The sequence below is a fragment of the Xanthomonas hydrangeae genome, assembly GCF_032697525.1.
GTDB lineage: Bacteria > Pseudomonadota > Gammaproteobacteria > Xanthomonadales > Xanthomonadaceae > Xanthomonas > Xanthomonas hydrangeae.
In genome coordinates, this window is the sequence record NZ_CP103836.1 from 4658951 (window position 1) to 5120323 (window position 461373).

Consider the following 461373-nt stretch of genomic DNA (forward strand, 5'->3'; position numbering starts at 1 on the left):
GAAGCCACACGCGTATCCAGCACCTTGACCAGCGTATCGGCCTGCGCGGCACCGTTGACCACCGATTGCGGCGCACCGGCCGCTTGCGCGCTGGCAGCGGAGGCATTACGCGTCAGCGTGGCGGTGACGGTGGTGGGGTCGTAGGCGAGTGAGGCGGTCCAGAAGAAATTGTTGGCGTACTGCACGCGATCGAAGGTGCCCTGCAGGTTGCCCGCCTGGACGATCTTTTCGCTGCTGCCGACGGTGTAGCCAGCCGCTTCCGGCAGCAACAACAGATTGCCCTTCAGGCTGGCCTGGCCGGTGACGGTCAGGCCCTTGCCCAATTCGAGTGCGGTGGTGCCGGTGTTGTTGACCAGGCTGTAGTTACCGTTGATCACACCGCCGTGCGATTCGAAGGTGGCCGAGTTGAGCACGATCACATCCGAGCGCAGGCTGCCGGACAGTGCGAGCACGCCGTCGCTGACGCTGGTGCCGCCGGTGTAGGTGTTGTTGCCGGTGAGCGTGAGCTTGCCGGCGCCGTTCTTGGTCAGGTTGCCCGCGCCGGAAATGTCGTTGCTGAAGGTGCTGTCGTAACCGGAGGTCACGTTGGCCGACCAGTTGTTGATGAACTGTGCCGGTCCCTTGATCGCCTTGGCCGCATTGACCAGGCCAAAACCGTACAGCGCATCCACGCCGGGGTCGCCCAGATCGGTAGCGGTGGTCAACAAGGTCTGCTGCAGGTTGGAGGCGCTCATCCACGGATACACGCCCAGCACCTGCGCCGCCACGCCGGTGACGGCAGCGGTGGAGAACGAGGTGCCGGCGATCTGGCCCTGCAACTCGGTGCCTGCCAAGGCCGGGGCGAAGTAGCTGCCCGGCGCCACCAGGCACCACTGCGCAGCGGCGCCGCAATGGTTGGAATAGCTGGTCAGGCCGGCGGCATTACCGGCGCTGTCGATATTGATTGCGCCCACTGCCAGCCAGTTGTTGCGCAGGCTGGCTTCCTGCACCGGGGTGGCCGCCGGGTAGGACGCTTCGGACGCACCTTCGTTGCCGGTCGATGCCACGATCAGCGCATCGGCCTGCACCAGCGGAGCCAGTGCGAACTTCCAGGCCAGCGCGGCGTTCGCGCTGCTGGCAGCATCTGCATACGAGGCACCGATCGAAAGGTTGGCAATCCGCACGCCGGCAGCCGCCAGATCCACCGCGGCGCGGCGAGCCTGCTGGGTGCCGCAGGAATTTTCGGCGCAGATGCGCGCATAGAACAGGTCTGCATCCGGCGCGACACCCCCGGCAAAGCCGTCCTGCGCCGACCCCAGCACCAGCGCCGAGATAACCGTGCCGTGGCCACGCAAGGCATTGGACGAAGATTCGGGCGTGCCGGGGCTGGCGGTGTAATCGTTGAAGCTGTCGACCTTGCCGCTGATCGGCGCGTAGCTGGGCACCAGGTTGTCGTCCAGCACGGCCAACTTCACGCCCTGGCCGCGGGCACCGGCCTGCTGTGCCAGATCCGCATTGGTCGGCACCAGCAGGTTGCTGCCCAGGCCCTGGTAACGGGCCGGTGCCGGAGCGGTCTTGGGCAGCGGGTCGGCCGTGGGGGGTGGCGGGGGCGCAGTTGGCATCGGCGTCGGCGCCGGTGTCGTCGGAGTTGCAGGTGCAGGCGTGGACGGCGTCGGGGTCACAACCGTGGTCTGCGGCGGGTCACTGCGGACGTTGCCGCCACCGCCACCGCCGCCACAGGCGGTCAGGACGAGGCAGGATGCGATGGTCGTTGCGAGTAGCGAGCGATTCATAGTTTGTTTAATCCGGTCATTTGGCGCGCCGCTACTGCTGAATATCTGAATTTGGCGCAAAGGTTTCCCACGTCGGCGGTCGCGCAGACGGAGGCATTTAATTTCACGGGTTATTCACTTTATTCTTCGCTGATCCGTCCCTTCGGATAAACGACGCTTAGAACGCGGGGAATGCAGTGATGCATCCAATCGTGTGCTTGCGAGATTGTTTAACGGCGCTATCCAGAAACTCTAAAACCTGAATGGTCAGTTGCAATTCAGAGAAAAAGCGAGCCGATAGACATCGGCGACTTAATCCATAGCGAGAAAGGATTAGAACGCCGCAAGCAAGCTCTAGTACAGAGGAAAGTCGGAGCGAACGCGACCGTAAAACATCACATTTCTCAGGGGGCGGCAATCCTAAATGCGATTGCTATCGCAGTGAATCAGGGATATACCTCAAGCTGTCGGTGAAGTCCTCACACGCTGTAGCGGATTCGACCGTAAGTTAGCGAATCTAACGGGCTCTGCCGTATGAGCGGCGAATGGTTTTTCCCGCGATATACAAGCAGCAGGATTTTTATCGCCGGTCAATGTTTAAATTAGTATATTCACATGAATTTATACTAAGCAGCCACAACCAATGGAATCGATTGTGCAAAATTCAATGGTTTTGGCATACCAATCGGCCTAGATATCTGTATGGGCAGCTAGCGTGATTGGAGTGGTTGCTCGATAGAAGCCGAGTCTCTTCAGGCACGAAAAACGCCGTTGCTGCTAGCGAACAGGCGCTTTTTTAGTCCAGCGATCAATCGGGCAATAAAAGATTGAAGCCCAGCGTGAACCACGGCGTGTTGTCTGCGCCATGCTGATACCCGGCCAGTAGATCAATGCTTGCACGCTCGCCGAGCAGGCGCCGCAGTCCAGCCTGCTGGGCAAAACCGCCACGGTCGTCGCCAAACGCCTCGGCCAGCACCGTCCAGGCCGGGCCGAGCGTGTACTCCACGCCCACGCTTGCCGTCAGCGCCATCGCCGCGCCTCGGGGTGTGTTTGCGCCCACGTTCAGATGCAGCAAGCTGCGTCGGTCCGCATCCAACGCGATGCTCACCGGCACATTGAGGATCAGCCCATCCAGCCGCTGCCGGCGCATATCCCAGTTCGCCCCCAGCGAGGCACCCATGCCCCAGCGCTGCTGGTCCAGATCGCGAAACAGCCGCTTCACGCCCAGAGCGGCGATACCGGCCCGGGGTTGGTCGCTGAATGTCGACAGCCCAAGGCTGACTTCGTTGCCGGCCCAGGTGCAGGCAGGCACGGCGGTCAATTCGCGCCCCGGGTGCGAGCCACGTAGCCAGGTTTCCACCTGGCAGCGTCCTTCAGGGGTCAGAGCGGCATCGTCGGTGCGGCCTGCGCACGGGACGCAAGCACGGACGCAGCTGCCAGCAGCAGGGCGGGGAACAGCTTCAGGGACATCGGCACTCTCCAGGGTCGGAGCGCCAAAGACCGCGCCTTGGGTCTAGCTGGATTGTGTGGGTAATGCAGGCAATGCGTGGGCGCAAGCGCACGCATTGAGCCCCGCCCTGTGCGGACGGAGCCGACCTTGGGTCAGGATCCGTCGGCGCAGGTGCCGCGACGCAATCGACTATGACTGTCCAAGGAGCAGGCCTCTGGGGTGGGGGACGAAAAACGTGGCGCATGATGCGCTAGAGCCCGCAATGAAATCAATCCGGGCATGTGCACTCCGCACACGCGTGACATAACGCTCAACGGGCTGTTTTCGCGATGAACGCACGCAGATCCTCGGCCAGATGGCGGCGCTGCTTTGGATCCTCGGCGATGCCATGTCCCGCCGGGTAAGCGGCCGATGTCCAGCGCGATCGATCGATCTCGGCATGATCGAGCAGATAGAGTCCCCGGTAGAGCGGCGTGGCCGTGTCGTAATAGCCGCCTGCGGTAAACAGCTGCAGTTTGGGATTGGCGTGCATGGCATCGACGAGCCACTCAGTGGCATCGAGGGAGTCGTCGTGGACTTCCTCGGAGGCGGATGGTGTGCGGAAGTACCAGTTGCCGTTGTTGATGCTCAGATTCAACGGGCGATAAGGTGCTGCCACCCGATATCCCAACGTTGCCAGATACCGCTCCATCAGCGCTGCAGGACGTTTGCCGAGCGTCATCGATGGGTCGTTGTACGGGTCGGCAAGCCCTTCGAATTCCGCGCCGCCCACCACACGGGTATCCAGACTGCCGACCTGGCCGTTTGCATGGGGCAGGACCAGATGCTCACCGAATTGCTTGCGGTCGATGCGTAACCTGGACGCTTCCAGCACATCGGCCGGCACGCCGGTCTGCGCGCTCATTTCGGTGGCAACCGCCTGCAGGCGTTGCTTCGACACGCCATAGCCTTCGAGCAACGCCGGTGCATAGCGATCGCGCGCAAACTGCAGCGCATCTTCATAGGCCTGCTCGGCCGACGAAGCAGCAGCGCGTCGGGCACCGTGCACATAGGCCGTGGTCGCCAGGCTGGGCAACAAGGTCAGCGCGGCGAGATCATCGTCCTGGTGATTGCTCAGGAACAACGACAGCAGCATGACGCCCGACACGTTGAGCCTTGGCTTGGCTGCATCTTCGTGCAATACCGCCAGACTGCGCATGGTTCCGTAACTTTCTCCCAGCAAAAGCTGCGGCGCGTTCTTGCGGTGATGGGCAACCAGCCAGGCGTCGATCACCGCGACGATCGAGCGTGCATCGCCGGGTGTGTTCCAGACGCTGGACGCATCCGTACCAGCAAACGGAAAGCTGGCGCCGGTGCCCAGTGGATCGATGAACACCAGGTCCGTGGCGTCCAGGATGCTGTCGGGGTTGTCGCCAATCGCGCCAGTCGCTGCATCGTAGAGACGCGGGCCGATGCCTTCCATCTGCAGCGACCACGATGCCGCGCCCGGGCCGCCGTTGTAGACGAAGGTCACCGGTCGCTCGGTCCCGGGCCTGGACCGGGCCACATACGCCTGAGTCACGATCGCACCGATGCTGCGTCCGTCCGGGTCGCGCACCGGCCACTCGCTGACGGTGGCGCTGTACCGCAGTCGCTGGCCGCGCAACCGGAGCACGTGCGAGGTGGTCACTGGTAGCGCCAGCGGCCGGGTGCGTGTCGCAGTGGGCGCGAACGCATTGCGTGCGGCATCTGTAGCCGGTACATCTGGAAGTGCTGCCGCACGCGCGTCTGCAACGGCCAACGTCACGAGCATGAAGACGATTTTTGCAAAAGGACGCATCGGCATTTGTCTTTGGAAGGGAATGGACTTTACGCAAACCGCATGCCAGTTCGGTCGCACTGCTAGCGTGTCGTTACGCGCCGCTGGACGAGGGTTTCTAACCATGCACGGCGGGGGCGCGCACCACCTGAGTGGTGAGCTCAGCCTGCCTGGGCGACGGCTTGCGTTGCAAGCCATCAGCGACGGCTGATGTCCGCGCGGACGTCCGCCACGCCGGAGCGGACGTCCGCAGACACTGCAGTTTCTGAAAACTGCTTGCCAGCCTTTCCAGCGATGCTGACTTGATGGGCGACTTGATTACGGATTGAAATCGATCATCGCCAGGGTGCCTTCGGCGATCGTCGACTCCAGATGCAGCCGCCAGCCGAAGCGCTCGCAGATGCGCCGCGTCAGGAACAGCCCCAGACCCGAACCGCCGCCTTGCTTGACCGAGTGTTTCAGCGAGGCTGTGTAGTGCTCGGCCGCCTTGGCGGTGTCGAAGCCTTCGCCGGTATCGCGAATGTAGAGTTTGTTGTTGATCAGCGAGACGCGGATGTCGCCCGCATAGGTATGGTCGGCCGCATTACGCAGCAGGTTGCCCACGGCAATACGCACCATCGATTCGGACGCGTGCAAGATCAGCGGCTCCAGCGCATCGATGTGGTACTGCACCGGCTTTGCCGAGACCAGATACAGATGGTCCTGGACCAGATCGGGAAGCAGTCCGTGCAGGACGGTGATCTCCTCGCGCTCGGCAGGGGTTGGTTCGCGCGAGAGATACAGCAGCGCTTCCATGATCTGCTTGAGGTTGCCCACGGCCTCATCGATGCGATGCAACGGCCGCTGCGCGCGCTCCGGCAGCTGCTGCTTGTGCAGCACATCGGCCGCGCCGGAGATAACCGCCAGCGGCGTGCGGAATTCGTGGCTGGCCTGGTCCAGCAGACTGCGCTCGCGTTCGATCGCGCGCGCTACACGTTCCAGGTGCGCGTTCACCTCACGCGCAATCGTATTGAGCTCGCTCTTGCGGTAGTCGGTGGGCAGCCGTTGCGCGGGTTGCAGCGGGTCCAGCTGCCGCATGCGCCGTGCCAGGTCGGTGACCGGCCGGGTCATACTGATGAAGAGCCACCAGATCACCAACGCGATCATCGCCAGATTCAACAGCATGAACAGCACGCTCACTTGAACGCTTTCGTTCTGCTTGTCTTCGAGCTCGGTCATATCGATGCTCATGACCAATCGCCCTTGCGGCAACGTGGTGATCAACACCGAGTAACTGCGATCGGGCCGTGTCTGGCCCGGGGGTTCAGCGAACGGCCCCCAATGCGGTTGCAGGATGTTGATGAACTTCCTGGTCAGGAACGGGGCTCCCTTGGCGGCTTCAAGATCGCCTTCGCCGTAGTAGCCAGGCGCCAGCGCAGCGAAGAAGGCCGGCATTCCTGCGGGGAGTTCCGCAGGAACTGACACCAGCCAGCCCTGCACCGGGCCATCGGTGGGGAGCGCGCTTTGCAACTCGGCCGCAGGCAGGTGCGCAATGCTTTGCGTGCTCGAGGTGAGCAGCTGTTTCCAGATCGGAGCTTCGATCAACTCCTGGCTCAAGAAACCTTGAACCGCCAACCCCAGGGCAAGCATCGCGCCGGACACGATCAGGCTGCTGCTGATCAACCACTGCAGACTTCCCAAGCGTGCGCCCAATCTCATCGCGTCCCACCACCCAGGCGATACCCGACACCGGTGACGGTGTGCAGCAGCTTGTGTTCGCCGCCCTGGTCCAGGGCACGCCGCAACACATGCATGTGGGAACGCAGCAGATCGCCTTCGGGCAATGCGTCGCCCCATATCAGGCTTTCCAGTCGATCGCGGCGCACGATTCTCGGGGATTCGCGCATCAGCAATTCCAGCACGTTGCGCAAGGTGCTGGAGAGCACCACGCTGCGCGCGCCGCGCGAGACCTTCAGGCTGTCCAGGTCGAAGCGCAAATCGCCGACCTGCAGCAAGTGCCCCGCTGTTGCTGCATTCGCGCTGGCTCTGCCCACCATCACGCGCAGGCGCATTTCCAGCTCCGGCAGCGCGACCGGTTTGACCAGATAATCGTCGGCGCCGTTTTCGAACCCGAGCAGCTTGCCCTCCAGCTGATCCTTGGCAGTGAGCATGATGATCGGCGTGCGGCAGCCATGGTCTTCGCGCAACTTGCGCAGCACGCTCATGCCATCCATGCGCGGCAACATCCAATCCAGAATGATGGCGTCGTAGCGATTGCTGATGGCCAGATTCAGGCCGGAGTTGCCGTCGGGCGCGGCATCGGGTTGATGCCCGCATGCCTCCAGATAATCGAAGATATTAGCCGCCAGTGCGCGGTTGTCTTCGATAATGAGCACCTGCAATACCTGGGCATGCTGGATGGGGCTGGAGGTCATTGAATCGGCGCTTTTCATGGTTGGAAACATCATACGCAGCATCGCGTCCATGCAGTCGACCAGCTCGCGTAACAGGCGGCCGATCGACAACAGCAGGGCAGGGGGATGATCAAACATGCAGCAGCCAACGCCCGACGCCGATCACGCCGGCCAGGCTTGCCAGTGCAATGCCGACCAATAGCAGATTGATTGCCCACTTGATCGCGTTGTAAGTCGGCCGATGACGCGCACGCAGCTGTTTTCCACGTGCCATCAGCGGGCTGATCCAGGTGAACAACGCACTCGCCGGGCCGCGCTTGTCGCGGGTGTCGTTGGGGGTCATTGCGGCGCGCGCGAGCTGTGAGTACAGCAGGTTAAACAGCCGTCCCGGCCAGCGCATCGGCCTGGCAACGTCGCACATCAAAATCAGGCGTGGCGCGTCGGTGTCGTTGCGGACGAAATGCAGATAGGTTTCGTCGAAGATGAAAGCCTCGCCATCGCGCCACGCACGCGTCTGGCCATCGACGTCGATGAAGCATTGCGCGGCATTGGGCGTGGCCAGGCCCAGGTGGTAGCGCAACGAGCAGCCCAATGGGTCGGCATGCGGTGTGAGCCCGGAGTGCGGCGGCAGGATCGCAAACATCGCCGCCTTGACCTGCGGATACTGCGCCAGGATCTGCAGCGTCTTCGGGCAGCTGGAACGTGCCGAAGCATGCGTATAGCCATACCAACGTAGGTAGTAGCGGCTCCAGCCATATTTGTAGAACGTGCGAAATCCCACATCGAACGAGGCGACCGAGCCTTCCCGGCGCGCCTCCTCGAAACTGCCGCCTGCCTGGATGACCAATGCTTCATCGCGCATCACTTCCCAATGCTGCGCAAGCGTTGCCAGCGCTGGATAGGCATCCAACGCAACGAACGGACCACGTGCCGCGCGTTTGGTAAACGCGTAGAGAATCACGTTGGGCAAGGCGAACACCGGCCAGCTCTTGCGCAGATATTGCTTCAGGCTGGCATAGCGCGCTCGACCGCGATACCGGTAGACGTAGGTCATCGCTGCGATCCAGCTCGCCACCAGGCACAGCAAGGTCCAGGCGATCATGCTGCGCTCGCGCGCAGGCATCGCTTACATTGCCGCTGCATGGCGGCGGCATGGCCCGGTGTCATCAAAAGCCCCTGGAAAAACCGATCAACACCGTGCCGACGCCGTCGGTATCGGGTTCGAGCAGCGGGCTGTCGCTGAGCTTGCTGGGCAACACGCTGTATTGCAGGCGCGTCATGAACTGCCAGCGCTTGCCGATCGGTCGCACGTAAGTGACACCCACGGTCGGCACGGTGGCCGAATCCGGCTTGTAATCCACCACACCGCGCGCGACTTCTTCGTCCAGCGTGCCGTAGTAGTAATTGGCCATGTCCTTGGAGAGATGGCTGACGCTGATGCTGGGCGTCAACCGGCCGCGTCCCACAGTGATGGGATAGCCGTAACGTGCGGTCAATTCGTAGCCTTCGCTGGTGCCGGTCACGTCGGCTTTGGCCGTGAACTCGAATTCGCCTGCCGCGCCTTCCCATGTGCCGACCAGACCCAGGTCCAGACTGTCGTCGCGATCTTCCAGCAACGCGCGATCGATGCCGTTGCGCGCCAATTCCTCGCTACCCAGATCGTCTGCCGCCACACCGTCCATGCGTAGCGCGGCAATCGCATCCAGGCTAAAGGTCTCGCCTTTGATGATGTGGTATCCGCCGGTGATACCGCGCAAGAACACCCGCTCGCCCTCGAACAGGATCAATGGCACCGGGTTGATCCGCGTTCCCTCACCGGCGAACGGGCTATCCGAGGCAATCGCGCCCAGGCCCAGGCCCCAGCGATAAGGCGATTGTTCGGCCAGCGACGGGTCCGCTTGCGGTGTGGTCTGCGCTGAAGCGAGGGAGGGCAGTGCCAACAGCGTGGCGAGAACGAAACGGGAATGCGTCATGGGGAGGCTTCAGTGGGAGAGGGCAGCGCCGCCGTTGTGCCGACCCGCGGTCGAGCAGGGAGCGATGGCGCGGCAGCAGCGTGCGTCATGCATGTCGGCCAAATGTCGGCAGTGCAGCAGCGGCGCTTGCGACGTTCCACCGACCTCGGCGTGGCAACGTGCAGCGCAATCGCACTGCGTCCTATGCCGTCTTGCTTGCCACCACGATGCTTCGCCTATGGAGTCGCCATGACCGCTTTCTGTAGTTGCCTGTCGTCTTCATCGCCGATACCGCCATATGCGAGATAAGGCGACGATCCTGACGTTGGCGCTGAAGATTGTTCCTGTTGCCGAAGCGGCCGCCTGGTTTCATCACGACCCGATTCGCGAGCTGGGAGGTGAGACGGCAGCCGAACTCGCCACGCGGGGTCATTCCGCCCAGGTCGTCAGCTTTCTGCAGTCGGTTCTGCGCGGCGAACGCGACTGAAAAGGATGGGGAGCGCGGGTCTTACGCACCGGCCGGGCCAAGCCGGCAGCGCCGGCTGAATATGTGCTACTTGCACTCTTTTTTCGATCGGCCTAAGCTGCCGCCAAATTAAGTGCATATTGCACATATATGGATGGCCATGAACGACGACAAAGACCTCGATGTGCTGATCTGCGGCGCCGGCGCAGCCGGGCTGATCCTGGCGCTGGAACTGGCGCGCCGGGGCATCCAGTTCCGTTTGATCGACAAGATCAGCGAGCCGTTCGGTGGCTCGCGCGGCAAGGGCATCCAACCGAGAACGCTGGAGATCTTTGAAGACCTGGGCATTGCAAACCGCCTGGCAGCCGTGGGCGGCCCGTATCCGCCTGAGCGTAGCTATGCTCAGGACGGCAGCTACACGGACGCCGCACCCGATCGTGCGGAGCCAACCATGACCGAGCCGTTTGCGCAGCCATTGATGGCTCCGCAATTCCTGACCGAGCACGTGTTACGCGAGCGTCTCACCGAGTTCGGGCATGCCCCGCACTATGCGTGCGAACTCGTCGGCCTGGAGCAGGACGCCACCGGCGTGAGCGTGCAGCTGCGCGATGGCGGCGGCGCGCAAATGATCCGCAGCCGCTACCTGGTGGCAACCGATGGCGGCCGCAGCTTTGTGCGGCAGGCACTCGCGATCGATTTCCCCGGAAAGACGCTGGGCGTGCGCGCAATCGTGGCCGACGTGGTCATCCGTGGTCTGGATCGGGCGTATTGGCACCGCTTCAACCAGGCGTCGATGCAAACCCAGATTTCGTTCTGCCCGCTGACCGGGACCGATTGGTTCCAGATCCAGGCACCGGTGCCGCTGGAAGGCGACATCGATCTGTCAGTCGGCGGCCTCAACGCGATGATCGCCGCGCGCATCGGCGACACCGCCATCCGCGTCGAGCAGGTGTTCTGTGGGCATCGGCATATGCGATGAACGCACGCCTGGCCGACCGCTATCGCGTCGGACGCATTCTGCTGGCGGGCGATGCCGCACATATCCATCCACCGACCGGCGGGCAGGGGCTCAACACCAGCGTGCAGGATGCCTACAACCTGGGCTGGAAACTGGCCGCGGTAGTGCGCGGTGCGTCCGAGAGCCCGCTCGACAGCTACGAGCAGGAACGCCGCCCAATCGCTGCCGCAATGCTGGGCCTGTCGGTCAAGCTGCTCGACGCAGCCAAACAGGGCGACTTGCACCGCGGTCGGCAGACGCAGCAGTTGGACCTGCACTACGACGCCTCTGCATTGGTGTGGCCGACCACCTCTACGACCGCGATCGCCTCCGGTTCGCGCGCACCGGATGCACCCTTGCTTGGCGCGGCAGGGCAGGCAACGCGCCTGTTCGAGCTGTTCAAGGGACCGCACTGGACGTTGTTGGCTTACCAGATCGCTGCACACACGCTGCCGCGTTATCCGGGTGTTCGCAGCTATGCGATCGGTAGCGACGGCGATCTGCAGGATCCGGGCCAGCAGATCGAACGTGCCTATGGGGTTCAGCCGACATACGTGTAAAAATGAATCGCAGAATCCAATTTCTTTTGTGAAAACATGAAGTTGCCAGATAAAACGGCGCTTCCATCGCTCATCCACTACCTCGTCCCTTTCGAGGTTCGGCACGCTGCAACTGTCTTGCGGCGACTGTGCGAGGCCAGTGGTCGCAGGGTGGGTAATAGACGGATGCCGCCTGCTTCACAGCAGAGCACGCAAGGACTATTCGGCAGTACACGCTGCCGGGATTGAGGGCCGGCAGGAATCTGCGAAAAAATTCTTTACTAACAGCAAGTTATCCCACTTTTGGCTGTTTTTTGCACGAATCCCTGCCAACCAGTGGTATCCATGGCGACGTCGAATCAGCCTTACGGGTTGATGTGCTGCAGACGTTCCCTGTGAACTGGGTGTAGCACGCTAGCAATGGCATTGCGAGCAGGGTGCCAGCGCCGACCGCTCAGGTGCGGCTTGGCCGTCCCAACGCCCCGCCACAGATAGCTGTTAGCTCTCGCAGCCCATCCGGTGCACTGCGCGTAGTGCGCGAAACCCTTCCCGCAGCAGCGAAGCCCAGATGACCCGGTGCGTAGCTGCAGCGCCAAATCAGAAACTCCCGCATCCCGCTTACCGGCGCATATCGACAATCAGAGCGTCATCCCGCATCGCCCAGAGACGCTATGAACGACTACGGCTCTTATCGCTACCTGCCTGCCGATGGTTGGTACGCCACCTATTCACAAGCTGCCGAGGCCGATGAGCCACGCGTCTTCCAGCGCGTGGCCCTATGGCGGGTGGCCCCGCATGGAACGATCGTTGGGCTGATCTCTTCGCCCGACCATAGCCAGGACGAGAGCGAATCGCAGCTTCTGAGCGCACCGCGCGGTCTAGGCGTCCACTACATCCACATTGATGATCTGACCGCAGAGGAACGCGAGCAGATCCGCCGCAGACGTTTCAGTTGATCGCCTTTGCGAGGTCTAATCCCTGAGGACTCATTTGGAATCTGACGAGATGCGAACTGCGTCAATGTCTTTGCTAAGTCTTCCGCACGCGAAGACGGTCGTCGCCGACGTCGGTGCGCCTATGTCCGTTACCGCTTCCCCCTGTCAGGTGCGCGACAGCGCGGGGGCGTTCGCCGGCCTCAATGCTGCGCCGGTCAAACGCATACGCAAGACGCTGCAGTCGATCGTGGCAAAGGCAGAGCGATCATGTCACGTGCCTCTGCTGCAGATAGATGCCCAAACCTCCGATCTCGCCAGTGCGATTGCACAGGTGGATGGTGTATCGGCACAGTCGTCCAGGCAGGATGAGCAATGGGAGATGCACTGCCGTGTTGTCCTCGAATGCATGCGCGCATGCGCGGGCGAATCCTACACGGCCGATCTGGCGACGGTGGCCGACATCGGCGGGCTCCATCTTGATGCGCCGATGTCCACGCCGCGGTTGAAATTGTGGGAGGGTGCGACGGACGACGCGATCATGGTGGTGCTGGGCTTCTCCGGCACTCGCTTGGATGCGACCAACGATCTGCTGTGCGACATGAGAAGCCAGATCGCCCAGCCGCACGTCAACATATTGGACGAACGCCTTCCCACGTTGGGCAAGGTGGGCGCAGGCTGGCAGGAATGGTGGCACTCCGAAGCTCAGCTGCCGCGCGCCGAAGGAGCCATCATGAAGGACGTGCTGATACGCTACTCGAACTTGGCGCGGGACAGCGGCAAGGCATTATTGATGTCATTGACGGGACATAGCTTGGGCGCGTCAGGGGCCATGGTCGCCGGCTTCGATATCGCGCACTTTCTGCGTGCGGCCGGGGCCAGTGGCAAGGTCAGCGTGTATGCCTTCAACCCGCCACGGCTGGGGCAAGCGGGCATCGTGAGGCGCTACAGGGACAGCCTGACATCGGAGCGCAGCGCATTGCAATTCACGCTGCGCCAGTTCACTCGCACGCTGGATCCGATCCAGTCCATGCCCTTTTTCATGCATCACCCGCACTGGAATCAAGACAGGGCAGCCACTGGCGAGCGTGCCGGCAGCGCCGGCGGCGATCGCTTCGCGCAATTCGTCACCATTACAGACCAGCCGGCGAGCAGGATCAATCTGGCGGAAAACCACGAATTGACGGTGTGGGGCCCTTATTTCCTGTCCAAGATCGAGCCGGCCAAGTTGCAGCGCATCTTCTCTCCCGTGGAGGTGTCAGAAGGGACATCCGGAGACTCGCGTCTTTCCCGCAGGCAACTGTTCGTCTCCTTTAAAAATTCTCTAACAGGGTTGTAAGCCGGAAGACGGTCGGCAGGGATTCGTGTAAAAAGCTACCCAAAAGTTCGTGTTTCTGATCTCGATGCGGACCCGAATTATAGCTTTGAGATAGATAGTTCCACCACGGTCAAGGTAGCAGGATTCAACGGTCTGACTCCTAACCATCAAGGAACACGTCACCTTTACAGCGCTGGAACAAGCCAAGTAAACATGCCAGTGGTCACCGATAATATGACTGCCTGCATTGCGGTCGCATGCGCTGCGGAAAGAATCGATCATTACACAGGCGAACGCATGCCCGGCGCGCAGGTTCGAGTATTTCATCTCCTGCCTCTTAATCACCAAGAACTCATGCCGGAAAATGTTATAGCATCCATTCGTGATTACATACATGATGTCAAGGCCAAGGGCCTGACTATGCGCGTCGCAATGTATGGCGGAGATCGAGTCGGTGATTTCTCAGTGAGCACTGCAGAGACGCTGGGATGTCTTTTTGAAAATGAAGGAATACCCGTAGAATTCAATGAGACATGCGCCAACCGAAATTCAGAAGCGCTGCTCGGGGCCGTCATTCTAAATGACAATTCAACTCAGTTCATAAAGCATCTGGTTGCTGCCTGACATGAAGTAACTGCGTTAAACTATCCTTCTTTCGTTGGTGCAACGAAGTCATAACTGTGACGGCTAACCATTGACACGGGGGATTGCCGGGCCGTCATCAAACGGCTGATCATCTGCCTGCCGGCATTGCACCGGCTGCGATGGCGTTTTCGGGTTCGCCAACGGGGCGCGGTGGCCGCAGTTGCGACAGTAACTGTTCCAGCGTGCTCAGGCGCACCGTAGCCCGCAAGGTGTCCGCCTCGGCGTGTTCCCGGCGCTAGCGCTCTTCGACCAGCTCGGTCCGCGCCGCAGCCAGTTCGGCGCGCACACCTTCCAGCGCCTGGACATCTTGGGTCCAGCGCACCTGCAGGGCTTGGTGCTCGACGGCCGTCAGTCGCAGCGCGTCGCGCTCGCGTTGCTGGGCGTCGGCCTGCTGGCGTGCCTGCGCCAGTTCCCGCTCCAGGCGGGTCTGGCGTTCCAGCCACTGGCCGTTCTCCCGGTTGAGCTGCATCAGGTCGTGGTTCTTGACGGTCAGCGCCTCGTTGGTCTGCCGTAGGGCAACCTGCAGTTCCTGTACCTGATGCTCGTGCCGGCGTTGTTCCTGCTCACGCTGGTCCTTGACCGAGGTGCGGTAGTGCTCCAGGGCTTCCCTGGCGTGTTCGTGCTTGTGCTCCAGCGACTGGGCATGACGTTCGTGCTCCACCAATCGCGCCGTGAGGCCCGCGATCCGCTCCTGCAGTTGGGCCAGTTCGGTAGTGCGGCTGGCCACCTCGCTCCTGGCGGCGTCGCTCGCCTCGCGTTCGGCCTGCAGTGCTATCTCTGTGCGCTGCAGCTGCGTGCTGAGTGAGTCAGCCTCGTGTCGCGCCTGCTCCAGCGCTTGGGTACGCTCCTGGAGCTGCGCCTGGAAGCGCGCCTGGGCTTGCGCCACGACCGTGTCAGCCTCGGCGTGCAACCGCTCGGCGAGGCGGGCGATGAGGTCTTGAAGCGCGTCGCTCACGGCCATCTTCGCGCCAACGCCTTGCCCTTCCTCCTCTTCTAACTCTCTCAGATAACGGTGGATGGTGGTCTTGGACCCCGTATTGCCGAGCGCTACCCGGACCGCGTCGACGGACGGATGCGTGCCCGTGGCGCGCAGGCGATCGCGGGCGCGTTGCACATCGCTTTTGTACAGCCCGGACCGATGTTCGGCAGGGAATCATTACGTGCGGGGCCGAAACCTCTCTAAACTATTGAATCTAAAGGCCGATTTTTCCATTTCGGTGTCGGACTCCCCTGACGACTGGTGACACGACTGTTGGGTTAACCCGAGTAGGACTTACCAGTGGCCAGGCTTATCGATTGACCTGCCGGGCTTCCGGACTCGTTCGGGAAGCTGAGCGCCCGCGAGTTCGGCATTCAAAATATACTGACGTGTCCAGTCAGCTCGGCTCGAAAGCGAGGTGCTTACTCTTCTGTCCGCCACACCATCGACAGGCGGTTTGCGAGGCGTGACCACGCCCAAGACGATCATTGGGAAGTCCTCGCGGATAGCCGCAAGGACCGGCTCGATATCGCTATCGTTGGAGCAGACAACCAGGTGCTGATAGCGCGCAGACGCAGCATCGCGATACATGGCAAGCGCCAGATTCACATCGGTCTGCTTCTCTTCTAGCTTCCAGACCCGGACCCGGCGCGCTCGATCATAAGGTTGGCCGCTGACAAACTCGGGCAGAAGAGTTCCCCCTTTGTCCCAGCTATGCTTGCCCAGCGTCGTGGTGAATCGTTGTGGGTGGGTGTGTGCTAACGCACGCAGGTAAGTTGCTTGCGTTTCCGATGCCTGCTTGTGGGTCGCAAACCTGCCCAGCGCCGGCGCTGTGAAATACCGGACGTGCAGCAGACGGGTTGTTGGATCTTGGTCGTGCAGGAGGCGATCAAACAGAGCAACAACATCGAGCCACTTAAATGCGGTCCCACGGATGCGCCCGTAGTACAAGTTGTAGCCATCGATGTAGACGGCAGTCGCTTTGTCAGTTGTCACGAGGAGATTCCTGCAGACATGAAAAAACCGCCTTGCGGCGGTTTTTTCGTCCCAAGCCGTTACCCAACTGAATGAGGCGACAAGGGAGGAGTGGTGAGGCTAGCCTAACGGATGCGCCCGGGCGATGCAATAGCAATTGCATACCGCCCTGACAAGCAAATGCTCTACCGCCCGGCTACGCAAAAGCCCTATCGCCTGGCAGGCGCGCCACTGCGTGGAATCCGATTTCTTTTGTGAAAAAACATGAGATTGTCAGATCCACGGCCCGTCCCTTTCCGCCTGACGCCTCGTCGGCAGCGGCCTGATCAGGTTTAAGCTGCGCCAGTAGCTGCTCCAGTGTTTACCCATGACGGCGTCGCAGATCATGCGAAATAGCTTCGCCGAGCTGCTGCCCACACTCCTAGACCTGTTTGAATACGAAGGCGGTTACGGCTGGGGATACGGCGGCACCGGCCCGCAGAACCTCGTCTATGCGATCACCGGGAGGATCTTCCTGCTGGACGGACTGGACGACAAAGAATTCAGGCAGCGCGCCCGGTTATCCTGGATAAGATCATTAGTCGGCTGGTCCTCAACACCGGCACCAAACGCGATCTGTCGGTGGACGCCATTAAGCAGCTGTTCGCCTGACCCAAGGCGGCATGTTTGGGCCCGCTTGCCCACCGCGTCTTGACTAGGTGGACGTCACCACCTCATCAAACTGCAGCCGTTGGCCGCCCCCGTGGACAAGCTGCAACCGACAGGCTCACCCATGCCGCACCACATCCCCGACGCCTGGGGATGGGTTGCGAGACGGCCGGCCCAGGTTTTGACTGTTTTTTACACCAATCCCTGCCAACCCTCAATTAGACCATCCTTTTAAGACTCTATTGCCTTACGGATCTTCCTTGCTCTAGACAACTCGATGGAACTGCTATAAGACCGCTCCTCGCGGTTCACTCGAAAACTTTCCATGCGATCTTCAAGTGACTCGCCTTCGCCTAGGCTACTAGATGATATTCCTGGCCGTACACTCTCCAATTCACCTAAAGTGCTGTTTGCATGAGCATGTTTATAAAAACTTGCGGGGAGCAACTCCATCCCATTAAGAATACACAGGTTCTCATATTCCAGGAATATGAGATTTTGAGGTGGAGGGTATTTATTATCAATTGTCCCGGTGTTCTTTAAGTCATTATGCCAATCAGTAAAGGTATCCCTATTATAGTAAGCTCGGAGCGCATAGTTAAGTGAGAAAATAATGCAGTCTACTGTCGATTTTTGAGCTCCGGCCTCAATTACCGCAAAGCTCACTTTGTCTCCCAAGTACGCCTTCAAATTTTTCTGGAGCTCCTTATAACCATTCAAATTTCCTCGAGCTGTCGCCATGGCGGGCTCTAGCGCAATGACGGTAGTATGACCGTCGTCATGGTTTCTGACATCCAAAGCAATGTGATGGAGGTCATCACTTTCACCTATTCGCATTACTCCCCTGAAGCAAATTCCTGGGGTTCTCCAGGAGCTCACCGAGTCAACGAAATCTTTCCGCCCGTCAAATGATCTTAGGTTGAGATATTCATATTTACGATTATACGGAGATATAATTTTTTCTAAATTATTAATGTCAAGGAGTGTTATCTGTTCGGTTGGCTGCTCATTGCAGAGTAATCTGCCAACTACTGCTTTGGCATAAAACTCAAGTGATTCGTTCATGCGCCCACTGTGTTGTTCAATCGAATCCTGCAACTGCTTTGCTTTCCTTCGCGGCTTTGATGGCAAGCAATCAAAAGCGCTCCCAGGATTTAGATTATCCGACGCATAATCTCGGGTTGAAGACCCCGAGGCGGGCATTTGATTGTGGTTTGATGAGTTGCTATGTTGTGATCTTGATGATCTACTGATGGAGCTAAAGAATTTTTTCATTTTTATGGAATATACTTAATATAATTTGACCCGCGTCCGATCCCAGCTTGACACCCACGCCCAAGCTGTCCGAGGGTTGGCAGGAAGCGATTGCCTTTAGCAACCGGCTGCAAAGCACTGAGCCGACGCTGCGCTCGGCTTTGAACTGCATAGACCCATGTCGATCTCCTACAGTGACTGTAGAAGCAAGTTTGCCGGGGGAGCGCTCCGACTCGTTTCGCCTCACCGAAGTCCTGGTTGGGAGGCCGAAGCATTGACACGGGGGGATTCCGGAGCCTTCGACAAGCGGCCGATCATCTGCCTGCCGGCATTGCACCGGCTGCGATGGCGTTTTCGGGTTCGCCAACGGGGCGCGGCAACCGCAGTTGTTCCAGTAACTGTTCCAGCGTGCCCAGACGTACTGTGGTGCGCAAGGTGTCCGCCTCGGCGTGTTCCCGGCGCTGGCGCTCTTCGACCAGCTCGGTCCGCGCCGCAGCCAGTTCGGCGCGCACACCTTCCAGCGCCTGGACATCTTGGGTCCAGCGCACCTGCAGGGCTTGGTGCTCGGCGGCCGTCAGGCGCAGCGCGTCGCGCTCGCGTTGCTGGGCGTCGGCCTGCTGGCGTGCCTGCGCCAGGTCCCGCTCCAGGCGGGTCTGGCGCTCCAGCCACTGGCCATTGTCGCGGTTGAGCTGCATCAGATCGTGGTTCTTGGCGGTCAAGGCCTCGTTGGCCTGCCGCAGGGCAACCTGCAACTCCTGCACTTGGTGCGCGTGCCGAAGCTGTTCCTGCTCACGCTGGTCCTTGACCGAGGTGCGGTAGTGCTCCAGGGCTTCCCTGGCGTGTTCGTGCTTGTGCTCCAGCGAGTGGACATGACGTTCGTGCTCCGCCAGTCGTGCCGTGAGGCCTGCGATCCGCTCCTGCAGTTGGGCCAGTTCGGTGGTGCGGCTGGCCACCTCGCCCCTGGCGGCGTCGCCCGCCTCGCGCTCGGCCTGCAGTGCTGTCTCGCAGCGCTGCAGCTGCGTCGTGAGTGAGTCAGCCTCTTGCCGGGCCTGCTCCAGCGCTTGGATGCGCTCCTGGAGCTGCGCCTGGAAGCGCGCCTGGGCCTGCGCCACGACCGTATCGGCCTCGGCGTGCAACCGCTCGGCGAGGCGGGCGACGAGGTCTTGGAGTGCGTCGCTCACGGCCATCTTCGCGCCAACGCCTTGCCCTTCCTCCTCTTCTAACTCTCTCAGATAACGGTGGATGGTGGTCTTGGACCCCGTGTTGCCCAGCGCCACCCGGACCGCGTCCACGGACGGATGCGTGCCCGTGGCGCGCAGGCGATCGCGGGCACGCTGCACATCGCTTTTGTACAACCCGGACCTTGCCATCCGTCACTCCACGTATTTCGTAACGTATTACATACCATGTATTTACGTACTACTCAACGTGTTAGACGGACCAGCTGCGGGCCGTGATCTCACGCGGAATAATGTTGAATTATCCCGCCTTATCTGGAATCTTCGGCTACAGTCGCCCTGCGGCCGTACGAAACGGTGTTTCGGAGTGAGGCGGTGAGCTCGGTCAAGCAGTATCTGGAAGCGGCAACCCGTGCCAACACCGAGCGCGCGTATGCAGGGGCAACCCGTCACTTCGAGGTCGATTGGGGTGGTCATCTGCCGGCGACCGCGGAGCAGGTGGCGCGCTACTTGGCCGCCTACGCCGGGCGACTCGCGCTCAACACACTCAGGCACCGGCTCGCAGCACTGGCGCAGTGGCACCAGGTGCACGGCTTTGTCGATCCGACCCGGGCACCGGTGGTGCGCCAAGTGCTCAAGGGTATCCAGGCCCTGCACCCGAGCGTCGAAAAACGCGCCACGCCCCTGCAACTGACCCAGCTGGGCCAGGTCACGACATGGCTGGAAGACGCTGCGGCTTTGGCCCACTCTCGGGGCGATCGCACCGCAGAACTGCGGCATCTGCGCGATCGCGCCTTGCTGCTGCTCGGCTTCTGGCGCGGCTTCCGCGGCGATGAACTCACCCGCCTCCAGGTGAACCACCTGCGCCTGGTGCCGGGCGAAGGCATGACCTGCTTCCTGCCGCACAGCAAGAGCGATCGCCAGCACGCCGGCGCCACCTACAAGGTCCCGGCGCTGTCGCGCTGGTGCCCGGTCGCTGCCACCATGGCCTGGGTCGCGGCAGCCGCCCTCCACGAGGGGCCACTGTTTCGCGCGGTCAACCAGTGGGGCGGGATTGCCGCCGCGTCGCTCCACCCCAACAGCCTGGTGCGTCTGCTACGGCGGATCTTCCGCGAGGCGGGGCTGAGCTCTCCCAACGACTACAGCGGCCACTCGCTGTGCCGCGGCTTCGCTGGCTGGGCCAACGCCAACGGCTGGGACGTCAAGGCGCTGATGGAGTACGTCGGCTGGCGAGACGTGCAGTCGGCGATGCGCTACATCGACGGGGCCGATCCGTTCGCCCGCCAGCGCATCGAAGCCAGTCTGCCGGAAGCGCCCGCGCTGCCAAGGCCTGCAACGACCTGAGGGGCTGGATGGCGTCGATCGAACGGACCGCATACCCGCAATTCAAGCGCAACCCGGTCGTGCGCGAACTGGTTGCGGCCTACACGCCAACCGACGCTGAGGTGGCCTTCGTTGCCGAGTACACCCGGCAGCCTGCGCACCGCCTGACGCTGACGATCCTGCTCAAGACCTTCCAACGGCTGGGGTACTTCCCCATGCTGGACGAAGTCCCGCCGGCGGTGGTGCGCCACATCCGCAGCGCGCTGAAACTGCGCGTGCAGGTCAAGCCAGCGAATCTTGCCAACGCCTCGCGCTATCGCTACTACCGCCGGATCCGACAATTCCTGCAGGTCCGGGCCTACAGCGACGGCGGGCTGAAGATTGCGGCACGCGCGGTATACGAAGCCGCTGCGGTGATGGATAACCCGGCGGACCTGATCAATGTAGCCATCGAACAGCTCGTGCGTGATCGCGTCGAGCTGCCGGCGTTCTCCACACTGGATCGCCTGACCAGGCGCATCCGCACGCTGGTCAACGGACGCTATTTCGCCCAGATCGAGGCTCGACTGACCATCGACGAAAAACAGCGCCTGGAAGGCCTCCTGCAGGTCGAACAGGGGCGTCAGAAGAGCCCGCTGCACGCGATCAAGCGCCTGCCCAAGCGCTCTTCGCTGCAGCATTTCCAGGAGTTGATCGACCATATCGCCGAACTGGACGAATTGGTCGGCAGCGAGTTGCACCTGGCAGGCATCCCGGAGGTCAAGCGCAAGCACTTCGCTGCCGAGGCGCGGGCATTGGATGCTTCCGAGCTGCGCAAGTTTCGGCCCGCCAAGCGCTACGCCGTACTGGTGTGCTTGATCCACCGGGCCCGGGTCCAGACGCGCGACGATCTCGCGGAGATGTTCATCAAACGCATGGGGAACATCCACAACCGGGGCCGAGAGGAACTGGAGCGGCTGAGGGCGCGCTATCGCGAGAAGACCGAAGCGATCGTGGCGACGATGTCGGATGTGGTCCGCGTCCTCGACCATCATCGCGGCGACACCGAGGCGGGGCGTGAAATCCGCCGCCTGGTCAACGCCCATGGTGGCGTGCAGACGTTGCAGGCCGACTGCAACGCCATTGCGGCGCATAGTGGCGACAATCACTTGCCGCTGCTGTGGCCGTTCTATAAAAGTCACCGCTCCACCATCGTGCGGATGGTGCGTAGGCTGGACTTGTCCTCGACCACGGAGGACCGCTCGCTGATCGACGCGATCGAGCTGATCCTGACGCAGGAACGAACCCGCAGCGATTGGTTGGACGAAGCGGTCGATCTGGCGTTCACCACCCAGCTTTGGCGCAAGACCATCGTCCATCGCACCGAACGAGGCGAGGAGCGCATCCACCGGCGTCTGTTCGAGGTTTGTGTGTTCTCATCGCTGGCCAACGAACTGAAATCGGGCGACGTGGCTGTGCGCGGATCGGAAACCTACGCCGACTACCGCGAGCAGTTGCTTCCGTGGGACCACTGCGAACCTATGTTGAAGGATTACTGCAAGCAGGTGGGGCTGCCGGCTACGGCCGTGGGCTTCGTCAATGCCTTGCAATCGCGCCTGACGCAGGTCGCCGAGCTGACCGATCAGGGCTATCTTGAGAATGGCCAAGTGGTCATCGGCGAGGATGGCATTCCGGTACTCAAGCGCAGCAAGGCCAAGGAGATGAGCTGCGGGGCCCGTGCCCTGGAAACCGCCGTCCTAGACCGCATGCGCGAACGCAGCGTCATCGAGATCCTGTGCGATGTGGCCCACTGGACGCGCTGGCCCCGGCACTTCGGTCCTCTGTCCGGCTCGGACGCCAAGATCGAGCAGCCGACCGAGCGCTACGTCCTCACCGCCTTCACCTATGGTTGCAACCTCGGACCGGCCCAGGCTGCCCGACACCTGCGTGGCGCCGTCTCGGCGCACATGCTGTCGTTCGTCAACCGTCGGCACGTGGATGCCAACAAACTGGCGGCGGCCTGTCGGGACATCATCAACAGCTACGCCGGCCTGCAGCTCCCCAAATGCTGGGGCGATGGCAAGAGCGCGGCCGCCGATGGCACCAAATACGACCTCTACGACCAGAATCTGCTCGCCTCGTACCACATCCGCTATGGCGGCTACGGCGGCATCGCCTACCACCACGTGTCCGATACGTACGTCGCGCTGTTCAGCCACTTCATTCCATGCGGTGTGTGGGAGGCGGTCTACATCATCGATGGCCTGCTGAAGAACACCTCCGACATCCAGCCTGACACCGTCCACGCCGACACGCAGGGGCAGTCGCTGCCGGTGTTCGGCCTTTCACATCTGCTGGGCATCCAGCTGATGCCGCGCATCCGCAACTGGCGCGAATACAAGTTCTTCCGCCCCGATGAGGACATTCGTTACGAACACATCGACGCGCTGTTCCGGGACACTGTCGACTGGGATCTGATCGAGACCCACTGGAAAGACCTGATGCAAGTCGTGCTCTAGATCAAGACCGGCAAGATCGCGGCCTCGACGCTGATGCGTAAGCTAGGCAACTACAGCCGCAAGAACCGGCTGTACCAGGCCTTCAAGGCGCTCGGCTCGGCCGTGCGCACCTTGTTCCTGCTGCAGTACATCTCCAACCGCGAGTTGCGCGAACAGATCACAGCCTCGACCAATAAGGTGGAGGCCTACAATGGCTTCGCAAAGTATTTCTTCTTCGGCGGGGAAGGGGTGATTGCCGACAATGACCCTGTCGAGCAGGAGAAAGCCGTCAAGTACAACGACCTGGTTTCCAATGCCGTCATCTTCTACAACGTGGTCGAACAGACCCGGATCATGAAGTCTCTGATGCGGCAGGGGTGGAAGATCACGCGCGAGGACGTGGCTTTCCTCAGCCCGTACGTGACCAGCCATGTGAAGCGCTTCGGGGATTACCTGATTGATGTTGAGGAGGTGCCGGAACCGTATGAGACTGAACTGGCATTGGTCGTTTAGTTTTGTTGCGCCAAAATATCCGCTAACTCACTGATGTAATGGATGAAATCCGATCTTGTGAGCTATTTTTACACGTATGTCGGCTGAACCCCCCTATGGGCTAGCAGCAGGCGATCTGGTGCTGGTGCGACCGGATGGCTACGTTGCCCTTACCGGCAGTATCGAGGCAACGCAGCGCATCACCGACTACCTGCACACGGCAGGTGTTGTTGCGGCAGAGCATGCCGAATTCGAGTTGATATGATCATTCGAATCGACAAGTGTGAAGCTCCCGCGCACTGTCCTTCAGGTCGCAGAGATGACTGGGCGTCTTATGGAACGCCGCGTTTGAGATCGTCCGCAAACTTGCGCATCAGCCGCACCAGTGCATCGAGATCGCGCTCTTCCCATTCGGAAAAGATGGCGAACCCGATTTTCTTGCGCGCTTCATCCACCTTGTTGGTCATCGTCTTTCCCTTCCTGGTGATCACCGCCTCGCGCACACGACGGTCGGCAGCGCTCTCGCGCCGGCTGACCAGGCCTTGTTCTTCCAGCTTTGCAATTTGCCGGCTGACGGTGGTGTAGTCGCGACCCACGCGATCGGCAAGTTCGACCACGCCGATCGGTCCGAACCGTTCCACCAATACCAGCAACGGGAATTGCGCGCGCTCCAGGGAGATCCCGGCTTCCAGAATCATCGCTGCATCGCGCTGCGGCTGGTTCATGACGCCAACGATCTCAAGCAGCGCGCCATGCAGCTCACGCAGTCGTGCACCTTCAGGCGTGTCTTCGGTTTTCTTCATCAGGGCCGGGCTTTGCGTCCAATGGGTGCATTTTACCCCCACCGATGATTGGCAGCAGCCTGTCATGAATGACGATCGTGCAGACCACAGGACCTGGGCGTGCATGTCCGATCTGTCGTTGCTCGATCACGTGTCGCTGTTGAACCGATGGCTGTTTTGCTACGCGTTCTTGCTGGGCGCAGGGCTCATCGCCATGACGGCGGCTTCCAGACGGATCAGGTAATCGCTGAATCCGCCGGTGGCGCGGGCGTCGCGGCGGGCGCTGGTGTTGACGACCGGGGTGACCAGGCGCGCGATGTGCATGCCGGCGTTTTCCAGTGCGCAGACCAGGGCGACGTCTTCGCTGGAGGTGCGCGTGGAAAAACCGCCGGCGGCCAGATAGGCGGCTGCGCTCATGCCCAGGTTGGCACCGTGCACATGCGGATGGCCGTCACGGCGGATTTCCGTGTCCATGAAGGCTTTGCGCGTCTCCGGCCGAAAGTCGCGCCAATCGCCAACCTCCACGACGCCGCAGAACACATCGGCCGCACAGCCAAGCTGGGCCGACAACCAGTCCGGTGGCACGCGGGTGTCGGCATCGGTGAAGGCAAGCCAGCGCGCACCGCGGGAGATTGCCGCAGAAGCCGCTGCCGCACGCGCAATGCCGACGCCGCCGCTGGTCTTGAGCGTCATGGCGCCATGCGAACGGGCAATGCTGCCGGTGAGGTCGGTGCAGCGGTCGAGCGCGACATGGATTTCCACGCGCTCGCCATACAACTGCGGATGCCGGGCCGCCACCAAGATGGATTGTAGACACTGCCCAATCAGCGCTGCTTCGTTATGCGCCGGAATGGTCACCGCAATCATCGCAGGCGCTCCTGTTGCGCAATCGACGGTCCGGCCATCCACGCCTGCAAAACGAAATCAGGGTCTTGATACGTGCACAGCGTTTCCAGCGCCAATGCATCGTGCAAGCCTTCATGCACCTGCTTTGCACTGCGCAGCGCGCCCTGGAAGTCGTGACGCCAGTGACAGGCCACAAGGCAACCGCGCTCGCTGAGCGATCGAGCAAACAGTGCAGCGGTTTTTTCGAATGCGGCATCTTCCAGGTAATAACCGACCTCGCTGAACACGATCAGATCGAAGTTGCCATCCGGCCAATCCGCAGGATGCGTCGCCTGTTGCAGGGTCACATGGCGCATCGGTTCGACGCGCGCACTTGCCAAGTCCACCGCCTGCTGAGAGAGATCGGTGGCCAGCAACGCGTCGCAGCGTTGCCCGAGTGCGGCAGTGAGTTCTCCATTGGAACATCCAAATTCCCAGCCTTTTGCAAAGCGCCGATAGGGCAGGGTGCCGAGCAGGATCTCGCGTTTGCGCTGCTCGTACCAACGCGAGCGATAGCCGAACGGGTCGTCGTCGGCATACAGCTGCTCAAAGTGCGCGACGCTCAAGGCCGTCATCGGATGAACACCTCAAAAGAGCGATCGAACCGTTCCAACACGTGCAATGGCAGGATCGGCGCCGCAACAGCCGGCGTGCACTGACCGATCTGCGTTGCGAAACACTGGATGGCCTGCCGCTTTGCTTGCATCACCGTAGGAGACAACTCGAATCGGATCGCATGCTCGTCGGTAAAGACGCCATCGTCGGGTTGCGACCAATGCCAGGCCCAGACCGGGTATTGCAGCAAGCGCGCACCATGGGTGTCGCAGGCAGCCCTGGTGGCGCGCGATGCGGCTTCGTGATCGGGATGGCCGTCGCGCTGCCAGGTCACCAGCACCGTATCGTTTGCATCGAGCAAGCCGCCCACGGCCCCTGCAATGCGCGCCTCGCACGCAGCCAGTGCGCCGTCACCCAATGCAAGATGGATCAACGCCCCTGGCAACAGACCCAGATGTCGAACGGCTGCGTCCAGCTCCAGCCGACGCGCAGGGCCAAGCACATGCGGCGCCCAGCCCGGTTCGTCGGGATACGCCAGCTCGCCATCGGTGAGCGCAATGATCAGCACAGATACACCAGCTGCGCGTGCAGCTGCGATGAGCCCACCGCAGCCAAGCACTTCATCGTCTGGGTGGGGTGCGACCACGACCAGCCGAGGGCTGCCTTGCAGCAATTGCGATAGCGAGCTGCGCGGCATACCGCTCAGACACGCTGCATCGCGCCACACCGACTCGGGTGTGCCTGCACCTTCGATTGGCTGGCCGGTCAAATCTTCCATGAGAGATCCTGTTGATGGCAGAGCTCACCCAAGGCTTGCAGATCGCGCTCACCGTGGTGTTGTCGGATGAAGACCGACAAGTCGGCGCAGCGCTGTGCATGCACGCGGTCGCCGCAAAGCGGACCCGGGCCCAGGGCACGGCCGACCCGATCGAGCGTGTCGCGCGCCACCGCCTCGACAACACTGCGTACCTGCAGCACGCTGCGCGTGTGCGGATCCCGCGGTTGTGCGTCGATCCCTTGCGCAAGCTGATGCAACAACGCGCCAGCAGCGGCCAAGCCTGCGTCGATGGCACCCAGGTGCGCGGCGGCGTGCGGATCGCGGCGTACCCGAGACGCTGTGCGCAGCACATCGGCAACAGCGATGGTTGCGCCAAACCAGCATGCGGCAATGCCGGCGCCACCATGCCAGAACCCTGGCCGTGTCAGATATGCATCGCTCGCTCCAACCTGCTGCGCGGGAACCCTGGTGAAGGTGACATTGGCGGTCTCGATGTCGCGCATGCCGATCGCCTGCCAGCCACTTGCATCGATCTGCACACCGGGTTGATTCAAGGCCACCGCAAACAGACAGCTGGCACCGGCATGCTGCGTGGTCACCAATGCGTGCGTGACCTGGGCCGCGCCAGAGCACCACGCCTTGGTTCCTTCGAGCGTACTGCCGGTAAATCGCATGTCTGAACCCGGTGGCTCCGCCGCCCACACAGCCCAGCGCTGCCCAGGTTCGATGACATCGACAGCCAGATCGGCGCAGATGGCCTGCGCGTCGTAATGCGCTTCCAGAAACTTGGCGACACACAGGTCTTCTGCAGCGATATCGGCGAGCAGCTGCCAGCGTTCGGCAGTTCGGCCGCGCCCTGGTAAAGGGAGCACAGGGTGATCGCGCAACCAACGTTGCAGCATTGATTGGTTGAGTCCGTTCTTTGCGGCGATATCGTCAGGCGAAGAAAAAACTGAATCGTTGGATGTAATGCGTGCGCTCATCGCAAGGAAGCTAAGCAGCAAGTGGTGCAAAGCGTGTGAGGCGCTCAACCGATGACATCGCTGTGAAGCGGGCCGTGCAATTGGGGCCGCGCTGCAGCCGCCCTGTTTCTAGTGACCGTTCTAGTGACCTACGAACGCCTCGATCTGCTGCACCAGACCACGGCGCGTGTAGGGTTTGCTCAGGAAGATAGTGCGCTCGGGCAACCCGTTGGGCGAGCGGCCCAGACCGGAGGTGAGGATGGCTGGCACATTGTTGCCATTGGAGCGCAGGTAGGAGATGAGACCATAGCCGTCCAGCAGGCCCGGCATCTGAAGGTCGGTAAAGAGCAGGTCGATGCCCGGATGGTTGTCGATATGTTCGAGCGCTTCCTGGGCGTCTACAGCAGTCACAACCGCATATCCAATATCCGACAGCAACAGCGCAGCGACCTCAAGGGTGTCAACATCGTCGTCGACCACGAGGATCAGTTTTTCGTTCTTGAATTCCATAAAGCAGGTGTTCTGAGGATGCGCGCACCACACTACGTTTCCTACGCGAAAGGCATGTGATCAATTTGAGCACGATGAACACGACGCAAGATTTCCCCGATCATCGCTGCCGGCAAGTGGTCGAACTCTCGCTGGATTCCATCAAGGAAATTTCGTTGGATGGGCGCGTCAGATTCGTCAATGCGCATGGTCTGGCACGCGTGGCGGCAGAGCATGCCAGGTCCCTCGTGGGCGAGCTTTGGTCTGCAAAACGGCGCCTGGCAAGTCTCCGTTGGCCTGGTAAGTCTTCATTGATCGGTGCGGCGCCCCGAATAGCCCAGGCATGTCAGCTGTCTTCAAGAATGCCCGATGCCGAGAGCTTGCATCTGCCCATCCATTGCCTGGCGTAATGCCTCGCAGCAAGTTGGGTATCGAATCTGACATCCGGCGGTTTATAACCGCGCAGGGTGATGCCATCTTCGAAAGAGACAAGAATTTCCGGAGCGTACAAGGCACCTGCCGGCGCCGTGTGCGCCGTCAATCGGAAGTGACCGATGTTCCGGATCATGGTGAGCTCCATACACACCTCAGTGCCTGCATTGAGCGGCTTGAACCAGTAAGGCTTGCCCAGCAAGAAGTTGTCGATTCCAGATTGGGCGATAACTTTGCAACTTGCAAGCAATCAACGAGATTCATTGCTGCTGTTTGCAATGAAGCTTTAAACACGGCAGATCGCATATTGCACAGGTCGCTCTTGGATAAAAGGATTCATAAAGCAGCGGAACGATTTCATTGCCGGGCTTGTTACGCGATACAGCCAGCGGTGGCGGTTAGAAATTGATCAACTAAATGGCGTTCCGAAAGCAATCCAACCGACACGCAAAGCGTGAGCTGCCATCGACTCACAATACCGCGACGGTCCACAGACGATCATGGCGCGCATGAACAGCAGTAGCCAGATTTCGGTGCGCGCATTTTCCGCTGCACCCAAGAACACCGCGAGCGATGCTAGCAGTCTCATCGAAGTGCATCTGTCCAGCAACCCGGATCCGCGCTGGCGTGCCTGCTTCAACTTTGTCCTGCAAGGCCGGGAGACCGCGTACCTGCAGGACAGGCCGGTGTTCGACCACGCGAGCTTCAAGGCGACCCTGTTGCCCGGATACGCAGATTCCTTCCGGCAGGAACTGCCGGAGCTCATCGCAGCGGCAAGCGCGCTTGCGCGTGCCCAGACCAACAAGGATGCCAGCCGCTAGCATCTACATTGCGCTCCTCATCACACGCCAGCTGGCAGCATCAAGCCACGTCCAGACCTCGCCCCCAATGAGTCCGCCATGAATTCAACTGCGCTTCCCGCCCGGTCCTGGGCAATCCATCCATTCCATGCCGCCGTGCTCGGTGGCGTGTGGCCACTTTTTCTCGGCGCGCTACTGAGCGACTACGCTTACTGGAGCACTTACCAGGTCCAGTGGAGCAACTTTGCCTCCTGGCTGCTGGTCGCGGCGATGGTGCTGACCAGCATTGCGCTGGTGTGCGCGATCGTCGGATTCGCGCGTGGAAGCCGCAACGTCATCTACATCATCGCGCTCGGCGCGGCGTGGATCGTGGGCTTTTTCGATGCCTTGCATCATGCGCGTGACGCCTGGGCAGTGATGCCGGCGGCACTGGTGTTTTCAGCGATCGCAACCGTGTTTGCGTTGGTCGCAACCTGGGCGGGATTGTCCGGCCTGCGCGTAGGAGGTGCACGATGAAGCGTCAAACCGTCACGATCATTGCAGTGTCCGTGCTCGCTGCAGCACTGGCCGCCTGCAACAAGGCGCCCGAGCTCAATCAGCGTGGTGCCAATCCGGAGCTGCCCGAACCGGACCGCGGCCTGATGCCCGACATGACCATCGCCAAGCCCACCGCGTGGGACGACCGGCGTCCGACCGTGCCAGCCGGCTACCGCATCGCTGCGATCGCCACCGACTTGGGCATTCCGCGCCAGACACTGGTGTTGCCCAATGGCGACATTCTGGTGGCCGAAGGTCGCGGCGGCGGTGCGCCCAATCTCAAGCCCAAGGACGTGATTGCCGGCGCGATCAAGGCCAAGGGCAATACATCGGTTAAGAGCGGCAACCGGCTGACTTTGTTGCGCGATGCCAATGGCGACGGCACCTATGAACTGAAGACGGTATTCGCTGAAAACCTCAACGCGCCTTACGGGCTCGCGCTGATCGGCGACGCGCTCTATGTCGCCAACCAGGATGCCCTGGTGCGTTTCGATTATCGCGAAGGGCAGACCAAGGCGAGCGGCGCGCCGGCCAAGGTCACCGACTTGCCCTCGGCCATCAACCATCACTGGACCAAGGCGCTGACCGCCAGTGCCGACGGGCGTTATCTCTACGTGGCGATCGGCTCCAACAGCAACATCACCGAGCGCGGCATGGCGGCGGAGATCGATCGTGCGCAGGTCTGGCAGGTGGATCCGGCAACCGGTGCGCACAAGCCCTATGCGACCGGCATCCGCAACCCCACTGCACTGGCGATCCAGCCGGGCAGTGGCACGTTGTGGGCCGTGGTGAACGAGCGCGATGAAATCGGCCCTAACCTGGTTCCCGATTATCTGACCTCGGTGCGCGAAGGCGGCTTCTACGGCTGGCCTTACAGCTATTGGGGCAAGCATGTGGACACACGGGTGATGCCGCAGGATCCGCAAAAGGTCGCTTCGGCCATCGTTCCCGATTACGCATTGGGCTCGCATGTGGCCGCACTCGGCGTTGCATTTTCATCTGCGGCGATGGGCACGCAGTTTGCCGACGGTGTGTTCGTTGGCGAACACGGCAGTTGGAACCGCGACCCGCCGGTCGGCTACAAGGTGGTGTTCGTCCCCTTCCGCGATGGCCGCCCGGCAGGCGATGCGATCGACTTCGTCTCCGGCTTCCACGGCGACGATGGCCTGACCCGCGGCCGTCCGGTCGGTGTCACCGTCGACCCACGTGGTGCGCTGATCGTTGCTGACGACCTGGCCAATACCATCTGGCGGGTCACGCCAGATGCCGCGCCCAACGCCGTGCCGAATCCCGCACCTGAGGCGGCCCCCGCTTCGGCGCCCGCTTCACCGAACTAAGCGGCGCAGCGACTCACTGCCAATGCCCGGTTCCGCAAGGAGCCGGGCATTGGCGTGTCTGGAACCACAAAAACAGCTGCCGTGTTGCGATCCTCACCCATGTAGCTGAAGACGCTGCACGCGTGCAAGCAGCCGGCTCGCCAGACCAGTCTCTTGCCCCTCAAGCGACGGCCCCACCGCGACCCGCAATGCCGGAGCGCGCAGCCGGCCTGGTGGCAGGCAGATCAACACGCACGGCGTCTTCGCCAATGCGGCATGCAGCGAGGAGCGCCAGACACCGCGACGCACCACCGCATCGTGTTCGACCACCAGTACATCGGCGCGGGCGCGTTTGAGCAAGCTGGCGATTTCGCGCCGTGGGTTGCCCACTGCCACGTGGATGCGCACACGCAGGTCGTCGTCCTGCAGTTGCGCGGCAAGCTCGCTCAGCCAGTGGCTGGCTGCCGATTCGGTCAAGGGTTGGTCGTTGAACAGGCTGTCCATCAGCAAGCCTTCGCTGATGTCTGGCATCACATGCAGCAGATGCAGGTCGGCGCCGCGACGACGGGCCAGCGCCGCCGCATCGCGCAAGGAATCCAGGCTGGTTTCGCGGCCGGTGATCCAGCAGGCGACATGCCCACCCACGGCGCCATCGCGCGGCAGCGCCTCGGCGTAGGGCAGGGTCAGCATGGGCGTGGCCACACGCTGCAGCACCCGCGCACGCAGGGAGACATGCAATGGCCGCGGCAGGCCGGTGCGTTCGGAGGGCGGCATGATCAGCAGCGCATCGTTGCGGCTGCGGCAGAACGAGACGATGCCGGACGCGGCCGGGCCGCTGCTCAGCGCACGTTCGCAGCTGGGGTAATTGGATGCTTCGGCGAAGAACGAGTCCAGCGATTGTTGCGCCTGCGCACGCTTGCCCTTGGCATGCACATGCAGGATGGTCAGGCGTGCGCGCAGGCGGTCGACCAATTGCGCCACCGTCGGGATGGCAGCGTGGCAGGTCTCGGAAAAGTTGGTGGCAAAGATCAGATGGGTAGGCGTGGTCTGCATGGCTGTGTCCCTGGTCAGTAGATGAAACCGTCGATGGCGCGCACCTCGCGCAGCGGCACGCGCTGGCCAAGCATTTCGCGCAAGGTCAATTCGATCCCGCGCGACAACGCAGTCATCGGGGTGTCGTGCACGGTGTTTTCGAACGGGTCCTCGATCGCGCTGCTGGCGCTGTCGATCGCAATCAACGTGAAGCTGATCAGCACCGAGGCGATCGGCATCGCCAGGCCCATGCCGGCGATCAGGCCAAGCGGCACCAGCCAGCAATACAGGTTCACCAAGGCGCGCGGCAGCGACGAAAACTGGCGTGGCAGCGGCGTGTTCTTGATGCGCTCGCAGGCGCCCTGGATGTTGGCAAGCGTGGTCAGGTTGGCATCCAGCGACGACCAGCGCAGGCTGTCGAGCATGCCCATGGCACGGGCCTGCTGCAGCTGCTGCCCCAGGCGCAAGGTCAGGGCATTTGGGATGTTGGCATAGACGCGAAGTGCGTCGGCGCGCTCTGCGCCGAGCAGCCCGGCCAGTTCCGGAAACGGATTCTGCTTGCGCAGATGGCAGCGCAGCGCATGGACGAATGCCACCTGATGCACCACGATGTCGTCGCGCAGCGTCGCCTGATGTGGATCGGCCGGATCCACATCCAGTGCGGTCAGCGCCTGCCGGGCGATCGCACGCGAGGTGTTCACCAGCGACCCCCACAGCTGACGCGCCTCCCACCAACGGCCATACGCGGCATTGGCGCGGAACGCCAGAAAGATCGTCAGCGCCGATCCAAGTTGCGCAAGCGGCAGAGCCTCGATCGACAACCAATGCCAATCGAACAATGTGTAGAGCCCGGCCACCGCGCAATCGAAGGCCAGCAGCACCAGCAAGCGCTTGTAGGTCTTTGGCCAGATACGGCGCAGCGGAAACGTATCGCGAAGAATCATGGGAGGCGGTATCGACGTGGGTGCCGCCATTACACCCAGCCTCCACGGATGTGTCTGCCATCCTTGCGCCAGCGTTGGACGGGCACTGCGCTGTCCAACGATGCCGTCCAGCTATCTTTCGATAGGGTGCAATAAGCGGGCGCCGCCGCAATGCTGTGACATGCGCAACGCTGGTCGATGATTGGGAACGTGGTGAAGCGATGGACAGACTGAGGTTGCCGTTCAAATGGCGCGGGCAAGTGGTCAGGCTCAATCGAGCTCCCACGCTGTGGGCGTCGCTGGCCATGCTGGCGCTGCTGGTGCTGGCCGAGTGGTACTCGCACCTGGGCGTGTCGCTTGGGCTGCTGTACATCCTGCCGGTGGTGCTCGCCGCAACCGTGCTGTCGCGGCGAAACATCGTCATTGCCGCGGTCGCCTGTGCGGCGCTACGCGGTCTGTTCGTCACCGAAGAATCGCTGGTCGAGCAGGCCTTGCGCTTCTTCATGGCGACCATTGCCTACGCCGGCTGCGGCTTGCTGGTGGCCGAGATCAGCCGCACCCGCCGGGTGATCCTCTCGCACTACGTGCAATTGCGTGCCGAACAACGCCTGCGTCGGCGGCTGGAGCGGCAACTGCGCCTGCTTGCCGAGAGCAGCCCCGCCGCGCTGCTCACCGTGGCTGGCGATGGCCGTATCGTGGCGGCAAACCGCGCCGCCCACGAAATTCTCGACATGGCCGAGGAGGGCGGGCTGCAGGGGCGCGCCGTGCGCGACTTCCTGCCCTTGCTCGACGATGCGCTCAGCATGAGCGCCAACCTCGACGGCATGCGCACCTCGGCCAGCACCTGGGGCCGGCGCGACGATGGCAGCACCTTTCCCGCAACCACCTGGTTCTCGGTCTACGAAGACAGCGAGGAGCGCCATCTGGCCGCGATCCTGGTCGACACCAGCGAAGAAGTGCGCGCGCGCGAATCGGCGCACTTCGATGACCTGCTCAAGAACAATCGCTTGCTCGCCGGCGCGGTCTCGCATGAGATCCGCAACCTGTGCTCGGCCGCTGGCGTGGTGACCTCCAATCTTGCACGCCACCCGGCCATCCGCGCCGATCCTGACCTGGCCGCATTGCAAAGCCTAGTCGCCGCATTGATGGAACTGGCCTCGTTCAACCTGCGCCGGCAGACACCGCATGCGGCGCACGAGACCCGCCTGCAGACCCTGTGCAGCGAGTTGGACGTGATCATCCGCTCGGACTGGGACGATATCGATGGCCAGCTGGTCATCCAGATCCCGGCGGACTTCCCGGCGGTGCACGGCGACCGTCATGCGCTGTTGCAGGTGCTGCTCAACCTGGCACGCAACGCGCTGCGTGCGGTGCAGCCGTTGCCGCAGCCGCGGCGCCAGCTGATCGTCAGTGCCCGCATGGAGCAGGGCAGTGCCGTCTTGAGCGTGCGTGACACCGGCCCGGGCATCGCCGAGCCCGGGCGCTTGTTCCAGCCGTTTCGCAGCGATAGCGATGGGTCCGGATTGGGGCTCTACATCTCGCGCGCCTTGATGAGCAATCAGGAGGGTGCGCTGCGCTACGCACCGGGCGGCGAGGGCGCCTGCTTCGAGCTGCACATGCCGCTTGCGCATGCACCACTGGCGGAGACGCTGGATGGATGAGTCGCGGCGTAACCCGGTGCGTCTGTATCTGCTCGATGACCACACGCTGTTTCGCGAAGGCCTGCTGCGCCTGCTCGGCGCCGATGCGCGCTTCGATGTGGTCGGGCAATCCGGCAACCTGGCACAGGCGATCGTGCAGATCGCATCGCTGGCGCCGGACGTGGTCATCCTCGATTACGACATGGGCGAATACAACGCGCTGGACTACATGCGGCGGCAGGCCGACCAGGCCAAGCGCCCGGCAACCCTGGTGGTCACCGCCGGGCTCCCCGAGCGCGATGCGCTGGCATTGATACGCCTGGGCGTGTCGGGCATCTGCCGCAAGGATGTCTCCACCGACGAGCTGATCGACAGCATCCATGCGGTTGCGATGGGCCGTGTGTTGATCGACCAGCGCTACCTGCAATCGCTGGTCGCCCAGGACACACAGGAAAGCCGCCCCAGCTTTACCGAACGCGAGCGCGAAGTGCTGCGTGGTCTGTTGCGCGGCCAATCCAACAAGTTGATCGCCCGCCAACTCGGCAGCTCGGAGAGCGCCATCAAGGCCACGTTCCAGCAGTTGTTCAACAAACTGGACGTGCGCTCGCGCAGTCAACTGGTGATGGTGATCCTGCAGGACTATCGCGATCTGGTTTGAGCCTCGCCACCCCAATGGAAAATGCTCCGTTTGCTAGCATGCAAACACCTGAAACTGCGAAGGCCACAGCATGGCGCCAACCACATTTCCCGAGCCCGACCTGTTCTTGCCAGGGCAGGGCGAGCCATCGCTGCGATGGGGCGTATTGGGTCCGGGGCTGATCGCTGCGGCATTCGTCAGCGCACTACGCAAGCACACCAGGCAGCAGCCGTTCGCGGTCGCCTCACGCAATCGTGCGCGTGCTGACACCTTCGCAAAAACCTGGGCAATGGAGCGTGCGTACGACAGCTACCAGGCGCTGGTCGACGACCCCGAGATCGACATCGTCTACGTCGCCACGCCTCACAGCGAGCATCTGGAGCACGGCTTATTGGCGTTGCGCGCCGGCAAACATGTGTTGATCGAAAAACCCAAGACCACCTGCGCCGACGATGCACGCGTGCTGGTGCAGGAAGCACGCGCACGCGGCCTTTTCCTGATGGAAGCGATGTGGAGCCGGTACCTGCCTCACACCTCGGTGCTGCGTAAGCTGCTGGCTCATGGCGCGATCGGCGAGGTCCGGCATGTCTTTGCGGACCTCAGTCAAATCGGCCCCAACGATCCGATGCATCGGCAACGCCGACCGGAACTCGGCGGCGGGGCGCTGCTGGATCTGGGTGTGTATACCGTGCAGTTCTCGTCCATGATCCTGGCCGCCCCCACCGCCATCGCGGCAACCGGTGCGCTGACCGACACCGGCGTGGATGCGTTTTCGACCGTGGTGCTGTCGCATGCGGCAATCGCGCAATCCACCCTGATCAGCTCCATCGTCGCCCGCAGCAGCTCGCTCGCCTATGTCACAGGCACCGAAGGACGCATCGACCTCGCTGGCGATTTCCATAACCCCACAACACTGCACCTGGTCGGCAACGATTACGACGGCAAACCCGCGCTGTGGGCAGACCCGACCGGCGTCAACGGCTACGACGGGCTGTCCTGGCAAGCCACCGCCGCCGCACGCTACATCGGCGAAGAGCGCAAGGAATCGCCACTGCATCCACTCGACGAAGTGGTCCAGATTATGACCACCCTGGAGGTGGCACGCGCGCAGTTGGGCGTTGGCACCACAGCTTAGGACCTCAAACAGCCGCTCTTAATCCGCATCCCGGCGCACGCGCGTTCGGTACGCAGCCACGTTGTCGCCGTCGATGTGCTTGGCTTGCGTGCCGGTGATCGTATCGATCTTGCGGTCCGAGCCGGTCACCGGCTTGGCATCGACCGTCGTTTCCCGCTCGAAGGCATGCGACTGATCGGTATTGCGATAGTACTGATACAGCACCCAATACAGCGCAGATGCACCGACCGGGCCGGCCAGCAGTAACCACAGTCCGTTGTTGTCGCTCATGCGGTCACCGCCACGATCCAGAGGGCAATTGCTTCGATGACGGTGCCGGCGGTCAGCGCAGCAAGCAAAAGCTTCCACTGCTGCACCGGCACGCTGCCCATGGTTTCGCCGGTACGGCCGTTCACCGCGATGTAGTGCAGCATGCCGCCGCCGCGTCCGGGCTGGTGGTACGAGTACAGCCACACCGGCAGATACATCGACACCCAGCGCGTGCCATGGACATCCAGCCGCTCCACCTCCCAACGCACGCCGCGGTCGTAGCGGCGCACCGAGCTTTCCACTTGTACGCGGGCGATCGACAGCAGCTGGTCTTCCAGACGCGGCCTTAGCTGTTCGACATCGCGGTCGCGCTTTTCCGAGGTGAACCCCGCCAGATACGACGCGTTCCACTTCACTGCATTCTTGGTATCGAACGGCAGGATCGTGTTGATGATGTTGTTGGTGTTGACCCGGCTATCCAGGTTGCCGCGCTCGGCAGACGATTCCAGCGGCAGATCGTCCACCGTGAATTCCACCTGCCTCTGCACCTGGTACACGTCGGCGTCGTAATAGGTGCGCTTGTTCTTTTCGGTGCCTTGCGTGTACTGCCGCGTCTTGATCTCGCCCGTGCCGCTCACGCTGGCGCTCGCGCTGCCGTCCACGATCATGTAAGGCAGGTAGACGCCCACCACGTTCTCGGGCGTGAATTGCTGCTTGAAGGCCTTGAGCGCAAACAGGCGCCGCTTGTCCACGAACTGGCGGATACGCGCCACGGCAGCGTCTTTGTTGATATGGAAGGGCAGCACTGCGTCGGGCACCGCGCCGTTGGCCACCTGCTCGTTGACGCCGAACACATGCCGGCACCAGTGGCACCGCGCCGTCATCGTGCTCTGCGTATTGATGGTCACCTCGGCGCCGCAGCCGGTGCACTTGAAGCTCATCAGGCTGGCGGCATCTGCAGCAATATCCTGCGCGCCCGAAGCGATGACCGTGCCGCGTAATTCGCTGATGCCCTCGCCGAATCCGAAGACTTCTTCCACCCGCGCGCCGTGCCATTCGTGACGACAGAACTGGCAGACCAGCAGATCGGTGCCGAGCTTTGGCCGGATATCGCTGGCGCCGCATTTGGGGCAGCGATTGAGGCCGTCCTTGAGCTCGGCGGCGGCCGTGTCGATGGCCATCGGGTCGGGCGCCTGCAGCTCGTTGCGGATCGGAGCAGGCAGGGTGGCCGGGTCGAGCCTGAAACTACCCGGCAACGGCGGTACGTCCTGCGGCGACCCGGGGCCGATGACAGGCGCTGCGGGCAGCGGCGGCAATGGCGGAGGTGTCGCCGGCAACGGCGGCGGGATGCGAGAGTCGGACATGATGGCGGCGCCCCTCGCCTACAGGCCCAACGCCTTGGCTTTTGCCGCGTTGTAATCGTCCTGCGTGATCAGCCCGAGGTCCAGCATTTCCTTGGCCTTCTTCAATTTGGCGACGGCATCGTCGGCAGCGGGCGCGGCGGGCGCGACCGGCTGTTGCAGACCGCCGACGCCACCCACCATGCCGGTGGCCATGCCCACGCCCACCAAACCTGCAGCGCCGCCATGCTCGCCGGCAGACTGGATGCCTTGCGCCACGCTCGCCTGCAAATTGGAGTTGCCGCGTGCGCCTGCCAGTGCATCGGCGCGCTGTACGGTCTTGAGCAGTTCGCGCGTGTTCGCGTCGTATTCGATCGACACAATGGCCGTCTTGACGATGGCCAGACCGCGCTCGGAGTTCCACTGATAGGCCTGCTCGACCGCATCGGACAGACTCTTGGCAAAGCCCAGCGAATCCTGCTGCAGCCGCGCGATGCGATTGCCTTTGCCCGGATCGTTGGTGTACAGGCTGAAGGCCGGCGCCAGCGCACTCACCACCTCGTTGAACAGCTGGCTGGCAGCAGCGTTGTCCAGGTCAGTGAAATCGAACACCTGGCCCGGCTGCAGGTAGCGCGCCGGCACGACGTTCTTCACGAACAAAATGGGGTCGACAATCTTCAACGTATACGAGCCACGCGTGATCGCGCCGACCTGCGTCCCAAGAAACCCATCGTCCCAATAGATCTCCGACTGCGTGCCGAATCGGTTGTCGGGCAGCTCCTTCAGCGACACGAAGAACGCGGCCTGCTGCGCAGCCGGCTGGCCACCGAACTTGAAGCGCTCCCAGCTCTGCCGGATCAGCGGCGTGACCAGGCCATCGCCAGCGAAGATCGACTGCGCATTGACATCGTCGGAGCGCCATTCGTAACCACCCGGCTCGGCGACAAACCCGGTGATCGCACCGTCCTGCAACAACAGCAGCCCGTAACCCTCGGGCACGACGATCTTCGAGCCGTTGCTGATGATGTTCGAAGACGCGTTGGTGTTGGCACCGCGTCCGGCGTTGCTTCCACTCGGCACCGCAGCGAACAGCGCAGCGGTGGAAGGCAGGCCAGCCGGCACGGTGTAGAAGTCCTTCCACTGGTCGGCAAACACACCGCCGACTGCACCTGCTACCGCCTGCAAAAGACCCATGACAACTCCCTGTAAGTGGTGACGAGATATTGATGATGGGTGTTGCGCCCACCGCGTTCGCCGCACTATATCAGCAGCGCACTGGCGTTATGGCGTCGCCCATCCAGGCATGGCGTGGTGGTGCTGCAACAACGTGCCGCGGTACGAGCTAGCGCACGATGCAACAGACACAAAAAGCCCTGCATGCGCGGGGCCGTGTAGTGGTGTTATCGCCGCCAATCGCACAATGGCGTAGCAGCCGCTGTCAGCCTTATGGCAGATCGCACTTGAGTTTCGCGTCCACGTAATAAGGCTTGGGAACCTCCGGATTCTTGCTGGTCTTTTCGAACACCACCTCGAACGAATCCAGATCCGGCGTGCCCTGACGTCCCGTGCAGGCTTCCTGCAACTTCTTCTTGACTGCCGCGATGCCAGCATCGCGATTGGCGCCGTCGGCGCTGTTGGTCAGATTGGCGACCTCGGCAAATGCCGGCGAACTCATGCCCAACAAGCCAGCAACAACCATAAGAGCGTGCAGCTTTTTCATACAATCTCCTTTGCGATGTCTTCAGATCTTCCGGGGGGCATGGGCGCCAGCGGCGATCGAGGCTTGGCGAAACAGGGCGCCGCTAGCTGTCCAGCCCGGCGCAGCATAGGCCGTTAGAGTTAAGGCATCGTGCATACGGGCGTATGCGCCGTGGCGAATCGCCTCAACGTGTTGACCATCTGCAGATTCGATCTCCTCTCAAACGCAAACGGTCCGGACAAGCCGGGCCGTTTGCGATGCGCAAGATCAGAACTCCTGCCAGTCGCTTGCATCGTGCGAGGCGCCTGCGGCCACCGCGCGCTTGGGTGCAGCCGCCGGGCGTACCGGGCTTTTGGCAGCGGCAGCAGTTCGGCCAGCAATCACACTGAGCTTTGCAGCAACCGGTGTTGCCGAACGCAGGGTGCGCGTGCTGTCGTCGCTGATCTTGAACACGGACACTGCCTGCGTCAGCTGCACAGCCTGTTCTTCCATCGAGCGTGCCGCGGCGGTGGCTTCTTCCACCAGGGCTGCGTTTTGCTGGGTGGTTTCGTCCATCTGCGTCACGGTGGTGTTGACCTGTTCGATACCGGCCGACTGTTCCTGCGATGCCGCAGAAATCTCGCCCATGATGTCGGTCACGCGTTGCACGCTGGCAACGATCTCCGCCATCGTGGAGCCCGCCGTATGCACCAGCGTCGAGCCTTCGGCAACCCGCTCGACCGAATCGTCGATCAGGCTCTTGATTTCCTTCGCCGCAGCAGTGGAGCGCTGGGCGAGGGTGCGCACTTCCGAGGCCACCACCGCAAAGCCGCGGCCTTGTTCGCCGGCACGCGCGGCTTCCACCGCAGCATTCAACGCGAGAATATTGGTCTGGAACGAGATACCGTCGATGACCGAGATGATGTCGGCAATCTTCTTGGACGAGGCCTCGATACCAGACATGGTGCCCACGACCTTGCTCACGATCTCGCCGCCCTGCGACGCGACACTCGCCGCACCGATCGCCAACTGATTGGCCTGACGGGCGTGCTCGGCATTCTGGCGCACCGTGGAGGTGAGCTCTTCCATCGAAGCGGCAGTTTCTTCCAGATTGGCCGCTTGTTGCTCGGTACGCTGCGACAGATCCTGATTGCCGGCGGCGATTTCGCTGGCGGCCGAGTTGATGGAGACGGCAGAGTGCTGGATGCGGCCGACAATCTCTGCAAGTTGTGCAGCAGTGGCATTGGCGTCGTCGCGCATCTGCGCGAACACGCCCTTGAACTCGCCGCTCATGCGCGCGGTCAGGTCGCCTGCGGCGATGGATTGCAGCAGCGACGACAGCGATTGCAGGTTGCCATCGGCCGTGGCCATGAGCTGGTTGAGACTATCGACCATCACATGGAAATCGTATTGGAAACGATCGGCATCGCCGCGTGCGCTGAAGTCGCCATTGGCCGCAGAGTGCGCCAGCTGTTTGATCTCGTGGTTCATTGCAGACAGGTTGGCCTTCACCTCGTCCATGGTCTGCGTCAGCACCGCCTTCTCGCCGGGCAGGCGGTCCATGCTTTCGCTGAGGTCTCCGATGGCGTAGCGGCCCATGATGCGCGCCAGGGTTGTCTGCACGGCCAGATGCGAGGCCACCAGCGTATTGGTGTCCTTGGCCATGCGGCCGTAGTCGCCGGGAAACGCCGTGGCGTCGATACGGAAGCTGATCTGGCCATCATTGTGACGCTTGGCCATGTCGCTCTGTGCAGTGAGCAAGGACTGCAGCTGCGTCTGCATGCCACGCATGGCACGCAGCAGGCGGCCGGTTTCATCCTTGGCGTCGCTTTCCACGTTGTTGTCCAGCTGCCCGTTGGCAATCGCCTCTGCAGCCTTCGTGGCACGTGCGAGCGGCTGGGTCAGGCTGCGGGTGATGAGCCAGGCAAGCAGGCTGCTGATCACCACCACGACAACGCCACCGGAGATGATCAATAGCTTGCCGCGATTCATCGACGCCACTGCGTCGGCATAGGCCTGCTGGCTCTGACCTTCCTGACGCGTCACCAGCTCGCGGATTTTGTCCTGCCATGCAATCGTCGCCGGGCGCGCCTGTTCGCTGAGCAACGCCTGCGCTGGCGCATTGTCGTTTTGAGCAGCGAGCGCCATGACCTGGTCGTTGATTTTTCCCGAGATGGCGCGTCGCGCATCCATCTCTGCACGAATCTTGCGGCCTTCCTCGGAGCTGGGCAATGTGTCCAGCTTGGCCCGCAACTCGTTGTAACGCTGACGTTGCGCCTTGATCGTGGCAACCGCTTCGTTGTTGAGTTCATCGCTGGTAGCCATGGCATAGGTGCCCAGCGCGATCAGGATCGATGAATTGGCATCCAGCATGCCGTTGCCGATCTGGATCTTGGCCATGCGATCGAGCACGATGAAATCGAACTGCTGTCGTGCGTTGGCCATGGTGATCAAGCCGGTCGCCACCAGCAGGCTCGACAATAGAATCAATATTCCAAAGGCCACGCCGAGACGGCGACCGACGTTATAGCGTTGCAAATAGGCAGTCATGCGAATCGTCCTGATGTCCAGTAAGTGGCACCGGCTAGCAGGCCGCGTGATGTTCGCGTGAGTGCCTCGGCAACGTGATAGCGACGCGGCAATCGGAAACTTGAACCGCGCGCTCCAGGCTGCATTTAGCTTGCATTTTCGTTCACGCACGTCAGGAAAAAACCGACTGGCAGCGCAGTGATCATGTGCGTGAGACTGCTGATGCCGGTGGTCAGTTCGCCTCCAGCAGAGGCTTGTACGCAACAAGCGGGGATTCCCACGCCTGTTGCGTCGCACGCGATCAAGCCCGCGCCGTCGCCTCGCGCACGAAGTCTTCATAGGTGCGCAGCGGGCGCCCCAGCATGGCCTGCAATTTTTCCAGCGTGCCGCCGGCTGCCTGCATGCCGAATGTCTGGATACCGGCCATCATCAGGCGCATGTCGTAGGCCAGCCAGGATGGGCCGTAGGCCGCCATCTGCGCTTCGAACGCGGCCACGTCGTCGCCCGCGTAGGCGATCTCGCGCCCAAGCGCCGCACTCCAGACCTTCGCAACGGAGCTGCCCGTGACGGCATGCGGGCCAACCAGTTCGAGCATGACGCGCTTAAACGCGGCAGGCGCACGGTCGCGTCGCAGCAGCTCGACGACCGCGATATCTGCGATATCGCGCGCATCGATCATGGCCACACCTGCAGAGCCGATCGGCATCGGGTAGACACCGTAGTCCTGAATCGTCTGCTGGATCATCGCTTCGTTCTGCATGAAGTACGCAGGACGCAGAATCGTTGCGGGAATATCCAGGCTTTCGATCATGCGCTCCACCGTGTGCTTGCCGGTGAAGTGCGGCACGTTGGTGAACTTGTCGGCATGGATGACCGACAGGTACACGATGCGCTCGATGCCTGCCTCCTTGGCCAGATTCAATGCGATCAACGCCTGCGTCACTTCGTCGGGAGTGACCGCGTTCAACAGGAACAGCGTGCGCGCCGACGATAACGCGGCACGCATCGATGCAACGTCGGTGAGGTCTGCGACAACTTCAGTCACACCCGCAGGGAAAATGCGCTTGCCCGGTTGCCGAACCAATGCCTTGACCTCCGCGCCTGCATCGGCAAGGCCCTGGGTGATGAGAGAACCGATGGTGCCGGTGGCACCGGTGACGAGAATGCTCATGTGAATCTCCTGTTATGGATGGAAGAGTCGTCAGTGCGACATCGCTGCCGCAGCTGACGTTGCGGTCCCCAGACGATAGGCCGTTGCATCACCAATACGAAGACGCCAAGATGTAGATGCCTGGTTTCAAAAATGGAACACCATGGACCTCAATGCATTGATCGATTTCGCGCTGGTTGCAGCGAATCAGGGCCTGGGAAAGGCGAGCCGTGCGAGTGGCCGATCGAAGGCGACCTTGTCGCGTCGCATCGCCGATCTGGAGGAGCAGCTGGGGGTACGACTGGTCGAGCGCAGCGCCCGTGGCCTCAGGCTCACCGAAGCCGGGCAGCTGCTGATGGACCGCACCGAAGTGCCGTTGAGCGAGGTGGCCGAGGCCATGGCTGCCGCACGCGAGGGGCTTTCGATTCCGCGCGGGCGCTTGCGGGTGGCAGCGCCGGTGCTGTTCTCGCAACTGGCGATGGGCCACATCGGCGCGGAGTTCTGCGCGGCCTATCCGGAGATCACGCTCGAGGTGGTGGCAGAGGACCGCACGGTCGATCTGGTGGAAGAGCAGTTCGATGTGGCTATCCGGATCAACCCGAGCCCGGACAGCAGCCTGGTCGGGCGCTGCTTTGCCAAGGATCGACTGGTGGTCGTGGCTGCGCCCGGCATCGCCATGCCCAGCAGCGGCGCGGTCACACCCGTTGCCGCTGTGGTGATGTCGAGCTTCCAGCCCACCACATGGGCGCTCGATGACGGGCGCCTGGTCCTGGAACCCGTTCCAAGGATGCGGTTTTCCTCATTCCTGATGGTCCGCGACGCGGCGATTGCCGGCGGTGGCGTGGCGCTGCTTCCGCAGTCGATCGCATGGAATCAACTCGCGCGCGGCGAATTGGTGCAGTGGGGCACGATCGCGGGCGCGGAGCCGGCGCTGTGGGTGTTGCACACCTCCAGACGTCTGGCCGCACCCAAGGTGCGCGCCTTCGTGGACTTCATGTGCGACAGATATCCGGATGTGTCGCTGGTGCTGAAGGGGTAGGGCGCTGCGTCACGCTTGTGCGGGCCAGGCTGCGTAGCGGCCAGCTTGCATCCAACATCGCCCGGAAAGATCCGCAACCGAGTTCCAGACGGAGCTGCCAAGGCGCTCGATCAATAAACCTGCTCAACTCACGGATGGTAGGCGACGCTGCGCGTCCTAAGACACGCTGGCCTGTGGGACGCACCACGCTGTCATAAGTTCGGTAAAGCCGCCTCGCGCTCTCGAAATGTTTATCGGGGTGCGGCAAATCCTCCACTGCGCAGCCGAGACTACGACATGGGCGAGTACAACGCGCTGGCCTTGATCCGGCTCGGCGTGTCCGGATCACAAGATGTCGGACTCATCTGCACGATGCGTGGACGACGCGCCGGTCATCATGCGCGCCTGGTGAATAAGGGTGTTACATGGCCAAGCCGACGCTGTTCTTCCTGCACGCCCTCGGGTCCAGCAGTAACGAGTGGTCTGGTGTGATCCAGCGATTGGAGGCGCGTTTCGATTGTGTGGCGCTCGATATTCCAGGCTTCGGAGAGGCGCCGCCGCTGCAGCATGTCGACACCACCGCACTGGTTGCCTGGTTTGTCGAAGAGGTGATTCGGCGGCAACCGACGTGCTGGTTTGCGATTGGACACAGCATGGGCGGAAAGATCGCCACCCTGGCAGCGGCGCAGGCGCGCGATGGCATGGCCGGGCTTGCCGGCCTGGCCGGCGTGATCCTGGTCGCGGCGTCGCCGCCGGCGCCAGAGCCGATGGATGAGTCGCGGCGACGCACGATGCTGGCCTGGTTCGAGAAGGGCCGTCCCACGCGAGAAGAAGCGGAGCAGTTCATCGACGATAACTGTGCCATGGCACTGCCAGCGCCAATCAGGAACGCTGCTGTCGACGATGTGCTGCGCACCATTGCGAAAGCATGGATCGCTTGGCTCGCGCACGCCAGTCGTGAGGACTGCAGCGCGCAGGCCGGCTACATGGACGTGCCTGCGTTGATCATCGCCGGCAGAGAAGATGGCGACCTCGGCGAAGCCGCGCAGACAGCGCTGAACGCGCCGCATTATCACGATGCGCGTGTCGACGTCGTGGCCGATGCCGCGCACTTGATTCCCTATGAACAACCGCAACACCTAGCGCAGCTGATCGCAGCGCATGTGGATCGCAGCGTGGACAAGTGCCTGCCCGATGACTTCATCCGCTTGCTCAATGCAGACAGGGCCGCCCCGCGCATGCGCAAGCTGTTGCTCAGCCGGCATGCCGGCCCGCCCGCGACTGCGCAAGGTGTGCTGAGCCAACATCAACTGGAACTACTCACCGCAGTCGTCGCACGTGTATTGGATGGTGCCAGCGATGCGCGCGAGATTGCCCGACGGATGGATATCCAGCTTGCCGAAGGCGCGGGCGATGGTTGGCGCCATGCAGCGTTGCCACCCGATCGGCATGCGGTACCGCTGGGGCTCGACACGCTCGACGCGCTGAGCAATGGCTTCGCTGGATTGCCTGCCGAGATCCAGGACCACTGGCTGCGCGAGGTGGCGCGCGCGACGGCTGGCGATTCCTCGGCGCACGGGCTGGATGCAGCGCAGCTGGCGCACTGGTTCGAGGACCTCCGCGCCGAAGCCGCGCGGACCTGGGTCAGCCTTCCCACCACGATGGCGGCAATGGGATACGACGGCTTCGCGGTTGGCGGTGCCGGTATCGACAGCACGGGCTATCAACAGACCGCAGCCGATCGGCAGGAAGCCTGGCAGCTTCCTGCCAAGGGCCTTCGATGAGCCCGGGCATCGACGAAGCTCCAGTCGATGTGGTGGTGGTAGGGAGCGGGGCAGGCGGCGGCCCATTGGCTGCACGGCTCGCGCAGCGAGGTCTCTCGGTGGTGGTGCTGGAGGCGGGTGCGGCCTTCAGCCCTGCGTCCCATCTACCCGATGAGCTGACGACCGGCATCTACTGGATGGAAGAGCGCCTGAGCGGCGGGCAGACGCCCACCGCATTTGGCCCCAATAATTCCGGTTCGGGCCTGGGCGGTTCGACCCTGCATTGGGGCGCCTTTTGCCCGCGTCCGGACAAGCGCGATCTGAACCTGTCGACGCACACCGGGCAGCGCGGCATGGACTGGCCGATCGCACATGAAGAATTGCTGTCCTATCTCCGCCGCGTCGAGGAGTTCATCGGTGTGTCCGGGCCGGCGCACTATCCCTGGGATCCCGAGCGCAAATACGCTTATCCGCCGGCGCAGCGCAACGCATCGGCCAACGCGATGGAGCGCGGTTGCCGCACGTTGGGCATCACCGCCACCGATGCGCCGGCCGCATTGGTGACCAGGGCGCATCAGCAGCCGCACCACGGCCTGCGCGCTGCCTGCAACAACTGCGGGGCCTGCCATCAAGGTTGCAGCAACGGCGCCAAGGTGAGCGTCGATACCACCTGGCTGCCGCTGGCGCGCGCGCACGGCGCGCAATTGCGACCCGATTGCCGGGTCATCGATATCGAGCGCGACACCCGTGGCATGGTCAGCGCGGTGGTCTATCAGCAGGACGGACGCGAACGGCGCCAGCGTTGCACAAGCGTGTTCCTGTGCGCAGGCGGCGTGGAAACACCGCGCTTGCTGCTCAACCTGGGGCTGGCCAACTCCAGCGGTCAGGTCGGGCGCAATTTCATGGCGCATGTGGCTACCCAGGTGTGGGGGGAGTTCGATGCGGACATGCGCATGAACCGCGGCTACCCCTCGTCGCTGATCACCGAGGACATGCTGCGCCCGGCCAATGCCGATTTCATCGGCGGCTATCTGGTGCAGAGTCTGGGCGTGCAGCCAGTCACCCTGGCCAACACCTTGGCACGTGGTGCAGGCTTGTGGGGGAGGGAGCTCGTATCGACCATGGCGCGCTACAACCGCCTGGCAGGCATCGGCATCAATGGCGAATGCCTGCCGCAGGACGGCAACCGGCTGAGCCTGTCCGAAGAGCGCGATGCCTTCGGCCAGCGCAAGGCGCGTATCGACTTCAGCTACGGGCCCAACGAACGCGCGATCGATGCGCACGCGCGCGCAGCGCTGCACGCGATCTGGGAGGCGGCAGGTGCCCAACACATCTTCGCTGCCGCTCGCTCAGCGCACACGCTGGGCACCTGCCGAATGGGCACGGATCCGGAGCAGGCCGTGGTGGACCCGGACGGCCGCGCATTCGATATCGCCAACCTCTACATCTGCGACAACTCGATTTTTCCAAGTGCACTGGCCGCCAACCCTGCGCTGACGCAGATGGCACTTGGCTTGCGCACGGCGGAGCGATTTCTGGCCCGCTAGTGGCGCGCGTCCCACCACCTCTCTCTACCACCAGGAGTTCAGCATGGATCTCGGAATCAACAATCGGATCGCCCTCATCAGTGGCGGCGACTCGGGAATGGGCAAGGAGACTGCGCGGCAGCTGCTCGAAGCCGGCGTGCGCGTGGCGATCACCGATCTGCCCGACGGCACGCTCGACCAGGCCGTAGCCGAGCTGTCGGGCCTGGGGCAGATCATTGCCATCGAGGGCGACGTCACCCGCGAGCAGGACGTCACCGCCATCTGGACACAGGTGCGCGAACAACTGGGCGACCCCGACATCTACATCAACGCAGCGGGCGTGACCGGCGCAACCGGCGACTTCCTGGAGGTCAGCGACGCCGGCTGGCTCGAAACGCTGGACATCAACCTGATGGGCGCGGTGCGCATGTGCCGCCAGGCCATTCCCGCGATGCGCCGTAATCAATGGGGCCGAATCGTGCTGTTCGCATCGGAAGACGCCGTGCAGCCCTACGTGGACGAACTCGCCTATTGCGCATCGAAGGCAGGAATTCTGAGCCTGGCCAAGGGCTTGTCCAAGGCCTACGGCCCGGACAACGTGCTGGTCAATACGGTGTCGCCCGCCTTCATCGCAACCCCGATGACCGACAAGATGATGCACAAACGCGCAAGCGAAAACGGAACCACGTTCGAGCAGGCGATCGAATCGTTCCTGGACGAAGAACGTCCCGGCATGGTGCTCAAGCGACGCGGCCGCGCGGAAGAAGTGGCCTCGGCCGTTGCCTTCCTGTGCTCCGAGCGCGCCAGCTTCATCAACGGTGCCGGGATCCGGGTGGATTCGGGGTCGGTCTTTACCATCGCCGGTTGAGGCGTTTGCTGGTTGCGTGGATGCAGACAGAACTCGCAAATGCACCAGCGCAAGCGCTTGCTTAATTGCAGATTGCATTCTGCGATCAAGCAACCTGCGAGCAGCTCCTTAGCGGGTCTAGTAACGCCTAGATATAAATCTTGGCCGAAAAAAATTTTAGTTGGCGTTTTTTGAGTTTATCAATTGCGTAGCCAGACGTCGGAATTGTAAGCGTGTACGGGGCGAAAGCGCGGCTAGGGCTGCACGATGATTAGTAGTCGTTATCGGCGGTAAGGGAAGCCGCTTTTCGCCGAGGACAGGCGTGACGCCCACTGCGCTGATATCTTGCCATGGCAATATGAGTTCAATAACTGCCAATTTCGTGAGCTAGGCTGTTATTGGAGCCTTCAGATTCAACGAACTTTGCGGTCTGAATCTAGCGACGTCGCGGGTGGGAGGCAGTCCGAACAAACGCGCATATTCGCGGCTGAACTGGGATGCACTCTCGTAACCCACTTCAAATGCGATGGAGGCAGCGTCGCGGGGTGCGAACAGCAGCAGCCATCGCGCGCGCAGGAGACGCAGCCGCTTCTGATACTGGATAGGGGTCATCGCCGTCACTGCCCGGAAGTGGCGATAGAACGCCGCGACGCTCATGTCAGCCATCGCCGCCAGGGTCTCGACGCGGAGAGGCTCGGCGAAGTTTCCGCGGATCCAATGAATCACGCGCCGGATCTGAGTCAGGTGGCCATCGGAGCGAGCGATTTCACGTAGCAGTCCTCCCATAGACCCCTGCAGCACCCGGAACAGGATCTCCTGCTCGATCAGGGGTGCCAGCATCTCGATCTCGCCAGGCTTGTCGATCAGTCGCATCATGCGTAGCCATGCGTCGATCAACTCAGACGGTGCTTGTGTGGCAGAAAAGCGCTGCCCCGCTGGCTGTCCCGCGGGCCATTTAGTGCCAGCCAGGACGTTGGCAATTAGGCTGGAGTCGAGTGTCAGGCTGGTGGCCAAGTAAGGCTGGCCGGCATCACCCGGCCGTATCTCCCCGGTTGCGGGTACGTCTACCGGCACGATGAAATAGGTCGCTGTAGCGTACTCAAGGATCTGCTCACCCACCGACAGAGTCTTGGAGCCCTGAAGCACTAGGTGCAGCATTGGTTGGTAGACCTGACTGGAGCAGGCCTCGGCCTGCACCATCGCGACGCGCGGAATGCCCGTGTCGGTCCATTTGTCACCCGCACGCATGACGATGGCGCGCAGTTCCTGCATCTGATTGTTCATGTCCCCGATCATGGACCCAGCGACCAAGCAAAAACAGCTGATTGGAAAGATTGGGCAAGGATCGGAGAAGAAGGGGCACGTGTTGGGCCGTCCCTTGGCTCAATACTGACGTTCCAGCAAACAGCACACGGGACAGGGATTCAAGCCCTGGCGCCATGCGCTGACTGGGTCACCTTCCATAATGCAGAGCAAATAACACATGAAACTCAACGGAAAAATTGCCGTGGTCACTGGTGCATCCAAAGGCATCGGTGCGGGTATCGCAAAGGGCCTCGCTGCTGCCGGCGCAAGTGTTGTTGTCAACTATGCTTCCAGCAAGGCGGATGCTGACGCGGTGGTTGCGCAGATCCTTGCTCACGGCGGAACGGCACTGGCCGTCCAGGCCGACATGAGCAAATCGGCGGATGTAGCGCGGCTGTTCGATACGGTGCGGCAGGAATTCGGCGGTCTGGACATCCTGGTCAACAATGCCGGCGTTGCGGTCTTCGAGATGATCGAAGATCTGACCGAAGCTGCGTTCCACAAGCAGTTTGACCTCAATGTGCTGGGCTACCTTCTGGCGGTGCGCGAAGCCGCCAAGCTGTTCAAGGAGAAGGGCAGCATCATCAACATCAGTTCGATCCTGAGCACCGATCCGTACCTGGCATCGAGTGTATACGCGGCGACCAAGGGTGCGGTCGACACCTTAACGTTCGCCCTGGCCCGCGAGCTGGGCGGCTGTGGCATCCGCGTCAATTCCATACTGCCAGGCCACACCAACACACCGGGGACGAACGGCAACTTCGCCGGCGACTTCGGCGAAAAGCTGATCGCAGGCACGCCGCTTGGCCGTTTTGGCGAGCCGGAAGACATTGCGCCACTGGCAGTCTTTCTGGCGTCGGATGATTCGCAGTGGGTCACCGGCGAATCCATCAGGGCTGCCGGCGGTGTACGCGGCGTGGGTTACTGAGTCCATTGGGACTACACCAAGAGGCCGATGGCACGAAGATCCGCCCGTGTTTCGACCTGGGCGCCAAAGTGATGGTGCAGAGCAGGCAGAGTTCGTCGCAGTCCGGCCAGGGCTTGTGCCAAGCTCAAGGCACAATTCTCAGTGCGCGGCTTTCCCTCGCCAGCTGGCGACCATCCGCGCCGCATCCTGGGAAGGGGGTAGGCCAAACGCACGTGTGTACTCCCGGGTGAACTGCGTTGGACTTTCATATCCCACTTCCAGCGCCGCCGTTGTAACGCTTTTCCCCTGCGTTGCCAGAATCTGGCGGGCCTGCAGCAGGCGTAGCTGTTTCTGGTACTGAAGCGGGCTCAGCGCGGTAGCGGATTTGAAATGGCGGTGGAAGCTGGATTCGCTCATCGCCACCTGTTCGGCCAGCGAGGCGATGCGCAGTGGTTTGGAATAGTCGCGGCGGATGCGCTGGATCGCGCTGCTGATGCGCGCCAGCGCCGAATCCGGCGTAGCCAGCTGGCGCAACATGTACCCCTGCGGCCCCTGAAGTACGCGATACAGAATCTCGCGCTCGTAGGCGGGAGCCAGCGCAGGGATCTCGTTGGGGCGCTCCATCAGGCGCAGCATGCGCACCCAGGCGTCCATCAGGTCGGGAGTGACGGCGGCCACGTTGAAGGCCTCCGTCTGCGAGGAGGGCTCGCCGCATCCGTTGGCGGGATCGGTGGTGTCGCACAGCAGCGCGGAGACGACGTTCGCGTCCAGCGTGAGGCTCACTGCGAGGTAGGGCTCGCCGGTGCTGGCCGGGTGCACCGCACCCACTGCGGGCAAGTCCACCGACATGATGAAGTAGGTCGCCGGGTCGTAGTGGAGGGTCTTTCCGCCCACCGTCATTGATTTGCTGCCCTGCAGGATCAGGTTGATCATCGGCTCGTACACCGCAGCCAAGGCATGATCGGGAATCTGCCCCTGCACCATGGCGACGCGCGGAATGCCGGTTTCCGTGCGGCGGTTTTCGGCATTTGCTGCAAGCCGGCGCAGTTCATCCAGTGCCTTGTCCATGGCTCATTCGACACCCGCTAGCTAGGGCTGACAAGGCCGAAAGCAGGAATAGGCAGGAATCGGCGAGGATCCGGGCGGCGCTCCTGGGCAGGCGGCCCTAGCCTGTGTATCACCCCTTACGGCACAGGAGCACTTGCATGAAACACGTACTGATCACGGGTGGCAGCCGCGGCATTGGCGCCAGCGCCGCTCTGCACTGCACTGCGCGCAGCGCGGTATGGGCGTCATCCTCGCCTACAACACCCAGCCGGAAGCGGCCCAGCGCGTAGTGGAGCGTATCCAGGCAGAAGGCGGCACCGCCGTGGCGCTGCAGCTGGATGTGAGCAACAGTGGCGCCTTCGCGGCGTTTGCCGCCCAAGTGGCGCAAGCGCTGCAGGCCACGTGGGGCGTGTCCACGCTCGACGGGCTGGTGAACAATGCCGGCTTTGGGCTGTTCAATCCGATCGAGACGGTCACCGAGGCGCAGTTCGACAGCCTGTTCAACGTGCACCTGAAAGGACCGTTCTTCCTGACCCAGGCGCTGCTGCCGCTGCTGGCCAACGGCGCGAGCATCGTCAACGTCACCAGCGCCACCACGCGCGTGGCCACGCCGGGCGTGGCACCGTACGCCGCCTTCAAGGGCGGGCTGGAAGTGCTCACGCGCTACATGGCCAAGGAGTTCGGCGAGCGCCGCATCCGGGCCAATGCGGTGGCGCCCGGTGCGATCCGCACCGAACTGGGCGGCGGACTCAACGATGAATTCGAAGCCCTGCTGCTTCGCAGACAGCATTGGGCCGGGTAGGCGAGCCGGACGACGTCGGCCGCGTCATTGCCGGGCTGCTCGGCGATGAGCAGGCCTGGGTGAACGCGCAGACCATCGAAGTGGCCGGCGGCTACAACATCTGATTCGCAACGGAGCAAGACATGCTCGACCACATCTTTCTCACCGTAACGGACACCACGCACTCGATCGCGTTCTACACGGCTGCGCTGGCCCCATTGGGCATCGTCGACCGGCTCGACTACGACGGCAGGCAGGGGCCTCCCGACCACCCGGACCTGAAAGGTTTCGGCGCGCAGGGGCGCGTGTTCTATAAAAGCTGGCAGCACGGCCATGAATGACCCCGCCAGGCCGCACCCGCTGCAGGCGACCCTGGACGCCTTCATCCAAGCCGCCAACGACTTCGATATCGAAGCGGCGCTGGCGCTGTTCGCACCATCGGCCGTGATTGACGACCCTTCCACCGGCCACACCTTCACCCATCATGCCGGCGTGCGCGACTATCTGGAGCGCTACTTCGTGGGCTATCGCACGGTGACCCGCTTGCTGTCGGTGGCAGACCTGGGCAAACGCCGCATATGCGTCCGCGTCGACTTCGCTGGCGACTTCGGCCATGAGATCGGATTGCTTGACGTGGTGGCCGACGTCCGGGGCCGCATTTCCCGCATCGATGCCGAGCTCGAGTGAGCCGGCGAGGAACACGCAATGAAAAAGTTCATGATCTACGGTGCGCTCGGCTACACCGGGCGCATGGCCGCCGCACGCGCGAAGGAGACCGGGCTGGCCCTGGTAGTGGGCGGGCGCGATGGAACACCGCTGCAGGCGCTGGCTGCGGCCCTGGGTGTGGAGTACCGCGTGTTCGCTCTGGATGCTGCGGCCGATGTGGAGCGCGCACTGCAAGACATCGCGGTCCTGCTGAACTGCGCAGGGCCGTTCGCACACACCGCACGCCCGCTGATGGAAGCGTGCCTACTGACAGGCACGCACTACCTCGATATTGCCGCCGAGCTGGACAGCTACCAGCTGGCCGAACAGCGCGACCGGGAAGCCGTTGATGCCGGCGTGATGCTGATGCCGGGCAGCGGCGGCAGCGTGGCGATGCTGGGCAGCCTGGCCGCACGTGCCGTGGAGCGGGTCGCGGCCCCGGTTTCGCTCCGCATTGCCCTGCATGTCTCCGGTACGATGTCTCGCGGTTCGGCCATCAGTGCCAGCCAGCACCTCACGGCGCAGTGCCTGAGGCGCGAGGGCGATGTGCTCATCGCACGCGATCCGGGCGAATTGCGCGACTTCGATTTCGGCAACGGCCTGGCCAGCTGCTTCCCCGTGATCCTGCCTGATCTGATCACCATCGCACGCCAGACCGGGATCGGTGACATCGACACCTACGTGCACGTTTCCGGTAGCGCATTCCCCGAAGGCGGCATCGACGCGTTGCCGGACGGACCCACCGCGCAGGAGCGCGCCGACAACCGCTACCAGGCGGCGGTGGAAGTGGCGTGTGCCGACGGCACCATCACCCGCGCCGTGCTGGATACCGTGAACGGCTACACCTTCACCTCGTTGGCCGCGGTCGAGGCCGCGCGCCGTGTGCTGTCAGGCGAAGCGCGCCCTGGATTCCAGACCCCTGTAGGCGTGTTCGGCAGCGGGTTTGCCGAGACCATCGCCGACACCTGCATCACCGCGCCGGCGTTGTGAACGAGTGCGTTGCCATAGCATCTCGAAGTGCTTACCGGCAATGACGTATTCGTGGTGATAGCTGGCACCCAGGATCCCAGAAGGGACGGTTCGGTACGGGCAGAACAGGAACAAAGCAAGGGCTTCACTAGGCAGCCCGGTAGAGTTCAGCTCAGATCCGTGAGGCGTAAAGAAGAACTTCACACGCTCACCGGGGTGACGCTTGCTGGGCGTCGCGCCCGGACCCGATCGTACCTCCAGGGGCCAGTCGCGACGCCCCAGCTGGCCGGGTGTTATCCAGGGCATTCCGCATGCCTGGTGACGAGGCAACGAGATGAGGGAGTGGATCGTGCGGCTTGGCAGGCACCTGGGGCTTTTCATCACCGAGGTACTGACGGACAGCCATCGAGACCAACGCGTTGAGGGAGATCCCAAGGCCTTTGGCTTTGGCTGAGGCCTCGCTCTTGAGCGGCTCGACCAGGCGGACGTTGGGAGCAGTCTTGCGGGCACCAGTGAAGACCTCGACCTTCATGCGTGCCTCCGTTCTGACTTTTGTCCCGTGTTACTACTCGGGCCAACCGGCGGTCGGCCGGCTGCAGCTGCGAAGGTCGTGCGATGATCGAGGACAACGGAGCTCTTATTGACCGGTCCAGCCGGTGAAAAGGTCCCGGATGTGTCGACACCCTGTAGACACCTGGTAGGCACAGGTGCTTTAACGATCCAGTTCGGAGCCTGGCAATGACCGTCAATGACGGCATCAGCCTGGCGGTGCGGAACTGTTCTGCCTGATGCTCGAGCTGCAGTGCAGATAGCCGGCCGCGCCCCCTAAAGGGACACGGCCCATTTCGCATAATGTATATTATGTCAGGACGCTAATTCGCGTGTTGGCTTCGCTTGCTGCTGCGATCACACCGCGGCGGCGACGATGGCCCGCCAGATGGAGATTGGCAGATGCGTGATCGAAAACTGACCGGCCCCTGGGCCGGTTTTTCGTTCGTACGGGGCGAGCTGGTAACGCCTGAGGGAAAGACGTTCACAGCCACCCAGCTCACCTGGCTGGCACTGACATCCAGCCTGGCGCGGGAATGGTCCGCAATGATGGATGAAGCGAAGCTAAGGGGGTGTAACCCTCAGTACAGGCACGTGTACGTGCCCAGGCCGCCGCAACGGTCAACAGCGGCCAACGTGATCTACCTGCGGGACGTAATCCAGCGCAGGCATGAAGAGCGGTCCTCAGTGGTGGCTGACGCGGGGTCCGCCGATAGAGCGCGAGTGGTCCGGCAAACGCGTGGGCCACGAGCTCCACGGCGCGGGTGAGGCGTTATCCGTAGGGGCTATGCCCCTACACCCCTTTGTTTCGTGATGCGTCACGTTTGAGGAAGCGACGATTATGGATAAGAGCCAACACAACGGCGGCGATCACGCAGCCGAAGACGATCAGCGCGATGAGGTCTGCAGCGTCTTTGCTAATCATGAGTAGACCTTTTCGTGATGCGTCATGAAATTATTTATCTGACGAGTCAGATATCGTAGGGGTAGCGGTCCTGAATGTCGCGGGCATAGATGCCAGCGAGCTGGGCATTGCCGCTGGTGATGGCCTGACGCAGACGGTCGAGCAACTGCATATCGGTCAACACTTCACCGCGCTTGTAGTTGTTGACCACTGACTTGCGCCGCTGCCGATATGCCCTGCTGTGGTCGGCGGCGGTCTGCGCTGCAACGCCGTTGGCAGGTGGGCGGCCACGACGCTTGGGCAGTTGCATTTCGATGGTGCCGGGGTCTTTTTCATCACGCATCAGATTAAGCCTTCTTCTTCGCTTCGCGGCGGGCGGCAGCAGACCAGCGGAACAGGGCGAAGGCGACGAGCACTGCGATCTGTATAGCGACGAGAATCTCTTTGGTGTCCATGCCCTGCCCCTTGAGTTGATGGATTTATATTAATCTGACGCGTCATAAAAGTCTAATGGCAATTGGTTATATGACGCGTCAGGAAATTACATTTCTAGGGTGGTAGGCCCGGTGTAGGTGCCGCCCTTGGCCTGGGGCGACTCGGGGAATGTGCCCTGGGTGCGTGTGGCCTTGCCGAACACTGCGCTGGGGTTGGCATGGGTGGTGGCGCGTAGATCGGTCTGGGCGGGCTGCTGCTGCTGTTGCTGGGCAACCTGCCCCCTGCGGCCATACGGGTTGTACGGCGCCCCGTGGCGGGCGACAGTGCGACACTGCGGCTGATCGAGCTCATAGCGCGTGCCCTGCTCGGTGAAGCAGCTGCAGGACGCCTCCTGCAGGTGTCCAGAGGCATCTCGTCCAGCGAGGGAGGACATGCAGTAGAGCTCGGGGTCGGCGGTGACTTCGCGCTGATCGTAGGCAGGTGCGGTCCAGGGCATTGAGCCGAATCGGGGTTCGTGCAACCTCGCATACTCATTGCGCGTTCCGAGGTTGCGTTGCGATCCGACCAATCCACCGCCAGGGCGCGCCGTCGCTGCCGCTCCGTCACTCCCTGGCGTTGCCTTGGCCGCTTCCTTGAGGCGATCCCCGTCAAGCTGATTGTGTATGCGATTTGCCACGAAGACGACACCGCCAATGATCAGGACGAGCAGCACGCCGGCAGCGTAGTAGTACCAGGGGACGCCGCGCTTAGTGGTGTCCAGCTCGGTGGACTGATACATGCCCATGGGGCGCTTCGGAAGCCGCACGCGCTTGAGCATGAGCGGGTGCGCTTTCTCGGGGCGCGACTCGTAGCGGTCGAAGATGCGCAGGTGCACGAAATTCATGCCAAACCGGCGACGCACGTGGGTATGCGTCTCGATCAGGTCATGCACAAAGCTGTCCATCTGCTTTGCAGGCGACTGACACACGAAGATGAAATCCAACCCGCGATGACGATGCTTGGCGAGCTGCTCGACCCAATGCGGCGTCTTTGTGCCTGGGCCACGCTTGGGCAGCATGTCGTGCTCATAGCACTCATCGATGAGGCACACGGCGCCGTCAGGCAAGAACGAAGGCCAGTCCTTGAACTGATCCGGCGTGATGGGCATGAGGCCGCATTTCTGATAGTCAAGCTGCCGGATATTGCCGGCATAGACCACCCTGCCCTCATCCTTGAATTTGAGCGCCAAGTCGAGAGCGTGGAGCGACTTGCCGTGCCCAGGCTGTCCGGTGAATTGGTAGATCATGCGCCCTGCTCCTTGCCGATCATGCCTTCAAGTGCGGCCACGGAGGTAACGAATGTGCGCATGCCAACGCGAGCGACGATGGCGCTGATGATCAGTGTCATGAAGACATCAATTCCTGAGGCAGAGAGGATGGTGAGCACGTTGTCAGGCATGCCGGTGAACTTGTCAGCGATCCACTGTTTCACCGCTGGCATGGAGTAGGTGAAATTGACCCAGGTCAACCCGATGCCAGCCATGATGCGGCCGACAATGCCGGCTGCACCGAGCTTGAGGGCGGTGATCAGCAGGCCGGTGAATTTGCTAAGAATGGCGTCCATTAGAAGATAGATTTCCCGCCGAGGATGGTGAACGCAATAAACGATCCGAGCGCGATAAAGACCACGCGCACAGCAGCGAAGAAGCGACAGATCCAGTCCCACTGATCGAGATCGACGGAGCCGTATTTACCAAGGCTGACAGAGCCGAATTTGGGGCAAGCGCCACCACCACCGAGAAAACCACCGCTGTCAAGCATGCCGACGCCGAGCGCCACGGTGCGATGCGGTTTCTCAGGGTCTTCGCCGGCACCGGCAGTGCCATCGCCAGTGACTTTGGTCCACGCAGGTTGACCAGACTCGCCAGATGCACCGTCCTTGCCTGCCTGCTTTTCGGCAGCGCATGCAGTACGCCATTGCATCAATAACTGGGAGTACTCCATGGCCTTGCAGTCCTTGCCAACACAGACGGGTGCGGAGGAACAGGATCCGCCCTGGATGTTGACATTACGCCGGGTATTGCAATCGATACGCCACTGGATACGCGCTTGGCCGCACATGATGAGACTGCCACTGCAAGACGGCGGGAACTCACAGGAATCACCACCGGAAAATGTCTCTTTTGCGGTGCCGTCCTCTTCTTCGTCATCTGGCTTGCCATCGCCATTTGAGTCGCGCTTACAGGTGCCGTCTTTGCCCTTGGCTTCACCCTGCGCGCACTGACCATCACCGGGCAGGCAAGCGCCCTCAGGAGACTTGACTTCGCCTGCAGGGCACTCATTTTTATCGTTTTCGCAGGTGCCGAACTGAGTAAGGGTCATACCCTTCGGACAGGCCTGTTCCTCGCACTCACCCTTAGCATTGTGCTGCTTGCCTTCGGGACACTCTTCGGTATCGGGTTCACACATCTTGGTGTGGTTGTTGTAGTGCCAACCGTTGGTCAACGCCATGTTCTTGCACTGATCCGGAGTGTTGTCGTCCATGTCGCAAGCTGCATTAAGGCCATACGTGCCGTTCCACGTGTTGTCGGCGTTTGGTGTCCAGACCTGCATACAGCCGGAACTGCACTGAACTGACCCACTCTTGGGAGCACCAGCAGCGCCAGGAAATGGACCGTTGTAATCAGGTTTGGAACCGCACTCATCGACGTTTTTGGGAAAGCTGCGATACCACACGCCACCCGCTCCGCAGCCCCAGCCATTGAAGCTTGCTTGAACACGAATTTCATTCGACGTAGCGTCAGGCCACCGCGCAATTGAACACATGGAATGCTCTTGACCGCCAGTAATGGTGGCGGCCCACTCGTTGTAGGCAGCTGTAGCAGCTGCCTTAGCGGATGCTTCGCTTGGACACGTATCGAACGAAACATCCTTCGAAGGTGAGCATGCAGCGCGTGCATTGCTGACGCCTAGCGCAGAAAACACAAGCGCCACGATGACGTAGGCGACACGTCGAGCAATGGCAGATGCAAACACACGTGCAAGCCAGCGCATCACACGCCCTCGTAGGCGAGCCACACAGCGCCGAGAACGCCAACGATGATGATGTATCCGAGCATGCTATTTCCCCCAAAAAAAAGGGGCAGGATCACCCTGCCCCGTTCAAAACGGACAGGCGCGATTACTTGGCGCGCTTGATCAGGCTGTAGACCACGAAGCCGATGGCGATCAGAACCAGGGTGCCGAGCAGGCCGACGATGATGGTCTGTGCGCCGGTCAACTCGGCCTGAGCGGTGCCGCCGATTTCGCTGGCGACCTGGGCGAACGCAGCAGGCGATGCCAGGGCAGCGACGGAGGCGACCGCAGCGACGGCCTTGGTGCGGGTCTTGGTGGCGAAGGAAACGACGTTGGTGCGGGCATTACGCAGTGCGATGTTCATGGTGACTCTCTCAGGTGAGTGGTTAATACGAGTGAGTGGTTAATACGAGTTGTTGCGGCTTTCCAGCTGTGTTGTCCGAATGATCAGCCGCGCGACCAAGCCGACAGTCCACGTCCCCACGATGGCGAACGCAATTTGCAGGCCATCCGTTGCGCTGAGATACGGAAACAGCGTGGGCGGATGGCTATAGAACGGGGCCGAGCACTGACCAGTAGATGCATCGAAGTCATCGACCTTGCACGTGAGTACTAGGGTCTGTGTGTGCACTACCGGGTCGGTATCGGCCATCTGTTATGCAGTCGCGCGTGCAGGTGTGGAAGCGCGCGGCTTGAGCTTCGCGAACTTGCCCAAGGCGATGTTGCCCTTGTTAACCTGCAGCATGCCGGCGACATCAAGCTCATACTCGCCAGGTGCAAAGGCCTTCTGGCCGTCTTCGAGGCGTGCCTCGTAGGGGTACACGAAGCCGTCGACCTCAAGGCGGCATTTCTGCTTGCGCGTGGTGTAGCTACGCTCCTTGCCCTTCTCATCTTCGAAAGTGCCGCCACGCTCATCGACTTCGCTATTCAACACGGTGACCTTGATTCCGCTCATGGTGTAACCCTTTTTAGGTTTGATTGATCCCGACGATCCGGGTGATTCTTCTGACCACATTTGCTGTTACCCACGTCGGTGGCCATAACGACGTGCAGCGAATTTTTCAGTCAGCGCAATCAGGGAACAGCTCATCCAACTGGTTGGAGATCCGTATCTCTAGATCGAGCTGTTGCAGGTTCTTGAAGCGACCAGGCACACCGTCATGCGTGAGATAGCGATCGAGGACCGACACGGCGTATTCGTGGCTACGGGTGTTGAGCGCATTCCAGAGCACACGCAGAGCGCTACCGGCCTGGGTGTCGATGAAATCGATCATGGCCTTGACGGACGGATTGACCATGCGCTCTTTCAATTCCAGCCTGGTCAACTCACCAATGACCAGGTCAGCGAGGACGGTGTAGGCGCTGGCGAAGTACTTGCCCGGATCGACCAACGCGCCTAGCGGCAGATCGATGCGCTTGGCGTACAGACGCAGCTCGCAACGTGTCCACTCGCTCTCAGGGTCGCCCAGCTGCTTGCCCTTCTCGTAGATGCACAGCTCTTTGTGGCCCTTCTGGCCGATGTAGAACGAACAACCCTTATTGGTGCCTTCGTCGCTGATCGACTTAGCATGCGGAGGCCGGCCGTTCATGGTGAAGGCACCATCGTGGTAGGCGTCGCGGAACTGCTGAACATCGAACCACTTGCCGGTATGGTCATCGATGGCGATATCGACGCGTGTCAGGTGTGCGCCCAGATCCTGTGCGATGCGCTCGGCATACGGCCAGCTGGGGACCTGGCTGCATCCCTGCCCTGTCAGGCTGATACAGACCTCGCCCGTGTCTGCGACACCAATGCGGCCGCAAACGCTGGAAGTCTCGTCGATCAGCATGGCGCTGCGCTGGTAGTTGAAGTTCCAGAGCCGCTCCTGCAGGGGACCCGCGACGATGCTGCCCGACGTGCCGAAGACGTAGGCGACCATCTGCTGCGCGTTCATGCGCTTGAAGAAATTGACCGCCTTATCGGTGTCAAAGACCAAAGTGCAGAAGTCGATGATCGGCTTCGATAGCCCTTCGAGGGTCTGAGACTTTTGGCCCGTGTTACTGCTCGGGCCAACCGGGTGAGCCGGACGATTGCACAGCTGCGCCGGTGAAAAGGGTACGCAGAGAGCGACCAGCAGCGTCACAGGCCTTCACTCACGAAGTAGGCAAGCACCCCGACAGGAGTCACGAACAGAAAAAGGGCACAGATCCAGGACCAGGGAGCAGCAAGGAAGTAGAAGCCCATGATGAAAAGGGATACGAATGCAGCAAATGCCCATGCAGCAAGCACCATTAAGGCGAGATCCTTCATGCGCACCACTCCGCTTCACACATCGTGGCGTCGCTCAGACGTTCCGCACGCAGCTCGGCGACAACGGTGTAGGGATCGAGATAGTCAGCAGCAGCAATGCGGTCTTCTTCGCGCTGGCGAAGAATGCGGGCGTCCCGCTTGGCGTTGGCAACCAGGCTGGCGGCGCGGTAGTCGGAGTCAACGCGGTTGAATCGAGCCTGGCGGCGATAGGCGATCGACGCGAACACGGCGCGCAGGTATGCGCACGCGATCAGGCAAAGCAAGATGGCTAGAATTAAATGATGCGTCACGAAATGTCCCCTGTTGCTGTCGCTTCGAGGCCAGTCGCTAGAGCGGCCGCTACCCTACCCTGACCCTCGGCCCCCGGGGGGTACCGGGGGGGAGGGGTTGTAACCAATCCGGTTACAACGGTAGGCATGTAAACTCAGCTGATACACAACTGTCAATCAGAACGTTACATGACCACGCTAAATAAATTGCTTGACAAAGCGAGAAAGGCATGTCCACGCGATAGCGACTATTCGCTTTCGCAGGAACTTGGCCTAAGCCGCATGGCAGTTTCGCGCTGGCGTAACGGCGCGAGAATCTCGCAGACGGAACTGGCAAAGATCATCGACCTGGCGCAAGCAGATCCGGCGCTAGCTGTGCAGGTGCTGGCAGAGCAAGAAAGCTCGCCTGAGGAACACCGCATGTGGAGTGCAGTCTGGGACAGACTGTCCCCGGTCACTACGGTGATCGGGGCGATGGTCCTGGCCATCGGCATGATGCCGGCGACGGGTCGGACGAAAAGCTTTGATATTCAACAGCTTGCGCAGATTGACCGCGCATATTCTGTATATTATGTCAGGAAATGCCCAGCTGACCTTCTACCTCACAGCCCCGTTGTCCTCCTGCAACTCCCGCTTGAAAGGCACATCCGGCGGCGGTCTGGCTGTTGCCGGCTGTTCGTTGAGATTCGGGTCGCTCAGGCCGCAGCCGCCGCCGAACTGCAACAGCGACACCACGCAGCTGATCTTGGTGGTCGTTCCCGGGATCGGGATCTCGATCTTCTTCAGGCCGCGGCGCACCCATTCCTGCAGCAGCGATTGGTTCGGCATCCAGTACTTGTCGAGCGAGGTCGGCGTGTAGCCGTATGGCGGACGTTTCAGCCAGGTGCCGCCCTGGGCGATCTGGTCGCGGCTCCAGGTATCGGTGTCGCTGCCTGGCGGCCCGCGTCTGCCCGCGCTGTTGCCTGTATCACCGGTTTCGGCGGCAACGCGGACGCTGCCATCGGCGTAGAACATGCCGTCGCGTTGGCCATTGGCGCCGGTCGTTTTCCCCTCACGGTTGCGGTCGGATTTGCTCCAGTCGTCGGCCTTGGTTGCCACATCCCAGCCGCCGCTGCGGTCTGCCGGCTGCGGACCGGCGCTGCTATTGGTTGCAGGTTTGCTGGATGAAGATGCCGCTGCTGCGCTGGTGGATTGTTCGGATCGCGATTGGGTCGCTTGCGATGGTGTGGATGGCGCAGTGGAAGGCGTCGGCTGCGCCGCAGCGTTAGCGGCCGATGTTGTCGGCGACGGTATGGTCGGGGTCGATTGGGCAGGCGCCGTAACTGCCGGCTGAAGCTGCGGCGCCGGATCCGGCACGCTCGGCAACTCCGCCGTTCGAACCGCTATTTCCGGCATGCGAACCGTCGGCGTGAGCTCGCGACTGCGCACGACTGGCGCAACGACCTGAGGTCGATCCGGCACGACGATTTCGCGCTCTCGAACCGCTGGCGCAGTGGCAGGTCGCACCGCAACGTTGGTGGCAGGACGTTGCAACTCACGCAATTGCGGCTGTTCGGTCACCGTCTGAATCTCACGCTGACGCACCTGTATCTGAGGCGCTGCAGCCTCGATCGGGCGCGGAGCCACCGCGATCGTAGGCGGTGGCGGCACGACGAAGTCGTTGGTGGCTACTGGCGTTTCGGTGACTTGCAGAGGCGATTCAATCGTCACCGGCGACACCTGCACCCTCACCTGCGGCACATCCGGCGTCGTTGGCTTGCTGACGGCAGCCACGGGTTCGGGCGCGACCTGCTGCGCCTCGGCAACGCTTGAACTGTCAACGGAACCGGCGGTGGCCTGCGTTGGCTGTGGCGGCGGCGTTGCCGACGCAGTGGGATTACCACTCGCCGCAGGCGCATTCGCCTGCGGCGCTGTAGACGCTTCACCCGGGGCCGCCTGCGCACCCGGCTCCCCTTCACCACCGCCCTGCTCCGCCGCGCCTTCGCCGATAAAGCTCATGCGCACGCGCGATTCGTCGCCTTGTTCGGTTTCATCCGGCGCCCAGCGCACGCTGACCACCCAGATCAGCAAGGCGATGAAACCGAGGTGGATCAGAAAACTGCCGAGCAACGCCCGCCAGTGCAGCGGGCGTTCGTCTTTCCGGCGCGGTTCCCAGTGTTGCCACCACAGGCTGCGAAACGCCTGGAATGGCGACAGCAGCGCCGCAGTCCGCATGCTGTGCGGTAACGCTGGCCGCGCCAGCAGTACATCGGTCACCTGGCCGCGATCGAACGGCGCAACCACGCTGTCGCGGTTGCGCATCCAGGTTGCCCAGCCGTAAGGCAGGCCGGTGCGCCGATCCAGAATGAGCTTGCTCGGCATGCGCGCGCGCAGTGCCTGCAGCAGATCGGCGGCCGTTGTCACCGGTGGTGCGGAATCAGGCCGCGCTGTCGCGCGGGATATACGGCGCGTCGCCGGTGGCGTGGTCGGTCGCGTCGCGCACCGCAATCACGCCGGGCACGCGTCCCATCAAGGTCTTCTCGATGCCCTGCTTCAAGGTCACATCGGCCATGCCGCAACCGTGGCAACCGCCGCCGAAGCGCAGCAGCACCACACCATCAGCCGAGACCTCCTGCACTGCCACGCGGCCGCCGTGCGAGGCCAGTTGCGGGTTGATCTCGTTCTCCACCACCCAGCGCACACGCTCCACCATCGATGCCGAATCAGCCGGCGCTTCGCCCTTGATCTTGGGCGCCTTGATGGTGAGCTGCTGGTTGCCGGTGGACTGGGTGACGTAGTCGATCTCGGCGCCATCCACCCATGGCACGCTGGCGGCGACGATATATAAGGTGAAGCCGTCGCAGTCGATCGCCCATTCGTCGCCGCTGAGATCGGCCGGTTCGGCGAACTCGAGGCGGGCGTCGGCGCGCGGGGTACCCGCATCCACCGCGCTCAGGCGCACGCCCATGCCGGGCACGCCCTCACGTTCGATGAGCTTGCGGAAATAGGTCTGGGCTTTGTCGGATATCTGGATCATGCGGGTTATTCTACCGCTCAATGCGCCCGCGCTCATGGAACACCGTGATCCCGCGGGGCGCGCTGTCCGCCACCCCTGCGAGACCGTTATGACCGATCTGATTCCCCTGGAGCAGGCCCATTGCCTCCCGCGCAAAGGCAGCGACCACAAGCTCAGCGAAGCCCGCCTGGCCGAGCTGTTCCCGCAGGTCCCGGGCTGGGAGCTGGCCGAAGCGGGCACGGCGATCACCCGCACGTTCCGCTTTGCCGACTATTACCGCACCCTCGCCTTCGTGAACGCGCTGGCCTGGATTGCCCACCGCGAGGACCATCACCCCGATCTGGGCGTGCATTACGACCGCGTGGTGGTGCGCTATTCCACCCACGACGTCGGCGGGCTGAGCGAGAACGACTTCATCTGCGCGGCCAAGGCTGCGCAGCTCTACGATCAGGGAGCCACTGCATGACCCGTTACCGCACCGCCCTCGCCTGCCTACTCGTTGCCGTCGGCATCAGCGGGTGTGGCAAGTCGTCCCAGCAGGCGTCCGCGCCAGCGGTTGCACCGACCGAGCTGGCCGCCTTGAAGACGCCGCCGCCGGAATACTCGCCGCAACTCGCCTGCGCCGGTGTCGGCGGAACCTCCGTGCTCAGAGTCGTGATCGGTACCGAAGGCACCCCCACCGACGTGTCGCTGGCGCAAAGCAGCGGTCAACCGGTGCTGGACGAGGCCGCGCAAACGCGCGTGCGCGAATGGAAGTTCAAGCCTGCCACCCGCAACGGGCAGCCGGTGCCGCAGACGATCCAGGTGCCGGTCGCGTTCAAGCCGCCGGTGCCGCGTCCGGACGAATGCTTCGCCATCGAAGAGCGTGCACGTCGCGGCGGCTGAGCGTTGATGGAATCTCGCAGGTAGCGCGTCGCCAGACAGGCGACGATGGGGAAACGGACAGGCGAATGGCGCATGTCCGTTTCCAGCAGCAAACGCATTCATTTGTTTGCCACGTCATCGTTCTGCCCATCGCACCAGGCACCACACGTTCGTCATCCAGGCATGACCATCCTGCAATCGAGGGTGGCCGTGCGCCTATCGCGCAGCAATCGCCACGCTCCCCGCAGAAGTGCGTTCCATTCCACGAGGTCGTCGCGTCACATGCTCGAAGTGTCATCACAGAACGTCTGGACTGCGTTTGCGGTCACCCTGGCCGCCGGGCTTGCCACCGGGCTCGGCAGCCTCATGGTGGTGTTCTCCAAGAAGCCCAACCCGCGCCTGCTGGCATTCGGGCTGGCCTTCGCTGGCGGCGCGATGGTGTACGTGTCGCTATCGGAAATCCTCAACAAGTCGATCGCCTCGTTCTCCAACGCTTACAACGACAAGCTTGGGTTCACCTTCGGCACCTTGGCGTTTTTGGCTGGCATGCTGCTGATCATGGTGATCGACCGCCTGGTGCCCAACCCGCACCAGAGCCTGTCCAGCGACGATCCACTGTTTCGCGACGACAACCGCGCCTACATCCGTCGGGTCGGCTTGATGACTGCCATTGCGATCACCGCGCACAATTTCCCCGAAGGTCTGGCAACGTTTTTTGCGACGCTGGAAAGCCCGGCAGTCGGCATGCCGCTGGCGTTCGCCATCGCCATCCACAACATTCCCGAAGGCATCGCGATCGCAGTGCCGGTGTATTTCGCCACGCGCAACAAGTGCTATGCCTTCGGCGCCAGCCTGCTGAGCGGATTGGCCGAGCCGATCGGTGCCGGCATCGGCTATCTGGCCTTGTCCAATGTGCTGTCCGAGGCGGTGTTCGGCACCGTCTTCGGCTTGATTTCTGGCGTAATGGTGTTTCTGGCGCTGGATGAATTATTGCCCGCTGCCAAGCGCTACGCGAAAGGCCATGAGACCGTCTACGGCCTGGTGGCCGGCATGGGCACCTTGGCGATCAGCCTGGTGCTGTTCCGCTTTGCGACGCCGTGAGGGGGAGCGCGCTCGCCACTCCCCTGAGCCCATTCGCTCACGGGTGCGCGACTAGTCCAACGAGTTCGCAGATCTCCGAACGCCGCACCTTCGATGCGCTCGTCGTTGTCGCGCGCACATCGAAGCACTGACTGCGGCAACATGGCGAACATCACCCGCGCGCCAGCCAGAGCGGTGGGCTGACGTGGCCTGCGGTGACTGCGTTCAGCGACCCAGACGGTCCAGCGCGTCGGCCAGCTCCGGTGCCAGCGGTGCATTCAGTACATACGGCGCCTTGCCGGCATCCAGTGCGAACTCCAGCGACGCCGCGTGCAGAAACAGCCGCTTGAGGCCGAGCTGGTCGCGCAGGCGCTTGTTGACCTCCGCCTCGCCGTACTTGTCGTCGCCGGCCACCGGATGCCCCAGATGCTGGGCATGCACGCGAATCTGGTGGGTGCGGCCGGTTTCGATGCGGACTTCGCAATACGAATGCCCGCCGCGTCGTTCCAGCAGCTTGAAGTGGCTCAATGAGGGCTTGCCGATCGCGTTCACCTGCACATGCCGCTCGCCACCCTGGCGCAGGCCGATATGCAACGGCGCATCCACCGTCATCACCCCGTCCGGCATCCGCCCGACCAACAGGGTCAGGTAGCGCTTGGTGATACCGCGGCCCTGGACGCGGTCGTCCTCGCGCATCAGCGCCTGCATCTCGGTCAGCGCCGAACGCTTCTTGGCCACGATCAGCAAGCCGGAGGTGTCGCGATCGAGCCGGTGCACCAGCTCCAGGGTCTGGTTTGGGCGCAACGCGCGCAAGGTTTCGATGGCGCCGAAGCTGATCCCGCTGCCGCCATGGCTGGCCACGCCCGACGGCTTGTTGAGCGCCAGCAGGCGCGCATCCTCGAAAACGATCGCCGCCTCCAGCCGGGCCATGAACGAAGACGGCGGCGCTGCCTTGTCGCCCTCCTCGCTGACGCGCACCGGCGGGATGCGCACTTCTTCCCCACCCTCGAGCTTGCGCTCGGCCTTGGCGCGGCCGCCGTTCACCCGCACCTGACCGCTGCGCACTAGCTTGTAGATCAGGCTGCGCGGCGCACCCTTTAGCTGGCCGAGCAGGAAATTGTCCAGCCGTTGCCCGGCGCGGTCTTCCGGGACTTTGAGAATGCGCACGCCTACACGGTCGGCTGGCGGCTGGGGGGACTGGGGGTCGGTCATCTGGCTCTTTATTCTGTTACACTCGGCGAGCGAGATAAGGGTTTGATTTCGTTGGAAGTTGATTGGCCAGAAGCCTGACTTCCGATGATTCCGGCACAGTGCGCGACCACCGCCCCCGGGGCGGCCATGTTAGCGGCTCACCGGCCTGCCCGGCCATCGCCGTCGGTTTTTGACCGTCGCGCTGAACATGTCCCGTGCGCTGCCCCGGTTTGTCCGGACGCGGCTGCCGGCCCTGAAACACCTATAAAACTTAAAGACAAGCGCTCCCGCGGCCTGCCGTGGTGTTGCAGCGCTGGAAACCCTGGTCAGGCCTGTCCGCGCGTTGCGCGAAGGGCCGACAAGCTGTTCCAGAGGCGAAACGTCACGGCGTTCCGCGCGGTAGAGCGCGTGAGGAACGCAACAATGAAGCGAATGCTGATCAACGCAACGCAGGCCGAAGAGCTGCGCGTGGCGATTGTGGACGGCCAGACCCTGTACGACATCGACATCGAACAGCCGTCCAAGGAACAAAAGAAGTCCAACATCTACAAGGGCCGTATCACCCGGCTCGAGCCCTCGCTGGAAGCGGCGTTCGTGGACTATGGCGCCGAGCGCCATGGCTTCCTGCCGTTGAAGGAAATCTCCCGCGATTACTTCCAGGCTGGCGTCGACCACAACAAGTCGACCATTCGCGAGCTGTTGCGCGAAGGCCAGGAAATCGTGGTGCAGGTCGACAAGGAAGAGCGCGGCAACAAGGGCGCTGCCCTGACCACGTTCATCTCGCTGGCCGGCCGCTACATGGTGCTGATGCCCAATTCGCCGAGCGCCGGTGGCGTCTCGCGCCGGATCGAAGGCGAAGACCGTGCCGCGCTGAAGGAAGCGCTGGACAAGCTCGATATCCCCGACGACATGGGCGTGATCATCCGCACCGCCGGTGTCGGCCGTGACGCCGAAGAGCTGCAGTGGGATCTGGATTACCTGCTGCAGACCTGGAAGGCGATTGCCGAGGCGGCGCTGAGCAAGCCGGCCGCGTTCCTGATCTACCAGGAATCGCGCCTGATCATCCGCGCCCTGCGCGACTACCTGCGCGCCGACATCGGCGAAATCCTGGTCGATACGCCGGAGCTGTACGCCGACGCCCAGGAATTCATGCAGCAGGTGATGCCGCAGAGCCTGCGCAAGCTCAAGCACTACACCGACGACATTCCGCTGTTCAACCGCTTCCAGATCGAATCGCAGATCGAAGGCGCCTACGAGCGCAACGTGCGGTTGCCCTCGGGCGGCTCGATCGTGGTCGACCAGACCGAAGCGCTGACGGCGGTCGACGTGAACTCCTCGCGCGCCACCAAGGGCAGCGACATCGAAGAGACCGCGTTCCAGACCAATCTGGAAGCGGCCGAAGAAGTGGCCCGCCAGTTGCGCCTGCGCGACCTTGGCGGCCTGGTGGTGATCGACTTCATCGACATGGCTTCGACCAAGCACCAGCGCGAAGTCGAAAACAAGCTGCAGAACGCGCTCAAGTACGACCGTGCGCGCGTGCAGCTGGGCCGTATCTCGCGCTTCGGCCTGATGGAAATGAGCCGCCAGCGCCTGCGTCCGAGCCTGGGCGAATCCAGCCAGATCGTGTGCCCGCGTTGCGACGGTCATGGCCGCATGCGCAGCGTCGAGTCGTTGTCGCTGTCGATCATCCGCGTGGCCGAAGAGCACGCGATGAAGGAGAACACCGGACAGGTGCTGGTGCAGGCCCCGGTGGAGATCGCCAACTACCTGCTCAATGAAAAGCGCAGCGCGCTGCGCGAGATCGAAAATCGCCACGCCTCACCGATCATCATCGTTGCCGACGAGCAGCTGCACACCCCGCATTACGAAGTCACGCGCCTGCGCGAGAACGAGCTGGGCGAAGACAGCGGCAAGCCCAGCTATCAGCGCGGCACCCCGCGCAAGTTGCCGGTGCATGCGCTGACCAAGGCGCAGTTGAACATTCCGGCAGCGCCTGCAGTGACCTCGATCAAGCCGAGCCAGCCGGCTCCGGTGCGTGAGGAGGCCCCTGCCCAGGTCGCTGCAGCACCTGCTCCGGCTCCGGTCGTCGCACTGCCACTTCCTGCGCCGGTCACCGGCGTGGTCGGTTGGCTGAAGCGGATCTTCGGTGGCGTCGAGCCAGTGGCTCCGGTCCCCGAGTCGACCCAGCGTCCGCGCCAGAACGATCCAGCCCGTGGCAACCGCAATGATCGTGGCGATCGTGGTGGTCAGCGCCGCGATGGCCGTGGTGAAGCGCGTAACGGCGGCAATCAGCAGCGTGGCAATGGCGGTAACGGCGGCAATGGCAACGGTGCCAACAAGGAGCGTCGCCAGCCTGCCAATGGCCAGAGCGCACAGAACCCGCAGAATGGTGGTCAGGCGCAGCAGCAGGTGCAGGTCGCCAAGCCGCCGCGCAACGAACCGCAGGCACCCAAGCAACCGCAGCAGGGCCAGCAGCAGCAAAAGCAGAAGCCGCAGAATCAGGCTCCGCGTCCCCCGCGTGCATCTGCACAGCAGGACAGCGCACCGTCCGAGAGGCAGCAGCGCCCCGCCCGTCAGGACGAAGGCACCGCTTCCGCACAGACGCTGACCGCAACTGCCGCAACCGCGACGAGTGCCGGCGTGGTTTCGGCAATCGCCGAAACCACCGCGCCGGCGACGACGCACGTTCCCGCCAATGAAGCCAGCCCGGCACACCCGGTCGATGTGATCGTGACCGAAGCGCATGCCGACCGTGGCACTGACGCCAGTGCAGACGGGCAGGCACCGGATGCAGCAGGCGATGATTCGACCAATGGCGAAGGCGGCAGCCGTCGTCGTCGTGGCCGTCGTGGCGGCCGTCGTCGTCGTCGTGGCGCTGGCGCAAATGGTGAAGGTGGTATCGGCGCCGATGGCCTGGAAACCGACGATCTGGACGGCGATGCCGAAGGCGATCTCGATGGCGACAACGAGAACGAAGGCGACGAAGCCGGCACACAGACGCATGCCTCCGCTGCACCGCGCGCCGGCCAGCCGGAGTTCGACTTCGACGATGAAGCCGCGCCTGCAGCAGCTGTACGCGCCAAGCCGGAGTCCAGCACTCCAGCAGCAGTGAAGCCGCGTCCAGTGCCGAAGGAGCGTTCGGAAAGCCAGGTAGCGGCCGACACCACGTCGACCACTGCGCCGGTTTCCAATGCCACGCCGTCCTTCGAACGGCAGGCTACGGCGGCTCCGTTTGCAGCTCCGACGCCCGTGCAGACGTCGGTTGCTACTCCGGCTCCAGTTGTGGCTCCGGCTTCGGTCGCCGCCTCGACGCCGGCTGCCACCTCGGCCCCGGTTGCAACTCCTGCCGCGGTCGTGACGCCTGCTCCTGCAGCTGCGCCTGTCGAGCGTGCCGCTACGACGACGTCGGCGACTGCGCCGGAGTCGGTTAAGCAGCAGAGGCAGGTGTCGTCGGCATCGACTGATGTTGCAGCACCCGCTGCGGTCAGCCCGGAACCCGCTGCACCAGTCGTGGCCCCGGCACCAGTGCAAGCGGAGTCGGTGAAAGCCGAGACAGCTCCGGCTGCTGCTCCAGTGCACACGCAAGCGGCACCTGCGCCTTCGAGCGTCCCGGCTGCCCAGGCAGAGGTGGTCACCGTCAAGCCATCGCAAGCAGAGCCGTCCAGCGCTGCAAGCCCGGCTGTGGATGTCGCAGTGACTTCCACCACGACGGTGCCGCAGAGCACTCCGGCTGCCGACGCTGCTCCAGTGACTCAGGCACGCAAGCCGTACGCACCGGTGCAGACAACGCTGCTCGACGCATTGGCTCCGGCCGACGCCACAGCATCGGCATCGGCATCGGCATCGGCGCCTGCTGAAACGCCGGCACCGTACAAGGCGCCTGAGCAGCCTGCAGCAGTCGCCCCCGTAGCTCCTGCGAACGTGCAGAAGCAGGCCGACGATGAGCACAAGCCGTCGGTTGTCGTCCCGGAAGCTGTAAAGCCGGTGGCTCCGTCGACTGCGACTGAAGCTCAAGAGCAGGAAGACGACACCAACAAGCCACGTAGCGATCACTGATCGCTGCATCGCCTGTTTCGACCTTGCCTGACCAATCAGGCAAGGTCGGCGTCAAACCAAGCGGCCTTCGGGCCGCTTGGTTTTTGCGTGCAAGTTGCGAATAAGACGGCTGCGAGGATGCACAAGCGCGTTAGCTGCTCAGTGAGTCAATGGGTTCTGAGATCTCGCTTGTCAGGAGCTGCTGCTCATTACATTGTGCTGAAACGATCAGCACCTTGTGTGCATCAACGTTGCATGCATCACGCCTATTACATTCGAGACACCGCACTCGCCGCGCAGATCCGACTCGATCACCATCTCACCATGCAGCAATCTGGCGGGCTGCATCAGCGAGACCAATCACCAGCGCATGACCTACATTGTTTGCGCAGGATCGGTCAGACCGTATTGGTTGGCCAGACGCGCGAGCGCGATGCTGTCCTGGATGCCAACCTTTTCGAACAGGCGCGCCTTGTGGGTATTGATGGTCTTGGCACTGAGGTTCAGGCGCTTGGCGATGTCTTCCTGGCGCAGGCCCTGCGTCAGCAACAAAGCGACCTCCAGCTCGCGTGGCGACAACGTATCGAACGGCGAGCCGCCACCTTCTAGATTGGAGAGCGCAAGGTTCTGCGCGATGGTGTTGCCGAGATAGCGCCGCCCCAGTGCGACTTCACGCACTGCACGCAGCAGTTCCTGCGCATCGCCGCCCTTGCCGACGTAGCCGGATGCACCGGCTTCGAGCAGACGCTTGGGCAGAGGGCCATCTTCCAGTACCGACACGATGACCACGCGGGTGCCGTAATCGCCCTTGACGATGCGCTCGGTGATTTCCAGACCGCTGACGCCGGGCAGATGCAGATCGCACAACACGATCTCGGGCTTGAGCTGGCGGATTTGCGGCAACGCCGACTCCCCGCTCTCGGCCTCTCCCACCACATCGATGTCCACTTCCTTGGACAGGATCATCTTCATGCCTGTACGCACGAGTGCATGATCGTCGATCAGAAAAACTCTGATGGTCATCCTTGTTGTCCTCGCTATGCGGCTGGCTGGTGCAGCCTATCTCCGTGAATAATTCAGGGCAAGCACGATGCGACGTATTACTTTCAAGTCAGAGACCAAAGCCTCTCGCCGCGGTAAGGCATGACGCTCATGCGGGGCAAAGTTGGCTCGTGTTTGTATGATCCGAACACGCGCAGTGCGCGAATATCGGGAAATTCACTCGCGCCCGGTCAGATTTCCCCGGCCTCGGTGCTGCGCTCGGCATCCACCAGTGGGCGCAGTTCGGGATCCAGCGCGACACGCTCGTCGAAGACGAAGCAGCGGCCGTCATAGCCTTCGCCGCCGACCTCTTCGAAGTAGCCCAGGATCCCGCCTTGGAGCTGCAACACGTTGTCCATGCCATCGGCCTGCATCCACAGCGCGGCTTTTTCGCAGCGGATGCCGCCGGTGCAGAAGCTCACCACTGTGGCATCCGCCAGCGCAGCGCGATGTGCTTCCAACGCGCCCGGCAACTCGGTGAACTTGTCGATCGGCAACGTCAACGCACCCTGGAACGTGCCATATGCCACTTCCTGCGCATTACGCGTGTCCAGCAGCACCAGCGGGCGACCGCGATCGTCGTGCCCTTGTCGCATCCATTCGCGCAGCACGCTTGGCGTCACTGCAGGCGCACGTCCTTGCAGCGGCGAGGCATCGTCGCGACGGAAACTGATGATCTCCGGCTTGTACTTGACCTTGAGCCGCGCGAACGGCTGCTGCGCGCTCAGGCTGTACTTGATGCGCATCTGCGCAAAGCGCGAATCGCTCTGCAACCACGCATAGAACGCGCCGACCTGCTCGGCCTCGCCCGCCAGAAACAGATTGATGCCCTCCTCGGCCACCAGCACCGAGCCCTTCAGCGCCTGCTGCTCGGCGTGGCGAAGCACGCTGTCGGCAAGCTGCTGCGGGTCCTGGACGGCGACGAACTGGTAGGCGGCGGTATTGGTGATCATCGGGTCATTTTAAGCCCGATGGCGCCGCAATGGGATCAGCCGCGCAACAGCAGAAACGGCAGCAGCACCAGCGAGGCGACCACCAGCATGCCGATCAGCGTGGCGATCACGAACAGCGGACGCTTGCGCAGCAGCGCAGCGAAGGTTTCGGCGGTGCCCGATGCCAGTGCCTCCTGACGCTGCGCGCGTGCGACTGCCCCGCGTTGGGCCTGATAGGCATCCATCGCCGCCTTGGCGCGCGGGTAGTCGGCATCGTCGCTGAGCCAGATGCCACCGGCGGAAATGCCCCAATTGCTCGGCCGCGTCTCGTAGATCTGCACCAGTTTCTCGCGCATCAGCGCCCGCACCTCGTCGGCTTCGTCATCGGGAACATTGCGCAGATTGAGCAGTAGCTTGGCCATGGGCGCGATGATAGCCGGAGCCAGATGCGATAATGGCGACCTTCCTTCATGGACCATCCCATGCGCCTTCTGTTGACGCTCTGTGCCGCCTTGTTGCTCGCAAGTTGTGCGCCGGCCCTGCCGCCGTCCGGTGGCACGATTGCTACCTTCGAGCGGATCGATCGCACCGTCGGCACCGGCGCAGTGGCAACGCCCGGCGCGATGGTCACCGTGCACTACACCGGCTGGTTGTACGACGAAAAGGCCGCCGACAAGCACGGCAAAAAGTTCGACAGCTCGCTCGATCGCGCAGAACCATTCCAGTTTGTATTGGGCGGCCATCAAGTCATCCGCGGCTGGGACGATGGCGTTGACGGCATGCGCGTGGGTGGCAAGCGCACCTTGATGATTCCGCCCGATTACGGTTATGGCGATAACGGTGCGGGTGGGGTGATTCCGCCTGGCGCCTCGCTGGTGTTCGATGTGGAATTGCTTGGCGTGCAGCCACGCTGAGTGCCTGAGCAATGACGGATGTGAACAAACGGCGGCTGGCAGTGATCGGCGGCGGGCCGGCCGGCTTGATGGCCGCAGAAGTGGCGTGTGCGGCTGGCCTTACGGTGGACCTTTACGAGGCCAAGGGCTCGGTCGGGCGCAAGTTTCTGATTGCCGGCAAGGGCGGTTTGAATCTCACCCATTCGGATCCGATGCCGCTGTTTGCGCAGCGTTATCGCGAGCGTGCGGAACCGGTGGCGGCCTGGTTGCGGGACTTCGATGCGGAGGCGTTGCGCGATTGGGCGCGCGGGTTGGGTGTGGACACCTATGTCGGCAGCTCCGGGCGTGTGTTTCCGATGGATCGCAAGGCGGCTCCGTTGTTGCGTGGCTGGGTGCGCAGACTCAAGGAACAAGGCGTCGCGTTTCATGTGCAGCATCGCTGGCTTGGGTCGAGCGATGACGGTACGTTGCGCTTCGACACACCGACCGGTGACATCGAGCGTGTTGCAGACGCGGTGGTGTTGGCGCTCGGTGGCGGCAGTTGGCCGCAGCTTGGCTCGGATGGCCTGTGGCAAGCGCCACTGCAGCAACGCGGCATCGCGGTTGCGCCCCTGGTGCCGGCCAACTGCGGTTTCGACATCGACTGGAGCGCGCATTTTGTGCAGCGGCATGCCGGTGCGCCGCTCAAGCCGGTGGTGGCGCACTGGCATGATCGTCATGGCGTGCAACACGAACTGCAGGGCGAGTGCGTTGCCACCGCCACCGGAATCGAGGGCAGCCTGATTTATGCGTTGGCTGCAGACTTGCGAGAGCAGATCGATGCGCATGGCGTGGCCGAACTTGGCCTGGATCTGGTGCCGGGACGTTCCCTTGAACGCGTGAGCGCCGAACTGGACAAGCCGCGCAAGGGACGGAGTTTCAGCGAGCATTTACGCCGACAGGTCGGCATCGATGGCGTCAAGGCGGCGCTGCTGTACGAACACCTGGGCAAACAGGCCGGCGACGATCCTGTGCAGGTGGCACGCACGCTCAAGCAGTTACCGTTGCGCTTGCTCAGGCCGCGCCCGCTTGCCGAGGCGATCAGTTCGGCAGGCGGCGTGCGGCTGGAAGCGCTGGACGATGGGCTGATGGCGCTTGCACAACCTGGCGTGTTTTGCGCCGGAGAAATGCTCGATTGGGAAGCGCCGACCGGCGGCTATCTGCTGACCGCCTGCTTCGCCAGCGGATTACGTGCGGCACATGGCGCGGTGCACTGGCTGCAGCAGCAAGACCGGCGCGTTACAGACGATCGTTGACCGCTTCGCGCGGCCAGACCGATTTGACGTCGTAAATCACCGCGCCGGGTTTGCCCAGCGCGGCGATGCGCTGGGCGTCGTAGTCGCGGTACTGCGCATGCGCCACCGCCAGCACGACCGCGTCGTAGGCACCTTCGTCCACAATCTCGCACAGCTGCACGCCGGCATGCTGCAGGGCTTCTGCCGGGTCGGCCCAGGGGTCACAGGTATCGACCTGCACGCCCGCGGCTTGCAGCAGCTGCACCAGTTCCAGTGCACGGCTGTTGCGTAGATCCGGGCAGTTCTCTTTGAAGGTTGCGCCCAGCACCAGCACCCTCGCCTGCGCGAGCACCACGCCGCGCGTGGCGAGCATGCCGCAGACGCGCTCGGCAACGTGCCGGCCGACACGGTTATTGACCTGGCGCGCGGTGTGGATCAGATCCGGGTGATAGCCCACGCTCTCGGACTTGTGCATCAGGTAATACGGATCCACGCCGATGCAGTGGCCGCCGACCAGGCCGGGCCGGAATGGCAGGAAATTCCACTTGGTCCCGGCCGCTTCCAGCACATCCAGCGTGTCGATGCCGAGCTTGTCGAAGATCAATGCCAGCTCGTTGACCAGTGCGATGTTGACGTCGCGCTGGATGTTTTCCACCACCTTGGCGGCCTCGGCCACGCGTATCGACGGCGCGCGCCAGGTCCCTGCGGTGATGATGCTGGTGTACAGCGCGTCGACCGCATCGGCAGCTGCTGCGGTGGAGCCGGAGGTGATCTTGTGGATATCGCGCAGACGCCGCTGGCGGTCGCCCGGATTGACGCGTTCGGGGCTGTAGCCGCAGAAAAAATCCTCGTTAAAACGTAGCCCCGATGCGGCTTCGAGCAAGGGCACGCAGACTTCTTCGGTGGTGCCCGGATACACGGTGGATTCGTAGATCACCAGGTCGCCGGGCTTGAGCACGGCGGCGATCAAGGTGGTGGCGCTGCGCAGCGGCTCCAGGTCGGGTTGCTCGAAGCTGTCGATCGGCGTCGGCACCGTGACGATGAAGATGCTGCACGCGGCCAGGTCGGCCGCGTTCGCGGTGCAGCGCAACCGGGTCGCGGCAGCCAGTTCGGTGTCGTCCAGTTCCAGCGTGGCGTCGTGGCCATCGCGCAACTGCGCTACCCGCTGCGCATCGATGTCGAAGCCCAGCGTGTCGCGCTGCTCGCCAAAGGCAACCGCCAGTGGCAGGCCGACATAGCCCAGCCCGATGACGGCGATACGCGCTTGAAGCGGTGCGAGAAGCGTGGTGCGGGACATGCGGTTCCTTCGATCGTGCGCGGGCGGTTTTTCGCGCGGCTATACAGCGGCAGGATAGCGCAGGCCGCACAGGCGCCGGCAGTGCAGCAAGACATACGCACAGAGATTCACAATCGGCGCGCAATCAGGCACGCTATCGCAATGCCCGGGTGGCGAAACTGGTAGACGCAAGGGACTTAAAATCCCTCAGCTGCAAGGCTATGCGGGTTCGATTCCCGCCCCGGGCACACTCTTCATCCATCTCCATCTGTCGCGCGCTCGCAGCCTTGCTTGGCACGAATACGTTGGCAGATGTCGCTCGGACGGTTAAGCCGGACGAAGTTGAAGGCGTCGATGATGTCCAGCACGCGAGGCGCCCAGCCCGATGACGGCATGCAGTTCGTGCTGTTGAGCAGAAACACGCCTCCGGCGAGCGATCCAGGCATCGATTCGATCGAGGCATTGCAAGCGCGTTGGCAGTACGCCCTGCCCTGCCTGGGCGGCGGCAGTTTGATCGTGCAGATCATGGCATTCGAACTTGCGCAGTTTTCGCTGGAAGCATTTGGTCTCTGCAACATCGCCTGCCCTGACACGATTGCGCGTAGCGTTCGCAAACGCCAGGCCGAGTATTTCTTCGGTCGACTGGCTGCGCAACAAGCCTTGCAGCATCAGGTACTGGTCGCCGCCGGCACATACCCCGACATCGCCACCGGCAGCTCGCGTGAACCGCTGTGGCCAGCGCAGGTGATCGGCAGCATCTCGCACACCAATCGCCTGGCCGCGGCGGCGGTTGCCCCACTTGGCAGATGGCGCGGTATCGGCATCGATCTGGAGCACGTGGTCGGTGCTGACGCACGCGATGCGTTTTTGAGCATTGTCGTGGATAGCTCGGAGCTGGCGTTGCTGCAGTCGATCTGCGCGTCCACCAACGTGCCGCTGGACGTGTTGCTGACCATCGTCTTCTCTGCCAAGGAGAGTCTGTTCAAGGCGAGTTTTTCAGCAGTAGGCCGCTACTTCGATTTTTCCTGTGCGCACCTGGTGGCACTGGATCCCATTGCGGGAGTCGTCCGTTTTCAGCTCAGCGAGCAGCTCTGCCCGGATCTACCAAGCGGGCGTCTGTGCGATATCAGTTTCGGTTTTGTCGATTCGCAAACGGTGATCACCTATCGAATCTGGTGAGTCTGGCCGAAGAACGTCGGGCCACAGGCGCGGGAACGAAGTGCCTGCACAAATCCGACCCAACAAAAAAGGGCCGTAAGGCCCTTTTGAGTGATCAACTGAATCGTCGGATTCAATCGTTCTGATTTGGAGCGGGAAACGAGACTCGAACTCGCGACCTCAACCTTGGCAAGGTTGCGCTCTACCAACTGAGCTATTCCCGCGTGGAGCAAAATTGTACAGCTTGTCACATCATTACGCTAGTCCTTTCACATCACCAGCTCGCTGTTTCCTGCGGTGCCACCCGCTTGCGAACCTGCACTTAGATGCAACTAGAACAGCGTGCGATGTGGAGGCCTGGGCCGGAATTGAACCGGCGTACGCGGATTTGCAGTCCGCTGCATAACCACTCTACCACCAGGCCGAACATCGCATTCCACAACACCTGCTTTGCAACAACAAGGCCCCGCAAACGGGGCCTGTGCGTCTCAAGACAGCAACTGCACGCTAGTTGCATGCGTCCAACCCATTGTGTTGCAACAGGTTTTTCGCCATCCCTGCCCTGGAACGGACGCCATTGTAGCCTTGTTTGGCGTAGACGCCAAGAGCAGTGATCGAGCGCGCCACAGTGCGCTGGCGCCTGCAACCGTCGGACGCGATGTCCAGGCAACGCCCACCTCCGCGAGATCGAGCCTGCCTACTGGATCAGGCGCGCAGGGCTGATCGATGTCTCACACATCTGCTCCTCATCTACAGCCTAGCAGCCCCATGACGGCGCATCTGCAAGGGATCCAATGTCCGGCCTGTCGTTTGGCCGGTCGAGGCGCGCCGCGTCAACAGCGCCTGCTCTATCCGAGACGACCTGCAAGTTTATGCGATGCAATTCACACACCTACATCGATCGGATCCACATGGGGTAAGACGCTTGCCATACAACAAAGCGAATGACGCAACATGGATCACATCGGCTTGGAAAGCATCGGAAGAAGCGATTCGTTAAATTAACTTCATAACCAAAGTAAATAGTGCATTGATAATATTTAGATTATCCAGCTAAACAATAAATCCGCGCGAATGTAATAAATCCTTCTCGAATCGCGCCTATGGTGAGCCGCACACAAGGAGACTCATCCGTCACCCAAGGACGTCCGAACCTCCTCAGTTTTGCGATGGATATCTCGTGTCCAACCTCAGTAGCGCTGTGCTTTGCGGTTTTCAACGTGACTTCTGACTCCGAAGCAGTAGTGATCGGCGCCGCCACGGCTTCATCGCGGCCTGCCATCGAGCAAGGCAACCTGATGCTCCCCCACTCTGACACTTCGCAGGCGCAGTACTCGCCTGAGGAGACTGCAAGTGCGTTTGTCTGGTCACGCTGGCAGGCCCTGCCAAGGTCGGCAGAGGCCGAGCGACTGGAACGTCTGCTCGCCGCAATGGCGATCTATCTGGCGCGGACCTGCGAGCAAGTGCCCTTGCAGATCAGGCTGCGCTATTCAGACCGCACACGCCAGCTGACATTGCATCCACGCGTGCACGACACCTGCAGTGCGATCTGCAAACAGGTGCACGCCGCATTGGAGGAACGTGCACTCCGTACTGCAGGCCAGGAGGATGCGCAATCGAAAAAGGCGCAACGTGGTGACGTTACACATGCATGGCCGACGTTGATCGAGATCGGTGTAACGAACGACAGTGCGGTGATTGTTGGTGCAACCGCGACACCGCAGCTGCAATTGCAGATCTGCCAGTTACGCAAGCGATTTCGTTGCGGATTGCATAGCTCGCATTCGACACGGCGGCAGGCCTTGCGTGTCGGTGCACGTCTGAGATGTCTGCTGACGGCTCTTGAACGCGGCGAGGCACAGTATAGCCCTGCAGGGTTATTGCCGCTCCTGCCAGCGAGCGAACGCCGTCGCTTGTTACAGACATTCAATTGCAGTCAAACGCGGTTTCCGCAACGTGGCATGGCAATGTTGTTTGCCGAGCAGGCCGCGCGCGCGCCGCAGGCGACCGCGCTTGTGTGCGGCGAGACACGTCTGAGTTATGCCGAGCTGGATCTTCAGGCCAATCGTCTTGCGCATCATCTGTGTGCGCTTGGCGTTGGCCCGGACTGTCTGGTTGCGGTCAGTGCGGCACGCGGCCCTGCGTTGGTGATCGGCTTGCTGGCGATCCTCAAGGCCGGAGGTGCGTATCTGCCGCTGGATGCCGATGCGCCTTCACAGCGTTTGAGTGCGTTGCTGGACGATGCGCGTCCATGTGCTGTGCTCGCCGCTGCAGATGCGCTGCGTCGTTTGCCGCTGCCCGATACGTTGCCGGTATGTCGGCTGGATCAGGTCAATCCCGCGTGGAGCGATTTCCCTGGCACCGCACCCGATGTGCCAGCGCTGCAGCCGCATCACCTGGCCTACGTGCTGTACACCTCTGGCTCCACCGGCGTGCCCAAGGGCGTGATGGTCGAGCAACGCAACGTCGTGCGCCTGGTGTGTGCGCCCGACTATGTCGATTGCGATGCTTCGCAGCGTTTCCTGCTTGCCGCGCCGCTGGCCTTCGATGCGTCCACGTTCGAGCTATGGGGGGCGTTGCTCAATGGCGCGCAGTTGGTGCTTGCCCCGCCCGGCGCGCTGGATCTGGATGCGATCTGTGCGCAGGTGCAGCAGCATCGGGTGACCACGTTATGGCTGACCGCAGGCCTGTTCGAGCTGCTTGATCCTGCGCACCTGAGCCAGCTGCACAGCCTGCGCCAGTTACTGGCTGGCGGGGATGTGCTGTCGCGTGCCGCTGTCGAGCGTGTCAACCAAGCCTTGCCGCACTGCCAGTTGATCAACGCGTACGGTCCGACCGAGGCGACCACCTTCAGTAGCTGTCATCGCTTCGACAAGGCAGCGGTGGCTTCGGTACCGATTGGGCGCCCGATCGCCGGTACGCGGATCTATCTATTGGATGACCAGCGCGAGCTTGTGCCGATCGGTGTGCCTGGCGAGATCTACATCGGTGGCCCCGGCGTGGCCCGTGGTTATCTCAATCAGTCGTCATTGACCGCCGAGCGTTTTGGAGAAGATCCGCTTTTGCCAGGTGGCCGGCTGTATCGAAGCGGCGATCTGGCGCGGTGGCGCGAAGATGGCAGCCTGGACTTTCTGGGCCGTGTCGATCAACAGCTGAAGGTGCGTGGTTTCCGTATCGAGCCTGGCGAGATCGAGGCGGCGTTACGCAGGTGCGCCGGAGTGGCCGACGCGGTGGTCGTTGCGCCCCAGGAAGGTGCGGCGGATAAACAATTGGTGGCGTATGTCATCGCTACACCGCAGCCAAGCGACAGCAAGGGCAGTGATATCGACGCACTGACTCCCGCCACCTTGCGCGCTGCGCTGGCCCAAAAACTGCCCGAGCACATGCTGCCGTCGGCATTTGTGCGGCTACAGCGGTTACCGCTGACTGTCAGCGGCAAACTGGATCGACGCGCCTTACCGGCGCCGGATCGTGCTGCAGTCGCGGCAGCCGGCTATGCGCCGCCGCAAGGCGCAAACGAGTGTCTGCTGGCCGCAGTGTGGGCCGAGCTACTCGGGTTGCCGCACGTTGGCCGGCACGATCATTTTTTTGCACTCGGCGGGCATTCGTTGCTGGCCATGCGCGTCTGTGGCCGGCTGCAGACCGCACTGATGCGGCAGGTGCCGATGGCGCTGCTGTTTGCGCATCCGGTGTTATGTGAACTGGCGATCGCGTTACCGGACAGTGCCGGCGATGCGCTAGGCGCAATCCCGCACCTGCCGCGCAACCAGCCGTTGCCACTGTCGTTCGCACAGCAGCGGCTATGGTTCTTGGATCAACTGGAAGGCCCTAGCGCCACTTACATCATGCCGATGGGCCTGCGTCTGCGCGGTGCGCTGGATCGTGGCGCGCTGCGAGCGCCACTGCATGCGCTTGTTGCGCGGCACGAAGCCTTGCGCAGTTGCTTCAGGCAACGCCGCTTGCCGCAAGAAAACGGCGATATCGCAAACGCTCCGCTATCCGCCTGTCTGCTGCCCACGTCGTGTCTGGCCGAGCAGGTCCAAGCAGAGAGAGTGCATGGCGAACAGGTGCATGTCGAACTACTGCCGCCCGAACAAGCCTTGGTGCTGCACGAGCAACTGCTTACAGATCACGCACTCAACAATCACTTCGATCCAGACGCCGAACTACGATGCTGGATCGCGTATGAGGCCAGCACGCCGTTCCAGCTCGATCGCGATGCACCGATCCGTTTCCGTCTGCTGCAATTGTCGGCCGATGAACATGCGCTGCTGATCACCCAGCATCACAGTGCCTCGGACGGCTGGTCGGTGGGTGTGTTGTTGCATGAGCTGTCTGCGCTGTATGCAAGTTGCCTGCGCGGCCAGCCAGACCCGCTGCCGCCGCTGCCGATCCAGTATCCCGACTACGCCGCCTGGCAGCGTCAGTGGCTGGAAGGGCCGCGCCGGCAGCAGCAACTCGATTATTGGCAACGTCAGCTTGCAGGCGCCCCCAGCTTGCTCGATCTGCCGCTGGATCGCCCGCGCCCGCCGCAGCAGGATTTCAGCGGTGCCGAGGTCGCCATCCACTTCGATGCCGATCTCAGCCACACGCTGGAGACCTTGGCGCGCCGCCATGGCTGCACCGTGCTCATGATTGTGCTGGCGGCATGGGGCGCACTGTTGTCACGATTGTGCCGCCAGGACTGCGTGCTGGTCGGCATCCCGGTCGCCGGGCGCACGCGCGCCGAGCTGGAGCCGTTGATCGGTTTCTTCGTCAACACGCTGGCGATCCGTTTCGATGCCCCCGCAAGCGTGAGTACTGCCGCGCTGTTGGCGCAGGTGCGCCAGCAAGTGCTCGATGCGCAGGCACATCAGGATGTGCCGTTCGAGCAGGTTGTGCAGGCCGTACAACCAGTGCGCAGCAGTTCGCATACACCGTTAGTGCAGACGTTGTTGGCCTGGGAGCAGGACGCAGTGGCTGGCGTGGTTCCACACGTCTCTGGTGCAGATGCTGACCACCCCAAAATCGCGGACGATCCATGGGCCGCACTGGATCCGCAACGGCTGCAGATTCCCGCCAATGCCGCCCGCTTCGATCTCACCCTGCAGTTGCGCAGTGGTGATGAGCCAGTGGGACAGCGACGCAGCGGCAATCCCGCCGAATCCTGTGTGCAAGGCACGCTGAGCTATGCCACTGCCGTGTTCGATGCCGCGACTGCCAATCGCATCGTCGGCTATCTGCAGAGCTTGCTGCGCGCCATGGCTGCCGACAGCACCGTGCCACTGGACACCGTGGCGTTACTGGACGCGCACGAACGCCAGCAGTTGTTGGTCGACTTTCAGCCGGCTGCTGTCGTTTATCCCTGCACGCTGTTGCATGAGCTGATCGAGCAGCAAGTCCAGCGCACCCCGTACGCCATCGCGGTGGCCCAGGATCAACTGCAGTTGGACTATGCCGCGCTGGATGCGCAGGCCAATCAGCTGGCCCACCATCTGCGCCAACTCGGGGTTGGCCCTGATGTACGCGTGGCGATTTGCGCGCAGCGCAGCCCGATGTTGGTGGTCGGGCTGCTCGCGATTTTGAAAGCCGGCGGCGCCTACGTGCCGCTGGATCCGGACTATCCGGCCCAGCGTCTGGCCGACATGCTCGCAGACAGCCAACCGCTCGCCCTGCTTGTCGATGCGTCCGCGGGCGAACACCTGCCGCTACTGGCTAGCGACGCGCTGCACCGCCTCTCGCTGCTTGATACCGAGGTAGCGGACAGCGTGCTGCTCTGCAAAGGACTGCCGACAACATTGGCGGTTTATCAGCTGGATCAGCCCAGTAGGCCCTGGGACCACCAGCCCACCACCGCCCCGCACGTGCCAGCGCTAGAACACGACCACCTGGCCTACGTGATCTACACCTCCGGCTCCACCGGCACGCCCAAGGGCGCCATGAATACCCATCGCGGCGTGGTCAATCGGTTGCTGTGGATGCAGGACACCTATGCGCTCACCCCAGACGATGTGGTGCTGCAAAAAACGCCGATCAGCTTCGATGTTTCGGTGTGGGAACTGTTTTGGCCGCTGTTGAGTGGCGCGCGTTTGCAGCTGGCGCGTCCTGGTGGGCACAAGGATCCGGCTTACCTCGGCGCAACCATCGCCGAAGCTGCCGTGACAACGCTGCACTTCGTGCCTTCGATGCTCGACGCCTTTCTGGCAACCGACGCACCGCACCACTGCAGCGGACTCACCCGCGTGATGTGCAGTGGCGAAGCTTTGCCCGGGCAACTGGTACAGCGCTTCCGCACCCAGCTACCCGGCGTGCAACTGCACAATCTTTATGGCCCGACCGAAGCCGCCATCGACGTCAGCTTCTGGGACTGCACTGCCAGCAACGATATCCCCGACAACACGCCGATCGGCACCCCAGTCGCCAACACACAACTCTATGTGCTCGATACGCATCTGCAGCCAGTACCAATCGGCGTGGCAGGAGAGCTGCATATCGGCGGTGTGCAAGTCGCTCGTGGCTATCTCGATCGCCCTGAGCTCACTGCCCAGCGTTTCATTCCCGATCCTTTCCGCTTCGCCCCGAACGCGCAGCTCTACAAGACGGGTGATCTGGCACGTTGGCGCAGCGATGGCGTCCTCGAATACCTCGGCCGCAACGACGATCAGGTCAAGATCCGTGGCCTGCGCATTGAACCTGGTGAGATCGCTGCAAGGCTCGCTACGCACTCCGATGTGCGCGATGCAATCGTGCTTGCACGCAAAGATCAATCCGGACAGCTATGCCTGGTCGCTTACTACCTGGCCGCTAAGCTGCTGCCGATCGAAACACTGCGAAGCCATCTCGCCGCGCAACTCCCCGACTACATGGTGCCAGCCGCTTACGTGCACCTGGACGCGCTGCCGCTGACGCCCAACGGCAAGCTCGATCGCCGCGCCCTGCCCGCGCCAACCGAAGAGGCCTTGACGAAGCAAGACTTCGTGCCCCCACAAGGACCTATCGAATGCACCATCGCAGCGCATTGGTGTGAGTTGCTCGGCGTACATCAGGTCGGTCGCGACGATCAGTTCTTCACCCTCGGCGGGCACTCGTTGCTGGCGATCCATCTGATCGAACGCTTACGCACCGATGGGTTGCACGCCGAAGTGCGCAACCTTTTTGCCAGCCCCACCCTGGCGGGTTTTGCCGCAAGCCTGCACAACACGACAACTGCCAACACCACGCTAGTCATCCCACCCAACCGCATCACACCCGAGCTAACCCAACTCACCCCGCAACACCTGCCGCTGGCCGACCTCACCCAGCAAGACATCGACCGCCTGCTAGCACAGGTTCCCGGCGGCCTCGCCAACGTCCAGGACATCTACGCACTCTCGCCGTTGCAGGACGGCCTGCTGTTCCATCACCTGCTTGCCACCGATGGCGATCCCTACCTGTTACGCCTGCGGCTGCGCTTTAACGATCGCGCCGGGTTGGACGCCTATCTGACCGCACTGCAAACCGTCATCGACCGCCACGACATCCTGCGCAGCGCGGTGCTGTGGGAAGGCCTGAGCGAACCGGTACAAGTGGTCTATTGCCGCGCAACGCTCGCGATCGACGCACTGGATTGCTGCAGCTTCGATCCACAACAGCCGTTAGAAGATCAACTGGCCACGCGCCCACAACTGCGCCAGTTGGATCTGCGCCGCGCACCGCTGCTGCACGCCAGCGTAGTTGCCGATCCTGATGATCAACGTTGGCATCTTCTGATGTTGCAACACCATCTGATCGGCGATCACACCACGCTGGAAACCATCCAGTCCGAGATCCAGGCGCTGCAAGCCGGACGCAGCGCTGAACTCCCGCCGCCGCAACCGTTCCGCAACCTTGTCGCACAAGCGCGCCTGGGATTGCCGCAAGCCGCGCACGAAGCGTTTTTCCGCGAGCGCCTGGGCGATCTGGATACGCCGTGCGCGCCATTCGGCCTGTTGCAGGCGGCCGATACCGCGCCCGGCGAACACACGATGGTGCTGGATGCTGCATTGGTGGCACGACTGCGCCAGGCGGCGCAACGATTGGGCGTCAGTCTTGCAAGCGTGTGCCATCTGGCCTGGGCATTGGTCGTGGCCCGCACCAGCGGCTGCACCGACGCGGTGTTCGGCAGCGTGCTGTTCGGCCGCATGGGGCAGACCGCAGCTGGAGCACTCGGACCGTTTATCAATACCCTGCCGCTACGCATCGCGCTGGCCGAGCCGATCGGCGCCGAAGCGGCCGTGCGCCGCACGCATGCCGATCTGGCCGCGTTACTGCGTCACGAACACGCCTCGCTGGCACTGGCGCAGCGTTGCAGCGCGGTGCCGGCACCGGCGCCGCTGTTCACCGCCTTGTTCAACTACCGGCACAATCGCGACGGCGGCGATGCTGCTCTGCGCGGTGGCGAGGAGCGCACGCACTATCCGATTCATCTGGCCGTGGAAGACGATGGGCATGGCCTGGCGCTGACTGCGCAAGTCTGTGCGGCGCTGACCCCACAGCGGTTGTGCAGCTATCTGGCCACCGCTCTGAGCGGCCTGGTGGATGCATTGGAGCATGCGCCGCAGACGCCGGTGCAGCGAGTGCCGGTGTTGCCCAATGCAGAACAAACGCAGGTACTGGAAAGTTTCAATGCCAGCGTCAACGCGTTTGCCCCCGGCATCTGCCTGCACCAGCTGTTCGAAGCGCAGGTGATGCGCACGCCCGATGCCATCGCGGTGGAACTGGATGCGCGCTCGTTGAGTTACGCCGAACTGGAGGCCCAGGCCAACCAGTTGGCCCATTACCTGCGCAGTCTTGGCGTGGGCCCGGAATGTCGCGTGGCGCTGTGTCTGCAGCGCAGTCCGGAGCTGGTGATCGGCCTGCTCGGCATCCTCAAGGCCGGTGCTGCCTATGTGCCGCTGGATCCGGAGTATCCGAACGAGCGACTGGCCTACATGCTGGCCGACAGCCAACCGCTGGCGGTGCTCTGCGACGGCTATGGCCTGGCAAGAATCCCGCAACTTCCCGAAGTCACTTACTGCCGTCTGGATGCACCAGACCTGCCGTGGAACGCGCAGCCCGCTAGCGCACCGCAGCTGCCCGAATTGCATCCCGGCTGCCTAGCCTACGTGATCTACACCTCCGGCTCCACCGGCCAGCCGAAGGGAGTGATGAACGCACATCGCGGCGTGGTCAACCGGCTGCAGTGGCATCAAACCATGTTCCCGCTGGGGCCGAATGATCGGGCGCTGCAGAAGACGCCGTTCGGTTTCGATATCTCGCTGTGGGAGATCTTCTCGCCGCTGCAGGCCGGCGCACGCCTGGTGCTTGCGCGCCCGCAGGGGCATCAGGATCCGCAGTATCTGGCCACGTTGATCCAACAACGCGGCATCACCCAGGCGCATTTCGTGCCGTCGATGCTGCAGTTGTTTCTGGACCAGGCAGAACCGCCACGTTGCCCCAGCCTTCGTTGGCTGCTGTGCAGTGGCGAGGCGCTGAGCGATGCATTGCAGCGGCGCTGTCTGCAGGCGCTGCCGCATGTTGAATTGCACAACCTCTATGGCCCCACCGAGGCGGCGATCGAAGTCAGTCATTGGCAGTGCGATCCGCAGCTGCACCCCGGGCTGGTGCCGATCGGCCGGCCGATCGCCAATACCCGCTTGTACGTGCTCGATATCCACGGCCAGCCGGTGCCGGTCGGCGTGCCCGGCGAGCTGCATATCGGTGGTGTGCAGGTGGCGCGCGGGTATTGGAATCTGCCTGAGCTCAGTGCCGAGCGCTTCGTCGCCGACGACCATTTCGACGTGCACCACGCGCGCCGCTACAAGACCGGCGACCTGGCGCGCTGGCTGCCCGATGGCAACCTGCAGTACCTGGGACGCAACGATCATCAGGTCAAGATCCGCGGCTTGCGTGTTGAGCTGAGCGAGATCGAATCGCGCCTGCTCGCGGCCCCCGGGGTGCGCGAAGCGGTGGTGCTGGCACGCGAAGACAGCCCGGGCCTGACACGGCTGGTGGCCTATCTCACCGCGCTGCCCGATGCCGATGCCGCGGCTTTACGGCCCGCCACGCTGCGTGCCGCACTCGATCGCGCATTGCCCGAACACATGCTGCCGTCTGCCTGGGTGGTGCTGCCCAAACTGCCGCTGACCGCCAACGGCAAGCTGGATCGCAAGGCCTTGCCGGCGCCGGACGGCCAGGCGTTTGCGCTGCGTGCCTACAGCGCGCCGACCGGCCCGACCGAATGCCTGGTGGCCGCGCACTGGTGCCGGCTGCTGGGGCTGCCGCAGGTGGGCCGCGACGACGACTTCTTCGCGCTGGGCGGGCAATCGCTGTTGGCAGTGCGCTTGCTGGCGCAGTTGAGCGAACAGGCGCAGGTGCGGTTGCCGCTGTCGGCGGTGTTCGAGTTCCCGACCCTGGCCGCCTTCAGCCGCAGGCTCGCGCTGGCACAGCTGCAACGCCTGGCGCCCGATGCCCTGGCGCAACTGAGTGCACTGACGGAGATGGATCATGTCGCACGATAAGTCCACCGCGCTGGACGCCCTGGACACCGACGCACTGGAACGCTTGCTCGCGCTGGCGCAGCAACAGCACCTCGCCCCCGCACCGGTACTGGACACCCTGGTGCCAACCGACCACAGCGGCCTGCTGCCGGCCTCGTTCGCGCAGCAGCGGCTGTGGTTTCTGGAGCAATTGCATGGCTCCGGCACGAGTTACCTGATGTGCGCCGGGCTACGTCTGCAGGGCACGCTGGACCGCACCGCACTGATCGAAGCACTGCAGGCATTGCTGGCACGCCATGGACCACTACGCAGCCGCTTTGTGCCCGATGGCGAGCAGGTACGGATGCAATGGTTGCCGGCCGAGCAGGCACTGCAGCTCGGCGAACACGATCTGTCCACGCTTGATGCTGCGCTGGCCGACGCAGCGCTGCAGCACTGGCTGGACCACGAAGCCAGTACGCCGTTCCAACTCGAGCAAGGCCCACTGATCCGTTTCCGCCTGCTAAAGCTGGCAGACGATGCGCATGTGCTGCTCAGCACGACACATCACAGCGCTTCGGATGCCTGGTCCGAAGCGGTGCTGCAGCGCGAACTGGCTGCGCTTTACGACGCCTTCCACGCACGCCGGCCGAACCCGCTACCGGCGCTTGCGATCGACTACGCCGACTACGCCGCCTGGCAAGGCCAGTGGCTTGGCGCGGGCGAAGGCAAACGCCAGGTCGACTGCTGGCGCGCGCAGCTGGCCGATGCACCGACCCTGATCGACCTGCCAGTAGATCGCCCGCGCCCGCCGCTGGTCAACAGCGATGGCGGCGAACTCAGGTTTGCGTTCGACGCTGAGTTCAGCGATGCGTTGGACGCGCTGTCGCGGCGGCATGGCTGCACGCGCTTCACGACCTTGCTGGCCGGCTGGGGCGCGCTGCTGGCGCGGCTGTGCCGGCAATCCAGCGTATTGATCGGCAGTCCGTTCGCCGGTCGTACGCGTGCGGCACTGGAGCCGCTGGTGGGCTTTTTCGTCAACACCTTGCCGGTGCGCGTGGATGTGGACCTCACCACCGACACCGCCACGCTACTGGCCCAGGTTCGCCGCAATGTGCTGGCCGCGCAGGACCATCAGGAGCTGCCGTTCGAGCAACTGGTCGAACACCTGCAGCCGGTGCGCGACGCCGGCTATACCCCGCTGGTGCAGGTGATGTTTGCCTGGGAAGAATCGCCGGCGGCGCCGGAAAGCGGCGCATGGGCTGCACTACAGCCGCAACCGCTGACGCTGGCCGAACGCAGCGCAAAATTCGATCTGACCCTGACCCTGGCGGCGACCCCGCGAGGGCTGTGCGGACGGCTCAGCTATGCCACCGCCTTGTTCGATGCATCGACGATCGCGCGGCTGGTGGGCTATTTCGAAACGCTGCTGCGCGGCATGCTCAATGACGAAAGGCGCGCACTGGCAACGATCGAACTGCTGTCGCCCGCCGAGCGCCGACAGTTGCTGCACGATCGTAATCAGACCCACATGGCGGTACCGGCCGGCAGTGTGGTGCAGTGGTTCGCGGCACAAGCTGCAGCCACACCGGATGCACTTGCGTTGGTGCAAGGCGAGCAGCAGCTGAGCTACGCGCAGCTGCAAGCGCAGGCAACACGGCTCGCACAGCATCTACGCAGGCTCGGCGCGATGCCGGATGCGCGTGTCGCGGTGTGTTTGCGGCGCAGCCCGCAGCAGGTCGTTGGCCTGCTGGCCAGCCTGCTGGCCGGAGCCGCGTATGTGCCGCTGGACCCGGAAGATCCAGGCGAGCGCCTGGCATTCCTGCTCGCCGATTGCCGGCCCAGCGTGCTGCTGGCAGACACCGCCACGCTGTCGCATTTGATGCCGCCCATCGATCTGCCGATCTGCCGGATGGATGACGCCGCGCCTGCCTGGGCAGAGGCCTCGATGCTGGACGAAGCGCTCGCGCTTGCGCAGCCGCAGCATCTGGCCTACGTGATCTACACCTCCGGCTCCACCGGCACACCGAAGGGGGTGATGGTGGAACATCGCGCGCTTGCGAATCTGGTGCACTGGCATCAGCAGAGCTTCGGCCTGACTGCAGGACAGCACACCGCCGCCACTGCGGCGATCGGCTTCGACGCCAATGCCTGGGAACTGTGGCCGGCCTTGTGCAGCGGCGCCACCTTGCATTTGCCGCCAGCGACCACCGCGCGCGACCCGCAGGCCTTGCTCGACTGGTGGCGGCAGCAGCCATTGCACAGCGGTTTTCTGGTCACGCCCATCGCCGAGCTGGCGCTGGAACAAGGCGCGCTGCCGCCGTCATTGCAGCAACTGTTGATCGGCGGCGACCAGCTGCGGCGGCTACCGCGGTTGCCGGCCGGCCTGCGCCTGAGCAACAACTACGGGCCCACCGAAACAACGGTCGTGGCCACCTCCGGCCTGCTGGCCGATGGCGATCACCCCGCCGACATCGGCCGGCCGATCGCCAATACCCGCGTGTACCTGCTCGACGCCTTCAAGCAGCTGGTGCCGCACGGCTGCGTCGGCGAGCTGTATATCGGCGGTCACGGTGTTGCGCGTGGTTATCTGCATCAGCCGGCGCTGAGCGCAGAACGCTTTGTCGACGATCCGTTCCAGTCGGGCGAACGTTGTTACCGCAGCGGCGATCTGGCGCGCTGGCGGGCCGATGGCCGTCTGGAATTTCGCGGGCGCGCCGACGACCAGGTCAAGATCCGCGGCTTCCGCATCGAGCCCGGCGAGATCGCCGCGCGGCTCGCCGCCTGCCCTGGCGTGGCCGAAGCCGCAGTGATCGCCACCGGCAGCGGCGCGACAGAAAAACGCCTGGTCGCCTACATCACCGCGCAGCCCGATACTGACGCCGACGCGCTCGCACCGGCGGAGCTGCGCGCCGCACTGGCCGCGCAATTGCCCGACTACATGCTGCCGGCCGCGTACGTGCTACTGGACGCGCTGCCACTGACGGCCAACGGCAAGCTCGATCGCCGCGCCCTGCCCGCCCCCACCGACGATGCCCTGGCCGCGCATGCGTTCGTCCCGCCACAGGGACCGACCGAATGCGCCATCGCCGCGCACTGGTGCGCATTGCTCGGTGTGCAGCAGGTAGGCCGCGACGATCAGTTCTTTGCGCTCGGCGGGCACTCGTTGCTGGCGATCCGCCTGGTCGAACGGCTGCGTGCCGATGGGCTGCATGCGCAGGTGCGCCACCTGTTTACCGCACCCACCCTGGCCGGTTTCGCCGCCAGCCTGCACGGCGACCACAGCGCCGCGCTGGTGGTGCCATCCAACCGCATCACCCCTGAGCTGACCCGGCTCACGCCGCAGCAGTTGCCACTTGCCGAACTCACCCAGCAAGACATCGATCGCGTGCTGGAACACGTGCCCGGCGGCTTGCCCAACCTGCAGGATCTGTACGCGCTGTCGCCGCTGCAGGACGGCCTGCTGTTTCATCACCTGCTCGCGCCCGATGGCGATCCGTATCTGCTACGCCTGCGCCTGCGCTTTGCCGATCGCGCCGGGCTGGACGCCTATCTGGCCGCACTGCAGCGCGTGATCGATCGCCACGACATCCTGCGCAGCGCAGTGCTGTGGGAAGGCCTGAGCGAACCGGTGCAGGCGGTCTATCGCCATGCGTCGTTGCCGGTCGAGACGTTGGATTGCTCCAGCTTCGATTCACCGCAATCGTTCGAAGAGCAACTCGCCGCGCACCCGCAGCTGCGCCAGCTGGACCTGCGCCGTGCACCACTGCTGCATGCCAGCGTGGCTGCCGACCCGGATGGCCAACGCTGGCATCTGCTGCTGTTGCAACACCATCTGATCGGCGACCACACCACGCTGGAAACCATCCAGTCCGAAATCCAGTCGCTGCTGACTGGGCGCGGCGATGAACTCCCGCCGCCGCGACCGTTCCGCAATCTGGTCGCACAAGCGCGCTTAGGACTGCCGCAAGCTGCGCACGAAGCGTTTTTCCGCGAACGGCTGGGTGATCTGGACAGCTCGTGCACGCCGTTCGGTCTGCTCGATGCCACCGGTGCGGTGAGCAGCTGCGAACACGCGTTGCCGCCAGCCCTGAGCGCACGCCTGCGTCAACTTGCCAGCCAGCACGGTGTCAGTGTGGCCAGCCTGTGCCATCTCGCCTGGGGGTTGGTGGTGGCACGCAGCAGCGGTTGCGCCGAGCCGGTGTTCGGCACCGTGTTGTTCGGCCGCATGGACCAGGCCGATGCCAGCACCCTGGGTCTGTTCATCAACACCTTGCCGTTGCGTCTGCGGCTGCAGCAACACACTGGCGTGGCGGCGGCGCTGCAGCACACCCATGCCGAACTGAGCGCACTGCTGCGCCACGAACACGCCTCGCTCGCGCTGGCACAGCGCTGCAGTGCGGTGCCGGCTCCTGCGCCGCTGTTCACCGCGTTGCTCAACTATCGCCACAACGCCGGCTCCAACGCGGTGGCCGCGCCTCCGCAAGACGGCGCCTTGCTGAGCGCCGAGGAACGCACGCATTACCCGCTGGCGCTGTCGGTGGGAGACGATGGCCGCATGCTGGAGCTGAGCGCGCAAAGCGTCGCGCCGCTGGCGCCGGAGCGGCTGTGCGCCTTCATGGAGTCGGCATTGCAAGCGCTGGTCGCTGCGCTGGAGCGATCGCCGGACACAGCGCTGACCCAGCTCGCTGTGCTGCCGCCAGACGAACGCCGGCAGGTGCTGCACAGCTTCAACCAGACCGACGCGCCCTGCCCCGACGAAACCGCGCTGGCCGCACTGTTCGAGCGTCAGGCGCAGCGCAGCCCTGCCGCCATCGCGGTGGTCGATGGCGCACGCCAGATCGATTACGCCACGCTGGATGCGCGCGCCACTGCGCTGGCCCGGCAGTTGCGCGCTGCCGGCGTCGGCCCAGGTGAGCTGGTGGCCATGTGGCTACCGCGCAGTGCGGAACTGGTGCTGGCGCAGTTGGCCATTCTGAAAGCCGGTGCCGTCTATGTGCCGCTGGATCCGGACGCGCCGTCGACACGCAGCGCCAGCATTCTCGACGACTGCGCAGCACGACATCTGCTGCATGCGGCCGGACGCGCGCCGCAAGCACTGGCGGCGACGCTGCACTTGCATGCGGTCGATCTTGATACCGATACCGCTGCGGTCACCAGCGTCTCGCCACGTCCGGCAAGCGCCGCAGCACTGGCCTATGTGATGTATACCTCCGGCTCCAGCGGCCGGCCCAAAGGTGTGCAGATCACCCAACGTGCGGTGATCAACCTGGCCAGCAATCCGGCCTGCGGCGATTTTACCGAGCAGGACCGCGTTGCCTGGGTCGGCAATCCCGCCTTCGACATCAGCACGCTGGAAGTGTGGGCACCGCTGCTGCATGGCGCGCGCCTGGTGGTGGTCGATCACGCGCAGACCCTGCAGGCCGACGCACTGGCACAGCTGCTGCGTCGCGAAGCGGTCAGCGTGCTGCATCTCACCGCAGGCCTGTTTCAGCAGCATGCACGTGCGTTGGGCAATGTCATCGGGCAGCTACGCCTGTTGATGGTCGGCGGCGATGCAGTGGATTCGAGCGCCATCGATCACGTGCTGCGCCAGCACCCGCCCAGGCAGTTGCTGCATTGCTATGGCCCCACCGAGGCCACCACCTTCGCCACCACCTGCGTGCTGCGCCAACCGCTGGACGGGCAACGGCCACCGCTGGGACGGCCGATCGGCAATGCCCGCATCTACCTGCTCGATGGCGAACTGCAGCCGGTGCCGATCGGTGTGCCGGGCGAGCTGTGCATCGGTGGCATCGGCGTGGCGCACGGTTACCTCAACAGGCCGCAGCTCACTGCCGAGCGCTTCCTCGCCGACCCGTTCCATCCGGGCGGGCGGATCTACCGTAGCGGCGATCTGGCGCGTTGGCTGGCCGACGGCAGCCTGGAATTTCTCGGCCGTGGCGACCAGCAGGTCAAGATCCGCGGTTTCCGCGTCGAGCCGGGCGAGGTCGAAGCGGCGTTGCGCCAGTGCCGCGGTGTGGCAGAAGCGGCCGTGATCGCACGCGAAGATGGCCCGGCCGGCAACGGCAAGGTGCTGGTGGCTTATGTCAGCGCAACGACGAACGCGAAAGCCAGCGAGCTTGTTCCTGCAACGCTGCGCGCGGCGTTGGCGATGCGGCTGCCCGACTATCTGGTACCCGCCGCGTTCGTGCGTCTGCACAGCCTGCCGTTGACGCGCAACGGCAAGCTGGATCGCAACGCGTTGCCGGCACCGGACAACAATGCGTTCGCCACCCACGCCTATCGCGCGCCCGAAGGCGCCACCGAAGTCAGCCTTGCAGGCCTGTGGGCCGAGCTGCTGGGGCTGCCACGCATTGGCCGCCACGACGACTTCTTCGCACTGGGCGGACACTCGTTGCTGGCGATGCGCTTGAGTGCGCGGGTGCAGGCAAGCTTCGGTCGCCACATGCCGGTAGCGTTGCTGTTCGCGCATCCGGTGCTGCAGGCGCTGGCGCGCGCTCTGGATGCCGGCACCGTGCAGGCGCTGGCACCGATCCAAAGGCACGCACGCAACCAGCGGCTTCCCTTGTCCTTTGCCCAGCAGCGGCTGTGGTTTCTGGATCAGTTACAGGGGCCTGCTGCCACGTATCTGATGCCGATGGGGCTGCGCTTGCGAGGACCGTTGGATCGCTCCGCGCTGATCGCCGCGTTAACGGCGCTGCTGGGCAGACATGAAGCGCTGCGCAGCTGCTTCGTGACCAGCGATGGCGACGCGCACGTCGTGCTACTGGAGCCGGAACACGCGTTGGTGCTGACCGAGCACGCGTTGCACGACCCCGGCGCCGACGCCTCCGAAGCGGCCGTGCAGCAGTGGCTGGAACAGGAAGCCCAGACTCCGTTTCAGCTGGATCGGGAGGCGCCGATCCGCTTCCGTCTGCTGCAATTGAGCGCAACCGAGCATGTACTGCTGATCACCCAGCACCATAGTTGCTCGGACGGCTGGTCGGTGGGCGTGCTGCTGCAGGAACTGTCCACGCTGTATGCCAGCTGCCGCCACGGCCAGCCCGATCCATTGCCGCCGCTGCCGATCCAGTATCCGGACTACGCCGCCTGGCAGCGCGAGTGGTTGCAGGGGCCACGCCGCCAGCAGCAACTCGCCTATTGGCAGGGCCAGCTCGCCGACGCACCGACGCTGCTCGATCTGCCGCTGGATCGTCCGCGCCTGTCGCAGCAGGACGGCATCGGTGCAGAGGTCCGCTTCGAACTGGATGCCGAGCTGACGCGCGACCTTGAAGCGTTGTCGCGCCGCAATGGCTGCACCTTGTTCATGACCTTGCTCGCGGCCTGGGGCGCGTTGTTGTCGCGGCTGTGTCGCCAGGACTGCGTGCTGGTCGGCATCCCGGTGGCCGGGCGCACACGGGTGGAGCTGGAACCGCTGATCGGGTTCTTCGTCAACACGCTGGCGATCCGCTTCGACGCACCTGGCAGCCTCGACGCGACCGCATTGCTGGAACAGGTCCGCCAGGCCGTGCTCGACGCGCAGGCGCATCAGGACCTGCCGTTCGAGCAAGTGGTCGAGGCGCTGCGGCCGCTGCGCAGCAGCGCATATCCACCGCTGGTGCAGACGATTTTTTCTTGGGAAGACACGCCGGCAATGACGCCGTGGGACGGACTCACGGTCGAGCCGATGCCGGTGGCCAATACCACCGCCAAGTTCGAGCTTGGGCTGACCGTGGGGCCAGCAGGCGACGGCTTGGTCGGCCAGCTCAACTACGCCACCGCGTTGTTCGATATGCGGAGTGCGCAACGTTTCGCCACCCATTTTCAAGACGTAGTGCGTGCGATGACCGCGCAGCCGGCTGCCATCGTAGGCCAGGCGCAACTGCTGAAGAGCAATGAGCGCGATCGCTTGCTGCAAGCGTTCAACTGCAGCAACACGCAATTTCCGCAAGGTGGCATGGCAACGTTGTTTGCCGAGCAGGCCGCACGCGCGCCGCAGGCGACTGCGCTGGTGTGCGGCGAGACACAGTTGAGTTACGGCGAGTTGGATCTGCAGGCCAATCGTCTGGCACATCATCTGCGTGCACTGGGCGTTGGCCCCGATTGTCTGGTTGCGATCAGCGCCGTGCGCAGCCCCGGGTTGGTGATCGGCTTGCTCGCCATTCTCAAAGCAGGCGGAGCCTATTTGCCGTTGGATGCTGAGGCACCGCCGCAGCGACTGCGCGCGTTGCTGGACGATGCTCGCCCGGTTGCTGTGCTTGCAGATGCTCAGTCACTGCATCGCTTGCCGCTGCCCGATGCGTTGGCGGTGTGTCAGCTGGATCAGATCGATCCTGCCTGGGCCAGCTTGCCCACCACTGCACCTGCTGTGCCTGAGCTACAGCCGCATCACCTGGCCTACGTGCTCTATACCTCCGGCTCTACCGGCACGCCCAAGGGCGTGATGGTCGAGCAGCGCAATGTGGTGCGATTGGTGTGCGCACCTGACTACGCCGACTGCGATGCGTCGCAATGCTTCCTCCTCGCGGCACCGCTGGCTTTCGATGCTTCAACGTTCGAGCTGTGGGGTGCCTTGCTTAATGGTGCGCGATTGGTGCTCGCACCGCCCGGCGCGCTGAACCTCGATGTGATCTGTGCGCAGGTCCAACAGCATCAGGTCAGCATATTGTGGCTGACCGCTGGCCTGTTCGAACTGCTTGGTCCTGCGCAACTGGCGCAATTGCGTAGTCTGCGGCAGCTGTTGGCCGGCGGCGATGTGCTGTCGCACGCGGCTGTCGAGCGTGTAAACCGAGCCTTGCCACACTGCCAGCTGATCAACGCGTACGGGCCGACCGAGGCAACCACCTTCAGCACCTGTCATCGCTTTGCCAAGGCACCGGTAACTGCAGTGCCGATCGGGCGCCCGATCGCCAGCACGCGGATTTATCTATTGGACGATCAACGCCAATTGGTGCCGATCGGTGTGCCTGGCGAGCTCTACATCGGCGGGCCCGGCGTGGCTCGCGGTTATCTCAATCAGCCGGCCCTCACGGAAGAACGCTTCAGCGAAGATCCGTTCGTGCCCGGGGGGCGGTTGTATCGAAGCGGCGATCTGGCGCGTTGGCGCGAGGACGGCAGCCTGGACTTCCTGGGCCGCTGCGATCAGCAGCTGAAAGTACGCGGCTTCCGCATCGAACCCGGCGAGATTGAAATGGCACTGCGCGGCTGCGCTGGAGTGGCCGACGCGGTGGTGATCGCACGTCAGCAAGGCGCGGCCGACAAGCAGTTGGTGGCGTATGTCGTTGCATCGACGAAGCCAGAGGCGAGCAGTGACAACGGCATCGACGACGCGTTGGATCCGGCAACGCTGCGTGATGCGCTAGCCAAGCACTTGCCCGAGCACATGCTGCCATCGGCGTTCGTGCGCTTGCAGTGCCTGCCACTCACCGCCAGCGGAAAAGTCGACCGTCGCGCGTTGCCTGCGCCGGATCGCGCTGCAGTCGCTGCGGGCGGCTATGCAACGCCGCAAGGCGTCAATGAATGTCTGCTGGCCGCGTTATGGAGTGAGCTACTCGGGCTGCCGCATGTTGGCCGGCATGATCACTTCTTCGAACTCGGCGGCCACTCGTTACTGGCCATGCGCGTGTGCGCCCGCCTGCAGACCGCGCTTGCACGGCACGTACCGGTAGCGCTGTTGTTTTCCCACCCGGTGCTATGCGACCTCGCGCTCGCGCTGCAAGACGCTGAAGAGGATGTCTTTACACCGATCCCACGCCTGCCGCGCGATCAGCCATTGCCGCTGTCCTTCGCCCAGCAGCGGCTGTGGTTTCTGGATCAGTTGGAAGGCCCCAGCGCGACGTACATCATGCCAATGGGTTTGCGTCTGCACGGCGCGTTGGATCGCGGTGCCCTGCGTGCGGCGCTGCACGCGCTGGTCGCACGGCATGAGGCGTTGCGCAGTTGTTTTCGGCAGAGCCGCGTGCCGCACCAAAGCAGCGATATCGCCGATGCCACGCTACCGAGCAGTCTGGTTACGGCGCCGTGTTTGGCCGAGCAAGCGCATGTCGAAAAGGTGCGTGGCGAACAGGTACATGTCGCCTTACTACCGCCCGAACAAGCCTTGGTACTGCACGAGCACCTGCTTACTGATCGCACGCTCACAGATCACTCTGACGCAGACGCCGCGCTGCAGCAGTGGATCGCGCATGAGGCCAACACGCCGTTCCAGCTCGATCGCGATGCCCCGATCCGTTTTCGTCTGCTGCAATTGTCGGCCAATGAACATGCGCTACTGATCACTCAGCATCACAGCGCCTCGGATGGTTGCTCGGTCGGTGTGCTGCTGCACGAACTGGCAGTCCTGTACGTCAGTTGTCTAGGTGGCCTGCCAAACCCTTTACCACCGCTGCCGATCCAGTATCCCGACTACGCCGCCTGGCAGCGCCAGTGGCTGGAAGGAGCGCGCCGTCAGCAGCAAGTCGATTACTGGCAACGCCAGCTCGCCGACGCACCCACCCTGCTTGATCTGCCGCTGGATCGTCCGCGTCCGCCCCGGCAGGATTTCAGCGGCGCTGAAGTTCCTGTTGCCTTCGACGCCGAGCTTAGCCAAGCACTGGAAATGCTGGCGCGCCGCCATGGCTGCACGGTGTTCATGACCGTGCTGGCGGCATGGGGCGCGCTGTTGTCGCGATTGTGCCGGCAGGATTGCGTGTTGGTCGGCATCCCGGTCGCCGGGCGTACGCGCGCCGAGCTGGAGCCGCTGATCGGTTTCTTCGTCAACACGCTGGCGATCCGTTTCGATGCCCCCGCAAGCTTGAGCACTACCGCACTGTTGGCGCATGTAAAACAGCACGTACTCGCTGCGCAGGCGCATCAGGATCTGCCATTCGAGCAGGTAGTCCAGGCCCTACAGCCCGTGCGCAGCAGTGCGCATACGCCGCTGGTGCAGACGCTGATGGCATGGGAGCAAGACGCGATTGCTGGCGTGTGGCCCACTGCTGTCGAGGAGCAGACCAATCATCCGCGAACCATGGAAGAACCTGGTGAGTCGTCAGAGATGACAAACGCCCCTTGGTTCGCGCTGAATCCGCAATCGCTGCAGATCCCGGCCAATGCTGCGCGTTTCGATCTCACCTTGCAATTGCACAGTGGCGGCACTTCAGTCGGGCGGCTCGCTGATGGCAGCCAGGGCGTCAGCATCCACGGCACGCTGAGTTATGCCACCGCAGTCTTCGACGCCGCCACTGCCATCCGCATCGTCGGCTATCTGCACGCTCTTCTGCGCGCCATGGTCGCCGACGGTGACGCGCCACTGGACACCGTCGCATTGCTCGATCCACGCGAGCGCCAACAACTGCTGGTCGAGTTCCAGCCCGCGCCGGTGGTCTACCCCGCCACGCTCTTGCACGAGGTGATCGCACAGCAGGTGCAGCGCACTCCACATGCCATCGCCGTCGCGCAAGACAAGCAGCAACTTGACTACGCTGCGCTCGAAGCACAGGCCAATCAGCTTGCTCATCACCTGCGCCAACTGGGCGTCGGCCCCGATGTCTGCGTGGCGATCTGCGCCCAACGCAGCACGGCATTGGTGGTCGGCTTGCTCGCCATCCTGAAGGCCGGTGGCGCCTACGTCCCGCTGGATCCGGACTATCCCGCTCAGCGCCTGGCCGACATGCTCGCCGACAGCCAACCGCTTGCCCTGCTCGTCGATGCCCATGCGCGCGATCACGTGTCGTTGTTTGCTACCGATGCACTGGGTTGCGTGTCGCTGCTAAACCCCAATGCAGCAGAGCGCCTGCCACCGCTCGATACCAATGCACTGGACAGCATGCAGCGTCTGGCAGGACTGTCCATCTGCGTTCTGGACCACGCCAGCCCACCGTGGGCAACGTTGCCCACCACCGCACCGCACGTCCCCGAATTACAACCGCAGCACCTGGCCTACGTGATCTACACCTCCGGCTCCACCGGCACGCCAAAAGGCGCGATGAATACCCATCGCGGCGTGGTCAATCGGTTGCTGTGGATGCAGGACACCTATGCGCTCTCCCCAGACGATGTGGTGCTGCAAAAAACGCCGATCAGCTTCGATGTTTCGGTGTGGGAACTGTTTTGGCCGCTGTTGAGTGGCGCGCGTTTGCAGCTGGCGCGTCCTGGTGGGCACAAGGATCCCGCTTACCTCGGCGCAACCATCGCCGAGGCTGCCGTGACAACGCTGCACTTCGTGCCTTCGATGCTCGACGCCTTTCTGGCAACCGACGCACCGCACCACTGCAGCGGACTCACCCGCGTGATGTGCAGTGGCGAAGCTTTGCCCGGGCAACTGGTACAGCGCTTCCGCACCCAGCTACCCGGCGTGCAACTGCACAATCTTTATGGCCCGACCGAAGCCGCCATCGACGTCAGCTTCTGGGACTGCACTGCCAGCAACGATATCCCCGACAACACGCCGATCGGCACCCCAGTCGCCAACACACAACTCTATGTGCTCGATACGCATCTGCAGCCAGTACCAATCGGCGTGGCAGGAGAGCTGCATATCGGCGGTGTGCAAGTCGCTCGTGGCTATCTCGATCGCCCTGAGCTCACTGCCCAGCGTTTCATTCCCGATCCTTTCCGCTTCGCCCCAGACGCGCAGCTCTACAAGACGGGTGATCTGGCACGTTGGCGCAGCGATGGCGTCCTCGAATACCTCGGCCGCAACGACGATCAGGTCAAGATCCGTGGCCTGCGCATTGAACCTGGTGAGATCGCTGCAAGGCTCGCTACGCACTCCGATGTGCGCGATGCAATCGTGCTTGCACGCAAAGATCAATCCGGACAGCTGTGCCTGGTCGCTTACTACCTGGCCGCTAAGCTGCTGCCGATCGAAACACTGCGAAGCCATCTCGCCGCGCAACTCCCCGACTACATGGTGCCAGCCGCTTACGTGCACCTGGACGCGCTGCCGCTGACGCCCAACGGCAAGCTCGATCGCCGCGCCCTGCCCGCGCCAACCGAAGAGGCCTTGGCAACACGCGACTTCGTGCCCCCACAAGGACCTATCGAATGGACCATCGCAGCACACTGGTGTGAGTTGCTCGGCGTACATCAGGTCGGTCGCAACGATCAGTTCTTCGCTCTCGGCGGGCACTCGTTGCTGGCGATCCACCTGATCGAACGCTTACGCACCGATGGGTTGCACGCCGAAGTGCGCAACCTCTTTGCCAGCCCCACCCTGGCGGGTTTTGCCGCAAGCCTGCACAACACGACAACTACCAACACCACCCTAGTCATCCCACCCAACCGCATCACCCCCGAGCTAACCCAACTCACCCCGCAACACCTGCCGCTAGCCGACCTCACCCAGCAAGACATCGACCGCCTGCTGGCACAGGTTCCCGACGGCCTCGCCAACGTCCAGGACATCTACGCACTCTCGCCATTCCAGCATGGCTTGCTGTTCCACCATCTGCTCGCCAGCACAGGCGATCCCTACATCCTCAGCGCGCAATGGGCCTTCGCCGATCGCGCAGCAGCGCAGCGTTATCTGGCTGCACTGCAGGCCGTGATCGACCGCCACGACATCCTGCGCAGCGCGGTCTTGTGGGAGGGCCTGAGCGAGCCGGTGCAAGTGGTTCTGCGGCATGCGCCACTGCAGGTGAACGTGTTGGCCCCTGCCGCCCTGGAACCCAACGATCAGACAAGCGCACAGCTGGACGACCTCATCACCCCGCTGCGCCATCGCCTGGACCTGCGTCAGGCACCGCTGATGCACGCCACCTTGGTACACGACGCCCACGCGCAACGCTGGTTACTTGCGCTGCGCTGGCACCACATGATCGGCGACCACGCCACGCTGGATCTGCTGATGGACGAGATCCAGCAGCATCTGGACGAACGCGCGGCGCAGCTGCCGCCGCCCTCGCCGTTTCGCGCGTTGGTAGCGCATACCCGCCAACCCGAAGCGGCCGTGCAGCAGCAACACTTCTTCCGTCGCCTGCTCGGCGATGTGGACACCGCCACCGCACCGTTCGGCCTGGTCGGCCTGCATCCGGATGGCGCGCCGGTTCAAGAACATCACCTGCCGCTGGATCCGGCGCTGAGCGAGCGCCTGCGCACCCAGGCCAAGGCCGCCGGGGCGAGCCTGGCCAGCCTGTGCCATCTGGCCTGGGGCCTGGTGGTGGCGCGCGCCGCCGGCGCCGACGATGCCGTGTTCGGCACCGTCTTGCTGGGGCGCATGGGCCAGGCCGACGCGCAGTTGATGGGCCCATGCATCAACGTGCTGCCAGTGCGCGTGCGCAGCAACAGCGACGGTGCACGCAAAGCACTGCAGCAACTGCACGCACAGCTGGCCGAACTGCTGCTGCACGAACATGCCTCTCTCAGCATGGTGCAACGCTGCAGCGGTGTGCCTGCGCCCGCACCGTTGTTCAACAGCTTGATCAACTACCGCCACCAGTCACCGGCACGTGCACAGCACACGCTCGGTGGCGCGCGACTGCTGCATGCGCGCGAACGCAGTCCGTTGCCGTTGGTGATCTCGGTGGAAGATTTCGGTACTGCATTGGGCCTCACCGCACAGGCCTTGCCCGAGATTGGCGCAGCCCGCGTGTGCCGCTTCATGCAGAGCGCGTTACTGCAGCTGGTACAGACACTGGAACAGGCTCCCGACACCCCATTGCATGACATCGACTTATTGCCTGCAGAAGAAGCCGCGCGGCTTCGCAACCGCGGCAGCACCGCACGGCCAATCGACGAACATGCTCTGCACCGGTGGTTCGAAATCCAGGCGCAACGCATTCCCGAGGCCCTTGCAGTGGAATGCGGCGAGCAGCGGCTGAGCTATGCCGAACTCGATCTGCAGGCCAACCGCCTCGCGCACTATCTGCAAACCGCGGCTGTGGCGCCGGAGCGATTGGTTGCGGTCATCGCCACACCTGGCCCGCAGGCGATGACGGCGATTCTGGCCACACTCAAGGCCGGCGGCGCCTATCTGGCGCTCGACCCACGCCTGCCCACGGCGCGACTGATGCAACTGCTCGCCGACAGTGCACCGCTGCTGGTGCTGGCTGAGCGCGCGGGCGTGCAGCAACTGGGCGCGGCGCATGACCTGAAGGTCTGTGCTCTGGACGATCCCGCGCCAGCCTGGAAGAACCTGGCAACCACAGCGCCAGCGCTACCTGACCTGAGTCCGCACCATCTGGCCTACATCGTCTATACCTCCGGCTCCAGCGGTGCGCCGAAAGCAGTGCTGGTCGAACATCACAGCACCGCCAACTTGGTTGCCGCGCAGCTGGCAGCCTTCGGCGCAGGGCCCGGCGACCGCGTGGCGCAGTTGGCGCCTCACGGCGTGGATGCGCACGTGTTCGAGTGGTTGCTGGCACTTGCCAGCGGCGCCAGCCTGCATGTACCACCGGCCACGCAAGCGCGCAGCGGCGAGTCGCTGCATCAATGGCTCGCGCAATCGCAGATCACCCACGCAGTGCTGCCGCCGGCCGTGCTGCAGTCGCTGCCACACGCACCGCTGCCACGCCTGCAGACCCTGATCGCGGCCGGCGACGTCCTGCCCGCCGCACTGGCACAGCAGTGGGCACCGGGCCGCCGCCTGTTCAACGCCTATGGCCCCAGCGAAGCCACCGTGTGGAGCACGCTGCACGTGTGCGGCGAAGACGAACACACGCAGCCAGCGATCGGCCTGCCCATCGCCAATACCCGCATCTATCTACTCGATGCCGCTGGTCGTCTGGTGCCGGATGGCGCACCCGGCGAGATCTGCATCGCCGGCCGCACTGTCGCACGCGGCTATCTCGGGCACGCGGCATTGAGCGCGGCTGCGTTCGTGGCCGATCCGTTCAATGTCGGCGAACGCATGTACCGCAGCGGCGACCTGGCACGTTGGCGCTGCGATGGAACGCTGGAATTCCTCGGCCGGCGCGACCGGCAACTCAAGCTCCGCGGCTACCGGGTCGAACCCGGCGAAATCGAGGCCGCATTGCGCGAAGCCTGCACCGAGCTGGCCGAGGTCTTGGTCACGCTGCACAACACCGATCAAGCCGAGCCAGTGCTGCTGGCGTATCTGGTCGCACGCCCCGAGGCAGATCGGCAGTCGCTGTCTCCGCCAGCACTGCGCACCAGGCTGGCGGCCCGCCTGCCCGCCCACATGGTGCCAGCGGCTTATGTGCAGTTGGATGCATTGCCGCTGCGCACCAACGGCAAGCATGACCTGCGCGCCTTACCGGCACCACGCGCAAGCGACCGCGCCATCGCCCCCTTCAGCGCTCCACGCGGCGCCATCGAGACCCGGATCGCCACGCTCTGGACCGAGCTGCTGGCGCTGCCGCAGGTTGGCCGCGACGACGCGTTCTTCGCCATCGGCGGCGATTCAATGCGCGCCATTGCATTCCTTCAGCAAGCATCACGACTGGGGCTGGCGCTCACCCTGCGCCAGCTCTACCAGGCCTCCACGCCGGCCGGACTGGCCGCGCTGTTGCAGACCGACACCGACGCAAACGCGACCCACGTCGGCAGCCGAGTCGACCTTCCCCCTGCCCCATCGCAAGACGTCCGGAGTTCCCCATGACCGCCTCGCCACTGCAACACACCGATCCGACCCCGCGCTACCACAGCATCGACCACATCGCGCTCGCCGTGCGGGACCTGGAAGCAGCGGTCGACTTCTTTCAGCACCGCCTGGGCTTCGAGCTGATGGGACGCCGGCAGATCGCCGGCAAGCACACCGGCATGGTCTCGGCAGAGATGCGCCAGGGCGAGATCACCTTCGTGCTGTGCCAGGGCACCGAGCCGGAATCGCAGGTGTCGCGGCTGATCGAGCATCATGGCGTTGGCGTGGCCCACATCGCGCTGCGCGTGGACGATGTACACGCCACCACCGGTCAGCTGCGCGAGCGCGGGCTCGGTTTCGACACCAGCGTGATCGAAGGAAGTGGCTTGAAGCAGGCCTTTTCCAGCCGCGACAGCGTGACCGGCCTGTGCTTCGAACTGATCGAACGTCATGGCGAAAGCGGATTCCAGGACGCCTCGGTCAACGAACTGTTCGCCCAACTCGAACGCAGCGGTGCGTATTGAGCGCCGCGCCTGCGATGCAGCTGCCACCGCCGCCTAGCACCGCAACCGCTGGCGATCGCCTGGAGGTGATGAACTTCCTCAACGAGGTCTCCGCGCGCTATCCGCAGGCGATCTCGTTCGCCTCCGGCCGCCCCAGCGATAGCGGCTTCGACCTGCAGGCCTGGCTGCACACGCTGCCGCGCTTTGCCAGCTATTTTGCGCAGCGCCACGGCCTAGCACCGCACCGTGCACTGGAGCTCATTGCCCAGTACGGGCGCACCCAGGGCATTCTCGACGAACTGATCGCCGCACAGCTGCGGCATGACGAACAGGTCCTAGCCACGCCCGAGCGCATCATCGTCACCGCCGGTTGCCAGGAGGCCTTGTTGTTGTGCGTGACCGAACTGTGCCAAACCAAGGACGATGTGATTCTGGCGCGCAATCCCAGCTACATCGGCATCACCGGCGTGGCCGACACGCACGGTATCGAGATCGTCGCCTTCAATCAGCACGCATGCAGCGACGCACACGCCGATGCCAGCGCGTTGCAGCACACGCTGCTGCAACTGCAGGCGGCCGGCAAGCGCGCACGCGTGCTCTATCTGGTGCCGGATTTCGACAACCCCACCGGCACGCTGCTATCGCGTGAGGCACGCGAGGCCATCGTGCAGGTGTGTGCCGAACACGGCATCGTGATCCTGGAAGACAACCCGTACGGCATGTTCGGATTCGAAGCCGAGCGGGTCGCGCCGATGGCGGCACTGGATCGGCACGGCTGCGTGATCTATCTGGGCACTTATTCCAAGACCTTGTGCCCGGCGTTGCGAGTGGGCTTTGCAGTGCTGCCTGCACAGTTGTTCGGCGATGCCGACGCCGCGACTGCATTGAAAGAGCGGTTGTTGCGGCGCAAGAGTTTCTGCAGCTTGAACACCAGCCAGATCGGCCAGGCCATCGTTGGCGGCGTGCTGCTCGAACATGGCGGCAGCCTGCAACGCCTGATTTCTGCGCCGCGTGCGCTGTATCGGCACAACCGCGATCGCATGCTCGAGTGCCTGCAGCACGAACTCGGCCAGTGCGCACCACAGGTGCGCTGGAATACGCCGGCCGGTGGTTTCTTTCTGGTGGTAACGTTGCCGTTCGCCTTCACTGCCGAGGACGCGGAAATCTGCGCGCGGCAGTACGGCGTGCTGGTGATGCCGCTGTCGTTCTTCGCCATCGATGGTGGTTGCAGCATGCAAGTGCGGTTGGCCTACAGCAATGTCGCAAGCCAGGACATCGCACACGGCATCGCGCAGTTCGCCGCATTCGTTCGCACGCGTCTGGAAGCGGGAGCGGTGACTACAGCAGCAATCGGCGAACGCTGCATATGACGCAGCAGCAACTCAGGGCTAAGAGCGGCTAACGACGCGTAGCGAGCAGCCGCAGGCGGGCGCGGCCGATGCTCGGAATGGGCATGTACCACGCGTACACTCGCTTCCTCCGCGCCATCCACGCCCCCACCTGAGTGTTGCTCGCTACGCTGGTTAGCCACTCCGAGGAAGCAGCACGCTGGCGTCGATATCCGCAATCTGCGGCCTGCCGCACAGCCCCATGCTCAGCTCCAGCTCGCGTTGGATCAGCCACAGCACCTCGGTCACACCGGCCTGGCCCGATGCGGCCAGCCCATACAGCCAGGCACGCCCGATGTAAGCGCCGCGCGCGCCAAGCGCCAGCGCCTTCAGCACGTCCTGGCCGCAGCGGATACCGCTATCCAGATGGATTTCCACATCGCCACCGACCGCAGCGACGATTGCCGGCAGCATGCGGATGCTGGACGCCGCCCCATCGAGTTGGCGCCCGCCGTGATTGCTCACCACCAGCGCGTCCGCGCCTGCAGCGACTGCCTGCCGCGCATCGTCCACATCCAGGATGCCCTTGACGATCAGCGGGCCATGCCAGCGCGCCCGCACCCAGGCCACATCGTCCCAGGTCAACGCGGCCTCGAACTGACTGGCGGTCCATGCTGCCAGCGACGCCAGATCACGCTGGCCACCCACCTGCCCGGCAAGATTGCCGAAGCCGTGCTGACGGCTGCCGAGCATGCGCAGACACCAACGCGGATGCGTCGCGAAATCGCGCAGCGTCGCCAGGCTCAAACGCGGCGGCACGCTCAACCCATTGCGCAGATCGGCATGCCGCTGCCCCATGAACGGCACATCCAGCGTCAGCATCAACGCGCCGCAGCCGGCCGCTTGTGCGCGCGCGATCAACGCGGCAGAGAATCCGCGGTCGCGCATCAGATAGAGCTGAAACCAGCATGGCGTCTGCACGCTGGCGCAGACCTGTTCCAGCGAACAGATGCTCATCGTCGACAGCACAAACGGCACCCCGAATGCCTCGGCCGCGCGTGCGGCCAGCACCTCGCCATCCGGATACAACAGGCCGGCCAAGCCGGCCGGCGCCAATGCCAATGGCATCGCTACCGGCACGCCCAGCAGCGTGCTGGCGGTACTGCGCCGGGCCACATCGATGGCAACGCGCTGGCGCAGCCGCAACGCATCCAGATCGCAGCGATTGGCCTGCCGCGTGGTCTGGCTCCAGCTGCCGGCGGCAACGTAATCGTAGAACATGCGCGGCAAACGGCGCTGCGCCACGGCCTGGACATCGTCGACACATGCAATCGCACTCATCCGCACAGGCTAGCGGCGGCCCGTGACAGTTCGGCAGGTGTCGCGTGTCGCGTTCCGGTCATCGCAGCATCATGAGTCTACGCGAGCATCTGCACTTCACAGTGCCAACGAGCCCGCATCGATGCAGCACGACATCCAGATCGAACGTGCACGCGAGTCGCATGCCGACGGCGTGTGTGCGCTTTACAACGCCCCCGAGGTGGCGCGACAGTTGCTGGAGCTGCCGTATCGCGGGGTCGAGCAATGGCGCCGGCAATTGCTGCACGAAGACGAGCGGCAATTGGCCCTGGTTGCGTTGCACGGCGCGGAAGTCGTCGGTGTCGGCAGCCTCGGCAGCCAGGCACGGGTACGTCGCGCGCATGTCGGCGGCATCGCGCTGGCGGTCCGGCCGGACTGGCATGGCCGTGGTGTCGGTACGCGCCTGCTGAGCGCATTGCTCGACGTCGCCGACCGCTGGATGCAACTGCACCGGCTCGAACTCACCGTCTATGCGGATAACACCGCAGCAGTGGCGCTGTACCAGCGTCATGGCTTCGAGGTGGAAGGCGAACTGCGCGACTACGCCATGCGCGATGGCGGTTTCGTCAGCGCTTACAGCATGGCGCGGCTACGTCAGTCAGGCATCGCGCTCAATGCGCCAGACAGCATTGCCATGGATGCGTGAGACCAGGTCATCCAAGCCCGCCTTATGCGACTGGCGCAAATCGCCGGGCAGACAGCTCGACAGCATCTATAGCGGCGCGTAACCCAAGCGTTCCAGCATTGGATTCGCCCGCCGCCCCAGGCTACGCAGCAGTTCCGGCGGCCACGCATGCCAACTCGGTACACGCGCGCCAGCATCGATCGCAAGCCCGCGCTGCGCGGTCAGGTTGTCGCCCATAAACGGCCGGATGCGTTGTTGCGCCATGCGCGGCAGCACCTGCTCAGACCATGGCTCGCCAAGAAATTCGAACACGCGCGCCCCGACCACTTCTGGCGTACGCGAAAGTTCGTCATAACCCAGTTGCAAGCAGCGATCGCCCGCACGTTCGGCAAAATCCAGCGCCGCTTCGTTGGTGGCGACCCACTCGTCGAGATACTGCATCAGATACAAGCCGGAACGCGGATTGCCCGGCAAACCATCGCGACGTACGAAGCGCTGAAAGCAAGACAGCGCCACATCCAACCCATGACGATGCAGAAACAGAAACTTGCCGCGAAAATCGAACATCGCATCGATCACATCGAGCCGGCTGGACGAAAACAATTCCTTGGCGATCCAGCGCTGCCGCCCGAAGCGCTGCGCGTACTCGTAATGCAACTCATCGATCATGCGCCCCAAGCGCGGATATAACCCGCTCTGCGGCATGCCCAGATGCGGCAGCACCATGCTGCCGAGGCGCAGCAAGCTGTCGCACTTGGCCAGCTCCCCGCACAACATGTTTTCCGGCAGGCTGCAGATCGTCTCGCTGGCATTGACCAGATACGCCAGCAACGTGGTGCCGGAGCGGCGATTGCCGATGATGAAATGCGCGCGATCGCCGAACGGATTATCCGCAAGGCGACTGCTCTTGTGCAGATCTGCCATCAGATCGTAGGCCAACGCAGGCGACGTCCCTTCCTGCACCAACGCAGCCCGTGTCTGCACCAGGCTGCGCTCCAGCAATGCGTCCACCCCATCCAACTGCGGCGCCAGCGCAGGCGCTGCTGCTCGCACGCGCTGCAGTTCGTCCGGCAGACTGGACAAGGTCGAAAGCAACTCGCTCAGGTCGGCTTCGTTCATGGGTCGGTGGTCCCCACAGGCAGGTACCGCGATGGGCAAATGCACCATTGCATGCCCTGCCAAACAAGCATCGGCACGCACCAGCACAAACCGACGCCAGTCGCGCTCGGTTACCGAAATGCTAGGCAACGCGTGCGACCTGTGTGTGACAACAAGGCCGCTGAAAATTGCTGCAGTGGTGGATCAGTCCTGAAACGGATTCTGGATAGAAAGACGGTCATCGATGACAAGGCCGTGGTGCATGTCTTCGGTGTACAGCGTCTGGCAACCCTCAATGGCAGCTGCAGCGACGATGCAGGCATCGTAGAAAGACAACTGGTACCGCTCGGCCAACTGGCGTGCCCGATCGTGCACGTTGACCGTCAGCGGTACGATTTTGCAGAACTCACGCACCAGCGCAAGAAACTGCCCGACTTCATCCCATCCCATCTTGAACTTGCGCACGCACACATGAGTGACCTCATTGAGTACCTGCACACTGATAACGGGACGCAGCTGAAGCAGGCTCTCTGCCGCATCTGCTTTCGCAGCATCTTGCGACAGCAAGTAGAGCACTACGTTGCTGTCGAGAAAGAACTTGGCTTTACCCGCGGCCATTGGCCTGTTCCCGGTCGAACTTGAAGTCTGCCGGCAGCTTCCCGCGGAACGCACGTAATCGCTCCAACAACGCTTCAGAGCCGGGCTTCTTGCGCACCGCGAACAGACGAGGTTCGTCCACAACGATCTCGATGTCGTCGCCTTCCCGCAGTTCCAATGCCTCGACCACGCTCGCGGGAAGGCGCACTGCCAGGCTATTGCCCCATTTGGCGACTTGCATGTCGACACCCCAAAAGATATACATATTTATGTATATCATACACTGGATATGCTGCCACGCAATCCCGGATCGATGCCGCGCGTTAAAGCGTGCGGCATGCATCAATAAAGCGCAAAACGCTGCCAGCCTCAAACGAGTGCGTTAGTCGCGACCATTGCCGCGCCCTCGCACTGTCTCAAAAACCTCTTTGCAGCAAGCGCGGCAAAGACGACAGCAACATTGCCACACCAGAAACCGTGAGCAACCCCAGCACGATCTGCCGGAACCTTGCCTCACTCAGGCCAACATACAGTCGAGCGCCAAGCAGGGTCGGTACGAGCATCGCAGGCGCCACGATGGCGAACAGTGGCAGCATGTCACGCGTGACCATGCCGGTACCCAGGTAAGTGGCCATGGTGACCAGCAGCATCGACAGATTGAAGTTCTGGATCACGCCGCGCTGCCGGTCCTTCTCGTAGCCGCGCAGCGTGCACCATAGCGTAGGCAGAGCGCCGGTGAAGCCGCCTAGGCCGCCCATGACGCCACCGGCCAGCCCCACCACACCATCAGCTACGCGGCCGCCTTTACCAATGCGAGGTAGACGCCTGGCCATCAGCATCGTGGGACACCACAGCATCAGCAGCGTGCCCAGGATTGTCTTGAACATGTCCATATCGATCCGCGGCAGCAAGACCACGCCCAGCGGGATACCCACAAGTCCACCCAGCACGAATGGCAACAGTGCGCGCCAGTCAAAACCGCGCCGCACCGATGCCACGGCCAGCAATTGTCCGGTCAATGCGCCAAACACGGCGAGCGTTGCGGCAACGCGCGGCTCCAACGCCCAGGCCCAAAACGACATCGCGACCAAGCTGAAGGCAAAACCCGACAAACCTTGCACGAAGCCTGCCACCACCGCACCGATCGCCACCACCCAGAACATTTCGTGCATGCATCACCTGGTGTTGTTCGCTGCGCGCTGCGCGCAACGATCATCTTGTCTCGCGACTCCACCTACTCCACCGTTTAAATCACAGATAGCGCAGCGCGGAACGTTCTTCCAAGTGTGCAGCAAGCCAGCGTGTCAACGCAGAGAGATCAAGGTATCGACGTCGACGTCGACAATCGCACGACACCAGCAGTCGGATTTTCAGTCCCGATCGGTGTAATGAAACGCGTCGCTTGAAAGAGAATTTATCTGGCTTAGCGCGATGCGCCACAGGCAAAACCCACTGTGTGATCGAACCGCGATGGACTTCAGCAGAAGTCCAAACATCAAAACCTGGAGCGGGAAACGAGACTCGAACTCGCGACCTCAACCTTGGCAAGGTTGCGCTCTACCAACTGAGCTATTCCCGCTTGGGAGGCGAGATTCTACAGCGAACAGCAGGGCTGTCAACCATTGCCTTCGACTTTTTTTGGCTTGCTGGTGATTGCGGCTTTTTCGTCAGCGCGCAGGCTTGGCCATGCGGCCTGCAGGTACTGAAAACCGGACCACAATGTCAGCAGCGCGGCGATCGCCAGCGTCCAGTAACCGGCGCGGAAGATCAGGTTGCCGAACCAGATTTCGTGCGTGGGCATCTGCCCCGGCGTGACCGAATACAGCAGGCACAACAACGCAACCATCTGCGCGGTAGTCTTGATCTTGCCAATCGCCGCCACGCGCACCTTGGCGCGCTGGCCGATCTCGGCCATCCACTCGCGCAGCGCAGAGACGGCGATTTCGCGGCCCACGATCACCGCCGCCCAGAACGCCATCCACGGTGTCGGGTGGCCTTGCACGATCAGGAACAGCGCCACGGCGACCATCAGCTTGTCGGCCACCGGGTCCAGAAACGCGCCGAAGGCGGAATACTGGTGATACCGCCGTGCGACCCAGCCATCCAGCCAGTCGGTGATGGCCGCCAGCCCGAACACGCCGGCAGACGCAAAATTGGTCCACGTGTACGGCAGGTAGAACACCACGACCAACACCGGGATCATCAAGATCCTCAGCAGTGTCAGCCACGTGGGGATGGTCAACTTCATTACGGACTCGACTCGCCTGCCGCATCGGGGAGCGCCAGCCCATGCAGGTTAGCGTAGATTCGCGCGGCGAGTGCGGCATTGACCCCTTCCACGCGCGCAATCTCGGCCTCGCCGGCGGCCTTGAGCCCGACCAGACCGCCAAAATGCTTGAGCAGACTGGCCCGACGGCGCGGGCCGATTCCGGGGATATCCTCCAGCTTGCTGGTCATGCGCGCCTTCTGGCGGCGGCCGCGGTGACCGGTGATCGCAAAGCGATGCGCTTCGTCGCGCACCTGCTGGATGAACTGCAGCGCCGGCGATGCCGCGCCCGGGCGCAGTTCGCGGCCGTCGGCCATGACCAGTGCTTCATGCCCTGCCCTGCGCTCCTCGCCCTTGGCCACGCCGACCAGCAGCACGTTCTCGATGCCCAGATCGGCCAGCGCGCCCTTTGCCTGCGCCAGCTGACCGGCGCCGCCGTCGATCAGCAACACATCCGGCAGCACACCGTTTTCTTCCACTGCGCGCCGAAAGCGCCGCTCGATGGCCTGGCGCATCGCGGCGTAGTCGTCGCCCGGCGTGATCCCGGAAATGTTGAAGCGCCGGTATTGACCGCGCACCGGGCCGCTGGCATCGAACACCACGCACGAGGCCACCGTCGCCTCGCCCATGGTGTGACTGATATCGAAACACTCCACCCGCTTGACCTGCTCGGCAAGCCCCAGCATTTCGCGCAGTGCTTCGCTGCGTGCGTGCTGCGCGCTCTGGCTGGTGAGTTCGGTGACCAGGGTCAGCTGTGCGTTGCGCGTGGCCAGCAGCAGATAGCCGGCACGCTCGCCGCGCACGTTCCACTTCAGCGTCACCTTGTACTCGGCCGCGCTGCTGAGCGCGGCTTCGATCAACTCGGCATCGGGGATTTCGCGATCGAGCAGGATCTCGCGCGGCGGCGAATGTTCGGCGTAGTACTGCGACACGAACGCACCCAGGATTTCGTCGGCGCTGTCTTCGCCATTGGTCTTGGGAAAGAACGAACGCGTGCCCAGGTTGCGGCCGTCGCGAAAACTCAACAGCAGCACACAGGCCTGGCTGGCTTGCGTGGCGCAGGCCAGCACATCCAGGTCGGCCGCGCGGCCGTCCACGTACTGGCGGTTCTGCATGCTGCGCAGCGAGGACAGCAGATCGCGCAGACGCGCGGCGCGCTCGAACTCCAGCGCTTCGCTGGCCTGCTGCATCGACTGCATGATCTCTTCGCCAAGCTGGTCGCTCTTGCCTTCCAGGAACATCGTGGCGCGGCGTACCGACTCTGCGTAGTCGGGCGCGGCGACCAGGTCCACGCACGGCGCGCTGCAGCGGCCGATCTGATATTGCAGACACGGCCGCGAGCGATTGCGAAAGACGCTGTCTTCGCAGCTGCGCAGCTTGAACAGCTTGTGCATCAGGCTCAAGGTTTCGCGCACGCCAGTCACGCCGGTGTACGGGCCGAAATAGCGCCCCTGCACCGCGCGCGGGCCACGGTGCAGCGCGATGCGCGGCCAGTCTTCGCGCGTCAGCAATACATACGGGTAACTCTTGTCGTCGCGTAGCGAGACGTTGTAGCGCGGCGACAGCGACTTGATCAGCTGGTTTTCCAGCAGCAGCGCCTCGGCTTCGCTGCGGGTCACGGTGACGTCCATGCGCGCCACCTGCGACAGCATCGAAGTCAGCCGCGCATTCTTCGGCGTGCCGTTGAAATAGCTGCCCACGCGCTTGCGCAGCGCGCCGGCCTTGCCCACGTACAGCAGCGTGTCGTCGCCCGCATACATGCGGTAGACGCCGGGCGCGGTGCTCAGTTGGGCAGCAAACGCCTTTCCATCGAAATCAGCTTGGGGCCTTGCGCTCATTCTGCTATCGAAACATCGCTCAGTTCGCCGCTTGCAAGGTCGTAACGCAAGACGGCATGGGCATCGGTCTCGGCAATCCAGACCGCACCTGCGGCAACCGCCAGCCCGGCCGGGCCATGCAGGCGGCGCGGCAGCTCGACCGTGGTCAATTCGCCACCGCCCAGACGCAGGCAACGCAGGCGACCGTTGCCGGTGTCGGCGATCCACAGCAGCGGCGAATCGGCGGCCAGGGCAATCGCTTGCGGAAACTGCAGGCGCGCGGTGCCGCGTGGGCCGTCCTGGTCGCCGAACAGCCATGTGCCCTGCCCGCCGACCAGGGTCTGCACCAGATCGCCGCGCAATTGCATGGTGCGGATCGACGAACCCAACCCGTCGCAGACGTAGGCCACCTGCTGCACCGCGGCCAATCCGGCCGGTTGCGCGAACGCGGCCAGATGGCCGCTGCCATCGCGGATTTCCAGCGAGCCGGTGCCTGCGCGCGCGGTCAACGCGGCGCTGCCCAGGTGATAGCTCCAGATGCGGTTGTCGCCAGCCATGGCGATCAATACCTGGTTGTCGACGATGGCCAGACCTTGCGGATAATTCAGCGCAGATGCGCTGGAGGACGCCAGCGGGCCTTCGACCGGCTCGCCGGAGCGACCGGTGCCGCACAAGGTGTCGACCTGCCCGCTGCGCAGGTTGATGCGGCGCAGGGCGTGATTGCCGGTGTCGGCGACATAGAGCTGGTCGCGCTCCAGCGCCAGGCCTTGCGGACGTCGAAACGCAGCCTCGCCGACGCCACCGTCGATCAGATCGGCATTGCCATGACCGAACTGGCGCAGCACGCGCCCGCCATGCGTGCATTCGAGCACACGGTGATGGCCGGTGTCGGCGATATACAGGCGGTCTTCGGTGGCGGCCAGGCCGGTCGGAAATTGCAGTTCCAGGCGCGGTTCGGCTTCGCGTTCGGCCACGCCATGCAGGTCGATGTCCGACGGCGGTTGCTGGCCTTCGCACAGCGCCACCAATGCCTTGTCCAGATCGCCGGTCACGCCGACCAGGCGCTGGCGCTCGCGGCCGTAAGCATCGAGCAGCACCAGCGTGGGCCAGGATTCGATACCGAAGCGGCGCCAGGTTTCCCAGTCCTTGTCGAGCAGGATCGGCGCACTCACACCATGCCCGCGCAGTTGCTTGAGCGAGCGTTGCGGCAAGCGCTCGCTATCGAAACGCGGCACCTGCACCACGATCACCTGCAGCCGCCCGGGGCTGCGCGCCTGCCAATGGGCCAGCTCGGCCAGGCGCTCGGCGCACCACACGGAGCTGGCATTGACGAACGCCAGCACCAGCGCGCGTCCACGATGCTCCTGCAAGGTGGATGGCCTGGCGTTGAGCCAGGTAGGGAATTCCGGCAGTTCCTGGGTGAGCTGGGCAGTCATCCGCTAATTATGCCCAAGCCCGATTAGCTGCGGGTGAGCCTGGCCACGGTCTGGCTTGCAGCGGTGTCGACCAGCTGCCAGGCACGCTCGAAATCGTCCATGCCGCCAGTGTAGGGGTCGGGGATCTCGTCGCGCTCTGCAACGCCCGCCCACGGCAGCCAGAGTGCGACCTTGTCGCGCAGCGGCGCCGGGGCAAGCCGCTGCAGATCGCGCAGATTGCTGTTGTCGGCACACAGCACCCAATCGAAGTGTTCGAAGTCCGCTGCACGCACCTGACGGGCGCGCAATCCGGAAATATCCACGCCATGACCGCGTGCGCAGCGAATGGCGCGCGGGTCGGGTGGCTCGCCGGCATGCCAGTCGCCGGTGCCGGCCGAATCGACCTCGATCCGCCGCGACAACCGCGCCTGGTCCAGCCGCGCACGCAAGGCGCCCTCGCCCATCGGCGAGCGGCAGATGTTGCCCAGACACACGATCAAGACATTCATACCGACGCCACCCGCGTCTGCGCACGCGCCAGATCGTCCGGCGTATCGATGCCGGGCGGAAACTGTTCCGGCGTCAACGCCACCGCGATGCGGTAGCCGGCTTCCATCACGCGCAATTGTTCCAGCGACTCGATACGCTCCAGCATGCCGGGCGGCATTGCCGCAAAACGCTGCAGAAATCCGGCGCTGTACGCGTAGATACCGATATGGCGCAGCCACTGACCGGCATCGGGCAAGGTCTCGCGCTGATTGGCGAAGCTGTCGCGATGCCAGGGAATCGGCGCGCGGCTGAAGTAAAGCGCATCACCGCGCGCCGTGTGCACCAGCTTGACCACATTCGGATCGAACAGCTCGTGCGCGCCATCCACCTGCGCGGCAAGCGTGGCCATTTCAGCGCCGGAGTGCAGCAGCAGCTCGGCCACCGCACGGATACCGGCAGCAGGCGCAAACGGTTCGTCACCCTGCAGATTGACCACACAGGTCTCGGCATCCCAGCCGGCGATCCGTGCGCATTCGGCAAGCCGGTCGGTCCCGGACATATGCTCGCTGCCGGTCATCGCCACATGCACGCCGGCCAGGCCTTCGATCGCCTCGGCAATCCGCGCATCGTCGGTGGCCACCCAGACCTCGCGCGCACCTGCGAGCAGCGCCCGCTCGGCCACGTGCTGGATCATCGGGCGATCGCCGATCAATTGCAGTGGCTTGCCTGGCAAGCGCGTGGAGGCATAGCGCGCGGGGATGGCGACGACGAAATCTGCAGGCGTTGTGGTGGTCATGCGTGCGCGCTCTGGGATGCAGGAAAAATTGGAGAAACGAGATAACCGAATCGCATGATGCATCTATGCGATTGAGCGAAATAACGGTATTCAGTAGGAGCAGCGATGCGCTACCTCGCTAGGACGCCGCTGCACACACTGCTCGCACATGCACACCGACCATCTCGACTGGTCCTTGCCCGCCCACCGTCGCGGGACCTTACGCGGCATGGATGCCGCGTAAGAGCCTACATGGATGTACTTGCGGCGAGTCCCGCGACGGTGGGCGGGCAAGGACCCCGCAGCCAAGCAGCAGATCACCATTGCCGGAAAAACCACACTCACACACCCTGCCGACTCGCCAACTTGTCCAGACGATCCAGCAGACTCACCCAGAACGCGGCCGGCAGCTCCGCCTTGAGCGGCACGCTGTACAGCCACTCGTCGGCAAACGGCCTGCACTTCACTGCGTCCTTTTCGGTCATCAGCACCGGCAAGCGGCTGCCGAAACTGAAATCCGCAGCGCGATACACGTGATGATCGGGGAAGGCATGCGGCACCACGCCAATGCCGCGCGCGCGCAGCATCGCAAAGAAGCGTTCCGGATGCGCGATCCCGGCCACCGCGTGCACGCGTTGCCCGGCGAGCATGCTCAATGGCTGCACACGCTTGCCATCCATCGGTTGCACGCTGTCGATGCTCAGGCGCATCTGCCACTCGCCAAAACCGGCGTCTTCAGGTGTCTGCGGTGTCGCCGCAGCGCTGCCCTGCCCCAGATTGACCACACGGAAATCGCAATCGCGCGCACGCGCTGCAGGTTCGCGCAGCGGCCCGGCAGGCAGCAGGCGCCCGTTGCCGTAGCGGCGCTGACCATCGACCACTTCGATTTCCACATCGCGCGCAAGCCGGTAGTGCTGCAGCCCATCGTCGCAAACGACGATGTCGCAGCCTGCCTCGACGAGTGCGCGTGCCGCGGCCAGACGATCGCCATCCACGCGCACCCGCGCACCGGTTTTCCAGGAGATCAATACCGGCTCGTCACCGCCGAGCGCTACAGGCGTGTCCGCTTCGACCCAACGCGCCGTGCCCGATTCGTCACGGCCATAGCCACGACTGGCAACACCCGGCGTCCAGCCGGCTTCCTGCAATTTGGTCACCAAGGCGATCGTCAGCGGCGTCTTGCCGGTGCCGCCGGCAGTGACATTGCCCACCACGATCACCGGCACCGGCACGCCGTGGCGCTTGCGCCAGCCGCGGCGATAAAGCGCGCGTCGCAGCGCGATGGCAGCCCCATAGACCGGCGCGAGCATGCGCGCCGATAGCGGAATCGGCGCATTGTCGTACCAATAGCCCGGCGTGCGGGCGCCGCGCTTGCTCATGCCTGCCGTTCGCGGAACTGCATGCCGTGCAGGTGCGAATACAGCCCGCCCTGCGCCAGCAATTCACTGTGCGTACCGCGCTCGACGATGCGGCCTTGATCCATCACCAGTACCTGATCGGCATGTTCGATCGTGGACAGGCGGTGCGCGATCACCAGCGTGGTGCGGTCCGGCATCAGCTTGTGCAAGGCGTCCTGCACCAGCCGTTCGGATTCGTTGTCCAGCGCGGCGGTGGCTTCGTCCAGAATCAGGATCGGCGCGTCCTTGAGCATCGCGCGCGCGATCGCCAGACGCTGGCGCTGCCCGCCGGACAGACGCCCGCCCTTGGTGCCCACGTGCGATTGCAAACCGTCCGGCAACTGCGCGACGAACTCCATCGCATTGGCACCCAGAATCGCGCGCTCCAACTGGCTCGCATCTGCGCTGCGCATTTCGCCATAGGCCACGTTGTCGGCGATGCTGCCGTCGAACAACATCACCTGTTGGCCGACCAGCGCGATCTGCCGGCGCAGATCGGCCAGCGAGTACGCCTGCACTGGATGACCGTCGAGCAGGATCTGCCCGGCCTCGGCCTCGTAGAAGCGCGGAATCAGCTTGATCAGGCTGGATTTACCGCTGCCCGAGCGCCCGACAATCGCCGTCACCGTGCCCGGCTGCGCAACGAAACTCACCCCCGCCAACGCCGGATTCACCTGACCCGGATAGCGCGCAGTGACATCGCGGAATTCGATCAAGCCCTTCGCGCGCTTGAGCGGGATCGCGCCTTGGTCCGGCTCGTCGGGGCTGTCGAGCACCGAGAACAGGCGCTCGGCCGACGCCAGGCCGCGCTGCACCATGTTCTGCACATTGGTGAGCTGCTTGAGGCCAGGAATAATCGTCAGCATCGAGGTCATCAGCACCACGAAGTCGCCTGCGGTCAGCCGCCCCGCCAGTGCCTGCGCACCGGCCACGAACAACAGCGCCGACAGACCGATCGCGCCGATCATCTGCACGGTGGCCGTGGAAATGCCACGCGTGGATTCGACCTTCATCGCCAGCCGCAGATTGCGGTCGGCCAGCGCGCCGTAGCGCTCCATTTCGGTCTGTTGCGCGCCGTAGATCTTGACCTCCTGATGGCTGGACAAGGTCTGGTCGGCCGCCTGCAACAGATGCGCGCCGCTCTCCTGGATGCTGTGGCTGATGCGGCGATAGCGTCGCGCCACCTTGTCCATCACCCAGGCCAGCACCGGTGCCAGCACCAGGATGGTCAGCGTGACCTGCCAGCTATGCCACAGCATCAGCGCCAACGCACCAATCACCTGCAACGACTGCTGGATCATCACCTTGACCGCATCCACCGCCGCCTGCGCCACTTGATCCGAGTCCGAACCCAGGCGTATCAGCATCGACGGCACCGGCTCGGAATCGAACCGCGATCCCGGCAGGCGCAGATACTTGGACATCACCTTGACACGCAGATCGCGCGCGATGCTGCGCGCGGACTTGCCCATCGCCATATCGGTGATGTAACCGGCAATGCCGCGCACCACGAACAACAGGATGATCTGCACCGGCAGCCAGCGACTGACTTCGGCGTTCTTGTAGATGAAGGTTTCGTCGGTGATCGGCTTCATCAACGCCAGAAAGCCGGTGGTGCCCGCCGCTTCGACCAGCGCGGCAATCAGCGCAGCGATCAGCAACAGACGGTACGGCTTGGCGAAGGCCAGCAGGCGACGATACGTGCGCCAGGACGATGCTGGCGCCGGGCGGTCGTTGGAAGGAGTCACTGGCGGGTTCCGTTATTGCGTGTGTTGCCGGCAGCGCCGGTCGCAGCAGAAGTGCCGGCTTGGGGCGCAGTGGCGATCGCGATACGGCGAAAGCCCAGTTGCCCCAACGCATCCTGCGCAGTCACCACCGCTTGATACGGCGTACGCGCATCGGCGCGCATCAGCACCGTCTGCTCACGGTCATCGCCGGCGATCTGCGCGATGGTCTGCTTGAGCGAATCCACATCCGAGCGCAGCACTTCCTGGTCGTTGATGAAGTAACGCCCGTCGGCATTGACCAACACGCTCAACGCACGTGGCGGCGCACTGGTGTGTTGGTCGCTGGCAGTCGGCAGCTGCAATTGCAGCGTTGAGCGTGCGTCGAAAGTCGTGGTCACCACGAAGAAGATGATGAGGACAAGAATGACGTCAATCAATGGCACCAGGTCGATATGCGGCTCGTCCTGGCTTCGGTCACTGCCGATGCGCATCCGTCAGCCCTTTGCCATGACGGGCTTGGTACCCGCCGCAACCGGCGCCGCAGCGACCGGCATCGCACGGCCATCCATCGTATCCAGCAACAACGTGGCTTCCTGCTCCATCTCGATGATGTAGCCGGCGATGCGGCCCTTGAAGAAGCGATGCGCCATCAATGCGGGCACCGCAATGATCATGCCGGTGGCCGTGCACACCAACGCCTTGCCGATGCCGCCAGCCAGTTGGTTCACATCGCCAACGCCGTGATCGAGGATGCCCATGAACATCTGGATCATGCCGACCACAGTCCCCAGCAGACCCAGCAACGGCCCGGCCGAGGCAATCGTGCCCAAGGCATTCAGATAGCGCTCCATGCGGTGCACCACATGTCGGCCGGTGTCTTCGATACGTTCGCGGATCAACTCGCGCGGGCGGCCACGCACGTCCAGCGCGGCGGCGAGCAAGGCGCCCAGCGGCGAATTGCGACGCAGCGACTCGATATGGCCGGGATCCAGCTTGCCACGCGCGGCCCAGTTGCGGACCTCTTCGCCCAGACCTGGCGGAGTCACCTCGTTGCGGCGCAGGCTCCACAGACGCTCCAGCACGATCGCCAGGGCGATCACGCCCAGCAACAGCAACGGCACCATCGGCCAACCGCCCGCCTTGACCAGCTCCAACACGATTCGATTCCTCCGGCAACGCGGCCGCCTATTCGCTGGCCGATAGGATAGCAGCCGACCGCCGCCGTTCTGCAGCATCCCACAGCCGCGCCTGCCAGCGCCGTCGCTCGCGGACCTGCAGGCCGTCGGCGCCCAGCCAGACCCGGATCGCGCCGGCCTGTGCGGTGTCGAGCAGCTCGGCGCCACTGCCCTGCCAGCGTTGCACCACCTCCGCACGCGGGTGGCCGAAGCGGTTGCCGTGCCCGGAGGACACCAGTGCCAGCCGCGCGCCGGTCGCGGCAATGAACCCGGCATGCGAGCCGTCGGCGCTGCCATGGTGCGGAACGATCACCAGATCGGCGCGTAGCTCGGACAGATGCCCATGCATCAATCGACGTTCGACGATCTCGCCGATGTCGCCCGGCATCAGCGCGCTTGCATACCGCGTCTCCACCCGCAGCACGCAGCTGGACTGATTGCGCAGATACGGAAAACCGGCACTCGGATGCAGGAAGCGAAAGCGCACGCCGTCCCATTCCCACTGTTGGCCGGCATGGCAGCGCGTGCTGACGTCCAGCGGTGCATCCGGCGGGGCAGCCGTCATGGCAACAGGCAATCCCGCACGCACTGCTGCATAGCCGCCGGCATGATCGGCATCGGCATGACTGAGCACGATGGCATCCAGGCGGCGCAGGCCGAGCGCACGCAATGCCGGCAGCACCACCCGCTCGCCGGCGTCGAAGCCATCGCGCACTGCAGGGCCGGTATCGAACAACAGCGCATGCCGTTGCGTGCGCACCAGCACCGCCAGGCCCTGCCCCACGTCCAGCACCTGCACATCCGCCTCGCCGGCTGCAGGCAGTTCGCGGTCCGGCCAGAGCAGTGGCAACCACAACAGCAAGGCCAGTGACTTGCCGGGCGTACCGCGCGGCAGTAACAGCCAGAACGCACCGAGCAAGGCCAACACCAGCGCTATCGCATCGGATTCGGGCACCCACCACAACGCCACCGAGGTCTGCCCAAGCCAGACGAAACCCGGCCAGGTCAGCTCGAAACACCAGCCGGCCAATCGCCATGCCCACACGCCCGCGCCTGGACGGAGCGCTTCGAGCGCAGTGCCCAGCAAGGCGAGCGGCACCACCACAAAGGTCCACCATGGGATCGCAACAAGATTCGCGAATGGCCCGACCAACGACGCCTGCCCAAACAGGCTGACCGTCAGCGGCAGCAGGCCGACGGTGGCGACGGTCTGCGCCGACAAAAAGCCGCGCAGGATGGCGCGATCTCCGGACGGCAGGCACCACACCAACCAGGCAACCCCCGCGAAGCTGAGCCAGAAGCCGGCGACCAGGACGCTCAGCGGGTCCCACAGCACGACAGCCAGCAAGGCGAGCGCAAGGATCTGCGCGGTCGTGGCACGGCGGCGCACAACCCGCGCCAGCGCAACCACAGCAATCATCAACACCGTGCGCACGGTGGGCAGCGCCAATCCTGCCAGCACTGCGTACGCAGCGGCGGCGAGTAATGCCGCGATGGCCGCGGCGTGGAGGCGTGGAAGGCGCGTTCCCAGGGCGGGCCACACTCGCCAGAGTCCGGCAACCAGCATCGCGAAGAACGCGGCGACCAATCCGACATGGAATCCGGAGATTGCGATCAGATGGCTGAGCCCGGTCGCACGCAGCGTCGCCCAGGCCGCATCGTCCAGCCCGCGTGTGTCGCCTAGCGCGAGTGCGCGCAGATAAGGCGCTGAAGGCCCGGGCACGTGCTCGGCAATCCGCTGCGACATGCGGTCGCGCCAGGCATCCACGCCACGCGGTGCCGCGATTTGCCTTGCGGCAGCAGGGACGCGCACGTAACCGGTCGCGGCAATGCGCTGCGCCAGTGCCTGACGTTCGGCATCGAACCCACCGGGATTGCGCAGGCCACGCGGCGCCCGCAGCTTGAGGCGCAATTGCCAACCTGCACCCGCGCGCAGTGCTGCGCGTGGACCGATGTGGTCGGCACCGAAGTCGTCGTACCAGGCCAACTGCAACAGCTTGCCGCGCAGCGATGCGGGTTGTGTGTGGTCGTCATCCACCCGCAGCTGAAAGCGCGTGCGTCGCTGCTCGGCCACCGGCAGTCCAACGATCTGGCCGCGCACAGCCAGCTCGCGCGCTTCGTGTTGTGGGAGCAGCTGCGCCTGCAAGGTGCTGGTGACTTGCCAGCCCATCAGACCGAAGCCGCACAGTGCCGTTGCCGTCGCCAGCAACAACGAGCTCCGTTGCGGCCGCAGCCACAGGGTCAAACCGATACCCAGCCCACCTGCACACGCAAAAGTCGCGTAGACCGCACGCGGCAACACCGCAGGCCACCAGGCGCACACCACCACGCCCAGCAGCAACGCCGCTGCAGCGGCGACCGCCGATCCTGCGCTCGGCGCCGACGGCACTGGTGTCGATACATCCATGTTGCAGGCCGCTATCCCGTCTGTGGTCCATCCACCGATTCAAGCTAATTGATCGCACAGCTGGACCACAGCGGCGATCGGCGCATTGACGGGTAGGAAGACGGCTGTGCACGTGACACACGCATCATTCCGCCATGCATTCGCCTCGATTTCATGGCCGCAGCGCTATGTTCAGCGCTGTCTTCGAGGAGCTCCCCCATGCGTAAAGGCATTGCATTGATTGTCGGCGTGACCGGCATTTCCGGTTACAACCTCGCCAACGTGCTGGTCGCCGACGGTTGGACCGTCTACGGCCTGGCGCGGCGCCCGCTTGCCCAGGACGGCGTGATTCCGGTGGCAGCCGATCTGCTGGATGCCGAGAGTACCGCCAACGCGCTGCGCGGCCTGCCGATCACCCACGTGTTCTTCTGCACCTGGACCCGCCGCGACACCGAGCGCGAAAACGTCGAAGCCAACGGCGCGATGATGCGGCATCTGTGCGAGGCGTTGAGCGATGCGCCGCTGCAGCACATGGCGCTGGTCACCGGTACCAAGCACTATCTGGGTGCGTTCGAGAACTACGGCAGCGGCAAGGCCGAAACCCCGTTTCGCGAAAGCGAGCCGCGCCAGCCTGGCGAGAATTTCTACTACACGCTGGAAGATCTGTTGTTCGCGAACGCCGAGCAACACGGCTTCGGCTGGAGTGTGCATCGCTCGCACACCATGATCGGCATGGCTAATGGCAGCAATGCGATGAACATGGGCGTGACGCTGGCGGTGTACGCGTCGCTGTGCAAGCACACCGGTCAGCCGTTCGTGTTCCCCGGCTCGCAGGCGCAGTGGAACAGCCTCACCGACCTCACCGACGCAGGCCTGCTTGGCAGGCAGCTGGCCTGGGCCGGCCTGAGCCCGGCAGCACGCAATCAGGCCTTCAATACCGTCAACGGCGATGTGTTCCGCTGGCGCTGGATGTGGGGCCAGATTGCCGACTTCTTCGGGCTCGAAGCGCTCCCCTGCCCCGAAACGCCGGTGCCGCTGGAAGCACGCTTGAGCGAGACGGCGCCCGCCGTGTGGGCAGAGATCGCCAAGCAGCATGATCTGGTGGAGGCCGACGTCAACCGACTGGCATCGTGGTGGCATACCGATGCCGACCTGGGCCGCGAGATCGAGTGCGTCAACGAGATGACCAAGAGCCGCGAGCTGGGCTTTCTGGACTTCTACGACAGCCGCGCCTCGTTCCTGGAGCTGTTCACGCGATTGCGTGCGCAGCGCATCATTCCCTGATGCGCAAGGTCGCCGTCACATTCGTGGCGGCGACCGCGTGTTGGCAAAGCACCAGTTTGATTCGATAGCGCTTGCGGGCACCACAGCGTGAGCAAGCGTGTTGCCGCACCATCCGGCCGATGCATCGGCAACCGAAATCAGGAATTTCAAACTGAAATCCGGATTTCAACAAGACTCAGCCGCCAGAAATTCCGACGGCTGGGCGTTGCTTACACCGCAGACGGCGCCAACTCGCGCAGCTTGCCCTGATGCAGCTCCAGCACGCGATCCAGACGACGCGCCAGGCTGCGATCATGCGTCACCAGGACCAGACTGGTGCGCTGGGCACGATTGAGTTCCAGCATCAGCTCGAACACGGTCTCCGCAGTGTTGTCGTCCAGGTTGCCGGTGGGCTCATCGCCCAGCACGCAGCCCGGCTTGTTCACCAGCGCACGTGCCACGGCAGCACGCTGACGCTCGCCGCCGGACAACTCGCTGGGCTTGTGCTCGATGCGATGCCCCAGCCCGACCGATTCCAGCAACTGCAATGCCTGCGCCCTGGCCACCGACACCTCTTTGCCTGACAGCAACACCGGCATCATCACGTTTTCCAACGCAGTGAATTCCGGCAGCAGATGATGGAACTGGTACACGAAGCCCAACGCCTGATTGCGCAGCTTGCCGCGCTCGCCATCGGACAGTGCAGACATGCGCCGACCGGCCACATACACCTCGCCCGAGGTCGGAATATCCAACCCACCAAGCAGATGCAGCAGCGTGCTCTTGCCCGCACCGGAGGCTCCGACAATGGCGACGGTTTCGCCGGTCGCCACGGTGAGATCCAATCCGTCGAATACCGGCGTACGCATCTTGCCTTCGGCGTAGGTCTTGGCCAGACCCTCGGCCCGAATCACTGCCTCTGCTTGGTTTGGCTTTTGCACGACCGATTCCCGAATCCCGAATCCCGAATCCCTGATCTCATTCATAACGCAGCGCCTCCGCCGGCTGCGTACGCGAGGCGCGCCATGCCGGATACAAGGTCGCCAGGAAGCTCATCACCAACGCCACTACAGTGATCACCACAACGTCCTGGGTCTGCATATCGGTCGGCAGGCCGGTGATGTAATACACGTCCTCCGGCAACAACTTGACGCTGAAGATCGTCTCGATCACACCGAGGATGCGCTCGAGATTGAGCGTCAGCACGATGCCGCCGATCACCCCCATGATCGTGCCCATGAAGCCGATCAGCGAGCCCTGCACCATGAACACCTGCATCACGCCCGCAGGCGACAGGCCCAGCGTGCGCAGGATCGCGATATCGGCCTGTTTGTCGGTCACCAGCATCACCTGCGAAGACACCAGGTTGAACGCGCCCATCGCCACGATCAGCGACAGCAGGATGCCCATCACGGTCTTTTCCATCTTCAACGAGTGGTAGAGATTGGCGTTTTCCTGGGTCCAGTCGCTAACCCGGTACGGACCATGCAACTTGATCGCAAGATCACGCGCCACCGTCCAGGCCTGATCCATGTCGTGCAGCCGCAGCCGCACGCCGGTGACCCCATCCATGCGTAGCACGCGCGCCAGGTCCTGCATGTTGACCACCGCCAGACCGCGGTCGATCTCGTTGTAGCCGGCCTCGAAAATCCCGCTGACGGTGAAGCGCTTGAGCCGCGGCATCGCCCCCAGCGGCGTGGCCTGGGTATCGCTGAGCAACACCACGATGCTGTCGCCGACATCCACGCCCAGCCAGATCGCCAGCTCCTTGCCGATGACGATGTTGTAGGAGCCCGGGGTCAGACTATCCACCGAGCCCTGCTGCATCTTCTTGGCCAGCACCGAGACCTTGCCTTCTTCGGCAGGAATGATGCCGCGCACGATCGCCGGCTGCTTGCGCGGGCCCTGCAGCAACGATTCGGTCTCGATGTAAGGCGCGGCACCGGCGATACGCGGGTCAGCAGTGGCGACCTCGACCGCATGCTGCCAGTCGCGCATCGGCGCGCCGTCCGCACTGACCGTTGCATGCGCGGCCATCTGCAACAGGCGATCGCGGATTTCCTTCTGGAAACCGCTCATCACGGCCAGCGTGGTGATCAGCACCGTCACCCCCAGGGCGATGCCCAGGATCGATGCCATCGAGATAAACGAGATGAAGCCATTGCGCCGTTTGGCACGCAGATAGCGCAAGCCGATGGCAACCGGGATAGGTTTGAACATGCGGTTCAACCAGGAAAGGGACGCCATGGTGCCACTTGCGGCGGCCCGGACGAAATGGCGTGCGCCTGAGCGGCCAGACGCAGTTCACGTCGTTGCGCTGCCGGCAACGTATCGGGCCAGAAATGCAGGCGCTCGCGGCGTGCATCCAGACGCGTCCACGACACCACCGCAATCGGCCCACGCCATGCGACCTGCAGGCTTTGCACCTGCGCGCCGTCAACGCTGGCGGGCGTTTCGCTCCAGGGCACAACCACTTGCCGCACTGGCGAACGCAACAGCACGCGCAACGATCGCCCACCGGCCAACAGCGCGTAGGCAGACAACACCGCCGCCAGCCACGCGGGCACCCCGCTACGCCAGACCGCCCACAGCGCCAGCGCGTTCAACACGCTCAATGCGCAAACCAGCCCGCGCGAAGGCCGCCATTCAAGCTGGCAAGGCGCGGATATCGGCAATGAGTGCGGCGTTGTCGGCATCGGGGCAGGCCTCGTATCCCATGAACCAGCGCCACAACTTATCGTCTTCGCAATCCAGCAGCTGTAGGAAAACCGCGCGCTCGGACTCGGACGCCTGCGCCCAGCGTTGATCCAGGTAGCGCCCGAACAACTGATCGAGCTCGCGCATACCGCGCCGGCAGCGCCAGCGCAGTTTTTTCAGCAGGGTTTCTTCGTCCATCTCACTCTCCTCGCCTGACGCGGCGCCGAAAACGACAGCGGCACCAGACCAAGGGCCGGTGCCGCTGTGAACCACCTCCCCGCCAAGGCGGGGCCTCATTGCCTTGCGATCAGGCGCGGCGCGCCATCATCAACTTCTTGATTTCGGCAATCGCCAGCGCCGGGTTCAGTCCCTTCGGACAGGTCCGCGCGCAGTTCATGATGGTGTGGCAGCGATACAGCTTGAACGGATCTTCCAGATCGTCCAGACGCGCGCCGGTGTCTTCATCGCGCGAATCGATGATCCAGCGGTACGCCTGCAGCAGGATCGCCGGGCCCAGATAACGCTCGCCATTCCACCAGTAGCTTGGGCAGCTGGTCGAGCAGCAGGCGCACAGGATGCATTCGTACAACCCATCGAGCTTGCGGCGATCTTCCGGCGACTGCAGGCGCTCGCGATCCGGCGGCGGCGGCGTCTGGGTACGGATCCACGGCTTGATCGACGCGTACTGCGCGTAGAAATGCGTCAGATCCGGCACCAGATCCTTGATCACGCTCATGTGCGGCAGCGGATAGATCGGCACTTCGGCCTTGCCGCAGGCATCGATCGCCTTGGTACAGGCCAGCGTGTTGGTGCCGTCGATGTTCATCGCGCATGAACCGCAGATGCCTTCGCGGCAAGAGCGACGAAACGCCAGTGTCGGGTCGATCTCGTTCTTGATCTTGATCAGCGCGTCCAACACCATCGGGCCGCACTTGTCGAGATCGATCTCGTAGCTGTCGGTCCGCGGGTTGGCGTCGCCATCCGGATCCCAGCGGTAGACCTTGAAGGTGCGCGTGTTCTTGGCGCCCTGCGCAGGGTAATGCTTGCCCTTGCCGATCTTTGAATTCTTGGGGAGGGTGAACTCTGCCATAGCTGCTCTCGTTGGCTCAGGCGATGCGCGGTGCGAACGACAGCCGCACCGTGCGCATGAAGGTAAAGACGATGGATCCCGCCACCGAAGCGGCGGTGCAGCGACCGGCGTATTGCCGGCCCTGCCCCTGCGTGATGAAACGCCCCGACCGCTGCAAGCGATTGCCGCTGCGCCAGGACAACCCGGCGACTGGCCTCAATGCAGCGAGAGAGCGTTGCATGCGCATCGATCAGTAGACGCGCGGCTTCGGCGGGACGACATCCACGTCCTGACTCAGCGTGTACATGTGCACCGGGCGATATTCGAACTCGCACTTGCCCTTGTCGTCGACAGTGACCAGCGTGTGCTTCTGCCAGTTGACGTCGTCGCGGTCCGGGAAGTCTTCGTGCGAATGCGCGCCACGGCTTTCCTTGCGCTGCTCGGCCGAATTGATCGTCGCCACCGCATTGAGCAGCAGGTTGTTCAACTCGTAGGTCTCGATCAGATCCGAGTTCCAGACCAGCGAGCGGTCGGAGACCTTGACGTCTTCGAAGGTGGCGAAGATCTCGGCCATCTTGTCCACGCCTTCCTTCAGCGTCTTGCTGGTGCGGAACACCGCAGCATCGGACTGCATGGTGCGCTGCATGTTGTCGCGGATCACCGAGGTCGGCGTGGAGCCGTTGGCGTAGCGCAACTTGTCCAGCAGGCCGAGCGCCTTGTCGCAGGCATCCGACGGCAACGTCTTGTGCGGCTGGTTGGGCTTGACCGTCTCGGCGCAGCGGTTTGCCACCGCACGGCCGAACACCACCAGATCCAGCAGCGAGTTGGAACCCAACCGGTTGGCACCGTGCACCGACACGCAGGCGGCTTCGCCGATCGCGTACAGGCCAGGCACCACCGCATCCGGGTCGTCGCCCTGCTTGCGCACGACTTCGCCGTAAAAATTGGTCGGAATGCCGCCCATGTTGTAGTGCACGGTCGGCAACACCGGAATCGGCTGCTTGGTCACGTCCACACCGGCAAAGATGTGAGCGCTTTCGGCGATGCCGGGCAGCTTTTCGTTGATGACTTCCGGGCCGAGGTGGGTCAGGTCGAGCAGGATGTGATCCTTGTGCTCGCCCACGCCACGGCCTTCGCGGATCTCCACGGTCATCGAGCGCGAAACCACATCGCGCGATGCCAGATCCTTGTAATGCGGTGCGTAGCGCTCCATGAAGCGCTCGCCGTTGCTGTTGCGCAGGATGCCGCCTTCGCCACGCACACCCTCGGTGATCAGGCAGCCCGCACCGTAGATGCCGGTGGGATGGAACTGCACGAACTCCATGTCCTGCACCGGCAGGCCGGCACGCATCACCAGGCCGCCGCCGTCACCGGTACAGGTGTGGGCGGAGGTAGCGCTGAAGTAGGCACGGCCATAGCCGCCGGTGGCAAGCACCACGCCGTGGGCACGGAACAGATGCAAGGTGCCGTCCGCCATGTCCAGCGCAAGCACGCCGCGGCAGACGCCTTCTTCGTCGAAGATCAGATCGAGCGCAAAGTACTCGATCATGAAACGCGCGTTATGCGCCAGCGACTGCTGATACAGCGTGTGCAACATGGCGTGACCGGTACGGTCGGCCGCCGCGCAGGTGCGCTGTGCAGACGGGCCTTCGCCGTACTTGGTGGTCATGCCACCGAACGGGCGCTGATAGATCTTGCCCTCTTCGGTACGAGAGAACGGCACGCCGTAATGTTCGAGTTCGATGATGGCCGGGATCGCCTCGCGACACATGTACTCGATCGCGTCCTGGTCGCCCAGCCAATCGGAGCCCTTGATGGTGTCGTAGAAGTGGTAGCGCCAGTCGTCTTCGCCCATGTTGCCGAGCGCGGCTGAAATACCGCCCTGCGCTGCGACGGTATGCGACCGGGTCGGGAAGACCTTGGTCAGGCAGACCGTCTGCAGGCCCTTCTGGGCCAGGCCGAACGTGGCGCGTAGGCCGGCGCCGCCGGCGCCCACCACGACCATGTCGTACTTGTGTTCCGTAATCTTATAAGCGGACATCTAATCTGGATTCCTGTTCTGGGTGCCCGATGACTCAGGCACCGCCCAGCGCGATGCGCGCCACTGCGAAAATGCTGACGATCGCACCGAGCGCGGCGACGAACTTGACCGTGGTCTGCAACGCCAGCGCCAGCAACGAGTTGTGGATGTAGTCCTCGAGCACGACCTGCAGACCGATCTGCGCATGCCAGAACATCGCCACCAGGAAGCCGACCAGCAAGATCGCGTTCCAGGGTTTGGACACAGCCGCAACGGCGGTCGGGTAGTCCGAACCGAGCAGGCTCAGCACGAAGACCAGGAACCAGATCGACAACACCACCAGCGCGGTGGCGGTCAGTCGCTGCAGAACGAAATGCTCGGTGCCGGTCTTGGCCGCGCCCAGACCACGCACATTTTTCAGCGGGGTGCGGTAACGGTTCATGCGCCAGCTCCAATCAATACATAGGCCCAGATCGCAGCGGTGATCAGCAGGCTGACCAGCACCGAGGCCCAGCCGCTACGCACGAAGGCGGGAATGCTGTAGCCATACCCGAAGTCCTGCACGATATGGCGGATGCCGTTGGACAGATGGTAGGCAAATGCCCATGTCCAGCCGAACAGGAAAAGCTGGCCATACCAGGCGCCAAGCTGCTGCGTGAGGCAGGTCCAGTGGTCCTGGCCGAGCATCAACACCAGCAAAGCGGCGGCAATCACCAACGCGCCTCCTGACAGAATGATGCCGGTCGCTCGATGCAGGATCGAGGTGACCATTTGTATCTGCCAGCGGTACACCTGGAGATGCGGGGAAAGAGGACGTTCTCGGATCGCCATTCGCTGGGCTCATTATCTCGGCTGGGCGGCACTAGGCCGCTGTGGCTAAAAGCTGATCAGAAATCGATGCAGCGTCCATTTTTTTCCCAGTCGCCGTAGCGCGTTGGCTCAGGGCCGTCGCGCCCACCAATCTCCTTGGGCAGTGGCTGCTTCTCGGGAATGTGCTCCTGAGAAGAAGGCTGCGTTTCGGAATCCTGCGCTGGGGTGGGAGTTGGATGGCCTATCATAGTGGTCTCACAACAGTGCGATTTTAGTCCTCCCCTTCCGTGGCTGACAACCTGAATCTTATTCCGCAGGGTTTTGGCTCCCTGCACGACATGCAATACGTCCGCTTGATCGGGACGGATGCAGTGGCGTTCGCGCATGCGCAATTTGCCAACGACGTACAGGCGCTGGCGGTTGGGCAGTGGCAGTGGAATGCGTGGTTGACTGCGAAGGGGCGCGTGATTGCCATCTTCGCACTGTTGCGTGAGGACGACACGCACGTATTGATGCTGTTGCCCGACGGCAACGCGGCCGAGATCGCCTTGCAACTGGGCCGTTTCGTGTTCCGGCGCAAGCTCAAGATCGTTGTTGCAGCGCTATCTGCCTACGGCGGATTCGACGCAGCGCAACGCGCGCAGGGCGCACAGGCCGATATCGGAACGCAGCGTATCGAATTGGATATGGGATCGACTGCCCTGCCCCGCACCTTGCTGTTGCACACCGACCAGGCATTGGCAGCGCCTATCGAATTGCCAGGCGTGGATGCGCAGTGGCGCCGCGCCGATCTGCAACTGGGATTGGTCCGCCTGCCCGATGCACAACGCGAGCAGTGGACACCGCAACAGTTGGCACTGGATCGCCTGCAGGCCTTTAGCGTGAAAAAAGGCTGCTACCCCGGCCAGGAAATCGTCGCGCGCACGCACTTCCTGGGCAAGGCCAAACGCGCCTTGCAGCTCTTGGAAGTCGATGGCGCCATCGAAGCGGGCGATGCGGTCACGCTGGATGGCACGGCCATCGGCACGCTGGTGAGTGTTGCCGGCACTCTTGCGCTGGCGGTGCTGCCGCTGGAGCTGGCATTGGACGCCACCACCGCACTGCAAGCGGGCGCGCACAGCGCACGCCCACTTGCCATGGCACCCGGATTGGAGCGTTAAGCCGGATCCAGCCGCTCGCCGGTGGCCGAGTCGAAGAAGTGCAGCGCCTCGCTACGCAACGCCAGGCGCAGTGGCTGACCGACCGCCGGCAAGGCCTGCGGCGCGACGCGGATGACCAGTGGCTGACCGCCACGATCCAGGTTGAGGAAGATCTCGTTGCCGACCGGCTCGATGACTTCCACCTTCGCCTCGAAGCCCAGCAGCGCATCGCTCGACGGCTGCAGATGCTCCGGGCGCACGCCGACGATCACCTCGCGACCGAACCAGCTGCGATCCACCCGCGCCGCACCCAGCGGCACACGCCAGCCGTCGGCCATGACCAGATGCAGGCCGTCCTGCTCATCCAGCCGTCCCTGCAGCATGTTCATTGCCGGGCTGCCGAGAAAGCCGGCCACGAACAGATTGGCCGGGCGGTCGTACAGCGCCATCGGGCTGTCGATCTGCTGGATCACGCCATCCTTGAGCACCACGATGCGCTGGCCGAGCGTCATCGCCTCGACCTGGTCGTGGGTGACGTAGATCATGGTGGTGCCGAGCTTGCGGTGCAGCTGTGCAATCTCGGTACGCACGCTGTGGCGCAGCTTGGCATCCAGATTGGAGAGCGGCTCGTCGAGCAGGAACACCGACGATTCGCGCACCATCGCCCGGCCCAGCGCCACACGCTGCCGCTGGCCGCCGGACATCGCCTTGGGCAGCTTGTCGAGCATCGGGGTCAGGCCCAGCAGTTCGGCGGCGTTGTTGACGCGTTCGGCGATGACCTGCTTGGGATGGCCGCGCAGCTTGAGTCCGAAGGACAGATTCTCGGCCACGGTCATGTGCGGATACAGCGCATAGCTCTGGAACACCATGGCGATGTCGCGGTCTTTCGGTGCCACATCGTTGACCACGCGCTCGCCGATCTTCAGCGTGCCGGCGCTGATGTCCTCGAGCCCGGCGATCATGCGCAGCAGGGTCGACTTGCCGCAGCCGGATGGCCCCACCAGCACCATCAGCTCGCCATCGGCGACCTCGAAGCTCGCACCCTGCACCGCGACCTGGCCGTTCTCGTAGACCTTGCGGACACCTTCCAACTGCACTTTCGCCATCTTCGGCCTCAACGTAAGTTGTGCGCCCTGCCCTCGGCCCTCCCGACGGCGGTGACGCCACACGCGCCTGCAAGGAAATCTCCTGCAAGCGAATGCATTGGTTTATTCTGACATGTAATCGTTTTCACATGGCAACATCGATCTCGGGAGGGACCATGACGCCAGTTACCCACGCCGCTGTTTCAAGCGGTGCAGCCTACCGTGCGAGGCCAGGCACTTCGCCACGCATGTGCAGGTCTACCGCCGCAGCGCTAACCGCTGACGGCCACTTGCTGCAACAATCGGAGATTGGGCGTGCGCGTCCATCCTCCGCTGCGCGCACGTCAGTGTCGCTCAGGAACAGACGTACCGACCGCCGGCTGTCCGGCGCCTTTCCGACAAGCTGCTGATAACGATGTCTCCAGAATCTGAAATTCGGTCCATGCACAACACCCTGATCCTGTTCGGCGCCACCGGCGATCTTGCCCAGCGCTACCTGTTTCCTTCCCTGTTGCGGTTGTTCGTCGACGGCCTGCTGCCGGAGGATTTCCGTATCCGTGCGCTGGCCTTGTCGCCGCACGACACCGAGGCCTTCCGCGAGGTGCTGCGGCCGCGTCTGACCCAGGCCTTGCCGATCGCCACGCCCGAACAGATCGAAACGCTGCTGCAGCGGGTCGACTACCGCTCGGTGGATCTGCGCGATGCCGAATCGGTGGCCAATGCAGTGCGCGAGCTGTCCAACCGCCAGTGCGTGAGCTACCTGGCGATTCCGCCGGGCCTGTACATCAGCACCTGTCAGGGTCTGGCCCTGGGTGGTGCGCTGGCAGCCCCGCATCGATTGATGCTGGAAAAGCCGATCGGCCACGATTCGGATAGCGCGCTTGAGATTTTGCAGTCGATCGGCGCGCTGATCGACGAAGACCGCGTGTTCCGCCTCGACCATTACCTGGGCAAGGCGGCGGTACAGAACCTGATCGCGCTGCGCTTCGGCAATACGCTGCTGGAGGCGGTGTGGAACCGCACCTACATCGAGTCGGTGCAGATCCTGGTGGCCGAAAGCGAAGGTGTGGACGGGCGCGATGCCTATTACGCACGCTCCGGTGCGCTGCGCGACATGGTGCAGAGCCATATCCTGCAACTGCTGTGTCTGGTGGCGATGGAGCCGCCGGCCTCGCTGGAGGCCGACCGCATCCGCGACGAGAAGGTCAAGGTACTGCGCGCCCTGCGCCCGATGACCGCCGAACACGCCGCCCATGACAGCGTACGCGGCCGCTACACCGCCGGCAGCATCAACGGCCAGCCGGCGCAGGCCTATCACCCGCCGGAAGGCAGCGATGTGGAGACCTTCGTCGCGGTGACCGCGCATATCGACAACTGGCGTTGGGCCGGCGTGCCGTTCCACCTGTGCACCGGCAAGCGCCTGGCTGAGCGCTCCACCCGCATCGTGGTCACGCTCAAGCCGGTGACGCATTGGCTGTTCGAGCGCCCGGACCGGCAGAACGCGGTGCCCAACCGTCTGACCTTCCAGCTGCAGCCGCAGGAAAACATCGAGCTCGGCCTGATGAGCAGCCTGGCCGGCCCGGAATGGGGCGCGATCGAACTGCAGCCGCTGGAACTGGAACTGTCGGTCCCCACCGGCCTGCACCGCCGCATCGCCTACGAGCGCCTGTTCGTGGATGCCTTCAACGGCAACCCGGCGCTGTTCGTGCGCGACGACGAGGTCAAGGCCGCGTGGTCGTGGATCGACAGCGTCAGCGATGCCTGGAAAGACGCGCAGTTGCCGCTGCAGACCTACCCGGCCGGCAGTTGGGGACCCGATAGCGCGGCGCCCTTCCTGCCCCCGGCCACCGACGCACAGGGACACACCGCATGACCGCTCCTTCCAAGCCGGTGCTGGTTGCCGATATCGGCGGAACCAATGCGCGCTTCGCGCTGGCCGACGTCGACGCCTCGGTACCGCTGCTGGATGACACCTCGCGCGAATTTGCGGTGGTCGATTTCGGTTCGCTCGGCGAAGCCGCACGGTACTACCTCGACCAGATCGGCGTGCAGGCCACCCAGGGCGTGTTCGCCGTGGCTGGCCGCGTGGATGGCGACGAGGCGCGCATCACCAACCACCCGTGGGTGATCTCGCGCTCGCGCACTGCGGCCATGCTGGGCTTCAGCACTCTGCACCTGATCAACGATTTTGCCGCGCAGGCCATGGCGATCAGCCTGCTGCGTCCGCAGGACGTGGTGCAGGTGGGCGGCGCCAGCTGGCGGCCGGCGGCGATCGATCAACCGCGCAATTACGGGGTGATCGGCCCCGGCACCGGCCTGGGTGTGGGCGGCCTGATCGTGCGCAACGGGCGCTGTTTTCCGCTGGAAACCGAAGGCGGCCATGTCAGCTTTCCGCCGGGTACGCCGGAGGAGATCCGCATCCTGGAGATCCTTTCCGAGCAGTTCGGACGGGTCTCCAACGAGCGGCTGATCTGCGGGCCAGGCCTGGTCAACATCCATCGTGCGCTCAGCGAGATTGCCGGGGTCGACCCGGGCCCGCTGCAGCCCAAGGACATCACCGCGCGTGCGGCGGCGGGCGACCCGCGCTCGTCGCGCACCATCGACCTGTTCTGCGCCATCTTCGGTGCGATCGCCGGCGACATGGTGTTGATGCAGGGCGCCTGGGACGGCGTGTTCCTCACTGGCGGGCTGGTGCCCAAGGTGCTGGATTCGCTGCAGCATTCCGGCTTCCGCCAGCGCTTCGAACACAAGGGACGCTTCTCCGCGATCATGTCGCGGGTGCCGTCGCTGGCAGTCATGCATCCGCATGCCGGCCTGCTCGGCGCCGCCGCGTATGCGGTGGATGCGCAGCGTCAGCATCCAGGAGAGCAGCGATGAGCCTGCAGGACAATCCGCGCATCACCTTGGTGCGCTACGAAGACCCGGCCGAATGGACCGAGACGGTGGCCAGCGAGATGGCCGACCTGCTGGAACAGGAGATTTCGCGGCGCGGTCAGGCGCGCATGCTGCTGTCCGGCGGCACCACGCCGGCGCCGGTGTACGAATCCCTCGCCCACCGTGCGCTGGACTGGTCGCGGGTGGAAGTGGGCCTGGTCGATGAGCGCTGGCTGTCGCCGCAGGATCAGGACAGCAATGCCTGGCTGGTGAATCACAGCTTCCTGAGCCATGCGCCGGCAGCGACCTTCATCCCGCTGGTGCGCCCGGGCAAGCAGTTGCCCGAGTGCGTGCACACTGCGAACCTGCAGGCCACGCATGCCGAACCCGCCTGCCTGGCGGTGCTGGGCATGGGCGGCGACGGGCATACCGCCTCGCTGTTTCCCGGCGCCACCGATCTGCCCAAGGCGCTGGCCAGCCCGCAGCCGTACGCTTCACTGGATGCCACCGGCTGCCCAGGCTCCAATCAGTGGCCGCTGCGCATCACGCTGACGCCGGCCGGGCTCGCTGCCATCCCGACCCGCCTGCTGTTGCTGCGCGGCAAGCAGAAGCTCGACGTGCTGCAGGCTGCATTGGCGGGTGACGATGTCAGCGAATATCCGATCCGGGTGGCGTTGCAGCAGCCGGGTCCGCGTTTGCGGGTTCACTGGTGTGCTTAGGTGCGAGTCCCTCGCAACTACCCGCACATCCTTGTGCGGGGATTCAAACGTGCGAATCCCTCGCAGAGCCGATTTTGTGCGAATCCCTCGCAAAAGCCCGCACATCCTTGTGCGGGTATCAAAAAAAGAGCGTGATTACTTTCTTCCCCCCGTTTCTCATAGCCGGTAGCCAATGAGCCTGCATCCGAACATCCAAGCTGTCACCGACCGTATCCGCAAGCGCAGCGCGCCCTCGCGCGCGGCGTATCTGGCCGGTCTCGATGCCGCCCTGCGTGAGGGTCCGTTCCGTAGCCGTTTGAGCTGCGGCAATCTTGCGCATGGGTTTGCCGCGTCCGAGCCGACCGACAAATCGCGCCTGCGCGGTGCCGCCACGCCCAACCTCGGCATCATCACCGCCTACAACGACATGTTGTCGGCGCATCAGCCGTTCGAGCATTACCCGCAGCTGATCCGCGAGACCGCGCGTGCGCTCGGCGCCACCGCGCAGGTCGCTGGCGGTGTGCCGGCGATGTGCGACGGCGTGACCCAGGGCCGTGCCGGCATGGAGCTGTCGCTGTTCTCGCGCGACAACATCGCCCAGGCCGCGGCCATCGGCCTCAGCCACGACATGTTCGACAGCGTGGTCTATCTGGGCGTGTGCGACAAGATCGTGCCGGGCCTGCTGATCGGCGCGCTGGCGTTCGGGCATCTGCCGGCGCTGTTCATGCCAGCCGGCCCGATGACGCCGGGCATTCCGAACAAGCAGAAGGCCGAAGTGCGCGAGCGCTATGCCGCTGGCGAAGCCACCCGCGCCGAGTTGCTGGAGGCCGAGTCCTCGTCTTATCACTCGCCCGGCACCTGCACCTTTTACGGCACCGCCAACTCCAACCAGGTGTTGCTCGAAGCGATGGGCGTGCAGTTGCCCGGCGCCTCGTTCGTCAACCCGGAACTGCCGCTGCGCGATGCGCTGACGCGTGAGGGGACCGCGCGTGCGCTGGCGATTTCCGGATTGGGTCAGGACTTCCGCCCGTTCGGCCGCCTGATCGACGAGCGCGCCATCGTCAACGCCGTGGTCGCGCTGATGGCCACCGGCGGTTCGACCAACCACACCATCCACTGGATTGCGGTGGCGCGCGCGGCCGGCATCGTGCTGACCTGGGACGACATGGATCTGATCTCGCAGACCGTGCCGCTGCTGACCCGCGTCTACCCGAACGGCGAAGCCGACGTGAACCGCTTCCAGGCCGCTGGCGGCACGGCATTCGTGTTCCGCGAGCTGATGGACGCCGGCATGATGCACGACGACATCCCCACCGTGGTCGAAGGCGGCATGCGTGCCTACGCCAACGAGCCGCGACTCCAGGACGGCAAGGTCGTGTACGTGCCCGGCACCGCGACCACCGCCGACGACAGCGTGGCGCGTCCGGTCAGCGCCGCATTCGAATCGCAAGGCGGCCTGCGTCTGTTGCGCGGCAATCTCGGCCGCTCGCTGATCAAGCTGTCGGCGGTCAAGCCGCAACACCGCACCATTGAGGCGCCGGCAGTGGTGATCGATACCCCGCAGGTGCTCAACAAACTGCATGCCGCCGGCGTGCTGCCGCACGATTTTGTGGTGGTGCTGCGTTATCAGGGCCCGCGTGCCAACGGCATGCCGGAACTGCATTCGATGGCGCCGCTGCTGGGCCTGCTGCAGAACCAGGGCCGGCGTGTGGCGCTGGTCACCGACGGCCGTTTGTCCGGTGCCTCCGGCAAATTCCCGGCCGCGATCCACATGACCCCGGAAGCCGCACGCGGCGGTCCGATCGGGCGCGTGCGCGAAGGCGACATCGTGCGCCTGGATGGCGAAGCCGGCACGCTAGAAGTGCTGGTCTCGGCCGAAGAATGGGCATCGCGCGAAGTCGCACCGAACACCACGGTGGCCGGCAATGACCTGGGCCGCAACCTGTTCGGCATCAACCGCCAGGTCGTTGGCCCGGCCGACCAGGGCGCGATCTCTATTTCCTGCGGCCCGACCCATCAGGACGGCGCGCTGTGGAGCTACGACGCCGAGTACGAACTCGGTGCCGATGCCGCCGCTGCGGCGGCACCGCACGAGTCCAAGGACGCCTGATCCCCTTCCCTCTCAGCGACCGCCTGGCGGTCGCCGTCTAACGGAGTTGCAATGACGATTGCCCAGACCCAAAACACTGCCGAACAGCTGCTGCGCGATGCCGGCATCCTGCCGGTGGTCACCGTGGACACGCTGGACCAGGCGCGCCGCGTCGCCGATGCGCTGCTCGAAGGCGGCCTGCCTGCGATCGAGCTGACCCTGCGCACTCCGATCGCGATCGAAGCGCTGGCCATGCTGAAGCGCGAACTGCCCAACATCGTGATCGGCGCCGGCACCGTGCTGAGCGAGCTGCAACTGCGTCAGTCGGTGGATGCGGGTGCGGACTTCCTGGTCACCCCCGGCACCCCGGCGCCGCTGGCGCGCCTGCTCGCCGATGCGCCGATTCCCGCAGTGCCTGGCGCGGCCACCCCGACCGAGCTGCTGACCCTGATGGGCCTGGGTTTCCGCGTCTGCAAGCTGTTCCCGGCCACCGCCGTGGGTGGCCTGCAGATGCTCAAGGGCCTGGCCGGTCCGCTGTCCGAGCTCAAGCTCTGCCCCACCGGCGGCATTAGTGAGGCCAACGCGGCCGAGTTCCTGTCGCAGCCGAACGTGGTCTGCATCGGCGGCTCGTGGATGGTGCCCAAGGATTGGCTGGCCCAGGGCCAATGGGACAAGGTCAAGGAAAGCTCGGCCAAGGCGGCGGCGATCGTGCGGCAGGTGCAGGCGCGCTGATTTCTTGGCGCCGCATCCAGCGAGTTGAAAAGCCGGGCTGCGGTGGAAAGCTGATTTGGTGACAAAAAGCTGGTTGGCTGAGGAAAGCCTGGTTGGCTAGCGCTTTCAGGTGATTGAGGAAATCGCAGTTTGTTTACGCTTTAGATTTGGCTGAGGAAAGCCTGATTCGCTGGCGCCTTTATCTTGTGCGTGGAGCGGCCCGCGGGCGCCGGGGCAGGACACGCCGTGAACCCATCCATGAAGTGACCCCCAAAAGCTGGACAGTTGGGCGATCAGGCGACCAGCTTGCTCTGCTCCCGGTATTTTACCGGACTCAGGCCCTTCAATTTGAGCTTGATCCGGTCTTCGTTGTAGTACCTGATGTACTCCACCAGCCCGGCTTCCAGACTTTCGACGCTGTCAAAGCTGTTTAGATAAAAGAATTCGGACTTCAGCGTCCCGAAGAAGCTCTCCATGGCCGCATTGTCCAAGCAGTTGCCGCGTCGGGACATGCTTTGTTTCAGAGAGTGCTTTTCGAGTTGATGCCGGTAGTTCTCGTGCTGGTAGTGCCATCCCTGGTCAGAGTGGATCATCGGCCGAGCGTCGGGCGAAAGTTTTTTGATTGCCTGATCCAGCATCTGGCCCACCAGGTCGAATACCGGTCGGCGTTTCATCTGATAGGCCACGATTTCGCCGTTGTACAGATCCATGATCGGTGAAAGATAGAGCTTCATGCCCTGCACCTTGAACTCGGTGACATCGGTCACCCACTTCTGGTTGGGCATCTGAGCTTCAAACTGGCGGCTCAGTTCGTTGGCTACGATGACATTGGCTGCGCCCTTGAATGCGCGATAGCGCTTGATGCGCACCCGCGATCGCAGCCCCAGTCCGGCCATCAGGCGCTGCACCCGCTTGTGGTTGATCCTCTCACCCTGATTGGCCAGTTCCAGTGCGATGCGGCGGTAGCCATAGCGCCCTTGGTTTTCATCGTAAATCGCGCGGATGCGCTCACACAGGTCGATCTCACCTTCATCGGGACGGGCCAGGGCACGAATCTGGTAATAGAACGTGCTGCGCGATAGCTCGGCCGCCTTGAGCAAAAGCGGCAGTGCGTAGGTCTGCCTCAATCCGTGGACGGCTTGCGCTTTGCGCGCTGCGCCGCCTGCTCTTCCTGGATCAAGGCATCGAGTTTTTTTAAGTAGGCCGTCTCCGCACGCAGGTAGGCCACTTCCTTAAGCAGCTCATCGCGGCTCATGTCCTCGGCGGGCTTGGACGAGCGTTTTTTTTTCATCGGCTTCTGGGGCGGCGATAACGCTTGGGCGGCGCCGTCAGCATACAGCCGTTGCCAATGCGCTACCGCACCGGCGCTGCCTATCTGGAAGTAGGTCGTGGCCTCGCGCGCAGACATCCCCTCTTGGCGCATCTTTTCAAGAACTTCCAGCTTGAACGCAAGATCATAGGAGCGGGCCTTGCGGTGAAACCCGCGCCAACCGTGCAACTGATAGGTCGCTGCCCAACGCCTGACCGTGGAGAACTCCAGACCATGACGGCGAGCCACCGCCTTGACCGAGATGGAGGTCTTGCAGGCCTCCTTGGCGACCTGAAGTTTGAAGCGAGCGTCATATCTGTGCATGAAATCCTCGGAGTTGGACGGAGTGTCCAACTTCCGGGGGTCACTTCACCATGGGGGCTCTTACACGCGCCATGTCGTGTAAGGTCCTGCCCCGGCGCCCGCGGAGCACTCTTCGAATGTTCCTGTGTAGGCGGAACGTAGAGCAGCGATTACTGTCGGGCACGCTCCCCCGCCAAGCTTTGAAAAATTTCCTTACCTGATCAAGATCATGATGGCGACTCACCGAGGCGGCAGCGTGGCTGGGGATTGGCGGAGAGCGGCACAGGGATGTGCCGCGGCGGCGAGTCAGACAGGATGTCTGACCGAGCCGAGGAGCCAGTCCCCGGCCGCGCTGCCGCCCCCTCACCGAAGCCAGTAACCAACAGCCGCGCACTTGGAAGTACCCGGAGAATCGTACCCTCACCCCAACCCCTCTCCCGAGGGGAGAGGGGCTTCAGGCAGCTCATGACGTTCCAGACTCTAGCGCTACGTAGCGGTGGCGTTTTCGGTGTACCACGACACACCAACAGATCCCTGATCTGCTGCTGTCATCGAGAATCGCGCAGGTCATGGAAAACAGGAAGGAGAATTCGCTTGCCTTGACTAAGGCGTTGCAGTGACTCGCCGAGGCGGCAGCGTGGCCGGGGATTGGCGGAGAGCGGCACAGGGATGTACCGCGGCGGCGAGTAAGACAGGATGTCTGACCGAGCCGAGGAGCCAGTCCCCGGCCGCGCTGGCGCCGCTTACCGAAGTCCGCGGCTCGCAGGCAAGGGCCTGATCGTACTCTAGAAAACCGTACCCTCACCCCAACCCCTCTCCCGACGGGAGAGGGGCTTTATGTACCTCGCGTTGTTTCAAGACCCCGGCACACTGGTCGATGACTACGCCATGAAAGACCTCAGCACGATTGACTGCTCATGACTCCAAAGCCGTGCTCGCCTGCGGCGTCTTCGGCACACCGCGCGCACGTCGTACCAGCGCTGCTGCGCCGTTGCTCATGTCATCGAGAATCGCGTAGATCGTCGGCAGGAACAGCAGACTCACCACTGTCGAAAACGCCAGCCCGCCCGCGATCGCGCGGGCCATCGGGAAGTACGGTGGGCCGTCGCTGAACATGGTGGTGCTGGTCAGCGAGATCGGCACCATCGCCAGGATGGCGGTGCCCATGGTCATCATGATCGGCCGCAAGCGCTCGCGTGAGCCTTCGATCAGCGCCTGCGTGCGACCCATGCCGCGGCGGCGCAGATTGTTGATGTGCTCGATCATCACGATGCCGTTGTTCACCACCACTCCCATCAGCACCAGAATGCCGATGAAGGACATGATGCCGAACGAAGTGCCGGTGATCCAGAACAACCAGAACACCCCGAAGATCGAAAACAGCACGCCGCTCATGATCGCCGCCGGAAACAGCAGCGACTCGAACACTGCCGCCATCACCACGTAAATCATCACCAGCGCGATCACCAGATTGAACACCATCTGGCCCATCGCTTCGCCGTCGTTCTGATAATCGCCGCCGTCGAAGGTATAGCTGTAACCGGCCGGGAAGCTCATCGCCTTGAGCGGTTTTTCCATCGCCGCGCGCGCCTCGGGCACGGTCACCTTTTCGGCCAGATTGGCCTTGATGGTCAACGTGGTCTGCCGATTGGTGCGGCCGATCTGCGTCGCCGCCGGGCGAATCTGCACATCCACCAGACTGAGCAACGGCACGCTGCGTCCATCTTTGGTACGCACCGTGAAGCTGGCCAGATCCTCAGGCTTGCTCTGTTCGGCGCCGGCAAAGCGCACCCACACCGGCACCTCGTTGTCGCCGCGGCGGAACTCGCGTAGCGGCGTACCACGCAATGCCAGCCCGACGAAACTCGCCACCTGCTCGGCACTGAAACCGAAGGCCGCTGCACGCTCGCGATCGACGCGGATCGCCAACTCGCTGGTGCGGTCGCCGGTGTCCACGTGCACATCGCGCAATTCCTTGCGCTGTGCCAGCAATGGAATCACGTCTTCAGCCAGCGCCTGCAATGCCTGGGTCGAATCGCCGACCAACTGCACCTGCACACCTTGATTGCCGCTGCCGCCATCGCCCTGATTGCCGATGCTGTAATCGGCGCGCGCCGAACGCGGCAGGGCCTTGCGGATCTGCTCAAGCAATGCGGGCAGGTCTTTGACCTTGCTCGCGTCAAAGGTCACCGTGGTGCTGCTGCCTTCCACCTCGCTGAACCACGAATACACCTGGGTGATGTGGTACTTGTCGCGATTGGCTTCCAGGAAATTTTCGACCCGCCCGATTTCCTCGCCGAGCTGCTCATGCGTGTACGAGCCTTTCCATTGGTACTGGATGAAGGCCTCGTTGCCGCCATCGCCGCCGAACATGTCGACCTTGGTCAACTTCATCGGCACCAGGCTGATCACGCTCACCAACACAATGCCGGCCACGCTCCAGCCGCGATGGGCCAGCGTCCATGCCAGCACCTTGGCGTAACGGCGCTGCAGCCGCGCGATCACCCCATGTTCGGAGGTCACCATCGGCGGTGTCTTCATACGCGCCGACAACATCGGAATCAGGCTGATCGCCACCAGCCACGAGGCCAGCAACGACACCGAAATGGTGATCGCGATCTGCGCCATGAAGATGCTGATGTTGTTGGTCTCGCCGAACAGATTGGGCACGAACACGATGCAGTGACACAAGGTGCCGGCGCTGAGTGCGATCGCCACGCTGCGCGTGCCAAGCAAGGCCGCCAGCTGCGGTTGGCCGGGCATGCGCTCGCGTTCCTGGTAGATGCTTTCCACCACCACCACCGCATTGTCCACCAACATGCCGACCGCCAGCAGCAAGCCCATCATGGTCAGGATGTTGAGCGTGACGCCGACGAAGTACATGAAGCCCAGCGTGATCGCAAAGCAGATCGGAATCGCCAGCGTCACCATCAGCGTCGAGGGCCAATGACGCAGAAAGAAGAACAGCACCGTGATCGACAACAACAAGCCCACCGCACCGGCTTCGGCCAGTTCGGCCAGCGAGGAGGTCACCGCCTTGCCCTGGTTGTCGATCACCTTGACCTGCACATCGCGCATCGCAGGCTCGGCACGGATATCTTCGACTTCCTTCAACGCGGCCTTGGACACATCCACCAGGTTGGCGCTGCGCTCCTTGTAGACATCCAACCCAATCGCCGGGCGCCCGTCCAACCGACGTCCGTAATTCATTCGCGTGGGCTTGAGCCGCACCTGCGCAATATCGCCCAGACGCAAGCCCTTGGCATTGAGTACCAGCTCGCGCAACTCCTGCAGATCGCGCAGTTCGCCGATCGGCTGCACGCGGATGCGCTGGCCGTTGTCATCGATCTGGCCAGCAGATACCGAGAAATTGAGCTTGCTCAGGCGCTCGCTCAAATCGTTGAGGCTGAGGTCGTGCGCGGTCAGCCGATCCGGCGCGATGGCGATCTCGACCTCGTTTGGCGGTGCGCCGGAGATCTCCACCTTGGCCACGCCGGGAATCCGTTCGATACGCCGCTTGAACTCGCGGTCGAGCATGTCGTAGGCGCCGGTCAAGTCGGTCTGGCTGGCCAGACGCACCTTGAGCACCGGTTCGTCGCTGCTGGACCATTTGAAGATATGGAAGCGCTGCAGATCCTCCGGAAAATCATCGCGAATGGCATCCAGCCGCTCGCGCGCATCCGATGCGGCGATGGCGATGTCGCGGTCCCAGTCGGAGAACTCGATGAAGATATTCGCGCCATCGGCGGTGGCAGTGGAGCGCATGCGCTTGATGCCGGTCATTGTCGCCAGCGCTTCCTCGGCCGGCCGCACCAGGTTGCGTTCCACCTCGTCCGGCGTAGAGCCGGTGTACGGCAGTTGCACGAACAGGAACGGTGCGGAAATGTCCGGCAGTGCTTCCAGCGGCAGCCGGAAGGCGGCGATCAACCCCACCACCACCAGCGACACGAAGCACATGATGGTGGTGACCGGACGACGGATGCTGAAGGCGGCAACGCTCATAGCGCCTCCAGTCCGTCGCTGTTATCGCGCGCCGGCGCCTGCTGCCGCGCCATGCGCCGGCCGCGCTCCAGGTAGTACGCGTCCGCGCGGCGATCCAGCAAGTCGTACACCACCGGAATCACCAGCAGGGTCAGCAACGTGGACACCAGCAGGCCGCCGATCACGGTGATCGCCATCGGCGCGCGCACCTCTGCGCCCTCGCCCATGGCCACCGCCAGCGGCAGGAAGCCGAACAGCGTGCACAGCGTGGTCATCACGATCGGCCGCAACCGCGAGCGCGCGCCTTCGATCAAGGCCTCGCGCTTGGGCACGCCTTCTTCGCGCAACTGATTGACCTTGTCGATCAGGATGATGGCGTTCTTGGTCACCAGACCCACCAGCAGGATCAGGCCGATGAACACCACCACCGAGACCGGCTTGTCGGTCATCAACAGCGCCAGCACCGCACCCACCATCGCCAGCGGAATGGTGAACAGGATGACGAACGGATGCAGCAGCGATTCGAACTGCGAGGCCATCACCAGATAGACCAGAAAGATCGCCAGACCGAACGCGAACAACAGCGACTTCACCGATTGCGCCAGTTCCTCGCCCTGCCCGCCGATATGCATGCCCACGCCGGCGGCCAGCGGATCGTTGCGCACCATCGACTCGACCTCGCGCACCGCGCCGCCCAGATCCATGTCATGCAGGCTGGCCGACACGATCGCCACCCGGGTCTGATCGGCGCGATGGATCTCGCTCGGCCCGGTCGTCGCCAAGACCTCGGCCACCGCTGCCAGACGCACCGGTCGGCTGCTGCCCGGGTTGACGATCAGCTGCCGGATCGCCTCCACACTGGCGCGGTCGCTGTGCTGCGCACGCACCAGCACATCGATCTTGCGATCGCGAAAGCTGTAGCGCGTAGCCACATCGCCGCGCACCTTCTTGACGATGACATCGGCGATCTGGCGCGTGGTCAGCCCCAACGCACCGGCGCGCTCCTGATCGAACCGGATCTGGATTTCCGGAAAGCCCTCTTCCACCGTCGATTTGACGTCGGCGTAATGACCATTGGCACGCAGCATCGCCGCCAACTTCTGCCCGGCGCGTTCCAGCTCGCCCAGATCCTGCCCGCGCAGCTCCACTTCCAGCGGCGTGGAGAAGCTGAACAATGCCGGCCGTGCGAAATCCACCTGCGCCCCTGGGTGCCCGACCATGCTGCTGCGCAGCCGCTCGGTGGCCGCCGCCTCCACTGCAGGGCTGCCGCCACCGGCCATCACCACGGTGAGCTTGCCGATGTTCTCGCCGCTCTCGGTGGGGTTGGCGTCCAGCCGCGTGCCGCTGCCGCTGACGCCATACAACGAGGCGATGCCCGGATCCTTGTCATGCGCCAGCTGCAACTCGCGCACCAATGCATCGGTCTGCGCCAGCGGCGTGCCGGAAGGCAGCTTCACCGTCATTTCGAAGCGGTCCTGCGCCAGCTGCGGGATCAGGTCAGCACCCAGCATCGGCACCAGAAACACCGTGCCGATAAACGCAGCCGCCGCCAATCCCAGCACCAGGCCGGGCCGCCGCAAGGCGGCCGGCAACATCGCCAGATAGCCACGCTCGGCGCGCCCATACGGCGCCATCGCCAGGTCGCTGGCCTTGCGCATCACCGGCGAGACCACCCGCGCAACGCCACGCCACAGCTTGACTACCGCCCACGCCGCACCGAAGAACGCGTAACGCACGCTCGCGCCGGCACCATGCCGGCCTGCGGCCACTGGCTTGAGCCAGCGCTGCTCGGGTTGCCACTGCGGATGGCTCGGCTCGTCCGGGAACGCCATCGGCGGCGCGCCCTTGAGCGAACTCAGCATCGGAATCAAGGTCATCGATACCACCAGCGAAATCGCAATCGCAATCGCCACCGTCATCGCCTGATCGCGGAACAGCTGCCCGGCAATCCCTTCGACGAACACCAGCGGCAGAAACACCGCAATCGTGGTCAGCGTGGAGGCCATCACGGCCATGCTCACTTCGCGGGTGCCGGCAATGGCCGCATCCAGCACGCTCAAACCGCGCTCGCGCGCCTTGGCGATGCTTTCCAGTACCACGATCGAATCGTCCACCACCAGGCCTGTGGCCAGTGCCAGCCCACCCAGCGACATCACGTTGAGGCTCAAGCCAAGCTGGCCCATGAAGAAGAACGTGGTGATGATCGACACCGGCAACGACAGGCTGATCACGAAGGTGCTCCAGCCATCGCGCAGGAACAGGAAGATGATCAGGATCGCCAGCACGCCGCCGATCACCGCATCCTTCTTGACGTCGCTGATCGCGTGTTCGATGAAGTGCGACTGGTCCTCGATGGTGGTGATCTCCACATCGCCGGGCACGGTCGCCTTCAACTGCTCCAACCGCTTACGCAACGCAGCCGCCGTGGACACGGTGTTGGCATCGCCTTCCTTGTAGATCGCCAGTTCCACCGTTTCCTTGCCGCCCAGGCGGATGATCGCCTCGCGTTCCTTGTAGCCCTGGCGAACCTGCGCCACATCTTTCAATCGCACCGGCATGCCGCCGGCAATACTGCTGCTGGCCGACGACGAGGTGCTCTGCACTTCGGCCGCTGCCGCCAATGCCGCCTGCGAGCCGGTGGATGCGGCAATCGCATACATCTGCTGCATCGCTGCTTCCGCCGCGCTGCCGCTGCTGCTTTGCGTGGTCACCAGCATGTTGCGAATCTCGTCCAGATCCACGAACTGGTTGACCGTGCGCACCAGATACCGCTGCGAGCCTTCTTCCAGGCGGCCGCCGGAGATGTTGACGTTCTCTTCCTTGAGCCGGGTGATCACGTTGTCGATCGGCAGATTGAGCTGGGCGAGTTTCTGCTGGTCGATATCGACCTGGATCTCGTCTTCCAGCCCGCCGCCGACCTTGACCGCGGCCACGCCAGCCACCGGTTCGAGCTTCTTCTTCAGATCCTCGTCGGCGTAACGACGCAAGCCGGTGAGCTGGCGAATCGCGTCGCTGTCGGAGGCCGGCGCCTGCTTGGGCGACAGCGCAAGCCGCATGATCGGCTCGGTCGAGGGATTGAAGCGCAACAGCACCGGCGGCTTGGTTTCCAGCGGCAGCGACAGGGCTTCCATCTTGTCGCGCACTTCCAGGCCGGCCTGGTCCATGTTGGTGCCCCAGGCGAATTCCAGCACCACATCGCTTTGCCCGGTGCGCGAGATCGACTTGAGCTTGCGCAGGTTCTTGACCACGCCGACCGCTTCTTCCACCGGCTCGGTCACCAGCGTCTCGATTTCCGCCGGCGCCGCACCGGTGTATTCGGTGCGCACGGTCAGCGTGGGATAGCTCAGATCCGGCAGCAGATTGACCTTGAGGCTGCGCAGCGCGATCAGCCCGAACAGCAGCATGGTCACGGTGATCATCGCGATGGTCACCCGCCGCCGCGTGGCGAAGGCCACCAGGCCGCCCCCCCCTCCGGGCAAGGGCGCATGCGGGTCGTGCACGGGTCCGTGCGCGTTGCCGTGATCGCTCATGAGCGCGTCTCATCGCTGCCGGTCTTGTCGCCGGCTGCCGGTGCCGCCGCAGCCACCGGCTTGCGCTCGGGCTGGCCGATGATCTGCACCGCCGTGCCATCGCGCAGCGCCACCTTGCCGGCGGTGACCACCTGGTCGCCCTCTTTCAGGCCTTGCCGCACTTCCAGCCACGGGCCTTCGGCATAGCCGAGTTTCACCGGCACCCGGCTGGCCTTGCCGTTACGCACCACGAATACCGCCGGCTCGCCATCGTCCAGCAGCGCCAGGCGCGGAATCACCAAGGCATCCTTGCGCTGGTCGTAATCGATGCGGATGCGCCCGAACATGCCCGGCTGCAGCGCTTCGGCGCCCTGGCCGAACGCACACACCACACGGAACGTGCCACTGCCCGAATCCACCACCGGCGCGATGCGATCGACCTTGCCGATGAATTGCTGGCCCGGCAATGCGTCGGCGAGCAAGGTCACCGGCTGGCCGGATTTGAGCGTGGCCAGTTCGCGCTCGGGCACGTTGAGCGTGGCTTCCAGCTGCGAGTCGTCGACGATGCGGAAGATCGGCGTATTGATCTGCACGAAGTTGCCGGTCTTGATCGAACGCGAGGCGATCACCCCGGAAATCGGCGCCTGTACCGTGGTGTAGGACAACTCCAGCGATGCGAGCCGGTACTGCGCGCGGCTGTTTTCGACATCGAATTTGAGCTGGTCGACATCGGCGGCACTGACCAATTGCTGGCCGACCAGTTGCGTGGCACGGCGATAGCTGTTTTCCAGCTTGCGCAATTGCGCCTCGCTTTGCGCCACCGCCAGATGCGCGCGGTCCGGGTCCAGCCGTACCAATGCCTGGCCAGCCGACACTTTTTGCCCCTCTTCCACCATCACAGCCAACGCCACGCCGGAAGTCTTGGCCACCACCTGTGCTTCGGCACGCGGCTCCAGCGCAGCGGTGCCGGTATAGCTGGCCGCCACCGCACGGCGCGCGGCCTTGGCGATTTCCACCGGCACCGCGTCGACAGCTTTCTTTTCCTCGGCGGCCTTGGCCTCGCCGTCTCCGGTCTTGCAACCGCCCAGCAGCAGGCTAGTGGTGATCAACAACGCGGCGGCGCAGGTTCCGCTGCGGCCGGGCAAGAAAGAGAGTGGCGACATCGTCGTGTCCTAGTGGATGCGTGAACAGGTGTTGTAGGCAAGTAAACCACCCAGACGATCATGTCGCCAATGCGCCAAAGGTCATGGTCTGTTCAAGTTCGCCTATTCACCCCCGGTTTGCGTCGCGCCAAATCGCAGGCATACTCGGACCGGTTCCGTCACGCCCCCACGTGCGGACGCTCAATCAGTCTTCCGGATACGAAACCATGCGCCCGCAGCCGCTCGCCGCTTGTCTCGCTCTGGTCGTCTTCCTGCCGTTTGGGGGCGCATCAGCGACACCGTCAATCCCGCCTGCAGTTCCGTCCACGCCTGCGCCCGCCGCAGCAGTAGCAGCACCTGCAGCGCCCACCGGTAATCCGTCGAATGGTCGGATGCTGGCTTACACCTGCCAGGGCTGCCATGGCGTGACCGGCTACAAGAACGCCTACCCCAGTTATCGCGTGCCCAAGATCGGCGGCCAGTCCAGCCAGTACCTCACGCAGGCGCTGACCGAATACCGCCAGGGCAAACGCAAACATCCGACCATGCAGGCACAGGCGCAGAGCTTTTCCGAGCAGGATATCGCCGATATCTCCGCCTATCTGTCCACTCTCAAATAAGCGCCCACATGACGAACGCCCTGTACGCTCCGCGTCTAGCCATCGCCCTGGTCGCTGCCCTGATGCTGGCGGCCTGCTCCCAATCCCAGGTGGAATCCACCGATCATTCTGCCGGCGATGCCGGCCACGCCAGCGGCGAACACGGCTCCGGCTCGTCGGCCGGCCTGCCGACCGGCCGCGCCGCCGCCGGCGACAAGTTGGCTCATGCAAAGGGCAAAGCCACCGGCCAGAGCTGCGTGGATTGCCACGGTGCCGATGGCAATGCGCCGATCGACCCCAGCTATCCCAAACTCGGCGGGCAGTACGGCGACTATCTTGCGCATGCCTTGCAGGCCTACCGCAGCGGTGACCGCCAACACGTGTTGATGACCGCGCAGGCCACCGCGTTGAGCGACCAGGACATCGCCGATCTGGCGGCGTATTTCGGTGCACGGCAGACGCAGTTGCGCGATCTGCACGGCGTCAATTGAGTCTTAGCGTGCGTGCCATATCGGGCGCACGCTCCGTCTCATTCCGAATGAAAAACCACTTGCGCGAACCTTAACAGGCCGCTATCATTTCGTTCTCAGTTTCGTGGGGCCATAGCTCAGCTGGGAGAGCGCCTGCATGGCATGCAGGAGGTCGGCGGTTCGATCCCGCCTGGCTCCACCACTCCTGGCATTAGGCCGTCAGGATGACAACTCAGGTTTTGATACGCGTCCCCATCGTCTAGAGGCCTAGGACACCACCCTTTCACGGTGGACACCGGGGTTCGAATCCCCGTGGGGACGCCAATCATCTGAAAGCCTCGGCACTGCCGGGGCTTTTTTTTGCCTGCTTTTTGTTGCGACCACTGCGAGCGAGCAGATGCATTAGGCGATGCACCCAGCGGCAGATGCATCCAGAAAAATTTTTCTACGAATTACTTCCCAAGCGCTCTCTATGTCGCTATGATTGCCGGCTCGCAACACTGCGGGGCCATAGCTCAGCTGGGAGAGCGCCTGCATGGCATGCAGGAGGTCGGCGGTTCGATCCCGCCTGGCTCCACCAAATTCTAGACATAGGCCGTCTGGAATCTACAACCAGGTTTTGATACGCGTCCCCATCGTCTAGAGGCCTAGGACACCACCCTTTCACGGTGGACACCGGGGTTCGAATCCCCGTGGGGACGCCAATCATCCAGAAGCCCCGGCACTGCCGGGGCTTTTTTTGCCTGACGTTTACGTGTGCGCCCCACTCTGCTTCGAACGCGTTGCAAGAACATTCCCGCAGTGCATGCAGCGAGCCAATCACTGATCGAATCTTCTACGCGCGCAAATCGCTGCAGGAGCCACGCAGGCTAATTCGCGCGCACTACTTACCGCGCGCTACTTACTGAGCAACGAACGTCTACGCAAAGAACTGCGTCAGGTCTGCCCGTCATCCAATGCCTTGCGACCTTCGTGAGTGAGATCGATATCGCCGTCTTCGGCCTGTGTCGCGTAGCCGGCGCGCACCGCCCAATTGGCTTCTTCGTCGGCGACCGGCGTGGTGTCGTGGATGTCGCGAAGAATGCGCAGTTGCTGCGTAGAGTCAAAATCCATGGAGGCCACCTGCTTGAAAGAGCCTTCCACGGTACGGACCGGGCGTGATGGTTGCGTGCCTGCATGTCATTCCACGCGCATCGAGATCATCCCGCGTGCATGCGCTCGCGCTGCGCAATGCCATGCCATGCCGATCATGTGCCCGCGCGTGCGAACAGAACGCACTGCGCCACAACACAGACATACCCCACATCGCACGGTTCGACCGGGGGGGCGAAAAAAGCCCCCCGCACGCGACAACCTCAGCGTGCGTCATGAAGCAAATCAGCAGACCCATCACGCCTTTCATCACAAGCAAACCACCAAAGCAAAAAAGCCCCTCCAGATTTCGCCGGAAGGGCTTTCGCTTGTACTGCAGTAACCTGGTGCCGAAGGTGGGACTCGAACCCACACGCTTTTAAGGGCGGCGGATTTTGAATCCGCTGCGTCTACCGATTCCGCCACTTCGGCGTGGCCGCGCAGTATAGCGAGTCGCGAGCGAAACGAACAGTGTCAGGACGTGGCTGACGAATTCAGCTGCAAGCGGGGTCTGCAACCCGTGGGCGAACCGCTGCCGATATACTGGCCGACTTACGTGAAGGAGTGGGCAATGTCGGTGTTGCGTGGAATTCGGGTACTCGTGGTCGAAAACGATGACATGAATGCCATGCTGCTCGAGTTGCAGCTCGTCCAGGCTGGCGCCGCCGTGCTGGGCCCTGTTGGAGAAGTCGCCGAAGCGTTGCAGCTGATCAATGCCGACGCGCCCGATATTGCAGTGCTGGATTACCGTCTCGGCAATGGTCAGACCAGCGAGCCGATCGCCCGGCTGTTGTCGGAGCTCGGAATTCCGTTCGTGCTGGCCACCGGTGTTGCCAGCGGCAGCATCCCGAGCGGCTTTGAACGCGGCGTGATCCTGACCAAGCCCTATTTGTCCGAAGAACTGGTCGGCGCCCTGTCCAGGGCGCGGCAGCTGAGCGACGCAAACAGCTAAAGCAACGAACAGCACCACCACACAGCGCAAAGCGAGCGCGGCCGCCGTTGGAAATCCGCAGGTTTCCACCTATGTCGCAGTTTGTGCGTGCCCGCATCTAATGGTGGACACCTGCTGCGCTTGTCAGCTGGTCCAAAGCAGTCGCTACCACCCTGGTTGCCACTAGAATCGTGGATTGAAGGTTTACAGGCGGGCCGCCGGATGGATAGCGCCGTATTGCCGTTTGCCGGCCTGCTGCCGGAGACGAGCGAAACTGCCGTGTTGTTGCATGCCTCCACGTGCGCTGCCGACACGTTGTTGCGCAACAGTGCGGCATTGCGCACCACCTTGTCGGTGTGTCTGCACGCGCAGGTTCCTATGCTGCTGGTCTGGGGCGAGGCGTCGCACTGCATCTACAACGATGCCTGCATTGCGTTACTGGGTGAGCGGCATCCGGCGGCATTCGGACAACCGCTTGCAACACTGACGCTTGCAACACCGACCAAAGCGCGTGCCTCCAACGGCGTGCGTGTCGAAGCGACGCCTGCACTGAATCTGGCGGCGTGGTCGTGCAGCCCGGTGTTGGATGCCGGCGAACGCGTAGGCTCGTTGTATGTTGCCGGCACACCAGCCGCCAACATCCGCGCTGCCGGCAGCGACCCCGAGCCGCTTGCCGCGTCCACGGCACTCGATCAATCGCCCGCCTTCATGGCGGTGCTGCGCGGACCCGACTACATCATCGAAAGCGTCAATCAACGCTTCCACGAACTGGTTGGCGAGCGTCTGCTGATTGGTCGCCCGTTGGTCGAAGCGATGCCGGAAATCGTCGACCAGGGCTACCTGGGTCTGCTCGATGAAGTGCGTCGCAGTGGCCAGCCCTTCATTGGCGAATCGATGACCGCCTACCTGCAGCGCACGCCCGGCAGTGCGCTGGATGAAACCTTCGTGGATTTTCTCTATCAGCCGATGCGCGATAGCGAAGGCTGTATCGATGCGATTCTGGTACACGGATTCGACGTCACCCAACAACGCCGCGGCGAGAGTCGCGACAGTTTCCTGTTGATGCTCGAGGACGCGCTGCAGCACGTGTCCGATCCGCGCCAGATCATCGACACCAGCGTGCGTTTGCTCGGCGAACATCTGCAGGCCAATCGCTGTGCGTTCGGTCTGGCGGGCGCGGACGGCAAGACCATGCACGTGATCAGCGACCACGTGCAGGACATGCCGAGCCTGCAAGGCGATTTCCCATTGGAAGTGGCGCAAGGACTGCGCGATGCCTTGCTGGAAAATCGCCCGTGGTTCACCACCGATGCCACCGCGCCCGGTGCGCCTGACTATGTGGCGGAGCAATATCGCCGCTCCGGCCTGCGTGCATCGCTGGCCATTCCGTTGCACAAACACGGCCGCCTGGTCGCGGCGATCGGCGTGCATCAGCGTGCACCGCGACGCTGGTTGTCGACCGAGATCGAACTGGTCCGCCTGGTCGCGGCACGCTGCTGGGAATCCATGCAACGGGCCAAGACGCAGCAGCAACTGGCTGCCAGCGAAGCACGTCTGCGGCGCCTGGCAGACACGCTGCCGCAGATCATTTTCATTGCCGCAGCGGATGGGCATCCGCACTACTTCAACCAACGTTGGTACGAGTACACCGGGCTGAATCCCGCAGACAGCCAAGCGGCTGCATGGCAGCAAGCGCATACCGCCGATGGCCTGCAACTGTCCGCGCAGGCGTGGACGCAGGCATTGCGTGGCGAGCGCGCTTACGAGGTCGAATGCGAACTGCGGCGGCACGACGGCCAGACGCGCTGGCATCTAGCGCGTGCGCTGCCGGTGCGCGGTGACGATGGCGGCATCAGCGAATGGATCGGTACCTATACCGATATCCACGACAGGCGCGCGTTCGAGCAGCAATTGCGCGAAAGTGAGACGCGCTTCCGCGCCTTGTGCGAGACCGTGCCGGCAATGATCTGGATGTCCGACGCGCAAGGCGACTGCGTGTACTGGAATCCGCGCTGGTACGACTTCACCGGGCAGGCCGAAGACCAGGCCATGGATCAGGGCTGGTGGGATGTGATGCATCCTGACGATGCCGCACGCGTGCGCGACGCCTTCGAACAATCGCTGCAGCAGCGCGGTGAATTTCTGGCCGAATACCGCGTGCGTCGCCATGACGGGCAATACCGTTGGTGCATCGATAACGCCTCGCCGCACTTCGCCAGCGATGGACGTTTTCTGGGCCACATCGGCTCGCTCACCGACATCTCCGAACGCAAGCACATCGAAGATGCCACTGCCTCGGACCGCGCCATCCTGAGTCTGATCACCACCGGCGCACCGCTGCAGGTGGTGCTGGACGCCATCGCCTTGAGCGTGGAGGCGCGTGGCGAAATCCCCTTGTATTGCGCGGTGATGGTGCTGGATGAAGTACGAAAAACACTGAGCTTCGGCTCGGCGCCACATTTTCCAATCGAGTACCGCGGGCCGTTCGAAGCATCGCCGATCGGGCTGAGCGGTCCGCCCTGCGCGCGCTCGGCCTATCTTGGCCGGCAAGTGATCTGCGAGGACATCCAGGCAGACCCCGGCTTCAGCGACCATCACGCCGTCTCGTCGGCATTGGGCATCGTGGCTTGTTGCGTGACGCCGATCCTGGACAGCAATGGCCAGGTGCTGGGCACGCTCAACATCTATTACGACCGTACTCACCTGCCCTCGCTGCGCGAACAGGCGATGGCGCGCTCTGCATCGCATCTGGCCGGCATCGTCATCGAACGCACGCGCGTGGATGCCAAGCTCAAGCTGTCGCTGCAGGCCGAAACCACCGCGCGCGGCCAGGCCGAACATGCCAGCCGGGTCAAGGACGAGTTTCTGGCCACGCTCAGCCACGAATTGCGCACGCCGCTCAACGCCATCCTGGGCTGGTCGCGGCTGATGCAGTCGGACATCTTCGAGCCAGCCAATCTGGGCAAGGGCATGGTCATCATCGAGCGCAGCGCGCGCGCGCAAACGCAGATCATCGACGACCTGCTGGACATGAGCGCGATCCTGTCCGGCAAGCTTCGCCTGCAGCCGGAGCATTTCGACATCGCCGGGCTGGCGCGCAGCACGGTGGAATTGATGCAGCCGGCCGCATTCGCACGCGAGATCAGCCTGGAGCTGGATGCGCCCACGCAGGGCGAATTGTGGTTCTTCGGCGATGCCGGGCGCCTGCAGCAGGTGCTGACCAACCTGCTCAGCAACGCGCTCAAGTTTACCGCCCCCGGCGGCACGGTGCGGGTGGCGTTGGACGTCGAAGACGAGCGACTGCGGCTATGCGTGCAGGACAGCGGCATGGGCATTGCGGCCGACTTTCTGCCGCACGTGTTCGACCGTTTTCGGCAGGCCGATGCAGGCACCACACGTCGTGTCGGTGGGTTGGGCTTGGGCTTGTCGATCTCGCGCCAGCTGGTGGATCTGCATGGCGGCAGTCTGGGCGCATCCAGCGAAGGCGAAGGCAAGGGATCGACGTTCACCATCGTGCTGCCGTTTCAGCACGGCGTCAGCGATCTACGTCCGGCCTCGACAGAAACCAAGCAGGTCGGCCCGCTGCCAGCCGATTGCCATGGACGGCTGGAGGGCGTGCGCTTGCTGCTGGTCGACGACGACCAGGATTCACGCGAGGCGGTGATGCAGTTCCTGATGCACGCGGGCGCGCAGGTGCATGCGGCCGGCTCGGTGGACGCCGCCGAACAGTGCCTGGCACAAGTGCAATTCGACGTACTGGTCAGCGACATCGCGATGCCGGTACGCGATGGCTACGATCTCATTCGCACCGTGCGCTCCGGCTGCGCCGACCTACCGCAGCATATTCCGGCGATCGCACTGACCGCCTATGTGCGCGAAGAAGACCGCGACCGCGCCGTCATCGCCGGGTTCGATGCACATATGGGCAAGCCGGTGGAGCCGCCCGGTCTGGTCGATCTGATCGAACGTTTGATGTTGCCGAAGCGCGCGCTACTGGACGAGGTTTGATATCGCTGGGAGCGGCTGACTAAAACGACCTTTGTTTACCATCGGACGCGCACTTTAGATCGACATTGACGATGCTCAACCGCTTCGTGCGCTGCTCGGCCAGTGCGTTGCGGAGATAGGTCAACGCCTAGTAGATCAAAAGCCTAGTGAGTCGAGAGCGCGGTGCCCTCGCCGCTTGCGGGACACGCCGTGAATCCGTCCTTGGAGGCTCAGTGGCGGCATCCATGCCGCCACATGGTCCCGCAAGCGGCGAGGACACCGCACCAGAAAGTTAGTCGGTAGCTGGTTTAAAAATCGCGCCATCTCACGGGTTACATTGGCTTGCTTGTGCAGTTCACAGCACTAGATGAAAGCTAGCGAGTTGAAACGTCATGCACTATGTACTTGCTCGCAACCGTGAACACCGACCATCCTGACTGGTCCTTGCCCGCTCACCGTTGCGGGACCTTATGCGGCATGGATGCCGCAGAAGAGCCTACATGGACGTACTTGCGGCGTGTCCCGCAATGGTGAGCGGGCAAGGGCCCTGCATCCAAGCTGCAGATCAGCGGCTCTACAACTGATCTATCCGCACAGTTGATCTAACCGCAAGGTACAACGCCCCCAAACCAGCAGCCTGGCAACATCACTCAAGTGCGCTTTGCTCGTGCAAACGCAGCTGCCAGCGCGTTGTCGGCCGGCGGTGCAGTGATGCGCGGCTTGTTGTTGCCCTGCCCAGGGCCTCGCCCACCACCGCCATCGCGCCGGCCCTGCCCTGGGCCGCCATTGCCGCGTTGATCGCGTGATTGGGCTGCTGCATCGGCCGGCGGCGGCGTGTCGGACAGGCGGCAGGTCAGCGCGATGCGCTTGCGCGCCACGTCCACTTCCAACACCTTGACCTTGACGATGTCGCCGGCCTTGACCACATCGCGCGGATCCTTGACGAAGGTGTCCGACAACGCCGAGATATGTACCAGACCATCCTGGTGCACGCCGATATCGACGAAGGCGCCGAATGCAGCGACATTGCTGACCACGCCTTCCAGCACCATGCCGGGCTTGAGATGCTTGATGTCCTCGATGCCTTCGGCAAACTGCGCGGCCTTGAACTCGGGGCGCGGATCGCGGCCGGGTTTTTCCAGCTCCTTGAGGATGTCGCGCACGGTCGGTACACCGAATTGTTCGTCTGTGAACAACTCAGGCTTGAGTCCACGCAAAAAGCTGCCATCGCCCAGCAACGCCTTGATCGGCTTGCCGGTGCTGCCGACGATGCGCTCCACCACCGGATAGGCTTCCGGATGCACCGCCGACACGTCCAGCGGCTCGTCGCCATCGGCGATGCGCAGGAAACCGGCGCACTGCTCGAAGGTCTTGTCGCCCAGGCGCGGCACTTTGAGCAAGTCCTTGCGGCGCTTGAACGGACCATTGTCGTCGCGATGGCGCACGATGTTTTCCGCCACCGTGCTCGACAGCCCCGACACCCGCGACAGCAACGCCGCCGAGGCGGTGTTGACGTACACGCCGACCGCGTTGACGCAGTCTTCCACACGCGCTTCCAACGCCTTGGCCAGACGATATTGATCCACGTCGTGCTGGTACTGGCCCACGCCGATCGCCTTGGGTTCGATCTTGACCAACTCGGCCAACGGATCCTGCAGACGCCGCGCGATCGACACCGCGCCGCGCAGCGATACATCCAGATTCGGAAATTCCTTGGCCGCAAATTCTGACGCCGAATACACCGACGCACCGGCTTCGCTGACCACCACCTTCTGCAGTCTGGCCGCGCCGCACAGCGCGATCGCTTCACCGGCCAGCTTGTCGGTCTCGCGGCTGGCGGTGCCGTTGCCGATCGCGATCAGTTCCACGTTGTGCTGCAGGCACAGCTGCTTGATCGTCTGCAGCGACTGATCCCACTGCCGCTTGGGCTCATGCGGATAGATCGTCTCGGTGGCCACCAGCTTGCCGGTGGCATCGACCACGGCGATCTTGCAGCCGGTGCGGATGCCCGGGTCGAGCCCCAGCACCACGCGCGGGCCGGCCGGCGCGGCCAGCATCAGGTCCTTGAGGTTGTCGCCGAACACCGCGATCGCCTCGGCCTCGGCCTTTTCGCGCGCCTGGTTGAACAGGTCCAGCAGCAGATGCATGTGCAGCTTGGCGCGCCAGGTCAGCCGGCAGGCGTCCAGCAGCCAGCGGTCGGCCGGGCGGGCCTGATTAGACACGCCCGCGCTGAGTGCCACCCGGCCTTCGGCGTAATGGTGACCGGCTTCGGCGTCGTTGCCCGGGTCCAGATCCAGATACAGAAATTCCTCGCGACGCGCGCGGAACAACGCCAGCAAGCGGTGCGAGGGAATCTTTGCCAATGATTCGACATGGTCGAAGTAATCGCGGTATTTGGCACCGGCCTCTTCCTTGCCCTCGGCCACGCGCGCGCGGATCACGCCGTTGTCGTTCAACCAGCTGCGCAGCTCGCCGACCAAGGCGGCATCTTCGCCCCAGCGCTCCATCAGGATGGCGCGCGCACCTTCCAGCGCCGCCTTGATGTCGGCAACGCCCTTCTCTGCATCGATGAACGGCGCGGCGGCCACTTCCGGCGCCTGGCTCGGATCGGCCAGCAACCCATCGGCCAGCGGCTCCAGACCGGCTTCGCGCGCGATCTGCGCGCGGGTACGGCGCTTGGGCTTGTACGGCAGGTACAGATCTTCCAGCCGCGATTTGGTGTCGGCCGCGCCGATCTCGTCACGCAATTCGTCGCTGAGCTTGCCCTGCTCGCCGATGCTGGACAGGATCGCTGCGCGGCGCTCTTCCAGCTCGCGCAGATAGGTCAGGCGCGTTTCCAGATTACGTAGTTGGGTGTCGTCCAGACCGCCGGTGACTTCCTTGCGGTAGCGGGCGATGAACGGAACGCTGGCGCCTTCGTCGAGAAGGGCGATGGCGGCGCGCGCCTGAGCGGGTTGGGCACCGATCTCATCGGCGATGGTGCGAGCGATCTGCTGGGCAAGCTGACTATCGATCATGACGGCGCGGTAAGAACCGCTTCACTGAAAAAAGCATTTTCGCAGTGCTGGCCCGCCGCGGGAACCCGTTGACAGGGCACCCGTAAACCTATGCCGACGCGCTCAGCTGACGCGGCGCGCGTAATGGGTGGCTGCGCGCTCGACCAGAATGCTTTCGTGCAGCGATTCGAGCGCCATCACACGGATCTTGCCGACGTCTTTCAGCGGCACCATGCGCTCGACATAGACCTCCGGGCCGGCATCGGTCATCGCACGAGACTTACTGAACCCATAAGGCACAACGCCTTTGTCGCCATCTTTGCTGCCACCGACGTACAAAACGATCGACATACCTACACCCTCGTTAACAACTGTGACTACGTTAGTGGCGCGAGCATAACGACCGTGCCGTGAGGAGCTTTCCACGCACGTTAACGCCGGCTGTTTGCGGTTTGGTGACGGCCGCAGGTCTGCTCGATCTGCACGATCGCTTCACCCCGCTTGGCCGTCAAATTGCAGACCGCCGGCTCTCTGACGACACCGCATGGACCTCAAAAGTGGCTACCCGTTCTGGTCGATCCGCAACGGATTGATGCGCGCCTATCCGCGCCTGGAACAAGACGCCCACTGCGAGGTCGCCATCGTCGGTGGCGGCGTCACCGCAGCCCTGATCGCGCACGAACTGCTCAAGCACGGGCACGACGTGGCGGTGGTCGAACAACGCGAGATCGGCTGGGGCAGCACCTCGGCCAGCACCGCCTTGCTGCAATACGAAATCGACACGCCGATGATCGAGTTGGCCAGGCAACACGGCATGCCGGCAGCCGCGCTCGCTTACGGCGCGTGTGCGCAAGCCATCCTCGACCTGCAGGGCCTGTGCAATACGCTGGGCGGCTGCGACTTCACCCGCCAGGACAGCCTGTATTACGCGAGCCGGGCACGCGATGTGAAGGAGTTACGCAGCGAGCTGGAGGCACGCCAGGCGCATGCCTTGCCGGTGGAGTGGATCGAGCGCGCGCCGCTATGGCACAACTACGGCGTACGCTCGGAGGGCGCGCTCCTCAGCCGCCTGGCCGCCAGCGTCGACCCGTACCGGCTGTGCTATCGCCTGTTCGCCGAGTGCGAGCAGTACGGTGCGCGCATCTACGACCGCAGCGCCATCGCCACGATCGACACGTACGCCCAGCATGTCGCATTGCGCACCCAGGACGGTGTCAGCCTGCGCGCGCGCCACGTGATCATGGCTGCCGGTTATGGCAATCAGCAGTGGCTAACGCAACGCGTGGCGCGCAATCGCAGCAGCTACGCATTCGTGACCGACCCCTTGCACGACAGAGAGATGGGTGCGCTCAAGCACACCATGATGTGGGAAACCGCGCGTCCGTATCTGTACTTGCGCAGCACGCCGGATGGGCGCGTGGTGGCAGGTGGCGAAGACGACAACGTCGATCTCCCCGCACGTCGCGATGCGCGCGTCATGCGCAAGCTGAAGACCCTGCTGAAGAAGATCCAGCAGACGATGCCGGATGTGAGCTTGCGCCCGGTGTTTGCCTGGGGCGGCACCTTCGCCGAAACCGCGGACGGGTTGCCGTTCTTCGGCGCCCACGCGCAATACGGGCCGCGCGTATCCTTCGCCATGGCTTACGGCGGCAACGGCATCACCTACAGCGCCATCGGTGCCGGGTTACTGCGCGCGCAACTGGAAGGCAAGCATCATCCGTTGTCAGAGCTGTTCGGTTTCTCGCGACTGGAGTGAAACCACCACGGCCACCAACCGTGGCCATGCATCGCATAGGTGTCGGCAGCCCGCTCCAGCGGGTTGCGCACGTGGATGCCGCCGCACAGGAAGTACACCGGCAAGAACAGCGGCCCGAGCAACATGTATTGGTAGACATGCGCGCGTTCGTGATCGCCCAGCCGCACCGGCGGATGCCGGCAGCGGCCGGCGGCATGCGCATAGGTGCTGCATTGCAGGTCGAGCGAGGCACCTTTCAACAGGATCACGTTGCCCAAGGTCATCGCCCCGCCCGGCCCCCACGGCCAGGCGTGGAAGACCAGTGCAAGCTCATGGCTGGACCAGTGCGGGCGTGCGCCGAAACAGCTGCCCACCGCACCGATCGCCACACCAAGCAAAGTGTTGGGCAGCGTCCACAACGCGCCCAACACCTGCACTGCGGGCCACCCGCGCGGGGCGGACGTCAATCGGCCTGATTGGGGATCAGCAGCCACAGGATCAGATAGACCAGGATGCCCGGGAATGCGGCAGAAGCGATCGACACGATCACGAACAACACGCGCAGCAACGTAGAACTCCAGCCGAGCCGGCGCGCGATGCCGCCGACAACGCCGGCGATCATGCGATCGTTGAGAGAACGGGACAGCGTGGTGCTGGTGGACATGGCAAGGCTCCTGCAAACGTTGCGTGTAGTCTAAAAAGACCGGCGACAGCGTGTGGTGATGGCGACGGCGGCGTGCTTGATGGCAGACGTCTGGATCACGCCGTCGCGCCGCATCAGGCGTTGCCGCCACGCTCCTGCAGCCAGCGATGGATCGCCACCGGCACTTCGCGCTGCGCACGTCCGGAGACGTAGATACCGATATGCCCGCCGCGAAAACTCAGCTCGCTGTAATCGTCGCTGCCGACCAGGCCACGCAGCGCGCGCGAGGCATCGGGTGGCACCAGGTGATCGTGTTCGGCGTAGATGTTCAGCACCGGCATGTCGACGGCCTGCAGATCGACCGCCTGCCCGCCGATGCTCACCTGCCCCGTCACCAGCCCATTGCGCTGATAGAACAGCTTGACGAACTCGCGGAAGGCTTCGCCGGCCAGGTCGGGCGAATCGAAGATCCACTTTTCCATGCGCAGGAAATCTTCCAGCGCCTGCTTGTCGTCGAGGATGTCGAGCAAGCCGACATACTTCTGCAGATTCAGCCGGAACGGCTTGAGCATCAGGTAACTGGCGTTCATCAGATCCGCCGGCACGTTGCCCATCGTGTCGACGAACAGGTCCACATCGACCATGCGCGCCCAGTTGGAGAGCATGTTGTCGGGGGTGTGGAAATCCACCGGCGTGACCATGGTGATCAGGTTGCGCACCTTGGGACGTTGCAAGGCGGCGTAGCACAGCGAGAACGTGCCGCCCTGGCAGATGCCGAGCACATCGACCGCTTCCAAACCTGATTGCGCACGCAAATGGTCTACCGCGCCGTCGATGTAGCGCAGCAGATAATCCTCGAGCGTGAGGTAACGCTCGGAACGGTCCGGGTAGCCCCAGTCCAGCACGTAGACGTCCTGGCCATGACTCAACAGGCCCTTGACCAGCGAGCGGTCGGCTTGCAGGTCTACCATGTATGGGCGATTGACCAGTGCGTAGACGATCAACAGCGGCGTCTTGGCCACCGGCGCCTGTTCGCCGACAAAGCGATACAGCACCACCTTGCCGTCGCGCCAGATTTCTTCGCGCTCGGTGACGCCGTAATCCACGTCTTCCACGCCGGGCAGCAGCTTGAGCCCCTCGCGCAGTTTGCGCTGCATCGACAGGGTTTCCTGCATCAGGTCTTCGGCGCTGAATCCCAACGGGCCTTTCATGCCTGCGCTCCACGTGGCCTGCGTGCGGGCGGCTTGCCGGCGGGCTTGCCAGTGGCTGGCCTGGAGACCGGTTTCGAAGCAGTCGCTTGCTTGGCCGGAGACTTTTTAGCTGCAGTCTTTTTGACGGCGCTCGCTGCAGCCGCTGATTCGGACACTGCGCTCGCCTTGGACGACGACGCACGCTTGGCCGTGGCCGATGCTACCGGATCTGCTGCCGGCGCTGCAGCAGGTTTGCTCGCTGGGCTCGCTGCAGTGCGCAGCATCCGTCGCACCGCGCGCTCCAGCTCGGCGATACGGCGATGGGCGGCATCCATCTCCGACCGGGTCGGCATGCCGAAGCGTTCGCTCAGTTGCTCCACTTCTTCCTGCAGCGCGGCCCGCAGGCGCATATGCGCGTTGGCAAAGCCGCCGTACACCTCTCGGAACCGGTCGGACAACGCAATGTCGGCGTACGACTCTTCGGCCGCTTCGATCCACAGATCGAACAAGGCGCGCGCACTGGTCAGCTGGCTGCCACTGCTTTCATGCTCGCCCAGCTTGGAGGTGAACCGCCCGAACGCCTGCTCGATGGCCGACTTGAGTTGTTCGCCATAGGCCTGCGATTGCGCCTGATAGTCCTGCTGCGCGCGTGCCAGCGTCTGCAGGCGTGCTTGATGATTGCGGTTCAAGCCGAATGCCGGCATCTGCAGCCAGGGCGCGTTTTCCTGCTGCCACTTTTCCAGGCTTTGCGCTGCCTGCTGCAGCCACGGATCGAAGCCGCCCGGGCTTCCGCCGCGCAACGAGCCCAGCGTCCACTGCATCAGTTGCTCGCCCTGCCCTTGCACGGCCTGTCGCCAGGCATCGGAGACTTCGTTGGCCGAGGTATCACGCCCTGCAAACTGCGCGGCCACCTGTTGCATGGTGCCGAACCAGTCGCCGGCCTGATTGCGGAAGCGGTCGATCGCCTCCTGCGCCTGCGGTGCGGCCTGGGTGGGCAACAACTGCGACCACCAGTCCATCGCCTTGCGCCAGTCCTGCGGTGCGTCCGTGCCCGGCCCAATGCCTGGAACCGCGCCCGGCGGCGCAGCGGAGCCGGACTGGCCGTGGCGCATGGCATCTGCCCAGGCGTTCCAGTACTGGCGCGCCTTGTCTTCGTTGCCATTGTCCGAACCGCTGCTTGCCATCATTGCTTCCTGTGCCTGTTCACCGGGCCATCCTACCGCGTGTGTCCCGGCGTGCCGGTCAGGGTTTGGGAATACGCAGCGTCTTGCTGATCATCAGCGAGCCGGAGACCGCAAACAACAGCACCAACGGATGCAGCTGCCACGGCCCGAGCTGCCACTGGCCCCACCACAGGCTCTGACCGATATGCCCACTGCTGGCAGCGATGGCGAGCAGGATCACCAGCAGCAGGCTGCTGGGAATCGGCGTGCCTTCGAAATAAGGCACCTTGTCGGCCTCGCCTGCGATTTCTTCGGCGGTCACGTTGTAACGCGCCAACCGGCTCACGCCGCAGCAGACGAAATAGCTCAGCACCAGCCAGTCCCAGCCGCCGCGCATGCCGCAGGCATAGCCCAGCGCCGCCGGCGCCACGCCGAAGGAGATCACATCGGCCAGCGAATCCAGCTCGCGCCCCAGCGTCGAGGATGCCTTGCGCCAACGCGCCACGTGCCCGTCCAGCGCATCGAACACGAACGCCAGCGGAATCAGCGCCATGCCCAGCAGCAGGTCGCCGCGATGGCCTTCCTGCAGGAAGCGCATCGAGGCAAACACCGCACCGGTGCCGCAGAAGGCGTTGGCCAGGGTGAACCAGTCCGCGAGTTGGAAATCGCGCAGCATCGAGAAATGGCGTTTCATGCGCAGCCTGAGGTGATCGAGGCGCAAAGGGTAACGCGCGCGCGCCACGCAGGCGACCGTTTCGCGGGACTCGGCTAGTCTGACGGCCAGCGTTGCCGCCCTGGCCGCGCACGATTCCCGAGAAGGACACCCGATGCGCAGCATCCTGATCACCGGCGCAGGCAGCGGCATTGGCGCCGGCATCGCCACCGAGCTGGCTGCCGCTGGCCACCATCTGATCGTCAGCGATATGGACCTGGCGGCCGCCGAGCGCACTGCGCGCACTCTGCGCGACGCCGGCGGTTCGGCCGAAGCGCTGGCGCTGGACGTGACTGATGAAGATGGCGTTGTGCGTGCGCTGGCCAGCGCATCGCGCACACCGCAGGTGCTGATCAACAACGCCGGCCTGCAGCACGTGTCCGCGCTGGAAGACTTCCCGATGCAGCGCTGGGCGTTGCTGGTGGAGGTGATGTTGACCGGCGCCGCACGGCTCAGCCGTGCAGTGTTGCCCGGTATGCGTGAAGCTGGCTACGGGCGCATCGTCAACATCGGCAGCATCCACGCGTTGGTGGCCAGCCCGTACAAAAGTGCCTATGTCGCGGCCAAGCATGGCCTGGTCGGGCTGGCCAAGGTCATCGCGCTGGAGACGGCCGATTGCGACATCACCGTCAACACGTTGTGCCCGAGCTATGTGCGCACGCCGTTGGTGGAGCGCCAGATTGCCGACCAGGCACGCACGCGCGGCATCGCCGAGGATGCGGTGATCCGCGATGTGATGCTCAAGCCGATGCCCAAGGGCGCCTTCATCGCGTACGACGAACTGGCCGGCACGGTCGCGTTCCTGATGTCGCATGCCGCGCGCAACATCACCGGCCAGTCGATCGCCATCGATGGCGGCTGGACGGCGCAGTAATCGCAGCTGGCGAAAGTTTCACCAGTCGACTTGACAGCCTTGCGCCGCAAGGCACGTGCACAGTTGTCCACAGACTTGCGCAGGTTTCATCCACAGCGGATGTGGAGAAGTGCTCGGTGCGACAGCTGGGTTCAACGCAGCCTTGATATGGGGTGAAAGCTCCCGCTTGCGCTCGCTAATGGCATTACGCGCTCAGATGCGCGAGTACGTCCACGATTGCATGCGCCCGTCGCGATACGGCATCACGCCATGGAACGGACGCGGGTCGCCGTCGAACACCAGCGGCAGGAAATTGCGGTCGCCTTCCCACATCGGCAGCTGCTCCATGCGATCGAGCGCCACCCACTCCAGCGTGCCTTCAGGGTTCGAGGCCTGCGGCTCGCCTTCGAAGCCATGGATCAGGAAGACAAAGCCCAGCCAGTCTTCGCCGTGCTTGCCGAAGCCGGGCCAACTGATGGTGCCGCGCAATTGCATCTGGCCGCATTCCACGCCCGCTTCTTCGCGGATCTCGCGGCGCATGCCGGCCAGCACGTCTTCGTGCGGTTCCACCTTGCCGCCGAGCCCGTTGTACTTGCCCAGGTGCTGATCGCCGGGGCGGGCATTGCGGTGGATCATCAGGACCTGGCTGCCGTCCGGCGACAACAGGTAGCCAAGTGTGGCGACGATAGGGGTATAGGGCATGGCATGCGATCTGACGCGAAGCACATCAGTATGACCGATGCGCCATCAACAGCGGACGCGTCGTCCACAACGAACTGGCACGGCAGCGACGCGCCCGCTCAACCGATCTGCGAACCGGCGCGCGGCGGTGCAACGTAATCGTGATCCCGGCGCAGCGTGGCGACGCCGTGGCCGCGCTCGGCCAGATAGTCCAGCCACTTGCCCAGGAACGTATTCATGCGCATGCGATGGCTGATCAGCTCGGCCGGCGGCGGGAACATGCCCATCACATCCTGCCAGCGGCGGCCGACATAGCAATGCGTGGTCTCGGCCTGGCGGGCGTCGCGGTACAGCCGCACATAAGCAGAGGGATCGGGTTCGCCGGTCACCGGGTCGCACAGGTCGTAGGTCAGCCGTAGCTCCACCGTGTAGCGGTGGCACTCGATCACGTCCAGACGCAGGTTCAGCCCATCGCCAATCGAAGACACATAGGAGCCGGGAGCGAGGTCGGCCGGCGCGAACAGCCGGGTCAGGTGCTGGAAGTTTTCTGCGTACAAGCCCATCAGCCAGCCAAATCGGCTCAACTTGGGGATGCGTTCGAGTTTGCTCAGTGCTTGCGCCATAAACCGATCCTACACGCTGCGCTGCCGCACGGGCAGCATTGACCACTGCCCATCGGCAGGCCTACTTTATCCGAGCACTGTCCCGCCCGCTTGATTTCGCTTGGCTTGGCAGCAAGCCGTCAGCCGCGTCGCGGCAGCACCCGGATTGTGTGTGAACGCGCCGCCTGCCTGCCCAATCCCGAATCCCGCCCCACCAATCCCGGCCTCAAAACATCTCGCGCTGCAGCCCCAGCGTGGACAATACCTTGCTGGAGATTTCCTCGATCGAGGTATTGGTGGTGCTCAAGGTGGGAATCCGCTCCATCTGGAACATGCGCTCTGCGGTGGCGACTTCACGCCGGCAGGTCTCCGCCGCGCTGTAGCGCGAATTGGCGCGGCGCTCCTGACGGATCTGCTGCAGCCGCTCCGGGTCGATGGTCAGACCGAACAGCTTGCTGCGGTAGTTGCGCAAGCGCGGCGGCAAACGTTCGTTTTCCAGATCTTCTTCGGTCAACGGATAGTTGGCGGCGCGGATGCCGTAATGCAATGCCAGATAGATGCAGGTGGGCGTCTTGCCCGCGCGCGACACTGCGACCAGGATCACATCGGCTTCGTCGTAATTGAGCGCGATGCCGTCGTCGTGGCTCAACGCAAAGTTCATCGCATTGATGCGGCGGTGATAGGTCTCGAAGTCCACCATGCCGTGCGCGCGGCCCACCAGCGAGTGCCGTGGCGCATTGAGCTCGCGCTCCAGCGGCTCGATGAAGGGCGCGAACACATCCAGCATCAACGCGCCGCTTTCGGCCAGGATCATGCTCAATTGTGGGTCGACGCACGAATTGACCACCACCGGGCGCACCTGGTACCGCTCGCCTGCCGCACGAATGCGTAGCGCGGCATCGCGCGCTTTTTCTGCATCGTCAATGAACGACATGCGGTCGGTGACGAAGTTGAATCCACTGAACTGGGTGAGCAGGCTATGCCCAATCGTTTCAGCGGTGATACCGGTTCCATCGGAGACGTAGAACACCGGTCGAATTGTTGACATCAAGGCCACCTCTTTGAACTGGTGTTCAAAACTTACGGGTTCATGCTTGTGCAGATTCCGCTGTGCACTGCATCATAGCGGCTTCTTCCTACGGTCGCGGCCATCCAGCCCGCTCGGGCGATGGCCTTACGGAGCATCGCGCTTGAACGAGAATATCCTGTGGTTGCATGAGCTACGCCTGGTCGATCTGGCCCGCGTAGGCGGTAAAAATTCCTCGCTTGGCGAGATGATTGGCAACCTGGCCGGGCTTGGCGTTTCGGTTCCCGGTGGATATGCGACCACTGCGGAAGCTTTCAAGGACTTCATCGCCCACAACGATCTGTCCAAGCGCATCTTCGACAAGCTGGCCACGCTGGACGTGGAAGATGTCACTGCGCTCACCATCGCCGGCAAGGAGATCCGCGGCTGGGTGATCGATGCGCCGCTGCAGCCAGAACTGGACCGCGACATCCGCACCGCCTACGAACAGCTGTGCGCCGAAAACGGCGGCGGCGAAGTGGCGGTGGCAGTGCGTTCGTCGGCAACGGCCGAAGATCTACCGGACGCCTCGTTCGCCGGTCAGCAGGAAACCTTCCTCAACGTGACCGGCGCCGACGATGTGGTGCACAAGGTCAAGGAAGTGTTCGCCAGCCTCTATAACGACCGCGCGATTGCCTATCGCGTGCATCACGGCTTCAAGCACGAAGACGTGTTTCTCTCGGCCGGCGTGCAGTTGATGGTGCGCTCGGGCGTGGGTGCGGCCGGCGTGCTGTTCACGCTGGACACCGAATCGGGCTTTCGCGATGTGGTGTTCGTCACCTCCAGCTTCGGCCTGGGCGAGATGGTCGTGCAAGGCGCGGTCAACCCGGACGAGTTCTATGTCTACAAGCCCACGCTCAATGCAGGCAAGCCGGCGATCCTGCGTCGCTCGCTCGGCAGCAAGGCGATCCGCATGGTGTATTCGGATGTGCCCGGTGAGCGTGTGCGCACCGAGGACACGCCGGTGGAACTGCGCAACACCTTCTCGATCAGCGATGAAGATGTGCAGGAGCTCTCCAAGCAGGCGCTGGTGATCGAAAAGCATTACGGCCGCCCGATGGATATCGAGTGGGCCAAGGACGGCGTGAGCGGCAAGCTGTTCATCGTGCAGGCGCGCCCTGAGACGGTGAAGTCGCGCAGTCACGCCACCCAGATCGAGCGTTTTTCGCTGGATGCCAAGGACGCCAAGATCCTGGTCGAAGGCCGTGCGGTCGGTGCCAAGATCGGCAGCGGCGTGGCACGCGTGGTGCGCTCGCTGGACGACATGAATCGCGTGCAGGCCGGCGACGTCTTGATTGCCGACATGACCGATCCCGATTGGGAGCCGGTGATGAAGCGCGCCTCGGCGATCGTCACCAACCGCGGCGGCCGCACCTGCCATGCGGCGATCATCGCGCGCGAGCTCGGCGTGCCGGCCGTGGTCGGCTCGGGCAATGCCACCGACATGATCAGCGATGGCCAGGAAGTCACGGTCAGCTGCGCCGAAGGCGATACCGGCTTCATCTACGACGGCCTGCTGCCGTTCGAGCGCACCACCACCGATCTGGGCAACATGCCGCCTGCCCCGCTCAAGATCATGATGAACGTGGCCAACCCGGAACGTGCGTTCGACTTCGGTCAGCTGCCCAACGCCGGCATCGGTCTGGCGCGTCTTGAAATGATCATCGCCGCGCATATCGGCATCCATCCCAATGCGCTGCTGGAATACGACAAGCAGGACGCCGACGTCCGCAAGAAGATCGACGCCAAGACCGCCGGTTACGGCGATCCGGTGAGCTTCTACATCAACCGCCTGGCCGAGGGCATCGCCACACTGACCGCCTCGGTGGCGCCGAACACGGTGATCGTGCGGTTGTCGGACTTCAAGTCCAACGAGTACGCCAACCTGATCGGCGGTTCGCGTTACGAGCCGCATGAAGAAAACCCGATGATCGGCTTCCGCGGCGCCAGCCGTTATGTCGACCCATCCTTCACCAAGGCGTTCGCGCTGGAGTGCAAGGCGGTGCTGAAGGTGCGCAACGAGATGGGCCTGGACAACCTCTGGGTGATGATCCCGTTCGTGCGCACGCTGGAAGAAGGCCGCAAGGTGATCGAGGTGCTGGAGCAGAACGGCCTGAAGAAGGGCGAGAACGGCCTGAAGATCATCATGATGTGCGAGCTGCCGTCCAACGCGCTGCTGGCCGATGAGTTCCTGGAGATCTTCGACGGCTTCTCGATCGGCTCCAACGATCTGACCCAGCTGACCCTGGGCCTGGACCGTGACTCGTCGATCGTGGCGCATCTGTTCGACGAGCGGAATCCGGCGGTCAAGAAGCTGCTGTCGATGGCGATCAAGTCCGCGCGCGCCAAGGGCAAGTACGTCGGTATCTGCGGCCAGGGGCCGTCGGATCACCCGGAACTGGCCGAGTGGCTGATGCAGGAAGGCATCGAGTCGGTGTCGCTGAATCCTGACACCGTGGTCGACACCTGGTTGCGTCTGGCCAAGTTGAAGAGCGAGAGCTGATGGGAATGTTGGGTGCGGTACTGGCGACTGCGGGAGCAGTCGCCGCAAAACCGGCGGCAACCGCAGGAGCCGCTGCTGCAAGACCGGCAGCGGCCTCGGAGCGGGCATTCGATTGGGCCACCATCCCGTGGGCGCAGTACGCGCTCAACTGGGGGTTGGCGCTGCTGATCGTGGTGGTCGGCATGTGGCTGGCCAAGCAGCTCAGCCAGTGGCTGCATCGCGCGCTGACCCGCGCGCGCATCGAGATCACGCTGACCAACTTCCTGCGCAACGTGCTGTATGCGTTGTTGCTGGTGCTGGTGTTCGTGAGCGCGTTGAGCAAGATCGGCGTGCCGCCGACCTCGCTGATTGCGGTGCTGGGTGCGGCTGGTCTGGCGGTCGGCTTGGCGTTGAAGGATTCGCTGTCCAACATCGCCGCGGGCGTGATGCTGATCGTGCTGCGACCGATGCGCGATGGCGACCACGTCGTGATCGCCGGCCAGGAAGGCATCGTGGACGAGATCCGGATCTTCCAGACCCGGCTGCGCTCGTTCGACGAACGCATGATCACCCTGCCCAACAGCACGATCACCACCTCGCCGATCGTCAACTACAGCACCCTGCCCAACCGTCGCCTGGAAGTGACCGTGGGCGTGGGCTACGGCGACGATCTGAAAAAAGCCCAACAGTTGTTGCTGCAGATCGCCAAGGAGAATCCGAACCTGCTGGATTCGCCCGCACCGTTCGTGCAGGTGACCAACCTGGGCGAGAGCACGGTGGATCTGATGTTGTTTGCGTATGCGACCAACGGCAACTTCGGTGCGGCCAAGAGCGCCACGCTGGAGCAGATCCGCAATCAACTGCTGGAAAACGGGCTCAATATCCCGTACCCGCAGCGCGACCTGCATGTGTATCACCACGATGCCGACGGCAAGCCGATCTCGGATCTGTTGCTGAAAGGTATCGCCGACGATGGCGATTTGAGCAAGGGGCCGTCGTTGGCGCGTTGAGTGCGTTTTCGCGTGTAAAGCAATCTGTCATGCAAAAGGCCGCATCCAGTGATGCGGCCTTTTTGTTGTGTGGCGTCTCTGGCGCCTGCTGCATCGAACGGATGAGTCTGAAGATACGCAATTTCCAACTTGCAACGTTCGCTGCACACCAGTCGCAGCACGCCGTCGGCGTGCCGCGAACCAGTGCCGCCCTTATCCCTGCGCGCCACCCTGGTTGGCACCACCCAACACGCCCATGAACTGGCGATAGTGGCGTAGCTCATCAATCGAATCGCGCACGTCGCTCAGCGCGGTATGCGCCGAACTCTTGGCAAACCCATTGGCCACCGTCGGCGCCCAGCGCCGTGCCAGCTCCTTGATGGTGGACACATCGAGGTTGCGGTAGTGGAAGTAGCGCTCCAGGCGCGACATCTGCCGGTGCAGGAAGCGGCGATCCTGGCAGATCGAGTTGCCGCACATCGGCGAGGCGCCGGCGCGGATCCACTCGCCCAGAAATGCCACGGTCTGCGCTTCGGCTTGCGCATGGCTGACCTGGCTGTCGAGCACGCGTTGCCACAGGCCCGAACGACGGTGCTGATTACGGTTCCATTCGTCCATCGCTTCGAGTGTTTCCAGCGGATGGGCGATGGCCAGTTCCGGCCCCTCGGCAAGCACGTTCAACTGCGCATCGGTGACGATGGTGGCGATCTCGATGATGGAATCGCGATCGGTATCCAGCCCGGTCATTTCCAGATCGATCCAGATCAGTCGGTCGTTGCCCGCAAGGTTGTCTGCCATGTCGCCGTCCTGTGGAGGGCCGTCGCCGGCCAGATGCTGAAGGGCGCGCATCATACCGCGGCCGCGCCGCTCAGGGCGCGAGGGGCGGCTTGCCACGCTTGGCCCTGAAGTAATTGGTCAGCCGCAGACTTGCTTCTGCAGCAAGCACCCCGCCGCTGACCTGCACGCGATGATTGTGACGCGGGTCGGCCAACAGGTCGAACACGCTGCCGCAGGCGCCGGTCTTGGGGTCGCTGGCGGCGAACACCACCCGCGCGATACGCGCATGGATCATCGCCATCGCGCACATCGCGCAGGGCTCCAGGGTGACGTACACCGTGCAGCCGATCAGACGGTGATTGGCCAACCGGCGGCCGGCCTCACGCATGGCCATGATCTCGGCATGCGCAGTAGGGTCGTGGCTGGCGATATTGAAGTTCCAGCCTTCGCCCAGCACGTTGCCATCGGCATCGATCAGCAACGCGCCCACCGGGATCTCGTCATAGTCGCGCTCGGCACGCGCGGCCAACTGCAGGGCGCGCTCCATCCATTGCCGGTCGATCAGCGCCTGCGCCGCGTCAAGGGGCGTCTCCACCGATGTGCTCACGCGGCGCTGCCGCCCTGGCGATCCAGGAACGCGGCGAACGCGGCCACGGTGGCTTCGCTGACATGATGCTCGATGCCTTCGGCGTCGCGGCGCGCGGTGGCCTCGTCGATGCCCAAGGCCAGCAGGAAGCGTTCGACGATCTGGTGGCGCTGCCGGCTGGACGCGGCCAGCGCCTCGCCGGCCGGGGTCAGGAACACGCCGCGGTACGGGCGCTGCACCACCCAGCCATCGCGCACCAGCCGCTTGAGCATCTTGGCCACGGTCGGCTGGGCCACGCCCAGGCGCGCGGCGATATCGACCTGGCGCGCTTCGCCACCGTCGACCAGCAGATCGGAAATCAGTTCCACATAGTCCTCGACCAACTCTGCGCGGCGCGCTTCGCGCACCTGACGGAAGCTTTCCATATGCACCTGCGCATCGATCAGCACCGGCGCGGCGGCTTCCTGCTTTTCGCTCTTGCCCACCCTCTTCCTCATCATCGCGTCCGGCGCCAGTGCCGGTGTGCGTAGTGTGAAGCACGCCGCCGATCATTACGATTTAGATTGCCAATGCTCAATAGCATAGCAGTTGCTATATCATCGGTCCGATCCTTCGCCGACGCCGTCTCGCATGTCCGCCGATACTCTCTCGCCCACTCATCCGCCCTCCCCCGCAGCGCATTCCGCCAATGGTGGTCTTGGCGATCACCACGCCAGCGTCGCCGTGCCCAAGGGCGGTCATTGGTGGTTCCGCTTGCTGGCGTTTCTGGGGCCGGGCTACATGGTGTCGGTGGGCTACATGGACCCGGGCAACTGGGCCACCGATCTGGCCGGCGGCTCGCAGTTCGGCTACCTGCTGCTGTCGGTGATCCTGCTGTCCAACGTGATGGCGATCGTGTTGCAGAGTTTGTCGGCACGGCTGGGCATCGCGACAGGGCTGGATCTGGCCCAGGCCTGCCGGGCACGTTACCCGCGCGGGGTGAACCTGGCGCTGTGGGGATTGTGCGAGCTGGCGATCATCGCCTGCGACCTGGCCGAAGTGATCGGCACCGCCATCGCGTTGAAGCTGTTGTTCGGCATCCCGCTGACCATGGGCGCGATCATCACCGCGGTCGATGTGGTGTTGGTGTTGCTGCTGATGAACCGCGGTTTTCGCGCGCTGGAAGCGTTCGTGATGGCGTTGCTGCTGATCATCTTCGTGTGCTTCGGCATCCAGATCGCGCTGGCTGCACCGCCGATCGCGGCCGTATTGGGCGGCTTCATTCCGCGTGCGCAAGTGATCACCGACCCAAAGGCCTTGTATCTGGCGATCGGCATCATCGGTGCGACGGTGATGCCGCATAACCTGTATCTGCATTCGTCGATCGTGCAGACGCGTGCGTATCCGCGCACCGATGTGGGGCGCAAGTCGGCGTTGCGCTGGGCGGTGACCGACAGCACCGTGGCCTTGATGTTCGCGTTGTTCATCAATGCCTCGATCCTGATTCTGGCAGCGGCGGTGTTTCATGCACAGGGCCGCACCGATGTGCAGGAGATCGAACAGGCACATGCGCTGCTGGCGCCGATGCTGGGCGTGGGCCTGGCTTCGACCCTGTTTGCGATTGCGTTGCTCGCTTCAGGCGTGAACTCCACGGTGACTGCAACGCTGGCCGGTCAGATCGTGATGGAAGGATTCTTGCAACTGCGGCTACCACCGTGGCTGCGCCGCCTGCTGACCCGCGGCATCGCGATCGTGCCGGTGGTGATCGTGACCTGGCTATACGGCGAAGCCGGCACTGCGCGGCTGCTGGTGCTCAGCCAGGTGGTGTTATCCATGCAGCTGCCGTTTGCGGTGATTCCGCTGGTGCGCTTCGTGTCGGATCGTCAATTGATGGGCACGCTGGTGGCGCCGGCGTGGCTGGTGCGCATCGCCTGGGTGATCGCGGCGGTGATCGTCTGTTTGAACATCAAGTTGTTGTGGGATACCGCGCTGCAGTGACCGGCGATATCGGTTGGGGCTGAGTGAGCATCATCGACTCTCCCCATCCATTCGAAGCGCGTGCGCGATTGTCTGCACGATGCACGCTCTTGCCGCACGATTGAGTCTGCTTGACCAACGTGTCTCGCAGCCGCCACTTGCTTTGATCGACCAGATCACAGTCAGCCAGCACCACGGCGACAATGCGCACGCGTGTGCAATCTGCTTGCTGCTCGCGCGGGTCTACTGAGTGGATGCACCGGTGTGTCCACGGCCTGCGCTGCATTCGCGCCGCGCTTCGCAGAGACGGCCATGACGCTTCACGCTGTCACGCGACGCCCGGGATGCATGCCCTCGCCCACAGGAGTGTTTATGCATCCGTTCGAGCCCACTCCGGCCGACGCCGGAGGCCGCAGCTTTCTCATCTCAAGCACGTCCGCCGTGGCAGCGTTGTCCCTGCCCGCTCTCGCCAGTGCCGCCGCAGCCGTGCGCGCACCTCCCTCCACACTGCCCTACCCGACCAACAACGGAGTCAACCCGATGTCCAATTTCGTCACCCGCCCCGACGGCGCCAACATTTTCTACAAGGATTGGGGCAAGGGCCAACCGGTCGTGTTCTCGCACGGCTGGCCGCTCAGCGCCGATGCCTGGGATGCGCAGATGCTGTTCATGGGCCAACACGGCTTTCGTGTGATTGCGCACGATCGTCGCAGCCACGGTCGTTCGACCCAGACCTGGGACGGCAACGACATGGACACCTACGCCGACGATCTGGCTGCGGTGATCAAAAAGCTGGATCTGAAAGACGCGATCCTGGTCGGGCATTCCACCGGCGGTGGCGAAGTGGCGCATTACGTGGGCCGCCATGGCAGCAAGCGTGTGGCCAAGGTGGTGCTGGTCGGCGCGGTGCCGCCGCAGATGGTCAAGAGCCCGACCAATCCGGGCGGCCTGCCGCTGAGCGTGTTCGACGGCATTCGCGAAGGCGTGGCCAAGGACCGTTCGCAGTTTTATCAGGATCTGACCACGCCGTTCTTCGGCGCCAACCGTGACGGCAACAAGGTCACCCAGGGCATGCGCGATGCATTCTGGCTGCAGGGCATGCTGGGCGGCCACAAGGGCCAGTACGACTGCATCAAGGAATTCTCCGAGGTCGACTACACCGCCGACCTGAAGAAGATCGATGTGCCGGCGCTGGTGGTGCATGGGGACGACGACCAGATCGTGCCGATCGATGCGTCCGGCAAGTTGTCGGCCAAGATCATCAAGAATGCCGAACTGAAGATCTATGCCGGTGCGCCGCATGGTCTGCCGGTCACCCATGCCGACCAGTTCAACCAGGATCTGCTGGAATTTGCCAAGGCCTGATCGGCGCACGCTGCAACAGACATGGGCCGGCTCGAACGAGTCGGCCTTTTGTTTGTGTCGCTCCATCACCTGCGTGGGCTGCTTTACGTCAGTCGGCGGCGATCGGCCGATATCCGCGGCGACGTTAGCCATCAACGCCCGACTGCGTTCTCCCCCACCTTGTCCTCGACTTTGCAACGAGGTCGACCATTCTTGAACGCAGGGCCACGCAACGCGCCTGCCGCCCTGTCAAATCGACCGGCTTGCGCTATGGTATGCACCGCCGAGCGGCAAGGGGGCCGCTTCAGCATCGTGTGCGACAGCCGATAACGGCTAGGTCCGACCGCCGCCGGGGGGCTGCGGCGGCACTCGATCCAATCACTAAACGCGTTCAGGGGAATTGCGATGCTTCGTCACTCTTTGCGGGTGCGCCTGCTGTTGCCGGTGCTGGCCTTGGTGCTGGTCGTGGTGGTGGCACTGACGGTCATCTTGGCCATTACCGAAGCGAACCGGGTCAAGTTCGAGACCGGCGACGCGATCGAGCGCCAGTCGATGTCCTTGCAGACCCTGTTCTCGGTCACCCGCGCCATGATGCTCGATCGCGTCAATTCCTCCATGCGCCAGCTGCGCAAGGAAGCCAACGCACACGGCGCCGCAAGCGTCGGCGCGGAGGTCCGCGTTGCCGATCGCACTGCCAACGACCTGCTGCTGGGCCAGAAGTCGCAGGCCAATGAGTTCGGCATGCTCGACGATGTGACCGCCATCCACGAAGGCACCGCCACGCTGTTCTCGCGGACCGGCGAAGACTTCGTGCGCATCTCCACCAACGTCAAGAAGGACGACGGCAGCCGCGCCATCGGTACCGTGCTCGATCCCAACGGCCAGGCCGCCGCCAAGCTGCGCAACGGCGAAAGTTTCTACGGCGTGGTCGACATCCTCGGCAACCCGTACGTCACCGGCTACGAGCCGATCTTCGCCGGCAACGACAAGCGCGTGATCGGTGCCTGGTACGTCGGCTACAAGGCCGACACCCAGGCGCTGGAAAACGTGGTCAGCAGCCGCCGCGTGCTCGATTCCGGCTTCATCGCCATCTTCGACAGCAAGAACAAGCTGCGCTTCCAGTCCACCACCGGTGCCACCACCGACACCGCCACCATCGAGCGGATCGTCAAGGAAACGCCCAACGACTGGGTCGTCACCAAGCAGGAAGTGCCCGATTGGGGCTTCACCCTGGTCTCGGCCTACCCCAAGAGCGACGTCAATGGCGTGATCGTGCGTCAGTCGTTGTGGATCGCCGGCATCGGCCTGCTGGTGTGCGCGTTGCTGCTGGGCCTGCAATGGGCATTGATCTGGAACCGCGTGCTGCGCCCGATCCAGCACCTGACCACCGTGGCCGAAGAGCTGAGCCTGGGCAAGTGGAACCACACCATCGACGAGGTCAACCTCAAGGATGAAATCGGCACCCTGGCGCGCGCCATCTCCCGCCTGTCCAACAGTGTCCGGTTGGCCATGGAGCGCCTCAGCAAACGCTGAGCCGCGCGCACCCACTCCGTACCAGATGATGCAAGGAAGACGCCATGTCCACTGAATTCCGTCCGCTGATCGAGATCCTGCGCGAGCTCAAGGCGCTGGCATTGAAGAAGGCGTCCGGCTTTCTGTTCATCGTCACCGAGGAAAACCACTCCTGCATCGTCCGCCTCAATGCCGGGCAGATCGAAGAAGTGGTGTTCCGCATGCTGCGCAACGACGAGGCGGTGCAACGCCTCACCATGGTCAACGCGGCAAAGGCCCGTTTTCAGACCGACCCCGGCGCCGGCATGGGCAAGCCCTCGCTGCTGAGCGACGACTCGCGCCAGTGGTTGATGGGGGGTTTCGAGCAGGATCTGGGCGGGGCGCCGGCACCGCCGCGGGCAGCCGTTGCAGCGGCTCCGGCACCGGCCGCAGCAACGCCGGTCGCCGCACCGAGCACAGCACCGGCATCCGCAGGCGCTGGCTCCGCACCCGACGAGCGCGTCCGCGATGCATTGGAAAAAATCGCGTTGAACTACCTCGGCCCGATCGCCGGCATGCTCTGCGACGAAGCCTGGGAGGCATCGAGCGACATCGAGCAAGTGCTCAATCAGCTTGGGGCCAACCTCTCCACCCCGCAGGAAACGCAGAAGTTCATGGCCGACGCGCGCGTGGCGCTGGCCAGGCTGCGCTGACGGGTACCTTTAGTAGATCCAGAATCAAGCCGCGCATTGCGCGGTTTTTTTCTATGACACCGCGGTCCACTCCCGTACGACCTGGCAGCACGCTGGACGCGTGTTTGGATTAGCGCCTGCCTTGGATAACAACGTCTGCGACATGCATGACAACTAGCCTGCAATTGGCTCATGCAGTGACACATCGCAACGAGCAGAACGTCCCATCCCCAAAGCGCAGGAACACAACGACAACGGCGCCTTTCGGCGCCGTTGTCGTTCAACTCACTCCCACTCGATCGTCGCAGGCGGCTTGCCGGAGATGTCGTAGACCACGCGCGAGACGCCGCGCAGCTCGTTGATGATGCGGTTGGACACCGTGCCGAGGAAGTCGTACGGCAGGTGCGCCCAGTGCGCGGTCATGAAGTCGATGGTTTCCACCGCGCGCAGCGCGATCACCCATTCGTAGGCGCGTGCATCGCCGACCACACCCACCGATTTCACCGGCAGGAACACCGCGAACGCCTGGCTGGTCTTGTCGTACAGATCGGCCTTGCGAAGTTCGTCGATGAAGATCGCATCGGCCTTGGCCAGCAGCTCGGCGTACTCGCGCTTCACTTCGCCCAGGATGCGCACGCCCAGGCCTGGGCCCGGGAACGGATGGCGATACACCATCGTGCGCGGCAGGCCGAGTTCGACGCCGAGGCGGCGCACTTCGTCCTTGAACAATTCGCGCAACGGCTCGACCAGGCCCAGCTTCATGTGCTCGGGCAGGCCACCGACGTTGTGGTGACTCTTGATCACGTGCGCCTTGCCGGTCTTGCTGCCGGCAGACTCGATCACGTCCGGATAGATCGTGCCCTGCGCCAACCACTTGGCATTGGCCAGCTTGTTGGATTCTTCGTCGAAGATATCCACGAACAGGTTGCCGATGATCTTGCGCTTGGCTTCCGGATCGCTGACGCCTTCGAGCTTGGCGAAATAGCGGTCGGCCGCGTTGACGCGGATCACCTTGACGCCCATGTGCTCGGCGAACATCGCCATCACCTGGTCGCCTTCCTGCCAGCGCAGCAGGCCGGTATCGACGAACACGCAGGTCAGCTTGTCGCCGATCGCCTTGTGCAGCAATGCGGCGACCACCGATGAATCCACACCGCCGGACAAACCCAGAATCACTTCGTCGTCGCCGACCTGCGCACGCACGCGCGCGATCTGGTCGTCGATGATGTTGGCCGCCGTCCACAGCGTCTGGCAGCCGCAGACATCGACCACGAAGCGCCGCAGCAAGGTCTGGCCCTGCAACGTATGGGTCACTTCCGGGTGGAACTGCACGCCGTACCAGCGCTTGTCCTCATTGGACATCGCCGCCACCGGGATGCGGTCGGTTACCGCCGTGACGGTGAAGCCCGGCGGCACCTGCGACACATGGTCGCCGTGGCTCATCCATACGTTCAAACGCGACGAACCTGCATGATCGGTCAAGCCTGCGAACAAGGCATCGGCCGCCACCACATCGACCTCGGCATGACCGAATTCGCGCTGGTCGGCCGCCTCGGTGGCACCGCCCAGCTGCGCCGCCAGCGTCTGCATGCCGTAGCAGATACCGAACACCGGCAAGCCGCTGTCGAACACTTCCTGCGGCGCGACCGGCGCACCCGGCAACGTGGTCGACTCGGGACCACCGGAGAGAATGATGCCCTTGGCGCCGAATCCGGCAATCTCGGACGGATCATGATCCCAGGCCCAGATCTCGCAGTACACACCGATTTCGCGAATGCGCCGCGCGATCAGCTGGGTGTACTGCGCGCCGAAATCGAGGATGAGGATCTTGTCGGTATGGATGTTGGTCATCGAGGGCCGGGATTGGGGAGTTGGGATTGGAGATTCGCAAAAACGCTAGCCACAACCGCTGCCGGATGAGGACGCGGTAGGCTCTTGCGAATCCCGAATGCCGAATCCCCACTCCCGCGCGCTGGCTTACCCAGCGCGATAGTTCGGCGGCTCTTTCGTGATCTGCACGTCATGGACATGGCTTTCGCGTTGACCGGCGCCGGTGATCTTGACGAACTTGGGCTTGGTGCGCATCTCTTCGACAGTGGCGCAGCCGACATAGCCCATGGTCGCGCGCAGGCCGCCGATCAGTTGATGGATGATGCCGCCGACCGGGCCGCGATACGGCACGCGGCCTTCGATGCCTTCCGGGACCAGCTTGTCGGCGTCGCTGGCGTCCTGGAAATAGCGGTCCTTGGACCCCTTCTCCATCGCGCCCAGGCTGCCCATGCCGCGGTAGCTCTTATAACTGCGGCCCTGGAACAACTCGACCTCGCCCGGCGCCTCTTCGGTACCGGCCAGCAGGCCGCCGACCATCACCGTGGACGCACCGGCGACCAGCGCCTTGCCGATGTCGCCGGAATAGCGGATGCCGCCATCGGCGATCAGCGGAATACGGTCCTGCAGCGCCTCGGCGACCATGTCCACCGCGGTGATCTGCGGCACGCCGACACCGGCGACCACGCGCGTGGTGCAGATCGAGCCCGGACCCACGCCGACCTTGACCGCATCGGCGCCGGCATCCATCAACGCCAGCGCGGCATCGCCGGTGACGATGTTGCCGCCGATCACCTGCAGCTGCGGATAGGTCTTCTTGACCCAGGCCACGCGATCGATCACGCCCTGCGAATGGCCATGCGCGGTATCCACGATCACCACGTCCACGCCCGCTGCGGCAAGCAGTTCGATGCGCTGCTCGGTATCGCCGCCCACGCCCACCGCCGCGCCTACCAGCAAGCGCTTGGCAGCGTCTTTGGCAGCATTAGGGTTGTCGGTCTTCTTCTGGATGTCCTTGACCGTGATCAGGCCGCGCAACTCGAAGCTGTCGTTGACCACCAGGATCTTTTCAATGCGGTTGCGATGCAGCAGCTCCAGCACTTGCTCATCGCTGGCACCTTCGCGCACGGTGATCAGGCGATCCTTCTTGGTCATGATGTGGCGGACCGGATCGTCGAGCTTCTTCTCGAAGCGCATGTCGCGGCTGGTGACGATGCCGACCAGTTCGCTGCCATCCACCACCGGCACGCCGGAGATGTTGCGCGCGCGGGTCAGCGCAATCACTTCACCGATCGTGGTATCCGGGCTGACCGTGAACGGCTCGGTGATCACGCCGGATTCGAACTTCTTGACCCGCGCCACTTCGCCGGCCTGCTGCGCAGGCGTCAGGTTCTTGTGGATGATGCCGATGCCGCCCAGCTGGGCCATGGCCACCGCCAGGCGGTGTTCGGTCACTGTGTCCATCGCGGCCGAGAGGATCGGCAGTTTCAGGCGCAGATCGCGGGTCAGCCGGGTTTCCAGGCTGACATCCTTGGGCAGGACGATCGAATGAGCGGGGACGAGCGAAACGTCGTCGTAGGTGAGAGCTTCAGCCTGGATGCGGAGCATCGGCGGACCCGAGTTTGGGGAAGCGCGGCATTTTACCCTGAAAGCCTTCACGAAGACACAACGCAGCCGCAATGCTGCGTTACACGGGCGCCTCAGCCAGCCGCGTCGGCCGCTTCCAGCGTGTTCTGCATCAACGTGGCGACCGTCATCGGCCCTACTCCACCCGGCACCGGCGTGATCCAGGCCGCACGCTGCACGGCGGCGTCGAAACCGACATCGCCAACCAGACGCCCGTCTTCCAGGCGATTGATGCCCACATCGATCACCACCGCGCCCGGCTTGACCCATTCGCCCGGAATCAAACCCGGGCGGCCTACCGCCACCACCAGGATGTCGGCGTTGCGCACGCTGGCTTCCAGCACCTCGGGCGGGGTGAACTTGTGGCAGCTGGTGACCGTGCAACCGGCGATCAGCAGTTCCAGACCCATCGGCCGGCCGACATGATTACTTACACCGACAATGGTCGCATTGCGCCCGCGCACCGGCTGATCGGTATGCCCGAGCAAGGTCACGATGCCGCGCGGCGTGCACGGGCGCAGGCCGAATTCGCGCAGCGCCAGGTGCCCGACATTCTGCGGGTGGAATCCATCCACGTCCTTGCGCGGGTCGATGCGCTGGATCAGGCGATTGGCATCGGGGATGCCCGGCAGCGGCAGCTGGATCAGGATGCCGTGGATCTTGGGATCGGCGTTGAGCTGGTCGATCAACCTCGCCAACTCGGCCTCGCTGGTGCCATGCGGCAAGTCGTAGTCGAACGCCTCGATGCCGACCTTCTCCGCCGCGCGGCGCTTGTTGCGCACATACACCGAGGAGGCCGGATCGCCGCCGACCAGCACTACGGCCAGCCCGGGACGCGCCTTGCCCGCCGATACACGCGCGTCGACCCGCAGCTTCAATCCGTCGAGCAGGTCCTCGGCAATGCGGCGGCCATCGAGAAGGCGGGCCGGAGCAGAGGCAGCTGGCGCGGAAACGGTCATGGGGCGTCAGGTGTAGAGTCGAAGGCCGTCTATTGTCCCCGATTCCGTCATGACCGACACCACCCCAACGCCCGATTCCATCACCACCTCTATCGAAGCGGCCGCATTTCGCCGTCTGTTGCAACATCTCAACCAGGACCGGCTCGATGTGCAGAACATCGATCTGATGATCCTGGCCGGCTTCTGCCGCAATTGCCTGGGCGACTGGTACCGCGAAGCCGCCGAAGCCCACGGCCAACCGATGAGCAAGGACCAGGCACGCGAAGCGGTGTATGGCATGCCGTTCGCCGACTGGAAACAGCAGCACCAGAAAGACGCAACGCCCGAGCAGTTGGAAGCCTTCGCTGCCGCGCAACGCAAGCACGGCTGAGTCGATCGGCCAGCGGCTGGCACAGTGGCGCCGGCCGTTTCAGTGCGCAACGTCTTTTCTCGACCAGCCAACGCAACCACAGCGCTGAATCTGCTTCGGCACTCACTAATGCACACGCCGCTCAGTCGCGGGCCGCTTCTTCCACCCGATTGTCCTGCGGCACCGCATCGGGATTGAGCGTGCGGCTCTCCCTCCTCGGCGGAGTGAACGGCGTAGGCTTGGGCACGGTCGGCGTGATATTGCCGTACATCAGCCCTGACACAGCACCGACACGCGTGTTGCCGGCCGCAATCTCCAAGTCGAAACGCTCGGCATCGCGACGCCGGATCTCGCGCGCGATCGTGACGGCCTCGTCCTCGTCCACGCCCAGCTCGACCAGGGCCGCTTGACCGAACGCCACCGCCGACTCGAAGGTCTCGCGGATCTGGTAATCCACGCCGGCAGCGACCAACTGCAACGAATGCTCACGATCGTACGAGCGCACCAACAATCGGGCGTGCGGGAACTCGCGCGTCGCCAGTTCCACGATGCGATTGGCCGCCTCGCGGCTGTCGACACACACTGCAATCGCGCGTGCGCTGTGCGCACCTGAGGCATGCAGCACATCCAGCCGGGTGCCGTCGCCGTAGTAGATCTTGAAACCAAACTCCTCCGCGCTCTGGATCATCTCGATGTCGTTATCGATGATGGTCACGTCCACATCGCGCGCCAGCAGCGACTGGCTGGCAACCTGACCGAAGCGCCCAAACCCGATGATCAGCACGCTGCCGGTCTGGCCATCGGCTGCTTCCACGCCATCCAGCGATACCTTGGCCGCCGGCGTCAGCCGGCGCTGCAGCAGCACGAACAACGGTGTCAGCGCCATCGACACCACCACGATCGCGGTCAGGCTGGCGTTGACCTGTGCATCGATGACCCCGGAAGCCGATGCAGCAGCGAACAGCACGAACGCGAACTCGCCCCCCTGCGCCATCAGCACGCCACGGTCCAGCGCCTGGCGATGGTCGCTGCGCATCAGCCGTGCCACCGCATAGATGCACACGCCCTTGCCCACCATCAAGGCCAGCACGCCAGCCACGATCAGCCGCCAATCGGCCGCAACCACGTGCAGGTCCAGGCTCATGCCAACGCCCAGGAAAAACAAGCCCAGCAGAATTCCGCGAAACGGCTCGATGTCCGCTTCGATCTGATGGCGGAATGTGGATTCGGACAACAGCACGCCGGCCAGGAACGCCCCCATCGCCATCGACAACCCACCCACCTGCATCAGCAGCGCCGCGCCCAGCACCACCAACAAGGCAGCCGCCGTCATCACCTCGCGTGCCTTGGACGCAGCCAGGATCCGGAACAAGGGATTGAGCAGCCAGCGCCCTGCCACCAATAACCCGACGATGCAGGCCAGACCGATGCCGATGTCCTGCCAGCGCTGCGACGCCGCCTGCGGATCGCCGTTGGACCCCATCCAGGCCACGATCGCCAGCAGCGGCACGATCAACAGATCTTCGAACAACAGGATCGCCACGATCTTTTGACCCGGCGGCAAGGCGACATCGCCGCGCTCGGCCAGCAATTGCATCACCACCGCCGTGGAGGTCAGCACGAAGCCGGACGCGGCGACAAAGGCCACCGGCGGCGCAAAGCCGAGCAACATGCCGATGCCGGTCAGTACCAGCGTGCAGACCGCAATCTGCGCGGTCCCAAGACCGAAGATCTCCTTGCGCAGACTCCACAAGTGGGACGGCCGCATTTCCAGCCCGATCACGAACAGGAACATCACCACGCCCAACTCGGCCACATGCAGGATCGCCTGCGGCTCATCGAACAGCCCCAGGCCGAACGGACCAATCGCCAATCCCGCGGCCAGGTACCCCAACACCGAGCCCAGGCCCAGACGACGGAACAAGGGGATCGCAACGACGGCAGCGCCGAGCAGGACGACGACATTGATCAGTTCACTGGATTCGGCTGCTTGGCTCATGCCAAGGATTCTAGCGGCACAGGCTTGGCGCTGCCCTGCACCTGGGTGCGCATCGGTCGATCAGCCAGCGCTTCCACATCGATCTCGATCAGCGCGTCGATCCTGATCTGCGACGCCCCAAATGACGAACGACGCCAGATGGCGTCGTTCGTGGATGCAGGCAATGGCCGAGCAATCAGCCGCGCGCGTCGGCCTCGGCCAGCGCAGCACGCAGGATTTCCTTGGCCGGCCCACCATGCTTCTCGTGCTCGAGCGCAAAATGCACCGTGGCCTCGATCAGGCCGATGTGCGCGCCGCAATCGAAACGACGGCCTTCGAAGCGATACGCATCGACAGTTTCCTGCTGCAGCAGCCCGGCAATCGCATCGGTCAGCTGGATCTCGCCGCCTGCGCCAGCGCCGGTGTCTTCGAGCAGCTCGAAGATCTTCGGGCTGAGCACGTAACGACCGACCACCGCCAGATTGCTCGGTGCCACTTCCGGCTTGGGCTTTTCGACGATGGCGTTGATACGCCCCTTGCGACCATCGAATGCATCGGTGGCCACGATGCCGTAACTGGCAGTCTTGTCGTGCGGCACGTCCTCGACGGCAATGACGCTGCCGCCGGACGCTTCGGCCACATCGGCCATCTGGGTGAGCGCACCAGCACCGCGGTTCCAGATGAGATCGTCAGGCAACAACACCGCGAACGGCTCGTCGCCGACCACGGCCTTGGCGCACAGCACCGCATGCCCCAGACCCAGTGCCTCGGCCTGCGTTACGAAAATGGCACGCACGCCTTCCGGCAATGCATGACGCACCAGCTCCAGTTGTTCGAGCTTGCCGGCACGCTCGAGCTTCTGCTCAAGCTCGTAGGCCTTGTCGAAGTAGTCGGCGATCGAGTGCTTGTAGCGATTGGTCACGAAGATCAGCGTATCGCAACCGGCCTGGATGGCCTCGTCGACGGCGTACTGGATCAACGGTTTGTCGATGATTGGCAGCATTTCTTTCGGCACTGTCTTGGTTGCCGGAAGAAAGCGGGTCCCAAGACCTGCGACGGGGAATACGGCCTTGCGAATACGCTTGCTCATTAAAGTCTTCTGACCTCACGTGCGGGGAATGGAACGACCGTATCAGATCGCGTGTCGACTTTCCGTCGAGCAGCCGCAAAATCCGGCATCAGACTGCCCAACACAGTCTCCATTGCCTTGATGTCATAGCGGTTAACCGCCTCACGCAAGCGCGTCACCAGCTGCAACACCTGCTCGTGCGAGAACTCGCGCACGCCGGCTTCCAGGATCTTGGGATGCGCGGTGGGACGATAGTCTTCGTCCGAATAGAACAGCGTTTCATGCAGTTTCTCGCCCGGACGCAAGCCGGTATAGAGAATAGCCACATCCTTGCCCGGCTGCTTGCCGGCAAGCCGAATCATCTGCTCGGCCAGCAAGCGGATCGGCACCGGCTCGCCCATGTCCAAGGTGTAGATCGCACCATGCGAAGCGGAGGCAGCGGCCTGCACCACCAACTGGCAGGCTTCGGGGATGGTCATGAAGTACCGCGTCACATCCGGGTGCGTCACCGTGACCGGCCCGCCCTGACGGATCTGCTCACGGAACAACGGCACCACGCTGCCGGCCGAATCCAGCACGTTGCCGAAGCGCACGGTGATGAAGCGCGTCGGCGCATCGCGGGCGTCAAGACTCTGGCAGATCATCTCTGCATAGCGCTTGCTCGCGCCCAGCACATTGACCGGCTCGACGGCCTTGTCGGTAGAGATGAAGACGAACGTCTCGATACGCGCACGCTGACAGGCGCGCGCCACGTTCTCGGTGGCCAGCACGTTGTTGCGCACCGCTTCGCGCAACTGCTCTTCCAGCAACGGCACCTGCTTGTAGGCAGCGGCATGGAACACCGCATCCGGGGTCGCGGTGTTCAGTGCATATGCAACCACGGCCGGGTCGCCGCAATCGCCGAGCACACGCACCACTTCGATATCGGGAAACAACCGGCGCAGATCCGAATCGATGGTCAGCAATGCCAGCTCGTCGATTTCCAGCAGCACAATGCGCCGTGCACCATGCCGCGCGCACTGGCGGCAGACTTCCGAGCCGATCGAACCGCCGGCGCCGGTGACCATCACCGTCTTGTTGGTGAGCCAATCGCGGATCAAGCGCCAATCGGGCGTGACCGGCTTGCGATTGAGCAGGTCCTCGATCGCGACCTCCTTCAATTCGCCAGGCAAGGAACGCCCTTCCAGCACATTGATCAGCTTGGGCACCATGCGGAACGGCAGACCAGTGCTTTCGCAGATCGCCACCACACGCTGCATCCCCGAGGCATCCAGCGACGGGATCGCGATCACCAGCAACTTGGCCGCCGTCTCCTTGGCGATCGATGCGGCCTGATCCAGATTGCCCAGGACGTTGAGGCCCTGGATCTTGGCGCCATGCAGATTGCTGGCGTCGTCCAGATACCCGACCGGTACGAACGTGCCGCTACGACGAAGATCGCGCACCAGCCCTTCGGCGGCGCGACCGGCGCCAAGAATCAACACGCGCTGCGCGGCATCGCCGGAATGCGCGATCTGATAATCCTTCCAGGCGCGATACAGCAGCCGCGGCGTCCCCAGCAATGCCGACAGCGCGAATGGATAGACCACCAGCACCGACAGCGGCACCCCGTCCAGGCGGTCGTAAGACAGCGCCAGCACGATCGCGACCAGACCAAGGAAACTGGACTTGAAGATATTCCACAGGTCCGGCACCGAGGCGAATCGCCACAGCCCGCGATACAACCCCATTTTCCAGAACACCAGCCCCTGCGCGACCAGCACCACCGCAGTGCGCCAATCCCACAGCGGAAGATCGGGCGCGTCGCGCAGCATGGAGTAGCGGCCGGCATGCAGCAGTTGCCAGCACACCCACACCATCAACAGGTCATGCAGCACGACTGCCGCTTTCGGCAACACCTTGGTCAAACGGTCACGCCAGGAAATCATAAAAGTCCATTACTCAGGAATTGCGCAGTCCATCGCGCAGAAAGTGCCAGATCGCGGTAGCACCCGCAGCCCAGGTCAGGGCACCGACTACCTGCACCCAAACCGCATCATGACGAATTAACACATACAAGCAGAACGCAGCGATGCTGAAAGCGAAATAAACACCTGTTACCGGAACGTGCGTCTCACGCTGGCGTGCAAGTCGTTGATAGACGTGCTGAGCGTGCGGCTCCCACCAACGTTGTCCGGCGAGCATGCGAGACAGCAACGTGAAGCCGGCGTCTACGAGAAATGCGGTCAATGGCAGCCAACCGATCCACCAGCTCACCTGCCCGCTCGCCACGGTGAGTGCGAGCAACGCAGCCAGCACATATCCCAGCGCGCCACTGCCGCCATCGCCCAGAAAAATGCGCGCGCGCGGAAAATTGAATGGCAAGAACCCCAGGCAGGACGCCGCAACAGCAAGACCCGCCCACGCCCATGCGCCGGGTAGGACAAACGCAAATGCCAACGCCGCCAAGGCCGCCTGGCTGGAAGCCAGACCGTTGATGCCGTCCATGAAATTCCAGACGTTGATCAACACGACAGACGCCACTGCGCTGAGCACGCCATCCCAGACATCGCCAGTGGAGTGACTGACCAAGACTCCCAGCGACGCCGATGCCGTCAGATGGATCGCAAAACGCAGCCTGGCCGACAGCGGACGATGGTCGTCCCACCAACCCACACCCGCCACCAGTACCAGCCCGACGGCGAACCAGCCAATGACCAGGCGAGCAGCCTGCCAGAACACCGTGGCAGCGATGCAACCCAGCAGGATTGCCGCCACGATCGCCATGCCACCGCCACGCGGGGTGGCGACGACATGGCTGCGGCGCTCGCCCGGCTGGTCGAGCAGGCGGCGATGCAAGGCATAACGGCGCAACAGCCAGGTTCCCAGCGCTGCGACCACCAGGTGCGACAGGCACCACAGCCAGACCTGCGGCATTAGACGACCGCGTAGTTCAACAGCGGTTTGACCGTGCCCCATTCCTTGCAGCTCGGGCATTGCCAGTGATGCGTCTTGGCGCCGAAGCCGCACCGCGTGCAGCGGTAGCTTGGATTACGTACCAGCAGCTGGTCGGTGATGTGCTTGAGATCCTGCAGCGTGCCAACCGGGTCGCTGCCTTCGGCCAGGGTGAGATCGATCAACGCCGACTCGCCGCGTACCGAGGGCCGGTCCTTGAGCTGTCGCCCCAGGTACGCCAACGCAGGTGCAACCCCGTCCTGCGCTTCCATCAACTGGGTCAGCGCCAATACCGGTGCGATACCACGATAGTGCTCGGTCATCTCCGACAGGAAGTTGCGCGCGCCAGCGATGTCGCCGACACGGCGATAGGCCGCCATCAATGCAGGAATGATTTCCGGAAGGTATTCCGGGTCATGCCGCGCCGCGCGTTCGAACGCGCGTACCGCCGCTTCGTCATGACCGCGCTCGGCTTCAATGCGGCCTTCCAGAATGCCCGCGCGCACGGAAGTACCGTCGGCCTGGTAGGCACGGGCGACGGCCTGCAGCGCCTCGTCGGTCTTGCTCGAACCGCGATAGCGATCGGCCAGCTCGCACTCGAACTGGGAAATCAGCTTGCCCATGGGCTCGCCGGTGACTTCTTCGTAGCGGGTGGCGTTGTCGATCGCTTTTTCCCAATCGCGCTCGGCCTGATAGATGCCGATCAGGTGCCGCAATGCCTGTGGCGCGCGTTGATCCAGCTGCGCCAACTCGGTGAAGACTGTTTCGGCACGATCCAGCAGGCCGGACTTCATGTAGTCCTCGCCCAGCGCCAGCAAGGCCTGCACACGCTGCTGATCGGTCAGGTCGGCGCGCTGCACCAGCCCCTGATGCAAACGAATCGCACGATCGACTTCACCACGACGACGGAAAAGGTGCCCCAGCGCGACCTGCGTTTCGAAGGTTTCCTTGTCCAGTTCGGCGATGTGCAGAAACAGCTCGATCGCCTTGTCCGGCTGCTCGTTGAGCAGATAGTTCAGACCGCGAAAATAGGTACTGGAGAGACGACTGACCTGCGTATCGCCGTGGCGCTGACCGCCACGACGGCCGACGATCCACCCGCCCAGTGCTGCCAGCGGCACAAACAGGAAGAACCAGATCCACTCGGTCAGAAATTCCATACGTACTTACAGTCCATCGATGGGGCGCGCCTGGACTGCGGCAGGCGCAACGGGCCCGGCGTCGACGCGACTGACCGCAACAGCCTTGTTGGCCTGGCGCAATCTGGAATAGAGGGGAATGACCACACTGACCAGCACCATACCGGCACCGATCAACACACCGACCAGCAGCGCGACGATGATCGCGACCCCGGAGGTCGTGTGCACACTTGAGAACAGGAAATCGAGAGTGACATCCTGAGAATTGACCGCACCGATGATCAGACCGGCCAGCAGGAAGGCCAACATCACCAGCAAGCGAAACACCTTCATGGACAGACTCCGTCGGGAAGGGGCCTAGCTTAACCGAGCCGACATAAACACAGCGGTAGAACGATCTTCAATCTGCCGTATCGGCCAGATCGACAGGCACCACGGAGCTGACACGCTCACGTAGTTCCTTGCCCGGCTTGAAGTGCGGAACATGCTTGCCCGGCAGCGCAACCGATTCGCCGGTCTTGGGATTACGCCCCAGACGTGGCGGACGGTAATGCAGCGAAAAACTGCCGAATCCGCGGATTTCGATCCGATCACCATCGGAGAGCGCTTGCCCCATCATTTCCAGCAGCGATTTGACTGCCAGATCCACGTCGTCCGACTTCAGATGCGCTTGGCGTTGCGCCAGGATTTCAATCAATTCGGACTTGGTCATGGGAAGACTTGCTTTTTTCGACTGACACATCGGAATCGGCCCGGGGCAAGCCCGGGCCGATCCATCACGCTCTTGCGAGCGCTACGCGCTTACTCGGACTTGTTGCTGTTCAACTGTGCACGCAGCAGCGCGCCCAGCTGAGTCATGCCGCCCGACGCTGCGGAAGAGGACTGGTACTCCTCCATCGTTTCGCGCATTTCGGCATCGTCCTTGGCCTTGATCGACAGTTGCAGGGTGCGGCCCTTACGGTCCATGCCCACGAACTTGGCTTCGATCTTGTCGCCGACCTTCAGGTGCTGGGTCGCGTCGTCGACGCGCTCGTTGGCGATATCGCGTGCAGCGACGTAGCCTTCGATGCCATCGGCCAGGTCGATGGTGGCGCCCTTGGCGTCCACTTCACGCACCACGCCTTCGACCTTCGAACCCTTCGGGTTGGACGCCATGTACTGGCCGAACGGATCCTGCTCCAGCTGCTTGACGCCCAGGCTGATGCGCTCACGTTCCGGGTCCACTGCCAGCACAACGGCTTCCAGCGTGTCGCCCTTCTTGTAGTTGCGCACGACATCTTCGCCGGTGGTGTTCCAGCTGATGTCGGACAGGTGAACCAGACCGTCGATGCCGCCGTCCAGACCGATGAAGATGCCGAAGTCGGTGATCGACTTGATCTGACCGGACACCTTGTCGTTCTTCTTGTGGGTAGCAGCGAAGGTTTCCCACGGATTGGCGGCAACCTGCTTCATGCCCAGCGAGATGCGGCGACGCTCCTCGTCGACATCCAGCACCATCACTTCGACTTCGTCACCAACCTGCACAACCTTGGACGGGTTGACGTTCTTGTTGGTCCAATCCATCTCGGAAACGTGCACCAGGCCTTCGACGCCCGGCTCGATCTCGACGAATGCGCCGTAATCGGTGACGTTGGAGACCTTGCCGAACACGCGGCTATTGGCCGGGTAACGACGTGCGATGTTGTCCCACGGATCTTCGCCCAGCTGCTTCAGGCCGAGGCTGACGCGGTTACGCTCGCGATCGAACTTCAGCACGCGCACATCGAGCTCGTCGCCGACGTTGACGACTTCGGACGGATGGCGCACGCGCTTCCAGGCCATGTCGGTGATGTGCAGCAGGCCGTCGATACCGCCCAGGTCCACGAATGCGCCGTAATCGGTCAGATTCTTGACGACACCCTTCAGGATCGCGCCTTCCTGCAACTTGTCCATCAGCTGCTCGCGCTCTTCCGAGTGCTCGCTCTCGACCACGGCACGACGCGAGACCACCACGTTGTTGCGCTTGCGGTCCAGCTTGATCAGCTTGAACTCGAGTTCCTTGCCTTCCAGGTAGGCCGGGTCGCGCACCGGGCGCACATCCACCAGCGAACCAGGCAGGAACGCGCGGACATCCTTGATGTCCACGGTGAAACCACCCTTGACCTTGCCGCTGATGCGGCCGGTGATGGTTTCGTTCTTTTCCAACGCCTCTTCCAGCTCGTCCCACACCATTGCGCGCTTGGCCTTCTCGCGCGACAGCACGGTCTCACCGAAGCCGTTCTCGATGGAATCGAGGGCAACCTTGACCTGGTCGCCTACGCCGACATCGATCTCGCCAGCGTCATTACGGAACTGCTCGATCGGCACGATGCCTTCGGACTTCAAGCCAGCGTTGATCACCACCACGTCGCCGCGCACTTCCACGACGGTACCGGTGACGATCGAGCCCGGCTTCAGCTTCGCCAGATTGGCTTGACTGGCTTCGAACAGTTCAGCAAAAGATTCTGTCATTTGAATTTTACTCAGTTGAACACACGGGCGTTGATCGTCGGATTGCGACAGATACGAGCCGCCCAGCCTGTTGGTCGACTCCGGACAGCGAGTCGGTTAAGTAGTCATAGAACCGCCACACGGGATGTGCGACAGAGCCTTGGAACGCCTTACGGTCGGCGGGACGTGCCCGCTTGCGGAACGCTTACGACGACGTGCGAGCGGCTAACAACCCGACCACACGCTGGACGACATCTTCGATTCCCATCCCGCTGGTATCGATCAGCACGGCGTCTTCGGCCGGCCGCAATGGCGCCACCACCCGCTGCGCATCACGCGCATCGCGAGCCATGATCTCGCGCAGCAGGTCGTCAAAGATAACCGAAACACCCTTTTCCATCAACTGTTTATGGCGGCGGCCCGCACGTTCCTCGGCACTGGCAGTCAGAAAGACCTTGAATGCGGCATCCGGGAAGATCACCGTGCCCATGTCGCGCCCATCGGCAACCAGGCCGGGCGTTCGCCTGAATGCGCGCTGGCGCTCTTTCAGGGCGCTGCGCACCTCGGGAATGGCCGCAATCGCAGAGGCCAGCGCACCGGTCGTTTCCAGGCGCAACTCGCTGGTGGCGTCCACGCCATTGACCAGCACCCGCAGCCCCGCCTCGCCTGCGTCATCGAATTCGACCTTGGTGTCGAAGGTGCAACGCACCAGCGCCGCCGGGTCGGACACGTCCAGATCGGCCCAGCTCGCTGCAACACCGACAGCGCGATACAGTGCGCCCGAATCGAGGTAGTGCCAGCCCAGCCGGGCGGCCACGATCCGGCTTACGGTGCCTTTGCCGGCACCGGAGGGTCCGTCGATGGTGAGGACGGGCGAAAGGTCGGTCATTCAGGTTTCCGGAAGGTGATAAGGCGCCAGTGTAGCGCCGCTCGCAGCGATTGCGATGCAACCACTTGAAAGCACGACGAAAAGCCGGTTAGAATTGCCGGCTTAATTCCGGGTGCACCCTCGATTGCGGGCACTCTTCCATCGAATCCAACCGTTTACGCCGAGGTGTGCCATGAAAGTCCTGTCCTCCCTGAAGTCTGCGAAGACCCGTCACCGCGACTGCAAGGTGGTCCGCCGCCGTGGCAAGGTGTTCGTGATCTGCAAGTCGAACCCGCGTTTCAAGGCGCGTCAGCGCTAAGCCTTTGCTGCGCGTGCAAGACCCGAGAAAGCCGCCTTCGGGCGGTTTTTTCTTGGCCGATGTTTCCTGGCCGATGGAGACTTCACGGGCATCGTCTAGACGAACCCCGTGACGCGCCTGGGTGCGGCGGTCGAGGACGCCCCGGCGCAGCGTGCCGGAACCTGCGCGTCGTCGTCGGGCCCAGCACTGGCACCAACGCCTGACCTGGTTTTTTGCTGTAATCACCATTCGAAGTCTTGTCCACTGGGGAGTAGATGACATGCGCAACCGTTTGTTTGTGATGCCGCCGATCATGCTGGCAATCGCGCTGATGGGGATCAGTGCCGTTGCCTCGGCCGACACCCTGTTGATCGATCGTGCAAAGCAAAAACCCGCCGCCGCCCTGCCCTTGCGTGGCGACAGCATGAGCCAGGTCGAAGGCCGTTACGGCGCGCCGCAGGAAAAGCTGGATCCGCGCGGCGGCCAGAAGCGCCAGTGGCCGACGATCCACCGCTGGGTGTATCCGGCCTTCACCGTGTACTTCGAAAAGAGCCGGGTGATCGACGTGGTGGCTAATCAGGCCGATGCCAACGAGATCGGTCCCAAACCTCTTTGATGCGAGTCCCTCGCAAGAGCCCGCACATCCATGTGCGGGGATTTGAATTAACAGCCTGGGCTCGCCTGGGCATTGATGGGTAATTTTCAGGTATGACCGATAGCGTTCGCTTTCCCGCCGAGTGGGAACCTCAGTCCGCCGTGTTGATTGCATGGCCGCATGCGGGCACCGATTGGGCCGAGCGTCTGGCCGAGGTGGAAGAGACCTATATCGCGCTGGTGACGGCGATTTCCCGCTTCGAGCCGGTGATCGTGTGCGTGGCCGATGACGATCTGCAGATCTATGCGGAGGCGCGGCTGCGTTCGGCGCGGGTGGACATGACGCGCGTGCGTTTCGTGATCGCTGCCTACAACGACACCTGGTTGCGCGATTCGGGCCCGATCACGTTGCGCCAGGATGGCGGTTTCCGGCTGATGGATTTCCGTTTCACCGGCTGGGGCGGCAAGTTCGAGGCCAGCCTGGACGATCAGTTGGTGACCTCGCTGGATGCCGCGCAGGTATTCGTGCCCTCGCAGGTGCAAACCGTGGACTTTGCGCTGGAAGGCGGTGCGATCGAGACCGATGGTGCCGGCACCTTGCTGACCACCTGGAAGTGCCTGCACGAGCGGCACCCGCAGCGCTCGCGCGAATCGTTGAGCAACGATCTTGCTGCGTGGTTGTCGCAGGACCGCGTGCTGTGGCTGGATCACGGCTATCTGGAAGGGGACGACACCGACGCGCATATCGATACGCTGGCGCGCTTTGCGGGCCCGGATGCGATCGTCTACCAGGGCTGCGATGTAGCCACCGATTCGCATTACACCGAACTGCAGGCGATGGGCGCCGAACTGGCTGCACTGCGCAAGGCCGACGGGCAGCCGTATCGCCTGTTCGTGTTGCCGTGGGCAGAACCAATCCTCGACCACGGCCGCCGTCTTGCGGCCTCGTATGCCAATTTCCTCATTGTCAACGGTGCGGTACTGATGCCCGCGTATGGCGACAAGGCCGATGCCGCTGCGCAGGCGGTGCTGGCCGAAGCATTCCCGCAGCATGAAATCGTGCCGGTGCCGTGTCGGGCGCTGATCTGGCAGAACGGCAGCCTGCACTGTTTGACCATGCAACTGCCCGCCGGTCTGTTGGCCGCCTGAGTCGTTTCTATTCCGGCCGGCAGGCCGGTGTTACGCCATGGCGCGCTACCTTAGTGTGCCACCTAGTTGGATGCTGCCATGACCCGTCATCTCCTTCCCGTCGCGCTGATCCAGGAGCGCAACCACGGCGACGCCGAGGCCAACCTGGCCATCATCGCATCGCGTGTGGCCGAAGCCGCTGCGCAGGGCGCCAAGCTGGTGCTGCTGCAGGAACTGCATAACGGCGCGTATTTCTGCCAGCACGAGTCGGTGGACGAATTCGATCTGGCCGAGCCGATTCCCGGCCCCAGCACCGAGCGCCTGGGTGCGCTGGCCAGGCAACATGGTGTGGTGCTGGTGGCCTCGTTGTTCGAGCGCCGCGCGGCCGGGCTGTATCACAACACCGCGGTGGTGTTCGAAAAGGACGGCCGCCTGCTCGGCAAGTACCGCAAGATGCATATCCCCGACGACCCGGGTTTTTACGAGAAGTTCTACTTCACGCCGGGCGATCTGGGTTTCGCTCCGATCGATACTTCGGTGGGTCGTCTCGGCGTGCTGGTGTGCTGGGATCAGTGGTACCCCGAGGCTGCGCGCCTGATGGCGCTGGCCGGTGCGGAGCTGCTGCTCTACCCCACCGCGATCGGCTGGGATCCGGACGATGAGCAACCCGAGCAGGAGCGTCAGCGCGATGCGTGGATCCTGAGCCATCGTGGCCATGCGGTGGCCAACGGGGTGCCGGTGCTGTCGTGCAACCGCGTGGGGCATGAGCCTTCGCCGCTGGGCGCCTCGGGCATCCAGTTCTGGGGCAACAGCCATGTGCTGGGGCCGCAGGGCGAATTCATCGCAGAGGCTGGACAGGATCCGACGGTGCTGGTGTGCGATGTCGATCTGCAGCGCAGCGAGCATGTGCGGCGCATCTGGCCGTTCCTGCGCGACCGCCGCATCGATGCGTATGGCGATCTGCTCAAGCGTTACATCGACTGACCGCATGCCTGTCGAGGTACGCGAGGTCCGCGAGGCGGACATCCCGGCGATCACCGCGATCTATGCGGAGCAGGTCGCCTGGGTCAACAGCTACGAATACAGCGCGCCGTCGAGCGACGAGATGCGCACGCGGGTGCGCGCCACCGTGGATGCGGGGTATCCGTATCTGGTCGCCGAATGCGATGCTGCGGTAGTCGGTTATGCCTACGCTGGCGCGTACCGCGCACGTGCTGGGTATCGCTGGACCGTGGAGAATTCGATCTACCTTGCCGGCGACATGCAAGGACGTGGCATCGGCAAGGCCTTGTTGGGCGAGCTGATCTCGCGCTGCGAACAGCGCGGCTATCGACAGATGATTGCAGTGATCGGCGATGCCGACAATCAGGCATCGCGACGGCTGCATGAACGTTTTGGTTTTCGCACGGTCGGAGTGTTCACCGGAATCGGCCGCAAGCATGGCCGCTGGCTGGACGGTTTGCAGATGCAACGCCCGCTCGGCCCCGGTGACACCGCCCCTCCTTCTGATGAATGACCCCATGACTGAGCAGACCACCCACGTTCTGGACGATGCGCTGTCCGGCCAGCCGCACCGCATCGTCGAGCGCGATGGCGTGCGCTACACCTTGCTCGGCACCGCGCATGTGTCGCTGGCCAGCGTGGCCGCGGTGCAGCGGGCAATCGGCAGCGGACGCTACGACGCGGTGGCGGTGGAGCTGGATGCGCAGCGCCTGCAGGCGCTCAGCGACCCGGACGCCCTCGCCCGCCTGGACCTGGTGCAGGTGATCCGCAAGGGCCGCGTGGCCTTGTTCGCAGCGAACCTGGCACTGGCGGCTTACCAGCGCCGCCTGGCCAAGCAGCTCGGCATCGAGCCGGGCGCGGAATTGAAGGAGGCGGTCAATCTGGCGCGCGCACAAGGCTTGCCGGTGCATCTGATCGATCGCGAGGTCGGCCTGACCTTCAAGCGCGCCTCCGGGCGGCTGGGATTCTTCGGCAAGATGAAGCTGGCCGGCGGTCTGCTAAGCGGCCTGTTCGCCGCCGATGAGGTGGGCGAAGAGGAAATCGAAAAGCTCAAGCAAGGCGACATGCTGGAGGCGAGCTTCGGCGATTTCGCCAGCGAAAGCCCGGAGCTGTACGAGACCGTGATTGCCGAGCGCGATCAGTACATGGCTGCGCGTCTGCGCGAGGAAGCCAACGCCGGTCAGCACGAGGTGCTGGCGGTGGTCGGCGCGGGACATCTGGCCGGTCTTGCGCGGCATCTGGAACAGGACACCGATGCACCCGGCCCGCTGCGCGAATCGCTGGAATACGTGCAGCAGCGCAAGCGCGTTCCGTGGATCACGCTGGGCGTGCTGGCGGTCATCATCGTTGGCATCGGGATCGGTTTCTGGCGCGGCGGCCTGAGCATGGGCGCCGATTTGTTGTTGCAATGGGCGATGTACACCGGCGGTATGGCGGCGCTGGGTTGTCTGCTGGCCGGCAGTCATCCGTTGAGCATTTTGACCGCTGCGGTGGTCGCGCCGTTCAAGCCGTTCCGACTAAGCGTACCGACCGGTGCGTTCGCCGCGTTGGTCGAGGTGCATATGCGCAAGCCGGCCTATGGCGATTTCCTGACGCTGCGCGACGATGCGCAGACCTTGCGCGGCTGGTACCGCAATCGCGTCTCGCGCGTGGTGCTGACGTTCTTGCTGACCAACTTCGGCAGCATGGCCGGTGTGTGGCTGGCGGGTGTGCAGATCTTCAATCGTCTGCATGGTTGATTGGGGTGGCGCGGCGTTGCGCCGCAATCCGTTGCCTTTCGTAGGAGCGCCCCTGGGCGCGATGGGGCATTCCCGGTAACGCTCCATCGCGCCCAAGGGCGCTCCTACGAGAGCTGGAGCACGCGCGCCAGGTTACGGGGCGGCAGGTGCGCCTGGTGCTAGCTGCAGGCGTACCCACACGCCGTAGTGGTCCGAGGCCCAGCGGCCTTCGGCATACGGCGCGTCGAACAGGATGCGCGCTTCGCGCGCCAGTAGCCGGTTCTGCTGGAAGAACACGTGGTCGATCCGCGCCGGCTTGTCGAAGACATGCAGGTTCAAGGTGCTGACGGTGGCGTCGCTGTTGCGATGCACGCTGCCGTAGCTGTCGCCGTAGCCCTTGCGTAGCGCTTCCAGATCGAGGGCATCGGCGGCGGTGTTGAAATCGCCGGCAATCACGACCGGTGCTTGGTCGCTGTTGGAGGCAATGAAGTCCAGCAGGTCGGCAACCTGGCGCGTGCGCATGGCGGTGCCGCGTGCATCGGCGCGCTCGTTGAGATGGGTGACATAGACGTTGACCGGCTGGCCGTCGACATCGACCTGCAGATGCGCGGCGACGCGGTAATCGTCCAAGGGCTGCAGCAGGCGCTGATGCATGGTCAGCACCTTGCGCCGACTCAACAAGGCATTGCCGTAGCGCTTGGGCGCGCCGACCGGATCGACCGAGGCGAAGGTGTACTCGTACCCGAGCTTGCGTGCCAGCCAGGCGGCCTGGTTTTCCACGCTGCCGCGGCGTTCGATCACTTCCTGCAGCGCGATCACATCCGGCGCCAGTTGCTTGAGCTGTTTGGCGATGTAGGCGCGACGTGCCGGCCAGTCTTCGCGGTCGTGATGCAGATTGAGCGTGACCAGGGTCATTTCGCGCTGCCCCGCGCTCGGCGGCTGCACTGTCTGGGAAACGCGTGCCGGGCGATCAGTTTTGTCGACCCGTGCGGGCTGCGCGGCCTGCACGGCGTGGGTGGCCGCGACCTGTACGGGTTGCGCGATCTGCACAGCGTGGGCGGGCTGCGTGGCTTGTACAGCAACAAAGCACGGCAGCAGCGCCAGCATCACGACCGGCCATCCGGCACATCGCCGCGCCAGCGCTGCCCCTGCCGGTCGAGCTGCGGCATTCATTGCGTGGCGCGCTCGGCCCGCCGCACCGCGCTGGGCACATCGATCTGCACGTTGGCCGGCAATTGGTGAATGCGCAGTTCGCCGTTCTGCCATTCGGCCGATTCGCCGTTGATGCTGGCCTTGCCCGGCGTGCCCTGGTACGGCCACGGCAACACCACCCCGCCCGGCGGCAGGATCAGGCCGGGCTGCAGCTGCAGCACCAGCTGCTTGTCGGTGCGCTGCAAGGTGTAATTGAGGCGCCCGTAGGGCGTGCGCAGTTCGGCGATGCCGATGCCCTTGCCCTCGAACCAGCGCGTCGGCGTGCCGGCAGCGATGACCAGGCTGGCGTCCGATTCGCGGCCGTAGGCGAACATGTCCAGCACCGAGCGCACGAAGTCCGAGGCGACCCAGGCATGCGGCAGATCGCCGACGAAGAACGGCGTGCGTGGCGTGCGCGAGACCACTTCGGCCCATTGATTCCACGGTTGCGGCGCGCGGTCCTTGAAGAAGAATGCGGTGGCGTCCCAGGCGCGGTCGCGCCAGCCCAGGCGCACCAACGCGGCCACGTTGCGCCATTCGTACGGCGTGTAGTCCTTCCACTCGCGCTTGCCGTCGCGGCGGTCGGAGAACTCCTTCCAATAGCGTTCGAAGGTATTGGTCAGCAGATCCTGCGGCAGGCGTTGCTGCTCGCCACCCGGTGCCAGCGCGATGGTGGTCGAGGTCGCATCGAAGTCGCCGAGCTCGGCCGAGCCAGGCAGGAAATCGAGAGTGTGCTGGCGCACCGTCGCACCCAGCGAGGCGATCAGGTCGCCACTGAATTCGTCGCGTGCAGTGCTGAAGCGGGCGACTTCGTCCGGCTTGTCGAGCGCGCCGGCCAGCATCACCGCATCCTTGTAGCCGCGCAGCGCCCAGAAGTTGTCCCAGTACGAATGCACCGGCTTGGCGGAGTAGCCTTCGTGGCTGATCGACACCGGCATCATTCCGTAGAAGGCCGGATTGCGCATGAAGTTCTCTTCGGTGCGCTCGCTGGCGCGCAGCGTTTCCATGTAGTCGTAGGCGCCGGTGACGTGCGGCCACATCTTTTCCAGGAACGCCTTGTCGCCGGTATAGCGGTAGTACTCGGCGATGTTGAAGATCAGCTCGCCATGGCTGTCGTTTTCGGGCACCGGGTCGCTGCCGCGGTCGTCCACGCAGCACGGCACCATACCGTCGGCGAACTGATACGGGGCGAACCAGTCGACGTACTCGCGCACCACGTCTTCGCGGCCGAGTCGCAACAGGCCTTCGGAAATCATCGCGCCGTCGCGGATCCAGCTGCGGGAATACGAGCGCGTGCCCGGCTGCAGACGCGGGCCGATGCGTGAGATCAACATGTGCGCCAGCGCAGTGCGCAAGGTGTCGACCACCGGCTTGCCCTCGGCCGGCACGCTGATACGCACGCGATCGAGCTTGCTGCGCCACTGCTGGGCCACCTGCTGTTGTGCCTTGTCGGCATCGAAGCCGGCAGGCAGTTGCGCGGTGCCGGTCTGCGGAATCACCAGCGCCACCTCGCGCCGTTGGCCAGGCTCCAGCTTCCAGCGATACAGCAGCACGCCCGAGGCCAGGCCGGTTTCGTCCTTGACCTGGGTGATCGCCGGCGGCGTGGCAGCGGTGAGATGGCTGACGTCCATGCCGCTGTCGAAGGCGCTGGCAAAGCCGGCATCCGGACGCTGCGCGGCGAATACGCGCGGCTTGCCGTTGACGCTGACCTGCGCGCCGTCCACGGCCAGTTGCTCGATCCGGCTGACGCCGCCCAGGGTATTGAGGAACTGCGCCGGCGGGTTGACCTGGAACGGACGCACCGCCAGGGCCAGGGTGAAGTCGCGCGCTTCCTTGCCGGTGTTGTGCAGCTGGTAGCGTGCGACCAGCTGCGCCTGATCCGGTGTGCCCTGCACGAAGGCAGTCACCCGCAGATTCATCAGGTCGTGGTGCCAGTCGACGCTGGGAATCGGCAGGTAATCGTCCTGCAGGCTCTGCTCGCTGCTGACGTCGGACCAATGCAGCAGCTTGCCGCCGGTGACCACGAACGGCTCGATGCTGAAACCGCCCTTGCCCACTTCCACCGCGCCGTCTTCGCCGATCAGGCCCTGCTCGGTGCCGCCATCCAACCCAAGGATGGTCCAGTACGGCTGTTCGCCGGAAAAGCCGCGCGGATAGCTGCCGCGCGGCATCCGTGCGGCAAGCGACTTGATGAAATCGTTCGGTGTGGCGGCGAAGGCCAGCGGCTGCAGCTGCACTTCCTTGATCCCGTAACGCCAGTTGGGGCCATCCTTGAGATCGAAACGCAGATAGCGCGCCTCGGTGTCCGGCAGTGCCAGCCAGTCGGTGCCGCCGGCACCGGCGGTGACGGTGCGCAGATCGCGCCAACCGCGCCCGTCGCTGGAGGCGCGTACCACGTATTGCGAGGCCTGCAGGCCGGGCACCCAATGCACCACCGCGCCGCCGAATTCGCGCACCTTGCCCAGGTCCAGCGTGACGGTCTGTTGCTTGACCGCGCCACTGAGCCAGAAAGTGTCAGGTTTGCCGTCGGCCAGGCGTTGTTCCAGTGCGGGCGCGGTGTCGGTGATGGCCTCGGCCTTCAACGGCGAGGTGTCTTCCGGCGGCAGCGGCGTGAGGGTGAGGCGATCGAAGCACACCGAGCCCTTGCCGCCGACCTTGTTGTAGATGGTGAATTCCACATCCGCACTGCTGCGCAGCTGCTTGTCCTGGCCCGGGCCCCAGGCCTTTTCGATATTGCGCTTGCGGTAGGCGAAGGTGGTCCAGTTCTTCGGAAAATTGAAGCCCGGCCGGTTGACCCACCACACGTTGTCGCCGCTGGCATCGATCAGCTTGACCTGCAAATCGTTGGACGGCGATTCGCCGCGCAGCGCGAAGCCGATGCGGTAGTTGTCCGGATAGTCGATCGGCAGGTTGCGACGGATGCCGACATAGCCGGACACGCCGTTGAAGTTGTAGTCCAGGCACAGCGCATGCCCGCCGGATGTGGTAGCCACCGGCCGCAGCGAACCGCTGACCTGGTTGGACACCACCAGGCGCCATGCGCCGATGTCGTTGAAGCCGTCGAGCACGCGCTCCTGCGCCTGCGCCGCGCCCGCAGACGTGACGACAGCGGCCATGGCAAACAGTCGCAGGAACACTCGCTTCACCCCTTCACACTCCCCAGCAGAAGACCTTGGATGTAGTAACGCTGCAGCGCGACGAACAATAGCAGCACCGGAATCACCGTCACCACTGCGCCGGCCATCATCAATTCCACATCCATGATGTGCTCGCGCGACAGTGCCGCCAGCGCCACCGGCAAGGTGTATTGCTCCTGGTCGGTCAGCACGATCAGCGGCCACATGAAGTCGTTCCACGAGCCCATGAAGGTGAAGATGGTCAAGGTGACCAGCACCGGCTTGAGCATCGGCAGCACGATCTGGAAGAAGATGCGCATCTCGCTGGCCCCATCGATGCGCGCGGCTTCGATCAACTCATCGGGAATGCTGCGCGCGTACTGGCGTACCAGGAAGATGCCGAACACCGTCGCCAATGCCGGCACCACCACACCGCCGATGTTGTTGACCAGATGCAGCTGCTTCATCAGCAGGAACAATGGCAGCATCGCCACCTGCGCGGGGATCACCAGCGCGGCCATCAGGATCTTGAAGATGCGCTCGCGGCCGACGAACTGCAGCTTGGCGAACGCATAGCCGGCCATGGTGTTGATCAGCAGCGAGCCGAGCGTGATCAGCCCGGACACCATCAGGCTGTTGGCGAAGTTGCGCGCCATGCCGGTGCGCGCGAACAGCTCGTGGTAATTGGCCAGGGTAAACGCCGAGGGCAGCATCGGCGGGGGGAAGCGGCTGGCCTCGCCGGTGGGCATGAACGACAACGACAGCATCCACAGCAGCGGCGCCAGGCTGACCAGGGCCAGCACCAGCAGGCCGCTGTTGATCAGCACGGCATTCCAGCGCGATTGGCCCACATCACGACTCATATCAAATCCCTCTTGCGGCCGAAGCGCAGCATCACGGTGGTCACCGCCAGGATGATCAGGAACAGCAGGAACGCCACCGCCGACGCGCGGCCGAGGTTCCACCACTTGAAGCCTTCCTCGAACATGAAATACAGCACGCTCACGGTGCTTTGCAGTGGGTCGCCGCGGGTCATCACGTAGGGCTCGGCGAACAGCTGGAAGTAGCCGGAGATGGTGATCACCCCGACCACCATCAGCACCGGGCCTAGCATCGGCAAGGTGATATGCAGGAACTGCTTCCAGCGCGAGGCGCCATCGATGCGCGCGGCCTCGTACAGGTCCTGCGGGATCGCCTGCAGGCCTGCCAGGAAGATCACCATGTTGTAGCCGAAGTTCTTCCACACCGCGAACAGCATGATGGTCGGCATCGCCCAGCGCGGATCGCCCAGCCAGTCGATCGGGGCGATGCCCAGGTGGCTCAGGCCGAAGTTCACCAGGCCGTACTTGATGTGGAACAGATAGCGCCAGATCACCGCCACCGCCACCAGCGTGGTCACCACCGGCGCGAACAAGGCGGTGCGGAACAGGGCCTTGAAGCGCGAGGCCTTGGCATTGAGCAGCAATGCCGCGCCCAGCGACACACCGATCGACATCGGCACGCCCAGCAGCACGAAGTACGTGGTGTTCCACAACGACTTCCAGAACAGCGGCGTCTGCAGCAGTTCGATGTAATTGCCCAGGCCGACGAAGCGCAGATGGCTGCTGTCGGCCAGCGCGTACAGGTCGAAGTCGGTGACGCTGAGCACCAGCGCGGCGAACACCGGCACGCCGAAGAACATGCCCAGCACCAGGATCGAGGGCGCGGCGAACACCCAGCCGGCGACGGAATTGCGCTTCATCATCGTGCCGCTCCCTCGCCCGCTGCCGGTGCTGGCGCTGCGGCAGGTGTCGCCGCAGGCGTTGCCGTTTCACCCGCCGGGCCGACATGCCCGCCCTCCTGTTCGAAGATCCAGCGGCGCTTGGCCAGAATCTCGTCCACGCGTTTATCCAGTTCCTGCACGGCGGCCTCGTGCGATTGGCCGCCACGTACCACCCGCTCGGTCACCAGGCGCATTTCCTGCACGATGCGCTCCCATTCCAGCACCTTGGGCGTGGCCTTGACCCGCTCCAGCTGGTCGCCGAAGGCATGCGCCAGTTCGTCGTTGGCCAGCGAGGGCAACTTCCAGGTGCTGCGACGCGGCGGCAGGTCGCCGATGATGGCGTGGAAGCGCGCCTGCACCTGCGGCTGCGAAAGGTATTCGATCAGCTTCCAGCTGGCATCCTTGTGCTGGGACGACTTGAAGATCACCAGGCTGGAACCGCCGGCGATGCCCGCGCCCAGGCCGTTGGGTCCCGGCAGCGGCGCGGTGCCCCACTTGCCTTCCATGCCCGGCGGCTGGCGCAGCTTGAACTCGCGCACGTTCCACGGGCCGGACAGGTAGAACGCGTAGTAACCGTTGAAGAATTCGTACCAGACGTTGGAGACCTGGGTCTCGGACACCTTCGGCGCCCAGCCCTTCTGGTACATGCCGTCGTAGAAGCCCAGCGCCTTGCGGAAGCCCTGCCCGCGGAAGTTGCCGTAGTTGTCGTGGTCGCGCAGCAGGCGGTCGTCCTGCTGCAGCGCGAACGACAGCTGCTGTTCGAATTCATTGAGCGGCATCAGGATGGCGTAGCGGTCCGGGCCAACCTTGCGCTTGATCGCCGCCATCACCTGTTCCATCTCGGCCCAGGTCTTGGGCATCTCGCTGTAGCCGGCCTCGCGCAGCAGGTCCTTGCGATAGAACAGCAGCCGGGTGTCCACATACCACGGCACCCCATACAAGGTGCCGTCGACCAGATTGGTGTCCCACACGCCCGGGAAGTAATCCTGCGGGTCGACGATCTTGGAGCGCGCCACGTACGGCTGCATCGGTTCCAGCGTGTCCAGCAAGGCGAACTCCGGCAGCCAGGTGTTGCCGAGCTGGCATACGTCCGGCAAGCCATCCGCCGCGAAGGCGGTGAGCAGTTTTTCGTGCGCCGCCGTCATCGGGATGTTCTGCACATCCACGCGGATGTCGGGGTTCTGCTTCTCGAACTCCGTCACCAGCTCGGCGACCACTTCGGCCTCCTTGCCCATGGCCCAGAAGCGCACGGTGGTCTTGGCCGGGTCGGCGCGGTCGCATCCCGCCGCACCTGCACACAGGGCGGCGGCCAGTATCAACAATTTCAAAAGGCGCACGGATTACTCGGGTTTGGGGCGTTGCGTGGAGTTTTGCCGCTGCGATGGGTCCTGCTGGGCCTGGGCGGCGGCGGCGCGCGACTCGGCCATGCCCAGCGAGCGGGCAGCGGCTGCCTGCTCGTCCTTCTTGGGCAACGGCTGCGGCTCGCCTTCGGGGGTGAGCCAACCGCCGGTGAAGCCGGCGCGTTCCAGACCGGCGCGGATGTAGGGGTTCTTCTTCATCACCGTCCAGACGAATTCGTTCTGGTAGTTGGCGATCATCGCCAGGATCGGGCCCTGGTCGATGGCGATGTAGTCGCTGGCCACCCAGCCGCGGTCCGGCACCATGCGCCCGGTTTTGAGCGGGATGTCGTAGTTGAAGCTGGGGTTGAACGAATCCAGGAAGCCGTAGCTGGAATACAGGAAGTCGCCGTAGCGCTTGTGCATTTCTTCCGCAGCCGGAATCACCACTTCGGGTGCGAACACGATCGAAGAGATCGCCGCCGACGGCACGATGGTGCCGTCGTCGAAGTTCTCGCGCAGGCCGGCGCCGCGCGAGGAGTAATGGCGGAACTGGCGCTGCTCGCCACGGTATTCCTGACTGGTGTTCTGCGGGCCGTCGCCGGCGGTCAGGCCCCAGACATTCTCGCCGTAGTCCTTCCACTTCATCGGGTTATCGATGGCGTAGTCGCGCTGGGCCAGGGTAGCGCGGCGGCTGTTGAGGAAGTAGTCGATGCCGCGCTCGCGCATGTACTGGTCCTGGATATCGCGGAAGTCGATCCAGACATGGCTGTATTGGTGACCGAACAGCGGGCCGAAGGATAGATATTCCTGGCCCTGGTAGACGCCCCAGTCGTTGTTGTAGGTGCGGGTCCAGCTGGTCCAGGCATCCGGATCCACGCCGTGGGTGGGCGAGCCGAGCGCGAGGATGTACAACATCATCGCTTCGTTGTAGCCCATCCAGTCGTGATCGATGAAACCGCTCTCGGGGAACCAGCCCATCGAGATCAACGGTGCACGCTGCTGCAGCCAGCGCCAGTCCACACGCTTGTACAGCGTGTCGGCGATCTGGCGGATTTCTTTTTCGCGCGGGTCCTCGCCGTTGTAATACGACTGGGTGAACAACACGCCCATCATCAGCAGCGCGGTGTCCACACTGGATAGCTCGACCCAGCTGTCGTAACGCTTGCCCTGCTGCATGTCCAGAAAGTGGTAGTAGAAGCCCTTGTACCCGGCCCTACCGGTCCGCTGCGGCCCCATTGGCGCGTCGCGGAAGAATTTCAGTGTGGTCAAGGTGCGGTCGATCGCCTGATTGCGGCTGATCCACCCATTCTCGATCCCGATCGGATACGCAGTCAGCGCAAACCCGACCGACGCGATACTGGCGAACGGGCGCGACGGAAACCGATCCGGTGCCAGTCCGTTGAGTTCGTTGGTGGTGTCCCAGAAAAACTGGAAGGTGCGACGCTCGATGTCCGAAAACAGTGGCGGCAACGGCGGTTTGACCGGCTTGGGTGGCAGCTGCGCTTCCACCAGAATGACTTTCACCGGTGCCTTCTTTTCGGCCACCTTAGGTTCCTCGGCCTGTTTGCATGACGCCAGCACCAGCGCGCCCAGCAATAGTGGAATCGTCAACCAATACGAAGTCCTGCCCCTGTTCATCCGCCCCCCACTCGTGTAATCGATTACATCTCGCACGCCAACCTACCCTATCCAGGCGCCGAGTTCGACCGCCCTGACACTGCCAGGGCGGTCGAGTACCTCACCAGTTCAGGCCAAAGGCCAGACGGAAGGTACGCATCGGCGACGCCAGCACACCGGTTGGTGTGCCGTAAGCCGTGTTCAAGTCTCCAAGTGTCCCGGTTTCGCCGTTGAAGTTGGCGTAGTTCACCCAATTGAACACGTTGAGGATATCCGCACGCACGTTGAATTTGACACCGCCACCGGTATCCCATTCTTTATTGGCTGCGATGCTGAACTCCTTGTAGCCCAGTGTGCCGTCCGGCTTGAACTGGACGATATAGCACTGGTCGTTACCGGCCACGCAGTTCTGGCCGTAGCGCGCGGTCTGGCTGGCCAGCGACAGCTTGCCGGACAGCTTGATCTCGTACGGCAGCTCGTAGATGCCGGTGACCACCAGACGGTTCTTGGCGATACCGCCGGCCTCACGCCAGCCGTAGTCTTCGACGCGTTCGCGATCCAGTGCGTAATGCTCGCCGAACTGGCGGTTCTCCTTGGCATCGGAAAAGGTGTAAGCCACGGTCAGGCCCCAGCCGGATTCCTCGTCATAGGGCTTTTCGACCTGCAAGGCGAGCTGGTTGTTGCGGGTCTCCACGCCATTGGTGCCCAGCACGATGGCGCTGTAGCCATTGGGACCATCGTTCGGCGAGCCGGAGGTGGTGCCCGGCTGGAAGAACGAGCCGTCCGGCAGACGGTTGCCACGCACGAACGCGAAGCCGTCATGACTTTCGATACGGCTCAAGGTCACATCGGTGTACCAGTCCTGGCCCCACAGCGGCACCATGTTACGCATGCCGATGCTGTATTGGTCCGAGTACGGGGTCTTGATGTTGTTGTCGATCAGGTAGACCTCGCGACCGCCACCGCCGGTGCTGTTGGCCGTCAACGTGTTCAAACCTTCCTGCGTGCTGTAGGCCGGATTCCATGCGGTGCATGGGTCGCCGAGACAACCTGAGGCGTTGGGAGCGCCGGGGTTATTGAAGTAGTAGCTATAGGAGTTAAAGGAGTTGTTGAGCTGCTCCAACGCCAGGTAATCGAAGATGTTGCGATCGTATGCACGGCCGGCACCGCCGTAGATCACATGCGCCTGATCGCCGAACAGATCGTAGGAGGCACCCAGGCGCGGCTGCCAGGCGTTCTTGAACGCCTTGCGGTTGTTGCCGGTACTGATGAAGTCGTTGATGTTGTAGTTGGCGTTTTGAAGGTTGGGCCAGTTCTGCAGTGCACCGGCGACGTCGGACGGGGTCACGAAGTCCAGAAACGCCGGGGATTCTTCGTAGTCGTAGCGCACGCCCAGGTTCAGGGTCCAGTGCTCGTTGACCTCCCAGTCGTCCTGCAGGTAGATGCCGTACTGCTTGTTCTTGGACACCACCGAGCCGCCACCTTCCACCAGCGGCGCACCGAAGCGCACCCGGTATGGCGTTTCGATGTCGCTGAGGATGTTGTAGTAGTACTGCGGGTTGGCCGGGTTGAACTGGGTGGAGTTCAGATCGATGCTCTTGAACTTCACGCCCATCTTGACGGTGTGCGCGCCGTGCCATTCCAGGCTGTTCAAGGTCAAATCGTCCTGGAAGGTCCAGCCCTTCTGACCCTTGCGCTGAAAGCTGCTGCCTGCGCCTGCGGACAGCACTTCGTCCTCGATGCCGCGTACTGGTGCATAACTCAACACATAACCGGTGCCGTTGTTGATCGGCGCCTGGTTCCAGAACGCGCTCTCGTAGCTGAGGTTGGCTTCGTTGAGGAAGTTGGCACCGCTGTACTGCCAGCGCAGGTTGGCGCGCTTTTCTTCCTGGCCGTTGATGCTGCCGTGCTCGAAGGTCGAGGTGCCGCCGACGTCGTTGAGCTCGTCTTCCTTGCGGTACTTGCCGCTCAGCTCGAACAGGTTGTTGTCGCCGATGGTCCAGTCGATCTTGGCGAAGTACAGGTCTTCCTTGAACGGGGTGCTGTAGGTGGCCACCAGCGGCTGCAGCTGCGCAGGCAACTGGTCGACGCGATCGGAATAGATCGAACCCGGGATCACCACGTTCGGGGTGGTGTATTCCTTGGCTTCATAGGCGACGAAGAAATGCGCCTTGTCCTTGAGGATCGGGCCGCTGAAGGTGGCGCCGTACTGGGTCTCTTCGAAGTCGTCGCGCACGCCGGCGCGCTTTTCCAACGGGCTCTCTTCGCGCCAGCCGTCGTTGCTGGTGTCCCAGAAGAAGCTGCCGTGGAAATCGTTGGTACCGGACTTGGACGAGGCCACGATGGCCGCGCCGCTGACCTGGTCGAACTCGGCCTTGTAGTTCGAAGTGATGACCTTGTACTCGCCGATCGCCGACTGCGGGAACGGGTTGCCGCGGCTGGAATCCTGGCCGCTGACGCCGCCGGTCAGCACATAATTCTTCTGGCTCACGCCGTCGATGTAGACGTTGGTGCCTTCGGCCGAGGTGGCACCCGAGCGGACCTTGGTGGTGCCGTTGGCCTCGCGGGTGAACTGCACGTTCGGCACGGTGTCGGCCAGTTCCAGGAAGTTGCGCGTGGCACGCGGCAGGTTCTGGATCTGCACGTTGGAGATATACGTGGCGTTCTCGGAGGTGCGGGTTTCCACCAGCACCGGCGGCGCCTTGACCTGCACCGCATCCAGCGTGGTGGCGTTACCACCGTCGGCCGTGGCGGGTTCGCCGCCGACGCCCAGATTCAGGGTGGCGGTCTGGCCGACCTGCACGGTGACGTTCTGCGAGGTGGTCTGGCCATTGGCGGTGACGTCCAGACGGTACGACCCCGGCGGCAGGCCGCCGAGCGAATAGCCGCCATTGCTGACCTGTACGGTGCGGGTCAGACCGGTGGCGAGGTTGGTCGCGGTGACCTGGGCCTGGGTGGCAGGTGCGGAGTCGACGGTGACCTGGCCGCGGATGGTCGCGGCAGCACTCTGCGCGAAGGCCGGTGCGGCGCCCAGCAGCAGGCAACTGGCCAGGGCGCAGCTGAGCAGCTTGCGCGCCGGACTGGCGGAATGGGGGTTGTGGTGGCGCATTGGTCCCTCCAGGGATCGGTACAGAGTGTTGTTGTGGCGTTGCGGTCTTGCAGGAACGACCGCTGCGGGGGCAGCGGGAGCGGACAGAACGTCCGCGAAGAGGTCAGTGGCCAGACAAAGGTCAGGACCGAATGGATCAGCAGCGAATGGAGTCAGAGGCCAGGCTCGCCGGCACCGCAGGAGGCGCGGATCACCAGCTCGGGCGTCAGCAACTGGCGGATGCCGTCGTCGTCGCCGGTCTGCTCGACCAGCCGCATCAGCCGGGTCATCGCCTGCCCGCCCAGGTGCGCGATGCTGACCCGCATCGTGGTCAGTGCCGGATGGACGAAACGGGCTAGCGGAATATCGTCGAAGCCAGCCAGGGCCACATCGCCAGGCACCGAGACATCGGCCTGCGCGAATGCGTACAGGCAGCCCAGCGCGGTCATGTCGTTGGCGGCGAACACCGCATCCGGCAACGTGCCGTCGGCCAGCATCGCCAACCCGGCGCGGTGACCTGAGGCCTCGTCGAAATCGCCCGGATATTCCAGACCCTGTGCTTGATCGCCATGCGCAGCGATCGCATCGCGGAACCCGCGCAGGCGTTCGCGCGCATCGAAATTGAGCACCGGCCCGCCGATGAAGGCGATGCGTCGATGGCCGGCGCGCAGCAGATGCTCGGTCATCGCCATGGCGCCGGCATGGTCGTCGATGCTCAGTACCGGGTAATCGGCACCGGGCAGATGCGCATTGATCAACACCGTCGGCAGCGCCTGCGGCAGGTTGTCGGTGAGAAAACCCGGCTGCTCGGCGTAGGGAGACAGCACCAGCAAGCCGTCCACGCGTCCGCGCATGGACTGCAACGCCCTGCCCTGCGCTTCCGGGTCGCCGTGATAGCTGGACACCAGCAGGTGCTGGCCGGCGGCGCGCGCCGCCCCATCGATGCCGCGGATCAGTTCGGAAAAGAATTCGCCGTACAGATCCGGCAGCACCACGCCCAGGGTCTGGGTGCGTCGGCTGCTGAGGCTACGCGCCGCCGCATGCGGGCTGTAGCGCAACCGCGCAGCCACTTCCTGCACCAGCTGGCGCACCGGCCCGGCGACGTTATCGTGCCCATTGAGCGCACGCGACACCGTTGCGACGGAGACCTGTGCTTCCCGAGCGACATCTTTGATGGTGACCGCACCATTGGCCATTCGTGTCGCCCTCCGCGACCGAGTTCCCAAAACTGGCGCGGACTGTAAGCGTTTTCATATGAGGGCGTAAACCCCCATCTTCACATCGATGAAAACGCTTACAGATCAACTAGCTGCAGGTGATGAATAGGTGAAAGATTGTGCTGCGTCGCAACAATCCCGCACTGTCGTGTCCACCAGCGAAGCACAACGTGGATCACGGTTGGGGCAGTTTGTTCCGCCATGTCGGGGGACAGTCGACCCCGTAGGAGCGCACCTGGGCGCGACGGGCCTTACCGATAACCCCTGTCGCGCCCAGGTGCGCTCCTACGACGGCCGACCTGGTTACCCCGCCTCACCAGGCGCAAACGCCTCGATCGACAAGGCGTGGATATCGGTCTGCATCATCTCGCCGACTGCGGCATACACGGCGCGGTGGCGCGCCAGCGGCGCCTTTCCAACGAACGCGGCACTGACCACGCGCACATTGAAATGCCCGCGCCCATCGCGCGCGCCGGCGTGCCCGGCGTGGCGATGGCTGTCGTCAACCACCTCCAGCTCGCTCGGCGCCAGCGCCGACTGCAATGCGGCGCGGATCCGCTCGACCCGGCTCATGGCAGCACCCGCCGGAACGGGCGGACCTCGGTGCGCACATACACGCCCGCCGCCACATATGGATCGGCATCGGCCCAGGCGCGCGCCTGTTCCAGCGATTCGAATTCGGCAATGACCACGCTGCCGCTGAATCCGGCCGGACCCGGATCCTCGGCATCGATGGCCGGGCATGGGCCCGCCACCAGCAAGCGGCCGGACGCCGCAAGCGCCTGAAAACGTGCCAGATGCGCCGGTCGCGCCTGCTGCCGCGCGGCCAGCGCATCGGCCTGGTCATACCCTTCGATTACGTACCACACACGCCACCTCGCCAAAGACTTGAAGATCACTGCCGGAGATTCTAGCCGTGTCAGCGCTGGACACCGCCCCCGCGCACGCATTACCCTTGGCACCACTGCACACGCAACCGGACGCAGCGGCCCGTCGGCCCAGGCCCCACGCCTCACTCGACGACCGATTCGCTGCCCACCACCGGCCCGTGTAGACGACCTCCTCGCTGTTCCGTCGCCGCATGCCACGTGGCGCCTGTTTTCATGTGGATTGGCGTATGTGGATTTGTGGGATCGTGCCGGCACAGGCACGACATTAGATTGCAATTACTCAAGGCAAAGCCCTGCAGGCGCGGCTCAGACCGCGGCCGGCGACCGCAACACCCGATGTCGACCTGATGAATTCCGAACTCGCGCACGACGCGAATCCGCCAGCCACAAGCGCGCCGCCACAGCAGCAGGAAATGCCGCTGGCGGTGGTGCATGGGCAACCGGTGCTGCAGATCCCGCAGGATCTGTATATTCCGCCGGACGCGCTGGAAGTCATCCTGGATGCCTTCGAAGGCCCGCTGGATCTGCTGCTGTATCTGATCCGCCGCCAGAATCTGGACATCCTGGATATCCCCGTCGCCGAGATCACCCGGCAGTACGTGGACTACATCAATGTGATGCAGGAGCTGCGCTTCGAACTGGCGGCCGAATATCTGGTGATGGCCGCGATTCTGGCCGAGATCAAATCGCGCATGCTGTTACCGCGCCCGCCCAGCCAGGAAGGCGAGGAAAACGACCCGCGTGCCGAGTTGGTACGCCGGTTGCAGGAATACGAACGCTTCAAACAGGCCGCCGAGGATCTGGACACCCTGCCCCGCATGGGCCGCGACAGTGCGCCGGTGCAGGCGCATCTGCCCGAGCGCGCAGCGGTCAAGCTGCCGCCGCCGGTGGAACTGAAAGAAATGCTGATGGCGCTGTACGACGTGCTCAAGCGCGCCGAACTGTTCACCGGCCATGCGATCAAGCGCGAGGCGCTGAGTGTGCGCCAGCGCATGGGCGATGTGCTGAGCCGTCTGGACGATGGCAAGTTCTACCGTTTCGAATCGCTGTTCACTGCCGAAGAAGGCAAGCTCGGCGTGCTGGTCACCTTTTTGGCGCTGCTCGAATTGGCCAAGGAGCAGTTGCTGGACATCGTGCAGGAAGCGCCGCTGGCGCCGATCTACGTGAAGTCGTTGGCGTTGGGCAATACCAATGCGCCGTTGCAATTCTCCAGCGAATTCGACGACAGCGATGCCGCCAACGAACCTATCTGAAGCCGATCACCGAATGGATCAAGCGCTGATCACCCGCATTATCGAAGCCGCCCTGTTGGCGAGCAGCCAGCCGCTGACGCTGGCGCAGCTGCAGGGGCTGTTTCCGGAAGAAGAACCGGCGCCGCCCGGCAGCGTCGAGCGCGCGCTGGAACTACTGCGCGAGGGCTGCGCAGAGCGCGGGGTGGAACTGGTCGAGGTGGCCTCCGGCTTCCGCTTCCAGGTCAAGGCCGATGTACATGGCTGGGTTGCCCGTCTGTGGACCGAACGCCGCACCAAGTACACCCGCGCCACGCTGGAAACCCTGGCGCTGATCGCCTACCGCCAGCCGATCACCCGCGGCGAGATCGAGCAGGTGCGCGGCGTGGCGGTCAGCAGCAACATCATCCAGGCCCTGGAAGAACGCGAGTGGATCCGCGTGGTGGGCCACCGCGACGTGCCCGGCAAGCCGGCCCTGTTCGGCACCACCAAGGGGTTTCTGGATTACTTCGGGCTCAAGCGATTGGACGAGCTGCCGCCATTGTCTGAGTTGAAGGACATCGCCGAGCTGGAACCGCAGCTGCAGCTGGACCGCGACGGGCAACTGGATGGCGCAGTGCCGGCATCGGCGGCGATGGATGCAGCGCTGGGTCAGACGGAGGCCGATGCGGCTGACCCGGACTCCGATGGCGACACCATCGATGCCGAACTGGATGAAGAAACACACGACGCCGGCGATGCAGATAACGCCACCGACGCCGAAGACCCGATCGACGCAACACCGCAACACTCCGAGCATGCCTCGGCGCAGGACCAGAACACGTTGGACCCAGACGACGCCCGTGAGGGCGCCCCCGACACCGCGCCGGGTACGCGCGCGGATGCAGTGAACGAAGACGAAGACAACGCCGTCGCGACGACGACCGTGGCTGTTGACGAAGCCGATTCCGACCCAGAGGCCGACCCGCAACGCGTCGGCCGGAGCCAGACACATGAGTGACACCCCCCGCAAGCTGTCGTTGAACAAACTCTCCCTCAAGCGCGACAGCGCGCCCGAAGCGCCCAAGCTAGAAGAGCGCCTGCACAAGGTGCTGGCCCAGGCCGGCCTGGGGTCGCGCCGCGCGCTGGAACAGCGCATTGCCGATGGCCTGATCAAGGTCAATGGCGCCGTCGCGCAGACCGGTATGTCGGTGCGCAGCGGCGACAAGATCGAGCTGGACGGCCGCAGTTTCGTCGCCAGCGCGCTGACCGAGCCCTCGCGCGTGCTGATCTACAACAAGCCCGAAGGCGAAGTGACCACGCGCGAAGATCCCGAAGGCCGCCCGACCGTGTTCGAGTCGCTGCCGGCATTGAAGGGCTCGCGCTGGATCGCCATCGGCCGCCTGGACATCAACACCACCGGCCTGCTGCTGCTGACCACCGACGGCGAGCTGGCCAACGCGATGATGCATCCCTCCTACGAGGTCGAACGCGAATACGTGGTGCGCGTGCGCGCCCCGGAAGGCGAAGACAAGGTCTCCGACGCCATCATCGAGCGCCTGTCGCGCGGCGTGCTGCTGGAAGACGGCGGCGCCAAGTTCGACGAGATCGAGCGCATCGGCGGCACCGACTCGCACGACTGGTTCCGCGTGGTGGTCAAGGAAGGCCGCAACCGCGAAGTGCGCCGTCTGTGGGAGTCGCAAGGCTGCCAGGTCAGTCGCCTCAAGCGCAGTCGCTACGGCAAGATCTCGCTGCCGCGCGAGTTGCTGCGTGGGCAGTCGGTGGAAGTGGCGCAGGAAAAGGTCGACGCCCTGCGCGCCGAACTCAAGCTGGAAGAAGGCGCACCGTCGGCACTGACGCTGCAGCCGGTGATCGGCCAGCGCCGTGCGGCCAAATCCACCGTGCACGTGTCTCGCGACGGCCGCAGCAATGCCTATGTCAATGGCCAGACCTCCGGTGCCGACGAAGGCCGCGAGCTGCGTCGCTTCGACAATCCGCGCGACGATCGTGGCGGCCGTGGTCGCGGCAAGCCCGGCGGTTTCAAGGGTGGTCTCACGGTCAGCGGCGAAGCCGCCGCGCGGCAGTCGCAGCAGCGCCCGTTCAAGCCGCGCGCACCCGGTAAGGGCGACCGCGCGTTGCCGGACGGCAACCCGGCCGCGTTCCGCAGCTGGTATGTGCCCGATGGCGTGAGTACCGGCCCAAGCGGCCACCGCAACGCCGGCCCCAGCGGTCCCGGCACCGGCCAGGCACGTCCGTACGCCAAGAAGGGTCCGGGCGGTGCGCGTCCGGGTGCAGGCGGTCAGGGTCAAGGCCGCGGCGGTGCTGGCGGCGGCGGTGGACAAGGTCAGTCGCAAGGTCAAGGCCAGGGTCAGCGCAAGCATCCCTATGGTCACCCGGGCAACGCACCGAGCTTCCCGTCCGACCACGCCAACCCGGGCTTCAGTCCGTATGGCGCGGCACGTCCGGCAGCTGGTCGCCCGACCGGCGCACGTGCAGGCGGCCCCGGCGGCAACCGTGGACCGGGCGGTAATCGCGGTCCCGGTGGCCCGGGCGGCGCTCCACGTGGCCCAGGTGGTCCGGGGGGTCGTCCCCCGGGCGGCGGCAACCGTCGGCCACCAGGTGGCGGCAATCGCGGTCGCTAAGCTACAAGACGCGCAATAAAAAAACGGCCCTGCGAAGGGCCGTTTTTAGTTATCGCTTGGATCATGTCTGCTTGAATCACGCGATACATCGAAGTAAGCGCGAAAATATAACTGTGGCTCGCACCAGCGAACCGGCACGCGAGGCAGCTTTAGCGCGGCCAACAAGATGATCTGCGGCTTGGCTGCAGGGCCCTTGCCCGCCCACCATCGCGGGACACGCCGCAAGTACGTCCGTGTAGGCTCTTACGCGGCATCCATGCCGCGTAAGGTCCCGCGACGGTGGGCGGGCAAGGACCGGTCGAGATGGTCGGTATGCGTAGTTACAAGCAGTGCGTGTTGCCCGGCCGTCCGATGCGCTTGTTAAGTGCCGTCCTCCGCGATCTGCTGCGTCTTACTTGCGACGCTCGATCACGAAGTTGCCTACATTGACGCCCAGATCCACGCCCTCGCCCGTTCCGGCCAGGGCCAGCGAAATGTCGCCCTTGGTGACGACCTGTGCGGTGCTGGATTTGACGATGCCGGCGTGCGCTTCGGCCGCCGCGTAGGTGCCGAGCAGATCATTGAGGCTGTAGGCGCCGCTGAAGGTGCCGCGGCCGCCGGTGATCTTGGACTTGCCAACCGTCAGGCCGCCGCCCTTGCTGGAGATCTTGACCGGAATCACTGCACCGTTGTCGCAGGTGATGGTGCCGGTGCCGCTGGCGGTCTTGTAGAACACCGACCAGCCTTCCAGATTGAACGACAATTTGCAGTCGATGTTTCCTGCAGCCTGTGCCTGCGGTGCGAGTGCGGCAGCGCCCAGCAGCGCGAAAAGAGAAAGCGACTTGATCATGCGGGCATTCCGGTTGATGAGCGTGGCGCCGAGCCTAGCAGCGCCGGCGTGGCAGTCGCGACAACTTCCAGGCATCGCACAGGCGACCGTTCAGCGAATGATTGCCGCTGCCGCCAGGCGCGCCTGGTGGTGCAGGAAGCACCTTGCGCATGGGATGATCGCGGCATGTTGCGTACCGCTCACCTCACCCTGTTGACCGCCCTGCTATTGCCGTCTGTAGCCATTGCCGGCGAGGCCATTCCGACCCAGCGCTACACCGTGGTGAAGACCTATCCGCACGACACCGGCGCGTTCACCGAGGGCCTGTTCTATCTGGACGGATACCTTTACGAAAGCACCGGGGAACTTGGCCGTTCCAGCGTACGCAAGGTCGAGCTGCACACCGGCCGCATATTGCAGCAGGCCACGACACCGCCGCCCTACTTCGGCGAAGGCATCGTGGCCTGGCGCGACACGCTGATTCAACTGACCTGGCGCAATCAGCAGGGCTTTGTCTACGACCTGGCCACGCTCACGCCGCGTACGCGTTTTGCGTATTCCGGCGAGGGCTGGGCGCTGACCAGCGATGCCAGCAGCCTGTACATGAGCGATGGCAGCTCCACCATCCGCCGCCTCGATCCGGAGACGCTGCAACAGGTTGGCAGTCTCAAGGTCACCGCCAGCGGCAGGCCACTGGACAACCTCAACGAGCTGGAATGGGTGAAGGGCCAGTTGTTGGCCAACGTCTGGTTGACCACGCGCATCGCACGCATCGACCCGGCCAGCGGCAAGGTGGTTGCCTGGATCGATTTGAAGGCACTGGTGCCGGATGACCAGACACTGACGGATCCGGGCAACGATGTGCTCAACGGCATCGCCTATGACGCCAAGCACGATCGCCTGTTCGTCACCGGCAAGCATTGGCCGAAGCTTTACGAACTTCGGCTGGCTGAGTAGCCGGGATTGGGGATTGGGGATTGGAGATTCGGGATTCGGAATTGGCGTAAGCGGCATTGGCGCAGGCAGCAGCATGCTCGCTGTTGCGAATCCCTAATCCCTAATCCCTAATCCCTAATCTCAAACGTATCGGCATCCAGCATCGCCGGGAAGCGCGCGCGATGCTCGGCCAGCGCCGACGCACTGATGGTGGTGGTGACCACTTGCGGCCGCTCGCGAATTTCCAGCTGCGGCTGGCCCAGGAAATCGATCACCGCGCTGTCGCCGGCGTAGTGCAGCTGATTGCCATCGACGCCGACGCGGTTGACCGCCGCCACAAAGCACAGGTTCTCGATCGCACGTGCGCGCAGCAGCGTCTTCCACGCGTAGGCGCGCGCAGACGGCCAGTTGGCCACGAACAATTGCAGATCGAAATCCAGCTGCCCCGGCCGCTCGACATCGTAGCGATTGCGGCAGAACACCGGAAAACGCAGGTCGTAGCAGACCTGTGGATTGATCCGCCAGCCCTTCCATTCCACTGTCAGGCGATCGCGCCCGGCGGCATAGCGCAGATGCTCGTTGCCGAAGCGGAACAGATGGCGTTTGTCGTAGCACTGCAGCGCGCCATCCGGGGTAGCCCATAGCAGGCGGTTGAACACGCCCTGCTCGGTGCGTACCTGCACGCTGCCGGTGATGGCGGCCCCCAGCGTTGCTGCCTGTGCACGGATCCACGCCACCGTGGGGCCGTCCATGCCTTCCGCCTTGAAGATGGCATCGTTGGAGAACCCGCTGGTAAAGGTCTCCGGCAGGATCACCAAATCGGTCTGCCCGGCCAACGGCTCCAGCAACGCGCCGTAGTAATCGCGGTTGCCGGCCGGGTCGTGCCAGCGGGTGTCGCCCTGGACAAGCGAGATGCGGAGGTCGTGCATGGTTGAGGCTCGGGAATGGAGAATCGGGATTCGGGAATCGGACGGCGAGTTTTCGTGCGGCTTCATGGCATCAGGCTTTCTGCGGATTCAGATCGAAAAGCGACCAACCGCCTTTTCGATTCCCGAATCCCCATTCCCGACTCCCAGCCCCTCAGAGCTTCTGCAAGCGCTCGATCGCCGCATCCAGCGTCGCATCGTTCTTGGCGAAGCATAGCCGTGCCAGACGCTGGCCAGCGGGCGCGGTTTCATAGAACGGCGAGAGCGGAATCGCCGCCACGCCCTTCTCCACCGTCAGCCACTTCACGAACTCGGTGTCGGGCAGGTCGCTGATGGCCGAATAATCCACCAGCTGGAAATAGCCGCCGGGGACGGGCAATGGTTTCAGACGTGTGGTCAGCAGCTGTTCGCGGAAACGGTCGCGCTTGGCTTGATAGAAGGCGCCAAGTTGCGCGTCGTGTTCGGGTTCGTCGCGGATCATCGCGGCGAACGCGTGCTGGGCCGGGCCGAAGCTGGTGAAGGTGTTGTATTGGTGCACCTTGCGGAACTCGGCGCTCAGTGCCGGCGGTGCGATGGCGTAGCCGATCTTCCAGCCGGTGCAGTGATAGGTCTTGCCGAAGCTGGAAATCACGAATGCGCGCTCGCGCAATTCCGGCCAACGCAACACCGACTCGTGACGACGGCCGTCGAACACGATGTGTTCGTAGACCTCGTCCGAGAGCAGGAAGATCTCGGTGCCGCGCAGCAGTTCGGTCAGCGTCTGCATGTCGGCGGCCGACAGCATCGCGCCGGACGGGTTGTGCGGCGAGTTGATCATCAGCAGGCGCGTCTTCGGCGTGATTGCGGCGCGCAGCGCCTGCCAATCGACCGCGAAGGTCTGCGGGTCCAGCGCCACGTGCACCGCGCGCGCGCCGGCCAGATCGATCGCCGGCTCGTAACAGTCATAGGCCGGGTCCAGCACGATGACCTCCTCGCCAGCGCGCACCACCGCGTGGATGGCGTTGAAGATCGCCTCGGTGGCACCGCTGGTGACGGTGATCTCGCTGTCGGCATCGACCTGCGCGCCGTAGCAGCGCTGCGCCTTGCCGGCAATGGCCTGACGCAAGGCCGCCACGCCGGTCATCGGCGGGTACTGGTTGTGGCCGGCCGCCATGGCCTTGGTCAGTTCATCGACCAGCCGCGACGGCACCGCGAAATCGGGAAAACCCTGGCCCAGATTCACCGCGCCGTGCTCGGCCGCCAGCTGCGACATGACGGTGAAGATGGTGGTGCCCACCTTGGGCAGCTTGGTCGTGAGGGGCATCGTGCCGGTCCGGACAAGAAACGGGGGGACCGCGAGTGTACGCAAAGCCGCCAGGCGGTTGCGCCCGGCCGGTGCAAAACAGCGTTCCCGGACACATCAGGCCGCCCAGTGCACCCCCGACACCGGGCCATCGTCGCTACAATGCGCGCCCAGTCTGGAGCGTGCCATGCCCCGGCCCTTCCCCATACCGTCCTGCGACGGGAGCCCGCTGCGCCGATGACCGAACCGCTGCACACTGCGCCACCGCTGCTGGCCGCGCGCGCCCTGGCCTTCAGCCGCAACGAGGAGCCGGTGTTCGGCCCGCTGGATTTCCATGTCGATGCCGGCGAAGCCTTGCTGGTACAGGGCGACAACGGCGCCGGCAAGACCACACTGCTGCGCGTGCTGGCTGGCTTGCTGCATGTGGAACGTGGGCAGATCCTGATCGACGGCAAGACCGCGCGGCGCGGCGACCGCAGCCGCTTCATGGCCTATCTCGGTCACCTGCCGGGCCTGAAGGCCGACCTCAGCACGCTGGAGAACCTGCACTTTCTGTGTGGTTTGCATGGCCGCCGCGCCAAGCAGATGCCCGGCAGTGCGCTGGCCATCGTCGGCCTGGCCGGTTACGAAGATGCGCTGGTGCGGCAATTGTCGGCCGGCCAGCGCAAGCGCTTGGCGCTGGCGCGGTTGTGGCTGTCGCCGGCCCCGCTGTGGCTGCTGGACGAGCCCTACGCCAACCTGGATCTGGACGGCATTACCCTGGTCAACCGGATGATCTCCGCGCACCTGCGCGGCGGTGGCGCGGCGCTGGTCACCACCCACGGCGCCTATGCGGCGCCGCCGGTGCGCACGCGCATGCTCACGCTGGAGGCGGCAGCATGAGCCTGCATTCGCCGCAACCCTCGCTGTGGCAGGCCGCGCGCGCCTTGTTCAGCCGCGATCTGCAATTGCTGTGGCGGCGCCGCAGCGACGCGCTGCAGCCGGCCCTGTTCGCCTTGTTGATCGTGGTGCTGTTCGCGCTGGGCCTGGGTGGGCGCCCGGATCTGCTGGCGCAGGCCGCGCCGGCGGTGCTGTGGCTGGCTGTGTTACTCGCGGGGCTGCTGTCGCTGGATGCGTTGTTCCGCAGCGATGTGGAAGACGGCTCGATGGAGCAATGGCTGCTGGCGCCGGTGCCGCTGGCTTGGCTGATCGCGGTACGCGTGCTGCTGCACTGGGCGACCAGCGCATTGCCGTTGATTGCGGCGACGCCGCTGCTGGGCGAATTGCTGCACCTGCCACATGACCAACTCCCTGTGTTGCTGGCATCGTTGGCGCTGGGAACACCGCTTTTAAGTCTGCTCGGCGCCGTGGTTGCGGCGCTGACGGTGACGATGAAACGCTCTGGTATTCTCGTGGCGTTGCTTGCGTTGCCGTTGTATGTGCCGGTGCTGGTGTTCGGTGCCGGCAGTGTTGCGGCAAGTGGACAAGGACAGGATGCGGTGGGTGCGTTGTTGTTGTTGGGCGCTGGCTTGGTGATCGGTGTGGTTCTGGCACCGCTGGCTGCGGCTGCCGCGATCCGTATTTCGCTGAGCTGAAGTGTGTGATCGATGCGGTGGTGATGATGCGCACAGCGCCGAGCGCCATTGCAGTTGCAAGCGCCATTGCAGTTGCAAGCGCGATTTCAGTTGCAAGCGCCACTGCTGTTTCGAGAGCTAATGCCATTCCAAGGGCTACTGCCATCGTATGAACGTCGTCGTCCACTGGTTCCACCAACTCGCCTCTCCCCCGATCTTCGACCGTTTCACTGCGCGCTGGGCGCCGTGGTGCTATGCGCTGGCTGCGGTCTTGCTGGGCGTGGGCATCTGGCAAGCCTTGTTCGCGGTGCCGGCCGATTACCAGCAGGGCGACAGCTTCCGCATTCTCTACATCCATGTGCCCAGCGCGTGGATGAGCCTGTTCGTGTTCGGCTTGATGGCCTTGTATGCGGCGATTGCGCTGATCTGGCGCATCAAGATCTGCGAAATCCTGGCGATGGCCTGCGCGCCGATCGGCGCTGCGTTCACCGTGATCACGCTGCTCACCGGCAGCATCTGGGGCAAGCCGATGTGGGGCGCCTGGTGGGATTGGGACCCGCGTCTGACCACCGAACTGATTCTGCTGTTTCTGTATCTGGGCGTGATCGGCCTGTATCACGCCATCGACGATCGACGTCAGGCGGCGCGCGCGGCAGCGTTGCTGGCGATCGTCGGCGTGGCGCTGCTGCCGGTGATCCGCTATTCGGTGGTGTGGTGGAACTCGCTGCATCAAGGCCAGAGCATTCGCCTGCTCGGCCCCTCGACCATCGATGCGAGCATGCTGCTGCCGCTGTGGCTGATGGTGATCGGCACCAAGTTCTGGTTCGCCGGTTCGCTGCTGACGCGTGCGCGCGCCGACAACCTGCGCCGCGAGGCCGGCAAGGCCTGGATCGTGCGCGATGCCCCGGAGGGCGCGGCATGAGCTACCTGCCCTACGTCATCGCCGCCTACGCAGTGTTCGTGCTGGTGCTGCTGTGGGACCTGATCGCCGGCCGCTGGCAGGTGCGCCGCGCATTGAAGATTGCGCAGGCGCGGCGCCTGCGCGAGCGCAAGCGCGCGGCGGTGCCCACCGATGCGGAGCTGATCCGGTGAACCCGCAACGCCGCCGCCGGATGTGGCTGGTGATCGCGCTGGTGCTGGCCGGCGGGCTGGCGACCACGCTGGTGGCGATGGCGCTGCAGCGCAACGTGGCCTATCTGTACACACCGTCGGAAGTACTGCGTGGCGACGCCGGCGACCACGCGCGTTTCCGGCTCGGCGGCATGGTGGAAAAAGGCTCGTTCAAACGCGCGTCCGGCTCGCTGGAAGCGCAGTTCAGCGTCACCGACGGCGATGCACAGCTGGCAGTGCGCTACGACCGCATCCTGCCGGACCTGTTTCGCGAGGGGCAGGCGGTGGTGGCCACCGGTCGCATGCAGCAAGGCGTCTTCGTGGCCGAAGATATCCTGGCCAAGCACGACGAGACCTATATGCCGAAGGAAGTCGCCGACAAGATGGGCAGTGCGCATCGCAAGCACGATGTGCCGGCGGCGGCGGACCAGGCTGGAGGGCTGCGTTGATGGAATCGGTGACGTTCGCTTTCCTGCAGGGCGATGGCCTGCGCGGTCGCTGTGTGGCTGACAACGTCGCCGTGCATGGGGTGGCTTTTGCAAACGCTGCATGGATGACGCCTCTGCATTGCGCTTGCATTCGTTGCCCCACTGCATGCTCACCAACGCGCCGACCCGATGCTGCCTGAGCTCGGCACCTTCCTGCTGATTCTGGCGTTGCTGGTGGCGTTGGTGCAGGCCGCGCTGCCGCTGGCCGGTGCGCAAAGTGGGCGCAGTAGCTGGATGGCGGTCGCGCGGCCGGCCGCGCTGGTGCAATTGGGCCTGATCGCCGCAGCATTCGCGCTGCTGACGCATGCATTCCTGGTGCAGGATTTTTCGGTGCGCTACGTCGCCGAGAATTCCAACAGTTTGTTGCCGGTGATGTATCGCTACTCGGCGGTGTGGGGCGCGCACGAAGGCTCGCTGCTGCTGTGGACGCTGGTGCTGGCGCTGTGGACCGGCGCGGTGGCGCTGTGGTCGCGGCAGCTGCCCGCGCATGTCATTGCCCGCGTGCTCGGGGTGATGGCGCTGGTGAGCATTGGGTTCCTGGCCTTTTTGCTGTTTACCTCCAATCCCTTCGCGCGGTTGTTTCCGGTACCGCTGGAAGGCGCCGACCTCAATCCGTTGCTGCAGGACCCCGGCCTGATCATCCATCCGCCGATGCTGTATTGCGGCTACGTCGGCTTTGCGGTGCCGTTCGCCTTCGCCATCGCCGCGCTGCTGGAAGGCCGGATGGATGCACGCTGGCTGCGCTGGACGCGGCCATGGACCAATGTGGCGTGGTCGATGCTCACCGTCGGCATCGCGCTGGGCAGCTGGTGGGCGTATTACGAACTGGGCTGGGGCGGCTGGTGGTTCTGGGACCCGGTGGAAAACGCCAGTTTCATGCCGTGGCTGGTGGGCACTGCGTTGCTGCATTCGCAGGCAGTGACCGAAAAGCGCGGCAACTTCGCCAGCTGGACGTTATTGCTGGCGATCGCTGCATTTTCATTGTCGCTATTGGGTACGTTTTTGGTGCGCTCGGGCGTGCTGACCAGCGTGCATTCGTTCGCGGCCGATCCCTCGCGAGGTCTGTTTATTCTGGTATTCCTGCTGGTAGTGGTCGGTGGTTCGCTGGTGCTGTACGCGATTCGCGCACCGCGCTTGTCGCTGGTCGACGACCCGCGCCGCGCGTTCGCCGGCAGCTCGCGCGAAACCTTGTTGCTGTTGAACAACCTGCTGCTCACCTGCGCCTGCGCGATGGTGTTGCTGGGCACGCTGTATCCACTGCTGGCCGATGCCTTGGGCTTGGGCAAGTTGTCGGTCGGCCCGCCCTACTTCGGCACGCTGTTTTTGGTATTGATGGCGCCGCTGGTGGCGCTGTTGCCGTTCGGCGCATTGACCCGCTGGCAGCGCGAACAGGCCTCGCGCCCGTTGGCGATGTTGGCGCCCTGGGCGGGCCTGGCGGCTGCCGCAGGCGTGCTGGCATGGTTCGTCGCCCCGCAGGGTCAGCTGAAAGCGGCGATCGGTGTAGCCGGCGCGGTGTGGGTGCTGCTCGGCACGGTGCGGTTCCTGTGGACGCGACGCGCGGCCAAGGGCCGGAAATTCACTGCGGAAATGCTTGGCATGGTGCTGGCGCATCTGGGCGTGGCGGTGTTCCTGGCCGGTGCATTGCTGGTGGAAGCGCTGAGCCTGCAACGCGAGGTCGCGTTGGCGCCCGGTGAGCAGATGCAGATCGGCCGCTATGCGCTGCACTTCGATCACGTCGAAGAATTGCGCGGACCCAATTACGTCTCCGATCGTGCCAACGTGCAGGTGTTCAAGGACGATGCGCCGGTGGGCCTGTTGCATGCGGAAAAACGCCGCTACGCCAGCGGCGGGCAGACCTTGACCGAGGCGGCGATCCGCCCCGGTCCGTTCGGCGATCTGTATGTCGCCCTTGGCGAACCGCTGGGCAATCAGGCCTGGGCGGTGCGCGTCCACCTCAAACCGTTCGTCCGCTGGATCTGGCTGGGGGCGCTGCTGATGGCGCTCGGCGGCCTGGTCACCGCGGCCGACCGGCGTTTTCGTCGTTCTCCGGAGATCCAAGATGGTTGAGTCACGTTCGCCCCGCCTACCCACTGCCGTACTCGTGGGTGCCATCGTGCTGCTGCTCGCGCTGGCAGCGCTGCTGGTCTATGCGGTGGTGCGCTCCGGTCAGGACGATCGCGATGCCCTGCCCTCTGCGCTGATCGGCAAACCGGCGCCGGAGTTCGCGCTGCCGCTGCTGCACGACCCCAGCATCGTGGTGCACGCACGCGAACTGCGTGGCGCCCCCTACATCATCAACGTGTGGGGCAGCTGGTGCCCGGCCTGCCGCGAAGAACACCCGGTGCTGAGCCGCTTCGCACTGACCAAGCGCGTGCGCGTGATCGGCTACAACTGGAAGGACGAGCGCACCGATGCACTGCGCTGGCTCGAACAACTGGGCAACCCGTATCTGCTGGTGGTGGCCGATAAAGACGGCCGTACCGCGATCGACTTCGGCATCGCGGCGGCACCGGAAACCTTTCTGGTCGACGGGCGCGGCGTGGTGCGCTGGAAATACAGCGGCATGCTCACCCAATCCATCATCGACACCCAGCTGATTCCGGCGCTGAGCAAGATCGAACGCTCGCCCAGCGCCGCACCGGATCTGCACACCAGCCGATGATGCGCGCCTGGCTGCTGACGCTGCTGTTGCTGCCCTGGCTGGCCCTGGCCCAGCCGGTCGGCGACCCGGCACCGCTGCGTTATGCCTCTACCGAAGAAGAAGCGCGCTTCCACGCATTGACCGCCGAATTCCGTTGCGTGCAATGCCAGAACCAGTCGCTGGCCGATTCGAATGCGCAGATCGCCCAGGACCTGCGTCGCGAAGTGCTGGCGCTGATGCACGAAGGGCGCAGCGATGCGCAGATCCGCCAGTTCCTGGTGGCGCGCTATGGCGAGTTCGTGTTGTATCGGCCGCGTGTCGAATCTCGAACGTGGTTGCTGTGGTTCGGCCCGCTGCTGGTGTTGTTGCTGGGTGCCGGCGCCGTGGTCTTCGTGGTGCGCCGACGCAGCGTGGCTGCGCCCGCCCTGCCCGCCGATGAGCAGGAGTGGTGATGGTGGTCGGCTTCGTCGTTGCAGTGGTGGTGCTGGCCTTGCTCGCGTTCGCCGTGGCGCTGCGGCCGCTGTGGCGCCAGACGCGCGGACTGGCTGCCAGCGTCGCGGTGTTATTGCTGGCGGCGAGCGCGGCCTTGTATTGGCTAATCGGTACGCCGAGTGCGATCGAACAGCCGGCCAATCGACCGGCCACACCACGCTCGTTGGACGAAGCCATCGTGCAACTGCGCGCTGCATTGGCGAGCAATCCCGATCAGGCCGAAGGCTGGGTGTTGCTGGGGCGCTCGCTGTCCAGCCAGCAGAAATTCGCGCAAGCGCGTGATGCATTTGCACGCGCGGTTGCGTTGCGCCCGGACGAGCCTGACGTGCTGGTGGCCGCCGCGCAATCGCGCATGCTCGCCGACGACAGCGGGCAGCCGGACCCGCAGGCCATGCGTCTGCTCGAACATGCTTTGGCGCTGCAGCCGGACCATCAACGCGCGCGCTGGTTTCTCGGTGTGGTGCAACGCCAGGCCGGTCAGCCGGCCAAGGCCAGCGAGACCTGGACGCCGTTGCTCGCTGTGGTCGATGCCAACACGCGCCCCGGCCTGCTAGAACAGATCAATGCCGCACGTGGCGAGGCCAAACTGGAACCGATCCAGGCACCTGCTGCGCCTGCCGCTGCAGCCAGCGGCAAACCCATCCAGGTGCGCGTGACGCTGGATGCCGAATTCGCCAAACGCGCCGGATTGCCCGGCGATACCAGCGTCTTCGTGATCGCGCGCGCGGCAGATACCCCGATGCCGGTGGCGGTGGAAAAACACGCGCTCAGCGACTTGCCTTTGACCATCACCCTGGACGATGGCGACAGCCCGATGCCGACGCGCACGCTGTCGTCGCTGGACAAGGTACAGGTGCTGGCGCGGCTGTCGCGCAGCGGCAACGCAATGCGCCAGGCCGACGATGTGGAAAGCGCGCCAGTGATGGTGGCACTGCCTGCCGATGCGCCAGTAGAGTTGGTGATCGGACGCTGATTGCTTGCCACATGTCGTTGCGACGCTTGGGCCAATGGACGAAGAGCGGCCACAAAACGTAGCGCGCAGTCGTAAGGCCTATCTGGACGGCGCCGAGGAATCGGAGTGTCACGCATCACATGCCGCACCGAGTAACGGCTGCGCCATCATTGTGTTAGCTGCTACCAACGTCATCTGGGTGGTCCCAAGCCGCGTTGGTCGAGGGCGCGATGCCCTCGCCGCTCGCGGGACACGCCGTAAACCCGTCCATGGGGCTCGGTGGCGGCATCCATCATGCCGCCACACGGTCCCGCAATCGGCAAGGACACCGCGCCAGGAAGTTGGTCGGTAGCCAAGTAAAAAGCGGGTCATCTCGCGGGTTGCATCGGCTTGCGAGTACGGGCCGCAACTACAGAGATCCAGCGCATCAGAAGCACGTCATGCATTGCTTGCACCATGCACACCGACCATATCGACTGGTCCTTGCCCGCCCACCGTCGCGGGACCTTACGCGGCATGGATGCCGCGTAAGAGCCTACACGGACGTACTTGCGGCGTGTCCCGCGACGGTGGGCGGGCAAGGGCCCTGCAGCCAAGCCGCAGATCCGCCGCTCTGAAGGCTGATATCAAGCAGCGCAAGGGCTCAAACCCACTCCCATCCTGCACCCGGCGCGTACCATGGCAGATAGAATTGCGACATGACTGAATTCATTCCCCCCGGCACGCGCTTCCACGCCCTGCCCTCGCCGTTTCCGATGAAGCGTGGCGGCGCCCTGCACCAGGCGCACGTCGCCTACGAAACCTGGGGCACGCTGGCAGCCGATCGCAGCAACGCGGTGTTGATCGTCACCGGTCTGTCGCCCAACGCGCATGCTGCGGCAAATCAAGCCAATCCAGAGCCCGGTTGGTGGGAAGCGATGCTCGGGCCAGGCAAGCCGATTGATACCGAGCGCTGGTTCGTGGTGTGCGTCAATTCCTTGGGCAGTTGCAAGGGCTCGACCGGCCCGGCCTCGATCGACCCCGCCACCGGCGCGCTGTATCGCCTGACATTTCCGGAGTTGTCGATCGAAGATGTGGCCGATGCAGCAGCCGATGTCGTGCGCGCGTTGGGCATCGAACAACTTGCCTGCCTGATCGGCAACTCGATGGGCGGCATGACCGCGTTGGCGTTGCTGCTGCGGCACCCCGGCATTGCGCGCAGCCACATCAACATCTCCGGCAGCGCGCAGGCGTTGCCGTTCTCGATCGCCATCCGCTCGCTGCAGCGCGAAGCCATCCGCCTGGATCCGCACTGGAACGGCGGCCATTACGACGACACCCGTTATCCCGAATCGGGCATGCGTATGGCGCGCAAACTCGGCGTGATCACCTACCGCTCCGCGCTGGAATGGGACGGCCGCTTCGGCCGTGTACGACTAGATTCCGAGCAGGCCGCCGACGACCCGTTCGGGCTGGAATTCCAGGTCGAAAGTTATCTGGAAGGTCACGCGCGCCGCTTCGTGCGCTTCTTCGATCCCAATTGCTATCTGTATCTGAGCCGCTCGATGGACTGGTTCGATCTGGCCGAGTATGTCGCCGACAAGCCGGCCATTGACGCGCGTGTCGATGGCACGCAGCTCGACAACCCACACCTCGCCGCCAAGCCCGATACCGGCGTCTCCACCGACGCCACGGTGCTGGCCGGTCTGGCGCAGATCCGCATCGCGCGTGCGCTGGCGATCGGTGCCAATACCGACATCCTGTTTCCCGTGCAGCAACAGGAACAGATCGCCGAAGGCTTGCGTGCCGGCGGTGCGGATGCTCAGTTTCTCGGGCTGGATTCGCCACAGGGCCACGATGCCTTCCTGGTCGATTTCGCGCGCTTCGGTCCGGCCGTGCGCAACTTTCTGGATGCTTGCTGATTTCCAGAACCGCGCAACGGCGGCGTGACCTGCCTCAGCGTGGTGGCCTGCCGCGCAAGACGCTAGCGGTGCTGTCACTGATCGGAATTGCAGTGTTGGTGGTTACAGATCGACTGCCAGCGCTGTTGGCACTGTGGTACGCGGCCGCCAGCGTAGTGGCGATGATCGCCTACCGACGCGACAAGAGCGCAGCCCAGCGCGGCCGGCGACGCACACCGGAAACGAGCTTGCACATCATCGCGCTGCTCGGCGGATGGCCGGGGGCATTGTTGGCGCAAGGGTTGTTCCGGCACAAGTCCAGCAAGGCGGCCTTCCAGCTGCGGTTCTGGATCATCGTTGTGGTGAACGTCGCAGTGTTGTTTTTTGCCTTGCGCCAGCCTGCGCTGATGGCTGCATTACACGCGCTGCTCAAATGAGCGACGCGCGTGCGATGCCCGTGCGCGCAAGAAATAGATACCAAGACCTGCAACACCTCACCCGCACGGCATGGCACGGGTCACCATCTATTCGCTGCTTGCGTATTGGAAGAAACGCCTCAGACCAACGACTCCAACACACCCGCACGCATGCGATATCGCCGATGCACCACACCGGCCGGCACGCTGTCGTGGGTGATCATCACCAGGCTGCGCTCGCCGAGCGCTGCAGAGAGATCCAGCAGCAACGCGTGTGCGGTGTCCACGTCCAGGCCGTCGGTGGGTTCGTCCAGCAGCAGGATCGGTGCGTCGCGCAGCAGCGCGCGCGCCAGCGCGAGCCGTCGCGCCTGTCCAGCAGAAAGCGTGGCGCCGTTTTCGCCAACCCAGGTGTCCAGCCCATTCTGCGCAGTGGCCCACTCGCGCAGCCGCACCTGATCCAGCACGCTCCACATCGCGGCATCGCTGGCGCTGGCATCGCCAATCAGCAGATTTTCGCGCACCGTGCCGGCAAAGACCGGGGCGTTCTGCGGCAGCCAGGCGATGCGTCGATGCCATTGCGTCTGCGCGAGGTGGCGCAGGTCGATATCGGCGTACGTCACCTGCCCCGCCTGCGGATCCCATAGCCGCAACAGCAGTGCGGACAAGGTGCTCTTGCCGCTGCCGCTGTCGCCGCTGATGGCGATACGCTCGCCAGGCGCCAGCGTCAGATCGAGCGCCTGCAGCACCGGACGTGCACTGCCCGGCCACGCAAAGCCGACCTGATGCAGCTGCAGCGTGCCGCTGCGCGGCGCAACCGTGGCGTGCGGCGGATCGACGACCGACGGCGCCTGATCGACGATGGACTGCAGGCGTTTGGCGGCGACGCGTGCGCTCAACAGCGCCTGCAACGCGAGCCCGGCGCCGGCCCAGACTTCCAGCAACGCCATGGTCAAAAACAGCAAGCCGGCCGCCATCTCCGCCGCAATCAATCCGCGCGCTGCCGCACTCAACCCAAGCCAGAGCATGCCGGCCAGGCCGATGCCGCCACAGACGGCGTGCAGCAGATTACCGCCGATCAAGCGACTGCGCTGAATGCGGTCGCCATCGACGACGGCCGCCGCCGCTGCATCGACCTGATGCAGCCAAGCGCCTTGCGCATCGACAGCGGCGAGATCGGCGGCACCTTCCAGCCCTTCGAAGGCCTGCGTCCGCAAGGCGGTGCGTTGCTGCGCGCGCAGCTGTTCGCGCTGTGCACCGCCGCGTGCCACCCGCCACGGCACCACGCCACCGATGATCACGCCAAGCACGGCCAGCAACACTGCAGCTGGCGGATAGATCAGCACTGCAGCAACCACCCCGGCAAGCCAGATCCCCAGCAATGCGGCCAACGGCGCCAGCGCACGCACGCTCAAGCCATCGACTTCACTGACGTCGGACATCAGCCGCGCCAGCAGATCGCCGGTACGCGTGGCCGACAACCGGCCTGGCGCAAGTGGCAACGCACGGCGGAAGAACCACACGCGCAGGTCCCGGGCGATACGCAGCGTGGCATCGTGGCCGATCAATTTTTCACCATAGCGCGAGACGATGCGCGCGAAGGTCAGCGCGCGAATGCCGGCCGAGGGCGAGAAGAAATTGAAACCGGTGCCCATGCCTGCAACACCCGCCAATGCAGCGGCGGTCAGAAAACTGCCGGACAGACCGAGCAAGCCAACGCCTGCCAGCATGGTGACCAGCACCAGCAGTGCGGACAGCAGCAGACGCCAGGCATGCCGGCCAAACACATCGCGCAGACGATCGGGCTGTGTGGTGCTCATGGCAGCTCCGCTGCGACAGTGGCGCCGCGCAGATCGATCACCGTATCGGCCCAGCGCATCACCGCAGCGCTATGCGTGGCCAGGATCACCGCGCGGCCGCGCGCGAACACACCCAGCGTGCGCAGCAGCTCCGCTTCGGTGTCCGGGTCGAGGAAGGCGGTGGGTTCGTCCAGCAGCAACAGGTCCGGCTCGCGCAGCAACAGCCGCGCCAGGGCTACGCGCCGTGCCTCGCCACCGGACAGCCCAAATCCGCGTTCGCCGATCGCCGTGTCCAGGCCGGCCGGCAACTGCGCGGCAAAGCGCAGTACTTGCGCAGCGTCGGCCACCGCGTGCAGCCGCGCGTCGCTGGCCTGTGGATCGGCCAGGCGCAGGTTGTCGGCGATGCTGCCGTGAAACAGATACGGCCGCTGCGTGGCGTAGCCGATGCGTGCACCCGGGCGCAGCATCACGCAGCCTGCATCGGGCGCAAGCCAGCCGGCCAGGCCTTCCAGCAGCGTACTCTTGCCGCTGCCGCTTGCACCGATCAACGCCACGCGTTGCCCAGGCTGCAAGATCAGCGAAAAATTCTCCACCACCACCTGTGGCGCGCCTGCTGGACGCAATGCCAGTCCACGCGCCTGCAACAGCGGTGCGTGTGCCTGCACCGGTTCCAGTGCACGCGGCGGCACTGGCGCCGCCTGCGTGACTGCAGCTAGCTCGACGCCCTCCAGCAAGCGCTCGGCTTCGGCCACCGCAGCCAGGGCATTGGCACGGTCGTGGTAATGCGCGGCCAGCCGCCGCAGCGGCGCAAAGAATTCCGGCGCCAGCAGCAGGCAGAACATGCCCGCGCCCAGCGTCGGCAATCCGTGCAGATCCAACATGCCCAGATAACTCAGGCCGAAGTACAGCGCCACGATCGCCACGCTCACCGAGGCGAAGAATTCCAGCACCGTGGACGACAGGAACGCGATCCGCAGCACCTTGAGCGAGCGCTCGCGCACGCCCTCGGCTGCGGCGGCAATGCCGCTCAACTCGGCCTCGCCGCGCCCGTACATGCGCAGCAGGCCCAGGCCTTTGAGGCGATCGGCAAAATGCCCGCCCATCCGTGCCAGCTCGCCGAGTTGCTCGCGCCCCGCCGCTTCGGCGCCCCAACCTACCAGCATCATGAAAAACGGAATCAGTGGCGCAGTCAGCAGCAACACCAGGCCCACCACCCAGTCGACCGAAAACACCGCGATCAAGATCAGCGGCGGCACCAGCATCATTTCGGTACGCGCGAGTTGGTAGCCGACGAAATAGCCTTCCAGCGCATCGGTGTGGGCCAGGCTCAATTCGCCCAGCTCGCCGCTGCGTTGGCGGCGCAACCACACCGGCCCGTGCTGCACCAGCCGGCGTGCGATGCGTGCCCGCAGTTCGCGTTTGGCCACATCGGCCACCTCGCCGGTCAGCGACTGCGCCCAGGCATTGAGCAAGGCGCGTCCGACCAGCACAGCCAACAACCCCACACCCACATCACGTAAGTGCAGCAGCGGCAGATGCTGCGCCAGCACGGCCTGCAACAACCAGGCGATCGCCGCCGCTTGTGCCAGCAGCAGCACGCCGGACACCGCCACCGCAACGCCAGCCAGCCGCTTCGCACGCGCGGCCGGTGCGGCGAGCGCATCCAGCCATTGGCCGCGTTGACGGCGCTGGGCTGGCGTTTCGCTGGCTCGCACGCTGGGCTGGCTCACATCGCTCTCTAGGAAGACATCGTGTTGCAAGCGATTGTAAGTCGCTACCTCCCGCTCCGGGCTGCGCATTGTGCCGCACCCGCTCGCCACGGCATTGATCTGGATCAACGCGCATGTCGCGGCAAGCGCAGATGATCGGCTGCATTCCTTCATCGACACCCAACCAGGCCACCCCGCCATGATCGACTCGACAGTTGTTGAATTGTCGCGGCTGCAGTTCGCAGTCACCGCGATGTACCACTTCATCTTTCCGCCGCTGACCATGGGCCTGTCGTTCCTGCTCGGCATCATGGAGAGCGTCTATGTGATGACCGGCAAGCAGATCTGGCGGCGCATGACCATGTTCTGGGGCGTGCTGTTCGGCATCAACTTCGCCATGGGTGTCGGCACCGGCATCGTGATGGAGTTCGAGTTCGGCATGAACTGGTCCTACTACAGCCATTACGTGGGCGACATCTTCGGTGCGCCGCTGGCGATCGAAGGCCTGATGGCGTTCTTCCTGGAAGCGACCTTCCTGGGCCTGTTCTTCCTCGGCTGGAACCGCTTGAGCAAGGTGCAGCATCTGGCCACCACCTGGCTGGTGGCGCTGGGCAGCAACTTCTCGGCGCTATGGATCCTGATCGCCAACGGCTGGATGCAGAACCCGGCCGGCGCGGTGTTCAATCCGGACACCATGCGCATGGAAGTGGTCGATTTCATGGCGGTGCTGTTCAACCCGGTGGCGCAGGCCAAGTTCGTGCATACCGTCAGCGCGGGCTACGTGCTCGGTGCGGTGTTGGTGATGTCGATCAGCGCGTTCTATCTGCTGCGCGGCACCCATGTGGAGATGGCGCGGCGCTCGTTCGCGGTAGCTGCCGCGTTCGGGCTGTTGTCGTCGCTGTCGGTGGTGGTGCTCGGCGATGAGAGCGGCTATGCCGCCAACGAACATCAGAAAATGAAATTGGCAGCGATCGAGGCGATGTGGGAAACCGAAGCCGCGCCTGCCGACTTCACCGCGTTCGGCATTCCCAATCAGCAGACCCATCGCAACGACTACGCGATCAAGATCCCGTACCTGATGGGCTTGATCGCCACCCGTTCGCTGGATGAGCCGATTCCCGGCATTCTGGAGCTGGTCGGGCGCGCCGAGCACCGCATCCGCGGCGGCCAGATCGCCTACGGTGCATTGGAGCGCGTGCGCGCCAACAAGGACGATGTCGAAGCGCGCAAGGTGTTCGATGCGCATTGGCAGGATCTGGGCCACGGCCTGCTGCTCAAGCGTTATCGCGACGATATCGGCAATGCCACGCCGGAGCAGATCGCCCAGGCCGCCATGGACACCGTACCGCGCGTGCTGCCGCTGTTCTGGACCTTCCGCATCATGGCCGCCATCGGCATCTACCTGATCGTGTTCTTCGCCGTCGCGTTTTGGTTCGCCTGCAAGCACAACTTCCAGGAAAAACGCTGGTTCCTGACCGTGGCGTTGTGGACCTTGCCGCTGCCGTGGATTGCGATCGAGTGCGGCTGGTTCGTGGCCGAATACGGTCGCCAGCCGTGGGCGGTGGAAGGCGTGCTGCCGACCTTCTATGCCGCCTCTGGCCTGGATCTGTACGAAATCGTGTTGACCCTGGTCGGCTTCACCGCGCTGTACACCACGCTGCTGGTCATCGCGATCAAGCTGTCGCTGAAGACCATCCGCAAGGGCCCGGATGCGCTGTTTCCGCCGACGTATCACGCCGCCTCGCCGAATACCCCCTCGCCTCACGCTTCCTCACCCACCGCCCCATTGAGCACCGGTGCGTTGGCCGGCGGCGCACCGTAAGCCAGGAGAAACACCATGGATTTCATCTTGCTCGACTACACCACATTGCGCGTGATCTGGTGGCTGCTGCTGGGCGTCCTGCTGTCCGGTTACGCGGTAATGGGCGGCTTCGATCTGGGGGTCAGCACGCTGCTGCCGCTGGTCGCCCGTAACGATGCCGAGCGCCGCCTGGTGATCAACACCATCGGCCCGGTCTGGGAAGGCAACCAGGTGTGGCTGATCCTGGGCGGCGGCGCGATCTTCGCTGCATTCCCGCCGCTGTACGCAGTGAGTTTTTCCGGATTCTATCTGGCGATGTTCCTGATCCTGTTCGCGCTGATCCTGCGTCCGGTCGGTTTCAAGTTCCGTGGCAAGCTGGCCGATCAGCGCTGGCGCAATAACTGGGACTGGGCGTTGTTTATCGGCGGCTGCATTCCTGCACTGATCATGGGCGTGGCGGTCGGTAACGTGCTGCTCGGGGTGCCGTTCCATTTCGACGACAGCATGCGCATCTTCTACACCGGCAATCTGTTCGGCTTGCTGACGCCATTCGCACTGCTCGCCGGGTTGCTCAGCGTGGCGATGCTGATGGCGCACGGGGCGGCGATGCTGGTGCTCAAGACCGATGGGCCGGTGGCCGATCGCGCCGCGCGCTTCGGCAGCATCGCCGCGCTGTGTGCGGTGGCACTGTTCGCAGGTGCCGGTGCATGGGTCGCGCTGGGTCTGCCTGGTTACGCGGTGACTTCGGTCCTGGCCACCGATGCGCCGACCAATCCGCTGGCCAAGACCGCCGCGCTCACCGCTGCCGGTGGCTGGCTGCACAACTACAGCAGCATGCCGGCCACCTTGATGGCACCACTGATCGGTCTGGTCGGGCTTGCGATGAATGCGCTGCTGCTGCGTGTGCGGCGTGGCGGCCTGGCGTTCATCGCTTCGGGTTGCGCTATCGTCGGCATCATTCTCACTGTCGGCTTTGCGCTGTTTCCGTTCCTGCTGCCCTCCTCCACTGCACCGCGCATGAGCTTGACGCTGTGGGATGCGTCCAGCAGCCGTCTGACGCTGTGGATCATGTTGCTGGCGACCGCGGTGTTCATGCCGATCGTGCTGGCCTACACAAGCTGGGTCTACCGCTTGCTCAAGGGCAAGGTCACGGCCGATGAGTTGTCGGCCAATCCCAACGCGTATTGAGAGCAGGTCACACACCTACTCCGCAGCGGCACCGCCTCAACCTCTCACACTCTTCAACGATTCTAAGGAGAACACCGATGTGGTATTTCGCATGGATCCTCGGCACCGGCCTGGCTGCGTTGGCTGCCGTGCTCAACGGCATGTGGTTCGAAGCACGCGAATCCGAGCGTGGTCAGCCGCGCCAGTAAAATAAATCTCACGGATGCTTGCCGATTCGGCATTCCGTATGTAACATACGCGGCTCCTTCGGGGTGTAGCTCAGTCTGGTAGAGCGCTACGTTCGGGACGTAGAGGTCGCAGGTTCGAATCCTGTCTCCCCGACCAGTTTCAAAACACAAAACCGGCCTCGTGCCGGTTTTGTGTTTTCAGGCGCTGGCGCAGCGATGCGCGCAGTGCGGATGGTCTGTCATGTCTGTTGTCATTGCCGGTGCTTCCTCGTCCGCCCAGTTGCGTGGCCGCGGGTTGGTGCTGGCTGCCATTTTGTTGTCTGCATTCAACTTGCGTACGGCGGTCACCTCGTTGACGCCGCTGCTGGAACGCATCGCAGATGAGTACGCATTCGGCGCGCCCACCATGGGTGCGATCGGCATGTTGCCGACCGCTGCGTTCGCACTCACCGGCGTCGCAACGCCCGCGTTGCTGCGCCGCTTCGGCTTACTGCGCACTGCGCTGTTGTCGATGGCATTGGCGAGCCTCGGGTTGGTGTTGCGACCGCTGCTGCCGGACACCGCCGGGCTGCTGGTCGGATCGCTGGTGGCGCTGGCCGGCATGGGCATGGGCAATGTGGTGTTGCCGCCGCTGGTGAAGCGCTATTTCGGCGATCGCGTGGGCGGCGTCAGCACGCTGTACATCACCGTGCTGCAGGTCGGCACCTTGTTGCCCGCGCTGCTGGCGGTGCCGGTGGCCGATGCACTGGGCTGGCGCAGCTCGATGGTGGTGTGGGTATTGCCGGCATTGCTGGCGTTTGCGGCCTGGGCGTTGGTGTACGCCAACCATCGCCGCCTGCGCGCCACCGGGCCGGCACCGATCACGCCGACAACCGAGGCAGAAGGCCGCGTCGCACGCACAGCGTTGGGCTGGAGCATGGCGCTGACCTTCGGCATGACCTCGCTGATCACCTATTCGATGTTCACCTGGTTGCCGACGCTGCTGCGCGAAGCCGGCGCCTCGCCCGCGTTCGGCGGCACCATGGTCGCGCTGTTCGCGGCACTGGGCATGGTCGGCGCGTTGACCATGCCGGCACTGGCGGTGCGCATGCGCAATCCCTTCCCGATCGTGCTGCTGTGCGCGGCCTGCCATCTGGTCGCGTTTGCCGGGCTGTGGTGGGCACCGCTGGCCGCACCGATTCTCTGGGTGACCTTGCTGGGTCTGGGCCCGAGCACGTTTCCGCTGGCGCTGGTGCTGGTCAATCAGCGCTGCCGCACCGCTGCCGGGTCGGCAGCGTTGTCCGGATTCTCGCAAGGCATGGGGTATGCGGTGAGCTGCCTGGGGCCGTTCCTGTTCGGCTGGTTGCACGCGCACCACGGCGGCTGGACGTCGCCGTTCGCGTTCCTGGTCATCTGCCTGCTGGTGCAACTGTCCGCCGCCTGGGTGGCCTGCCGCCCGCAGCTGCTGGAAGACGTGTGGGCGCCGCCTGCGCGCGGCGCCCGTGCAGTCAACGTACCGGCAGACTGATGTAGCTGGGCTGCTCCGGGCTCACGTACACCCGCTGCGTGGCTTTCCGGTAATCGCCTGGCTTGGCGAAAAAGATGTTGGGCACGTAGGTCTGCGGGTTGCGGTCGTACAGCGGAAACAGGCTGGACTGCACCTGCACCATCACCCGGTGCCCGGGCTGGAAGGTGTGATTGGCAGTCGGCAGGCCGAACTGGAACCCCAGCGGCTGGTTGGCTGCCAGCGGCTTGGGCGTGCTGAAACTCTCGCGGTAGCGGCCGCGGAAGATTGCCAGCGACACCGGCAGCTCGTAACCGCCCATCTTGGGGTTGGAGGCCATCTCATCCGGATACACGTCGATCAGCTTCACCACCCAATCGCTGTCGCTGCCGCTGGTGGAGGCCTGCAGATGCACTTCCGGTGCGCCGGCGATCTGCAAGGGCTCGGTCAACGGCTCGGTGACGAAGGTCAGCACATCCGGGCGGCCATCGACGAAGCGCTGATCCTGCACCAGCCAGGTGGTCCACATGCTGCGATCGGCAAAATCCACCGGGCGCGGCACGAACGGCACCGGCTTGGCCGGGTCGGAGACGTACTCCTCAAAGCCCGGCTGCCCCGCCGCCGGCTGCTGGAACGACAGCTTGCCGCCGGCCTGCAGATACAGCGGCTTGCTGGTCGAGGCACACCCCTTGGCGCAGCTGCGCGGCCAGGCCTGCAGACGGTCCCAATGGTTTTCGCCGGTGTTGTAGATGAACACCGGCGGCGTGCTCGCCTTGGGCGCGCCATCAACCAGGTATTGATCGAAGAACGGACGCAGCACATCGCGACGGAACTGGCGCGCGGTATCGCCGTCGAAATTCAGTGCGCCCAGTGAACTGGCCTCGCTATTGACCTGGCTGTGCCGCCACGGCCCCATCACCAGATAGTTGAGCGTATTGCGCTTGTCGCGCGGCTCCATCGCCGCGTAACTGTGGATGGCGCCCCACATGTCTTCCTGGTCCCACAGGCCCTGCAACCACATGGTCGGCACTTTCAACGGGGTACGCGCCATCACCTTGTCCAGCGCCTGCTCCTGCCAGAAGTTGTCGTAGGCGGCGTGTTCGGTGAGCTTGTGCCACCACGGCAGCTGCTCCAGGCCGGCGGCCTTGGCGAAGTCGCCGGCCGAGCCGGCCTGCAGGAAATTGCTGTAATCGTCGTGCCCCTGACGCGGGATGCCGGCGCCCTTGCCGCGCTTGCTGAGCTGGCCGGTGAAGTAATCGAAATTGACCTGGCGGAACGCACCGTAATTGAACCAGTCGTCGCCCATCCAGCCATCGATCATCGGGCTCTCCGGCGCGGCCACCTTCAATGCCGGATGCGGATTGGTCAGCGCCATCACCACGGTGAAACCTTCGTAGGACGAGCCGATCATGCCGACCTTGCCGTTGGATTCGGTGAGGTTTTTCACCAGCCAATCGATGGTGTCCCAGGCATCGGTGGCATGGTCGACCTCGCCGGGATTGAGCGCGCCACGCAGCGGCCGCGTCATCACGTACTCGCCTTCCGAGCCGTACTTGCCGCGCACATCCTGGAACACGCGGATATAGCCGCCTTCCACGAACACGTCATCGCCCGCAGACAACAGGTCCTTCATATGCGGCGAGGCCAGACGCTCGGTGCGGCCGCTGGCGTCGTACGGGGTGCGCGTGAGCACGATCGGCGCATTGCGCGCGCCCTTGGGCAGCACGATCACCGTATGCAGCTTGACCCCGTCGCGCATCGGGATCATCACCTCGCGTTTGACGTAGTCGTTGGCGGCGTCGCCTGCCACGAACGGCTTGCCGGTGATATCCGGCGTCATCGGAGAGGTTTGTGCCATCGTGCCACCGGTGGTGGCAGCAATGGCGGTGGCGAGCAGGCAGGCGGCAAAACGGCGCATCGACGACTCCGGAAGTGCGGGGGGCAGTCGTCGACTGTAGGCAGACGGCGGCCTGCCGGGGGAGTGTCAAAGGTCGTGGTTGCGGGGTTGACTGGTACAAATGGCGACAGGATTGCGCGCGATCGGGGCGCGCGGTGCGCAGTACCTGCTGCGGCCTTCGGCAGCAACTGACTTGCGTTTGGTTGCGCCGTTGCCGATCAGTGCCGCACCTGGCCTTCGCCACGCACCACAAAGCGCTCCACGGTCAGCGCTTCCAGGCCCATCGGGCCATAGGAATGCAGACGCGTGGTGGAGATGCCGATTTCGGCGCCCAGGCCAAGCTCGCCGCCGTCGGAGAAGCGCGAGGACGCGTTGACCATCACCACGGCCGAGCGCAGCGATTGCACGAATAGTTCGGCATTGGCAGTGCTCTGCGTGGCGATGACTTCGGTGTGGTCCGAGCCGTACTGGCGAATATGCGCAAGCGCGGTGTCCAGATCCGGCACCACGCGGATCGCCAGGATCAGATCGAGGAATTCGGCGGCATAGTCGTCATCGCTGGCAGGCGCGACATCGGGCAACAGCGCACGCGTTGCCGCATCGCCACGCAACTCCACATGGCGTTCGCGCAACGCTTGCGCTGCTGCCGGCAGAAAACGCTCGGCGATGTCTGCATGCACCAGCAAGGTCTCCAGCGCATTGCAGGCCGACGGTCGGCTGGCCTTGCCATCGACCAACAGACGCACGGCCAGGTCCACGTCGGCGGATGCATCCACGAACAGATGGCACACGCCCTTGTAATGCTTGATCACCGGCACCCGTGCGTGTTCGGCAACAAAACGGATCAGGCCCTCGCCACCGCGCGGAATCGCCAGATCGACGATATCGCTGAGCTGCAGCAACTCCAGCATGGTCTCGCGGCGCAGATCCTCGACCAGCGTCAACGCCGCTTCCGGCACGCCGGCGTCGCGCAAGGCGCGCTGCAGGGCGCGCGCAATCGCCGTGTTGGAGTGAATCGCCTCCGAGCCGCCGCGCAGGATCACCCCGTTGCCGGCCTTGATGCACAGCGCCGCCGCATCGGCAGTCACATTCGGGCGCGCCTCGTAGATCATCGCGATCACACCGAGCGGCACGCGCACCTTCTGCACGACGATGCCATTGGGGCGGACGTCTTCGCGCGTGATCTGCCCGACTGGATCGGGCAACTGCGCGACCTCGCGCAACGCGGCGGCAATCCCGTCCAGGCGCTTTGTGTCCAGCGCCAGACGATCGAGCATCGCAGCACCAACGCCCTTCTCGCGCGCCGCCTCCAGATCGCGCGCATTCGCCGCCAGGATCACCGCAGCATCGTGTTCCAGCGCAGTGGCCATCGCCTCCAGCAAGGCCTGCTTGGCAGACGACGACAGTTGCGACAGCACTTGCGCGGCATCGCGGCATTGCAGGGCGAGGGTTTGGATGGTCATTGGGGAGTCGGGAGTGGGGAATCGGGAATGGTAAAAGCGCGCGACATCACTCTACTGCGACGGAATCGGCTACGGGGAAAGTTCGGTAGAAACGCTCTTGCGATTCCCCATTCCCGATTCTCCATTCCCGGCTACAACAACACCAGATCATCGCGATGCACCACATTCTCGCCATAGCTGTAACCGAGCACGGTTTCGATCTCGCGCGAATGGCGCCCGCCGATACGGCGGATATCCACTGCTGAATACTGGCTGACGCCGCGCGCCAGGCAGCGCTCACCATCGGCATCGCGAAGGCGGATCTCCACCATGTCGCCGCGCCGGAAGTCGCCTTGTGCACTGGCCACACCGCCCGGTAGCAGCGATGCGCCCTTGCCGGTCAGCGCCGCAGCGGCGCCGCCATCGATCAGGATCGCGCCCGGCTCCACCGGTGCGTGGCGCAGCCAGTATTTGCGGGCGGCGATGCGCGTGCGTGCGGGGTGGATGCGCGTGCCACGCAGGCGATCCTGCGCAAGCCCGCGCACCACCTCGCTGCTGCGGCCGTTGAACAGATAGGTTTCGATGCCGGCAGCACCGGCCTTTGCGGCGGCTTCCAGCTTGGTGCGCATGCCGCCGGTACCCACACTGCTGCCGCTGCCGCCGGCCATCGCCAGTACCTCGGCGGTGAGTTCGGGCACGTCATCGAGAGGACGCGCCAACGGATTGCTGCGCGGGTCGGCGCTATACAAGCCATCGATATCGGTGGCGATGAACAAGGCATCGGCATCGACCAGCGCGGCCACGATCGCAGCGAGATTGTCGTTGTCGCCCAGCTTGAGCTCGTCCACCGAGACGGTGTCGTTCTCGTTGATCACCGGCAACGCACCCAGCCGCAACAACTCGCCCAGGGTGGCGCGCGCATTGAGATACCGACGGCGGTTACGCAGGTCATCGTGGGTGAGCAGTACCTGCGCCACCGGACGTTCGAAAAAGCGCTGCCACAGCGCGATCAATTGCGCCTGGCCAAGCGCGGCCAGGGCCTGACGCGCAGCGATCGGTGCACCGGCTTCGGCAGCTTTCGGCAGGATCGCGCGGCCAGCGGCCACCGCACCGGAAGAGACGATCACCAGCTCGCGCCCGGCAGCCAGATTGGCCGAGACGAATTGCGCCAGGCCCAACGCGAACCGCGGCGACAGGCCGCCACCATCGGCGGCCAACAGGCTGCTGCCCACCTTGAGCACCGCACGCCGCCATGGCGGCAGCGGCTGCTCGGTAAATAATGACGGCATGTCGGCAGGGGGTGTCATGGCAGTCAGACGCTCAGTGCGTGTTCCACTCATACACGGTCAGCGTCGAGGCATCGCGCAGCACCAAGGGATCGCGCGCAACGATCTGCTGCGCCTCCTCCAGACTGCCCAGATTGACCAACACATACGCACCGCCGGTGCGATCGCTGAAACCACCGGTCATTTCGAGCTGCCCGGCCGCACGCAATGCAGCGAGAAAATCCAGATGTGGCTGCACCACATCGGCGGGAAAATCCGGCTTGCGCATCGCCAGCACCAGATAGCGCGTTGTCATCAGCTGACGTCCTTCGCACGTGCTGTCGTGGGTGCACGATCATCGCGACCATGCGGTGCCGAGATCACCAGAAAGCGCGCCTCGACATCGGACAGATTGTGCATCTGATGGGTGGTGCCAGGCGGTACATCCAGGCCCTGCCCGACCCCGAGCACGTGCTGCGCGCCATCCAGTTGCAGCATCACTTCGCCGGCCAGCACATAGAAAAAATGGCGTGCGCGACTATGCCGATGACGCGACTCCGCAACGCCTGGCGGCATGCGTTCTTCGAGCACACTCAAGCTGGGGTCGCGCAACAGGTGCCAGCCTTCGCAGGCTTCGCCCCAGGGATAGTGTTCTGCGGTCTCGGTGCTGATCACGGCCATCAGCGCAGGGCCTCCCAACGGGCACGCAACATATCCAGCTGCAGATCCGCGGCGGCGCCTGGCGAGACGCGTGCGGCAAGGCTGCCTTCTGGCGTGCGCCCCTGCCCCGCAGTGTCGGACGATTCCGCTGCCGCCTTGTAGGCCTCGCGGAACGGCACACCGGCCACGGCCGCTTCCACCGCCACATCGGTGGCGTACATGCCCGAATCGATCGCCGCACGCAGCTTGTCCGGGCGCCATTCCAGATTGGCCAGCAACGCCGGCAGCAGTTCGAGCGCGGCCAGGCCGCGCCCGAAGCCATGCACGATCGCGCCCTTGCTGCTCTGCAGATCGCGGTGATAACCGGAAGGCAGCGACAACAACTGTTCGATTTCGGTCCGCGCCGCTGCCACGCTGGCATGGGTGGCGCGCATCAGTTCGATCACATCGGGGTTGCGCTTGTTCGGCATGATCGAGCTGCCGGTGGTGTATTGCGCCGGCAACGCGACAAAGGCGAATTCGCCGCTGGTGAACAACGACAGATCCCAGGCGATCCGGCGCAGATCCAGCGTTGCGCTACCGAGGGCTTCGAGCGCGGCCAGTTCGTACTTGCCGCGCGAGAGTTGCGCGTAGATCGGCGACACCTGCAGACGCGCAAAGCCGAGCTCGGCGGTGGTATGCGCACGGTCCAGCGGCAGGTTGACGCCGTAACCGGCCGCGGTGCCGAGCGGATTGCTGTCCACCAGACGCAAGGTGTCGGTGGCGCGCACCGCGTTATCGATAAAGGCTTCGGCCCAGCCTGCCCACCACATGCCGGCCGAGGACACCACCGCACGCTGGATGTGCGTATAGCCGGGCACCGGCAATTCGGCTTCGGCCTGCGCCCGATCCAGCGCCACCTTGGCGATGTCCGCGCTGAGCTCGGCCACGCGCTGCAGCTTGTCTTTCAACCACAGACGCGTGGCCACCAGGATCTGGTCGTTACGGCTGCGCCCGGTGTGGATCTTGCGGCCGGCATCGCCCAGGCGCTCGGTCAGGCGCGCCTCGATCGCCGAATGGCAATCTTCGTATTGCGCATCGAGCACGAACGCACCGCTGCGGAAATCGGCTGCCAGCAGATCCAGCTGCTCGCTCAGCCCGCCCAGTTCCTGCAGCGACAGGATCCCGATGTGCTGCAGCCCCTGGGCATGCGCCTTGCTAGCAGCGATGTCGTACAGGAAAAACTCGCGGTCCAGGATGACGTCGTCGCCGGCCAGGAAGCGCTGGATCTCGGCGTCCACTGCCACACCGGGTTTTTGCCACAACAGATTGGTCATCGGAAAGCGTCTCGAGTAAGTCGTCCAGTTGAATCCCCGCACATGGATATGCGGGCTTCTGCGAGGGACTCGCATCTTTGAATCCCCGCACATGGATGTGCGGGCTCTTGCGAGGGACTCGCATCAACGAATCGCAGTCAATTCGTCCCAGCCAAATGCCAGGTTGAGATTCTGCATCGCCTGCGTGGCCGCGCCCTTGAGCAGGTTGTCCAGCGTTGCCACCACCACCACGCGCTTGTTGCCCGGCGCCAGCGTCACGCCACCGATCTGCACGCCGTGTTTGCCGGCGATGCGGCTGACCCACGGCGCCTCGTCGACGATCTCGATCAGCGGCTCGTCGGCATAACGCTGCGTGTAGCGCGCCTGGATCTGCTCGCGCGTCAGCGCTTGCTGCAGCCACAGGTTGACGGTCATGGTGATGCCGCGGAAATGCGGCGCCACATGCGGCATGAACTCCACCGGCACGCCGAGCTGCGCAGAGACCTCGCGCTCGTGCATGTGGTTGGTCAGCGCATACGGCATCAGGTTATCGGACAGCAGCTCGGGGTTGTTCTTGTCCGAGGGCGTGGTACCTGCGCCGGAATAGCCGGAGACGCCAAAGCATTGTGGGGGCCCTGCCAGCTGATCGAGCAATGGTGCGATCGTCAGCTGCATCGCGGTGGCATAGCAGCCCGGGTTGCTGATGCGCTTCTGCCCGGTGTACTTTCCGCGCGTCAGCTCCGGCAGCCCGTAGTACCAGGCCGGATCGAAGCGGTAATCGGCCGACAGATCGATCAACAGCGTCTGCGGTCTGGCCGCATCGATCGCCGCCACGAACGGTTCGGCCTTGCCGTTGGGCAGCGCCAGGATCACCACATCGGCGGCCTTGGCGGCCACCGCATCGGCATCCAGGCTCTCGTAACGCAACTCACCTTGATACGCATCGTTGTGGTCGGCCACAGGTTGCCCGGCCAACTCGCGCGAGGACACTAACACCAGCTGCAGGTGCGGATGGGCCGTCACCAGCTTGATCAATTCCGAACCGGTATGCCCGCGGGCGCCGACAATGCCGATGGTCGTTGTTTGAACAGTCATGCGTTTGCTTCCAGGCGGAACTGCAGGTGGCGTTTCACCCCGGCCCATTCCGTATCGATGATGGAGAACACCACGGTATCGCGCGGTGTGCCGTCGGCATGGCGGGTGTGATTGCGCAGCACGCCGTCCTGCTTGGCCCCGAGCCGCGCGATCGCCGCGCGCGAGGTGTGATTGAACCAGCTGGTTTCGAAGACCACGCTCAAACAGCCCAGCGTTTCGAAGGCATGCTGCAACAGCAGCAGCTTGGTGTCGGTATTGACGCCGCTGCGCTGCACGCGCGGTGCGTACCAGGTGTAGCCGATCGACAGCCTGGGCACGGTCGCATCCAGCCCGTAATAGCGCGTGCAGCCGACGATCTCACCGGCCGCATCGCGCACCACGTAAGGCAGCACCAGCCCATCGGCCTGCGCAGCCAACGCCGCGCCCACGTAGTCGTCCACCTGCGCCGGCTGTGGCACGCCGGTGTACCACAGCCGCGACAACGCACCGTCGCCCAGCGCATCACGCAGCCCATCGGCATGCGCAGCTTGCAGCGGTTCCAATGTGACGTGTTGCCCGCTTAGCGTAGGTAGCTCGCGCCAGCGCGGTGGCAAGGGGATGGACGCCATCGTGCTCAGCCCAGCAGCGTCGGCTGACGCGTCGCGCAATGCGCCACGCAATGCTGGATCTGCTCGAAGTTTTCCAGCCCGTACCAGAACACCTTCCACTTTTCCTGCTTGATGCAGCCGTCAGACTCGGCGTAATAGAAAATATTGACCTGGTTGTTGTGACGCGAGCGCCAGAACAGCTGTGGGGTTTCTTCGCGCATCACATTCCATACCGCGCGGCCCAGGCCCTCGCCTTGCGCATCGTCGAGCACGGCGAACTTGTCCAGATAGATCAGCGCGCTTGCACCCAGCATGCCCTCGTCGGTGAGGATCACCGCGGCGCGGTAGTTCTCGCTCACATAGGCGCGCAGCAACCTGGTGTTGCTGAAGTACTCGGGCACCAGCGTGCGGCCGAAGCTGGATTCGATCAGCGAGGTGAGTCGCGGCAGATCCAGTTGGTCCCACGAGGTCGCGCGCAGCACGCGCTCGCCACGCCGCACCAGCGTACCCGAGCCCTTGTGCGTGAACAGCTCCTTGGCCAGATCTGCCGGCCGGGTGATCGACACCGACGATTCCAGCGGCAGACGATCGAGCAGATCCTTGATCTGCTCGATCTTGACCCGCATCCCGCCATTGATCCACGGCTGCTGCATCAGATGATCGAACTCGGTGGACAGGTTGATCGAATCGATCACCTTGCCGTCGGGATCCAGCAAGCCACCGGTGCCGGTGAGGAAGATGATCTTGTACGGCTGCAGTTCCTGCACCAGTTCGTTGGCGGCAAAATCCGCGTTGACGTTGAGGATCTGCCCGCTCGGCGTCTCGCCCAGGCTGGTGATCACCGGGATCGAGCCGGCCTGCAGGCTGGCTTCGATCGGCGCCAGGTTCACCGCCTTGACCTCACCGACCAGGCCGTAGGTGTCGCGATCCAGATACTGCGCTTCGAACACCCCACCGGTGATCGAGGTCGCACGCGCGCCATTCTGCTGCAGCGCTTCGACCAGCTTGAGGTTGGAGGCCTGGAACACCTTGCGCACGATCGCCAGGGCTTCCGGCGAAGTCACCCGCAGGCCGTTGACCGTGCGCTTCTCGATGCCGGCCGCAGACAACTCTGCATCCAGCTGCGGGCCGGCGCCATGCAGCACGATCGGGGTCAGCCCCACTTCCTGCAGGAACGACAGCGACGAGGTCAGCGCGTCCAGGTCGTCGCGCAGCACCGCCCCGCCCACCTTGACCACCGCAAAGCGTTTGGCATCCAGCTGCGAGAAACGCTTGAGGTACTGGCTGATTTCCTTGGCGCTGGCCATGCTCGAAAGCAGGCGCACGATGGTCTGGCGGGTCTGTTTGTGGGGCTGTGCGGAAAGGGACATTGCCGTGATCGAAGAGAGGAATGGCCGCGCCAGGCGCGGAATGCGGCTTTTAGTACGAGCCGTAAGTGAAAGCGGTCAGTGTGCGCCGTTGATGATGCGGTGGACCGACTCGGCATAACGCTGCAACTGCGCAAGCGTCACGAATTCGTCGGCGGTGTGTGCCTGTGCGATGTCGCCGGGGCCGTACACCAACGCGGTGTAACCGCCAGCGGAAAACAGCGAGGCCTCGGTCCAGAAATCCACCGCGTTGCCGATCGGCAGATCCAGCGCATCGGCCACATCGCGCGCGGCCAGGCGGCGTTCTTCTGCACGCGCGACATCCCCGGACGGCAGGCTCGGCCCGCGAAAGGTTTCTTCGAACTGCGCTGCAGCCGGCTCGGCAAATCCGGCGAAGGTGGCCAGCAATCCATCCACATCCATCGACGGCAGCGGACGAAAGCCGAACCGCACCTCGGCCGCCGGCGCGATCATGTTGGCCTTGATGCCGCCATCGACGCGACCGATGTTGAAGCGCAAACCGGTCAAGCCACCGAAGCGCGCATGCGCCAGCGACTCGACATGATCCAGCGCCCTGCCACCCCAGCGCATCGCCTGATGCAAGGCACTTGCCGACGGATCCTGCTTGCCCGACGCATGCCCGGCACGCCCGGCAAAGCGCATCAGCACCGAGCTGATCCCGCGATGCGCCAGCACGGCCTCGCTCATGGTCGGCTCGGCCACCAGCACCGCTTCATACGGCAATCCACGCGCCAGAAACGCGGCGATGCAGCGCGGGTCGTTGGCTTCCTCGTCGGAGGAAAACAGAAACGCCGCATCGCCCTGCCCGGCATTGGCCGCCGCGACCAGCGCCGCCGCCGCACCTTTGATATCGCAGACACCCAGCCCGATCACACGATCGTCGGTACGCCGCATCACGTGCGGATCGGCACTCCAGTGCGGCGAATCCGGCACCGTGTCCAGATGCACGTTGAAGAGGTAGTTGGGCTTTCCACGTACCGCATACAGGCTCACCGCGCCGGCACCGTGGTCGATCACCTCGACCTGGAAACCGGGCAGCTGCGCACGCAGGTAATCGAAGATACCGCCCTCGGCAGCGATCGCACGCGGCGGATTGCGGGTGTCGAAGGACACCAGCGTTTCCAGGTGTTTGAGGGTGGATGCGAGTAGATCGGTCATATCGGTTCGGTCAAGGGTCCGAAGCAGAGGCTGGATGAAAATGTGCAAAGCACCGAGGTGCGCAAACGACTCATGAATCTCATCCAAGCCAACCCTTCTCCCTTCGGGAGAAGGTGCCCCGAAGGGGCGGATGAGGGTACGGGCGAAGCATGGTAAAGCCAGAAATCCCAGCGGGCGGATGACGGTATGAGCGAAGCTCTCGCGCTGTTCATTGCACGAGGCTTCGCCCGTACCCTCACCCCAACCCCTCTCCCGCAGGGAGAGGGGCTTTAAATCCTCAGCGATTCACCTGGGCGTACAGCGTCGAGCTCATCCCGAACAGCTTGATGAAGCCCTCGGCTTCTTCCACGCCCCAGTCGGCCGACTGCGCATACGTCGCGCCCTTGGTGTTGAGCAGATGCGGCGAGCGCACGGCCACCGCATCGACGCGGCCGCCGCGGGTTTCCAGCGTGACTTCGCCGTTGACCTTGGACTGCGAGGACTGCAAGAACGCCTCGATGTCGGTCTTGAGCGGGTCGTGATAGAAGCCTTCGTACACCAGCTCCACCCACTTGCGCGCCACATCCGGCTTGAAGCGGTTCTGCTGTTTGGTCAGCACCGCATCTTCCAGCGCGCGGTGCGCGGTCAGCAGCGAGATCAGACCGGGCGCTTCGAAGACGATGCGGCCCTTCAAACCGATCACGGTGTCGCCGGTATACACGCCACGGCCCACGCCGTAGGGCGCAAACAGCTTGTTGAGCTGGGCCAGGATCTGCTCGCCCGGCAGCGCCTTACCGTTGAGTTCAACGGCCTCGCCTTCGACAAACGTCAGGGTGACGGTCAGCGCTTCGGCCGGCCACTCGCTGCGCGGCGCACACCAGCCACGCGCACCTTCGCCCGGCGCTTCCCAACGGTCGATCTCGCCGCCGGACATGGTCAGCCCGAGCAGGTTCTCGTTGATGGTGTAGGCCTGCTGCTTGGCGCGCACGCCGAAGCCGCGCTCTTCCAGATACTTCTGCTCGTAGGCGCGGGTCTGGGTGTGCTCTTTCTGGATCTCGCGGATCGGCGCCACGATCTGGTAATCGCCCAGTGCCTTGACTGCCAGGTCGAAACGCACCTGATCGTTACCCATGCCGGTGCAACCGTGCGCAATGATCCGCGTGCCCAGTTCCTCGGCGCGCTTGAGCGCGGCGTCGACGATCAGATAACGGTCGGACACCAGCAACGGATACTGGCCCTGATAGCCCTCGCCCGCCCACACGAACGGCTTGACGAAGCCTTTCCAGATCGCCGGACCACCATCGACGGTGACATGGCTGGCGGCACCGAGTTCGGCCGCGCGCTTTTCGATGAAATCACGTTCATCGGCATCCACCCCGCCGGTATCGGCGAACACGGTGTGCACCGCATAGCCCTGCGCCTGCAGATACGGAATGCAGAAGCTGGTGTCGAGGCCGCCGGAGAAGGCGAGGACGATATCTTTGCTGCTCATGACGAAGATCCTGGGGGGGAAGGTAGAAAAGGGAACCTACTCGACAACCACGACGCGCGGCTCGCAGCGCACCGGGAAGTTGACCGAACGGGCGATGAAACAGGCCGCATGCGCGGCATGGTGCAGCGCCTCCGCGGCCGCCGGATCACCGGCGGAAATCGTGACGACCGGATGCAGCACCACCTCGCCGAACTGGCCGCCGCCGGCGTCGGTCAGCATCGTGCCGCCGGCCTCGTCGACGTAGCCGCGCACCACCACGCCGGCCTCGGCGGCCAGATGCAGATACCACAGCATGTGGCAGGCCGAGAGCGATGCCACGAGCAGATCCTCGGGGTTGTGCCGCGAGGCGTCGCCGCGGAACGCCGGGTCGGCCGAACCGGCCAGCGTCGGCTTGCCGGCGATGGCGATCTTGTGCTCGCGGCCATAGCCGCGGTAGCTCCCAGTGCCCTCGCCGCGATCGCCGGTCCAGGTGACCTGCGCGGTGTAGTGATGGGTGTGGCCGCTCATGCCCGGCCTTGGCCGACCAGCGCCGCCATGATCGCCTTCTGCACATGCAGGCGGTTCTCGGCCTCGTCGATGGCGATGCAGTTGGGCGAATCCATCACCGCGTCGGTGGCCTTGACGTTGCGACGCAGCGGCAGGCAGTGCGAGAACACGCCGTTGTTGGTCAGCGCCATCTTGCGTTCGTCGACGATGAAGTGCTGGTACTGGTCGCGGATCGGTTTTTCCGGCTCCCAGTTACCGAAGAACGGCAGTGCGCCCCAGCTCTTGGCATACACCACGTCGGCACCGGCATAGGCGCTGTCGATGTCATGGCTCACCTGCAGCGAGCCACCGCTTTCGGCCACGTTCTGCGCCGCCCAGTCCATGTAACGCGGGTCCAGGATGTAGTCCGGCGTCGGGCACAACAGGGTCACGTCCATGCCCATGCGGGTGGCGATGGTCAGGGCCGAGTTGGCCACTGCGGTGTTCAACGGCTTGGGGTGATAGGTCCAGGTCAGCACGTACTTCTTGCCGCGCAGATCCTGGGTGCCGAAATGTTCCTGCAAGGCCAGCGCGTGCGCCAGCTCCTGGCACGGGTGGGTGATCGTCTCCATGTTGATCACCGGTACCGGCGAATACCTGGCGAAGCTGCTGAGCACCTGATCCTCGCGGTCCTTGGACCAGTCGACGAACTTCGGGAACGCGCGCACGCCGATCAGGTCGACATAACGGCCCAGCACGCGCGCCACTTCGGCGATGTGCTCTTCGGTGTCGCCGTCCATGACCGTGCCCAGATTGAACTCGATCGGCCAGGCATCCTTGCCCGGCTGCAGCACCACCGCATGCCCGCCCAGCTGGAACGCGCCCAGCTCGAAGCTGGTCCGCGTGCGCATGGACGGGTTGAAGAACACCAGCGCGATCGACTTGCCCTTCAGCTCGCTTCCCAGCTTGTTGCGTTTGAACAACGCGGCCTGGGTCAACAGCGCGTCCAGTTCGGCGCGGCTCCAGTCCTGGGTGTTCAAGAAGTGCTTCAGTGACATCGATCGATCCTTGTGCTGCGTGCTTCTGCTGCGTGGTCCGCCAGGAGCGACGGGGTGCGCGACATGCGCGTTTCTTGCGGTTGAAACTTTTGTGACGTCAAAACGAAAAAACCCAGCCTCAAAGCTGGGTTTTCAACAGCGGAACAGCCAAACGCTCCGGTTACCCAGCGAAAATGTGGGATTCCGGTCGGCGGGCACGCGACGTCATGCCGGAGGCCATCCGGGCGGCGCTGGTGTCGTGCTGAAAGGCGTTTGCATGCATAGGGCGCGAATCCTCGCATGCATGCGGGTACGGCGCAACCGCTGCGCAGCTCATCGCGGCGGCGCGACGATGGCGTCGGGGATGTAGGGGGTGACCGACACACGGATGCGCAGCCGGTTGCCCGGATCTTCCGGCAGCCGCGAACGGTACTTGGTGCCCTTGTAGACGTAATCCACATCGAAGGCGATCGGCCGCCGGAACTCGCGCGGCACTTCCACTACCCGGCAATTGCGTCGCGTGCTGGTCGGCGGCACCGCCACCGGTGCAGACGGCAGTTCGGGGCGACGCGAGAACATCTCCTTGACCGAATCGACCATCCGGTTGATCCGGCCCTCGTCGTCTACCGCAGGCGCGGCGGCGGCCGGCGCAATCTGCTCGGCTTCGCACTGTTCTTCGATGCGGGTGGCGCGCAAGGTCTGGTAGACCGGCTCCACGTTGAGAACCTGCGCATAGTCCAGCTTCACGTTCTCGATCACCACGACCCGGTTCTTGGGGTCAGGCTCTGCCGCATGCGCCGCCAGTGCCTGCCAGGCAAACACACACAGCAGCATGAAGAACAGGGAAGGTCGCATCAGTACCAGAGAAGGCGTCGCCAGGCAGTACGTAAGTGTATGGAGCTTGCGATCTCCGGGGCTGAACGCAACCCATCCGATTGCGAGTGCTGGCCGTGACATGCCATCGCCGGAGGGTTTGGTTCGCCTAGCCGCCGCGACCGGCTAGAATCGTGCAGTTACCCTTTTCCAGATGCCGATGAGCCTGCGCCTGCACAACAACCTGACGCGGCGGGTCGAGCCGTTCGCGCCGCTCGATCCCACCAGCCCCACCCTGTATGTGTGCGGCCCCACCGTCTACAACTACGCGCATATCGGCAACGCCCGCGGCCCGGTGGTGTTCGATGTGCTTGCCGCGCTGCTGCGGCGCCGCTATGGGGCGCTGCGCTACGCACGCAACATCACCGACGTGGACGACAAGATCAACGCCGCCGCCCAGGCGCAGGGCGTGCCGATCTCGACCATCACCGACCGCTTCGCTGCGATCTACCGCCAGGACATGGCCGCGCTCGGCGTGGTGCCGCCGGATATCGAACCGGCAGCCACCGCGCATATTCCGCAGATCGTGGCGATGATCGAACAACTGATCGCCAACGGACACGCCTACGCCGCCGAAGGCCATGTGCTGTTCGCGGTGGCCAGCTTCGAACACTACGGCAAGCTCTCGCGCCGCGATCCGGACGAGATGCTGGCCGGCGCGCGCGTGGACGTGGCGCCCTACAAGCGCGACCCGGGCGATTTCGTGCTGTGGAAGCCCTCCAGCGACGAGCTGCCCGGCTGGGACTCGCCCTGGGGCCGTGGCCGCCCGGGCTGGCATATCGAATGCTCGGCAATGGCCGCCGCGCACCTGGGCCCGACCATCGACATCCATGCCGGCGGCGTGGACCTGCAGTTCCCGCATCACGAGAACGAGATCGCGCAGAGCGAGTGCGCGCATGGCGGGGCGACCTTTGCGCGGTTCTGGCTGCACAACGGCATGCTCAATTTCAGCGGCGCCAAGATGAGCAAGTCGCTGGGCAACATCGAAACCGTGCACGACCTGATCGCCAGGCACCCGCCCGAAGCGCTGCGCTACGCCCTGCTGAGCGCGCATTACCGGCAGCCGCTGGATTGGTCGGATGGCTTGATCGAGCAGGCCAAGAACACGCTGGACCGGTTGTATGGCACGTTGCGCGATCTGGCAGCCGTCGAAACCGATGCGGGCGTCGGCCCCACGCAGCCGACCACGATTCCTGGCGATGTGGAATCTGCGCTGGACGATGACCTCAATACGCCGCTGGCGCTTGCAGCATTGGCGAAGCTTGCAAAGGAGGCCAGCCGGGCACTGCATGATTTCTCGCCAGCGGGCGGGCCGGACAGCGAGCGAAGCGGCGAGCATCTTGCGGCGCTGCGCCGAGCCAAATCCGATCTGCTTGGCGCAGGTCTGGCGCTAGGCTTGCTGCAGCAAGACCCGGCGGCCTGGTTCTCGAGGGGCACCGATGCAGGCGACGATGCGCGCATCACCACGCTGGTCGAAGAGCGCAATGCCGCAAAGAAAGCCAAGGATTTCGCCCGCGCCGACGCCATCCGCAAGCAACTGGCCGACGAAGGCATCGTGCTGGAAGACACCCCGCAGGGCGTACGCTGGAAGCGCGCATGACTCTCCCCTTCTCCCGTCGGGAGAAGGTGGCGCGTAGCGCCGGATGAGGGTACGGGCGAAGCCACATGCACCGTTTTTTGAGGTAAGAGCGAAGTCACCCGCATTGAATTCCAGCGAGGCTTCGCCCGTACCCTCACCCCAACCCCCGCGCCCCGGCTCGCGCTGGCGGCGCGGGCGCTCCAAGGCACGCGCGCCAGTGGCGCGCAGACCGCTCCTTCCCGCCGCGACAGGACAGGGGCACCATCGCGGTGCCGCCGGCAGCGCTATCACCGACCGATTCTGGATTTTTGATGACCACCACCCCGTTCCCGCTAGAACCCACCGCCGTCGAAGCGCAGGCCGCCATCGCCGAGGAATTTTCCTTCTTCAGCGACTGGTCCGAGCGCTACCAGTACCTGATCGACCTGGGCCGCAAGCTGCCCACCTTCCCGGAACAGTGGAAGACCGAAGAACACCGCCTGCATGGCTGCCAGTCGATGGTGTGGATCGTGCCGGAGGGCAACGCCGAGCGGCTGGACTTCCACGCCGTCAGCGATTCAGCGATCGTCTCCGGGCTGATCTATCTCGCCTTGCGCGTGTACTCGGGGCGTAGTGCGCAGGAAATCATCGCCACCGAGCCGGACTATATCGCCGGCATTGGCCTGGCCAAGCACCTGTCGCCGACCCGCAGCAACGGTGTGGCGGCGATGCTGGCCTTCATCCGCGACACCGCCCGCGCCCAGCAGTGAGCACGCCCACGCCTCCCTCGCCCGCCGCCTCGCTGCGCACGCTGTTCGCCTACCCCGGCTTCGGCCTGGTGCTGCTGTATCGTGTGGCGGCGATGCTGTCGTACCAGATCGTCGCGGTCACGGTCGGTTGGCATATCTACGAGATCACCCGCAATCCGCTCTCGCTCGGGCTGATCGGGCTGGCGGAGATCCTGCCGTTCTTCTGCATCGCGCCGTTTGCCGGCTATCTGGTCGATCACCTGCCGCGCCGCCGTCTGGGCATGGTCGCAGTGCTGGGTCTGGTCGCCACTGCGCTGCTGCTGTTGGCGATCACGCATGGCTGGCTGCCGGTACCAGGCGTGTGGCCGATCTATGCGGCCATCGCACTGACCGGTGCAGCACGCTCGTTCCTGTCGCCGGTCTACAACGCCTTGTTCGCGCGCGCGTTGCCACGCGAAGCCTTCGCGCGCGGCGCCAGCATCGGCAGCGTCACCTTCCAGGCCGGCATGGTCATCGGCCCGGCACTGGGCGGCATGCTGGTCGGCTGGGGCGGCAAGGGCCTGGCTTATGGCGTTGCGGCGAGTGTGGCGTTGGTGGCGATCCTGGCGCTGGCGCTATTGCGCGTCAGCGAGCCGGTCAACGAGGGCCCGCGCGCGCCGATCTTTCGCAGCATCGCCGAAGGTGCGCAATTCGTGCTGTCCAACCAGATCATGCTGGGCGCGATGGCGCTGGACATGTTTTCGGTGCTGCTGGGTGGCGCAGTGTCGATGCTGCCCGCCTTCATCCACGACATTCTGCACTACGGTCCGGAGGGCCTGGGCATCCTGCGTGGTGCACCGGCACTGGGCTCGATCGTGGTCGGCGTGTGGTTGGCGCGGCACCCGCTGCAGCGCAATGCCGGGCGCATCCTGATGCTGTCGGTGGCCGGTTTCGGGTTGTGCACGATCGCGTTCGGCCTGTCGCGGCATTTCTGGCTGTCGGCGGCGATTCTGCTGGTCTACGGCATGTGCGACGGCGTCTCGGTGGTGGTGCGTCAGACCATCCTGCAACTGGCCACGCCCGATGCGATGCGCGGCCGGGTGTCGTCGATCAACGGCATCTTCATCGGCTCGTCCAACGAGCTGGGCGCGTTTTACGACGGGGTGATGGCGCGCCTGGTCGGCCTGGTGCCGGCGGTGGTGATCGGCGGCTGCGTGACCCTGGGCGTGGTTGCGACTACCGCCTGGAAGGCGCCGAAGCTACGCAAGCTGGATCTGCGCGACCTGCAGTGATGTGCGCAATGGCGAGATGCCGGTAGCGAACGCAGCCGGCATCCCTGTTCCCTTGCCGCATCAAAAACCCCGCACATGGCGGGGTTTTTTCAGTCGACCAATGAAGCTTCGACGCTTGCTGAACGATCAATCTTAAGGATCAATCGCCCTGCTGCTTCTGCAGATGCTCCCAACGCTCTTGCGCGTCGATGGTGCGCTCGGCGGTCAGACGCGCTTCCAGGCGGTCCAGCCCGATCTCTTCGCCGGTGTCCACGCAATAGCCGTAGTCGCCGTCTTCCAGACGCTTGAGCGTGCTGTCGATCTTGGAGATCAGCTTGCGGGCACGGTCGCGGGCGCGCAGTTCCAGCGAGTTCTCGGTCTCGCGGGTGGCACGCTCGGCTTCGTCGCCGATATCGCGCACTTCTTCGCGCAGGTTCTCGATGGTCTGCTTGGATTCCTCGACCATCTCGTTGCGCCACCGCTGCAGACGCTGACGGAAGTACTCCTGCTGCAGCTTGCTCATGTACTCCTCGTCCGCGGCAGGCTTGTAGCCCTGCGGCAGGATCGGGCGACCGGTGGTCTCGTCGATCTTGTAGTCGACCACCTTGTACTTGGTCTTGGGCGTCGGGCTGGACGACTTGGCAGTCACGGCCACGGCCACCTTACCGACCGGACGGGTCGCGGCGGGCTTGGCGGGGGCTTCGGTTTTGGTTGGTGTTTTTGCTGAAGATTTCGAAACGGGCACGGGATTCTTAACTGACGGGGTCGCAGGCTTTGCCGGCTTCGCAGGGACGGCCTTGGGGGCCGGTGCGGGCGCGGGCTTTTCAGCCTTGACCGGGACTGACTTGGCCGGAGTCGGCTTGGCAGCCGGCTTCGGTACGGACTTGGGCGCCACCGGCGTGGCGGCCGGTTTGGCGGCAGCCGGAGCTGCCTTGTTTGCCGCCGGCTTGGCAGCACTCTTGGCGGCCGGTTTTACAGGTTTGACAACCGCGGGCTGGGGCACTGTGGCCTTGGAGGCCGGCGCCGGCTTGGCAGCGGCCTTAGTCACAGCTGCCTTCTTGGCAACAGGTTGCTTGGTGGCCGGCGTCGCCTGCTTGGCAGCCGGTTTTGCAGCGGCAGGCGCCGCCGCTTTCTTCGCAACGGGTTTGGCGGACTTCTTGGCGGCCTCTACGGCCTTGTTTGCAGTTTTTTTAGCAGCCACGAAACGCTCATCCTTGGTTCCCCCGGGGCCCGGGAAAGCGGGCCTTTATAGCTTACCCCAAGGACCCCCGGCAACCACCCATTAGTCCAAGTGGCATATCATTGGCAAGTGATCTCACGCCTGCTCATCGCGCTGCTGCGCTTCTACAAAATATTCATTAGCCCTCTGTTAGGGCCGCGCTGCCGGTTTGCGCCCAGTTGCTCGGAGTATGCAATGACCGCGATCGGCCGCTTCGGCCCGCTTCGCGGCTGCTGGCTGGCTGCACGCCGGCTGGGCCGTTGCCATCCTTTCCATCCGGGCGGGTTCGATCCCGTCCCCGACGCGTCCTCGCCCTCTTCCACCTCCTGCCGCTGCAAAGGACCCCACCCATGAGCCGAACCGTCATCGTCAATGCCCGCCTGGTCAATGAAGGCAAGGAGTTCGATGCCGACCTCCTGATCGAGGGTGGCCGCATCGCCAAGATCGCCGACAAGATCACTCCGGCTGCAGGCGATACGGTGGTGGACGCGGCCGGGCGCTGGGTGCTGCCGGGCATGATCGACGACCAGGTGCACTTCCGCGAGCCGGGGCTGACCCACAAGGGCGATATCGCCACCGAATCCGGCGCTGCCGTGGCTGGCGGCCTGACCAGCTTCATGGACATGCCCAACACCAATCCGCCGACCCTGGATGCAGCTGCGCTGCAGTCCAAGTACGACGCTGCGGCCGGGCGCGCCTGGGCTAATTACGGCTTCTACATGGGTGCCAGCAACGACAACCTGGCCGCGATCCAGACGCTGGATCCCAAGACCGCGCCGGGCATCAAGGTGTTCATGGGCGCCTCCACCGGCAACATGCTGGTCGACAACCCCGAAACGCTGGATGCGATCTTCCGCGACGCGCCCACGCCAATCATCACCCACTGCGAAGACACCCCGACCATCGATGCGACGCTGGCGCAGTTCAAGGAAAAGTACGGCGATGCGCTGACCCCGGAGATGCATCCGGACATCCGCTCGCGCGAGGCGTGCCTGAAGTCTTCGCAGCTGGCGGTGTCGTTGGCGCGCAAGCACAACACCCGCCTGCACGTGCTGCATATCTCCACCGCCGACGAGCTGGCGCTGTTCGAGGCCGGCCCGCTGGTCGACGCCGACGGCAAAGTGCGCAAGCGCATCACCGCCGAGACCTGCATCCACTTCTTGCGCTTCGACCGCAGCGATTACGCGCGGCTGGGCAACCTGATCAAGTGCAACCCCGCGATCAAGGACGCCGACGACCGCCTGGCGCTGATCCAGGCGCTGGCCGAAGACGTCATCGACGTGCTCGCCACCGACCACGCCCCGCATACCTGGGAAGAGAAGCAAAAGCCCTACGCACAGGCGCCGTCGGGCCTGCCGTTGGTGCAGTACGCGCTGGTCGCCGCGCTGGAGCTGGTGCATGAAGGCAAGCTGCCGATCACCCGCATCGTGCAGAAGTTCGCGCATGCGCCGGCGCAGCTGTTCGATGTGGAAGAGCGCGGTTTTCTGCGCGAAGGCTATTTCGCCGATCTGGTGATGATCGACAACACCCCGTTCACCGTGAAGCGCGAGCAGGTGCTGTCCAAGTGCGGCTGGTCGCCGTTCGAAGGCACCACCTTCCGCTCGCGCATCGCCGCGACCTGGGTCAACGGCCAGCAGGTGTGGGATGGCGAACAATTGGTCGGCAGTGCCGCCGGTCAGCGCCTGACCTTCGACCGCTGATGCGCGCAGCCCTGCTTGGCGCCTGGCTTGCGCTGGCGCCTCTCGCATTTGCTGTGGGTGATGCCGCTGCGCAATCTGCGAGCGCTGCGGAGGTGGTGTTTCCGCAAAGCGCCTCGCAAGGCGCGATGGTGATCGGCAAGGTGCCTGCGGGCAGCCAGGTGCAGTACGCCGGCCGTACGCTGCGGGTGAGCGGCTATGGCAGCGTGGTGTTCGGTATCGGCCGCGATGCCACCGGCCCATTACAGGTGCAGATCACCCGGCCCGATGGCGGCAAGGAGACCGCCAGCATCGCAGTGACGCCGCGCGATTGGCCGGTGGAACGCGTCAACGGCGTGCCGCCCAAGACCGTCAACCCGCCTGCGGCGATCGCCGAGCGGATCAAGCGCGAACAGGCGCAGGTCACCGCTGCACGCGATCGCGACGATGCGCGCACCGATTTCGCGCAGCCCTTCATCTGGCCGGTGCAGGGCCGCATCAGCGGGCGCTTCGGCAATGCGCGCGTCTACAACGGCCAGCCCGGCGCCGGTCATTCGGGCATGGATATCGCGGTACCCACCGGCACGCCGGTCAAGGCGCCGGCCGCCGGCGTGGTCACCTTCGCCGCGCCGGATCTGTATCTGACCGGCGGTACGGTGCTGCTGGACCATGGCTTCGGGGTGAGCTCCAACTTTCTGCACCTCTCACGCATCGACGTGAAGGTGGGCGATCGCGTGGAGCAGGGTCAGGTGATTGCCGCCGTGGGCGCCACCGGGCGCGCGACCGGGCCGCATCTGCATTGGGGGATGAATTGGTTCGATGTGCGCATCGATCCGTTGCTGGTGCTTGAGCGCAACAAATAGGGCTGTTGGGTAGCGAAATGAAACAGCGGGCACAGGCTGCGTTAGCGTGGCGGCCTGTTCTCTGCGGCCTACCCGCTGTGCCTGTGTTGGACGCGGGGCTTTGGGGTATAACCGGGACGACCGTCGATCTTCGATCCTCGCCACTTTACGTAACGAGCGATCGAGCCAGACGGTTGGTCCACCGCTGCGGCGTCGGACGTGCTTCATCTCCCCTCCCCCGACCGCAGGAGATGTGCGACATGCGCAACGAGCAACTCAAACCCACACTGGGCACCTGGCAACTGTGGGGGATCGCCGTGGGACTGGTGATTTCCGGCGAGTATTTCGGTTGGAGCTACGGCTGGGGCACCGCCGGCACCCTGGGATTTCTGGTGACCACCGTGCTGGTGGCGGTGATGTACACCTGCTTCATCTTCAGCTTCACCGAGTTGACCACGGCCATCCCGAACGCCGGTGGGCCGTTCGCCTACAGCCTGCGCGCGTTCGGCACCTATGGCGGCATGCTGGCGGGCCTGGCCACGCTGATCGAGTTCGTGTTCGCGCCGCCGGCCATTGCGATGGCGATCGGCGCCTATCTCAACGTGCAGTTTCCGACCCTGGACCCGCGCATCGCCGCGATCGGCGCGTATGCGATCTTCATGAGCTTGAACATCGTCGGGGTGGCGATCGCCGCCACCTTCGAACTGATCGTGACCTTGCTGGCGGTGATCGAACTGCTGGTGTTCATGGGTGTGGTGGCGCCGGGTTTCAGCGTTGCGCGCTTCGCCGCCAACGGTTGGGCCGGCAGCAACGATTTCGGCCCGGCGGCGATCTCCGGCATCTTCGCTGCGATTCCGTTTGCGATCTGGTTCTTTCTGGCGATCGAGGGCGCGGCGATGGCGGCCGAAGAAGCCAAGGATCCCAAGCGCACGATCCCGCGCGCCTACATCGCCGGCATCCTTACGCTGGTGGTGCTGGCGTTGGGAACGATGGTGTTTGCCGGCGGGGTCGGCGACTGGCGTCAGCTGTCCAACATCAACGACCCGTTGCCGCAGGCGATGAAGGCCGTGGTCGGCAATAGCTCGACCTGGCTGCACATGCTGGTGTGGATCGGCCTGTTCGGCCTGGTGGCCAGCTTCCACGGCATCATCCTGGGCTATTCGCGGCAATTCTTCGCATTGGCGCGTGCGGGCTTTTTGCCGCACGGGCTGGCCAAACTGTCGCGCTTTCGCACGCCGCATCGCGCGATTCTTGCCGGCGGCGCGATCGGCATCGCGGCGATCTGCAGCGATGGCGTGGTCAAGATCCAGGGCATGTCGCTGACCGCGGCGATGATCACCATGTCGGTGTTCGGCGCGATCGTGATGTATGTGATGAGCATGCTCAGCCTGTTCAAACTGCGCCGCGCCGAGCCATTGCTTGAGCGCAGTTTTCGCGCACCGGGTTATCCGGTGGTGCCGGCGATTGCGCTGCTGCTGGCGCTGGTGTGCCTGGTGGCGATGGTGTGGTTCAACCCGATCGTGGCGCTGATCTTTGTAGGACTGCTGCTGTTTGGTGCGGTGTGTTGCGTGCTGAGCTTGCGCGGCCAACACACGCCTGCGAGCACTGTCAGATGAGTGGGTTCGCCTTCACCGCAGGCGGCGAGCGCTTCCAGTTTGCCGATCTCAGAACGTTGCTGGCCAAGGCCACGCCGGCACGCTCGGGCGATCAACTGGCCGGGCTCGCCGCCGACTCCGGTCTGCAGCGCGTCGCTGCGCAGATGGCGCTGGCGGACCTGCCGCTGCGCCATTTTCTGGATGAGGCGGTGGTGCCGTACGAAGCGGATGAAGTCACACGCTTGATCGTCGACCAACACGATGCAACCGCATTCGCCTCGGTCGCGCATCTCACCGTGGGCGGATTTCGCGATTGGCTGTTGAGTGCGCAGGCCGACGAAGCCGCCCTGGCCGCACTGGCGCCCGGACTGACACCGGAGATGGTGGCGGCAGTGTCCAAGCTGATGCGGGTGCAGGACCTGATTCTGGTCGCGCAGAAAACGCGCGTGGTCACGCGCTTTCGCAACACGCTGGGTTTGCGCGGACGCTTGTCGACGCGCCTGCAACCCAACCACCCCACCGACGACGCCACCGGCATTGCCGCCAGCGTGCTCGACGGTTTGTTGTACGGCAACGGCGATGCGGTGATCGGCATCAACCCGGCCAGCGACAGCCTGGCCGCTACCACCGCATTGTTGCGCATGCTCGATGCGGTGATCACCGGCTACCAGATTCCCACGCAGTCCTGCGTGCTGGCGCACATTACCACCACCATCGAGGCGATCGGCCGCGGCGTGCCGGTGGACCTGGTGTTCCAGTCCATCGCCGGCACGGAAGCGGCCAATACCAGCTTCGGCATCAATCTTGCCTTGCTCCAGGAAGGCTACGAGGCGGGTCTGTCGTTGCGCCGTGGCAGCGTGGGCGACAACGTGATGTATTTCGAAACCGGCCAGGGCAGCGCGTTGTCGGCCAATGCGCATCATGGCGTGGATCAGCAGACCTGCGAGGTGCGCGCCTATGCAGTGGCGCGGCAGTTCAAACCGTTGCTGGTGAACACCGTGGTGGGCTTTATCGGCCCGGAATATCTCTACGACGGCAAGCAGATCATCCGCGCCGGGCTGGAGGATCATTTCTGCGGCAAGTTGCTCGGCGTGCCGATGGGCTGCGACATCTGCTACACCAACCATGCCGAAGCCGATCAGGACGACATGGACGTGCTGCTGACCCTGCTCGGCACCGCCGGCATCAATTTCATCATGGGCATCCCCGGCTCGGACGATGTGATGCTCAACTACCAGACCACCTCGTTCCACGACGCGCTGTATGCGCGCCAGGCACTGGGCCTGCGTGCTGCGCCCGAGTTCGAACAGTGGCTGGAACAGCAAGGCATTTTGCGCCTGCGCGATGGCCGCTTCGAACTCGGTAGCGAGGTGCCGGCACCGTTCCGGCGTGCGCTGGCGCAGTTGCACACCGGCAGCGCGCAATGAGCAGCCCGACCACGCCACCGCGCGACGCCTGGGCACAACTGCGCCGGCTGACGCCGGCGCGCATCGCGCTGGGGCGCGTCGGCACCAGCCTGCCGACCGCGGCACATCTGGATTTCCAGCTCGCGCATGCACAGGCACGCGATGCAGTGCATCTGGCATTCGATCCACAGCCGCTGCAAGCAGCGCTCAAACAGCGCGGGCGTGACAGCATTCTGTTGCACAGCGCGGCGGTGGATCGGCATGCCTATCTGCAACGTCCGGATCTGGGCCGGCGCCTGGACGAGGATGCGGCCGCGCATCTGCGTGGCCTGAGCGCCGTACATGGCGGCGGGCACGATGTGGCTGTCGTGGTCGCCGACGGACTCTCCGCATTGGCCGTGCATCGGCATGCAGCGCAGATGCTGGAACATATCGACGCACTGGCTGCGCATGAAGGTTGGTCGTTGGCGCCAGTGATGTTGATCGCGCAAGGCCGCGTCGCCATCGGCGACGAGGTTGGCGAACTGCTCAAGGCGCGTCTGGTGATCGTGTTGATCGGCGAACGGCCAGGCCTGAGCTCGCCCGACAGCCTGGGCCTGTATCTGACCTACACCCCGCGGGTGGGCCTGACCGACGCCGCGCGTAATTGCATCTCCAACATCCGCACCGAAGGGCTGAGTTACGCCGACGCCACGCACAAGCTGGCGTATCTGCTGCGCGAATCGTTCCGACGCAAGCTGTCCGGCGTGCAACTCAAGGACGAGGCCGAGCAGCCGGCGCTACCGTCGACGGGTCTGCCGGATGCCACGCCACTGACGTTTCTACTTCCCGATGATTTGCCGCAGGATGTCGAACGTAGTCGACGTTAGCCGATCTACTTGAGTGCGCCATCCTGCGGATCGCTGGCCGCGTAGGTGCTGGTCGGCAATTCATTGTCGTGTGGATGACGCAGGGCATTACGTACGTCTTCCGGCAGTTGCTCGACATCCAGCATCGCCTTGCCGGAATGCACATCGCGCACCACCGACGCAGGCAGCACGAAGTCGCCACCGTTTTCTATATCGATGACGAGCTCGGCGCCGCCCTTGCGAATCTCGCGGATTGCACCGACGCCGACTTCGCCATCGCGCAGAAACACCATCTGGCCAGTTTCGATCTGTTGCATCTCGCTTCTCCTGTAGCAGGCGCGCATCGTGCGAGCGCGTCGTGCCAATCACCGTTCTTGCATGCAATCCAAGCTGACAGCGCCAATCCAGCCTCACAACCGAATCGGCGCCTGCACGAGCGACAGCACCTGGATGCATGAGGTCGCATGCACCATCTCGAAGCATGCACCATCTCGAAGATCGCGCATGCGTGGATCAGGCCTCAGCGCAGCGGGACGTCCGCCACCTTGTCCTGGTAATCCTTTTTCGGGTCGACGCCGAACAACACCTTGATGCCGGCCAGCAGACTGGAACCGTTGAGCCAGATCTGCGCGTGATCGGCGTCCAGACGCAGCAGCGCCAACTTGGGATCGTCCTTGCCACCCTCATACCAGGCAGCGACATGCGGGTTCCACAGGCGCTCGACCACAGCCGGGTCGGTGTCTTCGCGCAGCGAGCCGCTGATGCTGGCAAACAGGTCGTGCCCCTTGCTGCTGAAGGCGCCGATGACACGGCGGCCCTGCCCCAGCATGGCAATCAGCGCGTTGTCCTTGGAGGTGAAGAACCAGATCGGACCACCGCTGTCGCCTTCGATCTGCGCGGTCATCGGGCGGGCATGCCCATCTTCCACGCCATCCAGGCCAAGCATCACGGTGCGATCGGATTTCAAGGCTTTCCAGAATTTTTCCTGCAGCTCTTTGGGATCTGCCATCTCACTATCTCACATGCGCGTGTCTGCGCGGGTGGCTCAGTCTGGAAGTCTCCCTGCCCACGGCATGTGACGATGCGCACTCCTGCCTGCACATGACGGCAACGCGACTGGGCTTGGGCACCTACACCATCGACACCGTCTTCCCACTTCAACAACGCCAACCCGACGCCCAAGTCAGCCGGCACGGTGAGTCCCCCTGGGCGGCAATGCAGCAGCAACCGCAGTAGGCACATCCAACGGCGCGACACTGACCATACGCGCAGCCGGTGTCCAGGCGCGTCACCTGCGCGTGCAAAACCATTATGTCGAAGGCACTTACGAGGACGAAAATCAGGCCGCTATGGCGCTGGCGGCACCTGGCGACCAGGCCAGTTTCGAAGATGCGCTGGTGACCGGCAATCAGGGCGCCTTGCTGATCGGCGCGACCAATGCCGCCGCGGTGATTCGCACCTACTTCAAGAACAGTACCATCAAGGGCGATGTCGACTTCCTCTTCGGGATGGGCGTGGGCGTGTTCGACAATGCCACCATTCATTCGGTCGGCGCATGCCCGGGCAGAAGATGTGGGTTGAACATCCTTCGCATGCGCACGATTGCATTCGCAACGAAACAAATAAAATTAACCGGTCAGGGTTAGGATAGAACCCATGCTGCTGAGTCAGCACGTTTGCACTCGAGAAAACCTGAGTAGCACTGATGATAGCGGAAGGGAAAATCCGCCATAAACACGGGCACAGCTACGCTTTGTCTTTATATATTATAAATTGAATTAATCCGCCTGGGGCGCTCAACTCCAGGCAAAACATTATAGGCTAAAAGCACCATGGTACATTTTCCAAAAACCACATCCCTGCGCGCGTCCTGCGCAATTCTCACCATCCTAGCGATCAGCGACGTGTCTGCAAGCACCAACTCAATCAACCTCCCCCCCGGCACCATCGTGCAGCACGTCGTCCCGACTGCTCAGCGAGATGCGAGTGCTTCCTACTGGACACTCGCACGGATGCAAGCTGCGGTTTCCGCATCCTTCGTGGATGACAACCCGGTCGACGGCGACCCGCCAGAGTTGCAGAATTCGGCATTGGTGCGCGATGAAACCCCGGCTGCCGGGTTGAAGGTAGTGAAAGGAGCGGTGCCGACCCCGAAGACGGATCCGTCCGTGCCGGTTCCAGGATTCCCCCCCGCAGCTCATCTGGGCGTGGTCTTCTTCCGGGCGAACGGCGTAGACCAGCGCTGCACTGGCAACGCGGTCGTCTCCGACTCCGGTAACGTCGTAGCCACTTCCGGGCGATGCGTCTCTGCCCTAACAGGTAAGTTCGTGTCGCACTTGGCGTTCGCGCCAGCCTACAACGGTACCGCCCCCTACGGTATTTGGCCTGCGACGACCATCACCGCCGATAATCGCTGGGTCGTAGGGCGAGCCGTTGACTACGATACTGCGTTCTTCCAAGTGCAGGCCCCCGTGGCAATGAAGCCGTCCGGCGCCACTTTGTCGAATACTGTCGGGGCGTCTGGCGTTCGCTTTATCGGTCAGGAGGACGACAACGAATATCAGGTAACTGGCTACAGCACCGACCCTGGTGCAAATCCGAACACGCCGGTCAGCGTGACCAGCACCGCAGAGCCGAACCCATGGATGAACAAGGACTATGCCATTGAGGGCCTGGAGTGGGATGCCCGCCTCGGTGTCAGCGGCTCACCTTGGGTTTCGCTCAACGAGGATACCGTGCAGGACGTCGAAGTTGGCATGACCTCATTCGCATATAAGCAGTTCACCCACGCCTCGTTCGGTCCTCAGTGGACGTCAGCAATCGGTAACCTGTATCAGACGGCAGCGGCCATCAACTAGGCATGCAAATGGCCGAGACGTATAATTTATTAATTTATTAATTTATTAATAAAATTTCACTATTACTGGAACGCCTGCACGCTGTTCGACTTGATCGAACAGCGTGCAGTTTGATGCCAAGATCGGCCACGCAGTGATGAGGACTAGCAATACGCATCAATGCTTCGCTTTTCCAGTAAAGGTCCGTATTTGAACATATCTACCATCTCGCTGTTTCTTGCTCTTTTTATCGCACAGGTCGGCATCACCAAGGCTGCGACCGGGGGCTTTTCTTCTGCGTCCATATCAAGCGAAACCGCGATTACAGTGACAACGCTCGCGGAGCTGACAGCGGCACTCAATGCTAAACATCACCATATTATCATCGGTGGAAATATCTACGGCGGCCCAAAATTAACCACCCTGAATTTTTCCAGCACCGATTGGAACAACACAACAATCGAGGGTGCTCCAGGCGGCCGTGCGGTCTTGCAGAATATCCAATTGAAATTCAGCGGCGAAAAGCTACCGGCCGGGGAAAATATCCAAAACGTGGTCATCAGAAACATCTCATTCGCCGGCAATATCGGCGACTTGCAATCCTTGCCTTACCAAGTCGAAGGAACTTCCAACAACATCGGCATCAACTACATGGGCGTATCCTTGCGACGTACATCTAATGCTTGGATAGACCACTGTAATTTCTACGACATGAGCGATGATCTTCTGTTAGTCAGCATGTCATCTGATTACATCACCCTGTCGTACAATCATTTTTACTTCAGCAACAGCTGGGTCAACATGAACCCGGATCCGGTATGGAGCTGGGTTGACAAGAGTTATCATGACCTCGCAAACGAGCGCTTGGCAATCCTTGTTGGTTACAACAAGAACGATTCATACATATATGGCGGCAACAAGCTGCACGTGACGTTGCACCACAACTGGTTTGGCCCCAATCTGGCCGGGCGTCCACTACTACGCGGCTGGGTCCATGCCTACAATAATTACTTTGACAATAGCACCTTACCGAATGGTACCCGCACCGCCGCAGATGGTCGCCGCTATGGAAAGCAGCAGTACAACGCTTTGCAGATAGGTAGCGGCAGCATCGTTTTTTCCGAATCAAACTATTTTTACAAAACCAATGTCAGCAACCATATTCGACTGGAATCAAGCGGTGACATATACAATTTTCATGAGAAGAAAAACGTGTATGACGCAACCACAGGCGATTCGGCGACCGGCTCAACCTTCAATAACGCGCCGGTGAAATACAGCTACGAGCCTGACGATGCGGCAAGAGTCCCCGGCATCGTGCGGTCCAACGCGGGGCCGCACTAAACGCGATTCCTCCAGGAATTAACTAGGTACCCGAGGGAGCCGCAGGAATTCTTGAAAAATTCCATGTTGACAACCTAGCCATCCCACTTTCGCTATTTTTCACGAATTCGTGCCGCCTCTCATCCGTAACCGTTTTGTCCCCGGCTCCGGTACGTCTGGCAATTTCGCCAAACCGTTTCCATGAGCACCGCAATACCGGCGCCAGCAGCGCCATTGACTCACTGCATCACTTGGCAATGAACCCCTGTTGGCACCTGCGTGATGTGCATATTCTCTCTTCGGCGATGCGGCGCTGGATTCGCCCATCCGGACACGCTACCCGGCGTAACGCAATACCCTTGCGTATAGATTGCCACCGACCAACATCACCAGCGCCGAGACGACATGCGGATCGGCAACGTCTTGATCGCTGCTGCGGTAACGCAACCGCAACACATGTCATCTGCAGACCTGGTTCATCCCCACCTCGCGCTTCACGCCACTGGAGTAGTCCACCGTGCAATCCCCGTCCGCTTTTCCGGCTATCGCGCCCTTGACGCTCGCCCTGCTCGGTCTATCCGCCTTCCAGGCCGGTGCGGCGCGTCCGCATGCACAGGACGTGGCCGATACCGCGCATGGCATCTCCACCAGTTGGGGCATGATCCAGCAGCCCACATTGCCGACGCAGGTCTGCGCAACGCTCAAGGCCGCGCTGGTGCCGGTTGCCGGCTCGCTGGATGCGCTCGACAGCGATCCAACACAGTCCAAGCGCGACACGGCGCGTTTGCAGGCGGCCATCGATGATTGCCCCGCCGGTAGCGCGGTGCGCCTGGTCACCGGCGATGCCGGCGAATCTGGCGTGTTGAGCGGCCCGTTGACGATCAAGAGCGGAGTCACGCTGTGGATCGACCGCGGAGTCACCTTGTTCGGCTCGCGCAATCCGCGCGACTACGACAATGGCCTGGGCACCTGCGGCACCGCCACCAGCGACAAGGCCAAATCCTGCAGCCCGCTGATTCATGTCGCCGATACCGCCCACAGTGCGATCGTCGGCGCCGGCAAGATCGATGGACGCGGCGGCAGCACGCTCACTGCCGGGCCCAATGCCGGCACCGCCAGCTGGTGGGATCTGGCCTATCTCAACGTCACCAAGGGACTGAGCCAGCACGTGCCGCGGCTGCTGCAGATCGACGACAGCACCGACTTTACGTTGTACGACATCACCCTGGAAAACTCGCCCAACTTCCACGTTACCACCGATAACGTGGTCGGCTTGACGGCATGGGGCATCAAGATTCTCGCACCCAGCCTGGTCTATTCGCGCCCGGACTATCGCTGCCCGGCCGGCAGCACGCCGGACGTCAATCCGCACGCGACCTGCTTCACTCCGGAAACGGCCAAGAACACCGATGGCTTCGATCCTGGCCAGTCGAAGAAGGTATTGCTTGCCTACTCGTACATCGGCACCGGCGACGATGGCGTTGCGATCAAGGCGCATGCCAGCAGCAAGCGCAGCATCGCCTCGGAAAACATGCTGTTCGCCTACAACCAGTTCTATTACACGCACGGTTTTTCGCTGGGCAGCGAAACCGATTCGGGCATGCGCCATATCGCCGTGCGCGGCCTGAGCATCGATGGCTTCAACAGCAACGACGTGAACTCCGATCCGTATTCGGCTAACGGCCTGCGCATCAAATCCGACGGCAGCCGTGGCGGCCAGGTCTACGACATCAGTTTCGAAAACGTCTGCATGCGCGGCGTTGCCAGGCCCCTGGTATTCGATGCCAACTACGCCAATGCAGCGGTGCGCAACAAGCTGCCCAATTTCAGCGGCATTACGTTAACCAACGTGCACTCGCTCGGTTCCAAGGCGTTTGGCGGCGGCGAGCTGAGCTTCTACGGCTATCGCGATGCGACCACCACCTTGCCGATCACCCTTTCGCTGGACAACGTGGTGCTGGAAGGTGGCCCGATCTCGTTCGCAAAGCCGCATTTCGGCGGGCCGGCCAGCAATCCGGGCGCAACGCACTTCACCTTCAAGGGCGGGCCAGTGAGCTTCTTCGATCAACTGTCGGAATCGGTGCCCAACGATGTGCAACTGCAAGGCAAGCCCGGGCCGGGCACACCACTGCAGTGCAATGACGCCTTCATTGCTTACCACTCGGTATTGCCTGATTCGCCGATCTGACTGTGCTTGAGGCCGCGCTGCGTGCACCGCTCTTAACCATGCACCAAAACTCGGCTGATCGAGGGCGCGGTGCCCTCACCGCTCGCGGGACACGCCGCAAGTACGTCCTTGTAGGCTCGGTGGCGGCATCCATGCCGCCACACGGTCCCGCAAGCGGTAAGGACACCGCGCCAGGACGTTGGTCGGTAGCTGCGTAAAACGCTGGCCGTCTCATGAGTTGCATTGGCCTGCTGATGCGGGTCGCAGAATTACATGTGAGCTAGCAAAGTAGAAGCACATCATGCATCGCTTGCACCATGCACACCGACCATCTCGACGGGTCCTTGCCCGCCCACCGTCGCGGGACCTTACGCGGCATGGATGCCGCGTAAGAGCCTACATGGACGTACTTGCGGCGTGTCCCACGATGGTGGGCGGGCAAGGACCCTGCAACCAACCCGCAGATCATCCGCCCTGCAATTTGCTCTATCCACACTCTCTCATCGCTTCAAGACGAACGAGATTTCGAGTCGTAGCGTAATTAACTGCGATAAGAAGCTTGGTCAGTCGAAGGCATCGCGCCAGTTAAGGTGGCCGTGGCTGATGGGAACCACAAAACCGGCCGCACCCAACTGGCGGTGAGCACAATAGTTTTGTTAGTCGCTCTTAGTCCGCACCGCTGGCCGCACGCCAGCTATGCCACAGCTGCTGCACCGGCGGCGGATACGCCGCTTTCCCAGCGAGTTCGCGCTGCAAGCGCAAACGGGCCAGCCGCGACCACACCCGATGCGGCCGCGCCAACCCAGGCTTGCGCGGCCAGGCCTGCAGCAATTGCGCGCGCCATGCAGCTGTCGTCATGCCGCCGGGCGTTGCGCTGTCGCCGGCCACACGCTGACGTGCGTCCAGCCATTGCACCGCCACCGCGGTGGCATCGCCAGACCGGTTGCGCGTAAACATCACCGCCTCGACTGCAACCACGGCCTCGGCAAAGCCGCGCAAGGTGTCCAGCGCTTGCTGCAACGCTTGCGGCGGCACGCGGGCATCCTGCATCGCCGGCAAGGTGTCGGCCAATTGAGCCCACGGCGCACGCACCGGTTCCAGCACGCGCCCCAGCGGATGACGCGAGCGCTGCTGCGACCAATCGCGCAGCTCCTGCTGCCACCACGCCAGCTTGGCATCGGCCGGCAACGGGTCGCCAGCGATATTCATGATGTCTTCCCATTCCTGCAGCAACGCAAACCAGGCAGTAGCCAGGGGGCGTTGCGGTTGCGGAACGAAAGGCTCGGCAACCGACCATTCCGGCCAGCGCGTGCGCCATTTGTCGAGAAAACTGTCGAGAGCGCTGGATTGGCTCATGGCGGGTCCAGAAAAAAACGAAAGAACATCAGCTGTGCGGCCACGTCGCGGCATCCCACAACAGGTGCGGCTGCTCGACCAACACATCGGCTTGCCAACTCAAGGGATCGTCATCGTGCAACCGATAGCCCCACAACACCGCTACCGATGGCATCGCTGCCGCGCGTGCGGCCAGGATGTCGCGCTCATCGTCGCCCACATAGACGCACTGCGCAGGCGCAATGCCGATGCGTTCGGCAGCTGTCAGCAACGGCAACGGATGCGGCTTGCGCTCGGCCAGCGTATCGCCGCCGATCAACACCGCGCAGCGCTGTTCCCAGCCCAGTTGCGGCAGGATCAGCCGCGCCAGATATTCGGGCTTGTTGGTGACGATCCCCCACACGCAACCGGCGCGCTCCAGCCGCAGCAGCAATTCTTCGACACCCTCGAACAGCTGCGATTGCGTACCGATCGAGGCTTCATAGCGACGCAGGAATTCCGGCACCAAGGCATCGCGTGCGTCCGCGTCGAGTTCGGCAAACGCAACTGACAGCATCGCGCGCGACCCTTTCGACACCACCGGGCGCAGCTGCGCCAACGCGATCGGCGCACGTCCCCGCTCGCTCAGCATCGCGTTGACGGTGGCCAGCATGTCCGGTGCGCTGTCCAGCAAGGTGCCATCCAGATCGAACAACACCGCACGCGGGAAATTCATAGACGCCCCGCCGCTGGACGGCTGCGTCCGGCCATCCGCAAGGTAGGAATGCGCAGACATCAAGCACGCACCTGCTGCTGCCAATCCCGACTCCCCACTCCCCAATCCCCGCTCGTCACGGCTTCACCGCATAGGCCAGATAATTGACCTCGGTCCGCGACGACAGCCGCGCACGATTGCGCCACGGCTCGTACAGCATGCCGCTGACGTCTTCCAGCTGCAGTTCGGCGCTGCGCAACCACGCCGCAAGTTCCGCCGGCTTGATGAAATCCTTGTAGTGATGCGTGCCCTTGGGCAGCAACCGCGCGATGTATTCGGCGCCGACCACCGCCAGCGCAAACGCGGCCGGAGTGCGATTGAGTGTGGACAGGAACAGCTTGCCGCCCGGCTTGAGCAGACTGGCGCAGGCGCGGATGATCGCGGTCGGGTCCGGCACGTGCTCGAGCATTTCCATGCAGGTCACCGCATCGAAGCTGCCTGGCTGCTCGGCGGCCAGGTCTTCCACCGACTGCACGCGGTAATCCACCTGCACGCCCGATTCCAGACTGTGCAGGCGCGCCACCTTGACCAGCTCCGGGGCCAGATCGATCGCGGTGACCTGCGCGCCCAGACGCGCCATCGACTCGCTGAGCAACCCGCCGCCGCAGCCGACATCGAGCACGCGCGCGCCGGCAGGATCCAGCCGCGCGGACACGTAATCCAGACGCACCGGGTTCAGCGCATGCAGCGGCTTCTGCGGACCGTCGGCATCCCACCAGCGCGTTGCCAGCGCGGCGAATTTATCCAGCTCGCTCTGATGAAAATTGCCGGAGGTGGTGTGAGTATTCGGATTCATGCGGAACTCCGTGATTCGATGACGCGCGCTCAGGCGCGGACGGTGCGTATGCGGTCGCGCCACTGCCGCGCATTGGCGACCAGGGCGGCGATATCCATGTCGACCAGCTCGCGCTGCACCAGTTTGGGCTTGCCGGCGATCCACACATCGGTGACCTGATGGCGGCCGGCCGAATAGATCAATTGCGACAGCACATGATGCAGCGGCTGGGTCTCCAATGCAGACAGATCCACGCAGACCAGATCGGCCTGCTTGCCGATTTCGATCGAGCCGATCTTGTCGCCGAAGCCCAACGCGCGCGCGCCGCCCAGCGTGGCCGCACGCAAGGTGGTGGCCGCATCCAGTGCGGTGGCATCGTTGGCGACTGCCTTAGCCAGAATCGCCGCGGTGCGGTTCTCGCTGAACATGTCCAGATCGTTGTTGCTGGCGCAGCCGTCGGTGCCGATGGCCAGGTTCACGCCTGCACGTTGCAGCGCGCAGGCCGGGCAAAACCCCGAGGCCAGCTTGAGATTGGATTCCGGGCAATGCACCACGCTCACGCCGCGCTCGGCGCATAGATGGATTTCCGCCTCGGTGAGCTGGGTCATGTGCACGGCGATCAGGCGGTCGTTGACCAGACCCAGGCGATCAAGTCGCGCCAGCGGACGCTGCCCGTATTGCTTGATCGAATCGGCCACTTCCTGCGCGGTCTCGTGCGTATGCAGATGCACCGGCAGGTCGAGCTGGTCGGCCAGCATGCGTACGCGCTCGAAGTTGGCATCGTTGACCGTGTATGGCGCATGCGGCGCAAACGCGGTGCTGATCAGCGGATCGTCGCGCCATTGATCGTGCAACTCGCCGGCACGTGCGAAGTATTCGTCGTCCGACGAGGCCCACGCGGTGGGGAAATCGATGATCACCGCGCCCACCAGCGCGCGGAAGCCGTGCTGCTTGTACACCGCCGCCTGCACATCGGCGAAGAAATAGTTTTCGTTGACGCAGGTGGTGCCGCCACGCAGCATTTCGGCGATCGCCAGCGTGGTGCCGTCGGCCACGAATTCCGGCCCGATCACCGCCGCTTCCACCGGCCAGATGTGCTGCTGCAGCCACACCATCAGCGGCAGGTCGTCGGCAATGCCGCGCAGCAGCGTCATCGGGTTATGCGTATGCGCATTCACCAGGCCCGGCATCAGCGCCGCCTCCGGGCGTGAGACGGTCTGCTTCGGCGCAAACCGTGCGCGTGCTTCGGCAATCGGCAGGATCGCCACGATGGCGCCGTTGCTGACCGCCACCGCGTGGTCTTCGAGCACCACCGCATGCGGTTCGATCGGCACCACGTAGCCGGCTTCGATCACCAGGTCGCACGCTTCGGGAGGGACATTGGTCATGAGCGGATCCATAAAGGGTTAGTTGTCGAACGGCCAGCTGGCATCGCCACCGGCCACAGGCACATAGCGCTGGCCGTTGTAGCGCAACACCTGACGCACGCGACGGGTGCGTTCGGTATCGGTGTCGCTGCCAGCGGTGCTCTCCACGGTAGACACGTTGGCTGTCAGCACGATGTCCGCATAGCCGGCATGTACCTGCGGCGCCATGCTCAGGCTCAGATTGGCGACTTCGGTGATCACATCGCTCTTCCCCACACTGCACGGCTCGCCTTTCACACGTTGCCACGCATAGAGATCGCGTTGCAGTACCGGGCGCAAGCTGCGCCCCTCGCGCACCAGCAAGGTCAATGCCTGATTGCTGTAAAAATCCGGGCAGCTGGGCCCGTGCGCGGCGCTATGTATCACCACGCCGATCGCGCGCACGCCCTTGGCCAGGTCGTAGCGCGCGGTATCCAGATGCAAACTGTCTGCATCGAGTTCGAAGGCGGCGTCCTCACCCATGTCCTGCGCGTAGAACGCCAGCACCTTGCCGCTGGCCGCATCGAGCATGGCCACGCGCAACTCAAGGTCGCGCTCGCCAGGCACGGTCTGGCCGTCGCCAGCAAATGCGATTGCCGCCAGCCGGATGGCCGCATCGTTCGGCCATGGCTTGCAGGTCTGGGCCACCGCACGCTCGACCGGTAGCGTGGCTGCAGCGCCGCCCACGACCCCGGAGGTTGCAATGGCCGCAACGGCGGCCACATCACCGGCACCACAAGCTGCGGTAGCCGCTTGCGCAAAGGCCGGGCACGCTGCGAGCGCAGCCCACAGCCCCACCAGGACACCGGCACTGCGTATCGCTCGACCAGGCCAGCGTCCCGGGCGCATTCGGCTTACTTGACGCGCGCCGAGTATTCGCCAGAACGCGTATCGACCTTGATGATTTCATCCTGGTTGACGAACAGCGGCACGCGCACCACCGCACCGGTTTCCAGCGTCGCCGGCTTGCCGCCGCCGCCCGAGGTATCGCCGCGTACGCCCGGGTCGGTCTCGGTGATCTTGAGCTCGACGAAGTTCGGTGGCTGCACCCAGATCGGCGCGCCGTTCCACAACGTCACGATGCAGTCTTCCTCGCCCTTGAGCCACTTCTCGGCGCCGCCCATGCCGGCCTTGTCGGTCTGCACCTGCTCGAAGGTTTCCGGGTCCATGAAGTGCCAGTACTCGCCGTCGCTGTACAGGTAACGCATGTCGGTATCGACGACGTCGGCCACTTCCACGTCGTCGGTCGCCTTCATGGTCATTTCGACCACGCGACCGGACTTGATGAAGCGGTACTTCATGCGGGTAAAGGCCTGGCCCTTGCCCGGCTTGACGTATTCGGTCTCGGTGATGACCGCCGGTTCGTTGTTGACCAGGATCTTCATGCCGTTCTTGACGTCGTTCATGCCAACAGTGGCCATGGTGCAGCTCCTCGATAAGACCACGACCTGCCACAGGCCGTGGCAGGTCGGATTAGAATGGGGCGCCCGCCGCAACCGGCGGGCATTGGTTTTGTGACCGCACATGATACCCGCAGCCCCCCTCGCCTTACAGCCATCTCAGCCCTCCACCCTGCAGTCGCCCCGCTGGCAGCAGCAGTGGCGCGATGCCGTGCGCGATCCACGCGAGCTACTGGCGCTGCTGGGCCTGGACGCCGCTGCTGCCGGCATCAGCGCAGAGGCAGCCGCCCAATTCCCGCTGCGGGTACCACGCGCGTTCGTTGCGCGCATGCACCGTGGCGACCTGCACGACCCATTGCTGCGCCAGGTGCTGCCGCTGGATGCCGAAATGCGGCTGGTACCGGGCTTCGGCCTGGATGCAGTCGGCGATGGCGCCGCTAAGACCGCAGACGGCGTGATCCAGAAATACCGCGGCCGCGCCCTGCTGATCGCCACCGGCAGCTGCGCGGTGCACTGCCGCTACTGCTTCCGCCGCCACTTCCCGTACGCCGAGGAAACCGCCGCGCGCGATGGATGGCGCGAGGCGGTGGCCGCCATCGCCGCCGACCCCGGCATCGACGAAGTGCTGCTGTCCGGCGGCGACCCGCTGTCGCTGGCCACCAGCAAACTGGCCGAACTCACCGACGCGCTGGCCGCCATCGGGCACATCAAACGCCTGCGCATCCATAGCCGGCTGCCGGTGGTGCTGCCCGAGCGCGTCGATGCGCCGCTGCTGTCCTGGCTGCGCAGCCTGCCCTGGCCGGTGGCCTTTGTGATACACGCCAACCACGCCAACGAATTCGACACCGCCGTGGATGCAGCCATGCGCGCCCTGCGCGAGGCCGGCGCGCAACTGCTCAATCAGGCCGTGCTGCTGCGCGGTGTCAACGACAGCGTGGATGCACTGGCCGCGTTGAGCGAGCGCAGCTTCGCCGCGGGCGTACTGCCTTACTACCTGCACCAGCTCGACCGGGTTGCAGGGGTCGCGCATTTCGAAGTGGACGATGCACATGCACGCGCCCTGCATACCGAACTGGCAACGCGTCTGTCGGGTTATCTGGTGCCGCGTCTGGTGCGCGAGATTCCTGGCGATACCGGAAAGCGGCCGCTGTAATCGTCACCGCCGCGCGCACACCCCCGTAGGAGCGCACCTGGGCGCGATGAAGCCTTCCCGGTAAAGCCCCATCGCGCCCAAGGGCGCTCCTACACACAGCGCCATGGCACGTTAAACCAACCTACGCACGCCACTCACCCCGCCGCGATCAGCTTGACCAGATCGGCCGGGCTCAGCGGCCTGCTGAACCAGTAGCCCTGGCCCAGGTCGCAGCCGCGATCGCGTAGCAGATTGAATTGCGCTTCCTGCTCGATCCCTTCGGCCACCACCGTGATGCCCAGCGAATGCGCCATGCCGATGATGGCGGTGGTCAGCGCCAGATCGTCCGGGTCGCGCTGCAGGTCGGCAATGAAACTCTTGTCGATCTTGACCCCGTCCACCGGCACCTGGCGCAGATGGCTCAAACCTGAGAACCCGGTACCGAAGTCGTCCAGCCACACCTTCACCCCGGTGCGGTGCAACTGATCCAACAGACTGGCAGCCATCATTTCGTCGCCGATCACTGCGGTTTCGGTCAGTTCCAGATGCAGGCGCGCGGCCGGCAATCCGGATTCGGCCAGGCACTCGGCCACAGTGTCGATCAGGTCGCCACTGCGTAGCTGACGCGGCGAGACGTTGACCGAAATGAACAAGCCATCGCCCACCACCGGCCACTGCGCCGCCTCCAGGCAGGCCGCGCGCAGCACCCTGGGCCCGATCACTTCGATCAGGCCGCTCTGCTCGGCGATATCGATAAAGGTGGACGGCGGAATCGTGCCGAGTGCCGGATGCTGCCAGCGCAGCAACACCTCCACACCGACCAGCACACGGTCGATGGTGCGGTAGATCGGTTGATAGACCAGGCGCAGCTCGTCGCGCTCCCACGCCCCGCGCAGCTCGTGCTCCATATGCACACGGCGCTCCACCGCATGATCGGCGGCGCGGCTGTAGAAACGGTGGCAATTCTTGCCGGCGACCTTGGCCTGGTACATCGCGATGTCGCCGTTCTTCAACAGCGCGGTGGCGTCGTTGGCATCGTCCGGGAACAACGTGATGCCGATCGAGGTGCCCAGGAACACCTCGCGGCCCTGCACATTCAACGGACGGCTCAACTCGTGCACCAGCCGGTCTGCGAGCTGGGCGGCCAACAGCGTGACATCGCCGCTCTGCAGCAGGATCACGAACTCGTCGCCGCCGAAGCGCGCCAGAATCGCATCGTCGCCACCCAATGCACCCACCGCACGGCTGATGCGGCTGGCGAACTGCAGCAGCGCCTCATCGCCGGCCTCGTGCCCGAGCGTGTCATTGACGCGCTTGAAGTCGTCGATATCGGCAAACAGCAGCGCCAGTTTGCTGTCGGTGCTGCGCGCGGTGTTGAGCAGATGGTCCAGGCCTTCGCGAAAGCCCAGCCGGTTGGTCAGCCCGGTCAACGCGTCGGTGTAGGCCATGTGGCGCACCTCGCGATCATGCCGGGCGATGCTTTCGCTCATGCGCCCGAACGCGGACATCAACTCGCCGATTTCGTCGTTGCGCGGATGCGGCGGCAGTTGCACTGCGTAATCGCCGCGCTCGATCTGCTTGGCCGCTGCAGCCAGCAAACGCACCGGCGCCACCAGCGTGCGCTGCACGTAGATCGCCAACAACACACCCAACGCGACCAGCGCGGCCAGCAGCACCAGTAACCAGCCCAGATCGCGCTTGCCGATCGCGTTGAGGTTTTGCACCAGGGTCAGATTCGCGCCGGACTCGATCTTGCGCACCCGCTCGCGCGACATGCCCACGCGCACGCCGCCGATGCGCTGGTCGCCGATCTTAATCGGCACCGTCACATCCAGCACCTCGGGCGAGGATTGCAGCAACATGGTGCGCGCGCCGGCCGCCTTGACCGCCAGCGGGTCGTTCATCGTCTGACCGTAGCGCTGCAGCGTCGGCGTGCCGTCGTGCACCAACCGGCCACGTCGGTCGAACACCAGCACGTAACTCACCACCTGCTGACGCGAGGCGTTGCGCACCAATGCACCCACCGCTCCCAGGTCGGAGTAGTAGAGCGGATTGGCAAGGCCGGCCGCCAGCTCGGTGGCCAGTGTTTCGCCACGCGAGCGCAGGCTGCGATCGAACAGCTCGTGTAGGATCTGTGCACTGAGCCCGCGCACCTCGCGCTGCATCGCGCTCTGGCGTTGCAGCAACGAGGCCAGAATCGCACCGACCAACAGCAGCGTCAGCGCCATCACCAGCAGAAAACGTGCCTGCAACCCAAAGCGCACCTGAGTCATTCCACTTGGTCCCTGACACGTTGCACCCCGGCGCTCAACGCATTCAGGCGTCGGCGGCTGTTGTCATCCAGCGGATGGAATGCGGTGGTGCCGAAAAAGCGCTTCAATGCCGGGCCGGCTTGCGGGTCGGACGCGGCCTGCAGCAAGACGACGCGCAACTGCCGCTCCACCGCCGGGTCCAACCCGGTACGCACCATCTCCACCGCACGCGGTACGGGCGCACTGCGGTGCACAATGCGGAAGTCGCGCCTGAAGGTCGCCGGCAAGTGGCGTTCGTCGTCCCAGTCGGCATTGCTGAAAGCGCCCGCATCGATCAGGCGCTTGTGCACGAATGCGGCCACGTTCAATTTCGTACCGACCATCAAATAACCGACCGACCCCGGCACCTGGGTATCGTCCGGCGACAGCAGCACATCGCAGGCGATGCCGTTGCGCAGCAACTCCAGCATCGGCAGCAGATAGCCACTGGTGGACGAGGCGTTCTGCAGCGCAAGAGTGTGCCCGCGCAGTTGCTTGAGCGACTGGATCGGGCTGTCGCGGCGTACGAAGAACACGGTGTGGAACTCGCGCATGCCGCCGCGCTCGGTCATCACCAACGGATGCGCACCGCCGCGCTGTTCCAGCAGCATTGCCGCACCGGTGGTTTCGCTGACCCAATCGACCCGGCCACGGCGCAGATAGCTGGACATCTGCCGCGCATCCGGCGCCATCAGGATTTCGCCACGGCGGATGCCGACCACGCGCATGCGCGGCACCACATAGTCCAGCAGGGGTTTAAGTTGCTCGTAATGGATGGCGGGATCGTCGCTGATCCGGCCAAGCACCAGGACCGAAGAAGGCGCTGCCGCAGCCGTCACGGCGAAGCCCGCCCCAGCGAGCAGCCAACAGGCAATCAGACACCATCGTAGACCGCGCAAAAAGGACACTCCCTAGAGCCGCCGACAGCCTAGCCGAATCTCTCAAGATGTGACAGACGTCAGTTTCCGGCCCGCTTTGCCAGCATGGCCATGCGCTGCGCATCGGACAGGATGCCGCGCAGCAAGCGCACCTCCTGCTCGCTCATTTCGGTGCGCAACAACAGCCGCCGCAGCTTGCGCATCGCCGACTCCGGCGCGCGGCCCTTGTGGAAATCGATGTCGTCCAGCGTCTCGCCCAACTGGGCAAACATGCCTTCCAGTTGCGCGTGACTGGCGGGGCCTTCGCGCAGTGCGCCGGTGGTGGCTGCCGGCGCCGGTTCCGCCTGGCCCGCTTCCAACTGTGCCAGCCGCACTTCATAGGCCAGCACCTGTACTGCGGCAGCCAGGTTGAGCGAACTGAAAGCCGGGTCGGACGGGATGTGCACGGCCGCGTGGCAGAGCTGCAACTCGTCGTTGGTCAGCCCGGTACGCTCGCGGCCGAACACGATCGCCACTTCGGCCGGCTCGCCGGCCTTGGCCAGGGCACGGCGTGCGCCGGCGTCCGGCAGCAACTCTTCCAACGCCACCCGGCGCGCGCGCGCGGTGCAGCCGATCACCAGCGTGCAATCGGCCACCGCCTCGCCCAGCGTGGCGAAGACCGGTGCATTGCCGAGCACGTCCTCGGCACCGGCAGAGCGCCGGTAGGCGTCCTCGTCGAGGGCGCGCTCAGGGGCGACCAGCACCAGACGCGAGATCCCCATCGTCTTCATCGCACGCGCGGCGGCGCCGATATTGCCTGGATGCTGGGTACCGACAAGAACAAAACGGATGCGCTGACTGACGGACATGAACGGAGATTGGGGAGCTGTTCGGCCGTAGATGGTAAACTGCGCGACCGGTTTCGTGCCGGACCGCTCTTTTACCTTCGCCAATTCTTCAATTCTGCCTTCACGGGAGCTTTAACCATGCAGAAACCCGCCGTCACCGTCATGGTCAAAGCCGCCCGCCTCGCCGGCAATGTGCTGTTGCGCGGTATCAACAAGCTCGACGCGCTCAATGTGGTGCAGAAGGGCCGCATGGATTACGCCAGCGAAGTCGATGCCGATGCCGAGAAGGTCATCATCAAGGAACTCAAGCGCGGCTACCCCGAGTACGCCGTGTTCGGCGAAGAAGGCGGCGTGCAGGGCGGCAAGAGCGGCCGCTACACCTGGGTCATCGACCCGTTGGATGGCACCAGCAACTATCTGCGCGGTTTTCCGCATTACTGCGTGTCGATCGCGCTGGTGGAAAACGGCGAGCCCACCGATGCGGTGATCTTCGACCCGCTGCGCAACGAGCTGTTCACCGCCAGCCGCGGTGCCGGCGCAGTACTCAACGACCGCCGCATCCGCATTGCCGAACGCAAGGACCTGGAGGGCGCGATGGTCCACACCGGCTTTCCGCCGCGCGAGCGTGCACGCATCAGTGCGCAGCTGAAGTGCGTCGATGCGTTGCTGGTGCAGGCCGAAGACGTGCGTCGCACCGGTTCTGCCGCGCTGGATCTGGCCTATGTGGCCTGCGGCCGCGCCGATGCGTATTTCGAAGCAGGCGTCAAGGCCTGGGACATCGCCGCCGGCGTGCTGCTGGTCCGCGAAGCCGGTGGCCGGGTCTGCGACTACAAGGGCGCCACCCCGCCGCGCATGGACAACATGGGCCCGGAAACGCAGCAGATCGTGGCCGGCAACATCAAGATCAGCGACGCGCTGCAGAAGGTCATCGTCAACACCGGCTACGCGCGCGAGTTCGACGCCAAGTTCTGATCGGCGCCCCGGGCAATCGTAGGAGCGCGCTTGCGCGCGATGGAGCTTTCCCAGGGAACGCCTCTTCGCGACCAAGGTCGCTCCTACACGACAGGCCGCAGCAAACCAAGAAGGCCGGGATCGCTCCCGGCCTTCTTGCGTCACAGCGTCAACTCAAGAATCAGGCGATCGCAGCGTGGTAGCGGCGCTCGACTTCTTCCCAGTTCACTGCGTTATAGAACGCGCCGATGTATTCCGGGCGACGGTTCTGATACTTGAGGTAGTACGCGTGTTCCCACACGTCCAGACCCAGGATCGGGGTGTTGCCTTCGAACAGCGGGCTGTCCTGGTTGGCGGTGCTTTCGACCACCAGCTTCTTATCCGGGGTCACGCTCAACCACGCCCAGCCCGAGCCGAAGCGGCTGACGGCGGCCTTGGTGAAGGCTTCCTTGAACTTCTCGAAACCACCGATGTCCTTGTCGATCGCCTTGGCGACCTCGCCCTTGGGCTCGCCGCCGCCATTGGGCGACAGCACGGTCCAGAACAGCGAATGGTTGGCGTGGCCACCACCGTTGTTGCGCACCGGGCCCTGCAGGTTTTCCGGCAGGCTCTTCAGCTTGGACACCAACTCTTCGACCGGCAGGTCCGCATACTCCGTCCCTTCCAGCGCCGCATTGACGTTGTTGATGTAGGTCTGGTGATGCTTGGTGTGATGGATCTCCATCGTCTGCGCATCGATGTTCGGTTCCAGCGCGTCGTAGGCGTAAGGCAATTGCGGAAGGGTGTAAGCCATGCGTGTCTCCTGGACTTGCCGCCCGGCGAAGACCGGGCGTTGAGGGATAAATAGTAGGGACGGCGGCGGCGCTTACCAAGAGTGCTGGCAGGGAAACTTCATCCCATCGCACACCGCGTCGTGTTCGCTGCACACCTTGCACCATGCCCCGGTTACTTGGGCGTGAATCGCGCAAGCGTACACATGCCGCGGCGTTCAAAGTCGACACAGTCGCGCAACGGCATACTTGATCTGCCGTCTCCACAATCGCTTCCGGATCGTCTTCATGCGCAAGCCCGCTTTGCTGATCGTCGCCATCGTGCTGCTCGTCACCGGCTTATGGGGCGTGCGCGTGATGCAGACGCCCAAGCCGCAGTTCGCGCCGCAGCTCAACGCGCCGATCGCCGCAACAGCGCCGCCCGAACAGTCGACTCGGCAGCAGGGTCTTCCGGGTTTTCTGCCGACCGAAGCGATGGCCACCATCGTATTGATCCAGCGCGGCGGGCCGTTCCCGCATGCGCAGGACGGCAGCGTATTCGGCAATCGCGAACAACGCCTGCCCGAGCGTGAGCGCGGCTATTACCACGAGTACACCGTGGAGACGCCCGGCAGCCCAGATCGCGGCGCACGCCGCATCGTCACCGGCGGTACGCCGCCGCAAGCGTGGTACTACAGCGACGATCATTACCAGAGCTTCAAATCGTTCAAAGGCCCCACGCCGGAGCAGGCGCCATGAGCGCAGGCGACTTCGCACTGGACCTGTCCGACCCGCAACAATCAGGCGTCTATCAGGCCGACACCGACGATCTGGACACCATGGCCGCGCTCGCCCGCGACGCCGGCCTGCGCATCCTGCGTGTGGATCTGGCCAGCTGCAGCGACAAGCACATGTTGCTGATGCGCCTGGCCACCCAACTGGATTTTCCGGCCAGCTTCGGTCGCAACTGGGACGCGCTCTCCGATGCCTTGCGCGACCTGGCCTGGCTGCCCGCATCACATGGCTATGCGCTGTTGATCAACGGCGCAGACGCACTCGCGCGCACTGCACCAAACGATCGCAACACCCTGCTGGATATTCTCGACGAAGCCGCAACCGCCTGGGCCGCGCGCGGGCTCACATTTGCAGCGTTTGTGGCGCCTGCAAGTGCTTGCGACTGAGAGCGGCTAACAAATCCCCTCTAACGCTGCAGCGATGGCGGCAACGTCTTGGCAACACGCGCCTTCGTTGACGAGCGAAATTCAGATGCGAATCAAAGCCTGGTTAGTCGAGTGCGCGGTGCCCTCACCGCTTGCAGGACACGCCGTGAATCCGTCCCTGGAGGCTCGGTGGCGGCATCCATGCCGCCACACGGTCCCGCAATCGGTGAGGACACCGCACCAGAAAGGGAGTCGGTTGCTTTGAGAAGAGCTACGCACACCGACCATCTCTACTGGTCCTTGCCCGCCTACCATCGCGGGACCTTACGCGGCATGGATGCCGCGTAAGAGCCTACACGGACGTACTTGCGGCGTGTCCCGCGATGGTAGGCGGGCAAGGGCCCTGCAACCAAGCCGCAGATCGGCCGCTCCACAAGTGGTCCATCAGCACCGTTCAATCACTCCAAGACAACCGAACGCATTGCACGATCAGCAGATAGCCACAGCGCTGTTGGTCATCAGTGCCTGCCGGCGAGTAACGCTCCTGCTACCCGACGCGCATCTCAACAGCGGCCAACTCGCAATGAAATTGCGATGCATGTTTGCCGCACCTACAAACCCACACAAGAACGGCACGCAGCTGCGCGCCGGTCCGGCAATCAACTATCCAGCTCGCTCCAGCGCGCGAACGCCGCATCCAGCTGCGCCTGTGCATCGCCCAGCGCGGCGGTATGCGCGGCCATCGCCGTGCTGTCGCGCTGATAGAAGGCCGGGTCGTTCATCGCATTGGTGAGCGCGGCGACCTGCTGCTCCAGGCTGTCGATCAAGGCCGGCAACTGTTCCAGCTCGCGTGCATCCTTGTAGCTGAGCTTGCGCTTGGGCGCAGCTTCCGTCGGTGCGGCAGCAGGCGCCGCCGGCGTAGTCGCAGCCGCCGTCGCCGATGCCTTGGCGACCGCCATTGCATTGGGCGCCGGGGTGCGACGCTGACGCAGCGAATCGCTGTAACCACCAACGTAATCGCCGACCAGGCCCTCGCCTTCCATCACCAGCGTGGAGGTCACCACGTTGTCGAGGAAATCGCGGTCATGGCTGACCAGCAACAAGGTGCCGGTGTATTCGCCGAGCAGCTCTTCCAGCAGCTCCAGCGTTTCCACGTCCAGATCGTTGGTCGGTTCGTCCATCACCAGCAGGTTGGACGGCTGCGCGAACAGCCGCGCCAGCAGCAGGCGATTGCGTTCGCCACCGGAGAGACGGGTGATCGGCGCGCGGGCGCGTTCCGGGGTGAACAGGAAGTCCTGCAAGTACGCATGCACATGCTTACGCTTGCCGTTGATCTCGATGAAATCGCGGCCTTCGGCCACATTTTCGATCGCACTCCAGTCTTCGCGCAACGTGGAGCGGTACTGATCGAAATACGCGATCTGCAGATTGGTGCCGATGCGGATCTCGCCCTGTTGCGCCTGCAGATCGCCCAGCAACAGCTTGAGCAAGGTGGTCTTGCCGCTGCCGTTGGGGCCGATCAGACCGATGCGGTCGCCACGCTGGATGATGGTCGAAAAATCCTTGACCATCGTGCGTGCGCCGAACGCGAAGCCGACCTCCTTGGTCTCGATCACCTTCTTGCCGGACGACTCGCCCTGCGAGACTTCCATGCGCACATTGCCGCTCAGATCGCGGCGTTGCACACGTTCGTTGCGCATCGATTCCAGGCGCCGCACACGGCCTTCGTCGCGGGTGCGCCGCGCCTTGATGCCCTGCCGGATCCAGATTTCTTCCTGCGCCAGCATCTTGTCGAAGCGCGCATTTTCCTGCGCCTGCGCATTGAGCCGCTCTTCGCGGCGACGCTCGTAATTGGCCCAGTCGCCGGGCCAGCTGGTGACCTGGCCGCGGTCGATTTCGACGATGCGTGTTGCCAACGCACGCAGGAAGCGCCGGTCATGGGTCACGAACAGCACGCTGCCGTTCCAGCCTTTCAGGAACGACTCCAGCCAATCGATCGCTTCGATATCCAGATGATTGGTGGGCTCGTCCAGCAGCAGCACGTCCGGCGAAGACACCAGCGAGCGCGCCAGCAACACACGGCGCTTCATGCCGCCGGACAGGCGCGCAAACTCCGCATCGCCATCCAGTTCCAGCTTGGTCAGCGTCTCGGTGACGCGCTGATCCAGCGCCCAACCGTCGGCCGCGTCGATCTTGGCCTGCACCTTGCCGAACGCATCGCCATCGAACACCTCGGCATGGCTGAGCTGATGGAATTCGGCCAGCCAATGACCCAGCTCGCCCAGGCCATCGGCCACCACATCGAACACGCTGCCGCCGGTGCCCTGCGGCACCTCCTGCTCCAGCCGCGCGATGCGCACGCCCTGTTGCACGCGCACTTCCCCATCATCGGGCTTGAGCTCGCCGGCGATCAATTTCATCAAGGTCGATTTGCCGGCGCCGTTGCGGCCGATCAGGGCGATACGCTCGCCCGGCTCGATCGTGAGGTCGGTTTTTTCCAGCAACAAGGGGCCGCCGACGCTGTAGTCGACGCTTTGCAGAGTGATTAAAGGCATGGCGCAATTGTACGGGAATCGGGAATGGTGAATCGGGAATGGAAAGGCCTCGCCGTTGCGATTCTCCATTCCCCACTCCCGATTCCCGCTAAAATGCGCCATGAACGAATTCTCCGCGCTGCCGCTGTCGCCGGCCCTGGCCCCCGGCATCGACGCCCTTGGCTACACCGTCCTTACTCCCATCCAGGCGCAAAGCCTGCCGCCGATCCTGCAGGGGCTCGACGTCATCGCCCAGGCGCCGACCGGTAGCGGCAAGACCGCCGCCTTCGGGCTGGGCCTGCTGCAAAAGCTAGATCCCGCGCTGACCCGCGCGCAGGCGCTGGTGCTATGCCCTACCCGCGAGCTGGCCGATCAGGTCGGCAAGCAGCTGCGCAAGCTGGCCACCGGCATTCCGAACATGAAACTGGTGGTGCTCACCGGTGGCATGCCGCTCGGCCCGCAACTGGCCTCGCTGGAAGCGCACGACCCGCAAGTGGTGGTCGGCACGCCCGGACGTATCCAGGAACTGGCCCGCAAGCGCGCCCTGCATCTGGGCGGCGTGCGCACGCTGGTGCTGGACGAGGCCGACCGCATGCTCGACATGGGCTTCGAAGAACCCATCCGCGAGATTGCCAGCCGCTGCGACAAACACCGTCAGAGCCTGCTGTTTTCGGCCACCTTCCCGGACATCATCCGTACGTTGGCGCGCGAGATCCTGAAGGACCCGATCGAAATCACTGTCGAAGGCGCCGACAACGCGCCGGAAATCGACCAGCAATTCTTCGAGGTCGACCCGACCTATCGGCAGAAGGCCGTCGCCGGCCTGCTGCTGCGCTTCAATCCAGAATCCAGCGTGGTGTTCTGCAATACCCGCAAGGAAGTGGACGAAGTGGCTGGTTCGCTGCAGGAGTTCGGCTTCTCTGCACTGGCCCTGCATGGCGACATGGAGCAGCGCGACCGCGATGAAGTGCTGGTGCGCTTCGTCAACCGCAGCTGCAACGTGCTGGTGGCCAGCGATGTGGCCGCCCGCGGACTGGACGTGGAAGACCTGGCGGCAGTAGTCAATTACGAGCTGCCCACCGACACCGAAACCTACCGCCACCGCATCGGCCGCACCGCACGCGCGGGAAAGCGCGGGCTGGCACTCAGCCTGGTGGCCTCACGCGAAACAGGGCGCGCACAGGCACTGGAAGCCGAACAAGGCCAGCCGCTGAAGTGGTCGCGTGCACCGTTGGCCACCGCCCGCCCGGCGCAGCTGCCGCAGGCGGCCATGACCACCTTGCGCATCGACGGCGGCAAGACCGACAAACTGCGTGCCGGCGACATCCTGGGCGCATTGACCGGTGAGGCCGGGCTCTCGGGCGCGGCGATCGGCAAGATCGCGATCTACCCCACCCGCTCCTACGTTGCCATCGCCCGCGCGCACGTCGCCAAGGCGCTGGCGCATCTGCATGCGGGCAAGATCAAGGGACGCCGGTTCCGGGTCAGCAAGCTGTAACCAGCGTGCGGCAGAAATCCTGCCGCCCAATCGGTCGAGCGGCGGCTACAGCGCCTGCCGCAGGATCCACAGGGAAGCGCGCACGCTGGCGCACATGGGCCGATCTGCACACGGCGGCACGACTATTTGCGCTTGTTTGCAGGCCGCCTGAGCGGCGAGACGCGCGGTCGGCAAGACGCCTGGATCAATAGCTCAACGTGGCCAGCAACGGCACGTCATTGGCCCACTTCTCACGGCCCTGCAGCGCCAGCAACTCGACCAGCACCGCCGCGCCGACCACTTCCAGTTCCAGCTGTGCGGCCAGACTCAAGGCCGCGCGCAACGTGCCGCCGGTGGCAAGCACGTCATCGACGATCAATACGCGCGCGCCGCGTGGCAGCGCGTCTTCGTGCATTTCGATGCGATCGCTGCCGTATTCCAGCGCATATTCCTGGACCAGCGTACGCCCGGGCAGTTTGCCGGGCTTGCGCACCGGCACGAACCCGGTGCGCAGTTCGCGCGCCAGCGCCGCACCCAGAATGAAACCGCGCGCTTCGATGCCCAGCACCGCATCCAGCGGCGTGGTGCGCCAGGGCTGCGCCATTTCATCCAGCGCCGAGGCGAAGTCCGGGCCATCGGACAGCAACGGGGTGATGTCCTTGAAGACGATGCCCGGCTTGGGAAAGTCGGCGATGTCGCGGATCCGTTCGGACCATTGGTTGGGCCCGGAAGAATTGGTGCCGGCGCAGCGGGTGCAGTCAGTCATGGTGGCGGTGGCGTCTAGGCCGGTGGGGACCCATCTATTCTAGGCTGCGCGGACTCACGACGCGGCGTTTACGACATACCTGCGTCTGAGCGCGTCAGGAACTGCAGGACAGCATCGAACAACCGGCGCGATCGCGCGCCCAGTCCGGCCGCCGCGCGGCGAACGCGTCGCGGCCCGGCTGGTCGTCGTACGGGCGACGCATCACCTCCAGCAACTCCTGCACGCCCGATGGATCGCCCTGCTCGGCCAGGTCGATCGCCTGCTGCGCCAGATAGTTGCGCAGCACATAGCGCGGATTGGCCAGGCGCATGCGTTCGCGCCGCGCATCCGGCGACAGCGCGTCCTGGCTCAGCCGAGCGGCGTAGCGTCGTAGCCATTCCTGCAACTGCGCGGCATGCGCAAGGTGTTTGTCCTTGTCGTAGAACGCTTCGCGCAGCAACTCCGGATCTGGATGTTCGGGCGCAAATGCGATCAGGCTGCGGAATGTCAGCGTCATGTCCATTTCGGCGCCGTGCATCAATTCGCGCAGCGCATCGATCAGGTGCAGATCCTCGTCGCGACAATCGGCCAGACCCAGCTTGGCGGCGGTGTCGCGGCGGTCGCAGGCCAGATAGGTATCGCGGAAGCGGTCCAGTCCCTGCTGCAACCGCGCCTGGTCGCCGAACAGCGGTGCCAGCGCCTGCGCCAGGCGGCCCAGGTTCCAGTACGCCACTTGCGGCTGGGTGCCGAAGCGATAACGGCGGCCCTGAGCGTCGGTGGTGTTCGGCGTCCAGTCCGGGTCGTAGTCGTCGATCCAGCCATACGGGCCGTAATCGATGGTCAATCCCAGGATCGACATGTTGTCGGTGTTCATTACCCCATGCACGAAACCGACCCGCATCCAGTGCGCCACCATCACCGCCGTGCGCTCGCAGACCTGTGCAAACCATGCCGCGTACAACTCCTCGCCGGCACCTCCCAGTTCCGGGAAATCGCGCGCAATGGTGAAATCGGCCCACTGCCGCAGCAGCGCGACATCGCCACGCGCACTGGGCAGTTCGAAGTTGCCGAAGCGAATGAACGACGGCGCCACCCGGCACACGATCGCGCCCTGCTCGCGTTGTGGTCTGCCGTCGTAGAACATGTCGCGTACCACCGCATCGCCGGTCGTGACCAGACTCAGCGCGCGCGTGGTCGGCACACCCAGATGGTGCATCGCTTCGCTGCACAGGAATTCGCGAATCGACGAGCGCAGCACGGCGCGCCCATCGGCACCACGCGAATACGGCGTCGGGCCGGCGCCCTTGAGCTGCAATTCGTAGCGGCCGCCATCGACCCCGATCGCCTCGCCCAGCGAGATCGCCCGGCCGTCGCCCAACTGACCGGCCCAATGCCCGAACTGGTGCCCGCCGTAATTGACCGCCCACGGCTGCATGCCCGGATACAACGCGTTGCCGCCGAACACCTCGGCAAAACGGGCACTGGCAATCTCGGCCCCGTCCAGCCCGAGTTGCTGCGCCATCTCGGCGGAATAGGCCAGCAGCCTTGGCGCCGCAACCGGTGTCGGCGACACCGACGACCAGGCAGCGACCACATCCCGGCAACGCGGCCCTTCTTCCGGATCACCAGGCAACTGCTGACGCAGACGGTTGTCGAACTGGATATCTGTCATGGCGACAAGCCTAGGCCAGAGCGGGTGAACTTCGCATGGGTGAACCGCGCATCCTATTCGCTACCGGCCTCGTATCCCCCTTCGAGACACGCTGAACTGTCAGCATCCAGCCGCACTCGCACATCACAACAGCCGCAGATTCATTCCTCTTCAGTTATTACAGCGACCCTACCCATGCGCTTGCACACTTCCCGTTGGCTTCGCCCTGCCCTTTTGCTACTCGGCGCGTTAAGCCTGAGTGCCTGCAGCAGCGTGTTCTTCGGCGGCATCAACGCTGCATCCAGCCGCACTGGCGTCATCGAACACCGTCACGAGGTCTTCGACCCGGAACACGGCCTGGCGCTGGACGTCTACCAACCGCGCGGCGCCGTCGATGCGCCGGTGGTCGTGTTTTTCTACGGCGGCACCTGGAAGCGTGGCGCCCGCGCCAACTATCGCTGGGTCGGCCGCTCGTTGGCCCGCCAGGGCATGGTGGTGATGGTGGCCGACTATCGAAAGTACCCGCAGGTCCGACTGGACGGCTTCATGACCGATGCCGCACAGGCCACCGCCTGGAGCCATCAGCACGCACGCGCCTACGGCGGAGACCCAGCCCGCCTGGCGGTGATGGGCCACTCCGCCGGTGCGCACATCGCCGGACTGCTCGCCACCGATCGCCGATGGCTGCAGGCACAGGGCATGCAGCCACGCCAACTCTGCGGTTTCGTCGGCCTCGCAGGCCCTTACGACTTCTCGCCGATGACCGACCCGGAACTGATCCAGATCTTCGGCACCTCACCTGCCGAACAGGAAGCCTCACAACCCATTCGTCATGTGGATGGGGACGAGCCGCCGATGTTGCTGCTGCACGGCGATGCCGACCACGTGGTGGAACCGCGTAACAGCACGGTTCTCGCTGCCGCCGAACAACAGGCGGGAGTCCAGGCGCACCGCATTTTTTATCCAGGAATGGGCCATATGCGTTTGGTGCTGTCACTCCGCAAGGACTCGCAAGTAATGCGCGACACGTTGCAGTTCCTGCGGCAGTGTCGCGCGCCCTGAGGTATGGATGTCGGCGCGCAGGTGGTTGCGCGCGGAATTGGGACGTCGGGATTGGGGAGTTTCAAACCCAGACGAATGGCGGCAAGCAAAGTGATCTCTGCTTGCCGCAGCAGTACGGCTCGCCAAGCCGCTGCCAGCATTACTCTGGGGACTTGCGCCCCATCAGCTCGAACGGGCCGCCCTTCTTCAGCGCGGCCTGATACGCCGGACGCGCTTCGATCCGCTCCAGAAACGCGCGCAAACGCGGATAATTTTCAAATCCGCCACCACGCGCCGCGGCGGCCTGCACCGGAAAGCTCATCTGGATGTCAGCCGCAGTAAAGCGCTCACCGGCGAACCAGTTGCTGGCCTGCAGGGATTGCTCCATCCAGTCCAGGTGCAGCTTGAGTTGCGGGCTGACGAAGCCCGACATCGCCTTGTCCGCAATCGCGCGTGCAATGGGTTTGACGAAGAACGGCATCGGCGCACTGCGAATGCGCGCGAAGATCAGCGTCATCAACAATGGCGGCATCGCCGAGCCTTCGGCGTAATGCATCCAGTAGCGGAACTGCATGCGCTCCGGCGAATCCTGCGGACGCGGCGATGGCGACAGGGCGCATTCGGTGTCGTAGCGTTCGGTCAGATACTCCATGATCGCGCCGGACTCGGCCACGGTCAGATCGCCATCCACAATCAGCGGCGATTTGCCCAGCGGATGGATCGCACGCAATGCGGCCGGTGCCAGCATGGTCTTCGGATCTCGCTCATGCCGCACGAGCTGGTACGGCAGCGCCAGTTCTTCCAGCAGCCACAGCACCCGCTGGGAACGGGAATTATTGAGATGGTGGACAGTGATCATGAGAAGGGCTGCGCGCGGAAAGCGCACATCCTACCCATCCACGCGTCGTCGTCGCGCTCACTCGCGCCTGCGGCCTCGGCGATGCTGACAATCTAAGCGCGTTACTCAAACGAAGCCCAATAAAAAACGCCGGTCGCTTGCGCGACCGGCGTTTTTGGCAACCTTACGGTTGCAGACGGATTAGACCGCCTGCACCTGGTCAGCCTGCATGCCCTTCTGGCCCTGCACGGCGACGAAGGTGACCTTCTGGCCTTCCTGCAGCGACTTGAAGCCGGTGCCCTGGATGGCACGGAAGTGCACGAACAGGTCCGGGCCGCTTTCCGGGGTGATGAAGCCGAAGCCCTTGGCATCGTTGAACCACTTCACGGTACCGTTTAGACGTTCTGACATTTTACTAACTCCTGAACTATTGATTGATAAATCGCAGCGTCCGAAAAGCCGGAGCTGAGACTGAGTTGCAGGCGTTGGTAAAGCGGAACGATGAAGCGAGATCTGTAACGATCCGGCTGCATCAGGCCACGATTCACGGTGACCCTTGCAAACACAGTGCGTGCACAATACTCGCGATTCCAATAAAAAGCGACACCCCGCGTCAAAATTTTTACTATCGGGCCAAATCCGACCGCATGTCAGGCCCCTTCCCTATCGATATCACATTATGAATACGCCATGTACGCCAACCCAGGCGCAGATCTGGGTCGATGCCGATGCCTGTCCTGCCGTGGTCCGCGACATCTTGTTCAGAGCTGCCTTGCGCACCGGCACCGCAGTGACCCTGGTCGCCAATCATTTCCTGCCCACGCCACGCCTGGCGCATGTGCGCGCCGTCCAGGTTCCGGGCGGACCGGACGCGGCCGATGATGCCATTGCCGAACGGGTTGCGGCCGGCGATCTTGTCGTCACGCAGGACATTCCGTTGGCTGCCCGTGTCCTGGAGCAAGGCGCGACCGCCATCAGCCCGCGCGGCGAGCCATTCACCGACAACTCCATCAAGGAGCGCCTGTCGGTACGCAGCTTTCTGGAAGAACTGTGCGGTGCCGGCGTCGCCACCGGTGGGCCGCCTGCGCTGCATGCACGCGACCGCCAGGCGTTTGCTGCGCAACTGGACCGCTGGCTGGCAGTGCAACCGCGCATCTAGCGGCAGCAGCACGCCGGCCTTGCAGCGGCGGCGTATCATGAGCGCCCTTTGCAACCGGCATCCTGATGGCTCTTACCGCCACCGTCCGCAGGGCGGAACTTCAGATCAGCGATATGGACCGTGGCTATTACGCCAACCATTCGCTGACCCTGGCCCAGCACCCCTCCGAAACCGACGAGCGCCTGATGGTGCGGCTACTGGCGTTCGCGCTGTTTGCCGACGACCGGCTGGAGTTCGGCCGCGGGCTGAGCAACGACGAAGAGCCCGACCTGTGGCGGCGCGATTACACCGGCGACCCGGATCTGTGGATCGACCTCGGCCAGCCGGACGAAAGCCGCGTGCGCAAGGCCTGCAATCGCTCGCGTGAGGCAGTGGTGATCGGCTACGGCGGCCAGGCCACCGAAACCTGGTGGAAGAAGCAGGCCAATGCGCTCGGCCGGCAACGCAACCTGCGCGTGCTGGAGCTCGATTCTCAGGCCACCGAGGCGCTTGGCGCCCTGATCCAGCGCGGCATGCGCTTCGATGTGATCATCCAGGACGGCGAGGTGCAGATGCTCGCAGATCAGGGCAACGTCACCCTGACCCCGATGGTGCGGCAAGCTCCGGCCGAATGAGCACGCGTTACGACGTGCTGGTCATCGGTGCCGGCGCGGCCGGACTGATGAGCGCCTTCACCGCCGGCCGACGTGGCCGCCAGGTGCTGGTGATCGACCATGCCAACAAGGTCGGCAAGAAGATCCTGATGTCCGGTGGCGGGCGCTGCAACTTCACCAATACCGGCACCACGCCAGGCAACTTTCTGTCGGCCAACCGGCATTTCTGCAAATCCGCGCTGGCCCGCTACAGCCCGGCGGATTTCGTGGAAATGGTCGAGCGCCACGGCATCGCCTATCACGAGAAAGAGCTGGGCCAGCTGTTCTGCGACATCTCGTCCAAGCAGATCGTGCGCATGTTGCTGGACGAGTGCGAAGCGGCCGGCGTGCAGGTGCGTACCGAGTGCGAAGTACGCTCGGTGCGGCGCGACAGCGATGGTTTCAGTATCGAAACCAGCCAGGGGCGCGTGCAGGCGCAATCGCTGATCGTGGCAACCGGCGGGCTGTCGATTCCGAGCATGGGCGCCAGCGGCTTCGGCTATACGCTGGCCAAACAGTTTGGCCACGAGCTGCTACCGACACGCGCCGGGCTGGTTCCGCTGACGCTGAGTGGCAAGCATCAGGAGCGGCTGCAGGAGTTGTCCGGGCTGGCTTTGCCGGTCGAGGCGCACTGCAACGGGGTCAGCTTCCGCAACTTCATGCTGCTCACCCACCGCGGCGTCAGTGGCCCGGCGATCCTGCAGATCTCCTCTTACTGGCAGCCCGGCGATGATCTGCGCCTGGATCTGCTGCCCGGCCAGGATGCTACAGCCTGGTTGCGCGAACAAAAAAACCAACGCGGCGCCACCGAGCTGCGCAATGTACTGGCCGATGTGCTGCCGCGACGCTTTGCGCAGCGCCTGTGCGAAGTGTGGCTGCCGGACAAGCCGGTGCGTCAGCTCGATCCGCCGCAACTGCAGGCCGCGGCCGACCTGCTCGGCGCATTTCCGCTGGTCGCCAGCGGAACCGAAGGCTACCGTACCGCTGAAGTAACGCTCGGCGGTGTCGATACCAACCAGGTCTCCAGTGCATCCATGGAGTCGCGTCTGGTAGCTGGCTTGTATTTCGTCGGCGAGGTGCTGGATGTGACGGGCTGGTTGGGCGGCTACAACTTCCAGTGGGCATGGGCATCCGGTCACGCCGCAGGAAGCGTCGCTTAAGCCTATGCTGGGTAATAGAACGTGGACCAAGTCTCACTCCGGATGCGGTCTTGTCCACACACATGGACGCCTCCGACCCCCTTCGTGTATTTAGAGCCGTCTTCAGGAAGCAGCGCATGCAGAAAGGTAAAGATCTCACCCTCCGCCTGATGATCGTTGACGACAGTGTCGAGAGCGCGGAGGCGATCGTGACCGCGTTGCGCAACGGCGGCATTGCAGTGCGTCCATCGCGGCCGCAGACCCTGGAAGACCTCGCCAGCATGTTGTCCGGCCAGATCGATCTGGCCCTGCATGGCCAGGCGCTGCAGATTCCGATGAGCGCGCTGCAGCAGCAGATCGCGAGCAGCGGCAAGGACATTCCGATCATTCTGCTGGTCGAACGGATCGAAGAAAACGCGTTGGTCGAGGCCGCCTCGCACGGTATTCGCGCGCTCGTGCTGCGGCATCGTCCGGAGCATCTGCTGGCACTGGTGCGTTCGGAATGGGCCGATCTGCAGGCCCGGCGCGGACTGCGCCGCATCGAAGCGCAGATGCGCGAAACCGAGCGGCGGTGCGATGCCCTGATCGCCTCTTCGCGCGACCCCATCGCCTACGTGCACGAGGGCATGCATATCCGTGCCAACGAGGCGTATCTGGAGATGTTCGGCTTCGAGTCGTTCGAGGATGTCGAGGGCGTGTCGTTGCTGGACATGATCGCCGCGCAGTATGTGGACGATTTCAAGCAGTTGCTCAAGTCGCTGTCCAAGGGCGAACCGCCACCGGCGCAGTACAAGGTCGACGCACGCCGGCTGGAAGGCGACACCTTCCCGGCGACGATGGAATTTGCCACCGCCACGTATGAAGGCGAGCCCTGCATCCAGGTGGTGTTCCGCCGCCGCGAGGAATTCGACCCGGAACTGGCACGCGAGGTCGAAGATCTGCGCCAACGCGATCAGGTCACCGGCCTGCTCAACCGGCCGACCTTCATGGTTGCGCTGGAACAGGCGGTGGCACGGGCCGGTCGCAGCGAAGGCCAATCCGGCTTCCTGCTGATCGAGCCGGACCATTACGCGCGGCTATTGCCCGAAATCGGCCTGGATTCGGCCGACGCGTTGATCGCCGCCCTGGCCGCGCACGTAGCCAGCGTGCTGGATGACAGCGTGGTGGCGGCGCGCTTCGGCGAGCACAGCTTTGCGTTGCTGATGGACGGCAACTACGCGCGCACCCACGCGTTGGCAGACATGGTGCGCGATGCATTCGCGCAGCACGTCTTCAGCATCGGCGCGCGCTCGGCCACGGTCACGGTGAGCATTGGCGGGGTACAGATCGGCGAAAAGATCGCCAGCATCGGCCAGGTACTCAATCGCGGCACCGAGGCGGTACGCACCACCGCCGAGCTCGGCGGCAATGCGGTCAGCATCTATGACCCGGCCGCCTCTGATCGCGCCGAAGAAGAACGCATCGAACGTTGGGTAGAACAGCTGCGCGAAGCACTGGTCGGCGATGGCTTCTCGCTGCACTACCAGCCTGTGCTCAACCTGCAGGGCGAACCGGTGGAGTTGTACCAGGCGTTTTTGCGGCTGGAACGCAATGGCGAAATCATGTCGCCGAACGCGTTTATCGCCATCGCCGAAGAGCACGACCTGATCACCGAAATCGACCGCTGGGTGGTGGCGCGCGCGATTCGCCAGCTCGGCGAGCGGCAACGTGCCGGACACAAGACACACCTGTTGGTGCGGATCGGACCGAACTCGTTCTCCGACCCACAGATGATCGACACCATCCGCGAGCAGTTGGCGGTGTACGGCGTGCCCGGCGAGCGGCTGTGGCTGCAGACGCCGGAATCGAAGGTGTTCACGCATCTGCGCAACGCGCAGCAGTTTCTGGCCTCGCTGTCTTCGATGGGCTGCAAGGTGGGGCTGGAACAATTCGGTTCTGGCCTGGATTCGTTCCAGTTGCTGGCGCACTTCCAGCCGGCATTTCTCAAGCTGGATCGGGGTATCACCGGCGATGTCGCATCGGCCCGCGAAAGTCAGGAAAAAATTCGCGAGATCACCTCGCGCGCGCAACCGGCCGGCATTCTCACCGTGGCCGAATTCGTGGCCGATGCGCAGTCGATGAGCAACTTCTTCAGTGCCGGTGTGGACTATGTGCAAGGCGACTTCGTCGCACCGACCGGGCCGTTGATGAACTACGAGTTCGGTTGAAGGCCTTGCCGAGGCAAGCGAAAGACCAACAATCAAAGCTAGGTGAGTCGAGGGCGCGGTGCCCTCACCGCTCGCGGGACACGCCGCAAGTACATCAATGTAGGCTCGGTGGCGGCATCCATGCCGCCACACGGTCCCGCAATCGGCGAGGCACCGCACCAGAAAGATTGCTGGTCGCTTTGTTGAAAGCCATGCACATCGACCATCTCGACTGGTCCTTGCCCGCCCACCGTCGCGGGACCTCACGCGGCATCGATGCCGCGTAAGAGCTTACAAGGACGTACTTGCAGCGTGTCCCGCGATGGTGGGCGGGCAAGGGCCCCGCTGCCAAGCCACAGATCAGCCGCTCTGCCTTGTGGCGTGTCCCTCGATGGTGGGCGGGCAAGGGCCCTGCAGCCAGGGTGCAAATCAGCGGCTCTATAACCGATCTATCCACGCTAACCAACCACTTCAAGACAATCGACAGCAGTGAAGTCTTATCGCGCAGTGCCATTCGCGGCACGCAGCGTGGCGATACGCTCGGTCAGCGGCGGGTGGCTCAGGAACAGACGACGCAAGCCGTCACCCACACCACCGGAGATCCCGAACGCCTGCACCTGCGAAGGCAAGGTGTTCTGGCCGTGATTGAGCGACAAACGCTCCAGCGCGGCGATCATCTTGCTGCGTCCTGCCAGCTGCGCACCACCGGCATCGGCGCGGAACTCGCGGCGGCGCGAGAACCACATCGCGATCATGGTCGCAAACAAGCCGAACACCATCTCCAGCGCGAACACGATGATGTAGTACGCAAAGCCGCGGCCGCCTTCGCGATTGTTGGAGATGGCGCCGTCGATGACCCCGCCGACCACCCGCGCCAACACGATCACGAAGGTATTGAGCACGCCTTGCAGCAGCGCCATGGTGACCATATCGCCGTTGGCGACGTGCGCGATTTCGTGGCCCAGCACCGCTTCGGCCTCGTCCTGGCTCATGTTCTGCAGCAGGCCGGTGGACACCGCCACCAACGCGTTGTTGCGGTTGGCGCCAGTGGCGAAGGCATTGATCTCCGGGCCGTCGTAGATCGCCACTTCCGGCATGCCGATGCCGGCCGCCTGCTACTGGCGACGCACGGTCTCCAGCAGCCAGCGCTCGGTCGGCGTGCGCGGTTCGGTGATGACATGGGCGCCGGTGCTGCGCTTGGCCATGAACTTGGACAGCAGCAAGGAAACGAGCGACCCACCAAAACCGAACACGGCCGCCATCACCAGCAAGCCGCTCATCTGCGCGGGATTGACGCCCAGCACCGACATCACGATGCCGGCCAGCATCAGCACCGCAAAATTGGTCAGCAGAAACAGGAAAATGCGGTTGAACATGGCGCGATGACTCCACACATGCGGGAATGAACTGCTGCGGATTTGCGGCCGCCAGCGCTTGAAATCAAGCAAGCATCTGACCGACGATTCAGCTGCCCATGTCATCACCCAGCTACCGCGGACGTTTTGCGCCCTCCCCCACCGGCCCCCTGCACTTCGGCTCCCTGCTGGCGGCCTTCGGCAGCTGGCTGCTCGCACGGCATGCCGGCGGTGAGTGGTGCGTGCGCATCGAAGACATCGACCCGCCGCGTGCCGAGCCGGGCGCCACCAAACGCCAGTTGCGCACGTTGGCGGCATTCGGGCTGAGCCCGGACATCCCTGTGATATATCAGTCCGATCGCGACGCGCAGTACGCCGCAGCCCTGACCACGCTGCTGGAGGCCGGGCTGGCCTTCGAATGCAGCTGCAGCCGCGCCGATCTTGCGGGCATGGACGGCATCCACCACGCCTGTGTGGCGCCGCTGGGTACCCGCCGCGCGGTGCGCCTGCGGGTGCCGCCGCAGGCGCCGGTCGGCTTCGACGACGCACTGCAGGGCCACGTGATGCAGGACGTGTATGCCGAGGTGGGCGATGTGGTGCTGCGCCGCGCCGATGGCTACTGGGCCTACCAGCTGGCGGTGGTGGTGGACGATGCCGCGCAAATCATCACCGATGTGGTGCGTGGCGCGGACCTGCTCGACTCCACCCCGCGCCAGCTGCTGCTGCAGCGCGCCCTGGGCCTGCCGCAGCCGCGCTATCTGCACCTGCCGCTGATCCTGGATGGCGACGGCCGCAAGCTGTCCAAGTCGCACGACGCCCCCGCACTGGACGATGCCGACCCGCTGCCGGCCCTGCACGCCGCCTGGGCCGCACTAGGACAGAACGCGGCAGCGCTGCCGCGGCATGCTGCAATCGACACGCTGCTGCAACATGCCGTGCAGCATTTTTCGCCCCAACTGCTGCCCCGCCACCACCTCCGAACGTGACCGAGCGCGCATCACAGCGCCTGCGTGACTAGAATTGCGACCCAGCACCGGCAACCGGGCGCGGCGCCAGCGTCCGCGTTCCACTCGCCTACCATCTGTTCATTGGAGTCGTCATGACATCTCGCGTCGCATTGATCACCGGCGGCACCGGCGGCATCGGCACCGCAATCTGCAAGCGCCTGGCCGACCAGGGGCACCGGGTCGCCAGCAATTTCCGCAATGCCGAAAAAGCCCGCGCATGGCAGCAGCGCATGCAGGCGCAGGGCTACGAGTTCGCCCTGTTTCGCGGCGATGTGGCCTCCTCCGAGCATGCGCGCGCCTTGGTCGAGGAAGTGGAAGCCTCACTCGGGCCGATCGAAATACTGGTCAACAACGCCGGCATCACCCGCGATACCACCTTCCACCGCATGACCGCCGAGCAGTGGCATGAGGTCATCAATACCAACCTCAATTCGGTGTTCAACGTCACCCGCCCGGTGATCGAGGGCATGCGCAAGCGCGGCTGGGGCCGGGTGATCCAGATCAGCTCCATCAACGGATTGAAGGGCCAGTACGGGCAGGCCAACTACGCCGCCGCCAAGGCCGGCATGCACGGCTTCACCATCTCGCTGGCGCGCGAAAACGCGGCATTCGGGGTGACCGTCAACACCGTCTCACCAGGCTACGTGGCCACCGACATGGTGATGGCGGTGCCGGAAGAGGTGCGCGCCAAGATCGTTGCCGACATCCCCACGGGGCGGCTGGGTCGCCCGGAAGAGATCGCCTATGCGGTGGCATTTCTGGTCGCGGAAGAGGCCGCCTGGATCACCGGATCCAACCTGGATATCAACGGCGGCCATCACATGGGCTGGTAGCGTTTGCTGCACCTTCGCGCTGCAGCATGAAATTTCCTTAGAAATCATGCTGCGCAGCATTTTTTAGGTGTCTACTTAAGAAAATAAGGCTTTTTGCTGTTGCAAGCGCTGTTGCGGTGCGCCATCCTGCGCGCACTATCGTTGTGAGTGAACGTTCCATGGCCGGACTTCGCATCATCAAGAAGTATCCCAATCGCCGTCTTTACGACACGGAAATTTCTAGCTACATCACCATAGAGGATGTGCGTCAGCTCATCATCGACGGCGAAGAATTCGAAGTACGCGACGCCAAGAGTGGCGAAGACCTCAGTCGCGCCGTATTGCTGCAGATCATTGCCGACCGCGAACAGGACGGCGAGCCGATGCTTTCCACCCAGTTGCTGAGTCAGATCATCCGTTTCTACGGCGACTCGCTGCAGGGCTTCATGGGCAATTACCTGGAGCGCAGCATGCAGGTGTTCCTGGATCAGCAGCAGCAGTTTCGCCAGCAGATGGGCAACCTGCTTGGGCAGACCCCGTGGGCGATGATGAATCAGCTGACCGAGCGCAACCTGGAGTTGTGGCAGGAATTCCAGCGCAATTTCGGCGCCGGCTTCGGGCGTCCAGGTGGCCCCGGCATGCCGCCGACACCACCGGGCTCCACGGGTGTGGGCAGCGGCCCGATGGGGACCGGCACGCATAAGGGAACCGGTACGCATCACGCTGCCGGTACCACAGGAACCACCGGCAAGGCCCGCAATCGCGGGTGAAAGACGACGGCTGCGCGGGAGCATGACATGCTCCCGCGCAGCCGGATCAGCGGCCGGCCTGCTCCGTGCAGGCCGAGCAGATCCGCTCCACGTGGTAGCCACGTGCACGCAGACGCTCGACCACGCCGTCGCTACCCAGCAGATGCAGCGTACCGACCACCACCAGCGTGGTTCCGCTGCCTTTACCTAGCCGTTGCTCCAGGAGCGGTACCCAACGCGCATTGCGCTCGACGTTGATGTCCTGGTACAGCGCCGGGTATTGCCGACGCATGTCTTCGGCCATTTGCGTGGACAGCGTATGCACATCGCCATTGCGCCAGGCCGTGTGCAGCTGACGCACCTGATCGGTGGCCTCCGCCTCGTCCAGCGACTCTTCCAGCAACTGATGCTGCTCGGTGGGCGACATGCCATCGAGCATGGCGATCTGTTGTTCGGCGCGCTCCAGGCCATCTGCCGGTTTGCCCTTGGCCTGCGCCTGCTCCATCAGGTAATGATCCAGACCGGCGTCCGGGTCCATGCCTTGCCGGCTCATCTCGGCCAGGCTGATCGTCAATGCGACAAACCAGGGCTCGAGTGGCTGCAGGGTATCGAGCGACATGCCGTATTTGCGCGCGTAGGCGCTCAAGGCCTGCCAGGTTTTTGCATCGAGCGCGTCCTGCAACCGGCGCCCGTCGGTGCGCCGTGCCGCCTGCAGCATGCGGCCGGCCAACTCCGGCGATTGCGCATCGGAGGGCGGTAGTTCGAACACCAGCCGGTCGGCCTTGGCGAAGGCCTGCATGACATCCGGCGACAGCGGGTAATCGCTGGGCTTGAGTACATGGAACGAGCCCAGTAGATACAGCGTGCCGCCCTTGCCATCGACCTTCCACAACAACGGCACCGGCGGGCCGGCCGCAGCCTCGCCGCCGGCACGCGCCCAGGTCGGTGCTACCGCCCCGCTCCACAGCGCCACGCAGATCAGTGCGCCGCTGCACCATGTTGCAAATCGGGTTCGCGCGCTTGTCTTTACCACGTCGGGTTTCTTCACGTCAGTGCGGCACCTTGTAAGCCTTCTCGCCCGCCGACACGGTCAGGTCGATACGATTTTCCGGTGGCGGCAACAGACAGGTCGCGAACGGCGTAAACGCGCACGGCGGGGTGTAGGCGCGATTGAAGTCGATCACCACATGCCCGGAGGCATCGGCGACATCCAGATCCAGAAAGCGCCCGGCCGGGTAGCTCCCATGCCCGCTGGTACGGTCGGCAAACACCACGAACATCGGCCGCCCCGGTTCGCCGATGGTTTCCAGCCCATAGGGCCTGCCGTCGCGCTCGAATTCGACTGCCCCCGCGTTCGGCTGCTCGCTGCTGATGCCCACGATATCCACCATCGGGATGGTCTTGCCGACATCGTTGGGCACGTAGCGTCCGCTGATACGCCAGGACGGATCGACTGGCCAGTATTCCAAACCGGCGAAGCCGGTGCGCGATGGTGCATCGGCATGCTTGACCCGCAGCGCATTGCGGTCGCCGCGACGGATCAGGCTCAACACGCCCTTGCCGTCATCGAAATGGATCAAGGTCGGCTGTGGGTCGTCATCGGAGTGGAAGCGGATCCTGCCGGTCAGCGGTTTGCCATCGGCTGTCAGCGCTGCGCCGCGCTCGGGCACGAACCAGACCGTGTTGCCCTCGGAGGACACCATGCCCATTTTGGGCGGCCCGACCGCCAGCTTGATGCCGCTGTCGGCGCTGCTGCCGATGTAATGCGCTTTCAGCGATAGCCAATGCAGGCCGACCAGACTTGTCCAGCCATCTGGCGCACGCAGCTCTGCCAGGCGGGCTTCGCGCCAGGCGGCATTGTCGGCCAGGAATGTCTTGTCCAGGGCGACGGGCGCAGCCGGCGGCGGTGCGTCTTGCACGCACCCGGCCAGCGTCATGAGCACCAGCATGCCGAGCAGCCAGTGCTTCCCCTTGTGCAACCCAGCCATCAACGCCCCCTGAGAAACCAACGATCGATTTCGCCCAGCGTAAACCGTGCCCAGGTCGGTCGGCCATGGTTGCATTGGCCGGAGCGCTCGGTGGCTTCCATATCGCGCAGCAGCGCGTTCATTTCGGGCACGGTGAGGCGCCGATTCGCACGCACTGCACTGTGACAGGCCATGGTCGACAGCAGCTCGTCACGCGCAGTGGCGATGCGGCGGCTCTGACCGTGTTCGCGCAGGTCGCCGAGCACATCGCGCAACAGCGCTTCCGGCTCGGCATTGGCCAGCAGCGCGGGAATGCTGCGTACATGCAGCGATTGCGGGCCGGCGCGAGTGATCTCGAAGCCCAGGCTGGCCAGCGTCTCGGCTTCGCGCTCGGCGGTGTCGGCTTCGCGTTCGCCCACTGCCAGCGTCATCGGCACCAGCAGCGGCTGCGCGTGCAAACCGATGCTGTCGTGCGCGTTCTTGAGCCGTTCGTAACCGATGCGTTCGTGCGCGGCGTGCATGTCCACCACGATCAAGCCCTCGGCGTTTTCGGCCAGGATGTAGATGCCATGCAATTGCGCGACGGCATAACCGAGCGGCGGTACACCGCTGTCTTGCGAGGTGGCAGGCAAGCCGGTGCCGGAGAAGGTCTGCATGGCCGCGGACTGCTGCTGTGCGCTGCCGGATGGCGGTGCGTACAGCGCGCTGTACGCGGCGCGCGCTTCATCCACACGCAGGCCCAAGGGTGTTTGCGATGGCGTCCAGTTGCCGTAGCCACTGCCGCCGCCACTGCCGGTTGCGCCACCGTAGTTCGGAGTGTTGGCCATTCCATTCGATGCAGCACCGGTGTCGCTGGCGCCTTCCGTACCGATGCTGTTGGGCATCGCGCCGGCACGCGTGTGCGCCAACGCGTCCTGCAAGGTGCGATACACGAAATCGTGGATCAGCCGCGCCTCGCGGAAGCGCACCTCATGCTTGGCCGGGTGCACGTTGACGTCCACGCGCGCCGGGTCCAGTTCCAGAAACAACACATACGCCGGCTGGCGGCCATGGAACAGCACATCGCCATAGGCCATCTTCACCGCATGCGCCACGCTGCGATCGCGCACCGAACGGCCGTTGACGTAAAGATATTGCTGGTCGGTACTGGCGCGCGAGTAATGCGGTTGCGCGACCCAACCATGCAGGCGCAGACCGGCGCCGCTGTGATCCACGCGCAAGGCCTGTCGTGCGAAATCTTCGCCCAAGGTTTCGCCAAGACGCGCATCCGAATACAGATCGCCCGGCTTGTAGCGGCGCGAGGGTTTGCCGTTATGCGCCACGCGCAATTCCACATCCGGCCGCGCCAGTGCCAGCGAGCGCAACCATTCTTCGATATGCCCGAGCTCGGTGCGCTCGGCACGCAGGAACTTGCGCCGCGCCGGCACGTTGTAGAACAGCTCGCGCACTTCCACCGTGGTGCCCGGCGCATGCGCACGCGGCGTCACTTCGCCCAGGCGGCCGCCTTCGATTTCCAACGCGGAGCCATGTTCGGCATCGTGGCGGCGCGAGACCAGGGTGAAGCGGCTGACCGAGGCGATCGACGGCAAGGCTTCACCGCGAAAACCGAGTGTGGCCACGGTTTCCAGATCGTCCAGCGAGGCGATCTTGCTGGTGGCATGCCGCGACACCGCCAACGGCAGTTCGTCCCGCGGGATGCCGCCGCCGTTGTCGCGGATACGGATCAAGCGCACGCCGCCTTCCTCCAGTTCGATATCCACGCGGGTGGCGCCGGCATCGAGCGCGTTTTCGACCAATTCCTTGACCACCGACGCGGGCCGCTCGACCACTTCGCCGGCGGCAATCTGGTTGATCAGGATGTCGGGCAGCTGACGAATCGCCATCAGCGCAGGCACTCGCGCTGGTCGCAGACTGGGAAGCGCATCGAGGGTGTAGCGGGCAAGACGGACGTCGGCACGGCAATCCGGCGGCGCGCAGGCGCCGTCATCAAGGAATCAGTGCGGAATGATAGCCGAGCGGGTCAACGGCTGCCGCCGGCCACGGTGCCGGCGCTTGCATCGGCTTCGGCCTGCGCACGCGCGGCGAACAGCGTGCCCGGTGGCGGCTGGCGGGTGAAGAAGGTATCGATGCCGTCCAGCACGGCCGAGGCGATCTTGCGCTGGTAGGCCGGATCGATCAGGCGACGCTCTTCATCCGGATTGGAGATGAAGGCGGTTTCCACCAGCATCGCCGGCATGTCCGAGGTCCGCAGTACCGCGAAGTTGGCGCGTTCCAGAAACGGCTTGTGGTTGTTGCCGATCCGCTTGAGCCCGCCGAGCACGTGGCCGGCAGCATCCTCGGACGCTTTCATATGGCCGCTCTGCGCCAAGTCCAGCAACACATTGGCGAGCGTGCTTTCGGTCTGCTGCAAGCGCACGCCACCGACCAGATCCGCAGCATTTTCCTTGTCGGCCAGCCAGCGCGCACGCTGCGAGGAGGCCCCCTTGGTCGACAGCACGTAGACCGATGAACCGGTTGCGCTGCGATTTTCTGCGGCATCGGCGTGGATCGAGATGAAGATGTCGGCCTTGGCGGCGCGCGCTTTTTGCGCGCGCATCGGCAGCGGAATGAACACGTCGGTGTCGCGCGTCATGTAGGCCTTCATGCCGGGCGTGGCGTTGATCTGGCGCGCCAGTTCGCGGCCGACCGCCAGGGTGACGTCTTTTTCGCGCTTGCCGGTGGGGCCCATCGCACCTGGGTCCTGGCCACCGTGGCCGGGATCGATTGCCACGATCAACGGGCGCATGCCCGGCGCCATCTTGATCCGCGAGGCTTCGCTGGGCAGGACCGGGCGCGGTGGAATGTCGTCATTGTCTGCGCCCGCAACGGCGCCGGAGGCCGGGTTCGGCATGCTTGCCGCGTTGTTGCCGGACGCCGCGCTCATCGGCGCGTTGCCACCGTTCAAGATCGCAGCCGGCGATGCAGCGTTGCCCGACATCGCCACACCTGCTGCTGCATTGGCGGTCGTGACAGTGACGCGATTGGGAGTGTTGTTGGTAGCGTTTGCCGGCATAGCCGTACCGGTCGTCACCGTGGTCGTAGCAACGCCGGGACGCGGCGTCGGCACCCCCGTGGCGACCGTGGTCGGGACGGGCGCCGTCGTAACGGTAGGCATCGCCGATGCAGGCACGTATGGCGCTGGTGCTGGCGGCGGTGGCGCGGATGAGGCGCGCTGCGCAGATGCAGCCAAGGCGGCGGTCGCACGCGCTGCTTCTGCCTGTGCATTGACGGGCGGCTGCGCAATCGCTGGGCGCGGCACCGGCATCGCTGCAGGCGCTGTCGTCGTGGCGGCGGCCGTGGCCGCAACCGGCGTCGGATCGCCCGGCCACTCGATCACCAAGGTCGAGGCACTGCCCAGCGTCTGCATCTGCGGCTTCAGCGGCGTGACCGGCGTTGCCAGCTCGAACACCACCCGGAACGTGCCGGGCACCGGCTGGCCAGTGCGAACCGAAGTCACCAGACCGGCAGCGGCAGGCAGCTTGAGACCACGCACGCCCGCAGAATCGGGAAAATCCACCACCAACCGATTGGGGTTGGCCAACGACAGCGTCTTGAAGCCGCCGCTGCCGGCAAGCTGAATCTCGGCGCGCGTGCCGGTTGCACCGGTGCTGACACCAACGCTCTTGATTTCGCCGGCCCACGCAGCAAAAACCGCCAGGCTCAGGCTGGCGGTCAGGGCAGAAACACAGAACTGGCGGATCCCCGGTGTCATGGGGCTGGATTCAATCACCCAATAGTGTCAATTGCAAGGTGATTTCCCTTAATAATCCACAACCTGGCGTTCATTGTTCTTGTGAGCCGACAGAAAGCGCCTGCAACTCGGGGTGCTGTGCCAGACGTGCCAGCCAGCCGCGCCCGGTTTCGCTTCGGCCCAACAGCTTGACGCTGCGACCCTCGCCTTCAACGGCCAGTTCCACATCCAGATCCACCGGCGGCAGTGCGCCTGCGCCACGTTCCGGCCATTCGACCAGCCACAGGCTCGCGCTGCCCTCGTCGAGCCCGAGAAAGTCCAATTCGCCGGCATGCCCGATGCGGTACAGATCCAGGTGCCAGGCCTCGTCGCCGGTACTGAGCCGATAGCGCTCGACCAAGGTGTAGGTGGGGCTGCGGATCGGCCCGGTAACGCCGAGTGCGCGCAACAGCGCGCGCGCCAGGGTGGATTTGCCGGCGCCGAGATCGCCATGTAGCTGCACCATCGCAGTCGTTGGTCGCACTGCGGCCAGGGCCTGGCCCAGGGTTTCGGTGGCCTGCGCATCGACCAGTTGTGCGGTGAGTTGGTTCATGCAATGGCCCCGGCGTTGGCCAGGCGCCGCAGTTCGGGTAACAAATCCGTTGGCAGCAGGCCGCGCTCGCCATCGCGCGCAGCCGCGTCGCCAGCGCAGGCATGCAACAAGGCGCCCAGGCTGGCGGCATCGAGCGGCGACCGGCCCTGCGCCAGCAAGGCGGCGATCACGCCGGTCAGCAGATCGCCCATGCCGCCCACCGCCATGCCCGGATTGCCGGCGTCGATGATGCGTGGCACTGCGTGCGGCGCGGCGACCACGCTGCCGGCGCCTTTCAGCACCACAACCGCGTCGAACCGCTTGGCCAAGGCGTCTGCGGCGGCCAGACGGTCGCGCTGGACGTGTGCGGTGGACAGGTCAAGCAAACGGCCAGCCTCGCCGGGATGTGGGGTCAACACGCGCGGCCCGCGGCTCGGCACTGCGTTGGCAGCCAGCAGATTCAGGCCGTCGGCATCGATGACGACCGCGGTATCCGAGGCAAGCACCGCATGCCATAACGCCTGCGCCCAGGCGTCCTGACCCAGGCCCGGCCCCAGTGCGACCACATTGGCCGCATTGGCCAGTGCGGCGATGTCGTCGTCGGCCTGCACCGCGCGCACCATTGCTTCCGGGCAGCGCGCGAGCAGCGGCGCAACGTGCTCGCCGCGGGTGGCGACCTGCACCAGCCCTGCCCCGCTGCGTAGGGCCGCTTCGGCGGTGAGCATGATCGCGCCGCCGCTGCCAAGGTTGCCGCCCACGCACAGCACCCGCCCGGATTCGCCCTTGTGCGTATTGCGTCGACGCGGCCGCAACTGCGCGGCCAAGGCGTCGATGTCCCAACTGTGCGCGGCAGGCGTCAGCCCGTCGAACGCGGCATCCGGCACCTCAAGCGAGGCAATCGCGCGCTCGCCGGCATGCTCCAGCGCATCGCCGGTGTACAGCCCGATGTGCGGCACGATGAACTGCAAGGTGGCATCCGCGCGCACTGCGGCATCGAAGGCCACGCCGTGATCGGCATCGATGCCGCTGGGCATATCCAGCGCGAACACCGGCACGCCGGCTGCGTTGATGGCCTCGATCAACCTCGCGGTCTCGGCATCCGGCGCGCGGTTGAGGCCGATGCCGAACAGCGCATCGACGATCACATCGGCCTGCGCCAGCGGAGACGGAAACAACGCGATCGCGCCACCAACGCCCAGGTAATCGGTGCAGGCCCGCTGTGCCAGCGCCGAGGCCGGGCCGTGTTCTGGAAGATGCACCACCCGCACATCACGCCCGGCCCGCTGCGCCAGGCGCGCCAGTACATAGCCATCGCCACCGTTGTTGCCGGTGCCGCACACCACCACGATGCGGCGCGCTTGCGGCCAGCGCTCCAGCAGGTAATGCCAGGCGGCCTGCCCGGCGCGTTGCATCAACAGATAGCCATCGCCACCGAGCAGCGCGGTGGCCTGCGCATCCAGCCTGCGCGCGGCGGCGGTGTCGTAAAGATCGAGCGGTGCGTACATGCCGGGAATTCTATACTTGTCGCCATGTCTGCCGTCCTCGCCCGCCCCGACCCCACCGACGCTGCCGCGCGCATCCGTGCGCTTGCGCGCGAGGCCGGCTTTCAACGTTGCGGCATCACCGGCATCGAGCTGGGCGAAGACGAGGTACATCTGCGCAGCTGGCTGGAAGAAGGCCTGTACGGGACCATGCATTGGATGGCCCAGCACGGCGACAAGCGTTCGCGCCCGCAGGAGCTGGTGCCCGGCACCCTGCGGGTGTTGTCGGTGGGCATGGACTACGGCCGCAAGGACGATACTGAAGCCTGGAACACCTTGCACGACGGGCGCCGCGCCTATGTGGCGCGGTATGCGCTGGGGCGCGATTACCACAAGCTGATGCGCAACCGGCTGCAGAAACTGGCCGAGCGCATCCAGGGCGAAGTCGGCGCGTTCGGCTATCGCGTATTCGTCGATTCCGCACCGGTGCTGGAGCGCGCATTGGCGCGCAACGCCGGGCTGGGCTGGATCGGCAAGCACACCTGCCTGATCGATCGCAATGGCGGCTCGTGGTTCTTCCTGGGCGAGATCTACCTCGATCTGCCGTTGCCCATCGACACCCCGGCCACCGCACATTGCGGCACCTGCACGCGCTGCATCGACATCTGCCCGACCCAGGCCATCATCGCCCCGTACCGGCTGGATGCGCGCCGCTGCATCGCCTATCTCACCATCGAACACGATGGCGCAATCCCTGAGCAGATGCGCAAGCCGATCGGCAACCGCATCTTCGGCTGCGACGACTGCCAGCTGGTCTGCCCCTGGAACAAGTTCGCCCAGCGCACCGACGAAGCCGATTTTCGCGCCCGCAACGACCTGGATGTAGCGACGTTGCCGCAGCTGTTCGCGTGGAACACGGACGAGTTCCTGCGCCGCACCGAGGGCAGCCCGATCCGCCGCAGCGGCCACGAACGCTGGCTGCGCAATATCGCAGTGGGGCTGGGCAATGCGCCCGGCACGCCGGAGGTGTTGGCGGCACTGGAAGCCCGTCGCAACGACGATTCGGAACTGGTACGCGAACACGTGGGTTGGGCGCTGGCGCAACACGGCCTGTGAGCGTCCGCATGATGCACTCACACATGCGCATCGCCGCTACGGGATAATGCCGCGATGGCCGACCGCAACGAACAGATCCTCACCCCCAGCCAGCTCAACACGCTGGCGCGCGATCTGCTGGAAGGCAGCTTCCCGCTGGTCTGGGTGGAAGCAGAGCTGAGCAGCGTCACGCGCCCATCTTCGGGCCATCTGTATTTCACGCTCAAGGACGCACGTGCGCAGATCCGTTGCGCGATGTTCAAGCCCAAGAGCACCTGGCTGAAGTTCCAGCCACGCGAAGGCCTGCGCGTGCTCGCGCGCGGACGTCTCACCCTGTACGAGGCGCGCGGCGACTACCAGCTGGTGCTCGACCACATGGAAGAAGCAGGCGAAGGCGCCCTGCGCCGCGCCTTCGACGAGCTGCGCGCACGCCTGGCCGCCGAAGGTTTGTTCGATGCCGAGCGCAAGCAGCCGTTGCCGGCGCATGTGCGGCGGTTGGCGGTGATTACCTCACCCAGCGGCGCAGCAGTGCGTGATGTGCTCAGCGTGCTGGCGCGACGTTTCCCGCTGCTGGAAGTGGACCTGCTGCCCTCGCTGGTGCAGGGCGACAGCGCCGCCGCGCAGATCACCTCGCTACTGCAGCGCGCAGACGCCTCCGGGCGCTACGACGTCATTCTGATTACCCGCGGCGGCGGCTCACTGGAAGATCTGTGGGCGTTCAACGACGAGCGCCTGGCCCGCGCAATTGCCGCCGCGCAGACACCGGTGGTGTCGGCGGTTGGCCACGAGACCGACTTCAGCCTGAGCGACTTCGTTGCCGATGTGCGTGCGCCTACGCCCTCGGTGGCCGCCGAGTTGCTGGTGCCCGATCAACGCGAGCTGGTCGCCCGCGTGCGGCGTGCACATGCGCGCATGGCCCAGCTGCAACAACACGTGCTGGGCACCGCGATGCAGCGCGCCGATCGGCTTGCATTGCTTCTGCGTGCGCACAGCCCGCAGGCGCGGTTGCAACTGCTGCACCGCCGCCAGGAAGATGCCGGCCGCCAGTTGCGTGCACGCATGACCCAGGTACTGGAGCGGCTGCAGGCACGTGTGCAACGTGGGCAGGCACGCCTGCATGCGCACAACCCGCAACGCGATCTGGCCAACTTGCAGCAGCGCCTGCAGGCCTTGCATCCGCAGGCAGCCATGCAGCGACGTTTGCAACACGATCAACTGCGGCTGCGTGGTCTTGCGCGCTCGCTGGAAGCGGTCAGCCCGCTGGCCACGGTGGCGCGCGGCTACGCCATCGTGACCCGCCCCACCGATGGCAGCGTGGTGCGCAGCGCTGGCGAAGTAAGCCCCGGCGAGCACCTGCGTGCGCAGCTGGCCGATGGCAGCATCGAGGTGCTGGTCGAATCCAGCGACGGCTTAAGAGTGGCTAACAAACCCGCTTGAGCGCTGTCTCGACATGTCGATCAGTCGAGGGCGCGGTGCCCTCACCGCTCGCGGGACACGCCGCAAGTACCTCCATGTAGGCTCGGTGGCGGCATCCATGCCGCCACACGGTCCCGCAATCGGTGAGGACACCGCACCAGACAGTTTGCTGGCTACTTTGTTGAAAGCCATGCACACCGACCATCGCGACTGGTCCTTGCCCGCCCACCGTCGCGGGACCTTACGCGGCATGGATGCCGCGTAAGAGCTTACAAGGACGTACTTGCAGCGTGTCCCGCGATGGTGGGCGGGCAAGGGCCCTGCAGCCAACTTACAGATCAGCCGCTCTGCAAGTGATGTATCGAGGTATTCGACCACTCCAGGACAAACGAGAATTCGCGTCGTAGCGTCGTCGAGATGCAATCAAATGCACGGTTCAAAAAGTTCAGCGCATCGAGGGCGCAATGCCATCACCGCTCGTGGGGCACGCCGTGAATCAGCCCATGAAGAATCCTTGGAGGCATCCCTGCCGCCAAGGGTCCCACAAGCGGCGAGGACATCGCACCTGGCAACTCGATCGTGTGCTGTTCTGTTGGTCGCGTCGCCCCTCAACCACGGTGGGGCGCGAACGTCTGCACCGCATGCTGCCAGCCTTGCAGCAACACGCCGGCCAGCACCGCAGGATCATGGTCGAAGTGATGACCACCCGGGCGCGCAACCACCTCGACACCGCGTGCGCGTAACTCAGGGCACAGCGTGTCCTTTTCCTGATTGCCGTAGATGCATTGCAGGCGATGCGCGTCCAGCGACTGGATCGCCGGTTCCACATCGCGCTCGGCATCGTTGTGCCACCCCAGCCAGCCGCCGACGCGCACCTTGAAATCGGCCTGGTGACCAAGGCCGAGCAAGCTGACGAATTGCACCGAGGCACGCTGCTGCGGCGACAGCTCAGGATAGGCGAACGGCAACACGTCGGCGCCGAACGAGTAGCCCACCAAGGCGACGTGTTGGATATGCCAGCGCTGCCGATAGGTTGCGATCACCCGATCCAGATCCGCCCCGACCTGCTGCGGCGTGCGGCTGCCCCAGAAGTAGCGCAGGCTGTTCCAGCCCACCACCGACACGCCCTGCTGCTGCAACTGCGCGGCGATGCCTTTGTCCAGCTCGCGCCAACCACCATCGCCGGACAGCATCACCACCAGGCGGTCGCTGCCGGGCGCATGCAGTTCCACCAACGGCAGATCGCCCACGCCTTGCGCCTGCGCTGCCTGGAAATGGCCAAGGGTTGCGGCGGCAATCTGCATCGGCTTGGCGTCGTCGACCAGATCATCAAGAAAGCCCTGATTCGCATCGGGCACATCGCGTGAGCAGGCCAGGCCGACATCGCTGGTGCCGCCATCGGCAACAACCGCGCCCCCGAGCACGTCCGGCGCCGCTGAGGCCATCGCCTGGCGTGCCAGCACCGCACCATCGCCCTGCCCCACCAGCACCGGCGGCAGGAACGCATCCACGTGCTCGGCGCGCAGCAACTTCTTGCCCAGCCGCTCGGCATCGTCGGCCAGCGAGCTGCAGGCGGCGCGGTGAGACCGCACACGTTCGCGGTAGCTGGCGGTATCGATCACCGCGACCAACGCGCCGTCGTTGCTCAACATCTCGGCAAGCCGCTGGCCGTCCTGGGGATGGCCGCTGTCGGGCAACAGCACCACCATCGCCTTGGGCGTGCCCTCGGGGCGCACCACTTCGACCGATCCGTAATGCCCGGCAGTATTTCCATCCTGGAGATGCCGCGCTACCGCGTAGCCGCTGCCACCGATCAGCAGCACTGCGATCACCCAACGAAACAAACGGATTCCCCAGTTCATCGCAGCCATCCTTCAGAAGTGCTGGCACTGCAGACCGCAGCGAACGCCAGTGGGTTCCGGAGCGGTTCGGAGGCTGTTCGCTGGGGTTAAGCCTGCACACCGGGGACAGGTGGACATCCGTGAACAACACCGGACCGGTGCTCATCGGGAAACTACATCCGGCGCGCGGCAATCGCACCCCGACCGGCGCCAAAAACGTCGATCTGCGCTGCTGCGATCACACCCTTGGCGGCGACAGGCATGCCGCCCGGACCGCCGCCCTAGATGCCGCGCGCCACGCGGAAACCGATGCGCGCGCTGGTGCTGTCGGAGTCCTGCGACTGCCGCCAGGCCGCGCGCGTCTGCTGCGGGGAATTGGCCCAGCTGCCGCCGCGGATCATGCGCTGCCGGCAACCGGGGTTGAACCACGCGGCACCGTCGGCCGGCGCGCGCCGGTAGCTGGCATGCCAGCAGTCGGCCACCCACTCGCTCAGATTGCCGCCCATGTCGTGCAGGCCCCAGGCATTGGCGCGAAAGCTGCCCACCGGCGCCGGCCCCCAGAAACCGTCGCCATAGCCGACGAAGCCGTTGTTCCAGTGCCGGCCACTGCGCGAGACATCGTTGCCGCCGGTGAAATTGCCCGCATCCAGCGGCGGCGAGCCGGCATTGCCCCACGGATAACGCCCGGTGGTGCCGGCGCGCACCGCGTATTCGAACTCGGCCTCGCTGGGCACGTGGTAATGGCGGCCGGTCTGTTCCGACAACCAGCTCGCATAGGCTTCGGCGTCGCGGATGCTGACGTGCATCACCGGGCTGTTGGGCGCGGCCTGCGCGCCGTTGTAGTCCGATTGCCAATCCACCCCGCTGCGGCGGATGAAGTTGCCGCTGCGCTCGTCGTACACCACCGAGTGACCACGTCGGGTGGCACGCGGGCGGGCGCCGGTCGCCTCAATGAATTGACGAAACTCGGCGACGGTCACTTCGGTGATCGACAGCGCAAAACCCCGAGCGAAGCGCACGTAATGCGCGGGGCGCTCGTTGTCGGACGCCCCTGGCTCGGCGTCGCCTGCGCCCATCTGGAACGCGCCATGCGGCACCACGATCATCTGCGGACCGCGCCCGCCGACCTTGAGCCCATCGGTGAACACCTGCCCGGGGCGAAAACTGCCGTAATGGGTGGCCAGTTCCAGCCGACGGCGCAGATCGCCGGCCACCGGGTCGCCCGGGTCGGCGATGCGCAACACTTCGGCCAATTTTTCGCCTGCCGGCTTTAGCCCCCGCGGCGAGTTCAGATCGTGCAGGCCGGCATCGTGCAAAGCGGCGATCTGTGCGTGGCGCATGCGCTCCACGCGTGCCCGTGCATCGGCAATGGTCGGCGCGCGCTCGCGCACCTGCCCGGCCATCTGCAACCAGTAACGCGCAGCGATGAAATCGCCTGCCTCGGCAGCCTGCTCGGCACGTGCCAGCAAGCCGCTTTCCACGGCCGCAAGTCCCTGCCGCGTGCGTGGGTTGTCGGGGTCCAGCCGGGCCGCATCGCGAAAATTCACCAGCGCGCCATTGCCGTCTTCGCCCAGCCGCTCACCGCGCAGATCTTCTTCGCCGGCACGGTTGAAGCCGAGCACGCGCTGCGCGGTCTCGACCGCACTCTGCAGCGCGCGCACCTTGGGATCCTGCGGCGCCAGCGCCAGGGCCACGATGGCCAGCTCACGCGCCTGTTCGAGCGCATCGTCCTGGCGCTCGGTCTGTTCGATCAAGTCCTCGCCGCGCTCGATCAACCGGCGCCGCGCCTGCTCCAGCCCGCGACGGCTGGCCGCATCCTTGCCGTCGGCACGTTGCTGGATCGCCAGATACAACGGGATCGCATCGTCGGCACTGCGAAACAGTCGATCTTCCTGCAAGGCCTTGTCGGCACGCTTGCGCGCCTGCGCCAAAGGTTCGTTGCCCAGGTCCACTGCCGGCGGTTGCCATTGCGCCACGGTCTCGGCGGATTCTTCGCCACTGATCGAGACATTCGGCTTGCTCGGCACCGCAGCCGCGGCTGCAGGTTGTGGCGCAGCGGCAGGCGCTGGCGTGGGTGCACGCGAACAGGCGCACAGGCTTAGCGCGACCAGTCCCCACGCTGCCATCCGGTTACCGCACTCACCCACCACCTGCTCCTTCCAGTGCTCTGCCGCACGACAGGCGATCGCGACGTTAGGCTATTCTGCGCGTTCTGCGCAAACCCTCGCTGTCGACGGAAATCACGTGCCCCATTGGATCACCCACCCCTCCGAGCTGACGCAACGCCTGCACGCAGCGCGTCCGTCCCGCATTGGCCTGGACACCGAATTCATTCGCGAACGCACCTACTGGCCGCAACTGGCGCTGGTGCAGATGGCCATCGGCGAGGAGATCCTGCTGATCGACCCGCTGATTCCGGGCATGAACGCGGCGCTCGGGGAGTGGTTGACCGCCACCGATATCGTCAAGGTGATGCACAGCGCCAGCGAAGATCTGGTCACCTTCAAATGCGCCTGCGGGGTGTTGCCGCGGCCGTTGTTCGATACCCAGATCGCCGCTGCGCTGGCCGGTGTCGGCGGTGGCATGGGCTATCAGAAGCTGGTGCAGGAAGTGACCGGCACCTTGCTGACCAAGGGCGAGACGCGCTCGGACTGGATGCGCCGCCCGCTCTCGCCCGCACAGCTGGAATACGCCGCCGACGATGTGCGCTATCTGTTTGCAATCCATGACGAACTCAGCCGCCGTCTGACCGAGCAGGACCGCCTGGGCTGGCTGGCCGAAGATGCCGAGCGCCTGCTCGCCACGGTGGAGCACGACGATGGCGAGCGTTGGCCGCATGTGAGCCTGCGCACTGCGCAATTCTTGGAACCTGCCGCGCAGCGTCGGTTGCTGCGGCTGCTGCGCTGGCGCGACCTGCAGGCGCGTCAGAGCGACCGCCCGCGCAGCTGGATCCTGGACAACGAACTGGCCAGCCAGCTGGCGCGTTTTCCGCCCGACGATTTGGATGCACTGCTGCGCCAGTTCGACAAGTTTCCCAAGGCGCCGCGCAAACTCGCCGCCGCAGTGTGGGACGCGCTCAACACACCGCTGCCGGACGAAGACCACGCGCCGCTGGCGCAGGCGGCCACCGACGGCAGCAAGGCCGTGCTCAAGCGCCTGCAGGACGCGGTGGCCCAGCGCAGCCGCGAACTGGGCCTGCCGGACGGCATCCTGGCCTCGCGTCGACATCTGGAGAGCCTGATCGAACAACACAGCTGGCCTGCCCCGCTCGGCCAATGGCGCCGCGAGGTGCTGGAGGCGCAAGTGCTGCCGCTGCTGGATGACGCCACCGCGCAGTGATCGCAATCATCGCGCTGCCCGCTGCTGTATCGTAACGGCCGGGTTTGCTGCACATCCAGACGCTGGGCAGCCCCCGTGACCCCACCGAAAAAACCGGCCACACAGGCCCCGTGACAGGCTTTTTCACGGCATGTGCGAGCCCCGAACACGCAGCGGCCGCCCCCGGGCCGCATGCCATAATGACGCGCGCCCTCCGGGCGGCGTCTCCACTACTTTTATTCCGAGGCCATACCTCTGTGAGCAATACCACTTCGAAACTGGATTCCATCGCACAAGCCAAAGCCAAGCTGCTGGAGGAACTGCAGAAGCTGGAAGAACAGGAAAAGACCGAGCGCGCCAGCGAGGCATCTTCTGCACATGCCACCATCGTCTCGCTGCTCGAACAGTTCGCCGGCCACTTCAACACCAAGCAGCGCAACGATATCGCCGGCTACCTGGGCACCAGCACCGCACGCAAGGAAGTGGTCAAGAGCGGCCGTAGCGAAGTCAAGCCGAAGTACGAACTGCCACACACCGGCGAAACCTGGTCCGGACGCGGCCGCACCCCCAAGGCCTTTGCTGCATGGGAAGGCTCGGTGTCGTACAAGGAATGGAAGGCCAAGAACCCGGACCTCAAGTTCCCGCTGATCGGCGAGTGATTGCAGCGCGTCATTGATCCGGATCGCATCCTTGACGGTGCGGTCCGACACCGCAAGCCAGCGCTTGGCGAACCGCGCGGCATATGGTTAGAATCCAAAGCACGTGGGGCGGTAGCTCAGCTGGGAGAGCGTCGCGTTCGCATCGCGAAGGTCGAGGGTTCGATCCCCTTCCGCTCCACCATTGTTTTTCAAAGAATCCTCGGGAACCACTGGTTGCCGGGGATTTTTTGTTTGTCGCGGGCTTGGCGGCATTCGGGTTACTCACTCGGCGTCGAGCTGGACTTTTGAGCGTGCGCAGCCGTGACAACGCAACCATGCCGCCAGGATCACACCGCGCGCGCTAACGTCCGTTTCTTCATTCACCCTGGACACGCACGCCATGAGCAACGAGCAGAAACAGCCCGACAACGTCACAGAGAATCAGCATGGCGCTGCCGAAAGCCAGCAGGACCGTCAGCACGATGAGGCGGCCAAGCAGCGCCCGGGCCAGAAGGACTTGCAGATAGACAAAGAAAACAACCGCCGTCCGCACGGCAACGCCGGTCAGGGCGAGTGATGCCACTGCGATGTCCGCACGCAGTCAGCCGGGACTAAGAGCGGCTAGCAAAACTATTGTGCGGCCGCCAGGCGCGCGCGGTCGGTGCTCGGAATCGGCATGTACCACTCGTACACTCCGGCTCCTGCGCGCCGTCCACGCCTACCTGACGACCGCTCGCTCCGTTTTGTTAGCCGCTCTAAAATGGCGCGATGCGTACGTGCAGTGGCTCCTGTGGCAAGATCTAGGCACGCGCTCGCCGCCAGGGTGGCTGGCGCGCTGGTTCCAACAGTCAGGCGATGGCTCGGTCGTACCAGCCATCGCCGCGCTCCCACCTTGTCTTTCATCGCCTGACGGCGCCCTGTTCCGGTGGTCCTTTGCATGCAGAATCCCGACGCGCCCGCGTTGAGCCTGATCCACGCGACACTGTTGCCCGGCGGCATCAATGCGACCTTCGGCGCGCGCATGCCGGCCAATGAAGACGATCGCCTGGCCGCGCTGCACGATTACCAGATCCTGGATACCGCGCCCGAGCCCAGCTACGACGAATTCACTGCGATCGCTGCGGCAGTGTGCCGGACGCCGATGGCGCTGATTTCGCTGATCGACACGCAACGCCAGTGGTTCAAATCCAGGATCGGCATGCAGCCGCGCGAAACGCCGCGCGATCTGTCGTTCTGCGCGCACGCCATTCTCGAACCCGATCAGGTGATGGAAGTCGGCGACACCCATCTGGACGCGCGTTTTGTCGACAATGCACTGGTCACCGGCGAACCGCAGATCCGCTTCTATGCAGGTGCCCCGCTGCTGACCTCCGACGGTATCGCGCTGGGGACGCTATGCGTGCTGGATCGCACGCCGCGGCGCCTGTCGGTGGCCGAACGCGACGCACTGAAGGCGCTGGCGCGGCAAGTCGTCACTACCATCGAGTTGCGCCACGCAGCCAAGCTGGTCGAGCTGGACGCGCTGCGCGACGAGCTCACCGGCTTGTGGAATCGCGCCGGTCTGGAGCGCGCAGTGCACGCGCTTGCAGACACGCCGAGTGCTTCGCCTGAGCCATCGCTCGGCTTTCTGCTGATCGATCTGGATGGTTTCAAACGGCAGAAATTGCAGGCCGGCGCGGCTGCGGCGGATGCAACACTGGTCAAGGCCGCAAGAATCATCGAAGCACAGCTGCCGCCTACCGCAAGTGTGGCCCGATTGAATTCGGATCAGCTGTGTGTGGCATTGCAGTCGACGTCGGCGCAGGTCGCTGTGGAAACCGCCGAACGGATCCGCGCGGCAATCGAAACGACCACCTGGCCGAATGCTCCGTTGACGGTCAGCATCGGGCTGGTGGATGCACCCGCCTGCGATTTGCACGACACCAACGCCTTACTGGCGCGCGCGCGGCATGCATTGCAGATCGCGGTACGCAGCGGGCGCAACCGCGTGCATCGCTTCGCTGGTTGGTACCTGCAGGATTGATTGGTAGCGCTCGCCAGATGCCTGGTTCAGGCGTCTGACAAGGCTGCAGCTCAGGCGGCCAGTGCATCGGCAGTGCCGGCAATCTCCTCGACATGCAGCACCTGCTCCATCTCCAGCAACACCACAAAGCGCTCGCCCACCTTGCCCATGCCGCGCAGCAGGTCGCGGCGGATATGCGTGCCGAATGAGGGCGCCGCTTCGATGTCCTGATCGGCCAGTTCGATCACCGCGTTGACCGCATCGACCAGCACCCCGATCACCTGCGGTCCCTGCGCCTGTTCGGTGGCCAGGATCACGATGCAGCTGCGTTTACCGATCGCGCTGTCGGCACGCCCCAGCCGCGACTGCAGATCCACCACCGGCACCACCGCACCGCGCAGATTGATCACCCCGCGCACGCAGGCCGGCATCGACGGCACCGGCGTGGGGGCGCGGTACTGGATGATTTCGCGAATGCCAAGAATGCTGATCGCAAAGGTTTCGCCATCCAGTTGAAAGGTCAGGTACTGGGCCGCCGCATCGGCGTCGCCAGGCATCACATCGGGGGTCTGTGCAGTCATCGATCGGTCTCTCAGAAGCGGGCGAACTGGCCTTCGTCCGGGCCCTCGGACATGGCGTAGGCAGGCGCTGCAGTGCTGCGCCAACCACGTGCAGCTGCGGCGCGTGCCGGACGTGCGGCGACCGCCTTGCCACGCTTGGGCGGCGTACTCGCAGGCCCCTGCCCGCCCAGGCGGAAGAACGCCATGCTCTGCTGCAGTTGTTCGGCCTGCGCGCTCATCTCTTCGGCAGTGGCGGCCAGTTCTTCGGACGCGCTGGCGTTCTGCTGGGTGGTCTGACTGAGCTGCACCACCGCCGAGTTGATCTGACTGACGCCGGAGGATTGCTCTTCGGAAGCGGCGGAAATCTCCTGCACCAAATCCGAGGTGCGCTTGATGCTGGGCACGATGGTGTCGAGCAGACGGCCGGCACGATCGGCCAGTTCGACGCTGGAACTGGCCACCTCGCCGATCTCCTGCGCGGCCACCTGGCTGCGTTCGGCCAGCTTGCGCACCTCGGCGGCGACCACCGCAAAGCCCTTGCCATGCTCGCCGGCGCGCGCCGCCTCGATCGCCGCATTGAGCGCGAGCAGATTGGTCTGGTACGCAATGTCGTCGATGATGCCGATCTTCTGCGCGATCTGCTTCATCGCCTGGGTGGTGGCGACCACCGCTTCGCCGCCTTCGATGGTTTCCTTGGCGGCCTGCGTGGCCATGCCGTCGGTGATGCGGGCATTTTCAGTGTTCTGGCTGATCGATGCGGTCATCTGTTCCAGCGAGGCGCTGGTCTCTTCCACACCGGCCGCCTGTTCGCTGGCGGCCTGCGACAGGCTCTGCGCGGTGGCGCTGACTTCTTCCGACGCGCTGGCCAGGGTCTCGGCACTGGTGTTGACCTCGCCGACCACCTGCGACAGCTTCTGCACCATCGTGCGCATCGCTTCGAGCAACTGCGCGGTCTCGTCACGGCCGTGCACATCGATGCGCATGGTCAGGTCGCCTTCTGACAGCCCGTTGGCCACCGCCACTGCACGGCGGATCGGGCCGGTGACGCTACGGCTGATCACCACGCCGAGAATCGCGCCGAGCAGCACGCCGCCACAGATGATGGCGATCAGCAACTGAGAGCTGCGCGCGTGGATGCTGCCGGCTTCGGCATTGGCCGAGGCGGCGCTGCGCTCGCGCAGGCCGCTCAGATCGGTCATCAAGGTATCGACCTCATCCGAGCTGGCACGCACCGCACGCGACAGCTCGGCCAGTTCCGGGTTGGCGTCGCGCAAGGCTTCGCGGTTGGCCGCATCGATGAAGCGGCCGCGCTCTTCCAGGTATTTCTGCCAGGCGCGATCGAACTGCGCCAGCTTGTTCCTGCCTTCCTCGGTCTGGAAACTGGAGCGCGCGCGCGTCATGTAATCGACCACCTTGGCGGTGTACTTGTCGATGTTCTGCACGTGCGACTGACGCTCTTCGGCGCTGCTGGCCAGCAGCAGATTGGCGCGTGCGCGGCCGGCGTAGATGAGGTTGATGTTGGCCTCTTTGACGTTTGACAAGCCCAGCAGCTCGCGCTCGTACAGCGAGGTCGACAGGTCGCTGATACGACCGGAGTTGGAATAGCCCACCCACCCGATGCATGCGCCGATCGCCGAGACGATCAGGAACGCCACGATCAGCCTGGTTCCGATTCTGAAGTTGCCTAACATTGGGGAGTTCTCATAAGGATGGTGCGTGTGCGACCTGCAGTGCAGGGTCGCCCGGTGGCGTGATGCGGGCCGCTCACTGCGATGCGGCTTGTCTAACCAATCGCTAATGGCTATCGGCGACGCCAAAACGCGCTTGAGATGAAAACCGCAACTGAATGCGCATTCACGTCATTGGATATGCGCTTTTGTGACCGGTCATGCGCTAGCAAGGCCCGGCATTCGGAAAATTCCTACCCTGGATTCGTTCTTTGTCCGGGACAGTCCGCAGGGACATCACGAACGCGCGGTTAGGCTTGGCGCATGTCGCCACAGCCACTTCCACGCAGCTTCTATGCGCACGATGCCCGCCATGTCGCGCCGCGATTGCTCAACAAGGTGCTGGTCAGCGCGGATGGGCGCCGCGGCCGCATCACCGAGGTCGAGGCGTACTGCGGCAGCGAAGATCCGGCCGCGCATTCGTTTCGCGGCATGACCCCACGCACGCAGGTGATGTTCGGCGCGCCCGGGCATCTGTATGTGTATTTCATCTACGGCATGCATTGGGCGATCAACGCGGTGTGCGGCGGTGCGCCCGGGCATGCGGTGCTGATCCGCGCGCTCGAGCCCCTGGCCGGAATCGCCTCCATGCAGGCCGCGCGCAGCGCCGCCCCGCTCAAGACCTTGACCACCGGGCCCGGTCGCCTGGCCCAGGCATTCGGCGTGAGCGCAACGGACAATGGGCTGGATCTGACCGACGCCAGCGCACGCCTGTGGATCGAGGACGACGGCTTGCAACCGCCGTCAGAGTCGCTGGCAACGCCGCGCATCGGCATCCGTAAGGCGATGGATGCGCGGTGGCGCTGGGTGGTGCCCGATAGCCGTTATCTGTCGCGTCCGCTGCCACGGGCGACCGGCGCGCGCGCGGTGCTGCCGGGTGACTGAGCCAGCCACTGCTCCATCGGCGTCTGCTCGGCGGCACCTGGGCCACGTTGCAGCAAGCGCAGTGCCTGTTCGGCTTGCTCAGCGGTGAGTTCCTGCAGCGGCTGGAAGCGATCTGCCGCCCACACCGCCACCGGCAGGCCATCGAGATAAGCGACGCGATTGCCCGGCACACGTGCGATGCGCTCGCCCGGCAGAAGACTGCCGAGCAGATTGCTGGGGTCGCTCGCACTCACGCACACCCACTGCCCTTGCAGCGGCTGCGCACGCACCCGGCGCAACGCGGCAATTGCGTCCGGCAACGCGAATTGTTCGCCGGACAGGCCCGCGATAAAGCGACCACCCCGGATCTCGCCGCGCGCTTCCAGCCGTTGATACATGCGCAGCAATTCGCGCCACGGCGGTAGCCATGCGGCCTCGCGTTCGAGCAACCGCCAACACACCACGCCATAACGACGCAGCAGCGTGCGCGCAACGTGTTCGAGGGTCTCCTGATGCCGCTCGCCGGCTTCGGCCAACGGCAATTCCGGCAGCGTCCGCACCGGCGCCCAACGACCGGCATCGCGAATGCCCAGCGCACTGGCACGGCGACGTTGGCGCGACAGCGCGCTCGGCCGCTTCGAGGCCGGTACCAGCAGCGCACGCAGCCCGGCGTAACTGTCGCAATGCGCGCGGCCACGCATCACCAGCTCGCTCAACGCGTCTTCCAGCTCGGTGCTCATCAAGCGGGCGGCATCGGCGATCTCATCGAAGAACAACGCGCCTTGCTGCTGCAACACCTCTGCCACGCGCTGCGCGCGCGAGCCCAGGGGTGTGTCATCGACGCCGCGTGCCAGGCTGCTCCAGCGCTGCGCTTCGCGACGCGGCAATAACACGATCGGCGTTGCGCGCAACGCGGCACCGCTGCGGCCACCGCCGGGGCGCAAGCGTGCCCACACGGTGCGCCCGGCCGTGCACAACTCGTCCAGCCACGCCGGTTGGTAGTCGCGTACGCGCGCAGGTAGCAGCTCACTCTCCCACAGCAGCGCGGGCGCTTCGAAGCCTTCCAGCTGCCCGACAACACCGGCCAATGCATCCGGCCCGGCCACACGACTGACGCTGTCGAGGTGCTGCCACTCGAACAGAAAGCGCGCGTAATCGCGTTGCGACACCGGTTCGATCTCGCGGCGCAATCGCCCCAGGGTGTAGCGATGGATGCGCGCCAACAGATGGCGTTCGCACCATTCCTCCGACTGCGCCTGCGCACTGAACTGCCCGGCCATGACATAGCCCTCGCGCTGCAATGCCGCCAGCGCGAGCACGATCTCGGCCTGCGGCAAATGCAGTGCGCCCGCCAATGCCGGCACCTGCGCCGGGCCGATCGCAGACAGGCGCCCGCGCAGCAGTTCGCGCACGGCCCAGTCGTGTTCCCACTCGGCGACACGGCAATCGGCCGGCACCTGCAACGGTGGTTGTGGCGACGCATCTGGATACAGCGGTGTGAACCAGTCGATGCGTTCGGCGCTGATCCATAGCGCGGGCGCACCGTTCAATTCGAGACAACTGGCACGACCATCGGCAGCCAGTGCAGCCAACCAGGCCTGCCATTGCACATCGGCGGCTTCGTCCACGGGCAATACGCCAAGCCCGACCAGCGCTTCGTGCATTTCTTCGGCATCGCGTGGCTGCGGCCAGCCCTGCTCGCGCACCGAGGCGATGGCATCGGGATCGAGCCGGCCCAGATCGTCGCTGGTCTGCGGCGTGTAGCGGCGGTTTTGCACCGCCTGGGTGCGGCGCTCTTCCAACGGCGCGTCGTCCAGAAACGCGTACGGACGCGCGTTCAAGGCTTCGGCCGCCAGCGGCGATGGCGCGGCCAGATCGCGCGCCACCACCGTGATCGCACCGGATTCCAGCCCACGCAGCACCTGCAACCAGCCTTCGATGTCCATCGCCTGATGCAGGCAATCCTGCAGCGTCTGCGTCACCAACGGATGGTCCGGCACCTGGCGCTCGCCGACCAGATTCTCCGCGCAGGCGACCTGATCGGGGAACACGCTCGCCAGCAGATCTTCGGACTTCATCCGTTGCAACTGCGGCGCCACCTTGTTGCCGCCAGTGAAGCGCGGCAACGCCATCGCATTGGTCGCATTCCAGCGCCAGCGCACGCCGAACAGCGGCGCATCCAGCACCGCTTGGATCAGCACATGCTCGGCCGATGACGAGTGCAGATAACGGGCCACCTCCTCCAATGCAAAACTATGACTGGTGGACAGCGACAGCACGATCGCATCTTCGGTTGCCGCCGCCTGCAATTCGAAATTGAAGGTGCGACAAAACCGCTTGCGCAACGCCAGCCCCCACGCGCGATTGATGCGGCTGCCATACGGCGAATGGATCACCAGCTGGGTGCCGCCGCTGGCATCGAAGAAGCGCTCCATCACCAGACACTGCTGAGTCGGCATGGTGCCCAGCGCCGCGCAGGCGTGCGCGAGATAGTCCACCAGTTGGCGCGCGGCTTCTGCGGCCAGACCCAACTCGCTGCAGAGCCAATCGCAGGCGGACTGATGTGGTGCGCTGCTGAGGGGTGCGCTGTTGAGAGGCGTGCTGTTGAGAGGCATGCTGTTGAGGAGCGTGGCATCGAGGGGCATACCGTCGAGGCGTGCGCTGTCGAGCCGCGTGGCGATCTCGCCACGCAACCGCGACACCGCCGCCGACAATTCATCGCTGCGGCCCGGCGCCTCGCCCAGCCAGAACGGAATGTTCGGCGGCGCGCCCTTGGCATCTTCCACCCGCACGCGGCCCGCATCCACACGCAGGATGCGGTAGCTGGCATTGCCGAGCTGAAACACATCGCCGGTCAGGCTTTCGACCGCGAAATCCTCGTTCACCGTGCCGATCTTTTCCGCCTGCGGCTCCAGTACCACGCTGCAGTCGCCGGTCTCGGGGATGGTGCCGCCGGAGGTCAACGCGGTCATGCGCGCACCACGGCGTGCATGCAGGCGGCGGTGCACCGCATCGCGATGCAGATACCCCGCACGCGGCCCGAGCCGGGTACTGAAGCCATCGCACAACATGCCGACCACGCGATCGAACGTCTCCCGGCTCAGCCGAGTGAATGGCCACGCGCGGCGCACCAGCGCGAACAGCGCATCTTCATCCCAGTCCTCGCAGGCGGCCTCGGCCACGAGTTGTTGTGCAAGCACATCGATCGGCGCGAGCGGAATCCGTAGCGCGTCCAGCTCGCCGCGGCGCACGCTGTCCAGCAGTGCGGCGCATTCGACCAACTCGTCGCGGGTCTGCGGAAACAGCCGCGCCTTCGGTGTGCCGCCGACCGCATGCCCGGCGCGTCCGGCACGTTGCAGGAACGTGGCGATCGAACGCGGCGAGCCGAGCTGGCAGACCAGATCGACATCGCCGATATCCAGCCCGAGTTCCAGCGATGCGGTGGCTACCAGCACGGTCAATTCGCCAGCCTTTAGGCGCTGCTCGGCCAGCAGGCGCGTCTCGCGCGACAGGCTGCCGTGATGTGCCGCCACGCGCTGTTTGCCGAGCAGATCGCCCAGATGGCGCGCGGCCCGCTCGGCCATGCGCCGGGTATTGACGAACACCAGCGTGGTGCGATGTTGCTGCGCAAGCGCGGCCACCTCGGCGTATACCTGCAGCCACTGGTCGTTGGACATCACCACGCTCAGCGGCGTCGGCGGCAAGGCCAGCGCGAGATCGCGCGTGCGGGTGTAGCCGATATCCACGATCTCGCACTGCGGTGGAAGTTGGCCGGCGTCGCCGACGCCGACCAGAAATTGCGCGACAGTTTCAATCGGCTTTTGCGTGGCCGACAGCCCGATGCGGGTGATCGGGCGCTCGGCCAATCGTTGCAGACGCTCCAGCGTCAGGCTCAGATGGCTACCGCGTTTGTCCGCCGCCACCGCATGGATTTCATCGACGATGACGGTGCGCACGTGCCGCAGCGCGTTGCGCCCGGAGGCCGAGCCCAGCAGTACATACAAGGACTCCGGCGTGGTCACCAGAATATGTGGCGGCACGCGCCGCAGTTTGGCCCGCTCACGCTGCGGTGTGTCGCCGGTGCGTACCGCCGTGCGCACTGCCACATCCGGCAAATCGGCTGCGCGCAGGGCCGTGCGGATACCTTGCAGCGGGGCGTCCAGATTGAGATGGATGTCGTTGGATAGCGCCTTCAGCGGCGACACGTAGACCACGCGTGTTTCGTCCGGCAATGCGCCGCCGTTGGCCAGACCATCGCGGATCAGCGCATCGATGGCGGCAAAGAACGCGGTCAGCGTCTTGCCCGACCCGGTCGGCGCAGCCACCAGCGTGTGCCGCCCGGCCTGGATCGCCGGCCACGCGGCAATCTGCGCCGGCGTGGGCGCAGCAAAGGTCTGCGCGAACCATGCGGCCACGACAGGATGGAACTGCTGCAGAACAGGATGCATAGGCGATGCCCCGAACCGTCGCGCCACGTTAGGGCGAGCGGTGTGCGGATTCAACTCGGCGGGAACTCAATGGATGGGGGTGTCTGGTGGCCGACGCAAGCTAGCCACAGCGATGGCAGTGAATGGTTTAGCGCGCTATAGCGAAAACGCTGCCTGCGTGATCGTCAGGTACTGCGGCTGACGCAGGATGTCTTGCCAGCGGCTAACGCAACGCTGCGGCCCGGCACGACGATTGTCGATCGGGCGCATGGCGTGGCACATTGGCGCCCATGCCCAGCCTAATTCTTCTCATGATTGCCGGTGCCGCGCTGTACGCGTTCTGGAACTCCTCGCGTGCCGCTGCCGAACGCGCCGACATCCTCGGCCGCAATGCCTGCCGCGCGGCCGACGTGCAGTGGCTGGACCAGAGCGTGCATTCCACCAACATCCGTATCTGCCGCAAGCCCAACGGCTGGCTGGGCTTCGAGCGGACATTTCGCTTTGAGTATTCCTACGACGGCGCAGATCGCCACAGCGGCAAGCTGGTGCTTCGTGGCGACCAGTTGATCGCCTTCACCGGGCCGCAGGTGGCAACCGTGCGGGCGCTGCATCCGGATCAGCAGCAACTGGAATGACAGAGTGTGCCGGCAAAGCGTGTCGCGCTCACGTCCTGAGGCCTGAGCCTGACAGCGATCACGTGACTGCAGGAACCGATCGCGCACCGGTAGCCGATCGGCCGGGTCCCGCCACGGAGCCCCACGCTGAGCTGAGCGTGGATGCATGCGGTTGGCGGTAACGGACGCGATGCGCTTGGCAGGCACTCCACATACATCGAACCAGCTTACCGCTCCAGCGCGGAATCCAAGGGCACCGGCTCGTAGCCATTGCCCCTGCCGCTCAGCCAGCGTATTTCAAGTTTGCCTTCCCGACGCAAATACGCCTGCGCGCGTTCGCATAGCGGACGAGCAAGATCGGCAGGTTGCAATGGCCGCGACTTGCCGGCTACCTCGACATTGAGAAAATGCACTTCAGCGGGCGTGTCGGTGTAGCTGCGCGCAACAAGGGACACCGCAGCATCAATGAAGCGATAGATGTCGTATTCGTAATAGTAGTCGTACATGCCGGACGCATCCTGCTCGCCGCAATCGACATGACGAACGCGCTCCACCTGCATCGGAACGCCTTCGTCGTGCATGTCGGCAACGCCTACTTGACCACACGCAAATGCGGGCGCTTGCCTGCACTCGGCGGCTCATCCGGCGCAGGCGCACTCGGTGGCGGCGGTGCGCCGGGATCCGGTGGCTCGGTGCTGGTACCCGGGATGTCGTCCGGCAAGGCCATTCCCTGCCCGGTCTCGCGTGCGTACACCGCCAGCACGGCGGCCATCGGCACCATCACCGGATAGCTGACGCCGCCGAAGCGCGCAGTGAAGCGCACGCTTTCGTTGTCGACCTGCAGCCCGACCACGGCGCGCTCGGCGATGTTCAATACGACGCGGCCGTCCTTGACGGCACTGGCAGGCACCTGCACGCCAGGCAATCCTGCGTCCACAAGAACGTGCGGCGTCATGCCGTTGTCGTTGATCCATTCGACCAAGGCCCGCAACAGGTACGGGCGATGGCTGGTCATGCGGGGGAAATCTTCGCTCATGGCGTCATTTTACCCGCACACGGCCCGCAGCGGCGGCGCGACGATCGGACCTCGGTCTGTTGGCATACAGCCCTCGCATCAGCCCGGCATGTCGCGCAGTTTGCGTTCCTGATCGGTCAGGCTGCGGATGAAGCCGGGATTGCGGAAGATCCGGTTGCCGTAGTCCTCGATCGCCTTGCCATCCTTGGGCAGCCCGATCTCCAATGCGTCCAGTCGCCAGATGATCGGCGCCATGGCGCAATCGGCCAGACTCATTTCCGGATTGAGGAAGAATTTGCTGGCCTTGAACAACGGCACCGATGCGGTGAGCAGTTCCTTCAGGCGCTTGCGGCCGGCTTCGGCCTGGGTCTTGTTGCCGAGCTGGATGGCCTGCACCTGCGGCACCCAGTCGTGCTCGATCCGCAGCATCGCCAGACGCAGGCGCGCGCGCGACAGCGGGTCGACCGGCATCAGCGGCGGATGCGGATAGCGCTCGTCCAGGTACTCGCTGACCACCGATGCGGCGTACAGCACCAGGTCGCGTTCGACCAGGGTGGGAACGGAATGGTAGGGATTGAGATCGATCAGATCTTCGGGAGGATTTTGTGGGTCGACCGGCACCAGGTCGTAGGTCACCCCTTTCGCCGCCAGGACCAAGCGGACCCGGTGGCACAACACGTCGTCGTTGGACGAAAACAAAGTCAAGGTATTTCGCATACGCACACTCGTCGCCATTCAAGGCTCTCCGACGACCGGAATCCGCCGGCCGCATCGGCGCAGCCGGCCCAACGCCGACCGTCACCACGGTCCTTCGAGTGTGCAATCACGTCACGCAAAAGCCAAGGGTGATAAGGCCTCAAAACACGAACAGGCCATGTTGTCTTGTTGAATGACGGGCTTGCCAGGCGATTACGCGTCATCGACAGGTGGGTTTGCGGCTGATCTGCTGGTTTGCTGCAGGACCCTTGCCCGCCCACCATCGCGGGACACGTCGCAAGTAAGCCCTTGTAGCATCATCGGCACGTTGGTTTGCGGCTGATTGCGGGTTTGCTGCAGGGCCCTTGCCGGCCCACCATCGCGGGACACGCCGCAAGTACGTCCGTGTAGGCTCTTACGCGGCATCCATGCCGCGTAAGGTCCCGCGACGGTGGGCCGGCAAGGACCAGTCGAGATGGTCGGTGTGTATGTTTTCAACAAAGCACCGACTCACTCTCTGGTGCGGTGTCCTCGCCAATTGCGGGACCGTGTGGCGGCATGGATGCCGCCACCGAGCCTCCACGGACGGATTCACGGCGTGTCCCGCGAGCGGTGAGGACATCACGCCCTCCGACCAACCGACCAACACGACCTGGACTATCGAGATAGTGCCAAGAGCGGCTAACAAAAATGACTGCGCGACACCCAAACAGGCGCAGCCCGTGTTCGGAATCGCATGTACCACTCGGACACTCCGGTTCCTCCACAGCGTCCAAATCCGCTAGGCGATTACCAGGTTGTGTTAACTGCTTTCGGGCGGCTGCGGCAGTGCGCGGCCGCCGCCGGATTTACAGCCTAATCAATGCACGTCCTTCCAATATTCCTTCTTGAGCAGATAGGCAATGAAGGTCAGCAGGGCCAGGAACAGGATCACCCACACGCCCATGCTCTGCCGCTTCAGCGCCGCCGGCTCGCCTGCGTATTCGAGAAAGTTGGAGATATCGCGCACGGTCTGATCGAACTCGACCGGCGTCTGGCGTCCAGCTTGACCGAGCTTGAGCGCCTGCACCGGCTTGTCGCCGGTGGCCTTGTCGGGCGGCCCGTACTGCGCTTGTTGCAGGCCTTGCAGTTCCCACAAGGGATTGGGCATGGACGCGTTCGGGAACAACTGGTTGTTCCAGCCCAACGGACGGGTCTGATCCAGATAGAACGACTTGAGGTAGGTATAGACCCAGTCAGTGCCGCGCACGCGGGCGATCAGGGTCAGGTCCGGCGGCGCCTTGCCGAACCATTTGGTCGCTGCATCGTGCGGCATGGTGCCTTCGATGTGCTCGCCGATCTTGGCGCCGGTGAAGTTGAGGTTGGTCATGACCTCTGCTTCGCTCAAACCCAGATCGCTGGCCATGCGCGAGTAGCGCAGGTATTTCAGCGAGTGGCAGCCGGAACAGTAGTTCATGAACAACTGCGCGCCACGCTGCAGCGAGGCACGATCGCTCAGATCGTTTCCGGCCTGCTGTACTGCGCCGCCTTCGGCCGCCATCGCGCTGCCGGCAACGACCAGAGCGCACAGCAACGCAACCAAGCGTGACTTCCATGACTTCACGATGTGCTTAGTCATGCGTGGTCACCCGCTCCGGTACCGGTTTGGTCTTGTCTATCCGCGTCCACACCGGCATGGTGATGAAGAAGGCGAAGTACAGGAAGGTCAGCACCCGCCCGACATAGGTCTCGTGTGCGTCGGTACCCGGCCCGGAGCCGATCACGCCCAGCCACACGAAGCACACCACCAGCACGCCCAATGCGAGCTTGGAGATCCAGCCGCGGTAGCGGATCGAACGCACCTTGGCGCGATCCAGCCATGGCACCAGAAACAGGATCGCGATCGCCGAGAACATCACCAGCACGCCGCCGAGCTTGTTGGGCACCACCCGCAACATCGCGTAGTACGGCGTGTAGTACCACACCGGTTTGATGTGCTCCGGGGTCACCAGCCGGTTGGCCTCGGTGAAGTTGTCGTGCTCGAGAAACAGGCCGCCGAAGGCCGGCGCGAAGAAGATGATGAACGCCGCGATCAGCAACAGGAAACCGACACCGACCAGATCCTTGACCGTGTAGTACGGATGGAACGGAATGCCGTCTGCGGGCTTGTGCGCATCCCAGCGATTGCCCTTGGGACCTTTCTTGATGTCGACGCCGTCGGGATTGTTGGAGCCCACTTCATGCAGCGCGCCCAGGTGCAACACGATCAGCAGCAACAGCACCAACGGCAAGGCGATCACGTGCAACGCGAAGAAGCGGTTGAGCGTGGCATCGCCGGGCAGATAGTCGCCCATGATCCATTCGGTCAAGCCATTGCCGATCACCGGAATGGCGCCGAACAAGGAGATGATCACCTTCGCGCCCCAGAACGACATCTGCCCCCACGGCAGCACGTAGCCCATGAAGGCTTCGGCCATCAGCACCAGATAGATCAGCATGCCGAGGATCCACACCAGCTCGCGCGGCTTCTGGTAGCTACCGTACATCAGCCCGCGGAACATGTGCAGATACACCACGATGAAGAACAGCGAGGCGCCGGTGCTGTGCATGTAGCGGATCAGCCAGCCCCACTCCACGTCGCGCATGATGTATTCGATCGAGGCGAACGCATCGGCAGCGCTGGTCTTGTAGTGCATCGTCAGGAAGATGCCGGTGACGATCTGGTTGACCAGCACCACCATCGCCAGCGAGCCGAAGTAGTACCAGATGTTGAAGTTCTTCGGCGCGTAGTACTCGCTGACATGCTTGCGATAGACCGGCATCAGGCCGGGCGCGCGCTCGTTGACCCACTCGAACACGCCGTTCGCGGTACGGACAAGAATATTGCTCATCAGGCAGCCCCCGTGCTGTTGGCCGACGTACCGGCGCCATCCGGATCGACGCCGATGACCAGCGTGTTGTCGTCCACGTAGTGGTGTGGGGGCACCAGCAGGTTGATCGGTGCCGGCACACCGTCGAAGACGCGGCCGGACATGTCGAAGCGCGATTTATGGCAGGGGCAGAAGTAGCCGCCCTTCCATTGCGGGTCGTAGGGCTCGGGCCGGATCTCGGCAACCATCTCCGGCGAACACCCCAGGTGCGTGCACAGGCCGACCAGGACCGAGATATCGGACTTGATCGAGCGGTACTCGGGGTTCTTCAGCACGTACTCCGGCTGCTGGTCCTTGTTCTCGGACTTGGGGTCCTTGAGCCGGTCGTCCAGCGAGGGCAGTGCGTCGAGCATCGCCTTGGAGCGCTTGACGATCCAGATCGGCTGACCGCGCCACTCCAGAACCAGCCGTTGCCCTTCCTGCAAGGCGCTGATGTCGGCGGTCACCGGTGCGCCGGCCAACTTGGCGCGTGCACTGGGATTCCACGACTTCACGAACGGAACTGCAACAAATCCTGCTCCGACCGCACCGACCACGGCGGTTGTCGCGGTCAAAAACCGACGACGCCCGAGATCAGCAGGTGCGTTAACCCCATCGTTGGCCATCCGGCTCTCCGATCTTGATTAGGTAGCGTGAGGCTGCCAACGGCTGGCGGGGGGTCCAGCCGCGATGAATCGACCGCAGTGTAGCGGAACGCTTAATGCACAGACAATGCAATGTACGCAGTCGGAGCTGCGCTGTGCAAACGCTGCATGCAGGTGCGTGTCGATAACGCACGCAGCTCAGTTGGCTGCCGTGCTCTGCCCGCGATAGCGACCGGCCAGCAGGCCGACGCGTTGCACATAGCGCTGGGTCTCGCTGTACGGCGGCACGCCGCCGTAGCGATCCACCGCGCCCTCGCCCGCGTTGTAGCCGGCAGCGGCAAGCGTGAGATCGCCGTTGAAGCGTTTCAACAACCAGGACAGGTACTGCACGCCGCCGCGAATATTTTGCGATGCATCATAGGCGTCGCTGACGCCGAAGCGGCGCGCGGTTCCGGGCATCAGCTGCATCAACCCTTGCGCGCCGGCACGGCTGAGCGCCAGCGGGTTGTAAGCCGACTCGGCATGGATGATGGCGCGCACGATCGCTTCTTCGACCCCGAACTCGCGTGCCGCCGCAGTGATTTCCTGCTGGTAGGCATTGGTGTTGAGCCGGATCGCACCGAAGTTGACGCCGGGCTTGGCGCCGCAGGCGTAGCAGGTCTCGATAAAGCTGTAGTGGATGGTGCGCAGGCCTTCGATGCTGGCGACCTGGCGCGGGCGTGCGCTGGTGTAGTGGCGCACGCCGTCCTTCATATAGGAATAGACCTGCCCGCTGACCACCCGACGCGGATTGACCGCCGTTGCGGCGGCAGGCGCGTGCACGATGGACGTCTCCGACACCGGCGGCGCGCGCGGCACCACCGCTGAAGCGACCTCGGCAGCGCGACGCGGCGCTTGGCTGACCGGCTGGCTGATGATCGTGGCCGGCGCGCCGCTGTCGATACTGGCGATGCTACGCGCAGGGGCGGCAATCGCGCCTGGCGTCGCACGCACCGGAGACGGCAGTGTGCGGCGGGTAGAGCGATCCGGGGTGTAGCTGCTGATGACACTGCAGGCGGCGCCGCTCTGGCGCTTGCTCACATAACTGGTGATGCCGTCGCCGCTGACGCACTTGTACAAGGTGCCGGCGCTGGCCGGCGCCGCCGACAACGTGACAAGTAGCAGCCCCAGCACTCTTGACATCCCCTTCATGTGGCGGAGTGTCCCAGCTTGCCCTGGGCTTGCCAAGTGTCGGCCGGCGTTACCGGGGCAGCCGGTCCAGTTGCGCTCGCAACGCGTTCAGGGCCTGGGTCAGGGGTTTACGCATATCGGCAGGAGAGATCGCCTCGAACGGCAGTTCGAGCAGCAGCAGATTGGCCGCCAGGGCCGGCATGCTCGGCGCGCCCAGACCGAGCCAGCAGTGATCCGGGCCGTCGGCTTCCAGCGCACCCAGCCAGGGCGGAATGCAGGCGGCGAGTGCGTCCAGCGTGCCTTGCAGGCGTACCCGCGCCCGGCATGGGAATGGCGACTCGCCGATCGCCTTGCGCAACAACTGCAGCGGCTCTTCCGGCAGCGCACGGGCGGCGAACTGCGCGCCGGTCGCGACGGCCTGATCGATACGGTCGGCACGCAGGGTGCGCCAGTCCTGGCGCTCGCAGTCCCAGACCAGCAAGTACCAGCGCCGCCCGTAATTCACCAGCAACGCCGGCTCGACGCAGCGGGTGATCGGCGCGCCAGAGTGGCGGCGATAATCCACCCGCAAGGTAATGCGGTCGCGGCAGGCGCTGGCCAATTGCGCCAACAGTGCCGCGTCCACCAACGCGCTGGCGTCCATGATCGGCAGACTGGCCATGGCCGCATGCGCGGCGCTGGCGCGCTGGCCGCTACGTCGCGGTAACAGCGGATCGAGCTTGGCCAACACCCGCGCCGCTGCCGCGTCCATGTCGCGGATTGTCGGGGCGGCCGCGCGCAAGGCGATCGCCACCGTCAGCGCTTCGTCTTCTTCGAACAACAACGGCAATGCGACCGCGCCCTGCCCCAGCCGGTAGCCACCACCGGCTCCGGGCGCGGCATGCACCGGGTAGCCGAGCTCGCGCAGGCCTTCGACATCGCGCCGCACGCTGCGCGGATGAATCTCCAGGCGCTCAGCCAGGGCCACGCCGGACCAGCTCCGGCCGCCTTGCAGCAGAGAAAGCAGACGCAACAGGCGGGCAGCGGTCGAGGCCATCGCGCCACCGTATTGCGGACAGAAACTGTCCGCAATAGCTACGTAGGCTTGCGTCATTGCCGTTTGCTGCATCAACGCTTGCGGCTTGGACGTTCCACCCATCGAACAAGGAATCCGCAATGCCCGACGACCGCCATGTCACCCTGTTCCACAATCCCCACTCGCGTTCGCGCGGCGTGCTGGTGCTGCTGGAAGAGCTCGGTGCCAGCTATAGCCTGCATATTGTCGATCTGGAAAAAGGCGAGCAGCTTGCGCCCGAGTACCTGGCGATCAATCCAATGGGCAAGATTCCGGCGATCCGGCATCGCGACAGCGTGGTCACCGAACAGGGCGCGATCTATCAGTACCTGGCCGAGTTGTATCCGGAAGCCGGCCTGTCGCCGGCACCGGGCGATGCCGATCGCGGCGCCTATCTTCGCTGGCTGGCCTTCTACGGTTCGGCGTTCGAGCCGGCCATCATCGACCGCGCGATGAAGCGCGACGCCCCGCCGCGCGCGATCTCGCCGTACGCCGACTGCGACACGGTGCTGCAGGTGGTCGATGCGCAGCTGGCGAAGGGCGACTATCTGTTGGGCGATCGTTGCAGCGCAGCCGATGTACTGTGGGGCGGCGCACTCGGCTGGATGGTCGACTTCGGCCTGGTCGACCCGCCTGCCACCACCCGCGCCTACATTGCACGCATGGCCGACCGGCCGGCATTCGGCCGCGCCGAGGCGATCAACGCCAGGCCCTGAGCATCCGGACGCAGCCGGCGCAAGCGGGTAAACTACGCGGCTATCTTCTACCCGCCTGGAATAAGCGCCATGCCCGGGACATCCGTTTCCGACCTGTCCGCGGCCACCGCCGTGGACGCCCCCGCCCTGTTGCCGCTGCCCGTGGCACGCCCGGCAGCGCCTGCCGTGGTGCGCGGCAAGCTGTACATCAAGACCCACGGGTGCCAGATGAACGAGTACGACTCGGCCAAGATGGCCGACGTACTCGCCGCCTCCGAGGGCCTGGAGCTGACCGACAACCCCGAGGACGCCGACGTGGTGCTGGTCAACACCTGCTCCATCCGCGAGAAGGCCCAGGAAAAGGTGTTCAGCCAGTTGGGCCGCTGGCGCCTGCTCAAGGAGAGCAGGCACAAGGCCGGCGGCACCCCGGTGATCATCGGCGTCGGCGGCTGCGTGGCCTCGCAGGAAGGCGAAGCGATCGTCAAGCGCGCGCCTTATGTGGACCTGGTGTTCGGCCCGCAGACGCTGCATCGCCTGCCCGAACTGATCCGCGCGCGGCGCGAATCGGGCAAGTCGCAGGTGGACATCAGCTTCCCGGAAATCGAAAAGTTCGATCGCCTTCCCGAGCCGCGTGCCGATGGCCCGTCGGCATTCGTGTCGATCATGGAAGGCTGCTCCAAGTACTGCTCGTTCTGCGTGGTGCCCTATACCCGCGGCGAAGAAGTGAGCCGGCCGTTCGAAGACGTGCTGGTGGAAGTGGCGCAACTGGCCGCGCAAGGCGTGCGCGAGATCAACCTGCTCGGCCAGAACGTCAACGCGTATCGCGGTGCATATGGCGCCGACGCGGGAGACGCCGCGCAGTACGCGGATCTGGGCTTGCTGATTCGTACCATCGCGCAGATCGACGGCATCGGCCGCATTCGTTTCACCACCTCGCATCCGCTGGAGTTTTCCGACTCTCTGGTGGATGCGTATCGCGACGTGCCGCAGCTGGCCAATTATCTGCACCTGCCGGTGCAGGCCGGCAGCGACCGGATTCTGTCGGCGATGAAGCGCGGCTACACCGCGCTGGAATTCAAATCCAAGATCCGCAAGTTGCGCGCGGTGCGCCCGGACATTTCGATCAGCTCGGATTTCATCGTCGGCTTCCCCGGCGAAACCGAAGCGGACTTCGAAAAGACCATGAAGCTGATCGAGGACGTGGGCTTCGATCAGAGCTTTTCCTTCATCTATTCGCGTCGTCCTGGCACGCCGGCCTCGGATCTGCAGGACGACACGCCCGACGCCGTCAAACAGGCGCGCCTGGCACGCTTGCAGGCGCAGATCAATGCGCATGCCACGAGTATTTCGCAATCCATGGTGGGCAGCGTGCAGCGGGTGTTGGTGGAAGGCCCCTCGCGGCGCGATCCCAACGAATTGACCGGCAAGAGCGAGAACATGCGCCCGGTGAATTTCCCCGGCAATGCGCGCCTGATCGGGCAATTCGTCGATGTGCTGATCACCGAGGCGATGAGCAATTCGCTGCGTGGTCGTATCCACCTGGATGAAAACGCACGCTGATGCAGCGCAGGCGCCGGATTGCTCGGCGCCATGTTGAAGTCATTGTTTGCAGCATGCGCTGCCGGCGATCCATGCAACCTGCGCCAGCCACGCTCATGCGGCTCACCTGAGCTGTCTCTTTGCAGTCGCAGACAACGACAAGCATCGACATGATCGGTCGCGTCGCTCGCTGCGCGCACTGGTGGCGAAAAATTCGCCACCCATCCACAACGCCTTGCTACACAAGGCCGCGTGACACTTACCCACAGGCTTTACCGAATTCGATCCACATCGGTTGTGGACAAGCGCGCGCGCACTGGCGATTTTTTCACCACCACCCTGCCAGGCCTTACGCCAGTAAGCGTCACCAATTCTATCCACAGGTTGTGGATGCGTGGCTCCACAGCGCTTGTGGAGAACTCGAACGCGCAGGCGGGCACGCGCATGGTCACGCCGCCGTGCCGCCGGGCGTGTTGGTGGGATCACACGCTGCGCGCTACCCTTTTCGTCCCGCCCTACCGACGCCGCATGCATGCGCTGTCCGAGCCGACCATGAACTCATCTGCACACCGCGACTTCACCCTGGAACCCGACGACACCGAGCGCCTGGCCAATCTGGCCGGCCCGTTCGACGCGCACTTGCGCCAGATCGAACTCAAGCTCGGCGTGGAGATCGCCAACCGCGGCAACATCTTCCGTGTCACCGGCCCGGAGCCGGCCATCACTGCCGCGCAGACGCTGTTGATCGCGCTGTACGACGAGGCCGCCTCCACCGTTTTCGACAACCACGCGATCCATTTGCGCCTGAACGATGCCAATGTCGAACACGTGGTCGAGCGTTCCTATGAAGCCCAGGACGTGGCGATCAAGGTCAAGCGCGGCACCGTACGTGGACGTGGCGCCAACCAGGCCAAGTACCTGCATGCAATCGCCACCCACGACATCAACTTCGGCATCGGCCCGGCCGGTACCGGCAAGACCTTCCTGGCGGTCGCCTGCGCTGTGGAAGCCTTGAACGAATCGCGCGTGCAGCGACTGATTCTGGTGCGCCCGGCAGTGGAAGCCGGCGAAAAGCTGGGCTTTCTGCCCGGCGATCTGAGCCAGAAGGTGGACCCGTACCTGCGCCCGCTGTACGACGCGCTGTATGAAATGCTGGGCGTGGAAAAAGTGGTCAAGCTGCTGGAGCGCAACGTCATCGAGATCGCGCCGCTGGCCTATATGCGCGGCCGCACGCTCAACGATGCCTACGTGATTCTCGACGAAGCGCAGAACACCACCATCGAGCAGATGAAGATGTTCCTGACCCGCCTGGGCTTCGGCTCCACCGCGGTGATCACCGGCGACCTGACCCAGATCGACCTGCCCAAGCACGTCAAATCCGGCCTGCGCGATGCGGTGGAAGTGTTGCGCGATGTGGACGGCGCCAGCTTCACCTTTTTCGAAGCACGCGATGTGGTGCGCCACCCGCTGGTGCAGCGCATTGTCACTGCTTATGAACGCCGCGATCAGCAGGACGCTGCCAAAGGCCAGACCCAGACGGAGTGATGCTGCACCGTGCCGGCCCTGTGCCGGCAGGCAGGCAGGTCGTTTGCGGTAGCCGCAGACCGCGACAATCCGGCGTCGTTTCAACCGTGAATGTCCGGGATTACAATCGTGGCTGCAGCCCTGGCCCGCTCGCTCGTGCGAGTGACGGCGTTGCCGGTGGGCCCGCAATGAAGTCGCCGATCACCTGCTCCCACTGAATCCCTCTTGCCCAGGAAACTCTCGCCATGACCCGTGGACCTGTCCGTCTCGACGTCGCTGTCAGTTACGCGCTGCCGCGCGCAGGGTTGCCCTCGGCGGTGAGTTTTCGCAAGTGGGTGGCTGCCGCGCTGAAGGGACGCATCCGCGAGGCCGATCTGGCGGTGCGCATTGTCGATGAGAAGGAAGGCTGCTCGCTCAACCATCATTACCGTGGCAAGGATTACGCCACCAATGTGCTGAGCTTCCCGGCCGAGTTGCCCGAGGGCCTGCCCAAGGGCGTCAAGATGCCGCTGCTGGGCGATCTTGTGATCTGCGCGCCGGTGGTGGCGCGCGAGGCGGCCGAACAAGGTAAATCGCTGGCCTCGCATTACGCGCATCTGACCGTGCATGGCACCTTGCATCTGCTCGGCTGGGACCACGAAGACGACAAGGAGGCCGATGCGATGGAACAACTCGAACGCGAGATCCTGGCCGATCTCGGCATCGACGACCCGTACGCGGGGGAACTTTGATGCGTGCCGGCTTCGCAGCTGTTTTGCTGTTGCTGACCTCCTCCACCGCCTGGGCCCAGTCCGCGCCGATGCGGCCCGATCTGCCGGCCCTGATCGAATGCCGCCAACGTATCGGCGACTTCAACGCGTTGGCGCCGGTACTGGCCGACCCGCTCAAGGCGGTGGCGCTGGGCTGGACGCCGCTCGAGCAGGCCAACCTGTTCATGACCGAATACACGCTCAACACGCCGATTACCGTGTTCGGTCACAGCACCACCCACATCGCGTTTTCCGGCGCCAGCATCATGGCGTTGCTGGACCTGCCCGACCCGCGCCCGCTGGCCAAACAGTTGAACCTGGAACTGGGCGTGGATAACGCCGACAAGATCATGTACGGCCGCGAGCTGGTCAGCGAAGACACCACCAATCCCAAGACCGGCGAGGCGATGATCGAATCGGTGGTGCTCAGCGTCTCCAACGTGAAATCGCACCCCGGCAAGACCGTGGTCGGCTGCGGTTACAGCCTGGATCTGCCCTGACAGCCGGCGCCCCTGCGCCCTGTCCACAGCGCCTTAGCGGCTTCCTGTTAGACTGCCCGCTATCGCCTGGTTTGCCGGGTGCCGTCCCCCGTCACGATGTCCGAAGACGACAGTAGCCAATCCCAAGAAACACCCGAAAAACGCCGTAGCTGGCTCGAGCGCCTGAGCGCTGCCTTCTCTGGCGAACCCCACACCCGCGACGAACTGGTCGCGCTGCTGCGGACCGCCGAGCAAGACGGTCTCATCGCCGCAGACACCTTACGCATGATGGAAGGCGCGATCTCCGTGTCCGAGCTCACCGTGGGTGACGTGATGATTTCGCGCTCGCAAATGGTCTCGCTCCCCGTCGAGGCGCGCTTTCTGGACCTGATGCAGCAGGTGGTCGAATCCGGCCATTCGCGCTTCCCGGTGCACGGCGAGAACAAGGACGAAGTGCTCGGCATCCTGCTGGCCAAGGACCTGTTGCGCGGCGTGGTCGCCGACAACGGCCCCGGCAACGTGCGCGAACTGCTGCGCCCGGCGGTGCTGATCCCCGAGTCGAAGAAGCTCAACGTGCTGCTCAAGGAATTCCGCCTGTCGCGCAACCACATGGCGATCGTGGTGGACGAGTACGGCGGCGTCGCCGGGCTGGTCACCATCGAAGACGTGCTGGAGCAGATCGTCGGCCAGATCGACGACGAGCACGACGATGCCGAAGACGAGAATTCGCTGATCGCGATCCAGGCCGACGGCCGCTATGTGGTCGATGCGCTGACGCCGATCGAGGACTTCAACGAGCGCTTTGGCGCCGACTTCCCCGATGACGAATACGACACCGTCGGTGGCCTGGTCACCGATGCGATCGGCCATCTGCCGGAAACCGGCGAAGAGCTGACCCTGGGGCGCTTTGCGTTCCGCGTGGCCAAGGCCGATGCGCGGCGCGTGCACGCCTTCCACGTCACCATATTGCCGCCCGACCCGCAGGACGACGCTTGAATCCGTCGCACTGCATTCCCGCTGCAGCGTTCAGGCGCTGCAGCGTTCGGCGCTGGGCTGCGTGCTGGGTCCTGATGTTGTTGACGTTGTTGATTGCCCCGGTGGCAGTCGCTCAGACGCCCCTGGAAACGAGCGGACCGGCACCGCGCGTTGGCGTGGTCACCATGCAGCCCGGCGAAGTGTTCTTTGAGCGCTTCGGTCACGATGCCATCGTGGTGGTCGATCCGGTCACCCAGCAGGCCACCTCGTACAACTTCGGCTTCTTCGACCCGAGCGAGCCGGACTTCGTGCCGCGTTTTACCCGCGGCGAGATGATGTATTACCTGGTGGCATTGCCGCTGGAGGAAGACCTGTCGCAGTACCGTAACGTCGGCCGCGGGGTCAGCATCCAGTGGCTGGATCTACCGCCCGAGCAGGCGCGCGCACTGGCCGACGGACTGGCCGTACGCAGCCAGCCTGAAAACGCGCGCTATCACTACGATTACTTCGTGGCCAACTGCGCCACGATGGTTCGCGACACGCTGGACCGTGCAATGGGCGGCGCGCTGAAATCGCAGCTGGCCGGTCGTTCGCGCGGCAACACCTTCCGCAGCGAAGCGGTGCGCCTGGCCTCCCCTGCCCCGTGGATGTGGCTGGGCTTCGACCTGGGCCTGGGGCCGTACGCAGATCGCCCGTTGTCGCGCTGGGAAGAAGCCTTCGTGCCGATGCGCCTGGCCGACAGCCTGACCCAGGTGCACAACAGCGCGGGGCGGCCGTTGGTGCAATCCACTCAGGTCCTGCTGCCGCATCGCATCGCACCGGAGCCGGACGAACAGCGACGGCACTGGTGGCCGTGGCTGCTGACGGGTCTGATCGTCGCTGCCGGCGTACTGGCACTCGGTCGCAGGCAGCGGCTGTTGGCCGCGCTTGCGCTGCCGTACTGGCTGCTGTGCGCGATCGGCGGCGGGCTGCTGGTGTATCTGTGGGGCTTCACCGCGCATCAATCGGCCTGGGCCAACCGCAACCTGCTGCTGGTCAACCCGCTGTGCGCGCTGCTGCTGATCGGCGGCATCGCAGTGCTGCGCGGGCGCCGGCCCGGACGCTGGTTCGACGTGCTGCGCTGGATGGTTGCCGCCGCCGCATTGGTGGCCCTGCTGATTCATTGGCTCTCGTTCCAGGCGCAGGACAACCTGCAATGGGTACTGCTGCTGTTGCCGATCCACGCTGCGCTCGCGATCGCCTTGCGGCGGCGTGACTTGTCCATCCGTACGCGCTGATCCAGGATGCGCCCATGAACCATCACGGCCGCCATCCGGACAACCCGTCCTGCGTCATCACCTGCGCCTATTACGACGGCGATGCCGAACGCCACGACATCAGCCTGGAGCAGATCAGCGACGTGCTGCAGCGCCCGGATGGCTTCGTCTGGGTCGGTCTGTACGAGCCGCAGGAATCGGTGCTGCACAAGTTGCAGGACGAGTTCGGCCTGCATGATCTGGCCATCGAAGATGCGCTCAAGGCGCACCAACGGCCCAAGGCCGAGAGCTACGGCAATTCGCTGTTCGTGGTGGTCAATACTGCCCAGCTGGTCAACGAGCGCATCCGCTATGGCGAAACGCACGCGTTTCTCGGCACACGCTTCCTGTTGACCGTTCGGCATGGTGCCTCGCTGTCGTATACGCCGGTGCGGCACCGGGTCGAACGCGAACCGGCGATGCTGCGCATGGGCGCCTCGTTCTGTCTTTACGGCGTGCTCGACTTCGTGGTCGACAACTATCTGCCGATCATGGATGAGTTCCGCGACACGCTGGAAGGCCTGGAAAAAGACATCTTCGCCGACAACTACAAGCGCGAGACCGTGGTGCGCCTGTACGAGCTCAAGCGCGAACTCAACAAGATGCGGCTGGTGGTGGCGCCGCTGCAGGACGTGCTCTCGCACCTGAAGCGCAACCCGGGCTCACTGATCCACGAAGAAGTCGGCATCTACCTGCGCGATGTGCTCGATCACGCCGTGCGCATCAACGACGCCATCGACACCCTGCGCGAAATGCTGGGCACTGCGCTGAGTGTGAACCTCTCGATGGTGACGCTCGCGCAGGGCGAGACCGTCAAACGCTTAGGCGCATGGGCCGCACTGTTGGCCGCCCCGACGCTGATCACCAGTTGGTACGGCATGAATTTCACTCACATGCCCGAGTTGGACAAACGCTACGCGTATCCATTGCTGGTGGCCGGTGTGGTTGGCTCGTGCCTGGTGCTGTATCGCCTGTTCAAGCGCGCGCGGTGGTTGTGAGGCCGCTTTGCGGCCAGGATTGGGGATTGGGGATTGGGGATTGGGGATTGGGGATTGGGGATTGGGGATTGGGGATTGGGGATTGGGGAGTTGGGATTCGGGATTCGGGATTGGTTAGAGCCGCATCGTTGACCGCTGGTTTTTAGCTGGTGTTTCATGCCTTGCGCCATAGCGTCTAGCGTCTAGCGTCTAGCGTCTAGCGTCTAAGTATTTGCTCTTTCGCTTCCAACTGTTGGCTGTTGGCTGTTGGCTGTTGGCTGTTGGCTGTTGGCTGTTGGCTGTTGGCTGTTGGCTGTTGGCTTCCCTTCGCCCTAGAGCGAGCCGGGCACCGCAGCCACGCGTGGCCGAAGAGGCGCCCTGTCTGAGCGTAGCGAGTTTGGGCGCCGTGCCGCGCGTGGCGAGGAGCGCAGGGCACCGGTGCGGCTCCATCGCACCGGATCGCGTCGGGCGACATGGTGTTGGTTACTTTTGCCGAAACAAAAGTAACCCGCGCCGCAAGGCGCGGAAGCTTTGGCTTTGGCCTTGGCTTTGTCTCAAGCCCCTGCTTCCGCGTTTGCTTGTTTGAGCAACCATCAACTACGGCGTGTAACCCGTACCCTCATCCGCCCTTCGGGCGCCTTCTCCCGACGGGAGAAGGGAAGTGCTTCGCTTGTACAAATCCTGATTATGCGATCCGGGATTGTGCGAATCCCCAATCCCGACTCACCAATCCCAGCAATCAAGCCACATAGATCGTCTTGATATTCATGAACTCATGAATGCCATGCTCGGCCAGCTCGCGCCCGAAACCCGAGCGCTTGATCCCACCGAATGGCAAACGCACATCGCTCTTGACCACCGAATTGACGAACGCCGCACCGCATTGCAACTGCTGCGCTACGCGCTCGCCGCGTTTGGCATCTGCCGTCCACACGCTGCCGCCCAGTCCGAAGGTGGTGTCGTTTGCCACACGCACCGCTTCTGCTTCGTCGGCCACGCGGATCACCGAGGCGACCGGGCCGAATAACTCTTCCTCGTAAGCCGGCATGCCCGGGGCAACACGGTCGAGAATGGTGGCGGGATAGCCGGCATGCGAGCCAGTCACCGGTTCACCACCGAGCAGCACCTTTGCGCCCTTCTCCACGCTGGCCTGCACCTGCTTGTGCAACTCGTCGCGCAGGTCGGCGCGTGCCATCGGCGCGAGCGTGGTGGTTTCCTGCTGCGGGTCGCCGAGCACGCGCTTGGACGCGGCAGCGACAAAGCGTTCGATGAACTGATCGGCGATCGCGTCCACCACAATGAAGCGCTTGGCGGCAATGCAGGTCTGCCCGCTGTTGTCGAAGCGCGACTGCACGGCAGACGTGACGGTGTGCTTCAGATCGGCGTCTTCCAGCACCACGAAAGCATCGCTGCCGCCGAGTTCCATCACGCACTTCTTCAACTGGTCGCCCGCGTTTGCGGCCAGCGACCGACCCGCACGCTCGCTGCCGGTGAGCGTCACTGCGGCGATGCGATCATCGCGCAACACGTCAGCCGCCTGGTCGTTGTCGATATGCAGCACGTCGAACACGCCCGGCGGAATACCTGCAGCATCGAGCACTTCTTTCATCGCATCGGCGCAACGCGGCACATTGCTGGCGTGCTTGAGCAACGCGACGTTGCCGGCCATCAGGCCCGGTGCGAGAAAGCGAAAGGCCTGCCATAACGGGAAATTCCATGGCATCACCGCAAAGACGCAGCCCAACGGCTCGTAACGTACGTAGCTGGATTGCGCTTCGGTCGGGATGTCGCGCGGTGCCAGATACTCGGCTGCGTGATCTGCGTAGTACGCGCAACCTTGCGCGCACTTGTCGACCTCGACCAGCGCTTCATGGCGCAATTTGCCCATCTCGGCAGTCATGATGCGCTGAAGTTCGTCGCGCCGTTTGCTCAGCTCTTCACCGACGCGGCGCAACACGGCGCCACGCTCGGCCAGCGGTAACGCCGCCCACGTTGGGAACGCCTTGGCGGCAGCGGCCAGACGCGCCTCGATGGCGGCGGCATCCAGGGTTTGCTGGGTGTGCTCGACCTGGCCATTGGCCGGGTTGACGGTGTCGTAGGACATGACGGTCTCCTGTAGCAAGGCGGCCATGCTAGTCGCCGGGAAGTTGCAGCCGCGTCACAACCATCTGAAATCGGTGCAACGCTGTGTTTGCCGGCACCGCGACGGAATGCCGCAGCACGATCACATGGCGCTTGCGACGACCCACATGACCGCCCGAAAGCGCATGCACGAAACAGACTGTCGCCAGCAGCCCAGCTTTCTTTGGGCAGCGTCATGACAGGCCAAAATGCTCTAGCATTCCACCTCTGATCAGCATCATCACTCACGGAAGAACCTCGATGCGCTTGTTCTTTTGCACTGCGTTGGCGATCGTCCTAAGCGCATCCTTGCCCGGTTGCGCGTTCATCCAGGACGTAATGCGCGGGCCACGCCCCAGCGCGAACGGATTCGTGACCGTGACTTGCACCAACAACCTGCCCAACCCTGCCCAGCCATGCGAGGAGGAGGCACTGCGGGCCTGCTCGGACACTGCCATCCGCCAGTTCGTCACCGCCAGTTCCTCGCCGAATATGGTCACGATCTATCCGAGCAAACAGAAACGCAAAGACGACAAACGCGACGGCAAAAGCAACCGCGATGATCGGCCCGCCGAACAGCCCAGAACCGAGCAGCAGGGTTACGAGATCAGCGCCGAGTATCAATGCTTTTTGACCAAACCACAGCCATGGGATAGCGGCTATACGCCTCCAGCCAAGTAAGCGCGGCCAACGAAGCAACAGCGCATCAGCAAGGCAGGCGCCCGTCACCCACATGTACCCTGCGTGCACCTCGGTAACGAGCGGTGCAGTCCACGTCGATTTAGCGCTGCCTGCCACCGCTCCACTACCGGCGCGCTCAGAGAGCCGATTGCAAAGCCAACTGTGCATCGCGTTGGCGACGTTTTTCGCTGCGTGCCAACAGCCACCACCCGATCACCGCGGCGACCGAGACCGCCAGCACCATCACCGTCGCGAGCGCATTGATCTTGGGGCTGATGCCCAGCCGCACCGAAGCGAATACCTTGATCGGCAGCGTGGTGGAATTGGGGCCGGCCAGAAAACTGGCGATCACCACATCGTCCAGCGATAGCGTGAAGGCGAGCAGCCAGCCCGAGGCCAATGCGGGCACGATGATCGGCAAGGTGATCAGGAAGAACACTTTCAGCGGCGTGGCCCCTAGATCCATCGCGGCTTCTTCCAGCGAACGGTCCAGCTCCTGCAGCCGCGAGGAAATCACCACCGTGACGAACGAGACGGTGAAGGTGACATGCGCCACCCAGATGGCGACCGCGCCGCGCGGTGCGATACCGAGTACCCCGCCCATCGACACCAGCAACAGCAGGATCGACAGGCCGATGATCACTTCCGGCATCACCAAGGGCGCGGTGATCAAGGCACCGAACAAAGTTTTGCCGGGAAAGCGCCGCATGCGCACCATCGCCATGGCCGCCATGGTGCCCAGCACTGTCGATGCACACGCCGTCCAGAATGCCACTTCCAGGCTGACCCAGGCCGCGTCCAGCAACTGCCGGTCGCGCAGCAATTCGCCATACCAGCGCGTGGAAAAACCGCCCCACACGGTGGCCAGGCGCGAGGCGTTGAACGAGTACACCATCAGCAACAGGATCGGCAGGTACAGAAAGCCGAAACCCAGCGCGAGCACGCTGCCGCCAAGCACGCGTCCGCTGCGAGAGGCGCGCATCATGTCAGCCGCCCTTCCAGCTCGCGCTGTTGATAACGGTGGAAGATCACGATCGGCACCAGCAGCAGCAACAACATCACCGTGGCCACCGCAGCGGCCACCGGCCAGTCGCGATTGTTGAAGAACTCGCCCCACAGCACGCGGCCGATCATCAAGGTGTTGGGCCCGCCCAGCATTTCCGGAATGACGAATTCGCCCACTGCCGGAATCATCACCAGCATGCAGCCGGCCACGATGCCGTTGCGCGAGAGCGGCAAGGTGATGCGCCCAAACGCCTGCCACGGCCGCGCGCCCAGATCGTAGGCCGCTTCCAGCAAGCGTTGATCGTGCTTGACCAGGTTGGCGTACAGCGGCAACACCATGAAGGGCAGATAGCAGTAGACGATGCCGATGTAGGCGGCCATCGGGGTGTACAGCAGGTGCAACGGCTGCCGGATCACGCCCAGTGCCAGCAGCGCCTGATTGAGCAATCCGTTGCCGTCGAGGATGCCGATCCAGGCGTATACGCGGATCAGGAACGAGGTCCACGATGGCAGCACCACCAGCATCATCGCCACGTTGCGCGTGGCCAATGGCAGACGTGCGATCACGTAGGCCATCGGGTAGCCGATCACCAGCGCAAGCGCAGTGGAGATCGCCGCGATCTTGATCGAACTCGCATACGCCGCCACGTATTGGCTGTCGCGCAGCAAGACCAGATAGTTGCCCAGATGCAGCTTGATGCTCACCGCGCCATCGGCAGCCACGGCGAACAATGGCGTGTACGGCGGCATTGCGATGGCGTGCTCGGCAAAGGAGATCTTCAGCACGATCAGGAACGGAATCGCAAAGAACAGCAGCAGCCACAGATACGGTGCGGCGATCACGCCCCAGCGTGCACCCGGCAGTACGCGACGCAGTAGCGGGCGCATCATGCGGTGAGCACCACGCCATCGTCCTCGCCCCAGCCCACCCACACCGCGTCGCCCCAGGTCAGTGCTTCGCTGGCCCAACGCTGGCGGTTGGCGAAATGGGCCATCAACTTGAAGCCGCTCGGCAGGCGCACGTGATACACCGAATGGCTGCCGAAATAGGCGATGTCTTCGATCACCCCGTGCGCCTTGTTGCAGGCCTGCGCCGGCTCGTCCTTGCCGATGGCGAGTTTTTCGGGACGCAGCGCAAACGCGACCGCCTGCCCTGCGAACCCGGTGATGCCATGCCCGATGCGGATGCAGGCATCGAACGCGGCCGTTTTCAAACCGACGTAATCCGGCTCGTGTTCGACGATGACCGCGTCGATCAGATTGACCGAGCCGATGAATTCGGCAGCGAAGCGGTTGGCCGGTTGTTCGTAGATCTCGTCGGGGGTGCCGACCTGCTGGATCCAGCCCTTGTCCATCAGCGCGATGCGGGTGGCCATGGTCATGGCCTCTTCCTGATCGTGGGTGACCATGACGCAGGTGACGCCGGAGGTCTCGATGATGTTGACCAGTTCCAGCTGCATCTGCGAGCGCAGTTTCTTGTCCAGCGCGCCCATCGGTTCGTCCAGCAACAGCAGCTTGGGGCGCTTGGCCAGGGAGCGCGCCAACGCCACGCGTTGCTGCTGCCCGCCGGATAATTGATGCGGCTTGCGCCTGGCCAAGCTGCCGAGCTGCACCAGCTCCAGCATCTCGCCGACACGCGCAGCGATGGCGGATCTGGACAAGGCTTCCTGCTTCAATCCGAATGCGATGTTCTGCTCCACGCTCATGTGCGGAAACAGCGCATACGACTGGAACATCATGTTGATCGGGCGCTCGTACGGCGGCAGCGCGTCGATGGGTTGGCCATCGAGCACGATGCGCCCCTTGGTCGGCCGTTCGAAGCCGGCCAGGCAGCGCAGCAACGTGGACTTGCCGCTGCCCGAGCCGCCCAGCAGCGCAAAGATCTCGCCCTTGCGGATCTGCAGGCTGACATCGTCGACCGCGACGAAGCCGTCGAACTCCTTGCGGACCTCGCTGATGCTCAGATAGGCGGTGTCGCTGGTAGAGAGTTGCTCGGGAACTGCCATGAAACCTCTCGATTGCGAAGGCGCGAGGACCGCACTGGCGACCACTCACCGCATCATGGCAAAACCCGACTGCGGCTGCAGCGCTTGCGCCCGCCGCATCAGGAATCGCTCAGCGCGCCTCCTGCGCCGGTTCGCTCCAGCCCAGGCCCAGGCTTTTCTGCAAGGCCACGTAGTTCACCAGCAACTGCACCTGCGCCTGCGCGGCGGCGTCCTGCGCGGATAGTTGCTGGCGTTGCACGTCGAGCAGGTCGATCGACGAGGTGGCGCCGGCATCGCGCCGCTGCTGCATCAGCCCGGCCGAGCGCGTGGCCGAGGCTTCGGCCTGCCGCGCCACCACCAGTTGCTTGCGCGCCGAGCCGAAGCGTGCCAACGCGGAATTGGCATCCTGCAACGCACCCAGCACGGCACCCTCGTACGCGGCCTCGCGGCCGGCATTGCCGGCACGCGCCTGCTCCACCTGCGCACGGGTCTTGCCGAAATCGAAGATCGACCAGCGCAACATCGGCACCGCCAACGTGGTCAACGCATCGGAGTTGAAATCTCCGGGCGAACCGGCCACCCAGCTCAGCCCGCCCAGCAAGGTCACCTGCGGGAAATAGCCGTTCAATGCCTCGCCGATCTGCGCGCTGGAGGCGGCCAGCTCGCGCTCGGCCTTGCGCACGTCGGGGCGGCGACGGATCAACGCACCGGCATCGTCCACACGCACCTGGGTGGGCAACATCGGCAACGGCTGCGCTGTGCTCAGTTGCGTGTCCAGCGCACCGGGCTCGCGCCCGACCATCAACGCCAGCTGGTCCAATGCCTCCTGCGATTGCATCTCCAGCGGCAGGCGTTGCGCCTGTTGCTGCTGCACCTGCGTGGCGATCTGCTCGACCTGCAGGTCCGAAGCAGCACCTTGCTCGCGGCGCTGCTGGGTCAGCCGCAACGTCTGCCCGATCTTGTCGAGGTTGGCGTCGGCAATGGCCAGACGCGCCTGCAGCCCGCGGTAGTTGAGATAGACCTGCCCGACTTCGGCAGCCAGCTGCACCTGCGCATCGGCCAGCTCGGCTTCGGAGGCCTGCGCCTGTGCCAGCGCACCTTCGGCGGCGCGGCGGCGGCGGCCGAACAGATCCAGCTCCCAGCTCGCATCGAAGCCGACGCTGTAGATCTGGGTCTTGTCCAGACTCGCCTCCTCGTTGCCCGCGGCCGGCGGCTGGCTGTTCTGGCCATTCTGCAACTCGCCGAGCGTATCGACGATGGTCTGCGGCGGCTCGGCGTACGCGTACAAGGCGCTGGCATTGAGCTTGGGCAGACGCTCGGCGCGGCGCTGGCGTGCCAGTGCGCGGTTAGCCAACAACCGCGCCTGGGCGGCCCGCAGATTGGGGCTGTCGGCCAGCGCCTGGGTGACCAGTTGGGTGAGCATCGGATCGTGCAGCTCCTCCCACCAGTGATTCAACGGCGCAGCGGCGACCACCTCGGCGCCACTGGCGCGATGCAATGCCGGCGCCTGCATGGCCGCATCGGCCACGACCGGCGCCTTGGTGTAGTTGGGGCCGAGCATGCAGCCGCCGAGCAGCACCGCGCTCAGCGCGGCTGCCAGCGGCATGCGGATCAGGCGCATGGAATCAGTGCATTGCAAGGTGCGCCCCCTTGGGTAACGGCTTGAGCAAAAAGGCCAGCGGAATCGTGCAGACCACGATCACGCCGAAGATCCAGAACAGATCGCTATAGGTCATCACCAGGGCCTGCTGCTGCACCAGGCGCGCCAGCTGCGCAACCGAGCGAATGGCCGCCTCGCCGCCGGCGCTGCCCTGCATCTGCGCGGTCAGGCCGGAAAGAAAATCCTGCGCGCGCGAGGAATTGGCGGTGATCGCACTGCCGATGGTTTCGGTGTGGAAGGTCATGCGGCGCTCCTGAAACGTGGAGATCAGCGCCAGGCCCACCGAGCCGCCCAGGTTGCGGCCGGCGTTGAACAAGCCCGATGCGTCGCCGGCCAGCTCGGGCGGCACCGACGAAATCGCGGCCTGATTCAACGACATCATCGCCAGCGCCAGGCCGCAGCCCTGCAACAACTGGCCGGCGACAAAATGCATGCCGACGGTGTCGGCGGTCAGCGACAGATTGGCGAAGCAGGCCGCGGCAAAACAGATCAGCCCGGCGATCACCAGGATGCGCACGTCCACCACCTCCAGCAGCTTGGGCATCATCGGCATCAGCAGCACGGTCGGCAGGCCCGACAGCAGCAGCACGTAGCCGGCCTGCTCGGTGTTGTAGCCGGAGATCACCGCCAGAAACTGCGGAATCATGTACATGACCCCGAACAGGATCATGCCCACCGCCATGATCATGACGAACACCGCGCCGAAACTGCGGTGCAGCAACAACGACAAGTGGATCACCGGCGGCCGGCGACGGAACTGGGTGATCACCAAGGCGATGAATCCGCTCAGGGAGATCAGGCTCAGCATGTTGATCTCGCTGGATTCGAACCAGCGCTCGCGCTGGCCTTCTTCCAGCACCACGGTGAGCCCGCCAAGGCCGGCGGTCAGGCCGTAAATGCCCAACCAGTCGGCATCGAGCAGGCCCGCCCAATCGCCTTTTTCATGCTTCAACCCGAGCAGCAACAAGGCCACCAGGCCGACGCAGATCGGCACGTTGATGAAGAACGCGTAGTGCCAGCTGACGTTTTCGGTCAACCAGCCGCCCAATAGCGGGCCGATCACCGGGCCCATGATCACGGTCATGCCGAACAGGGCGGTGCCCATGGTCTGCTGGCTCGGCGGCAGGCGCGTGGCGACGATGGTCAACGCGGTGGGAATCAACGCACCGCCGGCCAGGCCCTGCCCCACGCGGCCGATGATCATCATCGTCAACGAGGTCGATAGCCCGCATACCACCGAAAACGCAGTGAACATCACCGCGCAGATCAGCAGGAAGTTGCGCAGGCCCAGCGTGCGCACGAACCAGCCTGTCAGCGGGATCATGATGATCTCGGCGACCAGATATGCAGTGGAAATCCAGGTGCCTTCGGTGCCGCTGGCGCCGACCTCGCCCTGGATGGTGGGCAGCGCCGCGTTGACGATGGAGATGTCCAGTGTCGCCATGAACGAGCCGATGGTGCCGGCCAGTACCGCCAGCCAGGCGCCCGGTTCGGCCTTCTCGCGTTGGGCGCTGCCGCCGGCACGCGGGCCGGTGGCTGCGGCTGCGCTCATCGCGCGCGCTCCTGCGCCTGCACGCGATCGGATTCCTCCTCGGCCCGTTGCTTGGCGTCCTTGGCCGAGCGCGTATCCACGGTGACTTCGACCGACATACCGGGCACCAGCACCTTGCGCGCCTCGTCACCGGCCAGCACGCGAATGCGTACCGGAATGCGCTGGACGACCTTGGTGAAGTTGCCGGTGGCGTTCTCCGGCGGCAGCAATGCGAATTGCGAACCGGTGCCCGGCGAGAGGCTTTCGATCTTGCCGTGCAGCTTCACGCCCGACAGCGCATCGACCTCGATCTCGGCCGGCTGGCCCGGACGCATCAGGCCGACCTGGGTTTCCTTGAAATTGGCGACCAGATACAGCGATTGCTGCGGCACGATGGTCATGGTGCGGGTGCCGGCGCCGAGGAACTGGCCCACCTGCACGGTCTTGTCGCCGACCCGGCCACGAATGCGGCTGGTGAGGAGGGTGTCTTCCACCGCCACGCGGGCCTGGTCGGCATCGGCGGTGGCCTGCTTCACGCCGGCCTGCGCCTGTTCCAGCTGTGCGTTGCTGGCCAGGATCTGGCTCTGCGCGCCCTTGGCCTGAGCCTGCGCGGCATCGTACTGGGCGCGTGCGCGGGCCAGTTCGTGCTGCAGGCTTTCCTGATGTTCGTGGGTGTCTGCACCCGAGGCGGCCAACGGGGCAAAGCGCTTCACTTCGGCCTGGGCGAATTTCAGGCTTGCTGCTGCCGAAGTCACCTGGCTACGCGCCTGCACCAGCGACGACTCCTGTCCGGACACATTGGCGGTTGCCGCAGCGATATCGGCCTGGCGCGCGGCGATTGCCGCTTCGGCCTGCTGCAGGGTGGCCTGGTAGGTGCGGTCGTCGATCTGCAGCAGCGGCTGGCCGGCTTCCACGATCTGGTTGTCACCTACCATCACCTTGGTCACATAGCCGCTGACGCGCGGTGCAACCGCCACCGAATCGGCCTGCAGATAGGCGTTATTGGTGCTCTGCATGTAGCGGCCCTTGATCAGGTAGTAGGCCAGCCACAGCGCCAGCAACACCACCACCAGCAGGCCGACCACGATCAGCGTCCACTTCACCTTGGGGTTCTTCAACGGCGAGGGCTTGGGCGGCTCCTCGTTGTGTGCAGCGTTGCCTTGGGCATCCTGGGCCGAAGCCTGGCCGTCGTGGGACTGGTGATCTTGGTTGCTCAAAGGAGGCGTCCTGTGTCGTGGGCGAGGCGCGCGCAACGACGCGCCGCAGCAGCGGTCCGGCGAAGGCGGCGCAACCATACAATTATTTGAACCGCCCGGTACAGATTGCGTGACGAGCCTGGTCAGCTGCCGCTTGGACTGATTGGTTCCTTATCAGGACCTGGCTACGCAGCCGCGCCTTAATCCCGCCGCCGCCTCAACGACCGGTCTTGATCTCCGTCCACAGCCGCGTGTACAGCCGGTCCACTTCCGGCGGATTGATCGCGTAGGTGAACATCTTGGCGGTCACCTCCGGCGGCGGGTAGATGGTGGAGTCGTTGCGGATCGCCGCATCCACCAGCGGGGTGGCGGTGCGCACCGGATTGGCGTAGTGGATGAAGTTGCTGTTGGCTGCGGCCACCTCCGGCTTCAACAGATAATTGATGAAGGCGTAAGCGTTGTCGGGGTGCTTGGCGTCCTTGGGAATGGCCAGCATGTCGAACCACTGCGGCGCGCCTTCCTTCGGGATCGAATAGGCCACCTTGACGGTGTTGCCGGCCTCTACCGCGCGGTCGCGCGCCTGGATGATGTCGCCCGACCAGCCCACTGCAAGACAGGTGTTGCCGTTGGCCAGCGAGGTCACGTACTGGCTGGAGTGAAAGTTCTGCACGTAAGGGCGAATGGTCTTGATCAGCGCGGCGGCTTTTTCGATTTCCGCCGGCACCGTGCTGTGCGGATCCAGACCCAGATAATTGAGCGCGATCGGAATCATGTCCGAAGGCGTGTCGAGGATGGTGACGCCGCAGTCCTTCAACTTCGACAGATTTTCCGGCTTGAATACCAGATCCCAGCTATTGGCGACCTCGGTGCTGCCGAAGATGGCCTTGAGCTTGTCCACGTTGTAGCCGATGCCGGTGGTGCCGATCATGTACGGCACGCCAAAGGCATTGCCCGGATCCTGCGCGGCGATGCGGCGCATAATGTCCGGATCCAGATTGGCCAGGTTGGGAATCTTGCTCTTGTCCAGCGGCAGGAACACCCCGGCCTGGATCTGCCGGCCGAAGAAGCTCAGCGTGGGCACCACCACGTCGTAATCGCTGCCGCCGGCGAGCAGTTTGGCTTCCACCATCTCGTCGCTGTCGAACACGTCGTAGGTGACCTTGATACCGCTGCTCTTTTCGAACGCGGGAATGGTGTCTTCTGCGATGTAGTCCGAATAGTTGTAGACGTTGAGCACTTTGGCCCGTGCGTCGGCGTTACCCGGCGCAGTACCGCCACCGCAGGCGGCCAACAAGGTGGTGGACAGCGTCAGGGCGAGCAGTCGCAACGTCATGTGGATCTCCAAAGCAGTGCGGTCATGGCGGAGCCGGCGGTGTGGCCGGTGAGAGTTCCAGCCTACGCATCGGGTTTCTGTTTGCCCAGCTTATTTCCCTGGCCTGCAGCGGCTATCGAAAACGACCGCGCGCTGCACCTGGCGGGCGCGGCCATTGGACAGGGCAGCATGCCGCATTCGACCATTGCGGTTTCCGCGCGTTACTCGCACCCGGCTGACGTGCGCGCGCCATGCGGGCCACTCATCTGCCCAGCGCCTGCGCGGTGTCGTCCAGCGCCGCCCAGGCCTTGTCGAACAGCTCATCGACTTGCTCGCAGGTGATGATCAATGGTGGCGACAGCAGCATGGCGTCGTCAGTAGCGCGCAGGATCAGCCCGCGCCGCAGCGCGAACTCGCGGCACAGCGCCCCCACCCGCCCGCGCTCAGGAAAATACGTGCCGCGCTGGCGCTTGTCCGGCACCAGTTCCAGTGCGCCGACCAGCCCGGCGATGCGTGCCTCGCCCACCAGGCGATGCTCGCCCAGCTCGGCCCAGCGCTGCGCCAGATACGGTGCAATCCGGGTGCGCGCGGTCTCCACGATGCCCTCGTCCTGCAACAGGCGCAGATTCTCCAACGCCACCGCCGCACACACCGGATGCCCGGAATAGGTGCCGCCATGCGCCAGCTCGCCGCCTTGCGTCTTGAGCACACCGGCCGCGCGATCGTTGAACATCGCTGCCGCCAACGGGATATAGCCGGAAGTGATGCCCTTGGCGAGCGTCATCACATCGGGCTGGAAGCCGAAGTAATCCGCACCGAACCAGGCCCCGGTACGCCCGAAGCCGCAGATCACTTCGTCGGCGACCAGCAGCACGTCGTAGCGCCGGCAGATGCGCTCGATTTCCGGCCAGTAACTGCGCGGCGGGATGTAGACCCCGATCGCACCCATGATCGGCTCGCCGATGAAGGCTGCCACGTTCTCGGCTCCGAGCTGCAGAATCTTTTCTTCCAAGCGGCGCGCTGCCAGCAACCCGTATTCTTCGGGATCCATCTCACCGCCATCGCCAAAGTGATACGGCGCGGCGATGTGGTGGATATCGGGAATCGGCAAGCCGCCCTGCTTGTGCATGCCTTTCATGCCACCCAGGCTGGCACCGGCCATGGTGGTGCCGTGATAGCCATCGTGGCGGCCGATGAAGATGCGTTTTTCCGGCTGCCCCTGCACCGCCCAGAAGTGCCGCACCAGCCGCAGGATGGTGTCGTTGGCCTCCGAGCCGGAGTTGGCGAAGAACGCATGGTTCAAATCGCCCGGCGTGAGCTCGGCCAGCTTGGCGGCCAGATGGATGGTGGGCTCGGTGGTGCACTGAAAGAAGCTGTTGTAGTACGCCAACTGCTCCATCTGCCGCGCCGCTGCCTGCGCGAGCTCCTTGCGCCCGTAGCCCACATTCACGCACCACAAACCGCCGAACGCATCCAGCAACTTGTTGCCGTCCGCATCCCACACATACACGCCCTGCCCGCGCGTCAGGATGCGTGTGCCCTTGTCGGCCAATGCTGCGTTGTCGTTGAACGGGTGCAGGTGATGGGCGGCATCGAGTTGCTGCAAGGTCTTCAGTGCTTGCGGATCCATGGGCACTCCGGCTGCGGGGTACGTGCAGTCTACGGTCGATCAGCAGGGCACAAGGCGCTTTCAGTGGCGCATGCCGAACAGGGAGTGAAAACGCGCGGACGGGGCGGTGCGCAACGTCGAACGCGCGAGGCACCACGCATCCTTATACGCCGTACCCTCATCCGCCCTTCGGACACCTTCTCCCGATGGGAGAAGGGAATCGTGTGCGCCACACCAGGCGACTCGAACGCCTCAGACATTCAACAGCAAGAACTCGCGCTCCCACGAACTGATGACACGAAAGAACGTTTCGTATTCCTTTCGCTTCACCGAGATATAGGCGCGCACAAACCGCCGACCCAACATCTCCTGCAACGCCTCGCAACCTTCCAACCCATCCAGGGCCTCGCCCAGCGAGCGCGGCAGATCGTAGCCCTGCTCCTTGCCGTTGCTGCTGATCGGCGCAGTGGGTTCCAGCTTTTCGCGAATACCCAATAACCCGCAGGCCAGCGTCGCGGCCATCGCCAGATACGGATTGGCATCGGAACCGGCGAAGCGGCTTTCCACCCGCATGTTGTGCGGGATGTCGATCGGTACGCGCAACCCGCAGGTGCGATTGTCGAACCCCCACAGCACATTGCTCGGCGACACCTCGCCGAACATCAGCCGCCGGTAGGAATTGACGTTGGGCGCCAGCAACCCCATCGCCATCGGAATGTATTTCTGCAGGCCACCGAGATAATGCGCAAAGGTGTCGCTGAAACCGCCTTCGCGCTTGCCGCTGAACACATTCTTGCCAGTGCCGGTATGCAACAGGCTCTGGTGGATATGCATCGCACTGCCCGGCTCGGTTTCCATGGGTTTTGCCAGAAACGTGGCGTACACGCCATGCCGCAACGCGGCCTCGCGCATGGTGCGCTTGAACATGAAGACCTGATCGGCGCGCGACAGCGCATCGGCATGGGTGAAGTTGACCTCCAGCTGCGCCGCGCCGGATTCGTGGATCAAGGTATCCACGTCCAGTTCCATCGCATCGCAGTAGTCGTACATCAGATCCAGGATCGGGTCGAACTCGTTGACCGCATCGATCGAATACGACTGCCGCGCGGTTTCCGGGCGGCCGGAGCGCCCCGCCGGCGGCAGCAACGGGAAATCCGGGTCGGTGTTCTTCTGCACCAGAAAGAATTCCAGCTCCGGCGCCACCATTGGTTGCAGCTTCACCTCGGCATACGCGTCCAGCACGCGGCGCAGCACGTTGCGTGGCGCCAGTTCGTGCGGCTGCCCGTCCTTGGTGTAGCAATCGTGGATGACCTGCGCGGTGGGGTCGGCCGCCCACGGCACCATGCGCACGGTGGAGGCGTCCGGGCGCAGGTGCATGTCCGAATCCGATGGCGAGGTCAGCTCGTAATAATCGTCCGGAAAGTCGCCGGTGACGGTGGTGGCGAAGATACCTTCCGGCAGACGGGTGCCGTAGTCGTGCGAGAACTTGTCGGCAGGAATGATCTTTCCGCGTGCGTTGCCGGTGATGTCCGGCACCAGGCACTCCACCTCGGTGATGTTGCGCTCCTTGAGCCAGCGGCGCAGCGCGCTCTCCGGCTGCTTGGGCGTGGATTTGCGCGAACGTGTGCGGATGGACATGCAACCTCACTGACCGCGTTGAGCTGCGTATTGACGACAGGCCTCGCCGAAGGCCTGGAAGATGGCACGGTAGAACGGATGCTGTGTGACACGCCACTCCGGATGCCATTGCACCGCGAGCAAAAAGCCCGGCCCGGCGCCGCGAAAGGCTTCGATCAGGCCATCCGGTGCAGTGGCTTCGACCACCAGCCCGTCGGCGAGCTTCGCAATACCCTGCCCGTGCAGCGAATTCACCCGCACCTGCGCAGCCTCGCTCATGCCGGCCAACCAGCCGCCGGGTTGCAGCTGCACCAGATGCGCAGGGCCGTATTGCGTGTCCAGCGGTGCGCTGCGGTCTTCGCGATGATCGGCCAGGCCGGGCACCTCATGCACGCGTTGATGCAAGCGCCCGCCCAGCGCCACGTTGACCTCCTGCAGGCCGCGGCAGATCGCCAGCACCGGCAGGCCACGCGCAATCGCCTGCGGGATCAGGCCAAGGCTGGTGGCATCGCGTGCGGGATCATGCAGGTTGCCTTCCCAACTGGGCTCGTCGCTGTAGTGATGCGGTTCGACATTGCTCACCGCACCAGTCAGCAACAGGCCATCCAACCGGTCCAGCCACACGCCTGCCTCCAGCGTGGGCTGCAGGCTCGGCAGCAACACCGGCATCGCGCCCGCCGCCTCCACCACCGCGCGAATGTATTTTTCGCCAGCAGCCAGAAACGGATGCGGCCCTTGCTGGATGCGATCGGTCGGCAACCCGACCAGTGGAACGACAGCCATGCAGACATCCCGGTGTAGAGCGTTGAACGTCAGGTGCAATGCACTTGCGATGCATCCGAACTTACCGCGCCGCCGCACGCATTGCCAAGCGCAACGCGACTGCGGTTGCGACTGCTCACGCAGGCTTTGCTAGGCTGGGCAGCGACTTCGCAGGTGGTGCCCATGGCTTCCGAAAACTTCGCCGCGTCCTTGCCTGCGGCCGATGCCGCCACGCTGGCGCGCATCGATGGCTGCGAATTGGTCGACCTGCTGCTGCCCGACACCAACGGCGTGCTGCGTGGCAAACGTGTGACAGGCGAGGCGCTGGGCAAGATCTATCGCGATGGCGTGTGCCTGCCGATGTCGCTGATCGCCACCGACATCACCGGAAATACCGTGGAAGAAACCGGGCTGGGCTACGCCATCGGCGATGCCGACCGCATCTGCCGGCCGATCGAAGGCTCGCTGCGCCCGGTGCCGTGGGCACCGCAGCCGATGGCGCAGCTGCTGCTGGCGATGCACAACCCCGATGGCAGCGTGTTCGAGGTCGCACCACGCGCGGTATTGCAGCGTGTGTTGCGTGGCTTTGCCGCGCTCGGCCTGACCCCGGTGATCGCGGTGGAACTGGAGTTCTATCTGTTCGACGCAGTGGCCGATGCGCAGGGGCGTCCGCAGACCCCGCGCGACCCCGTCACCGGTGAGCGCAGCGACAGCACCCAGGTGTATTCGCTGCAGGACCTGGACGACCAGCGCGACTTCACCGATGCAGTCACCGCCGCCTGCCGGCAACAAGGCATCCCCGCCGATACGGCGGTGGCCGAATACGCGCCCGGGCAGTTCGAAATCAACCTGCAGCATCGCGCCGACGCGGTGGCCGCCTGCGACGACGCACTGCTGCTCAAACGCACCATCAAGGCGATTGCGCAGCAGCAGGGCAAGCTCGCCAGCTTCATGGCCAAGCCGTTCCCGGGCCAGGCCGGCAGCGGCTTGCATCTGCATGTGAGCCTGCTCGATGCCGATGGCCACAACGTGTTTGCCAGCAGCGCCGCTGCACCGGCAGACAGCCTGCGCCACGCCATCGCCGGGCTGCAGCGGCATGCGGCTGCGTCGCTGCTGGTGTTCGCGCCGCATGCCAACAGTTATCGGCGCTTCGTCAGCAATGCCTTCGTGCCACTGGATGCGAGCTGGGGCTTCAACAATCGCACCGTGGCGCTGCGCATTCCGCATAGCGATGCGCGCAATACCCGGATCGAACACCGCATCGCCGGCGCGGATGCCCACCCGTACCTGGTCGCTGCTGCCGTGCTCGCCGCCATGCTGGATGGCCTGCAGCACCCCGGCGAGCCCACCGCGCCAGTCACCGGCAATACCTATGCACAGTCGGTGTTCCAGCCGCGTACCTGGCAGGGCGCAGTCGATGCATTTGGCGCCAGCCCTTTCATCGGCGAGCAGTTCGGCAGCCAGTTCCAGCATGTGTTCGGCCAGCAGAAACAACGCGAATTGCTCGACTACCAGGCGCTGGTGCCGGATCTGGATTACGCCCGGTATCTGCGGACCGTGTGATGGGCGCCCCGGCCACATCATCGCCAGACACTGACACGCCGGGCAACGGCTATCCCGACAGTTGGTACGCGCGCAGCACGCCCGCCTTGCCGGAGCAGCCGCGCCTGCAAGGCGTTGAACGCGCCGATGTCTGCATTCTCGGCGCCGGCTACACCGGCCTCACTGCGGCCCTGGCCCTGGCCGAGGCCGGCTACCAGGTCATCGTGCTGGAAGCCAGGCGCATCGGCTGGGGCGCGTCCGGGCGCAACGGCGGCCAGGCCATCGTGGGCTACGGCTGCGAGCAGGAAACGCTGGAAGCATTGGTCGGAAATGCCGATGCGCGGCTGTTGTTCGACTTCTCACGCGACGGCATGCGCCTGCTGCGCGCGCGCATCGAGCGTCATGCCATCGCCTGCGACTGGCGCGACGGCCAGGCCCATGTGCCCCTGAAACCGCGCCAGGTGCAGGCCTTGCAGCACGGCATCGTGCGCATGGCCGAGCGCTACGACTACCCGCTGGAATGGTGGGACCGCACGCGTACGCGACAGGTGCTGGACAGCCCGCTGTATCTGGGCGCGATGTTCGACCCGGCCAGCGGTCATTTGCACCCACTGGCCTACGCGCTCGGCCTAGCCCGCGCGGCGCTGGCCGCCGGCGTGCGCATCTACGAAGACTCGGCGGTGACCCGGCAGGAACACGGCGACCGCGTGGTGATGCACACCGCCCAGGGCAGCGTCAGCGCCGACTTCGGCGTGATCGCCGGAAATGCCTTGCTACACGGCATTTCCACATCGCTGGAACGCCATATCATGCCGGTCGGCACCTATGTCGGCGCGACGCCACCGCTGGGCGAGGCTCGCGCACGCGCCCTGATCGCCAACGACATGGCCGTGGCCGATACCAACTGGGCGCTGGACTATTACCGGCTCAGCGCCGACCACCGGCTGCTGTTCGGCGGGCGCGCCAGTTATTCCTCGCGCCCGCCGCCCGGCTTGAACCGCTTGATGACACAGCGCATGCACACCGTATTCCCGCAGCTACGCGGCGTGCCGTTGGAAACGCTGTGGGGCGGCTATGTGGACATCTCGCGCAACCGCGCCCCGCACTGGGGCCGGCTGGCGGCCAACGTCTATTTTGCGCAGGGCTTCTCCGGCCATGGCGTGGCCGCCACCGGTCTTGCCGGTCATGTCATCGCCGAGGCCATCACAGGTCAAAGCCAGCGTCTGGACGTGTTCGAGCGTATCCCGCATCTGCCCTTCCCTGGCGGACAGCGGCTGCGCACCCCGCTACTTGTGGCGGCGATGAGCTGGTACCGGCTACGCGATGCGCTGTGGTGATCTGCGCCTGAGAGCGGCTGACAAAACTACTTCACGTTGTTCGATTGCAGAGCTGCTGAGCTGCGATTTGGCTGCAGGGCCCTTGCCCGCCCACCCTCGCGGGACACGCCGCAAGTACGTCCGTGTAGGCTCTTACGCGGCATCCATGCCGCGTAAGGTCCCGCGACGGTGGGCGGGCAAGGACCAGTCAAGATGGTCGGTGTGCATGGTGCAAGCAATGCCTTACGTGGGTTGTTTAGATAACGGCACGCCTGATTCATCTTCTCAATGTAAGCCGAGCGATGGACAAGCTTTAAGAAAGCAACCGACAAACTCTCTGGTGCGGTGTCCTCACCGATTGCGGGACCGTGTGGCGGCATGGATGCCGCCACCGAGCCTACATGGACGTACTTGCGGCGTGTCCCGCGAGCGGTGAGGGCACCGCGCCCTCGACCCACGCAGCGTTTGATCTGGACCTCTGACTGCATCCGCCAAGATGCGGCCGACAAAACTACTGCACTCATTTGTTAACCGCTCTTAGTCTTTGACACTTTGAGACGAAGCGCTTAAGTTTTGGCGAGCAGAGCCGTTAGCTGGTATGACGGTTCGATCCGCACGGCCAACCGATGTCCCCAGGCACCTTACATCGCAATAGTGAAATCGCAGTCTTGCCGCAACGCGTGTTGCTGGTGGAAAACTCGCGCACGTTCACCAGCATGCTGCGAGAAGCCATCGAGCAACGCGTGGAACTGCCCGTGACGGTTGTCTCGACCCTGGCCGAAGCGGCACGCGTACTCGACGAAGAAGATGGTTGGTTCCTGGTCCTGACCGGGCTGGTACTGGTGGATGGCGACCGCGACAAGGTCGTGGAATTTTTCCTTTCGCGCAAACTGCCCACCGTGGTGGTCAGCGGCGTCTACGACGAGGATCTGCGCCAGCGCGTGCTGCAGCAGCAGATCATCGATTACGTGCTCAAGAACGCGCCAGGTGCGATCGAATATCTGGCCTGGCTGGTGCAGCGCCTGGAGCGCAATCGCCGTATCGCCGCGCTTGTGGTGGACGACTCCTTGTCTGCGCGTACCTATGCCGGCGCATTGCTGTCGATGTACGGCTACCGCGTGGTGCTCGCTGCCGATGGTGCCTCTGGCCTGCAGGCGATCGAGCACGACCCCGGCATTCGCCTGACCATCGTCGATCAGGAAATGCCCGGCATGGAAGGCGTGGAATTCACCCGCCGGCTGCGGGCGATCCGTTCGCGCGACAAGGTCGCGGTGATCGGCATTTCCGGCAATAGCGATTCATCGCTGATCCCGCGTTTCCTGAAGAACGGTGCCAACGATTTCCTGCGCAAGCCGTTCTCGCGCGAAGAATTTTTCTGCCGCGTGTCGCAGAACGTGGACCAGCTGGAGTTGATCGGCACGCTGCAGGATCTGGCCACCCGCGACTTCCTCACCGGCCTGCCCAATCGGCGTTACTTCCTGGAACAGAGCCAGCGGGTGATTCCGCAATTGCTGTCGCAGGACCAGACGGTCACTGCGGCAATGCTGGACATCGATCACTTCAAACACATCAACGACACCTGGGGCCACGAAGCCGGCGACCAGGCGTTGCGCGCGGTGGCCGCCTCGGTCTCCGGGCATGCACGGCCGCAGGATCTGGTGGCCCGCTTCGGCGGCGAAGAATTCTGCCTGCTGGTGCCGGGGCTGGATGTGGCCAACGCCAGCGACTATTTCGAAACCCTGCGCGAACGCATCAGCGCCTTGCGTGTAAGCGTGGGCGACGAGACGCTGAGCATGACGGTCAGCATCGGTGTCTGCATCGCCAGCGAAGGCGATCAGTCGCTGCATCATCTGTTGAACGAGGCGGACAAGCACCTGTATCTGGCCAAGGCCGGCGGTCGCAATCAGGTACGTCTGGCAGTCTGATCGAGGCTGGCTGAGCCGCGCAGCAAGCGCCTGCCGGCATGCAATCAGGCATGATCGCTAGCGCTTCATCGCGCGCCAGCGCGCTCCTATACCGGCGGATGCGCTTGGCTGGAGCGCCGCCGCATCGCACGCGCGGCGATCAACGCCAACAGACTCAACACCGCAGCGCCCCCCAGATACTGCCCGACCGCCTGCACGCCATAACGTGCGGCCAGTTGCGTGGCCACATACGGCGCCGGCGCCGCACCCAGAATACTGGCCAGATTGAACGATAACGAGGCGCCGGTGTAACGCACCTCGGTGGGATACAACTCGGCCAGCAGCGTGCCGCAGGGGCCGTAGGTCAACCCCATGAAAAAGAAGCCCAATCCCAGGAAGATCAACACCTGCAACGGGTGATTGGCCTGAAACAACGGCGCGAATGCCAGCCCGAACGCAATGATCGCGATGCTGGCCAGCATCATCGCCAGCGGTGCGCCATGGCGATCACCAAACTTGGCCGAAAGCGGAATGCCGATGGCGAAAAAGACGATACCGGCCATCTGCAGCAACAGAAACTGCTCCTTGTCGTAGCCCAGCGTCTTGGTGCCGTAGCCCAGCGCGAACACCGTCATCAGATAGAACAGCACGAAGGTGGCGAACGCACCCAGCGTGCCGACGATCAAGGCCGGCCAGTGCCGGGTGATCACCGTGCCCAATGGCAGGCGTACGCGTGTTTTGTGGTCAAGGGTCTTCTGGAAATCCGGCGTCTCGGTGATGCTCAGGCGTACCCACAGCCCGGTCAGCACCAGCAGCGCGCTGGCCAGAAAGGGCACACGCCAGCCCCATTGCATGAACTGTGCATCGTCGAGCACTGCGCCCATGCCCAGGAAGGTGCCAGTGGACAATAGAAAGCCCAGCGGCGCGCCCAGCTGCGGAAACATGCCGTACCACACGCGTTTGCCCGGCGGCGCGTTTTCGGTGGCAAGCAACACCGCCCCACCCCATTCGCCGCCCAGACCCAGGCCCTGTCCGAAACGGCACAACGCCAGCAGCGCGGGCGCAAACACGCCGATCTGTGCGTAGCTGGGCAGCAAGCCGATCACCACCGTGGACAAGCCCATCGTCAGCAGCGCCGCCACCAGCGTGGCCTTGCGCCCGACCCGATCGCCGAAGTGACCGAACACGGCCGAGCCCACCGGCCGCGCGACGAATGCGACGGCGAATGTCGCCAACGACTGCAGCATCGCGGCGCTGCCATCGCCGGCAGGAAAGAACAAGGTGGGGAACACCAGCACTGCGGCAGTGGCGTAAATATAGAAATCGAAGAACTCGATGGTGGTGCCGATCAAACTGGCGAACAGCACGCGCGCAGGCGAATTGATGGGCGAAGCAAGCGGCGCGGCAGCAGTCATCGTTGATCGGCATCCAGACAAGACAAGACGGCCGATTCTGGCAGATTGCAGCAGCAGTTTGCGCGGACCAACCAGCCTGCAAAAAGTTACAGGCGTGACCGTCCGCTTTGCGGCAGCAGGGCTGTGAGATTCGGTTGAAGCGGTGAAGGAGTGCGGATAGATCGCTTGTAGAGCCGATGATCTTCGGCTTGGCTGCAGGGCCCCTCGCCCGCCCAGCATCGTGGGACACACGGAAAGTCAGGAGCGTTTGGACAATGCGGATAGATCGCTTGTAGAGCCGATGATCTTCGGCCTGGCGGCAGGGCCCTTGCCCGCCTACCGTCGCGGGACACGCCGCAAGTACGTCCGTGTAGGCTCTTACGCGGCATCCATGCCGCGTAAGGTCCCGCGACGGTAGGCGGGCAAGGACCAGTCGAGAATGTTGGTGTGCATAGTTTTCAATAAACAGGCGGCAAACTTTCTGGTGCGGTGTCCTCACCGATTGCGGGACCGTGTGGCGGCATGGATGCCGCCACCGAGCCTACATGGACGTACTTGCGGCGTGTCCCGCGAGCGGTGAGGGCATCGCGCGCTCGACTAACCAGGCTTTTGACGTAAGCATTTGACTGCATCGATGACGACGCACCGAATCGAAGATTGGTTGGCTTTGAGTAGTTGGACAATGCGGATAGATCGCTTGTAGAGCCGACGATCTTCGGCTTGGCTGCAGGGCCCTCGCCCGCCCACCGGCGCGGGACACGCCGCAAGTACGTCCGTGTAGGCTCTTACGCGGCATCCATGCCGCGTAAGGTCCCGCGACGGTAGGCGGGCAAGGACCAGTCGAGAATGTCGGTGTGCATAGTTTTCAATAAACAGGCGGCAAACTTTCTGGTGCGGTGTCCTCACCGATTGCGGGACCGTGTGGCGGCATGGATGCCGCCACCGAGCCTACAGGGACGTACTTGCGGCGTGTCCCGCGAGCGGTGAGGTCACCGCGCGCTCGACTAACCAGGCTTTTGACCTAAGCATTTGACTGCATCGATGACGACGCACCGAATCGAAGATCGGTTGGCTTTGAGTAGTTGGACAATGCGGATAGATCGCTTGTAGAGCCGACGATCTTTGGCTTGGCTGCAGGGACCTCGCCCGCCTACCGGCGCGGGACACGCCGCAAGTACGTCCGTGTAAGGCTCTTACGCGGCATCCATGCCGCGTAAGGTCCCGCGCCGGTAGGCGGGCAAGGACCAGTCGAGAAAGTCGGTGTGCATGGTTGCATGCAGCGCATGACGTGCGTTATTTGGATGACGCCGGGTCCGATCAGCTTTCTAACGCAAGCCGAGCAACAGACAGGCTTTCATCCGACCACCGACCAACATTCTGGTGCGGTGTCCTCTCCGCTTGCGGGACCGTGTGGCGGCATGGATGCCGCCACCGAGCCTACAGGGACGTACTTGCGGCGTGTCCCGCGAGCGGTGAGGGCACCGCGCGCTCGACTAACCAGGCTTTTGACCTAAGCATTCGACTGCATCGATGACGACGCACCTAATCGAAAGATTGGTTGGCTTTGAGTGTTGGACAATGCGGATAGATCGCTTGTAGAGCCGATGATCTTCGGCTTGGCTGCAGGGCCCTTGCCCGCCCACCATCGCGGGACACGCTGCGAGTACGTCCTTGTAAGCTCTTACGCGGCATCCATGCCGCGTAAGGTCCCGCGCCGGTAGGCGGGCAAGGACCAGTTGAGAATGTCGGTGTGCATGTTGAGAAAGTCGGTGTGCATGGTTGCATGCAAACAACCAGCAACTTTCTTAGTCAACGGGTGGCGCTTGCGCCGTTTCGCGCTGCGCATGCGCTGCCAACCCGGCAGGCGTCAGCAGCGCGAATTGCCGCTCGCCGCGGTCTTCCACCTGGATCCAACCCGGACCAGGTTGGCCATCAAGACTGGCGCTGCCCAGCCAGGCCAATGTACGCAGCAGCACGCTCATGCGCACACCCAATTGCTTGCACAACCGCGCCAGCGACACGCCATCGGGTGCGTCGGCCAGCGCGGTGAGCAGGTGTGCGGTGAGCTGTGGATCAGCGGACAAGCACGGCCCCGATATCGCGCGATGCGGCATCCGCAGTCTCGGCACGGTGCGGCAGCACGATCACCGGAATCGACTTGGAGGTGGGCGTGCGCGCTTCGTCGGCGAAGCTGGATAGCGGCACCAACGCGTTGGTTTCCGGGTAGTAGGCCGCCAGACAGCCGCGCGGGATGTTGTAGTCCACCAGCAGGAAGCGGCGCGCCTCGCGGTGTACGCCGTCTTCGCACAGGCTTTCCAGGTCCACCCAATCGCCAGCCTTCATGTTCAATGCCGCGATGTCGGCGCCGTTGATGAAGAGCACGCGGCGCTCGCCGAATACGCCGCGATAGCGATCGTCCAGGCCGTAGATGGTGGTGTTGTATTGATCGTGCGAGCGCGTGGTGGCGAGCGTAAACACCATCTGGTCGCTGTGGCTGCGACGTGCGCGGTGGATCGGGTTGTCGGTGGGCACTGCGTGCGGCTTGAACACTGCGCGCTGCTCGGGCGTCACCCACTGCCGATCGCGCGCGGTGTTGGACAGACGAAATCCGCCCGGCGTGCGCACGCGCTGATTGAAGTCGGCAAAGTCCGGGAATACCTGCGCGATCAGATCGCGCACCCGGTCGTAGTCGCCTACCAACCAACGCCAGCGGATTGCACTGCGCGCACCCAAGGTGGCCTCGGCCAGGCGCGCCACGATCGCCGGCTCGGACAACAGGTCCGGTGAGGCCGGCGGATTGATGCCGGCCGACAGGTGCACCATGCTCATCGAATCTTCCACCGTCACGCCTTGCGAGCCGGCGTCCTGGATGTCGATTTCGGTGCGCCCCAGGCACGGCAGGATCAGCGCATCGCGGCCATGCACCAGGTGGCTGCGATTGAGCTTGGTGGTGACATGCACGGTGAGTTCGCAATTGCGCAGCGCGCGATGCGTGGCATCGGTATCCGGCGTGGCGGCGGCGAAGTTGCCGCCCATCGCGAAGAACACCTTGCCGCGCCCATCCAGCATCGCCTCGATCGCACCGACGGTGTCGAAGCCGTCTTCGCGTGGCGGCGCAAAGCCGAACACCGATTGCAGCTTGTCCAGGAATGCGGCCGGCGGCTTTTCGTAGATCATCATCGTGCGGTCGCCCTGCACGTTGCTGTGCCCGCGCACCGGACACACGCCCGCGCCCGGCCGGCCCAGATGGCCGCGCAGCAACAGCAGGTTGGTGATCATGTGGATGGTGGCCACCGAGTGCTTGTGCTGGGTGATGCCCATGCCCCAGCAGGCGATCACGCGCTCGGCGTTGAGATAAATTTCGCCGGCCTTGCGCAGCGCCGCTTCGTCCAGGCCGGACTCTTCGACGATGGTGTCCCAGGCTTCCGCCTGCACATCGGCAGCGAAGGCGTCGAAGTTGGCGGTGTGCGCGTCGATGAATTCCAGATCCAGCAGCCGTGGCGCGCCATCGCGCTGGGCCTGCGCATCGCGCTCCAGCACGTGCTTGATGATGCCCTTCACCGCGGCCAGATCGCCGCCGATCTTGAGCTGGAAATAATCCGAGGCGATGCGCGTGGAGCCGTTGTGCAGCATCTCCAGCTTGTCCTGCGGGTCGGCGAACTTCTCCAGCCCGCGCTCGCGCAGCGGGTTGAACGCGGCGATCGCCGCGCCGCGCTTGGAGGCCTGACGCAACTCGCCGAGCATGCGCGGGTGATTGGTGCCCGGGTTCTGGCCGAAGATGAAGATCGCATCGGCCAGTTCGAAGTCGTGCAGCGACACCGTGCCCTTGCCTACGCCGATCTGCGAGCGCAGCGCGGTGCCGGAGGGCTCGTGGCACATGTTGGAGCAGTCCGGGAAGTTGTTGGTGCCAAACTCGCGCACGAACAACTGATACAGGAATGCCGCCTCGTTGCTGGTGCGCCCGGAGGTGTAGAAGATCGCCTCGTCCGGGGTCGCCAGGCCATTGAGATGCCCGGCGATCTGCGCGAATGCATCGTCCCAGCTCACCGGCACGTAGTGATCGCTGGCCGCGTCGTAACGCATCGGGTGGGTCAGGCGGCCCTGCCCTTCCAGCCAGTAATCGCTGTACTGCGACAGCAGACTGACGCTGTGCGAGGCAAACAACTCGTTGCCGGCGCGACGCGCGGTGGATTCGGCCGCCACGGCCTTGGCGCCGTTCTCGCAGAACTCGAAGGTGGAGGTGTGATCGCGGTCCGGCCAGGCGCAACCGGGGCAGTCGAAGCCGTCCGGCTGGTTGGCGTGCAGCAGCGTCTTGGCGCCCTGCACCGCGATGTCCTGTTCCATCAGGTGCTTGGCCACCGAGCGCAATGCGCCCCAGCCGCCGGCGGGATTGTCGTACTGCTGGATGGTCTTCTTGCTCATGCGGGCTCTCCCACGCCAACGCCCAGAACCAGGCGCTGCGGATGGCTGTAAACGACACAATCGTGATCGCGGGCAAACCCGATCAGGGTCAGTCCCGCACTGTCGGCCAGGCTGATCGCCAGCGCGGTCGGTGCCGAAATCGCTGCAAGCAGCGGAATCCGGGCCTGCGCGGCTTTCATGACCATTTCGTAACTGGCGCGGCTGGTCACCACCGCAAACCCTTGCGCTGCATCGACGCGCTCGCGCGCCAATGCACCAATCAACTTGTCCAGCGCGTTATGCCGGCCAACGTCTTCGCGCACGTAACGCACCACACCTTGCGCATCGGCCCAACCGGCGGCATGCACCGCGCCGGTTTGCGCGGCGATCGGCTGCTGCGCATGCAGGTCGTCCAGCGCACGCGCCAAGGCCTCAACATCGATCTGCAGCGACGAGTGCAGCACCGGCGGCACACGCAGCACCGCTTCGATCGATTCGTTGCCGCACACCCCGCAACCGCTGCGTCCATCCAGATTGCGCCGCCGCTGATCCAACGCGGCGGCGCGCTCGGGTGGAATCTCGATCTGCAACGAGGCGCCTTCCAGAAAGGTCTCCACCGCAATCACCCGCAAGTCTTGCGGGTGATCGACGATGCCCTCGCTCAACGAGAACCCGAGCGCGAAATCCTCCAGGTCCTCCGGCGTGGCCATCATCACCGCGAACGGCACGCCGTTGTAGTTGAAAGCGACCGGCATTTCGGCCGCCACCATGTCCTGCACCGTGGCGCTGCGGCCGCCGCGATGGCGACGAACCATGCGCACCACACTGCCGGGGCGCACGGAGCGGGAAGACGGAAGTGTCATCTCATCTCAATGAAACAGCACGAAGGCTTTCTGCAGCGTGACCCAGATACCGAACAGCATCGGGATACCGACCGCCAGCCAGGCAAACGCCACCAGTGCGGGATTACCGCCATGCCCGATGCGCGCCAGTTGCTCGGGCGGCAACACGCCATGCCCGCTGCGGTCCACTTTCTCGTGCGCCAGCTGCTTTTCGCGCGCCAGCTCGTCCGGCGTCATGAAGTGGCGCGCGGCCACCGGGCGCACCAACAGATTGCAGATCAGACCGAGCACCAACATGCCGGCGAGGATGTACATGGTGGTGTTGTAGACCTGTGACGGCGGGCTGCCGTGCGCCAGTTGGTACTCACGCATATAGCCGACGACCACCGGACCGAGGATGCCGGCGGTGGCCCAGGCGGTCAGCAGACGGCCGTGGATCGCGCCGACCATCTGGGTACCGAACAGGTCGGCCAGATACGCCGGAATGGTGGCGAAGCCGCCGCCGTACATCGACAGGATGATGCAGAAGATGCCCGCAAACAGCGCGATGCCACCGACGTCACCGGCCGACGGCGCGGCAGCGTACAGGCAGATGCCGAGCACGAAGAACAGCGTGTAGGTGTTCTTGCGGCCGAGCTTGTCGGACATGCTGGCCCAGAAGAACCGGCCACCGATATTGAACAGGCTCAACAGACCGGTGAACCCGGCGGCAATGGCGGCGATGCTGGCCAGCTGGGTCGGATCCAGGCTGCCGAAGCCGACGTCCACGCCGATCAACCGGCCGCCGAACACTTCCTGCAACATCGGCGAGGACATGCCGATCACGCCGATACCTGCCGAGACGTTCAGGCACAGCACGCCCCACAGCAACCAGAACTGCGGGATGCCCCAGACCTTGCTCACGTGCACGTGGTTGGCGGTGATCATGGCGTTGCTGCTGGCCACCGGTGCGGTCCAGCCGGCCGGCGTCCAGCCGCTCGGCGGCACCCGGTAGCCGAACGCACCGGCCATCATGAAGACGAAGTACAGCGCCGCCATCACCAGGAAGGTTTCCATCACGCCCACCGAAGTCGGCGTGGCGAAGTGGCGCATCAGCGCATCGGCCAGCGGGCTGCCGATCATCGCGCCGCCGCCGAAGCCCATGATCGCCATACCGGTCGCCATACCACGGCGGTCCGGGAACCACTTGATCAGGGTCGACACCGGCGAGATGTAACCCAGGCCAAGACCGATCCCGCCGATCACGCCCGAGCCCAGCCACAGCATCCAGATCTGATGGAAGTGGATGCCGGCGGCCGAAATCACCAGGCCGCCGCACCAGCACAGCGCCGAGACCACACCGGCCTTGCGCGGGCCGGCACGTTCCAGCCAACCGCCCCAGATCGCCGCCGAGCAGCCCAGCAGCACGAAGAACAGCGTGTACATCCACTGCAATTCGCTGATCTTCCAATCGCACGTGGTGGCGACCATGCGTGCGAACAGGCCCATGTCGGCCGGGCACGCGATCGCCTCGGTGATTCCCAGCGCCTTGGACAACGGCAGCCAGAACACGCTGAAGCCGTAGGCCATCCCGATACATAGATGGATCGCCAATGCTGCCGGCGGAACCAACCAACGATTGAACCCCGGACGCGCAATGATGCGCTCCTTGGACAGCAGACCGGCGTCTGCGCTGGCTGTCGCCACGGTGGACCCTTGTGTCATTCCGTTCCCCAAAAAATACGATGAGTGCGATGTAGAGCGACCGACAAACGACTGCGCGAAGAGTGTGTCAGCGGCTCCGAATACGATTGATGGCTGCGATCGATTGGCGTCTTGCGATAAGGGCAGCAGCGACTACCAGGCCCAACAGGCAGTCGTCTGGCGCATCATCGGCGATCACTGGATCTTTGCAATGCTTCGACCCAGCCCCATACCCTGCCCGCGTCCCGCCACAGCCCGCGCCACAAGGCATTCCCGGAGGTTAGCGGCCGACGCTGCGACTAATTGACTAGTCCGTGCAGGCCGCGCGACGCGTGTCGCGGAATCGGCGTCGCAATCGGGCATTCCCAGGGGTGACGGGCGGCGCGACGCCTGCCGTACAGTCATGCCACCCCCGCGATGGAGCCTGCAATGCACGACCACCCGCTGAGCGATCAGGCGCATGCGTTACAGGCACCGGCGCAGTTGGACGCGTTCTGGATGCCGTTCACTGCCAATCGCCAGTTCAAGGCGCGCCCGCGCCTGCTGGCATCGGCAGCCGGCATGTATTACCGCGATGTCGACGGCCGCCAGATCCTGGATGGCGCCGCCGGCCTGTGGTGCTGCAACGCCGGCCATGGCCGCGAGCGCATCGTGGCGGCGATCCGCGCGCAGGCCGGCACGCTGGATTTCGCGCCGACCTTCCAGATGGGCTCGCCGCTGCCGTTCGTGCTGGCGCAGCGGCTGGCCGCGATCGCCCCGCCCGGCCTGGGCCATGTGTTCTTCACCAACTCCGGCTCGGAGGCGGTGGATAGCGCGATGAAGATCGTGCTGGCCTATCACCGCCTGCGCGGCGAGGGCCAGCGCACCCGCTTCATCGGCCGCGAGAAGGCCTATCACGGGGTCGGCTTCGGCGGCATGTCGATCGGCGGGCTGCCCAACAACCGCAAATGGTTCGGCCCGCTGCTGGCCGGTACCGACCATCTGCGGCACACGCTCGATATCGAACGCAATGCCTACTCACGTGGCCTGCCTGCGCACGGTGTCGAGCTGGCCGACGATCTGGAACGGCTGGTCACCTTGCACGACGCCTCCACCATTGCAGCGGTGTTCGTCGAACCGGTGTCCGGCTCGGCCGGCGTGATCCTGCCGCCAGAAGGCTATCTGCAGCGGCTGCGCGCCATCTGCGACCGCCACGGCATCGTGCTGGTGTTCGACGAAGTGATCACCGGCTTCGGCCGGGTCGGCGAGGCCTTCGCCGCGCAGCGCTTCGGCGTCACCCCGGACCTGATCACCGCCGCCAAGGGCCTGACCAGCGGCACCGTGCCGATGGGCGCGGTGCTGGTGGCCGATACGATCCACGCTGCCTTCATGCATGGGCCGGAAGCGGCGATCGAACTCTTCCACGGCTACACCTATTCCGGTCACCCGCTGGCCTGCGCTGCGGCCCTCGCCACGTTGGACACCTACGCCGAAGAAGGCCTGTTTGCCCGCGCGATCACGCTGGGCCCGCAATGGGAACACGCGCTGCACAGCCTGCGCGGACTGCCGCACGTGATCGACATCCGCAACGTCGGCCTGATCGGCGCGATCGAGCTGGCACCGCGCGACGGTGCGACGGGCGCACGTGGCTACGAGGTGTTCGAGCGCTGCTTCCACGACGGCGGCCTGCTGGTGCGCGTCACCGGCGATGTCATCGCGTTGTCGCCACCGCTGATCGTCACGCCCGAGCAGATCGGGCAGATCGTCGAAACGCTGGGCAGGATCCTGCGCAGCATTGCTTGACGACAGCGGCTTGATGACAGCAGCGCAAGCGCCCGCGTGTAGCGCCCGGGCGCGTCGTGGTCAAGCGCGCAAAGCCGGAGCAGGCTCACTACAATGCCGGCCCCGCACTTCCCGCAGTTGCCGCATGAACATCGTTGTCAAAGAAGAACTCAAGGCCTATATCGACCCGCTGACGCCCGACGAGCACGAGGCGCTGGAACGCAGCCTGCTGGCCGAGGGCTGCCGCGATGCGTTGGTGTTGTGGGGCGATGTGCTGGTGGATGGCCACAACCGCTACGGCATCTGCCAGAAGCACGGCCTGCCGTTCCAGACCGTGCAGAACCCGCGCTTCCAGTCGATGCAGGACGTGCATCTGTGGATGATCGAGCAGCACCTGGGCCGGCGCAGCGTGTCGGACTTCCAGCGTGGCGTGCTGGCGCTGCGCAAGCGCGAGATCCTGGCTGCGCGCCAACGTACCCAGCGCGACGCCGACGCCGCTGCTGAAGCACCAGTGGTTGGCGATGACCAGCCCGAGACCGGCCTCGATGACAGCGCCGCACGCAGCACTGAAGACAGCGACAGCCCACCGTGGGAAGAGACCTCCACCCCGGTCAGCCGCGCCGAGCTGGCGCGCGAGGCGCGCCTGAGCAACAACCAGGTGGTGATGATCGAGCGCATTCATAAACAGGCTGCCCCGGAAGTGGTGCAGGCGGTGCGGGCCGGTGAGATTTCGATCAGCGCCGCCGCCGCCGTTGCGACCTTGTCCGAGGACGAGCAACGCGCCGCCGCGCAGGCCGGCAAGGCCGAGCTCAAGCAGGCCGCCAAACGGGTGCGCGATGCCAAGCGCAAACCCAAATCCGACGAAGCCGAAGGTGGCGAAGCCGAACGCCGCGATGTGAAAGCGCTGCAGCGCCGCGTCACCGAGCTGGAAAACGAAAACACCGCGCTGCAGGCCAAGGTGGCCGCGCTGCAGTCGCAGCTGGAGCGTCTGCGCGGCTGAGTGCACGACCGACCGCAGCGCGTCACCCGTAGGAGCGCACCTGGGCGCGATGGGCTTTCCCGGTAACGCCATCGCGCGCAAGCGTGCTCCTACCGAACCATCACGCCGCAATCGCGAACGGCAACCCGTGCGCGACCGCTCGGTGCAACCACCCGTAGGAGCGCCCTCGGGCGCGATGGAGCTTTCCCGGTAACGCCATCGCGCCCGAGGGCGCTCCTACGCCGACGCCAGCAGCGTTGTCAGGCATCGCCGTGGACATGCCATCCGCACGCGACTGGGTACACTCAGGCCATGGAACCAAGCGTCAGCACTCTCCGCCCCATCGATCCCCGTCGTGCCCAGCTGCAGCGCATGAAGCTGTTGGCGGTGGCCCTGTTGCTGGCCATGTTTGCCGGCTTTGTCGTCAGTCACCTGATGGGCGAGCAAGGCATCTGGGCCTGGGTGTCGGCCTTCTGCGAAGCCGCCACGGTGGGCGCGCTGGCCGACTGGTTTGCGGTGGTGGCGTTGTTCCGCCGCCCGATGGGCCTGCCGATTCCGCATACCGCCATCCTGCCGCGCGGCAAGGACCGCCTGGCCGACGGCCTGGCCGGTTTCGTGCGCGACCAGTTTCTCGCCCCCGATGCATTGATGGACAAGCTGCGCGTGTTCGACCCGGCCAGCCGGCTCGGCGAATGGCTGGCCAAACCCGAGCAAGCCCGCATGCTCGCGCAGATGGCGCGCGGCTGGATGCAGCAGGCGCTGGAGTTGCTGGACGAAGAAGCCGTGCGTGGCGCGATCCAACGCTTCGTCGTCGACCGCCTGCGCAAATGGAATGCCGCCGCAACCGCCGGCGATGTGATGGCGCTGCTCACCACCGACGGCCGTCATCAGAAGTTGCTGGATGAAGTTCTGCTGCGGCTGGGCGAATGGCTGGACCAGGAACAGGTCAAGACGCGTGCCTCGGCGCTGATCGTGCGCTACGCGCGCCGCGAGTGGCCCAAGCTGGTCGGCACGGTGAACTGGGTCAAGCCGATCGAAGAGATCGGCGACAGCCTGGCCGATCGCATGGCGCGTGCGGCGATCGAAGAACTGCAGGACATTCTCAAAACGCCAGAGCATCCAATCAGGCTCGACTATGAAGCGTGGTTGCAGCGCTACATCGCGCGGCTGCGCGACGAGCCGGACATGGCGGTGCGGGTGGAAGAGCTCAAGCAGCGCGCGATCGAACATCCGGCGCTGCAGGAATATGTGCAAGGCCTGTGGGGCGAGATTCGCGATGCGCTGCGCAACGACCTGGCGCGTGAACAATCGTCGATGGCCGCGCATATGGAGCGCTCGATGCAATCGCTCGGCCAGGCGTTGTCGTCGGACCCCTCACTGCGTGAAGCGCTCAATCAGCATATGTTGCAGGCTGCTGACAAACTCACCTCGCGCTTGCGTGTCTCGGTGACCGAACATATTGCATCGACGATGAAAAGTTGGGACGAACGTCACCTCGTCGAACAATTGGAATTGGGTGTCGGACGCGATCTGCAATACATTCGGTTCAATGGAACGCTGGTTGGTGGATTGATTGGCCTTGCTCTTCATGCGCTATCGATCTGGCTTGCGTTCTGATGCACTGGCAGTGACCTGATCACTCACTGACAGCTGCCCAATCACGGCCAGCCGCTGACGGCCACCTATTATTTGCCGGCCACCAATGGCACGTTACAGCACCAGGGGAGTGCTGCACGGGCTGGATCATCTTCAAGCGGTACCACGAGGCCGACCTCGCCGTCGGCCAGGACACTGGGCAAGCAACAGCAAGGCAAAGGAAACAAGATGCCGAATGGCCGCTGGGATCTGCGCAGGAAGTACGGGCGCCGTACCTCGATCGGTGCACTGCTGATTCTCACCGCAGGTTTGATCGCCGCCATCCTGACCGGGCTTGCGGTGCATCGGCATAACGAACTCGAGCGTGAGCAGCGTTTCAACGATGTGGTGCGCAACCTGTCGCGCAACATCAGCGAGCGCATGTATACCTTCGAACATGGCTTGCGCGGCGCGCGCGGCGCGGTGATCGGCGCAGGCAGCGGGCTCATCAGTCGCGATCGCTTCACCCAGTACAGCCGCTCGCGCGATTATTCGCGTGAGTTCCCCGGTGTGCTGGGTTACGGCTACATCCATCGCGTGGCGCCCGCCGACGAAGCGGCCTTTCTGCAGGCTGCGCGTGCCGACGGTGCGCCCGATATCCATCGTCGCCCGTTGGCGCCCTGGGATGGCGAACGTTTCATGGTGCTGTATTTCGAACCCGAGTCCTCGGGCAACCGGCCGCTCGGGTTGGACATCGCCTCCGAGCCGCGCCGGCGTGCCGCTGCGTTGCAGGCATCGCGCAGCGGTGAGCCAATCATGACTTCGCCGGTCTCGCTGTCGGGGTATCGCATTCCCAGCGAAAGCGGATTTCTGGTGTTGCTGGCGGTCTATCGCGAAGGCATGCCGCTGCAGACGCCACAACAACGCATGCTTGCGACCACCGGCTGGGTCTATGCGCCTTTCAGCGTCGAACAGATGGTGCAAAGCACCCTGGGCGAACGCGACGATGTTGCGCTGGATTTGTCCGACAGGAACGAGCCGACCCACACGTTCTATCGCAGCGGCACGCCGTCGACCGACAGTGCGCGTCGTCAGCCGATCGTCCAGTTGCTGCCGATCTATGGGCGCACCTGGATCATCACCGCCCACCCCACTGCCAGCTTTCTCGCCTCGCTCCATCAGACCTCGCCTTGGTTGATAGGCAGCCTGGTGATGGGTGGCTCGGTGCTGTTCGCCGCGCTGCTCTGGCTGTATTTCAGCAACGGATTGCGTCGCGAAGAAGTGCTGCGCAAACAGATGGAACTGGCCGCGCTGGTCAGCAACTCCAGCGAAGCGATCGTTGCCGAAACCCCGGACGGACGCATCACACACTGGAATCCGGCGGCCGAGACGATGTTCGGTTACAGCTCGGAAGAGGCGATCGGCCGCACCTTGGCCACGCTGTTGTTGCCGCAACCGTATGCGGTCCCGGAAGTCGAGCACCCCGACGAGCCGCATCCGGTGATGACCTCTGCAGCGCAGATCATGCGCCACCGCGATAGCCACGCAGTCTATGTACTGGCCAGCAAGGCGCCGATCCTCGAAGGCGACGACACCCTCACCGGGCATTCGCATTTCTTCCGCGACATCTCCGAGCGGGTGCGCTCGCACCAGCGCATCGTCGAACTCAATGCATCGCTCGAACACCAGGTGGCCGAGCGCACCAGCGAGCTGGTGAAATTCTCCGCGCTGCAGCGCGCGATTCTGGCGCACGCCGGTTACGCCATCATCGCCACCGACTCCAGCGGTTTTGTCACGCTGTTCAACCCAGCCGCAGAAAAACTGCTGGGTTACAAGGCCGAAGAGGTGATCGGCCGGCGCAAGGCCAGCCAGTTCATCGAGCCGGAAGAACTGCAGGAGCGCGCGCACATGCTGGCCGACCAGACCGGCACACCGGTGGCGCACACCTTGGAAGCGGTGGCTGCGCTGACCAGCCTCGGCCGCAGCGACACCAGCGAATGGACCTACGTCAGTCACGAAGGCCGTCACCTGCCGGTGTTGCTCACGCTGAGCACCTTGCGCGACGACAACGATCAGGTGATCGGCTACCTGGGCGTGGCGGTGGATCTCACCGAACAGAAACTGCACGAAAAACAGCTGCGTCTGGCGATGGACGCGGCCAAGAGCGCCAACCAGTCCAAGTCCGATTTCCTGGCCAACATGAGCCACGAAATCCGCACCCCGATGAATGCCATCCTGGGCATGCTGTATCTGCTTCAACGCAGCGAGCTGCCCATTGCGGCGCTGGACATGGTCGCCAAGATCGATCGGTCTGCACGCTCGCTGCTGGAGATCATCAACGACATCCTGGATTTTTCCAAGATCGAAGCCGGGCGCATCGATCTGGAACGCGCACCGTTCGACCTCAACCAGCTGTTCGACAATATCGCCGACCTGATGCGTTCTTCGCTCAGCGCCAAGCCGGTGGAAATGATTGTCGAACCGTTGCCGCGCGACAGCCGCTGGCTGCTCGGCGATGCACTGCGCATCAATCAGGTGCTGGTCAATCTGGTCGGCAATGCGATCAAGTTCACCGAACAGGGCGAGGTGGTGCTGTCGGTGCGGCGCTTCCCCAGTGGCGACCCGAACAAGCTCAAGCTGTTGTTCTCGGTACGCGACACCGGCATCGGCATTTCCAAGGAAAAGCAGAGCCTGATCTTTTCGCCGTTTCTGCAAGCCGACACCTCCACCAGCCGGCGTTACGGCGGCAGCGGCCTGGGCCTGACCATCAGCCGGCGCTTGATCGAATTGATGGGCGGCGAGCTGGAAGTGGAAAGCGTGCCCGGCCGCGGCAGCGAATTCTATTTTGTGGTGACGCTGGAAAAATCCGCACCGCCGCAGTCACAGCGCGAGTTGCCGACGTTGCCGTTGGAGTCGATGCCACGCGTCCTGATCGCCGACGACCACGATGCGGCGCTCAACAATCTGGTGCGTATCGCCACCGAACTCGGCTGGCGTGTGGATGCGGTGACCAACGGCCAGGCCGCGTTGCAGGCGATCGAACAGGCCAGCGAGCCCTACGACGTCTTCCTGCTCGACTGGTGCATGCCCGATATCGATGGTATGGCGATCGCGCGCCAGATACGCGCACGTGCAACACCCGGCCCGCATCCGGTCATCGTGATGGTCACCGCGTACGAGCGCCGCCTGCTGGAGCAACATCCCGAGCAACAGGGTCTGGATGCGGTGATGACCAAACCAGTGACCAGTGCAGCGCTGCATCGTCTGGTGGAACAACTGTTCGACGGGCGCGCCGCTGCGCGCCCCGCCACATCCGCTTTCGTCGCACGCCGGCTGGAAGGCGCGCATCTGTTGCTGGTGGACGACAGCGAGATCAACTGCGAAGTGGCACAGCGCATTCTCGAAGGCGAAGGCGCCATGGTCACCGTGGCGCACGATGGCGAGCAGGCGGTCAACACGCTCAAGCGCGCGCCGGATCTTTTTCATCTGGTGCTGATGGATGTGCAGATGCCGGTGGTGGACGGCTATGAAGCCACGCGGCGGCTGCGGCAGATCCCTGCCCTGGCCAGCCTGCCGGTGATTGCGCTCACGGCCGGTGCGTTTCGCCCGCAACAGGAAAAAGCGCTGGAAGCCGGCATGAACGGTTTCATCGCCAAGCCCTTCAACGTGGAAGAACTGATCGCTGCCATCCGCCATTTCCTGCAGCCTGCACTGCACCGCATTCCCGCGCTTGCCCCGCAGGCCGAGCTGCACACCGGCCCTGAGTGGCAACACGCCGATTCGGAGCTATTGGATGCGGCGCGCGCACGCAGCCTGTGGCGCGAACGCGAGCCGTATGCGCGTTATCTGCTCAAACTGCTACGCGACAATCCGGACCCGGCCGAAACCGCCGCCGAGCATCTGCGCAACAACGAACTGGCCGCCATCGGTGCGCTGGCGCACAAGCTGCGCGGCGCGGCAGGGTCGCTGGCATTACCAGCGCTGGCGGGTGCGGCCGGCGATCTGGAAAACCGCATCGATGAAGGCCACGACCTCACCTCGGCGTTGACTGCGCTCAAAGACACCATGCAGCGCACCGCCACCGCGATCCATGCCTTCCTGCAAGGCAGCGAAGGCGACGAAGTCATTGTCGACGATGGTCTCGCGCTGGACGACGACAGCGTGCAGATCCTGCAGGCGGCGTTTGCCAGCGACGATGCCGACAAGATCGACCACGCGTTGCTGATCTGCACGCCACAGTTGCCGGGTAACTTGCTGCAGGAACTGCAACGCGCCATCGAGGATTTCGACTTCCGTCGCGCCGAAGCCACGTTGCGCGACTGGCAGGCCACCCACTTCCGCTGACCTCCGCCCGCGCCGGTTCGCAAGGATCCATCCATGCCGTCCCGTCCACTGCTCTGCGTCGACGACGAATCCAGCAACCTGGCGACCCTGCGCCAGCTGCTGCGAGACGATTTCCCGTTGGTCTTCGCCAAATCCGGCGGCGAGGCGCTGGATGCGGTCAGCCGCCACGCGCCGGCGCTGATCCTGCTGGATGTCGAATTGCCCGACATGGATGGATATGCGGTGGCGCGCACGCTCAAGCAGCAACCTTCCAGCACCACCATCCCGATCCTGTTCGTGACCTCGCGCAGCAGCGAGCAGGACGAACGCGCGGGGCTGGAAGCGGGCGCGGCCGATTACGTCAGCAAGCCCTACTCGCCCGCGCTGCTGAAGGCGCGCATCGCCACCCAACTGAAGCTGGCAGAAAATGCGCGCCTGGCCCAGCAGTACCGCGATGCGATCCATCTGCTCGGCACCGCCGGCCAGGGACAGGACGCCGACACCGGTGCGCATATCTGGCGCATGGCTGTGTATGCGCGCGTGCTGGCCGAAACAGTCGGTTGGTCCACGCAACAGGCGCAGCTGCTGCAGGACGCCGCGCCGCTGCACGATGCGGGCAAGATCGCCGTGCCCGGCAGCATCCTGCACAAGCCCGATGCGCTGGACGAACACGAACGCTCGGTGGTGCTGCAGCATCCGCAGGTGGGGCACGATTTGCTGCGCCACGGCCGCGGCCCGGTGTTCCAACTGGCTGCAGAAATCGCGCTGCATCATCACGAATGCTGGGACGGCAGCGGCTACCCCAAGGGGCTGGCCGGCGACGCCATTCCCGAATCCGCGCGCATCGTGGCGGTGGCCGACGTCTTCGACGCACTGTGCGGGCGGCGCGCCTACAAGGCCCCATGGACGGTGGAAGACGCCGTGCGCAAGCTGGAAAGCATGGCCGGCAAACAACTGGAACCGCGCCTGGTGCAGCATTTCCGCGAGGCCTTGCCGCAGATCCTGCAGATCAAGGACGCCTGGGACAGCCCGGCTGCGCAGCGCTGATCTGACGTTGGCTGTCTTCCGCCGTACCCTCACCCCAACCCCTCTCCCGCAGGAGAGGGGCTTTAAAACCCTTCTCCTGCGGGAGAAGGTGGCGCGCAGCGCCGGATGAGGGTGCGGCCAGCCAGGGTCGACCAGCCAGACGCGCCGTTGACTGCTCGCGTACTGCGTGACCATCACCCGCCTTAGCCGTAACCGCCAACCTCTGCATCAACGCCGACACCGATCACCCAACACCCATACCGCCCTGTCTACATCAATAAACACGCACCGTTACCCACGTGCGCTTGAACCCCGTCCCACACCAGCGGACAATACCCATGTTGCGCCGCACAACACCGTGCGACGCGGGCCGATCCGGTTGCCGTCTGCGGTGCCAGCGATGCGACCCCGCAACCGAGAGTCCGATGTCCTCCAGCGTGTCCGAGGCCGGCGCCACGCCGCCGCCGCGTTATCCCGATTACCGCATCATCTCGCTGATCCTGGCCTGCGCCATTTTCATGGAGCAGATGGACGCCACCGTGCTGGCGACCGCGCTGCCGACGCTGGCGCACGACTTCGGCGTCGCCGCGCCGGCCATGAGCATCGCCATGACCAGCTATCTGCTGGCGCTGGCGGTGCTGATTCCGGCCAGCGGCGCCATCGCCGACCGCTTCGGCCTGCGTCGCGTGTTCGGCGCATCGATCTGGGTGTTCGTCGGCGGCTCGATCCTGTGTTCGCTGGCCGACAGCCTGCCCACCATGGTTGCCGCGCGCGTGCTGCAAGGCGCGGGCGGGGCGATGATGGCCCCGCTCGGCCGGCTGATCCTGTTGCGCACCGTCGAGCGCCGCCACCTGGTGTCGGCGATGGCCTGGACGCTGGTGCCGGCCTTCATCGGCCCGATGCTCGGCCCGCCGCTAGGCGGATTTTTCGTCTCGTATCTGGACTGGCGCTGGATCTTCTACATCAACGTGCCGATCGGCATCGCCGGTTTTTTGCTGGTGCGACGCTTCATTCCGGACATTCCCACCGAATCGGCGCCCGCACGCTTCGACCTGCGCGGTTTCGTGCTGTGCGGTACCGCGTTGGGCTGCCTGTTGTTCGGCCTGGAAATGGTCAGCCAGGAAAACGGCATCGGCAAAGCGAGCTGGCTGCTGGCGATCGGCGGCAGCGCGGCACTGGGGTATCTGTGGCATGCGCGCCACCACCCTGCCCCGCTGCTGGATCTGAGCTTGCTGCGGATCGACTCGTTCCGGTTGTCGGTGATCGGCGGTGCGCTGATGCGCATCACCCAGGGCGCGCATCCGTTCCTGCTGCCGCTGCTGTTCCAGATCAGTTTCGGCATGAGCGCCGCGCACAGCGGGCGCCTGATTCTGGCTACCGCGCTCGGCGCGTTGTTGATGCGCAGCATCACCCCGCAGTTGCTGCGCCGCTTCGGTTATCGCAACAGCCTGATCGGCAACGGCGTGCTCGCCAGCCTGGGCTATATGGTGTGCGCCTTTTTCCGGCCCGACTGGCCGCACGCCCTGATGTTCGGGCTGTTGCTGTGCTGCGGTGCCTTCATGTCGTTCCAGTTCGCCGCCTACAACACCATCGCCTACGAAAACGTCCCCGCCTCGCGCATGAGCCGCGCCAGCAGCCTGTACACCACCTTGCAGCAGCTGATGCTCTCGGTGGGCGTGTGCGCCGGCGCGATGATTCTGAAACTGGCGATGCTGGCTGGCGATCATATCCAGCCGCAGCAACGCGATTTCTCGCTGGCGTTCTGCGTGGTCAGCCTGATCTCGCTCAGCGCCACCTGGTGGCATCTGCGCTTCGACAAGCATGCCGGGCAGGAAATGAGCGGACACCGCGCCTAGCGCGCGTTATCGACGTGGATTCGCCTGACAACACCGCCGGGTGTTGTCAGGCATGCACTCAGCGTGCGTTCTTGTTTCGTCGCTGTGCGGCATCGGCACGTGTCACCAGCAGGAACGCCAGCGAAAAGCCGACTTCGATCGCGACCGCAGCGAAGATACCTGCGTTGACGTGCCCGGCGGCCCACTCCGCAACGCCCAGCATTGCCAGCAGCAGGCACGCGGTGACGAAGCCCGCGATCACCGCCCGGCGGCCTGGCGACGGCGGCGCATTTCTCACCAGGACCAGCATGACGCCGATGGCGGCATACAGCGGCGCGGCGCGGCGGCCGACCAGGCCCAGCGCATTGCTGTCGAATGCGACGCCCCAGTTGGCCAGCATGGTCGCAGGCACAAGCAACCAGGCGGCGCCCAGAGCGAAAAACAACAACGCCGATAACGTGGCCAGGGAGCGGAACGCACGTGACGCGGTGGGCGTGCTCATGCGTTCACGTCCACCACAGTGCGCCCTTGCACCTTGCCTTCCAAGAGCTGGACGGCAGTATGCGGCACCTCGGCCAGGCCGATGGTGTGGGTTGTCGTTGCGAGCTTGTCCAGATCCAGATCGCGCGCCAGACGCGACCACGCCTGCACGCGCGCGGCTTGCGGCGCGTTGACCGAATCGATGCCGGCCAGCGTGACATTGCGCAGGATGAAAGGCAGCACCGATGCCGGCAGTTGAACACCCTGCGCCATACCGAAGGCGGTGACGACGCCGCGATACTGGGTCTGCGCCAGCGCGTTTGCCAGCGTATGGCTGCCCACCGCATCCACCACACCGGCCCAGCGTTCCTTGCCGATCGGCGAACCGGGTTCGGACAAGCTGGCGCGGTCGATGATCTCGGCGGCGCCCAGGCTGCGCAGATACTCGGCTTGCTCCAGGCGGCCGGTGGAGGCGACCACGCGATAGCCCAGGCCCGAGAGCAAGGCAATGGCAACCGAACCGGCACCGCCATTTGCGCCGGTGACCAGGATGTCGCCGCGTTCGGGTGTCAGCCCGCCATGCTCCAGTGCCAGCACCGCCAGCACGGCGGTGTAGCCGGCAGTACCGATCGCCATCGCATCGCGCGTGGAAAATGCCTCCGGAATCTTGACCAACCAATCGCCAGGCACCCGCGCCTTCTGCGCGAAGCCACCATGGTGGGTCTGACTCAATCCCCAGCCATTGGCCAGCACACGATCTCCCACCGCAATGCCCGGAGACGTGGACGCTTCGACCACGCCGGCAAAGTCGATGCCCGGAATCAGCGGGAACTGGCGAATGATCGGGCCCCGCCCGGTCACCGCCAGTGCGTCCTTGTAGTTGACGGTCGAGTAGTCGATGGCAACCGTGACATCGCCCGGCATCAGGTCGTCTTCGTTGAACTGGACCACGGTGGTAGCAACCATCTCGCTGGTTTGATTCGCCAGCAAAGCGTTGAAGGTCATTGCCTTCTCCTGTTCGGATTGAGGCCGCGCGCCTTATCGCGTCACGGCGGTGTATCGGCAACGGCAGTCGCTGCGACTGCCGTTGCTGGTCTATGCAGCGTCTGACAAAACTTATCTGGCGTGCGTGGGTGTCTTGGCGTCAACAGACGTCTTCGCATCCAGGTGCAGATTCTTGCGAATCAGCGACTGGAACACGCCTGCCGGTGCAAACCGCCGCAACAACTGCAGTTGTCCGGCGATCTTGCCCGCGGTGTAACGCACCTTGGGGTGCTCGGCGCGGGCCGCCTTCACCACCACGTCGGCCACGACGGATGGCTCGTCGGCAATCGCCATTGCCTGCGCCACCACTTTTCCAACTTCCGCTCGAACCTGCCGATAGGTTTCCAGCGGCGCGTCGGGGGCCAGATTGTTCGCCTCGAACTGGGTCTTGGTGTAGGCAGGCTCGATGACCGTGACCCGGATCCCGTAACTGCGCAGCTCGTGGTCCACCGCCTCGGAATACCCTTCCACTGCGTGTTTGCTGGCGGCATACAGCGCCGCATACGGTGTGGGCACCAAACCGATGATCGAGCCGATGTTGATGATGCGGCCACTGCCCTGGCGGCGCATGTGCGGCACCACCGCACGCGTCATGCGCACGACGCCGAGAAAGTTGGTGTCGAGAATGGCCTTGGCCTGCTCGATCGAGCTTTCTTCCGCCGCTGCGGGAGACACGCCGAAACCTGCATTGTTGACCAGCAGGTCGATGCGCCCCTCCAGCCGCAACAGTTCCTGGATGGCCGCATCCACGGACTCATCGCTGGTCACATCCAGCGCCAGCAGCTTGAAGGCGCGCTGCCCGGATTGCGCGCCGCGACGGCTGGTGCCGTACACCGTATAGCCGGCGGCGGCCAATGCTTCGGCACTAGCTTCGCCAATGCCGGAGGATGCGCCGGTCACCAGCGCAACAGGGGATTTGTTTGTCATGGGAATTCCTAAAGTGCAGTGAGTGACAGGCGCAGTTGTTGACGATCAAAAAACCGCGCGGGATGCGGAAACACGTATGTCGGGATGCGCGTGTGTCGGTTAGTTGGATGGTTGCAACGACGACAGGATCTGGTCGCGAGACACCGTGATGATTTCGTCGGCCAGTGGCGAATCGTCCGGGCACGACCGCGACAGCACGATGGCGCCGATGGCGTGCGCCATCATGTCCAGGTTGCTGGCGCGCTCAGCCGCTGCGGCGGCAGTGCCAGGCGCAGCCCCGCTGCGGTCGAGCGCAGCCAGCAGGTTTTCGACCCCGGCAGCGAACACTTCGCGCACTTCCTCCGGCTGACGCGCGGCATCGGCGCCCAGCGCCGCCATCGTGCAACCGGTGGCAGGGCTGTCGCGGTGTCCGCGCGACAGATAGAACTTCACGAAATCCGTCTTGTCCGCGTGCTCGGTCTGCGCGGCAATGTTGGCCAGCCCGCAGGCCGCCGATTCGGCCATCAGGTCCGCCTTGGAACGGAACTGCTTATAGAAGCCGCCGTGCGTGAAGCCTGCGGCGGCCATCAGATCGGCAATGCCGATCCCTTCGTAGCCACGCTCGCGAAACAGCACCGAGGCCGTCTCGACGACGTGCGCCCGGTTCGCTTGTGCCTGTGCCTTGGTCACTTTCATCGTTGGGACACTCCGTGCTTGTGCGGGACTGGAAGAGCGACAGCGTACATTGATGTTATTCGTCATCAAAGTGTTGACATCTTAGATTTTGATCGTAATCTTTGTCAACCGCCGATTTCTGAGCACCGCCAATGACCCACTCTTCGCTGTTCGAGCCCTATGCCCTGGGCACCCTGACCCTGGCCAATCGCATCGTCATGGCCCCGCTGACCCGCAACCGGGCCGGCGCCGGCCTGGCCCCCACTGCCCTGACTGCGACCTATTACGCCCAGCGCGCCTCGGCCGGCCTGCTGATCACCGAGGCCACCCAGATATCCCCGCAGGCCCAGGGCTACCAGGACACTCCTGGCCTGTACACGCCCGAGCAGATCGCCGGCTGGCGCGCCGTCACCGACGCCGTGCATGCCAAGGGCGGGCGCATCTTCGTGCAGCTCTGGCATGTGGGCCGCGTATCGCATGTCGACCTGCAGCCGGGCGGCGCAGCGCCGGTGGCGCCGTCGGCCATCCGCGCGGCGACCAAGGTGTTCGTCAACAACGGCTTTGCCGATGTTTCCGAGCCACGCGCGCTGGAGCTGCACGAACTGCCGGGCATCGTCGACGACTTCCGCCAGGCGGCGGCCAATGCGATTGCGGCCGGCTTCGACGGCGTCGAAATCCACGGTGCCAACGGCTATCTGCTGGAGCAGTTCATCAAGGACGGCGCCAATCGGCGCACCGATGCCTATGGCGGTTCGATCGAAAATCGCGCGCGCCTGTTGCTGGACGTGGTGGCCGCCGTAAGCAAGGAAATCGGCGCCGATCGCACTGGCGTGCGCCTCTCGCCGGTATCGCCGGCAAGCGGCATTTCCGGCAGCGATCCGCAGCCGCAATACGACTACATCGCCGAGCAACTCGATGCGCTGGGCATCGTGTATCTGCATGTGGTGGAAGGTGCGACCGGCGGCCCGCGCGATGTTGCCCCGTTCGACTATGCCGCGCTGCGCAGCAGGTTCACCAGCACGTACCTGGCCAACAACGGCTACGACCTGGAGCTGGCCAATACGCAGCTTGGCGCAGGCAACGCCGACCTGTTCGCCTTTGGCCGCCCGTTCATCAGCAACCCCGATCTGGTCGAACGTCTGCAAACCGGCGCAGCGCTGGCACCGCTGAATCCGGCCACGCTCTATGGCGGTGGCGCCGAGGGCTACATCGATTATCCGACTCTCACCGGCTGAGGCTTTCGCGCCTTCGCACCTTTCGCACCTCTCTCATCAAGGAACGTTTCATGACCGCACTTCCCGCTGTTCTCATCACTGGCGCTTCCACCGGTATCGGCGCTGTCTATGCCGAGCGCTTCGCACAACGCGGCCACAATCTTGTGCTTGTCGCACGCGACAAGCCGCGCCTGGACACATTGGCAGCACGTCTGCGTGACACACATGGCGTCAGCGTCGACGTGCTGCAGGCCGACCTGACCCAGCCCGCCGATCTGACCGCAGTGGAAACCCGCCTGCGCGACGATGCGCAGATCGGCATCCTGATCAACAACGCCGGCATGGCGCAGTCCGGCGGTGTGTTGCAGCAAACCGCAGAGACGATCGAACGCCTGATCACGCTCAACATCACCGCGTTGACCCGGCTTGCCGCCGCTGTGGCGCCGCGCTTTGCGCAATCCGGTAGCGGTGCCATCGTCAATCTCGGCTCGGTGGTCGGTCTGGCGCCCGAATTCGGCATGACCGTCTACGGCGCCACCAAGGCGTTCGTGCTGTTCCTGTCGCAGGGCCTGCATCTGGAGCTGGGAGCCAAGGGTGTGTATGTGCAGGCCGTGCTGCCGGCCGGCACGCGCACCGAGATCTGGGAGCGTGCCGGTATCGACGTCAACACGCTCACCGACTTGATGGACGTGGGCGAACTGGTCGACGCCGCGCTGGTCGGCTTCGATCGCCGCGAACTGGTCACCATCCCGCCGCTGCATGTGGCCGAACGTTGGGATGCACTGGATGGCGCGCGCCAGGGTTTGCTGTCGGACATTCGCCAGGCGAACGCGGCCGAGCGCTATCAGCCAAGCGCCTGAGGTTTCAGCCTGTGCCATGCCTGCATTGGTCGCCATCGCGACCTATGCAGGCATCCAGGTGGGGATGTACGCATCTGCGTTTGGTGGCACCACTCCACAGATTCGATCGATTCACACGGCTCACACCGCGGTCAAGCTGCACCCACCGATTTGCTAGCGCAACAGGTGACGGCGGCCGGGACTCGCAGACGCCCGGCCACCCACACACAACGACAGCATTGGACTCGAACCACATGAAAGCACTGACCTTCAGACGCTATGGCAAATCGCCCGACATCGGCTTCAGCGAGCTGCCGCGTCCGACAGTGAAACCCAACGAGCTGCTGGTCGAGGTGCACGCCGCCGGCGTGAACCCGATCGACAACATGATTCCCACCGGGATCTTCAAGCCCGTGGTGAAGTTCGACTTGCCCGCCACGCTGGGCAGCGACGTGGCCGGGATCGTCGTCGCCGTCGGCAGCCGCGTCACTCGCTTCAAGAAAGGCGATGCCATTTTTGCCAGCTTGTTCGATCTTGGCCGCGGAACGCTCGCCGACTACGTCGCGGTCCCGGAAAGTGCCGCAGCGCTGAAGCCGGCCAATCTGGATTTTGTGCAGGCAGCCTCGGTGCCGATGGTCGCACTCACGTCCTGGCAGGCCTTGCAAGAACGCGCTGCGCTGCAGCCAGGCCAGAAGGTCTTCATTCCTGCCGGCTCCGGCGGCATCGGCACCTTTGCGATCCAGCTTGCGAAATACTTCGGCGCCAGCGTGGGCACCACCACCAGCACCGGCAACGTCGCACTGGTGAACAGCCTGGGCGCAGAGGAGGTGGTCGACTACAAGCAGCAGGAATTCGAGACCGTCTTGCGCGGATACGACATCGTGCTTGGCACCATCCGCGGCGATACGATCGAAAAATCCCTCGGCATTCTCAAGCCAGGCGGCAAGATCGTATCGCTGGTCGGACCGCTGGATGCAGCCTTCGCGCGCGCGCGCCGGTTGAATGTCGTGCTGCAATTCGTTTTCGCCATGATGAGCCGCAAGATCATCCGTCTAGCGCACAAGCACAACGTCGCCTACACCTTTTTGTTCGTGCGCCCCGATGGCACGCAACTGGCCAAGATCGGCGAGTTGCTCAAAGCCGAACGCATCCGCCCGGTCATCGACAAGGTGTTTGCGTTCGCGCAAGCGAAGGAAGCATTGGACTATCTCGCGCAGGGCCGCGCCAAGGGCAAGGTGGTCGTCAAGATCAGATAAAGCGGTGAAATAGTCGCAGCAATCAGTGCAGACCCGCATCATGCGAGATGAGTACAACTGTGTCTGCGTTGTACTGATTTCGGGAAGAGTGACCTGCGCGCTTTAGCATCTACGCTGTTCAACCACCAACGCTTCTCTTGGGGTGTACGTCGGGTCGAATCAATCGTTGAGGTTCTTCGTAGGTCAAGATCAAGTGCGGGCGTTATCACCAGACCGGTGAAGATCTTAGAAGCTACGGCCTGGCTGGCGATGCAAGCCTATTTTTTAAAGAGGCACTGGTCGGGTCTACCACCGAGGCACCTGCTAGCAGGTTCACCCCCACCGCAAACAGGCTGCCCAACAGCGATCCCATGAACAGCGAGGCAAAGAACAATCCACCGCGAGACCCGAAGCCGAGCGAGATGCCCGATGCGATGCATTTGAGCACCAGCACGATTGCCAACACCCGCAGCGTACTGCTGCCCGTCAGATCCAGGTGCAACGCGCCATGCCCGGACGACAACACCTGCGGCGAATACATTGCCAGCGGAATCAGCAGCAGGCCGCCCACCACCGGACGGCCCCAGACGGGCAGCGTGATGCGGCCGACGCCGCGCTCGATACCGCCAACCAAGCGCATCACCGCGATGCCGATCAACGCGCTCGCAAGACCGAGCGCGATGTAGATGGCGTAGTCGCGCGACTGCAGTTGATAAGCCACCGCCGCCGGCAGCGAGTAGGGCGACGCGCCCAAGGCATTGGCCATGAAGGCGCCGGCCAGCGCCGCGGCAGCCACCGGCGCGAGCGCGGATGGCGTATGGGCACCAATCACGATCTCGAACGCGTAGAACGCTCCCGCAAGCGGCGCGCCGAAGGCGGCGGAGATCGCACCGCCGCGCCGGCACCGACCAGGGTGCGCATATCCGCACGACGCACTCGCAGCACTCGGGCCAACTGCGAACCGGCGCCCGATCCCATCTCCGTATACGCCGCCTCAAGTCCGACCGACGCGCCGAAACCATTGGACAATAGGGTTTGCAGCGCAACGATCAGGTTGTCGCGCATCGACATGCGCCCGCCGTGCAATGCATTGGCTTCCACCGCATCCACCAGAGGCCGCTTGCGACGACGTGCCAGCAGTGCCGCCAGACCGACCAGCAAGCCGCCCAGAGGCAAGACCAACAACTGAGCGGGGGTAATCGAGGTTGCCGTGCTGAGCCGCTCGTTGGGCGCAAGCGCGTAAAGCCAGCTCTGCAAGGCGTGTGCGATACCGGCCTGCCCCACCTCCAGTGCCGCAGCCATCAGCCCGACAACCGCTGCCAGTGTGATGAACCAGAGATCGTTGGCACGAAATTGCCTGCGCAGCCAGTCTAGAGGCTTGAGTAGGGGCAAGCAGGTCTGGTGCGCGGCGGATACATCGGCAGAAGACAGTGGCGGCATAGGAGACCAGTGATCCGTAGGATCAGTGCGTCGACAGGCCAAGGAAATATCGAAAGTAGTGCCTAGTGTGCGCGCCTATTGCTGAGCTTGCGCCCTCTGCATTGCGTGCCGCAAATGGACTGCAACTTTCAAAAGTGACCGTCCACATGATCAGTATCCGCGCAGAAGATCGCATGCATGGCGGTCAGTAAGGCGGCAACCTTGGGGTCAGCCATTCGGTAGATGATGGATCTGGACTCGCGTCGGGTTACGACCAATTGCCGCTGACGCAGTTCTGCTAGCTGCTGGGACAAGGCCGGCTGCCGGATACCGGTCGTCGCCTCCAGGCCTCCCACCGTGGATTCCCCCTGTGACAACTGGCACAGCAGCAGCAGGCGTGACGGCGTGGCCATGAAGCGCAGCAGCTCAGCAACTTCCGGCACCCGCTCCTTCATGGCAGCGAGATCACTGACGGTAAGAATAGTTTCGGTCACGGGTCGTGAGGATGCGGCCTTGGGATGTAGAGCGTAGCCGGTAAGCCCTGCGGCAACTGAACAGAAAAGTAAGCAGCCCCGCAATAGTTGCATAGTTTCATTAACTATGAAATAGTTGGGATACTCTTAATCGGCCAACTGACCGTGACTATCCCCGCCGCAATAGATGCTTTATTGGAAACGGCTCGAACCATCGTGAGCAACGCGCATTCCGGTGCCACGTCGTCGCCGCACGTGAGGACGTTCTTCGATCCTGCGACCTTTACCGCCAGCCACGTGGTCCGCGACCCCTGCTCGTCGGCCTGCGCGATCATCGATAGTGTTCTCGACTTCGACATGGCCTCAGGCCGGACGGCAACCGGCTCTGTTACTGCGCTTGCGCAGTACGTGCGTGAGGAGGGCCTGGAGGTTCAGTGGCTGCTTGAAACCCATGCACACGCCGACCACCTGTCGGCCGCGCCGTGGCTGCAACAACACGTTGGCGGACAGCTTGCCATCGGCGAGCGCATTACTTCAGTGCAGGACACCTTTGGCAGCGTGTTCAACGCCGGTGCAGAATTCAAGCGAGATGGCAGCCAGTTCGACCACCTCTTTGCCGACGGCGCAGCATTCACTATCGGGAATCTGCAAGCGATTGCGCTGCATGTGCCTGGTCACACGCCGGCCTGCATGGCCTACGTCATCGGCGATGCGGTGTTTCCGGGCGACACCTTGTTCATGCCGGACTACGGCACTGCCCGCTGTGACTTTCCGGGTGGCTCAGCGCGCCAGCTCTATCGTTCCGTCCAGCGATTGCTGGGGCTGCCGGACGCCACCCGTGTCTTCCTTTGCCACGACTACAAAGCCACCGACCGGGACCATTTCGCGTGGGAGACCACGATCGGCGCCCAACGCACCGCGAACGTGCATGTGCATCAGGGCGTCTCCGAGGTCATGTTCGTCGAGATGCGGGAGAAGCGCGACGCCACGCTCCCCATGCCGCGCCTGCTCCTTCCGTCGGTACAGGTCAACATGCGCGCCGGTCATCTGCCCGAACCCGACGATAACGGCGTGCGTTACCTGAAGCTACCGGTGGACCTGCTATGACTCTGCCTTCCTTGGCCTGGTACTGGCCCCTTACCGGCGGCCTGATGATCGGCACAGCCGCTGGCGCGTATCTGCTGCTCGCAGGCCGCATCGCAGGCATCTCTGGTCTGCTAGCCAACGCACTCGGCCTGCAGGTTGGCGGTGCACGCTCGCTGTCCATCCTGTTTTTGGCCGGACTTCTGGCAAGTGCAGGCGTGGGACTAGCGATCAAGCCAATTGCGCTTCCGTCACTATTGGGCACCGGGACGCCGGTGCTGATCCTGGCTGGCCTGTTAGTGGGCTACGGGACGCGCCTGGGCGCTGGTTGCACCAGCGGGCACGGGGTGAGCGGGCTGGCGAGATTGTCGCCGCGCTCCATCGTCGCCACCACGGTCTTCATGCTGCTGGGCATGGCAACGGTAACGGTCGTCCGGATCGCCGCCGGAGCAGGCGCATGATCCGGCTAGCAGCCTTTCTCTGCGGATCCTTGTTCGGCCTGGGCTTGGTGCTCTCGGACATGGCCAATCCCGCGCGCGTGCTCGCCTTCCTCGATGTCACCGGCGCTTGGGATGCCTCACTGGCATTGGTGATGGCGGGCGCGCTGATTCCTTCAGCCATCGCCTATCGATGGGCCCGTGTGCGTACCGCGCCCCTGCTTGCGCCGTCATTTCACTTCCCGCAGCAACGGCAGATCGACCGGAAGCTGGTCATCGGCGCGGCCTTGTTTGGCATCGGCTGGGGATTGGCAGGCGTGTGCCCAGGCCCGGCCATCGCCCTGTTAGCGACCGCTCAACCGTTCGCAGTGGTCTTTGCTGCATCGATGGTGGCGGGACTGTTGCTGCACTGGCTCATCCACCGCTCCCGAACAACGGAGAAGCAGCCATGAAACTTCGACCGCTCTCGCCCGATGTGCTTGTAACTGATCAGATCCTTCCTGCCGACATCCCTGCCCTGGCCAAACAGGGTGTCGCAAGCATCGTCTGCAACAGGCCCGACGGTGAACAGCAGGACCAGCCCGATCACCTGGCCATGCAGGCAGCCTGCACGAGCGCGGGCATACGTTTCGCCTATCTGCCCGTTGTGGCCGGCGCCATCTCCGATCACCAGGTGCAACAGTTCGGCGAGCTGCTTAAGCAGTTGCCTGGTCCCGTCGCCGCTTATTGCAGGACGGGGACGCGCTCGACGTCGTTATGGGCCCTTGATCAGGTGCGTACTGGCGGCGTCATGGCCGAGCAAGTCCTCTCCGTCGCCGCCGACGCGGGTTACGACCTTTCCTCCCTCGCTCAGCGCCTTCGCTGAGACGCGCTGTCTAGCCCTGGGTAGCCATTCGTTATGCAAACACTTTCACTGCTGCAACTGGCGCTGGGTGGGCTTTCCGGAATTATGGTCGGCTTTGTGCTGGGGCTGGTCGGTGGAGGAGGCTCCATCCTCGCTGTCCCGCTGATGCTCTACCTAGTCGGCGTCGACAATCCGCATGTGGCCATCGGAACCAGCGCGCTGGCGGTGGCTGCCAATGCGCTGTCCAACCTGCTCGTACATGCCCGCCGTGGCAATGTCAGGTGGCCGTGCGCCTCGGCCTTCGCATTGGCAGGCATCGCCGGCGCCTACCTCGGCTCTACCCTGGGCAAGGCCTTCGACGGACAGCGGCTGCTGGTGCTGTTCGCGGTGCTGATGGTGGTGATCGGCTTGCTCATGTTGCGCAGGCGCAACGCGGGAGAGGATGCGACTGTGCGGCTCGGCAAGGACAATGCGCCCGCGCTGATGGGGCTGGGAGCGATCTCCGGCGGGTTTTCCGGCTTTTTCGGTATCGGTGGAGGGTTCCTCATCGTGCCTGGCCTGATGACCGCCACCGGCATGCCGATGCTGACTGCGATAGGCAGCTCCCTCGTGGCGGTCTCCGCTTTCGGCCTGACTACGGCGCTGAACTACGCGCATTCCGGGCTGGTGAATTGGCCACTTGCTGCGGCGTTGATCATTGCGGGCAGCGCGGGTGGCGTCGGTGGAGCGCGTGCAGCGACTGCACTTGCAGAACATCGGGGAGCGCTCAACGCTGCCTTTGCGCTACTCATCTTCATCACCGCGGGCTACATGCTCTGGCAAGTGCTCTGACGTCGCACCGGGCTAATCCAACAGGCATCTTGCGTCTGCAAAGACGGGGTAAGCGCAAGCATGGAAGATTCCGAAGGATGTCAGATGGAGCGATGGTTCACCCGTTTGGACAGCGCCTCGGCGCTTTCGACGCGTTCGGAGTAGCGGTCGGTCAGGTAGGCGGAACGGCCACGCACCAGCCAGGTGAACTTCGCCAACTCCTCGCAGACATCAACCAGCCGGTTGTAATACGCGGAGGGCTTCATCCGGCCGGTGTCGTCGAATTCCAGAAATGCCTTGGCAACCGACGACTGATTCGGGATCGTGACCATGCGCATCCAGCGGCCGAGAATGCGCATCTGATTGACCGAGTTGAAACTCTGCGAGCCGCCTGACACCTGCATCACGGCCAGTGTCTTCCCCTGTGTCGGTCGCGTGGCACCCAGCTCCAGCGGGATCCAGTCGATCTGCGCCTTCATGACCCCGGTCATGGCGCCATGGCGTTCCGGGCTGACCCATGCCATGCCTTCGGACCACTCGGCGAGCATGCGCAACTTAGCCACTTTTGGATGATCGGCTTCTGCTCCATCTGGAAGTGGCAATCCGCGTGGATCAAAGATGCGCACGTCGCAGCCGAACCACCGTAAAAGTCGAGCTGCTTCTTCCGCAAGAAAACGCGAATATGACCGCTCTCGGATCGAGCCGTACAAAATCGAGATGCGAGGCGGATGCATCGGATCTTCCGATGCAGCTAGAGCGCCCATATCGATTGGATGCAGCTGCGGCAGATCGATGTTGGGCAAGTCCGCCTCCAACCAATCAATCATGCGATGCCCCTTGCGCAGTCACCACTTCACCGTCTTCCTTGGTGAAGGAGGCGACCGGATTGGCCAGCAACGCGAAGACCTTTTCCGATGGCCTGCAGAGCGCTGCACCTTTGTCGGAGACCACAATCGGCCGGTTGATGAGGATCGGATACGCCAGCATCGCGTCCAGCAACTGCGCATCGGACAGCGTGAGATCGTCAAGCCCAGCATCGTGTAAGGGGTTCCTTTCTGACGTAGCAAATCGCGCGGACTTAGGCTCATCGCCTCAATCAACTGCATCAACGTTTCGCGCGATGGTGGCGTTCGCAGGTACTCAATGACATCAGGCGTTTCTCCTGATTGGCGAATTATTTCGAGCGTGTTTCGGGACGTGCCGCAGTCTGAGTTGTGATAAATGGTGATAGTCATGTTCAGTTCTCAGGTCGCGTCCGGAAAGGAATGGAATATGGCTATCAGCTGGCGCATTTTGCGCGCACCTTACAGCGCGCAACGTTGCAGCAGCGCAGCAAACGGGTGCCAAAGTTCTTTGGATCGCTCATGAGCAAGTCTCCGCGCTGCAGGTTGTCACCAGATCGGTGAGAGAGCCGCAGATTTGCAGATTCCCGGAACAGCAGTCTTCTGTCAGAAAGGCGAGAAGTTGGCGCATATCGTCATAGCTCGCTGCGTAAAGAACACGTCGCCCGTCCCGCCAGGAACGCAGTAGGCTTGCGCGCTCGAGTGTCGAGAGATGAAAGCTCATCCGGGTGGGAGGGATTGAGAGTGCGTCGGCGATCTCGCCTGAGGGCATCCCGTTTGGCCCCGCGCGGACCAACATGCGAAACGCAGTTAGACGATCGGCGTGTGCGAGAGCTGAAAGTGCCGCAATGGCAGAGTTGTCGTCCATTGATGCGACTATACAATCATCCTTGTAGAATGCAATTGTTAGTTAGGCAATTCGCCAGACGTGTATGCGTTGCGGCAACCAATGAGCTTGAACGTTGAGCACGCAGTTAGTAGTGCTGGCCTCCTATACTCAACTAGAAGCCACAAGCGCAACAAGCACCGCTTGATGTCGATGTACGTAAAGCAGCAGCAAGTGTGCTGCCTATTGGCACGCACTTTCTATAAACGGTGGTTTCGTGCAGTGTGGAATTTAGAAATCATCACTGACGCATAGTTAAAGCCCGCCCGATTCTCTGGGCAGGCTGCTTAGAAGGTTAAACGCCTTAACCGCTCAAACTGCGGTGGTGGCGAAGCCAAGCTCCGTTACCACCGTGCAGCTTACTTACATCCCGTGCGCAGCCAACTGCCCAAGTCGCTGCACTGCCACCGACACGGTCGGGTAGTCCAGCGTCTTCTGCTCGGCCACATCGGCCAGCATGGCCAGGGTGAAGCGCAGGCTGGAATCGTCGCGTGCCAGCCAGTTGGCCACCTTGTCCTCGGCCGTGCTGCCTGACATCGTCAACACTTGGCCGACCAAGGCGCGTTGATGCGCGGCCAGCTCGTCGCGCAGCACGCCACGTGCCACGGCGTGCCAGCGACCGTTGACCTCCAGCGCGTCGATCTGCTCGAACAACCACGGCAGGCGCAGCGCTTCGCCCAGGCGGAAATGCACCTTGGACACGTCCACCGGCTTGAGCTTGCGAGTACGCGCGGTTTCGATGATGTCGAAGGCCGGTTCCAGATAACGCAGCTCGGACAACTGCTGCGCCAGCTGCGGCGGCAGGCCCTTTTCCTGCCATTCCTGCACGCTGCCTTCGTACTGCGGGCGCTGCGTATCGGAGAGAACACCGGAGGCGACCCGGATGTCGTTGAACGGGCCGTGGTAACGCTCCACCGCCGCGGTGATGCCCGGCATCTGGCCAGGACGCAGCAGCAGCCAACGCACGAACGAGCGTTGCAGGCGCCAGATCACTTCCAGTGCATCGATCTGCACCGACTCGGGCACCTTGCCGTCCAGCGCGTCGATCTGCGTCCACAGCGCGCGTGCATCCAGCGTTTCGCGGCTGATGGTATAGGCCTTGGCGACCTCGGCGATGCTGCGGCCGGTGTCTTCCTGCATGCGCATCAGGAAGGTGGCGCCCATGCGGTTGATGGTGGTGTTGGTCACCGCGGTGGCGATGATCTCGCGCTTGAGGCGGTGACGCTCCATCGCATCGGCGTACTTCTTCTGCAGCGGCTGCGGGAAGTAGCGCTGCAACTCCTTGGACAGATACGGGTCTTCGGGGATATCCGATTCCAGCAACTGCTGGAACGCCACCAGCTTGGAGTACGACAACAGCACCGACAGCTCCGGACGCGACAAGCCCTGCCCGCGCGCCTTGCGTGCGGACAGTTCGGCATCGGAGGGCAGGAACTCGATCTGGCGATCGAGCAGCCCCTGCAGTTCCAGCGTGCGGATGAAGTGCTGCTTGGAACCCAGGCGCTTGACGCTCATGCGCTCCATCAGGCTGATCGCCTGGTTCTGGCGATAGTTGTCCCACAGCACCAGATCGGCCACTTCGTCGGTCATCGAGGCGAGCAGCGTGTTGCGCGCGTCGTAGGTGAGCTTTTTGGCCTGCACCATGTCGTTGAGCAGGATCTTGATGTTCACCTCGTGATCGGAGGTGTCCACGCCGGCCGAGTTGTCGATGAAGTCGGTATTGAGCAGCACGCCGGTTTGCGCGGCCTCGATACGACCGAGCTGGGTCAGGCCCAGATTGCCGCCCTCGCCCACCACCTTGCAGCGCAATTCGCCGCCATTGACGCGCAGGCCGTTGTTGGCGCGGTCGCCCACATCGGCGTGCGATTCACTGGAGGCTTTGACATAGGTGCCGATGCCGCCGTTCCAGAACAGGTCCACCGGCGCCTTGAGAATGGCGTTCATCAGCTCGTTGGGCGAGAGCTGCTTGATGTTGGATTCCAGGCCCAAGGCTTCGCGCACCGGCGCGCTGATGTCGATGGACTTGAGCGTGCGCGGATAGATGCCACCACCGGCGCTGATCAGCTTGGCCTCGTAGTCGGCCCAGCTGGAACGCGGCAGCTTGAACAGGCGCTCGCGCTCGGCGAACGAGGCAGCGGCATCCGGATTGGGATCCAGGAAGATATGCCGGTGATCGAACGCGGCCAGCAGACGGATATGCCGCGACAACAGCATGCCGTTGCCGAACACGTCGCCGGACATGTCGCCGATGCCGACCACGCTGAATTCCTGGCTCTGACAATCGCGCCCCATCGCACGGAAGTGGCGCTTGACCGACTCCCACGCGCCACGCGCGGTAATGCCCATGCCCTTGTGGTCGTAACCGACCGAGCCGCCAGAGGCGAACGCATCGCCCATCCAGAACCCGTGGTCCAGCGCCAGCCCGTTGGCGATGTCGGAGAACGTGGCGGTGCCCTTGTCGGCGGCGACCACCAGATACGGGTCGTCCTGGTCGTGACGCACCACCTGCGGCGGCGGCACGATCTTGCCGCCGACGATGTTGTCGGTGATGTCGAGCAGGCTCTGGATGAACAGCTTGTAGCAGGCGATGCCTTCGGCCTGCACTGCGTCACGGTCGCCGCCCACCGGCGAACGCTTGACGTAGAAACCGCCCTTGGCGCCGACCGGCACGATGACGGTGTTCTTGACCATCTGCGCCTTGACCAGGCCCAGCACCTCGGTGCGGAAGTCCTCGCGCCGGTCCGACCAGCGCAGGCCGCCACGCGCCACCGCGCCGAAGCGCAGGTGCACGCCTTCCACGCGCGGGCTGTAGACGAAGATTTCGCGGTAAGGACGCGGCTTGGGCAGATCCGGCACGATCGCCGAATCCAGCTTGAAGCTGATGCAGTGGCCGTGCTTACCGCTCTTGTCGGTCTGGTAATAGTTGGTGCGCAGCGTGGCATCGATCACGTCGATGAAGCTGCGCAGGATGCGGTCTTCGTCCAGGCTGGACACGCGGTCCATCAGCTTCAGCAGCGTGGAGCGGGTGGCCTCCTGCTGCGCGGCGCGGTCGCTGCCACGTGCCTGCAACACCGGCTCCAATGCCTTGAGCGTGGCCTCGTCGTCGGCTGCGAATACCGACAATTCCTCGCGCAGGCGTTCCTGGCCGGCAAAGATCTGCGCCTTGGTTTCCTTGCCGGTGGATGGGTCGAAGCGCGCTTCGAACAATTCCACCAACAAGCGCGCCAGCAGCGGGTAACGGGTGAACGTCGCCTCGACATAGGCCTGCGAGAACGGCACCGCGGTCTGCAGCAGATACTTGCAATAGCCGCGCAGCAGCGCGACCTGGCGCCAATGCAGGCCGGCGGCCAGAATCAGGCGATTGAAGCCGTCGTTCTCGGCATCGCCATTCCAGATGCGTTCGAAGGCTTCGCCAAAGCCGGCATCGGCGTGGGCCGCATTGATCTTGCCGGCGGTCGATTCGACCTCGAAATCCTGGATATACACCGGGGTTTCGCCGACCTGCAGCCGGTACGGCCGTTCGGAGATCACCCGCAGGCCCATGTTCTCCATCATCGGCATCGCATCGGACAACGGAATGTCGTCGAGCTGGCGATACAGCTTCAGGCGCAGGCCTTCGCCGGCATCCAGACGCATGCCGTCGTCGTGGCGGATTTCCTGCAGGCTCAGATGCAGGTCGTCCGGGCCGTCCAGCGTGGCCAGATGCTCGACGTCGGACACCGCCGATTCGATCGAGGAATCTTCGATGTAGCCAGCCGGCAACGCACGGCCGAAGTTGGCCGCCATGCGCAAGCCGTTGGCTTCGCCATGCCGCGCCACCAGCGCCTCGCGCAAGGCATCGCGCCAGTTGCGCAGCAGATGCGCCAGCCGCGATTCGAGTTCGGTGGTGTTGAATTCCAGCGCCTCGCCACTCTTGGGCCGCACGATCAGGTGCAGCTGCGCCAGCGGCGACTCGCCCAGCACCACGCTGGAGTCGATGTACTCGCCGTGCAGCGCATCTTTCAGCAAGGCTTCGATGCGCAGCCGCACATCGGTGTTGAAACGTTCGCGCGGGATGTACACCAGCGCGGAGATAAAGCGGCTGTACTTGTCACGGCGCAGGAACATGCGGCTGCGCACGCGCTCCTGCAGACCGAGAATGCCGATCGCGGTGCGGTACAACTCTTCTTCGTTGGACTGAAACAGCTCCTCGCGCGGCAACGTCTCCAGAATGTGCCGCAGCGCCTTGCCGCTGTGGCTGCTCGGGGTCAGCCCGGACTTGCTCATCACGTATTCGTGGCGCTGCCGCACCAGCGGAATTTCCCACGGACGGCGGTTGTAGGCGCTGGAGGTGAACAGGCCCAGGAAGCGCTGCTCGCCGACGATGCGGCCCTTGGCATCGAACTCCAGGACGCCGATGTAATCCATGTAGCCAACCCGATGCACACGCGAGCGCGCATTGGTCTTGGTCAGGATCAGCGCGTCCTTGAGCTTGGACGAGGTATTCAAACCGTGCGCTGCCAGCGTGGTCACCGGGCGCGCCGGCGAGGTGTCGTGGCCGCGCATCAGGCCAAGCCCAGTCTCTTCCACCGGCGCCAGCACGTCCTGGCCGTCCTGCTTTTCGACGCGGTATTCGCGATAGCCGAAAAAGGTGAAGTGGTCGGCCGAGGCCCAGCGCAGAAATTCCTGCGCCTCGTGCCGGCTGATGTCGTCCATCGGCAGGCGCCGGGTGGCCAGGTCGTCGGCCAGCATCACCATCTTTTCGCGCATCGCGGCCCAGTCGTGCACGATCGCGCGCACTTCGGCCAGCACCTTGCGTACCGCCGCTTCCACCTTGGGCATTTCTTCGGCGGGCTGGCGGTCGATCTCCAGCACCATCAACGACTCGCTCTTGCCCTCGCCCACCGCGGTCAGCTTGCCGGCCTTGTCGCGCGCGATGCGCAGCACCGGGTGGCCGAGCACGTGCACGCCGATGCCCAGGTCCGACAGCGTCATGCTCACCGAGTCCACCAGGAACGGCATGTCGTCGTTGACGATCTGCAACAGCGTATGCGGCGACTCGTAACCGTGGCTCTTCAAGGTCGGGTTGAACACCCGCACGTTGACCGTGCCGGCCTTGCGCGTGCGTGCAAATTCCAGCATGTCCGCCGCCAGCGCCGCCCACTGCTCGGGCGGATGGTTGGGGAACTCGTCCTCTTCCATGCGGCGATAGAAGCCGGCTGCGAACAGCTGCACTTCGGCCTGGCGGGCCGCCGGGTAGCGCTTGCGCAATGCGGCAAACACCGGCTCCAGAACGACCGCCTGCGGTGCGCCGGCAAGCACGGGGACGGCACGTTCGGCGACCGGCTTGGTCGGCGTCGTGGACGATTTCGAAGCGGCTTTCTTGGCTGTCATGAGAGAGCTGGGGTGCTCGGTGGAAAACCTGAATTGTACCGATGCGCGATGACGACGCCTTGCTGCATAGCGCAAATCCTCAGCCGTCAGTCGGCGCGCGCAGGTTGCAAAAGCAATACCACTGTGTAGTTTCCCCGCAGAGGTGCGATGCGCACTGGCGCAGGTGGCCACTGGACCGCCAGATCCGGCAAAGTCCGGTCAGGTGCTTGTCGCACAAGGGCTTGCGCAGACCAAACTGCGACCGTCAAGTCTGTTTAAAAACTAAACTGGACGGTATAGTCTACCGCCATGACCCCCCGTTCCCACCGTGCTGCCCGGCGCTCGGACTGCGATCGCCGCATCCATGCGGCTGTGCATACGCTGCTTGCCGAGCGCGGCATGCGGCTGAGCATGGATGCAGTGGCCGAGCGTGCCGGCTGTTCCAAGCAGACGCTCTACAGTTATTACGGTTGTAAAGAAAACCTGCTGCGCGATGTCCTTCAGGACCATGTGCATCTGGCCACGGTGCCGCTGGGTACCGCCTCGGGCGAGTTGCGTGAGGATCTGCTGGCCTTCGCGCTGGCCCATCTGGATCGCCTGAACCGTCCCGATGTGGTACAGACCTGCCGGTTGGTGGAAGCCGAGTCGCATCGGTTTCCCGATCAGTCGCAGCAGATCTTCCATGACGGGGTGGTCGGCATGCAGCAGCGCCTGGCGCATCGCTTCGAGCAGGCGATGGATGCCGGCCAGCTGCGCCATGACGATGCGCACTTCATGGCCGAACTGCTGTTGAGCATGATCGTCGGTCTGGATCTCGATCGGCAACGCTTTCAGGTCCCCCATCGCGCCGGCCTCCCCGCCAGGCAGCAATGGGCGCAATTCGCTGTCGACACCTTTCTGCGCGCGTTCGCCGCGGCCGCTGCAACGCCTTCGCTGTCCCCGCTTTCCTTTCTCGCTTCAAGACCCTAACGGAGTTCCTCCTGATGATTGCCCCGCTCCGCACACTCGGCCTGGCCTGTGCCATCACCGTGGCGCTCGCTGCCTGCAGCAAGCCCGAACAACAACAGGCGCCGCCGCCGCCGGAAGTGTCGGTGCTGGAAATGCAGCCGCAGACCCTGCCGCTGGAACGCGACCTGGTGGGCCGTCTGTCAGCGTACCGCTCGGCCGACGTGCGTGCGCGCGTGGACGGTGTGCTGCTCAAGCGCCTGTACACCGAAGGCACCGACGTCAAGGAAGGCCAGCCGCTGTTCGAGATCGACCCAATGCCGTTGAAGGCCACGTTGCTGCAGGCGCAGGGCCAGTTGGCCGCCGCCCAGGCGACCTACGCCAATGCCCAGGTCGCCGCCAAGCGCGCGCGCAGCTTGGCCCCGCAGCAGTACGTGTCGCGTGCCGACATCGACAACGCCGAAGCCACCGAGCGCTCCTCCGGCGCCAACGTGCAGCAGGCGCGTGGCTTGGTCGAGTCCGCGCGCATCCAGCTCAGCTTCGCCAGCGTCACCTCGCCGATCACCGGCCGCGCCGGGATCCAGCGCGTGACCGAAGGCGCGCTGGTCGGTGCCGGTGAAGCGACCCTGCTGACCACGGTCGACCAGATCGACCCGCTGTACGTGAACTTCGCGATGAGCAGCGAAGAACTGGCCGCAATGCGCCAGGCGCAGAGCAGCGGCAACGTGCAGCTCAGCGGCGATGGCAAATCCACCATCAATGTGGAGCTAGGCAACGGCACGCAGTATCCGCATCCGGGTACGTTGGATGTCTCGGCCGTCACGGTCGACCCGAGCACCGGTGCGGTGTCGCTACGCGCGACCCTGCCCAACCCGGAACAGGCGCTGCTGCCGGGCGCGTTCGTGACCTTCAAGGCCAGCCTTGGCCAGCGCAACAACGCCTACCTGATGCCGCAACAGGCGGTGCAGCGCGATGCCACCGGCGCCTACGCGCTGGTGCTCGGCAAGGACGGCAAGGTGGCGCGCAAGAACCTCACCGTCGATGGTCAGCAGAAGGGCCAGTGGATCGTCACCGGCGGCGTGTCCCCCGGCGACCAGGTCATCGTCGACGGTGTGCAGAAGGCGAAGGAAGGCCAGCCGGCCAAGGGCGTTGCGTGGAATCCGAACAAGCCGGCGCAAGGCGGCCAGCCGGGCGCTCCGGGCGCGGCTCCCGCCGCAGCTCAAGGCGGCGACGCGCAGGCCGCACCGGCTGCCGACAAGGCCGATGCCGCGGCACCGGCGGCGCAGCAGCAGCCCAAGCCGGATGCGGCGGCGCAGCCGGCCGACTCCCAGTCCAAGCAGCAGTGACGGAACCCGGACATGCCTAAGTTTTTCATTGAACACCCGATCTTTGCCTGGGTGGTGGCGATCCTGATCTCGCTTGCCGGCGTGATCTCGATCCTGAATCTGGGTATCGAGTCGTACCCCACGATCGCCCCGCCGCAGGTCACCGTTACCGCCAACTTCCCCGGCGCCAGCGCCGATACCGCCGAAAAAGCGGTGACCCAGGTCATCGAGCAGCAGCTCACCGGTATCGACCACCTGCTGTACTTTAATTCGTCTTCGGCGGCCAACGGCCGCGTGACCATCACGCTGACCTTCGAAACCGGCACCGACGCGGATATCGCGCAGGTGCAGGTGCAGAACAAGGTGTCGTTGGCCACGCCGCGCCTGCCCTCGGAAGTCACCCAGCAGGGTGTGGTGGTGGCCAAGGCCAACGCCGGCTTCCTGATGGTGGCCGCGTTGCGCTCGGACAACCCGTCGATCAACCGCGACGCGCTCAACGACATCGTCGGCTCGCGCGTGCTGGAGCAGATTTCGCGCGTGCCCGGCGTGGGCAGCACCAACCAGTTCGGCGCCGAGTACGCGATGAACATCTGGTTGAACCCGGAGAAGCTGCAGGGCTACAACCTGTCGGCGACCCAGGTGTTGACCGCAGTGCGTAACCAGAACGTGCAGTTCGCCGCCGGCTCGGTGGGCGCCGACCCGACCCCGGAAGGCATCAGCTTCACTGCCACGGTCTCGGCCGAGGGCCGCTTCAGCTCGCCGGACCAGTTCGAGAACATCATCCTGCGCACCGACAGTAACGGTGCCACGGTGCGGTTGAAGGATGTCGCGCGCGTCACCGTGGGCCCGAGCAACTACGGCTTCGATACCCAGTACAACGGCAAGCCCACCGGTGCGTTCGGTATCCAGTTGTTGCCGGGCGCCAATGCCTTGAATGTGTCCGAAGCGGTCGGTGCCAAGCTCGACGAACTGCAGCCGACCTTTCCGCAGGGCGTAACCTGGTTTGCGCCGTACGAGTCCACCACCTTCGTGCGTATCTCCATCGAGGAAGTGATCCACACGCTGGTGGAAGCCATCGTGCTGGTGTTCCTGGTGATGCTGCTGTTCCTGCAGAACTTCCGCGCCACCGTGATTCCCACGCTGGTGATTCCGGTCGCGCTGCTGGGTACGTTCTTCGGCATGTACATGATCGGATTCACCATCAACCAGCTGACGCTGTTTGCGATGGTGCTGGCGATCGGCATCGTGGTCGACGACGCGATCGTGGTGATCGAGAACGTCGAACGCATCATGAGCGAGGAGCACCTGGAGCCGAAGGCGGCCACCCAGAAGGCGATGACCCAGATCACCGGCGCGGTGGTGGCCATCACCGTGGTGCTGGCGGCGGTGTTCATCCCCTCCTCGCTGCAACCCGGCGCCTCGGGCGCGATCTACAAGCAGTTCGCGCTGACCATCGCCATGTCGATGGGGTTCTCCGCGTTCCTGGCGTTGAGCTTCACCCCGGCGCTGTGCGGCGCGTTCCTCAAGTCGACCCATTCGACCAAGAAGAACTGGATCTACCGCACCTTCGACAAGTACTACGACAAGCTGGCGCATCGCTATGTGGGCGTGGTCGGCAATACCCTCAAGCACTCGCCGCCGTGGATGATCGTGTTCGTGGTGCTGGTGGTGTTGTGCGGCTTCCTGTTCACGCGCATGCCGGGCAGCTTCCTGCCGGAAGAAGACCAGGGCTTTGCGGTAGCCATCGTGCAGTTGCCGCCTGGCGCCACCAAGATCCGGACCAACGAGACCTTTGCGCAGATGCGTGCGGTACTGGAGAAGCAGCCGGCCGTGGAAGGCATGCTGCAGATCGCCGGCTTCAGCTTCCTGGGCTCGGGCGAAAACGTGGGTATGGGCTTCATCCGGCTCAAGCCGTGGGAAGACCGCGATGTGACCGCAGAGGAGCTGATCAAGCAGCTCAACGGCATGTTCTACGGCATCAAGGGCGCACAGATCTTTGTGGTCAACCTGCCCACCGTGCAGGGCTTGGGACAGTTCGGCGGCTTCGACATGTGGCTGCAGGACCGCTCCGGCGCAGGCCAGCAAGCCCTGACCCAGGCGCGCAACATCGTGCTGGGCAAGGCGGCGGAAAAGCAGGACACCATGGTGGGTGTACGCCCGAACGGCCTGGAAGACGCGCCGCAGCTGCAGCTGTCGGTGGACCGTGTGCAGGCACAGTCGATGGGCCTGGAAGTCAGCGATATCTACAGCTCGATCCAGCTGATGCTGGCGCCTGTGTACATCAACGACTACTTCTCCGAAGGCCGCATCAAGCGCGTCAACATCCGTGCCGACGACCAGTTCCGTACCGGCCCCGAGTCGCTGCGCAGCTTCTTCAGCCCCAGTGCGACAGCCGTCGGTGCCGATGGGCAGCCGGGAATGATTCCGCTGAGCAATGTGGTCAAGGCCGATTGGACCTACGCCTCGCCGGCACTGAACCGCTACAACGGCTATTCGGCGGTGAACATCGTCGGCAATCCGGCTCCGGGCGGCAGCTCCGGCCAGGCGATGACGGCAATGGAAGAGATCGTCAACAACGACCTGCCGCCGGGCTTCGGCTTCGACTGGAGCGGCATGTCGTACCAGGAAATCATCGCCGGTAACGCAGCCACGCTGTTGCTGGCGTTGTCGGTGGTGGTGGTGTTCCTGTGCCTGGCCGCACTGTACGAAAGCTGGTCGATTCCGGTGGCGGTGCTGATGGTGGTGCCGATCGGCGTGCTGGGTGCGATCGTCTTCTCGATGCTGCGTGGCCTGCCGAACGATCTGTACTTCAAGATCGGCATGATCACGGTGATTGGTCTGGCGGCGAAAAACGCGATCCTGATCGTGGAGTTCGCGGTGGAGCAGCGGGCAGCGGGCAGCGGGCAAGACCCTGCGCGATGCGACGATGGAAGCGGCGCATCTGCGCTTCCGCCCGATTCTGATGACCTCGTTCGCCTTCATCCTGGGCGTGCTGCCGCTGGCCATCTCCACCGGTGCCGGCGCCAACTCGCGTCACTCCATCGGTACCGGCGTGATCGGCGGCATGGTGTTCGCCACCGTGCTCGGCGTGATCTTCATCCCGCTGTTCTTCGTGGTGGTGCGCCGCATGCTGGGCGACAAGCTGGACGAGCAGTCCAAGGAATACGTCGCGGCACAGGGCGACGCTGGATCGCATCGTCCGGATCGCTGAGTCATACGATTGATCGGAAATACAAAAGCCCCGGCAGCAATGTTGGGGCTTTTTTTGTGTGTGCTGCAGCAACGAAACGCGATGCCCCGTAGGAGCGCCCTTGGGCGCGATGGGGCTTTACCGGCTCAACGTGTCGAAGCGATTCGACAGTGCGGATAGATCAGTTGTAAAGCCGCTGATCTGCGGCGTCGTTGCAGGGCCCTTGCCCGCCCACCGTCGCGGGACACGCTGCAAGTACGTCCTTGTAAGCTCTTACGCGGCATCCATGCCGCGTAAGGTCCCGCGACGGTGGGCGGGCAAGGACCAATCGAGAACGTCGGTGTGCATGGTTGCAAGCAGTGCAATAAGCGCGTTTTTGGATGACGGCGCGTCCGATCAGCGTCGCAACGCGAACGAATAACAGCCAGACTTTCAACGAAGCGACCGACCAACATTCTGGTGCGGTGTCCTTGCCGCTTGCGGGACCGTGTGGCGGCATGGATGCCGCCACCGAGCCTACAGGGACGTACTTGCGGCGTGTCCCGCGAGCGGTGAGGGCACCGCACACGCGACGAGCCAGGATTTTTGACCGGCGCTGGGCGCTACTTCGGGACAGTTAGATACCCGGCCTGCGGGCGCCGGTGGAGCCGCGCACCACGCAGCGGCCGGTCATCACCAGGCGGCGAATCGGCAGCTGCGGCGATTTGAGCCGTTCGAGCAATAGCGACATCGCCGCGCGGCCCATGTCTTCGACCGGCTGCTCGACCACGGTGATGCCTGGCTCGACCAGATCGGTCCAGCGCTCGTTGTCGAAGCCGGCCAGGGCCAGATCATCGGGAATGCGCAGGCCGGCGGTGCGGGCGGCCTTCAGCGCGCCCATCAACAGCAGGCTGTTACTGGTGACGATCGCTTCGGGCCTGTCTGCGCTGGCCAGCCATTGGCCGACTTCGGCAATCGCCGCTTCGGCGGTGGGCGCCACTTCGCGGTAAGCCGGTGTCAGCCCCTGCGCGCCCATCGCGGCCAGATAGCCGTTGCGGCGCTCGGCCGCAGTGGTGCTGGTGCCGAACAGCCCGCCGATGCGTTCATAGCCCTGCGCCTGCAGATGCGCGACCAGTTCGCCCATCGCTGCGGCGTTATCCAGCACCACGCTGTCGTAGCGGCTGCCGGGGCCGGCGCGGTCCACCAGCACGGTCGGGTAATCCAGCGCGAGTTCGTGCATGCGCCCCACCGTGACCCGGGTCGGGGCGAAGATCAGCCCGGTAATGCGTTCTTCCTGCATCAGTTGCAGGTACAGCGCCTCGCGCTCGGGATCTTCGTCGGTATTGCACAGGGTCACGCGCATGCTGGCGCGATAAGCGACCTCTTCCACCGCGCGGATCAGCGCGGTGAAGTACGGGTTGCGGATATCGGCCACGATCACCCCCAGGATGCCGGACTGCTGGGAGCGCAATCGCCGCGCCATCAGGTTGGGCCGATAGCCGGTCTGGCGCACCGCCGCCTCGACCTTGGCACGCACCTCCTCGCTCACCGGGCCGGTGCCCAGCGCGCGCGAGACGGTGGATTTGGACACTCCGGCCACCCGGGCCACGTCGTTGATGCTGATGCTCACTGGGACATACTCACTGGGACCGTTCCCGCTCCATTTGGCGCACCTCGACCCAGGCGCTGCTTCAGATTCGATGCTAACCCGAAAGCACTACAGCGCTTTTGTGCAGTGCACATTGACCTGAGTGTGGGAACGTTCCCACACTACTGCCCAGCCCGTTCCTACTCCCCGGAGTCCGTCTTGTCCTCTCCGTCGCCTGCCGCTCCCGTCACTCCCGAACTCGTACGCCTGCGTGCGCATGCCCGCGACAAGGACGACGCCATCGCCCAGGCCGCCCAGCTATTGGTCGCCGCCGGCTGCGTGGCGCCGGGCTACGACGCCAGCATGCGGCGCCGCGAAGGCCTGGCGAATACCTTCCTCGGCCACGGCCTGGCGATCCCGCACGGCGTCGGCGAAGACCGCCATCTGGTGCGCCGCGACGGTATCGCGGTGCTGCAGTTGCCTGAAGGCGTGGAATGGAACCCCGGCCAGATCACCCGGCTGGTGGTCGGCATCGCTGCCCAATCCGACACCCACATCACCCTGCTGCGCCGCCTGACCCGGCTGATCCAGGACCCGGCGCAGCTGGAAGCGCTGTTCACCACCGACGACCCCGGCGTGATCGTGGCCGCGCTCACCGGCGACCGCGCGCCCGACACCAGCGCCGCGCCCGCCACCGATCTGGCCGAAAAATTTGACTGGACCATCGCCTACCCCAGCGGCCTGCATGCCCGCCCGGCCACCCGTTGGGCCGAAACCGCACGCGGCTTCTCTGCGCGTGCGCAAGTGCGTGCCGGCGATCAGGCGGCCGATGCCAAGAGCCTGGTCGGCCTGTTGCAGCTCGGTCTGCGTGCCGGCGACAGCATCACCGTCTCGGCCGAAGGCAACGATGCCGCCGCGCTGCTCAAGCGCCTGCGCGCAGTGATGGACAGCCTGACCGCGCAGGAAAAGGCCGACGCCGAACGCGCCGCGCAACGCCGCGCCGCCCCGGTCATCGGCTGGACACCCCCGCAGGCGCAGCCGGCCATCGTCGGCATCGGCGCCAGCCCGGGCGTGGCAATCGGCATCGTGCACCGCCTGCGTGCGGCGCAGACCGAGGTGGCCGATCAACCGGTCGGCCTGGGCGATGGCGGCGCATTGCTGCACGACGCGCTGACCCGCACCCGCCAGCAGCTGGCGGCGATCCAGGACGACACCCAACGACGGCTCGGCGCCTCGGACGCGGCGATCTTCAAGGCCCAGGCCGAGCTGCTCAACGACACCGACCTGATCACCCGCACCTGCCAGCTGATGGTCGAAGGCCACGGCGTGGCGTGGTCGTGGCATCAGGCGGTGGAACAGATCGCCTCGGGCCTGGCCGCACTCGGCAACCCGGTGCTGGCCGGCCGCGCGGCCGACCTGCGTGATGTCGGTCGCCGCGTACTGGCCCAGCTCGACCCGGCCGCCGCCGGCGCCGGCCTGACCGACCTGCCGGAGCAGCCCTGCATCCTGCTTGCCGGCGATCTGTCGCCGTCGGACACCGCCAACCTGGACACTGCACGCGTGCTCGGCCTGGCCACTGCGCAAGGCGGGCCGACCTCGCATACCGCGATCCTGTCGCGCACGCTCGGCCTGCCGGCGCTGGTCGCAGCCGGCGGCCAGTTGCTGGATATCGAAGACGGCGTCACCGCCATCATCGACGGCAGCAGCGGGCGGCTGTACATCAACCCGTCCGAACTGGATCTGGACGCCGCCCGTACGCATATCGCCGAGCAGCAGGCCATCCGCGAGCGCGAGGCCGCGCAGCGCGCCTTGCCGGCGGAAACCACCGACGGCCACCACATCGACATCGGCGCCAACGTCAACCTGCCCGACCAGGTCGCGATGGCGCTGGCCCAGGGCGCCGAAGGCGTCGGCCTGATGCGCACCGAGTTCCTGTTCCTGGAAAGCGGCCGCACGCCCAGCGAAGACGAGCAGCACGCCACCTACCTGGCAATGGCGCAGGCACTGGATGGCCGCCCGCTGATCGTGCGTGCACTGGACATCGGCGGCGACAAGCAGGTGGCGCATCTGGAGCTACCGCACGAGGAAAACCCGTTCCTGGGCGTCCGCGGCGCGCGCCTGCTGCTGCGTCGCCCCGACCTGCTCGAACCGCAGTTGCGTGCGCTGTACCGCGCCGCCAAGGACGGGGCGCGGCTGTCGATCATGTTCCCGATGATCACCTCGGTGCCGGAGCTGATCGCCTTGCGCGAGATCTGCGCACGCATCCGCGCCGAGCTGGACGCACCGGAAGTGCCGATCGGCATCATGATCGAAGTGCCCGCCGCCGCAGCGCAGGCAGACGTGCTGGCGCGGCATGCGGATTTCTTCTCGATCGGCACCAATGACCTGACCCAGTACGTGCTGGCGATCGACCGCCAGAACCCGGAGCTGGCCGCCGAAGCCGACAGCCTGCATCCGGCGGTGCTGCGCATGATTCGCAGCACGATCGAAGGTGCGCGCAAGCACGGGCGTTGGGTTGGCGTGTGCGGCGGTCTGGCCGGCGATCCGTTCGGCGCCAGCCTGCTGGCCGGCCTGGGCGTGCAGGAGTTGTCGATGACGCCCAACGACATCCCGGCGGTCAAGGCACGCCTGCGCGGCACCGCGCTGAGCGCCCTGCAGCAGCTGGCCGAGCAGGCGCTGGACTGCGAGACCGCAGAGCAGGTGCGCGCGCTCGAAGTCAAACGCGAGGGCCAGGCATGAACCTGCAGGCCATCACCGTCACGCTGAATCCGGCGATCGACCAGACCATCCAACTCGATCACTTGCAGCCGGGCGCTGTGCATCGCGCCAGCAGCGTGCGTAACGACGCCGGCGGCAAGGGCATCAATGTCGCCGCCTGCCTGGCCGACTGGGGCAGTCAGGTCGCCGCGCTCGGCGTGCTCGGGGTCGCCAATGCCGGCGTGTTCGAGGCGCTGTTCCGCGAACGCGGTATCACCGACCACTGCCAGCGCGTGGCCGGCGAGACCCGCACCAATCTCAAGCTGGTCGAAGCGCGCAGCAACGACACCACCGACATCAATCTGCCCGGCCTGCGCCTGGGCCAGCCGCACCTGCAGGGCGTAGCCGATCAGCTCGCCCCGCTGCTGCGCCCCGGCCTGCCGGTGGTGCTGTCGGGCAGCCTGCCGGCCGGCCTGCCGGACGACAGCTGGGCGCAGTTGCAGGCGCAGGCCAGCGCCGCTGGCGCACGCGTACTGCTGGACACCAGTGGTGCGCCACTGGTGGCCGCACTCGGCGCCGCACGCGACGCGCTGCCTTACGCAGTCAAACCGAACCGGCACGAACTCGAAGCCTGGACCGGCCGCCCGCTGAGCGATCGCGCCGCGCTCAGCGCCGCCGCGCACGAACTGATCGCACGCGGCATCCAGCTGGTGGTCATCTCGATGGGCACCGACGGCGCCTTGTTCGTGCAGCGCGACCAGCGCCTGATCGCGCGGCCGCCGCGGCTGGCGCAGGGCAGCAGCGTGGGCGCCGGTGACGCGATGGTGGCCGGCCTGGCCGCCGCGCTGCTGGATGCGGCCACCGATCTGGAGCAGTGCGCGCGGCTGGCCACGGCGTTTTCGATGTGCCGGCTGGAAAGCGGCGACGCGCGCAGGCTCAGCGCCGACGGCGTGCGCCGTGCTGCGGCCGACGTCGTGATCGAGACGTTGTCGTGAGCGCTGCCTTGCACTTGCCGGCGACCGCCACGCAGGTCTGCGCGTGCCATTCCGGCTGCCGTCATCCCGGCACGCGTCACCCGCACGCGTAACGCCCACATTCCCCCCGCCGGCCTCACCGGCGACCGCAATACAGCAGGAGTTTTGCCATGTCCTCTTCCATCGTGGTCATCGCCGCCGGCGAACGCAGTACCGAAGCCGTTCTGGCGGCCGAAGCGCTGCGCCGCGCGGCCAGCGCCGCCGGGCGCAGCGTGACGATCGAAATCCGCAGCGACCAGGGCGTGCTCGGCGCACTGCCGACCGAGCTGACCAACGGCGCCGCACACGTCCTGATCGTCGGCGATGCCGATGCCGACACCGCGCGCTTCGGCAACGCGCAACTGCTGCATCTGAGCCTGGGCGCGGTGCTGGACGACCCGGCCGCCGCCGTCAGCCAGCTCGCTGCCACCACCGCACCAGCCAGTACATCGGCAACGACCGACGCATCCGGCGCAGGCGGCAAGCGCATCGTTGCGATCACCTCCTGCCCCACCGGCATCGCGCACACCTTCATGGCCGCCGAAGGCCTGCAGCAGGCCGCGAAGAAGCTCGGCTACCAGATGCGGGTGGAAACGCAGGGTTCGGTGGGCGCGCAGGACGCATTGACCGACGAGGAAATCCGCGCTGCAGATGTCGTCATCATCGCCGCCGATCGCGAGGTCGATCTGGCCCGCTTCGGCGGCAAGAAACTCTTCAAGAGCGGCACCAAGCCGGCGATCAACGATGGCCCGGCGCTCATCCAGAAAGCCCTGGCCGAGGCCGGCGTGCATGGCGGCGTAGCTCCGGTTGCGGGCGCCAACGCCACATCGGACGCCAAGGGCAATGCCCGCACCGGCGCCTACAAGCACCTGATGACCGGCGTGTCGTTCATGCTGCCGTTCGTCACCGCCGGCGGCTTGTTGATCGCCCTGGCCTTCGCGCTCGGCGGCATCTATGCCGGCGACGATGCGCACCAGGGCACGCTGGCCTGGTCGCTGTTCCAGATCGGCGCCAAGGCCGGCTTCACCCTGATGGTGCCCGCGCTGGCAGGTTACATCGCCTACTCCATCGCCGACCGCCCCGGCATCGCGCCGGGCATGATCGGCGGCCTGGTTGCGGCCAACCTCAACGCCGGCTTCCTCGGCGGCATCATCGCCGGCTTCATCGCCGGCTACGGCGTGGCCGCGCTCAACCGCTACATCCGCCTGCCGCGCAATCTGGAAGGACTCAAGCCGGTGCTGATCCTGCCGGTGCTGGGCACGCTGCTGGTGGGCCTGGCGATGATGTACGTGTTCGGCCAACCGGTGGCCGACCTGCTGGCCTGGCTCACCGCCTGGTTGCGCGGCATGCAGGGCAGCAGCGCGCTGCTGCTGGGCCTGTTGCTCGGCGGCATGATGGCCTTCGACATGGGCGGGCCGGTCAACAAGGCCGCCTACGCTTTTTCGACTGGTCTGATCGCCAGCCAGGTCTATACCCCGATGGCCGCCGCCATGGTCGCCGGCATGACCCCGCCGCTGGGCATCGCGCTAGCCACCTGGGTATTCCGCAACCGCTTCACCGTCGAAGAGCGCGGCTCGGCCACCGCCGCCGGCGTGCTCGGGCTGGCCTTCGTCACCGAAGGCGCCATCCCCTACGCCGCGCGCGACCCGCTGCGCACCATCCCGGCGCTGGTGATCGGCTCGGCCGTGGCCGGCGCGATCTCGATGACCGCCGGTGCCGAGTTGAAGGCACCGCACGGCGGCATCTTCGTGCTGCTGATCCCCAACGCGGTGACCCACCTGCTCAATTACGTGCTGGCCCTGGTGGTCGGCGTGGTGGTCACCGCGGTGGCGCTGCGCCTGCTCAAGAAGCCGGTGGCCGACGTGGTCGCCTGACGTTAGGCCGCCCCGCCCCGACCGATTCCACACCGCGCATCCGGCGCATCTGATCACTGATCTGCGTCACCCCTGACTGGTTTCACCGCTGCGCTGCGCACCCTCGTGCGCGGCCAGCGGCTTGCCCACCCCTTAGCTGTCGCGTCCGCCTTCTCGGCCACGCCCTCTTTGTTCGGAGTCCTGCCATGACCGCCCTCGCCCCCCGCCATGCCCGTCCCCGCCTGCTGTGCCTGTCGCTGGCACTGGCGCTGACCCCGCTCGCCCACGCGCAGGATGCCGCCGATGCCTTCAAGCTCAAGCTGGGTTACACCGGCGAAGCGGCGTCGATGATCGATGGCGGGCGCAAGAACGGCGACGCCTACGCAGGCCAGCTGATGGTCGGCACCGACGTCGACATGGACCGCCTGTTCGGCTGGGGCGGCGCCACGGTCAAGCTGTATGTCACCAACCGCCACGGCACCAACCTGGCCAACAGCAGTATCGGCAACAGCACCTCGGTGCAGGAAATCTACGGCGGCCAGGGCACGCGCCTGGCCAACTTCACCCTGCTGCAGAAACTGTTCGACGACCGCCTGGAACTGGAAGCCGGCCGCAGCGTGGCCAACATCCACTTCCTCGGCTCGGACCTGTGCCAGTACTTCCAGGGCAACTCGGCCTGCGGCAATCCCACCTTCGTGTTCCGCACCAGCAACTTCACCTACTGGCCGGTCTCGAGCTGGGCCGCGCACGCCACCGCCTGGGTCACGCCCAAGGTCTACGTGCATGTGGGCGCCTACGAGGTGAACCCGGTGCAGGCCCAGGACGGCCAGCACGGCCTGAAGTGGAGCACCGACGACACCACCGGCGTGGTGGTGCCGTACGCCATCGGCTACAAGAACAAGGGCGGCGACGGCAGCATGGCCGCGATGTACGAACTCGGCGGCTGGCAGGACAACTCCGACTACACCGACCCGCTGCGCGACCGCAACGGCAACCCGGCCGTGCTCAGCGGCCTGGACTACGAAAACAAGCAGGGCCGCTCGGGCCTGTTCGCCCGCTTCGAGCAGCAGGTCACCAACCCCGACCCGTCCGGCACCCGCGGCCTGACCGTGTTCGGCGCCATCCTCAAGAGCACCGGCGGCCAGGCGATCGAAGACCACTTCGTGCAACTGGGCCTGGTGCAGAAAGGCACCTTCGCCAGCCGCCCGCAGGACAACATTGCGTTTGTGATCACCCAGCAGAAATACAGCGACGAAGCCATCGAAAACCTGCGCCTGGCGCGCGCCTCCGCTGGCGGCACCGGCACCCCGGCCGACAACCAGATCATGATGGAGCTGAGCTACGGCATCCAGGTCACCAAGCGCCTGCGCATCGCGCCGAACCTGCATTACGTGATCAACCCGGACCAGTTCAACGAACCCACCCGCACCAACGATCTGAAGAATGCGTTGATCGCGGGCATGCGGATCGATTGGAATCTGTGACCCGTCGAGAAGCTACGCGCGTTGCGCGCATCATTGGCGGGCACCACTGCCTGAAGTGAGTGGCGGGTGCGTTGCATCTGACTGGAGTGCAACGCATTGCGTCGACTCGGTTGGCCTGGGCAGTTGCCGGTAGCCGATGGAGTTCGATGAGCCGCGTAGTCGCGCGACCGCACGCGATGTGGCTTTTTCGGCCGCCCCTGTCGCGCGCAAGCCAGTCACTGTAATGACGACGTCGCATCATCGCGAATCTGATGTCGCACGCAGATTGATCGCTCTGTATTGCCTTTGGTTGCCGTAACGCGGCCCATTCTTCTCCAAGGTGGCACAGAGCCGGCCTTCGCCACAGGGAGCTAGGTCGGCACGCGACACGCGATCCAGGTAGTCGATGGAAGCTCGAAGCTGTGCGAGTTCGGTTCGCTTTTCGTTGATGATGCCAACCGAGTAGGCCACCGCCCCCAGCCCTAGCACGCCCGCCACGAGCATCGTGGCGGATGCGATTCCCATGCGGCGCGTGATCCGTGTCTCCAACGTCTGCTGCGCTTGCGCGTAACGCCGGGTGGCCTGTTGCAACGTCTCGTCCGCCGTGGCCATTTCTTTGTTGAATCGCTTGGCGGCTGGCTCCAGCGTCTGCGTCAACGCCTGATTGGTCAGCTGCGTCAGCCTCGGCAATGCATTCTCAAGCACCCGGTTGACCTTGGCATCGGCGCTGCTGGCCGCGCGTTGCAGCACCTGGAGTTGCTCAGCGACCACATCGCGCAACCGTTGTTCGCGCTGCTGCATGGATGCCATCAGCGTCGTCAGCACCGTGATGGTCTCTTGCAAAGACGCATTGGATGCGTTCAACGTCGCCATCATTTCCGCCATTGCGGCAGCGCCTTGCCTGTCCATGAGGTCTCCTAAACGTGGCTGGTCACGGAAGAGATTCTGACTAACCGCCGCCCCCTCCACCACCACCGCCTCCTCCACCGCCCCCACCGCCGTCTCCACCTCCGCCGCCGTCCCCTTGGGGACCGCTCTGCATCGGCCCCTTGGCGAACTCGGGTAAGGTCATCACCATCACTGGTCCGCGGCTGGTATTGACCTCTGCTGAGACATCCATCCCCAGCGCCTGGCGTGTGGCGACGTGCTCCTGAGCCTCCTGCTGGGCCTGCGCTTCCAGGAACTCGTTGCCTCTTTTGATGAGCGCCTGCGTCGCTGTGCTGTTGGCCACCCGATTCAAGGCCCGCTCGATCGCCAACTCGCTCTTGCTGTCGAGCGCATAGAGCACCTCGTCCACGTCCGGATCACCCGTGATGGATTTCCGCTCAGCTTTCGACGAATCGTTTGGTTCATCCACTACCCCTGGCCCGATGGAGCGCTGGGCTAGAGGTGATAAGGCATCGGCTTGTGCAGCCACTTCACTGGGCGAGCGGCGGCCTTGCTCGTGCTGCGGGAACCCATCGAGGCTTGCGCTGTCCACGCTTCGTGTGTCGTCGCGAACGAAGGGATAGGGTTCTCCGCGCTCGCGATGCTCCTTCCACTCCAGGTGGAAGCGCTCGTCTTCCCGATCGGCCCGCTCAATCTCTTGTTGCAGCTGGCGCAGCGAGCGCATGGTCTCTTCCAGGAATAGAGCGCCACCCGGGTCTGCGGCGCTGCGTTCCTGCACAGGGGTCGATTGGGCCTGCTGGTTTTCCGCGTCTGCTGGCTCCTTGGGAAAGCGATTCTCTGCACTACCTACTAACGATTGCCCGTGTGCCTGCGCGAGGTATGCAGGCGGCACAGTCGCCACATGCTCAGTGAGTGAACCATTTGAGGGACTGGGCTGCTCGGCCTTGGTGTCGTGCTCAGGAGTGGTAAGCGCCGTGGCCTGCGCTGCAATCAACGGATCTGCCGTGGCAGGCGTTGTTTGAGCCACGACACGAATCGGCGCTTCCTCCTGCTCACGCGCCGTGTCTTGCTGGCGGACCGACGCTTGCTCCATCTCAATCTGCTGCGTTTGCACGTGGCGAGACAGCGCTGGAGGCACCGCATCGGCCTGCGCGCTTTGCAAAGGTTGGTTGCCCGATTCCTGCCCCTCGGAGGGAGGCACCTGGATGCGCGCCGTGTCGCGGCTCTCCACCGCTGACATTTCCAGCGCGTGCTCTGCTTCTTGTGCTTGACGCGGCTGCGTGTCACCTGCCTCGGGCGTTTGCTTCAGTGCGTCATGTGCGTCAGGAGCAAGGCGTTCGTTCGTCGGTTGATTCTGCGTTTCCAGCCGTGAGCGTGCATCCTCCTGCTGCGACTGAGGGAGCGTTGTTTGCTGAGTCGGCGCGGCACCTTGAGCATTCGGCTGAGTGTCTGGTTGCTGCGAGGCGTGCTGGCTGGGGTCTTGCTGCTGCGCTTGCCGAGCCTGACCCTCCTGGACCTCAACCTGCCTGGCTTCTTGAGCCTGGCGGTCTTGTTGCTTCCGCTGCTGGTTGTCCTCGGCTTGGCGTTCCTGCGCCTGCCGTTGCTGGGCGTCCCTCTCCTCACGCTCCTGCAGCTCGCGTTGCTGGCTGGTCTGCACTTGGCGCTCCTGCACCTGGCGCTCTTCTAGCTCACGCTGCTGCTCGGTTTGGCGTTGACCTTCCAGCACCGCGTGCGCCTGGATCGCTTGTTCGCTTTGTGGCCTGTCTTCATGCTCAGGCTGTGCCTGCTGGAGGTGCTCGCGCACCTGCGCGGCGTGTTGCTCTTGCGCGAGGCGATCTTGCTGTTCGCGTTCTTGTCGCGCCTGCGCCGCGACGGAGGCTTGCATGCGTGCCTGGATATCCAGCACTTGCTGCGGATTGGACGACTCGGAGGTCGAGGAGTCCGCGTCTGCGGTTCCCTCAGTCATGCGCCCAGGGATCGGCGATCCTCGCCGATTGCCTTGCGTCTCACTCAGCGCCTGCCGAATCTCATCGCTGCTGGTCACAGCCACCACGCGTGCGATGCCATCGGGCCCTTGCTGCAGGTGTGCGATGGGGCTGTCATAGCCGTATTGCCCGGCCTCGTTGCGCTGCAACTGCTGCATGGTCGGCCCGGTGATGCCGTTGGCCTCCACGGTCCGCTGCACGGCCAGCTCTACGGCCTGCTGGGTCTGCGGGTTGACGTTCAAATCAACGCCTGCGGCCCGGTAACGGTGCAGCAGCTCGCTGTGCTGCATCCCGGCGGCCGTGGGTGCCGGACGCGCTTCAATCGCCGCCAGGGTCTCCTGAGCGCGCTCCAGCGAGGGCTGGCGCATCTGGTTGGTGAGCTCCAGCTCAGCCGCCAGGTTGCCGCTGGCGACGCCATCCTTGCCGGCCCACTGTCCTGACTCGGTGCGCTGGTAGGTCTGACCATCGTGGCCTTGCACCAGACCCGGCTTGGCATGAGCACTTTCCACGGCGGCAGGAACGCCCACCCCATAGTCTTGCCCGCGCTGGGCGGCATGGCTTTCGAGGTAGGCCTGCGCAATGGCCTCACGGCCGGTGCCTATGTTGGTCTCGATCCGGGCCAGAGCCTCCTGATTCAAGCGTTGTGTCTGCTCAGCACTTGCGATTTGTGGCTCGTAGACGCCGCGATCATCCGCACCCGTCAAGCCGGTCTTGACCTGGCGCTCTCAGGTCTCCGTGGCCGGATTGCGATGCCAATTTTGGTTGTCCAAACCCACTTGGTCGCTTGCTTGAGCCGGAAGGTTGAACGGGTCCTGGGGCGGCGGTGCTTTGCCAAGCGCTAGTTCCACCGCCTTAGCGTTAGCCATGGCCCCCAGTTCCTTGGATTTGGCGTAACTGGCACACACCGCTTCTTGCGTGGGGTGGCCACTGGATCGGTCGAACGCGGCCTGGCGCTGCCAATCCCGCCCGTTGAACTGCCACTCCACCCCGGCCTTGTCGGTATGGTTATAGATGGCGCGGTTGTCCAGCAAATCGGCGCCTTTGTCGAACGCCTTGCTCATCAACAGCGCGTCGCCCACAACCAAGGCCGCCGGCACAAAGCCGCTGCCGCCCAGCGCTGCGGCGGTGGATGCACCACCGGCCCAGCCGCCGACGTTGCGGGCTAATGCATGGGTGACTTCGGACTGCGCGGCTGTGGCATTGCCCTGTTCCAGCAACTCGGCCGATCGGCGGGCGGTCATCACTGCGTCTGCGCCGGTCGCCAACAAACCGCCCGATCGCACCAAGGTGCTGGCCGACGCATTGCCCAGTAGTAGCTCTATGGATACGCCACCGCGCTGACCTCTGGGGACGCGCAGGTTGTGTGCGGCTTCCTCGCCCAGAACCTGCTCGACCTTGAGGATGCCCTGCTCAGACAAGACCACGCGCCCATCGTGGTGAGCATTGGCGATGGCGAGCGACAATCCGCTGCGCTGAAGCTGGATGTCCCCGCCTCGAATGATGGCGGTGTTACTGGCCTGGATCTGGCTGAGCGTGGTGACAATGCGAGACTCAGAGTTCGTCACACCTGCCCAACCACGATCAACTCCCGTGAGCCCCTTAAGAGCATCAAGCTGTTGAGCATGGGCTTGGTGATAGCTCGGGCTGTTTTGCATAAAACCCTGAACTTTCACGCTTGCCTGAGCGGGAGTAAGGCCGAGTGGCGTGTTGGTGTTCAAGTCATTGTTGATCAGTCCAACCGCAAGCGTGTCGCGCAACTGCTCCACACGCTGGACGACTCGATTCAACGCCTCCGGGTCGCCTCGCAGAGCCGCTCGACCATCTCGAGTTGCCTGAATTTCTTCCAAGCGCTTAATTACGCCATACTGATAGGCACCAAGCGGGCCGCCGCTGTGCGGCGAAATGACCAGAGAGTGAGCGAACTTTGGATCGGACGGCAAGAAGATGCGGTTTTCTTGCGCATGAATATCAAACCGACCGATCTCTTGCAACTTCGAAAGCAACTTACTGCTTTTAAGCGTTTGTTGCTCAATCTCGTGATGATCTTGAAAAAGCGTCCGATATTTCGACATAAACCAAGCTACTCCCTGCTCGTATTCGGCGCATCAACGATTCACGACGTCATAGAACCATAGCCCGTCAGAATTCCCATTGGTGCCAATTTCGGCAGCCTCAACCGCCCCCTTGAATACCCGATCACAAAATACGCCATCGTTAAAAGGAAGCTTAAATACATGCGCGTTTCCGAGCACATCACTCTTGAAAGCCAAGCGACTACCGCCCGCAAGGCTGTAATACTTTCCAGCTTCGTAATCGTCGCTAATTTTGATATCGAGTTCCGAGGCTTCCTCATCCAAAGCATCTAATGTGCGAACAACATCGCAGAGGAAGACGGTCGGACCTTTGGAACCATCGGCCAAGCGATAGTCGGTATCAGCGAAGGCGAAGGCATCCGCATCCACAGATTCCATCACCCTGCGGAGCCGCTCGGAGACCAGCCAGTAGCCGCTGAAGCCTCCCTCAAGATCCTGAGGCAACGCTCCTTCCACGGGGTTGTAAATCAATAGTGGCGTCTCTTTCAACGGAGGAAATCCGCCTTCGTCTGGCTGCAAAATAAGCCGGGGCGGCGTCAAAAGAGCCTGCTCATTTTCGAAGACCACCCCGTGGCCCTTTCCTCCACGCCGGGCGTCCGGCAGCAGCTCGAAAAACTCGCCCTTTTTTGGCTGATTGGTCATGTTGGTTTCCATGCGTTGCATCCCGTCCACAGGCTCACACCCTTGGATTGCTGTGACCGAAGTCTAGCGCCATCATCGGCTGCATGGGCATTCAACTACTCCTGTCAGCCAATCTGGAGTTTGGCAGAAGGCCTGGGTTGATAAGTGCGACTTGTTCTTCAGCGTCTGCTGCTCGATCTCATGATGATCTTGAAACCGACGTCCCCCCCGTGCGTGCTGAAGCAGCTGACGAGGTAGAACGCCAAGGTGTTTTGCTCCACCACCGCCTAACGCCTGAATTAAGCCGACCCGCTGCGGGGCAGCGAGTACGTGCTAGCGTAGCGTAAAGCACGCTGGCGCTGCCACGATGTGGGGTCGGCTTGAACGAATTATTAGGCCCATGCCCACCAGTTGACCGCAAGCCAGTAGAGCGCTAAATTGACTTAAGGTACTCAACATACCTTCCGCTAGCAGTGCCCGCGACTGAAACGCGGTTTTTTTGCGCCCATAGTTTCTATGGCCGAGTAGCGTCCAGTCATACAAGACTCGGCTTGCCGGGGAAAGCTGGGGGCCGTCTAGCGGCGGTGTTGAAGTACTCGGTCGCCCTCTCAACAGGGGCGTAACTCAACAATCCGCTAGGAGCACCACTATGGCCGTAAAGAGAAAGACTGCGCAGCCGGAACTGCGTTTTTTAACCGTTGGCTATCAGGTCTACGAAAGCAAGCACAAAGATGTAGAGCGCCGAACCCGGCCGAGACAGGTACCGTTCTTGCGTTTGAGCGGAGATTGGTTGCAAGCGGCAGGATTTTCCGTAGGCCACAAAGCACAAGTGCAAGTGACTGAACGTGGCATCACAATCATTGCCGAAGAGTGATACTAACAATGCCGCAGACGGATCAGTTTCCGTCTGCGGCATTCTGTTTTTACGGGCCTAACGCCTGAATTAAGCCGACCCGCGAAGCGGGCTCGGCTTGAATGAATTGTTAGGCGCCAAGCCCAAGTTTTCCGCGGTAGGGCGCCAAGAGCAGATCGTGCACATTGTTTACGCGAGTCAGAAGACTAGTGATAGAACCACTGCGGATCGAAAGCTCTTCCGAAAGTGCTTGAAGTTCTTCAGAACTGCACGGCTGCCGCCTGAACATCACGAGTGACGCCTGATGGGCCACGTGGTTTCGGTGAGGAATCTCGGCCTGAAGGTCTTTGACAAGCTGTGAGTCTGAGCATGTCTTAGCGAAGACTTTCAGGAGCGTACCAAGCGCTGCGTTGTCGTAGTCGCTGCCTGTGAAACCGAAGTGCAGGTCGATACCTAAGCGATGCTTGGCAATGCTGAAGTAGTTCCGCAAGTAGGTCTTTAGCAGTGCCTCAATGAGCTGATAGCCGCCAAGCGTCAGGCTGGCGATCTCTTGATAGCTCTTTGCTGCGGATGCCCGATCTGTGTCCATGGCGCCTAACACCAGAATTAAGCCGAGCCGCGAAGAGGCTTCGGGTTGAATGAATTGTTAGGGCTCACTACCTGATCCCCATGGTCGCTTCATATTTGACGCAAAGAGCGAAGAGGCGATTGAAAACAGGTTGGTTGCCAAAAGCACGCGCAGCCACAGCATACGCAGTAGCGCTACGATAGAAGTAGTTTGCAATATCTTGACGATGTTCTGGCTCGCGTGGCGTACCTAGCATTCCGGAGGTGTGGAATCGCGGCGGATCACCACCGTACATGTCCATTATCTGAGGTGACGCGGCGTGAACATAGCCGGAGTATGCCTTGCTGAGCGTTCTTGACGCGCCAATGTGACCACTTGGATCAGGAGTTGCTATTGGGGACTGCGCAATGTAAGCGCGAATCTTTTTGCGCCTGACCATCGGACGATCTTGAGTATTAGGTAAGCCTGTCGCAGGATCAAACTCTTCTGCAAAGAAAGCTTGCAGGTACTCAGTATGGACCGGTTGCTCCCCGCCATAAATGAGCGGAATGGACAGGAAAATGACGTCTTCTCCGATCTCATCGATCAATCGTTGTAGCGCGGCTTGTTCTTGAAAGAATCCAGTCTCAAGAAGCGAGGCCGCCGCACGAAGGCCAGATGGCAGGCGAGCAAGCTTTTGGACGATCGCTTGCTGAGGAAGCTGCTCGATATGACGATAGACAAAACCACCCTTGAACGGGACGGCATGTGGCGGTGGTGTCAGCTCGGCCAGCGCGATCAAGGCCAGATCCATCTCGTCTAGGGTTTCTTGGTAGAGACGTGCTGGCATTTGTGTGTGAGCCCTAACGCCTTAGTTAAGCCGACCCGCGAAGCGGGGTCGGCTTGAATGAATTGTTAGGCCGCGTCAGAGAAATGCTAGCCATCCAAAGTCTCTTTGAGAACCTCAAGGTGGTCTGCCGCAACGGCGTACACCTCAGCGTCGAAGTCGCACGGAAACGGCGTGTGAACTACGAGCTCAACCTTGAACCACGGACCGTCACTTGAGGTTGCCACGTACTCGCCCACAACGGGGATGCGAGAAAAATCTCGCTCCTCGTTTAGCCAGTCTCGTTGCTTCGGGCTACGGGTGTGCAGAAATACTTTCATGGTTACGATGAACTCCTTGAGCGGTCTAAAGCCTGAATTAAGCCGACCTGCGAAGCGGGTTCGGCTTGAATGAATTGTTAGACACTCCGCAGGGTGCGCCGAAACCACTCATACATGACCTCCATAGCAAGCTTGGCATCCGACTCCAGTATCGTAGCTGGATGGACTTTTTTGGCCAAGAATCTGGTGCCGAATGCATCAGGGTGGTTAGCCGCTTTGCGGTGCGTGAACGGATTGCGCAGCTGCCGAAGCCTGTCGGTGCGGTCAAACAAGTCATTTGGCAACGAAAGGTGTTGGCGCCCGGCCTTAATCATTAGCTCAAATGTATGTCGCTCCTGCGCAGGAGCCAAGCTTTCTAGCTCTTCGCTAAGTGTGTGCTCTACGAAAGAAGTGGCAAGGAGCAATGCACCAACAAAGTGGCCGGAAACAAAACAGAGCCGCGCTTCTTCCAGCATGTGGAGGATCGTTAGATCACCCATGACCGCGCCCGGATGAAAGTAGTGCTGAGCCAGCCACTCGATCCGATCTACGCGATCGGCCCGCGACGAATCATCAGCACGCGCAAGAGCTTCAGTAAGGTTCTCACGAGTGGCTGGAATGGGCATAGTGGTGCCTAACTACTATTGGACCGCCCAAATTGGGTGTTGCACGGAATATCTTCGATCGCTGGCGCTTTGTAAATGGGGGAAAACCCGTAGCCGCGATCACGGGATTACACGATATCAAGCGGACTCTACTATTGCGAGGCTTCCAGCCTTATCCAGGAAGGAGGCAGGCGTATGAAATACTCCCCCAAAAACAATGGCATAACAGCACGTCCGCCGACGCGGTTGCTCGATCGAGTGCGCGACCGCTTGCGCCTTCGGCACTACAGCCTGCGCACCGAGCAGGCGTGTCTCAGTTGGACACGGCGCTTCATCCTGGCCAGCGGCTCTCTACGCAACGTACTGCGTATCGATCGGCATCACGTGTCCGACGAAATCCCTGGTGCTCACGATCTTGAGTAGTAACGTGACAGTGCACAACCGTACACTCACGACCTACACCGCCAAAAACAAAAAAAAACCGCGCAATGCGCGGTTTTTTCGTCAGACCTTTTGCCAACCGATCAAGGACGACGCGCCAGCGCCTCCACGTCCTTGGCCTTGGGCAGCAAATCCTGCTTGGTCACCGCAAACGGCCCGATGCTCAGCATCGGCACTGCGACGATGATCGAGGAGATCACCACGATCACCGCGCCGATCATGTGCGTTTCGGCCAGGCCTTCCATCGACTCGCCGCCGTAGATGTACAACGCCAGCGCCGACAGGAAGAACATCACCGCGGTGATCACCGTGCGCGACAGCGTCTGGTTGATCGAGCGGTTCAGCACTTCCAGCGGCTCCACGCGCAGCGCGCGGAAGTTTTCGCGCACGCGGTCGAACACCACGATGATGTCGTTGATCGCAAAACCCATCACCGACAACAGGCCGGCCAGCACGGTCAGGTCGAACTCGCGGCCGGTCAGCGACACGAAGGCCACCGTGACCAACAGGTCGAACAAGGCGGTCAGGCTAGCGACCACGGCGAACTTCCACTCGAAGCGGAAGGCGATGTAGATCAGAAAGCCCACCAGCATGAACACCGTTGCGTACACGCCGTTCAAGGCCAGGTCCTTGCCGACCTGCGGGCCGACGAATTCGCCCGGCTGCACGGTGGCGGGGTTCTGCTCGGTGCTGACCGCCTTGCGCACTTCTTCGGCCACGGTGGTTGCGGCATCGTCGCGGTTGTTGTGCTGCTCGCGTGCCTGCAGGCGAATCATCACCTCATTGCCGCCGCGCGCGTTCTGCACCTGGGCGTTCTCGAAGCCGGCCTTGGCCAGCTGCTCGCGCACCTGGTCCACGTCCACCGTCTTCTGGAACGAGGTCTGCACCAGCGTGCCGCCGGTGAATTCCAGTGCGTAGTTGAAGCCCTTGCCGACGATGATGCCGATCGAGGCGATCGCCAGCACCAGCATCAAGATCAGCACCGGCTTGCGCAGACGCATGAAATCGATCTTGGTGTCGTTGGGAATGAGATGGAGCGGGAACAATTTCATGGAAAAGATCTTCCGTTTAAGACGTCTGCATCGTCAGGATGCGCAACGCTTGCGAAGGGATTCATACCCCACCCTGTGCAGCTGGACTGCCAGGGTCGGGGCCGGACTCGCATCTCAGATAGCGACAGACTTCAGCTTCTTGCGGCTGCCATAGATCAGCACCGCCAGCGCGCGCGACACGGTGATCGCGGTGAACATCGAGGCAAAAATACCGATGATCATGGTCAGCGCGAAGCCCTTCAGCGGGCCGGTGCCGAATGCGTACAACGCCACGCCGACGATCAACCCGGTCAGGTTGGCGTCGAGGATGGTGCCGCCGGCCTTCTCGTAACCGGCAACGATCGCCGACTTGGGCGGCACGCCGAGACGTAATTCCTCGCGGATACGCTCGTTGATCAGCACGTTGGCGTCCACCGACAGACCCACCGACAACGCCAGACCGGCAAAACCCGGCAGCGTCATGGTGGCGCCGAACAGCGACATCACCGCGATCACGATCAACAGGTTGAACAACAACGCCGCCGAGGTGATCGCGCCGAACATGCGGTAGTAAATGGTGAAGAACACCAGGGTGAACACGAACGAGAACACCACCGCAGTGACGCCGCGCTCCACGTTCTCTGCACCCAGACTCGGGCCGATCACGTATTCCTCGACGAAATCCATCGGCGCGGCCAGCGAGCCGGACTTCAACAATTTGGCCAGGTTCTCGGCTTCGACCTTTTCCAGGCCGGTGGTCTGGAAATTCTTGCCGAACACGCCGGCGATGCGGGTCGGCGACAGCGCTTCTTCCTTGACCCGCACGCTGCGCACTTCCTTGCCGTCGACCATGGTCACGGTGGGAATGCGCTCGATGTAGACCACCGACATCAGCTTGCCGACATTGGCGCTGGTGTAGTCGAGCATGCGCTGGCCGGCGACGTTGTTGAGCGTCACCGCCACTGCCGGCATGCCGTTCTGGTCGTTGCTGACGCTGGCACTGACCATCTGATCACCAGTCACCAGCGCGCGCTTGTTGAGCAACACCGGCGCATTGCTGTCGCGCAGGCGGTAGACCTTGGCTTCCGGCGGAATAGTGCCGCTGCGCACGGCGTCTTCGGCATTGCCTTCGACTACCGCGCGGAATTCCAGCGAGGCCGTGGCGCCGATCAGGCGCTTGGCCTCGGCGGTGTCCTGCAGGCCGGGCAGTTCGACCACGATACGGTCTTCGCCCTGGCGCTGGATGGTCGGTTCGGACACGCCCAGCGCGTTGACACGATTACGCAAGGTGGTGAGGTTCTGCTCGATCGCACCGCTGGCGATCTGCTTGAGTTCGGCCTCCGGCACCTTCACTGCGATGTTCTGGCCGCTGACATCGTAGGTCAACGTCGGCTGCGCCTTGGCCAGCGCGGTGCGCGCGGCATCGGCGCTGGCGCCCTCGCTCAGGCTGACCTGGATGCTGTTGTCGCCACGACGCTCGACCGAGCGATAGGCGATGCGGCCATCGCGCAAGGTGGTGCGGATGTCTTCGGCAAAGCCGTCCAACCGCTTTTCCAGCGCGGCTTTCTGATCCACCTGCATGGCGAAATGCACGCCACCGACCAGATCCAGACCCAGCACCATCGGCCGGCCGCCCAGCTTGGCCAGCCAGTCCGGCACGGTCGAGGCCAGGTTCAGCGCCACCGTGTAGTTCTCGCCCAGTTGCTGGCGCAGCACATCGTTGGCGCGGGTCTGTGCCTGCAGGTTGGGCAGGCGCACCATCAGGCTCTCGCCTTCCTTGGTGACGGCCTTGGGCGTGATGCCGGCGCTCTTGAGGTCGGCGTCGATGCGGCTACGCAATGCGTCGTCGAGTTGGGCACCGCGGCTGGCGGTGATCTGCACGGACGGGTCTTTCTGGTAGATGTTGGGCAGCGCGTACAACGCGCTGACCGCCAACACCAGCAGGATCAGGAAATACTTCCAGCGAGGAAATTCGAGCATTGCGACAGTCCCGCGCGACACCATCCCGGCGACGCGCCTAGCAGTGAGAACGACTTCAAGCGGCCAACACAAGGTCGCGAGCGGTCGTCAGGTGGATGCGGGCGGTGCCGGGACGGGAGTGTTGCGACCCACCGGTTCCCAGCGCCGACTGCGCCCGCCTGACGGTGCGCGCAGTAGTTTTGGAGCCGCTCTTAGCTGGCGGACTTCAGCGTGCCCTTGGGCAGCACATGGCCCACGGCACTCTTCTGCACGCGGATGCGCACGTTGTCGGCTACTTCCACGGTGATGAAGTTGTCGCCGATGTCAGTGATCACGCCCGCCACGCCGCCGGAGGTGATGACTTCGTCACCGCGCGCCAGCTTGTCCAGCAGCGACTTGTGCTCCTTCTGGCGCTTCATCTGCGGGCGGATCATCAGGAAGTACATGACCGCGATCAGGATGATCGGCAACGCGAAGGTGGACAGGCTTCCCATCGGGCCGGCGGCCGGCGCGCCACCGGTGGCCTGCGCCTGGGCGACGGGGATCAGGAAATCGAGCAGATTCATTCAATGCATCCTAGTTTGGTGCCAGCGCGCCAACCGGCCCGCTCGCTATTCAGGTACCGCCGAAGCGGAACAGCCGGGAATTATGCCATGCGGGTTCCCAACCGTCCGCGCAAGGGCGCGGACGGCCGGTTTCAGCTGGTCTCCCCCGGCAACGGCGGCGTGATGGCGCCGCGTGCCGCATAGAAGGACCGCCGGAACTCCACAAAGGTTCCCGAGGCGATCGCCGCACGCAGGTCGGCCATCAATTTCTCGTAGTACCAGAGGTTGTGCAGGGTGCCCAGCATCGGCGCCAGCATCTCGTTGCAGCGGTCCAGATGGCGCAGGTAGGAGCGCGTGTAGCCGCTGCTGCAGGCGTGACACCCGCAGCCCGGCTCGATGGTGTCCAGATCGCGCTCGTACCTGGCGTTGCGGATGCGCACGGTACCGAACGAGGTGAAATAGTGGCCGTTGCGCGCGTTGCGGGTAGGCATCACGCAGTCGAACATGTCCACGCCACGCGCCACGCCTTCGACCAGGTCCTCGGGCCTGCCCACGCCCATCAGATAGCGCGGGCGCTCGGCCGGCAGGCGCGGATGGAGGTGTTCCAGCATCGCGTTGCGCTCATGCTCCGGCTCGCCCACCGCCAGCCCGCCGATGGCGTAACCGTCGAAACCGATGCCCTGCAGTCCGTCCAGCGAGCGGCTGCGCAGGTCCGGATGCACCCCGCCCTGCACGATACCGAACAGCGCCGCGTCATTGCCCAGCCCGTCGTGCGCGTCGCGCGAGCGCTGCGCCCAGCGCAGGCTCAGTTCCATCGAACGTCGCGCCACCTCTTCGGTAGCCGGATACGGGGTGCACTCGTCGAAGATCATCACGACGTCCGAATCGAGCACCTTCTGGATCTGCATGCTTTCTTCGGGGCCCAGGAATACGCGGGCGCCATCGGTGGGCGAGGAGAAGGTCACGCCTTGCTCGGTGATCTTGCGACGATGCGCCAGCGAAAACACCTGGAATCCGCCCGAATCGGTAAGGATCGGCCCGTCCCAGCGCGAGAAGCCGTGCAGGCCGCCGTGATCGCCGATCACATCCAGACCGGGGCGCAGATACAAATGGAAGGTGTTGCCCAGGATGATCTCCGCACCCAGCGCGCGGATCTGCTCGGGCAGGATGCCCTTGACCGAGCCATAGGTGCCCACCGGCATGAACGCCGGCGTTTCCACCGTGCCGCGCGGAAAGGTCAGGCGGCCGCGGCGGGCACGGCCGTCGGTGGCTTGGAGCTGGAACTGGAGTCGGGACATTGGGGGGCCGGGAATGGGGAATCGGGAGTGGGGAATCGGAAAAGCGGTTGGCGGATGTCGGAACGCATGGCGGGTACTGCCTTACGATTCCCCATTCCCGATTCCCCATTCCCTGCCCCACAGCAGCATCGCATCACCGTACGAAAAGAAGCGATAGCGCTGTTCGATGGCGTGTTGATAGGCCTCAAAGATGCGTTCGCGGCCAGCGAAGGCCGAGACCATCATCAGCAGCGTGCTTTCGGGCAGATGAAAGTTGGTGACCATCGCATCGACGCTGCGGATGCGGTAACCGGGCAGGATGAAGATCCGGGTTTCGCCGGCGAATGGCAGCAGTTCGCCATCGGGTGCGGCATCGGTTTTACGCCAGGCGCTTTCCAGCGAGCGCACCACCGTGGTTCCCACCGCAATGACGCGGCCGCCGCGTGCGCGCGTGCGCCGCACCTGCTCGACCAGTGCGGCACCGACGTTGAGCCACTCGGTGTGCATCACGTGCTGGTCCAGTGCATCCACGCGCACCGGTTGGAAGGTACCGGCGCCGACATGCAAGGTGACATGGCCGAACTCCACCCCGCGCTCGCGCAGCTGCGCCAGCAGCGCCTCGTCGAAATGCAGGCCGGCCGTGGGCGCGGCAACCGCGCCGACCTCGCGGGCGAACACGGTCTGGTAGCGCTCGCGGTCTTCCACACCCGGCTCGCGGCGGATGTACGGCGGTAGCGGCAGTTGCCCGGCTTCCGGCAGCCACTGCTCAAGAGTCGTCGGTATATCGAAGCGCAGCAGATAGAACTCGCCGTCGCGGCCCAGCACCTCGGCCTGCCCACCGGCATCCAGCGCGATCCAGCTGCCGGCCTTGGGCGACTTGCTGGCACCGATCTGCACGCGCGCCTCGCGATCGCCGAGCAGGCGCTCGATCAGGATTTCCACCCGCCCGCCGCTGGCCTTCTGCCCGAACAGGCGCGCCGGGATGACGCGGGTGTCGTTGAAGATCAACAGATCGCCGGGCTGCAACAGTTCGGGCAGATCGCGGACCTGGCGGTCGGCGAATGCCTGCGGCGACGGCGGAACGACCAGCAAGCGGCTGGCCGCGCGCTCGGCCAGCGGCGCCTGGGCGATCAGCTCGTCGGGTAGGTCGTAATGGAAATCGGACTTCTTCAAGGCGTGGCGGTACAGCGGTTTGGGGGCGCTAGTTTAGCGGGACATGCTGAGGCAGGTTTGGCAGCCTTTTCCTCCAGGGAAACAAGACCTGCGGAGATCGCGGAGGTAGCAGATCCTTCTCCCATCGGGAGAAGGTGGCGCGCAGCGCCGGATGAGGGTACGGGCGAAGCATAATGCGCTCAAATATTGCAGAGGCTTCGCCCCGTACCCTCACCCCAACCCCTCTCCCGGGGGAGAGGGGCTTGCTAGCTCGCGAATCGTGGCTCTCTTTACGATTCCCGATTCCCCACTCCCGATTCCCCGCCCCTCACCGCTCAAACTTCGTCGACAAAATGATCGACGTCGTCGTGCGCTCCACGCCGTCGATCGCGCCGATGGCGTCGGTGAGCACGTCCATTTCGTTGACGCCGCCGACCACGCCCAGGGCGATCAGGTCGTAGGCGCCGCTGACCGAGTGCAGCAGGCGCACCTGCGGGATGTCGCGCAGCGCCTTGACCACGGCCGGCATCTTCTTGGGCAGCACGGTGATCAGGATGTGCGCGCGGATGCGGCCCTGTTCGTAGGCGTCGTGGGTGCGCACGGTGTAGCCGCTGATCACGCCGTCGCGTTCGAGTTTTTCGATCCGGCTTTGCACGGTGGTGCGCGACAGCCCGAGCCGGCGCGCGATCTGCGCGGTGGAGGCGCGCGCGTCCTCGCGCAACAGCGACAGCAGGCGTTCGTCGGAGGGAGTGATTTTCACTTTTGCCCAAATGGTTCGTCGATTCGACGAAAATACCTGACTTCCTGCCCGGATTCACGCTGCCAAACGCCGATCTTCTGCCGATAATAGAAAGGGAACGCCACCTTGTAGGAGATGCGCCATGTCCGTCCTTGCCCCGCTCGCCCCGCTGCGTGCCCATGCCGGCCGCCGCCTGACCGATGGCCTGGACGATGCCAGCATCGTGCGCCTGGCCAGCACCCACGACGATCTCGCCCAGGCCATCGATGCCGCTGCCGCCGAATATGCGCTGGTGCGCGAGGAGGCCGCCGACCTGCTGGACCTGGACGAAGACGCACAGATCGGCGCGGTGCAGGACGGTTTCATCAATTTCTACGCCGACGATGCGGTGACCCCGTACGTGGCGCTGGCCGCGCGCGGCCCCTGGGTGGTTACGCTCAAGGGTGCGGTGCTGTACGACGCCGGCGGCTATGGCATGCTCGGCTTCGGCCACACCCCCGCGCCGGTAATCGAGGCGATGGCGCGCCCGCAGGTGATGGCCAACGTGATGACGCCCAGCCTGGCGCAGCGCCGGTTGGACCGCGCCCTGCGCGCGGAGATCGGGCATACGCGTGGCGGCTGTCCGTTTGCGCGCTTCATGTGTCTCAACTCCGGCTCCGAAGCGGTCGGCCTGGCCGCACGCATCGTCGACACCAACGCCAAGCTGCACACCGACCCGGGCGCCCGGCATGCCGGTGCCACCATCAAGCGCGTGGTGGTCAAGGGCAGCTTCCATGGCCGCACCGACCGCCCCGGCCTGTATTCCGATTCCAGCCGCAAGACCTACACCAAGTACCTGGCCAGCTACCGCGACGAGGATTCGGTGATCGCGATCGCGCCGTACGACGTGGCGGCGCTGCAGCGCGCCTTCGACGAGGCCGCGCGCAATCACTGGTTTATCGAGGCGGTGTTCCTGGAGCCGGTGATGGGCGAAGGCGACCCGGGCCGCGCATTGCCGGCCGCGTTCTATGCCGCTGCGCGCGACTTGACCCGCCTGCACGGCAGCCTGCTGCTGGTGGATTCGATCCAGGCCGGCCTGCGCGCGCACGGCGTGCTGTCGGTGGTGGATTATCCCGGCTTCGAGCAGCTCGACCCGCCGGATCTGGAAACCTATTCCAAGGCGCTCAATGCCGCGCAATACCCGCTGTCGGTGCTGGCCGTGACCGAACACGCCGCGCAGGTGTATCGCAAGGGCACCTACGGCAACACCATGACCACCAACCCGCGCGCCCTCGATGTGGCCTGCGCCACGCTCGCATTGTTCACTCCGCAGGTGCGCGCCAACATCCGCAGCCGCGGTGCGCAGGCGATCGCCAAGCTGGAAGCATTGCAGTCCGAGCTCGGAGGTTTGATCACCAAGGTGCAGGGCACCGGCTTGCTGTTTTCCTGCGAGCTGGCACCGCAGTTCAAGTGTTACGGCGCCGGTTCCACCGAGGAATGGTTGCGCCACCGCGGCGTCAACGTGATCCACGGCGGCGAGAATTCGCTGCGCTTCACCCCGCATTTCGCCATGGACGAAGACGAACTTGATCTATTGGTCGGCCTTATCGCGCGTGCGCTCAAGGAAGGCCCGCGCCAGGTGCAGGCCGAGGCCGCCTGAGGCTGCACATCTCTCAACGCCTGAAACGCGGAGTCCTGTGGGCTGCCGCGCCGACGGCGCGAGATGTGTGACATGGCAAGCACGATGCACGATGCGAAGCGCGCTTGCGCAAGCGCCCTTCACCAGCGTGAACCGCACAAAATGCCGCGATGGGACTGCAGCCGGAATCACTGCCGGTCGCCATGCAGATCCGTTCAACAGATCTGCATGGCGACCGGCAGCAATCAGATCGGCACCGCGCTCAATTTGCGACGCAGGTAATTGGTCACCGCCCGGCGCGTCGACTTGCCGCGCCACGATGCCCAGCACAGATGCGAGCCGACGGCGATCTTGCCGCCGCGGTGGCCGAGCCCGAACCAGGTACGGTCCGGATGGAATGCATCGCGCGGCGGGAACACGATGCCGGAGAACTGCTCGCCATACGCGTTGTAGAAGCGCGTCAGCCCGCGCGGGCCGGAGATCATCGGTATCTGCCGGTGATCTTCCAGCGTCTCCGGCGCATGCACACTGAAGATGTGCTCGATAAAGGCGCGCCACAGAGGATGCCCTGCCTGGGAACCGAAGACGGCATTGCCGATCTTGAACTGATCGTTGCCCAGCGCGCCATCCTCGATCGGCAGCACGCATTGCTGTACCAACAGGTCGGCGCCAAGCGGCTGCAGCAGCTTGTAATCGGTGTCGAAATAAAAGCCGCCGTGCGCGTGCATATAGGCGCAGCGGGCGATGTCGGCCTTCATCACGCCGAAGCGGATCGCCTCGTAGCGCTCGGCGAATTCCGGGAACGCGCGACGCATCAGTTCCGAATTGTCCGCATCATCCCAGACGTAGCAGATCCAGTCCGGCAGTAGCCGCTGCAGACGGGCCTGGATCCTGCGTTCTTCCCACTGCAATTGCTTGGTCGGCGCGGTCAGATGAAACACATGGGGAATCATGGTGGTTTCTCGGGGGCTGGGGGCACCGCCACCTCCATCCAGCGCCGACCTGACACCCGGCTACCCGGATGGAGATCCGGCTAACCACACCCTATGCCCATTTTTTGTGTGATGTAACTCACACTTTTCAATTGGCATACGAGGTAACCATTGGAAAAATCAATGCATCAGCGAAGTTTCCTCACATCTCCCTAACTCGGTAGGCCGATCCGCCCCAACTCTTTCGCATTCGTCACAGCGTATTTATTCCCAGCAGCGATCCGCCCGTCCCTTGAGCGTTGCACTGCGTGGGCAATCGCGCGGGGCGATGCGTCCTGCTTCGTGTTCGATCAACCGCTTGGCCCCGGTCGTATCGCGCTTGAGCTCGAAGGCATCGTAGAGACGTCCGGTGGCGGTGCGCGACTCGTAGAGCAACGTCTGGTTGTCGATGCGAAGCACCTGATACAGCTGGGTATCTTCGCCGACCGGGCGCATGGTCTTGCGAGCCATATCCGAGAGCCGGTACTGCTTGGGCCCGGCCACCGACACCACGAACACCGGCGTCGCCTGCCCGGCCTCATCGCCACGCCGGCCGTAGGTGTGGTCGTGGCCCTGCAGCACCAGATCGACCTTGTGGCGACGGATCACCGGCAGCACCTGCTCGACCAACTTTTCGTTCTCGCGATCGGCGCGCGGCGAGAAGAACGGCTGATGGATCAGCACGATCGACCACGGATGCGGATTATCGGCCAATACGGTCTCCAGCCACTGCGCCTGCGCCGGGCCGGTGCCCAGATCCAGCACGGAGGTACCGTCGAGCACGGCGATGCGCACGCCCTGGTAGTCGAACCAATAGCTGGTGCGCGCGGTGGCCGACGGCCCGTTGCGCGGCAGGGCGAAGGTCACCGGCCAGTGGTTGCCGAGCGTGCGCGTGGCCTGCGGGGTGTCCTCGCCCTCTTCGTGATACTCGTGATTGCCCGGCGCCGGCGCCACTGCGGTGCCTTCCAGCAACCAGCGCCCGGCTTCAAACCATTCGGCCCATTCGTTGTCGTCCTGGCCGTCATTGCCGCTGACCAGGTCGCCGGCGAACAGCGCCAGCCTGGCGTCCGGTGCCGAGCGCCAGGCCTGGCGGATCACCCGCGAGACCAGGCTGAGGTTCTTGTTCTGGGTGTCGCCGAAGTACAGCAGCGTCAGCGGCGTGTCGGGGCTGGCGGCGGTGCGGAAATGATTCCACGCGCCCCAGGTGCGGTTGCCCTGCACGCGGTAGGCGTACAGCGTGTCCGGCTTCAGCCCGTCGATATCGGCGCGGTGGTGGTGCGAGCTGCCGTTTTCGCTGCTCAGCGTGGCGGTGCTGGCGCGAATGCGGCGCGGCGTACCCACGTCGGGCGAGTCGCCGGCGACGACCAGTTCCAGCCACGGCTGGTTGACGCTGGCATCGGTACGCCAGGCCACCGCGAAACCGGTCGCCGCATCCTGCGCGGGCGTGACGACGATGCGGTCCGGAAAGCCGTCGGCGACATAGTGGGTGGAGCCCGCCGGCACCTGGGTGTTCGGTTCGGCGGCGCGCTCGGCGGCGAACGATTGAGTGCTCGCCATTGCCACCAGCAGCAGCGCTGCAGACAGCGCCGCGCGCGCAGCGCTCACAGCGCGCACTCTTTCAAACGCAGCGTGCGTGCGATATCGCGCCAATCGAAGGCGGCCACCGCCTGGTCGTCATGCAAGGCATAGAACACGCCACCGGGGAAGCGCGCATCGCCGCGTTGATCCAGCCACACGCCATCGGTATTGGCGGTCACCCGGCCGGCGAATGCGCCCACATGCGCCAGGCTCTGGCGATCGAACACCTGGAACACGCTGCGGTCCTTGAACTGATCGGTGGCGATCCAGTAACCGCTGCCATCGCTGCACGCCAGCAAGGTCATGCCCTCGGCCTGCGCCTTGAACAGGCCGGTGCCGACATTGCGCCCGCGATAACGCCCGTCCATGCCGTACTCGCGTAGCTGCGTGCCCACGGCCACGTCTTCTTCGGCAATCATCAAGCGCGCATTGGCTTCATCGCCGAACACCGATTCGGCAATCCGCACCGCACCCGCTTCGGTGGTATCGCCAAAGCTCTGGGTCAGGCGCGATTGCCAGCCCTGCCCTGCGTTGTTCAATTGATAACGCCGGAAGCGCTGACCGAGGTCGGCCACCGGCGGCGGCAGATCCTTGTTGGCCGGCGACATGTAGTTGTCGCTGACCACCACCTCGTAGCCGCCGTCGTGCTTGCGCACCCACAGGCCATAGGGTTCGCGCAGTTCGTCCTGGCCGAAGGCGATCAACGGCTTGAAGTCCGGCAGCGAGAACACCTGCACGCGGCGGTTGTCGCGCTCGACCACGAACACCAGATCGTCGACCACCGAAATCCCGTTCGGGCGATCCAGCTTGCCCAGCGCCTTGCCCTTGCCGCCGACCACGCGCAGGCGTTTGCCGTTGTCGCCATCGAACACCACCAGCGCATGCGTGGCCTTGGCGGTGGCGATCAACCAACGGCTGCCATCGGGCGCACTCCAGCTGGCGGGTGAGTCCAGATTGTCGGACGGCGTGGAAGTGGTGATGAAGGCTTCCGGCACCACTTCGTGCGCCACCTTGGCCTCGCTGAGCAAGGGGTCTTTCAGCAGCGCCTCGTCGGCTTCGCGGTCGACCGGTGCGCTGGCGCAAGCCGTCAGCGCCAGTGCGGTGGCAAGTAACGTGGTGTGGAGCCGCGTGTGCGTTGCGATCACAGTGCCACCTTCAGGCCGAGCGCATAGGTACGGCCGTATTCTTCATTCTGCAGCGTGCGCGAGGGCACGCCCTGGTACAGCTCCAGCGGTTCGTCCAGCAGGTTCTGCGCTTCCAGATACAGGCTGACGTGGCGGTTGAATTGGTAATTCATGCTGAAATCCAGCTGGGTATGCGGAGCGACGTAAATATCGTACGCGCGGCTGGCGCCGATGGTGTCCAGGTATTCGCTGCGATACACCGCTGCCACACGCGCACTGAAACCGTATTTTTCGTAACCCAGATGCCCGCTGTAGATCCGCTTGGACGAACGCGGCAAGGTGAAGTCCTCACCGGCGCGGTCGCTCAGGCCGGGATCGAAATCGCTGTCCAGCACGGTGGCGCTGGCACCGACCAACAGGCCATTCCAGCCTTCCGGCAGGAAGTCCAGGGTCTGCTGCCAGTTGAACTCGGCGCCGCGTACTTTTGCGGTGTCGCCATTGATCGAGCGCGTGACCTGCAAATCCGGGAATTCCGCATCGTTGGTGCTGATCGTCTGCACGATGTAATCGTCGATCGATTTGTTGAACACGCCCAACGAGATCAGACCGGTGTTGCCGATGTATTTCTCGAACGACAGATCCAGATTGGTGGAACGGTAAGGATTGAGATCGGGATTGCCGATGCTCACTTCCTCATCGCCGCGATTGATGCTCACGTGCGGCGAGACATCGCCGAACGACGGGCGCGACAAGGTCTTGTTGGCCGCAAACCGCAGCACCCAGTCGTTGCCGGTGTCGTAGCGCAGGTGCAGGCCCGGCAGCACGTTGGTGTAGCTGCTGGACGCCTCGCGTGGCGTCACCGTGGCCGAGCGGCCGTCTTCTGCCACGTCCACCTGATTGCCGGTGGCATTGAACTGGGTGTTCTCCACGCGCACGCCGGCAATCATGCGCAGCGCCCCGATGTCCCAGGTGCCCATTGCGTACGTCGCAAACACATCTTCGGTGGCGGTGTAGTCGTCCTGCAGCGAGACCTGCTGGTTGCCGCCCACATCCTGCGGACGTGCGCTGTACAGATTGCCGGAGGTGTTCCAGTAACGGCGCATGCCATCCGAGCCGATGCTTTCGCCCAAGGTGCCGCCACGGTGTTCCGGCGCGGCAGTGGTCCAGTCGCTCAAGTCGATCGCCGGGCCGCGACGCAGCTCGCGTTCGTCCACGTTGACATCGCGCTCGCGCCAACGACCGAGCACACCCATCTTCAGGCTGGCATGCTCGCCATCGAAGCGCACGTTGACCTGCGCGCTGCGCTCGCTGTCGTCCACCCGCTTGGGCGCAAGCACGAAGCGGTCGAACACGAAATCGTCGTTGCTCTGCCAGCCGTTGTCGGAAAAGCCCAAACGCGGAATGCCGCTGTTCTGATCGACCGTGGCCGACAGATCGTCGCCGTCATAGTTGAAGCGCGCTTCCATTTCATCGTTCACGCGCTCGGTGGTCTTGGTGTAGCCCACCTTGTAATCCACGGTGGCCGCGCTCAGGCGATTTTCGCCGCCCATGCTCAAGGCCATGGTGTCTTCTTTCTTGGTGCGATAGCGCACGCGCTTGGAGATCGAATCGGCCGGCAGATCGGCCACGTTGTAGGTGCCATCGCCATTGGCGCTGACCTGCCCATCGGCCAGGCCGAAGATGGTGCGCTGACGCGTTTCGGCATCGTCGAAACGGCTGTACAGCGTACGCAGGTAATAGCGGTTGTCTTCGTCCGGGCGCCAATCCAGATTGAGATTCGCGCCCATGCGGGTGCGCTCGATGAAGTACTTACGGCGCTGCACTTCGCCGGCAAACAAATCATCGGCCGCACCGCCATCGAAACTGTCGTAGGCCACTTCGGTGTTGTCGGATTCGAATTCGCGATCCTGGTAGTTCACACCCACCGCCACACCGAAGGTGCCATCGAAGATATCGCTGTAGTTGAACGCGCCCTTCGGGCTGGTCTTGCCCGACAGCGACTGGTGGCTGCCTTCGACCGAGCCGCGCAAGGTACGGCCATCGCGATCGAATGCGGAGGTGGACTCCACTTGAATTGCGCCGCCGATGGAATCGCCGGGCATGTCAGGCGTTGGCGACTTGACCACCTTGAGCCGCTCGGTGGAATCGGAGGGAATCACGTCCAGCGGCGCCGAGCGTGTGCCGTCTTCCGGCGTGCCCATGGTCATGCCGTCGATGGTGACGCTGTTGAGCGCCGAATCCAGACCGCGGATCACCACGAAGCGGCCCTCGCCCTGGTCGCGCGTCACGCTGACGCCAGGCAGGCGCTGCAAGGATTCTGCGACATTCTTGTCGGGGTAGCGGCCCATCGCATCGGACGCGACCGCATCCTGGATGGCATCGGAACTGCGTTTGAGATCGACCGCGCGCACCTGCGATTCCGTTTGCGGGCGCACTTCCAGCCGCTCCAGATCGATGGCCGCAGCGCTTGCTGCGCCGCCAGCAGCAGCACCCTCGGCCGCCAGCGCCAGCGGGCTCCACGTGGCCGCAGCCAACGTCAGCGTGATCGCCAGGCAGAGCGGAGTCTTGTTGAGCACGGGTGCTTCCCCAATTGGTTAAGAATGGGTGGGCACACTATGTCTACGACGTTTCACTGACATGACATCTGCAAGCGCGATCACGCGCAATGTGTGGCGACGCTGCCGCCGGCTGCGGCACACTGTGGGTCTCTCCCGCCTGTCGCTGCCCATGAAAATCGTCGAAGTTCGCCACCCCCTCGTTCAACACAAGATCGGTCTGCTGCGCGATGCCGCCTTGAGCACCAAGGGCTTCCGCGAACTGGTCACCGAGCTGGGTACGTTGCTGGCTTACGAGGCCACCGCCAATCTGGACACCGAATCGCACGTGCAACCCGGATGGGCCGGCCCGGTGACCGTGCAGCGGATTGCCGGCGCAAAAATCACCCTGGTCCCGATCCTGCGCGCAGGGTTGGGCATGTTGCCCGGCGTGCTGGCGCTGATCCCGGCCGCGCGCGTGAGCGTGGTCGGCCTGCAGCGCGACGAAGAAACCCTGCAGCCGGTGCCCTACTTCGAACGCCTCACCGGGCGCCTGGAAGAACGCGACGCCCTGATCCTGGACCCGATGCTGGCCACCGGCGGCACCCTGATCGCCACCATCGACATGCTCAAGCGCGCTGGCGCACGCCGCATCAAGGGCATCTTCCTGGTCGCCGCACCGGAAGGCCTGAAAGCACTGGAAGCCGTGCACCCGGACGTGGAGGTCTACACCGCCGCGATCGACGACCACCTCAACGACAAGGGCTACATCCTGCCCGGCCTGGGCGATGCAGGCGACCGGATTTTTGGTACGCGGGTGGAGTGAGCTAAAGCCCCTCTCCCCCCGGGAGAGGGGTTGGGGTGAGGGTACGGTCTGCCAGTGCTCTTGCTGCCGCCGCACCCTCATCCGGCGCTGCGCGCCACCTTCTCCCGATGGGAGAAGGACCGCTGCGACATCGCATTGAAGACGCCCCGCCTTACCGCGTAGACGCCTCAATCGCAGCACTCACATACACCAGCGGCGCATTCCAGTTGATCGCCACTTCATTGCTGGCATAACTGCAGGCGTTATCCAGATACGAAAACGCCGGCAGTTTTGAGGGGTACGCCACCTTGCAGTCCTTGGCATCCTGCTGCCCGGGTTGCGGGCCGCCGGCCAGCCAACCCGGGACCGGCGCATCGATACCATCGGCTTCGGAAGGGCGATGGTGGATATGCAGCGGGCTGCGCAACCCTACCCCGGTAACGAACGACAACCCGAGCGGATTGCGCCCCAGGATGTAATCCAGCTGAGACTGCGCGGCATCCAGAAAGGGCCGCTGCTGGGTCAGCCGGTAGCCCTGCATCAACATCATCGCGCGGTTGAGCACGACTGCATTGCTGCCCCACACGAAGTCGGTGTCCGTCATCGCCAAACGCCATGGTGAGGACTGCCATTCATCGGCAAGACGCTGCGCCAGACCGGTGATCTCACGCGCGATGCGTGCACGGTCGGCATGCGGGGTGAGCTGGTCGCGATGCTCGGCCAGCGACATCCACGCCAGTCCGCCGACATTGCTCCAGCCCGGCACGCTGGCCGGCACATTGCGCGCGATCATCGCATCGTAGAAGCCATCCTCGCGCGTGGTCACATACAACTCCGCCGCAGCCCAGGCGAATTCATCGCCCACCTGCGCGTCGTCGTAGCCGCCGGTGCGCACGTCGTCGGGCTGACGATAGATCACATCCGGATGCTGCTGCGCCCACGCCCAGGCACTGCGCGCGGCTTTCAACATACGCGCCGATGCGCCGGGATACTGCTTGTCGAACGGTGCATAGACGCGGCTGGCCGCCGCCATCACCGCAGCGAAATCCAGTGTGGCCGCAGTGGCCTTCATGACCACATAGCGTTGTTGCTTGGCCTGCTCGGGCATCACCAACCCATCGAACTGCTTGTCGGTGAGCTTGTGGTACACGCCGCCATCGGCCGGGTCCTGCATGGCCAGCATCCACTCCAGATTCCACCGGGTCTCCTGCAGGATGCCGGGCACGCCGGGTGCGTCGTCGGGGATGGTCAGGGCCTGTGCCTTGAACAGCGCCGGATACTGCTCGTAGGCCGCCAGCAAGGTGTAGGTGCTGATGCCGGAGTTGACGATGTACTTGTTGTAGTCACCGGCGTCGTACCAGCCCTTGGGCGCACTGATCACGCTGTCGGCCGGACGCGTGGCCGATGCCGCGGAAGGGTGGATCCGCACCTGCGTATCCGGGTGCCCGGCCGCACGCGCATAGCGCCCGGCAAACTGCGCCGGCAGCGCAGTGCTGGCGCGGTTGAAATAGAACGCTTTCAGCGATGCATCGAGCACTGGCTGATACGCGCCGGCTGCAATCGGGAATGGATCGGACGCCGGCAGCCCGTCGATGTTCAATCGATACGTGCCCGGCGTGCGTACGCTGGAAAAATCCACCACCCGTGCCTGCTGGCCGGCCGGCGACCATGGCGCGGCGGCTTGCAGCTTGCCCTCCAGCAAGCGGCGGCCCTGCGCATCTTCGACTGTGAAGCGGTCCGAGCCGGCTACCGCGTCTTGCGGCAACCCGACGACAGCAAGCTTGGACGAACCGGGTAGATAGCCGAGCTGATTGACGTGGATGCGGCCAACGGAAGGATCATCCGCGGCCTGGGCGGAACAGCCTGCAGAAGCAAGCACGAGAACGACGGTCGGGATGGCGTGGAAAGGCTTCATGCCCCAATGGTGGCGGCATTGCATAGCAGCGACAAGCACACCTTGCCGACATTGGCCGGGGCGTGCCATCGGTTGCCCAGCCACGCACCATCACCCTACCGCAGTGCAGGCCGCGATCTGCTCCGATTCTGCGACCGGCTGCCGATGCGCGCAGTGCGATATCAGCAATTCCACCGGGTTGGTCGGCCCTTTCGCGGAAACACTGCAAACCGCTCACCGCAGGCAGCGACTTCACGTTGAAAGCCCGGCAATTGCCGTCGTTTCCGCCAATTCTTTCCAGCAGCATCGACCTACCTTGGCGGTGCGGCGATGCCATGTATCACCGCACCGCATCGACCTACCGCGCACTCGCCATCCCGAGTAGCCAGGGCATGGCCTTCCTCATCATCCAAGGATCACAGATGACTACCCAGCCGATCACACGCCTCTCCCATTCCACCCGCACTGGCTCGAGGCCGTGCAGCATGCGGCGGCGTCCGCGCATGGGGAGATGCCTCGCCGCAATGCTGTCGATGGGTCTGCTGACCCTGAGTCAGACCGCGCTGGCGACCAAGCAATGGAACGCCAATGCCAACCAGACCCTCAACAGTTGGATCTCCGGCATGTACGCCAACATCACAGGACCGTTGCAGACGCTATTGCACCAGTGCGAAACCGCGCCGCAGGCCACGTGCGAGGTCACGATCCTGGCCAATGGCGGGGTCCACACCAGTGCGACCGATGGCAAGCAACACTTCACGCTCCGTTTCACCGGCAACCCGGCTCCGTATCTGGCGTGCCATGTCTATCCACAGTCACCCGGCAACACCAACGACAAACGTCTGCAAGGCGCCACCTGCTACGACGCACAGCACAACGGAACCTACTTCAAGCTCAACTGATCGCATGCGGCGATCGCGCCAGTGTTGGCGCATGCGCCGCTGCAAGCTGTTGCGGGCAGCGCAGGGTGGGCCGTGGCCCACCCAGCGCCACTCTGCAGGCACCGACGTGCGTATTGCGTCCTTCGCAATGCGAGTACAGGACATGGCCGCACTCAACGCGTCGGCGTCGCCAGCTGCACTTGCGCCTTGCCCACCGGATTACGCGGGTCGCTGCCGCCGCTGAGCACGTTGCTGCGCTTGTCCCACTCCACGGTCTGCAGATTGCCCCACACGTGGCTGGAACCGCGGCCGCCGGCGGCGGTGTCGCCGGGTAGCTTGAGCGCGTGGCCCATCGCTTGCAGCGCCTTGGCGGTCTGCGGCGAGAACGCGTTGCTCTCGGCCTCGATCACGTCCGGCAACCACTGGTGGTGATAACGCGGCAAGGCGCTGACCTGCTGCGCGTCCAGGCCGGCGTCGTAGCCCAGGATGCCGAGCAGCACCATGGTGATGATGCGGCTGCCGCCCGGAGTGCCGATCACCGCAACCTTGTCGGCCGATTCCATGAAGGTCGGCGTCATCGAGCTGAGCATGCGCTTGCCCGGCTTGGGCGCGTTGGCGGCATAGCCCATCACGCCGAAGGCGTTCGGCGTGCCCGGCTTGAGCGCGAAGTCGTCCATCTCGTCGTTGAGCAGCACGCCGGTGCCCTTGGGGATCAGGCCGGAGCCGTACAGCAGGTTGACGGTCTGGGTGGCGCCGACGCGGTTGCCTTCGCTGTCGATGATGGAGAAATGCGTGGTCTCGTCGTCTTCCAGCGGGGTGGGATTGCCCGACAGCAGATCGCTGGGCGTGGCCTTCTCCGGGTTGATCGTGGCACGCAGGCCCTGCGCGTAATCCTTGCTGGTCAGCACGCGCTGCGGCACGGCGACAAAGTCCGGGTCGCCCAGGAAAAAGGTGCGGTCGCGGTAGGCGCGGCGCATCGCTTCCACCACCAGATGGGTGCGGTGCGCGTCGTCTAGCTTGTCCAGATCCCAGCCTTCCAGAATCTGCAGCATCGCAGCGAGTGCAATCCCGCCGGAGGACGGCGGCGGCGCGGTGGTGATCTTCCAGCCGCGGTAATCGAACTGGATCGGCGTGCGCTCCTTCACCCGATATCCGGACAGCTCGGCGGCCTTCCACTGCCCACCGGCCTGCTTGACGCCAGCCAGCAGTTTCTTGGCGGTTTCGCCCTTGTAGAAGCCATCGAAGCCCTTGTCGCCAAGCAGCTTCAACGTATGTGCGAGCTCGGGCTGCTTGAAGATGTCGCCTTCGGCAATGGGCTTGCCGCCGCGCAGATACACCTCGCGCGTGCCGGGGTAACGCTCCATCACTTCGCGCCGCGAAGCATAGCCCTTGGCCATGCGCGCGTACACGGGGAAGCCCTCGGTGGCGATGCGGATCGACGGTGCCAGCGATTGCTTCAGTGGCAGCCGGCCGTGTTTGGAGGCCAGTTCCACCAGCGCGGCGGGCAGCCCGGGAATACCGGCCGACCACGGGCCGTTGACCGAACGGTCGCGATCCAGCTCGCCTTTCTTGTCGAGAAACTGCGCCTCGCTGGCCGACTCGGGCGCGGTCTCGCGCGCGTCCAGCATCACGTCCTTGCCGGTCTTGGCATCGTGCAGCAGGAAGAAGCCACCGCCGCCCAGGCCCGAGCTGATCGGCTCGACCACCGCCAGCGTGGACGACACCGCGATGGCCGCATCGAAGGCATTGCCGCCTTCGCGCAGGATCTGCAGGCCGGCATCGGTGGCCAAGGTGTGTCCGCTGGCAATCGCCGCGCCCGGCGGATGCGCCGCCACCGGCGAGGTCGCAGCCGCCGCAGGTCTGCTGCCATCGGCAGACCACGCCGGCGGTGCCAGCACGAAGGCCAGCAGCAACAGGCCGCGCGCAGAGAAATGTCGGGAAAAAATGCTCACGGGGCGGGAGGCTCCTGTTCGTACAGTTCGGGGTGATCGCGCTGCAGCTGCATGAGCTTGGCGAGCAATTGATCATGGGTTTCCGGGATGGCCGGATCCGGGTCGATGCATTCGACCGGGCACACCACCACGCATTGCGCCTCGTCGAAATGGCCCACGCACTCGGTGCAGCGTGCCGGGTCGATGACGTAGATGGTTTCGCCCATCGAGATGGCCTGATTCGGGCACGCCGGCTCGCAGACATCGCAGTTGACGCAGAGCTCGTTGATTTTCAGCGACATATCGGCAACACCATGCGATGCGAGGCAGCGCGATTCAACCGCAGGCGCTGGAACGCAACGTACTGCTGCAGGCGGGCGCACATGGCGCGGATCAACCAGGGGACAACGCCGTGGGCGCTGTCGGAGACCGGCCTGACAGGGCCGGCTCCGGTGGCATGCGAATTCAGCAGCATGCGGCTGGATCCGCATGCTGCGGCCGGATGCGCCCTCCCGCGCGTCCGGCCTGGTACGGCATTACTTGGCTTCAACGAAGGTGTATTCCACGCCCTTGGGCTGGACGATGGTCTGCACGCGCGCATTCTCGGCCGCATTGCCGATGAACAACACGCGCACGCCCTTCATCGAATCGGCCGGCACGTCCTTGAACGCGGCGTCGATCAGATCGGCCATCTTGGTCGAGGCCGACGACCCGAAGGCCAGCATGTTGCCCGGCTGCACGCCACGGGCGAGCGCGGTCTTGACGCTTTCCAGCTGACGCTCGTAGCTGCCGGCGAACTCGGCATCGGACTCCGGCGGCAAGTAATACAGGAACGGGCTGTTGGTGGTGGCACCCAGGTTCTGGCCAACCACTTCCTGCAGGTACTTCTTCCAGCCGGCGTTGTCGTCCTTGGCCGGTGCGGTCAGCACAGCCGGGGCGGCAGCAGCGGTTGGCGCCGGCTCTTCCTTCTTGCAGGCGGTGACGGCCAGAGCGGCGATCGAAGCGAGCACCAGCGCGCGCATTGTGTGTTTCATGAAACTCCTCCCTTTGAAAAGCATGTGGTGATGTGACTGCTAGAGAATCAGGCCTGCGCGCGGGACTCGCGTACCTGCCGCAAGGCCTCGACGACCGAAGCCGGAACGAAACCGGACACGTCCCCGCCCAGCCGCGCGATTTCGCGCACCAGCGAGGACGAGATGAAGCTGTATTGCTCGGCCGGGGTGAGAAACAGCGTCTCCACCTCCGGTATCAGATGGCGGTTCATGCTGGCCATCTGGAATTCGTATTCGAAGTCGGACACCGCGCGCAGACCGCGCAGCAGCACACCGGCACCCATGTCGCGCACGAAATGCGCCAGCAGCGTATCGAAGCCGCGCACTTCCACATTGGCATGTGCGGCCAAGGCTTCCTGGGCGAGCTCGACGCGGCGCTCCAGCGGCAGCGCCGGCCCCTTGGACGGACTGTAGGCAACACCGACCACCACCCGCTCAAACAACGGCGCGGCGCGATTCACCAGGTCGATATGACCGTTGGTGATCGGGTCGAAGGTACCGGGATAGACGGCGGTGCGGCTGTTGGCCACGCTCATACGGAAACTACCGGGGTCGGGTCGCTGTTCAGTGTAGCAGCGGCCCGGCGGTACAGCGCATAGCGTACCTGCTGGGTGGCGCCTTCGCGGTGCAGATGCCAGCCGGCCGGTACCTGCGGCGGCAGTTCGGCCGGGCCTTCCAGATACAGCCAGGCATCCGGTGTGAGGTGCGCGGGCAGGCGTTCCAGCACGCTCGGCCACAGGCCGGCGGCAAACGGCGGGTCGACGAACACGATGCTGGCCTGCGCGGCGGGTGCGCGCTCCAGCCAGCGCAGTGCATCTTCCTGCAGCACCTGTACCTGATCGGCCGCATCCAGCCTGGTCACATGCTCGCGCAGCCGCTGCACCAGGCCAGGGTCGCGCTCGATCAGGGTCGCATGTGCAGCGCCGCGCGACACCGCTTCCAGGCCCAGCGCGCCGGAACCGGCGAACAGGTCCAACACGCGCGCACCAGGCAGGCGCGGCATCAGCCAGTTGAATACCGTTTCGCGGACCCGGTCGCTGCTCGGGCGCAGGCCCGGCAGATCCGGCACCGCCAGCTTGGTGTTGCGCCAGCGCCCGCCGACGATGCGCACCTGCCCTTCCGCGCCACGCGGCGCCGGCCGTGCGGGACGGCTCATAGCAGCGTTCCTGATGAAGGACAACAAGCGCGGGAGAGTGGCAGGACGCGTGGCGGCATGGAGCAAGGCAAGGCAAACGGGGCCGCCATGATAGCGCTGCCCGGCGCTGGCGCCGCGGCTGTCGCAGTGCGCCGACATTGCCGGATCCACCGGCTTGCCTTGAAAAAATCCCCGTGCGACCTCATCCCCCAGGCCATCGGCCGCACTGCGGCCTGGACCACCACGGAGCACGACCCCAATGACCGTTGATACCGACAAGCAGACCCTTGGCTTCCAGACCGAGGTCAAGCAGCTGCTGCAGCTGATGATCCATTCGTTGTACTCGAACAAGGAAATCTTCCTGCGCGAGCTGGTGTCCAATGCCGCCGACGCCGCCGACAAGCTGCGTTTCGAGGCACTGGTGAAGCCGGAACTGCTGGAAGGCGGCGGCGAGTTGCGCATTCGCGTGGACTACGACAAGGACGCGCGCACCGTCACCATCGACGACAACGGCATCGGCATGAGCCGCGAGGATGCGGTCTCGCATTTGGGCACGATCGCCAAGTCCGGCACTGCCGACTTCCTCAAGCACCTGAGCGGCGACCAGAAGAAGGACGCCAACCTGATCGGCCAGTTCGGCGTGGGCTTCTACAGCGCCTTCATCGTCGCCGACCAGGTCGATGTGTATTCGCGTCGCGCCGGCCTGCCCGCCAACGAGGGCGTGCACTGGTCCTCACGTGGCGAAGGCGAGTTCGAAATCGCCAGCATCGACAAGCCCGAGCGCGGCACCCGCATCGTGCTGCACCTGAAGGAAGGCGAAGACAGCTTCGCCGACGGCTGGACGCTGCGCGGCATCCTCAAGAAGTACTCCGACCACATCGGTCTGCCGATCGAAATGCGCAAGGAGCATCACGGCGAAGAAGCCGACGCGCCGGCTGAGCCGCAATGGGAAGCGGTCAACCGCGCCAGCGCGCTGTGGACGCGCCCCAAGAGCGAGATCAGCGAGCAGGAATACCAGGAGTTCTATAAGCACGTTGCGCACGATGCGGGCAACCCGCTGGCGTGGAGCCACAACAAGGTCGAAGGCAAGCTGGATTACACCTCGCTGCTGTTCGTGCCCGGGCGTGCGCCGTTCGACCTGTACCACCGCGATTCGGCCAAGGGCCTGAAGTTGTACGTGCAGCGCGTGTTCGTGCTGGATCAGGCCGAGCAGTTCCTGCCGCTGTACCTGCGTTTCATCAAGGGCGTGGTGGATTCGTCCGACCTGTCGCTCAATGTGTCGCGCGAGATCCTGCAATCCGGCCCGGTGGTGGACTCGATGAAGTCCGCGCTGACCAAGCGTGCGCTGGACATGCTGGAAAAACTGGCCAAGGACAAGCCCGAAGAGTATGTGACGTTCTGGCGCAACTTCGGCCAGGCGCTGAAGGAAGGCCCTGCCGAAGATTATGCCAACCGCGAAAAGATCGCCGGCCTGCTGCGCTTCTCTTCCACGCACGACACCACTGGCGCGCAGAGCGTGGGCCTGGCCGATTACGTGAGCCGCCTGGCCGAGGGCCAGGACAAGCTGTATTACCTCACCGGCGAAAGCTACGCGCAGATCAAGGACAGCCCGCATCTGGAAGTGTTCCGCAAGAAGGGCATCGAAGTGCTGCTGCTCACCGACCGCATCGACGAGTGGCTGATGAGCTACCTCACCGAGTTCGACGGCAAGTCGTTCGTGGACGTGGCACGCGGCGATTTGGACCTGGGCAAGCTGGATTCGGAAGAAGACAAGAAGGCCCAGGAAGAAGTCGCCAAATCCAAGGAAGGCCTGGCCTCGCGCATCAAGGCAGCCCTGGGCGATGACGTGGCCGAAGTCCGCGTCTCGCACCGCCTGACCGATTCCCCGGCCATCCTCGCCATCGGCCAGGGCGACCTGGGCCTGCAGATGCGTCAACTGCTGGAAGCCAGCGGCCAGGCCGTGCCGGAAACCAAGCCGGTGTTCGAATTCAACCCCGCCCACCCGCTGATCGAAAAGCTGGATGCGGAACAGGATATGGACCGCTTCGGCGATTTGAGCCGGGTGCTATTCGACCAGGCTGCGTTGGCGGCGGGCGATAGTCTCAAGGACCCGGCCGGGTATGTGAAGCGGTTGAACAAGTTGCTGCTGGAGTTGTCTGCGTAAGGCCTACGACACACGTGTGATACACCAAGACCGGCGCATGCGCCGGTCTTTTTTTGCGCCTCTCTCATGGCGACTGTTGGAAGAGCCGCGACAGCGGTGTCCGACACCAATCGATCCGACAACGGCTCGCACTCCTCCGGAACGCGTCACGCGGAAGGGAGGATGGCGACAGTCCTGCCGAAGGTGGCAACAGACACAAGATCATCGGGGGGGCTTTGGTACCGAACCTTCGTTGTCGGAATCATGGCCAGGTGCGCCCGAAGCCTGCGCGCATGGTGCGCGGCCCGGCCAAAGCGCAGGCAACGTCATTGAAGCTGTGGCGGCCGGCGCTTACGCCGATTCCAGCACCCAACACCCGAATGCTGGCCCGGCCGAGTAGCCGGTTTCCGGTTCGATGCGGATCTGCAGGGTGGCGCGTCCGGCGACCGCTGCCGGCAAGGCGTAATCCACATCGATGAAATCCAGGCCGCGGTTGCCGTCCAGGCGTTCGTTGGCGATGAGTTCGCCGTCGGCGAGGATGCGGAAGCGGCGGCGGGTTTCGTCGCCCCAGTAGCGCAGGCGCAGGATGCGGGCCTGCGCGGTGTTGCGCAGGGTGAAGGCGATGAAGCCGCCGGTGCGGGCATCGCGGCCGGCGCGGCGGCGGTAGCTGAGCGCGTAGGAGCTTTCGCTCTGCAGGCCGTGGGCTTTCTCGGACGCGTCATCGCCCAGGGCGATGCGATCCAGTGCGCGTGTGTCGAGCGCGTGTTGTTTTGCTTCTGCTGCGGCCTGCTCAGTCTGGCGCTGCTGCCATGCGGCGGTATCACGGTGTTCCAGATAGAGCGCGCTGCGGCGATCGAATTGGGCGTAGAACGGGGAGAACCGCCAGTGCTGTACGCCATCGCTGTAGTCGAACGCGGTCTGGCCAGCCACCGGCTGCAGGCGCTGCAAGACCTCATCGCCGCCGATCAATGCCGGGGTCTTGCCCGACCAGGGTTTTGCCGCATCGCCCAGGTCGGCCGCCAGTACCAGCGGCCCGCGCAGCAGCGAGACCCAGGCCGGGTCGTCGGGTGTGGCTTCCAGCCGCAGTGGCATTTCGAACGACAAGCCGAGCGTGTCGCCAGCGCGCCAGACGCGGGCAATGCGCAGGTAGCCTTCACTGACGGGGGCATCGATAGGCTGACCATTAAGCTGAAGCATCGGCGATTGCGCCCAGCCGGGCACGCGTAGCGCGAGCGTGCGCTGCTCTGCCGGCGCAGCATCGACGCGGAGCGATGCGCTGCCCTGCTCCGGCATCGCGCTGTGCAGGGTCATGTCCAGCCCGGCGGCATCGCGCACGCTGGAGGGCACGTAGAGGTTGACGTAAACGCCCTGCCCGTCCTGCCAATAGATGGAATCGCCAAACTGGGCATGCGCCTCCATGCCGCTGCCGACGCAGCACCAGAAATCGTCGAACGGCGACGACCAGCCGCGCGCTTCGCCGGCCAGCATCGGTGTCATGTAGGTGAACATGCCGGTGCGCGGATGCTGCTGCGCCATCACGTGGTTGAGCAGCGTGCGCTCGTAGTAGTCGAAAAACTCGGCTTGCGGACCCCACTGGTACAGATGGCGGGTGAGCTTGAGCATGTTGTAGCTGGCGCAGTGCTCGCAGGTCTGCTCGGTGAGAAACTTCGAAGTGCTGTCGGGCTGCTGGAAATATTCGCGGTCGCCGTTGCCGCCGATCACGTAGGTGTGGTGATCGGTGACGGTGTGCCAGAAGAAGCGCGCCGCCGCGCCCGAGGCGGCATCGCCGGTCACTTCGTATTCGCGTGCCAGGCCAATCAGCTTGGGGATGTTGGTGTTGGAATGCTGGTGCACCAGTTCGTCGCGCTGGGCGATCAGCGGATCGAGCACGGCGTGATGATGCAGGCGCTGCGCCAGTGCCAACCATTGCGCATCGCCGGTGCGCACATGCAGCTCGACGAAGGATTCGTTGAGGCCACCGAATTCGCACGACAGCACCTTCTGCAGCTGCGCATCGTCGAGTGCGGAAAACACCGCTTGCAGATAGCCAGCCAGGCCCACCGCGACCTGCAGCGCCTGCGCGTTGTCGCAATGCGCATGCACGTCGAGCAGGCCGGCGAACAACTTGTGCCAAGTGTACAGCGGTGCCCAACTGCCGTTGAGATAGAACGGCGCCGGGTCGATCTTGCCTTTCTTCAGTTCATCGAAGACGGCGCGGCCGCTTTCGATCTTGCCCGCGGCGTTCTTGCGCGTGAATCCGGCCACGTAGCCATCGCCGGCATGCGCCTGGCAGCGGGCGAGTTCTGCAACCAGATAACTTGCACGCGTGCGGCATTGCGCATCGCCGGTCTGCGCATGCATCAAGGCCAATGCGCTGAGATAGTGCCCCAGCGTATGCCCGGCGATGGTGTCCGCTTCCCAGCCGCCATACGCTGGCGCCTTGGGGTCGAGGCCGGCGTACAGCACGAAATTGTGTAGCAGCCGGTCCGGCTCCAGCCGCATCAGATAGCGTCGATTGGCGTGCAGCGCATCCAGAAACAGCGACGGGGTCAGCCTGACCTGCGCCAACGGTACCGCGCGGATACTGCCCGGTTGTGCGGCGCTGGCCTGCGCTGGAAATCGCAGAAAACCCGCAGCAACCGCCAGACTGCTCCAGGCCAGAAAGCGCCGCCGCGACACGCTCAGCGCGTGGTCGGTGGCGTGCTCGGTAACGAAGACATCGGTCATAGGATCAGCTTAGCTACTGTCGGTGCGCGCAGACTGCGCGCGCCGTTACAACCCACACTGGCGAAGCCGCCAGAGAAGCGATTGCGTGGTACCGCCTGCGCGCGCCCGACCGGATCGGGTGGCGCGCACCGGTGCACTGAAACGGCAGCGACGCCACGGCGGCGATCAAAACTTCACTGTCGCACGCGCCCAATAAAACCGGCCAAGCAGATCGTAGGTCGCTACATCGGTGTTCGCATTGCCCACGTTGTTGGAGTAATACAACGGTGGTTGCTTGTCGGCGATATTGTCCACGCCCACTTCAAAGCGCGTATGCCAGGGCTCCACGTTATAACCGAGCTGCAGGTTGTTGTAGACGTAGGTGCCGATCTTGCGCACCACCGTCGGCTCGCTGGAATCGGCCGACAGGCTCTGGTCCGGATCCGAATTACCGATGGCGGTATTGCCCACATAACGGATGCGCCAGGTGGCGCTCCAATCGTCCAACGCCCAGTTCACTGTCCCCAACGCACGCCAGCGCGGGAAATTGCCGTAGGCCTGGGTGTAGCGGCCCACGTTGTGGATGGTGACCGAGCTGGGATCGGTGGTATCGGGCAGCACGTCGTAACGGGTGAGATAGGTGCCATTGAGCCCTGCAGTGAAATTGCCCCAAGGCGTGGATGGCAGGCGATAGGTCAGATTGAAATCGATGCCCTTGGCCCAGAGCTTGCCCAGGTTGACGGTGGGCTCGGCGATGTAATTGATGGTGCCGTTGCCGTTGCGATGGATCAGCGCGCAGAAGGAACTGGCCGAGTTGGCGAAGCATTGATTGAGTACGGTCTGCGCCGACACGGTGGTGATGGTGTCTTCCAGATCGATGCGCCACCAGTCCGCGCTCAGCGACAGGCCATCGATCCAATGCGGGTCGTAGACCAGCCCCACATCGTAGGACTTGCCGGTTTCCGGCTTGAGTTGATAACCGGCCACCACCGCGCCGGACACCTTGCCCGACACCTGACCATCGGATTGCTGATAGCTGCCGTTGGTCGGCACGTTCGCGCAGGCCACGCTGTTGCCGCCGGTGTAACCGTTGCACGGGTCGTTGACGGTGGCCGCATCGCCGGCCACGCCGGCATACAACTCGTTGATGTTGGGCGCGCGGAACACCTGCGAAACAGTGCCGCGCAGCAACAGATTTTCGATCGGGCGATATTCCAGCGACACCTTGCTATTGGTCTTGCTACCGACCGAACTGAAGTCGGAAAAACGCGTGCCCAGCGTGATGTTCAACGCGTTGATGCCGGGCAGGTCCTTGAGCAGCGGGAACAGGGCTTCGGCATAGGCTTCCTTGACGTCGAAACTGCCGCTCAAGGTGGATGCGCAGAACTCGATCACACCGCACAGGCCGTCTTCATCGCCAGTCCACAGCGCATCGGAGGCGGTGGTCGAGCGCTCCTTGCGATAGGAGATGCCGCTTGCCAAGCTGACGGTGCCGGCCGGCAAATCGAACAGCGAACCGTTGGCATTGGCCTCGAATTGCTTGACGGTGTAGACGCTGGTCACGATCGGATTGACCACCATGCCCTGCAGGGTGTTGAGGTTGCTGCTGTCGTTGAGGTTGAAGAAATTCAGCGGAGTACAGCCGGCAACCGCCGCGCCCGCACTGCCACACTTGAGCACACCATCGCCATCCAGGAACGAGGGGCCGATCGCCTGATTGAACGTTGCGTAGTCGAGAAAACCGTTGTTGATCGACTTCTGTTTGACCTTGCCATAATTGAAGTTGGCGTCCCACTGCCAGGAGCTGTCGCCGAAGCGGCCGCGCAACCCGGGGCTGATCTGGAAGTTGTAGGTGTTGTATTGATAGCTGCGATTGCCCAGCACGGTGGCGCGCGTGTTGAGGTCGTTGTAGGAGGTGCCGGTGCTGCGATCGGTGCCGAAGTTCACCCCGAACGGGTTGTAGTAACTCTGCGACGACACCAGGATGTTGTCGCCGTTGGAGAAGATCGGAATCGGCGCAATGATCGAGGCCGATTCGGTTTTACTGAACCAGGTGTTGACGTAGCCTTCTACATTGTCGGTAAAGCGATAAGTGCCTAACAAAAAGGCGTTGGTGCGCTTTTGCGGGGTCTGCAGCAGATTGAAGGGTTGGTAGTTGTAGGAGTCGGCACTGGCGTTGTAGCAGTAGAAATCGCCCGGACCGGCGCGGCCGGTGACGCCGCTGTTGAGGGTGACGCGTCCGCAGCCGTTGGCCTGCGCGAGTTGATTCGATTGTTCCGAGCCATCGTTGAAATTGGCCGTGCCGGTCGGCGTGGCGGACGAGCCCTGCTTCACCGGTTGCCCATCGGTCAATGCAAGCGCGTCCTTGGAATAGTCGCGCGCCGCTGCCGAGACCGGGTCGATATTGTGGTACGACAGGCCGCCGATCAGGCTGCCGCGTTCCCAGGTCTTGCCGGTGGTCAAGGCAAAGTTGCGTCGGTTGCCATCGCCCTCGCTGCTGGTGCCGAAGTCGCTGCTGAACTGCACGCCGTCGAACTGGCTGCGCAGGATGAAATTGACCACACCACCGATGGCATCGGAGCCATACACCGCAGAGGCGCCATTGCTGAGCACTTCGATGCGCTCGATCATGCTGGCCGGAATCGCATTGACGTCGTTGTAGGCGAGCCGGATACCGTTGACCAGCACCAGCGTGCGCTTATCGCCCAAGCCGCGCAGCGAAATCGCCGAGGCGCCGGTGCCGCCGCCGTTGTTGGTATACGGGTTGGTGGCGTTGCCGGCAATGGATGGCAGCTCCTGCAGCAGATCGCCAACAGTGGCCTTGCCGGTGGCGGCTATCTGTTCCTGGCTGACGGTGATCACCGGATTGGCGGTTTCGGTATCCACGCGGCGCAGGCGCGATCCGGTGACGACCACGCTATCGAGCGTTTGCGGCGCATCGCTCGTGCTGCCTGCCTGCTGCGCAGCCACTGGAGTCGCCGCAGTTGCGGAAAGTGCCAGTACCAGCGCGCTGGCAAGCATGCTCGGCACGGGCCGCACACTGGCCACGGTGGTGCGTGAGAAAGGCAACAGCAACATCGGCATGCGGAGCTCCTGATTCAAACGACAGACAAATGGCGGGCAACACACGCCCGTGCCGGCGTGCACCAGCGCGGGTGGAGACAAGTGGCAGCGGCGCGTCGCAGCGACCTCTTTGACGACGGCCATACCGTGGACACGCAGACAACCTGCGCTGCGCGCGACCAGCAGAGGCCACGCAACGACGCGCGTTGTCTAAAGAGGTCATTCCGCACTGGAGTCGCCCATGCGCTCCAGTTTCATCAGCTGGTCACAATGTGCCTGTGCGCACGCGCCACGTCTTGTCGCATTTGGCGACCACGCATGCGGAAAACAGCATGGTTCGCATCTGAACGATCATCGGTTGGCGTTGTGTTGGCAGTCCAGTCCGCAGCTGGGCGTGCCGTGACGCGGCAGTTTTCGAAGCAGCTGCGTTGACGTATCGCTTGTCACTACCTGTACTGATGTTTGGGCGCGCCGGCAAAAATCACAGCGAACAATGTGCGTTCTCCTGCGCGCATTGCTCGCTCCACCAGGGCACACAGTGCGCGATCAGGCAGCGTGCCGTGGCACGCAACCCTCATCCATCACGGTGCCTGCGTCGTCGGCGTTGCCGGGTTGCGATTCCATTCCGGCGTTGGCGATTGCTGCATCCAGCGCATGAAGAAATCCAGCAGACGGCGCTTGCCGTAATCGCCACCGGCACCGTGATCGCCGCCAGGCACCACCAGCAGATCGAAATCCTTGCCGGCCTTGATCAGGCGGTCGGCCACCTGGAAGGTGCTGGCCGGGTCGACATTCATGTCCATGTCGCCGGTGACCAGCAGCAGATGGCCTTGCAGCCGTGCTGCGTTTTCCACGTTCGACGACTCGGCGTACCATGGCCCCACCGGCCAGCCCATCCATTGTTCGTTCCACCAGATCTTGTCCATGCGGTTGTCGTGGCAGCCGGAGTTGGCCACGCCCGCCACATAGAATTCCGGATGAAACAGCAGCGCGCCCAGCGCGTTCTGGCCACCTGCCGAGGTGCCGTACACACCGACACCGCCGGCGATGTCGTACCACGGATATTGCGCGGCGGCGGCCTTATGCCAGGCGATACGATCCGGCAAGCCGGCATCCTTGAGATTGCGCCAGGCCACATCGTGGAAGGCGCGCGCGCGATTGTTGGTGCCCATGCCATCGATCGCAGCGACCGCAAAGCCCAGCCCCGTCAGCGCCGACACGCGCGTGGTGAAACTCTTCGGCACGAACGAGCCCTGCGGGCCGGCGTAAATGTATTCGATCACGCGGTAGCGCTGCTGCGGATTCAGTTGCTGCGGGCGCTGGATCACACCCCAGATCTCGGTCCTGCCATCGCGCCCGGTGGTATGGAACGGCAGCGGCGGCTGCCAGCCAGCGGCCTGTAGACGACTCAGATCGGTGCGCTCCACCGTGCGCGCCAGGCTGCCATCGACGCTGCGCCGCAACTCCAGCACCGGTCCAAGATCCACGCGCGAATAGAGGTCCAGCAACCACTTTCCATCCGGCGAGTAACTGACCTGATGGTCGGCGGCAGTTGGCGTCAACGCAGTGAGCCCGCTGCCGTCCAGGCCGATGCGATAGGCGTGGCGGTAATACGGGTCTTCGCCGGGCTGCATGCCGGAGGCGGTGAAATACAGCTGCCCTGCGGCCTCGTCGAGGTAATCTAGCTTGCGTACTACCCAATCGCCGCGGGTGACCTGGCGAATCACCTCGCCGCTGCGGCCGTCGTACAGATACACATGCTCCCAACCATCGCGCTCGGAGGCCCACAGAATCTGCCTGCCATCGGCCAGATCGCGCCGCGCGTGCTTGCCGCCGTTCTCGTGGTCGCCACTGAGTTCGGAGTATTCGATGAAGGTGGGCGAGGTCTCTTCGATCAAGGTGCGCGCGGTGGCCGTGCGTGCGTCCACTTCGATGACCCGATACAGCTGATGGCCGCGCGCGTTGTATTCGAAGGTGAAGCCGCGGCTGTCCTTCCACCAGACCATCTCGCTCAAGCTGAAGGCATTGGGCAGCAAGGTCATCGCCACCGGATGCGCCGCGCGCGTGGCGATGTCGAACAACACCGGCTGCATCACCGGCAACACATCGCCGGGCTTGGGATAGACCTGTTGGTGCAACTTGGGTTGCACCTGATCGGCCGGTGCCGATTCGATGTAATAGACCATGCGCGGCGGCGGCGCCTTGACCCGATACGCGGCCAGATGCTGCGAATCCGGCGACCACTGGATGCTGTCGAGCGCGTAGTAATCATCGGCACGACCATCACGACTGAGCACGCTGCGCTCGCCACCGCCCACCGGGGCGATGACCAGATTGGCTTGCTCCACCCAGGCGCGCCAGCGGCCATCCGGCGACACCTTGGCCTCGCGTTCGCCCTGCTTGAACGGCAGACGCATGTCCATCGTCTCGGCCGGCACATCGCGCTCGGGCACATGTTCGCAGCGGTAGCGCGCCAGATCGCACTGCCAGCCCAGCTTCGCCAGCTGAAAGCCCAGGCGCTGCTGTTGCAGCGTGGGGTCCTCCAGCTGCAGTTGCGTTGCATCGATATTCTGCGCACCGGCCTGCGTCAATGCCACCGCCAGTCGCGCATGATCGAAGGCCAGCGTATTGCGGCCACTGGCGGCATCCACCAGGTGGTACTCGATGGCCGGCGCCTGGTTGGTGCGTGCAACGCCGCGCCGATACAGAAAGTGCCCTGCATCGATCCATATCGGCGCTGTCGGTTGTTTATCGACCAGCGACGCGTAGTGATCGGACAGGTTGATCGCCTGCGCGTACTGCGTCGGTGTCGGCGTGGACGACAGCGAGGCAGCCGCCGCGCTTGCCGAGAGCGTCCAGAGTGCGACGCTCAGGCAGCATGCAGCGACGAAGTGCCACCAAGAGGTCTGATGCAGGAGTGGCTTCATACGTTTATCCGCGGAGATGGCGTGGTCATTGGCTGCGCGTCGTGCACGTCGAGATGAGAGGAAGTGCATTGGCAATGGAGTGCACGTCCGAAGCGGCCTGCACACAACGGCCTGCGAAGGCCTCCGTGGTCGATGGCGATCACGGTGACGCGACAGGGCTGGCACGGTCATCGCGCCGGTGGTGCGTCACACGTACCACGCCTGCACTCTCACCACGGCAGCGCTGCCAGACAACGCCACGCAATCTGCATGTGGGCCTTGCAGGTGTGCAGGCTTGCCGTCCACAAGCACGCGCTCCAGCCGCGTGCCTTGTGGTGCACGCAAGGTCAGCCAGGTGCGCCTGGGGGCCTGCTCCGGCAGTTGCACCTGTGCATCGATACGGCGCGCATCGACATCCGTACGCAGCGTCAGCGTGACCTTGCCCCAACGCGTCGGCGCTGCGGTGATGCCCACCGCTGCACCGCTGCCCAACCACGCACGCGGCAGCGCACGCGCAAGAAACAGCTGCTCGCCGGCGCTGTCGTCGCTGACCAGCATCCAGCGCAGCAGCAGCGGGATGGTCATCTGCGCGGGAATGCAGAACAACGGCATGCCGCCGGTGATGCCGCTGACTTCGCCCGCAGTCCAGCTGCCGCGCGTATGCACCTGGTAGCGGTGCGCATAGACGAACAACAGATACTCTTCGATACGATCCAGCCGCAGCAGCTGTTGCGCATAACCGTAGGAAATGAATCCAAGCAGATCGCGGCTACCCGGCTCCGGCGGCGCGATATTGGCCACCACGCCAATGCTGGTGCCACCATGGCCGCGCAGGCAATCGATCACCAGGTTGGCCAGATCCTCAGGCAGTACATCGGCCTGCAGCAATTCAGCGTAGGCGCGGTGCGGCCATTGCTGTTCGCTAGGCTTTTCCTGCAGCAACGATTGGCGAAACGTCAGGTTGGTGCCCGGCAACGGGCCGACATACGGCGGCGATAGATCGCGGCGCACATTGGCACGCAGGCTGGCTTCCAAGCGCGTGCGCAATTGTCTGGCACGGCGCTGCCATTGGTTGGCCAGACCGGCATCGCCACCGAGCGTGCTCCAGACCTGCGCGATGTCTTCCCAACCGCGAATCGTCAGCGCGCTGTTGGCGTAATAAGGTTTCCACCACAGTGACGGATCGGGAAACAGGCAGGCATCGGATTCGTTCCAGCCGTGCAGCAGGCCATGACCATGCGCGCTGCGCGGCAACGCCAGGGCCTGGTCGTGCAAATCGCACAGCACCTGTGCAGTGGCCGCGATCTTGGGCAACAGGCGCCGCAGCCGCGCCGCATCGCCGGTGTAACGCAGATAGCGCGCCAACAGCGACAACGTCAGCCCGAACTGCCCGACCTCCGGCCCGCGCATGTTCGGCAAGCCATCGCCCTGCACGAAGTCGTCGAAATAATTGTCCAGCACCGCCGCAGCCTGCGCGAAGCGGCCCCACTCCAGGTTGGCGTAGAACGAACTGGTGAAGGTGTCCTGGAAGCCGTCGTACTCGTTGCCGTAGTAGTCGCGCTCCACCGCACCGTACTTGGGGTAATCGCCACCGGGCCGCACCACCAGCTCACGCGCGAACGCGAACTGC

At 64.0% G+C, this 461373-nt stretch carries 366 protein-coding genes, 11 tRNA genes, 2 other RNA genes and 14 pseudogenes (2 of these 393 only partly in view); 167 read left to right on the forward strand and 226 right to left on the reverse strand.

The features are described 5' to 3' along the window. The 7 genes from NYR97_RS19630 to NYR97_RS19660 all read right to left on the reverse strand — a co-directional run. Nucleotides 1-1772: the 5' portion of a S8 family serine peptidase gene (locus tag NYR97_RS19630; protein ID WP_316695343.1), read on the reverse strand. 1009 nt of this gene lie to the left of the window's left edge; 1772 of the gene's 2781 nt are visible here — the first part of the coding sequence; the start codon lies at nucleotides 1770-1772; its stop codon lies beyond the left edge, outside the window. 787 nt (nucleotides 1773-2559) lie between these two features. Next, nucleotides 2560-3111 carry a hypothetical protein gene (locus NYR97_RS19635; RefSeq protein WP_316695345.1) on the reverse strand — a complete coding sequence of 184 codons (552 nt, stop codon included), beginning with the start codon at nucleotides 3109-3111 and terminating at the stop codon, nucleotides 2560-2562. Between the two features lie 400 nt (nucleotides 3112-3511). Further along, complete coding sequence (locus NYR97_RS19640) at nucleotides 3512-4993, reverse strand: S10 family serine carboxypeptidase-like protein (protein ID WP_316695346.1); 1482 nt, start codon at nucleotides 4991-4993, stop codon at nucleotides 3512-3514. A gap of 324 nt (nucleotides 4994-5317) precedes the next feature. Next, nucleotides 5318-6697, reverse strand: coding sequence for a sensor histidine kinase (locus NYR97_RS19645; protein ID WP_316695348.1), 1380 nt, complete (start codon nucleotides 6695-6697; stop codon nucleotides 5318-5320). Continuing rightward, nucleotides 6694-7380 carry a response regulator transcription factor gene (locus NYR97_RS19650; RefSeq protein WP_316698384.1) on the reverse strand — a complete coding sequence of 229 codons (687 nt, stop codon included), beginning with the start codon at nucleotides 7378-7380 and terminating at the stop codon, nucleotides 6694-6696. Before NYR97_RS19650 ends, NYR97_RS19645 begins: the two co-directional genes overlap by 4 nt. A 142-nt stretch (nucleotides 7381-7522) precedes the next feature. Then, nucleotides 7523-8494: an aspartyl/asparaginyl beta-hydroxylase domain-containing protein gene (locus tag NYR97_RS19655; RefSeq protein ID WP_316695349.1), complete on the reverse strand. Its 972-nt coding sequence runs from the start codon at nucleotides 8492-8494 to the stop codon at nucleotides 7523-7525. 64 nt (nucleotides 8495-8558) lie between these two features. Next, the gene (locus NYR97_RS19660; protein WP_316695350.1) at nucleotides 8559-9365 is read right to left on the reverse strand and encodes a MipA/OmpV family protein; all 807 of its coding nucleotides are present in this window, start codon (nucleotides 9363-9365) and stop codon (nucleotides 8559-8561) included. A gap of 304 nt (nucleotides 9366-9669) precedes the next feature. Here NYR97_RS19660 and NYR97_RS19665 point away from each other — a divergent pair, with 304 nt between their 5' ends. The 5 genes and pseudogenes from NYR97_RS19665 (at nucleotide 9670) to xopAF (ending at nucleotide 14220) form a co-directional block, all read left to right on the forward strand. Further along, nucleotides 9670-9831, forward strand: a complete 162-nt coding sequence (locus NYR97_RS19665; protein ID WP_316695351.1) for a hypothetical protein — start codon at nucleotides 9670-9672, stop codon at nucleotides 9829-9831. A gap of 133 nt (nucleotides 9832-9964) precedes the next feature. Continuing rightward, nucleotides 9965-11013 (forward strand): annotated as a pseudogene (locus NYR97_RS19670) (FAD-dependent monooxygenase); the annotation flags it as partial. Between the two features lie 1004 nt (nucleotides 11014-12017). Continuing rightward, a complete protein-coding gene (locus NYR97_RS19675) occupies nucleotides 12018-12302 on the forward strand; it encodes a hypothetical protein (RefSeq protein ID WP_316695352.1) in 285 nt (94 codons plus the stop codon). A gap of 64 nt (nucleotides 12303-12366) precedes the next feature. Next, nucleotides 12367-13617 carry a XopAP family type III secretion system effector gene (gene xopAP, locus NYR97_RS19680; protein WP_316695353.1) on the forward strand — a complete coding sequence of 417 codons (1251 nt, stop codon included), beginning with the start codon at nucleotides 12367-12369 and terminating at the stop codon, nucleotides 13615-13617. A 90-nt stretch (nucleotides 13618-13707) separates the two neighbouring features. Continuing rightward, nucleotides 13708-14220 carry a XopAF/AvrXv3 family type III secretion system effector gene (gene xopAF, locus NYR97_RS19685; RefSeq protein WP_316698387.1) on the forward strand — a complete coding sequence of 171 codons (513 nt, stop codon included), beginning with the start codon at nucleotides 13708-13710 and terminating at the stop codon, nucleotides 14218-14220. A 109-nt stretch (nucleotides 14221-14329) separates the two neighbouring features. Here xopAF and NYR97_RS19690 read toward each other — a convergent pair. Together NYR97_RS19690 and NYR97_RS19695 are read right to left on the reverse strand one after the other, a co-directional pair. Beyond that, nucleotides 14330-15370 (reverse strand): annotated as a pseudogene (locus NYR97_RS19690) (DNA-binding protein). A gap of 144 nt (nucleotides 15371-15514) precedes the next feature. Then, entirely contained in the window at nucleotides 15515-16216 is a 702-nt protein-coding gene (locus NYR97_RS19695) for an NYN domain-containing protein (protein WP_316695354.1), read from the reverse strand. Nucleotides 16217-16562: 346 nt separating this feature from the next. Between NYR97_RS19695 and NYR97_RS19700 the strand changes: the two genes are divergently transcribed. Beyond that, nucleotides 16563-16889: a hypothetical protein gene (locus tag NYR97_RS19700; protein ID WP_316695355.1), complete on the forward strand. Its 327-nt coding sequence runs from the start codon at nucleotides 16563-16565 to the stop codon at nucleotides 16887-16889. A gap of 185 nt (nucleotides 16890-17074) precedes the next feature. Here NYR97_RS19700 and NYR97_RS19705 read toward each other — a convergent pair whose 3' ends face one another. After that, the gene (locus NYR97_RS19705; RefSeq protein ID WP_316695356.1) at nucleotides 17075-17908 is read right to left on the reverse strand and encodes a YopJ family acetyltransferase; all 834 of its coding nucleotides are present in this window, start codon (nucleotides 17906-17908) and stop codon (nucleotides 17075-17077) included. 503 nt (nucleotides 17909-18411) lie between these two features. Continuing rightward, on the reverse strand, nucleotides 18412-19467 hold the full coding sequence (locus NYR97_RS19710; RefSeq protein WP_316695357.1) for a DNA-binding protein: 1056 nt from the start codon (nucleotides 19465-19467) through the stop codon (nucleotides 18412-18414). 183 nt (nucleotides 19468-19650) lie between these two features. On the opposite strand from NYR97_RS19710, the pseudogene NYR97_RS19715 reads away from it, so the two are divergent. The 3 genes and pseudogenes from NYR97_RS19715 to NYR97_RS19725 all read left to right on the forward strand — a co-directional run. Continuing rightward, a pseudogene (locus tag NYR97_RS19715) lies at nucleotides 19651-20607 on the forward strand (tyrosine-type recombinase/integrase); the annotation flags it as partial. Nucleotides 20608-20627: 20 nt separating this feature from the next. Continuing rightward, a pseudogene (locus tag NYR97_RS19720) lies at nucleotides 20628-23588 on the forward strand (Tn3 family transposase). Between the two features lie 76 nt (nucleotides 23589-23664). Further along, nucleotides 23665-23832, forward strand: a complete 168-nt coding sequence (locus NYR97_RS19725) for a hypothetical protein (protein ID WP_316695358.1) — start codon at nucleotides 23665-23667, stop codon at nucleotides 23830-23832. Between the two features lie 67 nt (nucleotides 23833-23899). On the opposite strand, the gene NYR97_RS19730 is transcribed toward NYR97_RS19725, so the two are convergent. The 6 genes from NYR97_RS19730 to NYR97_RS19755 all read right to left on the reverse strand — a co-directional run bounded on the left by NYR97_RS19730 (nucleotide 23900) and on the right by NYR97_RS19755 (nucleotide 28039). Further along, nucleotides 23900-24475 carry a MarR family winged helix-turn-helix transcriptional regulator gene (locus NYR97_RS19730; protein ID WP_316695359.1) on the reverse strand — a complete coding sequence of 192 codons (576 nt, stop codon included), beginning with the start codon at nucleotides 24473-24475 and terminating at the stop codon, nucleotides 23900-23902. A 54-nt stretch (nucleotides 24476-24529) separates the two neighbouring features. Beyond that, nucleotides 24530-25216 (reverse strand): glycosyltransferase family 2 protein, encoded by a 687-nt coding sequence (locus NYR97_RS19735; protein ID WP_316695361.1) that lies wholly within the window; start codon nucleotides 25214-25216, stop codon nucleotides 24530-24532. After that, entirely contained in the window at nucleotides 25213-25809 is a 597-nt protein-coding gene (locus NYR97_RS19740; RefSeq protein WP_316695363.1) for a class I SAM-dependent DNA methyltransferase, read from the reverse strand. Before NYR97_RS19740 ends, NYR97_RS19735 begins: the two co-directional genes overlap by 4 nt. Beyond that, nucleotides 25806-26567, reverse strand: a complete 762-nt coding sequence (locus NYR97_RS19745; protein WP_316695364.1) for a PIG-L deacetylase family protein — start codon at nucleotides 26565-26567, stop codon at nucleotides 25806-25808. The genes NYR97_RS19740 and NYR97_RS19745 overlap by 4 nt, the downstream gene beginning before the upstream one ends. Next, on the reverse strand, nucleotides 26555-27550 hold the full coding sequence (locus tag NYR97_RS19750) for an acyl-CoA dehydrogenase (RefSeq protein WP_316695365.1): 996 nt from the start codon (nucleotides 27548-27550) through the stop codon (nucleotides 26555-26557). Before NYR97_RS19750 ends, NYR97_RS19745 begins: the two co-directional genes overlap by 13 nt. Nucleotides 27551-27670: 120 nt before the next feature. After that, a complete protein-coding gene (locus NYR97_RS19755; RefSeq protein ID WP_006448791.1) occupies nucleotides 27671-28039 on the reverse strand; it encodes a response regulator in 369 nt (122 codons plus the stop codon). A 74-nt stretch (nucleotides 28040-28113) separates the two neighbouring features. On the opposite strand from NYR97_RS19755, the pseudogene NYR97_RS22480 reads away from it, so the two are divergent. Next, nucleotides 28114-28380: pseudogene (locus tag NYR97_RS22480) on the forward strand (hypothetical protein); the annotation flags it as partial. Here NYR97_RS22480 and NYR97_RS19765 read toward each other — a convergent pair. Beyond that, nucleotides 28365-28652, reverse strand: coding sequence for a hypothetical protein (locus tag NYR97_RS19765; RefSeq protein ID WP_316695368.1), 288 nt, complete (start codon nucleotides 28650-28652; stop codon nucleotides 28365-28367). The pseudogene NYR97_RS22480 and the gene NYR97_RS19765 sit on opposite strands and share 16 nt — an antisense overlap. A gap of 307 nt (nucleotides 28653-28959) precedes the next feature. Here NYR97_RS19765 and NYR97_RS19770 point away from each other — a divergent pair, with 307 nt between their 5' ends. The 3 genes from NYR97_RS19770 (at nucleotide 28960) to NYR97_RS19780 (ending at nucleotide 31124) form a co-directional block, all read left to right on the forward strand. After that, nucleotides 28960-29271 (forward strand): hypothetical protein, encoded by a 312-nt coding sequence (locus NYR97_RS19770; protein WP_316695369.1) that lies wholly within the window; start codon nucleotides 28960-28962, stop codon nucleotides 29269-29271. A gap of 78 nt (nucleotides 29272-29349) precedes the next feature. Then, a complete protein-coding gene (locus NYR97_RS19775) occupies nucleotides 29350-29766 on the forward strand; it encodes a hypothetical protein (RefSeq protein ID WP_205391460.1) in 417 nt (138 codons plus the stop codon). Then, nucleotides 29763-31124, forward strand: coding sequence for a PQQ-dependent sugar dehydrogenase (locus NYR97_RS19780; RefSeq protein WP_316695370.1), 1362 nt, complete (start codon nucleotides 29763-29765; stop codon nucleotides 31122-31124). The genes NYR97_RS19775 and NYR97_RS19780 overlap by 4 nt, the downstream gene beginning before the upstream one ends. 93 nt (nucleotides 31125-31217) lie before the next feature. On the opposite strand, the gene NYR97_RS19785 is transcribed toward NYR97_RS19780, so the two are convergent. Then, a complete protein-coding gene (locus NYR97_RS19785; protein ID WP_316695371.1) occupies nucleotides 31218-32156 on the reverse strand; it encodes a universal stress protein in 939 nt (312 codons plus the stop codon). A gap of 14 nt (nucleotides 32157-32170) precedes the next feature. Continuing rightward, a complete protein-coding gene (locus NYR97_RS19790; RefSeq protein WP_316695372.1) occupies nucleotides 32171-33079 on the reverse strand; it encodes a bestrophin family protein in 909 nt (302 codons plus the stop codon). Between the two features lie 200 nt (nucleotides 33080-33279). On the opposite strand from NYR97_RS19790, the gene NYR97_RS19795 reads away from it, so the two are divergent. From NYR97_RS19795 to NYR97_RS19805, 3 genes are all read left to right on the forward strand, one after another. Continuing rightward, nucleotides 33280-34719, forward strand: coding sequence for an ATP-binding protein (locus tag NYR97_RS19795; protein ID WP_043889221.1), 1440 nt, complete (start codon nucleotides 33280-33282; stop codon nucleotides 34717-34719). Further along, the gene (locus NYR97_RS19800) at nucleotides 34712-35356 is read left to right on the forward strand and encodes a LuxR C-terminal-related transcriptional regulator (protein ID WP_023904044.1); all 645 of its coding nucleotides are present in this window, start codon (nucleotides 34712-34714) and stop codon (nucleotides 35354-35356) included. The genes NYR97_RS19795 and NYR97_RS19800 overlap by 8 nt, the downstream gene beginning before the upstream one ends. 70 nt (nucleotides 35357-35426) lie before the next feature. Next, the gene (locus tag NYR97_RS19805; RefSeq protein ID WP_316695374.1) at nucleotides 35427-36470 is read left to right on the forward strand and encodes a Gfo/Idh/MocA family protein; all 1044 of its coding nucleotides are present in this window, start codon (nucleotides 35427-35429) and stop codon (nucleotides 36468-36470) included. Between the two features lie 18 nt (nucleotides 36471-36488). On the opposite strand, the gene NYR97_RS19810 is transcribed toward NYR97_RS19805, so the two are convergent. From NYR97_RS19810 to NYR97_RS19835, 6 genes are all read right to left on the reverse strand, one after another. Beyond that, entirely contained in the window at nucleotides 36489-36740 is a 252-nt protein-coding gene (locus tag NYR97_RS19810) for a hypothetical protein (RefSeq protein ID WP_006448780.1), read from the reverse strand. After that, nucleotides 36737-38083 carry a TFIIB-type zinc ribbon-containing protein gene (locus NYR97_RS19815; protein ID WP_316695376.1) on the reverse strand — a complete coding sequence of 449 codons (1347 nt, stop codon included), beginning with the start codon at nucleotides 38081-38083 and terminating at the stop codon, nucleotides 36737-36739. Before NYR97_RS19815 ends, NYR97_RS19810 begins: the two co-directional genes overlap by 4 nt. An 18-nt stretch (nucleotides 38084-38101) precedes the next feature. Continuing rightward, nucleotides 38102-39253 carry an SPFH domain-containing protein gene (locus NYR97_RS19820; RefSeq protein ID WP_316695378.1) on the reverse strand — a complete coding sequence of 384 codons (1152 nt, stop codon included), beginning with the start codon at nucleotides 39251-39253 and terminating at the stop codon, nucleotides 38102-38104. A gap of 250 nt (nucleotides 39254-39503) precedes the next feature. Continuing rightward, the gene (locus tag NYR97_RS19825) at nucleotides 39504-39779 is read right to left on the reverse strand and encodes a hypothetical protein (RefSeq protein WP_316695379.1); all 276 of its coding nucleotides are present in this window, start codon (nucleotides 39777-39779) and stop codon (nucleotides 39504-39506) included. 246 nt (nucleotides 39780-40025) lie between these two features. Continuing rightward, nucleotides 40026-42287 (reverse strand): methyl-accepting chemotaxis protein, encoded by a 2262-nt coding sequence (locus NYR97_RS19830; RefSeq protein ID WP_316695381.1) that lies wholly within the window; start codon nucleotides 42285-42287, stop codon nucleotides 40026-40028. Between the two features lie 280 nt (nucleotides 42288-42567). Further along, entirely contained in the window at nucleotides 42568-43437 is an 870-nt protein-coding gene (locus NYR97_RS19835; protein WP_316695382.1) for an NmrA/HSCARG family protein, read from the reverse strand. A 142-nt stretch (nucleotides 43438-43579) separates the two neighbouring features. Here NYR97_RS19835 and NYR97_RS19840 point away from each other — a divergent pair, with 142 nt between their 5' ends. The 4 genes from NYR97_RS19840 to NYR97_RS19855 all read left to right on the forward strand — a co-directional run bounded on the left by NYR97_RS19840 (nucleotide 43580) and on the right by NYR97_RS19855 (nucleotide 48591). Beyond that, nucleotides 43580-44455, forward strand: coding sequence for a LysR family transcriptional regulator (locus NYR97_RS19840; RefSeq protein WP_316695384.1), 876 nt, complete (start codon nucleotides 43580-43582; stop codon nucleotides 44453-44455). Between the two features lie 404 nt (nucleotides 44456-44859). After that, a complete protein-coding gene (locus NYR97_RS19845) occupies nucleotides 44860-46218 on the forward strand; it encodes an alpha/beta hydrolase (protein WP_316695385.1) in 1359 nt (452 codons plus the stop codon). Beyond that, nucleotides 46215-47744: a GMC family oxidoreductase gene (locus NYR97_RS19850; protein ID WP_316695387.1), complete on the forward strand. Its 1530-nt coding sequence runs from the start codon at nucleotides 46215-46217 to the stop codon at nucleotides 47742-47744. Before NYR97_RS19845 ends, NYR97_RS19850 begins: the two co-directional genes overlap by 4 nt. Before the next feature lie 43 nt (nucleotides 47745-47787). After that, nucleotides 47788-48591, forward strand: a complete 804-nt coding sequence (locus tag NYR97_RS19855; RefSeq protein WP_316695389.1) for an SDR family NAD(P)-dependent oxidoreductase — start codon at nucleotides 47788-47790, stop codon at nucleotides 48589-48591. A 366-nt stretch (nucleotides 48592-48957) separates the two neighbouring features. On the opposite strand, the gene NYR97_RS19860 is transcribed toward NYR97_RS19855, so the two are convergent. Further along, on the reverse strand, nucleotides 48958-49854 hold the full coding sequence (locus tag NYR97_RS19860) for an AraC family transcriptional regulator (RefSeq protein ID WP_316695390.1): 897 nt from the start codon (nucleotides 49852-49854) through the stop codon (nucleotides 48958-48960). A 199-nt stretch (nucleotides 49855-50053) separates the two neighbouring features. On the opposite strand from NYR97_RS19860, the gene NYR97_RS19865 reads away from it, so the two are divergent. After that, nucleotides 50054-50803 (forward strand): glucose 1-dehydrogenase, encoded by a 750-nt coding sequence (locus NYR97_RS19865; protein WP_316695391.1) that lies wholly within the window; start codon nucleotides 50054-50056, stop codon nucleotides 50801-50803. Nucleotides 50804-50941: 138 nt separating this feature from the next. Here the strand turns inward: NYR97_RS19865 and NYR97_RS19870 are convergent, their stop codons facing one another. Then, on the reverse strand, nucleotides 50942-51850 hold the full coding sequence (locus tag NYR97_RS19870; protein WP_425613009.1) for an AraC family transcriptional regulator: 909 nt from the start codon (nucleotides 51848-51850) through the stop codon (nucleotides 50942-50944). A gap of 137 nt (nucleotides 51851-51987) precedes the next feature. On the opposite strand from NYR97_RS19870, the pseudogene NYR97_RS19875 reads away from it, so the two are divergent. The 5 genes and pseudogenes from NYR97_RS19875 to NYR97_RS19895 all read left to right on the forward strand — a co-directional run bounded on the left by NYR97_RS19875 (nucleotide 51988) and on the right by NYR97_RS19895 (nucleotide 55601). Further along, nucleotides 51988-52735 (forward strand): annotated as a pseudogene (locus NYR97_RS19875) (SDR family NAD(P)-dependent oxidoreductase). Nucleotides 52736-52753: 18 nt separating this feature from the next. Next, nucleotides 52754-52951 carry a VOC family protein gene (locus NYR97_RS19880; protein WP_316695393.1) on the forward strand — a complete coding sequence of 66 codons (198 nt, stop codon included), beginning with the start codon at nucleotides 52754-52756 and terminating at the stop codon, nucleotides 52949-52951. Continuing rightward, entirely contained in the window at nucleotides 52944-53297 is a 354-nt protein-coding gene (locus NYR97_RS19885) for a nuclear transport factor 2 family protein (RefSeq protein ID WP_316695394.1), read from the forward strand. Before NYR97_RS19880 ends, NYR97_RS19885 begins: the two co-directional genes overlap by 8 nt. Before the next feature lie 18 nt (nucleotides 53298-53315). Further along, on the forward strand, nucleotides 53316-54305 hold the full coding sequence (locus tag NYR97_RS19890) for a saccharopine dehydrogenase NADP-binding domain-containing protein (RefSeq protein WP_316695396.1): 990 nt from the start codon (nucleotides 53316-53318) through the stop codon (nucleotides 54303-54305). A 930-nt stretch (nucleotides 54306-55235) separates the two neighbouring features. After that, complete coding sequence (locus NYR97_RS19895; RefSeq protein WP_316695397.1) at nucleotides 55236-55601, forward strand: DUF3653 domain-containing protein; 366 nt, start codon at nucleotides 55236-55238, stop codon at nucleotides 55599-55601. Nucleotides 55602-55626: 25 nt separating this feature from the next. On the opposite strand, the gene NYR97_RS19900 is transcribed toward NYR97_RS19895, so the two are convergent. From NYR97_RS19900 to NYR97_RS19950, 11 genes are all read right to left on the reverse strand, one after another. Beyond that, the gene (locus NYR97_RS19900) at nucleotides 55627-55758 is read right to left on the reverse strand and encodes a hypothetical protein (protein ID WP_316695399.1); all 132 of its coding nucleotides are present in this window, start codon (nucleotides 55756-55758) and stop codon (nucleotides 55627-55629) included. 46 nt (nucleotides 55759-55804) lie between these two features. Further along, nucleotides 55805-56080 (reverse strand): hypothetical protein, encoded by a 276-nt coding sequence (locus NYR97_RS19905; RefSeq protein WP_316695400.1) that lies wholly within the window; start codon nucleotides 56078-56080, stop codon nucleotides 55805-55807. A 198-nt stretch (nucleotides 56081-56278) separates the two neighbouring features. Continuing rightward, the gene (locus tag NYR97_RS19910; RefSeq protein ID WP_316695402.1) at nucleotides 56279-57457 is read right to left on the reverse strand and encodes a zonular occludens toxin domain-containing protein; all 1179 of its coding nucleotides are present in this window, start codon (nucleotides 57455-57457) and stop codon (nucleotides 56279-56281) included. After that, nucleotides 57454-57774, reverse strand: a complete 321-nt coding sequence (locus NYR97_RS19915; protein ID WP_316695403.1) for a DUF2523 family protein — start codon at nucleotides 57772-57774, stop codon at nucleotides 57454-57456. The genes NYR97_RS19910 and NYR97_RS19915 overlap by 4 nt, the downstream gene beginning before the upstream one ends. Then, nucleotides 57774-59204, reverse strand: coding sequence for a hypothetical protein (locus NYR97_RS19920; RefSeq protein ID WP_316695404.1), 1431 nt, complete (start codon nucleotides 59202-59204; stop codon nucleotides 57774-57776). Before NYR97_RS19920 ends, NYR97_RS19915 begins: the two co-directional genes overlap by 1 nt. 127 nt (nucleotides 59205-59331) lie before the next feature. Then, the gene (locus NYR97_RS19925; RefSeq protein WP_316695405.1) at nucleotides 59332-59589 is read right to left on the reverse strand and encodes a hypothetical protein; all 258 of its coding nucleotides are present in this window, start codon (nucleotides 59587-59589) and stop codon (nucleotides 59332-59334) included. Between the two features lie 39 nt (nucleotides 59590-59628). Further along, nucleotides 59629-59877: a hypothetical protein gene (locus tag NYR97_RS19930; protein WP_316695406.1), complete on the reverse strand. Its 249-nt coding sequence runs from the start codon at nucleotides 59875-59877 to the stop codon at nucleotides 59629-59631. A gap of 3 nt (nucleotides 59878-59880) precedes the next feature. Next, nucleotides 59881-60180 (reverse strand): single-stranded DNA-binding protein, encoded by a 300-nt coding sequence (locus NYR97_RS19935; protein WP_316695407.1) that lies wholly within the window; start codon nucleotides 60178-60180, stop codon nucleotides 59881-59883. A gap of 106 nt (nucleotides 60181-60286) precedes the next feature. Then, nucleotides 60287-61348, reverse strand: a complete 1062-nt coding sequence (locus tag NYR97_RS19940) for a replication initiation factor domain-containing protein (RefSeq protein WP_316695408.1) — start codon at nucleotides 61346-61348, stop codon at nucleotides 60287-60289. Beyond that, nucleotides 61345-61515: a hypothetical protein gene (locus NYR97_RS19945; RefSeq protein WP_316695409.1), complete on the reverse strand. Its 171-nt coding sequence runs from the start codon at nucleotides 61513-61515 to the stop codon at nucleotides 61345-61347. Before NYR97_RS19945 ends, NYR97_RS19940 begins: the two co-directional genes overlap by 4 nt. Next, entirely contained in the window at nucleotides 61512-61805 is a 294-nt protein-coding gene (locus tag NYR97_RS19950) for a hypothetical protein (RefSeq protein ID WP_316695410.1), read from the reverse strand. The genes NYR97_RS19945 and NYR97_RS19950 overlap by 4 nt, the downstream gene beginning before the upstream one ends. Before the next feature lie 399 nt (nucleotides 61806-62204). On the opposite strand from NYR97_RS19950, the pseudogene NYR97_RS19955 reads away from it, so the two are divergent. After that, nucleotides 62205-62267, forward strand: a pseudogene (locus NYR97_RS19955) (DUF3693 domain-containing protein); the annotation flags it as partial. A 114-nt stretch (nucleotides 62268-62381) separates the two neighbouring features. Here NYR97_RS19955 and NYR97_RS19960 read toward each other — a convergent pair. Both NYR97_RS19960 and NYR97_RS19965 read right to left on the reverse strand, forming a co-directional pair. Then, a complete protein-coding gene (locus NYR97_RS19960) occupies nucleotides 62382-64187 on the reverse strand; it encodes a transmembrane repetitive protein (RefSeq protein WP_316695411.1) in 1806 nt (601 codons plus the stop codon). A 13-nt stretch (nucleotides 64188-64200) separates the two neighbouring features. Continuing rightward, nucleotides 64201-64800, reverse strand: a complete 600-nt coding sequence (locus tag NYR97_RS19965; protein WP_006450396.1) for an NfuA family Fe-S biogenesis protein — start codon at nucleotides 64798-64800, stop codon at nucleotides 64201-64203. An 88-nt stretch (nucleotides 64801-64888) separates the two neighbouring features. Between NYR97_RS19965 and NYR97_RS19970 the strand changes: the two genes are divergently transcribed. From NYR97_RS19970 to zupT, 3 genes are all read left to right on the forward strand, one after another. Then, nucleotides 64889-65245 (forward strand): 4a-hydroxytetrahydrobiopterin dehydratase, encoded by a 357-nt coding sequence (locus NYR97_RS19970; RefSeq protein ID WP_316695412.1) that lies wholly within the window; start codon nucleotides 64889-64891, stop codon nucleotides 65243-65245. After that, a complete protein-coding gene (locus NYR97_RS19975; RefSeq protein WP_115040071.1) occupies nucleotides 65242-65664 on the forward strand; it encodes an energy transducer TonB in 423 nt (140 codons plus the stop codon). The genes NYR97_RS19970 and NYR97_RS19975 overlap by 4 nt, the downstream gene beginning before the upstream one ends. Before the next feature lie 261 nt (nucleotides 65665-65925). Continuing rightward, nucleotides 65926-66744 carry a zinc transporter ZupT gene (gene zupT, locus NYR97_RS19980; RefSeq protein ID WP_316695413.1) on the forward strand — a complete coding sequence of 273 codons (819 nt, stop codon included), beginning with the start codon at nucleotides 65926-65928 and terminating at the stop codon, nucleotides 66742-66744. A 204-nt stretch (nucleotides 66745-66948) separates the two neighbouring features. Here the strand turns inward: zupT and NYR97_RS19985 are convergent, their stop codons facing one another. Beyond that, nucleotides 66949-67935, reverse strand: coding sequence for an RluA family pseudouridine synthase (locus NYR97_RS19985; protein ID WP_316695414.1), 987 nt, complete (start codon nucleotides 67933-67935; stop codon nucleotides 66949-66951). 411 nt (nucleotides 67936-68346) lie between these two features. On the opposite strand from NYR97_RS19985, the gene NYR97_RS19990 reads away from it, so the two are divergent. Beyond that, nucleotides 68347-71970 carry a ribonuclease E/G gene (locus NYR97_RS19990; RefSeq protein ID WP_316698391.1) on the forward strand — a complete coding sequence of 1208 codons (3624 nt, stop codon included), beginning with the start codon at nucleotides 68347-68349 and terminating at the stop codon, nucleotides 71968-71970. Between the two features lie 354 nt (nucleotides 71971-72324). On the opposite strand, the gene NYR97_RS19995 is transcribed toward NYR97_RS19990, so the two are convergent. The 3 genes from NYR97_RS19995 to NYR97_RS20005 form a co-directional block, all read right to left on the reverse strand. Then, entirely contained in the window at nucleotides 72325-72972 is a 648-nt protein-coding gene (locus NYR97_RS19995; RefSeq protein WP_205394678.1) for a response regulator, read from the reverse strand. Nucleotides 72973-73181: 209 nt separating this feature from the next. Then, nucleotides 73182-73943 carry a sulfurtransferase gene (locus NYR97_RS20000; protein ID WP_316695416.1) on the reverse strand — a complete coding sequence of 254 codons (762 nt, stop codon included), beginning with the start codon at nucleotides 73941-73943 and terminating at the stop codon, nucleotides 73182-73184. A gap of 35 nt (nucleotides 73944-73978) precedes the next feature. After that, nucleotides 73979-74344, reverse strand: coding sequence for a DUF6164 family protein (locus NYR97_RS20005; protein ID WP_316695417.1), 366 nt, complete (start codon nucleotides 74342-74344; stop codon nucleotides 73979-73981). Between the two features lie 60 nt (nucleotides 74345-74404). On the opposite strand from NYR97_RS20005, the gene NYR97_RS20010 reads away from it, so the two are divergent. Both NYR97_RS20010 and NYR97_RS20015 read left to right on the forward strand, forming a co-directional pair. Next, nucleotides 74405-74836, forward strand: a complete 432-nt coding sequence (locus NYR97_RS20010) for an FKBP-type peptidyl-prolyl cis-trans isomerase (RefSeq protein WP_268211544.1) — start codon at nucleotides 74405-74407, stop codon at nucleotides 74834-74836. Between the two features lie 11 nt (nucleotides 74837-74847). Beyond that, on the forward strand, nucleotides 74848-76110 hold the full coding sequence (locus tag NYR97_RS20015) for a TIGR03862 family flavoprotein (RefSeq protein ID WP_316695419.1): 1263 nt from the start codon (nucleotides 74848-74850) through the stop codon (nucleotides 76108-76110). Here NYR97_RS20015 and NYR97_RS20020 read toward each other — a convergent pair. Then, entirely contained in the window at nucleotides 76094-77386 is a 1293-nt protein-coding gene (locus NYR97_RS20020) for a nucleotide sugar dehydrogenase (protein WP_316695420.1), read from the reverse strand. The genes NYR97_RS20015 and NYR97_RS20020 overlap by 17 nt on opposite strands. A 143-nt stretch (nucleotides 77387-77529) precedes the next feature. Here NYR97_RS20020 and NYR97_RS20025 point away from each other — a divergent pair. Together NYR97_RS20025 and NYR97_RS20030 are read left to right on the forward strand one after the other, a co-directional pair. Further along, a tRNA-Leu gene (locus NYR97_RS20025) sits at nucleotides 77530-77613 on the forward strand. Between the two features lie 109 nt (nucleotides 77614-77722). Further along, a complete protein-coding gene (locus NYR97_RS20030; RefSeq protein WP_316695421.1) occupies nucleotides 77723-78544 on the forward strand; it encodes a 4'-phosphopantetheinyl transferase family protein in 822 nt (273 codons plus the stop codon). 127 nt (nucleotides 78545-78671) lie between these two features. Here the strand turns inward: NYR97_RS20030 and NYR97_RS20035 are convergent. Both NYR97_RS20035 and NYR97_RS20040 read right to left on the reverse strand, forming a co-directional pair. After that, nucleotides 78672-78747, reverse strand: a tRNA-Gly gene (locus tag NYR97_RS20035). A 126-nt stretch (nucleotides 78748-78873) separates the two neighbouring features. After that, nucleotides 78874-78947, reverse strand: a tRNA-Cys gene (locus NYR97_RS20040). Between the two features lie 1537 nt (nucleotides 78948-80484). Here NYR97_RS20040 and NYR97_RS20045 point away from each other — a divergent pair. The 5 genes from NYR97_RS20045 (at nucleotide 80485) to NYR97_RS20065 (ending at nucleotide 107513) form a co-directional block, all read left to right on the forward strand. Further along, nucleotides 80485-89019, forward strand: a complete 8535-nt coding sequence (locus tag NYR97_RS20045) for a non-ribosomal peptide synthetase (protein ID WP_316695422.1) — start codon at nucleotides 80485-80487, stop codon at nucleotides 89017-89019. After that, nucleotides 89006-105499: a non-ribosomal peptide synthetase gene (locus tag NYR97_RS20050; RefSeq protein WP_316695423.1), complete on the forward strand. Its 16494-nt coding sequence runs from the start codon at nucleotides 89006-89008 to the stop codon at nucleotides 105497-105499. Before NYR97_RS20045 ends, NYR97_RS20050 begins: the two co-directional genes overlap by 14 nt. Then, nucleotides 105496-106005, forward strand: coding sequence for a VOC family protein (locus tag NYR97_RS20055; RefSeq protein ID WP_023904073.1), 510 nt, complete (start codon nucleotides 105496-105498; stop codon nucleotides 106003-106005). The genes NYR97_RS20050 and NYR97_RS20055 overlap by 4 nt, the downstream gene beginning before the upstream one ends. Next, nucleotides 106002-107354 (forward strand): aminotransferase-like domain-containing protein, encoded by a 1353-nt coding sequence (locus NYR97_RS20060; protein ID WP_316695425.1) that lies wholly within the window; start codon nucleotides 106002-106004, stop codon nucleotides 107352-107354. The genes NYR97_RS20055 and NYR97_RS20060 overlap by 4 nt, the downstream gene beginning before the upstream one ends. 83 nt (nucleotides 107355-107437) lie before the next feature. Beyond that, nucleotides 107438-107513: non-coding RNA, sX9 sRNA (locus tag NYR97_RS20065), on the forward strand. Here NYR97_RS20065 and NYR97_RS20070 read toward each other — a convergent pair. Further along, entirely contained in the window at nucleotides 107508-108653 is a 1146-nt protein-coding gene (locus tag NYR97_RS20070) for an alpha-hydroxy acid oxidase (RefSeq protein WP_316695427.1), read from the reverse strand. The two genes, NYR97_RS20065 and NYR97_RS20070, sit on opposite strands and share 6 nt — an antisense overlap. A 121-nt stretch (nucleotides 108654-108774) precedes the next feature. Here NYR97_RS20070 and NYR97_RS20075 point away from each other — a divergent pair, with 121 nt between their 5' ends. Next, nucleotides 108775-109317: a GNAT family N-acetyltransferase gene (locus NYR97_RS20075; protein WP_316695428.1), complete on the forward strand. Its 543-nt coding sequence runs from the start codon at nucleotides 108775-108777 to the stop codon at nucleotides 109315-109317. Between the two features lie 66 nt (nucleotides 109318-109383). Here the strand turns inward: NYR97_RS20075 and NYR97_RS20080 are convergent, their stop codons facing one another. The 15 genes and pseudogenes from NYR97_RS20080 to NYR97_RS20150 form a co-directional block, all read right to left on the reverse strand. Beyond that, complete coding sequence (locus NYR97_RS20080) at nucleotides 109384-110415, reverse strand: sulfotransferase family protein (RefSeq protein ID WP_316695429.1); 1032 nt, start codon at nucleotides 110413-110415, stop codon at nucleotides 109384-109386. Nucleotides 110416-110598: 183 nt separating this feature from the next. Beyond that, nucleotides 110599-111012, reverse strand: a complete 414-nt coding sequence (locus tag NYR97_RS20085; RefSeq protein ID WP_210763382.1) for a PIN domain-containing protein — start codon at nucleotides 111010-111012, stop codon at nucleotides 110599-110601. Further along, nucleotides 110999-111232, reverse strand: a complete 234-nt coding sequence (locus NYR97_RS20090) for an AbrB/MazE/SpoVT family DNA-binding domain-containing protein (protein WP_205394831.1) — start codon at nucleotides 111230-111232, stop codon at nucleotides 110999-111001. The genes NYR97_RS20085 and NYR97_RS20090 overlap by 14 nt, the downstream gene beginning before the upstream one ends. A gap of 175 nt (nucleotides 111233-111407) precedes the next feature. After that, nucleotides 111408-112154 carry a sulfite exporter TauE/SafE family protein gene (locus tag NYR97_RS20095; protein ID WP_425613010.1) on the reverse strand — a complete coding sequence of 249 codons (747 nt, stop codon included), beginning with the start codon at nucleotides 112152-112154 and terminating at the stop codon, nucleotides 111408-111410. A 340-nt stretch (nucleotides 112155-112494) separates the two neighbouring features. Further along, nucleotides 112495-112570, reverse strand: a tRNA-Gly gene (locus tag NYR97_RS20100). Nucleotides 112571-112606: 36 nt separating this feature from the next. After that, a complete protein-coding gene (gene pgsA / locus NYR97_RS20105) occupies nucleotides 112607-113239 on the reverse strand; it encodes a CDP-diacylglycerol--glycerol-3-phosphate 3-phosphatidyltransferase (RefSeq protein WP_176339972.1) in 633 nt (210 codons plus the stop codon). Then, nucleotides 113239-115095 (reverse strand): excinuclease ABC subunit UvrC, encoded by a 1857-nt coding sequence (gene uvrC, locus NYR97_RS20110; RefSeq protein WP_023904079.1) that lies wholly within the window; start codon nucleotides 115093-115095, stop codon nucleotides 113239-113241. The genes pgsA and uvrC overlap by 1 nt, the downstream gene beginning before the upstream one ends. Then, nucleotides 115092-116510: a hypothetical protein gene (locus tag NYR97_RS20115; RefSeq protein WP_316695435.1), complete on the reverse strand. Its 1419-nt coding sequence runs from the start codon at nucleotides 116508-116510 to the stop codon at nucleotides 115092-115094. The genes uvrC and NYR97_RS20115 overlap by 4 nt, the downstream gene beginning before the upstream one ends. Nucleotides 116511-116533: 23 nt before the next feature. Next, the gene (locus tag NYR97_RS20120) at nucleotides 116534-116998 is read right to left on the reverse strand and encodes a low molecular weight protein-tyrosine-phosphatase (RefSeq protein ID WP_205394641.1); all 465 of its coding nucleotides are present in this window, start codon (nucleotides 116996-116998) and stop codon (nucleotides 116534-116536) included. Beyond that, complete coding sequence (gene kdsB, locus NYR97_RS20125) at nucleotides 116995-117774, reverse strand: 3-deoxy-manno-octulosonate cytidylyltransferase (RefSeq protein WP_316695437.1); 780 nt, start codon at nucleotides 117772-117774, stop codon at nucleotides 116995-116997. Before kdsB ends, NYR97_RS20120 begins: the two co-directional genes overlap by 4 nt. A 320-nt stretch (nucleotides 117775-118094) precedes the next feature. Continuing rightward, nucleotides 118095-119132, reverse strand: a complete 1038-nt coding sequence (lpxK, locus tag NYR97_RS20130) for a tetraacyldisaccharide 4'-kinase (protein ID WP_316695439.1) — start codon at nucleotides 119130-119132, stop codon at nucleotides 118095-118097. Further along, nucleotides 119129-120898, reverse strand: a complete 1770-nt coding sequence (gene msbA, locus NYR97_RS20135) for a lipid A export permease/ATP-binding protein MsbA (RefSeq protein ID WP_316695441.1) — start codon at nucleotides 120896-120898, stop codon at nucleotides 119129-119131. The genes lpxK and msbA overlap by 4 nt, the downstream gene beginning before the upstream one ends. Next, the gene (locus NYR97_RS20140; protein WP_316695443.1) at nucleotides 120895-121368 is read right to left on the reverse strand and encodes an ExbD/TolR family protein; all 474 of its coding nucleotides are present in this window, start codon (nucleotides 121366-121368) and stop codon (nucleotides 120895-120897) included. Before NYR97_RS20140 ends, msbA begins: the two co-directional genes overlap by 4 nt. A gap of 3 nt (nucleotides 121369-121371) precedes the next feature. Further along, nucleotides 121372-122034, reverse strand: a complete 663-nt coding sequence (locus NYR97_RS20145) for a MotA/TolQ/ExbB proton channel family protein (protein ID WP_023904085.1) — start codon at nucleotides 122032-122034, stop codon at nucleotides 121372-121374. Next, nucleotides 121928-124459: pseudogene (locus NYR97_RS20150) on the reverse strand (DNA internalization-related competence protein ComEC/Rec2); the annotation flags it as partial. The pseudogene NYR97_RS20150 and the gene NYR97_RS20145, both read right to left, overlap by 107 nt. 198 nt (nucleotides 124460-124657) lie before the next feature. On the opposite strand from NYR97_RS20150, the gene NYR97_RS20155 reads away from it, so the two are divergent. Beyond that, a complete protein-coding gene (locus tag NYR97_RS20155) occupies nucleotides 124658-125722 on the forward strand; it encodes an SDR family oxidoreductase (RefSeq protein WP_316695444.1) in 1065 nt (354 codons plus the stop codon). A 209-nt stretch (nucleotides 125723-125931) separates the two neighbouring features. Here the strand turns inward: NYR97_RS20155 and lolD are convergent, their stop codons facing one another. The 10 genes from lolD to NYR97_RS22350 form a co-directional block, all read right to left on the reverse strand. Further along, on the reverse strand, nucleotides 125932-126642 hold the full coding sequence (lolD, locus tag NYR97_RS20160; protein WP_486684775.1) for a lipoprotein-releasing ABC transporter ATP-binding protein LolD: 711 nt from the start codon (nucleotides 126640-126642) through the stop codon (nucleotides 125932-125934). 37 nt (nucleotides 126643-126679) lie between these two features. Continuing rightward, nucleotides 126680-127921 carry a lipoprotein-releasing ABC transporter permease subunit gene (locus NYR97_RS20165; protein ID WP_115040090.1) on the reverse strand — a complete coding sequence of 414 codons (1242 nt, stop codon included), beginning with the start codon at nucleotides 127919-127921 and terminating at the stop codon, nucleotides 126680-126682. Nucleotides 127922-127926: 5 nt separating this feature from the next. Then, nucleotides 127927-128397, reverse strand: a complete 471-nt coding sequence (locus NYR97_RS20170; protein WP_316695447.1) for a YgfX family protein — start codon at nucleotides 128395-128397, stop codon at nucleotides 127927-127929. Beyond that, the gene (locus NYR97_RS20175; protein WP_104592354.1) at nucleotides 128348-128596 is read right to left on the reverse strand and encodes an FAD assembly factor SdhE; all 249 of its coding nucleotides are present in this window, start codon (nucleotides 128594-128596) and stop codon (nucleotides 128348-128350) included. Before NYR97_RS20175 ends, NYR97_RS20170 begins: the two co-directional genes overlap by 50 nt. A gap of 109 nt (nucleotides 128597-128705) precedes the next feature. Then, entirely contained in the window at nucleotides 128706-129488 is a 783-nt protein-coding gene (locus tag NYR97_RS20180; RefSeq protein ID WP_006449601.1) for a succinate dehydrogenase iron-sulfur subunit, read from the reverse strand. A 16-nt stretch (nucleotides 129489-129504) separates the two neighbouring features. Beyond that, nucleotides 129505-129708, reverse strand: coding sequence for a hypothetical protein (locus tag NYR97_RS20185; RefSeq protein WP_425613011.1), 204 nt, complete (start codon nucleotides 129706-129708; stop codon nucleotides 129505-129507). A gap of 9 nt (nucleotides 129709-129717) precedes the next feature. Further along, nucleotides 129718-131508, reverse strand: coding sequence for a succinate dehydrogenase flavoprotein subunit (sdhA, locus tag NYR97_RS20190; protein ID WP_023904093.1), 1791 nt, complete (start codon nucleotides 131506-131508; stop codon nucleotides 129718-129720). 34 nt (nucleotides 131509-131542) lie between these two features. After that, the gene (gene sdhD, locus NYR97_RS20195; protein ID WP_023904094.1) at nucleotides 131543-131929 is read right to left on the reverse strand and encodes a succinate dehydrogenase, hydrophobic membrane anchor protein; all 387 of its coding nucleotides are present in this window, start codon (nucleotides 131927-131929) and stop codon (nucleotides 131543-131545) included. After that, nucleotides 131926-132318 carry a succinate dehydrogenase, cytochrome b556 subunit gene (gene sdhC, locus NYR97_RS20200; RefSeq protein ID WP_205394632.1) on the reverse strand — a complete coding sequence of 131 codons (393 nt, stop codon included), beginning with the start codon at nucleotides 132316-132318 and terminating at the stop codon, nucleotides 131926-131928. The genes sdhD and sdhC overlap by 4 nt, the downstream gene beginning before the upstream one ends. Before the next feature lie 56 nt (nucleotides 132319-132374). After that, nucleotides 132375-132683 (reverse strand): DUF1674 domain-containing protein, encoded by a 309-nt coding sequence (locus NYR97_RS22350; RefSeq protein ID WP_306308862.1) that lies wholly within the window; start codon nucleotides 132681-132683, stop codon nucleotides 132375-132377. Here NYR97_RS22350 and ygfZ point away from each other — a divergent pair. Beyond that, complete coding sequence (ygfZ, locus tag NYR97_RS20205) at nucleotides 132585-133457, forward strand: CAF17-like 4Fe-4S cluster assembly/insertion protein YgfZ (protein ID WP_316695449.1); 873 nt, start codon at nucleotides 132585-132587, stop codon at nucleotides 133455-133457. The genes NYR97_RS22350 and ygfZ overlap by 99 nt on opposite strands. Here ygfZ and NYR97_RS20210 read toward each other — a convergent pair. Beyond that, complete coding sequence (locus tag NYR97_RS20210) at nucleotides 133454-134542, reverse strand: ABC transporter ATP-binding protein (protein ID WP_316695450.1); 1089 nt, start codon at nucleotides 134540-134542, stop codon at nucleotides 133454-133456. The genes ygfZ and NYR97_RS20210 overlap by 4 nt on opposite strands. Nucleotides 134543-134963: 421 nt before the next feature. On the opposite strand from NYR97_RS20210, the gene zwf reads away from it, so the two are divergent. The 5 genes from zwf to NYR97_RS20235 all read left to right on the forward strand — a co-directional run bounded on the left by zwf (nucleotide 134964) and on the right by NYR97_RS20235 (nucleotide 140914). Next, nucleotides 134964-136394, forward strand: a complete 1431-nt coding sequence (gene zwf, locus NYR97_RS20215) for a glucose-6-phosphate dehydrogenase (RefSeq protein WP_316695452.1) — start codon at nucleotides 134964-134966, stop codon at nucleotides 136392-136394. Further along, the gene (gene glk, locus NYR97_RS20220) at nucleotides 136391-137398 is read left to right on the forward strand and encodes a glucokinase (protein ID WP_023904099.1); all 1008 of its coding nucleotides are present in this window, start codon (nucleotides 136391-136393) and stop codon (nucleotides 137396-137398) included. Before zwf ends, glk begins: the two co-directional genes overlap by 4 nt. Further along, a complete protein-coding gene (pgl, locus tag NYR97_RS20225) occupies nucleotides 137395-138114 on the forward strand; it encodes a 6-phosphogluconolactonase (RefSeq protein WP_316695454.1) in 720 nt (239 codons plus the stop codon). The genes glk and pgl overlap by 4 nt, the downstream gene beginning before the upstream one ends. A 172-nt stretch (nucleotides 138115-138286) precedes the next feature. After that, nucleotides 138287-140203 (forward strand): phosphogluconate dehydratase, encoded by a 1917-nt coding sequence (edd, locus tag NYR97_RS20230; protein WP_023904101.1) that lies wholly within the window; start codon nucleotides 138287-138289, stop codon nucleotides 140201-140203. Between the two features lie 51 nt (nucleotides 140204-140254). Continuing rightward, nucleotides 140255-140914 carry a bifunctional 4-hydroxy-2-oxoglutarate aldolase/2-dehydro-3-deoxy-phosphogluconate aldolase gene (locus tag NYR97_RS20235; RefSeq protein ID WP_316695455.1) on the forward strand — a complete coding sequence of 220 codons (660 nt, stop codon included), beginning with the start codon at nucleotides 140255-140257 and terminating at the stop codon, nucleotides 140912-140914. A gap of 272 nt (nucleotides 140915-141186) precedes the next feature. On the opposite strand, the gene NYR97_RS20240 is transcribed toward NYR97_RS20235, so the two are convergent. From NYR97_RS20240 to NYR97_RS20255, 4 genes are all read right to left on the reverse strand, one after another. Beyond that, nucleotides 141187-142526 (reverse strand): IS3 family transposase gene (locus tag NYR97_RS20240; protein ID WP_205394725.1). Its coding sequence is split into 2 segments (ribosomal slippage): nucleotides 141187-142091 and nucleotides 142091-142526, totalling 1341 coding nucleotides; the frame shifts between segments, so codons are not numbered across the junction. 894 nt (nucleotides 142527-143420) lie between these two features. Further along, the gene (locus NYR97_RS20245; protein ID WP_316695456.1) at nucleotides 143421-146507 is read right to left on the reverse strand and encodes an efflux RND transporter permease subunit; all 3087 of its coding nucleotides are present in this window, start codon (nucleotides 146505-146507) and stop codon (nucleotides 143421-143423) included. Further along, nucleotides 146504-150016, reverse strand: a complete 3513-nt coding sequence (locus tag NYR97_RS20250; protein ID WP_316695457.1) for an efflux RND transporter permease subunit — start codon at nucleotides 150014-150016, stop codon at nucleotides 146504-146506. The genes NYR97_RS20245 and NYR97_RS20250 overlap by 4 nt, the downstream gene beginning before the upstream one ends. Next, entirely contained in the window at nucleotides 150013-151158 is a 1146-nt protein-coding gene (locus NYR97_RS20255; protein ID WP_205394625.1) for an efflux RND transporter periplasmic adaptor subunit, read from the reverse strand. Before NYR97_RS20255 ends, NYR97_RS20250 begins: the two co-directional genes overlap by 4 nt. Before the next feature lie 206 nt (nucleotides 151159-151364). Between NYR97_RS20255 and NYR97_RS20260 the strand changes: the two genes are divergently transcribed. The 6 genes from NYR97_RS20260 to NYR97_RS20285 all read left to right on the forward strand — a co-directional run bounded on the left by NYR97_RS20260 (nucleotide 151365) and on the right by NYR97_RS20285 (nucleotide 152910). After that, a complete protein-coding gene (locus tag NYR97_RS20260; protein WP_316695458.1) occupies nucleotides 151365-151757 on the forward strand; it encodes a c-type cytochrome in 393 nt (130 codons plus the stop codon). Between the two features lie 8 nt (nucleotides 151758-151765). Continuing rightward, complete coding sequence (locus NYR97_RS20265) at nucleotides 151766-152227, forward strand: c-type cytochrome (RefSeq protein ID WP_006452401.1); 462 nt, start codon at nucleotides 151766-151768, stop codon at nucleotides 152225-152227. A gap of 105 nt (nucleotides 152228-152332) precedes the next feature. Then, a tRNA-Ala gene (locus NYR97_RS20270) sits at nucleotides 152333-152408 on the forward strand. A 46-nt stretch (nucleotides 152409-152454) separates the two neighbouring features. Beyond that, a tRNA-Glu gene (locus tag NYR97_RS20275) sits at nucleotides 152455-152530 on the forward strand. A 180-nt stretch (nucleotides 152531-152710) separates the two neighbouring features. Continuing rightward, nucleotides 152711-152786 (forward strand) — tRNA-Ala (locus NYR97_RS20280). Nucleotides 152787-152834: 48 nt separating this feature from the next. After that, nucleotides 152835-152910 (forward strand) — tRNA-Glu (locus tag NYR97_RS20285). Nucleotides 152911-153142: 232 nt separating this feature from the next. Here NYR97_RS20285 and NYR97_RS20290 read toward each other — a convergent pair. Together NYR97_RS20290 and NYR97_RS20295 are read right to left on the reverse strand one after the other, a co-directional pair. Next, nucleotides 153143-153319 (reverse strand): hypothetical protein, encoded by a 177-nt coding sequence (locus NYR97_RS20290; protein WP_104550866.1) that lies wholly within the window; start codon nucleotides 153317-153319, stop codon nucleotides 153143-153145. A 363-nt stretch (nucleotides 153320-153682) separates the two neighbouring features. Continuing rightward, nucleotides 153683-153769: transfer RNA gene (locus NYR97_RS20295), tRNA-Leu, on the reverse strand. A 139-nt stretch (nucleotides 153770-153908) separates the two neighbouring features. Between NYR97_RS20295 and NYR97_RS20300 the strand changes: the two genes are divergently transcribed. Together NYR97_RS20300 and NYR97_RS20315 are read left to right on the forward strand one after the other, a co-directional pair. Further along, nucleotides 153909-154289, forward strand: coding sequence for a response regulator (locus NYR97_RS20300; protein ID WP_023904110.1), 381 nt, complete (start codon nucleotides 153909-153911; stop codon nucleotides 154287-154289). Between the two features lie 258 nt (nucleotides 154290-154547). Further along, the gene (locus NYR97_RS20315) at nucleotides 154548-158276 is read left to right on the forward strand and encodes a PAS domain S-box protein (RefSeq protein ID WP_425613085.1); all 3729 of its coding nucleotides are present in this window, start codon (nucleotides 154548-154550) and stop codon (nucleotides 158274-158276) included. Nucleotides 158277-158905: 629 nt separating this feature from the next. On the opposite strand, the gene NYR97_RS20320 is transcribed toward NYR97_RS20315, so the two are convergent. After that, nucleotides 158906-161272: a Tex family protein gene (locus NYR97_RS20320; RefSeq protein ID WP_316695461.1), complete on the reverse strand. Its 2367-nt coding sequence runs from the start codon at nucleotides 161270-161272 to the stop codon at nucleotides 158906-158908. A 102-nt stretch (nucleotides 161273-161374) separates the two neighbouring features. After that, nucleotides 161375-161602 (reverse strand): hypothetical protein, encoded by a 228-nt coding sequence (locus NYR97_RS20325; RefSeq protein WP_006450935.1) that lies wholly within the window; start codon nucleotides 161600-161602, stop codon nucleotides 161375-161377. A gap of 193 nt (nucleotides 161603-161795) precedes the next feature. On the opposite strand from NYR97_RS20325, the gene NYR97_RS20330 reads away from it, so the two are divergent. Further along, nucleotides 161796-163007: an NAD(P)/FAD-dependent oxidoreductase gene (locus NYR97_RS20330; protein ID WP_316695462.1), complete on the forward strand. Its 1212-nt coding sequence runs from the start codon at nucleotides 161796-161798 to the stop codon at nucleotides 163005-163007. Here the strand turns inward: NYR97_RS20330 and NYR97_RS20335 are convergent. The 5 genes from NYR97_RS20335 to NYR97_RS20355 form a co-directional block, all read right to left on the reverse strand. After that, on the reverse strand, nucleotides 162965-163453 hold the full coding sequence (locus NYR97_RS20335) for a hypothetical protein (protein WP_210763370.1): 489 nt from the start codon (nucleotides 163451-163453) through the stop codon (nucleotides 162965-162967). The genes NYR97_RS20330 and NYR97_RS20335 overlap by 43 nt on opposite strands. After that, on the reverse strand, nucleotides 163450-163650 hold the full coding sequence (locus tag NYR97_RS20340; RefSeq protein ID WP_006450932.1) for a PspC domain-containing protein: 201 nt from the start codon (nucleotides 163648-163650) through the stop codon (nucleotides 163450-163452). Before NYR97_RS20340 ends, NYR97_RS20335 begins: the two co-directional genes overlap by 4 nt. A 113-nt stretch (nucleotides 163651-163763) precedes the next feature. Continuing rightward, the gene (locus NYR97_RS20345) at nucleotides 163764-164840 is read right to left on the reverse strand and encodes a class III poly(R)-hydroxyalkanoic acid synthase subunit PhaC (RefSeq protein ID WP_115040110.1); all 1077 of its coding nucleotides are present in this window, start codon (nucleotides 164838-164840) and stop codon (nucleotides 163764-163766) included. Further along, the gene (gene phaE / locus NYR97_RS20350) at nucleotides 164837-166006 is read right to left on the reverse strand and encodes a class III poly(R)-hydroxyalkanoic acid synthase subunit PhaE (RefSeq protein ID WP_316695464.1); all 1170 of its coding nucleotides are present in this window, start codon (nucleotides 166004-166006) and stop codon (nucleotides 164837-164839) included. Before phaE ends, NYR97_RS20345 begins: the two co-directional genes overlap by 4 nt. 55 nt (nucleotides 166007-166061) lie before the next feature. Continuing rightward, complete coding sequence (locus NYR97_RS20355) at nucleotides 166062-166676, reverse strand: CDP-alcohol phosphatidyltransferase family protein (RefSeq protein WP_043909139.1); 615 nt, start codon at nucleotides 166674-166676, stop codon at nucleotides 166062-166064. A 133-nt stretch (nucleotides 166677-166809) separates the two neighbouring features. Between NYR97_RS20355 and NYR97_RS20360 the strand changes: the two genes are divergently transcribed. After that, the gene (locus NYR97_RS20360) at nucleotides 166810-167568 is read left to right on the forward strand and encodes a 3-hydroxybutyrate dehydrogenase (protein WP_316695468.1); all 759 of its coding nucleotides are present in this window, start codon (nucleotides 166810-166812) and stop codon (nucleotides 167566-167568) included. 192 nt (nucleotides 167569-167760) lie between these two features. On the opposite strand, the gene NYR97_RS20365 is transcribed toward NYR97_RS20360, so the two are convergent. From NYR97_RS20365 to ppsR, 3 genes are all read right to left on the reverse strand, one after another. Further along, nucleotides 167761-168249: an NUDIX hydrolase gene (locus tag NYR97_RS20365; protein WP_316695469.1), complete on the reverse strand. Its 489-nt coding sequence runs from the start codon at nucleotides 168247-168249 to the stop codon at nucleotides 167761-167763. 98 nt (nucleotides 168250-168347) lie between these two features. Next, a complete protein-coding gene (locus tag NYR97_RS20370; protein WP_168957677.1) occupies nucleotides 168348-168851 on the reverse strand; it encodes a DUF1249 domain-containing protein in 504 nt (167 codons plus the stop codon). Nucleotides 168852-169056: 205 nt separating this feature from the next. Beyond that, nucleotides 169057-169878: a posphoenolpyruvate synthetase regulatory kinase/phosphorylase PpsR gene (gene ppsR / locus NYR97_RS20375; protein WP_043889794.1), complete on the reverse strand. Its 822-nt coding sequence runs from the start codon at nucleotides 169876-169878 to the stop codon at nucleotides 169057-169059. Nucleotides 169879-170020: 142 nt separating this feature from the next. Between ppsR and ppsA the strand changes: the two genes are divergently transcribed. Continuing rightward, nucleotides 170021-172399 (forward strand): phosphoenolpyruvate synthase, encoded by a 2379-nt coding sequence (ppsA, locus tag NYR97_RS20380; protein WP_255085371.1) that lies wholly within the window; start codon nucleotides 170021-170023, stop codon nucleotides 172397-172399. After that, a complete protein-coding gene (locus NYR97_RS20385) occupies nucleotides 172399-173388 on the forward strand; it encodes a mechanosensitive ion channel family protein (RefSeq protein WP_316695470.1) in 990 nt (329 codons plus the stop codon). Before ppsA ends, NYR97_RS20385 begins: the two co-directional genes overlap by 1 nt. Before the next feature lie 192 nt (nucleotides 173389-173580). Here NYR97_RS20385 and orn read toward each other — a convergent pair whose 3' ends face one another. The 3 genes from orn to mntR all read right to left on the reverse strand — a co-directional run bounded on the left by orn (nucleotide 173581) and on the right by mntR (nucleotide 175215). Next, entirely contained in the window at nucleotides 173581-174165 is a 585-nt protein-coding gene (gene orn / locus NYR97_RS20390; protein ID WP_316695472.1) for an oligoribonuclease, read from the reverse strand. A gap of 70 nt (nucleotides 174166-174235) precedes the next feature. Next, a complete protein-coding gene (gene tadA, locus NYR97_RS20395) occupies nucleotides 174236-174751 on the reverse strand; it encodes a tRNA adenosine(34) deaminase TadA (protein ID WP_425613012.1) in 516 nt (171 codons plus the stop codon). After that, nucleotides 174748-175215, reverse strand: a complete 468-nt coding sequence (mntR, locus tag NYR97_RS20400) for a manganese-binding transcriptional regulator MntR (RefSeq protein ID WP_043909134.1) — start codon at nucleotides 175213-175215, stop codon at nucleotides 174748-174750. Before mntR ends, tadA begins: the two co-directional genes overlap by 4 nt. 145 nt (nucleotides 175216-175360) lie before the next feature. Between mntR and NYR97_RS20405 the strand changes: the two genes are divergently transcribed. From NYR97_RS20405 to NYR97_RS20420, 4 genes are all read left to right on the forward strand, one after another. Next, nucleotides 175361-176707: an Nramp family divalent metal transporter gene (locus NYR97_RS20405; protein ID WP_205394612.1), complete on the forward strand. Its 1347-nt coding sequence runs from the start codon at nucleotides 175361-175363 to the stop codon at nucleotides 176705-176707. Between the two features lie 519 nt (nucleotides 176708-177226). After that, entirely contained in the window at nucleotides 177227-178051 is an 825-nt protein-coding gene (locus NYR97_RS20410; protein WP_316698398.1) for an alpha/beta fold hydrolase, read from the forward strand. A gap of 384 nt (nucleotides 178052-178435) precedes the next feature. Further along, nucleotides 178436-179563 carry a Cache 3/Cache 2 fusion domain-containing protein gene (locus tag NYR97_RS20415; RefSeq protein ID WP_316695473.1) on the forward strand — a complete coding sequence of 376 codons (1128 nt, stop codon included), beginning with the start codon at nucleotides 178436-178438 and terminating at the stop codon, nucleotides 179561-179563. A 44-nt stretch (nucleotides 179564-179607) separates the two neighbouring features. Then, nucleotides 179608-180234 (forward strand): DUF8082 domain-containing protein, encoded by a 627-nt coding sequence (locus NYR97_RS20420; protein ID WP_316695475.1) that lies wholly within the window; start codon nucleotides 179608-179610, stop codon nucleotides 180232-180234. A 264-nt stretch (nucleotides 180235-180498) separates the two neighbouring features. Here NYR97_RS20420 and guaA read toward each other — a convergent pair whose 3' ends face one another. The 3 genes from guaA to folD all read right to left on the reverse strand — a co-directional run bounded on the left by guaA (nucleotide 180499) and on the right by folD (nucleotide 184625). Beyond that, entirely contained in the window at nucleotides 180499-182064 is a 1566-nt protein-coding gene (gene guaA / locus NYR97_RS20425; RefSeq protein ID WP_316695476.1) for a glutamine-hydrolyzing GMP synthase, read from the reverse strand. Between the two features lie 126 nt (nucleotides 182065-182190). Beyond that, a complete protein-coding gene (gene guaB, locus NYR97_RS20430) occupies nucleotides 182191-183648 on the reverse strand; it encodes an IMP dehydrogenase (protein ID WP_205394607.1) in 1458 nt (485 codons plus the stop codon). Nucleotides 183649-183740: 92 nt separating this feature from the next. Beyond that, the gene (folD, locus tag NYR97_RS20435; protein ID WP_316695478.1) at nucleotides 183741-184625 is read right to left on the reverse strand and encodes a bifunctional methylenetetrahydrofolate dehydrogenase/methenyltetrahydrofolate cyclohydrolase FolD; all 885 of its coding nucleotides are present in this window, start codon (nucleotides 184623-184625) and stop codon (nucleotides 183741-183743) included. A gap of 49 nt (nucleotides 184626-184674) precedes the next feature. Between folD and NYR97_RS20440 the strand changes: the two genes are divergently transcribed. Further along, on the forward strand, nucleotides 184675-184995 hold the full coding sequence (locus NYR97_RS20440; protein ID WP_205394606.1) for a DUF1244 domain-containing protein: 321 nt from the start codon (nucleotides 184675-184677) through the stop codon (nucleotides 184993-184995). Nucleotides 184996-185116: 121 nt separating this feature from the next. On the opposite strand, the gene NYR97_RS20445 is transcribed toward NYR97_RS20440, so the two are convergent. The 9 genes from NYR97_RS20445 to cmk all read right to left on the reverse strand — a co-directional run bounded on the left by NYR97_RS20445 (nucleotide 185117) and on the right by cmk (nucleotide 195452). Further along, on the reverse strand, nucleotides 185117-186973 hold the full coding sequence (locus tag NYR97_RS20445; RefSeq protein ID WP_316695480.1) for a monovalent cation:proton antiporter-2 (CPA2) family protein: 1857 nt from the start codon (nucleotides 186971-186973) through the stop codon (nucleotides 185117-185119). Between the two features lie 175 nt (nucleotides 186974-187148). Next, a complete protein-coding gene (gene galU, locus NYR97_RS20450) occupies nucleotides 187149-188042 on the reverse strand; it encodes a UTP--glucose-1-phosphate uridylyltransferase GalU (RefSeq protein WP_055826323.1) in 894 nt (297 codons plus the stop codon). Next, a complete protein-coding gene (locus NYR97_RS20455; RefSeq protein WP_205394603.1) occupies nucleotides 188042-189949 on the reverse strand; it encodes a polysaccharide biosynthesis protein in 1908 nt (635 codons plus the stop codon). The genes galU and NYR97_RS20455 overlap by 1 nt, the downstream gene beginning before the upstream one ends. Nucleotides 189950-189962: 13 nt before the next feature. Then, nucleotides 189963-190937 carry an MraY family glycosyltransferase gene (locus NYR97_RS20460; RefSeq protein ID WP_316695482.1) on the reverse strand — a complete coding sequence of 325 codons (975 nt, stop codon included), beginning with the start codon at nucleotides 190935-190937 and terminating at the stop codon, nucleotides 189963-189965. Beyond that, complete coding sequence (lapB, locus tag NYR97_RS20465) at nucleotides 190937-192115, reverse strand: lipopolysaccharide assembly protein LapB (protein ID WP_006451181.1); 1179 nt, start codon at nucleotides 192113-192115, stop codon at nucleotides 190937-190939. The genes NYR97_RS20460 and lapB overlap by 1 nt, the downstream gene beginning before the upstream one ends. 6 nt (nucleotides 192116-192121) lie before the next feature. Continuing rightward, nucleotides 192122-192427, reverse strand: coding sequence for a lipopolysaccharide assembly protein LapA domain-containing protein (locus NYR97_RS20470; RefSeq protein ID WP_316695483.1), 306 nt, complete (start codon nucleotides 192425-192427; stop codon nucleotides 192122-192124). A gap of 67 nt (nucleotides 192428-192494) precedes the next feature. Then, a complete protein-coding gene (locus tag NYR97_RS20475) occupies nucleotides 192495-192806 on the reverse strand; it encodes an integration host factor subunit beta (protein WP_006451179.1) in 312 nt (103 codons plus the stop codon). An 89-nt stretch (nucleotides 192807-192895) separates the two neighbouring features. Continuing rightward, nucleotides 192896-194584, reverse strand: a complete 1689-nt coding sequence (gene rpsA, locus NYR97_RS20480) for a 30S ribosomal protein S1 (protein ID WP_023904145.1) — start codon at nucleotides 194582-194584, stop codon at nucleotides 192896-192898. 184 nt (nucleotides 194585-194768) lie between these two features. Next, nucleotides 194769-195452: a (d)CMP kinase gene (gene cmk, locus NYR97_RS20485; RefSeq protein WP_205394600.1), complete on the reverse strand. Its 684-nt coding sequence runs from the start codon at nucleotides 195450-195452 to the stop codon at nucleotides 194769-194771. Nucleotides 195453-195624: 172 nt separating this feature from the next. On the opposite strand from cmk, the gene ykgO reads away from it, so the two are divergent. The 6 genes from ykgO (at nucleotide 195625) to NYR97_RS20515 (ending at nucleotide 200192) form a co-directional block, all read left to right on the forward strand. Then, on the forward strand, nucleotides 195625-195750 hold the full coding sequence (gene ykgO / locus NYR97_RS20490) for a type B 50S ribosomal protein L36 (protein ID WP_005913193.1): 126 nt from the start codon (nucleotides 195625-195627) through the stop codon (nucleotides 195748-195750). Between the two features lie 259 nt (nucleotides 195751-196009). Continuing rightward, nucleotides 196010-196345 (forward strand): hypothetical protein, encoded by a 336-nt coding sequence (locus NYR97_RS20495; protein WP_316695486.1) that lies wholly within the window; start codon nucleotides 196010-196012, stop codon nucleotides 196343-196345. 92 nt (nucleotides 196346-196437) lie between these two features. Further along, on the forward strand, nucleotides 196438-197472 hold the full coding sequence (locus tag NYR97_RS20500; protein WP_316695487.1) for an agmatine deiminase family protein: 1035 nt from the start codon (nucleotides 196438-196440) through the stop codon (nucleotides 197470-197472). A 78-nt stretch (nucleotides 197473-197550) separates the two neighbouring features. Then, nucleotides 197551-198435 (forward strand): carbon-nitrogen hydrolase, encoded by an 885-nt coding sequence (locus tag NYR97_RS20505; RefSeq protein WP_205394597.1) that lies wholly within the window; start codon nucleotides 197551-197553, stop codon nucleotides 198433-198435. Between the two features lie 4 nt (nucleotides 198436-198439). Continuing rightward, nucleotides 198440-198967: a GNAT family N-acetyltransferase gene (locus NYR97_RS20510; RefSeq protein WP_316695489.1), complete on the forward strand. Its 528-nt coding sequence runs from the start codon at nucleotides 198440-198442 to the stop codon at nucleotides 198965-198967. Further along, nucleotides 198960-200192 (forward strand): TraB/GumN family protein, encoded by a 1233-nt coding sequence (locus tag NYR97_RS20515; protein ID WP_023904151.1) that lies wholly within the window; start codon nucleotides 198960-198962, stop codon nucleotides 200190-200192. Before NYR97_RS20510 ends, NYR97_RS20515 begins: the two co-directional genes overlap by 8 nt. A 132-nt stretch (nucleotides 200193-200324) precedes the next feature. Here the strand turns inward: NYR97_RS20515 and NYR97_RS20520 are convergent, their stop codons facing one another. The 10 genes from NYR97_RS20520 to NYR97_RS20565 form a co-directional block, all read right to left on the reverse strand. Next, a complete protein-coding gene (locus NYR97_RS20520; RefSeq protein WP_316698400.1) occupies nucleotides 200325-201278 on the reverse strand; it encodes an endonuclease/exonuclease/phosphatase family protein in 954 nt (317 codons plus the stop codon). 62 nt (nucleotides 201279-201340) lie between these two features. Then, entirely contained in the window at nucleotides 201341-204478 is a 3138-nt protein-coding gene (locus NYR97_RS20525) for a discoidin domain-containing protein (RefSeq protein WP_316695490.1), read from the reverse strand. 26 nt (nucleotides 204479-204504) lie between these two features. Further along, complete coding sequence (locus tag NYR97_RS20530) at nucleotides 204505-205341, reverse strand: carbohydrate ABC transporter permease (protein ID WP_316695491.1); 837 nt, start codon at nucleotides 205339-205341, stop codon at nucleotides 204505-204507. Continuing rightward, the gene (locus tag NYR97_RS20535; RefSeq protein ID WP_104533515.1) at nucleotides 205338-206222 is read right to left on the reverse strand and encodes a carbohydrate ABC transporter permease; all 885 of its coding nucleotides are present in this window, start codon (nucleotides 206220-206222) and stop codon (nucleotides 205338-205340) included. The genes NYR97_RS20530 and NYR97_RS20535 overlap by 4 nt, the downstream gene beginning before the upstream one ends. Then, the gene (locus tag NYR97_RS20540) at nucleotides 206219-207577 is read right to left on the reverse strand and encodes a sugar ABC transporter substrate-binding protein (RefSeq protein ID WP_316695492.1); all 1359 of its coding nucleotides are present in this window, start codon (nucleotides 207575-207577) and stop codon (nucleotides 206219-206221) included. The genes NYR97_RS20535 and NYR97_RS20540 overlap by 4 nt, the downstream gene beginning before the upstream one ends. 3 nt (nucleotides 207578-207580) lie before the next feature. After that, nucleotides 207581-209218 carry a glucoamylase family protein gene (locus tag NYR97_RS20545; RefSeq protein WP_205394592.1) on the reverse strand — a complete coding sequence of 546 codons (1638 nt, stop codon included), beginning with the start codon at nucleotides 209216-209218 and terminating at the stop codon, nucleotides 207581-207583. Between the two features lie 100 nt (nucleotides 209219-209318). Further along, the gene (locus NYR97_RS20550) at nucleotides 209319-212306 is read right to left on the reverse strand and encodes a TonB-dependent receptor (RefSeq protein WP_316695493.1); all 2988 of its coding nucleotides are present in this window, start codon (nucleotides 212304-212306) and stop codon (nucleotides 209319-209321) included. Between the two features lie 152 nt (nucleotides 212307-212458). Then, complete coding sequence (locus NYR97_RS20555) at nucleotides 212459-213481, reverse strand: LacI family DNA-binding transcriptional regulator (RefSeq protein ID WP_205394590.1); 1023 nt, start codon at nucleotides 213479-213481, stop codon at nucleotides 212459-212461. Nucleotides 213482-213805: 324 nt separating this feature from the next. Further along, nucleotides 213806-214075, reverse strand: coding sequence for a BolA family protein (locus NYR97_RS20560; RefSeq protein WP_104550822.1), 270 nt, complete (start codon nucleotides 214073-214075; stop codon nucleotides 213806-213808). Next, the gene (locus NYR97_RS20565; protein WP_316695496.1) at nucleotides 214072-214371 is read right to left on the reverse strand and encodes a YciI family protein; all 300 of its coding nucleotides are present in this window, start codon (nucleotides 214369-214371) and stop codon (nucleotides 214072-214074) included. The genes NYR97_RS20560 and NYR97_RS20565 overlap by 4 nt, the downstream gene beginning before the upstream one ends. Before the next feature lie 368 nt (nucleotides 214372-214739). Between NYR97_RS20565 and NYR97_RS20570 the strand changes: the two genes are divergently transcribed. Genes NYR97_RS20570 through NYR97_RS20580 form a run of 3 tightly spaced genes read left to right on the forward strand, consistent with a single transcriptional unit; the run spans nucleotide 214740 to nucleotide 218242 of the window. Then, a complete protein-coding gene (locus NYR97_RS20570; RefSeq protein ID WP_023904160.1) occupies nucleotides 214740-215645 on the forward strand; it encodes a segregation and condensation protein A in 906 nt (301 codons plus the stop codon). Nucleotides 215646-215658: 13 nt separating this feature from the next. Next, nucleotides 215659-216621 (forward strand): SMC-Scp complex subunit ScpB, encoded by a 963-nt coding sequence (gene scpB, locus NYR97_RS20575; RefSeq protein WP_316695499.1) that lies wholly within the window; start codon nucleotides 215659-215661, stop codon nucleotides 216619-216621. Then, nucleotides 216614-218242 carry a pseudouridine synthase gene (locus NYR97_RS20580; RefSeq protein ID WP_095574793.1) on the forward strand — a complete coding sequence of 543 codons (1629 nt, stop codon included), beginning with the start codon at nucleotides 216614-216616 and terminating at the stop codon, nucleotides 218240-218242. The genes scpB and NYR97_RS20580 overlap by 8 nt, the downstream gene beginning before the upstream one ends. Nucleotides 218243-218633: 391 nt before the next feature. Here NYR97_RS20580 and NYR97_RS20585 read toward each other — a convergent pair whose 3' ends face one another. Then, a complete protein-coding gene (locus tag NYR97_RS20585) occupies nucleotides 218634-219071 on the reverse strand; it encodes a hypothetical protein (protein ID WP_006452110.1) in 438 nt (145 codons plus the stop codon). 165 nt (nucleotides 219072-219236) lie between these two features. Between NYR97_RS20585 and NYR97_RS20590 the strand changes: the two genes are divergently transcribed. Continuing rightward, on the forward strand, nucleotides 219237-220007 hold the full coding sequence (locus NYR97_RS20590; RefSeq protein WP_316695501.1) for a glutaminyl-peptide cyclotransferase: 771 nt from the start codon (nucleotides 219237-219239) through the stop codon (nucleotides 220005-220007). 107 nt (nucleotides 220008-220114) lie between these two features. On the opposite strand, the gene NYR97_RS20595 is transcribed toward NYR97_RS20590, so the two are convergent. After that, nucleotides 220115-220915 carry an amidohydrolase gene (locus tag NYR97_RS20595; protein ID WP_316695502.1) on the reverse strand — a complete coding sequence of 267 codons (801 nt, stop codon included), beginning with the start codon at nucleotides 220913-220915 and terminating at the stop codon, nucleotides 220115-220117. 151 nt (nucleotides 220916-221066) lie between these two features. Continuing rightward, the gene (locus tag NYR97_RS20600; protein WP_205394584.1) at nucleotides 221067-222215 is read right to left on the reverse strand and encodes a pyridoxal phosphate-dependent aminotransferase; all 1149 of its coding nucleotides are present in this window, start codon (nucleotides 222213-222215) and stop codon (nucleotides 221067-221069) included. 216 nt (nucleotides 222216-222431) lie between these two features. On the opposite strand from NYR97_RS20600, the gene ccmA reads away from it, so the two are divergent. The 11 genes from ccmA (at nucleotide 222432) to NYR97_RS20655 (ending at nucleotide 231747) form a co-directional block, all read left to right on the forward strand. Then, on the forward strand, nucleotides 222432-223076 hold the full coding sequence (gene ccmA / locus NYR97_RS20605; RefSeq protein ID WP_205394583.1) for a heme ABC exporter ATP-binding protein CcmA: 645 nt from the start codon (nucleotides 222432-222434) through the stop codon (nucleotides 223074-223076). Beyond that, nucleotides 223073-223768 (forward strand): heme exporter protein CcmB, encoded by a 696-nt coding sequence (ccmB, locus tag NYR97_RS20610; RefSeq protein ID WP_316695504.1) that lies wholly within the window; start codon nucleotides 223073-223075, stop codon nucleotides 223766-223768. The genes ccmA and ccmB overlap by 4 nt, the downstream gene beginning before the upstream one ends. A 148-nt stretch (nucleotides 223769-223916) precedes the next feature. Further along, nucleotides 223917-224669, forward strand: a complete 753-nt coding sequence (gene ccmC, locus NYR97_RS20615; RefSeq protein ID WP_055826273.1) for a heme ABC transporter permease CcmC — start codon at nucleotides 223917-223919, stop codon at nucleotides 224667-224669. Then, complete coding sequence (locus NYR97_RS20620) at nucleotides 224666-224839, forward strand: heme exporter protein CcmD (RefSeq protein WP_023904167.1); 174 nt, start codon at nucleotides 224666-224668, stop codon at nucleotides 224837-224839. The genes ccmC and NYR97_RS20620 overlap by 4 nt, the downstream gene beginning before the upstream one ends. After that, nucleotides 224836-225306 (forward strand): cytochrome c maturation protein CcmE, encoded by a 471-nt coding sequence (gene ccmE, locus NYR97_RS20625; protein WP_316695507.1) that lies wholly within the window; start codon nucleotides 224836-224838, stop codon nucleotides 225304-225306. The genes NYR97_RS20620 and ccmE overlap by 4 nt, the downstream gene beginning before the upstream one ends. Nucleotides 225307-225474: 168 nt before the next feature. Next, on the forward strand, nucleotides 225475-227412 hold the full coding sequence (locus NYR97_RS20630; RefSeq protein ID WP_316695509.1) for a heme lyase CcmF/NrfE family subunit: 1938 nt from the start codon (nucleotides 225475-225477) through the stop codon (nucleotides 227410-227412). Beyond that, on the forward strand, nucleotides 227405-228007 hold the full coding sequence (locus tag NYR97_RS20635) for a DsbE family thiol:disulfide interchange protein (RefSeq protein ID WP_006452120.1): 603 nt from the start codon (nucleotides 227405-227407) through the stop codon (nucleotides 228005-228007). Before NYR97_RS20630 ends, NYR97_RS20635 begins: the two co-directional genes overlap by 8 nt. Next, a complete protein-coding gene (locus NYR97_RS20640) occupies nucleotides 228004-228438 on the forward strand; it encodes a cytochrome c-type biogenesis protein (protein WP_316695511.1) in 435 nt (144 codons plus the stop codon). Before NYR97_RS20635 ends, NYR97_RS20640 begins: the two co-directional genes overlap by 4 nt. 2 nt (nucleotides 228439-228440) lie before the next feature. Next, complete coding sequence (locus NYR97_RS20645) at nucleotides 228441-229451, forward strand: tetratricopeptide repeat protein (RefSeq protein ID WP_316698403.1); 1011 nt, start codon at nucleotides 228441-228443, stop codon at nucleotides 229449-229451. A 677-nt stretch (nucleotides 229452-230128) separates the two neighbouring features. Further along, nucleotides 230129-231331 (forward strand): homoserine O-acetyltransferase MetX, encoded by a 1203-nt coding sequence (gene metX / locus NYR97_RS20650; protein ID WP_316695512.1) that lies wholly within the window; start codon nucleotides 230129-230131, stop codon nucleotides 231329-231331. 161 nt (nucleotides 231332-231492) lie between these two features. After that, nucleotides 231493-231747: a DUF1294 domain-containing protein gene (locus NYR97_RS20655; protein WP_316698406.1), complete on the forward strand. Its 255-nt coding sequence runs from the start codon at nucleotides 231493-231495 to the stop codon at nucleotides 231745-231747. Nucleotides 231748-231866: 119 nt separating this feature from the next. Here NYR97_RS20655 and cydC read toward each other — a convergent pair whose 3' ends face one another. Both cydC and cydD read right to left on the reverse strand, forming a co-directional pair. Then, entirely contained in the window at nucleotides 231867-233543 is a 1677-nt protein-coding gene (cydC, locus tag NYR97_RS20660; protein ID WP_316695514.1) for a thiol reductant ABC exporter subunit CydC, read from the reverse strand. Next, nucleotides 233540-235321 (reverse strand): thiol reductant ABC exporter subunit CydD, encoded by a 1782-nt coding sequence (cydD, locus tag NYR97_RS20665; protein WP_316695515.1) that lies wholly within the window; start codon nucleotides 235319-235321, stop codon nucleotides 233540-233542. Before cydD ends, cydC begins: the two co-directional genes overlap by 4 nt. Nucleotides 235322-235430: 109 nt before the next feature. Between cydD and NYR97_RS20670 the strand changes: the two genes are divergently transcribed. From NYR97_RS20670 to NYR97_RS20690, 5 genes are all read left to right on the forward strand, one after another. Then, nucleotides 235431-237053, forward strand: a complete 1623-nt coding sequence (locus NYR97_RS20670) for a cytochrome ubiquinol oxidase subunit I (RefSeq protein WP_316695517.1) — start codon at nucleotides 235431-235433, stop codon at nucleotides 237051-237053. Between the two features lie 15 nt (nucleotides 237054-237068). Then, on the forward strand, nucleotides 237069-238220 hold the full coding sequence (gene cydB / locus NYR97_RS20675; RefSeq protein ID WP_316695519.1) for a cytochrome d ubiquinol oxidase subunit II: 1152 nt from the start codon (nucleotides 237069-237071) through the stop codon (nucleotides 238218-238220). A 77-nt stretch (nucleotides 238221-238297) separates the two neighbouring features. Then, the gene (gene cydX, locus NYR97_RS20680; protein WP_006449411.1) at nucleotides 238298-238408 is read left to right on the forward strand and encodes a cytochrome bd-I oxidase subunit CydX; all 111 of its coding nucleotides are present in this window, start codon (nucleotides 238298-238300) and stop codon (nucleotides 238406-238408) included. A gap of 59 nt (nucleotides 238409-238467) precedes the next feature. Continuing rightward, nucleotides 238468-238544: transfer RNA gene (locus NYR97_RS20685), tRNA-Pro, on the forward strand. Between the two features lie 123 nt (nucleotides 238545-238667). Next, nucleotides 238668-239894: a CynX/NimT family MFS transporter gene (locus tag NYR97_RS20690; RefSeq protein WP_316698408.1), complete on the forward strand. Its 1227-nt coding sequence runs from the start codon at nucleotides 238668-238670 to the stop codon at nucleotides 239892-239894. Here NYR97_RS20690 and NYR97_RS20695 read toward each other — a convergent pair. The 14 genes from NYR97_RS20695 to NYR97_RS20760 form a co-directional block, all read right to left on the reverse strand. Continuing rightward, nucleotides 239875-241788, reverse strand: coding sequence for a CocE/NonD family hydrolase (locus NYR97_RS20695; protein WP_205394570.1), 1914 nt, complete (start codon nucleotides 241786-241788; stop codon nucleotides 239875-239877). The two genes, NYR97_RS20690 and NYR97_RS20695, sit on opposite strands and share 20 nt — an antisense overlap. A 197-nt stretch (nucleotides 241789-241985) precedes the next feature. Beyond that, the gene (locus NYR97_RS20700) at nucleotides 241986-243230 is read right to left on the reverse strand and encodes a glutamate-5-semialdehyde dehydrogenase (RefSeq protein ID WP_316695523.1); all 1245 of its coding nucleotides are present in this window, start codon (nucleotides 243228-243230) and stop codon (nucleotides 241986-241988) included. Nucleotides 243231-243361: 131 nt separating this feature from the next. Then, a complete protein-coding gene (proB, locus tag NYR97_RS20705; protein WP_316695525.1) occupies nucleotides 243362-244516 on the reverse strand; it encodes a glutamate 5-kinase in 1155 nt (384 codons plus the stop codon). Between the two features lie 13 nt (nucleotides 244517-244529). Next, entirely contained in the window at nucleotides 244530-244790 is a 261-nt protein-coding gene (locus NYR97_RS20710) for a YciI family protein (RefSeq protein WP_006449417.1), read from the reverse strand. Continuing rightward, the gene (locus tag NYR97_RS20715; protein ID WP_167393494.1) at nucleotides 244790-245155 is read right to left on the reverse strand and encodes a cupin domain-containing protein; all 366 of its coding nucleotides are present in this window, start codon (nucleotides 245153-245155) and stop codon (nucleotides 244790-244792) included. Before NYR97_RS20715 ends, NYR97_RS20710 begins: the two co-directional genes overlap by 1 nt. After that, nucleotides 245155-246450, reverse strand: a complete 1296-nt coding sequence (locus tag NYR97_RS20720) for an argininosuccinate lyase (RefSeq protein WP_316695529.1) — start codon at nucleotides 246448-246450, stop codon at nucleotides 245155-245157. Before NYR97_RS20720 ends, NYR97_RS20715 begins: the two co-directional genes overlap by 1 nt. 123 nt (nucleotides 246451-246573) lie before the next feature. Next, nucleotides 246574-247524, reverse strand: a complete 951-nt coding sequence (gene argC, locus NYR97_RS20725; RefSeq protein WP_316695530.1) for an N-acetyl-gamma-glutamyl-phosphate reductase — start codon at nucleotides 247522-247524, stop codon at nucleotides 246574-246576. Next, nucleotides 247521-248132: a GNAT family N-acetyltransferase gene (locus NYR97_RS20730; RefSeq protein ID WP_316695531.1), complete on the reverse strand. Its 612-nt coding sequence runs from the start codon at nucleotides 248130-248132 to the stop codon at nucleotides 247521-247523. Before NYR97_RS20730 ends, argC begins: the two co-directional genes overlap by 4 nt. Nucleotides 248133-248137: 5 nt before the next feature. Further along, on the reverse strand, nucleotides 248138-249481 hold the full coding sequence (locus NYR97_RS20735) for an acetylglutamate kinase (RefSeq protein WP_316695532.1): 1344 nt from the start codon (nucleotides 249479-249481) through the stop codon (nucleotides 248138-248140). A gap of 75 nt (nucleotides 249482-249556) precedes the next feature. Then, the gene (locus NYR97_RS20740; protein WP_316695533.1) at nucleotides 249557-250657 is read right to left on the reverse strand and encodes an acetylornithine deacetylase; all 1101 of its coding nucleotides are present in this window, start codon (nucleotides 250655-250657) and stop codon (nucleotides 249557-249559) included. A 277-nt stretch (nucleotides 250658-250934) separates the two neighbouring features. Further along, nucleotides 250935-252128, reverse strand: coding sequence for an argininosuccinate synthase (locus NYR97_RS20745; protein ID WP_316695534.1), 1194 nt, complete (start codon nucleotides 252126-252128; stop codon nucleotides 250935-250937). A gap of 36 nt (nucleotides 252129-252164) precedes the next feature. Then, nucleotides 252165-252635, reverse strand: coding sequence for an OsmC family protein (locus NYR97_RS20750; protein ID WP_316695535.1), 471 nt, complete (start codon nucleotides 252633-252635; stop codon nucleotides 252165-252167). After that, nucleotides 252632-253651 (reverse strand): N-acetylornithine carbamoyltransferase, encoded by a 1020-nt coding sequence (locus tag NYR97_RS20755; protein WP_316695537.1) that lies wholly within the window; start codon nucleotides 253649-253651, stop codon nucleotides 252632-252634. The genes NYR97_RS20750 and NYR97_RS20755 overlap by 4 nt, the downstream gene beginning before the upstream one ends. 312 nt (nucleotides 253652-253963) lie before the next feature. Then, on the reverse strand, nucleotides 253964-254464 hold the full coding sequence (locus NYR97_RS20760; protein ID WP_210763499.1) for a hypothetical protein: 501 nt from the start codon (nucleotides 254462-254464) through the stop codon (nucleotides 253964-253966). A gap of 199 nt (nucleotides 254465-254663) precedes the next feature. On the opposite strand from NYR97_RS20760, the gene cysS reads away from it, so the two are divergent. The 3 genes from cysS (at nucleotide 254664) to NYR97_RS20775 (ending at nucleotide 258081) form a co-directional block, all read left to right on the forward strand. After that, on the forward strand, nucleotides 254664-256103 hold the full coding sequence (gene cysS / locus NYR97_RS20765; protein ID WP_316695539.1) for a cysteine--tRNA ligase: 1440 nt from the start codon (nucleotides 254664-254666) through the stop codon (nucleotides 256101-256103). Nucleotides 256104-256393: 290 nt separating this feature from the next. After that, nucleotides 256394-256831, forward strand: a complete 438-nt coding sequence (locus NYR97_RS20770; RefSeq protein WP_316695540.1) for a SufE family protein — start codon at nucleotides 256394-256396, stop codon at nucleotides 256829-256831. After that, nucleotides 256828-258081 (forward strand): MFS transporter, encoded by a 1254-nt coding sequence (locus tag NYR97_RS20775; protein ID WP_316695541.1) that lies wholly within the window; start codon nucleotides 256828-256830, stop codon nucleotides 258079-258081. The genes NYR97_RS20770 and NYR97_RS20775 overlap by 4 nt, the downstream gene beginning before the upstream one ends. Before the next feature lie 139 nt (nucleotides 258082-258220). Here NYR97_RS20775 and dksA read toward each other — a convergent pair whose 3' ends face one another. Further along, nucleotides 258221-258709: an RNA polymerase-binding protein DksA gene (gene dksA, locus NYR97_RS22485; RefSeq protein WP_369910408.1), complete on the reverse strand. Its 489-nt coding sequence runs from the start codon at nucleotides 258707-258709 to the stop codon at nucleotides 258221-258223. Between dksA and NYR97_RS22490 the strand changes: the two genes are divergently transcribed. The 7 genes from NYR97_RS22490 (at nucleotide 258699) to eutC (ending at nucleotide 265667) form a co-directional block, all read left to right on the forward strand. Continuing rightward, the gene (locus tag NYR97_RS22490) at nucleotides 258699-259346 is read left to right on the forward strand and encodes a hypothetical protein (protein ID WP_425613013.1); all 648 of its coding nucleotides are present in this window, start codon (nucleotides 258699-258701) and stop codon (nucleotides 259344-259346) included. The genes dksA and NYR97_RS22490 overlap by 11 nt on opposite strands. A gap of 5 nt (nucleotides 259347-259351) precedes the next feature. After that, nucleotides 259352-259633, forward strand: coding sequence for a membrane protein insertion efficiency factor YidD (gene yidD, locus NYR97_RS20785; RefSeq protein ID WP_316695543.1), 282 nt, complete (start codon nucleotides 259352-259354; stop codon nucleotides 259631-259633). Further along, on the forward strand, nucleotides 259630-260979 hold the full coding sequence (locus NYR97_RS20790) for a dihydroorotase (protein ID WP_316695544.1): 1350 nt from the start codon (nucleotides 259630-259632) through the stop codon (nucleotides 260977-260979). Before yidD ends, NYR97_RS20790 begins: the two co-directional genes overlap by 4 nt. Beyond that, nucleotides 260979-261818, forward strand: a complete 840-nt coding sequence (locus tag NYR97_RS20795; protein WP_316695545.1) for a M23 family metallopeptidase — start codon at nucleotides 260979-260981, stop codon at nucleotides 261816-261818. The genes NYR97_RS20790 and NYR97_RS20795 overlap by 1 nt, the downstream gene beginning before the upstream one ends. 230 nt (nucleotides 261819-262048) lie before the next feature. Further along, nucleotides 262049-263413 carry an ethanolamine permease gene (gene eat, locus NYR97_RS20800; RefSeq protein WP_316695547.1) on the forward strand — a complete coding sequence of 455 codons (1365 nt, stop codon included), beginning with the start codon at nucleotides 262049-262051 and terminating at the stop codon, nucleotides 263411-263413. Further along, nucleotides 263410-264819: an ethanolamine ammonia-lyase subunit EutB gene (locus tag NYR97_RS20805; RefSeq protein WP_316695548.1), complete on the forward strand. Its 1410-nt coding sequence runs from the start codon at nucleotides 263410-263412 to the stop codon at nucleotides 264817-264819. Before eat ends, NYR97_RS20805 begins: the two co-directional genes overlap by 4 nt. Next, nucleotides 264816-265667, forward strand: coding sequence for an ethanolamine ammonia-lyase subunit EutC (gene eutC / locus NYR97_RS20810; RefSeq protein ID WP_316695550.1), 852 nt, complete (start codon nucleotides 264816-264818; stop codon nucleotides 265665-265667). Before NYR97_RS20805 ends, eutC begins: the two co-directional genes overlap by 4 nt. A 5-nt stretch (nucleotides 265668-265672) precedes the next feature. Here the strand turns inward: eutC and NYR97_RS20815 are convergent, their stop codons facing one another. Together NYR97_RS20815 and NYR97_RS20820 are read right to left on the reverse strand one after the other, a co-directional pair. Further along, nucleotides 265673-265963, reverse strand: a complete 291-nt coding sequence (locus NYR97_RS20815) for a hypothetical protein (protein ID WP_205394549.1) — start codon at nucleotides 265961-265963, stop codon at nucleotides 265673-265675. A 203-nt stretch (nucleotides 265964-266166) separates the two neighbouring features. Further along, complete coding sequence (locus tag NYR97_RS20820) at nucleotides 266167-266655, reverse strand: pyridoxamine 5'-phosphate oxidase family protein (protein ID WP_104569952.1); 489 nt, start codon at nucleotides 266653-266655, stop codon at nucleotides 266167-266169. Between the two features lie 101 nt (nucleotides 266656-266756). Between NYR97_RS20820 and NYR97_RS20825 the strand changes: the two are divergent. From NYR97_RS20825 to NYR97_RS20840, 4 genes and pseudogenes are all read left to right on the forward strand, one after another. Continuing rightward, a pseudogene (locus tag NYR97_RS20825) lies at nucleotides 266757-267223 on the forward strand (pectinesterase family protein); the annotation flags it as partial. Between the two features lie 255 nt (nucleotides 267224-267478). Continuing rightward, entirely contained in the window at nucleotides 267479-268504 is a 1026-nt protein-coding gene (locus tag NYR97_RS20830) for a hypothetical protein (protein ID WP_205394547.1), read from the forward strand. Between the two features lie 159 nt (nucleotides 268505-268663). Continuing rightward, nucleotides 268664-269827 (forward strand): pectate lyase family protein, encoded by a 1164-nt coding sequence (locus NYR97_RS20835; protein ID WP_205394546.1) that lies wholly within the window; start codon nucleotides 268664-268666, stop codon nucleotides 269825-269827. A 496-nt stretch (nucleotides 269828-270323) separates the two neighbouring features. After that, a complete protein-coding gene (locus tag NYR97_RS20840) occupies nucleotides 270324-271994 on the forward strand; it encodes a glycoside hydrolase family 28 protein (protein ID WP_205394545.1) in 1671 nt (556 codons plus the stop codon). Between the two features lie 645 nt (nucleotides 271995-272639). Here the strand turns inward: NYR97_RS20840 and NYR97_RS20845 are convergent. The 6 genes from NYR97_RS20845 to efp form a co-directional block, all read right to left on the reverse strand. Then, on the reverse strand, nucleotides 272640-273329 hold the full coding sequence (locus tag NYR97_RS20845) for an isoprenoid biosynthesis enzyme family protein (RefSeq protein WP_205394544.1): 690 nt from the start codon (nucleotides 273327-273329) through the stop codon (nucleotides 272640-272642). 28 nt (nucleotides 273330-273357) lie between these two features. After that, on the reverse strand, nucleotides 273358-274023 hold the full coding sequence (locus tag NYR97_RS20850) for a phosphoglycolate phosphatase (RefSeq protein ID WP_316698412.1): 666 nt from the start codon (nucleotides 274021-274023) through the stop codon (nucleotides 273358-273360). A gap of 115 nt (nucleotides 274024-274138) precedes the next feature. Continuing rightward, complete coding sequence (gene ubiG / locus NYR97_RS20855) at nucleotides 274139-274858, reverse strand: bifunctional 2-polyprenyl-6-hydroxyphenol methylase/3-demethylubiquinol 3-O-methyltransferase UbiG (RefSeq protein WP_210763339.1); 720 nt, start codon at nucleotides 274856-274858, stop codon at nucleotides 274139-274141. A 29-nt stretch (nucleotides 274859-274887) separates the two neighbouring features. Beyond that, on the reverse strand, nucleotides 274888-276225 hold the full coding sequence (locus NYR97_RS20860) for a TRZ/ATZ family hydrolase (protein WP_316695553.1): 1338 nt from the start codon (nucleotides 276223-276225) through the stop codon (nucleotides 274888-274890). Between the two features lie 18 nt (nucleotides 276226-276243). After that, nucleotides 276244-276966 carry a PA3715 family protein gene (locus NYR97_RS20865; RefSeq protein WP_486684776.1) on the reverse strand — a complete coding sequence of 241 codons (723 nt, stop codon included), beginning with the start codon at nucleotides 276964-276966 and terminating at the stop codon, nucleotides 276244-276246. A 131-nt stretch (nucleotides 276967-277097) separates the two neighbouring features. Further along, the gene (efp, locus tag NYR97_RS20870; protein ID WP_006450332.1) at nucleotides 277098-277664 is read right to left on the reverse strand and encodes an elongation factor P; all 567 of its coding nucleotides are present in this window, start codon (nucleotides 277662-277664) and stop codon (nucleotides 277098-277100) included. Nucleotides 277665-277767: 103 nt separating this feature from the next. Here efp and epmB point away from each other — a divergent pair, with 103 nt between their 5' ends. After that, nucleotides 277768-278796 (forward strand): EF-P beta-lysylation protein EpmB, encoded by a 1029-nt coding sequence (epmB, locus tag NYR97_RS20875; RefSeq protein WP_316695557.1) that lies wholly within the window; start codon nucleotides 277768-277770, stop codon nucleotides 278794-278796. Nucleotides 278797-278930: 134 nt separating this feature from the next. Here epmB and NYR97_RS20880 read toward each other — a convergent pair whose 3' ends face one another. The 3 genes from NYR97_RS20880 to NYR97_RS20890 are packed head-to-tail and all read right to left on the reverse strand — an operon-like array spanning nucleotide 278931 to nucleotide 282792. Beyond that, entirely contained in the window at nucleotides 278931-281048 is a 2118-nt protein-coding gene (locus NYR97_RS20880; RefSeq protein WP_205394539.1) for a putative bifunctional diguanylate cyclase/phosphodiesterase, read from the reverse strand. After that, nucleotides 281045-281974, reverse strand: a complete 930-nt coding sequence (locus NYR97_RS20885; RefSeq protein WP_316695561.1) for a phosphate/phosphite/phosphonate ABC transporter substrate-binding protein — start codon at nucleotides 281972-281974, stop codon at nucleotides 281045-281047. Before NYR97_RS20885 ends, NYR97_RS20880 begins: the two co-directional genes overlap by 4 nt. Before the next feature lie 50 nt (nucleotides 281975-282024). Beyond that, a complete protein-coding gene (locus NYR97_RS20890) occupies nucleotides 282025-282792 on the reverse strand; it encodes an RNA methyltransferase (protein WP_316695562.1) in 768 nt (255 codons plus the stop codon). A 117-nt stretch (nucleotides 282793-282909) separates the two neighbouring features. On the opposite strand from NYR97_RS20890, the gene NYR97_RS20895 reads away from it, so the two are divergent. Next, on the forward strand, nucleotides 282910-283743 hold the full coding sequence (locus NYR97_RS20895) for an inositol monophosphatase family protein (protein WP_016905058.1): 834 nt from the start codon (nucleotides 282910-282912) through the stop codon (nucleotides 283741-283743). A 160-nt stretch (nucleotides 283744-283903) separates the two neighbouring features. Here NYR97_RS20895 and NYR97_RS20900 read toward each other — a convergent pair whose 3' ends face one another. After that, on the reverse strand, nucleotides 283904-284515 hold the full coding sequence (locus NYR97_RS20900) for a superoxide dismutase (RefSeq protein WP_016904847.1): 612 nt from the start codon (nucleotides 284513-284515) through the stop codon (nucleotides 283904-283906). A 265-nt stretch (nucleotides 284516-284780) separates the two neighbouring features. Here NYR97_RS20900 and NYR97_RS20905 point away from each other — a divergent pair, with 265 nt between their 5' ends. Next, entirely contained in the window at nucleotides 284781-285230 is a 450-nt protein-coding gene (locus NYR97_RS20905; RefSeq protein WP_316695565.1) for a guanyl-specific ribonuclease, read from the forward strand. Beyond that, nucleotides 285227-285652, forward strand: coding sequence for a barstar family protein (locus NYR97_RS20910; protein WP_316695566.1), 426 nt, complete (start codon nucleotides 285227-285229; stop codon nucleotides 285650-285652). The genes NYR97_RS20905 and NYR97_RS20910 overlap by 4 nt, the downstream gene beginning before the upstream one ends. A 638-nt stretch (nucleotides 285653-286290) precedes the next feature. Here NYR97_RS20910 and NYR97_RS20915 read toward each other — a convergent pair. Continuing rightward, on the reverse strand, nucleotides 286291-288186 hold the full coding sequence (locus NYR97_RS20915; protein WP_316695568.1) for an ATP-binding cassette domain-containing protein: 1896 nt from the start codon (nucleotides 288184-288186) through the stop codon (nucleotides 286291-286293). A gap of 100 nt (nucleotides 288187-288286) precedes the next feature. Between NYR97_RS20915 and dbpA the strand changes: the two genes are divergently transcribed. Then, nucleotides 288287-289663, forward strand: coding sequence for an ATP-dependent RNA helicase DbpA (dbpA, locus tag NYR97_RS20920; RefSeq protein WP_006452773.1), 1377 nt, complete (start codon nucleotides 288287-288289; stop codon nucleotides 289661-289663). Between the two features lie 184 nt (nucleotides 289664-289847). On the opposite strand, the gene NYR97_RS20925 is transcribed toward dbpA, so the two are convergent. Together NYR97_RS20925 and NYR97_RS20930 are read right to left on the reverse strand one after the other, a co-directional pair. Beyond that, complete coding sequence (locus NYR97_RS20925; protein WP_210763332.1) at nucleotides 289848-290408, reverse strand: adenine phosphoribosyltransferase; 561 nt, start codon at nucleotides 290406-290408, stop codon at nucleotides 289848-289850. A 94-nt stretch (nucleotides 290409-290502) separates the two neighbouring features. Further along, nucleotides 290503-292059 (reverse strand): protein adenylyltransferase SelO, encoded by a 1557-nt coding sequence (locus NYR97_RS20930; RefSeq protein WP_316695570.1) that lies wholly within the window; start codon nucleotides 292057-292059, stop codon nucleotides 290503-290505. A gap of 174 nt (nucleotides 292060-292233) precedes the next feature. Between NYR97_RS20930 and NYR97_RS20935 the strand changes: the two genes are divergently transcribed. After that, nucleotides 292234-293100 carry an alpha/beta hydrolase gene (locus NYR97_RS20935; protein ID WP_205394532.1) on the forward strand — a complete coding sequence of 289 codons (867 nt, stop codon included), beginning with the start codon at nucleotides 292234-292236 and terminating at the stop codon, nucleotides 293098-293100. A gap of 139 nt (nucleotides 293101-293239) precedes the next feature. Here NYR97_RS20935 and NYR97_RS20940 read toward each other — a convergent pair whose 3' ends face one another. Together NYR97_RS20940 and NYR97_RS20945 are read right to left on the reverse strand one after the other, a co-directional pair. Next, nucleotides 293240-293938 (reverse strand): glutathione S-transferase, encoded by a 699-nt coding sequence (locus NYR97_RS20940; protein WP_316695571.1) that lies wholly within the window; start codon nucleotides 293936-293938, stop codon nucleotides 293240-293242. 180 nt (nucleotides 293939-294118) lie between these two features. Continuing rightward, nucleotides 294119-294328 carry a cold-shock protein gene (locus NYR97_RS20945; protein WP_205394530.1) on the reverse strand — a complete coding sequence of 70 codons (210 nt, stop codon included), beginning with the start codon at nucleotides 294326-294328 and terminating at the stop codon, nucleotides 294119-294121. A gap of 268 nt (nucleotides 294329-294596) precedes the next feature. On the opposite strand from NYR97_RS20945, the gene NYR97_RS20950 reads away from it, so the two are divergent. From NYR97_RS20950 to NYR97_RS20965, 4 genes are all read left to right on the forward strand, one after another. Further along, a complete protein-coding gene (locus NYR97_RS20950) occupies nucleotides 294597-295076 on the forward strand; it encodes a YaiI/YqxD family protein (protein ID WP_316695572.1) in 480 nt (159 codons plus the stop codon). A gap of 65 nt (nucleotides 295077-295141) precedes the next feature. Then, nucleotides 295142-295690, forward strand: a complete 549-nt coding sequence (locus NYR97_RS20955) for a YaeQ family protein (RefSeq protein WP_210763329.1) — start codon at nucleotides 295142-295144, stop codon at nucleotides 295688-295690. After that, nucleotides 295687-296868 (forward strand): BaiN/RdsA family NAD(P)/FAD-dependent oxidoreductase, encoded by a 1182-nt coding sequence (locus tag NYR97_RS20960; RefSeq protein ID WP_316695574.1) that lies wholly within the window; start codon nucleotides 295687-295689, stop codon nucleotides 296866-296868. Before NYR97_RS20955 ends, NYR97_RS20960 begins: the two co-directional genes overlap by 4 nt. A gap of 116 nt (nucleotides 296869-296984) precedes the next feature. Then, nucleotides 296985-299054, forward strand: a complete 2070-nt coding sequence (locus NYR97_RS20965; protein ID WP_205394527.1) for a GGDEF/EAL domain-containing response regulator — start codon at nucleotides 296985-296987, stop codon at nucleotides 299052-299054. A 476-nt stretch (nucleotides 299055-299530) separates the two neighbouring features. Here NYR97_RS20965 and htpX read toward each other — a convergent pair. After that, nucleotides 299531-300409 (reverse strand): annotated as a pseudogene (gene htpX / locus NYR97_RS20970) (protease HtpX). 98 nt (nucleotides 300410-300507) lie between these two features. On the opposite strand from htpX, the gene gluQRS reads away from it, so the two are divergent. The 3 genes from gluQRS (at nucleotide 300508) to phaR (ending at nucleotide 302977) form a co-directional block, all read left to right on the forward strand. After that, complete coding sequence (gluQRS, locus tag NYR97_RS20975; protein WP_316695575.1) at nucleotides 300508-301374, forward strand: tRNA glutamyl-Q(34) synthetase GluQRS; 867 nt, start codon at nucleotides 300508-300510, stop codon at nucleotides 301372-301374. Between the two features lie 113 nt (nucleotides 301375-301487). After that, nucleotides 301488-302228 carry a beta-ketoacyl-ACP reductase gene (phbB, locus tag NYR97_RS20980; RefSeq protein ID WP_205394524.1) on the forward strand — a complete coding sequence of 247 codons (741 nt, stop codon included), beginning with the start codon at nucleotides 301488-301490 and terminating at the stop codon, nucleotides 302226-302228. 158 nt (nucleotides 302229-302386) lie between these two features. Further along, nucleotides 302387-302977 carry a polyhydroxyalkanoate synthesis repressor PhaR gene (phaR, locus tag NYR97_RS20985; protein ID WP_316695576.1) on the forward strand — a complete coding sequence of 197 codons (591 nt, stop codon included), beginning with the start codon at nucleotides 302387-302389 and terminating at the stop codon, nucleotides 302975-302977. Nucleotides 302978-303023: 46 nt separating this feature from the next. On the opposite strand, the gene NYR97_RS20990 is transcribed toward phaR, so the two are convergent. The 6 genes from NYR97_RS20990 to NYR97_RS21015 all read right to left on the reverse strand — a co-directional run bounded on the left by NYR97_RS20990 (nucleotide 303024) and on the right by NYR97_RS21015 (nucleotide 310729). Next, nucleotides 303024-303989: a TraB/GumN family protein gene (locus tag NYR97_RS20990; RefSeq protein WP_316698414.1), complete on the reverse strand. Its 966-nt coding sequence runs from the start codon at nucleotides 303987-303989 to the stop codon at nucleotides 303024-303026. A 16-nt stretch (nucleotides 303990-304005) separates the two neighbouring features. Beyond that, nucleotides 304006-304944 carry a DUF1684 domain-containing protein gene (locus NYR97_RS20995; RefSeq protein WP_316695578.1) on the reverse strand — a complete coding sequence of 313 codons (939 nt, stop codon included), beginning with the start codon at nucleotides 304942-304944 and terminating at the stop codon, nucleotides 304006-304008. Then, nucleotides 304944-306806: a DNA mismatch repair endonuclease MutL gene (mutL, locus tag NYR97_RS21000; RefSeq protein WP_316695579.1), complete on the reverse strand. Its 1863-nt coding sequence runs from the start codon at nucleotides 306804-306806 to the stop codon at nucleotides 304944-304946. The genes NYR97_RS20995 and mutL overlap by 1 nt, the downstream gene beginning before the upstream one ends. A 137-nt stretch (nucleotides 306807-306943) precedes the next feature. Further along, nucleotides 306944-308674 carry an N-acetylmuramoyl-L-alanine amidase gene (locus NYR97_RS21005; RefSeq protein ID WP_316695581.1) on the reverse strand — a complete coding sequence of 577 codons (1731 nt, stop codon included), beginning with the start codon at nucleotides 308672-308674 and terminating at the stop codon, nucleotides 306944-306946. Between the two features lie 70 nt (nucleotides 308675-308744). Beyond that, nucleotides 308745-309245 carry a tRNA (adenosine(37)-N6)-threonylcarbamoyltransferase complex ATPase subunit type 1 TsaE gene (gene tsaE, locus NYR97_RS21010; protein WP_316695583.1) on the reverse strand — a complete coding sequence of 167 codons (501 nt, stop codon included), beginning with the start codon at nucleotides 309243-309245 and terminating at the stop codon, nucleotides 308745-308747. After that, nucleotides 309242-310729, reverse strand: coding sequence for an NAD(P)H-hydrate dehydratase (locus NYR97_RS21015; RefSeq protein WP_316695584.1), 1488 nt, complete (start codon nucleotides 310727-310729; stop codon nucleotides 309242-309244). The genes tsaE and NYR97_RS21015 overlap by 4 nt, the downstream gene beginning before the upstream one ends. A gap of 24 nt (nucleotides 310730-310753) precedes the next feature. On the opposite strand from NYR97_RS21015, the gene queG reads away from it, so the two are divergent. Then, nucleotides 310754-311821, forward strand: coding sequence for a tRNA epoxyqueuosine(34) reductase QueG (gene queG / locus NYR97_RS21020; RefSeq protein WP_316695586.1), 1068 nt, complete (start codon nucleotides 310754-310756; stop codon nucleotides 311819-311821). A 54-nt stretch (nucleotides 311822-311875) separates the two neighbouring features. Next, nucleotides 311876-313237 carry an exodeoxyribonuclease VII large subunit gene (xseA, locus tag NYR97_RS21025; protein WP_316695588.1) on the forward strand — a complete coding sequence of 454 codons (1362 nt, stop codon included), beginning with the start codon at nucleotides 311876-311878 and terminating at the stop codon, nucleotides 313235-313237. 587 nt (nucleotides 313238-313824) lie between these two features. Here xseA and NYR97_RS21030 read toward each other — a convergent pair. Together NYR97_RS21030 and NYR97_RS21035 are read right to left on the reverse strand one after the other, a co-directional pair. Further along, on the reverse strand, nucleotides 313825-315078 hold the full coding sequence (locus NYR97_RS21030; RefSeq protein WP_316695589.1) for a virulence factor family protein: 1254 nt from the start codon (nucleotides 315076-315078) through the stop codon (nucleotides 313825-313827). Nucleotides 315079-315338: 260 nt separating this feature from the next. Then, a complete protein-coding gene (locus tag NYR97_RS21035; protein ID WP_316695590.1) occupies nucleotides 315339-317183 on the reverse strand; it encodes an SUMF1/EgtB/PvdO family nonheme iron enzyme in 1845 nt (614 codons plus the stop codon). 118 nt (nucleotides 317184-317301) lie between these two features. Here NYR97_RS21035 and rnd point away from each other — a divergent pair, with 118 nt between their 5' ends. The 6 genes from rnd (at nucleotide 317302) to NYR97_RS21065 (ending at nucleotide 321036) form a co-directional block, all read left to right on the forward strand. Continuing rightward, nucleotides 317302-318396 carry a ribonuclease D gene (gene rnd / locus NYR97_RS21040; protein WP_316695591.1) on the forward strand — a complete coding sequence of 365 codons (1095 nt, stop codon included), beginning with the start codon at nucleotides 317302-317304 and terminating at the stop codon, nucleotides 318394-318396. A 236-nt stretch (nucleotides 318397-318632) separates the two neighbouring features. Next, nucleotides 318633-319034, forward strand: coding sequence for an H-NS family nucleoid-associated regulatory protein (locus NYR97_RS21045; RefSeq protein ID WP_205394511.1), 402 nt, complete (start codon nucleotides 318633-318635; stop codon nucleotides 319032-319034). Nucleotides 319035-319139: 105 nt separating this feature from the next. Continuing rightward, nucleotides 319140-319215, forward strand: a tRNA-Ala gene (locus NYR97_RS21050). Nucleotides 319216-319413: 198 nt separating this feature from the next. Continuing rightward, nucleotides 319414-319590 (forward strand): hypothetical protein, encoded by a 177-nt coding sequence (locus NYR97_RS21055; protein ID WP_006453239.1) that lies wholly within the window; start codon nucleotides 319414-319416, stop codon nucleotides 319588-319590. A 99-nt stretch (nucleotides 319591-319689) separates the two neighbouring features. Next, a non-coding RNA gene (locus tag NYR97_RS21060) (sX9 sRNA) lies at nucleotides 319690-319765 on the forward strand. A 185-nt stretch (nucleotides 319766-319950) separates the two neighbouring features. Then, a complete protein-coding gene (locus NYR97_RS21065) occupies nucleotides 319951-321036 on the forward strand; it encodes a sensor domain-containing diguanylate cyclase (protein WP_316695594.1) in 1086 nt (361 codons plus the stop codon). Between the two features lie 50 nt (nucleotides 321037-321086). Here the strand turns inward: NYR97_RS21065 and NYR97_RS21070 are convergent, their stop codons facing one another. Both NYR97_RS21070 and NYR97_RS21075 read right to left on the reverse strand, forming a co-directional pair. Beyond that, on the reverse strand, nucleotides 321087-321596 hold the full coding sequence (locus NYR97_RS21070; RefSeq protein ID WP_210763316.1) for a chemotaxis protein CheW: 510 nt from the start codon (nucleotides 321594-321596) through the stop codon (nucleotides 321087-321089). A gap of 11 nt (nucleotides 321597-321607) precedes the next feature. After that, nucleotides 321608-323266, reverse strand: coding sequence for a methyl-accepting chemotaxis protein (locus NYR97_RS21075; protein WP_210763315.1), 1659 nt, complete (start codon nucleotides 323264-323266; stop codon nucleotides 321608-321610). Nucleotides 323267-323566: 300 nt separating this feature from the next. Between NYR97_RS21075 and NYR97_RS21080 the strand changes: the two genes are divergently transcribed. Continuing rightward, complete coding sequence (locus tag NYR97_RS21080) at nucleotides 323567-324187, forward strand: DNA-3-methyladenine glycosylase (protein WP_316695598.1); 621 nt, start codon at nucleotides 323567-323569, stop codon at nucleotides 324185-324187. On the opposite strand, the gene NYR97_RS21085 is transcribed toward NYR97_RS21080, so the two are convergent. Continuing rightward, nucleotides 324127-328614, reverse strand: coding sequence for a DEAD/DEAH box helicase (locus NYR97_RS21085; RefSeq protein WP_316695599.1), 4488 nt, complete (start codon nucleotides 328612-328614; stop codon nucleotides 324127-324129). The genes NYR97_RS21080 and NYR97_RS21085 overlap by 61 nt on opposite strands. A gap of 269 nt (nucleotides 328615-328883) precedes the next feature. Between NYR97_RS21085 and NYR97_RS21090 the strand changes: the two genes are divergently transcribed. Further along, nucleotides 328884-329228, forward strand: coding sequence for a DUF3301 domain-containing protein (locus NYR97_RS21090; RefSeq protein ID WP_316695600.1), 345 nt, complete (start codon nucleotides 328884-328886; stop codon nucleotides 329226-329228). A gap of 206 nt (nucleotides 329229-329434) precedes the next feature. Here NYR97_RS21090 and NYR97_RS21095 read toward each other — a convergent pair whose 3' ends face one another. The 8 genes from NYR97_RS21095 to NYR97_RS21130 all read right to left on the reverse strand — a co-directional run bounded on the left by NYR97_RS21095 (nucleotide 329435) and on the right by NYR97_RS21130 (nucleotide 336617). Beyond that, complete coding sequence (locus NYR97_RS21095) at nucleotides 329435-329767, reverse strand: hypothetical protein (RefSeq protein ID WP_205394822.1); 333 nt, start codon at nucleotides 329765-329767, stop codon at nucleotides 329435-329437. Nucleotides 329768-329799: 32 nt separating this feature from the next. Beyond that, nucleotides 329800-330243 carry a ClpXP protease specificity-enhancing factor gene (locus NYR97_RS21100; RefSeq protein WP_205394503.1) on the reverse strand — a complete coding sequence of 148 codons (444 nt, stop codon included), beginning with the start codon at nucleotides 330241-330243 and terminating at the stop codon, nucleotides 329800-329802. A 78-nt stretch (nucleotides 330244-330321) separates the two neighbouring features. Beyond that, nucleotides 330322-330957 (reverse strand): glutathione S-transferase N-terminal domain-containing protein, encoded by a 636-nt coding sequence (locus NYR97_RS21105; protein ID WP_006453247.1) that lies wholly within the window; start codon nucleotides 330955-330957, stop codon nucleotides 330322-330324. Nucleotides 330958-331777: 820 nt separating this feature from the next. After that, entirely contained in the window at nucleotides 331778-332536 is a 759-nt protein-coding gene (locus NYR97_RS21110) for a cytochrome c1 (protein ID WP_316695602.1), read from the reverse strand. Next, nucleotides 332529-333788 carry a cytochrome b gene (locus NYR97_RS21115; protein WP_205394501.1) on the reverse strand — a complete coding sequence of 420 codons (1260 nt, stop codon included), beginning with the start codon at nucleotides 333786-333788 and terminating at the stop codon, nucleotides 332529-332531. Before NYR97_RS21115 ends, NYR97_RS21110 begins: the two co-directional genes overlap by 8 nt. Beyond that, entirely contained in the window at nucleotides 333788-334432 is a 645-nt protein-coding gene (petA, locus tag NYR97_RS21120) for a ubiquinol-cytochrome c reductase iron-sulfur subunit (RefSeq protein WP_205394500.1), read from the reverse strand. The genes NYR97_RS21115 and petA overlap by 1 nt, the downstream gene beginning before the upstream one ends. A 177-nt stretch (nucleotides 334433-334609) precedes the next feature. Further along, the gene (locus NYR97_RS21125) at nucleotides 334610-335602 is read right to left on the reverse strand and encodes a lytic transglycosylase domain-containing protein (protein ID WP_316695603.1); all 993 of its coding nucleotides are present in this window, start codon (nucleotides 335600-335602) and stop codon (nucleotides 334610-334612) included. A gap of 49 nt (nucleotides 335603-335651) precedes the next feature. Beyond that, nucleotides 335652-336617 (reverse strand): helix-turn-helix transcriptional regulator, encoded by a 966-nt coding sequence (locus NYR97_RS21130; protein ID WP_316698417.1) that lies wholly within the window; start codon nucleotides 336615-336617, stop codon nucleotides 335652-335654. A 119-nt stretch (nucleotides 336618-336736) separates the two neighbouring features. Between NYR97_RS21130 and NYR97_RS21135 the strand changes: the two genes are divergently transcribed. The 8 genes from NYR97_RS21135 (at nucleotide 336737) to NYR97_RS21170 (ending at nucleotide 344889) form a co-directional block, all read left to right on the forward strand. Next, complete coding sequence (locus NYR97_RS21135; RefSeq protein WP_316695605.1) at nucleotides 336737-337351, forward strand: glutathione S-transferase family protein; 615 nt, start codon at nucleotides 336737-336739, stop codon at nucleotides 337349-337351. Between the two features lie 69 nt (nucleotides 337352-337420). Then, nucleotides 337421-338890 (forward strand): tRNA (N6-isopentenyl adenosine(37)-C2)-methylthiotransferase MiaB, encoded by a 1470-nt coding sequence (gene miaB, locus NYR97_RS21140; RefSeq protein WP_316695607.1) that lies wholly within the window; start codon nucleotides 337421-337423, stop codon nucleotides 338888-338890. Between the two features lie 531 nt (nucleotides 338891-339421). Next, complete coding sequence (locus NYR97_RS21145) at nucleotides 339422-340414, forward strand: PhoH family protein (protein WP_316695608.1); 993 nt, start codon at nucleotides 339422-339424, stop codon at nucleotides 340412-340414. A gap of 224 nt (nucleotides 340415-340638) precedes the next feature. Beyond that, nucleotides 340639-341124, forward strand: coding sequence for an rRNA maturation RNase YbeY (gene ybeY / locus NYR97_RS21150; protein ID WP_023904257.1), 486 nt, complete (start codon nucleotides 340639-340641; stop codon nucleotides 341122-341124). Beyond that, nucleotides 341124-341642, forward strand: a complete 519-nt coding sequence (locus NYR97_RS21155) for a hypothetical protein (RefSeq protein ID WP_316695610.1) — start codon at nucleotides 341124-341126, stop codon at nucleotides 341640-341642. Before ybeY ends, NYR97_RS21155 begins: the two co-directional genes overlap by 1 nt. 96 nt (nucleotides 341643-341738) lie before the next feature. Then, nucleotides 341739-342617, forward strand: a complete 879-nt coding sequence (locus NYR97_RS21160; RefSeq protein ID WP_205394820.1) for a CorC family transporter — start codon at nucleotides 341739-341741, stop codon at nucleotides 342615-342617. Between the two features lie 74 nt (nucleotides 342618-342691). Further along, on the forward strand, nucleotides 342692-343873 hold the full coding sequence (locus NYR97_RS21165) for a lipoprotein N-acyltransferase Lnb domain-containing protein (RefSeq protein ID WP_425613014.1): 1182 nt from the start codon (nucleotides 342692-342694) through the stop codon (nucleotides 343871-343873). Between the two features lie 14 nt (nucleotides 343874-343887). Then, nucleotides 343888-344889: a magnesium and cobalt transport protein CorA gene (locus tag NYR97_RS21170; protein WP_006449555.1), complete on the forward strand. Its 1002-nt coding sequence runs from the start codon at nucleotides 343888-343890 to the stop codon at nucleotides 344887-344889. Between the two features lie 718 nt (nucleotides 344890-345607). Here NYR97_RS21170 and NYR97_RS21175 read toward each other — a convergent pair. Continuing rightward, nucleotides 345608-346999 carry an NAD-dependent succinate-semialdehyde dehydrogenase gene (locus NYR97_RS21175; protein ID WP_316695614.1) on the reverse strand — a complete coding sequence of 464 codons (1392 nt, stop codon included), beginning with the start codon at nucleotides 346997-346999 and terminating at the stop codon, nucleotides 345608-345610. Between the two features lie 251 nt (nucleotides 347000-347250). On the opposite strand from NYR97_RS21175, the gene NYR97_RS21180 reads away from it, so the two are divergent. Next, on the forward strand, nucleotides 347251-347670 hold the full coding sequence (locus tag NYR97_RS21180; protein WP_316695616.1) for a hypothetical protein: 420 nt from the start codon (nucleotides 347251-347253) through the stop codon (nucleotides 347668-347670). A 136-nt stretch (nucleotides 347671-347806) separates the two neighbouring features. Here the strand turns inward: NYR97_RS21180 and NYR97_RS21185 are convergent, their stop codons facing one another. The 10 genes from NYR97_RS21185 to NYR97_RS21230 form a co-directional block, all read right to left on the reverse strand. Then, entirely contained in the window at nucleotides 347807-348655 is an 849-nt protein-coding gene (locus tag NYR97_RS21185; RefSeq protein WP_316695617.1) for an ABC transporter permease subunit, read from the reverse strand. Then, on the reverse strand, nucleotides 348652-349563 hold the full coding sequence (locus NYR97_RS21190) for an ABC transporter permease subunit (RefSeq protein ID WP_316698421.1): 912 nt from the start codon (nucleotides 349561-349563) through the stop codon (nucleotides 348652-348654). The genes NYR97_RS21185 and NYR97_RS21190 overlap by 4 nt, the downstream gene beginning before the upstream one ends. Then, nucleotides 349563-350681 (reverse strand): ABC transporter ATP-binding protein, encoded by a 1119-nt coding sequence (locus tag NYR97_RS21195; RefSeq protein ID WP_316695618.1) that lies wholly within the window; start codon nucleotides 350679-350681, stop codon nucleotides 349563-349565. Before NYR97_RS21195 ends, NYR97_RS21190 begins: the two co-directional genes overlap by 1 nt. A 109-nt stretch (nucleotides 350682-350790) precedes the next feature. Then, on the reverse strand, nucleotides 350791-352281 hold the full coding sequence (locus NYR97_RS21200; protein ID WP_316695620.1) for an efflux transporter outer membrane subunit: 1491 nt from the start codon (nucleotides 352279-352281) through the stop codon (nucleotides 350791-350793). Nucleotides 352282-352285: 4 nt separating this feature from the next. Next, the gene (locus NYR97_RS21205) at nucleotides 352286-353872 is read right to left on the reverse strand and encodes an MDR family MFS transporter (protein WP_316695621.1); all 1587 of its coding nucleotides are present in this window, start codon (nucleotides 353870-353872) and stop codon (nucleotides 352286-352288) included. Continuing rightward, on the reverse strand, nucleotides 353869-355068 hold the full coding sequence (locus NYR97_RS21210) for an HlyD family secretion protein (RefSeq protein WP_210763310.1): 1200 nt from the start codon (nucleotides 355066-355068) through the stop codon (nucleotides 353869-353871). Before NYR97_RS21210 ends, NYR97_RS21205 begins: the two co-directional genes overlap by 4 nt. A gap of 196 nt (nucleotides 355069-355264) precedes the next feature. After that, a complete protein-coding gene (locus NYR97_RS21215; RefSeq protein ID WP_205394486.1) occupies nucleotides 355265-356380 on the reverse strand; it encodes a polyamine ABC transporter substrate-binding protein in 1116 nt (371 codons plus the stop codon). 241 nt (nucleotides 356381-356621) lie between these two features. Next, nucleotides 356622-357989 (reverse strand): aspartate aminotransferase family protein, encoded by a 1368-nt coding sequence (locus NYR97_RS21220; RefSeq protein WP_316695623.1) that lies wholly within the window; start codon nucleotides 357987-357989, stop codon nucleotides 356622-356624. Between the two features lie 231 nt (nucleotides 357990-358220). Continuing rightward, complete coding sequence (locus tag NYR97_RS21225; protein ID WP_316695624.1) at nucleotides 358221-359606, reverse strand: glutamine synthetase family protein; 1386 nt, start codon at nucleotides 359604-359606, stop codon at nucleotides 358221-358223. A gap of 6 nt (nucleotides 359607-359612) precedes the next feature. Then, entirely contained in the window at nucleotides 359613-360368 is a 756-nt protein-coding gene (locus NYR97_RS21230; RefSeq protein ID WP_205394484.1) for a gamma-glutamyl-gamma-aminobutyrate hydrolase family protein, read from the reverse strand. 162 nt (nucleotides 360369-360530) lie between these two features. Here NYR97_RS21230 and NYR97_RS21235 point away from each other — a divergent pair, with 162 nt between their 5' ends. The 3 genes from NYR97_RS21235 to NYR97_RS21245 all read left to right on the forward strand — a co-directional run bounded on the left by NYR97_RS21235 (nucleotide 360531) and on the right by NYR97_RS21245 (nucleotide 365130). Continuing rightward, a complete protein-coding gene (locus NYR97_RS21235; protein ID WP_316695625.1) occupies nucleotides 360531-361910 on the forward strand; it encodes a glutamine synthetase family protein in 1380 nt (459 codons plus the stop codon). Beyond that, nucleotides 361910-363226, forward strand: coding sequence for an NAD(P)/FAD-dependent oxidoreductase (locus NYR97_RS21240; RefSeq protein ID WP_316695626.1), 1317 nt, complete (start codon nucleotides 361910-361912; stop codon nucleotides 363224-363226). The genes NYR97_RS21235 and NYR97_RS21240 overlap by 1 nt, the downstream gene beginning before the upstream one ends. 605 nt (nucleotides 363227-363831) lie before the next feature. Then, complete coding sequence (locus NYR97_RS21245; protein WP_316695627.1) at nucleotides 363832-365130, forward strand: diguanylate cyclase; 1299 nt, start codon at nucleotides 363832-363834, stop codon at nucleotides 365128-365130. An 86-nt stretch (nucleotides 365131-365216) separates the two neighbouring features. Here NYR97_RS21245 and NYR97_RS21250 read toward each other — a convergent pair whose 3' ends face one another. From NYR97_RS21250 to NYR97_RS21270, 5 genes are all read right to left on the reverse strand, one after another. Further along, nucleotides 365217-366524 (reverse strand): MFS transporter, encoded by a 1308-nt coding sequence (locus NYR97_RS21250; RefSeq protein WP_316695628.1) that lies wholly within the window; start codon nucleotides 366522-366524, stop codon nucleotides 365217-365219. A 1784-nt stretch (nucleotides 366525-368308) separates the two neighbouring features. Continuing rightward, nucleotides 368309-368587 carry a hypothetical protein gene (locus NYR97_RS21255; RefSeq protein WP_316695629.1) on the reverse strand — a complete coding sequence of 93 codons (279 nt, stop codon included), beginning with the start codon at nucleotides 368585-368587 and terminating at the stop codon, nucleotides 368309-368311. Beyond that, nucleotides 368577-370925, reverse strand: coding sequence for an FdhF/YdeP family oxidoreductase (locus tag NYR97_RS21260; protein ID WP_205394478.1), 2349 nt, complete (start codon nucleotides 370923-370925; stop codon nucleotides 368577-368579). The genes NYR97_RS21255 and NYR97_RS21260 overlap by 11 nt, the downstream gene beginning before the upstream one ends. After that, nucleotides 370922-371767 (reverse strand): formate dehydrogenase accessory sulfurtransferase FdhD, encoded by an 846-nt coding sequence (gene fdhD, locus NYR97_RS21265; protein ID WP_316695630.1) that lies wholly within the window; start codon nucleotides 371765-371767, stop codon nucleotides 370922-370924. Before fdhD ends, NYR97_RS21260 begins: the two co-directional genes overlap by 4 nt. Before the next feature lie 6 nt (nucleotides 371768-371773). Further along, nucleotides 371774-373450 (reverse strand): OFA family MFS transporter, encoded by a 1677-nt coding sequence (locus NYR97_RS21270; protein ID WP_316695631.1) that lies wholly within the window; start codon nucleotides 373448-373450, stop codon nucleotides 371774-371776. Between the two features lie 396 nt (nucleotides 373451-373846). On the opposite strand from NYR97_RS21270, the gene aptA reads away from it, so the two are divergent. From aptA to NYR97_RS21300, 6 genes are all read left to right on the forward strand, one after another. Beyond that, the gene (gene aptA / locus NYR97_RS21275) at nucleotides 373847-375211 is read left to right on the forward strand and encodes an omega-aminotransferase AptA (RefSeq protein WP_316695632.1); all 1365 of its coding nucleotides are present in this window, start codon (nucleotides 373847-373849) and stop codon (nucleotides 375209-375211) included. Nucleotides 375212-375335: 124 nt separating this feature from the next. After that, a complete protein-coding gene (locus NYR97_RS21280) occupies nucleotides 375336-376190 on the forward strand; it encodes a plasmid replication/partition related protein (RefSeq protein WP_316695633.1) in 855 nt (284 codons plus the stop codon). A gap of 291 nt (nucleotides 376191-376481) precedes the next feature. Then, nucleotides 376482-377786 carry a DUF445 domain-containing protein gene (locus tag NYR97_RS21285; protein ID WP_316695635.1) on the forward strand — a complete coding sequence of 435 codons (1305 nt, stop codon included), beginning with the start codon at nucleotides 376482-376484 and terminating at the stop codon, nucleotides 377784-377786. Nucleotides 377787-377993: 207 nt separating this feature from the next. Further along, the gene (locus tag NYR97_RS21290; protein ID WP_316695636.1) at nucleotides 377994-382088 is read left to right on the forward strand and encodes a CHASE domain-containing protein; all 4095 of its coding nucleotides are present in this window, start codon (nucleotides 377994-377996) and stop codon (nucleotides 382086-382088) included. A gap of 33 nt (nucleotides 382089-382121) precedes the next feature. Continuing rightward, nucleotides 382122-383114: a response regulator gene (locus NYR97_RS21295; RefSeq protein WP_316695638.1), complete on the forward strand. Its 993-nt coding sequence runs from the start codon at nucleotides 382122-382124 to the stop codon at nucleotides 383112-383114. Nucleotides 383115-383518: 404 nt separating this feature from the next. Continuing rightward, nucleotides 383519-384949 carry a DHA2 family efflux MFS transporter permease subunit gene (locus NYR97_RS21300; protein WP_316695640.1) on the forward strand — a complete coding sequence of 477 codons (1431 nt, stop codon included), beginning with the start codon at nucleotides 383519-383521 and terminating at the stop codon, nucleotides 384947-384949. Nucleotides 384950-385007: 58 nt separating this feature from the next. Here NYR97_RS21300 and NYR97_RS21305 read toward each other — a convergent pair whose 3' ends face one another. The 4 genes from NYR97_RS21305 to NYR97_RS21320 all read right to left on the reverse strand — a co-directional run bounded on the left by NYR97_RS21305 (nucleotide 385008) and on the right by NYR97_RS21320 (nucleotide 388054). Then, the gene (locus NYR97_RS21305; RefSeq protein WP_316695641.1) at nucleotides 385008-385430 is read right to left on the reverse strand and encodes a hypothetical protein; all 423 of its coding nucleotides are present in this window, start codon (nucleotides 385428-385430) and stop codon (nucleotides 385008-385010) included. Then, nucleotides 385427-386413 carry an acrylyl-CoA reductase (NADPH) gene (acuI, locus tag NYR97_RS21310; RefSeq protein WP_316695642.1) on the reverse strand — a complete coding sequence of 329 codons (987 nt, stop codon included), beginning with the start codon at nucleotides 386411-386413 and terminating at the stop codon, nucleotides 385427-385429. The genes NYR97_RS21305 and acuI overlap by 4 nt, the downstream gene beginning before the upstream one ends. A 111-nt stretch (nucleotides 386414-386524) precedes the next feature. Continuing rightward, a complete protein-coding gene (locus tag NYR97_RS21315) occupies nucleotides 386525-387379 on the reverse strand; it encodes an oxidoreductase (RefSeq protein WP_205394468.1) in 855 nt (284 codons plus the stop codon). A 99-nt stretch (nucleotides 387380-387478) separates the two neighbouring features. Continuing rightward, nucleotides 387479-388054 carry a TetR/AcrR family transcriptional regulator gene (locus NYR97_RS21320; RefSeq protein WP_316695643.1) on the reverse strand — a complete coding sequence of 192 codons (576 nt, stop codon included), beginning with the start codon at nucleotides 388052-388054 and terminating at the stop codon, nucleotides 387479-387481. A gap of 131 nt (nucleotides 388055-388185) precedes the next feature. On the opposite strand from NYR97_RS21320, the gene NYR97_RS21325 reads away from it, so the two are divergent. The 3 genes from NYR97_RS21325 to NYR97_RS21335 all read left to right on the forward strand — a co-directional run bounded on the left by NYR97_RS21325 (nucleotide 388186) and on the right by NYR97_RS21335 (nucleotide 391342). After that, the gene (locus tag NYR97_RS21325) at nucleotides 388186-389268 is read left to right on the forward strand and encodes an alkene reductase (protein WP_316695645.1); all 1083 of its coding nucleotides are present in this window, start codon (nucleotides 388186-388188) and stop codon (nucleotides 389266-389268) included. A 50-nt stretch (nucleotides 389269-389318) separates the two neighbouring features. After that, nucleotides 389319-390107: an SDR family NAD(P)-dependent oxidoreductase gene (locus tag NYR97_RS21330; RefSeq protein ID WP_316695647.1), complete on the forward strand. Its 789-nt coding sequence runs from the start codon at nucleotides 389319-389321 to the stop codon at nucleotides 390105-390107. A gap of 83 nt (nucleotides 390108-390190) precedes the next feature. After that, nucleotides 390191-391342, forward strand: coding sequence for an NADP-dependent oxidoreductase (locus NYR97_RS21335; RefSeq protein ID WP_316695648.1), 1152 nt, complete (start codon nucleotides 390191-390193; stop codon nucleotides 391340-391342). Nucleotides 391343-391583: 241 nt separating this feature from the next. Here the strand turns inward: NYR97_RS21335 and NYR97_RS21340 are convergent. Continuing rightward, a pseudogene (locus NYR97_RS21340) lies at nucleotides 391584-392761 on the reverse strand (chloride channel protein); the annotation flags it as partial. Nucleotides 392762-392889: 128 nt separating this feature from the next. Then, nucleotides 392890-393195, reverse strand: coding sequence for a metalloregulator ArsR/SmtB family transcription factor (locus NYR97_RS21345; protein ID WP_316698423.1), 306 nt, complete (start codon nucleotides 393193-393195; stop codon nucleotides 392890-392892). 234 nt (nucleotides 393196-393429) lie between these two features. Here NYR97_RS21345 and NYR97_RS21350 point away from each other — a divergent pair, with 234 nt between their 5' ends. The 5 genes from NYR97_RS21350 to NYR97_RS21370 are packed head-to-tail and all read left to right on the forward strand — an operon-like array spanning nucleotide 393430 to nucleotide 396408. Beyond that, complete coding sequence (locus NYR97_RS21350) at nucleotides 393430-394320, forward strand: MBL fold metallo-hydrolase (protein WP_316695649.1); 891 nt, start codon at nucleotides 393430-393432, stop codon at nucleotides 394318-394320. After that, the gene (locus NYR97_RS21355) at nucleotides 394317-394757 is read left to right on the forward strand and encodes a YeeE/YedE family protein (protein ID WP_316695650.1); all 441 of its coding nucleotides are present in this window, start codon (nucleotides 394317-394319) and stop codon (nucleotides 394755-394757) included. Before NYR97_RS21350 ends, NYR97_RS21355 begins: the two co-directional genes overlap by 4 nt. Continuing rightward, entirely contained in the window at nucleotides 394754-395185 is a 432-nt protein-coding gene (locus NYR97_RS21360) for a DUF6691 family protein (RefSeq protein WP_316695651.1), read from the forward strand. The genes NYR97_RS21355 and NYR97_RS21360 overlap by 4 nt, the downstream gene beginning before the upstream one ends. Further along, entirely contained in the window at nucleotides 395182-395598 is a 417-nt protein-coding gene (locus NYR97_RS21365; protein WP_316695653.1) for a protein tyrosine phosphatase family protein, read from the forward strand. The genes NYR97_RS21360 and NYR97_RS21365 overlap by 4 nt, the downstream gene beginning before the upstream one ends. A gap of 48 nt (nucleotides 395599-395646) precedes the next feature. After that, nucleotides 395647-396408, forward strand: coding sequence for a sulfite exporter TauE/SafE family protein (locus NYR97_RS21370; RefSeq protein WP_316698426.1), 762 nt, complete (start codon nucleotides 395647-395649; stop codon nucleotides 396406-396408). 80 nt (nucleotides 396409-396488) lie between these two features. On the opposite strand, the gene arsH is transcribed toward NYR97_RS21370, so the two are convergent. The 4 genes and pseudogenes from arsH to NYR97_RS21390 form a co-directional block, all read right to left on the reverse strand. Then, entirely contained in the window at nucleotides 396489-397214 is a 726-nt protein-coding gene (gene arsH, locus NYR97_RS21375) for an arsenical resistance protein ArsH (protein WP_316695655.1), read from the reverse strand. Continuing rightward, nucleotides 397207-397622: pseudogene (gene arsC, locus NYR97_RS21380) on the reverse strand (arsenate reductase (glutaredoxin)). Before arsC ends, arsH begins: the two are co-directional and overlap by 8 nt. A 127-nt stretch (nucleotides 397623-397749) precedes the next feature. After that, on the reverse strand, nucleotides 397750-398097 hold the full coding sequence (locus tag NYR97_RS21385; protein WP_316695656.1) for an ArsR/SmtB family transcription factor: 348 nt from the start codon (nucleotides 398095-398097) through the stop codon (nucleotides 397750-397752). A gap of 381 nt (nucleotides 398098-398478) precedes the next feature. Beyond that, nucleotides 398479-403488 carry an NAD-glutamate dehydrogenase gene (locus NYR97_RS21390; RefSeq protein WP_316695657.1) on the reverse strand — a complete coding sequence of 1670 codons (5010 nt, stop codon included), beginning with the start codon at nucleotides 403486-403488 and terminating at the stop codon, nucleotides 398479-398481. 288 nt (nucleotides 403489-403776) lie between these two features. Between NYR97_RS21390 and NYR97_RS21395 the strand changes: the two genes are divergently transcribed. The 3 genes and pseudogenes from NYR97_RS21395 to NYR97_RS21405 all read left to right on the forward strand — a co-directional run bounded on the left by NYR97_RS21395 (nucleotide 403777) and on the right by NYR97_RS21405 (nucleotide 408948). Next, nucleotides 403777-404436 (forward strand): TetR/AcrR family transcriptional regulator, encoded by a 660-nt coding sequence (locus NYR97_RS21395; RefSeq protein ID WP_316695658.1) that lies wholly within the window; start codon nucleotides 403777-403779, stop codon nucleotides 404434-404436. A 14-nt stretch (nucleotides 404437-404450) separates the two neighbouring features. Next, nucleotides 404451-405758, forward strand: coding sequence for an efflux RND transporter periplasmic adaptor subunit (locus NYR97_RS21400; protein WP_316695660.1), 1308 nt, complete (start codon nucleotides 404451-404453; stop codon nucleotides 405756-405758). 12 nt (nucleotides 405759-405770) lie between these two features. After that, nucleotides 405771-408948 (forward strand): annotated as a pseudogene (locus NYR97_RS21405) (multidrug efflux RND transporter permease subunit). Nucleotides 408949-409543: 595 nt separating this feature from the next. Here NYR97_RS21405 and NYR97_RS21410 read toward each other — a convergent pair. Continuing rightward, a complete protein-coding gene (locus NYR97_RS21410; protein ID WP_316695661.1) occupies nucleotides 409544-410536 on the reverse strand; it encodes a LacI family DNA-binding transcriptional regulator in 993 nt (330 codons plus the stop codon). 177 nt (nucleotides 410537-410713) lie between these two features. Here NYR97_RS21410 and ptsP point away from each other — a divergent pair, with 177 nt between their 5' ends. The 4 genes from ptsP to NYR97_RS21430 all read left to right on the forward strand — a co-directional run bounded on the left by ptsP (nucleotide 410714) and on the right by NYR97_RS21430 (nucleotide 417541). Next, on the forward strand, nucleotides 410714-413233 hold the full coding sequence (gene ptsP, locus NYR97_RS21415; protein ID WP_316695662.1) for a phosphoenolpyruvate--protein phosphotransferase: 2520 nt from the start codon (nucleotides 410714-410716) through the stop codon (nucleotides 413231-413233). Further along, on the forward strand, nucleotides 413230-414186 hold the full coding sequence (gene pfkB / locus NYR97_RS21420) for a 1-phosphofructokinase (protein ID WP_316695664.1): 957 nt from the start codon (nucleotides 413230-413232) through the stop codon (nucleotides 414184-414186). Before ptsP ends, pfkB begins: the two co-directional genes overlap by 4 nt. A gap of 149 nt (nucleotides 414187-414335) precedes the next feature. Then, a complete protein-coding gene (locus NYR97_RS21425; RefSeq protein WP_316695665.1) occupies nucleotides 414336-416078 on the forward strand; it encodes a PTS fructose transporter subunit IIC in 1743 nt (580 codons plus the stop codon). Nucleotides 416079-416263: 185 nt separating this feature from the next. Continuing rightward, nucleotides 416264-417541 (forward strand): carbohydrate porin, encoded by a 1278-nt coding sequence (locus NYR97_RS21430; protein ID WP_316695667.1) that lies wholly within the window; start codon nucleotides 416264-416266, stop codon nucleotides 417539-417541. A 237-nt stretch (nucleotides 417542-417778) separates the two neighbouring features. Here NYR97_RS21430 and NYR97_RS21435 read toward each other — a convergent pair whose 3' ends face one another. From NYR97_RS21435 to NYR97_RS21445, 3 genes and pseudogenes are all read right to left on the reverse strand, one after another. Continuing rightward, a complete protein-coding gene (locus NYR97_RS21435) occupies nucleotides 417779-418429 on the reverse strand; it encodes a hypothetical protein (RefSeq protein ID WP_316695668.1) in 651 nt (216 codons plus the stop codon). Nucleotides 418430-418469: 40 nt separating this feature from the next. Next, a pseudogene (locus tag NYR97_RS21440) lies at nucleotides 418470-422465 on the reverse strand (hypothetical protein). 33 nt (nucleotides 422466-422498) lie between these two features. Continuing rightward, nucleotides 422499-423140, reverse strand: coding sequence for a DUF1629 domain-containing protein (locus NYR97_RS21445; protein WP_316695669.1), 642 nt, complete (start codon nucleotides 423138-423140; stop codon nucleotides 422499-422501). Between the two features lie 616 nt (nucleotides 423141-423756). Here NYR97_RS21445 and NYR97_RS21450 point away from each other — a divergent pair. Next, the gene (locus NYR97_RS21450; protein ID WP_076037648.1) at nucleotides 423757-423981 is read left to right on the forward strand and encodes a SymE family type I addiction module toxin; all 225 of its coding nucleotides are present in this window, start codon (nucleotides 423757-423759) and stop codon (nucleotides 423979-423981) included. 109 nt (nucleotides 423982-424090) lie between these two features. Here NYR97_RS21450 and NYR97_RS21455 read toward each other — a convergent pair whose 3' ends face one another. The 3 genes from NYR97_RS21455 to NYR97_RS21465 all read right to left on the reverse strand — a co-directional run bounded on the left by NYR97_RS21455 (nucleotide 424091) and on the right by NYR97_RS21465 (nucleotide 426279). Then, nucleotides 424091-424549: a hypothetical protein gene (locus NYR97_RS21455; RefSeq protein ID WP_316695671.1), complete on the reverse strand. Its 459-nt coding sequence runs from the start codon at nucleotides 424547-424549 to the stop codon at nucleotides 424091-424093. A gap of 67 nt (nucleotides 424550-424616) precedes the next feature. Then, nucleotides 424617-425357 carry a hypothetical protein gene (locus NYR97_RS21460; RefSeq protein ID WP_316695673.1) on the reverse strand — a complete coding sequence of 247 codons (741 nt, stop codon included), beginning with the start codon at nucleotides 425355-425357 and terminating at the stop codon, nucleotides 424617-424619. Nucleotides 425358-425751: 394 nt separating this feature from the next. Beyond that, complete coding sequence (locus NYR97_RS21465) at nucleotides 425752-426279, reverse strand: hypothetical protein (protein ID WP_316695674.1); 528 nt, start codon at nucleotides 426277-426279, stop codon at nucleotides 425752-425754. Between the two features lie 174 nt (nucleotides 426280-426453). On the opposite strand from NYR97_RS21465, the gene NYR97_RS21470 reads away from it, so the two are divergent. Then, nucleotides 426454-426681 carry an integrase gene (locus NYR97_RS21470; protein ID WP_316695676.1) on the forward strand — a complete coding sequence of 76 codons (228 nt, stop codon included), beginning with the start codon at nucleotides 426454-426456 and terminating at the stop codon, nucleotides 426679-426681. A 101-nt stretch (nucleotides 426682-426782) separates the two neighbouring features. On the opposite strand, the gene secF is transcribed toward NYR97_RS21470, so the two are convergent. The 6 genes from secF to NYR97_RS21500 form a co-directional block, all read right to left on the reverse strand. Beyond that, nucleotides 426783-427751, reverse strand: a complete 969-nt coding sequence (gene secF, locus NYR97_RS21475) for a protein translocase subunit SecF (protein WP_115040360.1) — start codon at nucleotides 427749-427751, stop codon at nucleotides 426783-426785. A gap of 114 nt (nucleotides 427752-427865) precedes the next feature. Beyond that, a complete protein-coding gene (gene secD / locus NYR97_RS21480; protein WP_316695677.1) occupies nucleotides 427866-429710 on the reverse strand; it encodes a protein translocase subunit SecD in 1845 nt (614 codons plus the stop codon). A gap of 191 nt (nucleotides 429711-429901) precedes the next feature. Further along, nucleotides 429902-430255 (reverse strand): preprotein translocase subunit YajC, encoded by a 354-nt coding sequence (gene yajC / locus NYR97_RS21485; protein WP_104612453.1) that lies wholly within the window; start codon nucleotides 430253-430255, stop codon nucleotides 429902-429904. A gap of 131 nt (nucleotides 430256-430386) precedes the next feature. Then, nucleotides 430387-431532 (reverse strand): tRNA guanosine(34) transglycosylase Tgt, encoded by a 1146-nt coding sequence (tgt, locus tag NYR97_RS21490; protein ID WP_316695679.1) that lies wholly within the window; start codon nucleotides 431530-431532, stop codon nucleotides 430387-430389. Between the two features lie 81 nt (nucleotides 431533-431613). Continuing rightward, complete coding sequence (queA, locus tag NYR97_RS21495) at nucleotides 431614-432684, reverse strand: tRNA preQ1(34) S-adenosylmethionine ribosyltransferase-isomerase QueA (protein WP_316695680.1); 1071 nt, start codon at nucleotides 432682-432684, stop codon at nucleotides 431614-431616. Between the two features lie 307 nt (nucleotides 432685-432991). After that, nucleotides 432992-433423: an Lrp/AsnC family transcriptional regulator gene (locus NYR97_RS21500; protein ID WP_016903291.1), complete on the reverse strand. Its 432-nt coding sequence runs from the start codon at nucleotides 433421-433423 to the stop codon at nucleotides 432992-432994. A 121-nt stretch (nucleotides 433424-433544) separates the two neighbouring features. Here NYR97_RS21500 and NYR97_RS21505 point away from each other — a divergent pair, with 121 nt between their 5' ends. Next, nucleotides 433545-435041, forward strand: coding sequence for an aminotransferase class III-fold pyridoxal phosphate-dependent enzyme (locus tag NYR97_RS21505; RefSeq protein ID WP_316695681.1), 1497 nt, complete (start codon nucleotides 433545-433547; stop codon nucleotides 435039-435041). A 224-nt stretch (nucleotides 435042-435265) separates the two neighbouring features. Here the strand turns inward: NYR97_RS21505 and NYR97_RS21510 are convergent, their stop codons facing one another. The 4 genes from NYR97_RS21510 to NYR97_RS21525 form a co-directional block, all read right to left on the reverse strand. Then, nucleotides 435266-435973 (reverse strand): glycosyltransferase family 32 protein, encoded by a 708-nt coding sequence (locus NYR97_RS21510; RefSeq protein WP_316695682.1) that lies wholly within the window; start codon nucleotides 435971-435973, stop codon nucleotides 435266-435268. A gap of 243 nt (nucleotides 435974-436216) precedes the next feature. Then, nucleotides 436217-437596, reverse strand: coding sequence for a purple acid phosphatase family protein (locus tag NYR97_RS21515; protein ID WP_316695683.1), 1380 nt, complete (start codon nucleotides 437594-437596; stop codon nucleotides 436217-436219). Then, nucleotides 437593-438714: a phytase gene (locus NYR97_RS21520; protein WP_316695684.1), complete on the reverse strand. Its 1122-nt coding sequence runs from the start codon at nucleotides 438712-438714 to the stop codon at nucleotides 437593-437595. Before NYR97_RS21520 ends, NYR97_RS21515 begins: the two co-directional genes overlap by 4 nt. Further along, entirely contained in the window at nucleotides 438711-441269 is a 2559-nt protein-coding gene (locus NYR97_RS21525; protein ID WP_316695685.1) for a TonB-dependent receptor, read from the reverse strand. Before NYR97_RS21525 ends, NYR97_RS21520 begins: the two co-directional genes overlap by 4 nt. Nucleotides 441270-441420: 151 nt before the next feature. Between NYR97_RS21525 and upp the strand changes: the two genes are divergently transcribed. Then, the gene (gene upp / locus NYR97_RS21530; protein WP_024940024.1) at nucleotides 441421-442053 is read left to right on the forward strand and encodes a uracil phosphoribosyltransferase; all 633 of its coding nucleotides are present in this window, start codon (nucleotides 441421-441423) and stop codon (nucleotides 442051-442053) included. A gap of 151 nt (nucleotides 442054-442204) precedes the next feature. On the opposite strand, the gene NYR97_RS21535 is transcribed toward upp, so the two are convergent. Next, nucleotides 442205-443947 (reverse strand): glycoside hydrolase family 9 protein, encoded by a 1743-nt coding sequence (locus NYR97_RS21535; protein ID WP_425613015.1) that lies wholly within the window; start codon nucleotides 443945-443947, stop codon nucleotides 442205-442207. A 512-nt stretch (nucleotides 443948-444459) separates the two neighbouring features. Between NYR97_RS21535 and NYR97_RS21540 the strand changes: the two genes are divergently transcribed. After that, nucleotides 444460-444828, forward strand: a complete 369-nt coding sequence (locus NYR97_RS21540; RefSeq protein WP_316695689.1) for a hypothetical protein — start codon at nucleotides 444460-444462, stop codon at nucleotides 444826-444828. A gap of 152 nt (nucleotides 444829-444980) precedes the next feature. Here NYR97_RS21540 and ggt read toward each other — a convergent pair whose 3' ends face one another. The 5 genes from ggt to rsmD all read right to left on the reverse strand — a co-directional run bounded on the left by ggt (nucleotide 444981) and on the right by rsmD (nucleotide 448946). Continuing rightward, the gene (gene ggt, locus NYR97_RS21545) at nucleotides 444981-446759 is read right to left on the reverse strand and encodes a gamma-glutamyltransferase (RefSeq protein WP_316695690.1); all 1779 of its coding nucleotides are present in this window, start codon (nucleotides 446757-446759) and stop codon (nucleotides 444981-444983) included. Next, entirely contained in the window at nucleotides 446756-447040 is a 285-nt protein-coding gene (locus tag NYR97_RS21550; protein WP_003489796.1) for a YfhL family 4Fe-4S dicluster ferredoxin, read from the reverse strand. The genes ggt and NYR97_RS21550 overlap by 4 nt, the downstream gene beginning before the upstream one ends. A gap of 234 nt (nucleotides 447041-447274) precedes the next feature. After that, on the reverse strand, nucleotides 447275-447772 hold the full coding sequence (locus NYR97_RS21555; protein ID WP_316695699.1) for a hypothetical protein: 498 nt from the start codon (nucleotides 447770-447772) through the stop codon (nucleotides 447275-447277). A gap of 47 nt (nucleotides 447773-447819) precedes the next feature. Further along, nucleotides 447820-448326 (reverse strand): pantetheine-phosphate adenylyltransferase, encoded by a 507-nt coding sequence (coaD, locus tag NYR97_RS21560; RefSeq protein WP_016903280.1) that lies wholly within the window; start codon nucleotides 448324-448326, stop codon nucleotides 447820-447822. After that, entirely contained in the window at nucleotides 448323-448946 is a 624-nt protein-coding gene (rsmD, locus tag NYR97_RS21565) for a 16S rRNA (guanine(966)-N(2))-methyltransferase RsmD (protein ID WP_316695701.1), read from the reverse strand. The genes coaD and rsmD overlap by 4 nt, the downstream gene beginning before the upstream one ends. 238 nt (nucleotides 448947-449184) lie before the next feature. On the opposite strand from rsmD, the gene htpG reads away from it, so the two are divergent. Further along, on the forward strand, nucleotides 449185-451089 hold the full coding sequence (gene htpG, locus NYR97_RS21570; protein ID WP_316695703.1) for a molecular chaperone HtpG: 1905 nt from the start codon (nucleotides 449185-449187) through the stop codon (nucleotides 451087-451089). A 330-nt stretch (nucleotides 451090-451419) separates the two neighbouring features. Here the strand turns inward: htpG and NYR97_RS21575 are convergent, their stop codons facing one another. The 4 genes from NYR97_RS21575 to NYR97_RS21590 all read right to left on the reverse strand — a co-directional run. Continuing rightward, complete coding sequence (locus NYR97_RS21575; RefSeq protein ID WP_316695705.1) at nucleotides 451420-453795, reverse strand: beta-L-arabinofuranosidase domain-containing protein; 2376 nt, start codon at nucleotides 453793-453795, stop codon at nucleotides 451420-451422. Between the two features lie 165 nt (nucleotides 453796-453960). Further along, on the reverse strand, nucleotides 453961-456858 hold the full coding sequence (locus NYR97_RS21580; protein ID WP_316695706.1) for a TonB-dependent receptor plug domain-containing protein: 2898 nt from the start codon (nucleotides 456856-456858) through the stop codon (nucleotides 453961-453963). Between the two features lie 560 nt (nucleotides 456859-457418). Then, nucleotides 457419-459764: a S9 family peptidase gene (locus tag NYR97_RS21585; protein WP_316695707.1), complete on the reverse strand. Its 2346-nt coding sequence runs from the start codon at nucleotides 459762-459764 to the stop codon at nucleotides 457419-457421. A 186-nt stretch (nucleotides 459765-459950) separates the two neighbouring features. Next, on the reverse strand, nucleotides 459951-461373 hold the 3' portion of the coding sequence (locus tag NYR97_RS21590; RefSeq protein ID WP_316695708.1) for a glucosidase family protein. 935 nt of this gene lie beyond the right edge of the window; 1423 of the gene's 2358 nt are visible here — the last part of the coding sequence; its start codon lies beyond the right edge, outside the window — the gene reads right to left on this strand; its stop codon occupies nucleotides 459951-459953.

Excerpts from the sequence above, each read along its gene's own strand:
- NYR97_RS19640 (WP_316695346.1), bottom strand. The coding sequence starts at position 4,993 with ATGCTCGTGACGTTGGCCGTTGCAGACGCGCGTGCGGCAGCACTTCCA.
- NYR97_RS19645 (WP_316695348.1), bottom strand. The coding sequence starts at position 6,697 with ATGAGATTGGGCGCACGCTTGGGAAGTCTGCAGTGGTTGATCAGCAGC.
- NYR97_RS19655 (WP_316695349.1), bottom strand. The coding sequence starts at position 8,494 with ATGATCGCCTGGACCTTGCTGTGCCTGGTGGCGAGCTGGATCGCAGCG.
- NYR97_RS19660 (WP_316695350.1), bottom strand. The coding sequence starts at position 9,365 with ATGACGCATTCCCGTTTCGTTCTCGCCACGCTGTTGGCACTGCCCTCC.
- NYR97_RS19675 (WP_316695352.1), top strand. The coding sequence starts at position 12,018 with ATGAACGACTACGGCTCTTATCGCTACCTGCCTGCCGATGGTTGGTAC.
- xopAP (WP_316695353.1), top strand. The coding sequence starts at position 12,367 with ATGTCTTTGCTAAGTCTTCCGCACGCGAAGACGGTCGTCGCCGACGTC.
- NYR97_RS19700 (WP_316695355.1), top strand. The coding sequence starts at position 16,563 with ATGACGGCGTCGCAGATCATGCGAAATAGCTTCGCCGAGCTGCTGCCC.
- NYR97_RS19705 (WP_316695356.1), bottom strand. The coding sequence starts at position 17,908 with ATGAACGAATCACTTGAGTTTTATGCCAAAGCAGTAGTTGGCAGATTA.
- NYR97_RS19710 (WP_316695357.1), bottom strand. The coding sequence starts at position 19,467 with ATGGCAAGGTCCGGGTTGTACAAAAGCGATGTGCAGCGTGCCCGCGAT.
- NYR97_RS19725 (WP_316695358.1), top strand. The coding sequence starts at position 23,665 with ATGTCGGCTGAACCCCCCTATGGGCTAGCAGCAGGCGATCTGGTGCTG.
- NYR97_RS19730 (WP_316695359.1), bottom strand. The coding sequence starts at position 24,475 with ATGCACGCCCAGGTCCTGTGGTCTGCACGATCGTCATTCATGACAGGC.
- NYR97_RS19735 (WP_316695361.1), bottom strand. The coding sequence starts at position 25,216 with ATGATTGCGGTGACCATTCCGGCGCATAACGAAGCAGCGCTGATTGGG.
- NYR97_RS19740 (WP_316695363.1), bottom strand. The coding sequence starts at position 25,809 with ATGACGGCCTTGAGCGTCGCGCACTTTGAGCAGCTGTATGCCGACGAC.
- NYR97_RS19745 (WP_316695364.1), bottom strand. The coding sequence starts at position 26,567 with ATGGAAGATTTGACCGGCCAGCCAATCGAAGGTGCAGGCACACCCGAG.
- NYR97_RS19750 (WP_316695365.1), bottom strand. The coding sequence starts at position 27,550 with ATGAGCGCACGCATTACATCCAACGATTCAGTTTTTTCTTCGCCTGAC.
- NYR97_RS19755 (WP_006448791.1), bottom strand. The coding sequence starts at position 28,039 with ATGGAATTCAAGAACGAAAAACTGATCCTCGTGGTCGACGACGATGTT.
- NYR97_RS19770 (WP_316695369.1), top strand. The coding sequence starts at position 28,960 with ATGAACAGCAGTAGCCAGATTTCGGTGCGCGCATTTTCCGCTGCACCC.
- NYR97_RS19775 (WP_205391460.1), top strand. The coding sequence starts at position 29,350 with ATGAATTCAACTGCGCTTCCCGCCCGGTCCTGGGCAATCCATCCATTC.
- NYR97_RS19780 (WP_316695370.1), top strand. The coding sequence starts at position 29,763 with ATGAAGCGTCAAACCGTCACGATCATTGCAGTGTCCGTGCTCGCTGCA.
- NYR97_RS19785 (WP_316695371.1), bottom strand. The coding sequence starts at position 32,156 with ATGCAGACCACGCCTACCCATCTGATCTTTGCCACCAACTTTTCCGAG.
- NYR97_RS19790 (WP_316695372.1), bottom strand. The coding sequence starts at position 33,079 with ATGATTCTTCGCGATACGTTTCCGCTGCGCCGTATCTGGCCAAAGACC.
- NYR97_RS19795 (WP_043889221.1), top strand. The coding sequence starts at position 33,280 with ATGGACAGACTGAGGTTGCCGTTCAAATGGCGCGGGCAAGTGGTCAGG.
- NYR97_RS19800 (WP_023904044.1), top strand. The coding sequence starts at position 34,712 with ATGGATGAGTCGCGGCGTAACCCGGTGCGTCTGTATCTGCTCGATGAC.
- NYR97_RS19805 (WP_316695374.1), top strand. The coding sequence starts at position 35,427 with ATGGCGCCAACCACATTTCCCGAGCCCGACCTGTTCTTGCCAGGGCAG.
- NYR97_RS19810 (WP_006448780.1), bottom strand. The coding sequence starts at position 36,740 with ATGAGCGACAACAACGGACTGTGGTTACTGCTGGCCGGCCCGGTCGGT.
- NYR97_RS19815 (WP_316695376.1), bottom strand. The coding sequence starts at position 38,083 with ATGTCCGACTCTCGCATCCCGCCGCCGTTGCCGGCGACACCTCCGCCA.
- NYR97_RS19820 (WP_316695378.1), bottom strand. The coding sequence starts at position 39,253 with ATGGGTCTTTTGCAGGCGGTAGCAGGTGCAGTCGGCGGTGTGTTTGCC.
- NYR97_RS19825 (WP_316695379.1), bottom strand. The coding sequence starts at position 39,779 with ATGAAAAAGCTGCACGCTCTTATGGTTGTTGCTGGCTTGTTGGGCATG.
- NYR97_RS19830 (WP_316695381.1), bottom strand. The coding sequence starts at position 42,287 with ATGACTGCCTATTTGCAACGCTATAACGTCGGTCGCCGTCTCGGCGTG.
- NYR97_RS19835 (WP_316695382.1), bottom strand. The coding sequence starts at position 43,437 with ATGAGCATTCTCGTCACCGGTGCCACCGGCACCATCGGTTCTCTCATC.
- NYR97_RS19840 (WP_316695384.1), top strand. The coding sequence starts at position 43,580 with ATGGACCTCAATGCATTGATCGATTTCGCGCTGGTTGCAGCGAATCAG.
- NYR97_RS19845 (WP_316695385.1), top strand. The coding sequence starts at position 44,860 with ATGGCCAAGCCGACGCTGTTCTTCCTGCACGCCCTCGGGTCCAGCAGT.
- NYR97_RS19850 (WP_316695387.1), top strand. The coding sequence starts at position 46,215 with ATGAGCCCGGGCATCGACGAAGCTCCAGTCGATGTGGTGGTGGTAGGG.
- NYR97_RS19855 (WP_316695389.1), top strand. The coding sequence starts at position 47,788 with ATGGATCTCGGAATCAACAATCGGATCGCCCTCATCAGTGGCGGCGAC.
- NYR97_RS19860 (WP_316695390.1), bottom strand. The coding sequence starts at position 49,854 with ATGAACAATCAGATGCAGGAACTGCGCGCCATCGTCATGCGTGCGGGT.
- NYR97_RS19865 (WP_316695391.1), top strand. The coding sequence starts at position 50,054 with ATGAAACTCAACGGAAAAATTGCCGTGGTCACTGGTGCATCCAAAGGC.
- NYR97_RS19870 (WP_425613009.1), bottom strand. The coding sequence starts at position 51,850 with ATGGACAAGGCACTGGATGAACTGCGCCGGCTTGCAGCAAATGCCGAA.
- NYR97_RS19880 (WP_316695393.1), top strand. The coding sequence starts at position 52,754 with ATGCTCGACCACATCTTTCTCACCGTAACGGACACCACGCACTCGATC.
- NYR97_RS19885 (WP_316695394.1), top strand. The coding sequence starts at position 52,944 with ATGAATGACCCCGCCAGGCCGCACCCGCTGCAGGCGACCCTGGACGCC.
- NYR97_RS19890 (WP_316695396.1), top strand. The coding sequence starts at position 53,316 with ATGAAAAAGTTCATGATCTACGGTGCGCTCGGCTACACCGGGCGCATG.
- NYR97_RS19895 (WP_316695397.1), top strand. The coding sequence starts at position 55,236 with ATGCGTGATCGAAAACTGACCGGCCCCTGGGCCGGTTTTTCGTTCGTA.
- NYR97_RS19900 (WP_316695399.1), bottom strand. The coding sequence starts at position 55,758 with ATGATTAGCAAAGACGCTGCAGACCTCATCGCGCTGATCGTCTTCGGC.
- NYR97_RS19905 (WP_316695400.1), bottom strand. The coding sequence starts at position 56,080 with ATGCGTGATGAAAAAGACCCCGGCACCATCGAAATGCAACTGCCCAAG.
- NYR97_RS19910 (WP_316695402.1), bottom strand. The coding sequence starts at position 57,457 with ATGATCTACCAATTCACCGGACAGCCTGGGCACGGCAAGTCGCTCCAC.
- NYR97_RS19915 (WP_316695403.1), bottom strand. The coding sequence starts at position 57,774 with ATGGACGCCATTCTTAGCAAATTCACCGGCCTGCTGATCACCGCCCTC.
- NYR97_RS19920 (WP_316695404.1), bottom strand. The coding sequence starts at position 59,204 with ATGCGCTGGCTTGCACGTGTGTTTGCATCTGCCATTGCTCGACGTGTC.
- NYR97_RS19925 (WP_316695405.1), bottom strand. The coding sequence starts at position 59,589 with ATGAACATCGCACTGCGTAATGCCCGCACCAACGTCGTTTCCTTCGCC.
- NYR97_RS19930 (WP_316695406.1), bottom strand. The coding sequence starts at position 59,877 with ATGGCCGATACCGACCCGGTAGTGCACACACAGACCCTAGTACTCACG.
- NYR97_RS19935 (WP_316695407.1), bottom strand. The coding sequence starts at position 60,180 with ATGAGCGGAATCAAGGTCACCGTGTTGAATAGCGAAGTCGATGAGCGT.
- NYR97_RS19945 (WP_316695409.1), bottom strand. The coding sequence starts at position 61,515 with ATGAAGGATCTCGCCTTAATGGTGCTTGCTGCATGGGCATTTGCTGCA.
- NYR97_RS19965 (WP_006450396.1), bottom strand. The coding sequence starts at position 64,800 with ATGATCCAGATATCCGACAAAGCCCAGACCTATTTCCGCAAGCTCATC.
- NYR97_RS19970 (WP_316695412.1), top strand. The coding sequence starts at position 64,889 with ATGACCGATCTGATTCCCCTGGAGCAGGCCCATTGCCTCCCGCGCAAA.
- NYR97_RS19975 (WP_115040071.1), top strand. The coding sequence starts at position 65,242 with ATGACCCGTTACCGCACCGCCCTCGCCTGCCTACTCGTTGCCGTCGGC.
- zupT (WP_316695413.1), top strand. The coding sequence starts at position 65,926 with ATGCTCGAAGTGTCATCACAGAACGTCTGGACTGCGTTTGCGGTCACC.
- NYR97_RS19985 (WP_316695414.1), bottom strand. The coding sequence starts at position 67,935 with ATGACCGACCCCCAGTCCCCCCAGCCGCCAGCCGACCGTGTAGGCGTG.
- NYR97_RS19990 (WP_316698391.1), top strand. The coding sequence starts at position 68,347 with ATGCTGATCAACGCAACGCAGGCCGAAGAGCTGCGCGTGGCGATTGTG.
- NYR97_RS19995 (WP_205394678.1), bottom strand. The coding sequence starts at position 72,972 with ATGACCATCAGAGTTTTTCTGATCGACGATCATGCACTCGTGCGTACA.
- NYR97_RS20000 (WP_316695416.1), bottom strand. The coding sequence starts at position 73,943 with ATGATCACCAATACCGCCGCCTACCAGTTCGTCGCCGTCCAGGACCCG.
- NYR97_RS20005 (WP_316695417.1), bottom strand. The coding sequence starts at position 74,344 with ATGGCCAAGCTACTGCTCAATCTGCGCAATGTTCCCGATGACGAAGCC.
- NYR97_RS20010 (WP_268211544.1), top strand. The coding sequence starts at position 74,405 with ATGCGCCTTCTGTTGACGCTCTGTGCCGCCTTGTTGCTCGCAAGTTGT.
- NYR97_RS20015 (WP_316695419.1), top strand. The coding sequence starts at position 74,848 with ATGACGGATGTGAACAAACGGCGGCTGGCAGTGATCGGCGGCGGGCCG.
- NYR97_RS20020 (WP_316695420.1), bottom strand. The coding sequence starts at position 77,386 with ATGTCCCGCACCACGCTTCTCGCACCGCTTCAAGCGCGTATCGCCGTC.
- NYR97_RS20030 (WP_316695421.1), top strand. The coding sequence starts at position 77,723 with ATGTCCAGCACGCGAGGCGCCCAGCCCGATGACGGCATGCAGTTCGTG.
- NYR97_RS20045 (WP_316695422.1), top strand. The coding sequence starts at position 80,485 with ATGGCAATGTTGTTTGCCGAGCAGGCCGCGCGCGCGCCGCAGGCGACC.
- NYR97_RS20050 (WP_316695423.1), top strand. The coding sequence starts at position 89,006 with ATGTCGCACGATAAGTCCACCGCGCTGGACGCCCTGGACACCGACGCA.
- NYR97_RS20055 (WP_023904073.1), top strand. The coding sequence starts at position 105,496 with ATGACCGCCTCGCCACTGCAACACACCGATCCGACCCCGCGCTACCAC.
- NYR97_RS20070 (WP_316695427.1), bottom strand. The coding sequence starts at position 108,653 with ATGAGTGCGATTGCATGTGTCGACGATGTCCAGGCCGTGGCGCAGCGC.
- NYR97_RS20075 (WP_316695428.1), top strand. The coding sequence starts at position 108,775 with ATGCAGCACGACATCCAGATCGAACGTGCACGCGAGTCGCATGCCGAC.
- NYR97_RS20080 (WP_316695429.1), bottom strand. The coding sequence starts at position 110,415 with ATGAACGAAGCCGACCTGAGCGAGTTGCTTTCGACCTTGTCCAGTCTG.
- NYR97_RS20085 (WP_210763382.1), bottom strand. The coding sequence starts at position 111,012 with ATGGCCGCGGGTAAAGCCAAGTTCTTTCTCGACAGCAACGTAGTGCTC.
- NYR97_RS20090 (WP_205394831.1), bottom strand. The coding sequence starts at position 111,232 with ATGCAAGTCGCCAAATGGGGCAATAGCCTGGCAGTGCGCCTTCCCGCG.
- NYR97_RS20095 (WP_425613010.1), bottom strand. The coding sequence starts at position 112,154 with ATGTTCTGGGTGGTGGCGATCGGTGCGGTGGTGGCAGGCTTCGTGCAA.
- pgsA (WP_176339972.1), bottom strand. The coding sequence starts at position 113,239 with ATGAAGTTGACCATCCCCACGTGGCTGACACTGCTGAGGATCTTGATG.
- uvrC (WP_023904079.1), bottom strand. The coding sequence starts at position 115,095 with ATGAGCGCAAGGCCCCAAGCTGATTTCGATGGAAAGGCGTTTGCTGCC.
- NYR97_RS20115 (WP_316695435.1), bottom strand. The coding sequence starts at position 116,510 with ATGACTGCCCAGCTCACCCAGGAACTGCCGGAATTCCCTACCTGGCTC.
- NYR97_RS20120 (WP_205394641.1), bottom strand. The coding sequence starts at position 116,998 with ATGAATGTCTTGATCGTGTGTCTGGGCAACATCTGCCGCTCGCCGATG.
- kdsB (WP_316695437.1), bottom strand. The coding sequence starts at position 117,774 with ATGACCACCACAACGCCTGCAGATTTCGTCGTCGCCATCCCCGCGCGC.
- lpxK (WP_316695439.1), bottom strand. The coding sequence starts at position 119,132 with ATGAGCAAGCGCGGCGCCCGCACGCCGGGCTATTGGTACGACAATGCG.
- NYR97_RS20140 (WP_316695443.1), bottom strand. The coding sequence starts at position 121,368 with ATGCGCATCGGCAGTGACCGAAGCCAGGACGAGCCGCATATCGACCTG.
- NYR97_RS20155 (WP_316695444.1), top strand. The coding sequence starts at position 124,658 with ATGCGTAAAGGCATTGCATTGATTGTCGGCGTGACCGGCATTTCCGGT.
- NYR97_RS20165 (WP_115040090.1), bottom strand. The coding sequence starts at position 127,921 with ATGTTCAAACCTATCCCGGTTGCCATCGGCTTGCGCTATCTGCGTGCC.
- NYR97_RS20170 (WP_316695447.1), bottom strand. The coding sequence starts at position 128,397 with ATGCCGACAACGCCGCACTCATTGCCGATATCCGCGCCTTGCCAGCTT.
- NYR97_RS20175 (WP_104592354.1), bottom strand. The coding sequence starts at position 128,596 with ATGGACGAAGAAACCCTGCTGAAAAAACTGCGCTGGCGCTGCCGGCGC.
- NYR97_RS20180 (WP_006449601.1), bottom strand. The coding sequence starts at position 129,488 with ATGGCAGAGTTCACCCTCCCCAAGAATTCAAAGATCGGCAAGGGCAAG.
- NYR97_RS20185 (WP_425613011.1), bottom strand. The coding sequence starts at position 129,708 with ATGCAACGCTCTCTCGCTGCATTGAGGCCAGTCGCCGGGTTGTCCTGG.
- sdhA (WP_023904093.1), bottom strand. The coding sequence starts at position 131,508 with ATGTCCGCTTATAAGATTACGGAACACAAGTACGACATGGTCGTGGTG.
- sdhD (WP_023904094.1), bottom strand. The coding sequence starts at position 131,929 with ATGAACCGTTACCGCACCCCGCTGAAAAATGTGCGTGGTCTGGGCGCG.
- sdhC (WP_205394632.1), bottom strand. The coding sequence starts at position 132,318 with ATGGCGATCCGAGAACGTCCTCTTTCCCCGCATCTCCAGGTGTACCGC.
- NYR97_RS22350 (WP_306308862.1), bottom strand. The coding sequence starts at position 132,683 with ATGCGCGAACGCCACTGCATCCGTCCCGATCAAGCGGACGTATTGCAT.
- NYR97_RS20210 (WP_316695450.1), bottom strand. The coding sequence starts at position 134,542 with ATGGCGAAAGTGCAGTTGGAAGGTGTCCGCAAGGTCTACGAGAACGGC.
- zwf (WP_316695452.1), top strand. The coding sequence starts at position 134,964 with ATGCACAACACCCTGATCCTGTTCGGCGCCACCGGCGATCTTGCCCAG.
- glk (WP_023904099.1), top strand. The coding sequence starts at position 136,391 with ATGACCGCTCCTTCCAAGCCGGTGCTGGTTGCCGATATCGGCGGAACC.
- pgl (WP_316695454.1), top strand. The coding sequence starts at position 137,395 with ATGAGCCTGCAGGACAATCCGCGCATCACCTTGGTGCGCTACGAAGAC.
- edd (WP_023904101.1), top strand. The coding sequence starts at position 138,287 with ATGAGCCTGCATCCGAACATCCAAGCTGTCACCGACCGTATCCGCAAG.
- NYR97_RS20235 (WP_316695455.1), top strand. The coding sequence starts at position 140,255 with ATGACGATTGCCCAGACCCAAAACACTGCCGAACAGCTGCTGCGCGAT.
- NYR97_RS20245 (WP_316695456.1), bottom strand. The coding sequence starts at position 146,507 with ATGAGCGTTGCCGCCTTCAGCATCCGTCGTCCGGTCACCACCATCATG.
- NYR97_RS20250 (WP_316695457.1), bottom strand. The coding sequence starts at position 150,016 with ATGAGCGATCACGGCAACGCGCACGGACCCGTGCACGACCCGCATGCG.
- NYR97_RS20255 (WP_205394625.1), bottom strand. The coding sequence starts at position 151,158 with ATGTCGCCACTCTCTTTCTTGCCCGGCCGCAGCGGAACCTGCGCCGCC.
- NYR97_RS20260 (WP_316695458.1), top strand. The coding sequence starts at position 151,365 with ATGCGCCCGCAGCCGCTCGCCGCTTGTCTCGCTCTGGTCGTCTTCCTG.
- NYR97_RS20265 (WP_006452401.1), top strand. The coding sequence starts at position 151,766 with ATGACGAACGCCCTGTACGCTCCGCGTCTAGCCATCGCCCTGGTCGCT.
- NYR97_RS20290 (WP_104550866.1), bottom strand. The coding sequence starts at position 153,319 with ATGGATTTTGACTCTACGCAGCAACTGCGCATTCTTCGCGACATCCAC.
- NYR97_RS20300 (WP_023904110.1), top strand. The coding sequence starts at position 153,909 with ATGTCGGTGTTGCGTGGAATTCGGGTACTCGTGGTCGAAAACGATGAC.
- NYR97_RS20320 (WP_316695461.1), bottom strand. The coding sequence starts at position 161,272 with ATGATCGATAGTCAGCTTGCCCAGCAGATCGCTCGCACCATCGCCGAT.
- NYR97_RS20325 (WP_006450935.1), bottom strand. The coding sequence starts at position 161,602 with ATGTCGATCGTTTTGTACGTCGGTGGCAGCAAAGATGGCGACAAAGGC.
- NYR97_RS20330 (WP_316695462.1), top strand. The coding sequence starts at position 161,796 with ATGGACCTCAAAAGTGGCTACCCGTTCTGGTCGATCCGCAACGGATTG.
- NYR97_RS20340 (WP_006450932.1), bottom strand. The coding sequence starts at position 163,650 with ATGTCCACCAGCACCACGCTGTCCCGTTCTCTCAACGATCGCATGATC.
- NYR97_RS20345 (WP_115040110.1), bottom strand. The coding sequence starts at position 164,840 with ATGAAAGGCCCGTTGGGATTCAGCGCCGAAGACCTGATGCAGGAAACC.
- phaE (WP_316695464.1), bottom strand. The coding sequence starts at position 166,006 with ATGATGGCAAGCAGCGGTTCGGACAATGGCAACGAAGACAAGGCGCGC.
- NYR97_RS20355 (WP_043909139.1), bottom strand. The coding sequence starts at position 166,676 with ATGAAACGCCATTTCTCGATGCTGCGCGATTTCCAACTCGCGGACTGG.
- NYR97_RS20360 (WP_316695468.1), top strand. The coding sequence starts at position 166,810 with ATGCGCAGCATCCTGATCACCGGCGCAGGCAGCGGCATTGGCGCCGGC.
- NYR97_RS20365 (WP_316695469.1), bottom strand. The coding sequence starts at position 168,249 with ATGCCCTATACCCCTATCGTCGCCACACTTGGCTACCTGTTGTCGCCG.
- NYR97_RS20370 (WP_168957677.1), bottom strand. The coding sequence starts at position 168,851 with ATGGCGCAAGCACTGAGCAAACTCGAACGCATCCCCAAGTTGAGCCGA.
- ppsR (WP_043889794.1), bottom strand. The coding sequence starts at position 169,878 with ATGTCAACAATTCGACCGGTGTTCTACGTCTCCGATGGAACCGGTATC.
- NYR97_RS20385 (WP_316695470.1), top strand. The coding sequence starts at position 172,399 with ATGGGAATGTTGGGTGCGGTACTGGCGACTGCGGGAGCAGTCGCCGCA.
- orn (WP_316695472.1), bottom strand. The coding sequence starts at position 174,165 with ATGGCAGACAACCTTGCGGGCAACGACCGACTGATCTGGATCGATCTG.
- NYR97_RS20405 (WP_205394612.1), top strand. The coding sequence starts at position 175,361 with ATGTCCGCCGATACTCTCTCGCCCACTCATCCGCCCTCCCCCGCAGCG.
- NYR97_RS20410 (WP_316698398.1), top strand. The coding sequence starts at position 177,227 with ATGTCCAATTTCGTCACCCGCCCCGACGGCGCCAACATTTTCTACAAG.
- NYR97_RS20415 (WP_316695473.1), top strand. The coding sequence starts at position 178,436 with ATGCTTCGTCACTCTTTGCGGGTGCGCCTGCTGTTGCCGGTGCTGGCC.
- NYR97_RS20420 (WP_316695475.1), top strand. The coding sequence starts at position 179,608 with ATGTCCACTGAATTCCGTCCGCTGATCGAGATCCTGCGCGAGCTCAAG.
- guaA (WP_316695476.1), bottom strand. The coding sequence starts at position 182,064 with ATGACCAACATCCATACCGACAAGATCCTCATCCTCGATTTCGGCGCG.
- guaB (WP_205394607.1), bottom strand. The coding sequence starts at position 183,648 with ATGCTCCGCATCCAGGCTGAAGCTCTCACCTACGACGACGTTTCGCTC.
- folD (WP_316695478.1), bottom strand. The coding sequence starts at position 184,625 with ATGACCGTTTCCGCGCCAGCTGCCTCTGCTCCGGCCCGCCTTCTCGAT.
- NYR97_RS20440 (WP_205394606.1), top strand. The coding sequence starts at position 184,675 with ATGACCGACACCACCCCAACGCCCGATTCCATCACCACCTCTATCGAA.
- NYR97_RS20445 (WP_316695480.1), bottom strand. The coding sequence starts at position 186,973 with ATGAGCCAAGCAGCCGAATCCAGTGAACTGATCAATGTCGTCGTCCTG.
- galU (WP_055826323.1), bottom strand. The coding sequence starts at position 188,042 with ATGAGCAAGCGTATTCGCAAGGCCGTATTCCCCGTCGCAGGTCTTGGG.
- NYR97_RS20455 (WP_205394603.1), bottom strand. The coding sequence starts at position 189,949 with ATGATTTCCTGGCGTGACCGTTTGACCAAGGTGTTGCCGAAAGCGGCA.
- NYR97_RS20460 (WP_316695482.1), bottom strand. The coding sequence starts at position 190,937 with ATGCCGCAGGTCTGGCTGTGGTGCCTGTCGCACCTGGTGGTCGCAGCG.
- lapB (WP_006451181.1), bottom strand. The coding sequence starts at position 192,115 with ATGGAATTTCTGACCGAGTGGATCTGGTTCTTCCTGTTTGTGCCGCTG.
- NYR97_RS20470 (WP_316695483.1), bottom strand. The coding sequence starts at position 192,427 with ATGAAGGTGTTTCGCTTGCTGGTGATGTTGGCCTTCCTGCTGGCCGGT.
- NYR97_RS20475 (WP_006451179.1), bottom strand. The coding sequence starts at position 192,806 with ATGACCAAGTCCGAATTGATTGAAATCCTGGCGCAACGCCAAGCGCAT.
- rpsA (WP_023904145.1), bottom strand. The coding sequence starts at position 194,584 with ATGACAGAATCTTTTGCTGAACTGTTCGAAGCCAGTCAAGCCAATCTG.
- cmk (WP_205394600.1), bottom strand. The coding sequence starts at position 195,452 with ATGACCGACCTTTCGCCCGTCCTCACCATCGACGGACCCTCCGGTGCC.
- ykgO (WP_005913193.1), top strand. The coding sequence starts at position 195,625 with ATGAAAGTCCTGTCCTCCCTGAAGTCTGCGAAGACCCGTCACCGCGAC.
- NYR97_RS20495 (WP_316695486.1), top strand. The coding sequence starts at position 196,010 with ATGCGCAACCGTTTGTTTGTGATGCCGCCGATCATGCTGGCAATCGCG.
- NYR97_RS20500 (WP_316695487.1), top strand. The coding sequence starts at position 196,438 with ATGACCGATAGCGTTCGCTTTCCCGCCGAGTGGGAACCTCAGTCCGCC.
- NYR97_RS20505 (WP_205394597.1), top strand. The coding sequence starts at position 197,551 with ATGACCCGTCATCTCCTTCCCGTCGCGCTGATCCAGGAGCGCAACCAC.
- NYR97_RS20510 (WP_316695489.1), top strand. The coding sequence starts at position 198,440 with ATGCCTGTCGAGGTACGCGAGGTCCGCGAGGCGGACATCCCGGCGATC.
- NYR97_RS20515 (WP_023904151.1), top strand. The coding sequence starts at position 198,960 with ATGAATGACCCCATGACTGAGCAGACCACCCACGTTCTGGACGATGCG.
- NYR97_RS20520 (WP_316698400.1), bottom strand. The coding sequence starts at position 201,278 with ATGCTGGCGCTGCTGCCGTGCTTTGTTGCTGTACAAGCCACGCAGCCC.
- NYR97_RS20525 (WP_316695490.1), bottom strand. The coding sequence starts at position 204,478 with ATGGCCGCTGTCGTCACGTCTGCGGGCGCGGCGCAGGCGCAGGAGCGC.
- NYR97_RS20530 (WP_316695491.1), bottom strand. The coding sequence starts at position 205,341 with ATGAGTCGTGATGTGGGCCAATCGCGCTGGAATGCCGTGCTGATCAAC.
- NYR97_RS20535 (WP_104533515.1), bottom strand. The coding sequence starts at position 206,222 with ATGATGAAGCGCAATTCCGTCGCCGGCTGGGTGTTCGCCGCGCCCTCG.
- NYR97_RS20545 (WP_205394592.1), bottom strand. The coding sequence starts at position 209,218 with ATGAACAGGGGCAGGACTTCGTATTGGTTGACGATTCCACTATTGCTG.
- NYR97_RS20550 (WP_316695493.1), bottom strand. The coding sequence starts at position 212,306 with ATGCGCCACCACAACCCCCATTCCGCCAGTCCGGCGCGCAAGCTGCTC.
- NYR97_RS20555 (WP_205394590.1), bottom strand. The coding sequence starts at position 213,481 with ATGGCCAATGGTGCGGTCACCATCAAAGATGTCGCTCGGGAAGCACAG.
- NYR97_RS20560 (WP_104550822.1), bottom strand. The coding sequence starts at position 214,075 with ATGAGCCGGGTCGAGCGGATCCGCGCCGCATTGCAGTCGGCGCTGGCG.
- NYR97_RS20570 (WP_023904160.1), top strand. The coding sequence starts at position 214,740 with ATGAATTCCGAACTCGCGCACGACGCGAATCCGCCAGCCACAAGCGCG.
- scpB (WP_316695499.1), top strand. The coding sequence starts at position 215,659 with ATGGATCAAGCGCTGATCACCCGCATTATCGAAGCCGCCCTGTTGGCG.
- NYR97_RS20580 (WP_095574793.1), top strand. The coding sequence starts at position 216,614 with ATGAGTGACACCCCCCGCAAGCTGTCGTTGAACAAACTCTCCCTCAAG.
- NYR97_RS20585 (WP_006452110.1), bottom strand. The coding sequence starts at position 219,071 with ATGATCAAGTCGCTTTCTCTTTTCGCGCTGCTGGGCGCTGCCGCACTC.
- NYR97_RS20590 (WP_316695501.1), top strand. The coding sequence starts at position 219,237 with ATGTTGCGTACCGCTCACCTCACCCTGTTGACCGCCCTGCTATTGCCG.
- NYR97_RS20595 (WP_316695502.1), bottom strand. The coding sequence starts at position 220,915 with ATGCACGACCTCCGCATCTCGCTTGTCCAGGGCGACACCCGCTGGCAC.
- NYR97_RS20600 (WP_205394584.1), bottom strand. The coding sequence starts at position 222,215 with ATGCCCCTCACGACCAAGCTGCCCAAGGTGGGCACCACCATCTTCACC.
- ccmA (WP_205394583.1), top strand. The coding sequence starts at position 222,432 with ATGACCGAACCGCTGCACACTGCGCCACCGCTGCTGGCCGCGCGCGCC.
- ccmB (WP_316695504.1), top strand. The coding sequence starts at position 223,073 with ATGAGCCTGCATTCGCCGCAACCCTCGCTGTGGCAGGCCGCGCGCGCC.
- ccmC (WP_055826273.1), top strand. The coding sequence starts at position 223,917 with ATGAACGTCGTCGTCCACTGGTTCCACCAACTCGCCTCTCCCCCGATC.
- NYR97_RS20620 (WP_023904167.1), top strand. The coding sequence starts at position 224,666 with ATGAGCTACCTGCCCTACGTCATCGCCGCCTACGCAGTGTTCGTGCTG.
- NYR97_RS20630 (WP_316695509.1), top strand. The coding sequence starts at position 225,475 with ATGCTGCCTGAGCTCGGCACCTTCCTGCTGATTCTGGCGTTGCTGGTG.
- NYR97_RS20635 (WP_006452120.1), top strand. The coding sequence starts at position 227,405 with ATGGTTGAGTCACGTTCGCCCCGCCTACCCACTGCCGTACTCGTGGGT.
- NYR97_RS20640 (WP_316695511.1), top strand. The coding sequence starts at position 228,004 with ATGATGCGCGCCTGGCTGCTGACGCTGCTGTTGCTGCCCTGGCTGGCC.
- metX (WP_316695512.1), top strand. The coding sequence starts at position 230,129 with ATGACTGAATTCATTCCCCCCGGCACGCGCTTCCACGCCCTGCCCTCG.
- NYR97_RS20655 (WP_316698406.1), top strand. The coding sequence starts at position 231,493 with ATGATCGCCTACCGACGCGACAAGAGCGCAGCCCAGCGCGGCCGGCGA.
- cydC (WP_316695514.1), bottom strand. The coding sequence starts at position 233,543 with ATGAGCACCACACAGCCCGATCGTCTGCGCGATGTGTTTGGCCGGCAT.
- cydD (WP_316695515.1), bottom strand. The coding sequence starts at position 235,321 with ATGCGCAGCCCGGAGCGGGAGGTAGCGACTTACAATCGCTTGCAACAC.
- NYR97_RS20670 (WP_316695517.1), top strand. The coding sequence starts at position 235,431 with ATGATCGACTCGACAGTTGTTGAATTGTCGCGGCTGCAGTTCGCAGTC.
- cydB (WP_316695519.1), top strand. The coding sequence starts at position 237,069 with ATGGATTTCATCTTGCTCGACTACACCACATTGCGCGTGATCTGGTGG.
- cydX (WP_006449411.1), top strand. The coding sequence starts at position 238,298 with ATGTGGTATTTCGCATGGATCCTCGGCACCGGCCTGGCTGCGTTGGCT.
- NYR97_RS20695 (WP_205394570.1), bottom strand. The coding sequence starts at position 241,788 with ATGCGCCGTTTTGCCGCCTGCCTGCTCGCCACCGCCATTGCTGCCACC.
- NYR97_RS20700 (WP_316695523.1), bottom strand. The coding sequence starts at position 243,230 with ATGACCATCCAAACCCTCGCCCTGCAATGCCGCGATGCCGCGCAAGTG.
- proB (WP_316695525.1), bottom strand. The coding sequence starts at position 244,516 with ATGACACCCCCTGCCGACATGCCGTCATTATTTACCGAGCAGCCGCTG.
- NYR97_RS20710 (WP_006449417.1), bottom strand. The coding sequence starts at position 244,790 with ATGACAACGCGCTATCTGGTGCTGGCGATGCGCAAGCCGGATTTTCCC.
- NYR97_RS20715 (WP_167393494.1), bottom strand. The coding sequence starts at position 245,155 with ATGGCCGTGATCAGCACCGAGACCGCAGAACACTATCCCTGGGGCGAA.
- NYR97_RS20720 (WP_316695529.1), bottom strand. The coding sequence starts at position 246,450 with ATGACCAATCTGTTGTGGCAAAAACCCGGTGTGGCAGTGGACGCCGAG.
- argC (WP_316695530.1), bottom strand. The coding sequence starts at position 247,524 with ATGACTGTTCAAACAACGACCATCGGCATTGTCGGCGCCCGCGGGCAT.
- NYR97_RS20730 (WP_316695531.1), bottom strand. The coding sequence starts at position 248,132 with ATGGCGTCCATCCCCTTGCCACCGCGCTGGCGCGAGCTACCTACGCTA.
- NYR97_RS20735 (WP_316695532.1), bottom strand. The coding sequence starts at position 249,481 with ATGTCCCTTTCCGCACAGCCCCACAAACAGACCCGCCAGACCATCGTG.
- NYR97_RS20740 (WP_316695533.1), bottom strand. The coding sequence starts at position 250,657 with ATGACCGATCTACTCGCATCCACCCTCAAACACCTGGAAACGCTGGTG.
- NYR97_RS20745 (WP_316695534.1), bottom strand. The coding sequence starts at position 252,128 with ATGAGCAGCAAAGATATCGTCCTCGCCTTCTCCGGCGGCCTCGACACC.
- NYR97_RS20750 (WP_316695535.1), bottom strand. The coding sequence starts at position 252,635 with ATGAGCGGCCACACCCATCACTACACCGCGCAGGTCACCTGGACCGGC.
- NYR97_RS20755 (WP_316695537.1), bottom strand. The coding sequence starts at position 253,651 with ATGTCACTGAAGCACTTCTTGAACACCCAGGACTGGAGCCGCGCCGAA.
- NYR97_RS20760 (WP_210763499.1), bottom strand. The coding sequence starts at position 254,464 with ATGCTGCTGTGTGTGTTTGCCTGGCAGGCACTGGCGGCGCATGCGGCA.
- cysS (WP_316695539.1), top strand. The coding sequence starts at position 254,664 with ATGAGCCTGCGCCTGCACAACAACCTGACGCGGCGGGTCGAGCCGTTC.
- NYR97_RS20770 (WP_316695540.1), top strand. The coding sequence starts at position 256,394 with ATGACCACCACCCCGTTCCCGCTAGAACCCACCGCCGTCGAAGCGCAG.
- NYR97_RS20790 (WP_316695544.1), top strand. The coding sequence starts at position 259,630 with ATGAGCCGAACCGTCATCGTCAATGCCCGCCTGGTCAATGAAGGCAAG.
- NYR97_RS20795 (WP_316695545.1), top strand. The coding sequence starts at position 260,979 with ATGCGCGCAGCCCTGCTTGGCGCCTGGCTTGCGCTGGCGCCTCTCGCA.
- eat (WP_316695547.1), top strand. The coding sequence starts at position 262,049 with ATGTGCGACATGCGCAACGAGCAACTCAAACCCACACTGGGCACCTGG.
- NYR97_RS20805 (WP_316695548.1), top strand. The coding sequence starts at position 263,410 with ATGAGTGGGTTCGCCTTCACCGCAGGCGGCGAGCGCTTCCAGTTTGCC.
- eutC (WP_316695550.1), top strand. The coding sequence starts at position 264,816 with ATGAGCAGCCCGACCACGCCACCGCGCGACGCCTGGGCACAACTGCGC.
- NYR97_RS20815 (WP_205394549.1), bottom strand. The coding sequence starts at position 265,963 with ATGCAACAGATCGAAACTGGCCAGATGGTGTTTCTGCGCGATGGCGAA.
- NYR97_RS20820 (WP_104569952.1), bottom strand. The coding sequence starts at position 266,655 with ATGGCAGATCCCAAAGAGCTGCAGGAAAAATTCTGGAAAGCCTTGAAA.
- NYR97_RS20830 (WP_205394547.1), top strand. The coding sequence starts at position 267,479 with ATGGTACATTTTCCAAAAACCACATCCCTGCGCGCGTCCTGCGCAATT.
- NYR97_RS20835 (WP_205394546.1), top strand. The coding sequence starts at position 268,664 with ATGCTTCGCTTTTCCAGTAAAGGTCCGTATTTGAACATATCTACCATC.
- NYR97_RS20845 (WP_205394544.1), bottom strand. The coding sequence starts at position 273,329 with ATGAGCCAATCCAGCGCTCTCGACAGTTTTCTCGACAAATGGCGCACG.
- NYR97_RS20850 (WP_316698412.1), bottom strand. The coding sequence starts at position 274,023 with ATGAATTTCCCGCGTGCGGTGTTGTTCGATCTGGATGGCACCTTGCTG.
- ubiG (WP_210763339.1), bottom strand. The coding sequence starts at position 274,858 with ATGAATCCGAATACTCACACCACCTCCGGCAATTTTCATCAGAGCGAG.
- NYR97_RS20860 (WP_316695553.1), bottom strand. The coding sequence starts at position 276,225 with ATGACCAATGTCCCTCCCGAAGCGTGCGACCTGGTGATCGAAGCCGGC.
- efp (WP_006450332.1), bottom strand. The coding sequence starts at position 277,664 with ATGGCCACTGTTGGCATGAACGACGTCAAGAACGGCATGAAGATCCTG.
- epmB (WP_316695557.1), top strand. The coding sequence starts at position 277,768 with ATGATACCCGCAGCCCCCCTCGCCTTACAGCCATCTCAGCCCTCCACC.
- NYR97_RS20880 (WP_205394539.1), bottom strand. The coding sequence starts at position 281,048 with ATGACTCAGGTGCGCTTTGGGTTGCAGGCACGTTTTCTGCTGGTGATG.
- NYR97_RS20890 (WP_316695562.1), bottom strand. The coding sequence starts at position 282,792 with ATGTCCGTCAGTCAGCGCATCCGTTTTGTTCTTGTCGGTACCCAGCAT.
- NYR97_RS20895 (WP_016905058.1), top strand. The coding sequence starts at position 282,910 with ATGCAGAAACCCGCCGTCACCGTCATGGTCAAAGCCGCCCGCCTCGCC.
- NYR97_RS20900 (WP_016904847.1), bottom strand. The coding sequence starts at position 284,515 with ATGGCTTACACCCTTCCGCAATTGCCTTACGCCTACGACGCGCTGGAA.
- NYR97_RS20905 (WP_316695565.1), top strand. The coding sequence starts at position 284,781 with ATGCGCAAGCCCGCTTTGCTGATCGTCGCCATCGTGCTGCTCGTCACC.
- NYR97_RS20910 (WP_316695566.1), top strand. The coding sequence starts at position 285,227 with ATGAGCGCAGGCGACTTCGCACTGGACCTGTCCGACCCGCAACAATCA.
- NYR97_RS20915 (WP_316695568.1), bottom strand. The coding sequence starts at position 288,186 with ATGCCTTTAATCACTCTGCAAAGCGTCGACTACAGCGTCGGCGGCCCC.
- dbpA (WP_006452773.1), top strand. The coding sequence starts at position 288,287 with ATGAACGAATTCTCCGCGCTGCCGCTGTCGCCGGCCCTGGCCCCCGGC.
- NYR97_RS20925 (WP_210763332.1), bottom strand. The coding sequence starts at position 290,408 with ATGACTGACTGCACCCGCTGCGCCGGCACCAATTCTTCCGGGCCCAAC.
- NYR97_RS20930 (WP_316695570.1), bottom strand. The coding sequence starts at position 292,059 with ATGACAGATATCCAGTTCGACAACCGTCTGCGTCAGCAGTTGCCTGGT.
- NYR97_RS20935 (WP_205394532.1), top strand. The coding sequence starts at position 292,234 with ATGCGCTTGCACACTTCCCGTTGGCTTCGCCCTGCCCTTTTGCTACTC.
- NYR97_RS20940 (WP_316695571.1), bottom strand. The coding sequence starts at position 293,938 with ATGATCACTGTCCACCATCTCAATAATTCCCGTTCCCAGCGGGTGCTG.
- NYR97_RS20945 (WP_205394530.1), bottom strand. The coding sequence starts at position 294,328 with ATGTCAGAACGTCTAAACGGTACCGTGAAGTGGTTCAACGATGCCAAG.
- NYR97_RS20950 (WP_316695572.1), top strand. The coding sequence starts at position 294,597 with ATGAATACGCCATGTACGCCAACCCAGGCGCAGATCTGGGTCGATGCC.
- NYR97_RS20955 (WP_210763329.1), top strand. The coding sequence starts at position 295,142 with ATGGCTCTTACCGCCACCGTCCGCAGGGCGGAACTTCAGATCAGCGAT.
- NYR97_RS20960 (WP_316695574.1), top strand. The coding sequence starts at position 295,687 with ATGAGCACGCGTTACGACGTGCTGGTCATCGGTGCCGGCGCGGCCGGA.
- NYR97_RS20965 (WP_205394527.1), top strand. The coding sequence starts at position 296,985 with ATGCAGAAAGGTAAAGATCTCACCCTCCGCCTGATGATCGTTGACGAC.
- gluQRS (WP_316695575.1), top strand. The coding sequence starts at position 300,508 with ATGTCATCACCCAGCTACCGCGGACGTTTTGCGCCCTCCCCCACCGGC.
- phbB (WP_205394524.1), top strand. The coding sequence starts at position 301,488 with ATGACATCTCGCGTCGCATTGATCACCGGCGGCACCGGCGGCATCGGC.
- phaR (WP_316695576.1), top strand. The coding sequence starts at position 302,387 with ATGGCCGGACTTCGCATCATCAAGAAGTATCCCAATCGCCGTCTTTAC.
- NYR97_RS20995 (WP_316695578.1), bottom strand. The coding sequence starts at position 304,944 with ATGGCTGGGTTGCACAAGGGGAAGCACTGGCTGCTCGGCATGCTGGTG.
- mutL (WP_316695579.1), bottom strand. The coding sequence starts at position 306,806 with ATGGCGATTCGTCAGCTGCCCGACATCCTGATCAACCAGATTGCCGCC.
- NYR97_RS21005 (WP_316695581.1), bottom strand. The coding sequence starts at position 308,674 with ATGACACCGGGGATCCGCCAGTTCTGTGTTTCTGCCCTGACCGCCAGC.
- tsaE (WP_316695583.1), bottom strand. The coding sequence starts at position 309,245 with ATGAACCAACTCACCGCACAACTGGTCGATGCGCAGGCCACCGAAACC.
- NYR97_RS21015 (WP_316695584.1), bottom strand. The coding sequence starts at position 310,729 with ATGTACGCACCGCTCGATCTTTACGACACCGCCGCCGCGCGCAGGCTG.
- queG (WP_316695586.1), top strand. The coding sequence starts at position 310,754 with ATGTCTGCCGTCCTCGCCCGCCCCGACCCCACCGACGCTGCCGCGCGC.
- xseA (WP_316695588.1), top strand. The coding sequence starts at position 311,876 with ATGGCCGACCGCAACGAACAGATCCTCACCCCCAGCCAGCTCAACACG.
- NYR97_RS21030 (WP_316695589.1), bottom strand. The coding sequence starts at position 315,078 with ATGAACTGGGGAATCCGTTTGTTTCGTTGGGTGATCGCAGTGCTGCTG.
- NYR97_RS21035 (WP_316695590.1), bottom strand. The coding sequence starts at position 317,183 with ATGGCAGCGTGGGGACTGGTCGCGCTAAGCCTGTGCGCCTGTTCGCGT.
- NYR97_RS21055 (WP_006453239.1), top strand. The coding sequence starts at position 319,414 with ATGAGCAACGAGCAGAAACAGCCCGACAACGTCACAGAGAATCAGCAT.
- NYR97_RS21065 (WP_316695594.1), top strand. The coding sequence starts at position 319,951 with ATGCAGAATCCCGACGCGCCCGCGTTGAGCCTGATCCACGCGACACTG.
- NYR97_RS21070 (WP_210763316.1), bottom strand. The coding sequence starts at position 321,596 with ATGACTGCACAGACCCCCGATGTGATGCCTGGCGACGCCGATGCGGCG.
- NYR97_RS21075 (WP_210763315.1), bottom strand. The coding sequence starts at position 323,266 with ATGTTAGGCAACTTCAGAATCGGAACCAGGCTGATCGTGGCGTTCCTG.
- NYR97_RS21080 (WP_316695598.1), top strand. The coding sequence starts at position 323,567 with ATGTCGCCACAGCCACTTCCACGCAGCTTCTATGCGCACGATGCCCGC.
- NYR97_RS21085 (WP_316695599.1), bottom strand. The coding sequence starts at position 328,614 with ATGCATCCTGTTCTGCAGCAGTTCCATCCTGTCGTGGCCGCATGGTTC.
- NYR97_RS21090 (WP_316695600.1), top strand. The coding sequence starts at position 328,884 with ATGCCCAGCCTAATTCTTCTCATGATTGCCGGTGCCGCGCTGTACGCG.
- NYR97_RS21095 (WP_205394822.1), bottom strand. The coding sequence starts at position 329,767 with ATGCAGGTGGAGCGCGTTCGTCATGTCGATTGCGGCGAGCAGGATGCG.
- NYR97_RS21100 (WP_205394503.1), bottom strand. The coding sequence starts at position 330,243 with ATGAGCGAAGATTTCCCCCGCATGACCAGCCATCGCCCGTACCTGTTG.
- NYR97_RS21105 (WP_006453247.1), bottom strand. The coding sequence starts at position 330,957 with ATGGCGACGAGTGTGCGTATGCGAAATACCTTGACTTTGTTTTCGTCC.
- NYR97_RS21110 (WP_316695602.1), bottom strand. The coding sequence starts at position 332,536 with ATGACTAAGCACATCGTGAAGTCATGGAAGTCACGCTTGGTTGCGTTG.
- NYR97_RS21115 (WP_205394501.1), bottom strand. The coding sequence starts at position 333,788 with ATGAGCAATATTCTTGTCCGTACCGCGAACGGCGTGTTCGAGTGGGTC.
- petA (WP_205394500.1), bottom strand. The coding sequence starts at position 334,432 with ATGGCCAACGATGGGGTTAACGCACCTGCTGATCTCGGGCGTCGTCGG.
- NYR97_RS21125 (WP_316695603.1), bottom strand. The coding sequence starts at position 335,602 with ATGAAGGGGATGTCAAGAGTGCTGGGGCTGCTACTTGTCACGTTGTCG.
- NYR97_RS21130 (WP_316698417.1), bottom strand. The coding sequence starts at position 336,617 with ATGGCCTCGACCGCTGCCCGCCTGTTGCGTCTGCTTTCTCTGCTGCAA.
- NYR97_RS21135 (WP_316695605.1), top strand. The coding sequence starts at position 336,737 with ATGCCCGACGACCGCCATGTCACCCTGTTCCACAATCCCCACTCGCGT.
- miaB (WP_316695607.1), top strand. The coding sequence starts at position 337,421 with ATGCCCGGGACATCCGTTTCCGACCTGTCCGCGGCCACCGCCGTGGAC.
- NYR97_RS21145 (WP_316695608.1), top strand. The coding sequence starts at position 339,422 with ATGAACTCATCTGCACACCGCGACTTCACCCTGGAACCCGACGACACC.
- ybeY (WP_023904257.1), top strand. The coding sequence starts at position 340,639 with ATGACCCGTGGACCTGTCCGTCTCGACGTCGCTGTCAGTTACGCGCTG.
- NYR97_RS21155 (WP_316695610.1), top strand. The coding sequence starts at position 341,124 with ATGCGTGCCGGCTTCGCAGCTGTTTTGCTGTTGCTGACCTCCTCCACC.
- NYR97_RS21160 (WP_205394820.1), top strand. The coding sequence starts at position 341,739 with ATGTCCGAAGACGACAGTAGCCAATCCCAAGAAACACCCGAAAAACGC.
- NYR97_RS21165 (WP_425613014.1), top strand. The coding sequence starts at position 342,692 with ATGTTGTTGACGTTGTTGATTGCCCCGGTGGCAGTCGCTCAGACGCCC.
- NYR97_RS21170 (WP_006449555.1), top strand. The coding sequence starts at position 343,888 with ATGAACCATCACGGCCGCCATCCGGACAACCCGTCCTGCGTCATCACC.
- NYR97_RS21175 (WP_316695614.1), bottom strand. The coding sequence starts at position 346,999 with ATGGCCGCCTTGCTACAGGAGACCGTCATGTCCTACGACACCGTCAAC.
- NYR97_RS21180 (WP_316695616.1), top strand. The coding sequence starts at position 347,251 with ATGCGCTTGTTCTTTTGCACTGCGTTGGCGATCGTCCTAAGCGCATCC.
- NYR97_RS21185 (WP_316695617.1), bottom strand. The coding sequence starts at position 348,655 with ATGATGCGCGCCTCTCGCAGCGGACGCGTGCTTGGCGGCAGCGTGCTC.
- NYR97_RS21190 (WP_316698421.1), bottom strand. The coding sequence starts at position 349,563 with ATGCGCCCGCTACTGCGTCGCGTACTGCCGGGTGCACGCTGGGGCGTG.
- NYR97_RS21195 (WP_316695618.1), bottom strand. The coding sequence starts at position 350,681 with ATGGCAGTTCCCGAGCAACTCTCTACCAGCGACACCGCCTATCTGAGC.
- NYR97_RS21200 (WP_316695620.1), bottom strand. The coding sequence starts at position 352,281 with ATGCGCCTGATCCGCATGCCGCTGGCAGCCGCGCTGAGCGCGGTGCTG.
- NYR97_RS21205 (WP_316695621.1), bottom strand. The coding sequence starts at position 353,872 with ATGAGCGCAGCCGCAGCCACCGGCCCGCGTGCCGGCGGCAGCGCCCAA.
- NYR97_RS21215 (WP_205394486.1), bottom strand. The coding sequence starts at position 356,380 with ATGACGTTGCGACTGCTCGCCCTGACGCTGTCCACCACCTTGTTGGCC.
- NYR97_RS21220 (WP_316695623.1), bottom strand. The coding sequence starts at position 357,989 with ATGGATCCGCAAGCACTGAAGACCTTGCAGCAACTCGATGCCGCCCAT.
- NYR97_RS21225 (WP_316695624.1), bottom strand. The coding sequence starts at position 359,606 with ATGTCCATCCGCACACGTTCGCGCAAATCCACGCCCAAGCAGCCGGAG.
- NYR97_RS21230 (WP_205394484.1), bottom strand. The coding sequence starts at position 360,368 with ATGGCTGTCGTTCCACTGGTCGGGTTGCCGACCGATCGCATCCAGCAA.
- NYR97_RS21235 (WP_316695625.1), top strand. The coding sequence starts at position 360,531 with ATGGCTTCCGAAAACTTCGCCGCGTCCTTGCCTGCGGCCGATGCCGCC.
- NYR97_RS21240 (WP_316695626.1), top strand. The coding sequence starts at position 361,910 with ATGGGCGCCCCGGCCACATCATCGCCAGACACTGACACGCCGGGCAAC.
- NYR97_RS21245 (WP_316695627.1), top strand. The coding sequence starts at position 363,832 with ATGTCCCCAGGCACCTTACATCGCAATAGTGAAATCGCAGTCTTGCCG.
- NYR97_RS21250 (WP_316695628.1), bottom strand. The coding sequence starts at position 366,524 with ATGACTGCTGCCGCGCCGCTTGCTTCGCCCATCAATTCGCCTGCGCGC.
- NYR97_RS21260 (WP_205394478.1), bottom strand. The coding sequence starts at position 370,925 with ATGAGCAAGAAGACCATCCAGCAGTACGACAATCCCGCCGGCGGCTGG.
- fdhD (WP_316695630.1), bottom strand. The coding sequence starts at position 371,767 with ATGACACTTCCGTCTTCCCGCTCCGTGCGCCCCGGCAGTGTGGTGCGC.
- NYR97_RS21270 (WP_316695631.1), bottom strand. The coding sequence starts at position 373,450 with ATGACACAAGGGTCCACCGTGGCGACAGCCAGCGCAGACGCCGGTCTG.
- aptA (WP_316695632.1), top strand. The coding sequence starts at position 373,847 with ATGGAGCCTGCAATGCACGACCACCCGCTGAGCGATCAGGCGCATGCG.
- NYR97_RS21280 (WP_316695633.1), top strand. The coding sequence starts at position 375,336 with ATGAACATCGTTGTCAAAGAAGAACTCAAGGCCTATATCGACCCGCTG.
- NYR97_RS21285 (WP_316695635.1), top strand. The coding sequence starts at position 376,482 with ATGGAACCAAGCGTCAGCACTCTCCGCCCCATCGATCCCCGTCGTGCC.
- NYR97_RS21290 (WP_316695636.1), top strand. The coding sequence starts at position 377,994 with ATGCCGAATGGCCGCTGGGATCTGCGCAGGAAGTACGGGCGCCGTACC.
- NYR97_RS21295 (WP_316695638.1), top strand. The coding sequence starts at position 382,122 with ATGCCGTCCCGTCCACTGCTCTGCGTCGACGACGAATCCAGCAACCTG.
- NYR97_RS21300 (WP_316695640.1), top strand. The coding sequence starts at position 383,519 with ATGTCCTCCAGCGTGTCCGAGGCCGGCGCCACGCCGCCGCCGCGTTAT.
- NYR97_RS21305 (WP_316695641.1), bottom strand. The coding sequence starts at position 385,430 with ATGAGCACGCCCACCGCGTCACGTGCGTTCCGCTCCCTGGCCACGTTA.
- acuI (WP_316695642.1), bottom strand. The coding sequence starts at position 386,413 with ATGACCTTCAACGCTTTGCTGGCGAATCAAACCAGCGAGATGGTTGCT.
- NYR97_RS21315 (WP_205394468.1), bottom strand. The coding sequence starts at position 387,379 with ATGACAAACAAATCCCCTGTTGCGCTGGTGACCGGCGCATCCTCCGGC.
- NYR97_RS21320 (WP_316695643.1), bottom strand. The coding sequence starts at position 388,054 with ATGAAAGTGACCAAGGCACAGGCACAAGCGAACCGGGCGCACGTCGTC.
- NYR97_RS21325 (WP_316695645.1), top strand. The coding sequence starts at position 388,186 with ATGACCCACTCTTCGCTGTTCGAGCCCTATGCCCTGGGCACCCTGACC.
- NYR97_RS21330 (WP_316695647.1), top strand. The coding sequence starts at position 389,319 with ATGACCGCACTTCCCGCTGTTCTCATCACTGGCGCTTCCACCGGTATC.
- NYR97_RS21345 (WP_316698423.1), bottom strand. The coding sequence starts at position 393,195 with ATGAAGGAGCGGGTGCCGGAAGTTGCTGAGCTGCTGCGCTTCATGGCC.
- NYR97_RS21355 (WP_316695650.1), top strand. The coding sequence starts at position 394,317 with ATGACTCTGCCTTCCTTGGCCTGGTACTGGCCCCTTACCGGCGGCCTG.
- NYR97_RS21360 (WP_316695651.1), top strand. The coding sequence starts at position 394,754 with ATGATCCGGCTAGCAGCCTTTCTCTGCGGATCCTTGTTCGGCCTGGGC.
- NYR97_RS21365 (WP_316695653.1), top strand. The coding sequence starts at position 395,182 with ATGAAACTTCGACCGCTCTCGCCCGATGTGCTTGTAACTGATCAGATC.
- arsH (WP_316695655.1), bottom strand. The coding sequence starts at position 397,214 with ATGATTGATTGGTTGGAGGCGGACTTGCCCAACATCGATCTGCCGCAG.
- NYR97_RS21385 (WP_316695656.1), bottom strand. The coding sequence starts at position 398,097 with ATGGACGACAACTCTGCCATTGCGGCACTTTCAGCTCTCGCACACGCC.
- NYR97_RS21390 (WP_316695657.1), bottom strand. The coding sequence starts at position 403,488 with ATGACAGCCAAGAAAGCCGCTTCGAAATCGTCCACGACGCCGACCAAG.
- NYR97_RS21395 (WP_316695658.1), top strand. The coding sequence starts at position 403,777 with ATGACCCCCCGTTCCCACCGTGCTGCCCGGCGCTCGGACTGCGATCGC.
- NYR97_RS21400 (WP_316695660.1), top strand. The coding sequence starts at position 404,451 with ATGATTGCCCCGCTCCGCACACTCGGCCTGGCCTGTGCCATCACCGTG.
- pfkB (WP_316695664.1), top strand. The coding sequence starts at position 413,230 with ATGAACCTGCAGGCCATCACCGTCACGCTGAATCCGGCGATCGACCAG.
- NYR97_RS21425 (WP_316695665.1), top strand. The coding sequence starts at position 414,336 with ATGTCCTCTTCCATCGTGGTCATCGCCGCCGGCGAACGCAGTACCGAA.
- NYR97_RS21430 (WP_316695667.1), top strand. The coding sequence starts at position 416,264 with ATGACCGCCCTCGCCCCCCGCCATGCCCGTCCCCGCCTGCTGTGCCTG.
- NYR97_RS21435 (WP_316695668.1), bottom strand. The coding sequence starts at position 418,429 with ATGGACAGGCAAGGCGCTGCCGCAATGGCGGAAATGATGGCGACGTTG.
- NYR97_RS21445 (WP_316695669.1), bottom strand. The coding sequence starts at position 423,140 with ATGGAAACCAACATGACCAATCAGCCAAAAAAGGGCGAGTTTTTCGAG.
- NYR97_RS21450 (WP_076037648.1), top strand. The coding sequence starts at position 423,757 with ATGGCCGTAAAGAGAAAGACTGCGCAGCCGGAACTGCGTTTTTTAACC.
- NYR97_RS21455 (WP_316695671.1), bottom strand. The coding sequence starts at position 424,549 with ATGGACACAGATCGGGCATCCGCAGCAAAGAGCTATCAAGAGATCGCC.
- NYR97_RS21460 (WP_316695673.1), bottom strand. The coding sequence starts at position 425,357 with ATGCCAGCACGTCTCTACCAAGAAACCCTAGACGAGATGGATCTGGCC.
- NYR97_RS21465 (WP_316695674.1), bottom strand. The coding sequence starts at position 426,279 with ATGCCCATTCCAGCCACTCGTGAGAACCTTACTGAAGCTCTTGCGCGT.
- NYR97_RS21470 (WP_316695676.1), top strand. The coding sequence starts at position 426,454 with ATGAAATACTCCCCCAAAAACAATGGCATAACAGCACGTCCGCCGACG.
- secF (WP_115040360.1), bottom strand. The coding sequence starts at position 427,751 with ATGAAATTGTTCCCGCTCCATCTCATTCCCAACGACACCAAGATCGAT.
- secD (WP_316695677.1), bottom strand. The coding sequence starts at position 429,710 with ATGCTCGAATTTCCTCGCTGGAAGTATTTCCTGATCCTGCTGGTGTTG.
- yajC (WP_104612453.1), bottom strand. The coding sequence starts at position 430,255 with ATGAATCTGCTCGATTTCCTGATCCCCGTCGCCCAGGCGCAGGCCACC.
- tgt (WP_316695679.1), bottom strand. The coding sequence starts at position 431,532 with ATGTCCCGACTCCAGTTCCAGCTCCAAGCCACCGACGGCCGTGCCCGC.
- NYR97_RS21505 (WP_316695681.1), top strand. The coding sequence starts at position 433,545 with ATGTCCGTCCTTGCCCCGCTCGCCCCGCTGCGTGCCCATGCCGGCCGC.
- NYR97_RS21510 (WP_316695682.1), bottom strand. The coding sequence starts at position 435,973 with ATGATTCCCCATGTGTTTCATCTGACCGCGCCGACCAAGCAATTGCAG.
- upp (WP_024940024.1), top strand. The coding sequence starts at position 441,421 with ATGAAAATCGTCGAAGTTCGCCACCCCCTCGTTCAACACAAGATCGGT.
- NYR97_RS21535 (WP_425613015.1), bottom strand. The coding sequence starts at position 443,947 with ATGAAGCCTTTCCACGCCATCCCGACCGTCGTTCTCGTGCTTGCTTCT.
- NYR97_RS21540 (WP_316695689.1), top strand. The coding sequence starts at position 444,460 with ATGGGTCTGCTGACCCTGAGTCAGACCGCGCTGGCGACCAAGCAATGG.
- NYR97_RS21550 (WP_003489796.1), bottom strand. The coding sequence starts at position 447,040 with ATGTCGCTGAAAATCAACGAGCTCTGCGTCAACTGCGATGTCTGCGAG.
- NYR97_RS21555 (WP_316695699.1), bottom strand. The coding sequence starts at position 447,772 with ATGAAACACACAATGCGCGCGCTGGTGCTCGCTTCGATCGCCGCTCTG.
- coaD (WP_016903280.1), bottom strand. The coding sequence starts at position 448,326 with ATGAGCGTGGCCAACAGCCGCACCGCCGTCTATCCCGGTACCTTCGAC.
- rsmD (WP_316695701.1), bottom strand. The coding sequence starts at position 448,946 with ATGAGCCGTCCCGCACGGCCGGCGCCGCGTGGCGCGGAAGGGCAGGTG.
- htpG (WP_316695703.1), top strand. The coding sequence starts at position 449,185 with ATGACCGTTGATACCGACAAGCAGACCCTTGGCTTCCAGACCGAGGTC.
- NYR97_RS21575 (WP_316695705.1), bottom strand. The coding sequence starts at position 453,795 with ATGACCGATGTCTTCGTTACCGAGCACGCCACCGACCACGCGCTGAGC.
- NYR97_RS21580 (WP_316695706.1), bottom strand. The coding sequence starts at position 456,858 with ATGCCGATGTTGCTGTTGCCTTTCTCACGCACCACCGTGGCCAGTGTG.
- NYR97_RS21585 (WP_316695707.1), bottom strand. The coding sequence starts at position 459,764 with ATGAAGCCACTCCTGCATCAGACCTCTTGGTGGCACTTCGTCGCTGCA.